This is a genomic window from Pseudomonas sp. B28(2017), assembly GCF_002113025.1.
Lineage (GTDB): Bacteria > Pseudomonadota > Gammaproteobacteria > Pseudomonadales > Pseudomonadaceae > Aquipseudomonas.
The window spans coordinates 111474-572846 of record NZ_NEJH01000004.1; the positions used below are offsets into that span (position 1 = coordinate 111474).

At 59.6% G+C, this 461373-nt stretch carries 429 protein-coding genes, 10 tRNA genes, 1 other RNA gene, 2 pseudogenes and 1 riboswitch (2 of these 443 running past the window's edge); of the genes and pseudogenes, 182 read left to right on the forward strand and 260 right to left on the reverse strand.

Annotated elements, in window-relative coordinates:
* The 11 genes from folC to leuC all read right to left on the reverse strand — a co-directional run.
* Positions 1-840 carry the 5' portion of a bifunctional tetrahydrofolate synthase/dihydrofolate synthase gene (gene folC / locus CAF65_RS13170; RefSeq protein ID WP_085716656.1) on the reverse strand. The gene continues 468 nt to the left of window position 1, outside the view, so the window shows 840 of its 1308 coding nt (coding positions 1-840); it begins with the start codon at positions 838-840; its stop codon lies off the left edge, out of view.
* A complete protein-coding gene (gene accD / locus CAF65_RS13175) occupies positions 837-1757 on the reverse strand; it encodes an acetyl-CoA carboxylase, carboxyltransferase subunit beta (RefSeq protein ID WP_085716657.1) in 921 nt (306 codons plus the stop codon). The genes folC and accD overlap by 4 nt, the downstream gene beginning before the upstream one ends.
* A gap of 218 nt (positions 1758-1975) precedes the next feature.
* Positions 1976-2602, reverse strand: a complete 627-nt coding sequence (locus tag CAF65_RS13180; protein WP_085716658.1) for a phosphoribosylanthranilate isomerase — start codon at positions 2600-2602, stop codon at positions 1976-1978.
* A 63-nt stretch (positions 2603-2665) separates the two neighbouring features.
* Entirely contained in the window at positions 2666-3490 is an 825-nt protein-coding gene (gene truA / locus CAF65_RS13185) for a tRNA pseudouridine(38-40) synthase TruA (protein WP_085716659.1), read from the reverse strand.
* 173 nt (positions 3491-3663) lie between these two features.
* A complete protein-coding gene (locus CAF65_RS13190) occupies positions 3664-6291 on the reverse strand; it encodes a FimV/HubP family polar landmark protein (protein ID WP_085716660.1) in 2628 nt (875 codons plus the stop codon).
* A gap of 205 nt (positions 6292-6496) precedes the next feature.
* Positions 6497-7507 (reverse strand): aspartate-semialdehyde dehydrogenase, encoded by a 1011-nt coding sequence (locus tag CAF65_RS13195; protein WP_085716661.1) that lies wholly within the window; start codon positions 7505-7507, stop codon positions 6497-6499.
* 256 nt (positions 7508-7763) lie between these two features.
* Positions 7764-8876, reverse strand: a complete 1113-nt coding sequence (asd, locus tag CAF65_RS13200) for an aspartate-semialdehyde dehydrogenase (protein ID WP_057715575.1) — start codon at positions 8874-8876, stop codon at positions 7764-7766.
* A 66-nt stretch (positions 8877-8942) separates the two neighbouring features.
* Positions 8943-10025: a 3-isopropylmalate dehydrogenase gene (gene leuB, locus CAF65_RS13205; protein ID WP_008016234.1), complete on the reverse strand. Its 1083-nt coding sequence runs from the start codon at positions 10023-10025 to the stop codon at positions 8943-8945.
* A 65-nt stretch (positions 10026-10090) separates the two neighbouring features.
* On the reverse strand, positions 10091-10858 hold the full coding sequence (locus CAF65_RS13210) for a class I SAM-dependent methyltransferase (RefSeq protein ID WP_085716662.1): 768 nt from the start codon (positions 10856-10858) through the stop codon (positions 10091-10093).
* A 65-nt stretch (positions 10859-10923) separates the two neighbouring features.
* A complete protein-coding gene (leuD, locus tag CAF65_RS13215; protein WP_085716663.1) occupies positions 10924-11568 on the reverse strand; it encodes a 3-isopropylmalate dehydratase small subunit in 645 nt (214 codons plus the stop codon).
* 2 nt (positions 11569-11570) lie between these two features.
* Positions 11571-13001 (reverse strand): 3-isopropylmalate dehydratase large subunit, encoded by a 1431-nt coding sequence (gene leuC / locus CAF65_RS13220; protein ID WP_085716664.1) that lies wholly within the window; start codon positions 12999-13001, stop codon positions 11571-11573.
* 148 nt (positions 13002-13149) lie between these two features.
* On the opposite strand from leuC, the gene CAF65_RS13225 reads away from it, so the two are divergent.
* Both CAF65_RS13225 and CAF65_RS13230 read left to right on the forward strand, forming a co-directional pair.
* Entirely contained in the window at positions 13150-14040 is an 891-nt protein-coding gene (locus CAF65_RS13225) for a LysR family transcriptional regulator (RefSeq protein WP_085716665.1), read from the forward strand.
* A gap of 67 nt (positions 14041-14107) precedes the next feature.
* On the forward strand, positions 14108-17386 hold the full coding sequence (locus CAF65_RS13230) for a PAS domain S-box protein (protein ID WP_085716666.1): 3279 nt from the start codon (positions 14108-14110) through the stop codon (positions 17384-17386).
* Between the two features lie 54 nt (positions 17387-17440).
* On the opposite strand, the gene CAF65_RS13235 is transcribed toward CAF65_RS13230, so the two are convergent.
* The 10 genes from CAF65_RS13235 to gltX form a co-directional block, all read right to left on the reverse strand.
* A complete protein-coding gene (locus tag CAF65_RS13235; protein ID WP_085716667.1) occupies positions 17441-17887 on the reverse strand; it encodes an Hsp20 family protein in 447 nt (148 codons plus the stop codon).
* 131 nt (positions 17888-18018) lie between these two features.
* Positions 18019-18978 (reverse strand): tRNA-dihydrouridine synthase, encoded by a 960-nt coding sequence (locus CAF65_RS13240; protein ID WP_085716668.1) that lies wholly within the window; start codon positions 18976-18978, stop codon positions 18019-18021.
* A gap of 154 nt (positions 18979-19132) precedes the next feature.
* On the reverse strand, positions 19133-19582 hold the full coding sequence (locus CAF65_RS13245; RefSeq protein WP_085716669.1) for a thioesterase family protein: 450 nt from the start codon (positions 19580-19582) through the stop codon (positions 19133-19135).
* 49 nt (positions 19583-19631) lie between these two features.
* On the reverse strand, positions 19632-20465 hold the full coding sequence (locus CAF65_RS13250; protein WP_085716670.1) for an alpha/beta fold hydrolase: 834 nt from the start codon (positions 20463-20465) through the stop codon (positions 19632-19634).
* 29 nt (positions 20466-20494) lie between these two features.
* Entirely contained in the window at positions 20495-21034 is a 540-nt protein-coding gene (locus CAF65_RS13255) for a TetR/AcrR family transcriptional regulator (RefSeq protein WP_085716671.1), read from the reverse strand.
* Between the two features lie 183 nt (positions 21035-21217).
* Positions 21218-21293 (reverse strand) — tRNA-Glu (locus CAF65_RS13260).
* Positions 21294-21373: 80 nt separating this feature from the next.
* Positions 21374-21449: transfer RNA gene (locus tag CAF65_RS13265), tRNA-Ala, on the reverse strand.
* Between the two features lie 53 nt (positions 21450-21502).
* Positions 21503-21578: transfer RNA gene (locus tag CAF65_RS13270), tRNA-Glu, on the reverse strand.
* Between the two features lie 79 nt (positions 21579-21657).
* Positions 21658-21733, reverse strand: a tRNA-Ala gene (locus CAF65_RS13275).
* Positions 21734-21936: 203 nt separating this feature from the next.
* Positions 21937-23418 carry a glutamate--tRNA ligase gene (gltX, locus tag CAF65_RS13280; RefSeq protein ID WP_085716672.1) on the reverse strand — a complete coding sequence of 494 codons (1482 nt, stop codon included), beginning with the start codon at positions 23416-23418 and terminating at the stop codon, positions 21937-21939.
* A gap of 241 nt (positions 23419-23659) precedes the next feature.
* Between gltX and CAF65_RS13285 the strand changes: the two genes are divergently transcribed.
* Positions 23660-24748 (forward strand): HlyD family secretion protein, encoded by a 1089-nt coding sequence (locus CAF65_RS13285; protein WP_085716673.1) that lies wholly within the window; start codon positions 23660-23662, stop codon positions 24746-24748.
* Positions 24749-24797: 49 nt separating this feature from the next.
* Positions 24798-26288, forward strand: coding sequence for an MDR family MFS transporter (locus tag CAF65_RS13290; RefSeq protein WP_178076698.1), 1491 nt, complete (start codon positions 24798-24800; stop codon positions 26286-26288).
* A gap of 72 nt (positions 26289-26360) precedes the next feature.
* Here the strand turns inward: CAF65_RS13290 and CAF65_RS13295 are convergent, their stop codons facing one another.
* The 3 genes from CAF65_RS13295 to CAF65_RS13305 form a co-directional block, all read right to left on the reverse strand.
* The gene (locus CAF65_RS13295) at positions 26361-26705 is read right to left on the reverse strand and encodes a YegP family protein (RefSeq protein WP_085716675.1); all 345 of its coding nucleotides are present in this window, start codon (positions 26703-26705) and stop codon (positions 26361-26363) included.
* 107 nt (positions 26706-26812) lie between these two features.
* On the reverse strand, positions 26813-27118 hold the full coding sequence (locus CAF65_RS13300) for a ribbon-helix-helix domain-containing protein (protein WP_007982997.1): 306 nt from the start codon (positions 27116-27118) through the stop codon (positions 26813-26815).
* Positions 27119-27132: 14 nt separating this feature from the next.
* A complete protein-coding gene (locus CAF65_RS13305) occupies positions 27133-27714 on the reverse strand; it encodes a DJ-1/PfpI family protein (protein WP_085716676.1) in 582 nt (193 codons plus the stop codon).
* A gap of 268 nt (positions 27715-27982) precedes the next feature.
* On the opposite strand from CAF65_RS13305, the gene CAF65_RS13310 reads away from it, so the two are divergent.
* Positions 27983-28906: a DMT family transporter gene (locus CAF65_RS13310; protein ID WP_085717050.1), complete on the forward strand. Its 924-nt coding sequence runs from the start codon at positions 27983-27985 to the stop codon at positions 28904-28906.
* Here CAF65_RS13310 and CAF65_RS13315 read toward each other — a convergent pair.
* The 3 genes from CAF65_RS13315 to CAF65_RS13325 form a co-directional block, all read right to left on the reverse strand.
* On the reverse strand, positions 28854-30071 hold the full coding sequence (locus tag CAF65_RS13315; RefSeq protein ID WP_085716677.1) for an SAM-dependent methyltransferase: 1218 nt from the start codon (positions 30069-30071) through the stop codon (positions 28854-28856). The two genes, CAF65_RS13310 and CAF65_RS13315, sit on opposite strands and share 53 nt — an antisense overlap.
* Positions 30072-30204: 133 nt before the next feature.
* On the reverse strand, positions 30205-30567 hold the full coding sequence (locus CAF65_RS13320) for a hypothetical protein (protein WP_085716678.1): 363 nt from the start codon (positions 30565-30567) through the stop codon (positions 30205-30207).
* Positions 30568-30569: 2 nt separating this feature from the next.
* Entirely contained in the window at positions 30570-30848 is a 279-nt protein-coding gene (locus tag CAF65_RS13325; protein ID WP_085716679.1) for an ogr/Delta-like zinc finger family protein, read from the reverse strand.
* A gap of 300 nt (positions 30849-31148) precedes the next feature.
* On the opposite strand from CAF65_RS13325, the gene CAF65_RS13330 reads away from it, so the two are divergent.
* Positions 31149-31574: a helix-turn-helix domain-containing protein gene (locus tag CAF65_RS13330; RefSeq protein WP_178076689.1), complete on the forward strand. Its 426-nt coding sequence runs from the start codon at positions 31149-31151 to the stop codon at positions 31572-31574.
* Between the two features lie 110 nt (positions 31575-31684).
* On the opposite strand, the gene CAF65_RS13335 is transcribed toward CAF65_RS13330, so the two are convergent.
* From CAF65_RS13335 to CAF65_RS13355, 5 genes are all read right to left on the reverse strand, one after another.
* Positions 31685-32041, reverse strand: a complete 357-nt coding sequence (locus CAF65_RS13335) for a putative holin (protein WP_057400766.1) — start codon at positions 32039-32041, stop codon at positions 31685-31687.
* Positions 32028-32330 carry a helix-turn-helix domain-containing protein gene (locus tag CAF65_RS13340; protein ID WP_085716680.1) on the reverse strand — a complete coding sequence of 101 codons (303 nt, stop codon included), beginning with the start codon at positions 32328-32330 and terminating at the stop codon, positions 32028-32030. The genes CAF65_RS13335 and CAF65_RS13340 overlap by 14 nt, the downstream gene beginning before the upstream one ends.
* A 130-nt stretch (positions 32331-32460) precedes the next feature.
* Positions 32461-33078, reverse strand: a complete 618-nt coding sequence (locus tag CAF65_RS13345) for a TPM domain-containing protein (RefSeq protein WP_085716681.1) — start codon at positions 33076-33078, stop codon at positions 32461-32463.
* A gap of 28 nt (positions 33079-33106) precedes the next feature.
* Positions 33107-33862 carry a YgcG family protein gene (locus CAF65_RS13350; RefSeq protein ID WP_085716682.1) on the reverse strand — a complete coding sequence of 252 codons (756 nt, stop codon included), beginning with the start codon at positions 33860-33862 and terminating at the stop codon, positions 33107-33109.
* A 37-nt stretch (positions 33863-33899) separates the two neighbouring features.
* Entirely contained in the window at positions 33900-34505 is a 606-nt protein-coding gene (locus CAF65_RS13355) for a LemA family protein (RefSeq protein WP_085716683.1), read from the reverse strand.
* Positions 34506-34767: 262 nt separating this feature from the next.
* Between CAF65_RS13355 and bglX the strand changes: the two genes are divergently transcribed.
* Positions 34768-37059, forward strand: a complete 2292-nt coding sequence (bglX, locus tag CAF65_RS13360; RefSeq protein WP_085716684.1) for a beta-glucosidase BglX — start codon at positions 34768-34770, stop codon at positions 37057-37059.
* Positions 37060-37199: 140 nt separating this feature from the next.
* Here bglX and CAF65_RS13365 read toward each other — a convergent pair whose 3' ends face one another.
* From CAF65_RS13365 to CAF65_RS13385, 5 genes are all read right to left on the reverse strand, one after another.
* Entirely contained in the window at positions 37200-38357 is a 1158-nt protein-coding gene (locus CAF65_RS13365; RefSeq protein ID WP_085716685.1) for a phosphatidylserine/phosphatidylglycerophosphate/cardiolipin synthase family protein, read from the reverse strand.
* Position 38358: 1 nt separating this feature from the next.
* Positions 38359-38949 (reverse strand): YceI family protein, encoded by a 591-nt coding sequence (locus CAF65_RS13370; RefSeq protein WP_085716686.1) that lies wholly within the window; start codon positions 38947-38949, stop codon positions 38359-38361.
* A gap of 129 nt (positions 38950-39078) precedes the next feature.
* Positions 39079-39402, reverse strand: coding sequence for an amidase (locus CAF65_RS13375; RefSeq protein ID WP_085716687.1), 324 nt, complete (start codon positions 39400-39402; stop codon positions 39079-39081).
* Positions 39399-40493 carry a serine hydrolase gene (locus CAF65_RS13380; protein ID WP_085716688.1) on the reverse strand — a complete coding sequence of 365 codons (1095 nt, stop codon included), beginning with the start codon at positions 40491-40493 and terminating at the stop codon, positions 39399-39401. Before CAF65_RS13380 ends, CAF65_RS13375 begins: the two co-directional genes overlap by 4 nt.
* Positions 40494-40658: 165 nt before the next feature.
* On the reverse strand, positions 40659-41537 hold the full coding sequence (locus CAF65_RS13385) for an acyl-CoA dehydrogenase family protein (RefSeq protein ID WP_085716689.1): 879 nt from the start codon (positions 41535-41537) through the stop codon (positions 40659-40661).
* A 423-nt stretch (positions 41538-41960) separates the two neighbouring features.
* Between CAF65_RS13385 and olsB the strand changes: the two genes are divergently transcribed.
* Together olsB and CAF65_RS13395 are read left to right on the forward strand one after the other, a co-directional pair.
* A complete protein-coding gene (olsB, locus tag CAF65_RS13390) occupies positions 41961-42716 on the forward strand; it encodes an L-ornithine N(alpha)-acyltransferase (RefSeq protein WP_085716690.1) in 756 nt (251 codons plus the stop codon).
* A complete protein-coding gene (locus tag CAF65_RS13395; protein ID WP_085716691.1) occupies positions 42716-43507 on the forward strand; it encodes a 1-acyl-sn-glycerol-3-phosphate acyltransferase in 792 nt (263 codons plus the stop codon). Before olsB ends, CAF65_RS13395 begins: the two co-directional genes overlap by 1 nt.
* Before the next feature lie 108 nt (positions 43508-43615).
* Here CAF65_RS13395 and CAF65_RS13400 read toward each other — a convergent pair whose 3' ends face one another.
* Positions 43616-44194, reverse strand: a complete 579-nt coding sequence (locus CAF65_RS13400) for an ACP phosphodiesterase (RefSeq protein ID WP_085716692.1) — start codon at positions 44192-44194, stop codon at positions 43616-43618.
* Positions 44195-44364: 170 nt separating this feature from the next.
* On the opposite strand from CAF65_RS13400, the gene CAF65_RS13405 reads away from it, so the two are divergent.
* From CAF65_RS13405 to CAF65_RS13415, 3 genes are read left to right on the forward strand one after another with little or no spacing between them, the layout of a single operon-like run.
* The gene (locus CAF65_RS13405; RefSeq protein ID WP_057400779.1) at positions 44365-44667 is read left to right on the forward strand and encodes a helix-turn-helix transcriptional regulator; all 303 of its coding nucleotides are present in this window, start codon (positions 44365-44367) and stop codon (positions 44665-44667) included.
* Positions 44668-44693: 26 nt separating this feature from the next.
* Positions 44694-45860 carry an MFS transporter gene (locus CAF65_RS13410; RefSeq protein WP_085716693.1) on the forward strand — a complete coding sequence of 389 codons (1167 nt, stop codon included), beginning with the start codon at positions 44694-44696 and terminating at the stop codon, positions 45858-45860.
* Positions 45861-45890: 30 nt separating this feature from the next.
* The gene (locus CAF65_RS13415) at positions 45891-46940 is read left to right on the forward strand and encodes an alkene reductase (RefSeq protein WP_085716694.1); all 1050 of its coding nucleotides are present in this window, start codon (positions 45891-45893) and stop codon (positions 46938-46940) included.
* 289 nt (positions 46941-47229) lie between these two features.
* Here CAF65_RS13415 and emhR read toward each other — a convergent pair whose 3' ends face one another.
* Positions 47230-47862: an efflux system transcriptional repressor EmhR gene (emhR, locus tag CAF65_RS13420; RefSeq protein WP_057400783.1), complete on the reverse strand. Its 633-nt coding sequence runs from the start codon at positions 47860-47862 to the stop codon at positions 47230-47232.
* Between the two features lie 277 nt (positions 47863-48139).
* Here emhR and CAF65_RS13425 point away from each other — a divergent pair, with 277 nt between their 5' ends.
* The 3 genes from CAF65_RS13425 to emhC are packed head-to-tail and all read left to right on the forward strand — an operon-like array spanning position 48140 to position 53922.
* The gene (locus CAF65_RS13425; RefSeq protein WP_085716695.1) at positions 48140-49297 is read left to right on the forward strand and encodes an efflux RND transporter periplasmic adaptor subunit; all 1158 of its coding nucleotides are present in this window, start codon (positions 48140-48142) and stop codon (positions 49295-49297) included.
* A 3-nt stretch (positions 49298-49300) separates the two neighbouring features.
* The gene (gene emhB, locus CAF65_RS13430) at positions 49301-52462 is read left to right on the forward strand and encodes an efflux RND transporter permease subunit EmhB (RefSeq protein ID WP_085716696.1); all 3162 of its coding nucleotides are present in this window, start codon (positions 49301-49303) and stop codon (positions 52460-52462) included.
* Positions 52462-53922, forward strand: a complete 1461-nt coding sequence (gene emhC, locus CAF65_RS13435; protein WP_085716697.1) for an efflux RND transporter outer membrane subunit EmhC — start codon at positions 52462-52464, stop codon at positions 53920-53922. Before emhB ends, emhC begins: the two co-directional genes overlap by 1 nt.
* Positions 53923-54118: 196 nt before the next feature.
* Here the strand turns inward: emhC and uvrB are convergent, their stop codons facing one another.
* Positions 54119-56134, reverse strand: coding sequence for an excinuclease ABC subunit UvrB (uvrB, locus tag CAF65_RS13440; RefSeq protein WP_085716698.1), 2016 nt, complete (start codon positions 56132-56134; stop codon positions 54119-54121).
* Between the two features lie 335 nt (positions 56135-56469).
* Here uvrB and CAF65_RS13445 point away from each other — a divergent pair, with 335 nt between their 5' ends.
* The 3 genes from CAF65_RS13445 to CAF65_RS13455 all read left to right on the forward strand — a co-directional run bounded on the left by CAF65_RS13445 (position 56470) and on the right by CAF65_RS13455 (position 58153).
* Positions 56470-57666, forward strand: coding sequence for an amino acid aminotransferase (locus CAF65_RS13445; RefSeq protein WP_007986930.1), 1197 nt, complete (start codon positions 56470-56472; stop codon positions 57664-57666).
* A 139-nt stretch (positions 57667-57805) separates the two neighbouring features.
* Positions 57806-58009, forward strand: coding sequence for a hypothetical protein (locus CAF65_RS13450; RefSeq protein WP_085716699.1), 204 nt, complete (start codon positions 57806-57808; stop codon positions 58007-58009).
* A gap of 68 nt (positions 58010-58077) precedes the next feature.
* A tRNA-Asn gene (locus tag CAF65_RS13455) sits at positions 58078-58153 on the forward strand.
* 134 nt (positions 58154-58287) lie between these two features.
* On the opposite strand, the gene CAF65_RS13460 is transcribed toward CAF65_RS13455, so the two are convergent.
* Positions 58288-59805, reverse strand: a complete 1518-nt coding sequence (locus tag CAF65_RS13460; RefSeq protein ID WP_085716700.1) for a nucleobase:cation symporter-2 family protein — start codon at positions 59803-59805, stop codon at positions 58288-58290.
* A gap of 25 nt (positions 59806-59830) precedes the next feature.
* On the opposite strand from CAF65_RS13460, the gene CAF65_RS13465 reads away from it, so the two are divergent.
* Positions 59831-60079 (forward strand): hypothetical protein, encoded by a 249-nt coding sequence (locus CAF65_RS13465; protein WP_143492103.1) that lies wholly within the window; start codon positions 59831-59833, stop codon positions 60077-60079.
* A 59-nt stretch (positions 60080-60138) separates the two neighbouring features.
* Here the strand turns inward: CAF65_RS13465 and CAF65_RS13470 are convergent, their stop codons facing one another.
* Positions 60139-60969 carry an arylamine N-acetyltransferase gene (locus CAF65_RS13470; protein WP_085716702.1) on the reverse strand — a complete coding sequence of 277 codons (831 nt, stop codon included), beginning with the start codon at positions 60967-60969 and terminating at the stop codon, positions 60139-60141.
* A gap of 190 nt (positions 60970-61159) precedes the next feature.
* Here CAF65_RS13470 and CAF65_RS28465 point away from each other — a divergent pair, with 190 nt between their 5' ends.
* Positions 61160-61483, forward strand: coding sequence for a hypothetical protein (locus tag CAF65_RS28465; RefSeq protein WP_178076690.1), 324 nt, complete (start codon positions 61160-61162; stop codon positions 61481-61483).
* 38 nt (positions 61484-61521) lie between these two features.
* Here the strand turns inward: CAF65_RS28465 and CAF65_RS13480 are convergent, their stop codons facing one another.
* The gene (locus CAF65_RS13480; RefSeq protein WP_085716704.1) at positions 61522-62928 is read right to left on the reverse strand and encodes a DUF1254 domain-containing protein; all 1407 of its coding nucleotides are present in this window, start codon (positions 62926-62928) and stop codon (positions 61522-61524) included.
* Positions 62929-63040: 112 nt separating this feature from the next.
* Entirely contained in the window at positions 63041-64612 is a 1572-nt protein-coding gene (locus CAF65_RS13485; protein WP_085716705.1) for a GGDEF domain-containing protein, read from the reverse strand.
* 208 nt (positions 64613-64820) lie between these two features.
* On the opposite strand from CAF65_RS13485, the gene CAF65_RS13490 reads away from it, so the two are divergent.
* Positions 64821-65288 carry a hypothetical protein gene (locus CAF65_RS13490; protein WP_085716706.1) on the forward strand — a complete coding sequence of 156 codons (468 nt, stop codon included), beginning with the start codon at positions 64821-64823 and terminating at the stop codon, positions 65286-65288.
* Positions 65289-65375: 87 nt separating this feature from the next.
* Here the strand turns inward: CAF65_RS13490 and CAF65_RS13495 are convergent, their stop codons facing one another.
* Complete coding sequence (locus CAF65_RS13495; protein ID WP_085716707.1) at positions 65376-67130, reverse strand: murein L,D-transpeptidase; 1755 nt, start codon at positions 67128-67130, stop codon at positions 65376-65378.
* A gap of 81 nt (positions 67131-67211) precedes the next feature.
* Between CAF65_RS13495 and CAF65_RS13500 the strand changes: the two genes are divergently transcribed.
* The 6 genes from CAF65_RS13500 to CAF65_RS13525 all read left to right on the forward strand — a co-directional run bounded on the left by CAF65_RS13500 (position 67212) and on the right by CAF65_RS13525 (position 72880).
* On the forward strand, positions 67212-67913 hold the full coding sequence (locus CAF65_RS13500; protein ID WP_085716708.1) for a murein L,D-transpeptidase catalytic domain family protein: 702 nt from the start codon (positions 67212-67214) through the stop codon (positions 67911-67913).
* Positions 67914-68018: 105 nt separating this feature from the next.
* Positions 68019-69725 carry a copper resistance system multicopper oxidase gene (locus CAF65_RS13505; RefSeq protein ID WP_085716709.1) on the forward strand — a complete coding sequence of 569 codons (1707 nt, stop codon included), beginning with the start codon at positions 68019-68021 and terminating at the stop codon, positions 69723-69725.
* 10 nt (positions 69726-69735) lie between these two features.
* Positions 69736-70638 carry a copper resistance protein B gene (locus tag CAF65_RS13510; protein WP_085716710.1) on the forward strand — a complete coding sequence of 301 codons (903 nt, stop codon included), beginning with the start codon at positions 69736-69738 and terminating at the stop codon, positions 70636-70638.
* 52 nt (positions 70639-70690) lie between these two features.
* On the forward strand, positions 70691-71074 hold the full coding sequence (gene copC / locus CAF65_RS13515; protein WP_085716711.1) for a copper homeostasis periplasmic binding protein CopC: 384 nt from the start codon (positions 70691-70693) through the stop codon (positions 71072-71074).
* Between the two features lie 3 nt (positions 71075-71077).
* Positions 71078-72001, forward strand: coding sequence for a copper homeostasis membrane protein CopD (copD, locus tag CAF65_RS13520; protein ID WP_085716712.1), 924 nt, complete (start codon positions 71078-71080; stop codon positions 71999-72001).
* A 93-nt stretch (positions 72002-72094) separates the two neighbouring features.
* On the forward strand, positions 72095-72880 hold the full coding sequence (locus CAF65_RS13525) for a transporter substrate-binding domain-containing protein (RefSeq protein ID WP_085716713.1): 786 nt from the start codon (positions 72095-72097) through the stop codon (positions 72878-72880).
* Positions 72881-72949: 69 nt separating this feature from the next.
* Here CAF65_RS13525 and CAF65_RS13530 read toward each other — a convergent pair whose 3' ends face one another.
* Complete coding sequence (locus CAF65_RS13530) at positions 72950-73171, reverse strand: hypothetical protein (protein ID WP_085716714.1); 222 nt, start codon at positions 73169-73171, stop codon at positions 72950-72952.
* A 211-nt stretch (positions 73172-73382) separates the two neighbouring features.
* On the opposite strand from CAF65_RS13530, the gene dusA reads away from it, so the two are divergent.
* Positions 73383-74378, forward strand: coding sequence for a tRNA dihydrouridine(20/20a) synthase DusA (gene dusA, locus CAF65_RS13535; RefSeq protein ID WP_085716715.1), 996 nt, complete (start codon positions 73383-73385; stop codon positions 74376-74378).
* Positions 74379-74432: 54 nt separating this feature from the next.
* On the opposite strand, the gene CAF65_RS13540 is transcribed toward dusA, so the two are convergent.
* Positions 74433-75266, reverse strand: coding sequence for an undecaprenyl-diphosphate phosphatase (locus CAF65_RS13540; RefSeq protein WP_085716716.1), 834 nt, complete (start codon positions 75264-75266; stop codon positions 74433-74435).
* Between the two features lie 524 nt (positions 75267-75790).
* Here CAF65_RS13540 and CAF65_RS13545 point away from each other — a divergent pair.
* The 4 genes from CAF65_RS13545 to CAF65_RS13560 all read left to right on the forward strand — a co-directional run bounded on the left by CAF65_RS13545 (position 75791) and on the right by CAF65_RS13560 (position 79772).
* Complete coding sequence (locus CAF65_RS13545) at positions 75791-76531, forward strand: winged helix-turn-helix domain-containing protein (protein WP_085716717.1); 741 nt, start codon at positions 75791-75793, stop codon at positions 76529-76531.
* Between the two features lie 29 nt (positions 76532-76560).
* Complete coding sequence (locus tag CAF65_RS13550) at positions 76561-77304, forward strand: EAL domain-containing protein (RefSeq protein ID WP_085716718.1); 744 nt, start codon at positions 76561-76563, stop codon at positions 77302-77304.
* A 34-nt stretch (positions 77305-77338) separates the two neighbouring features.
* On the forward strand, positions 77339-78019 hold the full coding sequence (locus CAF65_RS13555; RefSeq protein ID WP_085716719.1) for a helix-turn-helix domain-containing protein: 681 nt from the start codon (positions 77339-77341) through the stop codon (positions 78017-78019).
* 358 nt (positions 78020-78377) lie between these two features.
* Positions 78378-79772 (forward strand): undecaprenyl-phosphate glucose phosphotransferase, encoded by a 1395-nt coding sequence (locus CAF65_RS13560; protein ID WP_085716720.1) that lies wholly within the window; start codon positions 78378-78380, stop codon positions 79770-79772.
* Between the two features lie 490 nt (positions 79773-80262).
* Here CAF65_RS13560 and rfaH read toward each other — a convergent pair whose 3' ends face one another.
* Positions 80263-80793 (reverse strand): transcription/translation regulatory transformer protein RfaH, encoded by a 531-nt coding sequence (gene rfaH / locus CAF65_RS13570; protein WP_085717052.1) that lies wholly within the window; start codon positions 80791-80793, stop codon positions 80263-80265.
* Between the two features lie 642 nt (positions 80794-81435).
* On the opposite strand from rfaH, the gene CAF65_RS13575 reads away from it, so the two are divergent.
* From CAF65_RS13575 to CAF65_RS27960, 16 genes are all read left to right on the forward strand, one after another.
* The gene (locus CAF65_RS13575; protein WP_085716721.1) at positions 81436-81876 is read left to right on the forward strand and encodes a low molecular weight protein-tyrosine-phosphatase; all 441 of its coding nucleotides are present in this window, start codon (positions 81436-81438) and stop codon (positions 81874-81876) included.
* A 38-nt stretch (positions 81877-81914) separates the two neighbouring features.
* The gene (locus CAF65_RS13580) at positions 81915-84140 is read left to right on the forward strand and encodes a polysaccharide biosynthesis tyrosine autokinase (RefSeq protein WP_085716722.1); all 2226 of its coding nucleotides are present in this window, start codon (positions 81915-81917) and stop codon (positions 84138-84140) included.
* A gap of 337 nt (positions 84141-84477) precedes the next feature.
* Positions 84478-85596, forward strand: coding sequence for a non-hydrolyzing UDP-N-acetylglucosamine 2-epimerase (gene wecB / locus CAF65_RS13585; protein WP_085716723.1), 1119 nt, complete (start codon positions 84478-84480; stop codon positions 85594-85596).
* An 88-nt stretch (positions 85597-85684) separates the two neighbouring features.
* Positions 85685-86953: a UDP-N-acetyl-D-mannosamine dehydrogenase gene (wecC, locus tag CAF65_RS13590; protein WP_085716724.1), complete on the forward strand. Its 1269-nt coding sequence runs from the start codon at positions 85685-85687 to the stop codon at positions 86951-86953.
* 157 nt (positions 86954-87110) lie between these two features.
* Positions 87111-88187, forward strand: coding sequence for a hypothetical protein (locus CAF65_RS13595; RefSeq protein ID WP_085716725.1), 1077 nt, complete (start codon positions 87111-87113; stop codon positions 88185-88187).
* Positions 88184-89377, forward strand: a complete 1194-nt coding sequence (locus CAF65_RS27950; protein ID WP_143492104.1) for a hypothetical protein — start codon at positions 88184-88186, stop codon at positions 89375-89377. The genes CAF65_RS13595 and CAF65_RS27950 overlap by 4 nt, the downstream gene beginning before the upstream one ends.
* A complete protein-coding gene (locus tag CAF65_RS27955) occupies positions 89370-89933 on the forward strand; it encodes a hypothetical protein (protein ID WP_143492105.1) in 564 nt (187 codons plus the stop codon). The genes CAF65_RS27950 and CAF65_RS27955 overlap by 8 nt, the downstream gene beginning before the upstream one ends.
* Positions 89930-90931 (forward strand): glycosyltransferase family 4 protein, encoded by a 1002-nt coding sequence (locus CAF65_RS13605; protein ID WP_085716727.1) that lies wholly within the window; start codon positions 89930-89932, stop codon positions 90929-90931. The genes CAF65_RS27955 and CAF65_RS13605 overlap by 4 nt, the downstream gene beginning before the upstream one ends.
* 221 nt (positions 90932-91152) lie before the next feature.
* Positions 91153-91857, forward strand: a complete 705-nt coding sequence (locus CAF65_RS13610; RefSeq protein WP_305880157.1) for a WecB/TagA/CpsF family glycosyltransferase — start codon at positions 91153-91155, stop codon at positions 91855-91857.
* A gap of 272 nt (positions 91858-92129) precedes the next feature.
* Positions 92130-92414 carry a hypothetical protein gene (locus tag CAF65_RS13615; protein ID WP_085716729.1) on the forward strand — a complete coding sequence of 95 codons (285 nt, stop codon included), beginning with the start codon at positions 92130-92132 and terminating at the stop codon, positions 92412-92414.
* 88 nt (positions 92415-92502) lie between these two features.
* Positions 92503-93615: a polysaccharide biosynthesis/export family protein gene (locus tag CAF65_RS13620; protein ID WP_085716730.1), complete on the forward strand. Its 1113-nt coding sequence runs from the start codon at positions 92503-92505 to the stop codon at positions 93613-93615.
* Between the two features lie 13 nt (positions 93616-93628).
* The gene (locus tag CAF65_RS13625; RefSeq protein ID WP_085716731.1) at positions 93629-94288 is read left to right on the forward strand and encodes a YjbF family lipoprotein; all 660 of its coding nucleotides are present in this window, start codon (positions 93629-93631) and stop codon (positions 94286-94288) included.
* Positions 94285-95052, forward strand: coding sequence for a capsule biosynthesis GfcC family protein (locus CAF65_RS13630; RefSeq protein ID WP_371919007.1), 768 nt, complete (start codon positions 94285-94287; stop codon positions 95050-95052). Before CAF65_RS13625 ends, CAF65_RS13630 begins: the two co-directional genes overlap by 4 nt.
* Positions 95049-97133: a YjbH domain-containing protein gene (locus CAF65_RS13635; protein ID WP_085716733.1), complete on the forward strand. Its 2085-nt coding sequence runs from the start codon at positions 95049-95051 to the stop codon at positions 97131-97133. The genes CAF65_RS13630 and CAF65_RS13635 overlap by 4 nt, the downstream gene beginning before the upstream one ends.
* Positions 97130-97549, forward strand: a complete 420-nt coding sequence (locus CAF65_RS13640; protein ID WP_178076691.1) for a VanZ family protein — start codon at positions 97130-97132, stop codon at positions 97547-97549. The genes CAF65_RS13635 and CAF65_RS13640 overlap by 4 nt, the downstream gene beginning before the upstream one ends.
* Positions 97515-98225, forward strand: a complete 711-nt coding sequence (locus tag CAF65_RS27960; RefSeq protein WP_143492107.1) for a hypothetical protein — start codon at positions 97515-97517, stop codon at positions 98223-98225. The genes CAF65_RS13640 and CAF65_RS27960 overlap by 35 nt, the downstream gene beginning before the upstream one ends.
* A 35-nt stretch (positions 98226-98260) precedes the next feature.
* Here the strand turns inward: CAF65_RS27960 and CAF65_RS13650 are convergent, their stop codons facing one another.
* A complete protein-coding gene (locus CAF65_RS13650; protein ID WP_085716734.1) occupies positions 98261-98845 on the reverse strand; it encodes a hypothetical protein in 585 nt (194 codons plus the stop codon).
* A 116-nt stretch (positions 98846-98961) separates the two neighbouring features.
* On the reverse strand, positions 98962-99330 hold the full coding sequence (locus CAF65_RS13655) for a hypothetical protein (RefSeq protein WP_085717054.1): 369 nt from the start codon (positions 99328-99330) through the stop codon (positions 98962-98964).
* Between the two features lie 477 nt (positions 99331-99807).
* Here CAF65_RS13655 and tal point away from each other — a divergent pair, with 477 nt between their 5' ends.
* The gene (gene tal, locus CAF65_RS13660; protein ID WP_085716735.1) at positions 99808-100734 is read left to right on the forward strand and encodes a transaldolase; all 927 of its coding nucleotides are present in this window, start codon (positions 99808-99810) and stop codon (positions 100732-100734) included.
* A 400-nt stretch (positions 100735-101134) separates the two neighbouring features.
* Here the strand turns inward: tal and rssC are convergent, their stop codons facing one another.
* The 3 genes from rssC to CAF65_RS13675 form a co-directional block, all read right to left on the reverse strand.
* Complete coding sequence (rssC, locus tag CAF65_RS13665) at positions 101135-101617, reverse strand: anti-sigma factor antagonist RssC (RefSeq protein WP_085716736.1); 483 nt, start codon at positions 101615-101617, stop codon at positions 101135-101137.
* On the reverse strand, positions 101617-102798 hold the full coding sequence (rssB, locus tag CAF65_RS13670) for a two-component system response regulator RssB (protein ID WP_085716737.1): 1182 nt from the start codon (positions 102796-102798) through the stop codon (positions 101617-101619). Before rssB ends, rssC begins: the two co-directional genes overlap by 1 nt.
* A gap of 406 nt (positions 102799-103204) precedes the next feature.
* Entirely contained in the window at positions 103205-103894 is a 690-nt protein-coding gene (locus tag CAF65_RS13675; RefSeq protein ID WP_085716738.1) for a VacJ family lipoprotein, read from the reverse strand.
* A gap of 201 nt (positions 103895-104095) precedes the next feature.
* Between CAF65_RS13675 and CAF65_RS13680 the strand changes: the two genes are divergently transcribed.
* Positions 104096-104716: a phosphatase gene (locus tag CAF65_RS13680; RefSeq protein WP_085716739.1), complete on the forward strand. Its 621-nt coding sequence runs from the start codon at positions 104096-104098 to the stop codon at positions 104714-104716.
* Between the two features lie 108 nt (positions 104717-104824).
* Entirely contained in the window at positions 104825-105088 is a 264-nt protein-coding gene (locus CAF65_RS13685) for a DUF4404 family protein (RefSeq protein ID WP_085716740.1), read from the forward strand.
* A 51-nt stretch (positions 105089-105139) separates the two neighbouring features.
* Here the strand turns inward: CAF65_RS13685 and queF are convergent, their stop codons facing one another.
* Both queF and CAF65_RS13695 read right to left on the reverse strand, forming a co-directional pair.
* Complete coding sequence (gene queF, locus CAF65_RS13690; RefSeq protein ID WP_085716741.1) at positions 105140-105970, reverse strand: NADPH-dependent 7-cyano-7-deazaguanine reductase QueF; 831 nt, start codon at positions 105968-105970, stop codon at positions 105140-105142.
* Between the two features lie 61 nt (positions 105971-106031).
* A complete protein-coding gene (locus CAF65_RS13695; RefSeq protein ID WP_085716742.1) occupies positions 106032-106568 on the reverse strand; it encodes a plastocyanin/azurin family copper-binding protein in 537 nt (178 codons plus the stop codon).
* Between the two features lie 155 nt (positions 106569-106723).
* On the opposite strand from CAF65_RS13695, the gene CAF65_RS13700 reads away from it, so the two are divergent.
* Together CAF65_RS13700 and CAF65_RS13705 are read left to right on the forward strand one after the other, a co-directional pair.
* Entirely contained in the window at positions 106724-107404 is a 681-nt protein-coding gene (locus tag CAF65_RS13700) for a heavy metal response regulator transcription factor (RefSeq protein ID WP_085716743.1), read from the forward strand.
* Positions 107404-108753, forward strand: coding sequence for a heavy metal sensor histidine kinase (locus CAF65_RS13705; protein ID WP_085716744.1), 1350 nt, complete (start codon positions 107404-107406; stop codon positions 108751-108753). The genes CAF65_RS13700 and CAF65_RS13705 overlap by 1 nt, the downstream gene beginning before the upstream one ends.
* A gap of 106 nt (positions 108754-108859) precedes the next feature.
* Here the strand turns inward: CAF65_RS13705 and CAF65_RS13710 are convergent, their stop codons facing one another.
* The 3 genes from CAF65_RS13710 to CAF65_RS13720 all read right to left on the reverse strand — a co-directional run bounded on the left by CAF65_RS13710 (position 108860) and on the right by CAF65_RS13720 (position 112112).
* Positions 108860-110107, reverse strand: coding sequence for a lipoprotein-releasing ABC transporter permease subunit (locus CAF65_RS13710; RefSeq protein ID WP_085716745.1), 1248 nt, complete (start codon positions 110105-110107; stop codon positions 108860-108862).
* 63 nt (positions 110108-110170) lie between these two features.
* A complete protein-coding gene (gene lolD, locus CAF65_RS13715; protein ID WP_178076692.1) occupies positions 110171-110854 on the reverse strand; it encodes a lipoprotein-releasing ABC transporter ATP-binding protein LolD in 684 nt (227 codons plus the stop codon).
* A gap of 7 nt (positions 110855-110861) precedes the next feature.
* Entirely contained in the window at positions 110862-112112 is a 1251-nt protein-coding gene (locus CAF65_RS13720; RefSeq protein ID WP_085716747.1) for a lipoprotein-releasing ABC transporter permease subunit, read from the reverse strand.
* Positions 112113-112206: 94 nt separating this feature from the next.
* Here CAF65_RS13720 and CAF65_RS13725 point away from each other — a divergent pair, with 94 nt between their 5' ends.
* Both CAF65_RS13725 and CAF65_RS13730 read left to right on the forward strand, forming a co-directional pair.
* Complete coding sequence (locus CAF65_RS13725) at positions 112207-112788, forward strand: PilZ domain-containing protein (RefSeq protein WP_085716748.1); 582 nt, start codon at positions 112207-112209, stop codon at positions 112786-112788.
* Between the two features lie 14 nt (positions 112789-112802).
* Complete coding sequence (locus tag CAF65_RS13730) at positions 112803-113525, forward strand: glycerophosphodiester phosphodiesterase (protein ID WP_007984279.1); 723 nt, start codon at positions 112803-112805, stop codon at positions 113523-113525.
* Between the two features lie 42 nt (positions 113526-113567).
* On the opposite strand, the gene sthA is transcribed toward CAF65_RS13730, so the two are convergent.
* The 3 genes from sthA to CAF65_RS13745 form a co-directional block, all read right to left on the reverse strand.
* A complete protein-coding gene (sthA, locus tag CAF65_RS13735; RefSeq protein ID WP_007984277.1) occupies positions 113568-114962 on the reverse strand; it encodes a Si-specific NAD(P)(+) transhydrogenase in 1395 nt (464 codons plus the stop codon).
* A gap of 207 nt (positions 114963-115169) precedes the next feature.
* The gene (locus tag CAF65_RS13740; RefSeq protein ID WP_085716749.1) at positions 115170-116186 is read right to left on the reverse strand and encodes an FAD:protein FMN transferase; all 1017 of its coding nucleotides are present in this window, start codon (positions 116184-116186) and stop codon (positions 115170-115172) included.
* A 182-nt stretch (positions 116187-116368) separates the two neighbouring features.
* The gene (locus CAF65_RS13745) at positions 116369-117832 is read right to left on the reverse strand and encodes a glyceraldehyde-3-phosphate dehydrogenase (RefSeq protein ID WP_008023028.1); all 1464 of its coding nucleotides are present in this window, start codon (positions 117830-117832) and stop codon (positions 116369-116371) included.
* 363 nt (positions 117833-118195) lie between these two features.
* Between CAF65_RS13745 and mfd the strand changes: the two genes are divergently transcribed.
* Genes mfd through CAF65_RS13760 form a run of 3 tightly spaced genes read left to right on the forward strand, consistent with a single transcriptional unit; the run spans position 118196 to position 124932 of the window.
* Complete coding sequence (gene mfd, locus CAF65_RS13750) at positions 118196-121645, forward strand: transcription-repair coupling factor (RefSeq protein WP_085716750.1); 3450 nt, start codon at positions 118196-118198, stop codon at positions 121643-121645.
* Between the two features lie 10 nt (positions 121646-121655).
* The gene (locus tag CAF65_RS13755) at positions 121656-122234 is read left to right on the forward strand and encodes a CsiV family protein (protein WP_085716751.1); all 579 of its coding nucleotides are present in this window, start codon (positions 121656-121658) and stop codon (positions 122232-122234) included.
* 4 nt (positions 122235-122238) lie between these two features.
* Positions 122239-124932 carry a DEAD/DEAH box helicase gene (locus tag CAF65_RS13760; RefSeq protein WP_085716752.1) on the forward strand — a complete coding sequence of 898 codons (2694 nt, stop codon included), beginning with the start codon at positions 122239-122241 and terminating at the stop codon, positions 124930-124932.
* 140 nt (positions 124933-125072) lie between these two features.
* Here the strand turns inward: CAF65_RS13760 and CAF65_RS13765 are convergent, their stop codons facing one another.
* From CAF65_RS13765 to CAF65_RS13775, 3 genes are all read right to left on the reverse strand, one after another.
* Positions 125073-125810, reverse strand: coding sequence for an S-methyl-5'-thioinosine phosphorylase (locus tag CAF65_RS13765; RefSeq protein ID WP_085716753.1), 738 nt, complete (start codon positions 125808-125810; stop codon positions 125073-125075).
* A gap of 12 nt (positions 125811-125822) precedes the next feature.
* A complete protein-coding gene (gene nagZ, locus CAF65_RS13770; protein WP_178076700.1) occupies positions 125823-126821 on the reverse strand; it encodes a beta-N-acetylhexosaminidase in 999 nt (332 codons plus the stop codon).
* Positions 126822-126991: 170 nt separating this feature from the next.
* A complete protein-coding gene (locus CAF65_RS13775) occupies positions 126992-127699 on the reverse strand; it encodes a TetR/AcrR family transcriptional regulator (RefSeq protein WP_085716755.1) in 708 nt (235 codons plus the stop codon).
* A gap of 229 nt (positions 127700-127928) precedes the next feature.
* Here CAF65_RS13775 and lexA point away from each other — a divergent pair, with 229 nt between their 5' ends.
* Both lexA and sulA read left to right on the forward strand, forming a co-directional pair.
* Complete coding sequence (lexA, locus tag CAF65_RS13780; RefSeq protein WP_085716756.1) at positions 127929-128537, forward strand: transcriptional repressor LexA; 609 nt, start codon at positions 127929-127931, stop codon at positions 128535-128537.
* Positions 128538-128547: 10 nt separating this feature from the next.
* On the forward strand, positions 128548-129024 hold the full coding sequence (sulA, locus tag CAF65_RS13785; protein WP_085716757.1) for an SOS-induced cell division inhibitor SulA: 477 nt from the start codon (positions 128548-128550) through the stop codon (positions 129022-129024).
* 93 nt (positions 129025-129117) lie between these two features.
* Here the strand turns inward: sulA and CAF65_RS13790 are convergent, their stop codons facing one another.
* From CAF65_RS13790 to CAF65_RS13820, 7 genes are all read right to left on the reverse strand, one after another.
* The gene (locus tag CAF65_RS13790; RefSeq protein WP_007995277.1) at positions 129118-129351 is read right to left on the reverse strand and encodes a hypothetical protein; all 234 of its coding nucleotides are present in this window, start codon (positions 129349-129351) and stop codon (positions 129118-129120) included.
* A gap of 94 nt (positions 129352-129445) precedes the next feature.
* A complete protein-coding gene (locus tag CAF65_RS13795) occupies positions 129446-129970 on the reverse strand; it encodes a DUF6586 family protein (RefSeq protein WP_085716758.1) in 525 nt (174 codons plus the stop codon).
* Between the two features lie 172 nt (positions 129971-130142).
* Positions 130143-132770 (reverse strand): type I DNA topoisomerase, encoded by a 2628-nt coding sequence (topA, locus tag CAF65_RS13800; RefSeq protein ID WP_085716759.1) that lies wholly within the window; start codon positions 132768-132770, stop codon positions 130143-130145.
* A 114-nt stretch (positions 132771-132884) separates the two neighbouring features.
* Positions 132885-133121, reverse strand: coding sequence for a DUF1653 domain-containing protein (locus CAF65_RS13805; RefSeq protein ID WP_008050054.1), 237 nt, complete (start codon positions 133119-133121; stop codon positions 132885-132887).
* Positions 133122-133219: 98 nt separating this feature from the next.
* Positions 133220-134395, reverse strand: a complete 1176-nt coding sequence (gene fadA, locus CAF65_RS13810; protein WP_085716760.1) for an acetyl-CoA C-acyltransferase FadA — start codon at positions 134393-134395, stop codon at positions 133220-133222.
* A 29-nt stretch (positions 134396-134424) separates the two neighbouring features.
* Positions 134425-136572 carry a fatty acid oxidation complex subunit alpha FadB gene (fadB, locus tag CAF65_RS13815; protein WP_085716761.1) on the reverse strand — a complete coding sequence of 716 codons (2148 nt, stop codon included), beginning with the start codon at positions 136570-136572 and terminating at the stop codon, positions 134425-134427.
* 516 nt (positions 136573-137088) lie between these two features.
* Positions 137089-137526, reverse strand: coding sequence for a hypothetical protein (locus CAF65_RS13820; RefSeq protein WP_085716762.1), 438 nt, complete (start codon positions 137524-137526; stop codon positions 137089-137091).
* A 104-nt stretch (positions 137527-137630) separates the two neighbouring features.
* On the opposite strand from CAF65_RS13820, the gene CAF65_RS13825 reads away from it, so the two are divergent.
* Positions 137631-138071: a universal stress protein gene (locus CAF65_RS13825; protein ID WP_085716763.1), complete on the forward strand. Its 441-nt coding sequence runs from the start codon at positions 137631-137633 to the stop codon at positions 138069-138071.
* A gap of 128 nt (positions 138072-138199) precedes the next feature.
* On the opposite strand, the gene CAF65_RS13830 is transcribed toward CAF65_RS13825, so the two are convergent.
* Positions 138200-140119 carry an ATP-binding cassette domain-containing protein gene (locus CAF65_RS13830; protein ID WP_085716764.1) on the reverse strand — a complete coding sequence of 640 codons (1920 nt, stop codon included), beginning with the start codon at positions 140117-140119 and terminating at the stop codon, positions 138200-138202.
* Positions 140120-140332: 213 nt separating this feature from the next.
* Here CAF65_RS13830 and CAF65_RS13835 point away from each other — a divergent pair, with 213 nt between their 5' ends.
* Complete coding sequence (locus CAF65_RS13835) at positions 140333-142261, forward strand: transglycosylase SLT domain-containing protein (protein ID WP_085716765.1); 1929 nt, start codon at positions 140333-140335, stop codon at positions 142259-142261.
* A gap of 113 nt (positions 142262-142374) precedes the next feature.
* Here CAF65_RS13835 and CAF65_RS13840 read toward each other — a convergent pair whose 3' ends face one another.
* A complete protein-coding gene (locus CAF65_RS13840; RefSeq protein WP_178076701.1) occupies positions 142375-144162 on the reverse strand; it encodes an ABC transporter transmembrane domain-containing protein in 1788 nt (595 codons plus the stop codon).
* A 251-nt stretch (positions 144163-144413) separates the two neighbouring features.
* On the opposite strand from CAF65_RS13840, the gene CAF65_RS13845 reads away from it, so the two are divergent.
* On the forward strand, positions 144414-144593 hold the full coding sequence (locus CAF65_RS13845; protein WP_085716767.1) for a PA1571 family protein: 180 nt from the start codon (positions 144414-144416) through the stop codon (positions 144591-144593).
* Between the two features lie 242 nt (positions 144594-144835).
* On the opposite strand, the gene pdxB is transcribed toward CAF65_RS13845, so the two are convergent.
* A complete protein-coding gene (pdxB, locus tag CAF65_RS13855) occupies positions 144836-145978 on the reverse strand; it encodes a 4-phosphoerythronate dehydrogenase PdxB (RefSeq protein ID WP_085716769.1) in 1143 nt (380 codons plus the stop codon).
* A 255-nt stretch (positions 145979-146233) separates the two neighbouring features.
* Between pdxB and CAF65_RS13860 the strand changes: the two genes are divergently transcribed.
* Positions 146234-147634: an MATE family efflux transporter gene (locus CAF65_RS13860; protein ID WP_085716770.1), complete on the forward strand. Its 1401-nt coding sequence runs from the start codon at positions 146234-146236 to the stop codon at positions 147632-147634.
* A 48-nt stretch (positions 147635-147682) separates the two neighbouring features.
* On the opposite strand, the gene tusA is transcribed toward CAF65_RS13860, so the two are convergent.
* Together tusA and rlmM are read right to left on the reverse strand one after the other, a co-directional pair.
* Positions 147683-147934 (reverse strand): sulfurtransferase TusA, encoded by a 252-nt coding sequence (tusA, locus tag CAF65_RS13865; RefSeq protein WP_085716771.1) that lies wholly within the window; start codon positions 147932-147934, stop codon positions 147683-147685.
* A 187-nt stretch (positions 147935-148121) separates the two neighbouring features.
* Positions 148122-149195 (reverse strand): 23S rRNA (cytidine(2498)-2'-O)-methyltransferase RlmM, encoded by a 1074-nt coding sequence (rlmM, locus tag CAF65_RS13870; protein WP_085716772.1) that lies wholly within the window; start codon positions 149193-149195, stop codon positions 148122-148124.
* 222 nt (positions 149196-149417) lie between these two features.
* Between rlmM and acnA the strand changes: the two genes are divergently transcribed.
* From acnA to CAF65_RS13885, 3 genes are all read left to right on the forward strand, one after another.
* Complete coding sequence (gene acnA, locus CAF65_RS13875; RefSeq protein WP_085716773.1) at positions 149418-152159, forward strand: aconitate hydratase AcnA; 2742 nt, start codon at positions 149418-149420, stop codon at positions 152157-152159.
* Between the two features lie 126 nt (positions 152160-152285).
* Entirely contained in the window at positions 152286-153077 is a 792-nt protein-coding gene (locus CAF65_RS13880) for a CPBP family intramembrane glutamic endopeptidase (RefSeq protein ID WP_085716774.1), read from the forward strand.
* A 106-nt stretch (positions 153078-153183) separates the two neighbouring features.
* Positions 153184-154749 (forward strand): PAS domain-containing methyl-accepting chemotaxis protein, encoded by a 1566-nt coding sequence (locus CAF65_RS13885; protein ID WP_085716775.1) that lies wholly within the window; start codon positions 153184-153186, stop codon positions 154747-154749.
* 186 nt (positions 154750-154935) lie between these two features.
* On the opposite strand, the gene CAF65_RS13890 is transcribed toward CAF65_RS13885, so the two are convergent.
* On the reverse strand, positions 154936-155613 hold the full coding sequence (locus CAF65_RS13890; RefSeq protein WP_085716776.1) for an alpha/beta family hydrolase: 678 nt from the start codon (positions 155611-155613) through the stop codon (positions 154936-154938).
* 95 nt (positions 155614-155708) lie between these two features.
* Between CAF65_RS13890 and ccoN (CAF65_RS13895) the strand changes: the two genes are divergently transcribed.
* From ccoN (CAF65_RS13895) to CAF65_RS13970, 16 genes are all read left to right on the forward strand, one after another.
* Positions 155709-157133 (forward strand): cytochrome-c oxidase, cbb3-type subunit I, encoded by a 1425-nt coding sequence (gene ccoN, locus CAF65_RS13895; protein WP_085716777.1) that lies wholly within the window; start codon positions 155709-155711, stop codon positions 157131-157133.
* A gap of 10 nt (positions 157134-157143) precedes the next feature.
* Positions 157144-157752, forward strand: a complete 609-nt coding sequence (gene ccoO / locus CAF65_RS13900) for a cytochrome-c oxidase, cbb3-type subunit II (RefSeq protein ID WP_085716778.1) — start codon at positions 157144-157146, stop codon at positions 157750-157752.
* Positions 157753-157755: 3 nt separating this feature from the next.
* Positions 157756-157953 carry a cbb3-type cytochrome c oxidase subunit 3 gene (locus CAF65_RS13905; protein WP_085716780.1) on the forward strand — a complete coding sequence of 66 codons (198 nt, stop codon included), beginning with the start codon at positions 157756-157758 and terminating at the stop codon, positions 157951-157953.
* Positions 157950-158903, forward strand: a complete 954-nt coding sequence (ccoP, locus tag CAF65_RS13910) for a cytochrome-c oxidase, cbb3-type subunit III (protein ID WP_085716781.1) — start codon at positions 157950-157952, stop codon at positions 158901-158903. The genes CAF65_RS13905 and ccoP (CAF65_RS13910) overlap by 4 nt, the downstream gene beginning before the upstream one ends.
* A 482-nt stretch (positions 158904-159385) precedes the next feature.
* Positions 159386-160825, forward strand: a complete 1440-nt coding sequence (gene ccoN / locus CAF65_RS13915) for a cytochrome-c oxidase, cbb3-type subunit I (RefSeq protein WP_085716782.1) — start codon at positions 159386-159388, stop codon at positions 160823-160825.
* Positions 160825-161433, forward strand: a complete 609-nt coding sequence (gene ccoO / locus CAF65_RS13920) for a cytochrome-c oxidase, cbb3-type subunit II (protein WP_007905434.1) — start codon at positions 160825-160827, stop codon at positions 161431-161433. The genes ccoN (CAF65_RS13915) and ccoO (CAF65_RS13920) overlap by 1 nt, the downstream gene beginning before the upstream one ends.
* Before the next feature lie 5 nt (positions 161434-161438).
* Positions 161439-161624, forward strand: a complete 186-nt coding sequence (locus CAF65_RS13925; protein WP_003175465.1) for a CcoQ/FixQ family Cbb3-type cytochrome c oxidase assembly chaperone — start codon at positions 161439-161441, stop codon at positions 161622-161624.
* Positions 161621-162598, forward strand: coding sequence for a cytochrome-c oxidase, cbb3-type subunit III (ccoP, locus tag CAF65_RS13930; protein WP_085716783.1), 978 nt, complete (start codon positions 161621-161623; stop codon positions 162596-162598). Before CAF65_RS13925 ends, ccoP (CAF65_RS13930) begins: the two co-directional genes overlap by 4 nt.
* Positions 162599-162931: 333 nt before the next feature.
* Positions 162932-164347: a cytochrome c oxidase accessory protein CcoG gene (gene ccoG / locus CAF65_RS13935; RefSeq protein WP_085716784.1), complete on the forward strand. Its 1416-nt coding sequence runs from the start codon at positions 162932-162934 to the stop codon at positions 164345-164347.
* 11 nt (positions 164348-164358) lie between these two features.
* On the forward strand, positions 164359-164898 hold the full coding sequence (locus tag CAF65_RS13940) for a FixH family protein (RefSeq protein WP_085716785.1): 540 nt from the start codon (positions 164359-164361) through the stop codon (positions 164896-164898).
* Between the two features lie 140 nt (positions 164899-165038).
* Positions 165039-167489 carry a heavy metal translocating P-type ATPase gene (locus tag CAF65_RS13945; RefSeq protein ID WP_085716786.1) on the forward strand — a complete coding sequence of 817 codons (2451 nt, stop codon included), beginning with the start codon at positions 165039-165041 and terminating at the stop codon, positions 167487-167489.
* A gap of 22 nt (positions 167490-167511) precedes the next feature.
* Positions 167512-167739: a cbb3-type cytochrome oxidase assembly protein CcoS gene (gene ccoS / locus CAF65_RS13950; protein WP_085716788.1), complete on the forward strand. Its 228-nt coding sequence runs from the start codon at positions 167512-167514 to the stop codon at positions 167737-167739.
* Positions 167732-168415, forward strand: a complete 684-nt coding sequence (locus tag CAF65_RS13955) for a sulfite exporter TauE/SafE family protein (protein ID WP_085716789.1) — start codon at positions 167732-167734, stop codon at positions 168413-168415. Before ccoS ends, CAF65_RS13955 begins: the two co-directional genes overlap by 8 nt.
* 147 nt (positions 168416-168562) lie before the next feature.
* The gene (gene hemN / locus CAF65_RS13960; RefSeq protein ID WP_085717055.1) at positions 168563-169945 is read left to right on the forward strand and encodes an oxygen-independent coproporphyrinogen III oxidase; all 1383 of its coding nucleotides are present in this window, start codon (positions 168563-168565) and stop codon (positions 169943-169945) included.
* A 90-nt stretch (positions 169946-170035) separates the two neighbouring features.
* Complete coding sequence (gene fnr / locus CAF65_RS13965; RefSeq protein ID WP_007995802.1) at positions 170036-170770, forward strand: fumarate/nitrate reduction transcriptional regulator Fnr; 735 nt, start codon at positions 170036-170038, stop codon at positions 170768-170770.
* 80 nt (positions 170771-170850) lie between these two features.
* Positions 170851-171399, forward strand: a complete 549-nt coding sequence (locus CAF65_RS13970; protein WP_085716790.1) for an adenine phosphoribosyltransferase — start codon at positions 170851-170853, stop codon at positions 171397-171399.
* 143 nt (positions 171400-171542) lie between these two features.
* On the opposite strand, the gene CAF65_RS13975 is transcribed toward CAF65_RS13970, so the two are convergent.
* The 5 genes from CAF65_RS13975 to dnaX form a co-directional block, all read right to left on the reverse strand.
* The gene (locus CAF65_RS13975) at positions 171543-172691 is read right to left on the reverse strand and encodes an acyl-CoA dehydrogenase family protein (RefSeq protein WP_085716791.1); all 1149 of its coding nucleotides are present in this window, start codon (positions 172689-172691) and stop codon (positions 171543-171545) included.
* 136 nt (positions 172692-172827) lie between these two features.
* Positions 172828-173430: a recombination mediator RecR gene (gene recR, locus CAF65_RS13980; protein ID WP_057396224.1), complete on the reverse strand. Its 603-nt coding sequence runs from the start codon at positions 173428-173430 to the stop codon at positions 172828-172830.
* Between the two features lie 79 nt (positions 173431-173509).
* The gene (locus tag CAF65_RS13985) at positions 173510-174544 is read right to left on the reverse strand and encodes an NADP-dependent oxidoreductase (RefSeq protein ID WP_085716793.1); all 1035 of its coding nucleotides are present in this window, start codon (positions 174542-174544) and stop codon (positions 173510-173512) included.
* A gap of 253 nt (positions 174545-174797) precedes the next feature.
* Positions 174798-175136, reverse strand: a complete 339-nt coding sequence (locus CAF65_RS13990; protein WP_007985911.1) for a YbaB/EbfC family nucleoid-associated protein — start codon at positions 175134-175136, stop codon at positions 174798-174800.
* A 67-nt stretch (positions 175137-175203) separates the two neighbouring features.
* Positions 175204-177258, reverse strand: a complete 2055-nt coding sequence (gene dnaX, locus CAF65_RS13995) for a DNA polymerase III subunit gamma/tau (RefSeq protein ID WP_085716794.1) — start codon at positions 177256-177258, stop codon at positions 175204-175206.
* A 123-nt stretch (positions 177259-177381) separates the two neighbouring features.
* Here dnaX and CAF65_RS14000 point away from each other — a divergent pair, with 123 nt between their 5' ends.
* Positions 177382-178179, forward strand: coding sequence for an ABC transporter substrate-binding protein (locus tag CAF65_RS14000; protein WP_085716795.1), 798 nt, complete (start codon positions 177382-177384; stop codon positions 178177-178179).
* A 62-nt stretch (positions 178180-178241) separates the two neighbouring features.
* Here the strand turns inward: CAF65_RS14000 and ffs are convergent.
* From ffs to CAF65_RS14030, 6 genes are all read right to left on the reverse strand, one after another.
* Positions 178242-178338: signal recognition particle sRNA small type (ffs, locus tag CAF65_RS14005), an RNA gene on the reverse strand.
* Positions 178339-178449: 111 nt separating this feature from the next.
* Entirely contained in the window at positions 178450-179616 is a 1167-nt protein-coding gene (locus CAF65_RS14010) for a putative zinc-binding metallopeptidase (protein ID WP_085716796.1), read from the reverse strand.
* Positions 179617-179793: 177 nt separating this feature from the next.
* Positions 179794-182151 carry an NAD-dependent DNA ligase LigA gene (ligA, locus tag CAF65_RS14015; protein ID WP_085716797.1) on the reverse strand — a complete coding sequence of 786 codons (2358 nt, stop codon included), beginning with the start codon at positions 182149-182151 and terminating at the stop codon, positions 179794-179796.
* Positions 182152-182242: 91 nt separating this feature from the next.
* Positions 182243-183097 carry a cell division protein ZipA gene (gene zipA / locus CAF65_RS14020; RefSeq protein ID WP_085716798.1) on the reverse strand — a complete coding sequence of 285 codons (855 nt, stop codon included), beginning with the start codon at positions 183095-183097 and terminating at the stop codon, positions 182243-182245.
* 257 nt (positions 183098-183354) lie between these two features.
* Positions 183355-186843, reverse strand: a complete 3489-nt coding sequence (gene smc, locus CAF65_RS14025; protein WP_085716799.1) for a chromosome segregation protein SMC — start codon at positions 186841-186843, stop codon at positions 183355-183357.
* A gap of 2 nt (positions 186844-186845) precedes the next feature.
* Entirely contained in the window at positions 186846-187505 is a 660-nt protein-coding gene (locus CAF65_RS14030) for a GntR family transcriptional regulator (RefSeq protein WP_085716800.1), read from the reverse strand.
* 277 nt (positions 187506-187782) lie between these two features.
* On the opposite strand from CAF65_RS14030, the gene xdhA reads away from it, so the two are divergent.
* The 4 genes from xdhA (at position 187783) to guaD (ending at position 193928) form a co-directional block, all read left to right on the forward strand.
* Positions 187783-189237, forward strand: a complete 1455-nt coding sequence (gene xdhA / locus CAF65_RS14035) for a xanthine dehydrogenase small subunit (protein WP_085716802.1) — start codon at positions 187783-187785, stop codon at positions 189235-189237.
* Positions 189230-191629: a xanthine dehydrogenase molybdopterin binding subunit gene (gene xdhB / locus CAF65_RS14040; protein ID WP_085716803.1), complete on the forward strand. Its 2400-nt coding sequence runs from the start codon at positions 189230-189232 to the stop codon at positions 191627-191629. Before xdhA ends, xdhB begins: the two co-directional genes overlap by 8 nt.
* A 143-nt stretch (positions 191630-191772) precedes the next feature.
* Positions 191773-192615: a xanthine dehydrogenase accessory protein XdhC gene (gene xdhC, locus CAF65_RS14045; RefSeq protein WP_085716804.1), complete on the forward strand. Its 843-nt coding sequence runs from the start codon at positions 191773-191775 to the stop codon at positions 192613-192615.
* Positions 192616-192623: 8 nt separating this feature from the next.
* Complete coding sequence (gene guaD, locus CAF65_RS14050) at positions 192624-193928, forward strand: guanine deaminase (RefSeq protein ID WP_085716805.1); 1305 nt, start codon at positions 192624-192626, stop codon at positions 193926-193928.
* A gap of 81 nt (positions 193929-194009) precedes the next feature.
* Here guaD and CAF65_RS14055 read toward each other — a convergent pair whose 3' ends face one another.
* Positions 194010-194774: a GntR family transcriptional regulator gene (locus tag CAF65_RS14055; RefSeq protein WP_007971481.1), complete on the reverse strand. Its 765-nt coding sequence runs from the start codon at positions 194772-194774 to the stop codon at positions 194010-194012.
* 340 nt (positions 194775-195114) lie between these two features.
* Here CAF65_RS14055 and CAF65_RS14060 point away from each other — a divergent pair, with 340 nt between their 5' ends.
* Positions 195115-196305 carry a benzoate/H(+) symporter BenE family transporter gene (locus CAF65_RS14060; RefSeq protein ID WP_085716806.1) on the forward strand — a complete coding sequence of 397 codons (1191 nt, stop codon included), beginning with the start codon at positions 195115-195117 and terminating at the stop codon, positions 196303-196305.
* 60 nt (positions 196306-196365) lie between these two features.
* Here CAF65_RS14060 and CAF65_RS14065 read toward each other — a convergent pair whose 3' ends face one another.
* Positions 196366-196710 (reverse strand): YggL family protein, encoded by a 345-nt coding sequence (locus tag CAF65_RS14065; RefSeq protein WP_007971486.1) that lies wholly within the window; start codon positions 196708-196710, stop codon positions 196366-196368.
* Positions 196711-196944: 234 nt separating this feature from the next.
* On the opposite strand from CAF65_RS14065, the gene dacB reads away from it, so the two are divergent.
* Positions 196945-198405 carry a D-alanyl-D-alanine carboxypeptidase/D-alanyl-D-alanine-endopeptidase gene (gene dacB, locus CAF65_RS14070; protein WP_085716807.1) on the forward strand — a complete coding sequence of 487 codons (1461 nt, stop codon included), beginning with the start codon at positions 196945-196947 and terminating at the stop codon, positions 198403-198405.
* A 38-nt stretch (positions 198406-198443) separates the two neighbouring features.
* On the opposite strand, the gene CAF65_RS14075 is transcribed toward dacB, so the two are convergent.
* Both CAF65_RS14075 and rlmKL read right to left on the reverse strand, forming a co-directional pair.
* Complete coding sequence (locus tag CAF65_RS14075) at positions 198444-200843, reverse strand: diguanylate cyclase (RefSeq protein ID WP_085716809.1); 2400 nt, start codon at positions 200841-200843, stop codon at positions 198444-198446.
* A gap of 200 nt (positions 200844-201043) precedes the next feature.
* Positions 201044-203314, reverse strand: coding sequence for a bifunctional 23S rRNA (guanine(2069)-N(7))-methyltransferase RlmK/23S rRNA (guanine(2445)-N(2))-methyltransferase RlmL (rlmKL, locus tag CAF65_RS14080; protein ID WP_085716810.1), 2271 nt, complete (start codon positions 203312-203314; stop codon positions 201044-201046).
* 530 nt (positions 203315-203844) lie between these two features.
* Here rlmKL and rmf point away from each other — a divergent pair.
* Positions 203845-204060: a ribosome modulation factor gene (rmf, locus tag CAF65_RS14090; RefSeq protein WP_003223300.1), complete on the forward strand. Its 216-nt coding sequence runs from the start codon at positions 203845-203847 to the stop codon at positions 204058-204060.
* A 165-nt stretch (positions 204061-204225) separates the two neighbouring features.
* Here the strand turns inward: rmf and CAF65_RS14095 are convergent, their stop codons facing one another.
* Positions 204226-205245 carry a quinone-dependent dihydroorotate dehydrogenase gene (locus CAF65_RS14095; RefSeq protein ID WP_085716811.1) on the reverse strand — a complete coding sequence of 340 codons (1020 nt, stop codon included), beginning with the start codon at positions 205243-205245 and terminating at the stop codon, positions 204226-204228.
* Positions 205246-205473: 228 nt separating this feature from the next.
* Between CAF65_RS14095 and CAF65_RS14100 the strand changes: the two genes are divergently transcribed.
* The 8 genes from CAF65_RS14100 to cobA all read left to right on the forward strand — a co-directional run bounded on the left by CAF65_RS14100 (position 205474) and on the right by cobA (position 217086).
* Positions 205474-206685 carry a CmpA/NrtA family ABC transporter substrate-binding protein gene (locus CAF65_RS14100; protein WP_085717056.1) on the forward strand — a complete coding sequence of 404 codons (1212 nt, stop codon included), beginning with the start codon at positions 205474-205476 and terminating at the stop codon, positions 206683-206685.
* A 15-nt stretch (positions 206686-206700) separates the two neighbouring features.
* Positions 206701-207276, forward strand: coding sequence for an ANTAR domain-containing response regulator (locus CAF65_RS14105; RefSeq protein ID WP_085716812.1), 576 nt, complete (start codon positions 206701-206703; stop codon positions 207274-207276).
* 353 nt (positions 207277-207629) lie between these two features.
* Positions 207630-208841: a NarK/NasA family nitrate transporter gene (locus tag CAF65_RS14110; RefSeq protein WP_085716814.1), complete on the forward strand. Its 1212-nt coding sequence runs from the start codon at positions 207630-207632 to the stop codon at positions 208839-208841.
* 7 nt (positions 208842-208848) lie between these two features.
* Positions 208849-210516 (forward strand): bifunctional protein-serine/threonine kinase/phosphatase, encoded by a 1668-nt coding sequence (locus CAF65_RS14115; protein ID WP_085716815.1) that lies wholly within the window; start codon positions 208849-208851, stop codon positions 210514-210516.
* Positions 210517-210805: 289 nt separating this feature from the next.
* Positions 210806-213259 (forward strand): nitrite reductase large subunit NirB, encoded by a 2454-nt coding sequence (gene nirB, locus CAF65_RS14120; protein WP_085716816.1) that lies wholly within the window; start codon positions 210806-210808, stop codon positions 213257-213259.
* Positions 213256-213573 carry a nitrite reductase small subunit NirD gene (gene nirD / locus CAF65_RS14125; RefSeq protein ID WP_085716817.1) on the forward strand — a complete coding sequence of 106 codons (318 nt, stop codon included), beginning with the start codon at positions 213256-213258 and terminating at the stop codon, positions 213571-213573. The genes nirB and nirD overlap by 4 nt, the downstream gene beginning before the upstream one ends.
* Positions 213573-216290 (forward strand): nitrate reductase, encoded by a 2718-nt coding sequence (locus CAF65_RS14130; RefSeq protein ID WP_085716818.1) that lies wholly within the window; start codon positions 213573-213575, stop codon positions 216288-216290. Before nirD ends, CAF65_RS14130 begins: the two co-directional genes overlap by 1 nt.
* Before the next feature lie 10 nt (positions 216291-216300).
* Entirely contained in the window at positions 216301-217086 is a 786-nt protein-coding gene (cobA, locus tag CAF65_RS14135) for a uroporphyrinogen-III C-methyltransferase (protein WP_085716819.1), read from the forward strand.
* Between the two features lie 75 nt (positions 217087-217161).
* Here cobA and CAF65_RS14140 read toward each other — a convergent pair whose 3' ends face one another.
* The 8 genes from CAF65_RS14140 to ppsA form a co-directional block, all read right to left on the reverse strand.
* Complete coding sequence (locus CAF65_RS14140) at positions 217162-218208, reverse strand: OmpA family protein (RefSeq protein ID WP_085716820.1); 1047 nt, start codon at positions 218206-218208, stop codon at positions 217162-217164.
* Positions 218209-218315: 107 nt separating this feature from the next.
* Positions 218316-218906, reverse strand: coding sequence for an RNA polymerase sigma factor SigX (gene sigX / locus CAF65_RS14145; RefSeq protein WP_075949123.1), 591 nt, complete (start codon positions 218904-218906; stop codon positions 218316-218318).
* A 90-nt stretch (positions 218907-218996) separates the two neighbouring features.
* Positions 218997-219821, reverse strand: a complete 825-nt coding sequence (locus CAF65_RS14150; RefSeq protein WP_085716822.1) for a mechanosensitive ion channel domain-containing protein — start codon at positions 219819-219821, stop codon at positions 218997-218999.
* Positions 219822-219823: 2 nt separating this feature from the next.
* On the reverse strand, positions 219824-220072 hold the full coding sequence (locus CAF65_RS14155; RefSeq protein ID WP_008017601.1) for a hypothetical protein: 249 nt from the start codon (positions 220070-220072) through the stop codon (positions 219824-219826).
* Positions 220073-220134: 62 nt separating this feature from the next.
* On the reverse strand, positions 220135-221130 hold the full coding sequence (locus CAF65_RS14160) for a zinc transporter ZntB (RefSeq protein WP_085716823.1): 996 nt from the start codon (positions 221128-221130) through the stop codon (positions 220135-220137).
* Between the two features lie 27 nt (positions 221131-221157).
* Positions 221158-221646, reverse strand: coding sequence for a ribonuclease E activity regulator RraA (gene rraA / locus CAF65_RS14165; protein ID WP_177323558.1), 489 nt, complete (start codon positions 221644-221646; stop codon positions 221158-221160).
* Between the two features lie 140 nt (positions 221647-221786).
* Positions 221787-222776 (reverse strand): alpha/beta fold hydrolase, encoded by a 990-nt coding sequence (locus tag CAF65_RS14170; protein WP_085716825.1) that lies wholly within the window; start codon positions 222774-222776, stop codon positions 221787-221789.
* A 172-nt stretch (positions 222777-222948) separates the two neighbouring features.
* Entirely contained in the window at positions 222949-225318 is a 2370-nt protein-coding gene (ppsA, locus tag CAF65_RS14175; RefSeq protein WP_085716826.1) for a phosphoenolpyruvate synthase, read from the reverse strand.
* Positions 225319-225492: 174 nt separating this feature from the next.
* On the opposite strand from ppsA, the gene CAF65_RS14180 reads away from it, so the two are divergent.
* The gene (locus tag CAF65_RS14180) at positions 225493-226311 is read left to right on the forward strand and encodes a pyruvate, water dikinase regulatory protein (RefSeq protein ID WP_085716827.1); all 819 of its coding nucleotides are present in this window, start codon (positions 225493-225495) and stop codon (positions 226309-226311) included.
* A 117-nt stretch (positions 226312-226428) separates the two neighbouring features.
* Here the strand turns inward: CAF65_RS14180 and prpD are convergent, their stop codons facing one another.
* From prpD to CAF65_RS14210, 6 genes are all read right to left on the reverse strand, one after another.
* Positions 226429-227913, reverse strand: coding sequence for a 2-methylcitrate dehydratase (prpD, locus tag CAF65_RS14185; protein WP_085716828.1), 1485 nt, complete (start codon positions 227911-227913; stop codon positions 226429-226431).
* Between the two features lie 124 nt (positions 227914-228037).
* Positions 228038-229228: a 2-methylaconitate cis-trans isomerase PrpF gene (gene prpF, locus CAF65_RS14190; RefSeq protein WP_085716830.1), complete on the reverse strand. Its 1191-nt coding sequence runs from the start codon at positions 229226-229228 to the stop codon at positions 228038-228040.
* A 56-nt stretch (positions 229229-229284) separates the two neighbouring features.
* On the reverse strand, positions 229285-231879 hold the full coding sequence (acnD, locus tag CAF65_RS14195) for a Fe/S-dependent 2-methylisocitrate dehydratase AcnD (RefSeq protein WP_085716831.1): 2595 nt from the start codon (positions 231877-231879) through the stop codon (positions 229285-229287).
* A 200-nt stretch (positions 231880-232079) separates the two neighbouring features.
* Positions 232080-233207: a 2-methylcitrate synthase gene (prpC, locus tag CAF65_RS14200; RefSeq protein WP_085716832.1), complete on the reverse strand. Its 1128-nt coding sequence runs from the start codon at positions 233205-233207 to the stop codon at positions 232080-232082.
* A gap of 40 nt (positions 233208-233247) precedes the next feature.
* A complete protein-coding gene (gene prpB / locus CAF65_RS14205) occupies positions 233248-234138 on the reverse strand; it encodes a methylisocitrate lyase (protein WP_085716833.1) in 891 nt (296 codons plus the stop codon).
* The gene (locus CAF65_RS14210) at positions 234135-234854 is read right to left on the reverse strand and encodes a GntR family transcriptional regulator (protein WP_085716835.1); all 720 of its coding nucleotides are present in this window, start codon (positions 234852-234854) and stop codon (positions 234135-234137) included. The genes prpB and CAF65_RS14210 overlap by 4 nt, the downstream gene beginning before the upstream one ends.
* Before the next feature lie 297 nt (positions 234855-235151).
* On the opposite strand from CAF65_RS14210, the gene CAF65_RS14215 reads away from it, so the two are divergent.
* The 4 genes from CAF65_RS14215 to pabB all read left to right on the forward strand — a co-directional run bounded on the left by CAF65_RS14215 (position 235152) and on the right by pabB (position 239772).
* A complete protein-coding gene (locus CAF65_RS14215; protein ID WP_085716837.1) occupies positions 235152-235688 on the forward strand; it encodes an ATP-dependent zinc protease in 537 nt (178 codons plus the stop codon).
* Positions 235689-235693: 5 nt separating this feature from the next.
* Positions 235694-237229, forward strand: a complete 1536-nt coding sequence (locus CAF65_RS14220) for an inactive transglutaminase family protein (protein ID WP_085716838.1) — start codon at positions 235694-235696, stop codon at positions 237227-237229.
* Positions 237229-238215, forward strand: coding sequence for an alpha-L-glutamate ligase-like protein (locus tag CAF65_RS14225; protein ID WP_085716839.1), 987 nt, complete (start codon positions 237229-237231; stop codon positions 238213-238215). The genes CAF65_RS14220 and CAF65_RS14225 overlap by 1 nt, the downstream gene beginning before the upstream one ends.
* A gap of 213 nt (positions 238216-238428) precedes the next feature.
* Positions 238429-239772, forward strand: a complete 1344-nt coding sequence (pabB, locus tag CAF65_RS14230) for an aminodeoxychorismate synthase component I (protein WP_085716841.1) — start codon at positions 238429-238431, stop codon at positions 239770-239772.
* Positions 239773-239877: 105 nt separating this feature from the next.
* Here pabB and thrH read toward each other — a convergent pair whose 3' ends face one another.
* Positions 239878-240495, reverse strand: a complete 618-nt coding sequence (thrH, locus tag CAF65_RS14235; RefSeq protein WP_085716842.1) for a bifunctional phosphoserine phosphatase/homoserine phosphotransferase ThrH — start codon at positions 240493-240495, stop codon at positions 239878-239880.
* Positions 240496-240667: 172 nt separating this feature from the next.
* Between thrH and CAF65_RS14240 the strand changes: the two genes are divergently transcribed.
* The 3 genes from CAF65_RS14240 (at position 240668) to CAF65_RS14250 (ending at position 244309) form a co-directional block, all read left to right on the forward strand.
* The gene (locus CAF65_RS14240) at positions 240668-241408 is read left to right on the forward strand and encodes a phosphoadenylyl-sulfate reductase (RefSeq protein ID WP_085716843.1); all 741 of its coding nucleotides are present in this window, start codon (positions 240668-240670) and stop codon (positions 241406-241408) included.
* Positions 241409-241982: 574 nt separating this feature from the next.
* Entirely contained in the window at positions 241983-243524 is a 1542-nt protein-coding gene (locus CAF65_RS14245) for an NCS1 family nucleobase:cation symporter-1 (RefSeq protein WP_085716845.1), read from the forward strand.
* A gap of 56 nt (positions 243525-243580) precedes the next feature.
* Complete coding sequence (locus CAF65_RS14250; protein ID WP_085716846.1) at positions 243581-244309, forward strand: aspartate/glutamate racemase family protein; 729 nt, start codon at positions 243581-243583, stop codon at positions 244307-244309.
* Between the two features lie 130 nt (positions 244310-244439).
* On the opposite strand, the gene CAF65_RS14255 is transcribed toward CAF65_RS14250, so the two are convergent.
* Positions 244440-245363 carry a LysR family transcriptional regulator gene (locus CAF65_RS14255; protein WP_085716848.1) on the reverse strand — a complete coding sequence of 308 codons (924 nt, stop codon included), beginning with the start codon at positions 245361-245363 and terminating at the stop codon, positions 244440-244442.
* Between the two features lie 124 nt (positions 245364-245487).
* Here CAF65_RS14255 and CAF65_RS14260 point away from each other — a divergent pair, with 124 nt between their 5' ends.
* Positions 245488-246234, forward strand: coding sequence for a 3-oxoacyl-ACP reductase family protein (locus CAF65_RS14260; RefSeq protein ID WP_085716849.1), 747 nt, complete (start codon positions 245488-245490; stop codon positions 246232-246234).
* A gap of 79 nt (positions 246235-246313) precedes the next feature.
* Here the strand turns inward: CAF65_RS14260 and CAF65_RS14265 are convergent, their stop codons facing one another.
* The 7 genes from CAF65_RS14265 to CAF65_RS28750 form a co-directional block, all read right to left on the reverse strand.
* Positions 246314-247009 carry an HAD-IA family hydrolase gene (locus CAF65_RS14265; RefSeq protein WP_085716851.1) on the reverse strand — a complete coding sequence of 232 codons (696 nt, stop codon included), beginning with the start codon at positions 247007-247009 and terminating at the stop codon, positions 246314-246316.
* Positions 247010-247186: 177 nt separating this feature from the next.
* Entirely contained in the window at positions 247187-247369 is a 183-nt protein-coding gene (locus tag CAF65_RS14270) for a hypothetical protein (RefSeq protein ID WP_085716852.1), read from the reverse strand.
* 16 nt (positions 247370-247385) lie between these two features.
* Complete coding sequence (locus CAF65_RS14275) at positions 247386-247853, reverse strand: glycine zipper domain-containing protein (RefSeq protein ID WP_085716854.1); 468 nt, start codon at positions 247851-247853, stop codon at positions 247386-247388.
* A 113-nt stretch (positions 247854-247966) separates the two neighbouring features.
* The gene (locus tag CAF65_RS14280; protein ID WP_007988063.1) at positions 247967-248335 is read right to left on the reverse strand and encodes a hypothetical protein; all 369 of its coding nucleotides are present in this window, start codon (positions 248333-248335) and stop codon (positions 247967-247969) included.
* Between the two features lie 312 nt (positions 248336-248647).
* Positions 248648-248836, reverse strand: a complete 189-nt coding sequence (locus tag CAF65_RS14285; protein ID WP_085717057.1) for a hypothetical protein — start codon at positions 248834-248836, stop codon at positions 248648-248650.
* A gap of 145 nt (positions 248837-248981) precedes the next feature.
* Positions 248982-249302, reverse strand: a complete 321-nt coding sequence (locus CAF65_RS14290) for a YbjQ family protein (protein WP_057399299.1) — start codon at positions 249300-249302, stop codon at positions 248982-248984.
* A gap of 52 nt (positions 249303-249354) precedes the next feature.
* The gene (locus CAF65_RS28750) at positions 249355-249486 is read right to left on the reverse strand and encodes a hypothetical protein (protein ID WP_256578642.1); all 132 of its coding nucleotides are present in this window, start codon (positions 249484-249486) and stop codon (positions 249355-249357) included.
* A gap of 130 nt (positions 249487-249616) precedes the next feature.
* Between CAF65_RS28750 and CAF65_RS14295 the strand changes: the two genes are divergently transcribed.
* A complete protein-coding gene (locus CAF65_RS14295; RefSeq protein ID WP_085716855.1) occupies positions 249617-250201 on the forward strand; it encodes a hypothetical protein in 585 nt (194 codons plus the stop codon).
* A 134-nt stretch (positions 250202-250335) separates the two neighbouring features.
* On the opposite strand, the gene CAF65_RS14300 is transcribed toward CAF65_RS14295, so the two are convergent.
* A tRNA-Ser gene (locus CAF65_RS14300) sits at positions 250336-250425 on the reverse strand.
* A gap of 307 nt (positions 250426-250732) precedes the next feature.
* Here CAF65_RS14300 and CAF65_RS14305 point away from each other — a divergent pair.
* The 3 genes from CAF65_RS14305 to CAF65_RS14315 all read left to right on the forward strand — a co-directional run bounded on the left by CAF65_RS14305 (position 250733) and on the right by CAF65_RS14315 (position 253492).
* A complete protein-coding gene (locus CAF65_RS14305; RefSeq protein ID WP_008017641.1) occupies positions 250733-251422 on the forward strand; it encodes a crotonase/enoyl-CoA hydratase family protein in 690 nt (229 codons plus the stop codon).
* Between the two features lie 214 nt (positions 251423-251636).
* Positions 251637-252359: a 1-acyl-sn-glycerol-3-phosphate acyltransferase gene (locus CAF65_RS14310; RefSeq protein WP_085716857.1), complete on the forward strand. Its 723-nt coding sequence runs from the start codon at positions 251637-251639 to the stop codon at positions 252357-252359.
* A gap of 161 nt (positions 252360-252520) precedes the next feature.
* Positions 252521-253492 carry a magnesium and cobalt transport protein CorA gene (locus tag CAF65_RS14315; RefSeq protein WP_085716859.1) on the forward strand — a complete coding sequence of 324 codons (972 nt, stop codon included), beginning with the start codon at positions 252521-252523 and terminating at the stop codon, positions 253490-253492.
* A 100-nt stretch (positions 253493-253592) separates the two neighbouring features.
* Here the strand turns inward: CAF65_RS14315 and CAF65_RS14320 are convergent, their stop codons facing one another.
* The 3 genes from CAF65_RS14320 to CAF65_RS14330 all read right to left on the reverse strand — a co-directional run bounded on the left by CAF65_RS14320 (position 253593) and on the right by CAF65_RS14330 (position 257785).
* Complete coding sequence (locus tag CAF65_RS14320) at positions 253593-254315, reverse strand: amidotransferase (protein WP_085716860.1); 723 nt, start codon at positions 254313-254315, stop codon at positions 253593-253595.
* 95 nt (positions 254316-254410) lie between these two features.
* Positions 254411-256555: a 3-hydroxyacyl-CoA dehydrogenase NAD-binding domain-containing protein gene (locus CAF65_RS14325; RefSeq protein WP_085716861.1), complete on the reverse strand. Its 2145-nt coding sequence runs from the start codon at positions 256553-256555 to the stop codon at positions 254411-254413.
* A gap of 24 nt (positions 256556-256579) precedes the next feature.
* On the reverse strand, positions 256580-257785 hold the full coding sequence (locus tag CAF65_RS14330; RefSeq protein ID WP_085716862.1) for an acetyl-CoA C-acetyltransferase: 1206 nt from the start codon (positions 257783-257785) through the stop codon (positions 256580-256582).
* Positions 257786-258384: 599 nt separating this feature from the next.
* Between CAF65_RS14330 and CAF65_RS14335 the strand changes: the two genes are divergently transcribed.
* Positions 258385-259206, forward strand: coding sequence for a cytochrome c (locus CAF65_RS14335; RefSeq protein WP_085716863.1), 822 nt, complete (start codon positions 258385-258387; stop codon positions 259204-259206).
* 122 nt (positions 259207-259328) lie between these two features.
* On the opposite strand, the gene CAF65_RS14340 is transcribed toward CAF65_RS14335, so the two are convergent.
* The 10 genes from CAF65_RS14340 to CAF65_RS14385 all read right to left on the reverse strand — a co-directional run bounded on the left by CAF65_RS14340 (position 259329) and on the right by CAF65_RS14385 (position 268302).
* The gene (locus CAF65_RS14340; protein WP_085716864.1) at positions 259329-260138 is read right to left on the reverse strand and encodes a transglutaminase family protein; all 810 of its coding nucleotides are present in this window, start codon (positions 260136-260138) and stop codon (positions 259329-259331) included.
* Positions 260135-261085: an alpha-E domain-containing protein gene (locus CAF65_RS14345; RefSeq protein WP_007971901.1), complete on the reverse strand. Its 951-nt coding sequence runs from the start codon at positions 261083-261085 to the stop codon at positions 260135-260137. The genes CAF65_RS14340 and CAF65_RS14345 overlap by 4 nt, the downstream gene beginning before the upstream one ends.
* Before the next feature lie 12 nt (positions 261086-261097).
* Positions 261098-262507 carry a circularly permuted type 2 ATP-grasp protein gene (locus tag CAF65_RS14350; RefSeq protein WP_085716865.1) on the reverse strand — a complete coding sequence of 470 codons (1410 nt, stop codon included), beginning with the start codon at positions 262505-262507 and terminating at the stop codon, positions 261098-261100.
* Positions 262508-262875: 368 nt separating this feature from the next.
* On the reverse strand, positions 262876-263220 hold the full coding sequence (locus CAF65_RS14355) for a ribonuclease E inhibitor RraB (RefSeq protein WP_008017656.1): 345 nt from the start codon (positions 263218-263220) through the stop codon (positions 262876-262878).
* Between the two features lie 210 nt (positions 263221-263430).
* On the reverse strand, positions 263431-263664 hold the full coding sequence (locus CAF65_RS14360; RefSeq protein ID WP_085716866.1) for a hypothetical protein: 234 nt from the start codon (positions 263662-263664) through the stop codon (positions 263431-263433).
* A gap of 236 nt (positions 263665-263900) precedes the next feature.
* Entirely contained in the window at positions 263901-264776 is an 876-nt protein-coding gene (gene speE / locus CAF65_RS14365; RefSeq protein ID WP_085716867.1) for a polyamine aminopropyltransferase, read from the reverse strand.
* A gap of 173 nt (positions 264777-264949) precedes the next feature.
* The gene (locus CAF65_RS14370) at positions 264950-265141 is read right to left on the reverse strand and encodes a PLD nuclease N-terminal domain-containing protein (protein ID WP_085716868.1); all 192 of its coding nucleotides are present in this window, start codon (positions 265139-265141) and stop codon (positions 264950-264952) included.
* Positions 265142-265223: 82 nt separating this feature from the next.
* Complete coding sequence (locus CAF65_RS14375; RefSeq protein ID WP_085716869.1) at positions 265224-265754, reverse strand: hypothetical protein; 531 nt, start codon at positions 265752-265754, stop codon at positions 265224-265226.
* Between the two features lie 93 nt (positions 265755-265847).
* The gene (locus CAF65_RS14380; RefSeq protein WP_085716870.1) at positions 265848-266366 is read right to left on the reverse strand and encodes an ankyrin repeat domain-containing protein; all 519 of its coding nucleotides are present in this window, start codon (positions 266364-266366) and stop codon (positions 265848-265850) included.
* A gap of 97 nt (positions 266367-266463) precedes the next feature.
* On the reverse strand, positions 266464-268302 hold the full coding sequence (locus CAF65_RS14385; protein WP_085716871.1) for a long-chain-acyl-CoA synthetase: 1839 nt from the start codon (positions 268300-268302) through the stop codon (positions 266464-266466).
* A 374-nt stretch (positions 268303-268676) separates the two neighbouring features.
* Here CAF65_RS14385 and CAF65_RS14390 point away from each other — a divergent pair, with 374 nt between their 5' ends.
* Positions 268677-268955 carry a DUF3509 domain-containing protein gene (locus tag CAF65_RS14390; protein WP_085717058.1) on the forward strand — a complete coding sequence of 93 codons (279 nt, stop codon included), beginning with the start codon at positions 268677-268679 and terminating at the stop codon, positions 268953-268955.
* Between the two features lie 17 nt (positions 268956-268972).
* Here the strand turns inward: CAF65_RS14390 and CAF65_RS28965 are convergent.
* The 6 genes and pseudogenes from CAF65_RS28965 to aroC form a co-directional block, all read right to left on the reverse strand.
* Positions 268973-269062 (reverse strand): annotated as a pseudogene (locus tag CAF65_RS28965) (metal ABC transporter ATP-binding protein); the annotation flags it as partial.
* A 31-nt stretch (positions 269063-269093) separates the two neighbouring features.
* Entirely contained in the window at positions 269094-269777 is a 684-nt protein-coding gene (gene mtnC / locus CAF65_RS14395) for an acireductone synthase (RefSeq protein ID WP_085716872.1), read from the reverse strand.
* Between the two features lie 4 nt (positions 269778-269781).
* Entirely contained in the window at positions 269782-270327 is a 546-nt protein-coding gene (locus CAF65_RS14400) for an acireductone dioxygenase (protein WP_008017665.1), read from the reverse strand.
* Between the two features lie 20 nt (positions 270328-270347).
* Positions 270348-270974: a methylthioribulose 1-phosphate dehydratase gene (locus CAF65_RS14405; protein WP_057399337.1), complete on the reverse strand. Its 627-nt coding sequence runs from the start codon at positions 270972-270974 to the stop codon at positions 270348-270350.
* Positions 270971-272122, reverse strand: coding sequence for an MFS transporter (locus tag CAF65_RS14410; RefSeq protein ID WP_085716873.1), 1152 nt, complete (start codon positions 272120-272122; stop codon positions 270971-270973). Before CAF65_RS14410 ends, CAF65_RS14405 begins: the two co-directional genes overlap by 4 nt.
* Before the next feature lie 29 nt (positions 272123-272151).
* A complete protein-coding gene (aroC, locus tag CAF65_RS14415; RefSeq protein ID WP_085716874.1) occupies positions 272152-273243 on the reverse strand; it encodes a chorismate synthase in 1092 nt (363 codons plus the stop codon).
* 83 nt (positions 273244-273326) lie between these two features.
* On the opposite strand from aroC, the gene CAF65_RS14420 reads away from it, so the two are divergent.
* Together CAF65_RS14420 and CAF65_RS14425 are read left to right on the forward strand one after the other, a co-directional pair.
* Positions 273327-274325 (forward strand): alpha/beta hydrolase, encoded by a 999-nt coding sequence (locus CAF65_RS14420; RefSeq protein ID WP_085716875.1) that lies wholly within the window; start codon positions 273327-273329, stop codon positions 274323-274325.
* Positions 274326-274456: 131 nt separating this feature from the next.
* Positions 274457-275248, forward strand: a complete 792-nt coding sequence (locus tag CAF65_RS14425; RefSeq protein ID WP_085716876.1) for a hypothetical protein — start codon at positions 274457-274459, stop codon at positions 275246-275248.
* Between the two features lie 108 nt (positions 275249-275356).
* Here CAF65_RS14425 and prmB read toward each other — a convergent pair whose 3' ends face one another.
* Positions 275357-276265 (reverse strand): 50S ribosomal protein L3 N(5)-glutamine methyltransferase, encoded by a 909-nt coding sequence (gene prmB / locus CAF65_RS14430; RefSeq protein ID WP_085716877.1) that lies wholly within the window; start codon positions 276263-276265, stop codon positions 275357-275359.
* A gap of 239 nt (positions 276266-276504) precedes the next feature.
* Between prmB and CAF65_RS14435 the strand changes: the two genes are divergently transcribed.
* The 5 genes from CAF65_RS14435 (at position 276505) to CAF65_RS14455 (ending at position 279282) form a co-directional block, all read left to right on the forward strand.
* Positions 276505-277095: a cysteine hydrolase family protein gene (locus CAF65_RS14435; protein WP_008017671.1), complete on the forward strand. Its 591-nt coding sequence runs from the start codon at positions 276505-276507 to the stop codon at positions 277093-277095.
* Positions 277096-277226: 131 nt separating this feature from the next.
* Entirely contained in the window at positions 277227-277547 is a 321-nt protein-coding gene (locus tag CAF65_RS14440; RefSeq protein WP_085716878.1) for a hypothetical protein, read from the forward strand.
* 78 nt (positions 277548-277625) lie between these two features.
* A complete protein-coding gene (locus CAF65_RS14445) occupies positions 277626-278183 on the forward strand; it encodes a Smr/MutS family protein (protein ID WP_085716879.1) in 558 nt (185 codons plus the stop codon).
* Between the two features lie 77 nt (positions 278184-278260).
* Positions 278261-278806: a GTP cyclohydrolase I FolE gene (folE, locus tag CAF65_RS14450; protein ID WP_007988130.1), complete on the forward strand. Its 546-nt coding sequence runs from the start codon at positions 278261-278263 to the stop codon at positions 278804-278806.
* Positions 278807-278910: 104 nt separating this feature from the next.
* The gene (locus CAF65_RS14455) at positions 278911-279282 is read left to right on the forward strand and encodes a glutathione S-transferase N-terminal domain-containing protein (RefSeq protein ID WP_085717059.1); all 372 of its coding nucleotides are present in this window, start codon (positions 278911-278913) and stop codon (positions 279280-279282) included.
* A gap of 120 nt (positions 279283-279402) precedes the next feature.
* Here the strand turns inward: CAF65_RS14455 and CAF65_RS14460 are convergent, their stop codons facing one another.
* Positions 279403-280569 (reverse strand): PLP-dependent aminotransferase family protein, encoded by a 1167-nt coding sequence (locus CAF65_RS14460; RefSeq protein WP_085716880.1) that lies wholly within the window; start codon positions 280567-280569, stop codon positions 279403-279405.
* Positions 280570-280651: 82 nt separating this feature from the next.
* Between CAF65_RS14460 and CAF65_RS14465 the strand changes: the two genes are divergently transcribed.
* From CAF65_RS14465 to CAF65_RS14475, 3 genes are all read left to right on the forward strand, one after another.
* Positions 280652-281098, forward strand: coding sequence for a MarR family winged helix-turn-helix transcriptional regulator (locus tag CAF65_RS14465; RefSeq protein ID WP_085716881.1), 447 nt, complete (start codon positions 280652-280654; stop codon positions 281096-281098).
* Positions 281099-281427: 329 nt separating this feature from the next.
* Positions 281428-282777, forward strand: a complete 1350-nt coding sequence (locus CAF65_RS14470; RefSeq protein ID WP_085716882.1) for an NCS2 family permease — start codon at positions 281428-281430, stop codon at positions 282775-282777.
* A gap of 72 nt (positions 282778-282849) precedes the next feature.
* Complete coding sequence (locus CAF65_RS14475) at positions 282850-283476, forward strand: LysE family translocator (RefSeq protein ID WP_085716883.1); 627 nt, start codon at positions 282850-282852, stop codon at positions 283474-283476.
* 207 nt (positions 283477-283683) lie between these two features.
* Here CAF65_RS14475 and uraH read toward each other — a convergent pair whose 3' ends face one another.
* The gene (gene uraH / locus CAF65_RS14480) at positions 283684-284037 is read right to left on the reverse strand and encodes a hydroxyisourate hydrolase (RefSeq protein ID WP_008017679.1); all 354 of its coding nucleotides are present in this window, start codon (positions 284035-284037) and stop codon (positions 283684-283686) included.
* Between the two features lie 434 nt (positions 284038-284471).
* On the opposite strand from uraH, the gene puuE reads away from it, so the two are divergent.
* The 8 genes from puuE to CAF65_RS14520 all read left to right on the forward strand — a co-directional run bounded on the left by puuE (position 284472) and on the right by CAF65_RS14520 (position 292619).
* Entirely contained in the window at positions 284472-285398 is a 927-nt protein-coding gene (gene puuE, locus CAF65_RS14485; RefSeq protein WP_085716884.1) for an allantoinase PuuE, read from the forward strand.
* Positions 285395-285910, forward strand: coding sequence for a 2-oxo-4-hydroxy-4-carboxy-5-ureidoimidazoline decarboxylase (uraD, locus tag CAF65_RS14490; RefSeq protein WP_085716885.1), 516 nt, complete (start codon positions 285395-285397; stop codon positions 285908-285910). Before puuE ends, uraD begins: the two co-directional genes overlap by 4 nt.
* Positions 285911-286000: 90 nt before the next feature.
* Positions 286001-286996 carry an allantoicase gene (gene alc / locus CAF65_RS14495; RefSeq protein ID WP_008017682.1) on the forward strand — a complete coding sequence of 332 codons (996 nt, stop codon included), beginning with the start codon at positions 286001-286003 and terminating at the stop codon, positions 286994-286996.
* Between the two features lie 119 nt (positions 286997-287115).
* Positions 287116-287619, forward strand: coding sequence for an ureidoglycolate lyase (locus CAF65_RS14500; RefSeq protein ID WP_085716886.1), 504 nt, complete (start codon positions 287116-287118; stop codon positions 287617-287619).
* Between the two features lie 51 nt (positions 287620-287670).
* On the forward strand, positions 287671-288972 hold the full coding sequence (locus tag CAF65_RS14505; RefSeq protein ID WP_085716887.1) for a urate hydroxylase PuuD: 1302 nt from the start codon (positions 287671-287673) through the stop codon (positions 288970-288972).
* A gap of 163 nt (positions 288973-289135) precedes the next feature.
* Positions 289136-290488: a nucleobase:cation symporter-2 family protein gene (locus CAF65_RS14510; protein WP_085716888.1), complete on the forward strand. Its 1353-nt coding sequence runs from the start codon at positions 289136-289138 to the stop codon at positions 290486-290488.
* Between the two features lie 185 nt (positions 290489-290673).
* Positions 290674-291459 (forward strand): outer membrane protein OmpK, encoded by a 786-nt coding sequence (locus CAF65_RS14515; protein WP_085716889.1) that lies wholly within the window; start codon positions 290674-290676, stop codon positions 291457-291459.
* A 374-nt stretch (positions 291460-291833) separates the two neighbouring features.
* Entirely contained in the window at positions 291834-292619 is a 786-nt protein-coding gene (locus tag CAF65_RS14520; protein WP_085716890.1) for an outer membrane protein OmpK, read from the forward strand.
* A 115-nt stretch (positions 292620-292734) separates the two neighbouring features.
* On the opposite strand, the gene CAF65_RS14525 is transcribed toward CAF65_RS14520, so the two are convergent.
* Both CAF65_RS14525 and CAF65_RS14530 read right to left on the reverse strand, forming a co-directional pair.
* A complete protein-coding gene (locus CAF65_RS14525) occupies positions 292735-293907 on the reverse strand; it encodes a patatin-like phospholipase family protein (RefSeq protein WP_085716891.1) in 1173 nt (390 codons plus the stop codon).
* Positions 293908-293942: 35 nt separating this feature from the next.
* Positions 293943-294875, reverse strand: a complete 933-nt coding sequence (locus tag CAF65_RS14530; RefSeq protein ID WP_085716892.1) for a lipid A biosynthesis lauroyl acyltransferase — start codon at positions 294873-294875, stop codon at positions 293943-293945.
* A 118-nt stretch (positions 294876-294993) separates the two neighbouring features.
* Here CAF65_RS14530 and minC point away from each other — a divergent pair, with 118 nt between their 5' ends.
* From minC to CAF65_RS14560, 7 genes are all read left to right on the forward strand, one after another.
* The gene (gene minC / locus CAF65_RS14535; protein WP_085717060.1) at positions 294994-295731 is read left to right on the forward strand and encodes a septum site-determining protein MinC; all 738 of its coding nucleotides are present in this window, start codon (positions 294994-294996) and stop codon (positions 295729-295731) included.
* Between the two features lie 201 nt (positions 295732-295932).
* On the forward strand, positions 295933-296745 hold the full coding sequence (gene minD / locus CAF65_RS14540) for a septum site-determining protein MinD (protein WP_007974946.1): 813 nt from the start codon (positions 295933-295935) through the stop codon (positions 296743-296745).
* Between the two features lie 3 nt (positions 296746-296748).
* Positions 296749-297003, forward strand: coding sequence for a cell division topological specificity factor MinE (gene minE / locus CAF65_RS14545; protein ID WP_007974947.1), 255 nt, complete (start codon positions 296749-296751; stop codon positions 297001-297003).
* 91 nt (positions 297004-297094) lie between these two features.
* Entirely contained in the window at positions 297095-297730 is a 636-nt protein-coding gene (locus tag CAF65_RS14550) for an RluA family pseudouridine synthase (RefSeq protein ID WP_008017695.1), read from the forward strand.
* 188 nt (positions 297731-297918) lie between these two features.
* A complete protein-coding gene (locus tag CAF65_RS14555) occupies positions 297919-299208 on the forward strand; it encodes a M18 family aminopeptidase (protein ID WP_085716893.1) in 1290 nt (429 codons plus the stop codon).
* Positions 299209-299401: 193 nt separating this feature from the next.
* On the forward strand, positions 299402-299578 hold the full coding sequence (locus tag CAF65_RS28470) for a hypothetical protein (protein WP_178076693.1): 177 nt from the start codon (positions 299402-299404) through the stop codon (positions 299576-299578).
* Positions 299579-299704: 126 nt separating this feature from the next.
* The gene (locus CAF65_RS14560; RefSeq protein WP_371919008.1) at positions 299705-301813 is read left to right on the forward strand and encodes a mechanosensitive ion channel family protein; all 2109 of its coding nucleotides are present in this window, start codon (positions 299705-299707) and stop codon (positions 301811-301813) included.
* A 39-nt stretch (positions 301814-301852) separates the two neighbouring features.
* Here the strand turns inward: CAF65_RS14560 and CAF65_RS14565 are convergent, their stop codons facing one another.
* Positions 301853-302566 carry a UTRA domain-containing protein gene (locus CAF65_RS14565; protein ID WP_085716895.1) on the reverse strand — a complete coding sequence of 238 codons (714 nt, stop codon included), beginning with the start codon at positions 302564-302566 and terminating at the stop codon, positions 301853-301855.
* A 373-nt stretch (positions 302567-302939) separates the two neighbouring features.
* On the opposite strand from CAF65_RS14565, the gene CAF65_RS14570 reads away from it, so the two are divergent.
* The 6 genes from CAF65_RS14570 (at position 302940) to CAF65_RS14595 (ending at position 308275) form a co-directional block, all read left to right on the forward strand.
* On the forward strand, positions 302940-304004 hold the full coding sequence (locus CAF65_RS14570) for an ABC transporter substrate-binding protein (RefSeq protein ID WP_085716896.1): 1065 nt from the start codon (positions 302940-302942) through the stop codon (positions 304002-304004).
* 161 nt (positions 304005-304165) lie between these two features.
* On the forward strand, positions 304166-304972 hold the full coding sequence (locus tag CAF65_RS14575) for an alkaline phosphatase family protein (RefSeq protein WP_085716897.1): 807 nt from the start codon (positions 304166-304168) through the stop codon (positions 304970-304972).
* Positions 304973-304977: 5 nt separating this feature from the next.
* Positions 304978-305814: an ABC transporter permease subunit gene (locus tag CAF65_RS14580; protein ID WP_178076694.1), complete on the forward strand. Its 837-nt coding sequence runs from the start codon at positions 304978-304980 to the stop codon at positions 305812-305814.
* Positions 305801-306601: an ABC transporter permease gene (locus tag CAF65_RS14585; RefSeq protein ID WP_085716899.1), complete on the forward strand. Its 801-nt coding sequence runs from the start codon at positions 305801-305803 to the stop codon at positions 306599-306601. Before CAF65_RS14580 ends, CAF65_RS14585 begins: the two co-directional genes overlap by 14 nt.
* Positions 306598-307587: an ABC transporter ATP-binding protein gene (locus CAF65_RS14590; RefSeq protein WP_085716900.1), complete on the forward strand. Its 990-nt coding sequence runs from the start codon at positions 306598-306600 to the stop codon at positions 307585-307587. Before CAF65_RS14585 ends, CAF65_RS14590 begins: the two co-directional genes overlap by 4 nt.
* A 34-nt stretch (positions 307588-307621) precedes the next feature.
* Positions 307622-308275, forward strand: coding sequence for an HAD family phosphatase (locus CAF65_RS14595; protein WP_085716901.1), 654 nt, complete (start codon positions 307622-307624; stop codon positions 308273-308275).
* A 52-nt stretch (positions 308276-308327) separates the two neighbouring features.
* On the opposite strand, the gene CAF65_RS14600 is transcribed toward CAF65_RS14595, so the two are convergent.
* Positions 308328-309290 carry a zinc-binding dehydrogenase gene (locus tag CAF65_RS14600; RefSeq protein WP_085716902.1) on the reverse strand — a complete coding sequence of 321 codons (963 nt, stop codon included), beginning with the start codon at positions 309288-309290 and terminating at the stop codon, positions 308328-308330.
* Positions 309291-309428: 138 nt separating this feature from the next.
* On the opposite strand from CAF65_RS14600, the gene CAF65_RS14605 reads away from it, so the two are divergent.
* Positions 309429-311510: a carboxy terminal-processing peptidase gene (locus tag CAF65_RS14605; RefSeq protein WP_178076695.1), complete on the forward strand. Its 2082-nt coding sequence runs from the start codon at positions 309429-309431 to the stop codon at positions 311508-311510.
* A 144-nt stretch (positions 311511-311654) separates the two neighbouring features.
* Positions 311655-313445: a bifunctional diguanylate cyclase/phosphodiesterase gene (locus tag CAF65_RS14610; protein ID WP_085716904.1), complete on the forward strand. Its 1791-nt coding sequence runs from the start codon at positions 311655-311657 to the stop codon at positions 313443-313445.
* 49 nt (positions 313446-313494) lie between these two features.
* On the opposite strand, the gene CAF65_RS14615 is transcribed toward CAF65_RS14610, so the two are convergent.
* The 5 genes from CAF65_RS14615 to CAF65_RS14635 all read right to left on the reverse strand — a co-directional run bounded on the left by CAF65_RS14615 (position 313495) and on the right by CAF65_RS14635 (position 316196).
* Complete coding sequence (locus CAF65_RS14615; RefSeq protein ID WP_085716905.1) at positions 313495-313905, reverse strand: sel1 repeat family protein; 411 nt, start codon at positions 313903-313905, stop codon at positions 313495-313497.
* Positions 313906-314277, reverse strand: coding sequence for a hypothetical protein (locus CAF65_RS14620; RefSeq protein ID WP_003223109.1), 372 nt, complete (start codon positions 314275-314277; stop codon positions 313906-313908).
* Complete coding sequence (locus CAF65_RS14625) at positions 314274-314615, reverse strand: helix-turn-helix transcriptional regulator (protein ID WP_085716906.1); 342 nt, start codon at positions 314613-314615, stop codon at positions 314274-314276. Before CAF65_RS14625 ends, CAF65_RS14620 begins: the two co-directional genes overlap by 4 nt.
* Before the next feature lie 115 nt (positions 314616-314730).
* A complete protein-coding gene (locus tag CAF65_RS14630) occupies positions 314731-315186 on the reverse strand; it encodes a YkvA family protein (protein WP_085716907.1) in 456 nt (151 codons plus the stop codon).
* Positions 315187-315479: 293 nt separating this feature from the next.
* A complete protein-coding gene (locus CAF65_RS14635; RefSeq protein WP_085716908.1) occupies positions 315480-316196 on the reverse strand; it encodes an FKBP-type peptidyl-prolyl cis-trans isomerase in 717 nt (238 codons plus the stop codon).
* 269 nt (positions 316197-316465) lie between these two features.
* Here CAF65_RS14635 and CAF65_RS14640 point away from each other — a divergent pair, with 269 nt between their 5' ends.
* Together CAF65_RS14640 and CAF65_RS14645 are read left to right on the forward strand one after the other, a co-directional pair.
* Complete coding sequence (locus tag CAF65_RS14640) at positions 316466-318268, forward strand: di-heme-cytochrome C peroxidase (protein WP_085717061.1); 1803 nt, start codon at positions 316466-316468, stop codon at positions 318266-318268.
* A 28-nt stretch (positions 318269-318296) separates the two neighbouring features.
* The gene (locus CAF65_RS14645; RefSeq protein WP_085716909.1) at positions 318297-319433 is read left to right on the forward strand and encodes a catalase family protein; all 1137 of its coding nucleotides are present in this window, start codon (positions 318297-318299) and stop codon (positions 319431-319433) included.
* A gap of 93 nt (positions 319434-319526) precedes the next feature.
* Here CAF65_RS14645 and CAF65_RS14650 read toward each other — a convergent pair.
* From CAF65_RS14650 to CAF65_RS14665, 4 genes are all read right to left on the reverse strand, one after another.
* Positions 319527-319603: transfer RNA gene (locus CAF65_RS14650), tRNA-Asp, on the reverse strand.
* A gap of 15 nt (positions 319604-319618) precedes the next feature.
* A tRNA-Val gene (locus tag CAF65_RS14655) sits at positions 319619-319694 on the reverse strand.
* A 198-nt stretch (positions 319695-319892) separates the two neighbouring features.
* Positions 319893-319969, reverse strand: a tRNA-Asp gene (locus CAF65_RS14660).
* Positions 319970-319988: 19 nt separating this feature from the next.
* Positions 319989-320064 (reverse strand) — tRNA-Val (locus tag CAF65_RS14665).
* A gap of 159 nt (positions 320065-320223) precedes the next feature.
* On the opposite strand from CAF65_RS14665, the gene rdgC reads away from it, so the two are divergent.
* The 3 genes from rdgC to sugE all read left to right on the forward strand — a co-directional run bounded on the left by rdgC (position 320224) and on the right by sugE (position 322688).
* Positions 320224-321144 carry a recombination-associated protein RdgC gene (rdgC, locus tag CAF65_RS14670; protein WP_007969735.1) on the forward strand — a complete coding sequence of 307 codons (921 nt, stop codon included), beginning with the start codon at positions 320224-320226 and terminating at the stop codon, positions 321142-321144.
* A gap of 145 nt (positions 321145-321289) precedes the next feature.
* Positions 321290-322255, forward strand: a complete 966-nt coding sequence (locus tag CAF65_RS14675) for a bile acid:sodium symporter family protein (RefSeq protein ID WP_085716910.1) — start codon at positions 321290-321292, stop codon at positions 322253-322255.
* A 118-nt stretch (positions 322256-322373) separates the two neighbouring features.
* Positions 322374-322688, forward strand: coding sequence for a quaternary ammonium compound efflux SMR transporter SugE (gene sugE / locus CAF65_RS14680; protein ID WP_085716911.1), 315 nt, complete (start codon positions 322374-322376; stop codon positions 322686-322688).
* Positions 322689-322824: 136 nt separating this feature from the next.
* Here sugE and CAF65_RS14685 read toward each other — a convergent pair whose 3' ends face one another.
* The 4 genes from CAF65_RS14685 to CAF65_RS14700 form a co-directional block, all read right to left on the reverse strand.
* Positions 322825-324699, reverse strand: coding sequence for an MFS transporter (locus CAF65_RS14685; protein ID WP_085716912.1), 1875 nt, complete (start codon positions 324697-324699; stop codon positions 322825-322827).
* 96 nt (positions 324700-324795) lie between these two features.
* Positions 324796-325947 (reverse strand): TDT family transporter, encoded by a 1152-nt coding sequence (locus tag CAF65_RS14690; RefSeq protein WP_085716913.1) that lies wholly within the window; start codon positions 325945-325947, stop codon positions 324796-324798.
* A gap of 105 nt (positions 325948-326052) precedes the next feature.
* Positions 326053-326364 (reverse strand): cupin, encoded by a 312-nt coding sequence (locus CAF65_RS14695; protein WP_085716914.1) that lies wholly within the window; start codon positions 326362-326364, stop codon positions 326053-326055.
* 48 nt (positions 326365-326412) lie between these two features.
* Positions 326413-327603 carry an MFS transporter gene (locus tag CAF65_RS14700; protein WP_085716915.1) on the reverse strand — a complete coding sequence of 397 codons (1191 nt, stop codon included), beginning with the start codon at positions 327601-327603 and terminating at the stop codon, positions 326413-326415.
* 147 nt (positions 327604-327750) lie between these two features.
* Between CAF65_RS14700 and CAF65_RS14705 the strand changes: the two genes are divergently transcribed.
* Complete coding sequence (locus CAF65_RS14705) at positions 327751-328287, forward strand: TetR/AcrR family transcriptional regulator (protein ID WP_085716916.1); 537 nt, start codon at positions 327751-327753, stop codon at positions 328285-328287.
* 220 nt (positions 328288-328507) lie between these two features.
* Positions 328508-331978: a PAS domain-containing hybrid sensor histidine kinase/response regulator gene (locus CAF65_RS14710; protein WP_085716917.1), complete on the forward strand. Its 3471-nt coding sequence runs from the start codon at positions 328508-328510 to the stop codon at positions 331976-331978.
* Positions 331979-332128: 150 nt separating this feature from the next.
* On the opposite strand, the gene rmuC is transcribed toward CAF65_RS14710, so the two are convergent.
* Both rmuC and CAF65_RS14720 read right to left on the reverse strand, forming a co-directional pair.
* Positions 332129-333493 carry a DNA recombination protein RmuC gene (rmuC, locus tag CAF65_RS14715; RefSeq protein ID WP_178076704.1) on the reverse strand — a complete coding sequence of 455 codons (1365 nt, stop codon included), beginning with the start codon at positions 333491-333493 and terminating at the stop codon, positions 332129-332131.
* A gap of 175 nt (positions 333494-333668) precedes the next feature.
* The gene (locus CAF65_RS14720) at positions 333669-333992 is read right to left on the reverse strand and encodes a hypothetical protein (RefSeq protein ID WP_057399384.1); all 324 of its coding nucleotides are present in this window, start codon (positions 333990-333992) and stop codon (positions 333669-333671) included.
* A 1002-nt stretch (positions 333993-334994) separates the two neighbouring features.
* On the opposite strand from CAF65_RS14720, the gene CAF65_RS14730 reads away from it, so the two are divergent.
* The 3 genes from CAF65_RS14730 (at position 334995) to CAF65_RS14740 (ending at position 337395) form a co-directional block, all read left to right on the forward strand.
* A complete protein-coding gene (locus CAF65_RS14730) occupies positions 334995-335219 on the forward strand; it encodes a hypothetical protein (RefSeq protein WP_008051046.1) in 225 nt (74 codons plus the stop codon).
* Positions 335220-335494: 275 nt separating this feature from the next.
* Complete coding sequence (locus CAF65_RS14735) at positions 335495-335977, forward strand: hypothetical protein (protein WP_057715794.1); 483 nt, start codon at positions 335495-335497, stop codon at positions 335975-335977.
* A 146-nt stretch (positions 335978-336123) separates the two neighbouring features.
* Positions 336124-337395 (forward strand): OmpP1/FadL family transporter, encoded by a 1272-nt coding sequence (locus CAF65_RS14740; protein WP_085716919.1) that lies wholly within the window; start codon positions 336124-336126, stop codon positions 337393-337395.
* A 180-nt stretch (positions 337396-337575) separates the two neighbouring features.
* On the opposite strand, the gene CAF65_RS14745 is transcribed toward CAF65_RS14740, so the two are convergent.
* The 14 genes from CAF65_RS14745 to cobO form a co-directional block, all read right to left on the reverse strand.
* A complete protein-coding gene (locus tag CAF65_RS14745) occupies positions 337576-338142 on the reverse strand; it encodes a glutathione peroxidase (protein ID WP_085716920.1) in 567 nt (188 codons plus the stop codon).
* Between the two features lie 70 nt (positions 338143-338212).
* Positions 338213-338335: a DUF4175 domain-containing protein gene (locus tag CAF65_RS28760; protein WP_143492109.1), complete on the reverse strand. Its 123-nt coding sequence runs from the start codon at positions 338333-338335 to the stop codon at positions 338213-338215.
* On the reverse strand, positions 338332-339540 hold the full coding sequence (locus CAF65_RS14750; protein ID WP_085716921.1) for an MFS transporter: 1209 nt from the start codon (positions 339538-339540) through the stop codon (positions 338332-338334). Before CAF65_RS14750 ends, CAF65_RS28760 begins: the two co-directional genes overlap by 4 nt.
* Before the next feature lie 52 nt (positions 339541-339592).
* The gene (locus CAF65_RS14755; protein WP_008017903.1) at positions 339593-339997 is read right to left on the reverse strand and encodes a MarR family winged helix-turn-helix transcriptional regulator; all 405 of its coding nucleotides are present in this window, start codon (positions 339995-339997) and stop codon (positions 339593-339595) included.
* Positions 339998-340073: 76 nt separating this feature from the next.
* Positions 340074-340805 carry an adenosylcobinamide-GDP ribazoletransferase gene (locus CAF65_RS14760; protein ID WP_085716922.1) on the reverse strand — a complete coding sequence of 244 codons (732 nt, stop codon included), beginning with the start codon at positions 340803-340805 and terminating at the stop codon, positions 340074-340076.
* Between the two features lie 2 nt (positions 340806-340807).
* The gene (gene cobC, locus CAF65_RS14765) at positions 340808-341383 is read right to left on the reverse strand and encodes an alpha-ribazole phosphatase family protein (protein ID WP_085716923.1); all 576 of its coding nucleotides are present in this window, start codon (positions 341381-341383) and stop codon (positions 340808-340810) included.
* On the reverse strand, positions 341380-342435 hold the full coding sequence (cobT, locus tag CAF65_RS14770) for a nicotinate-nucleotide--dimethylbenzimidazole phosphoribosyltransferase (protein ID WP_085716924.1): 1056 nt from the start codon (positions 342433-342435) through the stop codon (positions 341380-341382). The genes cobC and cobT overlap by 4 nt, the downstream gene beginning before the upstream one ends.
* Positions 342432-342953, reverse strand: coding sequence for a bifunctional adenosylcobinamide kinase/adenosylcobinamide-phosphate guanylyltransferase (cobU, locus tag CAF65_RS14775; RefSeq protein ID WP_085716925.1), 522 nt, complete (start codon positions 342951-342953; stop codon positions 342432-342434). Before cobU ends, cobT begins: the two co-directional genes overlap by 4 nt.
* 75 nt (positions 342954-343028) lie before the next feature.
* Entirely contained in the window at positions 343029-344480 is a 1452-nt protein-coding gene (locus CAF65_RS14780) for a cobyric acid synthase (protein ID WP_085716926.1), read from the reverse strand.
* Positions 344477-345469 carry a threonine-phosphate decarboxylase CobD gene (gene cobD / locus CAF65_RS14785; protein ID WP_085716927.1) on the reverse strand — a complete coding sequence of 331 codons (993 nt, stop codon included), beginning with the start codon at positions 345467-345469 and terminating at the stop codon, positions 344477-344479. The genes CAF65_RS14780 and cobD overlap by 4 nt, the downstream gene beginning before the upstream one ends.
* Positions 345462-346370: an adenosylcobinamide-phosphate synthase CbiB gene (gene cbiB / locus CAF65_RS14790; RefSeq protein WP_085716928.1), complete on the reverse strand. Its 909-nt coding sequence runs from the start codon at positions 346368-346370 to the stop codon at positions 345462-345464. The genes cobD and cbiB overlap by 8 nt, the downstream gene beginning before the upstream one ends.
* The gene (bluB, locus tag CAF65_RS14795; RefSeq protein ID WP_085716929.1) at positions 346367-347017 is read right to left on the reverse strand and encodes a 5,6-dimethylbenzimidazole synthase; all 651 of its coding nucleotides are present in this window, start codon (positions 347015-347017) and stop codon (positions 346367-346369) included. The genes cbiB and bluB overlap by 4 nt, the downstream gene beginning before the upstream one ends.
* A complete protein-coding gene (locus tag CAF65_RS14800; protein WP_085716930.1) occupies positions 347014-348351 on the reverse strand; it encodes a cobyrinate a,c-diamide synthase in 1338 nt (445 codons plus the stop codon). The genes bluB and CAF65_RS14800 overlap by 4 nt, the downstream gene beginning before the upstream one ends.
* Entirely contained in the window at positions 348348-348959 is a 612-nt protein-coding gene (cobO, locus tag CAF65_RS14805; RefSeq protein WP_085716931.1) for a cob(I)yrinic acid a,c-diamide adenosyltransferase, read from the reverse strand. Before cobO ends, CAF65_RS14800 begins: the two co-directional genes overlap by 4 nt.
* A gap of 81 nt (positions 348960-349040) precedes the next feature.
* Positions 349041-349275, reverse strand: a riboswitch (cobalamin riboswitch).
* 153 nt (positions 349276-349428) lie between these two features.
* On the opposite strand from cobO, the gene CAF65_RS14810 reads away from it, so the two are divergent.
* A complete protein-coding gene (locus tag CAF65_RS14810) occupies positions 349429-350013 on the forward strand; it encodes a hypothetical protein (protein WP_085716932.1) in 585 nt (194 codons plus the stop codon).
* 66 nt (positions 350014-350079) lie between these two features.
* On the forward strand, positions 350080-351393 hold the full coding sequence (locus CAF65_RS14815) for a sorbosone dehydrogenase family protein (protein ID WP_085716933.1): 1314 nt from the start codon (positions 350080-350082) through the stop codon (positions 351391-351393).
* A gap of 39 nt (positions 351394-351432) precedes the next feature.
* Here the strand turns inward: CAF65_RS14815 and CAF65_RS14820 are convergent, their stop codons facing one another.
* The 6 genes from CAF65_RS14820 to CAF65_RS14845 all read right to left on the reverse strand — a co-directional run bounded on the left by CAF65_RS14820 (position 351433) and on the right by CAF65_RS14845 (position 356753).
* A complete protein-coding gene (locus CAF65_RS14820; protein WP_085716934.1) occupies positions 351433-352086 on the reverse strand; it encodes a class I SAM-dependent methyltransferase in 654 nt (217 codons plus the stop codon).
* Positions 352087-352104: 18 nt separating this feature from the next.
* On the reverse strand, positions 352105-352641 hold the full coding sequence (locus CAF65_RS14825) for a C40 family peptidase (RefSeq protein WP_085716935.1): 537 nt from the start codon (positions 352639-352641) through the stop codon (positions 352105-352107).
* Positions 352642-352806: 165 nt separating this feature from the next.
* Entirely contained in the window at positions 352807-353439 is a 633-nt protein-coding gene (locus CAF65_RS14830; protein ID WP_085716936.1) for a C40 family peptidase, read from the reverse strand.
* Between the two features lie 223 nt (positions 353440-353662).
* Positions 353663-354367 carry a DnaA regulatory inactivator Hda gene (gene hda / locus CAF65_RS14835; RefSeq protein WP_007898944.1) on the reverse strand — a complete coding sequence of 235 codons (705 nt, stop codon included), beginning with the start codon at positions 354365-354367 and terminating at the stop codon, positions 353663-353665.
* A 229-nt stretch (positions 354368-354596) separates the two neighbouring features.
* On the reverse strand, positions 354597-355670 hold the full coding sequence (locus tag CAF65_RS14840; RefSeq protein WP_085716937.1) for an AI-2E family transporter: 1074 nt from the start codon (positions 355668-355670) through the stop codon (positions 354597-354599).
* Between the two features lie 36 nt (positions 355671-355706).
* A complete protein-coding gene (locus tag CAF65_RS14845; protein WP_085716938.1) occupies positions 355707-356753 on the reverse strand; it encodes a DUF2066 domain-containing protein in 1047 nt (348 codons plus the stop codon).
* A gap of 386 nt (positions 356754-357139) precedes the next feature.
* Here CAF65_RS14845 and purM point away from each other — a divergent pair, with 386 nt between their 5' ends.
* Genes purM through CAF65_RS14860 form a run of 3 tightly spaced genes read left to right on the forward strand, consistent with a single transcriptional unit; the run spans position 357140 to position 359582 of the window.
* Positions 357140-358198, forward strand: a complete 1059-nt coding sequence (gene purM / locus CAF65_RS14850) for a phosphoribosylformylglycinamidine cyclo-ligase (protein ID WP_085716939.1) — start codon at positions 357140-357142, stop codon at positions 358196-358198.
* An 11-nt stretch (positions 358199-358209) separates the two neighbouring features.
* Positions 358210-358860: a phosphoribosylglycinamide formyltransferase gene (gene purN, locus CAF65_RS14855; protein ID WP_085717062.1), complete on the forward strand. Its 651-nt coding sequence runs from the start codon at positions 358210-358212 to the stop codon at positions 358858-358860.
* 8 nt (positions 358861-358868) lie between these two features.
* The gene (locus tag CAF65_RS14860) at positions 358869-359582 is read left to right on the forward strand and encodes a DUF3108 domain-containing protein (RefSeq protein ID WP_085716940.1); all 714 of its coding nucleotides are present in this window, start codon (positions 358869-358871) and stop codon (positions 359580-359582) included.
* Between the two features lie 52 nt (positions 359583-359634).
* Here CAF65_RS14860 and CAF65_RS14865 read toward each other — a convergent pair whose 3' ends face one another.
* Positions 359635-361260, reverse strand: a complete 1626-nt coding sequence (locus CAF65_RS14865) for a methyl-accepting chemotaxis protein (RefSeq protein WP_085716941.1) — start codon at positions 361258-361260, stop codon at positions 359635-359637.
* Between the two features lie 236 nt (positions 361261-361496).
* Here CAF65_RS14865 and CAF65_RS14870 point away from each other — a divergent pair, with 236 nt between their 5' ends.
* The gene (locus CAF65_RS14870) at positions 361497-361913 is read left to right on the forward strand and encodes an OsmC family protein (RefSeq protein WP_085716942.1); all 417 of its coding nucleotides are present in this window, start codon (positions 361497-361499) and stop codon (positions 361911-361913) included.
* Positions 361914-361975: 62 nt separating this feature from the next.
* Positions 361976-362836 carry a pirin family protein gene (locus CAF65_RS14875; protein ID WP_085716943.1) on the forward strand — a complete coding sequence of 287 codons (861 nt, stop codon included), beginning with the start codon at positions 361976-361978 and terminating at the stop codon, positions 362834-362836.
* Between the two features lie 132 nt (positions 362837-362968).
* On the opposite strand, the gene CAF65_RS14880 is transcribed toward CAF65_RS14875, so the two are convergent.
* The 4 genes from CAF65_RS14880 to CAF65_RS14895 all read right to left on the reverse strand — a co-directional run bounded on the left by CAF65_RS14880 (position 362969) and on the right by CAF65_RS14895 (position 366676).
* Positions 362969-363697: a dienelactone hydrolase family protein gene (locus tag CAF65_RS14880; RefSeq protein WP_085716944.1), complete on the reverse strand. Its 729-nt coding sequence runs from the start codon at positions 363695-363697 to the stop codon at positions 362969-362971.
* Between the two features lie 67 nt (positions 363698-363764).
* A complete protein-coding gene (gene htpG / locus CAF65_RS14885; protein ID WP_085717063.1) occupies positions 363765-365669 on the reverse strand; it encodes a molecular chaperone HtpG in 1905 nt (634 codons plus the stop codon).
* A gap of 81 nt (positions 365670-365750) precedes the next feature.
* Positions 365751-366203 carry a PaaI family thioesterase gene (locus tag CAF65_RS14890; protein WP_008017871.1) on the reverse strand — a complete coding sequence of 151 codons (453 nt, stop codon included), beginning with the start codon at positions 366201-366203 and terminating at the stop codon, positions 365751-365753.
* Positions 366200-366676: a PaaI family thioesterase gene (locus CAF65_RS14895; RefSeq protein WP_085716945.1), complete on the reverse strand. Its 477-nt coding sequence runs from the start codon at positions 366674-366676 to the stop codon at positions 366200-366202. The genes CAF65_RS14890 and CAF65_RS14895 overlap by 4 nt, the downstream gene beginning before the upstream one ends.
* 158 nt (positions 366677-366834) lie before the next feature.
* On the opposite strand from CAF65_RS14895, the gene CAF65_RS14900 reads away from it, so the two are divergent.
* Positions 366835-367083, forward strand: a complete 249-nt coding sequence (locus CAF65_RS14900; RefSeq protein ID WP_085717064.1) for a hypothetical protein — start codon at positions 366835-366837, stop codon at positions 367081-367083.
* A gap of 67 nt (positions 367084-367150) precedes the next feature.
* Here CAF65_RS14900 and CAF65_RS14905 read toward each other — a convergent pair whose 3' ends face one another.
* The 12 genes from CAF65_RS14905 to sdhC form a co-directional block, all read right to left on the reverse strand.
* On the reverse strand, positions 367151-367552 hold the full coding sequence (locus CAF65_RS14905; RefSeq protein WP_085716946.1) for an MAPEG family protein: 402 nt from the start codon (positions 367550-367552) through the stop codon (positions 367151-367153).
* The gene (locus CAF65_RS14910) at positions 367552-368289 is read right to left on the reverse strand and encodes a DUF599 domain-containing protein (protein WP_085716947.1); all 738 of its coding nucleotides are present in this window, start codon (positions 368287-368289) and stop codon (positions 367552-367554) included. Before CAF65_RS14910 ends, CAF65_RS14905 begins: the two co-directional genes overlap by 1 nt.
* Before the next feature lie 265 nt (positions 368290-368554).
* A complete protein-coding gene (gene brnQ / locus CAF65_RS14915; protein WP_085716948.1) occupies positions 368555-369868 on the reverse strand; it encodes a branched-chain amino acid transport system II carrier protein in 1314 nt (437 codons plus the stop codon).
* Positions 369869-370239: 371 nt separating this feature from the next.
* A complete protein-coding gene (gene sucD, locus CAF65_RS14920) occupies positions 370240-371121 on the reverse strand; it encodes a succinate--CoA ligase subunit alpha (RefSeq protein WP_007931513.1) in 882 nt (293 codons plus the stop codon).
* On the reverse strand, positions 371121-372287 hold the full coding sequence (gene sucC / locus CAF65_RS14925; protein ID WP_003223015.1) for an ADP-forming succinate--CoA ligase subunit beta: 1167 nt from the start codon (positions 372285-372287) through the stop codon (positions 371121-371123). Before sucC ends, sucD begins: the two co-directional genes overlap by 1 nt.
* Before the next feature lie 196 nt (positions 372288-372483).
* Positions 372484-373920: a dihydrolipoyl dehydrogenase gene (lpdA, locus tag CAF65_RS14930; RefSeq protein ID WP_085716949.1), complete on the reverse strand. Its 1437-nt coding sequence runs from the start codon at positions 373918-373920 to the stop codon at positions 372484-372486.
* Positions 373921-374018: 98 nt separating this feature from the next.
* Positions 374019-375239, reverse strand: coding sequence for a 2-oxoglutarate dehydrogenase complex dihydrolipoyllysine-residue succinyltransferase (odhB, locus tag CAF65_RS14935; protein ID WP_085716950.1), 1221 nt, complete (start codon positions 375237-375239; stop codon positions 374019-374021).
* Between the two features lie 42 nt (positions 375240-375281).
* Positions 375282-378113, reverse strand: coding sequence for a 2-oxoglutarate dehydrogenase E1 component (locus CAF65_RS14940; RefSeq protein ID WP_085716951.1), 2832 nt, complete (start codon positions 378111-378113; stop codon positions 375282-375284).
* Positions 378114-378374: 261 nt separating this feature from the next.
* The gene (locus CAF65_RS14945) at positions 378375-379079 is read right to left on the reverse strand and encodes a succinate dehydrogenase iron-sulfur subunit (protein ID WP_007959035.1); all 705 of its coding nucleotides are present in this window, start codon (positions 379077-379079) and stop codon (positions 378375-378377) included.
* Between the two features lie 11 nt (positions 379080-379090).
* Positions 379091-380863 carry a succinate dehydrogenase flavoprotein subunit gene (sdhA, locus tag CAF65_RS14950; RefSeq protein WP_085716952.1) on the reverse strand — a complete coding sequence of 591 codons (1773 nt, stop codon included), beginning with the start codon at positions 380861-380863 and terminating at the stop codon, positions 379091-379093.
* A 3-nt stretch (positions 380864-380866) separates the two neighbouring features.
* Complete coding sequence (gene sdhD, locus CAF65_RS14955; protein WP_008017858.1) at positions 380867-381235, reverse strand: succinate dehydrogenase, hydrophobic membrane anchor protein; 369 nt, start codon at positions 381233-381235, stop codon at positions 380867-380869.
* On the reverse strand, positions 381229-381603 hold the full coding sequence (gene sdhC / locus CAF65_RS14960) for a succinate dehydrogenase, cytochrome b556 subunit (RefSeq protein ID WP_043302324.1): 375 nt from the start codon (positions 381601-381603) through the stop codon (positions 381229-381231). The genes sdhD and sdhC overlap by 7 nt, the downstream gene beginning before the upstream one ends.
* A 364-nt stretch (positions 381604-381967) precedes the next feature.
* Between sdhC and gltA the strand changes: the two genes are divergently transcribed.
* Positions 381968-383257 (forward strand): citrate synthase, encoded by a 1290-nt coding sequence (gene gltA / locus CAF65_RS14965; protein ID WP_084322328.1) that lies wholly within the window; start codon positions 381968-381970, stop codon positions 383255-383257.
* A 974-nt stretch (positions 383258-384231) separates the two neighbouring features.
* On the opposite strand, the gene CAF65_RS14970 is transcribed toward gltA, so the two are convergent.
* The 4 genes from CAF65_RS14970 to CAF65_RS14990 form a co-directional block, all read right to left on the reverse strand.
* Positions 384232-385890 carry a cation acetate symporter gene (locus CAF65_RS14970; protein WP_085716953.1) on the reverse strand — a complete coding sequence of 553 codons (1659 nt, stop codon included), beginning with the start codon at positions 385888-385890 and terminating at the stop codon, positions 384232-384234.
* Positions 385887-386198 (reverse strand): DUF485 domain-containing protein, encoded by a 312-nt coding sequence (locus CAF65_RS14975; protein ID WP_008020577.1) that lies wholly within the window; start codon positions 386196-386198, stop codon positions 385887-385889. Before CAF65_RS14975 ends, CAF65_RS14970 begins: the two co-directional genes overlap by 4 nt.
* Before the next feature lie 243 nt (positions 386199-386441).
* Complete coding sequence (locus CAF65_RS14985; protein ID WP_085716955.1) at positions 386442-387293, reverse strand: glycine betaine ABC transporter substrate-binding protein; 852 nt, start codon at positions 387291-387293, stop codon at positions 386442-386444.
* 83 nt (positions 387294-387376) lie between these two features.
* The gene (locus tag CAF65_RS14990; protein ID WP_256578643.1) at positions 387377-387547 is read right to left on the reverse strand and encodes a hypothetical protein; all 171 of its coding nucleotides are present in this window, start codon (positions 387545-387547) and stop codon (positions 387377-387379) included.
* A gap of 34 nt (positions 387548-387581) precedes the next feature.
* Here CAF65_RS14990 and CAF65_RS14995 point away from each other — a divergent pair, with 34 nt between their 5' ends.
* Complete coding sequence (locus tag CAF65_RS14995) at positions 387582-389177, forward strand: beta (1-6) glucans synthase (protein ID WP_085716956.1); 1596 nt, start codon at positions 387582-387584, stop codon at positions 389175-389177.
* 140 nt (positions 389178-389317) lie between these two features.
* On the opposite strand, the gene CAF65_RS15000 is transcribed toward CAF65_RS14995, so the two are convergent.
* Positions 389318-389686 carry a hypothetical protein gene (locus tag CAF65_RS15000; RefSeq protein WP_085716957.1) on the reverse strand — a complete coding sequence of 123 codons (369 nt, stop codon included), beginning with the start codon at positions 389684-389686 and terminating at the stop codon, positions 389318-389320.
* 225 nt (positions 389687-389911) lie between these two features.
* On the opposite strand from CAF65_RS15000, the gene CAF65_RS15005 reads away from it, so the two are divergent.
* Positions 389912-391210 (forward strand): serine/threonine protein kinase, encoded by a 1299-nt coding sequence (locus CAF65_RS15005; RefSeq protein WP_085716958.1) that lies wholly within the window; start codon positions 389912-389914, stop codon positions 391208-391210.
* Positions 391203-391991: a VacJ family lipoprotein gene (locus tag CAF65_RS15010; RefSeq protein WP_085716959.1), complete on the forward strand. Its 789-nt coding sequence runs from the start codon at positions 391203-391205 to the stop codon at positions 391989-391991. Before CAF65_RS15005 ends, CAF65_RS15010 begins: the two co-directional genes overlap by 8 nt.
* A gap of 63 nt (positions 391992-392054) precedes the next feature.
* On the opposite strand, the gene CAF65_RS15015 is transcribed toward CAF65_RS15010, so the two are convergent.
* Positions 392055-392969, reverse strand: coding sequence for a DUF808 domain-containing protein (locus CAF65_RS15015; protein ID WP_085716960.1), 915 nt, complete (start codon positions 392967-392969; stop codon positions 392055-392057).
* A 134-nt stretch (positions 392970-393103) separates the two neighbouring features.
* Here CAF65_RS15015 and CAF65_RS15020 point away from each other — a divergent pair, with 134 nt between their 5' ends.
* A complete protein-coding gene (locus CAF65_RS15020) occupies positions 393104-393712 on the forward strand; it encodes a TetR/AcrR family transcriptional regulator (protein WP_085716961.1) in 609 nt (202 codons plus the stop codon).
* Positions 393713-393837: 125 nt separating this feature from the next.
* Here the strand turns inward: CAF65_RS15020 and CAF65_RS15025 are convergent, their stop codons facing one another.
* Positions 393838-394296 (reverse strand): transposase, encoded by a 459-nt coding sequence (locus tag CAF65_RS15025; protein WP_085716962.1) that lies wholly within the window; start codon positions 394294-394296, stop codon positions 393838-393840.
* 196 nt (positions 394297-394492) lie between these two features.
* Positions 394493-394933, reverse strand: a complete 441-nt coding sequence (locus CAF65_RS15030) for a heme-binding protein (RefSeq protein ID WP_085716963.1) — start codon at positions 394931-394933, stop codon at positions 394493-394495.
* Positions 394934-395201: 268 nt separating this feature from the next.
* Here CAF65_RS15030 and gcl point away from each other — a divergent pair, with 268 nt between their 5' ends.
* From gcl to CAF65_RS15075, 8 genes are all read left to right on the forward strand, one after another.
* On the forward strand, positions 395202-396977 hold the full coding sequence (gene gcl / locus CAF65_RS15035) for a glyoxylate carboligase (RefSeq protein WP_085716964.1): 1776 nt from the start codon (positions 395202-395204) through the stop codon (positions 396975-396977).
* Between the two features lie 129 nt (positions 396978-397106).
* On the forward strand, positions 397107-397889 hold the full coding sequence (hyi, locus tag CAF65_RS15040; protein WP_085716965.1) for a hydroxypyruvate isomerase: 783 nt from the start codon (positions 397107-397109) through the stop codon (positions 397887-397889).
* 156 nt (positions 397890-398045) lie between these two features.
* Positions 398046-398939, forward strand: a complete 894-nt coding sequence (locus CAF65_RS15045) for a 2-hydroxy-3-oxopropionate reductase (RefSeq protein WP_085716966.1) — start codon at positions 398046-398048, stop codon at positions 398937-398939.
* Between the two features lie 158 nt (positions 398940-399097).
* A complete protein-coding gene (locus tag CAF65_RS15055; RefSeq protein WP_085716968.1) occupies positions 399098-400378 on the forward strand; it encodes a glycerate kinase in 1281 nt (426 codons plus the stop codon).
* Positions 400368-401783: a pyruvate kinase gene (gene pyk, locus CAF65_RS15060; RefSeq protein WP_085716969.1), complete on the forward strand. Its 1416-nt coding sequence runs from the start codon at positions 400368-400370 to the stop codon at positions 401781-401783. The genes CAF65_RS15055 and pyk overlap by 11 nt, the downstream gene beginning before the upstream one ends.
* A 145-nt stretch (positions 401784-401928) precedes the next feature.
* Positions 401929-402843 (forward strand): urea transporter, encoded by a 915-nt coding sequence (locus CAF65_RS15065; RefSeq protein WP_085716970.1) that lies wholly within the window; start codon positions 401929-401931, stop codon positions 402841-402843.
* A gap of 21 nt (positions 402844-402864) precedes the next feature.
* Positions 402865-403689, forward strand: a complete 825-nt coding sequence (locus CAF65_RS15070) for an ion transporter (protein WP_085716971.1) — start codon at positions 402865-402867, stop codon at positions 403687-403689.
* 91 nt (positions 403690-403780) lie between these two features.
* Complete coding sequence (locus CAF65_RS15075; protein WP_085716972.1) at positions 403781-404779, forward strand: sulfate ABC transporter substrate-binding protein; 999 nt, start codon at positions 403781-403783, stop codon at positions 404777-404779.
* Positions 404780-404837: 58 nt separating this feature from the next.
* Here CAF65_RS15075 and CAF65_RS15080 read toward each other — a convergent pair whose 3' ends face one another.
* A complete protein-coding gene (locus CAF65_RS15080) occupies positions 404838-405281 on the reverse strand; it encodes a hypothetical protein (RefSeq protein WP_085716973.1) in 444 nt (147 codons plus the stop codon).
* A gap of 106 nt (positions 405282-405387) precedes the next feature.
* A pseudogene (locus CAF65_RS15085) lies at positions 405388-405803 on the reverse strand (hypothetical protein).
* 235 nt (positions 405804-406038) lie between these two features.
* Between CAF65_RS15085 and CAF65_RS15090 the strand changes: the two are divergent.
* Both CAF65_RS15090 and CAF65_RS15095 read left to right on the forward strand, forming a co-directional pair.
* Positions 406039-407244: an MFS transporter gene (locus CAF65_RS15090; RefSeq protein WP_085716974.1), complete on the forward strand. Its 1206-nt coding sequence runs from the start codon at positions 406039-406041 to the stop codon at positions 407242-407244.
* A gap of 90 nt (positions 407245-407334) precedes the next feature.
* Positions 407335-408219, forward strand: coding sequence for a LysR family transcriptional regulator (locus CAF65_RS15095; RefSeq protein ID WP_085716975.1), 885 nt, complete (start codon positions 407335-407337; stop codon positions 408217-408219).
* A 15-nt stretch (positions 408220-408234) separates the two neighbouring features.
* Here the strand turns inward: CAF65_RS15095 and phnN are convergent, their stop codons facing one another.
* From phnN to ccmA, 11 genes are all read right to left on the reverse strand, one after another.
* On the reverse strand, positions 408235-408786 hold the full coding sequence (gene phnN / locus CAF65_RS15100; RefSeq protein WP_085716976.1) for a phosphonate metabolism protein/1,5-bisphosphokinase (PRPP-forming) PhnN: 552 nt from the start codon (positions 408784-408786) through the stop codon (positions 408235-408237).
* 917 nt (positions 408787-409703) lie between these two features.
* Entirely contained in the window at positions 409704-410111 is a 408-nt protein-coding gene (locus CAF65_RS15110; RefSeq protein ID WP_085716978.1) for a hypothetical protein, read from the reverse strand.
* Positions 410112-410126: 15 nt separating this feature from the next.
* The gene (ccmI, locus tag CAF65_RS15115; protein WP_085716979.1) at positions 410127-411329 is read right to left on the reverse strand and encodes a c-type cytochrome biogenesis protein CcmI; all 1203 of its coding nucleotides are present in this window, start codon (positions 411327-411329) and stop codon (positions 410127-410129) included.
* Complete coding sequence (locus tag CAF65_RS15120; RefSeq protein WP_085716980.1) at positions 411322-411795, reverse strand: cytochrome c-type biogenesis protein; 474 nt, start codon at positions 411793-411795, stop codon at positions 411322-411324. Before CAF65_RS15120 ends, ccmI begins: the two co-directional genes overlap by 8 nt.
* A complete protein-coding gene (locus CAF65_RS15125; RefSeq protein WP_085716981.1) occupies positions 411792-412328 on the reverse strand; it encodes a DsbE family thiol:disulfide interchange protein in 537 nt (178 codons plus the stop codon). The genes CAF65_RS15120 and CAF65_RS15125 overlap by 4 nt, the downstream gene beginning before the upstream one ends.
* Positions 412325-414313 carry a heme lyase CcmF/NrfE family subunit gene (locus CAF65_RS15130; RefSeq protein ID WP_085716982.1) on the reverse strand — a complete coding sequence of 663 codons (1989 nt, stop codon included), beginning with the start codon at positions 414311-414313 and terminating at the stop codon, positions 412325-412327. The genes CAF65_RS15125 and CAF65_RS15130 overlap by 4 nt, the downstream gene beginning before the upstream one ends.
* Before the next feature lie 3 nt (positions 414314-414316).
* A complete protein-coding gene (gene ccmE / locus CAF65_RS15135; protein ID WP_085716983.1) occupies positions 414317-414772 on the reverse strand; it encodes a cytochrome c maturation protein CcmE in 456 nt (151 codons plus the stop codon).
* Positions 414769-414945, reverse strand: coding sequence for a heme exporter protein CcmD (gene ccmD / locus CAF65_RS15140; protein WP_007980758.1), 177 nt, complete (start codon positions 414943-414945; stop codon positions 414769-414771). The genes ccmE and ccmD overlap by 4 nt, the downstream gene beginning before the upstream one ends.
* Positions 414942-415697 carry a heme ABC transporter permease gene (locus tag CAF65_RS15145; RefSeq protein ID WP_085716984.1) on the reverse strand — a complete coding sequence of 252 codons (756 nt, stop codon included), beginning with the start codon at positions 415695-415697 and terminating at the stop codon, positions 414942-414944. The genes ccmD and CAF65_RS15145 overlap by 4 nt, the downstream gene beginning before the upstream one ends.
* A 73-nt stretch (positions 415698-415770) precedes the next feature.
* Positions 415771-416439, reverse strand: coding sequence for a heme exporter protein CcmB (gene ccmB, locus CAF65_RS15150; protein ID WP_007983326.1), 669 nt, complete (start codon positions 416437-416439; stop codon positions 415771-415773).
* The gene (gene ccmA / locus CAF65_RS15155; RefSeq protein WP_085716985.1) at positions 416436-417071 is read right to left on the reverse strand and encodes a cytochrome c biogenesis heme-transporting ATPase CcmA; all 636 of its coding nucleotides are present in this window, start codon (positions 417069-417071) and stop codon (positions 416436-416438) included. Before ccmA ends, ccmB begins: the two co-directional genes overlap by 4 nt.
* A gap of 199 nt (positions 417072-417270) precedes the next feature.
* Between ccmA and CAF65_RS15160 the strand changes: the two genes are divergently transcribed.
* Positions 417271-418845 (forward strand): flagellar hook-length control protein FliK, encoded by a 1575-nt coding sequence (locus tag CAF65_RS15160; protein ID WP_085716986.1) that lies wholly within the window; start codon positions 417271-417273, stop codon positions 418843-418845.
* Positions 418842-419171 carry an EscU/YscU/HrcU family type III secretion system export apparatus switch protein gene (locus CAF65_RS15165; protein ID WP_085716987.1) on the forward strand — a complete coding sequence of 110 codons (330 nt, stop codon included), beginning with the start codon at positions 418842-418844 and terminating at the stop codon, positions 419169-419171. The genes CAF65_RS15160 and CAF65_RS15165 overlap by 4 nt, the downstream gene beginning before the upstream one ends.
* Positions 419172-419430: 259 nt before the next feature.
* On the opposite strand, the gene CAF65_RS15170 is transcribed toward CAF65_RS15165, so the two are convergent.
* The 44 genes from CAF65_RS15170 to pseI form a co-directional block, all read right to left on the reverse strand.
* Positions 419431-419823: a DUF2802 domain-containing protein gene (locus CAF65_RS15170; protein ID WP_085716988.1), complete on the reverse strand. Its 393-nt coding sequence runs from the start codon at positions 419821-419823 to the stop codon at positions 419431-419433.
* A complete protein-coding gene (locus CAF65_RS15175; protein WP_007980742.1) occupies positions 419824-420309 on the reverse strand; it encodes a chemotaxis protein CheW in 486 nt (161 codons plus the stop codon). It lies immediately after the preceding gene.
* Between the two features lie 73 nt (positions 420310-420382).
* The gene (locus CAF65_RS15180; RefSeq protein ID WP_085716989.1) at positions 420383-421324 is read right to left on the reverse strand and encodes a CheW domain-containing protein; all 942 of its coding nucleotides are present in this window, start codon (positions 421322-421324) and stop codon (positions 420383-420385) included.
* A gap of 30 nt (positions 421325-421354) precedes the next feature.
* Positions 421355-422143, reverse strand: coding sequence for a ParA family protein (locus CAF65_RS15185; RefSeq protein ID WP_085716990.1), 789 nt, complete (start codon positions 422141-422143; stop codon positions 421355-421357).
* 43 nt (positions 422144-422186) lie between these two features.
* Positions 422187-423077: a flagellar motor protein MotD gene (motD, locus tag CAF65_RS15190; protein ID WP_085716991.1), complete on the reverse strand. Its 891-nt coding sequence runs from the start codon at positions 423075-423077 to the stop codon at positions 422187-422189.
* 12 nt (positions 423078-423089) lie between these two features.
* A complete protein-coding gene (locus tag CAF65_RS15195; RefSeq protein WP_085716992.1) occupies positions 423090-423830 on the reverse strand; it encodes a flagellar motor protein in 741 nt (246 codons plus the stop codon).
* A complete protein-coding gene (locus CAF65_RS15200; protein ID WP_085716993.1) occupies positions 423830-424951 on the reverse strand; it encodes a chemotaxis response regulator protein-glutamate methylesterase in 1122 nt (373 codons plus the stop codon). The genes CAF65_RS15195 and CAF65_RS15200 overlap by 1 nt, the downstream gene beginning before the upstream one ends.
* Positions 424952-424999: 48 nt before the next feature.
* Positions 425000-427261 carry a chemotaxis protein CheA gene (locus CAF65_RS15205; RefSeq protein ID WP_085716994.1) on the reverse strand — a complete coding sequence of 754 codons (2262 nt, stop codon included), beginning with the start codon at positions 427259-427261 and terminating at the stop codon, positions 425000-425002.
* Positions 427262-427312: 51 nt separating this feature from the next.
* Entirely contained in the window at positions 427313-428101 is a 789-nt protein-coding gene (locus CAF65_RS15210) for a protein phosphatase CheZ (protein ID WP_085716995.1), read from the reverse strand.
* Between the two features lie 21 nt (positions 428102-428122).
* The gene (locus CAF65_RS15215) at positions 428123-428494 is read right to left on the reverse strand and encodes a chemotaxis response regulator CheY (RefSeq protein ID WP_003183998.1); all 372 of its coding nucleotides are present in this window, start codon (positions 428492-428494) and stop codon (positions 428123-428125) included.
* 167 nt (positions 428495-428661) lie between these two features.
* Positions 428662-429402 carry an RNA polymerase sigma factor FliA gene (fliA, locus tag CAF65_RS15220; RefSeq protein ID WP_085716996.1) on the reverse strand — a complete coding sequence of 247 codons (741 nt, stop codon included), beginning with the start codon at positions 429400-429402 and terminating at the stop codon, positions 428662-428664.
* On the reverse strand, positions 429399-430229 hold the full coding sequence (gene fleN / locus CAF65_RS15225) for a flagellar synthesis regulator FleN (protein WP_008001746.1): 831 nt from the start codon (positions 430227-430229) through the stop codon (positions 429399-429401). The genes fliA and fleN overlap by 4 nt, the downstream gene beginning before the upstream one ends.
* 116 nt (positions 430230-430345) lie before the next feature.
* Positions 430346-431680: a flagellar biosynthesis protein FlhF gene (gene flhF / locus CAF65_RS15230; RefSeq protein ID WP_085716997.1), complete on the reverse strand. Its 1335-nt coding sequence runs from the start codon at positions 431678-431680 to the stop codon at positions 430346-430348.
* Positions 431681-431691: 11 nt separating this feature from the next.
* On the reverse strand, positions 431692-433821 hold the full coding sequence (gene flhA / locus CAF65_RS15235; RefSeq protein ID WP_085716998.1) for a flagellar biosynthesis protein FlhA: 2130 nt from the start codon (positions 433819-433821) through the stop codon (positions 431692-431694).
* 237 nt (positions 433822-434058) lie between these two features.
* Positions 434059-435198, reverse strand: coding sequence for a flagellar biosynthesis protein FlhB (gene flhB / locus CAF65_RS15240; RefSeq protein ID WP_085716999.1), 1140 nt, complete (start codon positions 435196-435198; stop codon positions 434059-434061).
* A 3-nt stretch (positions 435199-435201) separates the two neighbouring features.
* Positions 435202-435984 (reverse strand): flagellar biosynthetic protein FliR, encoded by a 783-nt coding sequence (gene fliR / locus CAF65_RS15245; RefSeq protein WP_057398374.1) that lies wholly within the window; start codon positions 435982-435984, stop codon positions 435202-435204.
* A gap of 3 nt (positions 435985-435987) precedes the next feature.
* Complete coding sequence (gene fliQ / locus CAF65_RS15250) at positions 435988-436257, reverse strand: flagellar biosynthesis protein FliQ (RefSeq protein WP_057398373.1); 270 nt, start codon at positions 436255-436257, stop codon at positions 435988-435990.
* Positions 436254-437012 carry a flagellar type III secretion system pore protein FliP gene (fliP, locus tag CAF65_RS15255; RefSeq protein WP_057398372.1) on the reverse strand — a complete coding sequence of 253 codons (759 nt, stop codon included), beginning with the start codon at positions 437010-437012 and terminating at the stop codon, positions 436254-436256. Before fliP ends, fliQ begins: the two co-directional genes overlap by 4 nt.
* Positions 437012-437467, reverse strand: coding sequence for a flagellar biosynthetic protein FliO (gene fliO / locus CAF65_RS15260; protein WP_085717000.1), 456 nt, complete (start codon positions 437465-437467; stop codon positions 437012-437014). Before fliO ends, fliP begins: the two co-directional genes overlap by 1 nt.
* On the reverse strand, positions 437468-437914 hold the full coding sequence (gene fliN / locus CAF65_RS15265) for a flagellar motor switch protein FliN (protein WP_057398370.1): 447 nt from the start codon (positions 437912-437914) through the stop codon (positions 437468-437470).
* A 66-nt stretch (positions 437915-437980) separates the two neighbouring features.
* Positions 437981-438949 (reverse strand): flagellar motor switch protein FliM, encoded by a 969-nt coding sequence (fliM, locus tag CAF65_RS15270; protein ID WP_007983373.1) that lies wholly within the window; start codon positions 438947-438949, stop codon positions 437981-437983.
* 9 nt (positions 438950-438958) lie between these two features.
* Positions 438959-439462, reverse strand: a complete 504-nt coding sequence (gene fliL / locus CAF65_RS15275; protein ID WP_085717001.1) for a flagellar basal body-associated protein FliL — start codon at positions 439460-439462, stop codon at positions 438959-438961.
* 176 nt (positions 439463-439638) lie between these two features.
* Positions 439639-441000, reverse strand: coding sequence for a flagellar hook-length control protein FliK (locus CAF65_RS15280; protein ID WP_085717002.1), 1362 nt, complete (start codon positions 440998-441000; stop codon positions 439639-439641).
* A 100-nt stretch (positions 441001-441100) separates the two neighbouring features.
* Positions 441101-441451, reverse strand: a complete 351-nt coding sequence (locus tag CAF65_RS15285) for an Hpt domain-containing protein (RefSeq protein WP_085717003.1) — start codon at positions 441449-441451, stop codon at positions 441101-441103.
* Between the two features lie 30 nt (positions 441452-441481).
* Positions 441482-443188: a fused response regulator/phosphatase gene (locus tag CAF65_RS15290; RefSeq protein WP_085717004.1), complete on the reverse strand. Its 1707-nt coding sequence runs from the start codon at positions 443186-443188 to the stop codon at positions 441482-441484.
* A 5-nt stretch (positions 443189-443193) separates the two neighbouring features.
* Entirely contained in the window at positions 443194-443493 is a 300-nt protein-coding gene (locus tag CAF65_RS15295; RefSeq protein WP_085717005.1) for an STAS domain-containing protein, read from the reverse strand.
* A 109-nt stretch (positions 443494-443602) separates the two neighbouring features.
* Positions 443603-444052 (reverse strand): flagellar export protein FliJ, encoded by a 450-nt coding sequence (fliJ, locus tag CAF65_RS15300; protein WP_085717006.1) that lies wholly within the window; start codon positions 444050-444052, stop codon positions 443603-443605.
* 6 nt (positions 444053-444058) lie between these two features.
* Positions 444059-445417, reverse strand: a complete 1359-nt coding sequence (gene fliI / locus CAF65_RS15305; protein ID WP_085717007.1) for a flagellar protein export ATPase FliI — start codon at positions 445415-445417, stop codon at positions 444059-444061.
* Positions 445407-446192 carry a flagellar assembly protein FliH gene (gene fliH, locus CAF65_RS15310; protein WP_085717008.1) on the reverse strand — a complete coding sequence of 262 codons (786 nt, stop codon included), beginning with the start codon at positions 446190-446192 and terminating at the stop codon, positions 445407-445409. Before fliH ends, fliI begins: the two co-directional genes overlap by 11 nt.
* Before the next feature lie 4 nt (positions 446193-446196).
* A complete protein-coding gene (gene fliG, locus CAF65_RS15315) occupies positions 446197-447216 on the reverse strand; it encodes a flagellar motor switch protein FliG (RefSeq protein ID WP_007983391.1) in 1020 nt (339 codons plus the stop codon).
* Entirely contained in the window at positions 447209-448996 is a 1788-nt protein-coding gene (fliF, locus tag CAF65_RS15320) for a flagellar basal-body MS-ring/collar protein FliF (protein ID WP_085717009.1), read from the reverse strand. The genes fliG and fliF overlap by 8 nt, the downstream gene beginning before the upstream one ends.
* Positions 448997-449012: 16 nt before the next feature.
* On the reverse strand, positions 449013-449339 hold the full coding sequence (gene fliE / locus CAF65_RS15325) for a flagellar hook-basal body complex protein FliE (RefSeq protein ID WP_008021337.1): 327 nt from the start codon (positions 449337-449339) through the stop codon (positions 449013-449015).
* Positions 449340-449486: 147 nt separating this feature from the next.
* Positions 449487-450872 carry a sigma-54 dependent transcriptional regulator gene (locus CAF65_RS15330; protein WP_085717010.1) on the reverse strand — a complete coding sequence of 462 codons (1386 nt, stop codon included), beginning with the start codon at positions 450870-450872 and terminating at the stop codon, positions 449487-449489.
* Between the two features lie 5 nt (positions 450873-450877).
* The gene (locus CAF65_RS15335) at positions 450878-452089 is read right to left on the reverse strand and encodes a PAS domain-containing sensor histidine kinase (protein WP_085717011.1); all 1212 of its coding nucleotides are present in this window, start codon (positions 452087-452089) and stop codon (positions 450878-450880) included.
* Between the two features lie 110 nt (positions 452090-452199).
* Positions 452200-453675: a sigma-54 dependent transcriptional regulator gene (locus CAF65_RS15340; protein WP_085717012.1), complete on the reverse strand. Its 1476-nt coding sequence runs from the start codon at positions 453673-453675 to the stop codon at positions 452200-452202.
* Between the two features lie 172 nt (positions 453676-453847).
* Positions 453848-454144 (reverse strand): hypothetical protein, encoded by a 297-nt coding sequence (locus CAF65_RS15345; protein WP_015096255.1) that lies wholly within the window; start codon positions 454142-454144, stop codon positions 453848-453850.
* A gap of 10 nt (positions 454145-454154) precedes the next feature.
* On the reverse strand, positions 454155-454550 hold the full coding sequence (fliS, locus tag CAF65_RS15350) for a flagellar export chaperone FliS (RefSeq protein ID WP_085717013.1): 396 nt from the start codon (positions 454548-454550) through the stop codon (positions 454155-454157).
* 129 nt (positions 454551-454679) lie between these two features.
* Complete coding sequence (gene fliD / locus CAF65_RS15355; RefSeq protein ID WP_085717014.1) at positions 454680-456116, reverse strand: flagellar filament capping protein FliD; 1437 nt, start codon at positions 456114-456116, stop codon at positions 454680-454682.
* An 82-nt stretch (positions 456117-456198) separates the two neighbouring features.
* Positions 456199-456552 carry a flagellar protein FlaG gene (locus CAF65_RS15360; protein ID WP_085717015.1) on the reverse strand — a complete coding sequence of 118 codons (354 nt, stop codon included), beginning with the start codon at positions 456550-456552 and terminating at the stop codon, positions 456199-456201.
* 72 nt (positions 456553-456624) lie between these two features.
* Positions 456625-457476 carry a flagellin domain-containing protein gene (locus CAF65_RS15365; protein ID WP_057398351.1) on the reverse strand — a complete coding sequence of 284 codons (852 nt, stop codon included), beginning with the start codon at positions 457474-457476 and terminating at the stop codon, positions 456625-456627.
* A gap of 242 nt (positions 457477-457718) precedes the next feature.
* The gene (locus CAF65_RS15370) at positions 457719-457985 is read right to left on the reverse strand and encodes a hypothetical protein (RefSeq protein WP_085717016.1); all 267 of its coding nucleotides are present in this window, start codon (positions 457983-457985) and stop codon (positions 457719-457721) included.
* Complete coding sequence (locus tag CAF65_RS15375; protein WP_085717017.1) at positions 457982-459274, reverse strand: motility associated factor glycosyltransferase family protein; 1293 nt, start codon at positions 459272-459274, stop codon at positions 457982-457984. Before CAF65_RS15375 ends, CAF65_RS15370 begins: the two co-directional genes overlap by 4 nt.
* 91 nt (positions 459275-459365) lie before the next feature.
* Positions 459366-460292 carry a ketoacyl-ACP synthase III gene (locus CAF65_RS15380; RefSeq protein ID WP_085717018.1) on the reverse strand — a complete coding sequence of 309 codons (927 nt, stop codon included), beginning with the start codon at positions 460290-460292 and terminating at the stop codon, positions 459366-459368.
* A gap of 226 nt (positions 460293-460518) precedes the next feature.
* Positions 460519-461373 carry the 3' portion of a pseudaminic acid synthase gene (pseI, locus tag CAF65_RS15385; RefSeq protein WP_085717019.1) on the reverse strand. It continues 198 nt past the right edge of the window, so 855 of the gene's 1053 nt are visible here — the last part of the coding sequence; the start codon falls outside the window, past its right edge — the gene reads right to left on this strand; the stop codon is at positions 460519-460521.

Sequence of the window (461373 nt, forward strand, 5' to 3'; positions counted from 1 at the left end):
CCGCAGTGCCTCGATGATCTGCGCATCCACCCAAGGCAAGCCGAGCAACAAGTAAGCCTGCAACGCCAGCGCAGCGTTTTCCATCGGCAGATCGAGCAGTGGCAGGTCGCGCAACTCGACTGCCTGCCCTTGCGCATCGACACCGCGCCACTGCCAGTTGTGATCGGTCATGCCGAGATCAAAATCGCGTCCACGCAGGAAAAACGGGCAATTGAGCTCGCGCGCCTTGTCCAGCAAAGGTTGTGGCGGACGCAGATCGCCGCAGAGCGCAGGCGCGCCCTGACGGAAAATACCGGCCTTCTCGAAGGCCACGGACTCACGGGTATCACCGAGATAATCCGCATGATCGACACCAATACTGGTAACCAGCGCCATGTCGGCGTCCACCACGTTGACCGTATCCAGACGACCACCCAGACCGACCTCCAGCACCACGGCATCGAGCCCGGAGCGCTGGAACAGCCAGAATGCCGCCAGGGTGCCCATTTCGAAGTAAGTCAGGGAGGTATCGCCGCGCCCGGCCTCTACCGCAGCAAAGGCCTCGCACAGCTCGGCATCAGTGGCTTCGACGCCATTGACCTGCACCCGCTCGTTGTAGCGCAGCAGGTGCGGAGAGTTGTAGACACCGACTTTCAGGCCTTGCGCGCGCAGCAGGGACGCCATGAACGCACAGGTAGAGCCCTTGCCGTTGGTGCCGGTGACCGTGATCACCCGAGGCGCCGGCTTGCCCAGTCCCATGCGGGACGCTACCTGTTGCGAGCGCTCCAGGCCCATGTCGATGGCCGAAGGGTGCAACTGCTCAAGGTAGGCGAGCCATTCGCCAAGGGTACGTTGGGTCATAGGTTGGCAGGCACCGGTGGAACGACGATTTTCTCGACTGGCGCGGCGACGAACTTCGGCGTCGGCAGGCCCATCATTTGCGCCAGCAGGTTGCCCAGGCGCGGACGCAGCTCCTGACGGTCGATGATCATGTCGATGGCACCGTGCTCCAGCAGGAACTCGCTGCGCTGGAAGCCTTCCGGCAGTTTTTCGCGCACGGTTTGCTCAATCACACGCGGACCGGCAAAACCGATCAACGCCTTCGGCTCACCGACAATCACGTCGCCCAGCATCGCCAGACTGGCGGAAACGCCGCCGTAGACCGGGTCGGTCAACACGGAGATGAACGGAATGCCTTCTTCACGCAGACGAGCCAGTACCGCGGAGGTCTTGGCCATTTGCATCAGGGAAATCAGTGCTTCCTGCATCCGCGCACCGCCGGAAGCCGAGAAGCAGACCATCGGGCAACGTTTTTCCAGGGCGTAGTTGGCTGCGCGAACGAAACGCTCACCGACGATGGCGCCCATCGAACCGCCCATGAAGGAAAACTCGAACGCCGAAACCACGATCGGCATGCCCAGCAAAGTGCCACTCATGGAAACCAGCGCGTCTTTTTCGCCGGTCTGCTTTTGGGCAGCGGTCAGGCGGTCCTTGTATTTCTTGCCGTCGCGGAATTTCAGACGGTCAACCGGCTCCAGGTCCGCACCCAGCTCGGTACGGCCTTCAACGTCGAGGAAGATGTCGATACGGGCGCGGGCGCCGATACGCATGTGATGGTTGCACTTGGGGCAAACGTCCAGGGTCTTTTCCAACTCCGGACGATACAGCACAGCCTCGCAAGACGGGCATTTGTGCCAAAGACCTTCAGGCACCGAGCTCTTCTTGACCTCGGAACGCATGATCGAAGGGATCAGTTTGTCTACTAACCAGTTGCTCATGCTTTCTTTCTCCAGTACCGGCGGCCCGAACGCTCTGGTTCGCAGCCCCGTGTATGCCCTAGCGCTAAATTCATGTGTGCGGCGACGGTCGATGGACTTGCCACGGTCAGCGCGAAACATGACCTGCGTGCAACCAGAAACCCTCGGATATGCCTGCTGTGTGCAGTGCATCCGCTTTGTACAGTGCAGTGGACGGCGGCAGTCTGCCAGCCGTCACATCAACAGGTGCTACCACGTACCGCTTTGATGAATGCCTGAATCTTTGCGTGGTCCTTGATGCCCTTGCTCGCCTCTACCCCGCCGCTGACATCCACGGCGTAAGGCCGAACGCGCGCAACCGCCTCGGCGACGTTATCCGGCGTCAGACCACCTGCCAGAATGATCGGCTTGCTCAAGCCTTGCGGTATCAATGACCAGTCGAATGCCTCACCGGTTCCTCCGGGAACGCCTTCGACGTAGGTATCGAGCAGGATTCCACTGGCACTTGCATAAGCATCACAGGCCGCGGCGATGTCATCACCGGCCTTTACCCGCAATGCCTTGATGTACGGCCGGTGCCAGCCTTCACATTCAGTGGCGGTTTCGTCGCCATGGAACTGCAACAGATCCAGCGGCACCGCGTCGAGGATTTCCCCCAGCTCGCAACGGCTGGCATTGACGAACAAACCCACGGTGGTCACGAACGGCGGCAGCGCCTTGATGATCGAGCGCGCCTGCTGGAACGTCACCGCACGGGGGCTTTTGGCGTAAAACACCAATCCGATGGCATCCGCCCCGGCCTCGACGGCCGCCAACGCATCTTCCATGCGGGTAATCCCACAGATCTTGCTGCGAACGGCTGACATGTCGATACAACTCCAAGACAAATCCGGGAAAGTCCCGGATGGTAGCAAAAGCATTCGAGGGCGTCAGCCGCCAAGTTCCGAGAAGCCGGTCAGGAAGTGCGGACCGATGTAACGCTCGGGCAACTCGAACTCGTCACGGTACTCGACCTGGACCAGATACAAACCGAATGGATGCGCCGTCACGCCACCGGTCCGTCGAATCCGGCTTTCCAGCACTTCTTTCATCCACTCCACCGGACGCTCACCGGCGCCGATGGTCATCAGCACGCCGGCAATGTTGCGCACCATGTGATGCAGGAAGGCGCTGGCGCGAATATCCAGCACGATCATCTTGCCGTGACGGGTGACGCGCAGGTGGTGCAGCTCCTTGATCGGCGACTTGGCCTGGCACTGGCCGGCGCGAAAAGCGCTGAAGTCATGGGTGCCGAGCAGGTATTGAGCGGCCTCGGCCATGCGCTCGACGTCCAGCGGACGGTGGTTCCAGGTCACTTCTTCGTTCAGGTGCGCCGGGCGGATCTGATCGTTGTAGATCACGTAGCGATAACGCCGGGCGATGGCCTTGAACCGCGCATGGAAATGCGCCGGCATGACCTTGGCCCAACTGACACTGACGTCGTGGGGCAAGTTGATGTTGGCGCCCATGGTCCAGGCCTTCATCGAACGCTCGACCTGGGTGTCGAAATGCACCACCTGCCCGCAGGCATGCACCCCGGCGTCGGTACGCCCGGCGCACATCAGCGAAACGGGTGAGTCGGCGACTTTGGACAAGGCGTTTTCGAGGGTTTCCTGCACGGTGAGCACCCCGGATGCCTGGCGCTGCCAGCCGCGGTAGCGCGAGCCTTTGTATTCGACGCCCAGCGCGATCCGGAAAAAGCCTTCGGCAGCCATTTCGGCGGCCGGGTTATCTATATTTGCCAAGGAGGGACAGCCTGCTGATGTACCAAAGGCGGGCATTATAAGGCCGCCGGACGGGGATGCCAGAGAGATCTCCACTGACTGCTCCGGCAAAACAAAAACGGCAGCCTCAATGGGCTGCCGCTCTTTCACAACATACCGATCACTCAAGCCAGGCGCGAAAGCATTTCCCTGGCTTCGCTCTTCTGCTCGTCACTGCCTTCGCTCACGACCTCTTTGAGGATGTCGCGGGCGCCCTCGCTGTCGCCCATGTCGATATAGGCCTGAGCCAGATCGAGCTTGGTAGCGGCTTCATCGGTACCCGAGAGGAAGCCGAAGTCATCATCGTCACCCAGTGCAGCATCAGCCTCGGTAAAGGTCGGCTCGCCGATGCTGCTGGACAGGCTCTCCAGCTCGGCATTGACATCATCCAGCTCTGCCGCGAACGCATCCGGCGTGTCCATTTCGTCTGCCAGCGACAGATCGAAATCAGCCGGCAATTCCAGATCATCCAGCGCGACCTCAGGCACAGCCGTGGTTTCGGCAGCTGGAAAATCCTTCACCCCTGCATCCAGATCCAGCAGGAAGTCGTCTTCAGCCAGCATCGCCGGCGACGGTTGCGCACCGAGATCCAGGTCAAGATCGAAGTCCGACAGATCGTCGAGGCTTTCCTTGATTTCAGTCTGTTGCTGCAGCACCGACTCAAAGCTCAGGTCATCGTCCTGCGGGAACTCACCCAGATCTGGCAACTCTGCCACTTCAGGCTCCGGCGCGGGCGCAGGCGCCACAGGTGTGATCGCGTCCAGATCGTCCAGGCTCAGGTCGAAGGCGCTGTCGAGGTCGTCCTCGAACGGTGCCGGTTCTGCCGCCGGCGCCTGTGGCTCGTCGAGCAACAGATCCTTGACGTATTGCGCGTCCAGCTCGGCAGCAACGGCGGCTGCCGCGATGCCACCGGCAGCCACCAGCGCCATGGCCGGGAAGCGGCTTTTGAGTTTTTCAACCTGGGCGAAATTGTCGCCATTGGCCACCAACTGACGCTCCTGGCCGACGAACGCATCGCGGTCGCCTTGCTGGCCGTAGACTTCCATCAGCTTCAAGCGCAAGTCACTGCGCTTGGGCTCTTGCTTGACGCCGTCCTCCAGCAACGCGGCAGCCTGGTTCAGACGACCGGCATTGATGTGCGACTGAGCCTGGCCCAGCACGTCATCGGAACGCTCGGCAGCCGGCGCCACCAATGGCGCGGCGATCGGCGTGGTCATCACGACCGGGGCAACCACTGGCGCTGGCGCGGGAGCAGGCGTCGCTGCAGTCGCCAGCTTCACGCTCGGCGGCGGAACTTCCAGGCCTTCGAAGCTGCTTTCCGGCAAGTCGAAATCGGCCGAGAACGGTTGCTCTTCGGCCAAGGCACGCGCCATGCGCATATGTTTCTCGGCTTCTTGCCGGGCTTTGCGGCGGCGTGCCAGCAACAACAGCAAGAGCAGCAGAATCACCGCACCGCCACCCATCAGGCCCAGCAGCACCGGATTGGTCAGCAACTCATTGAATTTCTGATCGTCGGATGCGGTCGGTGTCACCTCGACAGGTTTCTCGACCGGCGCCGGAGCTGCCTCGGGCGCCGCAGCCACTGGTGCAGGTGCAACCGGTGCAGTTTCTGCCGGAGCAGGCGCAGCCGCCGGGCTGGCAGCCAGCTCGGCGGACATTGCCGGGGCCATTGCGGCGGCGGGTGCGCCATTCGCGCCCTCGGCCTGCAACTTGGCCAGTTGATTGTTCTTCAACTCAATCAGGCGTTGCAGCTTGTCCACCTGACTTTGCAGGTCGGCCATACGGCTTTTCAGTTCGGCGTTATCACGACGACTGGTGTCGAGGCTTTCCTGAGTCAGCGCCAGCTTGTTGGCGAGGGCCCTGGCATCTCCGGCAGCACCTTTGCCACGGTTCTTGCCGGACTCGGCGGAAACCAGGCTCAGCTTGTCACCGACCGCTTGAGCCGGAGCACCGTCGGTGCGAGCGCGATGGGTGGCGTCGAGCTGCTGCTGCCCTGCCCCGGGTTTGGCCACATAACGGCGCCCCTGACGCCAGGCCTTGTTTTGCGCGGCCACTTCGGCAACGGCCTTGGGTTGCGGCAGGCTCGTGCTCTGTGCCTGGTCCGGCATGCGCAGCACCTGGCCGGTTTTCAAGCGGTTGATGTTGCCATCAATGAAGGCGTCCGGGTTCAGTGCCTGGATGGCCAGCATGGTTTGCTGGATCGAACCGCCATTACGCGCTTTTGCGGCGATTTCCCACAGGGTATCCCGTGGCGTGGTGGTGTATCGGGACGGCTTGGTTGCACCGGTAACCGGCGCGGCGACGGATTGAGTCGGTACAGGCTGCGCAGCCGCCTCGGCGGTCTGTGGCGAGAATTTCGATGGATCGAGCAACACACTGTAGTCGCGCAGCAAACGGCCGTTCGGCCACATGACCTGAACCAGGAACTTCACCATGGGTTCGGAGAGTGGCTTGCTGGAGGTCACGCGCAGGATGCTTTTGCCGCTGGCATTGAGCACCGGAGTGAAGGTCAAGTCATTGAGAAACGCCTGGCGATCGACACCGGCCTTGGCGAAATCTTCCGGAGAAGCCAGGCTCGGTACCACTTCAGCAGCGGTGAGATCCTTGACATCGAGCAGCTCGATTTCCGCTACCAGTGGCTGGTTGAGCGTCGATTTCAGGGTCAACTCCCCGAGCCCGAGGGCATGCGCCATACCGGAGGACAGCGCCGAGGCGGCCGCTATTGCTAACACCAGTTTGCGAACTTGAACCATTAGCTCATCCTTAGTTTGAACATTCCTCGGCCAGCGAGAAGGTATTGATAGCCGCTGCCGCAAGGCATTGCACACGACGGCGAGGGTCGTCGCGCGCGGTCATTTCATTGATGCCCCGGAAAGCCCCGCAGAGTGGCTCGCCTTCAGCATTCCGGCAAGCATAGGCTCGCCCGGAATCATTCGACAAATTGTCGCAAAGTATCTTTTACAGCAGGTCTTTTATCAACAACTCAGCCAACTGCACAGCGTTGAGCGCTGCGCCTTTGCGTACATTATCTGACGTCAGCCACAAATTAAGTTCCGACAGGTCGTCGATACCCTGGCGAACCCGCCCCACATAGACCACATCCTGCCCTACCGCATCGCCCACTGGCGTCGGGTAATCGCCGGCTTCCACCAGCTCGATTCCGGGGGCGTCCTCCAGGGCTGCATTGATCTTCGCCAGGTCGATTTCACTCGCGGACTGCAGGGTCACGCTATAGCTATCGCCAAAAAACACCGGGGCTTGAATGCAAGTGACGGAAATCTTCAATGAAGGCAACGCCATGACCTGGCGCAGCTCACGTACCAGGCGTTTTTCCAGCAACGTATGACCTTGCTCATCCGGTTTGCCGACCTGGGCCAACAGGTTGAAAGCCATTTGCCGGTCAAAGAATTTCGGCTCCAGCGGCCGCACATTCAGCAGTTCGGCTGTTTGCCGGGCGAGCTCAGTCACAGCTTCGCGGCCCTGGGCCGATACTGCCAGGCTGGCGGTCAGGTTGATGCGCTGCAAATCGAGCAACACCATCAGCGGCGCGAGCACTACCGCCAGCGTGGTGGTCGACGGACTTGGACTGCTGACCTGGAACGGTTTTTTCAAGCCGGCCAACACCTGAGCGTTGGCCTCGGGCACGACCTGTGGCGCCTTTTCGGCCGGCAAGGCACCGGAGAGATCGATCACCGAGCAACCGGTATCGGTCGCACGGGAAGCAAAACTCAATGAAACCGCCGGGCCGGCGGCAAAGAATGCCAACTGCACCTTACTGAAGTCGAACTCATCGACCTCCCGCACCCGCACGCTCTTGCCGCGAAACGATACGGAACTGCCGGCCGATTCGCTGCCGGCCAGCAGGTGTAGGGTGCCGATCGGGAAATCGCGCTCTTCGAGAATCTGCACGAGTGTTTCGCCAACAGTACCGGTGGCGCCGATCACGGCAATATCAATGGACTGGCTCATGGTTTGACCTCTGGCGAAACGCGGGGAGCGGCACTTTACCGGGTGGGTGGGATACAGGCAATTTCTGCCGGGGATTTGTAGTGTCTGTACCGACCTCATCGCGGGCAAGCTCGCTCCCACAGGGGTACGCATTCCAATGTGGGAGCGAGCTTGCTCGCGATGACGGAATATCAGGCAACCCATAAACATCAGGTTGCCGGAAATAAAAAAACCCGCACCTCTTGCAAGGCGCGGGTTCTTTCATTGCGTCAGTCGATCAACGCTCGAGCAGGATCCGCAGCATGCGACGCAGCGGTTCGGCCGCGCCCCATAGCAGCTGGTCGCCGACGGTAAACGCGCCGACGAATTGCGACCCCATGTTCAGCTTGCGCAGACGGCCAACCGGGATGTTCAGGGTGCCGGTGACCTTGTTCGGGCTCAGTTCCTGAATGCTGGTCTCACGGTTGTTCGGTACCAGCTTGACCCAAGGGTTGTGCTGGCTGATCAACCCTTCGATATCAGCGATCGGTACGTCTTTGTTCAGTTTGATGGTCAGTGCCTGGCTGTGGCAGCGCATGGCGCCGATACGCACGCAGATGCCATCGACCGGGATCGGGCTCTTGAAGCGACCGAGGATCTTGTTGGTCTCGGCCTGGGCCTTCCACTCTTCGCGGCTCTGGCCGTTCGGCAGTTCCTTGTCGATCCACGGGATCAGGCTGCCGGCCAGCGGTACGCCGAAGTTTTCGGTCGGGTACGCATCGCTGCGCATGGCTTCGGCAACACGACGGTCGATGTCGAGGATCGCGCTGGCCGGATCGGCCAGTTGATCGGCAACAGCGGCGTGAGTCGCGCCCATTTGCTTGATCAATTCACGCATGTTCTGCGCGCCGGCACCGGAGGCCGCCTGATAAGTCATGGCGCTCATCCACTCCACCAGGCCAGCTTCGAACAGGCCACCGAGGCCCATCAGCATCAGGCTGACGGTGCAGTTACCGCCGATGTAGTTCTTGGTGCCCGCGTCCAGTTGCTGGTCGATGACCTTGCGGTTCACCGGATCCAGAACGATCACCGCGTCATCCTGCATGCGCAGGCTGGACGCAGCGTCGATCCAGTAGCCCTGCCAGCCGGCTTCGCGCAGTTTGGGGAAGACTTCGCTGGTGTAGTCGCCACCCTGGCAGGTCAGAATCACGTCGAGGGTTTTCAGCTCTTCAATGCTGTAAGCGTCCTTGAGCGGAGCAATGTCCTTGCCCACGGACGGGCCTTGGCCACCGACATTGGAAGTGGTGAAAAACACCGGCTCGATTAGATCGAAATCCTGCTCTTCCAGCATCCGCTGCATGAGCACGGAACCGACCATACCGCGCCAACCGATCAGACCTACACGTTTCATCGCAACTACACCTTCTTGAAATGTGGACCGCTGCCTTGTCTTGAATTTGGCAGCGGGCCCGAGAGATTACAGATTCCGCAGCGCGGCGACTACTGCGTCACCCATTTCCTGCGTACCGACTTTAGTGCAACCGGCCGACCAGATATCACCCGTGCGCAAGCCCTGATCCAGCACCAGGCTGACGGCTTTCTCGATGGCATCGGCCGCAGCCTGTTGGTTGAAGCTGTAACGCAACATCATCGACACCGACAAAATGGTCGCCAGCGGGTTGGCAATGCCCTTGCCCGCAATATCCGGCGCCGAACCGTGGCACGGCTCGTACATGCCTTTGTTGTTGGTGTCCAGGGACGCCGACGGCAGCATGCCGATGGAGCCGGTAAGCATCGAGGCCTGGTCGGACAGGATGTCGCCGAACATGTTGTCGGTGACGATCACGTCGAACTGCTTCGGTGCACGCACCAGTTGCATGGCTGCATTGTCGACGTACATATGGCTCAGTTCGACTTCAGGGTAATCCTTGGCCACTTGCTCGACCACTTCACGCCAAAGCTGGCTGGACGCCAGTACGTTGGCCTTGTCCACCGAGCACAGCTTCTTGCCACGCACCATGGCCATGTCGAAACCGACACGGGCAATACGGCGGATTTCGCTTTCGCTGTACGGCAGGGTGTCGTAGGACTGACGCTCGCCGTTTTCAAGGGTACGGGTACCACGTGGTGCGCCGAAGTAGATGCCGCCGGTCAGTTCGCGAACGATCAGAATGTCCAGCCCGGCAACGATTTCCGGCTTCAGGCTGGAAGCCTCGGCCAGTTGCGGGTACAGGATCGCCGGACGCAGGTTGCCGAACAGGCCCAGTTGCGCGCGGATTTTCAACAGGCCGCGCTCAGGGCGGATGTCACGCTCGATGGTGTCCCATTTTGGGCCGCCAACGGCACCCAACAGTACGGCGTCAGCTGCGCGAGCACGCTCCAGGGTCTCGTCGGCCAGTGGCACGCCGTGCTTGTCGATGGCCGCGCCACCGATCACGTCGTGGCTCAGCTCGAAGCCCAGGGCGAACTTGTCGCTGGCCAACTCCAGAACCTTGACCGCCTCGGCCATGATTTCCGGGCCAATACCGTCACCTGGGAGAATCAGAATCTGCTTGCTCATGCTTTCCTCATGTCATCAGTCGGTGCGCCCTTGGGCACTCCCGGAAAAAGTCTATCGCTCGCCGCTTATCGTTCAGCCATCAGCACCAACACATCGGTACTGAACGAACCATCAGCTTCAATCTCGAAATATTCGCGCACTTCACTGCCCATCGACTGCTGCAACGCCCGGATCGCCGCGCGCATCACTTCAGGTGTGCGCATGCGCTCGACCCAACTGTTGTACTCCAGGCGCAAGCGTTGACGGGTGGTACTGCGCGTATGCAGCCCCGCCTCGCTGACCTGGCGCAACCACTCGCCGGCGGAATAATCGCGCACATGGCTGGTGTCGCGCAGCACTTCGACGCTTTGCAGGTAAGTGTCGAACAACGGGCTACCCGGTGACAACACGTCGATGAAAGCCGCCATCCCACCCGGCTTCAACACCCGGCGCACCTCCCGCAGGGCCAGGCCGAGATCGCTCCAATGGTGCGCCGAATAGCGGCTGAAAACGAAATCAAACTCGCCATTGGCGAACGGCAGGCGCTCGGCGGCACCGTTGACCGTGATCACGTTGCTCAGGCCACGATCGACAGCAGCGCCAGCCACTACGTCGAGCATCTGCTGCGACAAGTCGTAGGCCACCACTTCCCTGACCAGCGGCGCCACATGAAAACTCACGTGACCGGCGCCGCAGCCGAGATCCAGCACCCGGGCGTCGCCCTGCCCGGCCAGTTCCGCCTGTAGCAGCGCGAATTCGGTGCCTTGGGCGTGTACGGCGCTGCTCAGGTAGGCCGACGCCTGTTCACCGAATTGCTTTTGGACTACCTGGCTGTGCTGGGCGGTGCTGGTCATGGGGTCTTCCCTTTAGTCTTGTGGCGCCTGTTCCGGCCTCATCGCTGGCCCTGATTACATAAATCTCACGCGTCGCGGAACAACCAGGGCTGGCTCGCCCGGTGCCTGGCCTCGAACGCCGCAATCGCATCGCCGTCCTGCAAGGTCAGGCCGATATCGTCCAGGCCGTTGAGCAGGCAATGCTTGCGGAACGCGTCGATTTCAAAGCTCAACACCTTGCCGTCAGGGCGAGTCACGGTCTGGGCTTGCAGATCGATCTGCAGCTGATAGCCCGGATTGGCTTCGACCTGCTGGAACAGTTCGTCGACTTCGGCATCGCTCAAGATGATCGGCAGCAAGCCGTTCTTGAAGCTGTTGTTGAAGAAGATGTCGGCATAGCTCGGCGCGATGATGCTGCGGAAGCCGTACTCTTCAAGCGCCCACGGCGCGTGCTCGCGGCTGGAGCCGCAACCGAAGTTCTCGCGGGCCAGCAATACGCTGGCGCCCTGGTAACGTTCGGCGTTGAGGACGAAGTCCTTGTTCAGCGGACGCTTGGAGTTGTCCTGATACGGCTGCCCCACATCCAGGTAACGCCACTCATCGAACAGGTTCGGGCCGAAGCCCGTGCGCTTGATCGACTTCAGGAACTGCTTCGGGATGATCTGGTCGGTATCGACGTTGGCACGATCCAAAGGTGCGACAAGACCAATATGTTGGGTAAATGCTCTCATGCTTACTGCGCTCCCTGAATCATTTCACGGACGTCGACGAAACGACCGTTCACAGCGGCGGCCGCGGCCATGGCCGGGCTGACGAGGTGGGTACGACCACCGGCGCCCTGACGGCCTTCGAAATTACGGTTGGAGGTCGAGGCGCAATGCTCGCCACTTTCCAAACGGTCCGGGTTCATCGCCAGGCACATCGAGCAACCCGGCTCACGCCATTCGAAACCGGCTTCGAGGAAAATCTTGTCCAGGCCTTCCGATTCGGCTTGCGCCTTCACCAGGCCCGAGCCCGGCACCACGATCGCCTGCTTGATGGTCGAGGCCACTTTGCGACCCTTGGCGATCACGGCGGCGGCACGCAGGTCTTCGATCCGCGAGTTGGTGCAGGAACCGATGAACACGCGGTCGAGCTGGATGTCGGTGATCGCCTGATTGGCGGTCAAGCCCATGTATTTCAAGGCGCGTACGATGGAGTCACGCTTGACCAGGTCCATCTCCTTCGCAGGATCCGGCACGTTCTGATCGACCGCCAGGACCATTTCCGGCGAAGTGCCCCAGCTGACTTGCGGCTTGATTTGCGCAGCATCGAGCTCGACGACGGTATCGAATACTGCATCGGTATCGGACACCAGGTCTTTCCAGGCTTCGACGGCCATGTCCCACTCCGCGCCCTTCGGTGCGAACGGACGGCCCTTGACGTAAGCCACGGTTTTTTCGTCGGCGGCTACCAGCCCAACGCGAGCGCCGGCTTCGATGGACATGTTGCAGATGGTCATGCGGCCTTCCACGGACAAGTCACGAATCGCGCTGCCGGCGAATTCGATGGCGTGGCCGTTACCGCCAGCGGTACCGATCTTGCCGATCACGGCAAGCACGATGTCCTTGGCGGTGACGCCGAACGGCAATTGACCTTCGACGCGCACCAGCATGTTCTTCATTTTCTTGGCGACCAGGCACTGGGTGGCGAGCACATGCTCGACCTCTGAGGTGCCAATACCATGAGCCAATGCACCGAATGCGCCATGGGTCGAAGTATGGGAGTCACCGCAAACCACGGTCATGCCCGGCAAGGTTGCGCCCTGCTCCGGGCCGATGACGTGGACGATGCCCTGGCGAACGTCGTTCATTTTGAATTCGACGATGCCGTACTCATCGCAGTTGTCATCGAGGGTCTGGACTTGCAGACGCGAGACCTGGTCTACGATGGCGTCGATGCCACCCTTGCGCTCCGGCGTGGTCGGTACGTTGTGGTCCGGGGTCGCGATGTTGGCATCGATGCGCCATGGCTTGCGCCCGGCCAGACGCAGGCCCTCGAAGGCTTGCGGCGAGGTCACTTCGTGGATGATGTGACGATCGATGTAGATCAGCGCAGAGCCATCGTCGCGCTGCTTGACCAAATGCGAATCCCAGAGCTTGTCGTAGAGCGTTTTGCCGGCCATCAGACGGTTTCCTCATCAGCTTGTTTCTATGCCCCGGGCTTTGACGACTTCAATAACCCTTTGGCTTGTGAGGTCGATCCTAGGGGGTTACATTAAATAACTCAAATTCATATTTTTTATGCTTTGGATAACCAACTGGAATGCGAGCATGGACCTGGCCAACCTCAATGCCTTTATTGCCATCGCCGAGACCGGAAGCTTCTCCGGCGCCGGCGAACGGCTGCACCTGACCCAACCCGCCATCAGCAAGCGCATCGCCGGGCTGGAACAGCAATTGAAGGTGCGGCTGTTCGATCGACTGGGCCGTGAAGTGGGCCTGACCGAGGCCGGGCGCGCCCTGCTGCCGCGGGCCTATCAGATTCTGAATGTCCTCGATGATACGCGCCGGGCCCTGACCAACCTCACGGGAGAGGTGACCGGTCGTCTGACCCTGGCCACCAGTCACCACATCGGCCTGCACCGCTTGCCACCTCTATTAAGAGAGTTCACCCGACGCTACCCTGATGTCGCGCTGGATATTCAGTTTCTCGATTCGGAAGTAGCCTATGAGGAAATCCTGCATGGCCGCGCCGAACTGGCGGTCATTACCCTGGCACCGGAACCCCATGCTCTGGTCAAGGCCACGCCGGTGTGGGACGACCCGCTGGATTTCGTGGTCGCCCCGGAGCATTCACTGCTCAACAACGGCAAGGTCAGCCTGGCGGACATCGCCCGACACCCGGCGGTGTTCCCCGGCGGCAACACGTTTACCCACCATATCGTGCAACGGCTGTTCGAAGCCCAGGGCTTGACGCCAAACATCGCCATGAGTACCAACTACCTGGAAACCATCAAGATGATGGTCTCGATCGGCCTGGCCTGGAGTGTTTTGCCGCGAACCATGCTCGATGACCAGGTGGCGCGCATCCCTTTACCGGGCATACAGCTCACTCGCCAGCTAGGCTATATCCTGCACACGGAAAGGACGCTGTCGAATGCTGCGCGGGCCTTCATGGCCCTGCTGGACGCTCAACTCGATCTGCCAGGGACTCAAGGCTAACTTGTGCTACTCCTATAGAGCCGCGAGCACCTGCAACAAATGCCCAAACTCAGCCCAAGGCTTACCAATGCCGAAATCTGTTGACCGTATTCCGCCGATGCCGCGTATTCAGGCACTTGACCCGAAAAGCTCCGAACAGAGCTGGGAAAGTGCCTCGCAATTGTTGGCCGCGCTCAACGGCGCGCGCCTGGGCGCCTGGTATTGGGACATCGAGCGCGGGCAGATCAGCTGGTCCCGGGGTACACAGGCGCTGTTCGGCTTCGATCCCCGCAAACCACTGCCACATGATCTGGAATACCTCGACCTGTTGCCGCCGGAAGATCGCGCGAAAACCCTTCGCGCCTTTCATGCGGTCATCGCCGGCGCGCCGCTGGAGCAGGCCATGCACCACCGCATTCGCTGGCCCGATGGCAGCCTGCACTGGCTGGAAATCAGCGGCAGCCTGTTGCCGGACAAGCACGGCAGGCCACGAATGATCGGCGTGATCCGCGAAATCACTCACCAGCGCCAGCGCGAACAGGCGTTGAGCAGCTCGGAAAAACGCTTCGCCACCCTGTTTCACCTGTGCCCGAACATGGTCCTGTTGACCCGCCAGGAAGACGGCTTGATCTCCGAAGCCAACCAGTATTTCGAAAGCCTGTTCGGCTGGCCGGTGCAAAATGCGATCGGCCGCACCACCCTGGAACTGGGGCTGTGGGTACATCCCGAGCAACGGGACGAGCTGGTCAAGGCCACTAAAGCCAAAGGCGACCTGGTCAGCATGGAAGTGCAGTTTCGCGCCAGCAATGGCCAGATCCATGACGGCATCCTCAGCGCGCAAAAAGTCGAGCTCGAAGGCCAGCCCTATCTGCTGAGCACGTTCCTGGACACCACCGAACGCAAAGTCGCCGAACAGGCCCTCAAGGACAGCCAGGAACGCCTCGACCTGGCCCTGGACTCCGCGCAACTCGGCACCTGGGACTGGCACATTCCCAGCGGCATGCTCTACGGATCGGCACGGGCCGCCCAACTGCACGGACTGGACGCCAAACCCTTCCACGAGTCTTTCGACGAGTTCTTCGAAGGCGTACCCGGCGAAGAGCGCGACACTATGCGCGACGCCTACCGCAGCCTGCGTGAAGGCCCGGCCGGCAACTATCAATTGACCTACCGTGTGCAATTACCCGACGGCAGCTCACGCTACCTGGAAAGCCGCGCCCGCCTGTACCGCGATGAAAACGGCGTGCCGGTGCGCATGGCCGGCACATTGCTCGACATCACTGACCAGGTGGAGCGCGAACAACGGCTGGTGGCCTCCGAAGAGAAATTCGCCACGCTGTTCCAGGTCAGCCCCGATCCGATCTGCGTCACCCACCAGGACACCGGCCTGTTCATTGAAATCAACTCCAGCTTCACCCAGACCTTCGGCTGGAGCACCGCCGATGTGATTGGCCGCAGCGCCGACGAAATCGGCCTGTGGGACGCATCGGCGAAAAGCCTGCGACGGATCGAGCAGGTGATCCGCGAACAAGGCCTGAGCAACGTCGCCATTCTGGTCCAGCACAAGGATGGACAGGCCCTGACTTGCGTGATTTCCAGCCGCCAGATCAGCGTCGGCGACCAGCCCTGCATCGTCACCACGCTGCGCGATATCACCCAGCAACAGCGCTCGGAAGCGGCACTCAAAGCCAGTGAAGAGAAATTCGCCAAGGCCTTCCACTCCAGCCCCGACGCCATCACCATCACCGAGCGCGACACCGGACGCTATCTGGAGGTCAATGACGGCTTCTGCCGCCTGACCGGTTACCGCGCCGAGGAAGTGGTGGGCCGCACGGTGTACCAGGTCGGGATTTGGGCAGAAGAAAAACAACGCTCGGCGCTGCTGACGGAATTGCAGATCAAGGGTCGGGTTCATCATCAGGAAATGCTCGGACGCAACAAGCGCGGCGAACTGCTCACCGTCGAAGTCTCGGTGGAGCCGATCACCCTCAACGAAACCGCCTGCCTGCTGTTGACCGCACGCGACGTGAGCCTGTTGAAAAACGCCGAAGCGCAGATTCGCCACCTGGCCTATCACGACCCACTGACCAACCTGCCCAACCGCGCATTGCTGATGGACCGCCTGAGCCAGCAGATCGCCCTGCTCAAACGTCACAACCTGCGCGGCGCGCTGATGTTCCTCGACCTCGACCATTTCAAGCACATCAACGACTCCCTCGGGCACCCGGTGGGCGATACCGTGCTGAAAATCATCACCGCGCGCCTGGAAGCCAGCGTGCGCATGGAGGACACCGTTGCACGCCTGGGCGGTGACGAGTTCGTGATACTGCTCAGCGGTCTCGAAGGCTCGCGCAGCGAAGTCAGCGATCAGGTTCGCGGACTGGCCGACACCATCCGCGAACTGCTGTCAGAACCGATGTTCCTCGACGGCCAGCGCCTGCAAGTGACGCCAAGCATCGGCATTGCGCTGATCCCTGATCACGGCTCGACCCCGACCGACCTGCTCAAGCGCGCCGACATCGCGCTCTATCGCGCCAAGGACTCGGGTCGCAATACCGCGCAGATGTACCACAACACCATGCAGAAGGCCGCGAGCGAACGCCTGCGCATGGAAACCGACTTGCGCCTGGCCCTTTCCCGGGGCGAGTTTCACGTGCATTACCAACCCCAGGTCGACGCTCGGGGCGACCGCATCGTCGGCGCCGAGGCCTTGGTGCGCTGGGATCATCCGGAGCTCGGCGCACAATCGCCCACCGAGTTCATCAAGGTGCTGGAAGACAGCGGACTGATTCTGGAGGTTGGCACCTGGATCCTCGACGAAGCCTGCAAGGCGTTCAAAAAATTGATCGACGACGGACTGGTGAATCCGTACAAATTCAGCTTGTGCGTGAACATCAGCCCGCGCCAGTTCCGCCAGAACGATTTCGTCGAACGGGTTGAAAACAGCCTCGCCACCTACGGGCTACCCTGCACGTTGCTGAAGCTGGAAATCACCGAAGGCATCGTGATCCAGAACCTGGAAGACACCATCAACAAAATGCGCCGCCTGAAAAAACTCGGCGTGAGCTTCGCCATGGACGACTTCGGCACCGGCTATTCCTCACTGACCTACCTCAAGCGCTTGCCGGTCGACACCCTGAAAATCGACAAGTCGTTCATCCGCGACGCCACCAGCGACCCGAACGACGCCGAGATCATCCGCGCCATCGTCGCCATGGCCCACAGCCTGGATTTGAAAGTGATTGCCGAAGGGGTCGAAACAGCGGAGCAACTGGAGTTCTTGCAGGGGCTGGAGTGTCACTTCTACCAAGGGTATCTGCACAGTCAGCCGCTGCCGGTGGAGGCGTTTCAAAAACTCCTGAAGTGACGGCACAGGGTCACAAAAAAAGGGCGCCAATGGCGCCCTTTCTATTGCTCTGACTCAGTGTTGCAGAGCCGGTTTCTGCGTCCCGTTGATAGGGATGCGCTTGGCTTTCGCCTCTTCCGGGATCACCCGCAGCAGGTCGATGCTCAACAGACCGTTGCTCAGGTCGGCAGCCTTGATCTCGATGTGGTCTGCCAGACGGAAGGACAGCTTGAAGGCACGCTGCGCGATGCCCTGATACAGATAAGTGACGTCTGTGTTCGCGTCACGCTTGCCGCCACTGATGGTCAGCACACCCTTCTCGACTTCCAGATCCAGGTCTTCTTCCTGGAAACCAGCCGCTGCGATGACAATGCGGTACTCGTCGTCGCCGTGCTTTTCCACGTTATAGGGTGGATAGGTGCTGCCTGGCTCATTGCGCAGGGCGGTTTCGAACAGATCATTGAAACGGTCGAAACCTACCGAGGAACGGAACAGTGGTGCCATGGAAAATGTAGTAGCCATGATGCAAATCTCCTGAAAACAATCAGCAAGGTTTTTTGTCTCCGCGACCCGAATTCGGCATCGCGTAACCCTTAGATAGGGACCACTGATTGCATTTCAAGAGATTTTTCACTGTTTTTTTAAAAAAAATTTCAGGCCGCTTCCGCGACCGGCAAGCTCAGCAAACGCGAAACCTGGTCCGGTTCGGTCTCACGACGCAGGAGCGAAAACAGCTCTACCGCCTCAGGATAATTGCGGGTCAGCATCGCCAGCCATTGCTTCAGGCGCCCCGGTGATTGACGTGGCGTCATTTGCGCCCTGGCTTGCAGCCAGAAGCCCTGGATCAGCTGCAGCAACTCGGCCCAGGTCATCTCGACCACCTCTTCACCGGCCCGCGCCGCGGCGATCTGCCGGGCGAGATCCGGGCGCGAAACCAGGCCACGGCCGAGCATGATGTCTTCCACGCCACTGATCTCGCGGCAGCGACGCCAGTCTTCGACGCTCCAGATGTCGCCATTGGCGAACACCGGCACCTTGACCACGTCCTGCACGCGTGGAATCCACTCCCAGTGAGCCGGCGGCTTGTAGCCATCCACCTTGGTCCGCGCATGCACCACGATATGTTCCGCTCCGCCTTCGGCCAGGGCCGTGGCACACACCAGCGAACCGTCCGGACTGTCGAAGCCGAGGCGCATCTTGGCGGTGACCGGAATGTGCGCAGGGACGGCACGACGAACGTGCTCGACGATCTGGTTGAGCAGCTCGGGCTCCTTGAGCAGTACCGCGCCACCACGGGATTTGTTGACGGTTTTGGCCGGACAGCCGAAGTTCAGGTCGATCACTTCGGAACCCAGTTCGCAAGCCAGCGCGGCATTTTCTGCCAGGCAGACAGGATCGGAACCGAGCAGTTGCACACGCAGCGGCACGCCGGAGGCCGTTCGGGCACCGTTGAGCAGCTCCGGGCCGAACTTGTGGAAATAGGCAGGTGTCAGCAACTGGTCGTTGACCCGAATGAACTCGGTCACGCACCAGTCAATACCGCCCACGCGAGTCAGCACATCGCGCAGGATGTCGTCGACCAACCCCTCCATGGGCGCCAAAGCAATTTGCATGAAAAACACACTCGAGGAAAAACGTGCAGCAGTTTACTGGATTGCGCGAGAAACCGCAGATCCGTTGTGGGAGCGAGCCTGCTCGCGAAAGCGGTCTGTCATATACAGTGATGCTGGATTTGCCGCCGTCTTCGCGAGAAGGCTCGCTCCCACATCAGATTTTTGCTGACTCCAAAACATGCAACGCCGGGCCATAACCCTCGATGAACTCCGCCGGCATGCGCTTGGGCTTGCCCGTGGACAGCTCGATGCAGACGAAGGTGGTCTGCGCCCGCAGCAACGTCGAATTATCGCTGGGGCGCTTCAACTGGAAGTGACGGGTCATTTTCAGGCGCTGGTCCCAATCGACGATCCAGGTCGCCAATTGAAGCTCATCGCCATCATAGGCGGCTGCCAGGTAATCGATCTCGTGACGCACCACCGCCATCGCCCGGTCCAGCCGACGGTACTCGACCAGATCCAGGCCAAGGCGCTGGGAGTGGCGCCAGGCACAGCGTTCGAGCCAGGTCACATAGACCGCGTTGTTCGCATGCCCCAACCCGTCAATGTCCTCGGCGCCCACTTGCAGATCAATGATAAATGGCGTTTCCCGATCCCAGCCCATACCCCACTCCCCGGTCAGATAAATTCGACCGGGGCAGTGTAACGGATGCTCAAGCGGATTGGCGTGATTGCAGGCTGCGACCGGCCAGCAGTGATAACACACCATCAATCACCCGCGGGTCAGCCAATACACGCTGATGACCACCGCCCTTCAAGCGCAACAAGCGGCTGTCGAACCACGCTTCGTGGATCAACTCCGACTCGCTGACCGGGACAAAGCTGTCATCTTCGGCGTGAACGATCAGGCCGGGCATGTCGAGTTGATAGTGCGCAACATCGAGCATGGCGGCGCGCATGCCGACATCGCTCTCCACCTGGCGAATGAACGCCGAGCGGGCCTTCGGCGGCAGCCCCACATAACGGGCGAAGCCACGCAGCACGCCAAGAATCCGCGCCGGGGCGGCAATGCTGACCAGGGTTTCCGTGCGCAGCCCCAACTGGACCGCGAGCATGGCGCTGGCGCCTCCCATGGAGTGGCCGATGACCGCTTGCAAGGGTGGCAATTCGGCAGCCGCTTCAAGCATGGCGCGGGCGAACAGCACCACATTGGCCTCGTTGCCAGGTGAACGGCCGTGGGCCGGACCATCCAGGGCGACGACCGAGTAACCGGCTTCGACCAGCGCACTGATCAGGCTGGCAAATTGTGTCGGCCGACCTTCCCAGCCGTGCATCAGCATCACTGCCGGGCCTTGCCCCCAACGCAGGGCCGAAAGGCCAAACCGCAGGGTAATGCGCTCGGATCTCGCCAACAGCGGCAGCTCCCAGTCACGGGGCGGCAGATTCCGCGGAGTCATGAAGGCCAGTCGCATTTTGCTGGCGACCAGCTTCGGGGCAAACCAGCCCAAGGTGCCATTAACGCCACGAACCCACTTTAACGCGCTCATCGCATTCTCCTCAGGCCGCAGCCTTCAGGTCAGCGCACTGCCGATTTGGCGGCGCGCAGCAATCGATCGGACAGCTCTCCCGGCCCCAGCGCCCGCGCCAGAGCCAGCCCACCCACCATCAAGGCCATATCGGCCAGGGCTTTTTCGGTTTCTTCAGGACTGGCCGCCAACTGCGCGACCATCATTTCCATATGCTCATTCAGCGCGGCACGAAACGCTTCCGGCAGCCGCCCCAGTTCGCCGACCGAAGCCGGGATAGGACAGGCCGATTCGGAGGAATCACGATGCTTGCGCGACAGGTAAAACGCTGCCACCAGAGCGCGGCGCTCTTCGCCGGTCAACTCCGCGTCCATGTCGGCAATCAGGTCGCGACGGTGACCGAGCAATTGCTTGAACGCCTCGAGCATCATCGCGTCCTTGCTTTCGAAGTGTGCGTAGAAGCCGCCGACCGTCAGGCCCGCCGCCCCCATCACTTCGCCCACACTTGGCTCGGCCGGGCCGCGCTGAATCAGCGCTGCGCTGGCAGCCTTGAGGATGCGTTCGCGGGTTTGAGCTTTTTTATCGTTCATCGTTGCCTCCGAATATTACGACTAGAATATTATTCTCATAATAATTTTACGCAAGTCGTGGATGTGACCGCTGGTCTGAAGAACAGTTTGGAAAGAAATGGGGGATTTGGCCAAACGCCAGACAAACAAAAGGGCCATTCAATAATTGAATGACCCTTATAAATCCCGCAAAGCGGGTAATCGTGGCGTCCCCTAGGGGACTCGAACCCCTGTTACCGCCGTGAAAGGGCGGTGTCCTAGGCCACTAGACGAAGGGGACACAAACCCTTCTATACAACTGATCAGTGCTGAGAACTGATCGATTCAAGGCCGGTGTGGCCAGACCTTGAACTGTAAAATTGGTGGAGCTAGACGGGATCGAACCGTCGACCTCTTGCATGCCATGCAAGCGCTCTCCCAGCTGAGCTATAGCCCCGGATTTTTCGCCTCGCGGCGGAGCGACATCTTGTAACATCGCTTCTGTAAAACTGGCGTCCCCTAGGGGACTCGAACCCCTGTTACCGCCGTGAAAGGGCGGTGTCCTAGGCCACTAGACGAAGGGGACGCAAACCCTTCCATACAACAGATCAACGCTGAGTGTTGATCGCTTCAAGGCCGGGGTGGCCAGACCTTGAAGTGTAAATTGGTGGAGCTAGACGGGATCGAACCGTCGACCTCTTGCATGCCATGCAAGCGCTCTCCCAGCTGAGCTATAGCCCCTCATCGTTGATGTCATCGCTGAGGACGGGGCGAATCTTAAGGGTGTATCGAAAGCCTGTCAAACTTATTTTTCAAAAAAATTAAAATTTTTTGTCGGCATAACAATCACTTACCGCCCTCCCCCCGAAAAATCGGGAGTCTGAGGGCCACTGCGCGCCCAACGACGGGCGTACACAATGGCCATCAGTCCTGCATCAAGCGTGTCAGGCGATAGCGCCCAACAGTTTTTCCCACTCTTTGTTTTCTTTCTTCGACACACCGCCCAACAGGTCAATGGCCTGGCGCAGACGGAAACGGGTCAGATCCGGCCCGAGAATTTCCATCGCATCAAGCACCGACACCGAGCTAGCCTGGCCCGTGATCGCTGCGAACATCAGCGGCATGGCATCACGCAGCTTCAGTTCCAGGGACTCGACCACGGCCTGAATGGTCGCGGTGATGCTGTCTTTCTCCCACTGACGCAGGCTTTCGAGCTTCCACAGGATCAACTGCATCAGCTGACGGACCTGATCGCCCGACAGTTTCTTGGATTCGAACAACTTCGCATCCGGGTTCACGCCACCGGCAAAGAAGAACCCGGCCAGCGGTGCCACCTGGCTGAAGGTTTCGACCCGGCCCTGCACGTGCGGCGCGATCTTCATCATGTATTCGGAATTGAACGCCCACTTCTGCACGCGTACGGCGAACTCTTCCACCGGCAGATCACGCAGCCACTGGCCGTTGAGCCACGACAGTTTCTCGATGTCGAAGATCGGTCCGCCCAGAGACACGCGCTTCAGATCGAAGTTGTCGACCATTTCCTGCAGCGAGAACTTCTCGCGCTCGTCCGGCATCGACCAGCCCATGCGCCCCAGGTAGTTGAGCATCGCTTCGGGCATGAAGCCCATGCGCTCGTAGAACGTCACCGAGGTCGGGTTCTTGCGCTTGGACAGCTTGCTCTTGTCCGGGTTACGCAGCAGCGGCATGTAGCACAGCTCCGGTTGTTCCCAGCCGAAGTACTCGTAAAGCAGGATCAGCTTGGGCGCCGATGGCAGCCACTCTTCGCCGCGCAATACATGGGTGATGCCCATCAGATGATCGTCAACCACGTTGGCCAGGAAGTACGTCGGCAGGCCGTCGGTCTTCATCAGGACTTGCATGTCCATGCGGTCCCACGGGATTTCAACGTCGCCGCGCAGCATGTCCGGCACCACGCAGACGCCTTCGCTCGGTACTTTCATACGAATGACGTGCGGCTCGCCAGCCGCCAGGCGACGGGCGACTTCTTCCTTGGACAACAGCAGCGCGCGGCCGTCGTAACGCGGGGTTTCACCGCGCGCCATCTGCTCGGCACGCATCTGGTCCAGCTCTTCGGCGGTGCAGAAGCACGGGAAGGCATGCCCCATGTCGACCAGTTGCTGGCAATATTTCTGGTAAATGTCGCCGCGCTCACTTTGACGATACGGACCGTGCGGGCCGCCGACGTCCGGGCCTTCGCTCCAGTCGATCCCCAGCCAGCGCAAGGCGTCGAAAATCTGCTGTTCGGACTCGCGGGTCGAACGCAGTTGGTCGGTGTCTTCGATCCGCAGGATGAACTCACCGCCGTGCTGCTTGGCAAAGCAGTAGTTGAACAAGGCGATGTAGGCGGTACCTACGTGGGGATCCCCGGTAGGCGATGGCGCGATGCGAGTGCGGACGGTGGTCATGGCATGTCTCGAAAAGATAAAAAGCGAAGTTCAAAGCGAACTTCAAACAAGAGCCGAATGGTAACAGGCGACACAGGCCAGGCTCCAGCGAACAGGGCATTTAAGCCAAGGTTGCGTCTGTAACGCCCGTATGGCGTGGTGAATGGCCGAATCTCAGCCGATGGCATTTACCGTTTATCGGCTGTATGCCAGATTTGCCTGCTGATAACTTCTCTTACAATTTCTAGACTACAGTTTGCCCATGCCTGCCCAACTCAAGCGTCGCCTCTTCACATTCCTGCTGATTGTCCTGCTGATCGGCGGGGGCCTGTTTGCCCATTGGCTGTTCAAGGGGCGCTTTTATGAAAGCACCGACAACGCTTATGTCCAGGGCGAAATCACCCGTGTGTCGAGCCAATTGGGCGCGCGTATCGATCGGGTGCTGGTGCAGGACAACCAGCATGTCGAGAAAGGCCAGTTGCTGATCAAACTCGAAGGCGACGACTTCCGCCTCGCTGTCGACCGTGCCAACGCGACCCTCGCCACCCGTGAGGCCGAACGCCTGCAAGCCCAGAGCAAACTGACCCAGCAGGCCAGCCTGATTGCCGCCAGCGAAGCGCAAGTTGCGTCCAGCCAGGCCAGCCTGGGCCGTTCGCAGATCGACCTGACCCGCGCCGAGACCTTGCGTAAACCCGGCTATGTCTCGGAAGAACGGGTGACCACCCTCTCCGCCGACAACCATATCGCCCGCTCTCAAGTGGCCAAGGCCCAGGCTGACGCGCAAAGTCAGCGTCAGCAGGTCAATGCTCTGACCGCCGAGATCAAACGTCTCGACGCTCAGATCGCCAACGCCAGGACCGATCTCGCCCAGGCCGAACTGAACCTGACCCGCAGCGAAATCCACGCACCCATCAGCGGCCTGATCGGCCAGCGTGCAGCCCGCGAAGGCCAATACGTGCAGGCCGGCGCCTACCTGCTGTCGATCGTGCCGGACGAAGACATCTGGATTCAGGCCAACTTCAAGGAAACCCAGATCGGCCACATGCAGCCCGGACAGAAGGCCGAGCTGACCTTCGACGCCTACAGCGACACCCCGATCGAAGCCCGGGTCGACAGCCTGTTTGCCGCCTCGGGCGCACAGTTCAGCCTGTTGCCGCCGGACAATGCCACGGGCAACTTCACCAAAGTCGTACAACGGATTCCGGTAAAACTGACCTTCGCCGCGAATAACCCGTTGCGTGGCAAGATCCGCCCGGGCATGTCGGTGACCGCCAAGGTGAACATCAAGGACGCCCCTGACGATGTCACCACCAAAGTGAGCAGCAAAGACGCCCCTGACGATGGCCGGTGATCAACTGATCCGCCCGGTTGGCGAACCGACCCGGCGGGACTGGATCGCGGTGATGAGCGTGATGCTCGGCGCCTTCATGGCGGTGCTGGACATCCAGATCACCAACTCCTCGCTCAAGGATATCCAGGGCGCGCTGTCGGCAACCCTGGAAGAAGGCTCGTGGATTTCCACCTCCTACCTGGTGGCGGAAATCATCATGATCCCGCTCACCGCCTGGCTCGTGCAGTTGCTGTCGGCGCGGCGCCTGGCGGTTTGGGTGTCCCTCGGGTTTCTCGCGGCCTCCCTGCTCTGCTCCATGGCCTGGAGCCTGGAAAGCATGATCGTGTTTCGCGCCCTGCAAGGGTTTACCGGCGGCGCGCTGATTCCACTGGCATTCACCCTGACCCTGACCAAGCTCCCGGAACACCACCGCGCCAAAGGCATGGCCATGTTCGCCATGACCGCCACCTTCGCCCCCTCCATCGGCCCGACTCTCGGTGGCTGGCTGACGGAGAACTGGGGCTGGGAATACATCTTCTACATCAACATCCCGCCCGGCCTGATCATGATCGCCGGCCTGATGTACGGCCTGGAGAAAAAACAAGCGCACTGGGAATTACTGAAAAGCACTGACTACGCCGGCATTCTCACCCTCGGCGTCGGGCTCGGCTGCCTGCAGGTGTTTCTGGAGGAAGGTCATCGCAAGGACTGGCTGGAGTCGAGCCTGATCGTGACCCTGGGCAGCATTGCGCTGGTCAGTCTGATCACCTTTGTGATCGTGCAGTTTTCCAAACCCAATCCGCTGATCAACCTCGGCATCCTCGGCAACCGCAACTTCGGCTTATCCAGTATTTCCAGCGTCGGGATGGGAGTCGGGCTGTACGGCTCGATCTACCTGTTGCCGCTATACCTAGCGCAGATCCAGAACTACAACGCCCTGCAGATCGGCGAAGTGATCATGTGGATGGGCGTGCCACAACTGTTTCTGATTCCGCTGGTGCCCAAGCTGATGAAATTTGTCTCGCCGAAATGGCTATGTACGCTGGGCTTCGGGCTGTTCGGGTTGGCGAGTTTTTCTTCGGGGGTGCTGAACCCGGACTTTGCCGGGCCACAGTTCAATCAGATCCAGATCATCCGCGCCCTGGGGCAACCGATGATCATGGTGACCATCTCGCTGATCGCCACCTCCTACATCCTGCCCCAGGATGCCGGCTCGGCGTCGAGCCTGTTCAACATCCTGCGCAACCTCGGCGGAGCCATCGGCATCGCCCTGCTCGCCACACTGCTGGATGCGCGGACCAAGGTTTACTTTGACTACCTGCGTGAATCCATCGTGCCGAGCAATCCGCAGGTGGCTGAACGCCTGGCATCGTTGACCAACACGCTGGGCAACGAAACGGCGGCACTGGGCAAGCTCAGCGAGATAGCCCATCAACAGGCGTCGATCATGGCCTACAACGATGCATTTCATTTTGTCGGGATTGCGCTGGGGATCAGCATGGTGGCGGTGTTGTTGACCAGGAAATTGCCGGAGGGGTTGAAGGCGGGCGAAGTGCACTAATCCTGAAAGATTTGCAGCGTTCATTCGGACGCCTTCGCGAGCAAGACCGCACACAAGGGATGTGTGTTGATCTCAAAGCACCGGCAACGTCTTGTCCTTGACCACTTTGCTCGGGCCATTAGCCTTCACGCTGGCGATGCCTTTCTCCATGGCCGCATCAGAGGAATAGGCCTCGCTGCTGCCGATGATCTCGTGGTTACCCGCCTTGAGGTTGAAATACGGATGGCCATCCTTGGTGGTTTTCTTCTCGTAACGCTCATCCAGCGGGCTGTTGGCCTGGACCGAGGCGATGCCTTTGCCGACGGCGGCGTGGGTGGTGTACAGCTCGCTGGTCAGAATGGTCTCGGCGTTGGCCGCCTTGAGCACAAACCTGAACTGGCCATTGCTGCTTTTGCTTACTTCATACCATCCGGACATGCTTTTTCTCCTTGGCGATTGAGAGGTTGCGCGCTTCAGAGTAAAGACCAAGCCGGGATTTCTGTCGCCTGTACGGCTTGCCCGCGAAGGGGGCGACGCAGTTTTGACTACTTCACCACTGCCCGCACCACCGACAACTCCGGCACCTGAGTCCGGCGCTGACTCAGATACCGCGTACAACTCACCCGCAAGAACGAGGCGAAATTGACCACTTCGCCGCGATAGTCCATCACCTCTTCATACAGCTTGGCGATCAACTGATTGGTAGTCATACCATCAACCTCGGCGATTTCGCTGAGGATGTCCCAGAACTGATTTTCCAGCCGCAGGGTGGTGACCACACCGCAGATGCGCAGCGAGCGGGAGCGCGATTCGTAAAGAATCGGGTCGGCTTTGACGTACAGCTCGCACATGGACATGTCCCTCGCTACAGCATGATCCTGGTACCCAGCAGCCCCAGGAATCCGGCCAGCCAGTTCGGGTGCGCAGGCCAGGCCGGAGCCGTGGCCAGATTGCCCTGAACATGGCCGTCCGTCACCGGAATTTCGATATACGTACCGCCCGCCAGCCGCACTTCCGGAGCGCAGGCCGGATAAGCGCTGCATTCGCGACCTTCGAGAACACCCGCTGCCGCCAGCAACTGCGCACCATGACACACGGCGGCGATCGGTTTACCGGCCCTGTCGAATGCGCGCACCAGCTCCAGGACCTTTTCGTTCAGGCGCAGGTACTCCGGCGCACGGCCGCCCGGAATCAACACGGCATCATAATCGGCGGCGTTGACCTTGGCGAAATCGAAGTTGAGGGCAAACAGGTGACCGGGTTTTTCACTGTAGGTCTGGTCGCCTTCAAAGTCATGGATCGCCGTGCGCACAGTCTGGCCGGCGGTTTTGTCCGGGCAAACAGCGTGCACTGTGTGGCCGACCATCAGCAACGCCTGGAACGGCACCATCACTTCATAGTCTTCGACGTAATCACCGACCAGCATCAGAATTTTTTTCGCAGCCATGGGGAGGACTCCTCTGGAAGTGGGCGTGCAGGAGTATTCAAGGTAGTCCGATTTCGTTGGAGTGGGTAATAACCAGCTACTACCGTGTAATCGTTCTTCGCGAGCAGGTCCGCTCCCACAAGAACGACGCAACTCCTGTGGGAGCGAGCCTGCTCGCGAAGAGACCCCAAAACTGTACGGATAACTCTGCACCTAGCTGTAACAGCGGCTTACCCCAGGTTTATGGCTAGATAACGACATCTCTCCCCCCATGAATCTGGTTGCCATCATGTCCTCGCGCGAAAACACCGGCATGGCCCTGGGCCTGCTCGGCGTTGTGATCTTCAGCCTCACCCTGCCCTTCACGCGGATTGTCGTGCAGGAACTCCACCCGCTGCTCAATGGCCTGGGCCGGGCACTGTTTGCGGCGGTTCCGGCGGCGTTACTGTTGTTGTGGCACCGGGAAAAATGGCCGACCTGGAAACAGGTAAAAGGCCTGTCGCTGGTGATGGCCGGGGTGATCCTGGGTTTCCCGGTATTGTCGGCCTGGGCCATGCAAACCTTGCCGGCGTCCCACGGCGCGCTGGTCAACGGTTTACAGCCGCTGTGCGTGGCGCTGTACGCCGCGTGGTTGTCCCACGAACGACCTTCGAAAGCCTTCTGGGGCTGTGCCGCATTGGGCAGTGCGTTGGTGCTCGGTTATGCACTGATCAGCGGTGCCGGCAGTATTCAGGCCGGTGACTTGCTGATGCTTGGCGCCATTGCAGTGGGTGGACTGGGGTACGCCGAGGGAGGTCGACTGGCCAGGGAGATGGGTGGCTGGCAGGTGATCTGCTGGGCGCTGGTGCTGTCGACGCCGCTGCTGATCGGCCCGGTGGTGTATCTGGCGCTGCAACATCAGGGCGAGATTTCCGCCAAGACCTGGTGGGCCTTCGGCTACGTCTCGCTATTTTCGCAGTTCATCGGCTTCTTCGCCTGGTACGCCGGGCTGGCCATGGGCGGCATTGCCCGGGTCAGTCAGATCCAGTTGCTGCAGATTTTCTTCACCATCGCCTTCTCGGCACTGTTCTTCGGTGAACATGTGGAGCCGATTACCTGGCTATTTGCTGGCGGGGTGATCGTGACGGTGATGCTGGGACGCAAGACCGCGATCAAACCAGCTATGGGAGGTGACCGTCAGCGCGCAGCAACGTTTCCAGGCAATGCTCGGTGATGTGGTAGAAGTCCTTCAACGCCTGGATTTTCGCCAACAGTTGAGCCGGATCGACCGGCTCGGCGCGCTTGACCGCCAGGATCATCTTGTTCTTGTTGGTGTGGTCCAGCGAGATGAACTCGAACACCTTGGTCTCGTAGCCGCAGGCCTCAAGGAACAACGCGCGTAAACTGTCGGTGACCATCTCCGCCTGCTGGCCCAGGTGCAAGCCGTATTGCAGCATCGGCTTGAGCAACGCCGGGCTCTGGATTTGCAGGCGGATCTGTTTGTGGCAGCACGGTGAGCACATGATGATCGCCGCGCCGGAGCGTATCCCGGTGTGGATCGCATAGTCGGTGGCGATATCGCAGGCATGCAGGGCGATCATCACGTCCAGCTCGCTCGGTGCCACGCTGCGCACGTCACCGCACTTGAACACCAGGCCGGGGTGTTCAAGCCTGGCGGCCGCCGCGTTGCACAGGGTGACCATGTCTTCACGCAGCTCGACGCCGGTCACTTCGCCTTCGGCCTTCAAGGTGTTGCGCAGGTAATCGTGGATGGCGAAGGTCAGGTACCCCTTGCCCGAACCGAAGTCTGCTACACGCACCGGTTTGTCCAGTGCCAGGGGTGACGAGGTCAGCGCATGGCTGAACACTTCGATGAACTTGTTGATCTGCTTCCACTTGCGCGACATCGCCGGGATCAACTCATGCTGCTTGTTGGTCACCCCCAGGTCGGTGAGAAACGGCCGGCTCAGGTCAAGAAAACGGTTTTTCTCACGGTTGTGCTCGGCCGTTGGCACTTCGCGCAATTGCTGAGGTTTGCTCTTGAACAGCGATGACTTGCCCTTTTTGCTGTATTCGAGCTGGGCTTCGTCGGTCAACGACAATAAATGCGCATTTTTGAACGACGCCGGCAGCAGCCCGGCAATGCTCGCCACGCCTTCGGCCAGCGGCAGGTTCTTGGTGATATCGCGAGTCTTGTAGCGGTAGACAAAAGACAGGCAAGGCTGCGCCTTGACCGTCACCGGCTTGATGATGATCCGCTGCAGGTCCGTTTCATCCCCCGCGTACTTGGCCAGCACCAGTTTGATGAACGCATTGTGCTCGATGCTGGTCTGCAGCAGGTCGATGAACTGGGCGTGATGATCCGGCACGAGGCTGGCGGGAGTGGCGGTGACAGACATGGAAAAACGGCCTCAGGGCGATGCAAATCGAAGAATGCCGGTATTTTAAGGGGGACGAGGACTTTGGGCACGGGGTTATTTTGTGGCAGGTCCCAGCCATGCGGCCCAGGACCTCGATACAACCTTTGAAACCTCAGGGTTCCACCAGTCGAAGCCTGCGGCTGTTCGGCGAATTGATGATGTGTTTGACGATCAGCCCCACTGGTACTGCCCAGGTCAGCCCGTTGGCGGGATCAGTCACCACGGCAACCGTTTCGGAACTTGCATCAATGTCCAGACGACGACGGTCGTTGCACGATTTGAGTACGCCGTAGGCATGGCTAACCAGCCTTTCCGCCAGGTGCATCGGTACATCCATATTCTGCAAATGCTTCACCGCACGACAAAACAGGACTTGATCATCGCTCCCCCCTTCACTTTCATGACGCCCCAGAAACGCCTGGGCTATAGCCAATAGCTCCTCATTCAGATCTGCATCTTGATCGATGACCTTCATGTTCACCTCTCCTGCGGCACTTCTGGCGTGGCAGGACTGACTGCAACAGGCCCGGCGGCACGGCGCAAATCGGGTCCGGCGCAAGGCAGGCGTACCGCCGGATTGGGCATGCCACTAGGCGAAAGTTCATGGGTCATTTCAAATTCGGCGCGTACCGACCAGCCGCACGCTTCCGACGTACATTGCAGGTACGCCACCCGCAGGAAAATATGTCGGCCCTCACTGGTGCGGATACGCATCCTGTTCAAGCAGTGCGGGCACACCATTTTATAAGTACTCATGCTTGACTCCCGGCGGTCATTGGGTGGCAATCAACCTGATCAAACGCAATACTGTTTGATAAGTTCTTTGTGGTATTCCGGCCTTGTGAGCAGTGCCTGCCAGACATAAGGAAATGCATCGGGCAGACCTGTAATGGGTTTGAGCCAAGCTCGTAGGAAATCACCCTGATACCATTAGGAAGTTTCGACATAGTATTCTTCTGACTCATCTTTAATGATTGATTACTTACAAGAAAAAAAGTACTCATTACGCATAAATTAGGCACTCAAAAAGCATATGTCAAAAGGAAGAGGCTCAAATTGCGTAGCAAAAAATCACAAGCTGTTCTGGCTCGCCTGAAGCAAGTTACTGGTACAAAAACCGATGCTTCTTTATCCTCCGCGCTAAAGATCAGCCCGCAAACCCTTAGTAGTTGGCGCGGCCGCGACAGCACACCATACTCATTATGCGTAGAAATTGCCCAAGCCCGGGGAATATCCCTTGACTGGCTGCTGCTGGGTGAAGGGCCGACTCTGAGACAAAAAGTTACTGATTCCTCGGAAGCCAATCAGGAAAGCACAACACGGGAAAACACCATTCTCGCGCTCTGGCGGCTGCTCGGCGAAGATGATCGCTGCGCCATACAAAACGCACTCGAGGAAAAACAACGACTGCGCGATATGGAACTCAGACTTTCCGAAATGGCCTCTATTCTGGCGACACTTAAACCTTCGAATGAAACTTGATGACCTGCCGGCAATGAAGTTATTCGTCGCACTGACAACACGCCAGCCTGAACTCACGATTCCAGCGAGTAACGTCTGTCACCCCGCCAAAGCAACCCTTTCACGACCTGTCATTTTCGCCCTCGCAGGTGTCGAATGATTTCGCCGATACCGGCGCTATCGATCCATTGCATGAGTTTGATGCTGATGGGAATAACGATCAGCGCACAAAGAAAGGCTGTTACGCCTGCTGTCAGAAAAGGCGCCAGCGGATGCGCGACAGGCGTAAAGAGGTAACCGACACCGGCGGACAGCAACCAGGAGCCGATGCGCTGCCAGGCCTTGAAATCAGTGCGAGTGGTAGTGACCAGCCACGCGCCAAGCATTGCACCGAACAGCGCCTCGCCATCAACTACCGGCAGTGTGGCAATCCCCATTCCCAACATCAGCCCACTGATACCGTTGTAGGTCGAATCAGTCAGGCTCATGCGCACCTCGCGCAACTACCGAGTCCACGAGGATCGCTCCCGACTCGATCGCCTTGAGCAATGCACCAGTGCGAGAGCTGACGTCGAACTTTCGTCGAATATTGGCGAAGTGAAAATTGACGGTGGATTCCGTGCAATTCTCGATCCTGGCGATTTCCCAGGAAGTCTTGCCCTTGAAACACCACATCAGGATTTGAGTTTCTTTCGCCGTCAGCTTCGCCGTTGGCGTACTTTTCTCTTCGCCAGGAGCTACCCGTGCCAAAGAGTCATTCGATTGTTGGGTTGACATAAGAATCCCTCTACATGAGAACACCCGTCGCTGGGCATCCACTGTTAGAGAGAAATACTGACGACAAGGCCGAACCCGGACAATTGACGGGAGTTGTAGCGGCGAGCACTACACAACGCCATGCCAGGACCTAGCCGAGCACCACCAACCGGTTCGGCAACTCATTGCGCACATGGGTCACGGGTACATGCACCTTTAGCAGTTCGCCGCAGGCTTCGATGCAACTGATAAACCCTTGCAGCGTCTGTCCCTGCTTCACCTGCTGGGTGAACGTGGCGACGATCGCGTTCCAGTTCTTGTTGTCCAGGCGACTGGATATCCCTTCATCCACCAGGATCTCCACATAACGCTCGGCCTCGGAAACAAAAATCAGCACGCCGGTGCGGCCTTCGGTGTGGTGCAGGTTCTGCTCCAGAAACTGCCGGCGCGCCAGGTTCGAGGCGCGCCAGTGGCGCACCGAGCGCGGGATCAGGCGGGTGGTGACTTTCGGCAGGCGGAACACCAGGCACAGGATGATGAAGATGGCCCATTGCACCATCAGCAGGCTATGCATGGTCAGCCAACCAGTGAGGTAATGCACGATGCCCGGCACCAGCAGCGCCAGCAGGCTGGCCCACAGCAACGGGATATACGCATAGTCGTCGGCGCGGGCCGCGAGCACGGTCACCAGCTCTGCATCGGTATCGCGCTCGACCCGGGCAATTGCCTCGGCAACTTTGCGTTGTTCGTGTTCAGTCAGTAATGCCATGTCGTGAATTGCCTGCTCGTTTTTATTGTCACCAGCCGCCGGACGAACCACCCCCGCCGAAACTGCCCCCGCCGCCGCTGAAGCCTCCCCCTCCACCGCCACCGCCAAATCCACCACCGCCAAAGCTGCCCCCGGATCCACCGGAGCCGCCCCGGCCGGCGGGAAGGATACCGAGCATCTGGCACACAAAAACAGTCAGGATGAACAACATCACCAAAAACACCAGCAACCCGGGATGCCGCGAGACAAAATCGTCCCCCGGATCGCCTCTGGATTCATACGCCGTGGAGGGTTCATCCAAGGGGTTACCGCCCAGCACCACCAGCATCGCCGCCACGCCGTCACTGATGCCTTTACTGAAGTTGCCGGTCTTGAACGCCGGGGCGATGACCCGGTTGATGATCACCGAACTCTGGGCGTCCGTCAGTCGGTCCTCCAGGCCGTAGCCGACTTCGATGCGAAGTTTGTGCTCGTTGCGGGCGACGATCAGCAAGGCGCCGTTGTTCTTGCCCTTCTGCCCGATGCCCCAATGGCGACCCAGTTGATAACCGAAGTCGGCGATATCGGTGCCTTGCAAATCCGGCAAAGTCACTACCACAAGCTGTTCGCCGGTGGCTTGCTCATGGGCCTGAAGTTGCCGAGTGAGTTGCTCGCGCACCGATGGCTCGATCATCTGCGCATTGTCGACCACCCGGCCGGTCAGCGCCGGGAAGCTCAGTTCGGCCCGGGCCGTGATCATCACCACCCACAACAACAGCAACAGGCCTGTTTTCAGGACGCGCATGGGTAACCTCTTGCGTGGTGACGCCGATGACCGCTGTTCAGAATTTGACCTCGGGGGCCTTTTCCGAACCCGGTGAGGCCTCGAAGGTCTCGCGCACCGACAGGTCGCTGTACATCACGCTGTGCCACAGGCGTCCAGGGAACGTACGGATCTCGGTGTTGTACTTCTGCACCGCAAGGATGAAATCACGCCGGGCCACGCTGATCCGGTTCTCGGTGCCTTCAAGCTGTGATTGCAAGGCGAGAAAGTTCTGATTGGCCTTGAGGTCCGGATAACGCTCGGAGACCACCATCAAACGACTCAAGGCACCACTGAGCTGATCCTGGGCCTGCTGGTACTGCTTGAGTTTTTCCGGGTTGTCGAGGGTCGAGGCATCCACCTGGATCGACGTGGCCTTGGCCCGGGCCTCAATGACCGCGGTTAGTGTCTCTTCTTCATGCCTGGCGTAGCCCTTGACGGTTTCCACCAGATTGGGAATCAGGTCGGCGCGCCGCTGATACTGGTTCTGTACCTGCCCCCAGGCGGCCTTGGCCTGTTCGTCGAGGGTCGGGATGTTGTTGATCCCGCAGGCGGTCAGCAACGTGGCCAGCACCAGCAGCGTGACGACCTGCAAACGCAAACGGTAGGTTGGACTTACATTCATCAGAATGACGCTCCCTTGTACATTTCATGAAAAAACCGAGCGTGAAACCTTCTGAGCCGGGTCTTGGGGCATAATCGCCCGCGCCTCTGGATTGCAACGGGCCGATGGGCTAAAAAGAGGCCCTGCGCAAAAACGCATCCGCCCGCTGGCTGTCGTTTTTGGCTCTGGTTTGTTGAGCCGGCACCCGAACAACAATAGACGCTCCCTAATTTTTGGCTGGCCGGCGTGTACATCGCCGCTTGGGCCCTTGAGAAAACTATTCATGAAGAAGCTGTGTTTGCTGGGCATGTTCGTCAGCCTGGCCAGTCATAACGTATTGGCCGCCACGACGCCCGCCCCTCTGGAGAACAAGGAAGCCTTCGTCAGCAACCTGATGAAGCAAATGACCCTCAATGAAAAAATCGGCCAGTTGCGCCTGATCAGCATCGGCCCGGAAATGCCCCGGGAGCTGATCCGCAAGGAAATCGCGGCAGGCAACATCGGCGGTACGTTCAACTCGATCACCCGCCCCGAAAACCGGCCGATGCAGGACGCGGCCATGCGCAGCCGCCTGAAGATCCCTATGTTCTTCGCCTACGACGTGATCCACGGCCACCGCACCATTTTCCCGATCCCGCTGGCCCTGGCCTCGAGCTGGGACATGGACGCCATCGGCCTGTCCGGGCGCATCGCCGCCAAGGAAGCTGCGGCTGACAGCCTCGACATCACCTTCGCGCCGATGGTCGACATCTCCCGCGACCCGCGTTGGGGCCGTACTTCCGAAGGCTTCGGCGAAGACACCTATCTGGTGTCGCGCATTGCCGGCGTGATGGTCAAGGCGTTCCAGGGTACTGGCACGAACGCGGCCGACAGCATCATGGCCAGCGTCAAGCACTTCGCCCTGTACGGCGCCGTCGAGGGCGGTCGCGACTACAACGTGGTCGACATGAGCCCGGTCAAGATGTACCAGGACTACCTGCCGCCGTACCGCGCCGCCATCGATGCCGGCGCTGGCGGGGTCATGGTCGCGCTGAACTCGATCAACGGCGTACCGGCCACGGCCAACACCTGGCTGATGAACGACCTGCTGCGCAAGGAATGGGGCTTCAAGGGCCTGGCGGTCAGCGACCACGGGGCGATATTCGAGCTGATCAAGCACGGCGTTGCCGCCGACGGTCGCGAAGCGGCGAAGCTGGCGATCAAGGCCGGCATCCACATGAGCATGAACGACACCCTGTATGGCAAAGAACTGCCTGGGCTGCTGAAGTCCGGCGAGATCCAGCAGAGCGACATCGACAACGCCGTGCGCGCGGTACTGGAAGCCAAGTACGACATGGGCCTGTTCAAGGACCCGTACCTGCGTATTGGCAAGGCCGAGGATGATCCGGCCGACACCTACGCCGACAGCCGCCTGCACCGTGCCGAGGCCCGTGATGTGGCGCGCCGCAGCATGGTGTTGCTGAAGAACCGGAACGAAACCCTGCCACTGAAGAAGACCGCGAAAATCGCCTTGGTCGGCCCGCTGGCCAAGGCGCCGATCGACATGATGGGCAGCTGGGCTGCCGCCGGTAGGCCGGCGCAATCGGTGACCCTGTTCGACGGCATGACCAACGCCCTGGGCGACAAGTCGACACTGATCTACGCCCGTGGCGCCAACATCACCAGCGACCCGAAAATCCTCGGGTACCTGAACTTCCTCAACTTCGACGCCCCGGAAGTGGTGGATGACCCACGCCCGGCGAACGTGCTGATCGATGAAGCAGTGAAAGCAGCCAAGGATGCTGACATCGTGGTCGCAGCGGTTGGCGAATCCCGTGGCATGTCCCACGAATCGTCGAGCCGCACCGACCTGAACATCCCGGAAAACCAGCGCGAGCTGATCCGCGCCCTGAAAGCCACCGGCAAACCGCTGGTGCTGGTGTTGATGAACGGCCGCCCACTGACGATCCTCGAAGAGAAAGAACAGGCCGACGCGATCCTGGAAACCTGGTTCACCGGCACCGAGGGCGGCAACGCCATCGCCGATGTGCTGTTCGGCGACTACAACCCGTCGGGCAAACTGCCGATCACCATCCCGCGCTCGGTAGGCCAGATTCCGACCTACTACAACCACCTGACCATTGGCCGGCCGTTCACCCCGGGCAAACCGGGCAACTACACCTCGCAGTATTTCGATGACACCACAGGTCCCCTGTACCCGTTCGGCTATGGCCTGAGCTACACCAACTTCAGCCTGAGCGACATGGCGCTGTCGTCGACCACGCTGAACAAGACTGGCAAGCTCGACGCCAGCGTCACGGTGAAAAACACCGGCAAGCGTGACGGCGAAACCGTGGTGCAGTTGTACATCCAGGACGTAGCGGGCTCGATGATCCGCCCGATCAAGGAACTGAAGAACTTCCAGAAAGTGATGATCAAGGCCGGCGAACAAAAAGTCGTGCACTTCACCATCACCGAGGACGACCTGAAGTTCTACAACACCCAGCTCAAGTACGCGGCAGAGCCGGGCAAGTTCAATGTGCAGATCGGCCTGGATTCAGAGGACGTGACGCAGCAGAGTTTTGAGTTGCTGTAATCCCGAGACACCGCAATAACCCTGTGGGAGCGAGCCTGCTCGCGAAGACGGAGTGTCAGTCAAAATCGTGTCGACTGATCGACCGCATTCGCGAGCAGGCTCGCTCCCACAGTGGTTTTGTGGTGTTGAGAAAGTCGGATTCAACCCCGCCGATCCAGCAGATTCACCACCACCCGATCCACCCATCCCCACACCCGCTGCTTTACCCGCCGCCACAGTGGCCGCCGCTTCCATTCTTCCAGACTGACTTGCTGGCTCAGGGCGAAGTCACGCTCGAAACTCGCGGCTACCGCTTGGGTCAATCCGGGGTCCAGTGCTTCCAGGTTGGCTTCCAGGTTGAAACGCAGATTCCAGTGATCGAAGTTGCACGAACCGATGCTCACCCAGTCATCGATCAGGACCATTTTCAAGTGCAGGAAACACGGCTGGTATTCGTAGATCTTCACCCCTGCCCTGAGCAGTCGCGGGTAGTAGCGATGTCCGGCATAACGCACGGATGGGTGATCGGTACGGGGGCCGGTCAGCAGCAAGCGCACATCGACGCCCCGGGCAGCCGCCCGGCGCAGGGAACGGCGGACTTTCCAGGTCGGCAAAAAGTACGGCGTAGCCAGCCAGATCCGTCGATGGCCGCTGTTCAGGGCGCGCACCAGCGATTGCAGAATGTCCCGGTGTTGACGGGCGTCGGCATACGCCACCCGCCCCATACCCTCGCCTTGGGACGGCACACGGGGTAACCGCGGCAAGCCGAAATGCGAGGCTGGTCGCCAGGCACGTCGATGGCGGTTGGCAATCCACTGCCGATCGAACAGCAGCTGCCAGTCGAGCACCAGCGGGCCGGTGATTTCCACCATCACTTCGTGCCATTCGCTGACGTCTTCGCCCGGCGTCCAGAACTCATCCGTGACGCCTGTGCCGCCGACCACGGCCAGGCTCTGGTCCACCAGCAGCAGCTTGCGGTGATCGCGATAAAAGTTGCCTACCCAACGTCGCCAACTCAGGCGATTGTAAAAACGCAGCTCCACACCGGCGGACATCAGTCGCTGACGCAAGGCCAGGGTAAAGGCGAGGCTGCCGTAATCATCGAACAGGCAGCGCACCCGCACGCCGCGCTCGGCGGCCTGCACCAAGGCCTGGACCATGGCTTCGGCGCAGGCACCCGCTTCCACCAGATACAGCTCCAGCTCGACCTGCTCTTCAGCCCGGGCAATCGCCACCAGCATTCGCGGAAAAAACTGCGGACCGTCGACCAGCAGTTCGAAATGGTTGCCTTCACGCCAGGGAAAAACCGGACCGGCCATGTCAACGCGCCGTGAAAATCAGTACCGCACCCACCGGTACCGACAGACTGATCGCCGACAGGTCGGCCATTTTGCGCAATGCTTCCAGGCCAGGAGCCAAATCGAAATCTTCGGCGTTGATCACCAGCGGCTCGAGGGTCACCACCTGAAAGCGCCGGTCATCCAGACGGGTCGCCAGCAGTTGGGCCTGGTACTCGCGCTGTTTGCCGTGCAGGTCGACCTTCAGCGGCAGGCGCAACTCCAGTTGTGCGCCGGGAGCGAGGTCGTTGATCGGGCGCAGATCGATTTTCGTGGTGATCAAGGCGTCGGGAAACCGGTCGATCTGGAACAGTGTCTTGCGCATGCGCTCATCGCGCAACGGAACGCCGCTATTGATCGACTCCAGTTCGACTTCCACCTGCGCCAGCCCCTCGGGATCGACCTTGCCGTGCAGCACCAGAAAGCGCTGCACTTCGGAGACATTGGCGTTTTTGGTGCTGACAAACGACAGGCGCGAAGACTCACCATCGAGGTACCAATCGGCACGGGCCGACAAAGCGGTGCCAGCCAGCAGCAGGAAAGCGAGGGGTTGGAGGGTGGAGCGCATCGACATAGAGACTCGTGGGGCAGATAAACCTGAGCTGAACCTTAACCGGCCTTCAGCGCATTGCAAGCCATCTACTGCTCCAAACCCGCCTTTGTGGCGATGGACCTGTCGCCCTACCTCGATATTTCAGCGCCGTCAGGGCTGCAATCGGCAACCCTGGCGCTCGCCGACCCACACGGCGCTGTTGCTGCGACCCATGCCGCTGACCGTGACACGCTTGCCGGCCGGGTCATCGGTAAAGCTGTTGACGGGCAGCCACTGTTTCACATAACGGTGGCAGTACTCGGTGTCGTTGTTCATCACGTAGCGGCACGAACAGTATTCCTTGGCCGTGTAAGCGCTGATGATGCCGGGGAACGCCCACAGCGCCACCCGCTCGCTCCAGACCCAGCCGAGCAAGGCGATCAGCAGGATCAGCAACAGGGAACTCACCGGTCGACGGCGAATGAAACTGTTCATGGCTGCACCTTCCCGGCAAAGGCCTTGAGCGCGAGTTTGAGCAATTCGTTATGCCGATAACTGCCGTCGCGGTCATCGCCGTAGCGGACGATCACCAGGTGTTCACTGGGGATCACATACAGCGCCTGCCCCCAATGCCCCAGCGCGGCGAAGGTGTCGGCGGGGGCATCGGGCCAGGGTCGTGCCGCGCCCTCAACGGCTCGATTGAGCCACCATTGCCCGCCGGGGACGGCATCGTCTTCGTGTGCGTGATAGTGAGCGAACGGCTCGCGGTTGAACGCCACCCAGTCCTTGGGCAGCAGTTGCTTGTCTCCCCAGCGGCCCTCGCGGTCCATCAACAGACCGACCCGGGCCAGATCCCGTGCAGTGAGGTAGGCATAGGACGAAGCGACGAAAGTGCCCGTGGCATCGGTTTCCCAGACGGCGTGACGAATGCCCAGCGGTTCGAACAATGCAGCCCACGGGTAGTCGGGATAGCGGCTGGAACCAACCATGGCTTTCAGCGCGGCGGACAACAGATTGCTGTCACCGCTGGAGTAGCGAAATGCCTGGCCCGGCGCCGCGTACGCAGCATGGGCTGCAGTGAACGCGGCCATATCGTGGTGACCGCGGGTGTAGAGCATGGCCACCACCGAAGACTTCAACGGTGCGTATTCATAGTCCTCTTGCCAATCCAGGCCCGAGGCCCAGTGCAGCAGGTCGGCCATGGTCATGTCGGGGTGCTTTTGCAGGGGCGGATAAAACTTCGCCACCGGATCGTCGAGCTTGAACAAGCCTTCGCCATAGGCCACGCCGAGGACCGTGGCCATCAGGCTCTTGCTGATCGACCAGGTCAGGTGCGGCGTCTGCGCCGTCGTCGGACCGGCGTAGCGCTCGTAGAGCAACTGGCCGTCACGGATCACCAGCAAGGCATCGGTGCGAATGCCCTGGCGCGCGGTGTCATCGCGGGATGGGAAGGCGTAAGCCTCCAGGGCTTGAAGCGCCGGACCGGTCAGCACCGGGGCGGTCGGCCATTGCTCGGCGGGCCAGTATTCGGCCTGGGCCGTGAAACTGAGCAACAGCATGAAAATCAGGGACAAGCCTTTGGGCATGGCGGGGGCTCGGAGATTGAACTGGCTGAGCCTAGTCGGACTTGATGACAATTTTGGAGTTTGTATTGCCTGATAGATCGCTTTCGCGAGCAGGCTCGCTCCCACAGAGGAATCTGTGTTCGACGCAGATCAATGTGGGAGCGAGCCTGCTCGCGATGAGTGCCTTCAATGTGCCGCCAACGCCTTGGCCAACCGCTTGCCCCGCGCCCCCGCCGCCAACTCCATCACCGCTCGGTCGCGCTGCCACATCGCTGCCCACTCCGGTGGCCCTCCAGCCAGTGCCTCGTTCACTTGAGCCTTGAGTCCTTCGAACTGTGCAAACAACCCGCCCAGCACCACATGTCCGGCCAGGCTGGTCGGTGGCTGACGGCTGGTTTCCGCGCACCCTGCCAACAATCCCAGCAGACGCAATTGCAAGGATTGCGGCCAGGCACAGTCCTGACCGATACCGTACAACCACGCCGTCATGGCGCTCAGTACATAGATGTCTTCCAGCGTGCGAAACGGTTTGACGTAGGCGTCCCAACCATCCCCCGCGAGCAACTCGCACAGCGCGTTATCCAGAAACAACCGGCCATGGCTGATGTCCGGCATCAACGGGATCGGCGCCAGTTTTTCCACCCGCACACCCGGCTCATCGCGATAAATCACCGCCAGGCTCAAGCGCGGATTGGCGCCGGGCGCCTCGCTGCGCGCTGCCACCAGCAGCCAGTCGGCGGCATCCCCGGCGGTGACGAAATCCTTGCGACCATTCAGGCGCAAACCGCTCAGCCGGGTTTGCATGTCGGCCGGGCGCAGGCTGCGCTGCTCGGTGGCGCACAACGCGCCGAGGCTCAGTGGCGCGCTCGGCCAGAGCATGCGCAAGGCCGCTTGATACCCCACCAGAAATGCCAGCCCCGGCGTCGCCATCAACCGCCCGCCGAGCACGGCCAATTCAAACGGCGTGACCGCTCCCAACTGCTGCAACAAAGTCGCGAAACCTTCGGCCAGATCCGGGTTGGCGGGCAAGCGATCACGGCGGTTCAACAGGGTTTGCCAGGGCATAAGAGGCTCCTTGAAGGCTGTCATATAAGCATCACCAAAGCTTAATGGCGATGACACCGGGGCTACATAGCCTGACTTTGCACAACACGGCTAGGGGGCGTTCTCAATTAGTTTCCCTACCGCGCCGGGTCTGCTGTTGTGCAGGGCAAGGCGCGAGAAGCGCAGTTTGGTCATTCCAAATCAGCTTCGAGCAACACAGCCCTGCACAACAGCAGGCCCGGCCCTTCGGGTTGTGCCTTAAAGCTGGCCATGCTGCGTTGCAGGCCTTGGAAAGGGAACAACCATTCCCAGCGGCCTACGCCTTGCCTGGCCAGCTTTAAGGCGACAACGCGGTGGGGAAACTAATTGAGAACGCCCCCTCGACAAAGAAAGTCGATTCGCTGTAGCCCAAAGACGGGTGAGCAGCCCGCACGGAGATTCGCCATGACTCAGATCGTCCGCATCAGCGACACCGGCAACGAACGCCGCCTGCAAGCCGAACGCCTGGTGGGCGCCGAGGCGTTGCAGGAAGCCCAGGCCTTGCGCTTCAACGTGTTCAGCGGCGAATTCAACGCCAGGCTCAAGGGCGCTGAACTGGGTCTGGACATGGATGACTACGACGTTCACTGCGCCCACATCGGTGTGCGTGACTTGAACACCGGGCGGCTGGTGGCGACTACCCGTTTGCTCGACCACACGGCTGCCAGCAGCCTCGGCAAGTTTTACAGCGAAGAAGAATTCAGCCTCCACGGCCTGGTGCACCTGCAAGGCCCGATCCTGGAAATCGGTCGCACCTGCGTCGATCCGGCCTACCGCAACGGCGGCACCATCGCCGTGCTCTGGGGTGAACTGGCCGAAGTCCTGAACCAGGGCGGCTACAGCTACCTGATGGGTTGCGCGAGCATTCCGATGCAGGATGGTGGTGTGCAGGCCCACGCGATCATGCAGCGTCTGCGTGAACGCTACCTGTGCACCGAACACCTGCGCGCCGAGCCGAAGAATCCGTTGCCAAGCCTGGACATCCCGTCAAACGTGATTGCCGAAATGCCACCGCTGCTCAAGGCCTACATGCGCCTGGGCGCCAAGATCTGCGGCGAGCCATGCTGGGACGAAGACTTCCAGGTCGCCGACGTGTTCATCCTGCTCAAGCGCGACGAACTCTGCCCGCGCTATGCCAAACACTTCAAGGCGGCTGTGTAATGAGCCGGTTACGTGTATACGCGCGAATCGCGCGAGTGCTGATGGTGGTGACGCTGGGCCTGGGCATGGCCAGTGTGTTCGGGGTGTTCGAGCGCCTGGGCATGGCCCATTCGATGGCGCGTCGCCAGCGCTGGTCGCGGTTTTTCATGGCCCGACTGAGCAACGCCCTGCCCTTTGACGTGACCGTCCACGGCGAGCTGCCGAAGTCGCCGATGCTCTGGGTCAGCAACCACGTGTCCTGGACCGACATCCCGCTGCTGGGCATGCTCACGCCGCTGTCGTTCCTGTCCAAGGCCGAAGTGCGCACCTGGCCAGTGGCCGGCTGGTTGGCGGCCAAGGCCGGCAGCCTGTTTATCCGCCGCGGCTCGGGTGACAGCCAGTTGATCCGCAAGCAGATGACCCGCCACCTGGAACAAGCCTACCCACTGCTGATGTTCCCGGAAGGCACCACCACTGATGGCCGTTCGCTGCGTACCTTCCATGGTCGCCTGCTGTCCGCCGCCATCGATTCCGAAGTGGCGATGCAGCCGGTGGCGATTCGTTATGTGCGTGACGGTAAGCCTTGCGCGCTGGCGCCATTCATTGGCGACGATGATCTGCTCTCGCACCTGATGCGTCTGTTCGCCAATGACCGTGGCAGCGTGGAGATTCATTTGCTCAAGCCAATCGAGTGCCAGGGCCGGGAACGCGCGGCACTGGCGTTCGAAGCGCAGCAGGCGGTGCAGAAGGCGTTGTTTGGGGCGCCCCCGGAAAAACAGCAAGTGCCAATGCGTCCCGCGATTGCCGCTTGAACACATGCCATCTGTGGGAGCGAGCCTGCTCGCGAATGCGGTGTGACATTCAGCGATGATGTTGAATGTGACGGCCCCTTCGCGAGCAGGCTCGCTCCCACAATGGATTTATGTGCCAGTGTGGTTCCGGGCAAAATCCTGTAGCTGCGGATAGAACAACCGAAAGTCCTCGCTCAACGGCTCATACAATCGCCGCAACTCCGGCATCGCCGCCGCCAGCTCCTCCGGCCGGGTCAGGCGTCGCGAGATCCCGCGCAATACCTGCTCCAGCACTTCAAACTCCTGATACGAACCTAACCAGTCATTGGCCACCATGTGCGGTGCAATCTGCGCCAGCCGCCCCGGCAATTGCCGTTCACTGGACAGCACCCGGTAAACGTCCGAGGTGAACAACGCCAGGGGCCGGTCGGCATACAGCGCCCAGTCCCGGGCAAGGCAATGGTCGAAAAACACATCGAGCACGATCCCCGCGTAGCGACGACGGGTCAGGGAAAAACGCGACAACGCCACATCCACCAGCGGATGGCGATCGGTGAACACGTCGATGCTGCGGTGCAACTGGATAGCCCCCTCGATTTCCGGAGCGAACTGCCCTTGCAGCCGTCCCTTGACGAAATCGCCATACAGACTGCCGAGCAATTGGCCGGGACGCTGGCCACCGAGGTGAAGATGTGCGAGATAGTTCATGGGCGCAGCTTAGCACTGCCCCATTGCCTTGTTACACTCAACACATCGTTATAACTCGATATATCGAAATGTGAGCTGGTCAGAGCCAAATCATATTTGTATATCGCGAAATACCGATTTAAAGTTCGCCTCATCGCGATATAGCGTTTTAAACATCACGAGCCCACATCATGACCATCAATCTCGACGAAATAATAAAAGCCCTGGCACACCCAGTCCGGCGAGAAATCCTGCACTGGCTCAAGGACCCGACCGTCGAATTTCCCGATCAGTCACACAGTAACGAGCACGGCGTTTGCGCCGGGCAGATCGATCAGCGTTGTGGCCTGTCGCAATCCACGGTGTCCGCACACCTGGCGACCCTGCAACGCGCCGGCCTGATCAGCAGCCGCAAAGTCGGCCAGTGGCACTTCTTCAAACGTAACGAGGAAACCATCCAGGAGTTCCTCCGTACCTTCAGCAAAGAGCTCTGATCCTTAGAGCCGAAAAGGAATCAACAATGCCCCTCTCGCTACTCATCCTGGCCTTGAGCGCCTTCGCCATCGGCACCACCGAGTTCGTCATCATGGGCCTGCTGCCCAACGTGGCGGCTGACCTCGGTGTGTCGATTCCCGGTGCCGGCTGGCTGGTGACCGGTTACGCCCTGGGCGTGGCCATCGGCGCGCCGTTCATGGCGCTGGCCACCGCCAGACTGCCGCGCAAGGCTGCGCTGGTGGCGTTGATGGGCATTTTCATTATCGGCAACCTGCTCTGTGCAGTGGCCAGTGACTACAACGTGCTGATGTTTGCCCGTGTGGTGACGGCCCTTTGTCATGGCGCCTTCTTCGGTATCGGTTCCGTCGTGGCTGCCGGCCTGGTGCCTGCGAACAAACGCGCTTCGGCCGTGGCCCTGATGTTCACCGGCCTGACCCTGGCCAACGTCCTCGGCGTACCGTTGGGCACCGCCCTCGGTCAGGAAGCCGGCTGGCGTTCGACCTTCTGGGCCGTGACCGTGATCGGTGTGATTGCGCTGATCGGCTTGATCCGCTTCCTGCCGGCCAAGCGTGATGAAGAAAAACTCGACATGCGCGCCGAACTGGCCGCACTCAAGGGCGGTGGCATCTGGCTGTCCCTGAGCATGACGGCACTGTTCGCCGCCTCGGTGTTCACCCTGTTCACCTACGTCGCGCCGCTGCTGGGCGAAGTCACCGGCGTCTCGCCCCGTGGCGTGACCTGGACCCTGATGCTCATCGGCCTGGGCCTAACGGCCGGCAACATCATCGGCGGCAAGATGGCCGACAAAGGCCTGGCCGCCACGCTGATCGGCGTGTTCATCACCATGGCCGTGGTGTCCACGGTGCTGACCTGGACCAGCGTCGCGCTGATCCCGACCGAAATCACCCTGTTCCTCTGGGCCACCGCGTGCTTTGCCGCCGTACCGGCCTTGCAAGTGAACGTGGTGACCTTCGGCAAAGCCGCACCGAACCTGGTGTCGACCCTGAACATCGGCGCTTTCAACATCGGCAACGCACTCGGTGCCTGGGTCGGCGGCAGCGTGATCGCCCACGGTTTTGGCCTGACCAGCGTGCCCCTCGCCGCAGCGGCCCTGGCGGTACTCGCCCTGCTGGTCACCCTGATTACTTTCCGTCAGAGCGGCAATCCCGATCTGGCCCCTGCTACCAACTGACAGACCATTACCTCACGAGGGTTGCATTAAATGACGAGTATTTTCGATCCGATCAAACTGGGCGACCTCGAGTTGGCCAACCGCATCATCATGGCGCCACTGACCCGCTGCCGCGCCGACGAAGGTCGCGTGCCGAACGCGCTGATGGCCGAGTATTACGTACAGCGCGCCTCCGCCGGCCTGATCCTCAGCGAAGCCACGTCGGTTACCCCGATGGGCGTCGGTTACCCGGACACACCGGGCATCTGGTCCAACGATCAGGTGCGTGGCTGGTCCAACGTAACCAAGGCTATCCATGGCGCGGGCGGCAAGATCTTCCTGCAGTTGTGGCATGTGGGTCGCATTTCTCACGGTTTGTACCTGAACGGTGAAGCCCCGGTCGCCCCGAGCGCCATCCAGCCAAAGGGCCATGTCAGCCTGGTTCGTCCGTTGGCCGACTTCCCTGTCCCGCGCGCCCTGGAAATCGCTGAAATCGCCGACATCGTCGACGCTTACCGCGTCGGTGCCGAGAACGCCAAGGCCGCCGGTTTCGACGGCGTGGAAATCCATGCCGCCAACGGTTACCTGCTTGACCAGTTCCTGCAAAGCAGCACCAACCAGCGCACCGACAACTACGGCGGCTCCCTGGAAAACCGTGCGCGCCTGCTGCTGGAAGTGACTGACGCCGCCATCGAAATCTGGGGTGCCGGCCGCGTGGGGGTGCACCTGTCGCCACGCGCCGACTTGCATGACATGGGCGACGACAACCTGGCCGAAACCTTCACCTACGTCGCAAGTGAACTGGGCAAGCGTGGCATTGCCTTCATCTGCTCACGCGAGAAGGAAGGTGCCGACAGCCTCGGCCCACGACTCAAGGAAGCCTTCGGCGGCCCATACATTGCCAACGAGCGTTTCACCAAGGACAGCGCTAACGCATTGCTCGCCAGCGGCAAGGCCGATGCAGTGGCCTTCGGCGTACCCTTCATTGCCAACCCTGACCTGCCGGCACGCTTGCAGGCTGACGCGCCGCTGAACGAAGCGCGTCCGGAACTGTTCTACGCCAAGGGGCCGGTCGGCTACATCGACTATCCGACGCTGTAACCGGCAACCGTTGAAACGCAAAAGCCCCGACTCGAAAGAGCCGGGGCTTTTTAATATTTGACGGTTTAACCCTATCCACTGTGGGAGCGGCAGTGCGACGATCCGACTTGCTCACTCCCACAAGGTCTATATGGATTTCTCAAAGACTCGACACAATTTCCCTACAAAATACTGAGCTTGCTACCTGTCATCCCGCCCGGGGTGCGTATATAAAGGCACCCCATTACGGCGCATCGAGTCACAAAAAGGCCCCGGGCTGACACACGCCGACCCAATTACGCTTTTTGTTTCATTTGCGCAGGCTGGGGCTCAAGCGCAGCATATCCAGCCCGGTATCAACCCAACGCTCGGCTTCGGTGTGCAATTCAAAACTGTCGGGGGCCAGCAACCACTGGTACAGGATGCCGTCTATATAAGCATGCAAGCTGATCGCGGCGCGGGCGGTGTCGAGGTTTTCCGGCAACTGGCCGCGATTCACGGCATTACTCAGGGCCAGGCCGATCCGCACATTGCATTCGAGGCTGGCCGACACCCGTTGTTGGCGCAGGTCGCACATTTCATCGGTGAATTCGCACTTATGAAAAAGAATCTCATTGATGCGCCGGGTTTTCGGGTCCAGCGCAATTTGATGAAACAAATGAATCAACAGTTTGCGCATGCAGCCCAGGGGATCGAGTTCGTCTTCGCTTTCGCTGGCCTTGGCCATTTCTTCCAGCGGCTCATGCAAGGTGTCGAGCATGGCCTGCACCAGATCCGCCTTGTTGCTGAAATGCCAGTAAATGGCCCCGCGAGTGACGCCGGCCAGGGTCGCGATGTCCGCCAGGGTCGTGCGCGCCACGCCGCGCTCGAAAAAGGCCTTTTCGGCCGCCACGAGAATTTGCGCGCGGGTTTCCTGAGCTTCCTCTTTGGTACGACGGACCATGGCAGTACAACCTCAATCAGGGTGCTTCAGCGATGTCTGAATATCAGCTGAATAAAAGTGGGGCGAACGTTCTGGGGGCTTGTCCCCGGCCTACAATTCCAACCTTCAAACGGCTTGTGTAACGGCTTGTGTAACGGTGTTGATACGCAGCCTGGGTATTTACAAACAACCATGTACGTAAGTATATTCCTTAGCAAGCTACTTATCCACCCGGAATACACTTTTCAACCTTCCACCTTTCTAGTGCGCTCCTTGCGCGCCTGACCCGAGGATTTTCATGCAATTCAAGCCAGCTGTTACCGCTCTGGTCGCCGCCGTCGCCCTGGCATCGCTGCTCAGCGGATGCAAAAAGGAAGAGGCAGCACCGGCCGCCCCACCGCCTCAGGTCGGCGTCGTGACTCTGCAACCCCAAGCTTTCACCCTGACGTCCGATCTACCAGGCCGTACCAGTGCATTGCGCATTGCCGAAGTCCGTCCTCAGGTCAACGGCATCATTCTCAAGCGCATGTTCAAGGAAGGCAGCGACGTCAAGGCCGGCCAGCAGCTCTATCAGATCGATCCCTCGATCTATGAAGCAACGCTCGCCAGCGCGGAAGCGAACCTGCGTTCGACCAAGTCGATTTCCGACCGTTACAAGCAATTGGTCGACGAACAAGCCGTAAGCCGTCAGGAATACGACACCGCAGTAGCCAACCGCCTGCAATCGGAAGCCGCGCTGCAAACCGCGCAGATCAATGTGCGCTACACCAAGGTCTACGCCCCGCTGACCGGCCGCATCGGCCGCTCCTCGGTGACCGAAGGCGCGTTGGTCAGCAATGCCCAGGCCGATGCGATGGCGGTAATTCAGCAAATCGACCCGATCTACGTCGACGTGACGCAGTCCTCGGTCGAGTTGCTGCAACTGCGCCGTGAGCTGGAAAGCGGTCGCCTGCAAAAAGCCGGCGACAACGCGGCCTCGGTCAAGCTGACCCTCGAAGACGGCAGCGACTACAAGCTGGACGGCAAGCTGGAGTTCTCCGAAATCTCGGTTGACCAGACCACCGGCTCCGTCACCCTGCGCGCCATTTTCCCGAACCCTGATCACACCCTTCTGCCTGGCATGTTCGTGCACGCCAAGTTGCTGGCCGGCGTGAACAGCGCGGCGATCCTGGCCCCGCAGCAAGGCGTGACCCGCGACCTCAAAGGTACGCCGACCGCACTGGTCGTCGGCCCGGACAACAAGGTCGAACTGCGCCAACTCAAGGCCAACCGCACTGTCGGTAACCAATGGCTGATCGAAGACGGCCTGAAGGCCGGCGATCGCCTGATCACCGAAGGTCTGCAATTCGTCAAACCGGGCATCGAAGTCAAGGCCCGTGAAGCGACCAACGTAGCCGTCAAGAATCCGGCCCCCGCCCAGGTAGCTGATAAAGCCTCCGGCGACAAAGGGGAGTAAACCATGTCGAAATTTTTTATCGACCGTCCGATTTTCGCCTGGGTAATTGCCCTGGTGATCATGTTGGTCGGGGCACTGTCGATCCTCAGACTGCCGATCAACCAGTACCCGAGCATTGCGCCTCCAGCGATCGCCATCTCCGTGACCTACCCGGGTGCTTCGGCACAAACGGTTCAGGACACCGTGGTTCAGGTGATCGAGCAACAGCTCAACGGTATCGACAACCTGCGCTATGTCTCGTCGGAAAGTAACTCCGACGGCACCATGACCATTACCGCGACCTTCGAGCAAGGCACCAACTCCGACACCGCGCAGGTCCAGGTCCAGAACAAGCTGAACCTGGCCACCCCGCTGCTGCCGCAAGAAGTGCAACAGCAAGGTATCCGCGTCACCAAGGCCGTGAAGAACTTCCTGTTGGTGATCGGCGTGGTGTCGCGTGACGGCAGCATGACCAAGGACGATCTGTCCAACTACATCGTGTCGAACATGCAGGACCCGATCTCGCGGACCGCCGGTGTCGGCGACTTCCAGGTGTTCGGTTCCCAGTACGCCATGCGTATCTGGCTCGACCCGGCCAGGCTGAACAACTACAACCTGACTCCGATCGACGTCAAAACCGCCATCGCCGCGCAGAACGTCCAGGTGTCGTCCGGTCAGCTCGGCGGCCTGCCTGCCCTGCCCGGCACCCAGTTGAACGCGACGATCATCGGCAAGACCCGCCTGCAGACCGCGGAAGAGTTCGACAAGATCCTGCTCAAGGTCAACAAGGACGGTTCCCAGGTTCGCTTGAGGGATGTTGCCGAAGTCGGTCTGGGGGGTGAGAACTACAGCATCAATGCCCAGTTCAACGGTGCCCCGGCTTCCGGCCTGGCCGTGAAACTGGCCACCGGTGCCAACGCTCTCGATACCGCCAAGGCCCTGCGCGCGACCATCGACAACCTCAAGCCGTTCTTCCCGCAAGGGATGGAAGTGGTATTCCCGTATGACACCACTCCGGTGGTAACCGAATCGATCAAGGGCGTGGTTCACACCCTGGTCGAAGCGGTCGCCCTGGTGTTCCTGGTGATGTTCCTGTTCCTGCAGAACTTCCGTGCCACCATCATCACCACGATGACCGTGCCGGTGGTATTGCTCGGTACATTCGGCATCCTCGCGGCCGCCGGTTTCAGTATCAACACCCTGACCATGTTCGGTATGGTGCTGGCCATCGGCTTGCTGGTGGACGACGCCATCGTCGTGGTGGAAAACGTCGAACGGGTGATGAGCGAAGAAGGCCTGTCACCGAAAGAAGCCACCAAGAAATCCATGGGCCAGATCCAGGGCGCACTGGTCGGTATCGCCCTGGTGCTGTCGGCGGTTCTGCTGCCAATGGCGTTCTTCAGCGGTTCCACCGGTGTGATCTACAAGCAATTCTCGATCACCATCGTCTCGGCCATGGCCCTGTCGGTACTGGTTGCACTGATCTTCACCCCGGCGCTCTGCGCCACCATGCTCAAGGCGATTCCGAAAGGCGAGCACGGCACCCCGAAACGCGGTTTCTTTGGCTGGTTCAACCGCAATTTCGACCGCGGCGTTCGCAGCTACGAACGCGGTGTCGGCAATATTCTGCAGCGCAAGATCCCCTATCTGCTGGCGTACCTGCTGATCGTGGTGGGCATGATCTGGCTGTTCAGCCGCATTCCAACGGCGTTCCTGCCTGAGGAAGATCAGGGTGTACTGTTCGCCCAGGTACAAACCCCGGCCGGGTCCACGGCCCAGCGTACCCAAGTGGTCGTCGATGAAATGCGTGAATTCCTGCTGCGTCCGGGCAAGGATGGCGGCGAAGGCGATGCGGTGAACTCAGTGTTTACCGTGACCGGCTTCAACTTCGCCGGCCGTGGCCAGAGTTCGGGTATGGCGTTCATCATGCTCAGACCCTGGGACGAACGTAACGCCGACAACAACGTGTTCAAGGTGGCGGCCCGAGCCCAGCAGCACTTCTTCACCTTCCGCGATGCCATGGTGTTCGCCTTCGCGCCACCGGCGGTACTGGAACTGGGTAACGCCACCGGTTTCGACGTGTTCCTGCAGGACCGCGCCGGTATCGGCCACGAAAAACTGATGCAAGCGCGAAACCAGTTCCTCGGCATGGCCGCACAAAGCAAGATCCTGACTCAGGTGCGTCCGAACGGCCTGAACGACGAACCGCAATACCAGCTGGAAATCGATGACGAGAAGGCCAGTGCCCTGGGCATTACCATCGCCGACATCAACAACACCCTGTCGATTGCCCTGGGCAGTAGCTACGTCAACGACTTCATCGACCGTGGTCGAGTGAAGAAGGTTTACGTGCAAGGCAAGCCAGGCGCTCGAATGGGCCCTGAAGACCTGCAGAAGTGGTACGTGCGCAACGCCAGCGGCACCATGGTTCCGTTCTCGGCGTTCGCCAAGGGCGAGTGGATTTACGGTTCGCCGAAACTGGCTCGCTACAACGGCGTGGAAGCGATGGAAATCCTCGGTGCCCCGGCACCGGGTTACTCCACCGGTGAAGCCATGCTCGAAGTCGAAGCCATTGCCAAGAAGCTGCCGGCGGGTGTCGGTATTTCCTGGACCGGCCTGTCGTACGAAGAACGTCTGTCCGGTTCGCAAGCGCCGGCGCTGTACGCCCTGTCGCTGCTGATGGTGTTCCTGTGCCTGGCGGCATTGTATGAAAGCTGGTCGATTCCGATCGCGGTGATGTTGGTGGTACCGCTGGGGATCATCGGTGCACTGATGGCCACCAGCCTGCGCGGCTTGTCCAACGACGTGTACTTCCAGGTAGGTCTGTTGACGACTATCGGTCTGGCGGCGAAAAACGCCATTCTGATTGTCGAATTTGCCAAGGAACTGCACGAACAAGGGCGTAGCCTGCGTGATGCCGCAATCGAAGCCTGTCGCATGCGTCTGCGACCGATCATCATGACCTCGCTCGCCTTCGTGCTGGGTGTGGTACCACTGGCGATATCCACGGGCGCAGGTTCCGGTAGCCAGCATGCAATCGGTACCGGTGTGATCGGCGGTATGATCACGGCCACTGTGCTGGCGATCTTCTGGGTCCCGCTGTTCTTCGTCACCGTGTCGTCCATTGGTCAACGTAAAATCGCCGACCAGGATGACGCTATTGAAACTTCTAAAGAGGCTGGCTAATGAGCAAGTCGCTACTCTCCCTGGCAGTCGCCGCCTTCGTGCTCGGTGGCTGCTCGCTGATACCTGATTATCAGCAGCCCGAAGCGCCGGTGGCGGGGCAGTACCCGCAGGGCCTGGCGTACTCGCCGGCCCAGGCACCGGCGCAAGCCGCTGCCGAGCAGGGCTGGAAGCAGTTTTTCCATGACCCGGCGCTGCAACAGCTGATCCAGGTTGCCCTGGAAAACAACCGTGACCTGCGTGTCGCGGCCCTGAACATCGACGCGTTTGCGGCTCAGTACCGCATCTCCCGTGCCGATCTGTTCCCGGCCGTCTCGGCCAACGGCACCGGCAGCCGTCAGCGCGTTCCGGCTGACGCTTCGCAGACCGGCGAAGCCGGCATCACCAGTTCCTACTCGGCCACGGTCGGGGTCAGCGCCTATGAACTCGACCTGTTCGGTCGCATTCGCAGCCTGAATGAAGAAGCGCTGCAGAAGTACTTCGCCACCGAAGAAGGCCGTCGCAGTACGCAGATCAGCCTGGTGGCCAGTGTGGCCAATGCCTACCTGACCTGGCAGGCCGACAAGGAACTGTACAAGCTGACCCAGGACACCCTCGCCACCTTCGAGGAGAGCTACAAGCTCACCGCCCGCAGCAACGAAGTCGGCGTCGCCTCGGCCCTGGACCTGGCACAGTCGCGCACCTCGGTGGAAAACGCCCGTGCGCAACTGGCCAAATACACCCGTCAGGTTGCCCAGGATGAGAACAGCCTGGTGCTGCTGCTCGGCACTGGAGTCCCGGCCAATCTGCAAGCGGCCAAACCGCTTGACGACGACTTGCTGAGCGACGTTCCGCCCGGCCTGCCGTCGGACCTGCTGCAGCGTCGTCCGGACATCCTTCAAGCCGAGTACAACCTGAAGGCCGCCAACGCCAACATCGGCGCAGCGCGGGCTGCGTTCTTCCCGAGCATCAGCCTCACGGCCAATGCCGGCACCCTGAGCCCGGACTTGTCCGGCCTGTTCAAGGGTGGTTCGGGCACCTGGCTGTTCCAGCCGCAGATCAACCTGCCGATCTTCAACGCCGGCTCTCTGAGTGCCAGCCTGGATTACTCGAAAATCCAGAAAGACATCGGCGTGGCGAACTACGAGAAGTCCATTCAAACGGCCTTCCAGGAAGTTGCCGACGGCCTGGCCGCCCGCCAGACCTACGTCCAGCAGTTGCAGGCACAGAAAGATTTCGTCAGTGCCAACCAGGCGTACTACCGCCTGGCCGAGCGCCGCTACCGTATCGGTGTCGACAGCAACCTGACCTTCCTCGATGCCCAGCGTCAGCTGTTCAGTGCGCAGCAGGTGTTGATCACCGACCGTCTGGCGCAACTGGTCAGCCAGGTCAACCTGTACAAGGCCCTGGGTGGTGGCTGGAACGAACAGACGGCGCAGAACGAGCCGTTGAAAGAAGAAGCGCCGAAGATGAAGTATTTCTGATAGCGCTGTGAAAACGAGAAGCCCACCTTTTGGTGGGCTTTTTTGTTGCGAGAAAGGTGCATTGTTGAATCCGGCCCCTTCGCGGGCAAGCCCGCGCCACAGTTGACCGAGTTGTCCGACGGACGCGGACCGATGTGCGAGCGGGCTTGCTCCGGGCGGCGTTCCGACGAAGAGACCCGCACACTTACCGCAAATCTCAGACAGTCAGTAACCGCTCGCGCAACTTGGCGATCTCGTCGCGCATCTGCGCCGCTGCTTCGAATTCCAGGTCGCGAGCGAGCTGGTACATTTTCTCTTCCAGCGCACGAATCCGCTTGCTGATCTCGCTGGGCGAGCGCAATTCGGCTTCGTATTTGGCATTTTCCTCGGCGGCCTTGGCCATGCCCTTGCGCTTCTTGCTGCGCGAGCCGGGCACGGTGGCGCCTTCCATGATGTCGGCAACGTCCTTGAACACGCCTTTTGGCGTGATGCCATTGGCCAGATTGAAGGCGATCTGCTTGTCGCGGCGACGCTCGGTTTCACCGATCGCCCGTTCCATGGAGCCGGTAATCCGGTCGGCATACAGAATCGCCCGGCCATTGAGGTTACGTGCCGCGCGCCCGATGGTCTGGATCAGCGAGCGCTCGGAACGCAGGAAGCCTTCCTTGTCGGCATCGAGGATCGCTACCAGCGAGACTTCCGGCATGTCCAGGCCTTCGCGCAACAGGTTGATGCCCACCAATACATCGAAAGTGCCCAGGCGCAGGTCACGGATGATCTCCACGCGCTCCACGGTATCGATGTCCGAGTGCAGGTAGCGCACGCGTACGCCGTGGTCGGCCAGGTAATCGGTCAAATCCTCGGCCATGCGCTTGGTCAGCGTAGTGACCAGCACCCGTTCCTCGACTGCGACGCGCTTGGTGATTTCCGACAGCAAATCGTCGACCTGGGTCAACGCCGGACGGATTTCCACTTGCGGGTCCACCAGGCCGGTCGGCCTCACCACTTGTTCGACGACGCGGCCAGCGTGTTCGGCTTCATAGTTGCCTGGAGTCGCCGAGACGAAAATCGTCTGCGGGCTGATGCTTTCCCACTCATCGAAACGCATCGGCCGGTTGTCCAGGGCCGAGGGCAGGCGGAAACCGTACTCGACCAGGGTTTCCTTGCGCGAGCGGTCGCCCTTGTACATGGCGCCAACCTGCGGAACGCTGACGTGGGACTCGTCGATCACCAGCAAGGCATCCGGCGGCAGGTAGTCATAAAGCGTCGGCGGTGGTGCGCCGGCTTCGCGACCGGACAGATAGCGCGAATAGTTTTCGATGCCGTTGCAGTAACCCAGTTCGAGGATCATCTCCAGATCGAAACGGGTACGCTGCTCCAGGCGTTGGGCTTCCACCAGCTTGTTGTTGGAACGCAGGTACTCCAGGCGCTCCTGCAACTCGACCTTGATGCCTTCGACCGCGCCCATCAGGGTTTCCCGTGGCGTCACGTAGTGACTCTTCGGGTAGAAGGTGAAACGCGGCAGTTTGCGAATGACCTCGCCGGTCAGCGGATCGAAGGCCGACAGGCTTTCCACCTCATCGTCGAAGAGTTCGATGCGGATCGCTTCAAAATCGGATTCCGCCGGATGGATATCAATCACATCGCCACGCACGCGGAAGGTCGCACGGGCAAAATCCATGTCGTTGCGGGTGTATTGCAGGTCGGCCAGGCGTCGCAGCAATTCACGCTGATCGAGCCGGTCGCCGCGGTCCACGTGCAGCACCATCTTCAAATAGGTTTCCGGGCTGCCCAGACCGTAGATGCAGGACACCGTGGTAACGATGATCGCGTCCTTGCGCTCAAGCAATGCCTTGGTCGCCGACAAACGCATCTGTTCGATGTGGTCGTTGATCGAGGCGTCTTTCTCGATGAAGGTGTCCGAGGACGGCACGTAGGCTTCAGGCTGGTAGTAGTCGTAGTAGGAAACGAAGTATTCCACCGCGTTGTTCGGGAAGAACGCCTTGAACTCACCGTACAACTGCGCCGCCAGGGTCTTGTTCGGCGCCAGCACCAGGGTTGGACGCTGCACCTGGGCGATCACGTTGGCGATGCTGAACGTCTTGCCCGAGCCGGTCACACCGAGCAGCGTCTGGTGCGCCAGCCCGGCCTCGATGCCCTCGACCATCAGGCGGATGGCTTCCGGTTGATCGCCGGCGGGCTCGAAACGGGTGACTAGCTGGAATTCAGACATTAAATACCTCTGGATCACTCTTGCCGGCAACACCGGCACGAACGAGAAAGACCGCAAACGACCGATGTCGCCCGAGGAAAAAACAGGATTGTGCTCAATGTGGAGCCGATTGCCATCGCTTTCAAGGCAAACGTCCTACATCCGGTAAAATGTCCGACACGACCAATCGACTAACGGTCGAAAAATAATCGGAAAAACTTAGCTTAAAAGACCAATCGCCTGTCGCCATTGATCGCGGATGGCCTCTATACTAGCTCCCCGTTTGTGCACCGCTCTAGTGCATTCGGCTGGAGCGCGACACGTCCCTCCACTCTCCATTCAGAGCCGCCGCAATAATGAGCCTGTTCTCCGCTGTCGAAATGGCACCACGCGATCCAATCCTGGGCCTCAACGAAGCATTCAACGCCGATACCCGCACCAACAAAGTCAACCTGGGGGTCGGTGTTTACTGCAACGAGGAGGGGCGAATTCCACTCCTGCGCGCCGTTGTCGAAGCCGAAACCATTCGTGCCGCTCAACACGTTTCCCGTGGCTACCTGCCAATCGACGGCATCGCCGCCTACGACCAGGCTGTGCAGAAATTGCTGTTCGGCAATGATTCGCCGCTGATCGCCGCTGGCCGTGTGATCACCACCCAGGCCGTTGGCGGTACTGGCGCCCTGAAAATCGGTGCTGATTTCCTCAAGCAACTGCTGCCGAACGCCGTTGTGGCGATCAGCGACCCGAGCTGGGAAAACCACCGCGCGCTGTTCGAAACCGCCGGTTTCCCGGTGCAGAACTACCGTTACTACGACGCCGCCACCCACGACGTGAACCGTACCGGCATGCTGGAAGACCTGAACGCGCTGCCAAACGGCTCGATCATTGTGCTGCACGCCTGCTGCCACAACCCGACCGGCGTGGACCTGAGCCCGGCGGACTGGAAAAACGTCCTGGAAGTGGTTAAAGCCAAAGGCCACGTGCCGTTCCTCGACATGGCGTATCAAGGTTTCGGCGATGGCATCGACGAAGACGCCGCTGCCGTGCGCCTGTTCGCGGAATCGGGCCTGACTTTCTTCGCTTCCAGCTCGTTCTCCAAGTCGTTCTCGCTGTACGGCGAGCGCGTTGGCGCCCTGTCGATCGTCAGCGAATCGAAAGAAGAAAGCGCGCGCGTACTGTCGCAAGTCAAACGCGTGATCCGCACCAACTACTCCAACCCGCCGACCCACGGTGCCAGCGTTGTCGCAGCGGTGCTGAACAGCCCGGAACTGCGCGCCCAGTGGGAAGCCGAACTGGCCGAAATGCGCCTGCGCATTCGTGGCATGCGTACCCAGATGGTCGACCTGCTGGCACAAAAAGCGCCGCAGCGCGATTTCAGCTTCGTCGGTCGTCAGTGCGGCATGTTCTCCTACTCCGGCCTGAGCGTTGAGCAGGTTCACCGTCTGCGCAACGAGTTCGGCATCTACGCCCTGGACACCGGCCGCATCTGCGTGGCCGCGCTGAACCAGAGCAACATCAAGGTTGTGACGGACGCTATCGTCCAAGTCATCTGATGACACCTTGAAATGAAAAACGGGAAGCCATGCTGCTTCCCGTTTTTTATTTGCTTCAGATAATTCCCGACTGACCGGCCAAGCCCTCTAAACTGCACACAGGTTATGCGTACACACTGTAATTCCGATGAGAACCGACATGAAAAACGATGACTTGCGCGCCGACCGCGATGATCTGGATGACTACATTCCCCGCGCCCCGGTAAAACGCCGCAACGGCAGCCTGGTGATGCAGGTGGCGGCCGGGGTATTTCTCGGTGGATTGGCCTTGTGGCTGGTGCAACTGGCAGCCACCGCGCTGTATGCCAAGCTGTTGATGGGCACCTTCACGTTTGGCGGCTGAGCCGTCATCTGTAAAAGTTGCGCCCCAACGCTTGACTTCCCCTTTTTAATCAGTAAGATACGCGCCATTCCGCGATAGCTCAGTTGGTAGAGCAAGTGACTGTTAATCACTGGGTCCCTGGTTCGAGTCCAGGTCGTGGAGCCAGACAGCAACATCGAAGAGCCCCTGAATCGAAAGATCCAGGGGCTTTTTTGTGGTCGATTGAAAAGCCAACGCTTGAAAAGCAAAAAGCCGATCTGTCTATTCAACAGATCGGCCCTTTTCAGTTGCCGTGAACGTCAGACATGTTCACTGCTTTTGACGTGCACCGCCCGCGGTTCTGCCACGCCATGTTCCGACTCCAGCACCGGAATCTCCTTGCCGTCGCAATCGTGCAGTTTACCGTCGCTGAAGTAGTCCCCTTCACGCAACGCCGCCAGATCCTGATAACGCAGCACCCGCTCGGTACCGGCCGCAAAGACCGATTGCTGGTCGGAGTTACCGGCGGTGAGATGGTTGAAGGTCAGGTTCAGCACGATGGCCATGATCGCCGAAGAGCTGATGCCCGAATGGAAAATGGTCGCGAACCAGCCTGGGAAGTGGTCGTAGAAGTTTGGCGCCGCGATCGGGATCATGCCGAAGCCGATGGAGGTGGCGACAATGATCAGATTGACGTTGTTGCGGTAGTCGACCTTGGACAAGGTCCGAATACCGCTGGCCGCAACGGTGCCAAACAGCACGATGCCGGCGCCACCGAGCACCGAGGTCGGTACGGCGGCGATGACCCGGCCCATGAATGGCAGCAGACCGAGGATCACCAGGAACAGACCGCCGGTTGCCACCACATAGCGGCTCTTGATGCCGGTGACCGCCACCAGCCCGACGTTCTGAGCAAAGGCGCTTTGGGTAAAGGAACCGAAGATCGGCGCGAACATGCTCGACAGCATGTCGGCGCGCAAACCGTTGCCCAGGCGCTTGGAGTCAACCTTGGTGCCGATGATCTCACCGACGGCAAGGATATCCGCCGAGGTCTCCACCAGTGTCACCATCACCACGATGCACATCGACAGGATCGCAGCAAAGTGGAAGGTCGGCATACCGAAATGGAACGGCGTCGGGAAGCCGAACATCGGGCCCTGGGTCACGGATGAGAAATCCGCCATGCCAAGGAACACCGCGATCACTGTACCGACGACCATGGCCAGCAGAATCGACAGACGGGAGATGGTCGCACTGCCGATTTTGCTCAGCAGCAGCACCAGCACCAATGTCACTGCCGCAAGGCCGATATTCGCCATGCTGCCGAAGTCCGGCGCGTGACTGTTACCGCCCATGGCCCAGCGCGCGGCTACCGGCATCAGCGTCAGGCCGATAGTGGTAATCACGATGCCGGTCACCAGCGGCGGGAAGAACTTGGTGATGCGCGAGAACACCGGGGTTATCAGCAACCCGATCAGGGACGCCGCTATGACCGCGCCCAGTACCGACTGAAACCCGCCCTCCCCGCCACTGCTGACAATCGCCACCATGGTCGCGACGCCAGAGAAGGATACGCCCTGCACCAGCGGCAACTGACAACCAAAAAACGGTAAACCCAGGGTTTGCAGCAGTGTTGCCAGCCCCCCCGCAAACAATGAAGCAGCAATCAACAAACCGATGTCCGCCGGCGAGAGCCCGGCCGCCTGGCCGATGATCAATGGCACCGCGACGATACCGCCATACATGGTCAGAACATGTTGCAGGCCATAAGCCATATTCGCGCCGATCCCAAGATTTTCGTCCTCGGGCCGTTGGTGTGAAACATGGGGCATTTTCATGGTAGGGGGTTCCCTGGTTTTTGTTATGCGCACACTGTATGCAATAGCCAGGACAAATGTCTATAGAGTTGTATACAACTTATCAGTCACAAAATGGTTACCCGTCCATTTCCCCTGGCAGCCACATGCGCAGCCCTGGGCCCTGCTCAACGAAGGCAAGACTGCACAGCTAAAACCAACAATCACCCCTGCCGAACTCAAGGGCCTGGAACAAAAGCTGGCAAAGGCCTTGCGCGAAATTCAACGGGTGATGAAGCCAGGAGTCCGGCCCTGAAACGCCAAGGGCTGATCGATCGGATCAGCCCTTGCGATGTGATGTTTTAGATCAGCCCGCTATTGTGGCGCTGCGATCAAGCGTTCCAGAGTCCGCACCAACAGCGCCTGTTCCGGTACGCGAATGCCGAACTCGCTGCCCAGCAAGCCAATCAATTCCTGCACATCCGTCACCTCTCGTCGCTCACTGTTGCGGCCAATCCGGTGAATCGCGAAGCTGCCGTTATTGAGCGTACGACGCCACCCCTCCCCGGTGCGAGCCACCATCAATTGTTTGGCGAAAGTCGACTCAGGGTGGGTCGAGACGTACCAGTTGCCCACGGCAAAATCGATATCTTCCTGGCGTTGCAGGTCGAAGATGTACATCGCGCGCCATTCACCCGCAACGTTGGCGCGCAGGGTAAAGCCGTCGACGTGCAGGTCGATGCGATACGGCTCGTGAGGGGTGAGTTGTTCGGCGCGAGAATCGAGCAGCAGTGGCGTGGTCGGCACCATGCCACCGAAACCGACGTCGGTGATGTAGCGTACGTCGTCGATGATGACCAGACTCAGGCGATGGGTACGGGCAGTCCAGGCCCCCTCCGGCTGGCCCATCACCACCCGGCCACTGATGGCGCGGGCGTCGAAACCCAACGATTGAAGCAAGGCCAGGAACAGGTTGTTGAGTTCGTAGCAGTAGCCGCCACGACTATCGTGCAAGACCTTCCGCTCGATGGACGGCAAGTCGATCAGCACCGGTTCGCCGGATAATGTGGTGAGGTTTTCAAACGGAAAAGCGCCGGTATGGCGCAGTTGCAGTTGACGCAAGGTTTCCAGGGTCGGCGCCGGGGGCGCATCGAAGCCCAGGCGTTGCAGATACAAAGCACGGTCAGTCAGGCGTGGCTCGCTCATCGTTCACTCCTTTTGCACGCAAGCGACGGATTGCTCCGCCAGTGGCCGCTATGTATACGGGATCAGGCATTGCCGCCGACAATTGATTTAGCCAATCACCCTGCATGAAAAACTCAACGCGGCTTGTGCGAATCCAACTGCGCGCCCCTTCACACCAACATCAGGTAACGACTCACCCCAGGAGACGACCATGATGAATATCAGAATGACTTCGCTGCTCTTGGCGGGATTGTTGTCGGCAATGCCCTTGGCTACGTTTGCGGCGTCCGGCAATGGCACTGGCACAACCGGTACGACATCGGGTGCCACCCGCAACTCGACCATGCTGCCAGACAACAACAGGCCCAGCGCCCCTTCGGGCGACTACGGCCGCGGCCAGGGCCCCAGCTCGTCAATCGGCACCACCGGGGTCAATGGTCCGGGCAGTGGCGCGGGCGGTGGCACCGGCGCCCCCGGCGGTGGAACCGGTGGCGCCGGTGGCGGGACGGGCAGCTGGACAGGCAAAAGCAGGTAATGGCGGGCAGTCATTGCCTGCTGCTTGTCGCGCGAGGCTTACATCGGCTTGACCGCCGGCGGACTCCATTTGCCATTCAGCGCCTCGGCTTTCGGGCCATACAAACGCATGGTCAGGTTGAACGGCCCTTTGGGCGCCGGCAGCCAGTTGGCCTCCAGATCCTTGCCGGGGCTTTCGTTCTGGAAATAGAGGTCCAGCGAGCCATCGGCGTTGCCCTTGAACGGCATCCAGCTACTGACCGCAAAACGATTGAGTGAATTGGCTATCTGGAACCCTTCCGGGTCATACAGGGTGATCGACCAGAAAGCGTTCACCGGCGGCGTCTCGCCCTTGTTGAAATGCAGCACGTATTTGTTTGCTCCGTCGAGCGGCTTGCCGTTGCTGTCGCCGATGTTCAACGGATAAATCGCGTCCTCCGGCAGGTTGGCACCGAGCCCCACCTGCGTAACGATGGCGCGCTTGAGGTAGTAGTTGCCGTAGACGCCCATGGTGTCAGTGTTCATCGACCAGCCATTGACCTCCCGCGCCAGGGTCGGCACTTTCCAGCTCATCAGCGCCTGCGCATCCTGGGGCACCGTTTGCAACGCGGTCTGGATTTGCGGGTCCAGCGCGTCCATGTCGAACGGCTTGCCAGCTTCGATTCCAAGACGCTTGATCTGCGCCAGCATTGGCTGGTCGGTACTGTGCGGCGGGTTCACCTTCAGCAGGTCGGCAGCGTAAGTGAAGTAATTGGCAGCCGACATGGAGTCGACCTGAATCTTCGGCGGCGTTTTCATGTCCACCGCTGGGTCGATTTTCACGGTGACGGCTTCAGGTTCCTTACCTAACCGGGACAACGGCGTCACCGTGTAGCCGGCCTGGATCTTGTGCACCGCCGCGTAATCTGCTGCGCCGTCCGTCTTGGTACGGCCGATGACCCAGACAAACGGGGTTGGCGCCGGCAGGTGATTCATCCCGGCAGGCACCGTGCCGGTCCAGCCCGGTGGCGTCACCAGGAATTGCCCGGCATCGGTGCCCGTGGTGCGCCAGCCCGGCGAAGCGAACACATCAGTCCACATATCGAGCATCGGCAACAGGTAGAAACGCCCTTCGGTATCCGGCGCGGCGATCACCAGCGGTTCCTTGGTCAAGTCCAGCCAGGCAATCGAATACAGTGTGTCGAAGTTAGAGCGCACCACCCCTTTGAATTCGGCAGGCGGGTACTGCGGCACACTCACAAACATGTTCATCGGGCCTTTGCCGAACTCCTTGCCCGGCTCGATGTTGGTGAATTGCTTGCGTGTAATGTCCATGGTCAGCAGCGGGTAAAAATAGATGTAGGCATCCACGCCGATCGCGTGAGCTTCTTCGGCGGTGATTTTCGATTGCGCATGGCTGGCCAGCGGAAAAATGGCAGCGGCTGCGACGGTCAAAGCAACAGCTGTCAACGTTTGAGGTATCAACATGTTGGCGATCGTCCGTACGAAGGGGAGTCTGCCGGACTCGACAGAACTAACGGAACTCTAGACGATCAATTCAGCCAGTCCAGAAAGACGGACAACCGGCAGGAAGAGCACTTCAGCGATCAGAACGCATCAACGCCTCGACACCGCCGGCCATCGACAACGTTGCCACACGGTTTCGCCCCGAATGCTTGGCTTGATACAACGCCGCATCCGCCCGCTCGACAAACACGTTCATGCTGTCATGCCCCGACGGCACAAACGAATAGCAACCCAGGCTGACCGTGACGTAACCGTTGGGCGAGCCGGTGTGACTGATGCTCTTGTCGATGACACTGCGGCGGATCTGCTCGGCAATCGTCATGGCGCCGTGGATGTCGGTGTCGGGCAGCAGCACTGCAAACTCTTCACCGCCGTAACGCACCGCCAGATCGGCCTTGCGGTAGCAGCAACTCTTCAGCGCGCGTGCCACTTCGGCCAGGCAGTGATCCCCCACCACGTGGCCATAGGTGTCGTTGTAGCGCTTGAAGTAATCGATATCGAGCATGATCAGGCTCAAGGGGCTCGCCTGTCGGGCGCCACGCCCGAACTCGATGTCCAGCGCCCGCTCGAACAATCGGCGGTTGGCCAGCCCGGTCAGGCTGTCGTGGGTGGCGATCAGCTCCAGCGCCTCCTGGGCCCTGCGCAAATCCGACTCGACCCGCTCGCCCATACGCACCTGATGAATGAATACCCAACCGAACAACCCCACCCCCACTAACACCAGGGCAACGATGAGACTGGAGCGAAACGCCGTGTCATACCATCCCGCGAGAATGGATTCCGTGGACGACGCAGCGGTGACCACCAGCGGATACGCCTCCAGCTGGCGGTAACCGTACAGGCGTGTCACGCCATCGATGATGGACGTGAACACCGCATTGCCGGAGGTGGCCAGTGGCAGGGACTTCTGGAAAATCTCGCTCTGGGCCAGCGACGTGCCGATCTGCGCCTCTACAAAAGGTCGACGCGCCAATAACGTGCCATCGGTCAAGCCGAGAAACATCAAGCCGTTGTCGTCGAGGCTGAAGCTTTTGAAGAACTGATCGAAGTACGACATCTTGATGCCGGCCAGCAATACGCCCTGGAAATGGCCGTTCCTGTCGTTGACCCGTTTGGAGATCGGAATGATCCATTCGCCGTTTTCCCGACTGCGAATGGCCGGGCCGATATGCGCCACCGACGATACGTTCTGCTGGTGATACTTGAAGTACTCGCGATCCGCGACCCCGGCACCCCGGGGCAGGTTTTCAAACGAGGTCACCACCCACTGGCCCTTCTGGTCAAACAGCAGGATGCCGTGCAATTGATCCAGCGCCAGCACCCGCCGGGCGAAAGTCTGCTGCAAGCGCGGCCGTTGGTCCGGGCCGAAACCGTCGACCTGAATCCAGTCCACCAGGCTGGTCAGCACCAGGTCGGCCTTCATGAAGGTGTCTTCGGCCTGCTGCGCCATGGCCCGCGTCAGGTGCGAAGACGCCACTTGCGCCAGGCTCAGATCATGGCGACGGGACTGTTCCAGTTGCAGGTAGAGCAAACCGCACAGGCACAGGCACACCGTGGCAATGAACAACACCGCGGCCTTGCGCAGCGGCAGACGTTTCAATGCAACGCCTGGGGCGTGGTCCGGGTCGTTAACGCGTGTGGGCAAAAGTTCATCCTGTCGGGGGCAAGGCATGGGCAACGACCCAAAGCCCTCAGTCTTTGTGGGCCGTAGTTTACGGGGTTATCCATGAGAAATGGGCAATCACGTGCCCAGTGGTCACACTTGCCCGGTGGTGCTGCAAACATGATCCAGAGCAGCGCGGCCTGCGCGCCAACGAGCTACGATTAGAATGACATCAATACAGGGAATCGACATGAGCAAGGCAGACGAGCTCGCGGCAAAATTGAAACAAACACGGCTTGCCGGCGCGGATCAGGCGATCGATGCCTGGCCAGGCCAAGTCTACGAACTGTATCAACGGATAGAGGCTTGGCTGCTGCCCTTGACTGAAGTTGGCCTGGTCCTGCGGCGCAACCCCACCCATGTGATCGAGATTTGCCCGGCCCGGGGCACTTACCGCTATGCCATCGATCAGTTGGTAATCTCCGGTAACGCCCACAGCCTCACCTTTGACCCGGTTGCACGCTTCACTGCCGATGGCGAGGGACGGGTCGAAATTCACTCTCAAACCAACGAGTTCGCCCTGTTGCGCACCGTGGACGAACACGGTGAAACACACTGGTGGCTACAAACGATCGAACAGACCTCAGGGCAGCTGGACGCGGTGGCGCTGACGGAAACCGATCTGCTTTTAGCTGTGCAACAAGGGCTGGCGCTTTAGGGTGATTGCCGAACGGCTTGGTAATACCTGTAGGAGCGAGCTTGCTCCTACAGGTATTGGCCCATGGGCGTCCGCTTCAGACTTTCGTCACAGCTTGTCCTGCCCTGTCACCACCAGCGGTATCTCTGCACGACGCAAGTCCAGAGCCGGCAACCTCACAGGCTGACTCAAGCCCTGCAACACCCTGGCATCGTAATCATAAATGTCGGGCTTGAACGTCACCCGCCCGTCAATGCTCAGGTCCACGGTCCAATAGGCCAACAGCACCGGCACTTTCACCGGTAGCACGATGTTCTCGGTCCTGCCATTGGCCAACTGCTTCTGAATGCCGGCACTGTTCCAGCGCACCGGGTCGTTGAACAACAACTCGACCAGTTGCAACGGGTTTTCCACGCGAATGCAACCTGAACTGGTGGCCCGGACCGTTTTGGCAAACAGCTCGCGGTGCGGCGTGTCATGCAGGTAAATCGCATAATCGTTGGGGAAGCGGATCGCCACCTGCCCCAGCGAACTGTCAGGCCCGGCATCCTGACGCAGGTGGATGCCTCGCGGGTTGCTCCAGTCAACGCTCGACGGATCGAGCTCATTGCCTTCGCGATCAAACACGCGAATCCGGTTGGCCGCCAGATAGCCCGGATCGTTCTGGACTTTCGGAATCACATCCTGCTTGAGGATGGTCGGCGGCACAGTCCAGGTCGGATTGAACGTGATGTAGGTGATTTCGGCCTGAAACACCGGCGTACTGCGCACCGGCCTACCGACTTGCACCCGCGAACGCCAGATCGGCAGACCGTCGCGGTACATCGCCACCTTGTATCCGGCTATATCGACGATCACGAACGTACCCTGAAGTTTGTACAACAGCCAGCGGGCGCGTTCCATGTTGACCCGCACCTGATCGATCCGCGACTCGACCGGCACGTTCAGCGCCGCCAGCGTCGCCGCCCCCGCCACGCCATCGGCCCCCAGGTATTGCTCGGTCTGGTACTTCTTCACCGCGGCAATGACCTTGTCGTCGTAACCGACTTTTTTCGACAGGTTCGGGTTCAGGTAACCGCCCGCCACCAGACGCGCACGCAATTGGGCGACCGCCACCCCGTCCATGCCGGGCTTGAGCGATTGCCCTTCGGTGACTTTCGGCCAGCCGCCCGCATCACGGACCTGGCGCAACCGGGCCAGGCCCTCACGCAAATTGCGGTAAATCTCTTCCTGAGGAGGCGCCTCGGCAAAGGCGCGAGCCACATCATGGGCATCGAGGGCGGCGAACAGGTTGTTCATGCTCTCTCGGGCATTGCCACCGGCAGGATCGAAGTTCCAGTGAATGTCCAGCCGTGACGGATCGACCTTGCCCCGTCGCAGTTGCAGCAGTGCGGTGATGAACGTGCGGGTGGCCGCCATGTCGAACGTCGCCCGTTGCGCCGTGGAAGGCATGGCCGCTACCAGCGATTCATGGGCCTGGGCCAGTTCGGAGATGTGAAAATCCGCCGGATTCAGGCCGTCGATCCGGGTGTCTTCGAGGCTCTTGAGTAGCTGGGCCACATCACGGTCATCCGTCCACGCCGCGCGATAGTTGCGATGCATATAGAAATCCAGCACCACCCGGCTGACATCCACGCGCTGATGGCGTCTGGACGTGAGCAACGGCGGAAAGGCCGAACGCAGCGGTTCCAGCGTCGCCTGAATCGCCTGGCCGACCGCGTCGTCGGGTGCCGCGGCATCGATTGTGCTGCTCACCGCAGATACCGGCTCAATCGGCGAAGTTTGCCCAATCGCCGCACCGCTGATCAGAAAGCCCATAAAAAATATGCGGCTTATGACGAATGACCTTGTTAATTGCACCATGGATAATCCTTAATCCCCCGTTTCAAACGGCTAGTTTTCCGCTCGCTGCTAGACTCGCAATTATCATGATGAGACCTGACTATGGCGCTAAACCGCTTTGGCCTTCTATTTGCCATTTTACTGACGTGCCTTTCAGTAACGTCAGCCTACGCCGATTCGCTTGAAAACGCGCTGGTCAAAGCAGCTCCAGGCGCCGACGCCAAAGTGATTGCCCTTGCCGTTCGCGCCACTCAATGCAGCCGCGCCCAGGGTATTGCCCCTGCCCAAAGGCTGGCAGTGATCGATTACTCCCTGCCCTCGACCGAACAACGCCTGTGGGTCTTCGACCTTAAACGACGCAAGTTGCTGTTTCACGAACTGGTCGCCCATGGCCGCAACAGCGGCGAAAACATGGCGACGCTGTTCTCCAACCGCAACGAAAGCCACGCCACCAGCCTCGGCCTGTTCCGCACACAAGAAAGCTACCTCGGCCAGAACGGTTACTCGCTGCGCATGGAAGGCCTGGAGCCCGGCTTCAACGACAATGCCTATGACCGGGCCATCGTCATTCACGGCGCGCCCTATGTCAGCCCGGTGCTGGCCCGCGCCAACGGCCGGATCGGCCGCAGCCTGGGTTGCCCGGCCGTGCGACCGGCGATTGCCCATCGGCTGATCGATTCGATGAAGGACGGGCAATTGTTGTTTTCCTACTACCCGGACCAGCGCTGGTTGAAATCGTCTTCCTACATCAATTGCGGCAGCGACACTGTGGCCTCAAGGGAAAAGCCCACTTCACGCCAGTAAGCCCCCCAACCTGTCAAAACTGTAATCCCCGCCTCAGCCTGCTGAAAGGCACCGCCCGCTAGCCTCGTCGACAAGTTCAACAGGCTGACGGGCGGAACACACGGCATGCACTCCCACACTTCAAGACGCACCTTCGTCAAAGGGCTGGCCATCGGCGGGCTCTTCGGCGGCCTCGGGTTATGGCGCACGCCGGTCTGGGCGCTCAGCAGTCCAGGCGAACCGCAGGTGTTGGCCGGTAACGATTTCGACCTGTTCATCGGCGAATCCCCGGTCAACTTCACCGGGCACCCACGCACCGCAATGACCATCAACGGCGGCATTCCCGGCCCGCTACTGCGCTGGCGTGAAGGCGATACGGTGACGCTGCGGGTGCGCAACAGGCTCAAGGACAGCACGTCCATTCACTGGCACGGCATCCTGCTACCGGCCAACATGGACGGCGTGCCGGGGCTGAGCTTCAAGGGTATCGAGCCGGGCGGCCTGTACGTCTACCAGTTCACCGTACGGCAGAACGGTACCTACTGGTATCACAGCCATTCGGGGTTTCAGGAGCAATCCGGCGTCTACGGCCCGCTGGTGATCGACGCCAAGGACCCGGAGCCGTTCCAGTACGACCGCGACTACGTGGTGATGCTCAGCGACTGGACCGACGAAGACCCGGTCGGCCTGATGAAGACCCTGAAAAAACAGTCCGATTACTACAACTTCAACAAACGCACCGTGGGCGACTTCATCCACGACGTCAGCGAAAAAGGCTGGGGGCCGACCGTCGCCGATCGCAAAATGTGGGCCGATATGAAGATGAACCCCACCGACCTGGCGGACGTCGGCGGCGCCACTTACACCTACCTGTTGAACGGCCAGGCACCGGATTCAAACTGGACCGGGGTGTTCCGCCCGGGGGAAAAGCTGCGGCTGCGCTTCATCAACGGCTCGGCCATGACCTACTTCGACGTACGCATCCCCGGCCTGAAAATGACCGTGGTCGCCGCCGATGGCCTGCACGTCAAACCGGTGAGCGTCGACGAGTTTCGCATTGCCGTGGCGGAAACCTTCGACGTCATCGTCGAGCCGACCGAAGCGGCCTACGCCCTGTTCGCCCAGGCGATGGATCGCACCGGATACGCACGTGGCACCCTGGCGGTGAAGACAGGGCTGGTTGCGCCGCTGCCGCCACTGGACCCGCGCCCACTGGTGAGCATGGATGACATGGGCATGGGCGGCATGGACCACGGCAGCATGGCGGGCATGGATCACAGCAACATGGCCATGGGCGACATGCCCGGCATGCAGGCCCACCCGGCCTCGGAAACCGACAACCCGCTGGTGGACATGCAAGCCATGTCCACCTCGCCGAAACTCGACGACCCCGGCATGGGCCTGCGCAACAACGGTCGTCGCGTGCTCACCTATTCCGACCTGCGCAGCACCTTCGAAGACCCCGACGGCCGCGAGCCCGGCCGCACCCTGGAACTGCACCTGACCGGGCACATGGAAAAGTTCGCCTGGTCGTTCAACGGCGTGAAGTTTTCCGATGCAGAGCCCCTGCGCCTCAAGTACGGCGAGCGGCTGCGGATCGTGCTGGTCAACGACACGATGATGATGCACCCCATCCACCTGCACGGCCTGTGGAGCGACCTCGAAGACGAGAACGGCCAGTTCATGGTGCGCAAACACACCATCGACATGCCACCGGGCTCCCGGCGCAGCTATCGGGTCACCGCCGATGCGCTCGGCCGCTGGGCCTATCACTGCCACCTCCTGTACCACATGGAAATGGGCATGTTCCGTGAAGTTCGCGTGGAAGAATGAGGCGCACCCAATGATTCGATTCACCCCGGTTTTTTTCGCACTCGTGACCTCGACGGCGATGGCCGCCAGCGATGACATGCAAGGCATGGATCACAGCCAGATGAACCACGGCCAGATGCAAGACATGGATCATAGCCAGATGGACCACGGTCAGATGCAGAGCATGGACGAGGGCCAGATGCAGCCCGCCGCCCCCAGCGAAAGCCGCACGCCGATCCCGGTGCTGACCGATGCCGATCGCGCTGCGGTGTATGTCGATCCCGCCGGTCACCATGTGCACGACAACACACTCAATTCGTTTTTCCTCGCCGACAAACTGGAATGGCAGGACGCCGATAACGGCAGCACCCTGGCCTGGGATTTCTCGGGTTGGGTCGGTGGCGACATCGATCGTCTGTGGCTGCGCTCCGAAGGCGAGCGCACCAACGGCGTGACCGAGGACGCGGAAATCCAGGCCCTGTGGGGCCACGCCATTTCCCCGTGGTGGGACGTCGTCAGCGGCGTGCGCCAGGACTTCAAACCCGGCGCCCCGCAAACCTGGGCCGCGCTCGGCGTGCAAGGCATGGCGCTGTACAACTTCGAGGCCCAAGCCACAGCCTTCATCGGCGAAGGCGGCCAGAGCGCCGTGCGGCTGGAAGGCGACTACGACATCCTGCTGACCAATCGGCTGATCCTGCAGCCGACCGTCGAACTCAACGCCTACGGCAAAAACGATCCGCAACGGGGCATCGGTGCGGGGCTGTCCAACACCGAAGCCGGTCTGCGCCTGCGCTACGAAATCCGCCGGGAAATCGCGCCCTACCTCGGCGTGACCTGGAACCGCACCTACGGCAACACCGCCGAATTTGCCAACGACGAAGGCGAGGACCGCAGCGAAGCACGCCTGGTGCTCGGTATTCGGCTGTGGTTCTGAACAGATTCACCTCAAACCAACAACAACCGCTTCAAGCGGTAAAGGACCTTGCATGCGCCTCATCAAACCCACCGCCGTCGTCATCGCGCTGTTCACCGGCCTGCTCATGAGCACTCTCGCTCAAGCCCATCCCAAACTACTCTCTTCCACCCCGGCGGAAGGCGTAGAAGGCGCAGCACCCGACAAGATCGAACTGCACTTCTCCGAAAACCTCGTCACCCAGTTTTCCGGCGCCAAACTGCTGATGACCGAAATGTCCGGCATGGCCCACGCCCCGATGCCGGTCAAGGCCAAAGTCAGCGGTGGCAGTGATCCGAAGACCATGTTCATTTTGCCGACAGCGCCCTTGACTGCCGGCACTTACAAGGTCGAATGGCGCGCGGTGTCGTCGGACACCCACCCGATCACCGGCAATGTCACCTTCAAAGTGAAATGATCGATGAGCGACTCGGCCAACGTCGTGCTGCGGTTTGTGTTGTACATGGATTTGATGCTGTTGTTTGGTGTGGCACTGTTCGGGCTCTACAGCTTCAAAGGACAGGAACGGCTATCCGGGACGGTGCTGCCCTTTCGCCGATTGTTGACGGCAACGGCCGTGCTCGGCGCGCTGCTGTCCGTCGCCGGCATGGTGCTGATGGTCCGCGCCATGAGCGGCGAATCAGACGTTACCGAGTTGCGCCCTCACCTGGAAATGATGCTGCTGGAGACAGACGTCGGGTTGGCCTGGGGCGTGCGGATGATTGCATTAGCGGTCGCGGGAATGGCGTTGATGCTCAACCCGCGCGCCCCCGGCATCAGCCTGGTGATCGCTGCTACAGCCGGCGGCATCGCCCTCACCAGCCTGGCCTGGAGCGGGCATGGTGCCATGGACGAAGGCAGTCGCCGTTTCTGGCACTTTACAGCGGACATCCTGCACCTGTTGGTGGCGGGTGCCTGGCTCGGCGCGTTGCTGGCGTTTGCGTTGATGGCGCAACCCCGGGCCCTGCAAACCGAAGCACACATACGGTTGCTGGTTCGCGCAGTCAGGCGATTTGAGCTTGTCGGTGCGCTGATCGTTGTGATCATCACCGTGACGGGCGTGGTGAACTACCTGTTCATCGTCGGACCGAAGCTCGATGAGGTTTTACTCAGCCACTACGGAATTTTGCTGGCGATCAAAGTGCTGCTGTTTGCCGGGATGCTGGTGCTGGCGGCATTGAACCGCTTTCATCTTGGGCCCTTGCTGGAGCGGTCGTTGCGAGAGGGCCAATATCGCGTGGCAGCCCACGCACTTCGGCGCAGTGTGGTGGTGGAAATGGCCGCGGCGCTATTGATTGTGGGGTTAGTGGCGTGGCTGGGGACGTTGAGCCCGGAGGTGGAATGAGCCATCTTCAGGGGGGAGTAGATTTTTCACACCGGTGAAAGTTTCACTACACTCCCCCCTTCAAAACCACTCCAGCACAAAAGTCCGATAACAATGACGAAAATCAAAAGAGCAATGATGCTCGGCGGCTTGCTCGCACTCTCCCTTGGCGCCCAGGCAGAACCTTCGCATCTGGACAGCGTCATGCAACAGGGGCAACTGCGCGTTTGCACCACCGGCGACTACAAGCCCTACACCTTCAAAGCCGAGGACGGCGAGTATTCCGGTATCGACATCGCCATGGCCCGCACCCTGGCTGAAAGCCTTGGCGTCAAGGTCGAATGGGTGCCCACCACCTGGAAAACCCTGATGCCCGACATGCTCGCCGGCAAGTGCGACATCGCCATGGGCGGCATCTCGGTCACCCTGGAACGGCAGAAAAAAGCCTTCTTCAGCACCACCCTGGACGTCGATGGCAAAATCCCGCTGGTGCGCTGCGAAGACCAGGCGCTGTACCAGACCGTCGACCAGATCAACCAGCCCTCGGTTCGCCTGGTCGAACCTGCCGGCGGCACCAACGAAGCGTTCGTCCACGCCTTCCTGCCCCAGGCGCAGCTGCAGTTGCGCGACAACATCAGCATTTTTCAGGAACTGCTGGATAAAAAAGCCGACGTGATGATCACCGATGCATCGGAGGCGCTGTATCAGCAGAAGCTCAAACCGGGCCTATGCGCAGTCAACCCGACGCACTACATGCAATACGGCGAAAAAGCCTACCTGCTGCCCCGGGACGACATCACCTGGAAACAGTACGTCGACCAGTGGCTGCACCTGGCCAAGGCGACAGGCAATTACCAGAAGATTCTGCGGCAGTGGTTGGCGGTGCCCGGCGCGAAATAACGGATCGTTCTTTCCCGAACAAAAAAGGGCGCTCCCAGAGGAGCGCCCTTCTTCATTGCGGTTCGCGTATCAGTCGTCGTGCAGCAAACCCGAGCCGTATTCGCCGAAGCTATTGCCGAGCGCACTGCCATGAAAATTCATCTTGCCGGGGTTGCTGCTGGTGGGCCCCGGACCAAAGCCGGCTGGCTGCACGGAGTCGATTGCATAATCGCTATGGGAGCTCACACCCGAACAGGCGCTCAACAACAAGGCACCGGCGATCAGCCAGACTTTGACGAGGTTTGCGATCATTTTTTTGTTCCTTTGGGTTGAGGCGCGGGGGGATGTGACCTTTGACGGTCATCCTATGCCTCGTCTGTGCCGGGCAACATGAAACTTTGGGGGGTGACAGCGTTGGTTCAGGTTGCACCTGTACTTTGGCGTATCCCGACTCCCCCAAACCCCACAAGCCCCATTCCTGATAAACTTCCCTCCTCCCAGCCTCACCGATTCCAGATCCCCCATGTCCGTAACCACCGCCACACCCGCCCCGCTTTCCCGCCGTTTCTCCGTTGCGCCGATGATGGATTGGACCGACCGCCACTGCCGCTTCTTCCTGCGCCTGTTGTCGAAAAACGCCCTGCTCTACACCGAAATGGTCACCACCGGGGCCCTGCTCAACGGCGATCACGAGCGTTTCCTGCGGCACGACGAGGCCGAGCATCCACTGGCGTTGCAGCTGGGCGGTAGCGTGCCGCTGGACCTGGCCGCGTGTGCGCGCATGGCGCAGGAGCATGGTTACGACGAGGTGAACCTGAATGTCGGCTGCCCGAGCGATCGGGTGCAGAACAATATGATCGGCGCGTGCCTGATGGGGCATCCGCAGTTGGTGGCCGATTGTGTGAAGGCGATGCGTGATGCGGTGTCGATTCCCGTGACGGTCAAGCACCGGATCGGGATCAACGGGCGGGACAGTTACGAAGAGCTATGTGATTTCGTCGGCACGGTGCGGGATGCCGGGTGCACCAGCTTTACCGTGCATGCGCGGATTGCGATCCTGGAAGGGTTGTCGCCCAAGGAAAACCGCGACATTCCACCTCTGCGTTATGACGTGGCGGCGCAGTTGAAGGCAGACTTTCCGGAGCTGGAGATCATTCTCAACGGCGGCATCAAGTCCCTGGAAGCCTGCCACGAGCATTTGCAGACCTTCGACGGCGTGATGCTTGGCCGCGAGGCGTATCACAACCCTTATGTGATGGCTGAGGTGGATCAACAGCTGTTTGGCAGCACGGCACCGGTAATCAGCCGCGCCGAGGCGCTGGCGCAGTTGCGGCCTTATATTGCGGCGCATATCGATGCCGGTGGTTCGATGCACCACATTACCCGACATGTACTGGGCCTGGGCACCGGGTTCCCGGGGGCGCGCAAGTTCCGGCAGTTATTGTCGGTGGATATTCACAAGGCCAAAGAGCCCTTGGCTTTGCTGGATCAAGCGGCGGAGCTGCTTGAGGGGCGTTAACGGTTAGCCGCGCCCTGCGACCAGGCTGCATGCCCTGCATGCCTGGTGCAAATCTCAGAGCGCTGCAGCCCCGCTCCAGTCAACCCAACCGAATACCCACGTTGCCAGAATCAGCAAACCGAATCCGATCCGGTACCAGGCGAATACGGCGTAACTGTGGCTGGCAATGAACTTGAGCAAACCACGTACGGCGATCATGGCGAAAATGAACGCCGTGACGAACCCCAGCGCAAATACTGGCAGGTCGCTGGCCTGGAACAGATCCCGGTACTTATAGCCTGAATACACTGCGGCACCGACCATGGTCGGCATCGCCAGAAAGAACGAAAACTCCGTGGCAGCCTTACGCGACAGACCAAACAGCAACCCACCGATAATGGTCGATCCAGAGCGCGAGGTGCCCGGAATCATCGCCAGGCATTGCGCGAAACCGACCTTGAGGGCGTCAGTCCAGCGCATATCGTCAACATGGTCGACATACACCACATGTTCCCGCTGCTCGGCCCACAACATGATGATGCCACCTACCACTAATGCCACCGCTACAGTGATCGGATTAAACAGATACTCATGGATCTTATCGGCAAACAACACCCCCAGGACCACTGCCGGAAGAAAACCGATCAATAGATTCAAGGTGAAACGTTGTGCATTGCGCTGGGTCGGCAAGCCGGTAACGATCTCGAGAATCTTGCGGCGGAATTCCCAGACAACCGCCAGGATCGCGCCCAACTGAATGATGATGTTAAAGGCCATGGCTCGCTCGCCACCGAAGCCGAGCAAGTCCGCGGCAACAATCTGGTGCCCTGTACTTGATATAGGCAAAAACTCCGTCAGACCTTCGACCACCCCTAAAATCAACACTGTTATGGTTGTCCAAAGATCCATCAATTCCCTCTCATCGACAAAGACCAATGCGTCGGCTTCGCTCTAATTCAACGCCAACTCGAAAGTAAAGCGCATTATGCCGAATAATAAAACTCCATGTTATGAAACGTCCATGACCGACACCACCAACATGAGCGTTATATAACGGTTAATATTGGATGGTGCCGAGCAAAACAAGAGCAATAACTCGCACTTCAAACAACAAATCCCTGCAGCCTCATGGCACCCATTCAAAAAAAATCAAGTAGCGGGAACTTTAGCGAGATGCACGGTCGTATTGGTGCGAAAATGCGGGGCGCCGGGACAAAAGATGGCACATTGCTATGCCTTGTGAACTCACGAGATTGCCATCGATGATTAGGCACCTCGAACCACAGGCGGGCAACCGATCACGTCAGAATCACCGGAGATGTTAAAAAAACGAGACGGCCGCCTGAAAAAACAGTGAAATGTTACCAATTGTCAGTCACAAACGAGAATTGGTGCTTTAACATTCAAATGCCAGCACCCATCCGAGTCAAAGCATGATGCTTACAGGGAAAATAACGACTACAGGCCACAGTGACGTGAAGGAGGAGACAGGTATTCTCACCATTGGACGAACCCATACGCTAGCTGAGGGCTTCAGGGAATTAGTTGCAAGCCACGCAGGCAGGGACATTGCCGTTGATGCGATGTGCTATGGCAACTCATTCAAAAGAAACAGGGGGTCTGAGTCATACCGTGCAATTTTTATCGTTATCGACAGCCCTCAAGCGTTTGCTGAAAGCCTCACCCTGGTAGAACGTATTCGTGCCGAAAATCTGGCGTCAATAATTTTCATAGCCATCACCGGTAAAGGCACCTACAACAAGATGAAATACTATCTTGCCGGGGCCGACTACTGTATTAATTGCGACACTTCCGCAGGCGAAAACACTGACGAACTGTCCGAGTTTTTTAACAGCCCAGAATGGCAAAAAAAGCATAATCTGCTTTTGGACCCCACTCGTATGTGCCTGATTGGCGACTATAAAAAACTGGATGTGTCGTTTGCAGAGATGAAAATTCTTGAGGCTTTCTCTCAGACAAAAAACCAGATACTGAGCCATGATGAAATCGCCAGAATCATGGGGCTGAATATAAATTTTTATGACCCAAGAGCCTTGGAAAAGTCGATCAGTCGCCTTCGAGGCAAAATAAAAGGCATGTATGGCACCAACGCCATTCAAAGCATCCGCGGGCATGGATATCGTTTAATCAGGGGTCTGATCTCGACAACCTGATTCTTAATGTAGAAGGGAGTTTCTGTATTATGAGCGCAACAGGGAGCGTGCCAATCCATGACCACGCAGAGCATTACCTGTCTCGACAATTGATCCTCACTCGGGATGACTGCCCGTTTGGCAGCGAGATCAGAATACATTTTGACGACTCTGCTTGCGCGCCCTGCGCGCCTGAGCCGTATCAGATGAGTGGCATCTACAGCGAAGTACTGATGCAAACCAGGCTGATTGCCTTTTCGCTGAAAGACCGCAACACCACTGACGGAAATAAATACTTAAGCCGTAGATTTGTTTGCGTAGGACAATCGGATCTCGCCAACTCCGCACTCACGGAAGAGTTGATACAGTCCGGCGCCGCCCTGCGCGAATTAGGCCAGACGCTGGTTATTGCGCTCAATGAGCTACCCCTCTCGGCAATCAGTTTCGCTGAAAAAAAGAAGATCCTTCACAACATATATCTGTTGAAAGATCACGGCATAGAAATCGCGTTCGACGACTACAAAATCGACGATGAAAGTATCGAGATCTTTACAACCCTGAATTTATTCGACTATATAAAGATCTCCATTTCCTCTCTAGACCTGAGCCTCAAGCTCAGTGGCAACCCCGAGTTATTCAATCGTCTCCACGAACGCATGACCATGCTCACTCACAACACGAAAGTCTCCTTTATAGCGGACAGAGTCGAGCACGCTGCTAGCCATATACTGGCACGCGCGTTGCCCTTTGATTACTTTCAAGGGAGTCACTACTCCCCTGCCGATAACCTTTGAACCAACACCCAGACGTGCAACTAAGGAGAGAGCCATGGATAGCAGCACAAACCTCCCCAGAAAATATTTTGTCGTGGTTACACACAACCCCGCACTACAACTAGAGCTTGAGGCATTACTGTCCAGCAAGCGATATAACAGTTACGGCACGTCACAGGCAAAGATGTTTTTTGAAGGCGTTGCCCCACCCACTTCTGCCCCCAAGCTTATGGAGCTTATTTCCCCGCAAGTGGCCAGAATGGTTCCCCCGGTTATCAAGCATGATACCCAGCGCGCACTTTCGACGTTCAAGTCCGAATGGCAAGCCGCTCAATCCGTAACGAAATTTACTCACTTCACATCAACGGCAGTCAACTCCAGGGATAACACCAGGGAATGCGCCTCACAGCCGGCCAGACCGCACGCTCCAGTGGCGGAAACCTGGCGACTGAGCGATGTCAGCGGCGCGTTGATCAAAGATGACGTGGAGATTGTCTTGACTGGCCTGGAGGCCATGCTGCTTAAAAAAATGCTGCACCATGATGATCGCGTGGTCAGCAAGGAGGACCTTATCCGTAGCATCGGCAGAGAACCTGAACATTACCGGGGTCTCGAAATGTGCCTGAGCCGACTACAGGAAAAGTTTAAAAACGCCAGTAACGGCGAACGCCTTTTTCGTGCAGTCAGGAACCGTGGGTACTGCCTGATACAAAAAATCGTACGCGTAAAAATCTAGCCTGGATAATTAAAATGGTTCGCTCCGGCAGTGCAATACAACAACAATAAAGCACGCCATTTTACCTCCCCCCGCATCCCCCTCACGCCCCCCCTGTAAGGCCGCGTTATAAAAGTTGAATCCAGACTATTTCTAACGCTCCTCCCACCCAGATATATCAACCAGATACAGCAACCACTCGTTAAAAGTCGTCAGACAGTGCTCGCACCAATAAATTAATCTACCCACTGATGACTGCGCCGCTATTTTGGCGCCTCGATCGTCAATGCATCGCCATCTAATATGAACAATAACTCTTACTGCATTGATTTTGGCTCTTGTCTGTCGAAACGCGAATGGACGTATTTTGGGGATACCTATGGTTAACAATCTTCGTATCAATCGAAATACCACCCTCAAAGGACTGACCTTCTGGGGACAGTGGGCACTGGGTCAGGGCTTTGTTGTCGCCCTGTTACTTCTATTGGTTTATTATCAGAATGGAACGGTAGAGTTCTATTATCGAGTATGCGCGACGCTTACTGTGCTTGCATCGGTTCCGGCCTATACATGGTGCGGCGTCTATGCAAAGAAGGACAATTACCTGGAGGGGTTGATAAGACTACTGATGGGTTGGTCAATGACATTGGCAGCGTTAGCTATTGTCGCCTTTCTCTGCAAGGCCAATGAACTGTTTTCTCGTCAAATCATCCTGATATGGGCTTTCTGCAGCTACATCGGCCAGGCGCTGTTGTACGTCCCGCTGCATGGTTTTTCAAAGTACTACCAACGGGCGCTTCAAATTGAGCGTAGAACGCTGATTGTGGGCACTGGCGAGTTGGCATTGGGATTAGCAAACAAGCTTCGTGCCCTCGAGCATTTCCCGTTGGTCGGCCTGGTAAGTTCCGATACCACTCCCCTGCTGGAGACAGATGCTCCACCTGTCGTAGGTCCACAGGAGGAACTTCTGGAACTGATCAAGACCCACGACATCCGGCGCCTGTACATCACGCTACCCTTGAGTGAAGCAGCAAAAATCGAAGAAATGTATGTCGACTTGCTGGATGCCAACGTAGATGTTGTCTGGGTCCCGGACTTGAACAGCCTGACGTTGCTCAATCACTCGGTCAGCGATGTGGATGGCATGCCGGCGATCCATTTGATTGAATGCCCGCTGACCAGCCAACCCACTGCCGCATTGAGTAAAAGCCTGCTCGATAAAAGCGTGGCGCTGATGGCCATTATCGCTCTAAGCCCGTTACTGCTGATCATTGGCCTGGCCGTAAAATTCACCTCCCATGGTCCGGTATTTTTCAAACAGGACCGCCACGGCTGGAACGGGAAGGTCATCAAGGTCTGGAAGTTTCGTTCCATGCGCGTGCACGACGATCACGAGGTGAAGCAAGCCAGTCGTAACGACTCGAGGATTACCCCGATCGGGCGCTTTATCCGTCGCACTTCCATCGATGAGCTACCGCAATTGTTCAACGTCTTGCAGGGCGATATGGCGCTGGTCGGACCTCGCCCTCATGCAGTTGCGCACAACAACTACTACTCCGGCAAGATTCTCGCCTACATGGCTCGCCACCGAATCAAACCGGGAATCACCGGGTTGGCTCAAATCAACGGTTGCCGCGGCGAGACCGACACCATCGACAAGATGCAGAAACGCGTCGAGATCGACCTCAAGTACATCAATAACTGGTCGTTATGGCTGGATGTGAAAATCCTGGTGAAGACGCCATTCACCCTGCTGTCGAAAGACATTTATTGATTGTGCGCCTGCAGGTTAACCTGCAGGCGCGAGCCATTTAATCAGTGCGTTTGCGCCGTCACTTGTGGCTGGGCTTTCTCCAGCCATACCTGCATCCGCACCAACACCGGCAGATTGTTCTGCTGCCGGCTCTCGTGGCGATGTTCATCGCCGACTTCTTTTAAATCTCCGCTCGATACCGCACAGCTTTTTGCCCAGATTCAGGGCGATATCGGCACGCCTGGGCTTACCTTCAGGCAGGCGTAACGGCAGCAGTCGATCGCTAAAAAAGTGGATACCGGGTAATCGCGTGGCGACAAACACCGTATTCGCGAACGGGAGCCTCAGCCATGCCGTGAAGCTGCGGCCCTGGCCGAGACCGCTGCTTTCCTGGCGCTGCGAATAAAGCTTAATGCCTACTGGGGAGGGAGGAGTGAAGACGGGGGCAACTGACCTTGTTGCCAGAACGCTATCTGCTTGTTGATTGGCAGGCTGGGAGCAATGCTCCGTGTCAATGCTTACTGATACCAACCAGGGGCATGCTGATTCTTTGCTCACGCTGCAGCAGTGTCATCAGGAGCAACACTCGCTGCTCGCCCTCCATCGCCAGGAAGATCGCTTCCACATCGACAAAAGGCCCCTCATTGATACGCACCCGCTCTCCACAGACAAACCGAGCCTCCACAGGGGCTCCGCTATCGTGCTCATGAAGATGTGCGATCAAGTCATCACCTACGGGCAGCGGCTTGCCTCCAAAACTGACAATTCGCAACACGCCGCGGGTAGAACGCAAAGGCGCCCAGCTCTCACCCGAGCCGAGCTGGATAAACAGATAACCCGGAAACAGCGATTCGCGGACAATCCTCCTGCGCCCCTGCAAATCACGCTCGCGCCGATGCGTAGGGCGAAAACAGGTATACCCCTGGTTAACCAGATTGATCTCTGCACGCTCGTCCTGGCTCGCCTTGCATTGCACCAAATACCATGCGCTGGAGGTGAGACTCTCAGGCAAGGTCGCTTGAACAGCCGAAGCACTATGGATGGACACAATCAGCCCCTTCTGCACCGATGTGGTCAAGTAGCTCCGTGGTTTTCACATCGATCTTGCGACGGATTTCCCCCAAGGATGGAAATGCACCTGAAAAACGGAGTTGGCCGATCATGGAAACTTCACCCTTTAAAAACTTGCGAAACTTATTAGCAATACACGGACGCTAGAGAACCCTTCACCCAAGGCAAAGCCCCGAACACCTTTAGCATCAAACTACCTATCTAGACGTTTAACACACACCGATGCGGGACAACACAAAAAAGCCAAAAACGTTAGAATTAGTCAGGCGATAACCAGTAACGTTATTTAACTGTTATTAAATATCTGGTTTTAAACATGGAATTTTTTTTGCCATATGCATTCAATACTTGCGTGGCATTTAATGGTTGATGTTGTCGTGGGTTGCCAGTTATGATTTTTAGCATAGCAACTGTCAAGCACACTCAACGTCCAGATTCCAGCAGGCCAGAGTCTTCGCAGTCAAAAGCTTCATCCAGCACGGTAACTCCTCACGGAAAGAGGCACACACCCAATAGCTGCAAGCCGTCACAAAAGTGCCATTGAAGAAAAGCATAGTTTCAGTCTTTCCAATTGCACTATCACCGCAAGTGTGAAATTTCCAGGGAGGTTGCCTTGTTTAACAAGATTCTAATCGTTTGCATTGGCAACATTTGCCGAAGCCCCACTGCCGAACATTTGTTGCGAGCAGCACTGGGGCAGTCCGATATCAAAGTTAGCTCTGCCGGTCTTGGCGCACTACAAGATCACCCGATCGAACCCACCGCCCGGATCGTACTGGAAGAGCATGGCCATCTGCCAGAAGAGCACAAAGCCAATCAACTGACCCATGCAGCCATCAGCGAATCGGACCTGATCCTGGTGATGGAGCAGTCGCATATAGACCGTGTTCTCAAGATCGCACCTGAAGCGCGAGGCAAGGTCCTCTTGCTGGGCAAGTGGCAGGACAACCGCGAAATCAGCGATCCCTACCGGCAAGGCAAACCTGCTTTTGTGCATGCATACGCGTTGATTGAAGAAGCAGCAACCGCCTGGGCAAAGCGTCTCGCACGCTAAACCATTCCCCCGAATACTTGTTAAAAAAGAACTCACTTATGCAGCAAACTCCAGCATTAACCTCACATGACGATGATGAAATCGACTTGATGGGCCTACTCGGGACACTGGTCGATCATAAATGGTTGATTGCCGGTATCACTGCAGCCTCCATGGCCGTTGGCACGGCCTATGCGGTGTTGGCCAATCCTGTTTATCAGGCAACTGCCTTGATACAGGTGGAGGCAAAAAAAAATGACATGCTCGGCTTCTCCGATATCAACAGCATGCTGGGTAAAGAGTCACCTTCAGCCACAGAAATTGAATTAATCAAATCACGCGCGATCATCGGCAAGGTTGTCGACAATCTATCGCTCGATATTACCGTCGAGCCGAACCGTTTTCCGGTGATCGGCGACTTTATCGCTCGTCGGTTCAAGCCAGACACTGTTGATACGGTTGCGACGCCATGGTTTGGCATGAGCAGTTTTGCCTGGGGTGGTGAAACCCTGAAAATATTTCAGCTCGAGCTCCCACAAGAGCTTCTAGGTGAAGAACTAACTTTCGTCAGCGGCGAAAGTGGCCACTTCACTTTGCTGGATGAGGACGACAATGTCCTAGTCGAAGGCCAAGTGGGCCAACCCTATGACAAAGACGGCATTAAACTGCAGGTCGAAGTGTTGCAGGCGAATCCTGGCACAACGTTCAATATTGTGCGTGACCCACGCCTGACCAGTATTCTGAAGTACCAAAAGGTACTTGATGTATCAGAGCGCGGTAAAGAATCCGGCATAATCGGACTGGCTCTTGAAAGCGAGGAACCGGCTGAAGCCATTCAAATCCTCAATGAAATCGCCAAGCTCTATGTACGGCAAAATGTTGAGCGGACATCGGCCGAAGCCGCTCAAAGCCTGGAGTTTCTAAACGATCAACTGCCTCAGGTCCGTAAAGACCTGGAAAAAGCCGAAAACGCCCTGAACAAGTATCAAATTCGCAGTAAATCCATCGATATCAGCCTGGAAGCCAAAGCCATTCTCGACCAGATCGTGGCGCTGGATACCAGCATCTCCGAACTGAAATTGCAACAAGCGGAAATGGATCGCAAGTTTACCCGTCAGCACCCCGCCTATCGGGCCTTGCTCAGCCAATTGGGCGAGCTGACAGCCAAGCAGGATGGCCTGGCCAAAAAAGTCGAGGGCCTGCCTTCAACACAGCAAGAACTGCTTAGCCTCACCCGCGATGTAAAAGTCAGCACCGAAATCTACACCCAGCTCCTGAATAAATCCCAGGAACTGGATGTAATGCGTGCCGGCACCGTGGGCAACGTGCGCTTGATCGATACCGCCGATGTGGATCTGCGCAAGCCCGTCAAACCCAGGAAGCCCCTGATCGTACTCATTGCCACCCTGTTCGGTGCTTTTCTGGCTACTGCGTTAGTGCTTTTTCGCAAAGCCCTTAATCGTGGCGTGGAAAATCCGGATCAAATCGAGCAGCTGGGGTTGCCGGTGTACGCATCCATTCCTTTCAGCACACTGCAAAAAAATGAAGAAAACAAAACCCTTCGAAGTGGCCGAGGCCGCGCCAACAACGCCGCCCCCATACTGGCCAGCAGTCACCCCACCGACCTGGCCATAGAAGGATTGCGCAGCCTGCGCACCAGCCTGCATTTCGCCATGCTCGAAGCCAGCAATAATCGCCTGATGATCTCCGGCCCGAGCCCCAAGGTAGGTAAAACATTCGTTTCCGCCAACCTCGCCGCAGTCATCGCCCAGACCGGTCAGCGTGTATTGTTGATCGACGTGGACATGCGCAAAGGCTATTTGCATAAAGTATTCGGAACTCCCGCTGAAAACGGCCTTTCAGATTTACTTGTCAAGCGCTGCGACCTGGCAACCGCGATCAATAAAACCGAAGTCGAGCACCTTGACGTTATCGGCCGCGGACAAATACCGCCCAACCCTTCAGAGCTGTTAATGCACGCAAACTTCAGTGCCTTTCTGGACCAGGTCAGTGCCCAATACGACTTGGTGATTCTGGATACCCCACCGCTGCTGGCGGTGACGGATGCGGCGATTGTCGGTCGCCAGTCGGGCACCAGCTTGATTGTGACGCGCTTTGCGCTGAACCCGGTTCGTGAAATTGAATTGACCATGCGCCGCTTTGCGCAAAACGGCATAGATTTGAAAGGCGCCATTTTTAACGGCGTTGAAAAACGCGCCTCGGCCAAATATGGCTATGCCGATTATGGTTATTACAACTACGAATATAAGTCCGAGAGCGCTTAGTTTACTAACGGTTATCAATATCCAGCTATCGTCAAGCAGAAGTTCATGGCGATAGCAATATCAACTCCGTCTTGCTACCTGCTGCTGAAAAGAGATGCAGACACATTAATAAATAATGACGCTCTCAGGGACTGGCAATTAATCCTGGGGCGGTAGCGTGGCAAAAATCAAATTCGTACTGCCCACGTCGATGGCTATCCGTTAATTCGGCGTATTTCTCTGGATCAACAAAGGTTGGGTCACCGTTGTTTTATACAACTTCGATCTGAAACGACATTTGTTAGTCAGTCCAAACATCCCTCCACCTTCAGTTACGAACATAGCAATGGATCGCCCTATGAAGACCTTATGCATTTTTGGTACCCGTCCTGAGGCCATTAAAATGGCTCCACTGGCGTTGGCGCTGGCGGCAGATGAACGCTTCGAGGCGAAAGTCTGCGTCACCGGCCAACACCGTGAAATGCTTGATCAAGTGTTGGGGTTATTTGCCATTGAGCCGAACTTCGACCTGAACATCATGAAACCCGGCCAGGACCTGACCGATGTGACCAGTGCTATCCTGCAAGGGCTGAAGAAGGTCCTGGCAGAATTCAAACCCGATATCGTGCTGGTTCACGGAGATACCGCCACCACCTTTGCTGCCAGCCTCGCGGCCTACTACCAGCAGATTCCGGTTGCGCACGTGGAAGCCGGTTTGCGCACGGGTAACCTCTACTCTCCGTGGCCGGAAGAAGGCAATCGCAAACTCACGGGGGCGTTGGCCAACCTGCACTTCGCGCCAACCGAAACGTCAAAAGCCAATCTGCTGCGCGAGGGCGTCAATCCAGACACTATCGTTGTCACTGGCAACACCGTGATTGACGCCCTGCTGGATGTGGTCAAACGTCTGGATCAGGACCAGGCACTGCTTGCCCAAGCCTCTGCACCGGCGGCCTTTCTGAACCCATCTCGAAAACTGATACTGGTAACAGGCCATCGCCGGGAAAGTTTCGGTGACGGCTTCGAGCGCATTTGTCAGGCGTTAATGGAGGTTGCCCAGCAACATCCAGAGGTTGATATCGTCTATCCCGTGCACCTCAATCCCAATGTGCGCGAGCCGGTCAATCGACTCCTGACCGGCATTCACAACATCTACCTGATCGAGCCCCTGGACTACCTGCCTTTCGTCCACATGATGAGCCGCGCGCACATCATCTTGACCGACTCCGGAGGCATCCAGGAGGAAGCGCCATCACTGGGCAAACCCGTGCTGGTGATGCGCGATACCACAGAACGGCCAGAGGCTGTTGCCGCAGGCACGGTAAAACTGGTCGGCACCGAAACCGCCGATATCGCCCGCGAGTTGAACCGCTTGCTGATCGATACAGCCGCCTACCAAACAATGAGTCGCGCCCATAACCCTTACGGCGACGGTATCGCCTGCCAGCGCATCATCGAGGCGCTGCTCGCTCGTTAACCCCCTCCCTTACTTAACAGCCGTGGCTTTGCCCGGCTGTTAGCTCGCTTGAACAACGTATCTACTCATCACCATTCAAGGACGCACCATGCCTTTCAAAACCATCTCCGTCATTGGTCTCGGGTATATCGGCTTGCCCACTGCGGCTGTCTTCGCTTCACGCAAAAAACAAGTGATCGGCGTCGACGTTAATCAAAATGCGGTCGATACCATCAACCGCGGTCAGATTCATATCGTCGAGCCAGACCTGGACATGGTTGTGCATGCGGCCGTGACTGAAGGCTACCTGCGCGCCACCACACGGCCAGAACCCGCCGATGCTTTTCTGATTGCCGTGCCTACGCCATTCAAGGGCGACCATGAACCGGACCTGAGCTACATCGAATCGGCCAGTAAAAACATCGCTCCGGTGTTGAAGAAAGGCGATCTGGTCATTCTTGAATCGACCTCCCCGGTGGGCGCTACCGAACAGATGGCCGCCTGGCTCGCCGAAGCGCGTCCAGACCTGAGCTTTCCGCAAACCCACGGTGAAAGCTCCGACATCCGTATTGCCCACTGCCCGGAACGTGTACTGCCCGGCCATGTGCTGCACGAGCTGGTACAGAACGACCGTGTTATCGGTGGCATGACACCGAAATGCTCCGCATTGGCCATCAGCCTTTACAAGATCTTCGTCCAGGGCGAATGCATCGTCACCAACGCCCGCACTGCGGAAATGTGCAAACTCACCGAGAACAGCTCTCGCGATGTGAGCATCGCATTCGCCAACGAACTCTCGATGATTTGCGACAAGCTGGATATCAACGTCTGGGAACTGATCCGCCTGGCCAACCGCCACCCAAGGGTCAATATCCTACAACCTGGTCCCGGGGTTGGCGGACACTGCATTGCAGTTGATCCGTGGTTTATCGTCAGTAAAACTCCAGAACAGGCGCGCCTGATTCGAACGGCTCGCGAAGTGAATGACAGCAAGCCACAATGGGTGATTGACAAGGTCAAACTGGCGTTAGCCGAGTTTCTGCAAGCCAACCCGGATAAAACTGCGCGGGAGGTGTCGATTGCGTGCTTCGGATTAGCGTTCAAACCAGATATTGATGACTTGAGGGAAAGTCCAGCCCTGTTTATTGCCACTGAGATCGCAGCAACGCATTCAGGGCAAGTAGTCGCAGTGGAACCGAATGTTCAGACATTACCAGATACGTTAAACAAAAAACTATCACTCAACACCCTTGAACAAGCATTGACAGAGTCAGACATAGTCGTGATTCTAGTTGACCACAAGGAGTTCAAAGAAGCTAAATCACAAATTTTCGCGAGCAACCACATAGTTGATGCACGCGGACTAATTAGCAACTAACACGACAAACAACCAGCTACTAACCCCTCTTCCCCATACACAATCACATCTAAAACGATGGCCAAGTTTTAATATTGGCCATCGCTTAGGCACGATAACATCATCAACAACTAAAATCCCAAGCCTCAACAAGCCCAAACAAGATGAGAAACAAACAATGCAGTACATAATCAGACTTTCCATCGATCAAGGGCTGTCATCACTATCGCTATTTATTTTCTCCATTACGCTAGCCCGCGAATTTGGCGCTGCAGATTTTTCAATATATGCAATTGCTCTAAGCACGAGCCTAATGGTGACAGCAATATTTAATTCCGCATACATCGAGCCCACAGCAATAAAGGGGAAAGGAGGACTTTCCCGAGGAACAATAATTACAAAACTATCGATGCTAAGCCTAACAGCATCGATCCTTTGTCTATTTTTCATAGAGCAGTCTCAATTTTTCCCGGTACTGGCATTCACCCTAGGAAACTCTGCACTATTCACAGTCAGAAGAATTAACGCACTAAACGGCGAGCACAACAAACTAACACTAGTATCTGCAACCAGCTTCGCCCTGACCATGACATCACTATGGTTACTCAACTACACGCAAGCATCGCTATCTTTATGGCTTATAACCTATGGAGTGCTAGGCGTAACATACCTGCTGTTTTTACCCATAACAAAATACGAAAACAAAGAGAAAATCGCCGCTGACTTAAGCAGCCTAGTTACAGCAATCATGCTATGGATATGCAGTAACTATTTCTTTTATTACTTACCAGCTGTCGGCCGAGCCGATGAAAGCGGCCAACTTAGAATCATTTATACTTTATTCATGCCCATTCTCCAAGCGGGCACAATAGCAGGATCTTTTCTTATATCGAAAAAATCAACCCACAACGCCGCCTTCCCTATAATCCTGTCACTTACAGCAGCCTATGGAATAATACTAACAGCTATAGGCTCTGAGACAATCCAAAGCATTACCAAGATCCCCATAACCACGCAAGAGCTTGTATATGCCACACTCTTAGCAGCTGCCAATAGCAGCTCTGGCCTATCATCAATATCACTACGAATGCAGAAGCATATCACTCCGATCCTTACCTCTAGCACCATTTCAGCATTAACTCTTATTATAATTGGTTTTTTTGCAAAAACTTTAAATGAAATTATGATATGCATTACACTAAGCTTTTTATTAAGCATTGCTCTTTCGCAAGCCATTAGGCGCATGCACAAGTGAAAATATCAAAAATCATCATGCCTGCCATCCTTTTATTCTCGCTCGACAGCTTGATAAAAATCAATCTTGAAGACTTCAGGATTCACATATCGCACCTCCTGCTGATAATAGCGATGGCGCTAAGCGCGATATCAACTAGAAAATGGCTTAAACAATATGCCCGCCAAAATAGAACCATTATCTTCTTACTTATTTATCTTTCGCTTCATGCCTTTATCGCCACAGACCTAAAAACATACATAGTTGTACTTTCGTACTTTATCCTAGCCATAATGACGCACGCTGCAATTTTTACATACGCAAACAAAATCAACTTCAACTTATTTTTTAAGCGAACCCTAACCCTGTTAGTGGCAACCGGATTCGCTCAGTATTTGTTGTACGTAGTCTTTAACTATCAAATTTCACTAGGCGGCCTTTCTGACACTTATTACATCGATGGCGGCAGTATTGCCAATCGCATGCGAGGCTTTTTCCTTGAGCCTAACTGGTATGGTCTATATTTAGCTTCAGCTTTTATAGGATATATAATGACCACGCATGAAAAACGGCCTTCTACTCTCCTGATCGCCCTATCTTTTACGTGCCTATATTTAAGTGAAAATAGGCTAACGCTATACTTCGTCTTGCTGTCTACTTCTATATTTTTTTACGAAAAACACGCCCACAAAATCCAAAAACATCTCCTCATCACCGTATGCCTCGCCCCAATAATATTTCTTTTAGCGCTAACCTTTAGTGATACCTTATCTGGCGCAGCTGGAGATGATCGATCAGTATCTGCAAGAAGCGTTACAGTCCTTAAGACAGCAACTTATATCGAAAAGAATTTTTCGCTACCTTCATTACTATTTGGCAATGGCCTTTCTACCTGGGGGGAAGTCGCTTACCAAGAAAACCTATCATCTCGGGCAAGTCCAGAAAAAAGCAAAACATCACGTGATACAAGCGAATCTTATGTAGTGGTGTTTGAACTTGGATTAGTGGGTGCTTTTCTATTTTTTCTTGACTTTTACGCGACATGCAACATGACAACTAAAAGGACTGAAAAAACGCAAATGATAATTCTGGTCTCCCTGGTGTTTTGCGCGGCCTTTTATTACCCTACATTTTATTTCATGATGTATCTAGCACCATACTTTGCTGCCAGAACCTATTGCTCACCAAGAAGTGAATTACGACATGTTTAATCTTATCAACTCCGACCTTAAATTTATTGCGCAAAACAAAGGCCTAGATCCTTCTAGCATCTCGGCAAAATTCAGATGTGCGCTCTCCCCATCTTTTATTTGCTCTTTTTTATACCGTGTATCACACCAAATTCATTCCTTAAAAATCCCACTACTAGCAAAATTAATATGGTGGGTTAACTTTCTGCTATTTAAGGTTGACATTGATTACAGAGCAAAGCTCTACAGCGGGATATACATGCCACACCCCATAGGAATAGTGATTGGAGACGGAGTTCTTTCCACCGCCAATATGAAAATCATGCAAGGTAGTACTTTGGGTGGTAATTTAGGCCGCACCTCATGCATAAACGACAAAACAATAAAACAACCACATTTTTTTGCGGATAGCTTTATCGGCATCAACTCTGTTGTTCTCGGCCCGCTGGTTTTCGAGAAAAGTGTTTGCGTAGCAGCAAACGCTATTGTCACTAAACAAATGCAGGCTGGACTCTTATATGGAACAAACGAACAAAAACCACTAACCTCTCAGCATCAAGAGAGTTTTTTCAAATGAAGCGAATATTACATCTCATAAATGATGCAACTCCGTTACGAGGCGGCGCGCAACGAATTTTAGCAATTCTAAGAAAAGACGATGCAACCCAAGAAAAAGAAACGTTTAGCTTTAGCAAACATAGACAAGACAACCTTTGCGACAAATACAATATTATCGGAGGGGGGAATTGGTTTTTTAAAGTCCTACAGATTTCAATCCAATTGAAACCCGAATGGATCATTATTCACTCTCGATTTTATTTGCCCTTGGCACCAATTCTTAGTTTTTTTGGAATTAAGACTTGTTTCTACGCCCATGCAGATTACAAATCAAAAAAAATCCTATTTCGAATCTTTAAAACTGATAAATACATCGCAGTTTCCGAAACCGTCCGCGACGGATTTATTAAAATAGGAATCCCTTCTCACAAGATAAAACTAATTAAAAACCCTATAACGGCCGACACTTCCGTATACCCAGATTATCCGGCGAACACCATAGACCTAAGCTATATAGGCGGGCTTCATCCTTGGAAGGGCATTCTGGAGCTAATAGATTATATTGCGCTATCTGACGCCAATATTCGATTAACTATTATAGGTGACGGCCCGTTAAAAGAGCAGATTTTAGAAAAAATCAAACACTTGCCTGGCAATATAAACTTAACTCTTCTAGGTGAGATTGAAAGCCCTTTCACAAAGATTGCGCACTGCCATATAAACATCATGCCTTCTCTTGAAGAAGGTTTCGGCTTAGTAGCAATTGAATCAATGTACCACGGCAGAATTTTAATCCACTCTGATGTCCCCGCACTGAAAGAACTATGCTTCCACGACGATTTGTCAATTTCTTTCAGTCACGCCAATCCTTCATCGTTTTTAACAGCACTCAATAATGCTATCAACTTATCGAAACAAGAAATTCGAATAAAAACCCTCATCGACCGAAGTAGCTTGATAGCTAATCAGTATGGCATGCAACTATTCCTGGAAAAGTATCGAGCAGCATTAAAATAATCAACACGAAACACTGACAACTACCACTTCATTCTCCATCAATTAATCTATTTATTAGGCGAGTTGATAGCCAACCGCAAAATTAGAGCATTTAACAATACTCACAGCTATAAATTTTCGTGCAACACATAGAATGCTGCCACATCGCTGACGTGATTTATCCAAATACTATAGGAATACTGAATTTCATCATGAAGAGAATTGAGGTACTGGATTGCCCCATGGATGTCGCCTCCATGGACAACACCGTCGAAACAATTCGTAGCGCGATTACTGCCGGCCAGTTCACCCAGCACGTGGTAGTGAATGTCGCCAAGCTTGTAAACATGCGTGACGACCCTCAGTTGAGCGAGTCTGTTCGTTCTTGCGACATCATCAATATCGACGGCATGGGTGTGGTGCTGGGAGCCCGCTTTCTCGGCCACTCAGTGCCCGAACGCGTCGCGGGTGTCGACCTGTTTCATGAATTGCTGGCGATGAGCGCGACCAACCAATTTTCAGTGTTTTTGTTGGGTGCCAAGGACGACGTCGTTTCCACCGCCGCCAGCAAGGTGAAGGCGCTTTACCCTGGGCTGAAAGTCGCCGGATATCACCATGGCTATTTCTGGGATGACGAAGCCGCGCTGGTCGAGAAGGTTCGAGCCTCAGGTGCGCAGTTGCTGTTCGTCGCCATCACCTCGCCGATGAAAGAAAACTTTATCAACCGCTGGCGCGATCAGTTGGGGGTCACCTTTGTCATGGGGGTAGGCGGAACGTTCGATGTGGTCGCGGGGAAAGTAAAGCGCGCGCCGCAATGGATGCAGAAGTACGGGCTGGAATGGCTGTACCGCGTTATCCAGGAACCCGGCAGGATGTGGAAGCGCTACTTGACCACCAACAGCAAGTTTGCCTGGTTGCTCATCAAAGAAAAGCTCAAGCGGTCTTGAATATCATCGCCGTACTCGTGGCGTGGCCGGGCAATGTTAGAAATGGTGACTACGCGTTATAAAACGTCAGACCTGTCGGGCGTCCTACACAGGTATTCTTAGGGCAATAATCGCAGGATAAATCTCACTGAGGAATGGCCCAAAGGTCCACTCTCATCGAGTTCGAATCAATACTATCCTTAACGTTAATGGACGCTCAGAGTTTTTGGCCCCGCACGCTCGCTTCTTAGTTTCACCGCCAATACCGACGATGCATCAAAAAGGAATCCACCATGACCAAACTACTTGCTTCCGCTCTAATGCTTTCTTTAAGTGCCTCCGTTATGGCCGCTGAGCCTTCCGCAGCGTCTTCTGCTCCAGGCACAGCTGTAAAACCCGCAGCAAACGCTCCATTGAATCTGTCCACCCCCCTCGTGGGCAGCCTGACCACAGGGACTGCTCTCGGCATCGGCGCGGCGGTTGTAGCCGGTGCTGCTGCTCTGTCATCCAGTGGTGGCAGCAGCAACAACAATGGCGGCGGAACAACCGGCACTACCGGCACCACCGGCACACGCTAAGCGCACCGCAAGGTCGATAGCCTTCTACCACCCGGAGCAATCCGGGTGGTTCCGTTCTGACGTGTTCCTTCCACAAGTGTCCTCAATCATGATTCGTAGTTTGTCGCTCGCTGTGCTTGCAGGTATAGCCCTGCAAGGCTGTATGTTCTCACCCGGTCAACACCTGGATACCAGCCAGGTCGGCCGTGATGGCTCACCGGAAAGCAGTCGGATCGAATTGATTCCGATAACGCCCAAACTGATTGCCCAGAACGCGGCGACAAAAGTGCAAGCCTCGGTGCCCGCCGAGTTGTTGGCGTACAAGCCGGGGGCTTACCGGATTGGCGCCAACGATGTGTTGTACATCACTGTGTGGGACCACCCCGAGTTGACTGCACCATCGGGTACGCAACAGCAAATTGATGCGAACGGGCGCCTGGTACGCCCGGACGGCACCATGTTTTACCCCTATATCGGCAATATTCACGCCGCAGGTAAAACCATCGAGGAGCTTCGCGGTTTTATTGCCGAGCGCCTGACACAATTCGTCGACAGCCCCCAGGTTGACTTGAGTGTCTTGCGGTTCGCCAGTCAAAAAGTCGTTATTTCCGGTGCGATTTTGAAAGCCGGTCAACAGCCCATCACCACTTCGCCGCTCAGTGTCGTCGAAGCTATCAGCACCGCCGATGTCGACCCATTGAATGCCGACCTTGCCGGCCTGACACTGACCCGGGAAGGACGGGAGTACCCGCTGGACCTGGACTCGCTTAACAGCAAAGGCTCGCAGTTGCATAACGTCTATTTGAAAGACGGCGATCAGTTGTACCTGCCCTATAACGACCGCAAGAAGATCTACGTCATGGGCGAGGTCAACCAGCCTCGGGCGCTCACGTTCAAAATCAATCGGATGAATCTGGCGGATGCGGTTGGAACGGTCGGTGGACTGAACCAGGCCACATCCAACGGTAATGCGCTGTATGTCATTCGAGGTGCCGAGAACCTTGAAACCGAGCCGGCAAAAGTCTTTCAACTGGACGCCGAATCGCCTACCGCCTTCGCTATCGCCAGCCGCTTCGATCTGCAACCCCAGGACATTGTCTACGTCGGCCCTGCAGGCGTGACCCGCTGGAACCGCTTGATCAGCCAGTTACTGCCCTCGGCCACTATCCTGGGTACCGGAGCAGCGGCTACAAACAATCTTAGTGAAGCCAGCAGTCGATAAGGTTTGAGCCGCTTTGAAAACTTTGCGTAACAGCTCATGCCTGGCTGTGGGTTTACTGTTGTGTGGCTGCAATCCGTTGATGCAGGCGTCCCTGGATACCTTTAAAGCCTCCGCATTGGGCGTGCAACCGCTGGAAGTGACTGCGGCGCAAGTGGAGGCCGTGCCCTATGCGCAGATCAAGGTCACCACGGACTCCAGCGAAGGTGTGTTGGCGAAGCTTCGCCAGCAGGGCGACCTGGAGTTCTGGGTCGCCTCCGGCAAGCAGGTGTTGTTGATGCGCGATGGCCTGGTCGTGCGCAGCGTCGGCCTGGGCATCAATCTCGATGGCACGCGCTTCGACGGTGAGTCGCCGTTCAAGCTTGGCTTGCAGCGATTGCCCGACGGTTACAGCAGTACCCGCTGGATTGATGTCTATCAGGGTCCGCGTGTCGGACTGGCGGTCAACAGTCGTTTCAGCCGACAAGACATCGAAAACGTCACCATCCTCGACAAGGACTATGCGCTGCTGCGCATAGACGAACGCATCGACATCCCCGAGCTGGGATTCAAGGCCACCAACCGTTTTTGGGTCAGGCCTGACGATGGCTTGATCCTGCAGAGCGAACAACATCTCACGCCGGAACTTTTCTTGAAGATTGTGCAATTGCGCCCTGATCGGGAGACGGCTCGGTGAGATTTTCGAAAACGCTGTCGGCTTGCCTGTTGCTGGCAAGTTCTGCGATGACTCAGGCCGCTGTCTCGGTCACGGGTGATGTAAAAAACGCCGGATCCTTCGCGTTCGAGCCAGGTGCTCGCTTGCTCGATGCCGTCAACCAGGGACGCCCGAACGCCGAAAGTTACTGGCTGGCCGCCGCCTGGCTGCATCAACCACTGCTGGAGCAGCAAACCCGCCTTAAAGCCGGTGTGCTGTTCGATCTGAAATTGCTGCAACGTGGCGCCTTGCTGGAAGAAAAAAGCAGCCTTGCGGCCCTGGCTGCACGCCTGTTTGAACAGGTCAGCCGACTGCCCGTCACCGGCCGAAAAGTCGCGGTGCTCGACCCCGTGGCACTGGAGGTCGCGTTCGCCCGCAATTACCCGCTCAATGACGGCGACCAGCTGATTTACCCTCTACGCCCGACTACGGTCACTGTTGTGGGCGCCGTTGAACAGCCCTGCAGCCTGCCTTATCGCGCCCTGCAGCCAGCCCATGAATATCTCGAAAGCTGTCTGCCGGTGACCGACGCAGATGCCGACTACCTGTGGTTGATTCAGCCCGATGGCCAGGTCCAGCGAGCCGGCATCGCCGCCTGGAACCGTGAAGACGGGGTGATTGCCGCCGCCGGCAGCACAATTCTGGTGCCTGTGCGAAACGATAATCCGGATCTGCCCACCCCCGACTTGAACGAACAGATGGCCCAGTTTCTCGCCACCCAACCGCTGCCCGAGGTGGCCCCTTGAAGTTACGTTTTGCCGCCGTAGTGTTGTTACCCTACAGCCTGGCTCATGGCGAGCCGCGTTTTACCCAGAATGATTTCGGTGGTGTGGGTTTGTTGCAAACCCCCACCGCACGGATGGCACCCGCTGGCGAATTCAGCTTGAACGCCAACCGCACAGACCCTTATTCGCGCTATAGCATTTCAATACAGCCCCTTGATTGGCTGGAAGGCACTTTCCGTTACACCGCTATCAGCAATCGTAAATACGGGGTCGAGGCACTCAGTGGCGACCAGAGCTATAAAGACAAGGCGGTCGATGTCAAAGCCCGCCTCTGGCAAGAAAGCCATTGGCTACCCGAAGTCGCGCTCGGTTTTCGCGATGTCGGGGGTACCGGCCTGTTTTCCAGCGAATACTTTGTGGCGAATAAACGTTACAACGATCTGGATTTCAGCCTGGGCGTTGCTTGGGGCTACATCGGTAACCGCGGGGATTTCGAGAACCCGCTGGGGTACCTCGATGAGCGCTTTGATACACGCCCGGTAAACACGGGCGCGGACGCGGGCAACGTCAATACCGGCTCGTACTTTCGAGGCTCGCCCGCGTTGTTTGGTGGTGTTTCCTATCAGACGCCCTGGTCGCCCTTGAGCCTGAAACTCGAGTTCGACGGTAACGACTACAAGCACGAGCCGCTGGACAGTAGCCAGAAGCAGGACTCGCCCATCAACATTGGGGCGGTCTTCAAACTGAGTGACTCTGTCGATTTGACCGCCGGTTGGGAGCGCGGCAATACCGCGTTGTTCGGCATCACTTTTCATACCAATTTCGCCAGCCGCAAGGCGCCGGCCAAGCGCTACGACCCTGCCATCGAAGCGCTTCCGACAAGTGCGCCGACTACGCCGCTCGATCAGGTCGACTGGGCCGGGGTTTCCAAACGACTGGAAAACAATGCAGGTTACAAGGTTGAGCGTATTGCTCAGCGCGATTCCGAGCTGATTGTGTATGGCGAACAGTCGCGCTACTTCTACTCAGCCAAAGGCGTTGGCCGGGCCAGCCGGATTCTGGACAACAGCGCGAATGACGAAATCGACTGGTTCACGCTGGTGAACAAGCGTTACGACATGCCCGTGGAAGAAACCAGTGTGCCGCGCGAAACCTTCCGGGAAGTGGTGAACAACCGGCAAGACCTTACAGACCTGCACCGCACCACCGAAGTGAACCGGGCCACGCCACACATTGAAAACACGCTGTACACCCAGGCCCTCGAGCGTTTTACCTATGGTATCGGCCTGGGTTACAAGCAAAACATTGGTGGTCCCGACGGTTTGCTGTACCAATTGACCGCGGATGTGGACGCAGAATACCGCTTTACCCGCAGCACGTGGACGAGCGCGGTCATAAGCACCAACCTCCTGAACAACTTCGATAAGTTCAAGTACGACGCGCCGAGCAACCTGCCCCGCGTGCGGACCGATTTGCGCAAGTACGTCATCACCTCCGATGTAACGATGCCGACATTTCAGCTCAACCATGCCAAGCAACTCGATCAAGACCTGTATGGCATGGTGTATGGCGGCTATCTGGAGTCAATGTTCGCCGGGGTCGGTGGTGAATTGCTGTACCGCCCCATGGGCGAGCGCTGGGCCTTGGGTGCTGACTTGAACTATGTACGCCAGCGTGAGTTTGACCAGGGGTTTGGCCTGCGCGGGTACAAGACCGTGACCGGTCACATCACTACCTATACGGAACTGCCGTTCGATTTGCAGGCGGCGGTCAGTGTCGGACGTTACCTGGCGCGCGATTGGGGTGCCACGTTTGATGTGTCGCATGAATTCAGTAACGGCGTGAAGTTCGGTGGCTGGGTCACCCGTACTACGGCCTCGTCTGAAGAGTTCGGCGAGGGCAGCTTCGACAAAGGTATCTATATCTCGGTCCCCTTCGACGAGTTGATGAGCGTTTCCACGATGCGTCGCGCCAACCTGGTCTGGGCTCCGCTGACTCGCGACGGCGGCGCGCGTCTGAACCGCCAGTATTCGCTGCACACCATGACCGATGGCCGCGACAAAGATGCGTTCTATAAAAACTTTGAGAAAATTACCGAATGAGTTCGTTATTCCTCGGTGTCGCACAACTTCCCCAATGGATACGAACGCTGTTTTTCATCAGCGTTGGCCTGGTCTTGCTGGCAGCCGGGTTGCGCGCGCAACCCATTCCCGAAGCCTTTGCCCAGGAAGACAAGCTGCATCACTTGGTTGGTTTTTTCGCGTTGTCGTTTAGTTGCCGGCTGGCCTTCCCTCGGGTCAAGGTGCACTGGATCGCCTTGGGCTGTCTGCTGACGGGGATCCTGATCGAGTATGCACAAGGACTGATGCCGCTGCGCACGGCATCACCTTACGACGCCTTGGCGAATGCTGTCGGTGTGTTGACCGGCTTGATTGCGTGGCGCTGGATGTTTCATTGGTCGTACAAGCAGCCAGAAGCTCTCGATGAAATGCATCGCATTACAGAGCGAAACCGTTAGGCAGCCGGTCAAACAGTCCACTGAGTTCCTGGACACTCAAGACTATGGCTTCGTCCGTGAGCATAGCGAGAGCACGCCTGCAAACATCAAAACACCGAATCGACGCAAACAATTTCTGTTATGCGATTTTGTACAAGAAAGGCCTGTAAACGGAATTTTTCAGCTCTTGGGTGCCGCGTTTCCGAGCGGCCATCAATCTTTTGCTAGGCAGACCACTATGAACACTTCCAGATCACCGATCGACTCTGTCTATAAATCGCTGGACCCTTTTGCACCGGGCAATATGGCTTTGGGGCAGAAGCTCACCGAGGGCAACAGTGGGTTGATGGCCTGGTTGCGGACCTACGAAAGTGCTCCCTCCACTATCACCCCACAGCCAAAGTTGTTGGTGGAGCGCATAGGGCTCTTTCCTTCCTCAGGTGATATTCGGCGCATGGTCGGTAATCCCGTTGCGGTACTCGAGCACTTGCGAACCCTGTATGCCAGTGAAGCACTGGATGTGGATGACAGTGACGGCCTAAGCCTGACGTTCGCTGAATGGCGCTTCAAGATCTGCCCATCGGAGAGCGAGATCCTGTTGAAGGTTGAGAGTCGAGGCGATGTTGCGCTGATGCAGAAAAAGACTGCAGAGCTGCTGGATCGGATCGAAGACAAAAATAACAGTGAACCCTGGTGACGCCACTTCGCCAGAATTCACGATCGAAGCAAAACCTACAACCTTGACGATTCGCCGCGAGTACGCCAGTGAGGTTGCATGAATGCCCTTTCTGCCCCCGAAAGAGTGACTGCGAAAGAGTTCAAGAGCTTCTCAGCTGTATATTTTGGAATGCTCGTACTCAGCATGATAATCGCCAGCCCCAGCATGAGGGCCGTCCGGGGAATTTTGCGGACTTCCTTTCTCTCCAGCCTGAAAAGAAATACGCAAGCCGCGGCTGACCCCACCACCGCCCCGGCAATGGCTTCCGGCAGAGGATGAATCGTCTGCCCGACATACTGGACGCTGAACCACCAGGTCGACAGCAGCCCCGCGCCCAGCGCCAGCCATCGAAGCCGATGGTCCAGTTGACGGAACAGCAAACTCAGCACAACGGTCGACACCAGGCAGGCGTTCATTGCGTGGCCACTGATGACCGCGATGTCCAGGCTTTCCAGGCCGATTCCCCAGCCCTTGAACAGCACTTTACTGAGACCTACGACGAAATAGGCTATGAACAGTACGCCTAGCCAAAAGAGGGCGAGTTTTCTCGATGCCGTGCACCATAACCAAGCAGCGACGACCATGGCCGCTGGAAGCATGACGGTGATTCCAGCGTATTGTGCGATGTACAGTTTTGAGTCCAATCTACTTCCTCACGCCTCATGCAATTTTCCAGTGTAATGGCCACTGGGCGCGTGTTCAGAAGACTCAATGCTCATCGATCCGAAAAGCACTTCAGACGGTTCTCTACAACAACCACCGAATAACTTGCGATGTGCATTGCCAGTCCATCCTCTATCAGGGCTTCCAGCAAGGCAGCTTGTGCCGCGAAGCGCAGGTCGCGGTTGAGTTTTCGAGACGCGTGCATCTGATCGATCAGGACATGCGTGACTTGATAAGGGGTGTTGACTCTCAGGCGCCCCAACCAGACGGGGATTTTTTTTGCGCTTTTGGATTGTCCGATACTCAGCACGCAGGTCGCCTTGTCCGAAGCCGTGCCTTTCGAAACCTCCATGATTTCTTCAAACACGCCGGTCAGTTTTTTTAGTGCGTAGCCAAGCATCAAATCATCAAACGCATCCAAAAACATATTCCTCTTCACGTTGTGAAGTTATTTCTACAAACACACATTCGCGATTATTACATTACACTTTATTTTATATATGTACTGGACGTATTCTAACGATCAAGACCTCTGCCAGATAACATTACATTTGTTAGCTCAAAGACCAACTTGGCCAAGGTATTAATTGACTTTTTATAACAATTATTGAGCCCGCAATCGAACTATATAGACTTCAACGATATCGGTAATTACACGCAAGATGCCGCGAGAATTATCAAAAGACTCGGGAACCAGATGATCTTATTGCAAGGCGTTAACCGTCAGGTCAGTTGAACCTGTGAGCCTGCCTGGCATCCTATCTACCGATACCACGCCCAGCCTTTCAAACAGCCGTTTTCAGGTTGTTGCCGCAGGGGCCGCCGATACACGTACACGCCCTTGAGTGGCTGTCAGCGCTCGGGTAATGTCATCAGACCCATAGGACAGAGCACGCCCATGACTTCCAAGCTGGAACAACTCAAACAAATGACAACCGTGGTTGCCGACACCGGCGACTTCGAAGCTATCGCTCGCGTTAAACCCGTGGACGCCACCACCAACCCTTCTCTGCTGCTCAAGGCCGCAGCTATTCCTGCGTATGCCGATCTGCTGAACGCCTGCGTCAAAGACTGCAAGGGCGATGTCGGCCTGGCCAGTGACCGTTTTGGCGTGGCCGTGGGGCAAGAAATCCTGAAAGTGATCCCGGGCCGTATTTCCACCGAAGTGGATGCGCGTCTGTCGTTCGACACTGACGCCATGTTGAAGCGCGCGCATCGCCTGATCGAGCTGTACGACAAGGCTGGCATTGGCCGCGACCGCGTGCTGATCAAGATTGCATCCACCTGGGAAGGCATCCGCGCTGCCGAAATTCTGGAAAAGGAAGGCATCCAGACCAACCTGACCCTGCTGTTCTCCTTCGCTCAGGCAGCCGCCTGTGCCGATGCAGGGGTGTTCCTGATTTCGCCGTTCGTAGGCCGTATCTATGACTGGTACAAGAAAGCCAACGGCAACGACTACACCGGCGCGGATGATCCGGGCGTGCAGTCGGTGACGCGCATCTACAACTACTACAAGGCCAATGACTACAAGACCGTGGTCATGGGGGCGAGCTTCCGCAATCTGGGCCAGATCGAACAACTGGCCGGCTGCGACCGCCTGACCATCAGCCCGGACCTGATCGACAAGCTGGCAGCGGATACCGGCAAGCTGGAGCGCAAACTGGTGCCGGGCCATGCCGGTGAAGCGCGCTTGAGCCTCAACGAATCGCAGTTCCGCTGGCTGTCCAACGAAGATGCGATGGCGACCGAAAAACTGGCTGAAGGCATTCGTCAGTTCGCGCGGGATCAGGAGAAGCTCGAGGCGTTGTTGCAGGCCAAGCTGTGATCTGATTGGGTGCAATGCAAAAGGGCGAACCCTGGTGGGTTCGCCCTTTTTTATGGTTCTTCTCGGATTGTCGGGAAAGTTTTTTTGCTCTGTAGCTGTAAGTGCTGCGAGCTTATCCATTTGCCAGGGTGGCGCTGAATCACCTCGGCAAATGGATAAGCTCACAACTCACAAAACCAACGCCAACGCCAACGCCAACGCCAATCTTCCCCGGTAATCCGTGATGAACCTTTTTTATGGCTGCAGGGTAATTTGTGCTGCTAACACAAATGCCTTCGCGAGCAGGCTCGCTCCCAAAGAGGGGATCTGTGTCGTGGCGAAGATCGCGTATTAAACGAAGAACCTGTGGGAGCGAGCCTGCTCGCGAAGGGGCCAGTGCGGCCCGCATCAATTCAGGGAGTCAGTGCCGCTCCAGCGCATTCACCAGATCATGAAAGGCTTCGCGATTGGTGTCGTTCAGGCCCATGAGGATTTTGTGCGCTTCGAGCACTTTGATCCGCACCACTTCTTCGGACTGATCCTGGTCTGGCAGGTCGTCCAGGCATTCCGGGCACGGTACAGGTTTGTCAACGATGTTGAACACCTGCTCGAAGCCCATGGACTGCAGTAGACGCGTGATGTCTTCGTGGGTGGTGACGACGGTCGGCAGCAGGCCGACTTTCTGCCGCGACAGGATCGACAGTTTGGCCAGCAGGCCAAGCGTGGTGCTGTCGATGCTGCGGGTTTCGGTCAGATCGATCACGATCGCGTTGAAATTCAACGCGTTGAAGATCCGCTCGATAGTCGCATCCAACGCCGAACACAGGGTCAGGCGAACTTCACCGACGAACTTCAGGACGAAGGTGCCATCCTGCTCGGCGAACTGGATTCTACCAGTACTCATCAAAGATTCCTGCTCAACACCAACAGGGCGATATCATCCGGCATCTCCCCTAGCGTGGCCAATCCAAAAACCTGCCGCAACCCATCCAGGGTGCCGCCCGCCGCCTTGACCCGTTGGGGCAACGCCGCTTCTTTTTCTTTGAGTGTGGGTTCTGGCAAAAGGTCCAGAATGCCATCGGACATCAGCGTCAGGCTGAACGTCCGTGGCAGTTCCAGCACATGGTCTTCGTAGGTGGCTTCGTTGAAAAGGCCCACCGGCAGACCACGCCCATCCAGATAACGGACACTGTCTGGCGTGTACAACACTGGCAACGGCAGATGACCACCGATGCTATAGGTCAACAAACCGGTCTCCTCGTCGATGACTCCACCGACCATTGTGACGTGTTTACCCAGCTTACAACTGATCAGCCCCCGGTTGATATGACCTAGAACCTCTGAAGGCTTGAATTCCGGCAAGGTGCCGCTGCGCTTGGATTCGAACAGCAAGCGCGTGGTCATGAACTTCAACAGCACGGTGACGAAGGCTGAAGAGGCGCCATGACCGGAAACGTCCGCCAGGTAAAAGGCTACCCGGCGCTCGTCGACCCGAAAGTAGTCGACGAAATCACCCGACAGGTACAGCGACGGGATGATCTGGTGAGCGAACTTGAACTCGTCGATGGCCCATGGGCTGACCGGCAGCATGTTCATCTGCACCTGGCGACCGGCGTTCTGGTCCTCCTGGAGCAGGTTCAGGCTGGCGGCGAGCTCGCGGTTGGCCTTCTCCAGCTTCTCGCGGTAGCGCTGGTTCTCCAGCAACAGGCGCGCACGATCCAGGGCCCGGCGCACAGAGTGCTCGAGCACGGCCAGATCTTCGAGAGGCTTGATCAGGTAGTCCGCTGCGCCCAGGCGCAGGGCTTCGACCGCGTCGTTCATCACGCCCGCACCCGAAACCACAATCACCGGCGTTTGCGGCGACAGCTCGGTGACCTGGCGGATGAGTTCGAGTCCGCCCATCTGCGGCATGCGCAGATCGCAGATGACCAAGTCGGGCTTGTCTTGCTCGAATACCTGGAGACCCTGCTGACCATTGCTGGCCTGCAAGACGCTGAAACCACTGTCTTCCAAATAGGCGGCGAGGCTCGCGCGCACTACTTCGTCATCATCGATTATCAGCAGCGTGGCACTGGTTTTTGGCATGTGGGCAAACGGCGCCAGAATTAGGTTGGCGTAGCAGGCGGGGACTTCGGCCCGGCACTGACTACTGGATTCGCTTTCTAGCCTCTCTGTCGCACCGCTTTCGGGCATTTGCCCTACACACATGTTCACCAGAGGTGCCCTTCTAAGGCGCAGACGGTACTCCCATCCGCGGGGCGTTTCAAGCTCACGCCGATGGTCGCTTGACGTCTTTATTTGTCAAATCACCGAGAGTTATAAGAACAGACAAATCCGTAACCCAATGGAAGGATCGTACCCATGAGGCAAACCGGTCGGGCCTGCAGCAAAAAGCGCGATTCATCCGCATGCGGACCGACTTCGATCAAGCCGAGATTCGCGAATAAAAAAGGCGACCTTGAGGGTCGCCTTTTCAACTTAACGGTCGATGTTAAAAATCGTCTTCAACCTGACCGTCTTTCACCTTGAATTCACGGTTCTGCAAGTACGCATTACGAATGAAGGTGTACTTGTCACCGGTGATCAGCTTCTCGCTCGACAGCAGGTTGGCACGGGTATCGATGATGTCCAGGGCAAAGAACGAGTTACGCACAGGCACGTCGTTGACGTAACGATAAGCACCGGTATAGCTGTCGACGTACTTGGACGGCGCATCACGCAAGGTGCTTGGCCCCAGCAGTGGCAGCATCACGTAAGGGCCGCTGCCGACACCCCAGTAACCCAATGTCTGACCGAAGTCTTCGTCATTGCGCTGCAGGCCCATCTTGGTGCCGACATCAATGACGCCCAGCAAGCCGAAGGTAGTGTTGAAAATGATTCGTGCGGTATCAACGCCAGCGGCGCGAGGTTTGGCCTGCAGGATATCGTTGGCCAGGTTGCGCACATCGCCAATGTTGCGGAAGAAGTTGTGAACGCCGTCTTCGACAAACTGCGGCGTCACGTACTGGTAGCCCTGGGCCAGTGGTTTCAGCGCATAGGTGTCGATCACATCGTTGAACTTGTAGATCGGGCGGTTGACGCTTTCCCAAGGATCCTCTTCCGTGGCTGCCTGGGCAACGAACGGAACCAGCATCGCACTGGCGCATACACAAATCCTGGCTAGATGATTGCTCCAGCGCATAGAAAAAAACTCCTTGGTCTGTACCGGCCCGGGCGCTTGGCCCAGGCAATAAGTTGGCAAGTATATGACGTAAACGCCGTTTAAGGCACTTTGCACGAAAGCCACACCGAAGCAATCGTGCCAAATGTGAGCGATTCACACCCATGTCACTCAACTGTCACCGTCGCCCACTAGCCTTCAGGCTATTTCAGGGACGTCCTCATGCCACTCGCCGAAGCCTTGCCCCAAACTGCTCCCAACCTGACTGCCGTACTGTTCGGCCTCAGTGGCTGCCTGGTGGATTTCGGCGCACACACGCACCGGCACGGCAGCCACTCGGCCGAACACGCCGAGGCCACGCCCGGCGCACTGGATAGCCTGCGCAGCTTGCAGCGCCAGCAGATCCCCTGCGCCTGGCTCGATGAACTGCCCCCTGCCCTCAGCCAATCCCTGGCCGCTGCACTGCCGGAATGGATCAAACCCTCGCAACATCCAGAAACATACAATCCATGGCCCGCCCCGAATGCCTGCTGGCAAGCCTTGATGGCCCTGAACGTCGACCGACTCGACGGTTGTGTACTGGTGAGCGGTGAACCCCGCTTGCTGCAAGCGGGGCTCAATGCCGGGTTGTGGACCATCGGCCTGGCGTCCTGCGGCTCGCTGTGCGGGTTGACGCCCCAGGAATGGCAGGCGTTGACCCAGCAGGAGCGCGACATCAAACGCGCCAAGGCCACGATGCAGCTGTTCGGCCTGGGCGTGCATTCGGTGATCGATCACCTCGGTGAACTCGACACCTGCCTGGCCGATATCAGCTTGCGGCGGCTCAAGGGCGAAAAGCCCTGACCGAGATCATGCAGGTTGCGCGCGAGTGGATTAATCTAAAGGGAGCCATAGATCTTTGGCGCTCCGCTGCGGTCTATGCCAGTGCCAATCGAGAAAAGGAAGAACGCCATGCCTGCCCGCGAACTGCAAGAACAGCTCAATGCCCTGCGCGAGCAATTGGAACAGAATCCTCCGTTGTCTGAAGAAGAACGCTCCGAACTGTACGAGCTCATGCAGCAGATTGAACTGAAGCTTGAGCTTGAAACCAAAACCAAGGACTCCAGCCTCGCCGATGGCGTCAACCTGGCTGTCGAGCGCTTCGAACTCGAACATCCGACTCTTGCCGGCACCCTGCGCAACATCGGGCAGGCCTTGGCCAACATGGGAATCTGAACCCATTGAATGCAATGCAGGAGCGAGCTTGCCCGCTCCTGCAGGTAGTCCTTACTGGCGGACCAGGCGGTGGTTCGGCAGCTGAACGGTTTCAGTACTGCGATAAGGGTTGATGTCCAGCCCGCCACGACGCACATAACGCGCATACACCGTCAGCTTCTCGGGTTTGAGCAACCGCTGCAGGTCAAGGAAGATCCGCTCTACACATTGCTCATGGAAATCCGAATGCTGACGGAAGCTGACGATGTACTCGAGCAGACTCGCGTGATCCAGCGCCGCACCACGGTACTCCACCACCACGCTGCCCCAGTCCGGCTGGCTGGTGACCGGGCAGTTGGACTTGAGCAAATGGCTGTGCACGCACTCCTCGACAATGCGCGAATCATCGCAACGCAGCAGTTCCGGGCGCGGATGCTCGTAGTTGCTGACGCTGATATCCAGCTCGTCGATGCACACGCCCGGCAACGCCACGACGCCTTCGCTCTCGACATCCTTGAGACTGCGAATGCGCACCCCCACCGGCTTGCCGGCTGCCGCCGACAAATCCCTGGCCAGCGTTGCCTCAAGGCTCGCGGTATCGGCAAACGGCGTCTGGTTCAGGGAGTTGAGGTACAGCTTGAACGACTTCGACTCGATGATGTTCGGCGAATCCGCCGGAATGCTGAATTCGCCGATCGCCACCACGGGCTTGCCCGACGGCAGCAGCCAGGACAGCTCGAAGCAGTTCCAGAAGTCCACGCCTTTATACGGCAGGGTTTCAGCCGTCAGGCCCAGTTCCGCCCACTTCGCGGTGCGCGGGATCGGGAACAGCAAGGACGGCGTGTAAGTGGCGATGTATTCGCTGGACTTGCCCAGCGGCGAGTGTTCGGCTGCGGGATGCATGGCGGAAACCTGACTGAAGAATCAGCGGATTCTACCAGCCTTTGCTCCCGCCTTTGAGTGCTTACTGACTGACAGTCAGTTTACCGACCATGCCGGCCTGGTAATGGCCGGGAATGTTGCAGGCAAACTCAAGGTTGGTGGCCTTGCTGAAGGTCCAGGTCAGCTCGGCGGTCTTGCCCGGCTCCACCAGCACGCTGTTCGGGTCGTCATGCTTCATGCCGTGGTCCATTTTGCCGTGATCCATGCCGGCCATATTGCCGTGGTCCATTGCCTTCATGGCGGTCGGCGTCAGCATGCCGCTCTGTTGCATCTGCAACATTTCCTGCTGGTGCCTGGCATGCATCGCCGCATCCCCGAGATTGAACTCATGCAACAACTGGCCTTTATTGACCAGTACGAAGCGCACGGTTTCCCCGGCCTTGATGTCAATGGTCTGCGGCGTGAAGGACATGTCACCCATGACCACCTCGACACTGCGGGTCGCCCTGGCCGCCGGGGCCGGTTGGCCGAAATCGTAGGTTTGCCCGGCGTCCGCCCACGCCGGTGAACTCAGCGCCAGCAAACAAACGATTTGTGCCACGGATTTGCGTAAAAACATCGTCATACTCCATCAAGATAAGGCTCGGCATGCACAAAACTCTAAACTGTCGGCACTGCTCTTAACCTGACAGCCAGATTACAACTTTGTCAGCTTGACCTGTGTGAACGCTGTCCACGGTATAAAGCGTTCGTACCATTTGCCATGAGTCGCCCATGAAACTGCTGATCGTCGAAGACCAACCGAAAACCGGCCATTACCTGCGCCAGGGTCTGGCCGAGGCCGGGTTCAACACGGAACTGGTGGCCGACGGCAGCACCGGCCAGCAATTGGCCCTCAGCGGCGAATATGCCCTGCTGATTCTCGATGTGATGCTGCCCGGTCGTGATGGCTGGCAGATTCTCCAAGCGGTGCGTAGCGCTGGCCTGGACACGCCGGTACTTTTTCTGACTGCCCGTGACGCCGTGGAGGACAGGGTTCACGGCCTTGAACTGGGCGCCGACGATTATCTGGTCAAGCCGTTTGCCTTTTCCGAGCTGCTGGCGCGAGTGCGCAGCCTGTTGCGTCGCGGCAGCGCCACGCCGCAGGAGACCAGCCTGCAACTGGCCGACTTGCGCCTGGACCTGATCCGTCGCCGGGTCGAACGCAGCGGCCAGCGTATCGACCTGACCGCCAAGGAATTCGCCCTGCTGGAAATGCTCCTGCGCCGCCAGGGCGAAGTTCTGCCCAAGTCGCTGATTGCGTCCCAGGTCTGGGACATGAATTTCGACAGCGACACCAATGTCATCGAGGTGGCGATCCGTCGCCTGCGCCTGAAGATCGACGATGAATTCCCCAACAAGCTGATCCACACCGTGCGCGGCATGGGTTATGTCCTTGAAGAGCGCCCCGCCTGATGCGCCGTCTGTCCTTGAGCAGCCGGTTGGCGCTGCTGTTTGCCGCATGCACCGCCGTAGTGTCGTTGTTCGCCGGGGTGCTGTTCAGCCGCGCCAGTGAGGCGCATTTCATTGAGCTCGACCAGCAACTGCTGGACGACAAGTTGATCGGCTTGCGTCGGGCCCTGCACGACTTTCAGTCGAGTGACAGCCAAGTGAAGCTGGTGGAGGAACTGAGCCGCCAGGCTGACCTGTCCCTGAGAATCACTGGCAGCGACGGCCGGCGCTGGTATGACAGCTCGACAAACCTTCCACAGGCATTGCCGAGCCAGCCCGGCTTGTCGACGGTGAGCCACGAAGGCACGGATTACCGCGTCCTGAATGCGCCGCTTTTCCCGGACAAACCCGAATCAGCGCAACTGACCTTGCTACTGGACATCACCCACCACCAGCACTTTCTGCAGCGCATGCAGCATTTGATCTGGCTGACCGTCGGTCTGTCAGCCCTGGCCACTGCGCTGCTGGGCGCCTGGGCGGCACGCAGCGGCTTGCGCCCGTTGCGGCGGATCAGTGCGGTTGCCAGTGGTGTTTCGGCGCAATCGCTGAACTCGCGGTTGCCCGAAGAAAACATGCCGCCGGAGCTGGCGGAAATGGCCCACCATTTCAACGCCATGCTCGGACGCCTCGACGACTCGTTTCAGCGCCTGTCCGCATTCTCTGCCGACATTGCCCATGAACTGCGCACGCCACTGTCGAACCTGCTGACCCACACCCAGGTCACCCTCACCCGCCCTCGCCCCCTCGAGGACTATCGTGAAGCCCTGCACAGCAACCTCGAAGAACTGCAATGGATGGCGCAACTGGTCAACGACATGCTCTATCTGGCCAAGGCTGATCATGGCCTGCTGATCCCCAAACGCGAATCGCTGGAACTGGCGGAAGAGGCAGACCTGCTGCTGGAGTTTTTTGCGCCGCTGGCGGAAGACGCCCAGGTTACGCTTAGCCGCGAAGGCCTTGGACACATGGAAGGCGACCGCAGCATGTTACGGCGGGCGCTGTCCAACCTGCTGGACAACGCGCTGCGCTTCACCCCGGCCCAGGGTACGGTACAGGTCACGATTGACGAGCAACCCGATTGCCTGAGCCTGCGGGTGGAGAACTCGGGAGACGGGATTGATCCGCAGTTGCTGCCGCGCTTGTTCGACCGTTTTTACCGGGCTGACCCGGCACGCCGCGAAGGCAGCAGTGAACATGCGGGATTGGGGTTGGCGATCACCCGGTCGATCATCCGCGCCCACGGCGGGCAGATTCGTTGTGAATCGGACAATGGGTGGACCAGGTTTGTGATCGAGTTGCCAAAAGGAGATTGAGGCCAGCAGTTCCGGCCTCTTCGCGAGCAGGCTCGCTCCCACAATTGACCGAGTTGACTCAGATCTAATGTGGGAGCGAGCCTGCTCGCGAAAGCGGTATATCGGATTACGAATACCGCAGAGCGGTAGCCGGTTCGATCTTCGCCGCCCGCCATGCCGGGTAAACCGTGGCCAGGAAGCTCATGACGAAGCCCGCCGTGCAGATCAGCGCCACGTCCCCGCCTTGCAGCTCGGACGGCAGGTTGCTGACGAAATACACATCGGAACTGAAGATGTGCTGCCCGCTGACCCGTTCGACCCAGCCGACCATCTCGCTGACGTTCAACGCGGCGATCACGCCCAACACACCGCCAATCAGGGTGCCGACAATCCCGATCACGGTGCCCTGCACCATGAAGATCGCCATGATCTCCCGTGGCGTGGCGCCGATGGTACGCAGGATCGCAATGTCCGCGCCCTTGTCGTTCACCACCATGATCAGGGTCGCGATGATATTGAAGGCCGCCACCGCGACGATCATCAGCAACAGCAGGCCGATCATGGTTTTTTCCATTTTCATCGCACTGAACAGACTGCCCTGGGTGTGGGTCCAGTCGTCAGCCTTGTAGGCAGCGGCGCCCAAGCCTGTGGCGATGTCACTCGACACTTGTGGCGCGGCATACAGGTCCTTCACCGCCAGGCGCACGCTCTGCACCTGATTCGGCTCCCAGTGCTGCATCTGTGCGGCATCGGCCATGTGGATAAGCGCCATCGTGCCATCCAGTTCGGCGCCGACCTTGAACACGCCGACCACATTCAGTCGTTGCATGCGCGGGGTAATGCCGCCCGGTGCATTGCTGACTTCCGGCACGATCAAGGTGATCTTGTCACCGACGTTCAAGCGGAAGCGGCGCGCCGTGATCTCACCGATCACCACGCCGAATTCGCCCGGTTTCAGGGCTTCGAGACTGCCCTGGACGATGTGCTTGGCAACAATCGACACCTGGCCTTCCAGCGCCGGGTCGACACCGCTGACCTGGATTGGCTGCATCGTGCCCTTGTAAGAGAGCATGCCTTCCATCTCGGTGAACGGGACCGCCGCCGTCACTTGCGGATTTTTCATCGCCGCCGCTGCCACCGGCTTCCAGTCATCAATCGGGTTGACGCCGACGATGGTGGCGTGAGGCACCATGCCAAGGATGCGTGAGCTCATTTCGCGCTGAAAGCCGTTCATCACCGACAACACCACGATCATCGCCAGCACGCCGAGGGCGAGGCCGATCATCGACGTCATCGAGATGAAGGAAACAAAGCGATTGCGGCGCTTGGCGCGGGTATAGCGCGTGCCGATAAAGATCGATAACGGTCTGAACATTCGCTGGGGCACCGTATAGAAATAAAAGACCCGACGCCTTTTCAGGCATCGGGTTTCAGCCAATCAGATAGGAGTGAGGCAACCTTCCTGCAAGTGCAGGACGCGATCCATCTGGCGGGCCAGGTTCATGTCGTGGGTCACCACCAGGAACGCCGTGCGCATCGAGGTGCTGAGCTCCAGCATCAAGTCCTGGATCCCCTGGGCAGTGTGGGCGTCGAGGTTGCCGGTCGGTTCGTCGAGCATCACCAGGCCCGGTTTGTTCACCAGGGCGCGGGCGATGGCCACACGCTGGCGCTCACCACCGGACAATTCCGCCGGCTTGTGCTCCAGGCGATGGCCGAGCCCTACCCGCTCCAGCAACGCCGTGGCCCGTTGACGCGCTTCAGGGATCGCCGTCTTGCCGATCAGCAGCGGCATGCAGACGTTTTCCAGTGCGGTGAATTCCGGCAGCAGGTGGTGGAACTGGTACACGAAGCCGAGGGCGCGATTGCGCAACAGGCCGCGTTTCTTCTCGCTCAGCGCCGACAGTTCTTCACCGTCGAGCCAGACGCTGCCCTTGGTCGGCGTATCGAGGCCGCCCAGCAGATTGAGCAAGGTACTTTTGCCCGAGCCCGACTTGCCGACAATCGCCACACGCTCGCCCGGATGCATTTCCAGTTGCAGCCCGGCCAGGACCTCTACCGACTCCGGACCTTCCTCGTAGGATTTGCCCAGGTTGCGGCAGCTCAAGATTGCTTTATCACTCATGCCCGACTCACTCATAACGTAGCGCCTCCGCCGGCTGGGTGCGCGCGGCACGCCAGGCTGGATACAGGGTGGCGAGGAAACTCAGGACCAACGCCGCGGAGCAGACCATCACGACGTCCTGGCTCTGCACCTGCGACGGCAGGTAATCGATGAAGTACACGTCGGCGTTGAGGAACTTGTGGCCGATCAGACCTTCGAGGGCCGAGATCGCGGCACTGACATTCAGCGCGGCGAAGATGCCGACCACGGCGCCGATGGCCGTGCCGACCACGCCAATGACGGTGCCCTGCACCATGAACGTGCGCATGATCGTGCCCGGCGTGGCGCCCAACGTGCGCAGGATCGCGATGTCGCCCTTTTTGTCGTTCACCACCATCACCAGCGTGGAAATGATGTTGAACGCCGCGACGGCAACGATCAGCAGCAGCAACAGGCCGATCATGGCTTTTTCCATGCGGATCGCCTGGTACAGGTTGCCGTGGGTGCGGGTCCAGTCCCGGGCGTAGTAACGGTCTTCGCCAAGATCGCGGGCGATGCTCCACGCGGTGCGCGGTGCCTGGAACAAGTCGTCGAACTTCAGGCGCAGGCCCTGGACCTGATCCGGTTTCCAGCGATGCAGCCGGGCCAGATCCTGCAGGTTGGTGACGCCGAGATAGCCATCGAGCTCACCGGCGCCGACATGGAAAATGCCGACCACGGTAAAGCGCTTCATGCGCGGGAACATCCCGGCCGGGGTCACGGTGACCTCCGGGGCGACGAAGGTCAGCTTGTCGCCGACGGCCGCACCAAGCTTGGCGGCGGCCTTGTCACCGATGACGATGCCGAACTCACCCGGCACCAGATCGTCGAGTTTTCCCTGCGTCATGAAGTGATCAATGATCGACACCTGGCGCTCTTGCGCCGGGTCGATGGCATTGAGCAGGACTTTCGAGACCTTGCCGTTATTGGTCAGCAAACCCTGCATTTGCGTAAACGGCGCCACGGCCGTCACCTGCGGGTTCTGCCTGACCTTGGCCGCCAGGTTTTGCCAGTCGCTGATCGGCTCGCCGGACTCGATGGTCGCGTGGGGCACCATGCCCAGCACGCGGGTGCGCATCTCATGATCGAAGCCGTTCATCACCGACAGCACCACGATCATCACGACCACGCCAAGGGCGAGCCCGATCATCGAAGTCAGGGAAATGAATGACACAAAATGATTGCGACGCTTTGCACGGGTGTAACGCGTGCCGATAAATACGAAGAGAGGTCTGAACATGTCGGGGCTTGTTCGGAGGGAAAAGGAACGTCCTTGTGGCGGGGGTCGATAACCAGCTTTACACTCAGACCACCGCCGCTACCATGGGTTCGCCATGTCGACATTAGATGAAGAAGATCGCCGCGAATACTACCGTATCGAGGATACGATCGCACTGGAAATTCGGCCCCTGTCCGCTACTGAAGCGGCAGGCCAGGAAGTGTTGCAGGATGCTTCCCCACTCTTCAACTTGCTCAGCGAACTGCACCTGAGCGAATTCGAGTCGCAACACCTGTTGCGCCAGATCAGCGAACGCGACCGGACCATCGCGGCGTTCCTCAAATCCCAGAACAAACGCATCGACTTGCTGAGCCAGGTGATCGCCATCACCGTGCTCGGGCAAATCGGCGAACCGCAGCCGGTGATCATCTCCGAAGGCGGCATCGACTTTCAGCATCCATCGCCCATTGCCACCGGCGTACACCTGTCGGTCAAGCTGGTGCTGATGCCGCAAGCCCTGGGTCTGCTGCTGCGCGCACGCGTCACCCATTGCGACCGCAAGGGCGATGGCTATGACGTCGGCACCGAGTTCGAGCACCTGACCGACGCCCAGCGCCAACTGTTGGCCCGCCACATCTTGCAAAAGCAGGCCCAGGAACGACGCCTGGCCCGCGAACAACTCGAATCAGGCAATTAATTTAAGGAAGAACCGTGACCCTCATCTACGGCCATCGCGGCGCCAAGGGCGAAGCACCGGAAAACACCCTGACCAGCTTTCAGGAATGCCTCAAGCACGGCGTGCGTCGCTGCGAACTGGACCTGCACCTGTCCATGGACGGCGAGCTGATGGTCATCCACGACCCGACCCTCAAACGTACCACTGACCGTCGCGGCAAGGTCGTCGAACACACGGCGGCCGAGCTTGTGACCTATGACGCACGCAAGGGTGGCCCGGGCTGGATCAAGCCCTGCCCGATTCCGACGCTGGAAGAACTGTTCGAGAAATGCGACTTCGATCACTGGCAGCTGGAAGTCAAAAGCGCATCACGGATGCGTGCCGCGACCACCGTGCTGGCGATTCGCGAAATGGTCCAGCGTCATGGCCTGATGGACAAGGTGACCATCACCTCGAGTTCTCGTGAAGTATTGAAGGCAGCACTGGAACTGGTTCCGGACGTATCCCGCGGGCTGGTGGCCGAATACGCCTGGCTCGACCCGCTGAAGGTCGCGGCCAGTTATGGCTGTGAAATTCTGGCGTTGAACTGGACCCTGTGCACGCCGGAACGCCTGCAACGGGCGCAGCGTCAAGGGCTGCATGTGTCGGTGTGGACCGTCAACGAGCCTGCGCTGATGCGCAGACTCGCCGACTTCGGCGTTGACAGCCTGATTACAGACTTTCCCGGTTTGGCCACCGCCACGCTCGAGAATTGCTGAAATCGGTCTCCCCGGCCGGCTCAGGCCACCGGCCGGAGCCGCTCAAAAAAGCCGGTTGAGGCCGTCGTACGCCGCTACCCGATAGGCTTCGGCCATGGTCGGGTAGTTGAACGTGGTGTTGACGAAGTACTTGAGCGTGTTCAGTTCGCCCGGCTGGTTCATGATCGCCTGACCGATGTGCACGATCTCCGACGCCTGATAACCGAAGCAGTGAACACCCAGCACTTCCAGGGTCTCGCGGTGGAACAGGATCTTCAGCATGCCTTGCGGCTCGCCAGCGATCTGCGCCCGCGCCATGCTCTTGAAGAACGCCTTGCCCACTTCGTACGGCACCTTGGCCTGGGTCAGCTCCTGCTCGTTCTTGCCGATCGAGCTGATCTCCGGAATGGTGTAGATGCCGGTCGGCACGTCATTCACAAAGCGCCAGCTACCGTTATCCACGATGCTGCCAGCAGCCGAACGACCCTGGTCGTGAGCGGCACTGGCCAGGCTTGGCCAGCCGATCACGTCACCGGCACCGTAGATGTTCGGCACGCAAGTGCGGTACGCCTCGTCGACTTCGATCTGGCCGCGGCTGTTGACCTTCACGCCGATGTTTTCCAGACCCAACTGGTCGGTGTTGCCGGTACGACCGTTGCACCAGAGCAAGGCGTCGGCCTTGATCTTCTTGCCGGACTTGAGGTGCAGGATCACGCCATTGTCCACGCCTTCGACGCGGTCGTAGTCTTCGTTATGGCGAACGGTGATGTTGTTGTTGCTGAAGTGATAACTCAGGGCCTGGGAGATTTCCGAATCCAGGAAGCTCAGCAATTGGCCACGGTTGTCCACCAGCTCGACCAGCACACCCAGACCACTGAAGATCGAGGCGTATTCACAGCCGATCACGCCAGCGCCGTAAACGATGAGTTTGCGCGGGGTGTGGCCGAGGCTGAGGATGGTGTCGCTATCGTAGATACGCGGGTGGTGGAAATCGATGTCCGCCGGGCGATAAGGACGCGAACCGGTGGCAATGATGATGTGCTTGGCCACCAGCTTTTCGACCACGCCGTTGGCGCAGACCACTTCGATGGTTTGCTCGTCGGCGAAGCTGCCGGTGCCGAAGAACACGTCGACGCGGTTACGGGCGTAGTAGCCGGTACGCGAAGCGACTTGCTTGGAGATGACCTTCTCGGCGCTTTTCAGCACGTCCGGGAACGAGAACCAGCGCGGCTCACCAATGGCCCGGAACATCGGGTTGGTGTTGAATTGCATGATCTGCCGCACCGAGTGACGCAGTGCCTTGGACGGGATGGTGCCCAAGTGAGTGCAGTTGCCGCCGACCTGGCGACGGCTATCGACCATCGCCACCTTGCGCCCTGCCTTGGCGGCGTTCATTGCCGCGCCTTCCCCCGCCGGGCCGGAACCCAACACCACCACGTCGTAGTTGTAGACAGCCATGCGTACTCCTCAGAACAGGCCGCGGCACCCTCGGCACCTGCGGCTAAATCACGCCAACCTGTGGCATGAAGGAACAATTTGGGGCCAGTGCAGAACCCGGACACAGTCTATAGAAGCGTCAACGCCGCGCACATTAACCCTTGGTCGCGTCGTAGGCTACTTTTGCCTGCACTACAACGCCAGTTTTCAATGCTCGAATCGCCACAATCATTCGGCTTTTTCGCCACTGAGGCGTTCAAAAGCGTGACTGCTGCGTGTGACGAAACCTGTATCGGCACGAATCACAAAAAATGCACCGATATCGTGCTTTTCTGCGTAGTCCCAACCGCGCTCCGGGCCGAGAATCAACAACAGCGTCGATAAGCCATCGGCCATCAACGCTGAAGGATGAATGACCGTGACGGACGCCAGGCCATGTGAGACCGGCGCACCGGTGCGGGCATCGAAGGTGTGGGAAAAACGCCGACCGCCCTGCTCGAAATAGTTTCGGTAGTCGCCGGAAGTGGACAGGCCATAACCGTCGACAAGGATGACGCGCTCGGCGACTTGCCGGTCATCCCGAGGCTCTTCCAGGGCGATGCGCCATGGCGAACCGTCGGCCTTCCTGCCAGACGCCTTGAGCTCCCCCGTCGCCTCGGCGAGATAATCGTGAATGCCCATTGCCTCGAGTCTTGCGGCAATCGTGTCCACCGCATAACCGGCGGCGATGCTGTTGAAATCGACCTCGACGGCGGCGTCCTTGCACAGTTGGTCGCCATCGATGCGCAAATGTTCGTGACCGACGCGCTTGCGGACTTCGGCGAGCGCTTCGGCGGTCGGGACTTTTTCCTCACGGGCCTGCGGGCCAAATCCCCAGAGGTTCAGCAACGGCTCCACCGTCAGATCGTAGGAGCCGTCACTTTGCACCGACAGCTGCTCACCCACGCGGACCAGTTCGAGGATCGACGCCGGCATCGCCTGACAGCGGTTGGCCGGCAAAGCATTGAAGCGTTCGATATCGGAGTCGCTACGGTAGGTCGACATTTGTCGGTCGACTTCAGCAAGAATTTGCTCGACCTGGACGCGGACTTCGTCCGGCACCGGAAGACCGACATGGCGCACATACTTGATCGAATAAGTGCTGCCCATGGTCGGGCCGCCGAAGGTTTCCAGAGTGTCGCCGTTGCCGCAGCCTGATAGTGCGCCGAGCAGCAAAAAAACCGCCCCCTGCCACCTGATCAACAATTCCCGAGCTCCCCAATACCCCCCCTGACACGCCGTCAGGACCAGCCATTATGCGATAGAACTGTTGGAGCGGGCTTGCCCGCGATGAGGCCAGAGCGAACAAGATATCCCTCAACAGACAAAAGCTGCACAAACAAAAACGCCCCGACCAAGGTCGGGGCGTTTTCATGTGCAGCTAAGGCTTAGCGCGGAAATGCTGGCGGGTTTACACCGGCCATGTCTTCCATCACGCGAACCACCTGGCAGCTGTAACCGAACTCGTTGTCGTACCAAACGTACAGAACAACGCGGTTATCCTGGGTGATGGTCGCTTCAGCGTCCACTACGCCTGCGTGGCGCGAGCCAACGAAGTCGGTGGATACCACTTCCTGGGAGCTCACGTAGTCGATCTGCTTGTGCAGTTCCGAGTGCATGGCCATCTGGCGCAGGTACTCGTTGATCTCTTCGCGAGTGGTGGCCTTTTCCAGGTTCAGGTTCAGGATGGCCATCGACACGTTCGGCGTAGGAACGCGAATCGCGTTGCCGGTCAGCTTGCCCTTGAGCACTGGCAGCGCCTTGGCGGCTGCGGTGGCGGCACCGGTCTCGGTGATTACCATGTTCAGCGGCGCGGCGCGGCCACGACGGCTGCCCTTGTGGAAGTTGTCGATCAGGTTCTGGTCGTTGGTGAACGAGTGAACGGTTTCGACGTGGCCGTTGACGATGCCGTACTTGTCGTTGACTGCCTTGAGCACCGGCACGATGGCGTTGGTGGTGCAGGAAGCCGCCGAGATGATCTTGTCGTCAGGGCTGATGTCGCCATGGTTGATGCCGTGCACGATGTTCTTCAGCGCGCCCTTGCCTGGTGCGGTGAGGATCACGCGGGCTGCGCCCGGGCAGGCCAGGTGCTGGCCCAGGCCGTCAGCGTCACGCCATACGCCGGTGTTGTCGACGATCAGCGCGTTTTCGATGCCGTACTGGGTGTAGTCGACTTCGGCCGGGCTCTTGGCGTAGATAACCTGGATCAGGTTGCCGTTGGCGGTGATGGTGTTGTTGGCTTCGTCGATGGTGATAGTGCCATCGAACGGACCATGAACCGAGTCACGACGCAGCAGGCTGGCGCGCTTGACCAGGTCGTTCTCGGCGCCCTTGCGCACAACGATGGCGCGCAGGCGCAGGCCGTCGCCACCACCGGTTTTCTCGATCAGGATGCGTGCCAGCAGACGACCGATACGACCGAAGCCATACAGGACAACGTCGGTGCCTTTACGGGCGGAGGCGTTCTGCTGGCCAACCACGTCGGCCAACTCTTCACGGACGAACTGCTCGGCACTACGGCCATTGGCTTCGGCCTTGAATTTGCCCGCCAGCTTGCCCAGGTCTACCGAGGCGGCGCCGAGCTTGAGCTCGCTCATCGCCTTGAGCAGCGGGAATGTTTCGTGGACGGAGAGTTCGGTTTCGTCGGTCTGGCGATGACGGGCAAAGCGGTGCGCTTTGAGGATCGAAATCACCGAGCGGTTGATCAGGCTGCGGCCATAGATCGAGCTCACCACGTTGTTATTGCGGTAGAGCTGACCGATAAGCGGAATCATCGCTTCTGCGAGTGCTTCACGGTCGATCCATTCACCAAGACACTGGTCGGGCTTCTGAGTCACGGGAACCTTCCACATGTAGGGGCAGAAAAAAGGGGCTACATTATGCCGCCGAGTGACAGCGGTAGCAATGCGCGCCCGTCGTGCTTTACGTAACAAATCGACGTTCAAAAAAATCACGCCTCGCTCCAACCCAATAAAACCGGGGCTTTCAGCGCAGTCAATTTTTTGGAGCCAAAGTCTCGTTATCCGTAACCCTCCGTAACACTCGTTGTTTTTGCCACTACATATTCATTAATTTCAGGTAAAAAAGCGCAGAATTTTGTCTTTACCACTACATTTCGCCAAACCCGTGCTTTAGACACAGTCAGCAACTGACAGGCGGCATCGTAGACCGCTACAATTACCGACTTTGTCGCAACGCTTGGAGCTCAACCTTCCGTGCCCGTTCTGCGTCTACCGCTTCTCCCTGCCGCGGCAGGTAAACAGCACTGGGGCAACCTGCCCGGTGCCGCCCTGAGCCTGGCCATTGCCGAGGCCGCCAGCGCTGCCAAGCGCTTTACCCTGCTACTGACCGCCGACAGCCAAAGTGCCGAACGGCTGGAACAGGAGCTGGGTTTCTTCGCCCCGGATTTGCCCGTATTGCACTTTCCCGACTGGGAAACCCTGCCCTACGACCTGTTCTCGCCGCACCAGGACATTATTTCCCAGCGCATCGCCAGCCTGTATCGGCTGCCGGAACTGAGCCATGGCGTGCTGGTGGTGCCGATCACGACCGCCCTGCATCGCCTTGCACCGACCAGGTTCCTGCTCGGCAGCAGCCTGGTGCTGGACATCGGCCAGAAGCTCGACGTCGAGCAAATGCGCACCCGGCTTGAAGCCACGGGTTATCGCTACGTCGATACGGTATATGAGCACGGCGAGTTCACCGTTCGCGGCTCGCTGATCGATCTGTTCCCGATGGGCAGCAAGCTGCCGTATCGCATCGACCTGTTCGACGACGAGATCGAAACCCTGCGCACCTTCGACCCGGAGAACCAGCGTTCCATCGACAAGGTCGACTCGGTCAAATTGCTGCCGGCCAAGGAGTTCCCGCTACAGAAAGAAGCGGTCACCCGTTTCAAGTCGCGCTTTCGTGAGCGTTTTGACGTCGACTTCCGCCGCAGCCCGATCTTCCAGGACTTGAGCAGCGGGATTACTCCAGCCGGCATCGAGTACTACCTGCCGCTGTTTTTCGAAGAAACCTCGACGCTGTTCGATTACCTGCCCCAGGACACGCAAGTGTTTTCCCTGCCGGGCATCGAGCAAGCCGCGGAAAACTTCTGGAACGACGTGCGCAATCGCTATGAAGAACGCCGCGTCGACCCGGCCCGTCCTTTATTGCCGCCGGACGAATTGTTCCTGCCGGTAGAGGATTGCTTTGCCCGCCTCAAAAGCTGGCCGCGCATTGTTGCCAGCCAGCAGGACGTGGAGCCCGGCGTCGGCCGCGAACGTTTTCCGGCGCAGCCGCTGCCGAACCTGGCCATCGAAGCCAAGGCCACGCAGCCGATGGCGGCACTGGCAGAGTTCCTCGACCAGTTCCCCGGCCGCGTGTTGTTTACCGCCGAATCCGCAGGCCGCCGCGAAGTGCTGCTGGAACTGCTGGAACGCCTGAAGCTGCGACCGAAAACCGTCGACAGCTGGCCGGACTTTGTCGCCGGCAAGGAGCGCCTGGCGATTACCATCGCGCCACTCGATGAAGGCCTGCAGCTCGACGACCCGGCCCTGGCGCTGGTTGCCGAAAGCCCGCTGTTCGGCCAACGCGTGATGCAGCGTCGCCGCCGCGAAAAGCGCGCCGACGCCAACAACGATGCCGTCATCAAGAACCTCACCGAGCTGCGCGAAGGTGCGCCGGTGGTGCATATCGACCACGGTGTCGGCCGCTACCTGGGCCTGGCGACCCTGGAAATCGACAACCAGACCGCAGAATTCCTCGCCCTGGAATACGCCGAAGGCGCCAAGCTGTATGTGCCGGTGGCCAACCTGCACCTGATCGCCCGCTACACCGGCAGCGACGATGCCCTGGCCCCGCTGCACCGCCTCGGCTCCGAGACCTGGCAGAAAGCCAAGCGCAAGGCCGCCGAACAGGTTCGCGACGTCGCCGCCGAGTTGCTCGACATCTATGCACGCCGTGCAGCCCGTGAAGGCTACGCCTTCGCCGATCCGAAAGCCGACTACGCCACCTTCAGCGCCGGTTTCCCGTTTGAAGAAACCCCGGACCAGCAAAACACCATCGAAGCGGTGCGCGACGATATGCTCGCGCCCAAGCCCATGGATCGCCTGGTGTGCGGCGACGTTGGCTTCGGCAAGACTGAAGTGGCGATGCGCGCCGCGTTCATTGCCGTGCATGGCGGCAGGCAAGTGGCGATCCTGGTGCCGACCACCCTGCTCGCCCAGCAGCACTACAACAGTTTCCGCGACCGCTTCGCCGACTGGCCGGTGACCGTGGAAGTGATGAGCCGCTTCAAGTCGGCCAAGGAAGTCAACGCGGCAGTCGCGGACCTGGCCGAAGGCAAGATCGACATCGTCATCGGCACGCACAAGCTGCTGCAGGACGACGTCAAAATCAAAAACCTGGGCCTTGTGATCATCGACGAGGAACACCGCTTCGGCGTACGCCAGAAAGAACAGCTCAAGGCGCTGCGCAGCGAAGTCGACATCCTGACCCTGACCGCCACGCCGATTCCGCGCACGCTGAACATGGCGGTGTCGGGCATGCGCGACCTGTCGATCATCGCCACACCACCGGCCCGTCGCCTGTCGGTACGCACCTTCGTCATGGAGCAGAACAAGAGCACGGTTAAAGAGGCCTTGCTGCGTGAATTGCTGCGCGGCGGTCAGGTCTACTACCTGCACAACGATGTGAAGACCATCGAGAAATGCGCCGCCGACCTCGCCGAGCTGGTACCGGAAGCACGAATCGGCATCGGTCACGGGCAGATGCGCGAACGCGAACTCGAACAGGTGATGAGCGACTTCTACCACAAGCGCTTCAACGTGCTGATCGCCTCGACCATCATCGAAACCGGCATCGACGTACCGAGCGCCAACACCATCATCATCGAGCGTGCCGACAAGTTCGGCCTGGCACAGTTGCACCAGTTGCGCGGCCGGGTCGGACGCAGCCACCACCAGGCGTACGCCTACCTGCTGACGCCACCGCGCCAGCAAATCACCCCGGACGCGGAAAAGCGCCTGGAAGCGATTGCCAACACCCAGGACCTCGGCGCGGGCTTCGTGCTCGCCACCAACGACCTGGAAATCCGTGGTGCCGGCGAACTGCTCGGTGACGGCCAGAGCGGGCAGATCCAGGCCGTCGGTTTCACGCTGTACATGGAAATGCTCGAGCGCGCAGTGAAGTCGATCCGCAAGGGCGAGCAGCCGAACCTCGATCAACCGCTAGGCGGTGGCCCGGAAGTCAACTTGCGGGTACCGGCGCTGATTCCGGAAGACTACCTGCCGGATGTCCACGCCCGCCTGATTCTCTACAAGCGCATTGCCTCGGCCACCGATGAGGACGGCCTCAAGGATTTGCAGGTGGAGATGATCGATCGTTTCGGCCTGTTGCCGGAACCGACCAAGAACCTGATCCGCATCACTGCATTGAAGTTGCAGGCCGAGCAACTGGGCATCAGGAAAGTCGATGGCGGCCCCCAGGGCGGTCGCGTCGAGTTCGCCGCACAGACGCCGGTCGACCCGCTGACCCTGATCAAGCTGATCCAGAGCCAGCCAAAACGCTACAAGTTCGAAGGCGCCACGATGTTCAAGTTCATGGTTCCGATGGAGCGCCCGGAAGAGCGCTTTAATACTGTAGAGGCGCTTTTCGAGCGCCTCGTTCCGACAACTGCTTGAAGGACGCCGCATGCGCCTGTTTCGCTCACTGACCTTGCTGACCCTGTTGATGCCGGCACTGGTTGCACCTACGGCATTTGCCGATGACCTGTATCAGGTCGAAATGATTCTGGTCCGTCAAAACGCCGTGCCGGCGATTGTCAGCCGCGCTGCGCCGGAAGACTGGGCGGCTGGCGCCCAACCCGTCAGCCCCGACAGCCTGCGCACGCCGAGCCTCAATGGCGAAGTGGAAAAACTCACGGCCAGCAATCAATACGAGGTATTGCTGCACAAAGCCTGGCAACAAAACCTGGGCGAGGAAGCCACCAAAGTCGCGATCAGCGACGGCAAAGAACAGTTCGGCCAATTTCCGATCGAGGGCACCCTGAACATGAAACTGGGGCGCTTCACCGACGTCGACGCCGATTTCTGGGTCAACCAGATAAACGTCGACGGCCTGGTCACCGCCAGCGAACGCCTCAAGACAGAAAGCCATACCAAAAACGGACAGCTGAACTTCCTCGACGCTGGCCACCTCGGCCTGCTGATCAAGATCACCTCGCTGACCGCCCCAGCCCCCCGAGCAGCTCCCGAAGAAATTCCGGACTGATCCTATGTCCGCGACCCTGAGCAAACCCCTGGCACCGTCCTGGGTCAGCCGATTCAAGGAACAGAGCCTGGAGCGCGGCCGCCGCTACGCGCTGGAGAATCGTGTCAGGATCGTTGAAGCCGGTGATGCCACGATCATCGCCGCCTGCGAAGGCTCTGGCGGTAACGTTTACCGTCAGACCATTCGCCTGCGCGAGTCAGCCAAGGGCACTCTGCTGATGGTCGACGCCACATGCTCCTGCCCGGTCCACAACAACTGCAAACATTGCGCAGCGGTACTCCTGCAAGTGCAGGAAACCCTCGACTACCCCGCCGCCGCCAAAGACGCCGAACTCCTGGAAAAACTCCAGGCTGTCCTGGAAGACCGCAGCCCGAAAGCCCCGCCACAAGTGTTGGTGGACAATGTGCAGCCCGTCCCGCGCCTGTGGCTGGCCAGCATCGAGTTCAGCGCGTTCGAACCGCGCAACGGTCGAATGCAGCGTTACATTCAGCATCGCGCGGCGCTGTCTTTCAGTTACCTGGACGAATACGTTTCCGGCCAGAAAAACGCCGACATCCTGATTCGTCAGGAAACCCAGACGCTGCGGATAAAACGCCACCCGGAAGTGGAACAGTCCTACCGGGAACAGCTGCGCATCCTCGGCTTCAAAGTGGCCACCCGGCAAAGCAAGGCCTTGCCGGAAAGTGCCGGCGAGCTGTTCGAGATGGTCAATGACAGCGCCTGGCTGACCTTTACCCTCAATGAACTGCCGAAGTTGCGCACCCAGGGCTGGGAATTGCAGATCGACGAGGACTTCGGTTTCGACCTGACGGCGGTAGACGACTGGTACGCCACGGTCGAGCAGGTACCGGAGCGCGACTGGTTCGATCTGGAACTGGGGATCATCGTCAACGGCGAACGCCTGAGCCTGTTGCCGATCCTGCTCAACCTGATGCGCTCCCACACCGAAATCCTCAACCCGGAACGCCTTGCCCGACGACGCGACGACGAGCTGATCCTGGTCAATATCCCCAATCGCCCGAACTCCGAACACGGCCCGCTGCAGGTCGCCCTGCCCTTCGGCCGCTTGAAGCCGGTGCTGGCAACCCTTGGCGAGTTCTACCTGCAGGAGCCTGGCGAAACCACGCTACGCCTGAGCAAGGCCGATGCCACGCGCCTGAACCCGCTGGAAGACATGTCATTGCTCTGGGAGGGTGGAGAGCAGATCCGCACCTTTGCCCAGCGCCTGCGCGACATCAAGGACCACACGGCCGCCGCCCCGGACGGCCTGAATGCGACGCTGCGTCCGTATCAGCTCGAAGGCTTGAGCTGGATGCAATCACTGCGACAGCTGGAAGTGGGCGGAATTCTCGCGGACGACATGGGCCTGGGCAAAACCCTGCAGACACTGGCGCACGTTCTGAGCGAGAAAAACGCCGGCCGCCTCGATCGGCCGTGCATGGTCGTGATGCCGACCAGCCTGATCCCTAACTGGCTCGACGAAGCGGCGCACTTTACGCCGCAGCTCAAAGTACTGGCGCTGTACGGTGCCAGCCGCAAAAAGCACTTCGACAAGCTGGCTGATTACGACCTGATCCTGACCACCTATGCGCTGCTGCCCAAGGATGTCGAACGCCTCGCGGCGCAGCCCTTGCACATACTGGTGCTGGATGAAGCGCAATACATCAAGAACCCCGGCAGCAAGGCCGCCCAGGCTGCCCGCGAGCTCAATGCCCGGCAGCGTCTGTGCCTGAGCGGCACACCGCTGGAAAACCATCTCGGCGAACTGTGGTCGCTGTTTCACTTCCTCCTGCCCGGCTGGCTGGGCGACGTCAAAAGCTTCAACCGCGATTACCGCGTGCCGATTGAAAAACGCACCAGCGAGGTCAGGCTTCAGCACCTCAACGGCCGGATCAAGCCGTTCCTGCTGCGCCGCACCAAGGAACAGGTGGCCACCGAGTTGCCACCGAAAACCGAGATCATCCACTGGGTCGAGCTCAACGAGGCCCAACGCGATGTCTACGAAACCATGCGCTTGGCCATGGACAAGAAAGTCCGCGACGAAATCACCCGCAAAGGCGTGGCCCGCAGCCAGATCATCATTCTGGAAGCGCTGCTCAAGCTGCGCCAGGTGTGCTGCGATTTGCGCCTGGTCAACGAGGCGACCCTGCCAAGCCGTGGCAGCACGTCAGGCAAGCTCGACAGCCTGATGGAAATGCTCGAGGAACTGTTCGAGGAAGGTCGGCGGATCCTGCTGTTCTCCCAGTTCACTTCAATGCTGTCGCTGATCGAAGACGAACTGAACAAACGCGGCGTGGCCTACGCCCTGCTGACCGGCCAGACCCGTGACCGCCGAACACCCGTGAAGGAATTCCAGAGCGGCAAGCGGCAGATTTTTCTGATCAGCTTGAAGGCCGGTGGAGTGGGCCTGAACCTGACCGAAGCGGACACTGTGATTCATTACGACCCGTGGTGGAACCCGGCGACGGAAAACCAGGCGACCGACCGGGCGTATCGCATCGGCCAGGAGAAGCCGGTGTTCGTGTACAAAATGATTGCGCGCGGCACGGTGGAAGAAAAGATTCAGCACCTGCAAAAGGAAAAATCCGACCTCGCGGCCGGCGTGCTGGATGGGCGCAAGGCTGGGGACTGGAAACTGCAGAGCGATGATATCGAGGCGCTGTTTGCGCCGCTGCCGAAAAACCTCGAAAAACGCTGAGATTTGCAGCGCTTGGCAGACCGCTTTCGCGCGCAGGCTCGCTCCCACAAGACCCGTGCCGCACACAAACTCTGCGTACGCCATCGAACCTGTGGGAGCGAGCCTGCTCGCGAAGGGGTCGACTCGGTAGCGAGCCGGACTCAGCCCTTGAGCACCCGCGCCAACGTCGATTTCACCTTGCCCATGCCGTCATGCAAGGCCTGCTCGATCTCGGCCATGGTGATCACCGCCGTCGACTTGCCCGCCGCCGGGTTCACCACCAGCGCCAGGCAGGCGTAATCCAGTTCCAACTCGCGAGCCAGGGCAGCTTCGGGCATACCCGTCATACCGACGATGTCGCAGCCATCGCGCTCCAGCCGGGCGATTTCAGCCACCGTCTCCAGGCGCGGCCCTTGAGTGCACGCATACACGCCATGACTGCTGTAGCCCACGCCTTGCGCCGCCAATGCCGCGATCAGTTGCTGGCGCAACGGCTCGCTGTAGGGGTAGCTGAAGTCGATATGGGTGACGTGCTCCAGATCATCGGCAAAGTAAGTCTGCTCACGACCGCTGGTGTAGTCGATCAACTGATGCGGCACGCAGAAATGCCCTGTGCCCATGGCGGAATGAATGCCACCCACGGCATTGACTGCGAGAATCGCCTGCGCCCCGGCCTGCTTCAGCGCCCAGAGGTTGGCGCGGTAGTTGACCTGATGCGGCGGAAAACGATGCGGATGACCGTGACGTGCAAGGAACAGCACTTCCTTGCCGGCATATTCGCCGATCTGAACGTCGGCCGAAGGTGCGCCGTAAGGCGTGTCCACTGTCAGTGACTGACGAATGCTCAGGCCTTCGAGCTGAGTCAGGCCAGTGCCACCGATAATCGCGTAAACCGTCATAACGAACAGTCCTTAATCAATCAATTGAGCTTCTTTGAGCGCGCCGACAGCGGTCAACCAGCGCGGGTCCTGACGGTATTCGGTGTTGGCGAACGACTGGCCGCGCATCCGCGCAATACGCTCGGATGGCTTGACCTTCAGCCGCTGGGCAGCGCTCAGGGCGAGCTCGGCTGCCGCACGGTCGTTGCACACCAGGCCCATGTCGCAACCGGCAGTCAGTGCGGCCTCGATTCGACTGGCGGCATCGCCGACCACGTGAGCCCCCGCCATGGACAAGTCATCACTGAAAATCACTCCGTCGAATTGCAACTCGCCACGCAGGATTTCCTGCAACCAGCGACGGGAAAAACCGGCCGGCTGGGCGTCGACTTGTGGATAGATCACATGGGCAGGCATGACCGCAGCCAATTGCTTGCTCAATCTGGCAAACGGCACCAGATCGTTGGCGCGGATCTCATCGAGACTGCGTTCGTCGTTGGGGATCGCGACGTGGGAATCAGCCTCGGCCCAGCCATGGCCAGGGAAATGCTTGCCAGTAGCAGCCATCCCGGCGCTGTTCATGCCGCGGATGAATGCTCCAGCGAGCAAGGCCGCGCGCTCGGGATCACCTTCGAACGAACGAGTGCCGACAACGGCGCTACGCTGGTAATCGAGGTCGAGCACCGGGGCGAAACTCAAGTCCAGGCCAACGGCCAATACTTCGGTCGCCATGATCCAGCCGCACTGCTCGGCCAGGTATTCGGCGTTCGGGTTGTCGGCAATGGCACGCATGGCGGGCAACCGCACGAAACCCTGACGCAGGCGCTGCACGCGACCGCCCTCTTGATCCACCGCCAACAGCAGGTCGGGACGAATGGCGCGAATAGCTGCACTCAGCTCTCGCACTTGCCGCGGATGCTCGATGTTACGGGCAAAGATGATCAAGCCACCCACTTCGGGCTGGCGCAACAATTGGCGATCTTCGGCCGTCAGCCAGGTACCGGCGACGTCCACCATCAACGAGCCTTGCAAGCCAGCAGTCATAGTTTTTCCTTGATAACAGAAAACTCGTCCCACACGAATTCGCCGCCAGGGGCTGTGCCCGGCAGGTCGGCGGTATCAATGGGAAACGGGTTCAGAACGAGAGTCGGCATGGGCGGCTAGCTTAGCGGATGTCAGCTGCCGCGCCCACCCGTACACGGTTAAACCTTGGCGGCAACCGGGGTCGATTTACTGCGTGGACGCAACTGGGCAGTGGCCATGGCCGTATCCGTCACACCGGATTCGGCACGCATGCCGGCGGCCAGGAACGGCACCATCAGACGCATGACCTGCTCGATCGAGGTGTTCACGCCGAAATCGGTTTCGGCAATCGCGCGCAAGGCCTTGATACCGGACATGCTGAACGCCGCCGCACCCAGCATGAAGTGCACGCGCCAGAACAGCTCGATGGGGGGAATACGCGGCGCCGCTTCATTGACCAGCATCATGTAGCGGCGGAACACCTTGCCGTACATGTCTTCCAGATAACGACGCAAGTGCCCCTGGCTCTGACTGAACGCCAGCCCCAGCAAACGCATGAAGATAGACAGGTCGTTGCCACTGCGCGGCTGCACCACCAGTGCCTGCTCGACGAGGATTTCCAGCAACTCTTCGAGTGTCGGCCTGATTTCAGGCTTGGCCTGACGCCGTTCCAGCTCTTTATCGAGACTGATGCAGAACGGCCCGAGGAACCGCGAGAAAACCGCCTGGATCAACGCCTTCTTCGAACCGAAGTGATAGTTCACCGCCGCCAGGTTGACACCCGCCTTGCTGGTGATCAGACGCAACGAGGTTTCAGCGAAACCTTTTTCCGCGAACAACTGCTCGGCGGCATCAAGAATGCGTTCAACGGTTTCCGACTGGGCCATGGCTACTCCGCCTGACAAACACTTGTTTGAAACATACGTTTCAGCCTGTGCCTTGTCAAGTCTGGCAGTTCGTTTTGGGAATGGTCGGTCAGACATTTAACCACACAACGACAAAGCTTCAATCCACTGACTGATCGACCGTCCGGCGGCGACTGAAAAATGGAGCATTGCCAAGACCGCCTTACTGTATATAATCCCAGCCACTGTATAAAAAGACAGAGCGATCAATATGCTAAAGCTGACGCCACGACAAGCAGAGATTCTGGCTTTCATCAAACGCTGCCTGGAAGACAACGGATATCCACCCACCCGCGCGGAAATCGCTCAGGAACTGGGTTTCAAGTCACCCAATGCGGCGGAAGAACACCTCAAGGCATTGGCCCGCAAGGGTGCCATCGAGATGACGCCTGGCGCCTCCCGTGGCATTCGCATCCCCGGCTTCGAAGCCAAGACCGACGACTCCACCCTGCCGATCATTGGCCGGGTCGCTGCCGGCGCCCCGATTCTTGCGCAGCAACACATCGAAGAGTCCTGCAACATCAATCCTGCCTTCTTCCATCCGCGTGCAGACTACCTGCTGCGCGTCCACGGAATGAGCATGAAGGATGTCGGCATTTTCGACGGCGACCTGCTGGCAGTCCATACCACCCGCGAAGCCCGTAACGGCCAGATCGTGGTTGCGCGAATCGGCGACGAAGTGACCGTCAAACGCTTCAAGCGTGACGGCAGCAAAGTCTGGCTGATCGCCGAAAACCCCGAGTTCGCCCCTATCGAAGTGAACCTTCAAGATCAGGAACTGGTGATCGAAGGCTTGAGTGTCGGCGTCATTCGCCGCTAAAGGAGGCACCATGCAGTTCCCACAGACATCACCACAGCAAGCCCAACTGTCGTTGTTCGAAGCGTTCATGGCACAGCCATTGGCGCCGATTCTGAAAGACGTGGTCGAGTCCCCCTGGAGCGCCGAACCTGACGTTTTCAGCGAGCTGTCACTGCGTGGTGCAGCCGGGAACTGCCTGAGCCTTCTGGCCCCCATCCTCAGGGAATTGAGCCAGGACCAGGATGCACGCTGGCTGACACTGATCGCGCCGCCCGCCAGCCTGACTCAAGCCTGGCTGCGAGATGCCGGCCTCAACCGCGAGCGCATCCTGTTGCTGCAACCGCGGGGCAGCCAGAGCGCCCAGCAACTGACCTGCGAAGCGCTGCGCCTGGGTCGCAGCCACACGGTGGTCAGCTGGATCAACCCGCTGAGCCCCCAATCGCGGCAACAACTGATCAGCGCCGCCCGCACCGGGGACGCTCAGAGCCTGAATATTCGACTGGGTTAACTGACAGGCAAAACGCGTGCTTCACCGCGCGAGGCTTCTCCAGGGACAGAGAAGCCGATGAGTAGCGACATAAAGAAAAACGACAGACGGGGATCAATGAAGAACCCGCGCCCCCTCTTCCTTGTCGAATTCGCCTTCAACCAGGCGACCTGCCATCTGCACACCGACGCTCAACATCGCCTTGGCGACTTCCACGTGCTGCCCTTGCAGGAACGCTTTGGCGTCCTCGGAGAAATCCAAAGTAACCAGAGAACCCTCGTCCTCGGCCCTGCGCAGCTCGATACGGCCGTCTGGTAACTCGACAATTTCTAGAAAGGACGTTGGCATAAAGGACTGTTCTCCACGAAAGGCGGGGATTATATAGGCATCGCTCGGGCTTCGCTTGGGATCTTGACCAGATGTCATCACCCGAGTGCGAGTGTCAGCACTCGTTCAACCCTTCACGAAACCGGATCGCCAACGCTTTCAGGTTCTGACGCCAGCTCTCCAGCTCCTCCCGACTCAGCTCCTCCGGCGCGTCCTCTTCATCCAGATTGACAGCCTGAATCAGTGGCTGAGTCACGTCCCCTTTCGGCTTGTGCGGTGCGCGTGGTGGCTGAAACAGCGCAGCGTGGGCGGCCAACAGTCTGGCCAGCCAGGTCTCCGGGTTATTGGCCAGTTCGACCATCTCGGCCATTTCCGGAATGGCGATGGTTTCCAGCACCTCGCGAGTCAGCAACAACTCTGCACGGGACGCATTGGCCTGAGGCAAACGATAGAAACCGGCGATTTCGTGACACAGGCCCAACAGCGCGCCGTACAGGTGAAACAGCGCGGATTCGCGCCCGGCCTGGATCAGCGCCAGCGAATTCATCGCCCGACTCTCTTCAGTGCGGGCCAGTGCTTCCAGCGACAAACCGGCGAAGTAAATCTTCTGATTGGTGCGGGTATAAAGTTCGTGGGCCATGACGGCAGCCTCCACAACGAAATAATTGCTTCACGCAGGTATGACAGTGTCGTGGATCACCCGACCCCACCGCAAGCCCAAAACAAAAGGCCGCATGAAACCCCGAAGGTTCTCATGCGGCCTTGCGCACTGACTGTAGGAGCTCGCTCCTACAGGGGGGGGGATGGCGGCGTTAAGCCTTGGCTGCCGGACGCTTGTCCTCGACCGCCCACTTGCCGCCGTCGTAGAACGCCTTCCAGCCAGTCGGCTTACCGTCAACCTCGGTCTGCACGTACTGTTCCTTGGTCTTGCGACTGTAACGAATCACAGCCGGGAGGCCATCCGGATCTTTCTTCGGCGCTTCGCAGAGGAAGTGATACTTCGGATCGATCTCATCCTTGTGCGGGATGATTTCCATCACCAGCGGAGCACGAGTCTCGCGATTTTTCGGGAACTGGCTGGCCGCCAGGAACAGGCCGGATGCACCGTCACGCAGAATGTAGGTGTCGTTGACCTTTTCGCACTTCAGCTCAGGCATCTTCACCGGGTCCATCTTCGGTGGCGCCGCATCACCGCTCTTCAGCAGTTTGCGGGTGTTCTTGCAGGTGGCATTGGTGCAACCGAAGAACTTGCCGAAACGGCCAGTCTTGAGCTGCATTTCGCTGCCACACTTGTCGCACTCCAGGCTCGGACCTTCATAGCCCTTGATGCGATAAGCGCCCTCTTCGATTTCGTAACCATCGCAATCCGGGTTGTTGCCACAGATGTGCAACTTGCGCTTCTCATCGAGCAGGTAGGCATCCATCGCCGTGCTGCAGATCGGGCAGCGATGCTTGCCACGCAACACCAGCGACTCAGACTCCCCCTCGTCGTCCGCGGCGATTTCATCGCCCGGCACCAGGTTGACGGTGGCCTTGCAGCGTTCTTTCGGTGGCAGGCTGTAGCCCGAGCAACCGAGGAACACACCGGTCGACGCGGTACGGATCTGCATCGGACGACCGCAGGTGGTGCACGGGATGTCAGTCATCACCGGCTGGTTGGCACGCATGCCGCTTTCCGGGCTTTCGGCCACTTCGAGCTTTTTCTTGAAGTCGCCGTAGAACTCGTCGAGCACGTTTTTCCAGTCGCGTTCGCCCTGGGCCACGTCATCGAGATGCTCTTCCATGCCCGCAGTGAAGCCGTAGTCCATCAGGTTGGAGAAGCTCTCCGCCAGACGCTCGGTGACGATGTCGCCCATCTTTTCCGAGTAGAAGCGACGGTTGTGCAGCGCCACGTAGCCGCGGTCCTGGATGGTCGAGATGATCGCCGCGTAGGTCGAAGGACGACCGATGCCGCGTTTTTCCATTTCCTTCACCAGGCTGGCTTCCGAGTAACGCGCCGGCGGTTTGGTGAAATGCTGGGTCGGATCGAGCTTGATCAGCTTCATCGCGTCGCCCTGGGCCATGTCCGGCAATACGTCGTCGTCGCCCGGCTTGGCGATTTGCGGCATGACACGGGTGTAACCGTCAAACTTCAGGATGCGCCCCTTGGCGCGCAGCTCGAAGTCACCGGCTCCCACAGTGACGGTAGTCGACAGGTATTGCGCCGGCAGCATCTGGCAAGCGAGGAACTGGCGCCAGATCAGCTCGTAGAGGCGCTCAGCGTCACGCTCCATGCCCGACAGCTTGCTTGGCTCGGTATTGGCGTCGGACGGACGAATCGCTTCGTGAGCCTCTTGTGCGCCTTCCTTGCTGCTGTAGACGTTCGGGGTTTCCGGCAGGTACTTCTTGCCGAACTCGCCTTCAATATAGGTACGCGCCATCGCCACGGCATCGGCCGAGAGGTTGGTGGAGTCGGTACGCATGTAGGTGATGTAGCCGGCTTCATACAAACGCTGGGCCATCATCATGGTTTTCTTCACGCCAAAACCCAGGCGGTTGCTCGCAGCCTGCTGCAGGGTGGAGGTGATGAACGGTGCCGACGGTTTGCTGCTGGTCGGTTTGTCTTCGCGCTTGACGATGCTGTAGCTGGAAGCCTTGAGCTTCTCCAGCGCAGCCATGGCCTGGGCTTCATTGAGCGGCTTGAAGGCTTCGCCTTTCTCGCGGGCCACGTCGAAACGCACGGTCGCACCCTTTGCGGTGCCGAGGTCAGCGTGAACTTCCCAGTACTCTTCAGGGATGAACGCGCGGATTTCACGCTCGCGCTCCACCACCAGCTTCACGGCAACCGACTGCACGCGACCGGCGGACAGGCCACGGGCGATCTTGGCCCACAGCAGTGGCGAAACCATGTAACCCACGACGCGGTCGAGGAAGCGACGCGCCTGCTGGGCGTTGACACGATCGATATCCAGCTCGCCCGGCTGGGAGAAGGCTTCCTGAATCGCCTTCTTGGTGATTTCGTTGAACACCACGCGCTTGTAGCGGCTGTCGTCACCACCGATGGCTTCGCGCAGGTGCCAGGCAATGGCTTCCCCCTCGCGGTCCAAGTCGGTTGCGAGATAGATGGTGTCAGCATCCTTGGCGAGCCGGCGCAGCTCTTCGATGACTTTTTCCTTGCCCGGGAGGATCTCGTACTTGGCTTTCCAGCCATGATCCGGATCGACCCCCATGCGCGCGACCAGCTGCTTGCGCGCCTTTTCTTTCGGCGACAGTGCCGGCGCTTCACCCGCAGCAGCCTTGCCGCGCTTGGCGGCTGGCTCTTTGCTGGCGCTAGCCGAACCGCTGGTGGGCAGGTCTCGGATATGGCCGATACTCGACTTCACCACGTATTCGTTGCCCAAATACTTGTTGATGGTCTTGGCCTTAGCCGGGGATTCCACAATGACCAGCGATTTGCCCATGGATCAGAAAATTCCTGAATTCGAGAAGTGAAAGGCGATTGGCGCCTGACGCGGCACCGCTATATATAGTGGCAACAAGGTGAGGTCAAGCGCAGGGTTTTGCGCGAACTCAGCTCATGGCTTGTTAAAAAGGCTCTCTTCGGCCTGCACCAAAGCAAAGCGTGGCACCTGTTCACCGTCAACCTCGACGGACTCTAGGAACATGCTCAAGGGACGCACCCAAAAGCCGTAATCGCCATACAGGGCTTGGTAGAAGACCACTTCTTCTTCGGTTTCCGAATGCCGCGCAACACTGAATACGCGGTACTGCGGACCTTTGTAATGTTGGTAGAGCCCAGGTTGTATCGGCATGATTTGGCCCTCACTCAAATTTTTTCAAATAAAAAACAAAATAAATCCGGAAAAACAAAAACCGGGGCACTTGGCCCCGGCTTCCATCGACGAGACGCTTAAACGCGTTCGAAGACGGTGGAGATGCCTTGGCCGAGACCAATGCACATGGTGGCCACTCCGAAGGTGCCGCCATTCTGCTTCATCACATTGAGCAAAGTGCCGGAGATACGTGCACCGGAGCAACCGAACGGGTGGCCCAGGGCGATCGCGCCACCGTGCAGGTTAACCTTCTCGTTCATCTTGTCGAGCACTTTCAGATCTTTCAGCACTGGCAGGGCCTGTGCGGCGAAAGCTTCGTTGAGCTCGAAGAAATCGATGTCGGAGATGCTCAGACCCGCGCGCTTCAGTGCTTTTTGAGTGGCCGGTACTGGACCATAGCCCATGATTGCCGGATCCACACCCGCCACTGCCATCGAACGAATCACCGCCATAGGCTGGATACCCAGGTCCTGTGCGCGCTGTGCCGACATCACGATCATGCACGAAGCACCATCGGTGATCTGCGACGAAGTACCGGCTGTCACGGTGCCGCCCTTTGGATTGAACGCCGGCTTCAGAGCCGCCAGGCTTTCCAGGGTGGTTTCCGGACGAATGGTTTCGTCGTAGTCGAAGGTTTTCAGGAAACCGTTCTCGTCGTAACCCTGCATCGGGATGATTTCGTCTTTGAACTTGCCTTCCACGGTCGCCTTGTGGGCGAGTTGGTGGGAACGCACGCCGAAAACGTCCTGCTGCTCGCGAGTGATGCCGTGCATCTTGCCCAGCATTTCCGCGGTCAGGCCCATCATGCCCGACGCCTTGGCCGCATACAGTGACATGTGCGGGTTCGGATCGACACCGTGCATCATGCTCACATGGCCCATATGCTCGACGCCACCAACGACGAATACGTCACCGTTGCCAGTCATGATCGCTTGCGCAGCAGTGTGCAGAGCGCTCATGGACGAGCCGCACAGGCGGCTGACGGTCTGGCCGGCCGAGGTGTGCGGGATCTGGGTCATCAGCGACGCCATGCGCGCGATGTTCCAGCCCTGCTCCAGGGTCTGGTTCACACAGCCCCAGATCACGTCTTCGACTTCGTTCGGGTCGACCTTGACGTTACGTTCCAGCAGTTTGCTGATCAGGTGCGCCGACATGTCTTCGGCGCGGGTGTTGCGGTGCATGCCGCCCTTGGAGCGGCCCATCGGAGTACGACCGAAGTCGACAATCACGACGTCTCTAGGATTCAAGCTCATAAGTTCACTCTCACTCTAGTTGGGGGCGCTTAACCGAAGAAGCTCTGGCCGTTTTTGGCCATTTCGCGCAGCTTCGCGGTCGGGTGGTACAGCGCGCCCAAATCAGCGTACTGGTCAGCCAGGGCAACGAACTCTGCCACACCGATCGAGTCGATGTAGCGCAGCGCACCGCCACGGAATGGAGGGAAACCAATACCGTAGACCAGACCCATGTCGGCTTCGGCAGCGGTTTCGACGATGCCGTCTTCCAGGCAACGCACGGTTTCCAGGCACAGCGGGATCATCATCCAGTTGATGATGTCTTCGTCGGTGACTTCGCGCTGCTCGTAAACGATCGGCTTGAGCACTTCCAGCACCGAAGGATCGGCGACTTTCTTCTGCTTGCCCTTCTTGTCGGCCTCGTAGGCATAGAAGCCCTTGCCGTTCTTCTGGCCCAGGCGCTTGGCTTCGTAGAGCACGTCAACGGCCGAGCGACGGTCGTCTTTCATGCGGTCAGGAAAGCCTTCGGCCATCACGTCACGACCGTGGTGGCCGGTGTCGATGCCGACCACGTCCATCAGGTAGGCCGGGCCCATCGGCCAGCCGAATTTTTCCATGATCTTGTCGATACGGACGAAGTCCACACCGGCGCTGACCAGCTTGGCGAAACCGCCGAAGTACGGGAACAGAACACGGTTGACCAGGAAGCCCGGGCAGTCATTGACGACAATCGGGTTCTTGCCCATTTTCTTGGCGTAGGCAACGGTAGTCGCGACAGCCAGCTCGCTGGACTTCTCGCCACGAATCACTTCCACCAGCGGCATCATGTGCACCGGGTTGAAGAAGTGCATGCCGACGAAGTTTTCCGGACGCTTGAGGGCCTTGGCCAGCAAGGTGATGGAAATGGTCGAGGTGTTGGACGCCAGGATGGTGTCCTCTTTGACCTGATCTTCCACTTCGGCCAGTACAGCCTGCTTGACCTTGGGGTTTTCGACGACTGCTTCCACCACCAGGTCCACGTGACCGAAATCACCGTACGACAGGGTTGGACGAATGCCGTTGAGCACTTCAGCCATTTTCGCTGCGGTCATGCGACCTTTATCAACGCGACCGACCAGCAGTTTGGCGGCTTCGGCCAGGCCCTGCTCGATACCGTGCTCGTTGATGTCCTTCATCAGGATCGGCGTGCCTTTGGAAGCCGACTGATAGGCGATACCGCCCCCCATGATGCCGGCGCCCAATACGGCGGCCTGCTTCACGTCCTTGGCGATTTCGTCGTAGGCCTTGGCCTTTTTCTTCAGTTCCTGATCGTTCAGGAACAGGCCGATCAGGCTCTGCGCGGCAGAGGTCTTGGCCAGTTTGACGAAACCGGCAGCTTCAACTTCCAGCGCCTTGTCGCGACCGAAGTTCGCGGCTTTCTGGATGGTCTTGATCGCCTCGACCGGCGCCGGGTAGTTCGGGCCAGCCTGGCCGGCCACGAAACCTTTGGCGGTTTCGAAAGCCATCATTTGCTCGATGGCGTTCAGCTTCAGCTTTTCCAGCTTCGGCTGGCGCTTGGCCTTGTAGTCGAACTCGCCGGAGATGGCGCGTTTGATCAGTTCCAGCGCGGCGTCCTGCAGCTTTTCTGGAGCAACTACGGCGTCAACAGCGCCGACTTTCAGCGCGTCTTCAGGACGGTTTTCCTTGCCGGCGGCAATCCACTCGATGGCATTGTCGGCACCAATCAGGCGCGGCAGGCGCACGGTACCGCCGAAGCCCGGGTAGATGCCCAGCTTGACTTCCGGCAGGCCGATCTTGGCCTTGGTGGACATGACGCGGTAGTCCGCCGCCAGGCACATTTCCAGACCGCCACCCAGTGCGATGCCGTTGATCGCGGCGACGGTCGGGACGTTGAGGTCTTCGAAATCGCTGAAAATCCTGTTGGCTTCGAGGTTGCCAGCAACAAGTTCTGCATCCGGCAGCTTGAAGTTGTCGACAAATTCGGTGATGTCGGCGCCGACGATGAACACGTCCTTGCCACTGCTGACGATCACGCCCTTGATCGAAGCATCTGCCTTGATGGTGTCTACGGCCTGACGCAGTTCGTTCAGGGTTAGACGGTTGAACTTGTTGACGGACTCACCCTTGAGGTCGAACTTCAGTTCGACGATGCCACTTTCAAGAGCCTTAACCGTGATGGCTTTACCTTCGTAAATCATCAACTGATCTCCACGATATGGAAGCTGAACAGTACACGTCGGAAGCAGGCGACCGGCTTGGCAGGACGTTAAACGTCGATGCTACGCCAATCTGCCCGGCACACCCGCCAACGCGATAGTCGGGATTCTGTAGGAGCGGTCTGAAATACAAACGCTCAATTCATACGCCCGTTTGATTTGGGTACGCCACCTTCACGGAATTTCCGCCAATTGTCAATCGCCCAGAATGCGGGTTGAAAAGCGACTTTGCGGTCATTTCTGTAAGACGAAGGCCTGCAACACGCGGCTGCATGTGGAGACATTCATAAGATCAATCATTAGAAAAGTCGCCCTAATTCGCTGCAGCCCGTGTTTAACGGGCTACGCTGGCGAAACCAAGGGAAAAAGTTGAACGCTTTGGCGAACGCCCAGCGTAAGATCAGCCCACACCGTTTTACCGGCCTGCCTGGCCAACTCCGGCCCGATGATGAATATCGGGCTTTTTATTGCCTGCGAAAAAACCTGTAGGAGCGGGTTTCAGGCGAGCGCTTTGAGGGTGGCGTCGATGTGCTGCAACACCTCTGCCTCGCCCTTCTCGCCCCAATACAAAGCGATGATCTGCTTGTCAGCCTCGACCTTGTAGACATTGCCAGGCAATTTTTCGAAATGATTGAGCAGCGCTCGATCCTCGCAGGCTTCCTGCCACTGATTCACCCACAGACCCGGTGATTTTTGCCAGTAGCTCCAGCACGCCGGCTGATTGCCGCGTCGCGGACGATGGTACTGGGCGCACGGGCTAGGCGGCACCTGGCTCAGCCAGTGCGGCCATTCCTGCGGCGCCAATTGCATGGCCAGGCCGATGCGCCGGGCCTCCATCCGCAGGGCGATACGCCCACTCTGGGCACGTGACGGGCGCAACCATGCCAGCGGGCTGAGTACCACCAGCAGGATTGACACCACTATCCAGACCGTCATATCTGTACTCCCGATTCTTGATGAGCCCATTGTGTCACTTTGGAACCAATGCGCTTGAAACCAGCCATACTTACCAATATTGCAATCCTCAGGAGGAGCACCTCATGCCCTACAACCATATTCTGGTCGCTGTAGATCTGACCGAAGAGTGCGACCCTGTGATCCACCGCGCTCGCGAGCTGTCAGTGAGCAACGGCGCGAAACTGTCACTGGTGCACATTGTCGAGCCGATGGCCATGGCCTTCGGTGGCGACGTGCCAATGGACCTGTCACAACTGCAACAGCAGCAGTTCGATCAGGCCAAGGAGCGCCTTGACCGGTTGATCAACAAGTATCCTGAACTCTCAAAAGAGTACAGCCACCTGACCTATGGCCAACCACGCCAGGAAATCCATCATATGGCCAAGGAACAGGAGTGCGACCTGATCGTCGTAGGTAGTCATGGCCGCCACGGCCTGGCACTGCTGCTGGGCTCCACCGCCAATGACGTGCTGCATGGAGCGCCTTGCGATGTGCTTGCGGTGCGCCTGCAAACCAAAAGCTGACAACAACTCTACCCATGTGGGAGCGAGCAGGCTCGCCCCCACAATGGAACCGCAACAGTCTCCAGATCTACATATGAAAAGCCCAGCGTTCACGCGTGTGAAGCCGGGCTTTTTTATTGCCGGATCAATCAGGCATCCAGCTCGGCCCAGCGCTCGACCATGATGTCGAGCTCAGCCTGCAACTGCTCCAGCTGAGCAATCACCGCAGCCGTCTCGGCAACAGGACGCTGATAGAAACCCACATCCGCCATCTGCGCTTCAACAGTAGCAATCTGCTGCTCCATGGCTTCAATCTGCCCCGGCAACGCTTCCAGCTCGCGCTGCAGCTTGTAGCTGAGCTTTTTCTTCGCCACTGGCGCTTCGACGGCTGCCGCCACCGGCGCAGGCTCGGCCTTCACCACGGCGGAGTTCAGGTCGGCCTTGCCAGACTTGCTCTCGGTCACGCCCAACAGACGCGGCGAGCCGCCCTGGCGCAGCCAGTCCTGATAACCGCCAACGTATTCGCGAACCCTGCCTTCGCCTTCGAAAACCAGGGTACTGGTGACCACGTTATCGAGGAATGCCCGGTCGTGGCTAACCATCAGTACGGTGCCGCTGAAGGTCAGCAAGACCTCTTCGAGCAATTCGAGGGTTTCGACGTCGAGGTCGTTGGTCGGCTCGTCGAGTACCAGCAGGTTCGCCGGCTTGCTGAACAGCTTGGCCAGCAACAGACGGGCACGCTCACCACCGGACAGCGCCTTGACCGGCGTGCGCGCACGCTGTGGGCTGAACAGGAAGTCGCCGAGGTAGCTCAATACATGGCGGCTCTGGCCGTCGATATCGATGAAGTCGCGACCTTCGGCGACGTTGTCAATCACGGTTTTTTCCAGGTCCAGTTGATGGCGCAACTGGTCGAAGTAGGCGACATCGATCCGGGTGCCCTCTTCCACTTTGCCGCTGGTTGGCTGCAAGCCGCTGAGCATCAGCTTCAGCAGTGTGGTCTTGCCGGTACCGTTGGCGCCGAGCAGACCGATACGGTCGCCGCGCTGCAGTACCATGGAGAAGTCCTTGATCAGGAACGGACCGTCCGGGTGAGCGAAGCTCACGTTCTCGAGCACCATCACCTGCTTGCCGGACTTGTCGGCGGTTTCCAGCTGGATGTTGGCCTTGCCGGTACGCTCACGACGCTCGCTGCGCTCGACACGCAAGGCTTTGAGCGCACGTACGCGGCCTTCATTGCGGGTACGACGGGCCTTGATGCCCTGGCGAATCCACACTTCTTCCTGGGCCAGGCGCTTGTCGAACAACGCGTTGGCGGTTTCTTCGGCGGCCAGTGCGGCTTCTTTGTGCACGAGGAAACTGGCGTAGTCGCCGTTCCAGTCGATCAGGCCGCCGCGATCCAGTTCGAGGATGCGGGTTGCCAGGTTCTGCAGGAAAGAACGGTCGTGCGTGATGAACAGCACGGCGCCCTGGAAATCCTTCAGCGCTTCTTCAAGCCAGGCGATGGCACCGATGTCCAGGTGGTTGGTTGGTTCGTCGAGCAGCAGCAGGTCCGGCTCGGACACCAGGGCCTGGGCCAGCAGGACGCGACGACGCCAACCGCCGGACAACTCGGCGAGGGTCTTGTCGGCCGGCAGTTGCAGGCGGCTCAAGGTGCTGTCGACGAGCGTCTGCAAGCGCCAGCCATCGCGGGCTTCGAGGTCGTGCTGGACGTGCATCAGCTTGTCCAGATCGGCATCGGTAACGATGTTCTGGCTCAGGTGGTGATACTCGGCGAGCAACGCACCGACGCCATCCAGGCCTTCGGCCACCACGTCGAACACTGTCCGCTCGTCGGCTACCGGCAATTCTTGCGGCAATTCGCCGATCTTGAGCCCGGGCGCGCGCCAAACGGAGCCGTCATCGGGCTTCTGGTCGCCCTTGACGAGCTTCATCATGCTGGACTTGCCAGTGCCGTTGCGGCCGATGATGCACACCCGCTCACCACGGGCGATCTGCCAGGACACCTTGTCCAACAACGGCATAGCGCCGAAAGCAAGGGACACATCGCTGAATTTGAGCAGGGTCATGAGCTTCTCCAAAAACCGGGCGCGCATTCTACCTGACTTGAGGCTTCACAAGGCCGGCAATTTCACTCTCGTCGTACTCTGAGCGACAAATGTTGCGAACTGATGCGGGAAGACCCGCAAAGCTTTCGCCGGCTGCTGGCAAAAGGCTAAGCTACAGACAATTCAGTGCGGGCCCGGCCTGCACTTGTCATGATTTCTCTGCCCGGACGTCTCATGCGCAGTCGCCTCTTCAGACTTTTATCCTGTTTTCTTCTCTCTGCCGCTGCCGTTCAATCCGCCCAGGCGGTAGACCTTTCCACCCAACGCCAGTATTACGATGAAGCCAAACGCGCCCTGGCCAAGGGCGATAGTGGCCCGTACTTCCGTTACCGCCAGGCCCTCGCCGATTATCCACTGGAACCGTACCTGGCTTACGACGAGCTGACCGCGCGCCTGAAAAACGCGAGCAACGCCGAAATCGAGAAATTCCTCGCCGAACACGGCGACCTGCCCCAGGCCAACTGGATGAAACTGCGCTGGTTGCGCTGGCTGGCGGATCGGGGCGACTGGGCGACCTTCGTCAGGTATTACGACCCCAAGATGAACTTCACCGAACTGGACTGCCTGAATGCGCAGTACCAGGTCAGCCATAACCTCAAATCCGAAGGTTATGCCAACACTGAAAAGCTCTGGATGACCGGTAAATCCCAACCCGAAGCCTGCGATGCCGTGTTCGGCATGTGGGCCGCGGACGGCCAGTTGACCGAGCAAAAACGCTGGGAGCGCGCCAAACTCGCCGCCCAGGCGCGCAACTACCCGCTGGCCAACAGCCTGGTCAACAGCATGACCACCCTTGCCCCTCGCGGTCGCTTGCTGGTGGACGTCGCGCAGAAACCGGAACTGCTCAACCAGCCGTCACGCTTCACCCCGGCCGATGAAGCCATGTCCGATGTGGTCAGCCTCGGCCTGCGCCGCCTGGCTCGCCAGGACCCGGACAAGGCAATGGACCTGCTTGATGGCTACGCCAGCAGCATGCACTTCTCCCGGGATGAAAAAGTGGCGATCGCCCGGGAAATCGGCCTGACACTCGCACGACGCTTCGACAGCCGTGCGCTGGATGTCATGACCAAATACGACCCCGAGCTGCGCGACAACACGGTTTCCGAATGGCGCTTGCGCCTGCTCCTGCGCCTGGCGCGCTGGGACGATGCTTATCAGTTGACCCGCCGCCTGCCCCAGGACCTGGCCACCACCAACCGCTGGCGCTATTGGCAGGCCCGGAGCCTGGAACTGGCGCAACCGCAGAATCCGGAAGCACAGACGCTCTATAAAAGCCTGGCCCGCGAACGCGACTTCTACGGTTTCCTCGCTGCCGATCGCTCACAGTCGCCCTACTCGCTGCTCAACAAACCGCTGGTGCTCAGCCAGGCCACCATCAACAAAGTGCGCAACACCCCTGGCGTGCGCCGCGCCCTGGAGCTGCACGCCCGCGGGCAGGTCGTCGACGGTCGCCGCGAGTGGTATTACGTCAGCCGCCACTTCAGCCGCGACGAAATGGTCGCCCAGGCCAAACTGGCCTACGACCTGAAATGGTACTTCCCGGCGATCCGCACCATCAGTCAGGCGCAGTATTGGGATGACCTGGATATCCGCTTCCCGATGGCTCACCGCAATACCCTGGTCCGTGAAGCGAAGAACCGCGGCCTGCATCCGAGCTGGGCGTTCGCCATCACCCGCCAGGAAAGCGCGTTCATGGACGACGCCCGTTCCGGTGTCGGCGCCTCGGGCCTGATGCAACTGATGCCCGCCACCGCCAAGGAAACTGCACGCAAGTTCAGCATTCCCTATAGCTCACCACAGCAATTGTTCGATCCGGACAAGAACATCCAGCTCGGTGCCGCCTACCTGAGCCAGGTGCACAGCCAGTTCAACGGCAACCGTGTGCTGGCCTCCGCCGCCTACAATGCCGGCCCCGGCCGTGTACGCCAATGGCTGCGCGGTGCGGACCACCTGAGTTTCGACGTGTGGGTAGAAAGCATTCCGTTCGACGAAACCCGCCAGTACGTGCAAAACGTATTGTCGTACTCGGTGATCTACGGCCAGAAGCTCAATTCGCCACAACCGATCGTGGATTGGCATGAGCGATACTTCGATGATCAATGATCACTGTAGGAGCGAGCCTGCTCGCGATGGACATTAGAATGCCGCTGGGTGTCAGGCATCCCGCGTCATCATTGACGACCATCGTCGGAACGCCGCCCGGAGCAGGCTCGCTCCTACAAGAGTTCCCCAGCGTTAATCAATCCATCACTGAACTGCAACGCCGCCAACCGCGCATACAACGCATTGCTGGCAATCAGCTCCTGATGCGTCCCCACCGCCACCAGCTTCCCCTGATCCATCACCGCGATCCGGTCGGCGTTTTTCACCGTGGCCAGGCGATGGGCGATCACCAGGGTGGTTCGGTTTTTCATCAGGCTCGGCAGCGCCTGCTGAATCAGGTGTTCGCTCTGAGCGTCGAGGGCGCTGGTGGCTTCGTCGAGGAGCAGGATCGGGGCGTCCACCAGCAACGCGCGGGCGATGGCCAGGCGTTGGCGCTGGCCGCCGGACAAACCGAGCCCGCCATCCCCCAGATGCGTCTGGTAACCGTTGGGCATGGCTTCGATAAAGTCATGGGCGTAAGCGATTTTCGCCGCCTCCAGCACCTCGGCCGGAGTCGCCTTCGGATTGCCGTAGCGAATGTTTTCTTCGATGCTGCCGAAAAACAGCGCCGGGGTTTGTGACACCAGGGCGAAGCAACGGCGCAGATCCAGTGGATCGAGTTGAGTCAAGGGCACGCCATCGAGCAGGATGCACCCCGCGGCCGGGTCGTAAAAGCGCAGCAGCAAGTCATACACCGTCGACTTGCCGGCCCCTGATGGCCCGACCAGCGCCAACGTCTCACCGGCATTGACGGTCAGGTTCAGGCCGTCGACAGCATAACTCTCCGGCCGCGACGGGTAGGAAAAACGCACATTCTGCAATTGCAGGTGGCCGTCGACCCGTTCCGGCAGTTTCACCGTGCCGGACACCGGCGGCAGAATGATGTTTTCCGAGCGCAGCAACTCGGCAATCCGTTCGGCCGCGCCGGCCGCCCGCTGCAACTCGCCGATCACCTCGCTCAAGGTGCCGAACGCACTGCCGACGATCAGGCTGTAGAACACGAACGCCGCCAGCTCGCCGGCGGAAATCCGCCCGGCGATGACGTCCATGCCGCCAACCCAGAGCATCACCCCGACCGCGCCCAATACCAGGACGATCACCAGGGTAATCAGCCACGCCCGCTGGAAGATGCGCTTGCGCGCGGTGTTGAAGGCCTCCTCCACCGTCACGGCAAACCGCCCCTCGTCCTGGGCCTGATGGTTGTAGGCCTGCACGGTCTTGATCTGGCCAAGGGTTTGCGACACATAACTGCCGATATCGGCAATCCGGTCCTGACTCAGGCGTGACAGGTTACGCACCCGGCGCCCGAAGATCAGGATCGGCGCGATCACCAAGGGCAAGGCCACCACCACGATGCTGGTGAGCTTGGGGTTGGTGATGAACAACAGGACGATCCCGCCGATCACCATCAACAGATTGCGCAAGAACAACGACAGCGAAGAACCGATGACCGACTGCAGCAGCGTGGTATCGGCGGTCAGGCGGGACTGGATTTCGGAACTGCGATTGTCTTCGTAAAACCCGGGGTGCAGATAAATCAGATGATTGAACACCTGACGCCGGATGTCGGCGACACAGCGCTCGCCGATCCATGACACCAGGTAAAACCGTACGAACGTACCGATCGCCAGCCCCATGACCAGCAACATGAACAGAGCGATGGACTGATTGAGCAGATGCGGTGACTGGGTCATGAACCCCTTGTCCACCAGCAGGCGAATGCCCTGCCCCATGGACAAGGTGATGCCAGCGGTGACGATCAACGCCAGCAAGGCGCCGAAGGCCTGCCAGCGATAGGGCGCAATGAAACGACTGGCCAGGCGAAAGGCACGGCGGTGACGAACAGAGAGCATCGCATTCATCCAGGACAAAGCAGTCAATAGGGTCAGCCTACATCGCTCAATGGGGTGGCTCGCTGCAAATCACAATGAGTCAGGTTAATTATGTCCGCCAACACTAGAGGCTAGACGCTATTGGTCTAAAGTTCGGGTAGCCACGTCGTGGCATTTCTGGTGGACTGGTTGTGCCCCTCAGGAAAGATCGCAGGGAGTTGTCATAGCCCGGTCACCTGGCGGTTCTACAGTAAGTACACAACCTGATGAGGAGACAGGCCATGTCCTTGCAACACAGCAGCGATGACAAGATTCAAGTGATCCGCACGCAACCAGACCAGTCTCTGGGTTGCTCGATTATTGACGAGCAGGGCCGCGAAGTACCGATCACTGAAGAGATGATCCAGAGCGCATGTCGCGAACTGGAAAAACGATTGGTCAAGCCTGCCGAACAAAAGTGATATAGCCACCGTCTTCTTGACCCGGCCCATGGTTGGCCGGGTTTTTTATTGCCGACCCAAAAAGGCAATTACCCCCTCTCTCTGTAGGAGCAAGCATGCTCGCGATGAACCTGAGAGCACCACGGGGTGTCAGGTTTCCCACGTGATCGTTGACGACCATCGCGAGCAGGCTCGCTCCTACAGGGGATTTGTGGTGCATGAAGATCCTGTGTGGGAGCGGGCTTGCCCGCGATAGGGCCGCCTCAGATTGCCGTCGCCCCCAACGCCGCCACAATCCTCTGCAACTCAGCCGAGTCACCCTCGATCCGCACCTGCAACCCGTCGATCTCACGGCGCGACGGGTATTGCTTGCGCAGCACATCGAATGCCGCACGCTGCTCGCTGACGCTGCCGACAAGGCTGCGACGGAAATCCGCATCGTCACGACGCGGGTCATACACGCCACGGCACAGCATCGCCAACGCCCAGGCCGGGTCGGTCTGCGCATCCAGGGTCACGTGCGACAGCCACGGCGCCGGCAGCAAATCGCTCAGGCTGACGCGGGCCGGTTGCCCGAGGAAGTCGCAATACGCCTGATAGATCTGCGCGGTCCCTCGCTGCTTGCCATCGAGGCTGTAACCAGCGATGTGCGGCGTTGCCAGCACGCACAGTTCGGCGAGCGCCACGTCGACTTCAGGCTCGCCTTCCCAGACATCGAGCACCGCTTGCAGGTCTTCGCGCTCCAGCAGCACATCGCGCAGTGCCGCGTTGTTGACCACCGGTCCGCGACTGGCATTGATCAGCCAGGTACCGGACCTGAGCTGGTTCAGACGATTTTCGTCGAACAAATGCCAGGTCGACTGCTGGCCCTGTTTAGTCAATGGCGTGTGCAGACTGATGACGTCGCAATCCTCGATGATCTGCTCGAGGCTGACGTAGTCACCACCTTCAGCCGCTTGCCGTGGCGGGTCGCACACCAGCACCTTCCAGCCCAGCCCTTGCAGGACCTTGACCAGCCGGCCGCCCACTTCACCGGCACCGACCACACCGTAGGTCCGCCGGGTCAGGTCGACGCCTTCGATTTCGGCCAGGGTCAGCAAGCTGCCGAGCACATAGTCGACCACGCCACGGGCATTGCAGCCCGGTGCGCTGGACCAGGTGATGCCGGCCTGCTGAAAGTAATCCAGGTCCAGATGATCGGTACCGATGGTGCACGTACCGACAAAGCGCACCTTGCTGCCTTCGAGCAGCGCACGATTGACGTTGGTCACCGAACGCACCAGCAGCACATCGGCCTGCTCGACTGTGGCACGGTCGATGGCGCGACCCGGCATCCGGCGGATTTCACCGAAGCCTTCAAAGAAAGCATCGAGCAGGGGGATATTTTCGTCGGCAACAATCAGCATGGCAGGCTCCTTTGGCGGGTTGGCAGTGTAGGCGCAGAATTCATCCCTGTGTAGGAGCGAGCATGCTCGCGATAGGTATTAACGATAACGAGGGCTGCCTGAATGAACGCGGTGCCCTCACATCCATCGCGAGCGAGCTCGCTCCTACAGGGAGAGCAGTGCGATTACAAATACCCAACACAGTCTTTTCCTGACCAATGCGTCAACGCGTAGAATGCACGGCCCTGCGCATCAAAACCTCTGGACGCTTCGCTTGTGAATTCCGTGACTGACACTACCGCCGCCCCACGCACGACCCCGGTTCGCCTGGAACTCAAGGGCCTGCTCGGCCTGGCCCTGCCCATCATGATCGCGCAACTGGCCACCACGGCCATGGGCTTCGTCGATGCAGTGATGGCCGGCCGCGTCAGCCCACGGGACCTGGCCTCCGTGGCCCTGGGCAACTCGATCTGGATTCCGGTCTACCTGTTGATGTCCGGCGTCCTTCTGGCCACCACACCCAAGGTCGCACAACGTTTTGGCGCCAGGCAGTTTGACGAGATCGGGCCACTGGTGCGCCAGGCGTTGTGGCTCGCACTGTGTGTCGGGTTGATCGGCAGTGGCCTGCTGCTCGGCGCCGAGCCGATCCTGCACTGGATGAAAGTCGATCCGCAATTGATCGAGCCGAGCATGGGTTACCTGCACGGTATCGCCTTCGGCTTGCCGGGCATGGCTTTTTATTACGTACTGCGCTGCTACAGCGATGGCATGGGGCGGACCCGTCCGAGCATGGTCATTGGCCTGTGCGGCCTGCTGTTAAACATCCCGCTGAACTATGCATTGATCTATGGCCATTTCGGTGCACCGGCCCTGGGCGGCGTCGGTTGCGGCTGGGCCAGCGGCATCGTGATGTGGTTCATGGCGTTGAGCATGGCCGGCTGGACGTTCTGGGCCCCCTTCTATGCCCGCACCCGTGTGCTGGTGCGCTTCGACCGCCCGAGATGGGCCGTGATCAGGCGCCTGGTCGGGATTGGCCTGCCGATCGGTATCGCGGTCTTCGCCGAGTCCAGCATCTTCGCGGTCATCGCCCTGTTGATCGGCAGTCTGGGCTCTACCGTGGTGGCCGGGCATCAAATCGCTCTCAATATCAGCTCGTTGCTGTTCATGATTCCTTACTCGCTGGGCATGGCGGTAACGGTGAGGGTCGGTCAGGCACTGGGGGCCGGCAATCCCTGGCAGGCGCGCTTCGCGGCGAAGGTCGGGCTCGGTGCAGCACTGGTGTTCGCCGCATTCTCGGCGAGCCTGATCCTGCTTCTGCGCGAACCCATCGCCTCGATCTACACGCCTGACAGGAACGTGATCCAGATTGCGTCGATGTTGATTGTCTATGCCGCGCTGTATCAGTTTTCCGATGCCATCCAGGTGATCTGCGCAGGCGCGTTGCGCGGCTACCAGGACACCCGGGTGACGATGATCCTGACCTTGTTCGCCTATTGGGGCATCGGCCTGCCGGTCGGTTACGTACTGGGACTGACCGACTGGTTCGGTCCGGCCAGCGGCCCAAGCGGACTGTGGGAAGGGCTGATCGCCGGCTTGAGCTGTGCGGCGCTGATGCTGTCGATCCGCCTGACGCTCAGTGCGCGCAAACGAATTCGTAACAGCCGCTCGGCCGGTTGATTGCACAAACAAAAAGACCTGCTTTCGCAGGTCTTTTTGTTTGTGCAATCAACCGGACTTCTTGCGAATCCAGTAGAGGTAGGTGCCCTCCTCCTCATGCTGCCCCACCAGTTCGTGGTCGAGAAACACACAGAACTTGGGAATATCGCGACGGGTCGACGGGTCGGTGGCGATCACCTTGAGCAGGCCGCCGGGCACCAGGTCACGAATGTGCTGGTGCAGCATCATCACCGGCTCGGGGCAGTTGAGGCCAGTGGCGTCGAGGGTGCCGTCTACCGGCGTATCAAGCATTTCACTCATGATTCACTCCTGAAACTGGCTGGCATTGTCGCGCATTGCCGGGTGTTCAGTCATCTGTGACATATCGCCGTACCCCTTTGTGGGAGCGAGCCTGCTCGTGAATACGGAGTGTCGTTCAACGTGGATGTTGACTGACCTGACGCTTTCGCGAGCAGGCTCGCTCCCACATTAGGGGATTCACAGTGTGTCAACGGGAGTTGGGTTTCTTCACGTCCAGCCGACGCAAATGGCAAGTCACTTCCTCGCGGTCGTGGTACAGCTGCTTGCAGCCAATCTCGACCTTGATGCCCCGTGCCTTGAAGCCATCGGCAATACGCTCCAGCAACCGTTTCACTTCGGCATAACGCTGTTTCATCGGCAACTTGAGGTTGACCACTGCCTCGCGGCAATGGCCGTCACCGATCCATTCCTCCAGCATCGCGGCGTTGCGTGCCGGTTTCTCGACGATGTCGCAGACCATCCAGTCCACCGGCTGCCGGGGCTTGAAGGTGAAACCGTCGGCCATCAGATGCTGCACCAGACCGGTGTCCATCAGGCTTTCGGCCATCGGGCCGTTGTCGATGGCGGTCACCAGCATGCCGCGGTTGACCAGTTGCCAGGTCCAGCCACCGGGAGCGGCCCCCAGGTCGACGCCGGTCATGTCGCTGTGCAGGCGCTCGTCCCACTGGTCGCGCGGGATGAAGTGGTGCCAGGCCTCTTCCAGCTTCAGGGTCGAGCGGCTCGGCGCCTCCCGTGGGAACTTCAAACGGGGAATGCCCATCGGCCACATGGCCGAGTTGTTCGACTCGGCCAGCCCCATGAACACTTCACGGCCGCTTTTGAAGGTCAGCAGCAGGCGCGGCTTGTGCGCGTCTTCCACCAGTTTGCCAGCGGCCATCAGCGCCTTGCGCAGGTGCACTTCGAATTTCTTGCAGAAGTTCGACAGTTCCTTGCCGTCGTTGGTGTCGACCATTTCCAGCCACAGGCTGCCGCACAGCGGAAAGTCCGCCATATGATCAAGGATCACGCTGATGCGGTCGGTTTCCGGCAGATCGATGAAAATCCCCCGGGCCCACTGGCGCGGGAAGATCAGCTCGGCGAAACGCTGCCCGCGCATCAGGCGCTCGGCGCCGTCTTCTTCAGTGCAGACGAATTCGGCGCAAGCCGTGGCGGCCTTGGCCTTGGCATAACCGGCCACGTTAAGCCGTGCGGCAAGGTCGGAAATCTCGGAACAGACTTCACCTTCGAAGCCCGGCCGGCAATGCATGAATAGGGTGTTCATTCTTACTCCTGGGCAATGGCGAAGAAATTCAGCCACTGCGCGATGCCCAGGCTTGCGCTAAAGCAAAGCCTGTCACGAAAACCGGCGCATGATAGCCGAGATCCGAACCTGGAGCTTGTCGATAGAGTCCAGTTATTAGCCAGCTACTGAAAACAGGGCTAGGTTTAATGTTCTGCCCGTCCCCTCAGTCCACAGCCGTGCGGACTTAAAGGAGTGATTGCAATGCCGTCCCTCGATAGCCTGAAGACTTTGAAAACCCTGCAAGTCGGCAACAAGACCTACCACTACTTCAGCCTGCCCGATGCCGCCAGGAGCCTGGGCGAGCTGGACAAGTTGCCGATGTCGTTGAAAGTACTGCTGGAAAACCTGCTGCGCTGGGAGGACGAAAAAACCGTCACCGGCGCCGACCTCAAGGCACTGGCGGCGTGGCTCAAGGCGCGTCGCTCCGACCGTGAAATCCAGTTCCGCCCGGCACGGGTGTTGATGCAAGACTTCACCGGCGTACCGGCGGTGGTCGACCTGGCCGCCATGCGTGCGGCGATGGCCAAGGCCGGCGGCAATCCGCAACGGATCAACCCGTTGTCGCCGGTAGACCTGGTGATCGACCACTCGGTGATGGTCGACAAGTTCGCCAGCAGCAGCGCCTTCGAACAGAACGTCGACATCGAAATGCAGCGCAATGGCGAGCGTTATGCGTTCCTGCGCTGGGGCCAGAGTGCCTTCGACAATTTCAGCGTGGTACCGCCAGGCACCGGGATCTGCCACCAGGTGAATCTTGAATACCTCGGCCGCACGGTCTGGACCAAGGACGAGGACGGCCGCACCTATGCCTTCCCCGACACGTTGGTGGGCACCGATTCCCACACCACCATGATCAACGGTCTCGGCGTGCTCGGCTGGGGCGTCGGCGGTATCGAGGCGGAAGCGGCGATGCTCGGGCAACCGGTGTCGATGCTGATTCCGGAGGTGATCGGCTTCAAACTCACCGGCAAGCTCAAGGAAGGCATCACCGCCACCGACCTGGTGCTGACCGTCACCCAGATGCTGCGCAAGAAAGGCGTGGTGGGCAAATTCGTCGAGTTCTACGGCGACGGCCTCGCCGACCTGCCACTGGCCGACCGCGCGACCATCGCCAACATGGCCCCGGAATACGGCGCCACCTGCGGTTTCTTCCCGGTGGACGAGGTAACGCTGGAGTACCTGCGCCTGTCCGGCCGCCCTCTCGAAACGGTGCAACTGGTCGAGGCCTACAGCAAGGCTCAGGGCCTGTGGCGCCTGCCCGGCCAGGAGCCGGTGTTCACCGACAGCCTGGCACTGGACATGGGCAGTGTCGAAGCCAGCCTCGCGGGGCCGAAACGCCCGCAGGACCGGGTGTCGCTGCCGAATGTCGCCCAAGCCTTCAGTGACTTCATCGACCTGCAATTCAAGCCCACCAGCAAGGAAGAAGGTCGCCTGGAAAGTGAAGGCGGTGGCGGCGTTGCGGTCGGCAACGCCGATCTGGCCGGTGAAGCGGATTACCACCATGAAGGCCAGACCTATCGCCTGAAAAACGGCGCGGTGGTGATTGCCGCCATCACCTCCTGCACCAACACCTCCAACCCGAGCGTGATGATGGCGGCCGGGCTGGTGGCGAAGAAAGCCGTGGAAAAAGGCCTGAAACGCAAGCCTTGGGTGAAGAGCTCGCTGGCACCGGGCTCGAAAGTGGTCACCGACTACTACAAGGCGGCCGGCCTGAGCCAATACCTCGATGAATTGGGCTTTGCCCTGGTCGGCTATGGCTGCACCACCTGCATCGGCAACTCCGGGCCGCTGCCGGAGCCCATCGAAAAAGCCATCCAGCAAGCCGACCTGACCGTGGCTTCCGTGCTCTCAGGCAATCGCAACTTCGAAGGCCGGGTGCATCCATTGGTGAAAACCAACTGGCTGGCCTCCCCGCCGCTGGTGGTCGCCTATGCGTTGGCGGGCACGGTACGCACCGACCTCAGCCGCGAGCCATTGGGCAATGACAAGCACGGCAAACCGGTTTACCTGCGGGACATCTGGCCAAGCAGCAAAGAAATTGCCGATGCGGTGACCCAGGTCAACACCGCGATGTTCCACAAGGAATACGCCGAAGTGTTTGCCGGTGACGAGCAGTGGCAGGCGATCGAAGTCCCGCAGGCGGCGACCTATGTCTGGCAGGACGACTCGACCTACATCCAGCATCCACCGTTCTTCGACGACATCGGCGGTCCACCGCCAGTGGTCAGGGATGTCAATGGCGCGCGCGTCCTGGCACTGCTTGGCGACTCGGTGACCACCGACCACATATCTCCCGCCGGCAACATCAAGACCGACAGTCCGGCCGGGCAATACCTGCGCGACAAAGGCGTGGAGCCCAGGGACTTCAACTCCTACGGCTCGCGGCGTGGCAACCATGAAGTGATGATGCGCGGCACCTTCGCCAACATCCGCATACGCAACGAAATGCTTGGCGGCGAGGAAGGCGGCAACACCCGCTACATGCCCACCGGGGAGAAAATGCCGATCTACGACGCCGCCATGCGTTATCAGGCTTCGAGTACGCCGCTGGTGGTGATCGCCGGCCAGGAGTACGGCACCGGATCGAGTCGCGACTGGGCGGCCAAAGGCACCAATCTGCTAGGGGTGAAAGCGGTCATCGCCGAAAGCTTCGAACGGATTCACCGCTCCAACCTGGTGGGCATGGGCGTGCTGCCGTTGCAATTCAAGCTGGATCAGAACCGCAAGAGCCTGAACCTGAGCGGCAGTGAAACCCTGGACATCCTCGGCCTGACCGGCGTCGAACTGACGCCACGGATGAACCTGAACCTGGTCATCACTCGCGAAGACGGCAGCCAAGAAAAGATCGAAGTGTTGTGCCGGATCGATACGTTGAATGAAGTGGAGTACTTCAAGTCCGGAGGGATTCTGCATTACGTGTTGCGGCAGTTGATCGCGTCCTGATCCACCGCTGACAAAGACACCGCCTTCGGGCGGTGTTTTTGTTTGTGGCACACACATCCCTATAATCGCGCACCGCTCCCAAAGGGTTTGGGGGGTATATCACAAATCCCGACAAAAGGACTTCAAATGACTGCCCTGCCATGGATGTTTCTGGCCCTGCTTTCCTTCGGCTATGGACTGGCGCTGACTTACGGCCATCTAGGTTGGCTCTCCGCAATCTCGGTGTTCCTGTTACTGGCCGCCGGTGCAGCGGTTCGCCAGCGCGAAATTCCTTTTGTCCGCTATCTCGGCCACGGACTGTTCATCGTCCTGGCTCTGTCCCTGGCGACACATTGGCTTCCCGGCTTCTACAACGGTCGCGGTATCGATCCCCAGCGTTTCACCGACAACGCCGCGTTATTCGCGATGCACCTGAATCTGGACAAACCGCTGATCGGCTTCTGGCTGTTGCTGGTTTGCCCGTGGATTGTCGGCCGCCGTTCGCTTCGGCCAGCGCTGTATGCAACCGCACTGGCACTGACCTTGAGCGCCCTGCTGGCATTCGGCGGCGCGCTGTTGCTGGGGGTCATCGCCTGGGCGCCGAAATGGCCGGATCAAGCCTGGCTGTGGTTGCTGAACAATCTGCTGCTGGTGACCCTGGTCGAGGAAGCGCTGTTCCGTGGCTACATCCAGGGTGGCCTGAGCCGGTGCCTGAAAAGCCGGCCCTACGGTGAAAATCTCGCCCTGCTGCTGGCCTCGTTGGTCTTCGGCCTGGTCCATGCCGGAGCGGGATGGCAGTGGGTCCTCCTGGCGAGCCTGGCCGGGGTCGGCTACGGCCTGGCCTACCGGTTCGGCGGGCTGGGCGCCGCCGTTGCCAGCCACTTTGGCTTGAACCTGCTGCATTTCGGCCTGTTCACGTATCCGATGCTCGCCGGCTGACGCAATGGTCATTTTGCGACTCATAGCTGATTATCGAAAAAATAATCTCAACTATCCGCCGGCCTTGCCGATATAGCACTTGAAAGCCTTGCGGATTAAAAAAGCCATGCGTAACAACCAGCCCATTACACAACGCGAGCGGACCTTTCCGGCTCAGCAACGGTTGATTTCCACCACCGATGCCAAAGGCATGATCACCTACTGTAACGACGCATTCGTCGAAATCAGCGGGTTTTCCCGAGAGGAGCTGATCCGTGCACCGCACAACCTGGTTCGTCACCCTGACGTGCCAGCCGCGGTATTCGCACACATGTGGGGCACACTGAAACAAGGCTTGCCATGGATGGGCATTGTCAAGAATCGCTGCAAGGACGGTGATCATTACTGGGTGAACGCCTATGTGACACCGATCTTCGAAGGCAATCAGGTAATCGGTTACGAGTCGGTGCGGGTCAAGCCCACCGCCGAACAGATCCGCCGCGCCGAAGCGCTCTACCAACGCATCAACCAGGGCAAGCCGGCCGTTCCCTCCTCGGATAAATGGCTGCCGATCCTGCAGGACTGGCTGCCATTCATTCTGGTCAGCCAATTGAGCTTCATGATCGGTGCGTCGCTGAATTCCCATTGGGGGTTTGCCCTGGCTGCCGGTCTTTCGGTGCCGCTGGGCCTGATGGGTCTCCAGTGGCAACAACGTGGCCTCAAGCGCTTGTTGCGCCTGGCCGAGCAGACGACCTCCGACCCCTTGATCGCACAGATGTATACGGACAGTCGCGGCGCCCAGGCGCGACTGGAAATGTCCATCCTCAGTCAGGAAGCACGCCTGAAAACCTGCCTGACGCGCCTGCAGGACACGGCCGAACACCTGACCGATCAGGCCAGACAGTCCGATACCCTGGCACACAACAGCTCCAGCGGCCTGGAACGTCAACGCGTCGAAACCGAGCAAGTGGCCACCGCAGTCAATCAGATGGCCGCTACCACCCAGGAAGTCGCCAGCCACGTGCAACGCACCGCTGACGCCACCCAAGAGGCCAATCGCCTGACCGGTCGTGGTCGTGACATTGCCGGGGAAACCCGCGAAGCCATCCAGCGCCTGTCGGTGGTGGTCGGTGAAACCGGCGTGACCGTGACCCAACTGGCCAAGGACAGCAACGAAATCGGTGGCGTGGTCGACGTGATCAAAGGTATCGCCGACCAGACCAACCTGCTGGCCCTGAACGCCGCTATCGAAGCGGCCCGTGCCGGCGAGATGGGTCGCGGTTTTGCGGTGGTCGCCGACGAAGTCCGTCAGCTGGCGCAGCGTACCAGCGAGTCCACCGGGCAGATTCATGCACTGATCGCCAAGCTCCAGCAAACCGCCGGCACCGCCGTGCAGACCATGGAAGCCGGGCATCGTCAGGCGGAAGAAGGCGTGGCGCGGGTACTGGAAGCGGACCAGGCACTGGTGGGGATCAGCGAAGCGGTGGCCAACATTACCGACATGACCACCCAGATCGCCGCCGCGACCGAAGAGCAAAGCGCCGTGGCCGAAGAAATCAGCCGCAACATCAGCAACATCTCGGATCTGGCGGACCAGACCTCGGAACAGGCGCAAAACTCGGCATTGCTGAGTGAAGAGCTGACCAAGACAGCCAATACACAGTATTCGCTGGTGGAGCGGTTTAACCGCTGATTGATGCTGGAAAAACAAAACCCGGACGGTGAAAGCCTCCGGGTTTTTTATTGCCAATTTGGTGACGATGTTACCTGGCAGATCGCATTCGCGAGCAGGCTCGCTCCCACAGTGGACCGGAGTGGTACGCAAATCCCTGTGGGAGCGAGCCTGCTCGCGAAGAGGCCCTCAAGGGCATTAAAAATCTCACCGAAGAAATGCAGCCACTTTCTGCGCCGCAGCCGCCAAATGCTGCTCATGGGTAAACCCCGAAGCCTTCAATGGCTTCAAGTCATGATCCCCCGCCACCAGCCAGAACACTTCGATACCCGGCGATAGCGCATACCCTTCGACCGCTTCACTATTGCCCAGTGCATCGCGCTCGCCCTGCACGATCAAGGTCCGTGTCTTCAGCCTGGCCAAATGCTCGACCCGTGGTTTCTCCGGTTTGCCCACTGCATAGAACGGATAGCCCAGGCACACCAGTGCATCCGCCCCCAACTCATCGGCCAGCAGACTGGCCATCCGCCCGCCCATGGACTTGCCGCCCATGGCCAGCGGCCCAGTGACATGGCGTCGCACCTGGGCATACACCTCGCGCCAGCACTCCAGCAGTTTCGGCGCCGGGTTCGGCGGGCGCTTGCCGCCGTCGATGCGCCGCTGCGCCATGTACGGAAATTCGAAACGCAACACGTTGATGCCTTGAGCGGCGAGGCGTGCAGCCATGTCGCTCATCCAGTCGCTGTCCATCGGTGCACCGGCGCCGTGGGCGAGGATCAGCGTCGCCGCAGGCTTGCCGGCCGCGGCATTCCACAACCATCCATGATCCCGCACGCACTGCGCCCATTGATCCCCGTCAATACCGGCCTTGTGCCCTTTGTCCATGCTTGCCTCGCTTTCAGTCTGCCTATAACTCCGGCCGAAGGGTGTACTGCCTTGCGCGAACGCGCTCACTTCGGCTGAACCGTGGATGGGGAACCATGAACACTTCTATCAGTACCGCCTACAACTACAAGGTGGTCCGCCAATTCGCCATTATGACGGTGGTGTGGGGCATCGTCGGCATGGGGCTCGGGGTTTTTCTCGCCGCCCAGTTGGTCTGGCCCGAACTCAACTTCAATTTGCCGTGGACCAGCTTCGGCCGCTTGCGCCCACTGCACACCAACGCCGTGATCTTCGCCTTTGGCGGCTGCGCGTTGTTTGCCAGTTCGTTCTATTCGGTGCAACGCACCTGCCAGACCCGGTTGTTTGCGCCGAAAATCGCTGCGTTCTGTTTCTGGGGCTGGCAGCTTGTAATTCTCTTGGCGGCCATCAGCCTGCCGCTGGGCTATACCAGCTCCAAGGAATATGCCGAGCTGGAATGGCCGATCGACATCCTGATCACCATCGTCTGGGTCGCCTACGCCATCGTGTTCTTCGGCACGATCATGCAGCGCAAGACCAAACACATCTATGTCGGTAACTGGTTCTTCGGCGGATTCATCATCACCGTGGCGATCCTGCACATCGTCAACAACATGGAACTGCCGGTCAGCCTCACCAAGTCCTACTCGCTGTACTCCGGGGCCACCGATGCGATGGTGCAATGGTGGTACGGACACAACGCCGTAGGCTTTTTCCTCACCGCCGGTTTCCTCGGGATGATGTACTACTTCGTGCCGAAACAGGCCGAGCGGCCGGTGTATTCCTATCGCCTGTCGATCGTGCACTTCTGGGCGCTGATCACCCTGTACATCTGGGCCGGCCCGCACCATTTGCACTACACCGCGCTGCCGGACTGGGCGCAATCGCTGGGCATGGTGATGTCGCTGATCCTGCTGGCGCCGAGCTGGGGCGGGATGATCAACGGCATGATGACCCTGTCGGGCGCCTGGCATAAGCTGCGCAGCGACCCGATCCTGCGCTTCCTCGTGGTGTCGCTGGCGTTCTACGGCATGTCGACCTTCGAAGGGCCGATGATGGCGATCAAGACGGTCAACGCCCTCTCCCACTACACCGACTGGACCATCGGCCACGTACACGCCGGCGCGCTCGGCTGGGTGGCGATGATTTCCATCGGCGCGCTGTACCACATGATCCCGAAAGTCTTCGGACGCGAGCAGATGCACAGCATCGGCCTGATCAACGCGCACTTCTGGCTCGCCACTATCGGCACCGTTCTGTACATCGCCTCGATGTGGGTCAACGGTATCGCCCAGGGCCTGATGTGGCGTGCGGTGAACGAGGACGGCACGCTGACTTACTCCTTCGTCGAAACCCTGGTGGCCAGCCATCCAGGCTTCGTCGTGCGGCTGGTGGGTGGGGCGATCTTCCTCAGCGGCATGTTGCTGATGGCCTACAACACCTGGCGCACCGTGCGGGCCTCGCAGCCTGCCGAAGTCGCCGCTGCCGCGCAGATGGCCTGAGGAGTCCGCCATGAAACACGAAACTATCGAGAAAAACGTCGGCCTGTTGCTGCTGCTGATGATCCTGGCCGTGAGCATCGGCGGCCTGACCCAGATCGTCCCGCTATTCTTCCAGGACGTGACCAACAAACCGGTGGAAGGCATGAAGCCCTACACCGCGCTGCAACTGGAAGGTCGCGACATCTATATCCGCGAAGGCTGCGTCGGCTGCCACTCACAGATGATCCGTCCGTTCCGCGCCGAGACCGAGCGCTACGGGCACTACTCGGTGGCCGGTGAAAGCGTCTGGGATCACCCGTTCCTGTGGGGCTCGAAACGCACCGGACCGGACCTGGCGCGGGTCGGCGCGCGCTACTCGGATGACTGGCACCGGGCACACTTGTACAACCCGCGCAACGTCGTACCTGAATCGAAGATGCCGGCCTACCCGTGGCTGGTGGCCAATCAGCTCGACAGCAGCCACACCGAAACCAAGCTGCGCGCCATGCGCACCCTGGGCGTGCCGTACACCGACGAGGACATCACCGGCGCCGTCGCATCGCTCAAAGGCAAGAGTGAAATGGATGCGCTGGTCGCCTACCTGCAAGTGCTCGGCACTGCCATCAAGAGCAAGAGGTGAGCCATGCCCTTTGAAGTCAGCACTGGAATGATCCGCGGCCTGGGCACGGTCGTGGTGTTCGTGGCCTTCGTCGGCCTGACCCTGTGGGTGTTCAACGGCAAGCGCAGCCCGGCATTCGCCGAAGCGCGCCTGCTGCCGTTCGCCGATGAGCCACAACCCGACATCACCGAAGAATCAGCAACAAGGAGTACCCGGCCATGACCACCTTCTGGAGTACGTGGATCTGCGTACTGACCATCGGCAGCCTGATCGGCCTGACCTGGCTGCTGATCGGCACACGCAAGGGTGAAACCAAGGGCAGCGTCGACCAGACCATGGGCCACAGCTTCGACGGCATCGAGGAATACGACAATCCGTTGCCGCAATGGTGGTTCATGCTGTTCGCCGGCACCCTGGTGTTTGCCGTTGGCTACCTGATCCTCTATCCCGGCCTGGGCAACTGGAAAGGCATCCTGCCCGGCTATGAAAACGGCTGGACCGGCGTGCACGAGTGGGAAAAGGAAATGGCCAAGGCTGACGCGAAGTTCGGGCCGATCTTCGCCAGGTTCGCGGCGATGCCCGTGGAAGAAGTGGCCAAGGACCCACAGGCGCTGAAAATGGGCGGCCGCCTGTTTGCCTCCAACTGCTCGGTGTGCCACGGCTCGGATGCCAAGGGTGCGTTCGGCTTCCCCAACCTGACCGACAGCGACTGGCGCTGGGGCGGCAGCGCAGAAACCATCAAGACCACCATCATGGGTGGCCGGATGGCGGCGATGCCGGCCTGGGGTGAAGTCCTTGGGGAAGAAGGCGTGAAGAACGTCGCCGCTTATGTGCGCCATGATCTGGCCGGCCTGCCGTTGCCTGCCGACAGCAAAGCCGACCTGCAGGCCGGACAGCAAGCGTTCAGTACCACCTGCGTCGCCTGTCACGGGGCAAACGGCCAGGGCACTGAAGCCATGGGCGCGCCGAACCTGACACACCCGACCGGCTTCATCTATGGCACCAGCCTGACGCAACTCGAACAAACGATTCGTCATGGTCGCCAGGGCCATATGCCAGCGCAAAACGAACTGCTCGGCAATGACAAAGTGCAACTGCTGGCCGCGTATGTGTACAGCCTGTCACACGGTTTGAATACCGAGCGCCTGCAGGCTGAAGACAACCGCGAATAAATCCCGACCGCTCTGCTGCCGCATTCTCCCGGATGCGGCAGTTCCCTGCCCCTTTGCGACCCATTGTCGCACCCTCGCGCAGACTTCCTTTCGGATCCCGGGATTCGGGTCTAAGCTTCCCCCGACGCGGACTGGCCGGTGCCGGTTCCAGGTCGACCCTGAACGATGTGTTCGACGAATCTGCCCGATGACAGGCCGCAAAGGCTGGTAGATACCGGCTGTCGCACCAATTGCCTTCGGTCAGCCAAACGTTGCATTTGAACACACCCCGTTACATCCGACCTGACCCCCTCGCCTGATCAGTCCGCCGGGATGTTTTGCCCGCGGGCAAATTTGTCCCTACGCGGCGCATGGAAAGGCCGCAGAATCAGCATTTGAAAGCATTGACCCAGGTCATGGCGCGTTGCAATGACCCCCTGCTTTCTCCATACTTGCGGCCGATTTTTAATCCTAATAAAACACCCAAACCGTGGAACCTTAGAATGAGCACAGCAATCAGTCCGACTGCTTATAACTATAAGGTAGTCCGCCAGTTCGCCATCATGACGGTGGTCTGGGGGATCCTTGGCATGGGGCTCGGTGTCTTCATCGCCTCGCAACTGGTCTGGCCGGAATTGAACTTCGGCCTGCCGTGGACGAGCTTTGGACGCCTGCGCCCGCTGCACACCAACCTAGTGATTTTCGCCTTCGGTGGATGTGCACTGTTTGCCACTTCTTATTACGTCGTGCAGCGAACCTGCCAAACGCGACTGATTTCCGACAGCCTCGCCGCCTTTACCTTCTGGGGATGGCAAGCGGTGATTGTCGGCGCGATCATTACCTTGCCGATGGGTTTCACCACCACCAAGGAATACGCGGAACTGGAATGGCCCCTGGCTATTCTGCTGGCCATTGTCTGGGTCACTTACGGTCTGGTGTTCTTCGGCACCATCGTCAAGCGCAAGACCAAGCACATCTATGTGGGTAACTGGTTCTACGGCGCGTTCATCGTCGTGACCGCGATGCTCCACATCGTCAACCACATGTCGCTGCCGGTCAGCCTGTTCAAGTCCTATTCGGCCTACTCGGGTGCGACGGACGCGATGATCCAGTGGTGGTACGGCCACAACGCCGTGGGCTTCTTCCTGACCACCGGCTTCCTGGGGATGATGTACTACTTCGTGCCGAAACAGGCCGAGCGTCCGATCTACTCCTATCGCCTGTCGATCGTGCACTTCTGGGCGCTGATCACCCTGTACATCTGGGCCGGTCCGCACCACCTGCACTACACCGCACTGCCGGACTGGGCTCAGTCCCTGGGCATGGCCATGTCGATCATCCTGCTGGCGCCAAGCTGGGGCGGCATGATCAACGGCATGATGACCCTGTCGGGCGCCTGGCATAAGCTGCGCACCGACCCGATCCTGCGCTTCCTGGTGGTGTCCCTGGCGTTCTACGGCATGTCGACCTTCGAAGGCCCGATGATGGCGATCAAGACCGTCAACTCGCTCTCGCACTACACCGACTGGACCATCGGCCACGTACACGCCGGCGCTCTGGGCTGGGTGGCGATGATCTCGATCGGCGCGATCTACCACATGATCCCGAAACTGTTCGGTCGTGCGCAGATGCACAGCACCGGCCTGATCAACACGCACTTCTGGCTCGCGACCATCGGTACCGTCCTGTACATCGCTTCGATGTGGGTCAACGGCATCACCCAAGGCCTGATGTGGCGTGCAATCAACGACGACGGCACCCTCACCTACTCGTTCGTCGAAGCGCTGCAAGCCAGCCACCCTGGCTTCATCGTTCGCGCCCTGGGCGGTGCGTTCTTCGCCACCGGCATGCTGTTCATGGCCTACAACGTTTTCCGTACCGTACGCGCCTCGAACCCGGCAGAAGCTGAAGCCGCCGAACAGATCGTAGTTGGAGCTCACTGATGAAGCATGAAGCAGTCGAGAAGAATATTGGCCTGCTGGCCTTCTTCATGGTCATCGCCGTCAGCGTCGGCGGCCTGACCCAGATCGTTCCGCTGTTTTTCCAGGATGTCACCAACAAGCCGGTCGAGGGCATGAAGCCTCGCACCGCCCTTGAACTGGAAGGCCGGGACGTTTATATCGCCAACGGTTGTGTGGGTTGCCACTCGCAGATGATCCGTCCGTTCCGCGCCGAGACCGAACGCTACGGCCACTACTCGGTCGCCGGTGAAAGCGTCTGGGACCACCCGTTCCTGTGGGGTTCCAAGCGTACCGGCCCGGACCTGGCCCGCGTTGGCGGTCGTTACTCCGATGACTGGCAGCGTGCGCACTTGTACAACCCGCGCAACGTAGTGCCTGAATCGAAAATGCCGGCCTACCCGTTCCTCGTGGAAAACAAGCTCGACGGCAAAGACACCGCCAAGAAAATGGAAGTGTTGCGCACGCTCGGCGTTCCTTACACCGACGAAGACATCGCCGGTGCGAAGGATGCCGTGAAGGGCAAAACCGAAATGGACGCGCTGGTGGCCTATTTGCAAGGCCTGGGCACCATCATCAAAAGCAAACGGTGATCTAAATGGATATCGGGATGATTCGTGGCCTGGGCACCGTAGTTGTCATGGTGGCCTTCATCGGACTGGCACTGTGGGTGTTCAGTCCCAAGCGCAAGTCGGAGTTTGAAGACGCGACCTTGCTGCCTTTCGCGGATGATCCCGAAGCCATCAAGCACGTCGAGCAAGCTTCTAGGAGTAACAAAGAATGACTACATTCTGGAGTCTGTACGTCACAGTCCTCAGTCTCGGTACGATCTTTTCCCTGACCTGGCTGCTGCTGTCGACCCGCAAGGGCCAGCGCGCAGAGCAGACGGACGAGACAGTCGGGCACTCCTTCGACGGGATCGAGGAGTACGACAACCCGCTGCCGAAATGGTGGTTCATGCTGTTCGTGGGCACCATCGTCTTCGCATTGGGCTACCTGGCGCTGTATCCGGGCCTGGGTAACTGGAAAGGCCTGCTGCCGGGTTACGGCTACCTCGACAACGAGAAGCAGACCCCGTTCGCCAACGGCCAGACCGGCTGGACCGGCGTTCACGAGTGGGAAAAGGAAATGGCCAGGTCGGACGCCAAGTTCGGTCCGATCTTCGCCAAGTTCGCGGCCATGCCAATCGAAGAAGTGGCCAAGGACCCGCAAGCCCTGAAGATGGGTGGCCGCCTGTTCGCCTCCAACTGCTCGGTTTGCCATGGTTCCGACGCCAAGGGCGCCTATGGCTTCCCTAACCTGACCGACGCCGACTGGCGCTGGGGCGGCGAGCCGCAAACCATCAAGACCACCATCATGGGCGGCCGTCATGCCGTGATGCCAGCGTGGGCTGAAGTGATTGGCGAGCAAGGTGTGGCCGACGTGGCCGCGTTTGTCCTGACCAACCTCGATGGCCGCAAGCTGCCAGAAGGCACCAAGGCCGATCCGGCTGCCGGGCAGAAACTGTTCGCCACCAACTGCGTGGCGTGCCACGGTCCGGAAGGCAAAGGCACGCCAGCGATGGGCGCACCTGACCTGACTCACCCTGCCGCGTTCATCTACGGTTCGAGCTTCGCTCAACTGCAGCAGACCATCCGTTACGGCCGTCAGGGCCAGATGCCTGCACAAGAACAGCTGCAAGGCAACGACAAGGTTCACCTGCTGGCCGCTTACGTCTACAGCCTGTCTCACGGTGAGAAGGCAGCGGACGCCCAGTAAGGCAAACGCTTGAAGCAACAAAAAACGGCCCCGCCAATGTGAATTGGCGGGGCCGCTCTGTTTAAGGCCAGGTGCCGACCTTCAGATGTTCAATCGCAAAGAGCGCTCATGAAGGGAAACAGGATTGAAAGCCCCACCCCGAAAACTCGTCCATAATTCTCAAGTCAATTGATTCAAGTCATTACACCATCAATTGATTTTACCAAACGTGACCAAAGGTCGCACCCGCAGGCCAGAGCGACAGGCGTATCATTGAGCCACTGCAACACCCCTTTTTGACCTCGGTCGGCACGTACTGACCGAGGCATTTTTCCACTGCCGTGGGATGCAATGATGAGCAACCAGATTCCGGTACACGACATCACTCCACCCAACAAGAACGCGAACAACAGCGTCGACCTCTACGCCTCCAGAGAAAAAATCTACACCCGTGCCTTCACCGGCCTGTTCCGCAACCTGCGGATGACCGGCGGTGCCGTGTTGTTCCTGCTGTATTTCGGCACTGTGTGGCTGAACTGGGGCGGCCATCAGGCGGTCTGGTGGAACCTGCCGGAGCGCAAGTTCTTCATTTTCGGCGCCACCTTCTGGCCCCAGGACTTCATCCTGCTGTCGGGCATGTTGATCATCGCCGCGTTCGGCCTGTTCTTCATCACGGTCTATGCAGGCCGGGTCTGGTGCGGTTACACCTGCCCGCAGAGCGTCTGGACCTGGATTTTCATGTGGTGTGAAAAGGTCACCGAAGGCGACCGCAACCAGCGCATCAAGCTCGACAAGGCGCCCATGAGCGCCAACAAGTTCCTGCGTAAATCCAGCAAGCACGCCATGTGGCTGCTGATCGGCTTCGTCACCGGCATGACCTTCGTCGGCTACTTCTCGCCGATCCGCGAATTGACCATCGACTTCTTTACCGGGGAAGCGGATGGCTGGTCGTACTTCTGGGTCGGTTTCTTCACCCTTGCCACTTACGGCAACGCCGGCTGGTTGCGCGAACAGGTGTGCATCTACATGTGCCCGTACGCACGCTTCCAGAGCGTGATGTTCGACAAGGACACCCTGATCGTCTCCTACGACCCGCGCCGTGGCGAGTCCCGTGGCCCGCGCAAAAAAGGTATCGACTACAAGGCCCAGGGCCTGGGTGACTGCATCGACTGCACCATGTGCGTCCAGGTCTGCCCGACCGGCATCGACATCCGCGACGGCCTGCAAATCGAATGCATCGGTTGCGCCGCCTGCATCGATGCATGCGACGCCATCATGGACAAAATGGAATACCCGCGCGGGTTGATCAGCTACACCACCGAGCACAACCTGTCCGGGCAGAAAACCCATAAACTGCGCCCGCGCCTTATCGGCTATGCCGTGGTGCTGCTGGCGATGATCAGCTTGCTGGTGACCGCATTCTTCATGCGCTCGCTGGTGGGTTTCGATGTCAGCAAGGACCGCGTGCTGTACCGCGAGAACGCCGAAGGCCGGATCGAAAACGTCTACAGCCTGAAAATCATGAACAAGGACCAGCGCGACCATACCTACGTGCTCGAAGCCTCTGGCCTGCCGGATCTCAAATTGCAGGGCCGGCGCGAGATCAAGGTCGCGGCCGGCGAGATCGTCAGCCAGCCTGCCGAGCTGTCCGTCGCACCGGAAAAACTGCCGTCGAGCACCAACGAGGTGAAATTCATCCTCAAGGATGCCGATGACGACAGCGTCCACATTGAAGCCAAGAGCCGGTTCATCGGCCCACAGAATCGTTGAGAGAACTGAACATGCCCGCAGCAACTGCCGCAAGCCCCTGGTACAAGCACCTCTGGCCATGGATCATCATCGGGATCCTGGCCTGCTCGGTGGCCCTGACCTTGTCCATGGTGACCATCGCGGTGAACAACCCGGACAACCTAGTCAACGACAATTACTACGAGGCCGGCAAAGGCATCAACCGCTCCCTCGACCGTGAGCTGCTGGCCCAGACCCTGAAAATGCGCGCCAGCGTTCATCTCGATGACTTGACCGGCGAAGTTGACCTGCGCCTGAGCGGCGAGAGCCAGCCCAAGACCCTGGAACTGAACCTGATCTCGCCGACCCAACCGGAGAAGGATCGCAAGATCACCCTGAGTCGCAGCGAAACCGAACAGGGCCGCTACATTGGCCAGTTGAGCGACAAGATCGAAGGCCGGCGTTTTGTCGAATTGCTCGGTACTCAGGACGACCACATCTGGCGCATGTTCGAAGAGGAACCGGTCAGCCATGACAAGGATCTGCTGCTGGGCGACGAACCGCTGCAAGGCGCGGAAGACCTGAAGAAGTAAAACCGCGCTTCGCGCATCGCGAGCAGGCTCGCTCCCACAGTGGATCTGCTGTGTACCGGAATCCTGTGCACGACACCGATCAAATGTGGGAGCGAGCCTGCTCGCGATGAGGCCCTCCCGGACGATGTAGACTCCACCTCATGACAACCCCATTCCCCTGCTATCACTGCGCCCTGCCCGTCCCGACCGGCAGTCGCTTCACCGCCGTCGTGCTCGGGGAGTCCCGCGAATTCTGCTGCCCGGGCTGCCAGGCCGTGGCCGAGGCCATTGTCGCCGGCGGCCTGGAAAGCTATTACCAGCACCGCAGCGAAGCCTCGGCCAACCCCGAGGCGCTGCCGGTGCAACTGGTGGACGAACTGGCGCTGTACGACCGCGCCGATGTGCAGCAGCCCTTTGTCCGCCACGATGGCGAACTCGCCGAAACCACGCTGTTGATGGAAGGCATCAGTTGCGCAGCCTGCGGCTGGCTGATCGAAAAACACCTGCGCACCTTGCCGGCCGTGGCCGAAGCGCGCCTGAACCTGTCCAACCACCGCCTGCACGTGCGCTGGAGCGATGCACAATTACCGCTGAGCCAGGTACTCAGCGAACTGCGCCAGATCGGTTACGCCGCACACCCGTATCAGGCCGACCGGGCCAGCGAACAACTGGCCAGCGAAAACCGCCTGGCCCTGCGCCAGCTCGGCGTGGCTGGGCTGCTGTGGTTCCAGGCGATGATGGCAACCATGGCCACCTGGCCTGAATTCAACATCGACCTCAGCCCTGAACTGCACACCATCCTGCGCTGGGTCGCCCTGTTCCTCACCACCCCGATCGTGTTCTACAGCTGCGCGCCGTTTTTCAAAGGCGCCATGCGCGATCTGCGTACCCGCCACCTGACCATGGACGTTTCGGTGTCGCTGGCCATCGGCAGCGCCTACATTGCCGGGATCTGGACGTCGATCACCGGGGTCGGCGAACTGTATTTCGATGCCGTCGGCATGTTTGCCCTGTTCCTGCTGGCCGGGCGTTATCTGGAACGGCGCGCCCGCGAGCGCACGGCCGCCGCTACCGCACAGCTGGTGAATCTGTTGCCTGCCTCGTGCCTGCGATTGGCACCCGACGGCCAGAGCGAACGCATTCTGCTCAGTGAACTGCGTGTCGGCGACCAGGTGCTGGTTCATCCCGGTGCCATTCTCCCGGCTGACGGCAAGATCCTCGACGGTCAGTCGAGTGTCGACGAATCGCTGCTGACCGGCGAATACCTGCCGCAACCACGCACCCTCGGCGATGCGGTCACCGCTGGCACCCTGAACGTCGAAGGCGCGCTGACCGTCGAGGTTCAGGCCCTGGGCCAGGACACTCGCCTCTCGGCCATCGTTCGCCTGCTCGATCGTGCCCAGGCCGAAAAGCCGCGACTGGCGGAAATCGCCGACCGCGCCGCGCAATGGTTCCTGCTGTTGTCGCTGATCGCTGCCGCCGCAATTGGCCTGCTGTGGTGGCAACTGGATGCCTCGCGTGCCTTCTGGATTGTGCTGGCGATGCTCGTGGCGACCTGTCCGTGCGCCTTGTCGCTGGCGACGCCGACCGCCCTCACCGCGGCCACCGGCACACTGCACAAACTCGGCCTGTTGCTGACCCGCGGCCATGTCCTGGAAGGCCTGAACCAGATCGACACGGTGATTTTCGACAAGACCGGCACCCTTACCGAAGGGCGCCTGGCGCTACGCTCGATCCGCCCGCTCGGCGCGCTCGACAGCGATCGATGCCTGAGCCTCGCCGCCGCCCTGGAAAACCGCTCCGAACATCCGATCGCCCGTGCTTTCGGACGCGCGCCACTGGCCGCCGAAGAAGTCCACAGCACTCCGGGCCTTGGCCTGGAGGGGCTGGTCGAGGGGCGACGCCTGCGCATCGGCCAACCGCGTTTCGTCTGCGAACTCAGCGGCGCCGGGGTGCCGTCGATACCCGAGGAAGCCGGCCAATGGCTGCTGCTCGGCGACAGCCAGGGACCGCTGGCCTGGCTCGTCCTCGATGATCGCTTGCGTGCCGATGCGCCCGCATTGCTGGCCGCGTGCAAGGCGCGTGGCTGGCGCACGCTGTTGTTGTCCGGTGACAGCTCGCCGATGGTCGCCAGCGTGGCAGCGCAACTCGGTATCGATGAAGCCCGCAGCGGTTTGCGTCCGGACGATAAACTGCAGGTCCTGCAACGACTGCACAAAGAAGGTCGCAAGGTGTTGATGCTCGGTGACGGGGTCAATGACGTGCCGGTACTGGCGGCTGCGGATATCAGCGTCGCCATGGGCTCGGCCACCGACCTGGCGAAAACCAGTGCCGATGCCGTGTTGCTGTCCAACCGCCTTGACGCGCTGGTGCAAGCTTTCAGCCTGGCGCGGCGCACCCGTCGGATCATTATCGAGAACCTGCTGTGGGCCGGGTTGTACAATGGCCTCATGTTGCCCTTCGCCGCCCTCGGCTGGATCACGCCGGTATGGGCTGCAGTGGGCATGTCGATCAGTTCGTTGACCGTGGTGTTGAACGCGCTGCGCCTGACTCGAATGCCGAGCGCGCCCACCCTCTCCGCCACGCCAGAAACCCGCCCGCTGCCGGCCTGAGCCGCACGGGCATGGAGTCCAGATGCCAGCTCTTTACGTGATGATTCCCGCTGCGCTGCTGATCGTGGCCATCGCCGTCTATATCTTCTTCTGGGCGGTCGACAGTGGTCAGTACGACGACCTCGACGGCCCGGCCCACAGCATCCTGTTCGACGACCAGGACCCGAACCACACCGCCGCCGTCGATGAGGCCAGCGGTCAACCAACCAATCCGGCCAAACCGCAAGACAAGGCCCCACCCCATGCTTGAGTTTGCGCCCCTGCTGGTGTCTGCGGTGATCCTCGGCTTGCTTGGCGGCGGCCATTGCCTGGGCATGTGCGGCGGCTTGATGGGCGCGCTGACCCTGGCGATTCCCAAGGAACAACGCAGTCGCCGCTTTCGCCTGCTGCTGGCCTACAACCTGGGGCGGATTCTGAGCTATGCCTGCGCCGGACTGCTGATCGGTCTGGCCGGATGGGCCGTGGCCAGCAGCCCGGCGGCGATGTTCATGCGTATCCTCGCCGGACTGCTGCTGGTCGCCATGGGCCTGTACCTGGCCGGTTGGTGGAGCGGCCTGACCCGTATCGAAAGCCTCGGTCGAGGCTTGTGGCAGCACATCCAGCCAGTCGCCAACCGGCTGCTGCCGGTATCGAGCGTTCCGCGCGCGCTGCTGTTGGGTGCACTCTGGGGCTGGCTGCCGTGCGGCCTGGTCTACAGCACCTTGTTATGGTCAGCCAGTCAGGGCAACGCGCTGGACAGTGCATTGTTGATGCTCGCGTTCGGGCTCGGCACCTGGCCGGTGCTGCTGGCGACAGGCCTTGCCGCCGAGCGCATCACCGCGCTGTTGCGCAAACGCAGCGTGCGGATGGCCGGCGGGATGCTGGTGATGTTGTTTGGTCTCTGGACCTTGCCGGGGCCGCATCAGCATTGGCTCATGGGGCATTAAACCGGCGGCGCGCCCATCGCGAGCAAGCTCGCGATGAGGCCCTCACAAACGACAAAGATTCTGACCTTGATGCAAATCAAGATCCCCCAACCCGCCCTCGCATAAAGTGGCTGACACTGCCAGCCTATCCGGGGGAATGCCCGCATGATGCTCGACGCCATTCGTTGGGACACCGATCTGATCCGCCGTTATGACCTGGCGGGACCGCGCTACACCTCGTACCCGACCGCCGTGCAATTCAACAGCCAGGTCGGCACCTTCGACCTGTTTCACGCCCTGCGCGACAGCCGCAAGGCCCAACGCCCGCTGTCGCTGTACGTTCACGTGCCGTTCTGCGCGAACATTTGCTATTACTGCGCCTGCAACAAGGTGATCACCAAGGATCGCGGCCGGGCGCAGCCGTATTTGCAGCGCCTGGAACAGGAAATCCGCTTGATCGCCTGCCACCTCGACCCCACGCAGAAAGTCGAGCAACTGCACTTCGGTGGCGGCACGCCGACCTTTCTCAGCCATGACGAACTTCGCCAATTGATGGCGCACTTGCGCAAACACTTCAATTTGCTGGACGACGACTCCGGCGACTACGGCATCGAGATAGACCCGCGCGAGGCCGACTGGTCGACCATGGGCCTGCTGCGCGAACTGGGCTTCAATCGGGTCAGCATCGGCCTGCAAGACCTCGACCCGGCGGTCCAGCGAGCGGTTAACCGCCTGCAAAGCCTGGAAGAAACCCGCGCAGTGATCGACGCTGCCCGCACCTTGCAGTTTCGCTCGATCAACATCGACCTGATCTACGGCCTGCCGAGACAGACGCCGGAGAATTTCGCCCGCACCGTCGACGAGGTCATCCGCCTGCAACCGGACAGATTATCGGTGTTCAACTACGCCCACCTGCCGGAACGCTTCATGCCGCAGCGGCGCATCAACAGCGATGAACTGCCGACGCCCGCGCAGAAACTGGAAATGCTGCAGCGCACCATTGAGCAACTGACCACTGCCGGCTACCGCTACATCGGCATGGACCACTTCGCCCTGCCCGATGACGAGCTGGCGATTGCCCAGGAAGAATCGACCCTGCAACGCAATTTCCAGGGCTACACCACTCACGGCCACTGCGACTTGATCGGCCTCGGCGTCTCGGCAATCAGCCAGATCGGCGACCTTTACTGCCAGAACAGCAGCGACCTGAACCACTATCAGAACGCCCTTGCGTCAATGCAGCTGGCCACCAGCCGCGGCCTGCTATGCAATGCCGATGACCGGCTGCGGCGCGCGGTCATCCAGCAGTTGATCTGCCATTTCAGCCTCGAATACGCCAACATCGAACAGGCCTTCAACATCGATTTTCAAGGCTACTTCGGCGAACTCTGGCCCCAACTGCAAGACATGGCAAAAGACGGGCTGATCGAGCTCGATCGCGACAGAATCACCATCCTGCCTACCGGGCGACTGTTGGTGCGCTCGGTGTGCATGGTTTTCGACGCGTACCTGGAACAACACAGTCGCCAGCGTTTTTCACGCGTAGTCTAATTCTGCAAGCAAACGCCCCAGACTGGCCTCGATATCCTATGGTGAGTTACCCTTACGTCTTATGTGTGAATTCCCACAAGGATTGAAGAAATGTCCGAGCCAGTAAAACTGCGCGCTCATAATCAAGCCCATTGCAAGGATTGCAGCCTGGCCCCTCTTTGCCTGCCACTTTCGCTGAATCTGGAAGACATGGATGCGCTGGACGAAATCGTCAAACGTGGCCGGCCTTTGAAAAAAGGCGAATTTCTGTTTCGTCAGGGCGATACCTTCGATTCTGTTTATGCAGTCCGCTCTGGCGCCCTCAAGACCTTCAGCCTGAGCGACACCGGTGAAGAACAGCTCACCGGTTTCCACCTGCCCAGCGAACTGGTCGGCCTGTCGGGCATGGACACCGAAAAGCACCCGGTGTCGGCACAAGCCCTGGAAACCACCTCGGTGTGTGAAATCCCCTTTGAACGCCTCGACGAACTGGCCCTGCAACTGCCGCAGTTGCGCCGTCAGTTGATGCGCGTGATGAGCCGCGAAATCCGTGACGATCAGCAGATGATGCTGCTGTTGTCGAAAAAGACCGCCGACGAACGCATCGCCACGTTCCTGGTCAACCTCTCGGCACGTTTTCGCGCCCGGGGCTTTTCCGCCAATCAATTCCGCCTGAGCATGTCGCGTAACGAAATCGGCAACTACCTGGGCCTGGCGGTAGAAACCGTGTCCCGCGTCTTTACGCGCTTCCAGCAAAACGAACTGATCGCGGCAGAAGGCAAGGAGATCCGGATTATCGACCCGATCCAGCTGTGTGCCCTGGCCGGTGGCTCACTGGAAAGCTGAATCAAACCGTTGCGGCTGAGCGAAACGGTTCAGCCGCCGTTATACTGCGTCGTTTGCAGCCCTGCCAGGATTCTCCGACTATGGCCTTCGACTCCTTCGACATCAAATCCCTGATACGCCCTGTGATCGACTTCCCGAAACCGGGTGTGATCTTTCGCGACATCACCCCGCTGTTCCAGTCGCCCACGGCCCTGCGCCTGGTGATGGACAGCTTCGCTCACCGTTACGTCGAGGCTGACTTCACTCATATCGGCGCCATGGATGCCCGTGGTTTCCTGATAGGTTCGGTACTGGCCTATCAATTGAACAAGCCGCTGGTACTGTTTCGCAAGCAAGGCAAGCTGCCGGCTGAGGTGCTGGCCGAAGGCTATGCGACCGAATACGGCGAAGCCTTCCTGGAAGTGCACGCCGACAGCCTGTGCGAGGGGGATTCGGTGGTGATGTTCGATGACCTGATCGCGACCGGCGGCACCCTGATTGCCGCTGCAAACCTGATCCGCCGCATGGGCGCCCGGGTGCATGAAGCGGCGGCGATTATCGATCTGCCGGAACTGGGTGGCTCGCAGCGTCTGGAAGACATGGGCATTCCTACGTTCTGCCTGACGCAGTTTGCCCTGACCGATAAATAAGCGGCGCCTGGACCGGCGCCATTCGCGAGCAGGCTCGCTCCCACGTTGACCGCGTTCTGTCAGGAAGAATGCAATCTTCTGTGGGAGCGAGCCTGCTCCGGGCGGCGATCCGACGAAGGCGTCAGCCGCTACACCGCAATAACTCAAAGTCCCATCTGCTTGCTGATGATCTCGTTCATCACTTCCCGCGTCCCGCCGCCAATCGACAGGATCCGGTTGTCGCGGTACAGCCGCTCCACCAGACTCTCGCGCATGTAACCCAGCCCACCGAGTATCTGCACCGCATCGGTGACGATCCGGTCTGCCGTATCCGTCGCAAAGTTCTTGGCCATGGATATCTCCTTGATTACGCTCTGCCCCGCCGCCATTTTCGCGGCCTGGCGGTAAGTGAACTCCCGGGACACTTCCAGCCCGGTCGCCATCTCGGCGAGACGATGCCTGATCACCTGAAACTTGCCGATCGGCTTGCCAAAGGCTTCACGCTGGCGCGCCCACTTCAGGCTCTCCTCCAGCGCCAGTTGTGCGGTCATGTTGGCCATCAATGCCAGGGCCAGGCGTTCGCTCTGGAAATTGCCCATGATGCAGGCAAAGCCCATGTTCTCGGCGCCTATCAGGTTTCCTGCGGGCACCCGGCAATCATCGAAGAACAGTTCAGCCGTGTCCGACGCCCACCAGCCCATTTTCTTCAGTTGCCGTCCTACGGTGAAACCGGGTGTGCCTTTCTCGATCAGTAACAGGCTAATGCCAGCGAAACCTGGCTCGCCCGTGCGCACCGCGACGGTATGGAAATCCGCGCGCACGCCGCTGGTGATAAAGGTCTTGCTGCCACTGACCCGGTAAAAATCACCCTCTCGTACCGCACGGGTTTGCAGGTTGGCAACGTCGGAGCCGCCACCGGGCTCGGTGATGGCCAGGGCGCTGATCTTCTCTCCCGACAGCACCTGCGGCAGCACACGATCACGCACTTCGGGCCGGGCCCACTTGAGAATGGGCGGCAAGCCGATATCCAGTGAGCCCAGGCCGGCAACCAGGCCGCCTGAGCCGCAGCGCATCAACTCTTCACTGGCGGCAACCTTGGCGAACAGATCCCCTTCGTGGCTGCCTCCGTAGACCTCCGGGTAACCGATGCCGAGAATCCCGGCCGCGCCGGCCTTGAGGTAGAGCTCGCGAGGAAAGCTTTCGGCTTCTTCCCACTGCTCGATATCAGGAAGAATCTCGCGCTCGACGAAACGTCTGACGCTGTCACGGACCAATTGGTGGCTGGGGTCGAAGTATTCCTGAAAGGCAGGCATCGGCGAGCTCCACTGAAGGGGTCAGTGAAGTTAACCGAGCGCTTGCTTGGTTTTCAACAGGATTGTGTGAACTCGACAGACCGCGGCACGCCTTTCGCGAGCAGGCTCGCGAAGACGTCAGCCCGGACAACACAAATTACAAAGTGATCGGCTTGCGCCCGGCAAACGAATGCGCCAGCGTGCCGCCATCGACCAGTTCCAGCTCGCCACCGAGCGGCACGCCATGGGCGATACGCGAGGCGATCAGGCCTTTGCTGCTGAGCAATTGGGCGATGTAGTGCGCTGTGGCTTCACCTTCCACGGTCGGGTTGGTGGCCAGGATGACTTCGGTGAAAGTGCCGGCCTCTTCGATCCGTGCCATCAATTGCGGAATGCCGATGGCTTCCGGCCCCAGGCCGTCGAGCGGCGACAGATGGCCCTTGAGCACGAAATAGCGCCCGCGGAAACCGGTCTGCTCCACTGCATAGACGTCCATCGGGCCTTCCACCACGCAGAGCAAGGTGTCGTCGCGACGGGTATCGGCGCATTGCGGGCACAGATCATCTTCTGTCAGTGTACGGCACAAGCGGCAGTGGCCGACCCCTTCCATGGCCTGGCTCAGGGCCAGCGCCAGTCGTGAGCCGCCGCTGCGGTCACGTTCGAGCAACTGCAACGCCATGCGCTGGGCGGTTTTCTGACCCACGCCTGGCAAAATTCGCAGGGCGTCGATCAGTTGGCGAATCAAAGGGCTGAAGCTCATGGTGGAAAAGTCCGACAAATCAACGAGACGCGGTTTATACCCGCGCCTCGGTTGAGCGTCAAATTGCAGCGTCAATAACTCAGTCCCGGGAAACCCGAACCACCAGTTTGCCGAAGTTGCGCCCTTCCAGCATGCCGATGAACGCATCGGGAGCCTGCTCCAGGCCATTGACCACGTCTTCGCGGAATCTCACCTTGCCATCGCGTACCCAGGGCGCCATGGCACTGAGGAATTCCGGCTGGCGATCACCATAGTCATCGAACACGATGAAGCCCTGGATGCGTACCCGCTTGGTCAACAAGGTGCGCTGCAACAGTGGCAGGCGATCCGGTCCGCTCGGCGTTTCATAGGCGTTATAGGAGGCAATCAGGCCGCAGAGTGGAATCCGTGCCTTGGGATTGAGCAACGGCACCACGGCGTCGAACACTTTGCCGCCGACGTTTTCATAATAAATGTCGATGCCTTTGGGACAGGCGTGTACCAGTTCTTCAGCAAAGTCGGGGCTCTTGTGGTCGATGCAGGCGTCGAAACCCAATTCGTCGACCACATACCGGCACTTGTCCGCGCCGCCAGCCACGCCGACCACACGCAGCCCCTTGATCTTCGCCACCTGGCCGACCACCGAGCCCACCGCGCCGGACGCCGCTGCAACCACCAGGGTTTCGCCGGCCTTGGGCTGGCCGATGTCCATCAGGCCCATGTACGCGGTCATGCCCGGCATCCCCAGCACCCCAAGGGCCATCGACGGACTTGGCAATCCCGACGGCACCGGGATGATGCTGCGTCCGTCATTGATGCTGTGGCTCTGCCAACCGGTGGTACCAACCACCAGATCACCTTCCTGAAATTTCGGATTGAGCGATCGCTCGACCCGGCTGACAGCGCCCCCGGTCATGACTTCGCCGATTTCCACCGGCGCAGCGTAGGAAGGTGCATCGCTCATGCGTCCGCGCATGTAGGGATCCAGCGACAGGAAAACAGTCTTGAGCAACACCTGACCGTCGGCCAGATCCGGCAGCGCCACCCGCTCCATACGGAAGTTTTCCGGCGTTGGCGCGCCTACCGGGCGAGAAGCCAGGACAATGCGTTGATTGAGGGTCATGGGGTCGGACATGGCAGCGTCTCCTGTGATCGATGGGGCTCGGTGATATAGGAAGCAGACCTGTGTGGCGGTATGGCGTTCGATGTTTACGAGGCGACTTCATCGCGGGCAAGCCCGCTCCCACAAGATTCGCGGCATTCGCAAAACCTGAGGGACCGAGCTCACGATGACGGCATTCCAGACACTACATCTCCAATGCCGGAAAACAAAAATGCCAGGCGCAATGCCTGGCATTTTTGTAGCTCATCTGCCGCCTGAAGGCGAATCAGAATGGCAGTTTCATGCCCGGCGGCAGTTGCATGCCGGCTGTCATGCTGCCCATTTTTTCCTGGCTGTTGGCTTCGATCTTGCGCACGGCGTCGTTGACGGCGGCAGCGACGACCGCTTCCAGCATTTCCTTGTCGTCCTCGCTCAGGCCTTCAACCAGGCTTGGGTCGATGGTGACGCTCTTGACGTCATGGCGACCGGTCATCACCACGGTGACCATATCGCCACCGGCCTTACCGGTGACTTCGGCGTTGGCCAGTTCTTCCTGCATCTTGGCCATTTTTTCCTGCATCTGCTGCGCCTGCTTCATCAGGCCGGCCATGCCACCTTTCATCATGGTAATCACCTCAAAAGTACTTGGATCAAAACAGCGCCCGGCCCATGCGGCCGAGCACCCTCAGTTATTAGCCCTGAGTGACCAGGGCGTCGACAGGCTCAATAGTATCGTTACGGATCACCGCACCGAACTGCTGCATCATTTGCTGGATGAACGGATCACCGTGGATCGATTCCTCCGCCTCGCGCTGACGGTCGGCGCGGCGGCGCGAAGCCGCCTGTGCCGGGGTTTCCTGCTCGGGCTTGATCAGCTCGATGTTCAGGGTCAGCGTGCGCTGGTGATACTGGTTCAGCGCATCGTTGAGACGACGCTGCTGAGTGGCGTTGAACAAGGCGCTGTGGGCCGGGTCCAGGTGCATCAGCCAATTGTCGCCATCCACCGCGATCAGCGTGCAGTTGGCGGCGATACTGCCGGTCATGCCGGAAATCGGCAATTTCGGGAACAGCTCCAGCCATTGCAGGGCCAGGCCGGTGGCCGGCATTGCCGCGGGCTCAGGCTCGGGCTCCGGAGCCGGGTCAGCGGCATGCTCGCTGGCCAGTTCGTCGAGGTAACTGTAGGCCGAATCCATGTCCGGCTCGATGTAATCCTCGTCCAGCGGCGGCTCGTCATCCAGGTCCATGCCCGGCGTCGCGGCATCGACGTCGGCCACCGAAGGTTCCGGGATCGGCGCGGCGGCCCACTCCGGGGCGTCCGGCACCACGCTGTCCGGCGTTGGCGACGGCATCGGTGGTAATTCAGGTTGTTCGCTGGCGGTTTCCAGTACGGGCTCCACCGCCGGTTGCTGAATGGGCGCGGGCTCGACCGGGTCATTCCATGGCAGGTCGACAACCTCTTCGACCACCTCCGCTTCAACCACAGGCACAGGCGCAGGTTCTGGCACAGGTACGACGACCGGCGCTGCCGCAGCCGCTATTGGTGCAACGGCCGCAGCGACTACCGGCGCAACAACCGGCGCGGCAGCCACTGAATTTGCGGAATCAACTGTGGCCCGGCTGATCCCCACTGGCTTTAGCGGTTGCCTTGGGGCATCCGCGGTGTCTGCGGGCCGGAACGCCAGCATCCGCAGCAATACCATTTCAAAACCGCCCCGGGGATCCGGCGCCAGCGGCAAGTCGCGGCGGCCGATCAGGCCCATCTGGTAGTAGAACTGCACGTCTTCGGCCGGCAACGCCTGGGCCAGTGTCAGCACGCGATCACGGTCGCCATGACCGTTATCGACACCTTCCGGCAACGCCTGGGCGATGGCAACGCGGTGCAGCACATTGAGAATTTCCGAAAGCACGCCATTCCAGTCCGGACCCTGTTCGGCCAGGTGGCGGATGGCTTCGAGCAACGCCTTGGCATCGCCTTCGATCAACGCATGCAGGACGTCGTAGACCTGCCCGTGATCGAGCGTCCCGAGCATCGCCCGCACGTCGGCGGCCAGAACCTTGCCTTCACCGAAGGCAATGGCCTGATCGGTCAGACTCATGGCATCGCGCATCGATCCGTCGGCGGCACGGCCCAGCAACCACAGCGCATCCTCTTCGAACGGCACATTCTCGGCACCCAGCACGTGGGTCAAGTGCTCGACAACGCGTTCCGGCGTCATATTCTTCAGGGAGAACTGCAGGCACCGCGACAGAATCGTTGCAGGAAGTTTCTGCGGGTCGGTGGTCGCCAGGATGAACTTGACGTAGGGTGGCGGCTCCTCAAGGGTTTTGAGCAGCGCGTTGAACGAATGGCTGGAGAGCATGTGCACTTCGTCGATCAGGTAGACCTTGAAGCGCCCGCGGCTCGGGGCGTACTGCACGTTGTCGAGCAATTCGCGTGTATCTTCGACCTTGGTACGGCTCGCGGCGTCGATTTCGATCAGGTCGACAAAGCGGCCCTCGTCGATTTCGCGGCACACCGAACATTCGCCGCAGGGGGTCGAAGTGATACCTGTTTCACAGTTCAGGCATTTGGCAATGATCCGCGCGATGGTGGTCTTGCCGACCCCACGGGTACCGGTAAAGAGGTAGGCGTGGTGCAGCCGCTGGCTGTCCAAGGCATTGATCAGAGCCTTGAGCACATGGGTCTGGCCGACCATTTCGCGGAACGAGCGCGGACGCCATTTACGTGCAAGAACCTGATAACTCATCGAAAACCGTCGCAGCGAAGGAAGCAGAAGCGGCTAATGCTAGCGGAGCAAGGCACAAATTGCATCCGGTGCGCTCGTGTATTCTGGCCAAGCTGCACATCAGGGGCTTTTAACGGAGTGTTTATGAGGCTGGCCATGGGGGCATTGCTGTTGATCAGCCTGGACGGAGCGGCCGCGCCAGCACCGCTGCGCTTCGTGATAAGCGACAGTTGGACCATGCCCATGGTGCAACTTGAACGGGGCAAACCGACCCAGGGCATCCTGTATGACGTGATGCTCAGTCTCGCGACCCAGGTCGGCTTACCGGCCGAATTCCATGTATTGCCCCGCGGGCGAGTGCAAAGCGCCATGGAGCAAGGCGAGGTCGATGTCCGCTGTTATGCCGCGCAATCGTGGCTGCCCCGACAGTCCGGCGACTACATCTGGAGCATCCCGCTCTTTACCCAGCCCGACCTGTTGGTCGCCCGGCATGCGCAGCCCGACGCCGTGAACCCGGCGGATCTGCCACACCAGTCCATCGGTACCGTGCTGAGCTACAGCTACCCGGCCCTGCAACCGCTGTTCGACACCGATCGGTTACAGCGCGACGACGCACGCAGCCAGGAACAGGTGCTGGAAAAACTCCTCGCCGGCCGCAACCGCTATGCCGTCAGCAATCGATGGAGCCTGGACTGGTTCAATCAGCGCCTGCTGCCGGAGCAACAATTGCACAGTGTGGCGGTGCTGCAAGAGCAGAGTGTCGGCTGCTACGTACGCAACGACCCGCAAGTGCCGGCGGAACGCATTCTGCGCACCCTGGTGCGGATGAAGATGTCCGGGGAGATCAATGCGACAGTTCGGCTGTATATCGGTGGCGAGCCTGCGGCTGTGGATAAATCGGAAACGACGAAAAACCGCCCCGGACAAGATCCTGGCAGCTAGCAAAAAGGGGGGGGGTCAGAAAGATAACGTGAGAGAATACTCACGTGGCGTTAAGGTGGTAACCCCACCAGCCACACCCCGGCACACAATGTCACCGCTGCGGCTGCTCCCTTCCAGGCCTGACCGGGTTCACGGCTGATCGTTGCGGGGGGACCGATGGGGTCACCATAACGACACTCACCTGTCGGCGAGCCGCGCCATTGTACCTATCTGAGGCGAAGTTACAACCGTTGGATGCGGATTAAAAATATGAGGGGGTTCAAGCACTTGCTATTGCGCCTGCAGCACCTCGTCCGCCCTGCCGCCCTCCTGCTGAATCACCAGGTGGATAAAGTGCAGCCTGGCAATCACCGCCGGCGGCAGGACGAACGGATAGAAATCCGGCTGCCCCATGCTGCGCGATAGCTCATTGAGCATGCCCGCCAGCTCGATCCACGCGTTGACGAACGACAGAAAAGCCGCACCACCGGGATGCTGTGGATCATAGAGGGTTTCAGGCGGAAACGGCCGATAGTCGAAATCCATGTCCCGGGCGCTCATGCCAAAGCCCAGCGCAGTGTCCACGGCATCCATCATGTGCAGGTAATGCGCCCAGGTTTCCGCCCAGTCTTCCCATGGGTGCATGGTCGCGTAGGCGCTGACGTAGTGCTGCTGCCAGTCGAGCGGCGCGCCCTGCTGATAATGTCGCTCGAGGGCTTCGGCATAGCTGGCGCGCTCATCGCCGAACAACCGGCGAAAGGGTTCCAGCCAATGGCTACTGGCGATCAAGCGGTCCCAGTAATAATGTCCGACTTCGTGACGAAAATGCCCGAGCAGCGTGCGATAGGGTTCGTGCAATTGCGCCCGCACCTGCTCGCGGTGCGCGTCGTCGGCTTCCTTGATATCGAGGGTGATCAGGCCATTGGCATGCCCGGTGGTGGGCGGTTTGCCTGCGAGGTCCATGCCGATGAAATCGAAGGCCAGGCCGGTCTCTTCATCGACTGTCTTGGGAGCCACCGACAACCCCAGGCTGACCAGTTGCGCGACCAGGCGCCGCTTGGCGGTTTCCACCTTGCGCCAGCGATCGTGGTTGTCGGCTATCGACAGATCGGGAATGGTGCGATTGAGACTGCAGGCAACGCACAAGATCTCGTGATCATTGGCAGGTAGCAACCAATTACAGGCCGCCGGGGAGTCGAGGTTGGCGCAACGTCGAAACAGGCCAGTCTCCGGATCGACATCAAGCAGCCAGGTGCCCGCTTGCACACCCGGTTGCAGTGAGGACAATCGACTCTGCTCCGGCTGATAACCCAACGCCGCCGAACAGGCCAGGCACTGGCTGTTGCGAAAAAACAGCGACTGCCCGCAACGACACAGCCAGACCTTGCCGCTGCGCGAACTTTCGCCCATGAACGGCGCGGCGATGCGCGAGCTGAGCTGTTCGAAGAAACGGTACATGGCGATCTCTCCCTAGGCTTGCCAAGACTAGATCATTCCCCAGTGGTGATCGTTCCCGTTTTCTGCGGGGCTGTTGAAATCGTCTTCGCGAGCAGGCTCGCACCCACAAAGTAACTGGGCGTTCCCGGCAGCTGTGTCTGGCCGAGATCCCCCGGGGGAGCGGGCTCGCGAATGCTGTCAGATCGAAATGCCGTGATCCTTCAGGAAGCTGACAAACGCCTCTTCATCCAGCACCTTCAGCCCCAGCTCATTGGCCTTGGTCAACTTGGAGCCCGCGCCGGGCCCAGCCACCACGCAATGGGTCTTGGCCGATACCGAACCGGCGACCTTGGCCCCCAGGCTTTCGAGCTTGTCCTTGGCCACATCGCGGCTCATCAGTTCCAGCGAGCCGGTCAGCACCCAGGTCTGCCCGGCCAGTGGCAAGCCTTCGACGAGCTTCTTCTCACTCTGCCAGTGCATGCCGAAATCAAGCAGTTGCTTCTCGGCCGCTTCGGCCAATTGGCGATTTTCCTCGACCGCAAAGAACTCGCGAACCGAATTGGCCTGTTTCTCTGGAAGAGCCTGGCGCATATCGAGCCAATCCGCGCCGATCACCGCCTGCAGCGTGCCGAATTTGTCTGCCAGCTTCTGCGCCCCGCCCGGCCCCACCGAAGGGATGTGCAATTTGTCGAGGAAACCACCCAAGGTAGTACTGGCCGCAAACTCAGCGCCAAGCTCGCCCTGGTCCTGAATCTGCATGCCATGCTTGAGCAAATCGGCGATCACCTGTTGGTTGTGCGCGTCCTCGAAGAAGCTGTGGATCTCGTACGCGACTTCCAGCCCGACGTCCGGCAAGTACGTCAGCACCTGTGGCAAGGCCTGCTGCACCCGCTCCAGCGAACCCAGGGAACGGGCCAATACCTTAGCCGTCTCCTCGCCGACATCGGGAATGCCGAGGGCGTAGATGAACCGCGCCAGGCCCGGCTTCTTGCTGTCTTCGATGGCGCCGAGCAGGTTCTTGCTCGACAGCTCGGCAAAGCCTTCCAGGTCGACGATTTGCTCGAACGTCAGGGCGTACAGATCGGCCGGCGAACTCACCAGGCCTTCGTCCACCAGTTGCTCGACACTCTTCTCCCCCAGGCCCTCGATGTCCATGGCGCGCCGGGACACGAAGTGAATGATTGCCTGTTTCAATTGTGCGCCACAGGCCAGACGGCCGACGCAGCGATAAACCGCGCCTTCGCTGATCGTCTCGCGGCCCTTGCTGCGCTTGATCAGTTGCGTGCGCTCGACATGGGAACCGCACACCGGGCACTGCTCGGGAATCTGCACCGGCCGGGCGTTTTCCGGACGACGCTCAATGACCACTTGCACCACTTGCGGAATCACGTCACCTGCACGACGGATGATCACCGTGTCACCGATCATCAGGCCCAGGCGCGCCACTTCATCCATGTTGTGCAGCGTGGCGTTGGCCACCGTGACACCGGCGACCTTGACCGGTTTCAGACGCGCCACCGGCGTCACCGCACCGGTGCGGCCGACCTGGAACTCCACATCGAGCAGTTCGGTGAGTTCTTCCATCGCCGGGAATTTGTGGGCAATGGCCCAACGCGGCTCACGGGCACGAAAACCCAGTTCGCGCTGGGAGGCAATGCTGTTGACCTTGAACACCACGCCGTCGATTTCATAAGGCAGTGCGCTGCGCCGCTCACCGATGTCGCGGTAGTAATCCAGGCATTCGGCGATACCCTGCGCCAGTTTCAGCTCATGACTGATCGGCATGCCCCAGGCCTGGAGCTGCTGCAAATTGCCAACGTGCGTATCGGCAATGTCCGCCGACACCTGGCCGATGCCATAGCAGCAGAACTCCAGCGGGCGGTTGGCGGTGATCTTCGAGTCCAGCTGGCGCAAACTGCCTGCCGCCGCGTTGCGCGGGTTGGCGAACGTCTTGCCACCGACTTCCAGCTGCGTGGCGTTGAGCCGCTCGAAACCGGCCTTGGACATGAACACTTCGCCGCGCACTTCCAGAGTCGCCGGCCAGCCAGTACCGTGCAGCTTGAGCGGAATGTTGCGTACCGTGCGCACGTTGACGCTGATGTCTTCGCCCGTCGTACCATCGCCGCGGGTCGCACCGCGCACCAGGATGCCATCCTGATACAACAGGCTGACGGCCAGGCCATCGAGCTTGGGTTCACAGCTATATTCAACGGTTGCGCCGCCACCGAACAGGTCGCCCGCCGGCAAATCCAGGCCTTCGGTCACCCGACGGTCGAACTCGCGCATGTCGGTTTCTTCGAAGGCGTTACCGAGACTGAGCATCGGCACTTCGTGACGCACCTGGGTAAACGCCGACAGCGCCGCGCTGCCCACTCGCTGGGTGGGCGAGTCGCTGGTGATCAGTTCGGGATTGGCCGCTTCCAGCGCCTTGAGCTCGTTGAACAAGCGATCGTATTCGGCGTCCGGAATGCTCGGCTCGTCGAGCACGTGGTAACGATAGTTGTGCTGATCCAGCTCAGCGCGCAGCTCTAAAATACGGTTCTTGGCGGCGGTCATGGGTGTTCTCTCATAAAGCAAAAGAGCAGCCGAGGCTGCTCAATATGTTTTGCCGATCATCCCGCGCGCCGCGCGGGAATAACCATTTCAATCAACGCTTCTGGGTCAATGCGCGGCGTTCAAACTCCACGATGCGCTGACGGTAGTGCTCGATCGTCTGGGCGGTCAGTACGCTGCGCTGATCGTCCTTCAGTTCGCCATTGAGCTCCTGGGACAGTTTACGCGCCGCCGCCACCATCACGTCGAAGGCTTGCTTCGGATGGCGAGGGCCTGGCAGCCCCAGGAAGAAGCTCACCGCCGGGGTGCTGAAGTGGTCGATGTCGTCCAGGTCGAATACACCCGGCTTGACGGCATTGGCCATGGAGAAGAGGACTTCACCGTTGCCCGCCATGCTTTCGTGACGGTGGAAAATATCCATCTCGCCGAAACGCAGGCCGCTTTCCAGAATGTTCTGCAACAGCGCCGGGCCCTTGAAGCCGGCAGCGTCGCGGCAGATCACGCTGATCACCAGCACTTCTTCAGCTTGCGGCTGATCCTTGTCGCTGACCGATGGCGAGGATTTGGTTTCGGCCGGGAAATCGTCGTCGCGGCTGCTGAAGCTCGGGCCGCCGTCCAGATCCAGGCTGAGGTTCATGTCGCCCTGGGAAGGCTCGCTGTGGCTACGCTTGCCGCGCTTGGAACCCGACTCGCGAGGCTCCCGGGCCGGCATGCTCACCGACGGCAGGTCCTGCTCGTCCAGTTGCGGCTCTTTATGGGTGTCCAGCACGCGCGGCGGGCCCAGCAGCTCGGCGCTGCTGTCCTCGTCCGGCAGGTTGGACAGACTTCGATCAAGACGGAACTTCAGTTTTCCCTTGCCGCCGCGCATACGGCGCCAGCCATCGAAAAGAATACCGGCAATGACAATTATGCCGATGACGATCAGCCACTCGCGCAGACCGATTTCCATGTAATCCCGTGCCTCTATGAAAAATGCTGAAAAATAAGGGGTTTACAACCTGTAAACCGCTTTAAAACGTGGCGCCAACTCTATGTTCTGACAGGCGTTTTGCCCACGTATACGAAAAATTGACATTAAACTAGCACGACCAAAGGTAACTTTACACCGTCTACCACGTTGGCTAGCGCGAATATGTCGATTGGCCAGCAAGTCGAAGCGTTGAAAAGAGTCCTACTAACCGTAAACACCCTTCCTGCAACCACGACTCAGGCGTCCACCATCGCCATCGCCTCCTCGACATCCACTGCCACCAGACGCGAACAACCGGGTTCGTGCATCGTCACACCCATCAGTTGTTCGGCCATTTCCATAGCGATCTTGTTGTGAGTGATATAGATGAACTGCACTGTCTGTGACATCTCTTTTACCAATCGCGCGTAGCGTCCAACGTTAGCGTCATCCAGTGGCGCGTCAACCTCATCGAGCATGCAGAACGGCGCCGGGTTCAACTTGAAGATCGCAAAAACCAGGGCCAATGCGGTCAGGGCTTTTTCGCCGCCGGAGAGCAAATGGATGGTGCTGTTCTTCTTCCCTGGCGGCTGCGCCATGATTGTTACCCCTGTATCGAGTAAATCTTCGCCCGTCAGTTCCAAATACGCGCGGCCTCCACCGAAAACTTTTGGGAAAAGCGCCTGTAAACCGCCATTGATCTGATCAAAGGTATCCTTGAAGCGGTTGCGGGTTTCCTTGTCGATCTTGCGAATCACGTTCTCAAGGGTTTCAAGCGCCTCCACCAGATCGTCGTTCTGGGCATCCAGATAACGTTTACGTTCCGATTGTTGCTGGTACTCATCGATGGCCGCCAGGTTGATCGCGCCCAGGCGCTGAATCCTCGCGGCGATGCGCTCGAGTTCTTCCTCGGCGTCCTTCTCGCTGGCCTCGGCAGTCAATGTCGCGAGTACGCCGTGGAGATCGTAGCCGTCTTCCAGCAACTGGTCCTGCAAGGTCTTGCGGCGCACGGTCAGGGCTTGCCATTCCATACGCTGGGTTTCGAGCTGACTGCGAATCAACTGGGATTGTTGTTCGGCCTGGCTGCGGCGCTTCTCGGCGTCGCGCAATTCGCGGTCGGCGTCTTCGAGGGCGATCTGCGCGGTCTTGAGTTCTTCGTCGACGGTCATGCGTTTGTCGAGCAACTCCTCGAGCTTCAAACGCAATTCTTCCAGTGGCGCTTCGCCCTCCTCCAGATTGAGACTCAGTTGCTCGCGTTTTTCGGTCAGCCGCTCGGACTGCATCTCCAGCCGCTCCAGCGCCTGGCGCGTCGAGTCATGCTGTGCCTTGAGCGAACCCAAACGCACCGCCAACTGGTGGGCGTGATCCTTGTGTTGCCGCGCTTCCTGACGCACCCGGTCCAGGCGCTCACGCAAACTGTCGCGCTGCGCCAGCAGCAGTTCACGCTGCTCGGTGTCCTGCGCCATGCTGTCGAGGGCTTCCTGCAAGTGCAGGCGCGCCTCACCGATGTTTTCGTGCTCCAGGGCCCGTTGCTCGTCCAGTTCGGTGAGCTCTTCGTCAAGGCGGGTACGGCGCAGGGTCAATTGCTCGACCTTGGCTTTGCCGGCCGACAATTGAGCCTTCAATTCACCTTGCTGACGCGCTTCGTCCTGCAGCAAGCGACGCAAATGTTCGCGACCGTTTTCCTGCTGACGCTGTTGCGCCCTGAGATTCTGAAGCCGGGTTTCCAGGGTTTCGACAGCGGCTTCAAGCGTTTCGCGCTCAAGGCCCAGTTGCTGGATTTCCTGACCACGGGCGAGCACGCCGCTTTCCGCTTCGCTGGCTCGGCGTACACGCAGAAAATGCCGACCGACCCAGTAACCGTCACGGCTGATCAGGCTCTGCCCTGCAGCCAGTTGCCCGCGTAAGGCCAAGGCCTGTTCAAGGCTGTCGACCGGCTTGACTTGCCCCAGCCATGGCGACAGGTCGATCTGCGCCTCGACCTTGTCCAGCAAGCTGCCCGGCACTCGTATGCCATCGCTGGCCGGGCTGAGCAAACGCAAATCGCCCTGGGCAAAACCCGACAGATCGAAATCGTTGAAATCGTCCACCAGCACCGCTTGCAGGTCGGCGCCGAGAACGGTTTCCACCGCCAGCTCCCAACCGGCTTCAACCTTCAGGCCTTCGGCCAGGCGCGGGCGATCCGCGAGATTTTGTTCGCGCAACCACTCGGCGGTGCCGGTGCCCGGGTCAAGCGCGGCTTGCTGCAAGGCCTCAAGCGAAGCCAGTCGACCGTTGAGCCGCTGCAAATCGCCCTGGGCCTGTTGTTGCGCCGACAGCGCCTGCTGCAGCTCCTGACGCAATTGCTCAAGCTTTTCGACCTGCGCTTGTTCGCTGGTCTGCAAATCCTCAAGGGTCGCTTCGGATTCAGCGAGCTGCTCGCTGAGCTCCATGATTGCCGCGTCTTCCGGGTCCGCCGAGAGCAAGGCGCGCTCTTCGCCAAGACGTTTCTGGCGATCGGCCAGACGCTCAAGGCTGGTTTCCAGCTGCTGGATCCGCGATTGCTGCACTTCGGCCTGACGGCGCGGCTCGGCGGCGGTGAGGTTGAACGTATCCCACTGCTCCTGCCAGCCATGCATGGTGGTTTCGGATTCTTCCAGCGCGGCGGCGGCCTCTTCGGCGGCGGCGCTGGTGACTTCCTGTTCCGGGGTGAGCATGTCCAGCTCTTCGCCGAGGGTCAGCAGCAGCGTGCGGTCGTGGCCCAGGTGCGATTCGGTTTCCAGGCGTGCGCGCTCGGCTTCTTTCAGGTCATCCTGCAATTGCCGTAGACGCTGCTGGCCGTGCTGGATGCTCTGCTCGACCCGGGCAATGTCGCCGCCGACCGAGTAGAAGCGCCCTTGCACCAGATTGAAGCGCTCCGACAGGTCGTGGTGCCCGTCACGCAGGCGCTCGATGCTCGCATCGGCATTGCGTTGTTCGGCCACCAGGGCTTCGAAAGAAATCTCCTGATTACCGATGATCGCTTCACGCTGGCCGACCTGATCGTTCAGCGCCTGCCAGCGCAGGGCCGACAATTGGGCCTTGAGCTGACGCTCCTCGCCCTTGAATTCCTGATACTTTCTGGCGGCCTCGGCCTGGCGGTGCAAGCGTTCGAGCTGACGCTCAAGCTCTTCACGCAGGTCGGTGAGGCGCTCAAGGTTTTCGTGGGTGCGGCGGATACGGTTTTCCGTCTCGCGCCGGCGCTCCTTGTACTTGGAGATCCCCGCCGCTTCTTCGATGAAGTTGCGCAGGTCTTCGGGCTTGGACTCGATCAGCTTGGAGATCATCCCCTGCTCGATGATCGAGTAGCTACGCGGGCCAAGGCCGGTGCCGAGGAAGATGTCAGTGATGTCGCGGCGCCGGCATTTGGTGCCGTTGAGGTAATAAGTGGTCTGGCTGTCGCGGGTCACTTTGCGGCGAATGGAAATTTCCGCGTAGGCAGCGTACTCGCCGAGCAATGTCCCGTCGGAGTTATCGAACACCAGCTCGATGCTGGCCTGGCTCACCGGCTTGCGGCTGGTGGAGCCGTTGAAGATGACGTCGGTCATCGACTCGCCGCGCAGGTTCTTCGCCGAACTCTCGCCCATTACCCAGCGCACGGCGTCGATGATGTTCGACTTGCCGCAGCCATTGGGCCCGACCACCGCCGCCATGTTACTGGGGAAGTTCACCGTGGTCGGGTCGACGAAGGACTTGAACCCCGCCAGCTTGATGCACTTTAGGCGCACGCTCAGGCGTCCGTCAGAGCGGAGATCACCAGATCGCAACTGCGCTGGGCGTAAGCCGTCAGCACCACGCGAATCTGCGCAAAGTCACGGGCGATCACGGCCGCGAGCAAGCGTTCGAACAGTTCCAGAAACTCGCTCATCGAAGCCTTGCGCTGGTCCAGGGCAAGGAAATAGGCACGACTCATGGCCGGCTGCAGATTCTCGACGGTTTCCTGCAGGTACGGGTTGTTGGCAAACCCATAGGCGGCTCGCATCACGTTGAAACTTTCATCGACGAAGGTGTGGATGTCCTGGCGCTCGTAGCTGGCGGTCAGGCGCTGCTGAATCTGCACGAACGGCGCCAGGTCAGCCTCGACTTTCCAGCCACTGGCCACCGAGTTGGCCAGCAGGATGTACATCTCGCTCATCAGCGTGCACAGGCTCTGCACCTTGTGTGCGGTGAGCTCGGTCACGTGGGCGCCACGTCGCGGCAGGATCGCGATCAGGTGCCGACGCTCGAGGATCAGCAAGGCCTCGCGGACCGAACCACGGCTGACATTGAGGGCCAGTGTGACCTTCTGTTCCTGGATGCGCTCCCCGGGCTTCATTTCGCCGCGAATGATGCGTTCGGCGAGGTGGTGAGCGATTTGCTCGGCGAGGCTGTCCGGCGCCTTGAACGTCATGGTTGTTCTTCAAACTCTTCGATCTGTACAAGCGGCGCAGTGTAGCGCAATTGCTGCCTCATGGCGGAGTGCCCACCCGGAGGTTTTTGGCACGATTCAAGCAGAATTCAGGCAAAAAGGCAGGCTATCGAACCAACGACAATAATTAAGGAACAGGATGTTAATCGACAAAATGCAATTTCCTGACCTTTAAGTCAGAAAATCATTGACCGAAAAGTCAGACCTGCTAAATTCGGTCCTATCGGTTAACAACAATAATGAGTCTGCGAGGCCTTCCGTGATCCAGTTTTTACTAAACCAGGAACTCCGTAGCGAGCACGCCCTGGACCCGAACCTGACCGTGCTCAATTATCTGCGCGACCATGTGGGCAAGCCCGGCACCAAAGAAGGCTGCGCCAGCGGTGACTGCGGCGCCTGCACCGTGGTGGTCGGCGAATTGCAAACGGATGATGACGGCCGCGAACACATTCGCTATCGCAGCCTCAACTCGTGCCTGACCTTCGTGTCGTCCCTGCACGGCAAACAACTGATCAGCGTTGAAGACCTCAAGCACAAAGGTCAACTGCACAGCGTGCAGAAAGCCATGGTCGAATGCCACGGCTCGCAATGCGGCTTCTGTACCCCAGGCTTCGTGATGTCTCTGTTTGCCCTGCAAAAGAACAGCGATGCACCGGATCATGCCAAAGCCCACGAAGCACTGGCCGGCAATCTCTGCCGCTGCACCGGCTACCGGCCGATCCTGGAAGCCGCCGAACAGTCCTGCTGCGGCAAGCAACCGGACCAGTTCGACGCCCGCGAGGCCGACACCATTGCGCGCCTGAAAGCCATTGCCCCTAGCGATATCGGCGAGCTCAACAGCGGCGACAAACGTTGCCTGGTGCCGCTGACCGTGGCCGACCTGGCCGACCTCTACGACGCTTATCCACAGGCTCGCCTGTTGGCTGGCGGCACCGACCTGGCGCTGGAAGTCACGCAGTTCCACCGCACCCTGCCGGTGATGATCTACGTCGGCAACGTCGCCGAGATGAAACGCATCGAACGTTTTGACGATCGTCTGGAAATCGGCGCAGCCACGGCCCTTTCCGATTGCTACGAGGCCTTGAACGCCGAGTACCCGGACTTCGGTGAATTGCTGCACCGCTTCGCCTCCTTGCAGATCCGCAACCAGGGCACCCTCGGCGGCAACATCGGCAACGCCTCGCCGATTGGTGACTCGCCGCCCCTGCTGATCGCCCTCGGCGCGCAAATCGTGCTGTGCAAAGGCGAAACCCGCCGCACCCTGGCGCTGGAAGACTACTTCATCGATTACCGCGTCACGGCGCGCCAGGAAAGCGAGTTCATCGAGAAGATCATCGTGCCGCGCGCCAGCGTCGAAAAACTGTTCCGCGCCTACAAAGTTTCCAAGCGCCTGGATGACGACATTTCCGCCGTGTGTGCTGCCTTCAACATTCGCCTGGAAAACGGCGTGGTGGCCGAGGCCCGCGTCGCGTTCGGCGGCATGGCGGCCATCCCGAAACGCGCTGCTGCTTGCGAGGCCGCATTGCTCGGTTCGCCGTTCAACAACGCCACCGTTGAACGTGCCTGCGCCGCCTTGGGCGAAGATTTCACGCCGCTCTCGGACTTCCGCGCCAGCAAGGAATATCGCTTGCTCAGCGCGCAAAACCTGCTGCGCAAATACTTCATCGAACTGCAAACACCGCACATCGAGACTCGGGTGACCGCTTATGTCTAATCATCACGCCGTAGAGAAGACCCAAGCCGAATTGGCTGAACTGTTCGCCAAGGACCTGACCACCGGTGTCGGCCGCAGCGTCAGGCACGACAGCGCCGCCAAGCATGTCGCCGGTGAAGCGCTGTACATCGACGATCGCCTGGAGTTTGCGAACCAGTTGCACGTTTATGCGCGCATGTCGGACCGCGCCCACGCCCGCATCATCAGCATCGACACCGCGCCCTGCTACGCCTTCGAAGGCGTGCGCATCGCCATTACCCACGAAGACGTACCGGGCCTGAAAGACATCGGCCCGTTGCTGCCCGGCGATCCGCTGCTGGCCATCGATACCGTGCAATTCGTCGGTCAACCCGTGGTCGCCGTTGCCGCGAAAGACCTGGAAACCGCACGCAAGGCGGCCATGGCCGCGATCATCGAATACGAAGACCTCGAACCCGTGCTGGATGTGGTCGAAGCCCTGCGCAAACGCCACTTCGTCCTGGAAAGCCACACTCACAAGCGTGGCGATTCGGCCACGGCACTGGCCACCGCCGAGCACCGCATTCAAGGCACCCTGCACATCGGCGGCCAGGAACACTTCTACCTGGAAACCCAGATCTCTTCGGTGATGCCGACCGAAGACGGCGGCATGATCGTCTACTGCTCGACCCAGAACCCCACCGAAGTGCAGAAGCTGGTGGCCGAAGTGCTGGACGTGTCGATGAACAAGATCGTCGTCGACATGCGCCGCATGGGCGGTGGTTTCGGTGGCAAGGAAACCCAGGCGGCCAGCCCTGCGTGTCTGTGCGCGGTGATCGCGCACCTCACCGGCCAACCGACCAAGATGCGTCTGCCACGGGTCGAAGACATGCTGATGACCGGCAAGCGTCACCCGTTCTATGTCGAATACGATGTGGGCTTTGACAGCACCGGCCGCCTGCACGGCATCAACCTGGAACTGGCCGGCAACTGCGGCTGTTCGCCTGACCTGTCGGCGTCGATCGTCGACCGGGCGATGTTCCACTCGGACAACTCGTACTATCTGGGCGACGCGACCATCAACGGTCATCGCTGCAAGACCAACACCGCGTCGAACACCGCCTACCGCGGTTTCGGCGGCCCGCAAGGCATGGTCGCCATCGAGGAAGTGATGGACGCCATCGCCCGTCACCTGGCCCTCGACCCGCTGGCCGTGCGCAAGGCCAACTACTACGGCAAGACCGAACGCAACGTCACCCATTACTACCAGACCGTCGAGCACAACATGCTCGAAGAGATGACCGCAGAACTTGAAGAAAGCAGCCAGTATGCCGAGCGTCGCGAAGCGATCCGTCGCTACAACGCCAATAGCCCGATCCTGAAAAAAGGCCTGGCGCTGACCCCGGTGAAATTCGGCATTTCCTTCACCGCCAGCTTCCTCAACCAGGCAGGCGCCTTGGTGCATGTCTACACCGACGGCAGCATCCACCTGAACCACGGCGGCACCGAAATGGGCCAGGGCCTGAACACCAAGGTCGCACAGGTTGTGGCCGAAGTGTTCCAGGTGGAAATGGACCGCGTGCAAATCACCGCGACCAACACCGACAAAGTACCGAACACCTCGCCGACCGCCGCTTCCAGCGGTGCCGACCTGAACGGCAAGGCTGCGCAGAACGCGGCGGAAACCATCAAGAAACGCCTGGTGGAATTCGCTGCCCGCCAATACAAGGTCAGCGAAGAGGACGTGGAATTCCACAACGGCCATGTGCGCATACGCGACCATATCCTGACCTTCGAAGCGTTGATCCAGCAGGCGTACTTCGCCCAGGTGTCGCTGTCGAGCACCGGGTTCTACAAGACCCCGAAAATCTACTACGACCGCAGCCAGGCCCGTGGCCGGCCGTTCTACTACTTCGCCTTTGGTGCGGCGTGCTGCGAAGTGCTGGTCGACACCCTGACCGGCGAATACAAGATGCTGCGCACCGACATCCTCCACGACGTCGGCGCCTCGCTGAACCCGGCCATCGACATCGGTCAGGTCGAGGGCGGTTTCATCCAGGGCATGGGCTGGCTGACCATGGAAGAGCTGGTGTGGAACAACAAGGGCAAGCTGATGACCAACGGCCCGGCCAGCTACAAGATTCCGGCCGTGGCGGACATGCCGCTGGACCTGCGGGTGAAGCTGGTGGAAAACCGCAAGAACCCGGAAGACACGGTGTTCCATTCCAAGGCCGTGGGCGAGCCGCCGTTCATGCTTGGCATCGCCTCGTGGTGCGCAATCAAGGACGCCGTGGCGAGCTTGGGCGACTACAAACACCAACCGAAGATCGATGCGCCGGCGACCCCGGAGCGGGTGTTGTGGGGCTGCGAGCAGATGCGCCAGTTGAAGGCGGCGAAGGCTGTCGAGGCTGAAACCGAGCTGGCTTCGCTTTAAAGACCTAGGCGCGGCCTTCGCGAGCAGGCTCGCTCCCACAATGGATCTCCAGTGGGCACAAATTTTGTGAATGACAGAGATCAAAATGTGGGAGCGAGCCTGCTCGCGAAGACGGCCGAACAGACAACAATGTCGAGGTGAACATGTACAACTGGATCGACGCCCTCGCCGACCTGCAAAACCGGGGTGAGCCCTGCGTGTTGATAACCATCATCGAAGAGCTCGGCTCGACGCCGCGCAATGCCGGCTCGAAGATGGTCATCAGCGCGAACCAGGCCTTCGACACCATCGGTGGCGGACACCTGGAATACAAAGCCATGCAGATTGCCCGCGAGATGCTGGCCAGCGGTAAACAGGACACCCATCTGGAGCGATTCAGCCTCGGCGCCAGCCTCGGCCAATGCTGTGGTGGTGCGACGGTATTGCTGTTCGAACCGATGGGCCAGGTACAGGCGCAGATCGCCGTGTTCGGTGCCGGCCACGTGGGCCGGGCGCTGGTGCCACTGCTGGCCAGCCTGCCCTGCCGGGTGCGCTGGATCGACTCGCGGGATGCGGAGTTTCCCGAACAGATTCCCCATGGCGTGCGCAAGATCGTCAGCGAAGAACCGGTGGATGAAGTCGACGACCTGCCCGCGGGCAGTTATTGCATCGTCATGACCCACAACCATCAACTCGACCTCGAACTGACCGCCGCCATCCTAAAGCGCAACGACTTCGCCTACTTCGGCCTGATCGGTTCGAAGACCAAACGCGTGAAGTTCGAACATCGCCTGCGCGACCGCGGCTTCGACACCAGCGTCGTGCAACGCATGCGCTGCCCGATGGGCATCGGCGAAGTCAAAGGCAAGTTGCCTGTGGAAATCGCCATCTCCATCGCCGGCGAAATCATCGCCACCTATAACGCCAATTTCGGTCAGCACACCGCCAGCACCGGATCGATTGCCAAACTGCTGCCTGCGTCACGCCGCAGCCAAGCCTCCAACTGAGAATTCTCATGCCTCTGACTCGCAAAGCCTACCGCGCCGCCATCCTGCACAGCATCGCCGACCCTGCCATCGTGGGCATCGAAGCCTCCTACGAGTATTTCGAAGACGGTTTGCTGGTTGTGGACAACGGCCAGATCAGCGCGCTCGGCCACGCCAGCGAACTGCTGCCGACCCTGGCGGCTGACGTCGAAATCACCCACTATCAGGACGCACTGATCACTCCCGGCTTCATCGATACCCACATCCATTTGCCGCAAACCGGCATGGTCGGTGCCTACGGCGAGCAATTGCTGGACTGGCTCAACACCTACACCTTCCCGTGCGAAAGCCAGTTCGCCGACAAGGCCCACGCCGACGAAGTCGCGGACATTTTCATCAAGGAACTGCTGCGCAACGGCACCACCACCGCGCTGGTTTTCGGCAGCGTGCACCCGCAATCGGTGAATTCGTTCTTCGAAGCGGCCGAACAGTTGGATCTGCGGATGATCGCCGGCAAGGTGATGATGGACCGCAACGCGCCGGACTACCTGACCGACACCGCCGAATCCAGCTACATGGAAAGCAAGGCGTTGATCGAGCGCTGGCACGGCAAGGGTCGCCTGCACTACGCCGTCACCCCACGCTTCGCACCGACCAGTACCCCGGAACAGCTCACCCTGGCCGGCCAGTTGCTGACTGAATACCCGGATCTGTACATGCAGACCCACATCAGCGAAAACCTCAAGGAAATCGAGTGGGTCAAGGAGTTGTTCCCGGAGCGCAAAGGCTACCTGGACGTCTACGATCACTACCAGTTGCTCGGCGAGCGCTCGGTGTTCGCCCACGGCGTGCACCTGTGCGATGACGAGTGCGCGCGACTGGCAGAAACCGGTTCGGCCATCTCGTTCTGCCCGACCTCGAACTTCTTCCTTGGCAGCGGCCTGTTCAACCTGCCGATGGCCGAGAAGCACAAACTCAATGTCGGCATCGGCACCGATGTGGGCGGCGGCACCAGTTTCTCGCTGCTGCAAACCCTCAACGAAGCCTACAAGGTCATGCAACTGCAAGGCGCACGCCTGAGCCCGTTCAAGTCGCTGTACCTGGCCACCCTCGGTGGCGCCCGCGCGCTGCGCCTGGAAGACAGGATCGGTAACCTGCAACCGGGCACCGACGCCGACTTCCTGGTGCTGGACTACAACGCCACGCCACTGCTGGGCTATCGCCTGAAACAGGCCCATAACATCGCCGAGACGTTGTTCGTGTTGATGACGCTGGGGGATGACCGGACTGTGCTGCAGACTTATGCGGCAGGGAATCTGGTGCATCAGCGGTAAAAGTTTGCGCCCATAAAAAATCCCCCGGCGCTTTTCAGCCCGGGGGATTTTTATTGCCTGTCATACCGCCATCGCGGTCTATCAGATTTTCGCTGGCGAACGCCCAGGCTTCTTGGTCTGCAACAAATGCGAGAACACTGCATGCAGATCATCCGAAGCACTTTCCTCGTCGAGGTTGAGCTTGCTGTCGATGTGATCCATGTGATGCATCATCAGGTTGACGGCCAGCTCAGCGTCGCGCTTCTCGATAGCGTCGATCAACTGGGTGTGCTCGTCGTAGGAACAGTGGGAACGGTTGCCGCTTTCGTACTGGGCGATGATCAGCGAAGTCTGGGACACCAGGCTGCGCTGGAAGCTGATCAACGGGGCGTTTTTCGCCGCTTCAGCCAGTTTCAGGTGGAATTCACCCGATAGACGGATGCCGGCACCCCGGTCGCCACGGGAAAAGCTGTCGCGCTCGTCGTTGACCATCTGACGCAATTCGGCAATCTGCTCGGCGGTGGCGTGCTGCACCGCCAATTCAGTGATCGCGCGCTCGACCAGACGCCGGGCCATGAACACCTGCCGCGCCTCTTCGACGCTCGGGCTGGCAACGACGGCGCCGCGATTCGGACGTAGCAGCACCACGCCTTCATGGGCCAGGCGCGACAAGGCGCGGCGAATGATGGTGCGGCTGACCCCGAAAATTTCCCCCAGCGCTTCTTCGCTCAACTTGGTGCCGGGCGCCAGACGCTGCTCGAGGATGGCCTCGAAGATATGCGCGTAGACAATATCGTCCTGGGTACCGCTGCGGCCGGCTTTGCCTGCTCGCGGTTGTTTCTTTAGGGGTTGCAACTGTTCGTTCATGGGCACTCGAGTCGGAAGAACTGCGGCGAATTGACGGTGACTGTAATACGGCACAGTGGGTCGCTGGCAAGTATCGCGTAAAAAACACCACGATTGTACACAATGGATGGTGGCAACACGACTGTACGGCTGAATGTTGCCTCGGCTGTATCGCAATGATCCCTTACGTTTGAGTTTAGGCTTGAACACGCAATTTCCCACTCATTGCAGGAGCGAGCCTGCTCGCGAAAAAAACGGTGACGCTACCGGGTGTCAGGCCCCCAACGTCATCGTTGACGACCATCGTTGGAACGCCGCCCGGATCAAGCTCGCTCCTACAAGTAAAAGGAACACCGCCGTCATGAACGACGCCACGCACACCCAGCTCCGTCCATTGGCCGATACCTCGACCTCGGCCATCGTCGCCGGGTTCATCGCCATGATGACCGGCTACACCAGCTCCCTGGTGCTGATGTTTCAGGCCGGGCAAGCGGCGGGCCTGAGCAGCGGGCAGATTTCTTCGTGGATCTGGGCGATTTCCATCGGCATGGCGGTGTGCTCCATTGGCCTGTCCCTGCGCTATCGCACGCCGATCACCATTGCCTGGTCGACCCCCGGTGCCGCGCTGCTGATCACCAGCCTGGGCGGTGTGAGCTACGGTGAAGCCATTGGTGCCTATATTACCTGCGCCGTGTTGGTGACGATTTGCGGGCTGACCGGCAGCTTCGAACGACTGGTGAAAAAAATCCCGGCATCCTTGGCCGCCGCCCTGCTGGCAGGGATCCTGTTCAAGATCGGCAGCGAGATTTTCGTCGCGGCGCAACACCGCACCGGCCTGGTATTGGGGATGTTTGCCACTTATCTGCTGGTCAAGCGCCTGTCGCCGCGCTATGCGGTGTTGGCGGCATTGCTGATCGGCACGGCATTGTCAGGCTTCATGGGGCTGCTGGACTTCAGCGGTTTTCACCTGGAGGTGGCGACGCCGGTCTGGACCACGCCGCACTTCTCCCTGGCAGCGACCATCAGCATCGGCATCCCGCTGTTTGTCGTCGCCATGACGTCACAGAACATGCCCGGTATCGCCGTATTGCGCGCCGATGGTTACACGGTGCCAGCCTCGCCGCTGATCACCACCACCGGTATCGCCAGCTTGCTGTTGGCACCGTTCGGCTCGCACGGGATCAACCTGGCGGCGATCAGCGCAGCGATCTGCACCGGACCGCACGCCCATGAGGATCGCAACAAGCGCTATACCGCAGCCGTCTGGTGCGGGATTTTCTACGGGATCGCCGGGGTGTTCGGCGCGACGCTCGCAGCTTTGTTTGCCGCATTGCCCAAGGAACTGGTGCTGTCGATTGCTGCGCTGGCACTGTTTGGCTCGATCATCAACGGCTTGAGCATTGCCATGAGCGTAGTGAAGGAGCGTGAAGCCGCGCTGATCACCTTCATGGTCACGGCATCGGGGTTGACGCTGTTTTCCATCGGTTCGGCGTTCTGGGGGATCGTCGCGGGGGTGGTGACGCTGGTGATTCTGAACTGGCGCAATGCCTGAAACCACAAACCATCGGCATAAAAAAACGGCGACCCTCGGGTCGCCGTTTTTTTCAGAACATCAAGCTACCGGATTGATCGGCTTTTCCGGGTACCAGACGTCCAGCAGCGGGCTGACTTCAACGCTGGTCAGCTCGGTGCGGCCTTTGAGCCAGGCTTCAACGGCAGCGCGCTGTTCAGCGCTGACCGAGCCACGCTTCTGCAGGCAAACCAGACCGTAGTCGTCGCCGCCAACATAGCCCAGGCCGTTGGCTTCCATGGCTTCTTTGAGGAACGCATCGAGGAAAGCATCAATGGCTTCATCAGCCAAATCTTCTTTGAAATCCAGGTTCAGTTCGAAACCCAGCTCTTGAAATTCATCGACGCACAGTTTTTTGCGCAGACGCTGGGAACGGTTAGTCGCCATTGGAACAATCCTCTTAAGTAATAACGGGCGGCACTTTAGCAGTTTAAGCCGCCGATTGCCTGACTCTCTGGGCCACGATGCCTACCGTCGGTAAAAAAATAGCCTGTCAGACAGCCCGCGCACGGCACAAGCCGGGACACCTTGGGGCATAATGCCGACACTTTCATGACCATTGAGGGAATTTATCGCCATGCCCTCATCTTATTTCCCCTCGGCTGTAGGGTTTTATTTCAGATGATCAAATCTTTGCGTCCATTGCTGCTGGCCGGTTTTCTTCTTCCCCTGGCCCTCTCCGTTTCCGCTGCTCCGGTCAACACTGCGTTGTCGCCCAACGTTGAGAAAGCCCTGAAAGCCAGCAAGTTGCAGGACAACGCCCTGTCGCTGGTGATGATCCCCCTCACCGGTCCCGGCACCCCGACGGTGTTCAACGCAGACGTCTCGGTCAACCCGGCGTCGACCATGAAACTGGTCACCACCTACGCGGCCCTGGAAATGCTCGGCCCGAACCACCAGTGGAAAACCGAGTTCTACACCGACGGCACCCTCAGTGGCGGCATCCTCAACGGCAACCTCTACCTCAAGGGTGGCGGCGATCCGAAGCTGAACATGGAAAAACTCTGGCTGCTGATGCGTGACCTGCGTGCCAACGGTGTCACCCAGGTCACCGGCGACCTGGTGCTGGATAAAACCTTCTTCGTGCAACCGCAACTACCGGAGTTCAATGACGACGGCAACGACGAGAACAAACCATTCCTGGTCAAGCCCGACTCGCTGCTGGTCAACCTCAAGGCGCTGCGCTTCGTCGCGCGCAATGACTCGGGCAAGGTGCTGGTCTCGGTGGAACCGCCAATTGCGAGCATCCACATCGACAACCAGGTCAAGGCCCTCAATTCCAAGCAATGCACCGGTGGCGTGCGTTACAACCCGGTGGCACAGGCCGATGGCAGCGTGACCGTGACAGTCGGCGGTCAACTGGGTGAAGGCTGCAACTCGCAGACTTACCTGTCGCTGCTCGACCACGCGACCTACACCGCCGGTGCCGTCCGGGCGATCTGGAAGGAACTGGGTGGCAGCATCCAGGGCAAGGATGTGCAGGCGCCAACACCTAAAGATGCCAAGGTACTGGCCCGGGCGTTCTCTCCAGACCTGGCGGAAGTCATCCGCGACATCAACAAGTACAGTAACAACACCATGGCCCAGCAGTTGTTCCTGAGCCTCGGCCAACGTTTCCGCACCGAGGCCGATGGTGACGACGCCAAGGCCGCCCAGCGTGTGGTGCGTCAATGGCTGGCGAAAAAGGGCATCACCGCGCCGCACCTGGTGATGGAGAACGGCTCCGGCCTGTCCCGTTCCGAGCGCGTCAGCGCCCGGGAAATGGCCTCGATGCTCGAAGCGGCGTGGCACAGCCCGTATGCCGCCGAATACATCAGTTCGATGCCGATTGCCGGCACCGACGGCACCATGCGCAAGCGCCTCAAGACCACTGCGATGCGCGGTGAAGCCCACGTCAAGACTGGCACCCTGAACACCGTGCGGGCGATTGCCGGTTTCAGTCGCGACGTCAACGGCAACACCTGGGCGGTGGTAGCGATCCTTAACGACAAGGCCCCGTTCGGCGCCTCTTCGGTGCTCGATCAGGTGCTGCTCGACCTGTACCGCCAACCGAAAACGCCGCAGACGGCTTCGGTGTTGTAACCGGACCTTCAGAACTCAACAGGGATTGCATGCAATCCCTAGTTCATTTCCGCCTCAACCCGATCCCTTCCTGCCTGCTTCGCCGCATAGACCCCCGAGTCCGCGCGCAACAGCAAGGCATCGGCGCCCTCCCCGACCCGCCAGCTGGCAATCCCGAAGCTGGCGGTGACGGTACCGACATCTTCGATGGGTGAACTGCGCAAGCCTTGCCACAATTGCTGGGCCAACATGAAGGCATGTTCGCCGTTGATATCCGGGCACAGCACCATGAACTCCTCACCGCCCAGGCGGCAGAACACATCGGTGCGACGCAGCCGGTGGCCAATCCGTTCGCACACTGCCTGCAACACCCGATCACCGATGGCATGGCCATGCAGGTCATTGATGCGCTTGAAATGGTCGATATCGAGCATGATCACCGACAAATCCCCACCGCCGCGCTCTACCCGAGCCATTTCGGTGGTCAGGCGCTCCTGGAAATAACGCCGGTTGTGGATACCGGTCAGCGAATCGGTGACCGACAACGCGCGCAACTCTTCTTCCACCCGCTTCATGTCGGAAATGTCCGATATGTAGCCGTGCCACAGCACACCGCCACCAGGCAACTCCTCCGGCGTGGCTTCGCCGCGAACCCAACGCAATCCACGTTGCGGCAGTTGCACGCGGTATTCTTCGCGCCACGGGCTGAGGGTGTCGGCCGAGGCGCGGATCGAGGCGCGGACACGGGTGGTGTCCTGCGGGTGAATCCGCGTGAAGATCGACTCGGCATTGAGCAGCAGCACGTCGGGTTCCAGCTCGTAGATCTCGCGAATGCCGTCGCTGGCGTAGATCACACTGAAGCGCCCGTCGAACTCCATCTTGAACTGGTAGATGCCACCGGGCACGTGGGCGCTGAGCTTCTTCAACAGCAGGTCCCGCGCTGCGAGCGCTTCATGGACCCGTTTGCGTTCGGTGATATCGATGCACACCGCCAGGTGCCCAACCCACAGGCCTTGTTCGTCGAGCACCGGTGTCGCGAGCATGTTGACCATCAAATGGCTGCCATCGCCGCGCACCAGCGTCCACTCCCGCGCCTCGTGACTGCCCTCCATGTCGCCTTCGACCAGCATCGCGTGACAGGCTGGAACCGGTTTGCCATAGCGTGCACTCAACTCTGCCGAGCGAGCGGCCAGTTCCCGGGGAAGGTGCAGGCTCTCCAGGGTCAGATGGCCGACCACTTCGGCACTGGTATAGCCAAGCATCTGCTCGGCACCCGCGTTGAAAGTGCTGATGACGCCGCGCAGGTCGGTGGCGATGATCGCAACCTGGGTGGCGGCATTCAGCACGCCACGCAACTGACCATGGGTGCCGCGTAGCTCTTGCTCTCGATCGCGCAGTTCCTGGGTACGTTGCTCGACCAGTTTCAACGCCCGCTGGCGCTGGCTGACCAACACATACAGCAAGGCACTGAGCAACACGCTGAGCAAACCACCCAGCACCACCACACTGGTCACCGATGAATGATTGGCCTGGATGAAAGCTGCACTGGGCTGGATATCAACTTGATAGTCATGGTCGGCCATGCGCAACAGGCGCGTGGCGGACAACTCGCTGATGGCCGGCGGATTGGGCGACTCGAACAGCACCTCGTGCTGGTCGTCGGTCGACAAATCGAGGATGCGCACCGATAGATAATCGCGGCTCGCTTCCGGCAGCCCGTCCGCCAGCAACTGGCGCATGCTGATCACGGCCATGACATAACCGTAAGGCTTCGTGACCTTGTGGTCTTGACTGTTGCTCTGCGTGACCGGCGCGACCAGCAGCACCCCCCGCGCATAAGCCGGCTCGATACTCACCAGATGCATCGGTTGCGACACTGCCATGGCGCCATGCTGATCGGCCCGATCGAGCGTGGCGCGCCGCAGCGGCTGGGCCAGCAAGTCGTAACCAAGGGGAGACCCAAGTTTGCTTTGGGTCTGGCTATAGAGCACCACCACGTACTCGTCGCGTTCGCCCGCCAGTTTCAGCTGACCGTCGGCATCGAGTTCGCGCAGGGTAAAGTTACTCAAGCCTTCGTCACGCACACGGCGCTCGAACGCCGCCCGCTGCTCGCCGGTAACCCGTACTGCGTAGGAATAGGCTTGGGTTCGCAGCAGTAAAGGCTGGGTATAACCGTCGAATTCCGCTCGGGAAACCGAATCGGAATTGGCGAAAAAACGGCGCAGGCCATCGAGGCGCTGCTCCTGATCTTCGAAACGCTCTTCGATACGGCTGTAACGCTCACTGGCCAGCAGTTGAAAGCGTTGCCGCAATTGATGGTGAAACAGATTCAGCGTCGACCACGCGAGCAACCCAGTGAGCACCCAGCCGACAAGTAACACCAGCAGCGCGACCAGCCAGGCCGAGACATCTTCGCTGATAAACCCCAGGATTTTTGGGCGCACGGCGTGCAACGACATAAAACGCAAACTCAAAACGCCAGGTGCGGGAAAGCCCTTTGGCCATGAGTTGAGTTATAGCTATTAGCCACTAATTTGACCAGCACTGTAGGAGCGAGCTTGCTCGCAATGGTCGATAACGAAAACGCGTGCTTACCGGGTAAACGTCGCGCTCTCAGGTTCATCGCGAGCGAACTCGCTCCTACAGGAAGCTTCAACCGTCAACGAGCCGTGATTTTCCAGGCACGATGGATTTTGGCGTTGCGGGCAAAATCCGGATCGATGGTCTGGGCGGTGATTTCCTCGACCGCATAACGCTCGCCGAGATTGGCCTCCAGCTCGAACTTGCGGAAGTTGTTGGAGAAGTACAACACACCACCAGGCGCCAGACGCGCCATGGCCAGGTCGATCAGTTGCACCTGGTCGCGCTGCACGTCGAACACGCCCTCCATGCGCTTGGAGTTGGAGAACGTCGGCGGGTCGATGAAAATCAGGTCGTACTCGTCACGACTGGTTTCGAGCCACGCCATCACATCGCCCTGCTCCAGGCGATTCTTGTCGGAAAAACCGTTCAGCGACAGGTTGCGACGCGCCCAGTCCAGATAGGTTTTCGACAGGTCGACACTGGTGGTGCTGCGCGCGCCACCCTTGGCCGCATGCACACTGGCCGTTGCGGTATAGCAGAACAGATTGAGGAAGCGTTTGCCGGCCGCCTCTTTCTGGATACGCATGCGCATCGGCCGGTGGTCGAGGAACAGACCGGTGTCGAGGTAGTCTGTGAGGTTCACCAGCAGCTTCACGCCGCCTTCATTGACCTCGACAAATTTGCCTTGCGCCGCCTGGCGTTCGTACTGCCTGGTGCCACTCTGACGCTCGCGGCGCTTGACCACTACACGGCTCTTGTCAATGTTCAACGCCTGCGGGATGGCAGCCAGGGCATCGAACATACGGGCTGAGGCTTTTTCCGGGTCGATGGATTTCGGCGCGGCGTACTCCTGCACATGGACCCAATCGTGATACAGGTCGATGGCCATGGAGTATTCCGGCATGTCGGCATCATAGACGCGGTAGCAGTCGATGCCTTCACGCTTGACCCACTTGCCCATGGCCTTGAGGTTCTTTTGCAGGCGGTTGGCGAACATCTGTCCGCCTTCGCTCAGGCGCGGCTGTTCGACCACCGGAGCCGGTGCCGGCGTCGGTTTGATCGGGTTGCCGTTTTTGTTGAACTTGCGTTCCTGCGGCTCGTTTGGCGCTTGATCATAGGCGGCTTGTTCACGCTCGACCTGGCGTTGCTCCGGGGTGCGGCGCTCGCCGGTGACGAACTGGTCCGGCAGCACTTTGATCAGCAGCAGCTTGCACGGCAAGGCGCCGTTCCAGAACGAATACTGCTTGTGGCTGCGGATGCCCATGCGCTTGCCCAGATCCGGCGCGCCGGTGAATACCGCCGCTTCCCAGTTCAGGCAGGCCTGACGCAGACGTTCACCGAGGTTCTGGTAGAGGTAGAGCAGGCTCGCCTCGTCGCCCAGACGCTCGCCGTACGGAGGGTTGCAGATCACCAGGCCTTTCTGGTTCTGGTCCGGGCGTGGCTCGAAAGTCGCGACTTCACCCTGATAGATCTTGATCCACTCGCTCAGGCCAGCCCGTTCGACGTTGTTACGGCCCGGTTGAATCAGCCGTGGATCGGCTTCGTAGCCGCGAATCCACAACGGTGGCTTGGCCAGCCCGGCTGCTGCGCGCTCGGACGCTTCTTCGTGGAGTTTTTTCCACAGCGCCGGAACGTGACCGAGCCAGGCGGTGAAACCCCATTGCTCGCGACGCAGGTTCGGCGCGATGTCGGCGGCGATCATCGCCGCTTCCACCAGGAACGTGCCGACGCCGCACATCGGGTCGGCCAGTGCACCGCCTTCGGCCGCGATACGCGGCCAGCCGGAACGGATCAGGATGGCGGCCGCGAGGTTTTCCTTCAGCGGTGCCGCACCTTGCTGCAGGCGATAACCGCGCTGGTGCAAGCTGTGACCGGACAGGTCAAGGGACAGAATGGCTTCGCCGCGATCCAGCCGCAGATGGATGCGCAGGTCCGGGTTGAGCTTGTCGATGGACGGACGGTCGCCTTGTGGGGTGCGCAACTTGTCGACGATGGCGTCCTTGACCTTCAGCGCGCCGAAGTGGGTGTTGTCGATACCCGAGCCATGGCCGCTGAATTCGACGGCCAGGGTGCCGTCATTGAGCATGTGGTCTTCCCACTCGATGTCCCGCACGCCGTGGTACAGGTCTTCGGCGTCCTTCATCGGGAAGCGCTTGAGCACCAGCAGCACGCGGTTGGCCAGGCGCGACCACAGGCACAGGCGATAAGCGGTTTCCATGGTGGCCATGCCACGCACGGCAGAGGTGTGCTCCCGCGCTTCCTCAAGGCCAAGCCCGACGGCTTCCTCGATGAGCAGGCCTTCAAGGCCTTTTGGGCAAGTGAGGAAGAGTTCGAAACGATCGGACATGGGAATTCCAGAACCTTTAGCTGAGTGACCGGGCAACGCATTGCCGGTCCGGTTTTCAATCAGGCGCTTTTCTCGAAGAGCGCCCGCGTGGCACGAAGGTGTGCCGTTCCACCCTTGCTGCCCGGGTTAAATGAGCTTAGATGCAAGGGCAGATAAAAAAGTTGATGCAACAAAATGTCATAAGTCGACCCTTCGTCGAATAGTGCTTCCCGGCAACGGGAGCCATTCTCACTAAAGGATTAAGCCCATCATCCAGCGCAGGGCCGATCATACCGGGGTTTGGCCAATAAATACGCTACAAACACGCTGTTACTTATGGCCTTAGCACATGAATAGTTACGCCCTTATGACAAAACGATCATTCCCTCGATGTGACGCATTGGTTAGAACTCAATACAGGTTGGCGCCACAACGGACGCCAACACCTTGGCTCGCCACGCCGGCAGCGAGCCCCCAACGGCAGACATTTCTGCCAGACCTCGATTGAGGTCAACGCGATAAATACAGTCAACAAGTGAGGGCAACACCCTATGAGAAGACTTAAGCGTGATCCGTTGGAAAGAGCATTTTTGCGCGGATATCAATATGGCGTTGGTGGTAAATCCCGTGAGCTTTGCCCATTTACTCTACCGTCGGTACGTCAAGCCTGGATCAACGGCTGGCGAGAAGGACGCGGCGACAACTGGGACGGTATGACCGGCACTGCGGGAATCCACAGACTCAACGAACTTCACGCCGTCGGCTAATTACAGGGCACAACACTCCGACACGACAATCTGATTTTGTACTGAATTAACCACGCACGTCCCATCCGGACGGCGGGCTCCGGCCCAGGGGCTCCTTTTAAGGAGCCCTTTTTTATGCCTGCTCATTGGCCCAGCCCCCCTGTAGGAGCTTGCTCCTACAGGGGCTCAGCGCAGGGCTGCGATGGCGTCTACGGATTCACGAATCAGCGCCGGGCCTTTGTAGATGAAACCCGAATAGATTTGCACCAGGCTCGCGCCAGCGGTGATTTTCTCCGCCGCGTGCTTGCCTTCGGTAATGCCACCGGCAGCGATGATCGGCAGGCGACCACCCAGCTCCGATGCCAGCACTTTCACGGTGTGGGTGCTCTTGTCGCGAACCGGTGCGCCAGACAGGCCACCGGCCTCGTCGCCATGCTCCATGCCTTCGACGCCTACGCGGCTCAGGGTGGTGTTGGTGGCGATGACGGCATCCATTCCGGTTTCGATCAGCGCTTGTGCAACTTGTGCGGTTTCTTCGTCGCTCATGTCCGGCGCGATCTTGATCGCCAGTGGTACATGCTTGCCATGACGCAAGGCCAGCTCCGCACGACGCTCGGCCAGATCAGCCAGCAACTGCTTGAGCGAGTCACCGAATTGCAGGCTGCGCAGGCCCGGCGTGTTCGGCGAACTGACGTTGACCGTCACATAGCTGGCGTGGGCGTACACCTTGTCCAGGCAGATCAGGTAGTCATCCACGGCACGCTCGACCGGCGTATCGAAGTTCTTGCCGATGTTGATGCCCAGCACGCCCTTGTACCTGGCCGCCGCCACGCGGGCCAGCAGGTGATCGACGCCGAGGTTGTTGAAGCCCATGCGATTGATGATCGCCTCCGCTTCCGGCAGACGAAACAGACGTGGCTTCGGGTTGCCCGGCTGCGGACGCGGCGTGATGGTGCCGATTTCGACAAAACCGAAACCCAGTTGGGCGAAACCATCGATGGCCGCGCCGTTCTTGTCCAGGCCGGCAGCCAGTCCCACCGGATTTGCGAAGTCCAGGCCCATGACATTCACCGGCACCTTCGCCGGGGCCTTGCACAGCAAGCCGTTGAGCCCAAGACGTCCGCCCGCGCCGATCAGGTCCAGGGACAGATCGTGGGAGGTTTCCGGGGAGAGTTTGAACAACAGCTGACGGGCCAGGGTGTACATGGGCGGGTTGGACTCGATTGGCGGCGAATTGAGGGGGCGATTATAGCCGGGCAACGGGGCGGCAAGCGAGGCACGTGAGCAAATCAACGGTTAATGGCATATGCCTTGCACCACTCCAGGAAACAGCACCCATGCCAACGACGGAATGTGTGCAAAGACAATGGCGTCGTCCCCGGCCTGCTCATGTACGGACCGGTGACGGCGTTTTTTTTGCAAGGTGAACGCGCGATGAACGAACCGTCAGCCGGCCCTCTGGCTTGGGTCAATGGCAGCGATGCCCCGGAAAAAACCGAAATCAATCTCGGATTCATGGCCCTGAGCGACTGCGCCTCGGTGGTTGTCGCCGCCACCCAGGGCTTCGCCCAACCCCACGGCTTGACCCTGAACCTCAAGCGCCAATCGTCCTGGGCCAACCTGCGGGACAAACTGGTCAGCGGCGAACTCGATGCAGCCCACAGCCTCTACGGTCTGGTCTACGCCATTCATTTGGGCATCGGTGGCGTGGCCGCGACCGACATGGCCGTGCTGATGGGCCTGAATCAGAACGGCCAGAGCATCAATCTGTCCCGTGGCTTGCAAACGCTGGGAGTGACCAGTCCTGAAGCATTGGATCGGCACGTGCACCAAACTCGCTCAAAACTCACCTTCGCCCAGACTTTTCCAACCGGCACCCATGCCATGTGGTTGTATTACTGGCTCGCCAGCCAGGGCATTCACCCGCTGCAGGATGTCGACAGCGTGGTGGTGCCGCCACCACAGATGGTCGCGCACCTGCGAGCCGGGCGTATCGACGGGTTCTGCGTTGGCGAACCCTGGTCGGCCAGCGCCGTGCAACAGGACCTCGGCTTCACCCTGGCCACGACCCAGACCCTCTGGCCCGATCATCCGGAAAAAATCCTCGGCTGCACCCGCGCATTCGTCGAGCAATACCCCAATACCGCGCGGGCATTGGTGATGGCGGTCCTGGAAGCCAGTCGCTTCATCGAAGAAAGCACCGAGAATCGCCGCAGTACCGCACAACTGCTCAGTGCCGCGCAGTACCTTGACGCGCCACTGGACAGCATCGAACCGCGCCTGCTGGGTGATTACACCGACGGCCTTGGCCATCGCTGGCAAGACCCGCACGCGCTGCGTTTGCACGGCGATGGCGAGGTCAACCTGCCGTACCTGTCCGACGGCATGTGGTTCATGACCCAGTTCCGTCGCTGGGGTTTGCTGCGCGATGACCCCGACTATCTCGCGGTGGCCCGGCAGGTCCAGCAACTTGACCTCTACCGTGAGGCCGCCAGTGCCGTCGGCGTCGCTTCGCCAGCCAGGGAAATGCGCAGCAGTCAGTTGATCGACGGCAAAATCTGGGACGGTTCGGACCCGGCCGGATATGCCCGTAGTTTCAAACTGCACGCCATGAGCGGCAGCTCGCACCGATTCGCCAGCCGCTGACAGGAGACCACGAACATGCTGCGTATCCTGCTGATCAACGACACTGCCAAAAAAGTCGGACGCCTGAAGACCGCCCTGACCGAGGCCGGTTTCGAAGTGATTGATGAGTCCGGCCTGACCATCGACTTGCCCGAACGCGTCGAAACGGTGCGTCCGGATGTGATCCTGATCGATACCGAGTCACCGGGACGCGATGTCATGGAACAAGTGGTGCTGGTGACTCGCGACCAGCCACGACCGATTGTGATGTTCACCGACGAACACGACCCCGAGGTGATGCGACAGGCAATCAAGTCCGGGGTCAGTGCCTACATCGTCGAAGGCATTCACGCACAACGCCTGCAGCCGATTCTCGATGTGGCCATGGCGCGCTTCGAAAGCGACCAGGCCTTGCGTGCCCAGTTGCATGCCCGCGACCAGCAATTGGCCGAGCGCAAGCGCATCGAACTGGCCAAAGGGCTGCTGATGAAAATGAAGAATTGCAACGAGGAAGAGGCCTACACCCTGATGCGCCGCCAGGCGATGAGCCGACAGCAGAAGCTGATTCAAGTGGCGGAGCAGATCATTGCCATGAGCGAGTTGCTTGGCTGAAGTCCAGAGACGGCTCTGAGGGCGCCATCGTCGGATCGCCGCCCGGAGCCGACTCGCACCCACAAGGGAGCTGCGTCGAACACAAATCACCTGTGGGAGCGAGCCTGCTCGCGAATGGCGAGGACTCGGTTTCAAGTGTTGGCACAAATCTCGCTACGTAATCACCACAGGTAACCAACGGCGGTTGCCCCACCTACGACAAAGACGTCGCGCACCTCATTTGCCCCTGGCGAATCGGGTCGCGGCGTTTTTTCGTTTTGGCCCCACAGCACGGGGCCGGTGGTGCGGCCATAACGGCGCCCCACCTGCAAGCTCATGACTCCTTTCGAGACTCTTCACAGCTGAGGTGCGCGATGAATTCAAGCTTCTGGAAATCTGGCCATACACCCACATTGTTCGCAGCCTTCCTCTATTTCGACCTGAGCTTCATGGTCTGGTATCTGCTCGGACCTCTGGCGGTACAGATCGCCGCCGACCTGCATCTGACAACGCAGCAACGCGGGCTGGTGGTGGCCACGCCTATTCTGGCCGGGGCGATCTTGCGTTTTGTCATGGGGATGCTGGCTGATCGGCTTTCGCCCAAGACTGCCGGCCTGATCGGTCAGGTCATCGTGATCTGCGCACTGTTCGGCGCCTGGAAATTCGGTATCCACAGCTACGAGCAAGCGTTGCTGCTGGGACTGTTCCTGGGCATGGCCGGCGCTTCTTTCGCCGTCGCCCTGCCCTTGGCATCGCAGTGGTATCCGCCGCAGCACCAAGGCAAGGCCATGGGCATCGCCGGTGCGGGGAACTCGGGCACGGTGTTCGCCGCATTGATCGCCCCGGTGCTGGCAGCGGCGTTTGGCTGGAGCAACGTGTTCGGTTTCGCCCTGATTCCGCTGATTCTGACCCTGATCGTCTTCGCCTGGCTGGCCAAAAACGCCCCCGAGCGGCCAAAGGCCAAATCCATGGCCGACTACTTCAAGGCGCTGGGCGATCGGGACAGTTGGTGGTTCATGTTTTTCTACAGTGTGACGTTCGGCGGCTTCATCGGTCTGGCCAGCGCACTGCCCGGTTACTTCAACGACCAGTACGGCCTGAGCCCGGTCACTGCCGGCTACTACACCGCTGCCTGCGTGTTCGGTGGCAGCCTGATGCGCCCCTTGGGTGGTGCGCTGGCTGACCGTTTCGGCGGTATTCGGACCTTGCTGGCGATGTACACCGTCGCGGCGATCTGCATTACCGTGGTCGGTTTCAACCTGCCGAATTCCTTCGCCGCACTGGCGCTTTTCGTCTGCACCATGCTCGGTTTGGGTGCAGGCAATGGCGCGGTATTTCAGTTGGTGCCGCAGCGGTTTCGTCGGGAAATCGGCGTGATGACCGGCCTGATCGGCATGGCTGGCGGCATCGGTGGCTTTGCCCTCGCGGCCGGCATGGGCGCGATCAAGCAAAGCACCGGCAGCTATCAACTGGCACTGTGGTTGTTCGCCAGCCTCGGCGTACTGGCGTGGTTCGGCCTGCACGGCGTGAAACGGCGCTGGAGAACCACTTGGGGTTCGGCCGCCGTGACGGCTGCGCGGGTCTGAGGTCTCGATGAGCCTGCAACTGAGTTTCGCCGAAGCCAGCGCCATCGGTCCTCGCGAGGAAAACCAGGATGCGCTGCGCCTGGTCACGCCGGCTCCGGCGCTGGCGGCGAGCAAAGGTTATCTGTTCGCCATCGCCGACGGTGTCAGCCAGTGCGCCGATGGCGGTCTGGCGGCCCGTTCGACGTTGCAGGCCCTGGCGCTGGATTACTACGCCACACCGGAAACCTGGAGCGTCGCACAGGCACTTGATCGTCTGCTGCTGGCGCAAAACCGCTGGTTGCAGGCCAATGGCGGCGGACAACCGCTGCTGACCACCCTCAGCGCACTGGTCCTGCGTGGCCAGCGCTTTACCCTGGCCCATGTCGGCGATTGTCGGGTGTATCGCTGGCACGCCGATCGATTGCAGCGAATCAGCGAGGATCACGTCTGGGACCAGCCGGGCATGCAGCATGTGTTGAAACGGGCGCTGGGTCTCGATCAACATCTGGTGCTGGATTTTCTCGACGGTGAGTTGCGCTCCGATGAAACTTTCGTCCTGCTCAGCGACGGCATCTGGGCCGTCCTGGGCGATACTGCCATTGCGGCGATCCTGCGTGATCAACCGGACTTGCAAAGCGCTGCGCAAACCCTGGTCAATGCCGCACACCTGGCGGGCAGTCAGGACAATGCCAGCGCCTTGCTGGTACGGGTCGATGCCCTCGGTGAAGCGAGTATTGGCGATGCGTTGATTCACTTGCAGCAATGGCCACTGCCGCCAGCCTTGAAACCGGGTCAGGCGTTCGAAGGCTGGCAGGTCGAGGGGATCGTCGCCCAGAGCCAGCAATCGTTGCTTTATCGCGTTCGCGACAATCAACAACAACCCTGGCTGCTGAAAACGCTGCCGGGGCGCCTGCACGACGATCACCAGGCCGGGCAAGCGCTGCTGTCGGAAGAGTGGTTTCTCAAACGCGTAGCCGGTCGGCATTTTCCTGAAGTCCATGCCGCCAGTCAGCGTCAGCATTTGTACTACGTGATGCGTGAATATCCGGGCGCTACCCTGGCCCAACGGCATGAGCAAAGCGGACCGTTGCCGCTGCACCAGTGGCAAGACATCGCCGAACGCTTGCTGCGAGCGGTTGGCCTGTTGCATCGACGGCAGATTCTGCATCGCGATATCAAACCGGAAAACCTGTTACTGGGGCACGACGGCGAGTTGCGCCTGCTGGATTTCGGCCTCGCTTACTGCCCCGGCCTCTCGCAAGATCTGCCCTGGGCTCTGCCGGGTACACCCAGTTACATCGCACCAGAAGCCTTTCGCGGCGAGGTGCCGACGCCACAGCAGGACTTGTACGCCGTCGGTGTGACCTTGTATTTCCTGCTTACCGGGCACTATCCCTATGGCGAAATCGAAGCGTTCCAGCGCCCGAGGTTTGGCCTCCCGGTCAACGCCAGCCGCTACCGGCCCGACCTGCCGGACTGGATCGCGCAAAACCTGGAGCGCGCCGTGGCGGTGGCCCCCGATCAACGCTTCGAAACGGCGGAAGAATGGTTACTGCTGCTCGAACAGGGCGAACGCCGCAGTTTGAATGTGCGCCCCAAACCGTTGCTGGAGCGCGAACCACTGAAGGTCTGGCGGACATTGGCGCTGATATCGCTGCTGCTCAACCTGGCACTGCTGGTGGTTGCGCTCCATTAGCGGGCAGCACGCTTTGAATCGGTGCATTCCCTCACGATTCTGTCCCTGTAAACAGGAAGAACGCCAATAAACACGGGATCTGAGCGACTTGGCACAACCACTGCATTACCTCTTTCAACAGACATAATGCGCAGGCTTCAACGACGAAGGCTGCACTTCCCGAGAGAACGGGACCAGGACAAAGGTGTCCTCGCCAGGCAACTGGCGGGACGCCTTTTTTGTTTGCGCAAAATTTGTCGAGCATGGCCTGAACCCTGATGAGGCAGACCTGAGCTCCCCGGAGAACCTGATGAAAAAACTAAAACTGGTGATGATCGGCAACGGCATGGCCGGGGTCCGGACCCTGGAAGAACTGCTCAAACTGAGCACAGAGCTGTACGACATCACAGTCTTCGGCGCCGAACCGCACACCAACTACAACCGCATCCTGTTGTCGCCGGTGCTGGCGGGCGAACAGACCTTCGAAGAGATCGTACTCAACGACCTGAGCTGGTACCTGGACAACAACATCAAACTGCTGCTCAACCGCAAAGTTGTGGAGATCGACCGGGTCAGGCGCCGGGTCATTGCCGAGGACGGTAGCGAAGCCGAATACGATCGCCTGTTGATCGCCACCGGTTCGACGCCTTTCATCCTGCCCATTCCCGGCAACACCCTTGAGGGCGTGATCGGCTACCGCGACATCGCCGACACCCAGGCCATGATCGACACCGCAAAAACCCACCGGCACGCCGTGGTGATCGGTGGCGGCCTGCTCGGCCTGGAGGCCGCCAACGGCCTGATGCTGCGGGGCATGCACGTCACCGTGGTGCACATCGGCGAGTGGTTGATGGAGCGGCAACTGGACAAGACCAGCGGCCAATTACTGCAAACAGCCCTGGAGTCTCGCGGCCTGCACTTTCGATTGTGCGAACAGACCCAGGCCTTGCACGACGCGGGCAACGGCCGGGTCGGGTCGGTGCAATTCAAGAACGGCGACATCATCCCCGCGGACCTGGTCGTGATGGCCGCCGGCATTCGCCCCAATACCGAACTGGCGGAGAAGTCCGGCATTCCGTGCAACCGCGGGATTCTGGTCAACGACACCCTGCAAACCTACGACCCGCGGATCTATGCCATCGGTGAATGCGCCAGCCATCGAGGCATCGCCTATGGTTTGGTGGCGCCACTGTTCGAACAGGCCAAGGTCTGCGCCAACCACCTCGCACAACTCGGTTTTGCCACCTACAAGGGCTCGGTGACCTCGACCAAACTGAAGGTCACCGGCATCGACCTGTTCTCCGCCGGCGACTTCATGGGGGGTGAAGGTACCGAGACCATTACCCTCTCGGACCCTATAGGCGGGATCTACAAGAAACTGGTGATCAAGGATGACGTGCTGGTCGGCGCCTGCCTGTACGGCGACACGGCAGATGGCGGCTGGTATTTCCGGCAGATCCGTGAAAACCATGCCATCAGTGAGATCCGCGATCACTTGATGTTCGGTGAAAATGCGCTTGGCGACGTAGGACATCAGGGCCAGGACAAAGCCATGAGCATGGCCGACAGCGCCGAAGTCTGCGGCTGCAACGGCGTGTGCAAAGGCACCATCGTCAAGGCGATCCAGGAGCACGGGCTGTTCAGTGTCGACGAAGTCAAGAAACACACCAAGGCTGCCAGCTCCTGCGGTTCGTGCGCGGGTTTGGTGGAGCAGATCCTGATCAACACCGTGGGTGGCGCCGCCGACGTCAAGCCGAAAAGCGAAAAGGCCATCTGCGGCTGCAGCGATCTCAATCACGGGCAGATCCGCCAGGCCATCCGCGAGCAGCACCTGCTGACCATCGCCGGCACCATGAGCTACCTCAACTGGCGCACACCCAATGGTTGCGCCACCTGCCGGCCGGCACTCAATTACTACCTGATTTCCACTTGGCCGGGGGAAGCCAGGGACGATCCGCAATCGCGCCTGATCAACGAAAGGGCTCACGCCAACATTCAGAAAGACGGCACTTACTCTGTCGTCCCGCGGATGTGGGGCGGTGTGACCAATCCTTCGGAACTGCGGCGCATTGCCGACGTCGCCGACAAGTACAACGTGCCAATGGTCAAGGTCACCGGTGGCCAGCGCATCGATTTGCTGGGGATCAAGAAACAGGATTTGCCGGGAGTATGGAAAGACCTGGACATGCCATCAGGCCACGCCTACGGCAAATCCATCCGCACGGTGAAAACCTGCGTCGGCAGCGAGTTCTGCCGCTTTGGCACGCAGAACTCCACACAGTTGGGTATCGAGCTGGAACATGACCTGTTCAACATGTGGTCACCGCACAAGGTGAAACTGGCTGTCTCCGGTTGCCCGCGCAACTGCTCGGAAGCCGGCATCAAGGATGTAGGAATCATCGGCGTGGACTCCGGTTGGGAGATGTACATCGGTGGCAACGGCGGGATCAAGACCGAAGTCGCGGAATTCTTCGTCAAACTGAAAACCGCCGAAGAAGTCCGCGAATACAACGGTGCATTCCTCCAGCTCTATCGCGAAGAAGCCTTTTACCTCGAACGCACCGTGCACTACATGCAACGGGTCGGCATGGACCATATCAAGAAAGCCGTGCTCGAGGACCCGGAGCGTCGCAAGGCGCTCAACGATCGCCTGCAATTCTCGCTGTCGTTCGAACAGGACCCGTGGAAGGAACGCCTGGAACAGCCACAGCTGAAAAAAGAATTCGACGTCATCCCCGTGAAAAACCTGGAGGTGCTGGCATGAACTGGCTGGATATCTGCGCACTGGATGAAATCAATACCCTGGGCTCGCGAATCGTCGCCGGCCCAAAGGGAGACATCGCGATTTTTCGTACCAGCGACGACGAAGTGTTTGCCCTCGACGACCGTTGCCCGCACAAGGGCGGCCCGCTGTCCCAAGGCCTGATCTATGGCAAACGGGTGGCCTGCCCGTTGCACAACTGGCAAATCGACCTGCAAAGCGGTGAAGCCCAGGCCCCGGACATCGGCTGCGCCCACCACCATCTCACCCGGGTCGAGAACGGCCGGGTCCTGCTGTCCCTGCGGGATGCAGGCTGATGGACCGCCAGATCACCGCGTCCACCTGCTGTTACTGCGGAGTCGGCTGCGGGGTGCTGATCGAGCATGACGGCGAGCGCATCCTCGGCGTCAGCGGCGATCCCTCACACCCGGCCAACTTCGGCAAACTGTGCAGCAAGGGCTCGACCCTGCACCTGACCGGCGACGTGACGGCGCGGGCGTTGTACCCCGAACTGCGCCTCGGCAAAGGCCTGGCCCGCCACCGCACCGACTGGGATACCGCCCTCGATCACGCTGCCAGCGTATTTGCCGCAACCATTGCCGAACATGGCCCGGACAGTGTGGCGTTCTACATTTCCGGGCAACTGTTGACCGAGGACTACTACGCCTTCAACAAGCTGGCGCGTGCCCTGGTGGGTACCAACAACATCGACAGCAATTCGCGGCTGTGCATGTCCTCGGCGGTGGTCGGCTACAAGCGCAGCCTGGGTGCCGACACCCCGCCCTGCAGCTACGAAGACCTGGAGTTGAGCGATTGCGTGATGATCGTCGGCAGCAACATGGCCTACGCCCATCCGGTGCTGTTTCGTCGACTGGAAGAAGCCAGATCCCGCCGGCCGCAGATGAAAGTCATCGTCATTGACCCACGTCGTACGGATACCTGCGATCTGGCTGACCTGCACCTGGCGATTTTGCCTGGCACCGATGTCGCCCTGTTCCATGGGATTTTGCATCTGCTGCTGTGGGAAGACTGGATCGATCGTGACTTCATCAGAGACCACACCGAGGGCCTGGCGGAGTTGAAAAGCCTGGTGCGTGACTACACGCCGCAAATGGTTTCGCAGCTCTGCGGGATCAGCGTCGGGCAATTGCAGCAATGTGCCGAGTGGATCGGCACATCGCCAAGCTTTCTGTCGCTGTGGTGCATGGGCCTTAATCAGTCCACCGCCGGCAGCGCGAAAAACAGTGCACTGATCAATCTGCACCTGGCCACCGGGCAGATCGGTCGTCCGGGCGCCGGACCGTTCTCCCTCACCGGTCAGCCAAATGCCATGGGCGGGCGGGAAACCGGCAGTTTGTCCAACCTGCTGCCCGGCCATCGTGATGCGACCAATCCACAGCACCGTGCGCAAGTGGCGTCCTACTGGGGCGTCGAGCAACTGCCGGAAAATCCCGGGTTCACGGCGATCGAGCTGTTCGAGCAAGTGCGCAGCGGCAAGATCAAGGCATTGTGGATCGCCTGCACCAACCCCGCGCAATCCATGCCGGACCAGACGGCCGTGCGCGCCGCCTTGCAAGCCTGCCCGTTCGTGGTGTTGCAGGAAGCCTTTGGCACCACTGAAACCGCGAAGTTTGCCGACCTTCTGCTGCCCGCCGCCAGTTGGGGAGAAAAGGAAGGCTGCGTGACCAACTCCGAACGGCGTATTTCCCACGTACGCCAGGCAATCGCCGCACCGGGTAAGGCACGGCCGGACTGGGCGATCACTGTGGATTTCGCACAGCGCCTGGAAAAATACCTGCGTCCTGGTCAAACCAGCCTGTTTGCGTTTGATAACCCCGCGCAAGTCTTCGATGAATACAAACAACTGACTTGCGAACGCGATCTGGACCTGTCCGGTATCAGCCATGCGCTGATCGATCGTCTCGGCCCGCAGCAGTGGCCCTTCCCTTCGGGTGCCGTCGAGGGCACGGCACGCCTGTATGTCGACGGGGTATTTGCCACTGCCAACGGGCGCGCGCAGTTCGTGGCCGATCCGTATCGTGCCGCCAAAGAGCAACGCGATGCGCGATTCCCGCTGACCCTGATCACCGGCCGACTGCGCGATCAATGGCACGGCATGAGCCGCACCGGCACCGCCGCACAGTTGTTCGGCCATGTCGGCGAAGCGCAGGTGGGCCTGCACCCGGACGAATTGCGCCGCCATCGCTTGCAGCCTGGGGATCTGGTCAGCCTGAAAAGCCGGCGCGGTGCGGTCATCGTTGCGGTCGCCAGCGATGACAGCGTGCGTCCGGGCCAGGCTTTTTTACCGATGCACTGGGGTGACCGTTTCCTCAAGGGTGGGGTGAACAGCCTCACCTTGTCCGCATTCGATCCCTTGTCGAAACAACCCGAACTTAAACACAGCGGTGTTCGCCTGGATCCGGTGGATTTGCCCTGGAAACTGTTCGCACTGATCGAGGGAGATGTTCAACGACATTTTGAGACGCTACGACCACTCTTTGAGGCGTTTTCCTACGTCAGCCTCAGCCTGGTTGGTCGTGAGCGCCCTGCTCTGCTTGCACGGGCCGCCAATGCTTCAGCGCCTTCGGCAGAGTTGCTAAGCGAAATCGATAGTAGCCTGGGACTCAATGACGGCCCCGTGCTGGCTTACGACGACCCCCGACGGGCCATTGGCAAGCGCGTGCAAATCGAAAATGGCCGGATCACCTCCATTCGACTGGCCGGTGAAACCCTGGCCCAACACTGGTTGCAGGAGCTGTGGCTCGCAGGCCGCGCAGACGAGCAATTGCGGCGCTGGTTGCTGGCGCCGCTGAGCGCGCCACCAGGCAATCTCGACGCGCCTGTCAACACGAACAAAACCCTGTGCAACTGCAAGAACGTCAGCCAGAACGCGATCTGCGCCGGCATCGACCGTGGCCTGGACTTGCAGGAACTGAAGCAGGAACTGGGTTGCGGCACTCAATGCGGGTCCTGTGTTCCGGAAATCAAACGCCTGCTGGCTGCCAAGGCGCGGCCAATCACTGTCATATCGTGAGGAAAACACTATGAGCGCAAAAGTCTGGCTGGTGGGTGCGGGCCCGGGGGATCCGGAGTTGCTCACGTTGAAAGCAGTTCGTGCCTTGCGCGAGGCTGACGTGGTGCTGATCGATGATCTGGTCAATATCGCGATACTTGAGCACTGCCCTCGGGCGCGGATCATCCCGGTGGGCAAGCGCGGCGGCTGCCGCTCCACCCCGCAATCGTTCATCCATCGCCTGATGCTTCGTTATGCCCGGCAGGGTAAATGCGTGGCGCGGCTAAAGGGCGGCGATCCGTGCATTTTCGGCCGCGGCGGTGAAGAGGCACAGTGGTTACGTGAGCATGGGATCGAAGCCGAGTTGGTCAACGGCATCACTGCCGGGCTGGCGGGGGCAACGCAATGCGATATTCCGCTGACCTTGCGCGGTGTGGCCCGCGGCGTGACGCTGGTCACCGCACACACCCAGGACGACAGCCAATTGAACTGGCAGGCGCTGGCCCAAGGCGGAACGACACTGGTGATTTACATGGGAGTGGCCAAGCTCGGTAAAATCCGTGAGCAATTATTGGCCGGCGGCATGGCAGCGGATACACCCGTGGCCATGATTGAAAACGCGTCCTTGCCCCATCAACGGGAATGCCGGAGCACCCTTACTGCGATGGAAGACGCTGCCTGCAGATTCCAGCTGAAAAGCCCTGCCATCCTGGTGATCGGCGCAGTAGCGGCCAACGCCATCCCCTCCTGCGGGAGCGAACCGGCTCGCGAAGAGGCTCAATTCGTCGATACCAATGTTGGACTTCAACGCGCCTGACGCGTCCTTCCTCACCAAATCGTAGACAAAGAAAAGCCCAGCCTAAGCCGGGCTTTTCTCAGAGCTGCGAGCTAATTACTTAGCTTGAGCTTCAACCTGCGCTTCTACGCGACGGTTAACAGCGCGACCAGCTTCAGTTTTGTTGTCAGCAATTGGGCGGGATTCGCCGTAGCCAACGGACTGAACGCGGGACGACTCAACACCGTACTGGTTGGTCAGAACTTGCTTAACGGCGTTTGCACGACGCTCGGATAGTTTCTGGTTGTAAGCGTCAGGACCGACGTTGTCAGTGTGACCTTCAACAGTAGTGGTGGTGGATGGGTACTGCTTCATGAAGTCAGCCAGGTTCTTGATGTCGCCGTAGCTGTTTGGCTTGACTACCGACTTGTTGAAGTCGAACTTCACGTCCAGCTCTACACGAACGACTTCAGCAACAGCTGGGCAGCCATCAGCGTCAACAGTTACGTTGGCTGGGGTGTCCGGGCACTTGTCGACGTTGTCGCAAACGCCATCGTTGTCGCTGTCGGAGCAGACTTCTGGTGCTGGAACCGGAGCAGCAGCAGGCTTGTTGCCGCCACCGAAGTTCACACCCAGACCTACGGACGGGATGTAGTCCCAACGGCCGTTGTCCAGTTTGTAGTCAGCTTCTACGCCAGCACGAGCGTAGACGTTTTCGAGGAAGTAGTACTTCAGGCCAGCGCCAGCAGTCAGGAAAGTCGACTGGTCACGACCGGTGTGGCCGTCAGCGGCTACGTTGGTCATGCTGCCGTGCTTGACACCACCTTGAACGTAAGGACGCAGAGCGTCGCCAGCGTTGTTGAAGTGGTACTGAGCGTTCAGACCGAACTGGTCGCCTTCGATTTTCTGATTACCAGTACCGTTGTTCGAACGGGTGTGGTCGTCATTGTTGTAGGTCAAGTTCAACGATACGTCGTCGGTCAAGAAGTAACCGATGGAGGCGCCAGGAGTGTAGCCGTCTTCAACGTTGTTAACGCTGTCGTTGTACTTCTTCCCGTAGTTGAGCTCGCCTTCAACTGCGCCTTGGCCTTGTGCCAGTGCGCCGAACGAAGTAGCGGCAATAAGAGTACCAATGGCCAAGCCCAAGGTGTTTTTCAGTTTCATCCGTTAAATCCCCATCTGGTGATTGTGAAGCAGTCCCGCAAACCGGGGGACAACTCGGCGGCAAGTCTAACAGAACTTGCCTGCACGTAAGAGATATTTGCGCTGAACTAAGTTTCAGCAATGCCTGCAAATTTCTCACGCAATTTATCTAGAGCGCGTTTGTACCGCATTTTTGTTGCACTCAACCCCATGTGCATGATGTCTGCGATCTCCTGAAACTCCAGCTCTGCGACAAAACGTAGCACCAGAATTTCGCGGTCAATCGGGTTCACATACACCAGCCAGCGATCAAGTCCGCCCTTTTCCTCAGGTTTCGGCGCCTTTTCTTCGGACGCTTCCTCGAGGGGGTCAAGGCTCAACGCGTCCATCAGGCGACGCTTTCGCCGTTCCTTCCGATACTGTGTGATGCACTCGTTGTACGTGATGCTATATAGCCATGTCTTGAACTTCGATTTACCTTCGAAGTTCTTCAGGCCATACAGCACCTTCAGCATGACCTCCTGACAGACATCGTCTGCATCGCGATCGTTCCCGAGATATCGTGCGCACACATTAAATAATGTTCGCTGGTAACGCCGCATCAGTTCTTCATAAGCGCGTGTTACGTGAAACAGCTCGGTATGCGAGCGCGCGACCAACTCCTCATCAGAGAGCTCGCGGGGGTCGTAGCGCATGGATAACGATTGGGCTTTATTCAAAACAAGTCGGGCCGACAGTCAGGTCAATGTCCGCCGCAGCCAGCATCAGCGGGCATTTTGCGGCGGCATACATTAGCAGGGTTTGCCGGGTTAGTGGCTACTCACATGCTGCTCAAGGAGGATCCGATTGGAAAGAGAGACTAGCTCACCCTCATCGGTCAGCAATGTGGTTTTAACCGTGCCGATCTCTTCGATCTGGCCTTCGACCTCGCCAACACGCACTTGTTGCCCAACCTGGTACAGCTCACGCACGTAGATTCCCGCAAGAATCTGGCCGGCAATTTCCCGGCTTCCCAGGCCCATGGCCAGCGCTACCGCCAGACCAACGGTTATCAATACGATCACGATCACATGGTTCAGCAGGTCAGTCTTGACCTCCAACTGGCTGATCGCAACCGAAATACTGATGATGATCACCAGGCCCTGGGCAATCCGCCCAAGCCCTGCAGCATAGTCCAGGCCCACGCCTTCTGCCGCTCCACGCACCAGACCGTTGGCCAGTTGCGCCAGCAAAACCCCTACCAGCAACACCAGCGCCGCGCCGAAAACCTTCGGCAAGTACAACGCAAGCATATCCAGCGTAGCTGAAACTCGTTCAAGTCCAAGAGATTCTGCGGCAGAAACCAGAAAAATAAGCAGAACGAACCAATAGACGATCTTGCCGATCAGGGTCGAAATGGGAACCTGCAATCCGGCGCGGGAAAGCAACTTGGTCAGGCCGGTGCCACCCATCAAGCGGTCAAGGCCCACTTTGGCGAGCAATTTGGAAAGCAGGGTGTCCAGCAGCTTGGCCACGACGAAACCCAACAGCAGCACGACCAGTGCGCCGAACAGGTTCGGAATGAAGTTCGCAACTTTGGTCCATAACGCAGTCATTGCAGTGACGAGGCTCTGGGTCCAGAGATCAAGTTCCATATTCAATCAGCCTTATCAGCAGTGCGAGCGGTAGGTTTGCGAAGACGGGACACTGGCGCGACATGGGCCGAGCCGTTATTCAGGGCAATCATCAGGGCAGGCAACCAGCGGCCCAGCAGGCTGAACAAATCGCCGGCGCCGACCTGGCGGTTGGCGGTTTTCAGTACTCGCCCAAGGCACGCATCGTCGTCCCGGGTGGACGGTGAGGCGTTGAGCATGTCGCGCAAAGACTGTTCAAACGGATCGTGCATACGCACCTCTCGTGATGTCTGTGGAAGACGCGGTGAGTTTTGCTCGGGTCACATGGTTTCCCTCAGACCCAGCGCAAACGTCGGAACAACCACCACTGCCCCAGCGCCACCGAGACCATCATCAGGCAGGCGATCAGAAAGCCATAAGGGCTGGCAGAGAATGGAATTCCACCGACGTTGATCCCCAAAAGCCCGGTCAGAAAACTCATCGGCAAAAAAATCCCGGTGATGACGCCAAAGCGATACATCGTGCGATTCATGCGCACGCTCAACCGACGGTCTTCCGCTTCCAGAACCAGGCCCACACGCTCCCGGGTCAATTCCAGCTCTTCGAGGTAGCGGGTCAGGCTGTTGTTCAATTCGTTCCAGTAATCACCATCGTCCTCGACGAACCAGGGCAACTTGATCCGGGTCAACTGCCCGAAAATATCCCGCTGCGGAGCGAGAAACCGCTTCAACGCGGCGGCCCTGCGACGGATCTGCAATACAGCGCCATGCTCTGGCGCATACCGTTCGTCGGAATCCAGCTTTTCTTCTTCCTCATCGACCACTTCCGAGAGGTCGCTGACCAGATCCTGCACCTTGTTGGTGAGGTACTGCGCCATGTACAGGATGAGTTCGGAGGCTGTTTTCGGCCCTTTGCCGTCGGCCAGTTGCACCAGCAGTTCTTCAGTGGCGCGCAATGGGCGCAAACGCAGGGAAATGACACGCTGGGCAGAGCCGAAGATCCGCACCGACACCATGTCTTCCGGCTCGGCACCGGGGTTCAGATTGACCCCGCGCAAAAATAGCAGCAGTTCGCTGTCGGAAAGCTGTAAAAGTCGCGGACGGGTGTTTTCTTCGAGTAACAGGTCGCAACTGAATTCGCTCAGACCACTGGATTTGCGTAACCAGGTCCGGGTTTGCGGATGACTGCGATCCCAGTGCAGCCACAGGCTTTCATGCGCCTGCAGCTGCAAGTCATCAAGTTCAGTCCGGGCAATCGAACGCGCGCCGCCTCTACCATCCAGCACCAGGGCATGCACCAGCCCCCATTGCGCGTTTTCTTCCTCGAACATCCGCACTCCTCTGATCTGCAGCCGCTTTTATTCAGGCATTTTCAGCGGGCTGGGCGAGATGATCACGCCGTTGTTGTCCGCATAGATGTAATGGCCTGGATGGAAGGTCACGCCAGCGAAGGTCACGGCAACGTTGAGATCACCGATACCGCGCTTGTCGGTTTTCATTGGGTGGCTGGCCAGCGCCTGGACCCCCAGGTCGGTTTGCGCGATGACGTCGACATCACGGATGCAACCGTAGATCACCAGGCCTTCCCAGCCATTATTGGCCGCTTTCTCGGCGAGCATGTCGCCCAGCAGCGCGCGGCGCAGGGAGCCCCCGCCATCGACCACCAGGACCTTGCCATTCCCCTTGAGCTCGACTTGCTCCTTGACCAGCGAGTTGTCTTCGAAGCACTTGATGGTCACGATTTCGCCACCGAAGGAATCACGACCGCCGAAATTGCTGAACATCGGTTCCAGAACCTGCACCAGTTCCGGATAGGCATCGCACAGGTCAGGTGTGAGGTAATGGATCATCGAGAAACTCCTGTAAAGAGGAAGACAGCACGAACATCAGTGATGGCTCAGTCACGGAAAGTGACCAGAACAGCTCAATGCGTCATATCTTAGCCGCAAGCCGACCAGAGCGAAATGCCCTTGTTAGAGCATCAGCCTCAAACCGCTGCGGCCAAATCCCCTTGCTCTCCCAACAACGGCGTATGCTGGTCCGCCAGCCAGCGGGCCACCAAAGGCCAGACTTCGGCCTGGGCGGGTTTGCTGACAAGCATTTCAACATGGCCGAAATTATCGGCAAAACCCTGGTCACGACCCAGATTGATGAATTGCTTGTGCTCGGAACCGAACTGCTCGAACAGTTTGCGACAAGCCCACGCAGGATCCTGATGATCGCCCGCTGCGCTCACGGCGAGCACCGGCAACTTGACCTCGGCCAAACCGTCCCACCAGTTTTTATCGGCATCGCCGAAGCGCCCGAACAGACCGTACCAACGCATGCTTTCCAGGGCCAGGCCGATGGGCTCGTCCTCCGGGCCACGCTTGAGCCTTGATCCGGACAACTGGGCAAAACGCTTGAGAATGAAGCGACCGCCCCACTCCACCGGTGGAATCTTCAACGGCCAGTAGGTGCGACTGACCTGAGTGCCAAAAAACGCTGCCGAAGCCACGACTGGCTCACCGATGTACTCGCCACCCAGCGCCGCGGCCAGTGTAATACCGCCCAGCGAGTGACCGATCCAGTGCGGGACCTGCCCACTCTGTTCGCGCACGAACGCGCCAATGGCCGGCAGGTCATAGCGAGCGTAGTCGGCGACACGGTTCTTGCGGTAGTCGTGGTTGCGCTGGGACAGGCCGTGTCCGCGCATTTCCGGAATCCAGACGTCGAACCCCAATCGGGTCAGATAAGCGCCCAACCCCAGACCCTTGGGAGAAAACCAGAACCGGCGATTGGAAAAGCTGCCGTGCAGCAGGATCACCGGCACGCCACGGGAAGATGGCTCATCGGCCATGCCGAGACGCGTCACAGCCAGCTCGACGGTGAAGTCGGGGCTGTTGCCGGGCTTCAAACGATACACATCTTCGCTCAGATCGCCGCGCCGTTCGGCGCTGATCAGGGCGACAGGAAATAGGTTGCTGCTGCTTTGCATAATCTCTTGCACAAAAAAGGGCGGCATCCAGTAGTGGAGCCCGCCCTACGTAATGAACTGTAGAGCGAGCTTGCTCGCGATGAACTTCAGAACACCGCGTTTGTCCAGGACAAACGCGTTATCGTTAGCGACCACCGCGAGCAAGCTCGCTCCTACAACAACACCATCAAGCTTATGCTTGACCTTCCGCCAGGAAGAACCAGGTTTCCAGTACTGTGTCCGGGTTCAACGACACGCTTTCGATGCCCTGCTCCATCAGCCACTTGGCCAGGTCCGGGTGGTCCGAAGGGCCCTGACCGCAGATGCCGATGTATTTACCGGCCTTGTTGCACGCGGCAATGGCATTGGCCAGCAGCTTCTTGACCGCCGGATTACGCTCATCGAACAGGTGCGCAATGATCCCGGAGTCACGGTCCAGGCCCAGGGTCAGCTGGGTCAGGTCGTTGGAGCCGATGGAGAAACCGTCGAAGAACTCGAGGAATTCTTCCGCCAGGATGGCGTTGGACGGCAGTTCACACATCATGATCACGCGCAGGCCGTTATCGCCACGGGCCAGACCGTTTTCCGCCAACAGATCGACCACCTGGCTCGCTTCGCCCAGGGTACGGACGAACGGCACCATGATTTCGACGTTGGTCAGGCCCATCTCGTTGCGAACACGCTTCAGCGCGCGGCACTCGAGCTCGAAGCAGTCGCGGAACGATTCGCTGATGTAACGCGACGCACCGCGGAAGCCCAGCATCGGGTTCTCTTCTTCCGGCTCGTACAGCTTGCCGCCGATCAGGTTGGCGTATTCGTTGGACTTGAAGTCCGACAGACGCACGATGACTTTCTTCGGCCAGAACGCAGCCGCCAGGGTGCTGATGCCCTCGACCAGTTTCTCGACGTAGAAGCCGACCGGATCGTTGTAACCGGCAATGCGCTTGTCGACGCTTTCCTTGATGTCCTGTGGCAGGCCGTCGTAGTTCAGCAGCGCTTTAGGGTGCACGCCGATCATGCGGTTGATGATGAACTCCAGGCGAGCCAGGCCCACACCGGCGTTCGGCAACTGCGCGAAGTCGAAGGCGCGATCCGGGTTACCGACGTTCATCATGATCTTGAACGGCAGCTCAGGCATGGCATCCACGGAGTTCTTCTTGATGTCGAAGCCCAGTTCGCCTTCGAAGATGAAACCGGTGTCGCCTTCAGCGCAGGAAACGGTCACGCCCTGGCCGTCTTTCAGCAGTTGGGTGGCGTTGCCGCAACCGACTACCGCCGGGATGCCCAGCTCACGAGCGATGATCGCCGCGTGGCAGGTACGGCCGCCACGGTTGGTGACGATGGCGCTGGCGCGCTTCATGACCGGTTCCCAGTCCGGGTCGGTCATGTCGGAGACCAGTACGTCGCCGACCTGGACCTTGTCCATCTCGGACACGTCCTTGATGATGCGGACCTTGCCGGCGCCGATGCGCTGGCCGATGGCGCGACCTTCCACCAGCACGGTGCCGGTTTCTTTCAGCAGGTAACGTTCCATGACGTTGGCCTGGGTGCGGCTCTTCACGGTTTCCGGACGGGCCTGCACGATGTACAGCTTGCCGTCGTCACCGTCCTTGGCCCATTCGATGTCCATCGGGCACTGGTAGTGCTTCTCGATGATCATCGCCTGTTTGGCCAGTTCGCTGACTTCAGCGTCGGTCAGGCAGAAACGTGCGCGATCGGCCTTGTCCACGTCGACGGTCTTGACCGAACGACCGGCCTTGGCTTCATCGCCGTAGATCATCTTGATGGCCTTGCTGCCCAGGTTGCGGCGCAGGATCGCCGGACGACCGGCGGCCAGCGTGCCCTTGTGGACGTAGAACTCGTCCGGGTTCACCGCGCCTTGTACGACGGTCTCACCCAGGCCGTAGGCGCCGGTAATGAACACCACGTCACGGAAACCCGATTCGGTATCGAGGGTGAACATCACGCCGGCGGTGCCGGTTTCGGAGCGGACCATGCGCTGTACGCCAGCCGACAGGGCTACCAACTTGTGGTCGAAGCCCTGGTGCACGCGATAGGAAATCGCGCGATCGTTGAAAAGGGAGGCGAACACCTCTTTGGCGGCGCGAATGACGTTTTCGACACCGCGGATGTTCAGGAAGGTTTCCTGCTGACCGGCGAAGGAGGCATCCGGCAGGTCTTCGGCGGTAGCGGAAGAACGCACGGCCACGGCCACATCAGGGTTGCCGGCGGACAGCGCGGCGAACGCGGTGCGGATTTCGGTATTCAGTTTTTCAGGGAACTCGGCTTCCATGATCCATTGACGGATCTGGGCACCGGTCTTGGCCAGGGCATTCACGTCGTCGACATCCAGAGCATCGAGGGCCTCATGAATCTGCCGATTCAAGCCGCTCAGTTCCAGGAAATCACGATAAGCCTGAGCGGTCGTGGCGAAGCCACCGGGCACCGATACACCGGCACCTGCCAGGTTGCTGATCATCTCGCCCAGGGATGCGTTCTTGCCCCCCACATGCTCAACATCGTGTTTGCCGAGCTTATCGAGGGAAACTACGTACTCTACCAAGGTGATCTCTCCACTAACTGTGTTGGAAAAGCTCAGACACCGGCTGCTCGGGGGAGCGTTTGCCAGCTGTATGGCCTGGACCTGGAAAATAAGTGAGAATGCGGGCCATTGGCGGCCGGCAAATCGCGCCTATCATATCCAAGATTCGTCACTAGCTTAAGGCCCAAGGTGCAAATGAAACGATCTGCTTTCTTTATCTCCGATGGTACCGGCATTACCGCCGAAACCCTGGGTCAAAGCCTTCTGGCGCAGTTCGAAAACATTACCTTCAGCAAAGTCACGCGGCCGTATATCGACAACGTGGACAAAGCGCGGGCCATGGTACAACAAATCAACAAGGCCGCCGAAACCGACGGCTTCCGTCCGATCATCTTCGACACTATCGTCAATCAGGACATTCGTGAGATTCTCGCAACCTCGAATGGTTTCATGATCGACATCTTCTCGACTTTCCTGGCGCCGCTTGAACAGGAACTGACCGAGCACTCTTCCTACACCGTCGGCAAATCCCACTCCATCGGCACCAACTCCAATTACATGGAGCGTATCGAGGCGGTGAACTTCGCCCTCGACAACGACGACGGTGCCCGAACGCACTATTACGACAAAGCCGACCTGATACTAGTGGGCGTGTCGCGTTGTGGTAAGACACCGACGTGTCTGTACATGGCGATGCAATTCGGCATCCGCGCAGCCAACTACCCGCTGACCGAAGACGACATGGAACGCCTGCAGTTGCCAAGTGCCCTGCGTGCTCACCAGCACAAACTGTTTGGCCTGACCATCGACCCGGACCGCCTCACCGCAATTCGCAACGAACGCAAACCCAACAGCCGCTATTCGAGCTACGCCCAGTGCGAGTTCGAGGTGCGCGAGGTGGAAAACCTGTTCCGCCGCGAGAACATTCCGAACATCAACTCCACGCATTTTTCCGTTGAAGAAATCTCCGCGAAAATACTTGTGGAGAAAGGTGTGGAGCGGCGTTTCAAGTAGTTCTTTATTGCCTGTTCGGCCCTCATCGCGAGCAAGCTCGCTCCCACAGTTGATTTGTGTTCACCGCAGATCTCCTGTGGGAGTGAGCTTGCTCGCGATGAACGATAACTCGGTCTCCTAGATCACAAACAAATCAACAAACCGGTTCACCGGCGTTGTCTCAAGCCGCGCCTGGTCCTTGCACAACGCAAAAATCTCTTCGCTACGCTGACTGGTGAATCGTGTCAGCAGGTTCGCCCTGAACTTTTCCTCCAATAACGGAATGCCCTCGGCACGGCGTCGACGATGGCCAATCGGGTACTCCACCACCACGTTCTCGGTGCTGGACCCATCCTTGAAAAATACCTGGATGGCATTGGCGATCGAGCGCTTGTCGTCCTCCAGATATTCACGGGTGTAATCCGGGTTTTCGACGATAACCATCTTGTCGCGCAGCACATCGATGACCGGATGCGCCCTGTGGAAATCGTCTTCGTAGTGCTCGGCCACCAGACTGCCGAAGGCCAGCGGCACGGCAGTCATGTACTGGATGCAATGGTCGCGGTCGGCAGCGTTGGCCAGCGGCCCGACCTTGGAAATGATGCGGATCGCCGACTCGTGGGTGGTGATGACGATCCGGTCGATTTCATGCACGCGATTACACACTTGCGGATGTAGCGTCATTGCCGCCTCGCAGGCCGTTTGCGCGTGGAACTCGGCGGGAAAACTGATCTTGAACAGCACGTTTTCCATCACGTAGGTACCGTACGGCCGCGACAAACCGAATGCACGCTTGTCTGCTGGCTTGAGTGCCAGATCGTTATTCGTATGGCTGAACAGCACGTCGTAAAAGCCCCACTGCCTGGCCGTCAGCACACTGGGAATGCCCATTTCGCCACGCATCGCAATGTCCGCCAGGCGCACGCCACGACTGGACGCATCCCCCGCCGCCCAGGACTTGCGCGAGCCGGCATTCGGTGCATGCCGGTATGTGCGCAGGGCATGACCGTCCGCAAAGGCGTGGGACAACGCCGACAACAACTGCTCGCGATTGGCTCCCATCAGCTTGGCCGCGACCGCAGTCGAGGCGACCTTCACCAGAATCACGTGATCGAGGCCGACACGGTTGAACGAGTTTTCCAGGGCGATCACGCCTTGAATCTCGTGGGCCATGATCATCGTCTCAAGTACCGTGCGCACAGTCAGCGGCGCCTCGCCATTGGCCAGGCGCTTTTGTGATAAATGGTCAGCCACCGCGAGAATGCCGCCAAGGTTGTCCGACGGATGCCCCCACTCGGCGGCGAGCCAGGTGTCGTTGTAGTCGAGCCAGCGCACGATGCAGCCGATGTCCCAAGCCGCCTTCACCGGATCGAGTCGGTAACTGGTCCCCGGCACCCGGGAGCCGAACGGCACGACGGTGCCTTCCACCACGGGCCCCAAATGCTTGGTGCACTCCGGAAAGCGCAGGGCCAGCAGGCCGCAACCCAAGGTATCGATCAGGCAGTTGCGCGCAGTATCCAGCGCCTCTGCGGACTCGATCTTGTAGTTGAGAACGTAATCGGCAATGTCCTGCAGGACCTTGTCGTAGTCGGGGCGGTTGTTCAGGTCGACGTTGGCACTCATGTTCGATTCACTCTTGTAGGAGCGAGCTCGCTCGCGAAAAACACAAGACCACTGCTGGTTATCTGGTTTACGCATTATCGCTCACGACCATCGCGGGCAAGCCAGCTCCTACAGAGGGTATGGGTCAGAACGAATCCCCCGGCACGCGCACGTACCCTTCCATCAACACCCGCGCACTGCGGCTCATGATCGCCTTGTTCACTGTCCATTCGCCGTTGACCTGGCTGGCCTCGGCGCCGACGCGCAAGGTGCCCGATGGATGACCGAAGCGCACCGCGTTGCGTTCGATACCGCCCGCCGCGAGGTTGACCAGGGTGCCGGAAATCGCCGCTGCGGTACCGATGGCCACCGCCGCCGTGCCCATCATCGCGTGGTGCAGCTTGCCCATGGACAGCGCGCGAACCAGCAGGTCGACATCGCTGGCTGCTATCGCCTTGCCGCTGGACGCCACGTAATCCACCGGTTTGGCCACGAACGCCACCTTCGGCGTGTGCTGCCGTTTGGCCGCTTCGTCGATGTTCGAAATCAGGCCCATGCGCAATGCGCCATAAGCGCGGATGGTTTCGAACATCAGCAAGGCTTTCGGGTCGCCATTGATCGCGCCCTGCAACTCGGTGCCCTTGTAGCCGATGTCCTCGGCATTGACGAAAATCGTCGGGATACCGGCGTTGATCATGGTGACTTTCAGCGTACCGACGCCTGGCACTTCCAGATCATCGATCAGGTTGCCGGTGGGGAACATCGAACCGCCAGCGCCCTCTTCTTCCGCCGCCGGATCAAGAAATTCGAGCTGCACTTCAGCGGCCGGGAAAGTCACGCCGTCGAGCTCGAAATCGCCGGTCTCCTGCACCTCACCATTGGTGATCGGTACGTGGGCGATGATGGTCTTGCCGATGTTGGCCTGCCACACGCGAACCACCGCCACACCGTTGTGCGGGATGCGGCTGGCGTCCACCAGGCCATTGCTGACGGCGAACGAACCGACCGCCGCCGACAGGTTGCCGCAGTTGCCGCTCCAGTCCACGAACGGCTTGTCGATCGACACCTGACCGAACAGGTAGTCGACATCGTGATCGGCCTTGATGCTTTTCGACAGGATCACGGTTTTGCTGGTGCTGGAGGTCGCGCCGCCCATGCCATCGATTTGTTTGTCGTACGGATCCGGGCTACCGATGACACGCAGCAACAAAGCGTCGCGGGCCGGGCCGGGGACCTGTGCTGCTTCGGGCAAATCCTTCAGGCTGAAAAAAACGCCTTTGCTGGTGCCGCCGCGCATGTAGGTGGCGGGGATTTTGATCTGCGGTGCGTGAGACATGAGTGCTCCTTCATAACAGGCACGGGACCCGAAGTCCCGTGCCTGTACAGCCTGTATTAAACGGCAACCGCCGATTCTTCGAGGAAGTCCTGGGCGAAACGCTGCAACACGCCGCCAGCCTCGTAGATCGACACTTCTTCGGCGGTGTCGAGGCGGCAGGTCACCGGCACTTCGACGCGTTCGCCGTTCTTGCGATGGATCACCAGTGTCAGCTCGGCACGCGGGGTGCGGTCGCCAATCACGTCGTAGGTTTCGCTGCCATCGATGGCCAGGGTGTGGCGGTTGGTGCCTGGCTTGAACTCCAGTGGCAACACGCCCATGCCCACCAGGTTGGTACGGTGGATGCGTTCGAAACCTTCGGCGGCAATTGCCTCCACACCTGCCAGACGTACGCCCTTGGCCGCCCAGTCGCGAGACGAACCCTGGCCATAGTCGGCACCTGCGATGATGATCAGCGGCTGCTTGCGATCCATGTAGGTTTCGATGGCTTCCCACATACGCATCACTTTGCCTTCCGGCTCGACACGGGCCAGCGAACCCTGCTTGACCTTGCCGTTTTCCTGAACCATTTCGTTGAACAGTTTCGGGTTGGCGAAGGTCGCGCGCTGCGCGGTCAGGTGGTCACCACGGTGAGTCGCGTAAGAGTTGAAGTCCTCTTCCGGCAGGCCCATTTTCGCCAGGTATTCGCCGGCTGCGCTGTCCAGCATGATGGCGTTGGACGGCGACAGGTGATCGGTGGTGATGTTGTCCGGCAGCACCGCCAGCGGACGCATGCCCTTGAGCGGACGCGCTCCAGCCAGTGCGCCTTCCCAATACGGCGGACGGCGGATGTAGGTGCTCATCTCGCGCCACTCGTACAACGGCGCGACTTTCGGGCCGGTGTCTTCGTGGATGGCGAACATCGGGATGTACACCTGACGGAACTGCTCCGGCTTCACCGACGCCTTGACCACGGCGTCGATTTCTTCGTCGCTTGGCCAGATGTCTTTCAGACGGATTTCCTTGCCGTCGACCACACCCAGTACGTCTTTTTCGATGTCGAAACGAATGGTGCCGGCAATTGCATACGCAACCACCAATGGCGGCGACGCGAGGAACGCCTGCTTGGCGTACGGGTGAATCCGGCCGTCGAAGTTGCGGTTGCCGGACAACACCGCAGTGGCGTACAGGTCGCGGTCGATGATCTCTTGCTGGATCACCGGGTCCAGTGCGCCGGACATGCCGTTGCAGGTGGTGCAGGCGAAAGCCACGACGCCGAAACCGAGCTGCTCCAGCTCATCGGTCAGGCCGGCTTCATCGAGATACAGCGCCACGGTTTTCGAGCCCGGTGCCAGGGACGACTTGACCCATGGCTTGCGGGTCAACCCGAGCTTGTTGGCATTACGCGCCAGCAAACCGGCGGCGATCACGTTGCGCGGGTTGCTGGTGTTGGTGCAACTGGTGATCGCGGCGATGATCACCGCGCCGTCCGGCATTTGCCCCGGTACGTCTTCCCACTTCCCGGAGATGCCTTTGGCCGCCAGATCCGAAACCGCTACACGGGCGTGCGGGTTGCTCGGGCCAGCCATGTTGCGCACCACCGAGGACAGATCGAACGTCAGGCCGCGCTCGTATTGCGCGCCCTTGAGGCTGTCTGCCCAGAGGCCGATCTGTTTGGCGTAGTTCTCGACCAACTGTACTTGCTCGTCTTCACGACCGGTGAGCTTCAGGTAGTCGATGGTCTGCTGGTCGATGTAGAACATCGCCGCGGTGGCGCCATATTCCGGGGCCATGTTGGAAATGGTTGCGCGGTCGCCGAGGGTCAGCGCGGAGGCGCCTTCGCCGAAGAATTCCAGCCAGGCACCGACCACTTTTTGCTTGCGCAGGAACTCGGTCAGCGCCAGCACCATGTCGGTCGCGGTGATGCCCGGTTGCAGCTTGCCGGTCAGTTCGACGCCAACGCTTTCCGGCAGACGCATCCAGGAAGCGCGGCCGAGCATCACGCTTTCGGCTTCCAGACCACCGACACCGATGGCAATCACACCCAGCGCATCGACGTGCGGGGTGTGGCTGTCAGTGCCGACGCAAGTGTCGGGGAAGGCCACGCCGTCGCGCACCTGGATCACCGGAGACATTTTCTCCAGGTTGATCTGGTGCATGATGCCGTTGCCTGGCGGGATCACGTCGACGTTCTTGAACGCCTTCTTGGTCCAGTTGATGAAGTGGAAACGGTCTTCGTTGCGACGGTCTTCAATGGCGCGGTTCTTCTCGAACGCCTGTGGATCGAAGCCACCACGCTCGACGGCCAGGGAGTGGTCGACGATCAGTTGCGTCGGTACTACCGGGTTGACTTGCGCAGGGTCACCGCCTTGCAGTGCGATGGCGTCACGCAAGCCGGCGAGGTCGACCAGCGCGGTCTGGCCGAGAATGTCGTGGCACACCACGCGGGCCGGGAACCACGGGAAGTCGAGGTCGCGTTTGCGCTCGATGAATTGCTTCAGGGATTCGGTGAGCGTGGCCGGGTCGCAGCGACGCACAAGGTTTTCCGCCAGCACACGAGAGGTGTATGGCAGGGTGTCATAGGCGCCAGGCTGGATCGCCTCGACCGCTGCGCGGACATCGAAGTAATCCAGGTGGCTGCCGGGCAGCGGTTTACGGAATTGGGTGTTCATCGTCAGGACTCGGTCACGGTAATTACAAAGGGTGAGGCCGGCTGTCACATCCTGCAGGAGCGAGCATGCCCGCGATGGTGGATGCCACGCCGCGGGGCATCAGGCTTCCCGCGTTATCGTTGACGTCCATCGCGACGGTGCGACGATTCGACATGCTCGCTCCTACAGAGGGCTGGTGCATTCAGCACCAGCCCCACCATTCAGCGCTGTTCGATTGGCACGAACTTGCGCTGTTCTACGCCGACATACTCGGCGCTTGGACGGATGATGCGGTTGTTGGCACGTTGTTCGTACACGTGGGCGGCCCAGCCGGTCAGGCGCGAGCAGACGAAAATCGGTGTGAACAACTTGGTCGGGATGCCCATGAAGTGGTACGCCGAGGCATGGTAGAAGTCGGCGTTCGGGAACAGTTTCTTCTGCTCCCACATGGTCTTGTCGATGGCTTCGGACACCGGGAACAACACCTTGTCACCCACTTCGTCAGCGAGCTTCTTCGACCAGCCCTTGATCACCTCGTTGCGCGGATCGTTGTCCTTATAGATCGCGTGGCCGAAGCCCATGATCTTGTCCTTGCGTTCCAGCATGCCGAGGGTGCCCTTGATCGCCTCTTCCGGCGACGAGAAACGCTCGATCATTTCCATCGCCGCTTCGTTGGCGCCACCGTGCAGCGGACCGCGCAGCGAACCAATGGCCGCGGTCACGCAGGAGAACAGGTCGGACAGGGTCGATGCGCAAACACGCGCGGTGAAGGTCGACGCGTTGAACTCGTGCTCCGCGTAGAGGATCAGCGAAACGTTCATCACCTTGACGTGCAGCTCGCTCGGCTTCTTGCCGTGCAGCAGGTGCAGGAAGTGGCCGCCGATGGACGGCTCGTCGCTCACGCAGTCGATGCGCTTGCCTTCGTGGCTGAAGCGATACCAATAAGTCATGATCGCCGGGAAGGCGGCCAGCAGACGGTCGGTCTTGTCATGCTGCTCGGAAAAATTCGCCTCGGGCTCCAGGTTGCCCAGGAACGAGCAGCCAGTGCGCATCACGTCCATCGGGTGGGCGTCGGCAGGGATGCGCTCCAACACTTCTTTCAGCGCTTGCGGCAGGTCACGCAACTTGCTCAGCTTGGCGATGTAGGCGTTCAGTTGCGCCTTGCTCGGCAGCTCGCCGTACAGCAGCAGGTAGGCCACTTCTTCGAACTGCGCGTCAGCCGCCAGTTCACGAACGTCGTAACCACGATAAGTCAGACCGGCACCCGACTGGCCCACGGTGGACAGTGCGGTTTGCCCGGCTACCTGACCACGGAGCCCGGCGCCACTGAGTACTTTTGCTTCGGCCATTGCTGTCTCCAATTCTTGAATTTTTAGGGAGGTTCGCGACTTACTTCTTCGCGGCAAACAACGCATCGAGCTTCTGCTCGAAGGTGTGGTAGTCGATGCGATCGTAAAGCTCCATGCGCGTCTGCATGGTGTCGATGACGTTCTGTTGCGTGCCATCGCGGCGGATCGCGGTGTAGACGTTTTCTGCAGCCTTGTTCATGGCGCGGAACGCCGACAGCGGGTACAGCACCAGCGATACATCGGCAGCAGCCAGTTGTTCGGTGGTGTACAGCGGCGTCGCGCCGAACTCGGTGATGTTGGCCAGGATCGGCGCTTTCACACGGTTGGCGAACAGCTTGTACATTTCAAGTTCAGTGATGGCTTCCGGGAACACCATGTCGGCGCCGGCTTCGATGCACGCGGCGGCGCGATCCAGGGCAGACTCCAGACCTTCCACTGCCAGGGCGTCGGTACGGGCCATGATCACGAAGCTGTCATCGGTACGCGCATCGACAGCCGCCTTGATGCGGTCGACCATTTCCTGCTGGGTCACGATTTCCTTATTGGGACGGTGACCGCAGCGCTTGGCGCCGACCTGGTCTTCGATGTGAATCGCCGCGGCACCGAACTTGATCATCGACTTGACCGTGCGAGCGACGTTGAACGCCGAGGAACCGAAGCCGGTGTCCACATCCACCAGCAATGGCAGATCGCAAACATCGGTGATACGGCGCACGTCGGTCAGCACGTCATCCAGACCGGTGATGCCCAGGTCAGGCACGCCGAGGGAGCCGGCAGCCACCCCGCCACCCGACAGGTAGATCGCTTTGAAACCGGCGCGCTTGGCCAGCAGCGCGTGGTTGGCGTTGATCGTGCCGACCACTTGCAGTGGATGTTCACTGGCGACCGCATCGCGGAAACGCTGGCCTGGTGTGCTCTTGTTCAAACTCATGACTCACCTCGTTTGGCTGTCGGGTTAACGCCGTCCTGGTAGTGACGGGCGATATTGCGTTTGGAGGCGCCGATGTGACGGCGCATCAACAACTCGGCCAGTTCACCGTCACGGTCGGCGATGGCATCGAGAATACGGTGGTGCTCGGCGAACGCCTGATGCGGGCGATTGGGCGTGGTGGAAAACTGGATGCGGTACATGCGCACCAGCTGATAGAGCTCGCCGCAGAGCATTTGGGTCAGCGTGCGGTTGCCGCTGCCCTGGATGATTCGGTAATGGAAGTCGAAATCGCCTTCCTGCTGGTAATAGCCTCTACCGGCCTGAAACGCCTCATCGCGCTCGTGGGTTTCCAGGACCCGACGCAACTCGTCGATTTCCTCGATGCTCATGCGCTCGGCGGCCAGACGGCAGGCCATGCCTTCCAGGGATTCACGGATTTCGTAAAGCTCAAGCAGCTCGGCGTGATTGAGCGACACCACCCGCGCGCCGACATGCGGCACGCGAACCAGCAGGCGTTGGCCCTCCAGACGGTGGATGGCCTCGCGCAACGGGCCACGGCTGATGCCGTAGGTGCGCGCCAGCTCCGGTTCGGAGATTTTGCTGCCCGGCGCGATCTCGCCTTTGACGATAGCTGCCTGAATGCGACGGAAGACGTTCTCGGACAGGGTCTCCGTATCGTCTTGCGCTAAAACCGGGGGATCGAGTTGATCCAGCATATTGTCGACACCTTGTGAGCCAATGCTGCAAAAACTAACGAATACAGACAGAGCAGTCAAAGGATAAATAGATATTGTCGACAATCTTCTGATAACCGGCTGCACCATAACGAAGCAACCTCACTGTTTATAGCCACCCGCCAGCGCTGGCGCCATCAAACCACCGTGCTAGAATGCCGCCCGCATTTGTTTGTCACATCTGCACTGTCTGTCATAAAACCCTGATAGGCATACGAGGGAGCTTGCGCAGCGATGCCAGGGCCTTGAATCAAGTCGGACCGCTGCGCACCAGGATTTATGAGACTCAAGCCCTTCCCTGCCTTCCTTTATTTACTTTGCCTGCCCGGCTTCGCAATGGCCGGGGAAAAGACCGTGTATGGCCTGAATGAGTACGCATCGCTCAATGGCATTGATCTGGAAGTGGCGGCCAAACTCGACACCGGGGCGAAAACCGCGTCCCTGAGTGCACGGGATATCAAACGCTTCAAACGCAACGGCGAGTCGTGGGTGCGCTTTTACCTGGCCATCGACGCCGCCCATTCGCACCCGATCGAACGCCCGCTGGCCCGTGTCAGCAAGATCAAGCGCCGGGCCGGCGACTACGACCCGGAGGAAGGCAAGAAGTACACCGCCCGCCCGGTGATCGAACTGGATATCTGCATGGGCTCGGCCCTGCGCAGCATCGAAGTGAACCTGACCGACCGCAGCGCCTTCCAATACCCGCTACTGATTGGCTCCGAAGCGCTCAAGCGCTTCGATGCACTGGTTGACCCCAGCCTTAAATATGCTGCCGGCAAACCCGCCTGCACCACCGACGCTCATACCGCCGAGTAATTCAAATGCGCTCTCTTACCCTTCATCTGAAACTGCTGATCGCCATCCTGGTGGTGCTGGGCATTTCAGTTACGGCCTACCAGATCTTCGTGCTGGGCATCCCGGTAACCGAAGACGCCACCGACGACCTGTGGAACATCGACGCCAAGGTCGAGTTCGTCGCCAGTGCCAAGGACCCGGTCAAGATCCAGATGTTCGTGCCACCGCTGAGCCGCGACTTCGTCAGCCTCAACGAGAGCTTCATCTCCAATAACTACGGCGTGGCCGTGAACCGGGTCGACGGCAATCGCAAGGTCACCTGGTCGGCACGCCGGGCCAAAGGTAATCAGACGCTGTATTACCGCCTGGTGCTGACCAAGCGTTACTCCGGTGAGAAAGCCAAGATCAAAGGCCCGACCTTTCGCGACAGCATGACCATCGAAGGCCCGGAAAAAGTCGCCGCCGAAGCCCTGCTCGCACCGATTCGCCAGCACTCGGCCGACGTCGAAACCTTCGTCGGCGAAGCCATCAAGCGGGTCAACAACCTCAACGACGACAACGTGAAACTGTTGCTGGCCGGTGATCCATCCACCGCGCACAAGGCAAAAATCGTCGAGTTGCTGCTGTCCATCGCCCATGTGCCGATCGAGAAGGTCCACACCATCCGCCTGGTGGCCGACCAGCCGCAACTGCCGGAACTGTGGCTGCGCAGTTTCAATGGCACCGACTGGCTGTACTTCAACCCGGAAACCGGTGAACAGGGCCTGCCGTCCGACCGCCTGCTGTGGTGGACCGGCGACGAAAACCTGATCACCGTCGACGGCGGCAAGAAAGCCAACGTGACCTTCAGCCTGAACAACAGCGAAATGAACGCCATTCGCCTGGCCAAGCTGACCGACGAAAACACCGACGCCAACTTCCTCGAGTACTCGCTGTACGGCCTGCCGCTGCAAACCCAGCAGACCTTCATGATCATGGTGATGATCCCGATCGGCGTGCTGGTGATCCTGATCCTGCGCAACCTGATCGGCATCCAGACCCTGGGCACCTTCACCCCGGTGCTGATCGCCCTGGCCTTCCGCGAAACCCAGCTCGGCTTCGGTATCGCGCTGTTTACCATCATCACGGCGCTGGGCCTGTCGCTGCGTTCCTACCTCGAACACCTGAAACTGCAAATGCTGCCGAGGCTGTCAGTGGTGCTGACGTTCGTGGTGGTGTTGATTGCGGCGATCAGCCTGTTCAGCCATAAACTCGGCCTGGAACGCGGCTTGTCGGTGGCGCTGTTCCCGATGGTGATCCTGACCATGACCATCGAACGCCTGTCGATCACCTGGGAAGAACGTGGCGGCGGCCATGCCATGAAAGTGGCGATCGGCACGTTGTTCGCCGCGTCCCTGGCACACCTGATCATGACCGTGCCGGAACTGGTGTACTTCGTGTTCACCTTCCCGGCGATCCTGCTGATCCTGGTGGCCTTCATGCTTGCCATGGGCCGTTATCGCGGTTATCGCCTGACCGAACTGGTGCGTTTCAAGGCCTTCCTGAAAAAGGCTGACGCCTGATGTTCGGCTTCTGGAAGACCTGGAAGGCGCTGGAAGCCCGGGGCATCATGGGGATCAATCGGCGCAATGCAGACTACGTGCTCAAGTACAACAAGCGCAGCCTGTACCCGATCGTCGATGACAAGATCATCACCAAGGAACGCGCCATCGCCGCCGGCATCCATGTGCCCGAGCTGTATGGCGTGATCTCCACCGAGAAGGAAATCGACAATCTCGAAGATATCATCGGCGGACGCAGTGACTTCGTGATCAAACCGGCCCAGGGCGCTGGCGGTGATGGCATCCTGGTCATCGCCGACCGCTTTGAGGGGCGTTATCGCACGGTGTCCGGCCGGATCATCAGCCATGAAGAAATCGAGCACCAGATTTCCAGCATCCTGACCGGCCTGTACTCCCTGGGCGGTCACCGCGACCGGGCGCTGATTGAATACCGCGTGATTCCAGACCAGATCTTCAAAAGCATCAGTTACGAAGGCGTGCCGGACATCCGCATCATTGTTTTGATGGGCTACCCGGTGATGGCCATGCTGCGTCTGCCGACGCGTCAGTCCAACGGCAAGGCCAACCTGCACCAGGGCGCCATCGGCGTCGGTGTGGACCTGGCCACCGGCCTGACCCTGCGCGGTACCTGGCTGAACAACATCATCAACAAACACCCGGACACCACGAATGCCGTGGATGGCGTGCAACTGCCCTACTGGGACGGTTTCATGAAGCTCGCCGCTGGCTGTTATGAGTTGTGTGGTTTGGGCTACATCGGTGTCGACATGGTCCTGGACCAGGAAAAAGGCCCGCTGATTCTTGAGCTCAACGCCCGGCCAGGGCTGAATATCCAGATTGCCAATGACTGCGGGCTGACGTCGCGCACTCATGCGGTGGAAGCACGACTGGAAGACCTGAAGGCCCGCGGCGTGACCGAAACGGTCCAAGAGCGCGTGGCGTTCGTGCAGGAGATGTTTGGGCATATTCCTGCAGTCGTGGGTTGAGGCCCTTCCCTGTAGGAGCGAGCAAGCTCGCGATGAACTCGAGAACACCGCTGGGTGTCAGGCGCCCATCGTCATCGTTGACGACCATCGCGACGGTGCGACGATTCGACTTGCTCGCTCCTACAGGTGACCAACCAGCCAATCCCCTCTAGGAGCAATTCTCCGAGGGGACTACAATCGCCACCCCGCCTCGATGGCTGATCTCCCCCGCCCATGCTGACCTGTTCCGTATACCCGCTGCCCTATCGCGCCAACCCCGCCCTATACTTCGCGGCGATTCGCCATGCTCCCGGTGCCGTGCTGCTCGACAGTGGCCGCCCCAGCGCCGACCGCGGTCGCTATGACCTGCTCAGTGCCTGGCCGCTGGAACAGCTGACGGTATCGCCTGATGAAAGTGGCGACGCTTTCCTGCAACGCCTGCGCAACAACCTTACACGTTTGGGCGAAGCCACCCTGCCGGCACCTTATGAGTTGCCATTTGCCGGTGGATTGATCGGCTACCTGAGTTACGACTTCGGCCGGCATCTGGAGCGCCTGCCGAGCCAGGCACGGGACGACCTGCAATTGCCTGACGCGCGTTTCGGCCTGTACGACTGGGCACTGATCAGCGATCACCTTTCGCTGACCAGCCAGTTGGTGTTTCACCCGACTCTGCCCGCCAGCGAACGTCAGCGCCTGATCGATCTGTTCAGCCAACCCGCAGCGGAAGTGGCCGCTCCATTCAAATTGCTCACCCCGATGACTGCCGACTTGAGCGCTGACGAGTATCAACAGGCAATCGAGCGTATCCAGCAATACATTCAGGCCGGCGACTGTTATCAGGTCAACTTCGCCCAGCGTTTCCGCGCACCCTGCCAAGGTGATCCATGGGCCGCCTACTGCGCGCTGCGCGCTGCGTGCCCGACGCCTTTTTCCGGCTTCCAGAGCTTGCCTGACGGCGATGCCGTACTCAGCCTGTCACCGGAGCGCTTCGTAAAAGTCAGCCAGCGCCACGTGGAAACCCGCCCGATCAAGGGCACTCGACCTCGGGGCCTGACGCCCGAGCAAGATGCCGCGAACGCCGCCGAACTGCTGGCCAGCCCCAAGGATCGCGCGGAAAACCTGATGATCGTCGACCTGCTGCGCAATGACCTCGGCCGGACCTGCCGCACCGGTTCGGTCCGGGTGCCGGAACTGTTCAGTCTGGAAAGTTACCCGAACGTGCATCACCTGGTGAGCAGCGTCACCGGTGAACTGGCGGATGACCGCGATGCCCTGGACCTGATCGCCGGCAGCTTCCCTGGCGGCTCGATCACCGGCGCGCCAAAGATTCGCGCCATGCAGATCATCGATGAGCTGGAGCCAACCCGGCGCGGACTGTATTGCGGTTCATTGGTCTACCTGGACGTGCGCGGCGAAATGGACAGCTCCATCGCCATCCGCAGTTTGCTGGTCAAGGACGGGCAGGTGTGTTGCTGGGGCGGTGGCGGAATTGTCGCGGACTCGGAGTGGCAGGCTGAGTACCAGGAGTCGATCACCAAGGTGAAAGTGCTGCTCGATACGCTGCAAAACCTGTAGGAGCGAGCCAGCTCGCGATGCTCGTTAACGATAACGCTGGAAACCTGACACCCTGCGGCGCTCTCAGGTTCATCGCGAGCAGGCTCGCTCCTACAAGGATGGTGATTACAAGCTCAGGGGCCGATTCGAAGCCTTGATGAACTCCTGCTTCAGCTCTTCAAAACTGTGCACCGCCGGGAACTGCGGGAACTGCGCAATCACGTTATCTGGCGCATGGAACAGGATCCCGGCATCGGCCTCGCCCAGCATCGTGGTGTCGTTGTAGGAATCTCCCGCCGCGATCACCCGGTAGTAGAGGCTCTTGAAGGCCAGGACCGACTGACGCTTGGGATCTTTCTGACGCAGTTGATAGCCAGTGACTCGCCCGCTGTCGTCAGTAATCAGACGATGGCAGAGCAAGGTCGGGAAGCCCAGTTGGCGCATCAACGGCTGGGAGAACTCGTAGAAGGTGTCGGACAGGATCACCACCTGGAAACGCTCGCGCAGCCAGTCGACGAACTCGATGGCGCCGTCCAGCGGCTTGAGCGTGGCGATCACTTCCTGAATGTCGGCGAGCTTCAGGCCGTGCTCGTCGAGAATCCGCAGGCGCTGCTTCATCAGCACGTCGTAGTCGGGAATGTCCCGGGTGGTGGCCCTGAGGGACTCGATCCCGGTTTTTTCGGCGAAAGCGATCCAGATTTCCGGAACCAGCACACCTTCAAGATCCAGACAGGCAATTTCCACAAGACACTCCCATTTGTATTGATTATTGAGTCGCGCGAGCAAAAAGACTGCCGAACTCTAGCGACTCGGGCCTGCCTGCGCAACGCAGAGGATGCCCCGGCCCGTGCAGCTTTTTGTTACCATCGACCCATATAGAGCGCCCAGCGCCACCGACCTGTAGGAAGCCGCCCTGATGAGCCCAACGTTCGACGTCGTGGAACTCGCCACGACCTATGCCAACAAATCCGCCCAGGACATCCTGAAACTCGCGTTTGCCGAGTTCGGCGATGACCTGTGGATATCTTTCAGCGGTGCCGAGGACGTGGTGCTGGTGGACATGGCCTGGAAGCTGAACAAGAACGTCAAGGTGTTCAGCCTCGACACCGGCCGCTTGCACCCCGAAACCTACCGCTTCATCGATCAGGTGCGCGAGCACTACAAGATCGACATCGAGCTGGTGTCGCCGGACCACACGAAACTCGAACCTTTCGTGAAGGAAAAAGGCCTGTTCAGCTTCTACAAGGACGGCCATGGCGAATGCTGCGGCATCCGCAAGATCGAACCGCTGCGCCGCAAGCTGTCCGGCGTGAAAGCCTGGGCCACCGGCCAGCGTCGGGACCAGAGCCCCGGCACCCGCAGCGCCGTCGCGGTGATGGAGATCGACACCGCGTTCTCCACTCCTGAGCGCACCCTGTACAAGTTCAACCCGCTGGCGCAAATGACCAGCGAAGATATCTGGGGCTACATCCGCATGCTGGAACTGCCTTACAACAGCCTGCACGAACGCGGCTTCATCAGCATCGGCTGCGAACCCTGCACCCGCCCGGTACTGCCGAACCAGCATGAGCGCGAAGGCCGCTGGTGGTGGGAAGAAGCGACACAGAAGGAATGCGGGTTGCATGCGGGGAATATCATCAGCAAGTCCAAAGCCTGATCCCGAACCTTGTGATATCCCCTGTGGGGGCGGGCTTGCCCGCGAATGCGTAGTGTCAGTCAACAACTTCATCGACTGACAGATTGCTTTCGCGGGCAAGCCCGCTTCCACATTTGCTCCGTGCCAGGCTGAATAAATGTGTACACACGAATGTCACCATCGGTGCCATTTATGTGTGCACTTTCCATTTCTGCGCCCCCAATAGTTACATTCCTCCGCCTGACGCGTATCGCCACGCCCTCCTGAATCCCCCTAAAAAAATAAATACCTGTTCAATCGGTCAATTTAAATTGTCTGTTTTTCAGTATCTTGGCGAAACGCCATAACAAAACGAAATTAACAGTACGTTTCATAGATCTCCTGGTTGGCATGGATCTGGCTTAAGTGCATACATGTTTTGTATACAATAAATTCAAAACATACACACACTTTAGATCCGCAAGCCTGAAGCGCCCTATCCCGTACAGGCTGCAGATGCCCCGTAACCAATGATATTCGCCATCCGCGACGAAGATTTGTCGAGCCAACGCTCATGCACAGTCATCGCGATGTCGAGCATCAGGAGCCTGCCGGAATGCGTACTAGTCTCTCCAATAACAACATCGCGCTGGATCTACCCTCCTCCCATTCCACCCACATCGCCGACAATCAAGCGCATCACTGCCCCGTCGTGCTCAGTCCGCGACTGCACAACAAAGACCTGGCGCCGACCAAGGCCGAAGGCCGGCGCTGGGGCCGCTACAGCATCTTTGCCCTGTGGACCAACGATGTTCACAACATTGCCAACTACTCCTTCGCCATCGGTCTGTATGCACTGGGCCTGGGCGGCTGGCAGATCCTGCTGTCCCTGGGGATCGGTGCGGCGTTGGTGTATTGCTTCATGAACCTGTCCGGCTACATGGGACAAAAGACCGGGGTGCCGTTTCCGGTCATCAGCCGAATCAGTTTCGGCATTCATGGGGCGCAGATTCCTGCGTTGATCCGTGCCGTGATCGCCATTGCCTGGTTCGGTATTCAGACGTACCTGGCATCCGTAGTCTTTCGCGTGTTGTTGACGGCGGTCCATCCAGGATTCGCTGACTACGACCACAATTCGATCCTGGGCCTGTCGACCCTGGGCTGGGTGTGTTTCGTCGCAATCTGGTTCGTGCAACTGGCGATCCTTGCCTATGGCATGGAGATGGTACGGCGCTACGAGGCGTTTGCCGGCCCGGTGATTCTGCTGACCGTCGCCGCCCTCGCCGCCTGGATGTACACCCAGGCCGACGCGACCATTGCCTGGTCGATCCGTGAGCCGCTGACTGGCGCAGAGATGTGGCGCAACATCTTTGCCGGTGGCGCATTGTGGCTGGCGATCTACGGTACGTTGATCCTCAACTTCTGCGATTTCGCCCGCTCTTCGCCGTGCCGCAAGACCATCAAGGTCGGCAACTTCTGGGGCCTGCCGGTGAATATACTGGTGTTCGCCGCCATCACAGTCCTGCTGTGCGGTACGCAGTTCCAGATCAATGGCCGGATCATCGAAAGCCCGACTGAAATCATCGCCTCGATCCCCAATACCTTCTTTCTGGTGCTCGGCTGCCTGGCGTTCCTGATCGTCACCGTGGCGGTGAACATCATGGCCAACTTCGTTGCCCCGGCGTTCGTACTCAGCAACCTGGCCCCGAAGTACCTGACCTTCCGCCGCGCCGGGCTGATCAGCGCAACCATCGCCGTGCTGATCCTGCCGTGGAACCTCTACAACAGCCCGCTGGTGATCGTGTACTTCCTGTCCGGCCTCGGCGCCCTGCTCGGCCCGTTGTACGGCGTGATCATGGTCGACTACTGGCTGGTACGAAAAGGCCGGATCAACGTGCCGCAGTTGTACAGCGAAGACCCCAACGGCGCGTATTACTACAGCTGCGGCGTCAATTTGCGCGCGGTGGCGGCGTTCATTCCCGCCGCCCTCATTGCCATCGTCCTGGCATTGGTTCCGGGCTTCCACAGCGTGTCGCCGTTTTCCTGGCTGATCGGTGCCGGAATCGCCGGAATGCTCTACCTGATCATCGCCAAACGCCAACCGCACTATGCCGATGTCAGTGGCGAATCAATTGCGGTCGACAACGTCAGTCATTAATCCTGTAGCGGCCCGACGTTGTCGGGCCGCAGAACCACCTGCAATAAGGACTCCCCATGCGCATTCTCGTGGTCAACGTCAACACCACCGAATCCATCACCCAGGCCATCGCCCGCTCGGCACAAGGCGTCGCGTCGCCCGGCACGGAAATCGTCGGCCTCACCCCGCATTTCGGCGCCGACTCGATCGAGGGCAATTTCGAAAGTTATCTGGCAGCCATCGCGGTCATGGATAGGGTGATGTCCTACGACCAGCCCTTCGATGCGGTGATCCAGGCCGGTTACGGCGAACACGGCCGTGAAGGCCTGCAGGAACTGCTTAACGTGCCGGTGGTGGATATCACCGACGCCGCCGCCAGCACGGCGATGTTCCTCGGCCACGCCTATTCCGTGGTCACCACCCTCGACCGCACCGTGCCGCTGATCGAAGATCGCCTCAAGCTCTCCGGCCTCTGGGACCGTTGCGCCTCGGTGCGGGCCAGTGGCTTGGCCGTGCTGGAGCTGGAGCACGAGCCACAGCGCGCACTGGAAGCCATCGTGCACCAGGCCGAAATGGCGGTGACCCAGGACAAGGCCGAAGTGATCTGCCTGGGCTGCGGCGGCATGGCCGGGCTGGACGAGCAGATTCGCCGACGTACCGGCGTACCGGTGGTGGACGGCGTGACGGCGGCGGTGACCATTGCCGAATCACTGGTACGCCTGGGGTTGTCGACATCGAAGGTGCGGACTTACGCAACGCCGCGGCCGAAAAACATTATTGGCTGGCCGGCTCGGTTTGCCCGGTAGACCGCGTTATCGTCCATCGCGGGCAAGCCACGCTCCCACGGGTGTTGCGTCGTTCACATTACCGAGTACGACACAGATCCTGTGGGGGCGAGCCTGCTCGCGAAAGCTACAACTCGGTTTCAAGACTTGCTCAAACCGCACTGAACCTCTGCCCCAACCCCTGCTCGGCAAACTGCTCAATGATGAAATCGACAAACACCCGGGTCTTGCCGGGCAGCAGTTTATGTTCAGCGTAATAGATGGAGGTGTAGCCGTCGTCGATGTACCAATCCGGCAACACCCGCTGCAATCTGCCCGATTCCAGATAGCCCGCAGCAAACGGCATGCTCACCAGCGCAATGCCCAGCCCCTGCGCGGCCGTGGCGCAGGCCGCCTCGGAATCGCTCATGGTCATCCGCGCCTTGAGCGTCAACGGGCTGTGCTGGTGATTGCGATGGGTCAACTGCCAGGAGCGCACACGACCGGTTTGTGGCGAGCGGATCAGGATCCCGTCATGTTGCTTGAGGTCATCCGGCTCGCTGATCGACGCATGAGCCTCCAGGTAAGCCTGCGAAGCCACCAACACCCGATGCGCCGGGCTCAGCCTGCGCGCCACCACGCCCTGGGGTAATTCGAAGCCGCCGCCAATTGCCGCATCGAAGCCCTGCCCGATCAGATCGACCTGGCGGTTATCGAAGTGCCAGTCCGGGTTGATCGCCGGGAATCGCCGCAGAAACTCGCCGAGCATCGGCACAATGTACAAACAACCGAATACCGTCCCCATGCTGACTTTCAAAGTGCCTGCCGGCTGCCCTCCGGCGCTGGCGAGATTGGCCACGGCATTCTGGATCGTGTGCAGGCTGCCGCTGACTTCGCCAAGAAACAACTGACCGGCCTCCGTCAGGGTCAGCCTGCGCGTGCTGCGCTGAAACAATCTGACGCCCAGGCGTGCCTCGAGCTTGGCGACGCTCTTGCCCACCGCAGCCGGTGTCAGACTCAAGCGGCGCGCCGCTTCAGCAAAGCTGCCGACCTCGGCGCTGCGCACAAAGCATTCGATACTGCTAAAGGTTTCCATAGGCTCCACTATAAACTTTTGGTTTACACAGACTGTCGCAATTATGGTCTACACAGCACGTAATCCTGAATCGATACTAGGCTCCATCAACCGGGACATCTCGCCTCGGGACTTGGAGATCGACATGATTACTCAGAACCTCAGCGGCAAAGTGGCATTGATTCAAGGTGGTTCCCGCGGTATCGGCGCAGCCATTGTCAAGCGCCTGGCTGCTGAAGGCGCGACCGTTGCCTTCACTTATGTCAGTTCGACGGCCAAGGCTGAAGCACTGCAAGACAGCATCACCGCCAAGGGTGGCAAAGCCTTGGCCATCAAGGCTGACAGCGCCGACGCCGAGGCGATCCGCGGTGCGGTGTCCGCCACGGTAGAAGCCTTCGGTCGCCTGGATATCCTGGTCAACAATGCGGGGGTACTGGCCGTCGCGCCGCTGGCCGAGTTTAGACTCGAAGACTTCGATCAGACCCTGGCCATCAATGTGCGCAGCGTGTTCATCGCCACCCAGGCCGCCGCCAAGCACATGACCGAAGGCGGTCGCATCATCAACATCGGCAGCACCAATGCCGACCGCATGCCCTTCGCCGGTGGCGGCCCGTACGCCATGAGCAAGTCGGCACTGGTCGGCCTGACCAAAGGCCTGGCCCGTGATCTCGGCCCGCAAGGCATCACCATCAATAACGTGCAACCGGGTCCGGTCGACACCGACATGAACCCGGCCGACGGTGACTTTGCGGATAGCCTGATCCCGATGATGGCCGTTGGCCGCTACGGCAAGGCCGAAGAGATCGCCAGCTTCGTCGCCTACCTTGTCAGCCCTGAAGCCGGCTACATCACAGGGGCCAGCCTGACCATCGACGGTGGCTTCGGCGCCTGACGCGTTAAACGCGATCAACATGTGGGAGCGAGCAGGCTCGCTCCCACATTCGTTTGCGTGCGTCTACAACTCTTCCGGATCAGGCCAGTTCCAACGCAGGCAAACCAAAAGCGCCCGGCTCGAACGCCTTCAACGTACGAAGAATGCCATCGGCATGTGCGTACCTGGCGTCGGCCATTGCAGCATCCGGAATTGCAATCGCTGTCATCCCCGCCGCTTTCGCTGCGGTGACACCAAAGGGGGAATCCTCGAACACCAGGCAATCCTCGGGCGCCACGCCCAGACGCCGCGCCGCCGTCAGGAAAATATCCGGTGCCGGTTTGGCCGCGCCCACCTCGGGGTCATCGGCGGTGACGATAAAGTCGAACAAGGCGAACCAGTCGCGGTGCAAGGTGGTTTTCTGGCCGAACGACTGGCTCGAAGAACTGGTGCCAACGGCAATGGGAATGTTGTTGGCCTTCAGATGCCGTACCAGCTCCTGTGCGCCAGGCATCGCCTGCGCTGTAGGAAAACGCTCGCGCATCAGCGGCTCGCGAATCACCAGAAACTCTTGCGCCGTAATCGGCAAGTCCAGTGCTTCAACCACATAGCTCGCCAGATCGCCCGCGCCCCGACCAATGATGTTCTGTTTGATGCTCCAGTCGAACGTTCGGCCGTAACGCGCAGCGATAATGGACGTGACTTCGGTGTAGATGCCTTCTGTGTCCAGCAACAAGCCGTCCATATCGAAAATCACGGCCTTGATCGGGCCGAATGCTTTCAGCGGTGCATTCATCGCATCTGATCCGTTTTCTGAGGCATCGCGGGCAGCTCAGGAACGGCCTGATGCCCGAATGGATTAAAGGATTCAGCAGCATAGCGAGCGCCGCAGGCTCAGAGCAACGATGAAATCCGGATCCGCGCCGAATGGCTCTACTTGATCGATGCCTTTCGTCCCGGCAACACGGCTCGATCAATCCTCGTCCTCTTCCTCATCTTCAAAATCAATGTTCCCCACATCGCCCGCATCATCAGCATCGTTAAGCGGCACCGTCGCATCATCCATCAGCGATCCCGGATCTTCATTGCCGGGATCGTTGATAAACGGCAATCCGCTCGGGCCTTTTTCTTCCTTGCCTTTGGTTTCCGGAGTCATGGTATGCCTCGCTTAACTAATGATGCTTGTTGTGATGCTTGTGCGAGTGTTTATGACCGTTACCGGAGTGGGAATGGCCGTTGTCACTCCCCAGATCATTGCCGACCGCGCCGCCCGCAGCACCGCCAAGGCCCGCGCCGATGGCCGATCCGGTCGAGCCGCCAAGACTGTTGCCGATCACCGAACCACCCGCCGCGCCCAAACCACCGCCAACCGCCGCCTCGGTGCGACTGTGTTTGGGTGCGCCAATGGCACTACCGGCCGCTCCGCCGACACCCGCACCAATCGCTGCACCAGTACTGCCGCCCACCTGGCCACCCACAACGTTGCCCAACACCCCACCAAGACCACCGCCTACCGCGGCATCTCCGTTACCTCCCGCCAGCGCCACCTGAGAGACCAGCAATCCAAAAACAATCGCCGGCAACATCAATCGTCGAGCATTCAGGCTTGCGGTTTTATTGCCGTCGGTTTTCGGATTCATGGCACACCTCGCATTCCTCAGGAGTATGGAAGATTTGAGCCGCTACGGCGTAAATCGTTCATAAATGAAAAAGCCCGGCATCAAGCCGGGCTCTTTTCAAATCTGGATCAGGATCAGTGACGCTTGTGACCATTGGCCAGGTTGCTGCCTACGCCGCCGCCCAATGCACCGCCCAAGCCTGCGCCGATGGTGGCACCGGATTTGCCGCCGAGGCTGTTACCGATCACCGAACCACCGGCCGCACCGACACCGCCACCGATAGCCGCGCTGGTACGATGACCTTTTTTGGCGGCAACTGCGCTGCCCGCCGCACCAGCGACGCCCGCGCCAATCGCTGCGCCAGTACTGCCGCCCATCTTCTGGCCGACCACGTTACCCAATGCACCGCCCAAGCCACCGCCCAGCGCGGCAGTGCCGTCACCAGCCATTGCACCTTGAGCAACCAGAAGCCCCAGAACCAGAGCAGGCAGTGTTAAACGCATGACAAAAACCTCAAAAATAGGGGTACACAAACAAGGGGGCGAGATTGAATGCTTTTGTGCGGATAAAGTCCAGCACACCGGTCCAACTTCGCGATTGGCGACGATTGGACAGCATTTTGGGAAAAGGTTTTATGGCGGGCAAAAAAAAGCCCGCTGGGGAAACGGGCCAGGTGTTGCTTTCTAACGGATGATTCGAGACTACGGAGGAAGCTGTGAAAAGTTTGTGAAAGATCAGCCGCCTGAAAATATTGTCATGCAACCCTTTCAATCCTGAAGAACCCCGTTCGATGACGGGGGTCTACTTGTGTTCGTCTACTTCCTGACCGGTGCTGCCACCTTGGGCAAGAATTTGCCCTTCAGTACCCGGCACGCCCTGGTCTTGATCTTGTCGACCTCTGTCTGGTCCTCGCCGAAACTGGCCACATACTGGGTCTGGCCACACCGCACGGAATTATTGATCGGAAACTCTGCGCCATCGTCCTCGATATACGGATCAGCCATCTCATCACCCCTTTCAAAAAGCGGGATCGACACCGGCAAGCCCTTTTGCCGAAACAATATCGATCGCCAAGGTATTTGAGACTAGCCGGTCACCAATGGACTTGCCGTTCGGCTTTCTCCGTAACCGACGAATGGCTTCGCGCTTTTACCGCAACTTGACCGCAGTCCCGGTCACAAACACCACGACCATCCCGCCCTTGCCGGCCGGCATGCTGATCTCATAATCAAGCCCGACCACTGCGTCCGCCTGAAGCGCCCGCGCCCGCTCCCTGATCTCATCGGTGGCCTGAATACGCGCTTCCTTCAACGCTCGCTCCAGTGTCTGGGAGCGCCCGCCGAAAAAGTCGCGCATCCCGGCAAACACGTCACGGACGACGTTGATCCCTTGCACCGACTCGGCACTGACGATGTCCAGGTAGGCCGTAATTTGCCGACCTTCAATGGAATGGGTAGTGGTGGTGATCATTACTGCTCCTTTCTGTTCAGATATTCAGCCAACGCATCGAATGCCGGCGATGTCACGGGATCAGCCTCTTGCCAAACCGCGCCTGATCCCGCAACCCGGTATTCAGGCCACCACCGGCGGCAACAAGCGACACAGCTACGATGAACCTGGCAGCACCGCGAAAACTGGCTCGAGGATGGAGCATGATATCGATTCCATTCGAAGAGTTTGAGCAGTCTAACAGCCGGACAGGCTTGGTCACCGCGCCAATGCCAGGGCGCCACGTTCCACTGCTATGCTGATAACGTCGGTTCTCTACGCTGGAGACGAGCAGCATGGCTGCGGAAGGCAATCATTCCCCCTTCACTTTCAAGGCAATGGCCTACTCGACAGGAGGCCTCCTTGTCGTCTTGGTCTCTGCCACAAAGCTGCTCGACACCTACTTCGACATGACGTTGTTGGCCGATACCAAGGGCTGGCTGCTACATGCGTGGAACTGGCTTCTGTTAGAAACGCCAATGCCGAATTGGTCGCTACTGATGATTATCGCGGCTTCAATCAGCAGTCTGACTGTAGCGATTTACTACTACCGCATCCCTGACGGAACTTACGGCGAGCTACATGAGATAGAGCGAAAAATTTACAAAACGAACAACCCTCAGTTTCCACAGTTGACCGATAACCAAACGCTGCTGATGGAAGCTTTGGCCTATCACGCAAACTTTAGAAAAATTGCAAATCTGGACTCGATTTGCAAACTTGTCTCACTCAGCAAATTGGAAGTTGAAGACGGTCTAAAGCAACTCCAAGCCAAACGGCTTGTGAGGCAAAAGGCGACACGAGGTACGTTCGGAGCCACTACTTTTGAACTTACCCTGGCAGGTAAGGACTATGCGTTAGAACGACTCAAGCTAACTTAGTAGAGACATACGGGACGGCGAAAGGTATGGATCGCAGTGACGGAAGGCGGGATGTAGTGAGCCGTACAATCGAGTAGTACAGCTGAAAAAGAAAAACCCCCGCAAACCATTGATTTGCGAGGGCTCTCAGAATGTGGCGGTGAAGGAGAGATTCGAACTCTCGATACAGTTTCCTGTATACACACTTTCCAGGCGTGCTCCTTAAGCCACTCGGACACTTCACCGTATCTCTTCAAACATGTTCTGTCTGTCGAGGCGCGCTAATGTAGTCGAAAGCTTTTCCGATGGCAAACATTTTTTCAGAATTTTCATGCGGTTAACGCGATTCAGCGTTTTCGCTCGCTCGAGACCATGGCAAACCGGCCAATCTCCGGCTTCGCCCCCTCTTCTATATAGAGGGGAATGCGCAGCAGGCACGGCGGACTACGCCTGGCGGGCGGGGAAAGGGTGACTGGCGGGTCAGTCACGGCGCTTTACCTGACCTGCGGCGGTGGGTAACGTCTGCCCAACTTCATTGAAAGGAATAGCGTCATGAGTGAGTTGATTTCCTACCATCTCGAAGACGGTATCGCGACCCTGACCTTGAGCAATGGCAAGGTCAATGCCATCTCCCCGGATGTGATTGCCGCGTTCAACGCTGCGCTGGATCAGGCCGTGACTGATCGTGCGGTGGTGATCATTACCGGCCAGCCGGGCATTCTCTCCGGCGGTTATGACTTGAAGGTGATGACGGCCGGCCCTAAAGAAGCCGTGGCACTGGTGACCTCTGGCTCGACACTGGCCCGCCGCCTGCTGTCGCACCCCTTTCCGGTGATCGTTGCGTGCCCGGGACATGCAGTGGCCAAGGGCGCGTTTCTACTGCTGTCCGCCGACTATCGCATCGGTGTTGACGGCCCGTTCAGCATTGGCCTGAACGAAGTGCAGATCGGCATGACCATGCACCACGCGGGCATTGAGATCGCCCGTGACCGCCTGAACAAAGTGGCGCTTCAGCGTTCGGTGGTCAACGGCGAGATGTTCAATCCACAAGGCGCCGTGGCTGCCGGTTTCCTTGATGTCGTGGTGTCGGCTGAAGAACTGCAAGGCGCGGCACTGGCGGCGGCTCGCCAGTTGAAGAAGATCAACATGACCGCGCACAAGAACACCAAATTGAAAGTGCGCAAAGCGCTGCTGGAGGCCCTGGACAACGCGATCATCCAGGACCAGGAACATTTGGGTTAAGCCCGGATCTGCTACAACGAAAAGCCCGACCGTCGTGTCGGGCTTTTTCATACATGTCTGTGTTAAACGCCTGTAACCGCTCTAGACCGTATCTGACTGATTAGTCGGAAACATCAGCACAAACATCGGCTATCTCCCACCACTCTGGCAGCAATTGCCGAAAACAGTGCACATCCGTACACTGCGCCACCTTTTGTCCCGGTGGGGCCTGTAAATGCTGTTTTTGTTGCGTATGTCATTGATGGGCCTGCACTTTATTGTGGCGGGTGTGCTGGGTGTGATTCTCGGCCTGTGCCGTCCGTTCAACCCGGACAACAGCCGTCTGTGCGCACGCCTTTACGCGTGGCCAGCCATGTGTATTTTGCGTTTGCGGGTGAAGGCCGAAGTCGGACCGTTGATGGATAAGCCTGACAGCTGCGTGATCATCGCCAATCACCAGTCCAACTACGACTTGTTTGTGTTCGGCAACGTTGTGCCCCGCCGTACCGTGTGCATCGGCAAAAAGAGCCTGAAATGGGTGCCGCTGTTCGGGCAGTTGTTCTGGCTGGCCGGCAATGTGCTGATCGACCGTGGCAATGCGCAAAAGGCGCGCAAGTCGATGTTGACCACCACCCACACCCTGCAAAACAAGGACACCTCGATCTGGGTCTTCCCGGAGGGCACGCGCAACCTGGGTGAGGACTTGCTGCCCTTCAAGAAAGGCGCATTCCAGATGGCCATTTCCGCCGGAGTGCCAATCGTACCGGTGTGTGTCAGCAGTTACGTCAAACACATGCGCTTGAACCGCTGGCGCAGCGGGAAAATTCTGATTCGTTCGTTGCCGGCGATTCCCACCGCCGGATTGAGCCTGGACGACATGCCCATGCTGATTGCCCAGTGCCGCGAGCAGATGCGTGAATGCATCGATTCGATGGACCGGCAACTGCAAGCCGCCTGAACAAGAAAACCCGCCTGGTGCGGGTTTTCTTTTGCCTGCGAGACTTTACCGGCGAACCCGGCAGATTTAACTGACTATCAAACACTGCGAGGCTAAGCTGATCAACACTGGCATTGTATATGTTGCCAATTGAAAGCTGCCAAAAGAAGTGAACCACCATCATGGGTAGAGTTGTTGCTGCTGCGGTTTATAGTGCCGGTAAAAGAGTCACCAATATCACCCTCGACGAAGGCGCTGCCTGGGCAGCCAAGCCAGGGCACTTTGTCTGGATCGGCCTCGAGGAGCCGAACGCCGGGGAGCTCTACAATCTGCAGCGCCAGTTCAATCTGCACGAACTGGCCATTGAAGACGCCCTGGAAAAGCACAGCCGGCCAAAGCTGGAAACCTTCGGCGATGCGCTGTTCATCGTGACGTATTCACCCATCCGCCATGAAGGCAAACTCGAGTTCATCGAGACGCATATCTTTGCCGGCAATGGCTACATCATTACTGCACGCAACGGTCATTCGGCGTCCTACGCCCATGTCCGACAACGCTGTGAGGCGCGTCCGCTATTGCTTGAGCACGGAGAAGATTTCGTACTCTATGCCATCCTCAATTTTGTGATCGAGAACTACCAGCCGATGGGCGAAGCCATTCACGCGGAAATCGATGAGCTGGAACGCAACGTGTTATGCGGCGTGTTGAATGACTACGACATCCAGAAGCTGCATGGCTTGCGTCGTGATGTTTTGCGCTTGCGTCGTTATGTGGCACCGATGATTGAGATCGGGGAGGAATTGCAGAGGCTGAGTTTCCCGTTTATCGATAAAAACATGCGCCCGTACTTTCGCGACGTGCAGATCCATGTGACGCGGCAAATGGAAGACCTGACGACCCTGGCGGATATTGCCAGCCAGACGATTGAGGTCGGGGTGTTGTTGGAGGCCTCGCGCCAGAGCGTGGTGCAACGCAAGTTTGCGGCCTGGGCGGCGATTCTGGCCTTCCCCACGGCGGTGGCGGGGATCTACGGGATGAATTTCCAGAACATGCCGGAGTTGAACTGGCATTACGGCTATTTCGGCGTGCTGGGGTTTATTACGGTGGGTTGTCTGGGGTTGTGGGCGAGTTTCAAGAAGTCGGGTTGGCTGTAGGAGCGAGCTCGCTCGCGAAAAACCTGAGAGCACCGTGGGTTGTCAGGTTTGGCGCGTTATCGTTCACGACCATCGCGAGCATGGCTCGCTCCTGCAGGTTTTAAACAGCTGTTTGCTTGTGCGCGACAAACCGCATCATCCACTCGGCAACCGTGGTGCCGTGGTGCTCCTGATCCAGGCTCGCAATGCCTTTGGTGTAGATCTGCTCGCCCAGCGCTTCCTGACGAATGTCCAGCAGGGCGCGGGAGTAGTCGTGGATGAACTCCGGATGCCCCTGGAAGCACAGCACCTGGTCGTTGATGTGGTAAGCGGCATACGGGCAGAAATCGCTGGAAGCAATGACCGTGGCGTTCTCCGGCAGCGACGTGACCTGGTCCTGGTGGCTGATCAACAACGTCAGCTCCTCGCGCACCGGGCTCATCCACGGCGCCTTGGCGGCGAGTTTGTATTTGTGGGTGCCGACGCCCCAGCCCTGGGTCGCACGCTCGCTCTTGCCACCGAGCAGCAATGCCAGCAACTGATGACCAAAGCAGACGCCCAGCAACTTGTCGCCACGCTCGTAGCGGGTCAGCAGGTATTTCTTGAGGGTTTCGATCCACGGGTCGGTGCCAAAGGAATCGGCCTTGCTGCCCGTCACCAGGTAGGCGTCGAATGTCAGGTCGTCGCTTGGGTATTCACCCTGTACCACGTTGTAGACCGTGAACTCGGCGGCAATCGGCTGCTGCGAAAACAGGTGTTTGAACATCTGCCCGTAGCCCTGATATTGGTCAACCAATTCCGGACGCAGGTGGTCGGTTTCCAGAATGCAGATGCGTAACGACATAAAAAATACCTGACACGTGATGGGAATAATGCACACCCCAGAGCCTGCCCTGAAACACCGTGACAAGGCAAGCCCCGAAATGCGTCATCGCGCCCTTAGAATGCCTCCCCCTTGGCGGCCTTCTCCAGCAGCAATGCGGGCGGCGCGAACCGCTCGCCATATTGCTTGGCCAGGTACTGGGCGCGGGCGACAAAGTCCTGCACGCCGTACTGGTTGATGAACTGCAGCGCACCGCCGGTCCACGGGGCAAAGCCGATGCCGAAGATCGAGCCAACGTTGGCATCCGCCGTCGAGGTCAACACGCCCTCCTCCACACAGCGCACGGTTTCGATGGCTTGCACGAACAGCAAGCGATCACGCACATCCATCGGCGAAATCTGCCCGTCGGTTTTTTCGAAGCGGGTTTTCAACTGTGGCCACAGGTGTTTCTGGCCGCCCGCCGGATACTCGTAGAAACCACCCCCGGCAGCCTTGCCCGGACGCTTGTATTCGTTGAGCAGCAAGTCAATCACGGCGAATGCCGGATGCTCTCTCAGTGGTTTGCCTTCTGCCTGCAGATCCTTGGCCGTTTGCAGGCGGATATGGTTCATCAGGCTGAGGGAAACTTCGTCAGAGATCGCCAGCGGCCCTATAGGCATGCCGGCTTTGCGCGCTTCAGTCTCGATCATCGCCGCGCTCACGCCTTCGCCCAGCATGGCAATGCCTTCGTTGGTGAAGGTGCCGAACACCCTTGAGGTGAAGAAACCGCGGCTGTCATTGACCACAATCGGGGTCTTCCTGATTTGCAGGACGTAATCGAACCCCCGGGCCAGGGTTTCGTCGCTGGTATTGGCGCCCTTGATGATTTCCACCAGCGGCATTTTTTCCACGGGGCTGAAAAAATGCAGGCCGATGAACTTGCTCTGATCGGGCACGGCGCACGCCAGGCCGCTGATCGGCAAGGTTGAGGTGTTGGAAGCGATCACCGCGTCCGCGCCGACCACCTTCTGCGCCGCCAACGAGACCTTGGCCTTCAAATCCCGATCCTCGAACACAGCCTCGATGATCAGGTCGCAACCGGCCAGGTCGGCATCGCTTGCTGTGGTTTGAATGCGAGCCAGAACGGTGTCGCGTTGCTCGATGCTCATTTGTCCGCGAGCGACTTGCTTGTCCAGCAGCGCCACTGAATGCGCCTTGCCCTTCTGCGCCGCAGCGACTGTGATGTCCTTGAGCACCACCTCGATACCGGCCGACGCGCTGACAAACGCAATTCCGGCGCCCATCATCCCGGCGCCGAGCACCCCGACCTTGCGGGTGACATAAGGCGCGAAGCCTTGAGGCCGCGAGCCACCGGCATTGATTTCGTTGAGCTGGAACCAGAACGTGCCAATCAGGTTTTTCGAGACCTGGCCGGTGGTCAGTTCGGTGAAATAGCGGGTTTCGATCAGGTGCGCCGTGTCGAAATCCACCTGGGCGCCCTCGACCGCCGCACACAGGATTTTCTCCGGCGCGGGCATCGTGCCCTGGGTTTTGCTGCGCAGGATCGACGGTGCAATCGCCAGCATCTGGGCGACTTTCGGGTTTGACGGCGTACCGCCCGGAATCTGGTAACCCTTCACATCCCAGCGTTGTACCGCCGTCGGGTTCGCGAGAATCCACGCCTTCGCCTTGGCCATCAGCTCTTCGGAATCCGCTGCCAGTTCGTCGATCAACCCCGCCTGCAATGCCTGTTGCGGACGAACTTTCTTGCCTTCGAGCAGATATGGCAGGGCCTTTTCGATCCCGAGCATGCGCACCATGCGCACCACGCCTCCGCCGCCCGGCAGCAGGCCGAGGGTAACTTCCGGCAGACCGAGTTGCACCGAAGGGTTGTCCAGCGCCACGCGATGATGGCAGGCCAGGCAGATTTCCCAGCCACCGCCGAGTGCCGCGCCGTTGATCGCCGCAACCACCGGTTTACCGAGGGTTTCCAGAATACGCAACTGGCCTTTGAGGGTCAGCACCATATCGTAGAAGGCTTTGGCTTCGGGTTTGCCGACCTTGATCAGTTCATTGAGGTCGCCGCCGGCGAAGAAGGTTTTCTTGGCTGAGGCGATGATCACACCGGCGATGTTGTCCTTGTCGGCCACCAGGCGCGCAACGCAGTCAGCCATGGCCTCGCGGTACACCGCGTTCATGGTATTGGCGCTCTGGCCCGGCAGGTCGATGGTCAGGACGACGATTTGGTCCTGGCCTTTTTCGTAACGAATGGCTTCGTTCATGACTGGATTCCTTGAAGTCCGGGCTCAGAGGCGTTCGATGATGGTGGCAATGCCCATGCCGCCGCCGACACACAGGGTCGCGAGGCCATAACGCAGGCGTCGGGCTTCCAGTTCATCCAGCAGCGTGCCGAGAATGGCGCAGCCAGTGGCGCCCAGCGGGTGACCCATGGCGATGGAACCGCCGTTGACATTGACCTTGTCCGGATCGACAGCCATGTCCTTGATGAATTTCAACACCACGGAAGCGAACGCTTCGTTAACCTCGAACAGATCGATGTCTTCGACCCGCAGCCCGGCCTTGGCCAACGCCTTGCGGGTCGCTGGCGCGGGGCCTGTGAGCATGATGGTCGGATCGGTGCTGGTGACCGCCGTGGCGACAATCCGCGCCCGTGGCTGCAGGCCCAGCGCCCGGCCCTTGGCTTCGGAGCCGATGAGCATCAGCGCCGCGCCATCGACGATCCCGGAGCTGTTGCCGGGGGTGTGAACATGATTGATCCGCTCGACATGGCTATAGACCCGCAGCGCGGTGGCATCGAACCCCATCTGCCCCATCGCCTCGAAACTCGGCTTGAGCTTGCCCAGGCCCTCGAGGGTCGAGTCGGCGCGGATGAACTCATCGTGATCGAGCAGGATGATGCCGTTCTGGTCCTGCACCGGCACCAGCGACTTTTTGAACGAGCCGTCGGCCCGCGCCCGCGCAGCCTTTTGCTGGGAATGCAGCGCGTAGGCATCGACATCCTGACGACTGAAGCCTTCAAGGGTGGCAATCAGGTCCGCGCCCACGCCCTGCGGCGTGAAGTGACTATGCAGGTTGGTCGCCGGGTCCAGCGCCCAAGCCCCGCCATCGCTGCCCATCGGCACCCGGGACATAGACTCGACACCTCCGACCACCACCAGGTCCTCGAAGCCGGAGCGCACTTTCATTGCGCCGAGGTTGACCGCCTCCAGCCCCGAAGCACAGAAGCGGTTGATCTGTACCCCCGCCACACTGACATCCCAATCGGCCACCTGAGCGGCGGTCTTGGCGATGTCAGAGCCTTGATCGCCAATCGGCGTCACGCAGCCGAGCACCACGTCATCGACCTGGCTGGTGTCCAGCGCCGTGCGCTGTTGCAGCGCGGTGAGCAAACCGGCAACCAGGTCCACCGGTTTGACACTGTGCAAGGCGCCGTCGGCCTTGCCTTTGCCACGGGGCGTGCGTAACGCGTCGAAAATCAATGCTTGGGTCATGACGTCCTCGAACCACAGTGCGGGTGGATGAATATCGAGTGCTCACTCTTGTCCCGAGCCGCGTTTGATTCAATGACCGCAGCGCTCACAGGCGTTGACGCTCACGCTCAGACGGACGGTAGTGAGCTACCGGATTTACCGATTCCGCACACCAAGCTGTCTAGCCAACGGGCGGCAAAGAAGCTGGCAATAGGCCTCATGCCTTTTTAAAAGCGAATCGTAAGAACTCCATACGAAATGGATCTAAGCCAAGCGCTGCGCGGGCTCTAAGGTGAACTTGTACGAAGTCGTCGTCGGGTTTTGCCGAGGCGCTCGTCGCTACAGGAAGTGCACCTGCCGTCATGGAGCAATGCAGGCAGGCATCAGGAAATAACAATAAAGGCGGTCAAGCCATGTTCAAACAATCGAAAGTACGACAAGCCGGGCTCATCCTTTTCGCCACCACACTGTTGTTGATATTGCCGAACCTGACCAAGGTGATCGGCTAGTCGCGTCTAAAAGATACGGCGTCACGTTTTTTGAATTGCCACTATCAAAATGTGACTGGCCCGCTACCCGGGCCAGCGTGGCTGTGCCAACCTTGACGGCACTTCCACGACATGGACGGCGATCACTTGAAAATGCTCATTCTACTCGGGGCCCTGCTGTTCGGCTCGCCCCTGTATGCCGCACAGCTGAACCTGGAGCTGGGCGCGCGCAGTCGCACCTGGCAGACCGAGGAGTTGCTCAAGCATCCTCAGGTGCAAACCATCAACATCAGCAACGACGTTTCCTACAAACGGGACATGAGCTACCGCGCCGTGCCCCTGTCCGCATTGCTGACCGGCATCAAGCCCGAAGACCACCTGCAAGCCGTGGCCCTGGATGGCTTTGCCGCCGAAATGGCCGCAGCGCCGTTGCTCAATACCCAAGGCGCACAGGCGTGGCTGGCGATTGAAGACCCGGCCAAACCCTGGCCACCGCTATCCGAAGGCAAGCCGGGCGCCGGGCCGTTCTATCTGGTCTGGACCCATCCGCAGGCCGGCAACATCAGCCCCGAACAATGGCCGTTCCAAGTGGCGAGCATCAAACGCCTGGCACCGGTGGCCGAGCGCTTTCCCGCCCTGCTGCCCGATCCGGCCTTGAAGGCGGATGATCCGGTGAACAAGGGTTTTGCGCTGTTCCAGAAGAACTGCCTGGCGTGCCATCGACTCAATGGTGCCGGCGACTCACAGTTCGGGCCGGACCTGAATATTCCGTACAACCCGACCGAATATTTCGGCGCGGACTTCCTCAAGCGCTACATCCGCGATCCACAGAGTTTGCGCCAGTGGCCGCAGGCGAAGATGCCCGGGTTCTCGACCGAGGTGTTGCCGGATGGTGATCTGGGAATGTTGGTGGGGTATTTGCAGCATATGGTTGGGCGAAAGGTTAAGCCCTGACACCGGATCCCCTGTGGGAGCGAGCCTGCTCGCGAAGGCGGTGTGTCAGCGACAAAAGTCCTGACTGAAAAATCGCTTTCGCGAGCAGGCTCGCTCCCACAGGTAGTCTATGGAGTATCCAGTTACTGCTGTTGAACGGTGATCACCGGCGCTGGCGTCGGTGAAACCAGCACCTTGGCGTGCATCTGCTCACAGCCGCCACCCCGGCGCATTCCGCGTACCGGGCAGGCATCCAGGTAATCCAAGCCCACCGCCAGTTTCAGGTGACGTTCCGGCCGGGCCAGTTCGTTGGTCACGTCGAAGCTGTACCAGGCGTCATCCAGCCAGGCTTCGGCCCAGGCGTGGCTGGCCAGGTGTTCGCTGTTCTCGCTGTACAGATACCCCGACACATAACGCGCCGGAATGCCCAGGCTGCGAGTGCAGGCAAGGAACGCATGGGTATGGTCCTGACACACGCCGGAGCGCCCGGCAAAAGCCTGGGCCGCGCTGGTGTCCACTTCCGTGGAGCCTGGCGTGTAGGTCATATGCTGGTTGAGCCCATGCATCAGATCGATCAACGCCGTGCGATCACGGCGTTGCTTGCACGCCTTATCGGCGAACGCTCGCAGGGCGGCGTCGGCTTCAGTCAAACGGGTGAAACGCAGAAACGGCAGTGCCGACTGGCTCTCGTGTTCGGCTTCGCGCCATTCGTCGATGTCGACCTGGCCACGGGCGCCGATGATGATTGCCTCGTGCGGCTCATCCATGGTCAGCACATGCAGGATGTTGCCGAACGGATCGAGTTGCGCCCGCACCGGGCGCGGCAGGTCGAGCTGCCAGCTGAGCACGTGCTGGCGCTCGCTGTCGTGGGGAGTCAGTCGCAGGTACTGGATGCTCGCCCGCACCTTGTCTTCGTAGTGATAGGTGGTTTCGTGGCTAATGGAAAGTCTCATGCGGCCTCCAGATAAGAACTGTGTATCGCGTTACCCAACTGGCGCACCAGCGGAATGAACTCGGTCAGCCAGGCGTGCAGGCCTTCTTCGAGAATTTCATGGATGCCGGTGTAGCGCAGGCGTGCGTCCATTTCTGCCGCCAGGCGTTGTGCGGGACGACCATTGGCCCCTGGTAATTGCGCGAGTATCTGGTCGATTTCTTCGGTACAGGCGCGCAGGGATCGCGGTACATCGGCCCGCAGCAACAGCAGTTCGGCGACATGCCGGGCGCCGGGGGCGTCGCGGTAGATTTCCGTGTAGGCCTCGAATGACGACAACGCCCGCAACAACGCACTCCATTGGTAATACGCGTGAGCGGTGCCATCGCTGACCGCTTCGGCCTGATCGCCAGCCATTTCGTAGCGGGCATCGAGCAGGCGCAAAGTGTTGTCCGCCCGCTCGATAAAGGTCCCCAGGCGAATGAAGCGGAACGCATCGTTACGCATGATGGTGCCGTAGGACGCGCCCCGAAACAGGTGGGAACGTTCCTTGATCCACTCGCAGAAACGGCTCATGCCGTAGCGACTGAGGCCCTGCTCGGCAATTCCGCGAATTTCCAGCCAGGTGGCGTTGATGTTTTCCCACATGTCGGCGGTGATGCGCCCACGCACCGCATGGGCGCTGGCCCGTGCAGCACCGAGACAGCTGTAGATGCTCGCCGGGTTGGCCGCATCCAGGGCGAAGAAATGCAACAGCCGTTCGGCATGCAGTTCGCCATGGCGCTCCAGATAATCATCCAGGGTGCCGGTGATCAACAACGGCATGGCCAATTCGTGCAAACCGTCGCCACGACCGTCTTGCGGCATCAGCGACAGCGAATAACTGATGTCGAGCATCCGTGCGAGATTTTCCGCCCGTTCCAGGTAACGCGACATCCAATACAAATCCGAGGCAGTTCTACTTAACATGGCAGGCTTCCTTTAATCCTCGACCACCCAGGTGTCCTTGGTTCCGCCACCCTGGGAGGAGTTGACCACCAGGGAGCCTTCACGCAGGGCGACACGGGTCAAACCGCCGGGCACGACCCGGGTTTCACGACCCGACAGGACAAACGGCCGCAAGTCGATATGGCGTGGTGCAATGCCGCTTTCGACAAAGGTCGGACAGGTCGACAGCGACAGCGTCGGTTGCGCGATATACGCATGGGGCTTGGCGATGATCCGCGCGCGGAAGGCTTCGATTTCCGCCGCCGTCGCCGCCGGCCCCACCAGCATTCCGTACCCGCCGGAGCCTTGGGTTTCCTTGACCACCAGTTCTGGAAGATTGGCCAGCACATGGGAAAGTTCAGAAGGGTTACGGCATTGCCAGGTCGGCACGTTCTTCAGGATCGGCTCCTCATCGAGGTAGAAACGGATCATGTCGGTAACGAACGGATACACCGACTTGTCGTCCGCCACGCCCGTGCCGATGGCATTGGCCAGCACCACGTTGCCAGAACGGTAGGACGACAGCAGCCCCGGCACGCCGAGCATCGATTCCGGGTTGAAAGCCAGCGGATCGAGGAAGGTGTCGTCGAGGCGACGATAAATCACGTCAACCGCTTTCGGCCCGTCGGTGGTGCGCATGTAGACCTTGTCGTCACGCACGAACAGGTCGGCGCCCTCCACCAGCTCCACCCCCATTTCACGCGCCAGGAACGCATGCTCGAAGAACGCGCTGTTGAAGCGGCCGGGTGTCAGCACCACCACGCTCGGATTGTCGATAGGGCTTGAGCTTTTCAAGGTGTCGAGCAGCAGGTTCGGGTAGTGGTCGATGGGAGCGATGCGTTGCGCCGCGAACAGTTCGGGGAACAGGCGCATCATCATCTTGCGGTCTTCAAGCATGTAGCTGACGCCGCTGGGTGTGCGCAGATTGTCTTCGAGCACGTAGTAGGTGCCGTCGCCGTCGCGCACCAGATCGACCCCGGAGATGTGCGAGTAGATATCGCGGTGAAGGTCCAGGCCCTGCATCGCCAACTGGTACTGCTCGTTGGCCAGCACCTGTTCGGCCGGAATGATGCCGGCCTTGATGATGCGCTGCTCGTGGTAAAGGTCGGCGAGAAACATGTTCAACGCCTTGACCCGCTGGATGCAGCCGCGCTCGACGACCCGCCATTCACTGGCAGGAATGCTGCGGGGGATGGTGTCGAAGGGTATCAGGCGCTCAGTGCCCTGCTCGTCCCCGTAGAGCGTGAAGGTAATCCCGGCGCGATGAAATAACAGATCGGCCTCGCGTCGCCGTTGTGCCAAAAGCTCGTCAGGCGTCTCGGCCAGCCAACGGGCAAACTCCCGATAATGCGGGCGGACCTGGCCGCCGGCATCGTACATCTCATCAAAATAGGTGCGGATCATGCCGTACTCCTTGTCACTTGGACGTCCAGACCTTCGCAAGGCCCGTGCCATCGGCATAAACGCTTATATTTCAATCGGTTGGACAATCGAGATGCTCGCACCGCACCAATCCTGTGCGACAAATGCCCCAACCTGATTGCCCCCCGCTTCATTGCAAGGCGTGGTAGTCGCCTATCACCAGCATAGTCAGAGTTGATTTCACTGCCCCGCAACGGCTGCGGATAATCCGGGTATTCGCTGAAAAGCTCACCGGACTTCCCTTTTAGCCGCCTGCCCAGGCGGCTTTTTTTGCCGATGTTCAATGCCCGCAAATGAAAACGGCCAACCCGAAGGTCAGCCGTCATTGCTGGTTGTCACTGTTCATAAGGTTATGCGAGTCGCCCTCGTACCTCCTGTTTCACACCCCAGCCTTCGATGATGCCGCCCAGCGGCTCGACCACCGCTTCGAAACCCTGTTCGAAATCGCCGATGTCGTCGTAGGTGGCATACATGACTTTGCACAATTCCAGCGCCCAGGCGCCATCGTCGCGCACACTGACTTGCGCATTCAGGGATTCACCATGGTGGAAATGACCTGCCGCCCTGCGTGCCCGCTCCTCGTCCGGGAAAATGGCGTAGAACTCGATGGGATGAAACCGCGAAAAGTCAAAACCGCCTTCTTTCATGCGGCGCAGTACGCTGCTGCTGATGTCTTCTTGATAGGCTGTGCTCATGAAACGTCCTCCTCAAAACGATGGATAGACTTTCCGTACTCCCTCACCCGCAACCGAACAGCGCGAGCGACGGCAACCGATGTGCCGGCGGGAAACAAGCATGGAGCTGACAAGACCAGACCTTAGCGATCCATTCGCTGATCTCGCTTGCAGAGTAGCCCCAAGATAGAGCCTCTGCCAAGGTCTGGATTTGAATGCGACAGGTGTCGTTCAGATTGGAGCAATGCCGAGGATTTGAATGCTGTTCTGGGCCTTGAGCTCTTTGACGCTCGCATCAGTGGTCCGCCCTTCCAGATCGTTCAGATCCAGTTCGGCAGCGACAGGAAGAAGCCGGGCCTTGATGAGCTTGGCGGCACGCTCGTAGTCCGGGCGCTCAATGCACTCGAAGACTTCGTTGACGGTTTCGCCATGATCATCCACGAAAGTGACTTTCCACTTTTGCATTGGTGCCTCCTCGATAAACCCCATTGATGGGTTCACCTCTATCTCGACCTTGTTAGCTGGCTGATGTTCCGCCGGAGCAAACACATCGACGGATGTGAAATCTCTCCCGACACCCGCGCGCAAAGCATGTAGGAGCGAGCCTGCTCGCGATGGCGATAGAACATTCAACATCAATATTGACTGGTCTGACGCTATCGCGAGCAGGCTCGCTCCCACAGGTTTTGTGTTTCAGCCAATCAGTCGTTGCTTGGCTTGTTCACTGCCTGCAACACGTATTGCGGCAAGGCGAAGGCACCGATGTGGATTTCAGGATTGTAGTAGCGGGTGATGATGCCGCTGCCCGTGAAGCGCTGTTGCAGAGTTTCGCGGGACAACTTGCGATAAGCGGTATTGGTGGCACCCCAAGCGAAGGTCATCGAGCCACCGATATAGGTCGGTACGGCGGCCTGGTAGAAGTGCCAGTCCGGGAACAGGCTGCGCAGGCGCCCGGCTGTGGTCTTCACTTCTTCGATCTGCATGAACGGCGTGCCGTTCTGGGTCACCAGGATGCCGCCTTCGTTCAGGCAGCGGTGGCAGGCCTGGTAGAAGTTTTCCGAGAACAGCACTTCACCCGGTCCGATCGGGTCGGTGGAGTCGGAAATGATCACATCGAATTTTTCGGTGGTGGTGGCGACGAAACGCATGCCGTCGTCGATCACCAGGTTCAGACGTGGATCATCGAACGCGCCCTTGGAGTGGTTCGGCAGGAATTCCTTGCACATGTCGACCACGGTGCCGTCGATCTCGACCATGGTGATGTGCTCGACACTGCGGTGCTTGGCCACTTCACGCAACATGCCACCGTCACCCCCGCCGATGATCAGCACGCGCTTGGCAGCACCGTGCGCCAGGATCGGCACGTGGGTGAGCATTTCGTGGTAGATGAACTCGTCGGCTTCGGTGGTCTGGATCACGCCGTCCAGCGCCATCACCCGGCCCATGCGCGGGTTCTCGAAGATCACCAGGTGCTGGTGTTCGGTGCGCACTTCGTGCAGCAGTTTTTCCATGCGAAAACGCTGGCCGTAGCCTTCGTAGAGGGTTTCCAGGTAGTCGCTGGTCGGGATGTTGCTCATGGGAAGTGCTCCGATGAATGCGGGTGGCAACGGACGGTTACCCGCCCATGATGGCCAATCGATCGTCTCGATTGACCGGGAAAGGCGCGCATTCTACGTCGCGGAACATGACAGGTCGAACCTCACTTGTTCAGCGTGCCCCAATCCTGTGGGAGTTGTGTGCGGGAAACCCGTCAGAATTTGACATTGCCCCGCGGCCCGGCGATGGCCCAGATGATCAGTCCCAGCACCGGCAACAGTGCGATCAACAGCACCCAGAGGATTTTCATCCCGGTCTCGGCGCTACTTTTGAATACGTTGATGATGGCCCAGATGTCCAGGACAAAAATGATCAAGGCAACCAGGCTGTTGAACGTGGAACCCATGGTGACGCTCCTGAAGAGTGAATTGCCCTCTCAGGATAGACGGTCGTCGCGAGGGCTCCCTTTTTTTGACAGTGTTTGGCTATCAGACGTGGATCGCCACTTTCAGGGCTTCCAGGGATGGCGCGGCTGCGATGCCGACTTCTGCGCACAACGCCAGCACCCGTGGCACGTCATTGCCGTAGACCAGCACCACCTGCAACTCGTCATCGAGCAACTGGCTGAAGTTCATCAGTGTGTAGCCACCGTTTTCCTTGTTCAGGCTGCTCATCTGCACCTGGATGCGGTTGAGCGCGGTCAGGGCTTCGGTCCTGGCCAGTTGCTTGGGTTTGAGGTTGAACTCCACCCCCGGGCCGAACGAGGCGATGATCAGGGCGAAAAGGTCCATGTAGGTGTCAGCCTGGAACAGCACCGTTTCCGGCAGGCTGCCGACCACCACCCACTCACCCAGTGGGATCGGGAAGCTGTCGTCGTAGTTGATGTCCGGATTGGCGGTCAGAAAAGCCTGCGGATCGGCGTAGGCCTGCGCCGCCTCGTCTGCGACCTTGAGGATTTCGTCTTCGCCCATGCACCCGGAGCTGATTTTGCTGATGAGTTCGACGAGTGCGGCTTTCATGGGGCGGATCCTGTAGCGAGGGGAATATTGAGGGCGCGAAGGATAGCGCAAATGTGGACCTGTAGTGAGCGCCCCCCGCCACAAGGCTCAGCGTCAGCCCAGCAGTTTTTCCAGGTGCGCTACAGCATCGGAAGCGCCCATGGTTTTCGCCGCGTCCAGCGCGGTGATGCCATTGGCGTCCCTGGCTTTCGGGTCGGCGCCCTTGCTGATCAGATAATCGACCACTTCGACGCGGTTGAACATCGCCGCCATCATCAGCGCCGTACGGCCATCGAAGGACGAGCCTTCGACCTGCGCGCCGCCGTCGACCAAGGCCTTGATCACCGCCAGATCGCCCTTGAAGGCGGCGCCGGCAATCGGACTCTGCCCGTTGTCGTTGCGGATCTCCGGGTCGGCCTTGTGCTCCAGCAGGACTTTTACCGTGTCCACATGACCGTGGTACGCGGCCAGCATCAGCAAGGTGTCGCCCTTGTGGTTACGCAGGTTCGGCGGCAACCCCTTGGTCAGCAGCGCGGCCATCATCGCCGCATCGCCCTCCCGTGCCTTGTTGAATACCTGTTCGGCAAATTCAGCGGCTTCTTCGGGGGTCATCTGGCGGCTTTTGTCTGACATTGGGCACTCCCTTCTCTGTCTTTCGTAAAAGCCGACAGTTTCCCGAGCCGCCCCGGCACTGTCACTTGTTTTTTCTCATGGGCCGCCATAGCCAGATTCAATAGCGGTACTTGCCGCCGTGAATGTCAGACAACAACTGCTCCGTGACCTGCACATAAGTCTGGGTCCCCGGCAGCCAGGCATAGATCGGATCATCACTGGTTTTACCCGGGTCGAAGGCCTCGTCCTTGAGTCGGGTCTTCTGATACTTGAAAGTCCCGGTGGTTTCCATTTTTACTTTCACCCGCAGGAACAACGGCACCGCATAAGCCGGCATTTGCTCACGGGCGAAGGCCAGCAGTTCACTGAAGTCCAGGGTTGCCAGGGATTCGGCGGGGGTAATCGCCGCCATCCCGGCCCGGCCATTGGTATTCGGGATTTCCACGCCATAGGCCACAGCTTCGGAAATACTCGGGTGTTTCAGGAGGATGTTTTCGACCTCCGTGGTCGACACGTTTTCACCCTTCCAGCGGTACGTATCACCCAGGCGGTCGACGAACTGTGCATGACCAAAGCCGATGTTGCGCAACAGATCGCCGGTGTTGTAGTAGCGGTCGCCCTGCTCGAATACATCGTGGAGCACGACCTTGGCGGTTTTCTGCGGATCGGTGTAACCATCCAGCGGTGCCTTGTCGTAGATTTTTGCCAGCAACAGCCCCTGCTCGCCCCTGGCGACCTTGCGCATCAGGCCATTGGCCCCGCGAATCGGCGCGCCGCTGTCGTGGTCGTACGCCACCAGTTCCCAGGACATCAGGGAAAAACCGATGGTGTTGTCGAAATTCAGAATGTTGGTGAACCCGATGTTGCCGTCGCTGGCGGCGTACAGCTCACAGATGTGATTCACCGCAAAGCGGGTCTTGAACTCGTTCCAGGCGCCGGGGCGCAGGCCATTGCCGATCATCTTCTTCACATCGTGCCGGCTGTCGTCGGCACTGGGCGGTTGATCGACCAGATAGCGGCACAGTTCGCCGACATAACCGATGGTGGTCGCCTGGTACTTGCGCACGTCGTTCCAGAACTGACTGGCGCTGAATTTGCGGCGGATGGCGAACCCGCTGGCACCACTGACAGCCGAACCCCAGCACACGCAAAGCCCCGTGGCGTGGTACAGCGGCAAAGTGCAATAGACGACATCGTCCGGACGCATGTCCAAGGCGATCATGCCGAAACTCGCCGAGCTGCGCATCCAGCGGCCATGCTTGAACACGCCGGCCTTGGGCAGCCCCGTGGTGCCCGAGGTGTAGATATAAAAGCAGGGATCGTCGAAGAAAATCCGCTGGCTGCTGGCCGTGTTGTCGCTGTCTTCGTCGAGGCTGACGGTCATCAGGTTGATGAAACCGTCAGGCGCGATGCCCGGTTGGCGAGAGGTGTCCTGATCGGCGACGAACCAGGTTCGGTCAGCCTTGATCGACACCCGATCACGAACCGCCAGGTACGCCGGGACCAACTCCTCACCGACAATGATCGCCACCGGAGACACCAGATTCACACTGTGCACCAGGGTGTCGCGGGTCTGCGAGGTATTGAGCAGCGCACTGATCGCGCCGACCTTGGCCACCGCCAGAATCGTCACCAGCAATTCGGGGCGGTTCTCGATGAAGACCGCCACCACATCACCCTTGTCGATGCCTTGGCCGATCAGGTGATGGGCGATGCGGTTGGCCCATTGGTTGACCTCGGAATAACTGAGCGCCACGTCGCCTTGCAGCAGCGCTGGGCCATCCGGGTTGCGCAACGCGGCTTGCTCGAAACTCCAGCCCAAACCACACGGTTGGGTCGGGTCCTTGACGTTGGCGACCTTCATGCCCTTCACCACCCGGGGGATGGCCTTGGCGATGGAAGGCAGCTTGCGGAGCATCATGCCCCAGGTAATCGTGTCGTGTGACGTGCGGCTCATGATGCTCCCGTTCGATCTTTTTATTGTCGGGCGGCGATGACTGAGCCCGAAAATACGTCAACGGTTCTTGAGCTGTACACGCGGTTTTTGAAATGTTTTGTATCCGCGATCTTGATCCGCGATCTTGATCTGCGATCTTGATCCGCGACAGCGCTGCGCGAAGGTGATCCCGTGCACGCCAATTGGTTCCATCGAGTCGCCGACATGCCTGCAAAATGCAGGATGCACGATGGCCATTCATGCAGATTGCACGAAAGCAAAAATAACCAGAAATCATAACCTATTGATTTTTATTGGTATTGTTCGACTGAAATTACTGGCACAAAGGCTGCAACAGTTTCCCCATTCAAGTCATCACGGAGCTGAACGACATGATGAGCCTTATCCAGGAAAAATTTTCGTCCCTGTTCGCCAACTTCGCAGTCACTACCCAGGACCGCCCTGATGGCGGGATCCTGCTGACCTTGTGCAGCGCCGACGGCAGAGAATTCAAGCGCTCGATCTCCTACCAGCAATTGCACAATGGCGACCAACTGATGTGGGTCATCAGTGCGATTCGCCGCGACCTCGCCGAACAGGCCAGTGAACTGCCGCAGATTTCCATGCTGCAAAGCCAGCAACGGTTTGCCCTGCCGACCTATCACTCACTGTAAAAAAAGCGGGAAAAACACTGTGGGAGCGAGCCTGCTCGCGAATGCGGTGTGTCATTCAACGTTGACGTTGACTGACATGCCCTCTTCGCGAGCCTGCTCGCTCCCACGGGTTATGCGACAGCTTGTGAATATCGATGTTTAGAACGAGAAAGGATTGATTCCCACAAAACTGTCCACAGTGACATGCCCCGCCAGTTCCCCGCCCTCACGGGCCAGGCCGCAAGTGGCCATACCCGCCGCACGCGCTGCGTCGAGTTCTTCGACGATGTCCGACAGGAACAGAATCTGCTCCGCCTCGACCTGGATCGCCCGGGTGATGTTGGCGTAGGACTGCGCCTCGCGTTTTGGCCCTGACGTCGTATCGAAATAGCCGCTGAACAGCGGCGTCAGATCCCCCGCCTCCGAGCAGCCGAAGATCAACTTCTGCGCCTGGATCGAGCCCGAGGAATAAACGAACAGTCGATAGCCGTTCTGGTGCCATTGCTTGAGGGCTTCGACGGCGTCGGGGTAAACGTGGCCTTTCAGTTGCCCGGCCTGATAGCCCTGCTCCCAGACCATTCCCTGCAACGCTTTCAACGGCGTGGCCTTGCGGTCTTCGGCAATCCAGCCCAACAGGATCTCGATGACCCGCTCCACATCGGCATTCGGTTCGTTGCTGTCGCGGCGCACGGCAGCCAGTTGTTCCGCCACGTCGGCGCGTTCGGCGTGCTGACGGATAAACGCCGGCAGGTGTTTGGCGGCATAGGGAAACAGCACGTCGAACACAAAACTCACCGCGCTGGTGGTGCCCTCGATGTCGGTGAGAATCGCTTTGATCGGCATCGACTCAGTCCTCCAGACGCGGGAATTGGCTGGCGATGTCTTCGCCGGTGAAGTTGGCCACCCAGCCTTCCGGGTTGTTGAACAGACGGATCGCAACGAAATGCGGATGTTCGCCCATGTCGAACCAGTGTTTGGTACCGGCCGGCACCGAGATCAGGTCGTTTTTCTCGCACAGGACCGCGTAGACGTAATCGTCGATGTGCAGGGTAAACAAGCCACGGCCGGCAACGAAAAATCGGACTTCGTCTTCGCCGTGGCGATGTTCGTCGAGGAACTTGGCACGCAGTTCGGCTTTTTGCGGGTGATCGCTGTTGAGGCTGATCACGTCGACGGTAACGTAACCGCGTTCGGTCATCAGCTTGTCGATCTGCTCCTGGTAGGCGGCAATCACTTCTTCCTGAGTGGCGCCCGGCTGGATCTTCGCCGCCGCTTGCCAGCGGTCAAAGCGCACGCCCTGCTCGGCCAAAGTCGAGGCGATGTCTTCGAAATGGGTCAGCACCTTGTTGGGAATTTCAGGGCTGGAGACGTGATAAACGGACAGGCTGCTCATCGTGGCAACTCCTTAACGGTTCATGCGTTACGGTTAAAGAGCGAGCGCGTCTTCAACTCGCACTCGAACAAAAATTCAAAGGCCTCGATCTGCCGCAGGGCATCGCTCATGCGCGCGCCCCAGGTGTACAGGCCATGACCGCGGATCAGGTAGCCGACGCAATCGGGATGGGCGTCGAGCCAAGGCTGCACCTTGGCGGCCAGGCGCGCAATGTCCTGGTCGTTGTCGAAAATCGGCACGCGCACCCGGGATTCGTGGGTCGTCACACCGCTAAAGGCTTTCTGCAGTTCGTAGTCTTCGAACTCGATGAAGTCTTGCGGTGTCAGACGCGACAGCACGGTGGCATTCACCGAGTGGGTGTGCAGCACGGCTCCGATCTCTGGGCGCCAGGTATAGAGCTGGGTGTGCAACAGGGTTTCGGCGGACGGTTTCTTGCCCGGTTCCAGACTGTTGCCCGACAGGTCAGTGGCCAGCACATCGTCCATGCCGAGTTGCCCCTTGTGCTTGCCGGACACGGTCAGCAAGGCTTCGGTCGGCGACAGGCGAGTCGAGTAATTGCTGCTTGTGGCTGGCGACCAGCCGCGGCCATACAGAAAACGCCCGGCGTCGATGATTTCCTGGGCGAGGTGTTCACGGGTAAGGCTCATGGCCTGTCCTCTTGCATACATGTGGCAATGATAACGGCAGCCGCGACGGCTGCGAGACTGGCAATACTAAAGGTCCATGCCGCGCCGAGGGCGTTCCAGCTGTAACCGGCGTACAACGCGCCCAATGCGCCACCGGTGCCGGCCAGTGCGGCGTACAGCGCCTGGCCCTGGCCTTGCTGGCGCGCACCGAAGCTACGTTGCACGAATTGAATGGCAGCGGCGTGAAAGCTGCCGAATGTCGCCGCGTGCAGCACCTGGGCAAACAACAGCACCCAAAGAAACTCCGCGAGCGAACCCAGCAACAGCCAACGCAACGCCGCCAACAGAAAACTGACCATCAGCACCCGGCGCAACGAGAAGCGCGCGAGGATCCGGCTCATGGCCAAAAACATCAGCACCTCAGCAACCACGCCGACCGCCCAGAGCATGCCGATCACACCACGGCTGTAACCCAGTCGCTCAAGGTGCAGGGTCAGAAAGGTGTAATACGGCCCGTGGCTCATCTGCATCAGCGCCACGCATACGTAAAACGCCAGCACGCCGGGGCTGCGCAATTGCTTGAGGAATCCTTCCCCCGCCACCCGGTTACCCGGCGCCGGTTGGGCATTGGGTACCCACAGGCTGCTGAGCACGATGCCGGCCATGATCAGCACCAACGCCACCGGGTAGATGTCCAGGCTCAGCCATTCGAACAGCCGGCCCAGCGCGACCACGGTGATGATGAAACCGATCGAGCCCCACAGGCGAATCTGGCTGTAGCGCGAGGTCTGCCCCTGCAAATGTGCCAGGGTGATGACTTCGAATTGTGGCAACACCGCATGCCAGAAGAATGCATGCAAGGCCATGACCATCGCCAGCCAGGCGTAGGTCTTGCTGACGAAAATCAGCGAAAAGGTCAGCAGCGTGCACACCGCGCCGAAGCGCACGATGGCCAGCCGCCGACCGGTGTAGTCGCCCAGCCAGCCCCAGATGTTCGGCGCCACGCAGCGCATCAGCATCGGGATCGCCACCAGCTCGCCGATGCGCGCGGCACTGAATCCGAGGTGATCGAAATACAGCGCCAGAAACGGCGCTGTCGAACCGAGCAAGGCGAAATAGAACAGATAGAAACTGGAGAGCCGCCAGTACGGGAGCGCCGCAGTCGCCATCAGACGGCTGCGACTGTGAAGTCAGCCATTTAAAGCTGACCCAGCACCGGCGTGCTCACACGTACATCGGCGTTCTGCCCACGGTGACGCAGCAGGTGATCCATCAGCACGATGGCCATCATCGCCTCGGCGATCGGCGTGGCGCGGATGCCGACGCACGGATCGTGGCGCCCCTTGGTGATCACTTCCACGGGGTTGCCATGGATATCGATGGAACGGCCCGGTGTGGTGATGCTCGACGTCGGCTTCAGCGCCAGGTGCGCAACGATCGGCTGACCGGAGGAAATACCGCCGAGAATGCCACCCGCGTTATTGCTGAGGAAACCTTGCGGGGTCATTTCATCGCGATGCTCGGTACCACGCTGGGCGACGCTGGCGAAACCAGCACCGATTTCCACGCCCTTGACTGCGTTGATGCTCATCAGCGCATGGGCCAGTTCGGCATCGAGACGGTCGAAGATCGGCTCGCCCAGGCCCGGCATCACGCCTTCGGCGACCACGGTGATTTTCGCACCGACCGAATCCTGGTCGCGGCGCAACTGGTCCATGTAGGCTTCCAGTTCCGGCACCTTATCCGGATCCGGGCTGAAGAAGGCGTTCTGCTCGACCGATTCCCAGGTCTTGAACGGGATTTCAATCGGCCCGAGCTGGCTCATGTAGCCGCGGATGACGATGCCCTGGCTCGCCAGGTATTTTTTTGCAATCGCCCCCGCCGCCACACGCATCGCCGTTTCACGGGCCGAGCTGCGACCGCCGCCGCGGTAGTCGCGCTCACCGTACTTGTGGTGGTAGGTGTAGTCGGCGTGGGCCGGGCGGAACAGATCCTTGATCGCCGAGTAGTCCTTGGACTTCTGGTCGGTGTTGCGGATCAGCAGGCCGATGGCGCAACCGGTGGTGCGGCCTTCGAACACGCCAGAGAGGATTTCGACTTCGTCGGCTTCCTGACGCTGAGTGGTGTGGCGGCTGGTGCCGGGCTTGCGACGGTCCAGGTCACGCTGCAGATCCTCCAGGGATATCTCCAGGCCCGGCGGGCAGCCATCGACAATGGCGACCAACGCCGGACCATGGCTTTCGCCCGCGGTGGTGACAGTGAACAGCTTGCCGTAGGTATTGCCGGACATGCAGGACGCTCCGTGAAATGAACCTGAATACGTAATGCGCGCCAGTATACGCAGGCTACCCAAGTAGTTCATCCTCGAACCTTATGGGTGCCGGTGAGTCCAACCGGCATCGACTGGATGATGGCGCGATAATGCTGCGAGTTCTAGCCTTGAGCCTTACCCTGATTTCCGGCTTCGCCCAGGCGACTGTCCTGCAACGACCGATCTCGCTGGATACCGGTACCGGCGAGCTTTTCGGCTCGTTGTTGCTGCCAAAATCCGACGAACCCGTGCCGGTTGTCCTGATCATTTCCGGCTCCGGCCCTACTGATCGCGACGGAAACAACGCCGACGGCGGGCGCAATGACAGCCTCAAGCGGCTGGCCTGGGTACTGGCCAAACACAACATCGCCAGTGTGCGCTACGACAAACGCGGTGTGGCCGCGAGCCTGGCCGCCACGCCGGACGAACGCAACCTGACAGTGGACGCCTATGTCGCCGACGCCGAAGCCTGGGGCCGCAAGCTCAAGAGCGATCAGCGTTTCGGCAAGCTGATCGTGCTGGGTCACAGCGAGGGAGCCTTGATCGCCAGCCTCGCTGCGCCGGGCATTGATGCCGACGCGGTGATTTCTGTCTCCGGCAGCGCAAGACCGGTCGATCAGGTCATCCGCCAGCAACTGGGCAATCGACTGCCACCGCCGCTGATGCTGCGCAGCAATGAGTTGCTCGACAACCTCAAGGCCGGGAAACCCGACGACAACGTGCCGCCACCATTGCAGGCCATTTTCCGTCCGAGCGTGCAGCCGTACCTGATTTCCCTGTTCCGCCAGGACCCGGCCGCAGCGTTTGCCAGGCTGAAGATGCCGGCGCTGATCATCCAGGGCAGCAACGACATCCAGGTCGGCGTCAATGACGCAAGGCTGCTCAAGGCGGCAAAACCGGACGCCGAACTGGCGCTGATCGAGGGCATGAACCACGTCATGCGCATCGTGCCCAACGACGTCAAACGCCAACTGGCCTCCTATAAAGATCCGCAATTGCCCCTCGCGGCGGAACTGGGCACGCGAATCCTCGGGTTTATTGACGGACTTCGCGCCAGTTAAGCACTGTAGAGGGCGTTCTCAGCCAGTTTTCACACCCCCCAGCCCTCCAGTCTTGAAAAAAACGGCCGATAAGCCTTTGTCGCCACCACATTGGTTGGCAACAAGCTGAGCTTGGACAGGATCTCGCCGTTATGACTGACACCCAGACTTCACCCGACACCAGCGCTGAAAAAGACGCACCGCCAGCGGTCGAGCTGCCCTGGGCGGACGTCCACGTCGAGCACCACAAGATGCTCCGTCTGTCGCCGCTGCAGACTGACCGCAACACAGGCGGGCGCCCATTGCGTTTTGTCGAGTTCGGCTATGCCGAGCGCAACGACAAGGAGCACAGCCTGATGCGCATGAGCATCACCCTGCCCGGCCAGCGCGTACGCAAGGAACAGAATCATCTGGACGTGTGGGTCGATCACGCCGACAAGCGCGTGCATTTCGGCCCGCAAAGCGGCTTACAGGTTGAACCGCTGAACCGTGGCATTGGTCGATTCCTGGCGTCCCAGGGCATCAACTGGGCGAAGAGGCGCTGGCCGACCTACACCGTCGACGGCTTTGACCTGAACAACAAGGATGCGCTGAACGAAGACACCCGCCTGCGCCGCGATCATTTTTTACGCGTGCACGGTTTCGACGTGGCGTATGCCGATGCCCAGCATTTGAAAGGCAGCGTCAAGCCGGTCAGGGTCGGCGACCTTTCTGGCGACTGGAACAGCGAAAAACTGCAGGTCGTGGAAATTCTCGAGGCGGCTCAGATGCTCCAGCAAGCCGAGCAGAACCTGGCCGAGCAGGAAGTCAAACTCAAGAAACACGAAGAGAAAGTCAGCAAATACAAACGCGAAGACGCCGGGCTGCGCTTCACCATTACTTGCCTGGTGGCGTTTGCGGTGTTTCAGGCGGGGTTGCTGATCTGGATTGCCACGCATCGGTAATAGCTTGAGAGCGAGCCGCCGCCATTCGCGAGCAGGCTCGCTCCCACAGGTTTTGTGAACACCACAAATCCTCTGTGGGAGCGAGCCTGCTCGCGAAGTTTTTGACAGTCAGACGCGAGAAGCGAACAGCGCCTGATGCTCCCGGCACTGCTGCGCGCTCAGCATGAACACACCATGGCCGCCACGCTCGAACTCCAGCCAGGCAAAGTCGACTTCCGGGTACAACGCCTCAACGTGCACCTGGCTGTTGCCCACTTCGACAATCAGCAGGCCCTTCTCGGTCAGATGATCCGCCGCTTCGGCAAGCATGCGCCGCACCAGGTTCAAACCGTCGTCACCGCAGGCCAGGCCCAGTTCCGGTTCGTGCTGGTACTCGTCCGGCATGTCGGCGAAATCTTCGGCATCGACGTAGGGCGGGTTCGACACGATCAAGTCGAAGCGTTGCCCCGGCAAGCCCTCAAAACCGTCGCCCTGCACCGTGTACACCCGCTCATCGACACCGTGGCGCTCAATGTTCTGGTTAGCCACCTCCAGCGCTTCGAACGACAGGTCTGCCAACACCACCTCGGCATGCTGGAACTCGTAGGCGCAGGCGATGCCGATGCAACCGGAACCGGTGCACAAGTCGAGAATCCGCGCAGGCTCAGCAGCCAGCCACGGAGTAAACCGATTTTCGATCAGTTCACCAATGGGTGAACGCGGGATCAGCACGCGCTCATCAACGATGAACGACATGCCACAGAACCAGGCCTCGCCCAGCAGATACGCAGTCGGAACCCGCTCTTCGATACGGCGCTTGAGCAAGCTCTGCAAGTGGACCACTTCGTCGTCTTCCAGATTGCAGTCGAGGTAGCTGTCAGCAATTTCCCACGGCAAGTGCAATGCGCCCAACACCAGTTGACGGGCTTCGTCCCAGGCGTTGTCGGTGCCATGGCCGAAAAACAGATCCTCCCCATGGAAACGGCTGACAGCCCAACGAATATGGTCACGCAGGGTGCGAAGGCGGGAAGTGATCACGACGGCAAACTCCAGAAAAATCGACGGGCGATTCTACCAGTCAAACGGCGCCACGACGACGCGGGTAAACGATCGATTCAAATGTAGGAGTTGTCCGTTTTTTCGCCAGGCTATTGATCAAAACTCGACTATTGACAAGGCTACAGGCCAGCAACGACGGCACCTACGATCGTAGCGATTCACAGAACCGCTCAGCCAGAGGACAATGTCGCAAAAGCCCCACTCCAAGGAGCCCCAGAATGTCCGTTCCAAAAACGATGTTTCAACTCAGTGGCCGCGGTTATCCGGCAGCCAAACTGAGTCAAGCGACCCTTATCATCATCGATGCCCAGAAAGAGTATTTGAGCGGGCCGCTGGCCCTCAGCGGCATGGATGAGGCCGTCGCGAACATCAAGCAGTTACTCGCCGCAGCCCGTGCCGCTGGCCGGCCGATCGTGCATGTCCGCCACCTCGGAACACTCGGTGGAATGTTCAACCCGCAAGGCGTCGGTGGTGAGTTCATTCCAGGCCTGGAGCCACAGAGTGATGAAACCGTCATCGGCAAATTGCTGCCAAGCGCGTTTCACGGCACCGAACTGGCAAAACGCCTGGAAGACCTCGGCGCCCTCGACCTCATCGTCTGTGGCTTCATGAGCCACTCCAGTGTCAGCACCACAGTGCGCGCGGCCAAGAACCTGGGTTTCCGATGCACACTTATTGAAGATGCCTGCGCCACACGCGACTTGCCCTACAAGGGCGGAGTCCTGAGCGCTGCGCACGTTCATCAGACCGAAATGGCGATCATGGGGGACAACTTCGCCACCCTCGCACTGACCCGCGAACTGATCTGATCGGCGCTCAATGAGCGGCCTGGTACGCCGCTCATCCGCAAAAAGCTCTCATTAGCCATAATTGTCTTAGCCTCAGGAACATCCCGGTCAACTCCCGGTCGAAGGGCCGATACCCATTGAGGAAGGTCGGAATGAAGTTATCCGATGGTTTTGACGCTCGCCGCTTGCGGCCCAAAGGCCAAAGAAACTGGCGTTTTCGAATCGGCGCAACATTCGCGGCATTGCTGGCGATGTGCGGCGTGTTGCTCGCCATGGCCGGTACGGCCAGCCTGCTCGGTCACGCACCCGCCCTGGGTGAGTTGAACACAAGCCGCACCGGGGCTGCCGTGATCCTGGTCATCGGCCTGTTCGTACTGTACCTCGGGGTCTGGCTGTGGCGCCGTTGCCGTCGTCGCTCGCGGCAGTCGCGGGAACTGGCCATGTCCCCGCACCTGATGAAAAAACACGACTGAGCCAAGCGTCTCGCGCGTTTTTGTCGCGCCCGATTTGCTTCGAGTTGGGTAAACTGGCCGCCCTTCGCGGAGGCTGACATGCAAGACGACGATTTTTCCCTGTTCAAGAGCGCGATCCAAGGCGTCAAGCCGATCAAGCATGATCGCGCCGAAACCGGCAAACCCAAGGCTGACCGCGCGCAAATTGCCAAGCTGCGTCAGGCAGCTACCGTGCGCACCGAATCCACCACCGTTGACGGGCTGTCCGATCAGTTTGTCATCGACGTCGGCCCTGAAGACGAGCTGATGTGGGCCCGCGATGGCGTGCAGGAAAGCCAGATGCGCAAGCTCAAGACCGGACAGATTCCGTTCGAAGGCAGCCTCGACCTGCACGGCATGAGCGTGGAAAAGGCCCGGGAAACCCTCTGGGCGTTCCTGGCCGAGGCAACCCGATTCGAAATCCGCTGCGTGCGCGTCACCCACGGCAAGGCGGTACGCCTGGATGGCAAGCGGCCGATGATCAAGAGCCACGTCAACACCTGGCTGCGCCAGCATCCACAGGTGCTCGGCTTCACCTCCTGTCAGGCGAAACACGGCGGTGCCGGAGCGGTTTACGTCATGCTCAAACGCACCATGATGGAAGGTCGCGACGAGTAAAGCTGATGCGCCACGCTTGCAGCGTCGTGTCCGCCACCGTACCCTTGCCCTTTGCGTAAAATCCCACAGGTAGTTTCATGTCCCTGGAACAGAATTACACCGCGATCCTTGGCCAACTGGGCGAGGACGTCTCCCGCGAGGGCCTGCTCGACACGCCCAAGCGTGCCGCCAAAGCCATGCAGTACCTCTGCCGCGGCTATGAACAGACACTCGAAGAGGTCACCAACGGTGCCCTGTTCAGCTCCGACAACAGCGAAATGGTGCTGGTCAAGGACATCGAGTTGTACTCGTTGTGCGAACACCACCTGCTGCCGTTCATCGGCAAGGCTCACGTCGCCTACATCCCGAGCGGCAAGGTCCTGGGCCTGTCGAAGGTGGCGCGGATCGTCGACATGTACGCCCGCCGCCTGCAGATCCAGGAAAACCTCAGCCGCCAGATCGCCGATGCGGTCCAGCAAGTCACCGGCGCCCTGGGCGTTGCAGTGGTGATCGAGGCCAAGCACATGTGCATGATGATGCGCGGTGTGGAAAAGCAGAATTCGACGATGATCACCTCGGTGATGCTCGGTGAATTCCGCGAGAATGCAGCCACCCGCAGCGAATTCCTCAGCCTCATCAAGTGATTCGCGACTCGAAGAAAACCGGCGTTCATCGCCGGTTTTTTTTCGCCCGCAAAAAATCAGGTAAGCTGCGCGCCCTAATTCATTTGCACCGTGAGGCTTTCAACGTGTTCGTAAAAGCGCTTCGTGTCGGCCTTGGCCAACTGATCATATTCATCGACTTCATCACGCGCCCGGGCAAAAAGCAGCGCCCGGCGCAAGCTCAAGCGCAGGTCGACTCGGCGGCCAAGGGCCTGACGCTGTATCAATTCCACGCCTGCCCGTTCTGCGTGAAGACTCGCCGTACCCTGCGTCGCCTGAATGTGCCGGTGGCCCTTCGCGATGCGAAGAACAACGAACAGGATCGCCAGACCCTGCTGGAGCAAGGCGGCAAGATCAAGGTGCCGTGCCTGCGTATCGAAGAAAATGGCCAGACTACCTGGATGTATGAGTCCAAGGTGATCATTGATTATCTGGACAAGCGTTTCGCAGCGGTTTGATTTGCTTGTGGTGTTCTGACTGACGCCTTCGCGGGCAAGCCCGCAATGAGGGCGGCCCAGACAACGCAAATCCCGAACAAAAATAAACCGGCTCCAGGGCCGGTTTATTTTTGCCTGCCCTCAGGCTGCTTCTGCTCCCTGCGCCTGTCGCACTACCGCCGCCAACCGCTTGAGCCCCTCATCCAGCCGCGCCGGATCAATGTGACTGAAGTTCAACCGCAGATACCCCGGATGATTATCCGGCTCGGGGAAGAACGGTTCGCCCGGCATGAACGCCACGTCGTTGGCCAGAGCGGCGTCGAGCAAGGTGCGGGTGTCTTGCGGCTGCTTGAGTTTCAGCCAGAAAAACAGCCCGCCCTGCGGCACGTTCCAGTCCGCCAGATCGGAGAAATGCGTGATCAGTGCCGACTGAAACGCATCCCGACGCCCACGGTAAAAGTCACGCAACTCACTGCGGTGTTGCCGGTACCTTTCGCTACCGATCCATTGCAGCGCCTGCCACTGGCCAACCCGATTGGTGTGCAGATCCGCCGATTGCTTGAGTTTCAACAGATGGGGAAACAGGTCAGGGCTGGCGATCAGAAAGCCGACGCGCAATCCCGGCAGCAGGGTTTTCGACACGGTGCCGGTGTAGATCCAGCTGGCTTTTTTCAAGCGACTGACAATCGGTGTGGCGCTGCCGCCGTCGAAGGTCAGTTCGCGGTAAGGCTCGTCTTCAATCAGCGTCACGCCGAATTCATCCAGCAACGCAGCCACGGCATCACGCATTGATTCGCTGTAACGCACGGCCGATGGATTCTGGAAAGTCGGGATCAGATAGATGAAGGCCGGGCGGTGTTGTTCCAGGCGGGCGCGAAGCGCCACCAGGTTCGGCCCGTTGGCTTCCAGCGGCACGGTCAGGCAATCGGCGCCAAACAGCTTGAATACTTGAAGCGCAGCCAGATAAGTCGGCGCTTCGAGCAGGATCTCGGTGCCCTTGTCGATGTACAGCTTGGCGGCCAGGTCGAGGGTCTGCTGTGAGCCGCTGACCACCAGCACCTGGCTGGCCTCGCACGGCACACCCAAGGCTCGCGCTTCGGCAGCCAACGCTTCGCGCAGCGCCGGCTCCCCTTCGCTCATGCCGTATTGACCGATGGACAACGGCATGTCGGCCCATTCGACCTTCGGCAACATGGCTTCGGCTGGCAGGCCACCGGCAAACGACATCATCTGCGGACGCTGGGCAGCGGCGAGGATTTCACGGATCAAAGAACTTTTAAGGCGCGAGACACGTTCGGAAAAAGCCATGGGGATCACCGGTAGCGAGGCACGAGGAAAATGAGTCAAACTTATTGACCGAAATTACGCTTGATCGAACGGATACGTCAATATGCTTGACCTTAAAAACCCTCTTTCCCAGCAACAAGCCATGGAAGCGTTTTTCTTCGGCTACCAGGCCTTCACCGCCAAGGCCGACGAAATGCTTGAACGTCGCGGCCTGAGTCGGGTGCATCAGCGCATCGTGTTTTTCATCGCCCGCTATCCGAACCTGAATGTCAAAGAGTTGCTGGCGCTGCTCGGGGTGAGCAAGCAGGCGTTGAACATGCCACTGCGTCAGTTGGTTGAGATGCATCTGGTGAACAGCGTCGCGTCCGAGTCGGACAAGCGTAAGCGGCTGCTGGAACTGACTGATGACGGTGCGCGTTTCGAACAGTCGTTGCGCCGTGAGCAGGTGAAATTGCTCGAACGGGTGTTTTCCGAGGCTGGGGAGACAGCGGTGAATGGGTGGTTGGCGGTGAACCTGGCGTTGGGGAAAGGCCAATTGTCAGCAGACTGAGTATTCAATCTGCTGGATTTGTAGTGGCTGAACCGACGCCTTCGCGAGCAAGCTCGCTCCCACAGTTGACCGCGCTCCCTGTGGGAACGAGCTTGCTACGGGCGGCGTTCCGACGATGGCGTCCGTACAGGCGATATATCCCTATCGACAAATATTTCGTCTACAAAATCAAAAACATTATTTGCTTTCTTTGTATACAAAAGCATAATCCACCTCGTGCGAGTTCCTGACCAACAAGTCAACAAATTCGCAAGTACCTCAAAGGGCCGCTGCCACCCCCATGGGTCCGGCCCTGGAAATAAAAATAAAACTCTTGAGGAGTACTCGCTGTGGAAAGCCGCAAATCCGAAGCATCGACGCTGGATCTCTCGCCGCCTTTACGCAATGGCTGGCTGGAGCGCATCTTCAAACTCAGCTTGCATGGCACCACGGTGAAGACCGAGCTGATTGCCGGTCTGACAACCTTCATCACCATGGCCTACATCATTTTCGTCAACCCCAACATCATGGCCGACGCCGGGATCGATCACGGTGCCGCGTTCGTCGCCACCTGCATCGCCGCCGCACTCGGCTGCCTGTTGATGGGCCTGTACGCCAACTGGCCGGTCGGGCTGGCACCGGGCATGGGGCTGAACGCCTTCTTCACCTACACCGTGGTCGGCACCATGGGCTACAACTGGGAAACCGCTCTCGGTGCGGTGTTCGTTTCCGGTGTGTTGTTCATGATCCTGACCTTCTCGCGGATCCGCGAATGGTTGCTCAACAGCATCCCGGTCAGCCTGCGCTTCGCCATGGGCGCCGGCGTGGGGCTGTTCCTGGGGCTGATCGGCCTGAAAACCGCGGGTATCGTCGTCGATAGCCCGGCCACGCTGATCAAGCTCGGCTCCCTGCGCGAACCCGGCCCGCTGCTCGCCGCCGTGTGCTTCCTGATGATCGCCATCCTCAGCTACCACAAGGTGTTCGGCGCGATCCTCATCAGCATCATCACCGTGACCCTCGCCGGTTGGGGCCTTGGGCTGGTGCACTACGAGGGCATCATGTCGGCCCCGCCGAGCCTGGCTCCGACCTGGATGGCCATGAACGTCGCCGGCGTGTTCAACGTCAGCATGATCAGTGTGGTCCTGGCGTTCCTTTTCGTGCACATGTTCGACACCGCCGGCACCTTGATGGGTGTTGCCCAGCGCGCCAACCTGGTGGGTGCTGATGGCCGGATCGAAAACCTTTCCCGCGCCATGAAAGCCGACAGTGCTTCCAGCGTATTCGGTGCAGTGGTGGGTGTTCCGCCAGTGACAAGCTATGTGGAAAGTGCTGCCGGTGTGGCTGCTGGTGGTCGGACTGGTCTTACCGCAGTCACCGTCGGTGTGCTATTTATCGCAGCAATGTTTTTCGCACCACTGGCCGGCATGATTCCCGCCTATGCCACCGCTGGCGCACTGATTTATGTGGCAATGCTGATGATGGGCGGAATGGCCCACATCGAATGGGACGAAGCGACCGACAGCATTCCGGCGATCGTCACCGCAATCATGATGCCCCTGACCTTCTCGGTCGCCGACGGTATCGCGCTGGGCTTCATCACCTACGTGGCGCTGAAGGCCGGCACCGGCAAGTACAAGGAAATCTCGGTCAGTCTGTGGGTGCTCTGTGCGATCTTCATCGCCAAGTTCATCTTCTTGTAAACCACACGCCGTACAGGCTTGAAAACAGCCTCACCCCGTCGGGTGGGGCTTTTGTGCAAATGGAGGAAAGTGATGAGTCTGGAAACCTGGCTGCTGTTCAGCGGCGCTGCGCTGATAGTGATCCTGATCCCGGGGCCGCTGTCTTTACTGATGATCAGCAACAGTCTGAATTACGGCCTTCGCCGCTCCTACCCGGCCTTTCTTGGCGGCGTATCGGCCTCGATCTGCCTGCTGAGTGCCTCGGCATTGGGCCTGGGTGCGCTGTTGCTGGCTTCGGAACAGCTGTTCAGTGCCCTGAAGATTCTTGGCGCGCTTTACCTGTTCTACCTCGCCTGGCAGAGCTGGCAGCAGTCGCGTCAGCCGTCCCACGGCGCTGAAGTGCCACAGACAGCAGCGGTGCCACGCTTTAGTGCACTGTTCGGCCGTGCGTTCATGCTGGGCGCGAGCAATCCGAAAGACATTCTGTTCTTCGCCGCCTTCCTGCCGCAGTTCTTGAGTGCCGAACAGCCGTTCCTGCCGCAACTGTTGGTGATGATTGCAACCTGGACCCTGCTCGACCTGCTGTGCAAATTGGCCTATGGCCTCGGCGCCCATGGTGCAGCGCGGTATCTGCGCAGCGGCAAGGGCCAGAGCTGGTTCAACAGGATCAGTGCGGGCCTGTTCAGTGGCGCGGGGGCTGCGTCTCTGCTGAGCCGTTAACATCTGCAGGAGCGAGCTTGCTTGCGATGGACGTCAACGATAACGCGTACATTCTGGATCTGCGCGGCGCATTGGAGATCATCGTCGGAACGCCGCCCGGAGTTGGCTCGCTCCTACAGGCGAAAAAAAGCCCGCAGTGTGAGCGGGCGAAAGACCAAAGAAGCTATATGCGCAGTCGCTTCCAGGGTGCAACAGCTGCTTGGGGGATCAGCTGCCGCGATAGGTGGAATAGCTGTAAGGCGAAATCAGCAGCGGAACGTGGTAGTGATCCTGCTCGGCAGAAATGCCGAAACGCAGCACCACGACATCCAGGAAGGCAGGCTCCGGCAGCTTGACGCCACGGGCGCGGTAGTAATCGCCGGCATGAAACTGAACCTGATAGACCCCTGTGCGGTAGTCATCGCCTTGCAGCAGTGGTGCATCGACACGGCCATCGCTGTTGGTGACTGCAGTGGCGACCAATTCCAGCTGCGAACCTTCAACGCGGTACAACTCGACCTTGATCGAGCTGCCCGGGCAACCGTGTGCTGCGTCCAAAACGTGTGTAGTCAAACGTCCCATTGATTCTGCGCGCCTGCCTGCGTGGAGCAGTCAGACTTCGCGCCTCCCGAAGTCAGTTGAAAAGGAGACCGCACCGATTCGGAGCACGAAAAGCTGCGGCGAGCGGTTGATTAAGACACTTTTAATAAAAATTGTACACAATAAAAACGACATTTTTCCCACAACCCCCGTCACCGGCGCATTGGGCATCGATTTCCGGCCAAACCGCACAGCCTATGAACCCTTCATCAAATTACTGACCAGTCAGGCAGATTTCTTGCAGGCTCACGCCAATCGCAGTAAAAGATGACGGCCGGTGAAAAATGCGAAAATTCAGGCTTACAAAGTGAATATAAAGTTGTATACAATCAGTCCATCGCTGTGACGCAAGCCTGCCATCCAATCTTCAGCTGCGTCACACCAACCGTCATCATCGAACAAGAAGGAAGCCTGCAGTGAGCGCTGACTACCCACGCGACCTGGTCGGTTACGGCAGTAACCCTCCTCACCCACACTGGCCGGGCAATGCCCGCATTGCCCTGTCGTTCGTACTCAATTACGAAGAAGGTGGCGAGCGCAACATCCTGCACGGCGACAAAGAGTCCGAAGCGTTCCTCTCGGAAATGGTTTCTGCGCAACCGCTGCAAGGCGTGCGCAACATGAGCATGGAGTCCCTTTATGAGTATGGCAGCCGTGCCGGTGTGTGGCGGATCCTGAAGCTGTTCAAGGAATTCGACATTCCGCTGACCATCTTCGCCGTGGCCATGGCCGCCCAGCGTCACCCGGACGTGATCCGCGCCATGGTCGATGCCGGCCACGAGATCTGCAGCCACGGTTATCGCTGGATCGACTACCAGTACATGGATGAAGCCCAGGAACGCGAGCACATGCTCGAAGCGATCCGCATCCTCACCGAAATCACCGGCGAGCGTCCGCTGGGCTGGTACACCGGTCGCACCGGCCCGAACACCCGTCGCCTGGTGATGGAAGAAGGCGGTTTCCTCTACGACAGCGACACCTACGACGACGACCTGCCCTACTGGGAGCCGAACAACCCGACCGGCAAGCCGCATCTGGTGATCCCGTACACCCTGGACACCAACGACATGCGCTTCACCCAGGTCCAGGGTTTCAACAAGGGCGACGATTTCTTCGAATACCTCAAGGATGCGTTCGACGTGCTGTACGCCGAAGGCGCCGAAGCGCCGAAAATGCTGTCGATCGGCCTGCACTGCCGCCTGATCGGCCGTCCGGCGCGTCTGGCCTCACTCAAGCGCTTTATCGAATACGCTAAAAGTCATGAACAGGTGTGGTTCAGCCGCCGCGTCGACATCGCGCGCCACTGGCAGCAAACCCACCCGTACCAAGGGGCTGCCAAATGAGCACCTTTCAAACCGTCAAACCTTCGACCCTGAGCCGCGACGCCTTCGTCAAAGCCTTCGCCGACATCTACGAACACTCGCCATGGGTGGCCGAAAAGGCCTTCGACCTGGGCCAGGACGCGTCGATCGACCAGATCGAAACCCTGCACCAGCGCATGAGCGACATCCTGTTGAGCGCCGATCACGCCAGCCAGCTGGCACTGATCAACGCTCACCCGGACCTGGCCGGCAAAGCCGCCGTCCAGGGCCAGCTTACCGCGGCCAGTACTGAAGAACAGTCTGGCGCGGGTATTCACCAATGCACGGCCGAAGAGTTTTCTCGCTTCACCGAGCTGAACGACGCCTACAAGGCCAAGTTCAAGTTTCCCTTCATCATGGCGGTAAAAGGCAGCAACCGGCATCAGATCCTCGCAGCGTTCGAAACGCGCATCCACAACCCGGTCGACACCGAGTTCAAGTGCGCGCTGGCGCAGATCAACAAGATCGCCCTGTTCCGATTACTGACCCTATAGCAACCGTGGCCCCGGCTCGTTCATGAACGCCGAACGGGACCAAAGCCGCGAGAGCATCCCAAGCCACTTATTTAAAGGCAGACAAGAAGAATGAAAGCTTACGCCGTACCTTTCGAGAAGTTCGTCAACCTGGCCGATGCCCGCCTGGGCACCAAAATCATCTCGGTCACCGATGACTGGTTCGCAGACGCCAACCGTCTGTTCCAACCGACCCCGGCCGTATGGAAGGAGGGCGTGTTCGATGACAACGGCAAGTGGATGGACGGCTGGGAATCGCGTCGCAAGCGCTTCGAAGGCTTCGACAGCGCAGTGATTCGCCTGGGCGTGCCGGGTTCGATCAAGGGCGTCGACATCGACACTTCATTCTTCACCGGCAACTTCCCGCCATCGGCCTCCCTGGAAGCCTGCTTCCTGGCCTCGGGCGAGCCGAACGAAAACACCCAGTGGGTTGAAGTGCTGTCGGCCGTCGAGCTGCAAGGCAACAGCCACCACTACCATGAAATCAACAACGACCAGGCCTTCAGCCACCTGCGCTTCAACATCTACCCGGATGGCGGCGTGGCCCGTCTGCGTGTGTACGGCGTGCCGTTCCGCGACTGGTCGGCCATCGGCGACAACGAGCAAGTCGACCTGGCCGCAGCCCTCAACGGCGGCCGCGCCCTCGCCTGCTCCGACGAACACTTCGGCCGCATGAGCAACATCCTCAACCCGGGCCGTGGCATCAACATGGGCGATGGCTGGGAAACCGCGCGTCGACGTACTCCGGGCAATGACTGGGTCATCGTCGCGCTGGGTCATGCCGGTGAAGTCGAAAAAGTCATCGTCGACACCCTGCACTTCAAGGGCAACTACCCGGACAGCTGCTCGATCCAGGGCGCCTTTGTGAAGGGCGGTACCGACAGCCAGATCGAAACCCAGTCGCTGTTCTGGCGCGAACTGCTGCCAAGCCAGAAGCTGGAAATGCACGCCGAACACACCTTCGCCGAGCAGATCAAGGCACTTGGCCCGATCACCCACATCCGCCTGAACGTGTTCCCGGACGGTGGTGTGAGCCGCCTGCGCGTTCTGGGCAAGGTCGCTAAATAAGCGGTGAGGCCATTCGCGAGCAGGCTCGCTCCCACAGGGGTACGCGGTCAAATGTGGGAGCGAGCCTGCTCGCGAAGACAATAGAACAGACAACAACGAATTCGGATAAGAAGACCAGCATGCGCACACTGACAATTGAACCGCTGACCAAAGAAGCCTTCGCCCCTTTCGGTGACGTGATCGAAACCGACGGCAGCGATCACTTCATGATCAACAACGGTTCGACCATGCGCTTCCACAAACTGGCGACGGTGGAAACCGCCACGCCAGAGGACAAGGCGATCATCAGCATTTTCCGCGCCGACGCGCAGGACATGCCGCTGACCGTCAGCATGCTGGAGCGCCATCCGCTGGGCAGCCAGGCTTTCATTCCGCTGCTCGGCAACCCCTTTCTGATCGTGGTCGCGCCACTTGGCGATGTACCTGTATCAGGCTTGGTCCGTGCCTTCGTCACCAACGGCAGGCAGGGCATTAATTACCATCGCGGCGTCTGGCACCACCCGGTGCTGACGATCGAAAAGCGGGATGACTTCCTGGTGGTTGATCGCAGTGGCACAGGCAATAACTGCGATGAGCATTTCTTCAAAGAGGATGAGCGTTTGATCCTCGCCCCCCACCAATAAGAGAAGGTCCGATCACGCGAAAACAAGCGTGACGGGCGTGAGGTAAAGACTGTGGAAGCACATCTGTTGGAATGGCTGAACCTGAGCGTGCGCTGGGTTCACATGATTACTGGCGTGGCCTGGATCGGTGCGTCGTTCTATTTCGTCTGGCTGGAAAACAACCTCAATCGGGTCAACCCGAAAAGCGGTCTGGCCGGCGATTTGTGGGCAATCCACGGTGGCGGTATCTACCACCTGGAAAAATACAAACTGGCTCCACCGACCATGCCGGACAACCTGCACTGGTTCAAATGGGAAGCCTACTTCACCTGGATGTCGGGCATTGCGCTGCTGTGCGTGGTGTTCTACTCCAACCCGACGCTCTACCTGCTGGCTCCGGGCAGCACCCTGAGCGGTCCTGAAGGCGTGGCCATCGGCCTCGGCTCGTTGTTCATCGGCTGGTTCATCTACTCCTTCCTGTGCGACTCGGCCTTGGGCAAACGCCCTGCCCTGCTGGGTTTCATCCTGTTCGTACTGATCATCGGCGCGGCCTACGGCTTCAGCAAAGTGTTCAGCGGTCGGGGTGCGTACCTGCACGTCGGCGCGATCATCGGCACCATCATGGTCGGCAACGTGTTCCGCATCATCATGCCGGCACAGCGCGCACTGGTCGCGGCGATCGCCGAGAACCGCACGCCGGATCCGGCGCTGCCGGCCAAAGGCCTTCTGCGTTCGCGCCACAACAACTACTTCACCTTGCCAGTGCTGTTCATCATGATCAGCAACCACTTCCCGAGCACCTACGGCAGCCAGTACAACTGGTTGATCCTGGCCGGGATCGCGGTACTGGCGGTGTTGGTGCGTCACTACTTCAACACCCGTCACGACAGCCACAAGTTTGCCTGGACCCTGCCTGTGGCAGCCGTCGGAATGATCAGCCTGGCTTACGTCACCGGCCCTGCGCCGTTGAACAGCCCGGAAGTGGCCAAGGCGCCAGCGAAGATCGAATACCAGCCACTGCCGGAAACAGCCGTGGGTGGTGGATTGAAACCCGCTGAAGCTAAACCTGCCGAAGCGCCGGCAGCCGCACCGGTGCAAGCGTCCAATGCCGGTCCAGGCTTTGACAAAGTGCACAGCGTGATCCAGGAACGTTGTGCGGTTTGCCATTCGGCCAAGCCGACCAGCCCGCTGTTCAGTGCGGCCCCCGCCGGTGTGATGTTCGACACCCCCGAGCAGATCCGCCAGAACGCCGCGCGGATCCAGGCGCAAGCCGTCACCAGCCAGATCATGCCACTGGGCAACATCACGCAGATGACCCAGCAGGAACGTGACCTGATCGGTGCCTGGATTGTTCAGGGTGCTCCGACCAACTAAGTAAAAAGCTTCGCGAGCAAGCTCGCTCCCACACAGACAATGCAAAACCTGTGGGAGCGAGCCTGCTCGCGAATGGCCGCAACGCGGCCCACCTGATTCGAAAACAGCTGCCAGCAGCACAGCAGCTGTACATCACAAGAATAAAAAAGATCCGAGGTGTTGCATGTCCGAGCTATCCGAAGCGCGCATCCCCGACGCACCCGCCATTCAGCGCTTGCCCCTTTTGCAACTGATCCTGGTTGGCCTGCAACACGTTCTGCTGATGTACGGCGGAGCCATTGCGGTGCCGTTGATCATCGGACAGGCCGCAGGCCTGAGTCGTGAAGAAATCGCCTTCCTGATCAACGCCGACCTGCTGGTGGCTGGTATTGCCACCATCGTCCAGTCCCTCGGCATCGGCCCCATGGGCATTCGCATGCCAGTGATGATGGGCGCCAGTTTCGCCGCCGTCGGCAGCATGGTCGCCATGGCCGGCATGCCCGGTATCGGCCTGCAGGGGATCTTCGGCGCCACCATCGCCGCAGGGTTCTTCGGCATGCTCATCGCCCCGTTCATGTCCAAAATCGTACGCTTTTTCCCGCCGCTGGTGACCGGCACGGTCATCACCTCGATTGGCTTGTCGCTGTTCCCCGTGGCTGTGAACTGGGCCGGCGGTGGTGCTGAAGTCGCTCAATTCGGCTCCCCCATCTACCTGACCATTGCGGCATTGGTGCTGGGTACCATTTTGCTGGTGCACCGCTTCATGCGCGGTTTCTGGGTCAATATTTCCGTGCTGATCGGCATGTGCCTGGGCTACGTGCTCTGCGGCCTGCTCGGCATGGTCGATCTCAGTGGCATGACTCAGGCGCCGTGGCTGCAATTCGTCACCCCGCTGCATTTCGGCATGCCGAAATTCGAACTGGCACCGATCCTCTCGATGTGCCTGGTGGTAGTGATCATCTTTGTCGAGTCCACCGGGATGTTCCTGGCGCTGGGCAAGATCACCGGCCAGGACGTCTGCCCACGGATGCTGCGTCGCGGCTTGCTGTGCGATGCCGGCGCTTCGTTCTTCGCCGGTTTTTTCAACACCTTCACCCACTCCTCCTTCGCCCAGAACATCGGCCTGGTGCAGATGACCGGCGTGCGCTGCCGTTCGGTGACCATCGTTGCCGGCGGGTTGCTGATCGTGCTGAGCCTGCTGCCCAAAGCCGCGTTCCTGGTGGCCTCGATTCCTCCGGCAGTACTGGGTGGCGCAGCGATTGCGATGTTCGGCATGGTCGCTGCCACCGGGATCAAGATTCTCCAGGAAGCCGACATCGGTGACCGTCGTAACCAGTTGCTGGTGGCGGTGAGCATCGGCATGGGGCTGATCCCGGTGGTACGCCCGGAGTTTTTCGCCCACCTGCCCGTGTGGATGAGCCCGATCACCCACAGCGGCATCGCCATGGCCACCCTCAGCGCGCTGACGCTGAACCTGCTGTTCAACATCCTTGGCGGCGCCGAACGCGCAGCCGCCAAAGACTGCCACGCCCACTGACAGGTAAAGACACGCCCCCTGCAGGAGCGAGCTTGCTCCGGGCGGCGTTCCGACGATGGACCCAAGAGCACCGCGGTTATCCAGATAACACGCGTAATCGTTGACGACCATCGCGAGCGAGCTCGCTCCTACAGGGGCAGGGGCTGCCTGCGCCTCGCAAAAATAAAAACAAGAGGGAGCAACAGATGATTCGGACACAAACCAACTTGCTGTTGTGTGGTGGCCTGCTGGCCGCGAGTCAGGCCATGGCCGGCGATTTGCTGCTGTGGCAGACCAACAGCCTGAGCTACCTGTACGGCAAGGATTTCGTGGTCAACCCGCACATCCAGCAGACAATCACCTTCGAACACGCCGACCGCTGGAAGTACGGCGACAACTTCATGTTCATCGACAGCACTTACTACAACGGCGACAAAGACCGGAACAAAGGCGTCCACGCCTATTACGGCGAGTTCAGCCCGCGCCTCTCCTTCGGCAAGATCCTCGACCGCCGTTTCGAATTCGGCCCGATCAAGGACGTGCTGCTGGCAATGACCTACGAGAACGGCGAAGACGACACCGAGGCCTACCTGATCGGCCCTGGTTTCGACCTCGCGGTACCGGGCTTCAATTTTTTCACCTTGAACTTCTATTACCGTCAGACCGAAGGCTCGCGTCCCGGCGACGATGTCTGGCAGATCACGCCGGCCTGGTCCTACACCCTGCCATTGGGTAATTCGAACCTGTTGATCGACGGCTACATGGACTGGGTGGTGGATAACGACCAGAACTCACATGGCACTTATCACGCCAACCTGCACTTCAATCCGCAGATCAAGTACGACCTGGGCAAGGCCCTGGGCTGGCGGGAGAAACAGGTGTACGTCGGCGCCGAATACAGCTACTGGAAAGACAAGTACGGCATCGAAAACAGCAGCCACTTCGACACCAATGAAAACACCACCAGCCTGCTGGTGAAGGTGCATTTCTGATGCTGCCCCGCAACCGCGCCCCAAACCTGTCGTCGGTGCGCCGTTGTGGAGCACTTGAGACCTGGCCGAGGAGTCAGTATTCTCCGCGGCCGCCCGAATCCGGTTTAAAAAAAAGCCCGGATGTAAAACCTGACCAGCAGGCCAACTTATCCCGGCGCTGGCAGACACCAAGGCACTCCAAAACCCCTCTCAATCGACTGCTCTTGAGCCGCCGAACGGGAGTTTTTTTGCTTTTTGAAAGCCTTGGCCTGGCTCTTGCCAACAGCACTAAAGCTGACCGAGCGGATGATTTTTACCGCTACAGAACAGGCGCCACACCAGAGCGCCGACCTTAAAAAATAACGTGGAACCACCTACTTTTTGGGAGCAACCGAATGAAACGTACGTGCACTAGCCTGATGCTGGCGGGATCGATGCTGGCCGGGGGCCAGGCCATGGCCGGCGATTTGCTGCAGTGGCAGAACAACAGCCTGACCTACCTGTATGGCAAGGACTTCCAGGTCAACCCGCGCATCCAGCAGACGGTGACCTTCGAGCACGCCGATGGCTGGAAGTACGGCGACAACTTCTTCTTCATCGACAAGATCTTCTACAACGGCAAGGAAGACGCCTTCGCGGGCAAGAACACCCACTACGGCGAGTTCAGCCCACGCCTGTCGTTCAACAAGATCTTCGACCAGAAATTCGAGTTCGGCCCGATCAAGGACGTGCTGCTGGCCATGACCTACGAGTTCGGTGAAGACGATACCGAGTCCTACCTGATCGGTCCGGGCTTCGACCTGGCCATCCCGGGCTTCGACTACTTCCAGTTGAACTTCTACAACCGTCATACCGAAGGCGACCGTCCGGGTGACAACATCTGGCAGGTCACGCCGGTCTGGTCCTACACCATCCCGGTGGGAGGCTCGGATGTGCTGATCGATGGTTTCATGGACTGGGTCGTCGACAATGATGTGAACAAAAATGGCGAATACCACGCCAACCTGCACTTCAATCCGCAGGTCAAATACGACCTGGGCAAGGCACTGAACCTCGGTGCCAAGCAGTTGTACGTCGGTGTCGAGTATGACTACTGGAAAAACAAGTACGGGATTGAAGACAGCCAGGGCTTCAAGACTGATCAGAGCGTGACCAGCTTCCTGGTCAAGGTTCACTTCTGATCTGAAAACCTCCTGTAGGAGCGAGCCCGCTCGCGATGGTCGTGAACGATAACGCTGGGGTCCTGATACCCCGCGCAGTCCTGTCGCCCATCGCGAGCGAGCTCGCTCCTACATCTCAAGCCGAAACCAAAGGCTCCACTATTCCCAGAAACCGACACAACTCCCCGCGCTTGGCCAACGCATCCCGCCGCCCCAGTTCGATCAACTCGCTGCAATACCCCGCCTCGAACAGCAGGTAACTCAATACCCCTGCCCCACTGGTCTTGGTCGCGCCCGGCCCGCGCAGGAACAGACGCAATGCGGGTGGCAATTCCTGGCGATGTCGCGCGGCAATCTCGTCGATCGGCTGGCTCGGTGAAATCACCAGCACGTCCACCGGCGCCACGCCCAAGGCGCGGATCGGCGTGCCGTCGGGCATCAGGTGACTGAACTGGTTCAGGCGCTGCAGCAACTCGATGTCACTTTCCAGGCTATCAATGAACGTACTGTTGAGCATGTGCCCGCCAATCTGCGCCAGGGTGGGCTGTTGCCCGGTGTAAGCGCGTTGAAGTGGCTGCTCCGGATCGAAACCACGCGGGTTGCCACTGACACCCACCACCAGCACGCGACTGGCACCCAGGTGCAGCGCCGGACTGATCGGCGCCGACTGACGCACCGCGCCATCACCGAAATACTCCTCGCCGATTTTCACCGGGGCGAACAGCAGTGGAATGGCCGAACTGGCGAGCAGGTGTTCGACGGACAATTGGGTGGGAACGCCGATGCGTCGATGGCGCAACCAGGCATCGATCTTGCCGCCGCCCTGATAGAAGGTGACTGCCTGGCCGGACTCATAGCCGAACGCCGTGACCGCCACCGCATGCAATTGCTTCTGTGCGATCGCTTCAGTGATGCCACGCATATGCAGCTTGTCGTTGAGCAAATTGCGCAGTGGAGAACTGTTAAGCAACGCCACCGGCATGTGTTTGCCGATACCGAGCAAACTATGGCTGACAAAGCGGCTGGCCTGGCGGATCACCCCGGGCCAGTCGCTGCGCAACACCAGATGACTGCGAAAACCCTGCCAGAAGGCCGTCAGGCTTTCGATGGCGTTACGAAAGTCCATTGCCCCGCTGGCGAGGCTGACCGCGTTGATCGCGCCCGCCGAAGTGCCGACGATAACCGGAAACGGATTGCTCGCCCCCGGCGGCAGTAATTCGGCAATCGCCGCCAGCACACCGACCTGATAGGCCGCCCGAGCCCCGCCGCCGGAAAGAATCAACCCTGTAACCGGTTCAGCTGGACTCATCGCAACACTCCATGGTGCTCAAAGGGATCGATTACTCAACGACGTTTGGCGTACAGCTTCGGCTCGCCCGGTGGACGGCTCTTGAAGCGGCGATGGGCCCACAGGTATTGCTCGGGATATTCGCGCAGCACACCTTCAATCCACTGGTTGATGCGCAGGCAATCGGCTTCTTCGGTTTCGCCGGGGAAGCCTTCGAGCGGCGCATGGATCACCAGGCGATACCCGCTGCCGTCCGCCAGACGCTCCTGGGTGAACGGCACCACCAGCGCCTTGCCCAGCCGTGCAAACTTGCTGGTGGCAGTAACGGTCGCGGCCTGAATGCCGAACAGCGGCACGAAGACGCTTTGCTTGGCGCCGTAGTCCTGATCCGGTGCGTACCAGATCGCACGGCCCGAGCGCAGCAATTTGAGCATGCCGCGCACGTCCTCACGTTCCACCGCCAGCGAGTCGAGGTTGTGACGCTCGCGGCCCTGGCGCTGGATGTAGTCGAACAATGGGTTCTTGTGCTCGCGGTACATGCCGTCGATGGTGTGCTGCTGGCCGAGCAGCGCCGCACCGATTTCCAGGGTGGTGAAATGCAGGGCCATCAGGATCACGCCCTTGCCTTCGCGCTGGGCCTGCTGCAGATATTCCAGCCCCTCAACGTGAGCGAGAGTCGCCAGGCGCTTGCGCGACCACCACCAGCTCATTGCCATCTCAAAAAAAGCGATGCCGGTGGAGGCGAAGTTTTCCTTGAGCAGGCGCTTGCGTTCGGCGGCGGTCTTTTCAGGAAAGCACAGTTCCAGATTGCGCTTGGCAATGCGCCGTCTGTCGCCGGCCACGCGATACATCAATGCGCCCAGTGCGCGACCGATCCACAGCAGTGCCGGATACGGCAACTGAACGATCAGCCACAACAGCCCCAGGCCACACCACAGCGGCCAGAAACGTGGAGATAGAAATGCTTTTCGAAAACGCGGGCGGTCCATTAATGCTTCCGGAATGACAATGGCCGCGCATTCTACATCGTTCGACCCGGCTTGCGGCCTGCGGGCGTTCTCGTTATAAGTCTCGGCACTTTTAGTGACAAGTCGTTGTATGCCGACCATGAGCCAAACCGAACCGCTAGACCAAGATCCCGTGTTCCAGTTGAAGGGCAGCATGCTGGCCATTACGGTGCTGGAACTGGCCCGTAACGACCTCGAAAGCCTTGATCGGCAACTGGCCGCCAAGGTCGCCCAGGCGCCCAACTTCTTCAGCAACGCGCCGCTGGTACTGGCCCTGGACAAACTCCCGGCCAACGAAGGCGCCGTCGATCTGCCGGGGCTGATGCGTGTCTGCCGCCAGCATGGCCTGCGGACCCTGGCGATCCGCGCCAGTCGCATCGAAGACATTGCCGCCGCCATCGCGGTCGACCTGCCGGTGCTGCCACCGTCCGGTGCCCGGGAGCGTCCACTGGACCTGAGCGAAGGCGAGCCGAAGAAAAAACCGGAAAAACCGCCCGAGCCGACCATCAAGCCGACGAAAATCATCACCTCGCCGGTACGCGGTGGCCAGCAGATTTATGCCCAGGGCAGTGACCTGGTGGTGACTTCCTCGGTCAGCCCGGGGGCGGAACTTCTCGCCGATGGCAACATCCATGTATACGGCCCGATGCGGGGTCGCGTGTTGGCTGGCGTCAAGGGCGACACCAAAGCGCGGATTTTCTGTCAGCAAATGAGTGCTGAACTGGTATCCATCGCCGGGCATTACAAGGTTTCCGAAGATCTGCGCCGCGACCCTCTATGGGGGGCGGGTGTGCAGGTCAGCCTGTCCGGCGACGTGTTGAACATCATTCGGCTTTAACGGATACTGCCGCATTTTCCAAGCATCTCTAAAACGTAGCGAAAACGGCTCAAACGAAGTAGGAAAAAGGCTGAAAGCAGTGTTTACCGGGGTAAATACCGCTCAAAACCGGATTCCAGCCAAGGCTGTCCGACTGCAGTAGTTTTTCAGGAGATGTTTTTCAGGGACTGAAAAGTCCTTTTTCCTTAGGGGTGAAACACCTTGGCCAAGATTCTCGTGGTTACATCCGGCAAGGGTGGTGTGGGTAAGACCACCACCAGCGCCGCTATCGGTACCGGCCTCGCTCTGCGCGGCCACAAAACAGTTATCGTCGACTTCGACGTGGGCTTGCGTAACCTTGACCTGATCATGGGTTGCGAGCGCCGCGTGGTGTATGACTTCGTCAACGTGGTCAACGGCGAAGCCAACCTGCAACAGGCCCTGATCAAAGACAAGCGCCTGGAAAACCTCTACGTGCTGGCCGCCAGCCAGACCCGCGACAAAGACGCGCTGACCGTCGAAGGCGTGGAAAAAGTCCTGATGCAACTCAAGGAAGACTTTGAGTTCGTGGTCTGCGACTCCCCGGCGGGCATCGAGAAAGGCGCCCACCTGGCCATGTACTTCGCCGATGAAGCGATCGTCGTGACCAACCCGGAAGTCTCCTCGGTACGTGACTCCGACCGCATGCTCGGCCTGCTGGCCAGCAAGTCCCGTCGTGCCGAACGTGGCGAAGACCCGATCAAGGAACACCTGCTGATTACCCGTTATCACCCGGAACGTGTGAGCAAAGGCGAAATGCTCGGCGTAGAAGACGTCAAGGAAATCCTTTCGGTGACCCTGCTCGGCGTGATCCCTGAATCCCAGGCGGTGCTCAAGGCATCCAACCAGGGTGTTCCGGTGATTCTCGACGACCAGAGCGATGCCGGCCAGGCCTACAGCGATACCGTTGACCGCCTGCTGGGCAAGACCGTGGATCATCGATTCCTCGATGTACAGAAGAAGGGATTCTTCGAGCGCCTGTTTGGAGGCAACTAAGCAATGAACCTTTTTGACTTCTTTCGTGCCAACAAAAAGCAAAGCACCGCGTCGGTAGCGAAAGAGCGTCTACAGATCATCGTGGCGCACGAACGCGGCCAACGCAGCACCCCGGACTACCTGCCGGCCTTGCAGAAGGAACTGGTCGAGGTGATCCGCAAGTACGTCAATATCGGGTCCGATGACGTGCATGTCGCACTGGAAAGCCAGGGCAGCTGCTCGATTCTGGAACTCAATATCACCCTGCCTGATCGCTGAGTCGATCCGGCTGGAGCCACGGCGGTTCAGGCCCCTTCTGTCACTGGAAGGGACCTGAACCGCCGTTGGCGTTTGTTACGAGGCTGTTTTAATGCCGTTGTCCAACGTCCACATCATCCATCAGGACGCCGCCGTACTGGTGGTGAACAAACCGACCCTGTTGCTCTCCGTCCCTGGCCGGGCCGATGACAACAAGGACTGCCTGATTACCCGCCTGCAAGAAAACGGCTACCCGGAAGCGCGAATAGTCCATCGGCTGGACTGGGAGACCTCGGGCATCATCCTGCTGGCTCGTGACCCGGACACCCATCGCGAGCTGTCCCGGCAATTTCACGACCGGGAAACCGAAAAGGCCTACACGGCGTTGTGCTGGGGCCAACCCGAACTGGACAGCGGCAGCATTGACCTGCCCTTGCGCTACGACCCACCGACCAAGCCAAGGCATGTGGTCGATCACGAATTCGGCAAGCATGCGCTGACCTTCTGGCGAGTCCTGGAGCGTTGTGGCGACTGGTGCCGCGTCGAGCTGACACCGATCACTGGCCGCTCCCACCAGTTGCGCGTGCACATGCTCTCGATTGGCCACCCGCTGCTGGGCGATGGGCTGTATGCCCATGAGCAGGCACTGGCGGCCTGGCCGCGCCTGTGCCTGCACGCGAGCATGCTCACGTTCACTCATCCCCAGACCGGCGAACGCCTGCGTTTCGAGTGCCCGGCACCGTTCTGAACGCAACGCACTCCCCCTGTAGGAGCGAGCTCGCTCGCGATGGACCCAAGAGCACCACGGGTATTCAGGCAACACGCGTTATCGTTGACGACCATCGTCGGAACGCCGCCCGGAGCAAGCTCGCTCCTACACCGCCAATTCCCTGACCAATACGTTAAACTGGCGCCATTGCTGTCTGGAGCTACTTTATGCGCGAAGAGTTGAACCAAGGCCTGATCGACTTCCTCAAGGCCTCCCCTACCCCGTTCCACGCCACCGCCAGCCTTGTAAAGCGCCTGGAAGCGGCGGGCTATCAACGCCTCGACGAGCGCGAGCCGTGGAATACCGAAGCCAACGGTCGCTACTACGTCACTCGCAACGACTCTTCGATTGTCGCGATCAAAATGGGCCGTCACTCGCCTCTGCACGGTGGCATTCGCCTGGTCGGTGCCCATACCGACAGCCCGTGCCTGCGAGTCAAGCCGCAACCGGAACTGCAACGCCAGGGCTTCTGGCAATTGGGCGTCGAAGTGTATGGCGGTGCGCTGCTGGCGCCGTGGTTCGACCGTGACCTGTCTCTGGCGGGCCGCGTAACCTTCCGTCGTGATGGCAAGGTCGAGAGCCAGTTGATCGACTTCAAGGCGCCGGTCGCGATCATCCCGAACCTGGCAATCCACCTCAATCGCGAAGCCAACATGGGCTGGGCAATCAATGCCCAGACCGAACTGCCGCCGATCCTTGCGCAATTTGCCGGTGACGAGCGCGTGGACTTCCGCGCGGTGCTCACCGATCAACTCGCCCGTGAACACGGCCTGAACGCGGACGTTGTGCTCGATTACGAGCTGAGTTTCTACGACGCCCAAAGCGCTGCGGTCATTGGCCTGCATGGCGACTTCATCGCTGGCGCGCGCCTGGACAACCTGCTGTCGTGCTACGCCGGCCTGCAAGCGCTGCTGACCGCCGACACCGACGAAACCTGCGTGCTGGTGTGCAACGACCACGAAGAGGTGGGTTCCTGCTCGGCCTGCGGCGCCGACGGCCCGATGCTTGAGCAAACCTTGCGTCGCCTGCTGCCCGAAGGTGACGAGTTCGTACGCACCATTCAGAAATCCCTGTTGGTTTCGGCCGACAACGCCCACGGCGTGCACCCGAACTACGCCGACAAACACGATGCCAACCACGGTCCGAAACTCAACGCCGGCCCGGTGATCAAGGTCAACAGCAACCAGCGCTACGCCACCAACAGCGAAACCGCCGGGTTCTTCCGTCACCTGTGCATGGCTGAAGAAGTGCCGGTGCAAAGCTTCGTGGTGCGCAGCGACATGGGCTGCGGTTCGACCATCGGCCCGATCACGGCCAGCCACCTGGGTGTGCGCACCGTGGACATCGGCCTGCCGACGTTCGCCATGCACTCGATCCGCGAACTGTGCGGCAGCCATGACCTGGCTCACCTGGTCAAGGTGCTGAGCGCGTTCTACGCCTGCCGCGAATTGCCGTAACCGCTGAAAGGCTTCGCGAGCAAGCTCGCTCCCACAGGTGAAATGCACTCCAATGTGGGAGCGAGCCTGCTCGCGAAGGCGGCAGCCCACCCAGCACATGCAAAGATCAACCTGATCCATTTTTGATACACCTCACCCCCCGTCAGACAAAAGCCGCCTAGACTTCCAGTATCCCTTCGACAAGGCTGTCACCATGATTTCGATGTCTACCTTTCACGCCATGCTGATCCCGATTCTTGCCGGGATGCTCCTGCTGGCCGTCGGCTTCAACTTTCGCGATAAAAATGCCGGCGTGTTTGTCATGTGGATCGGCATGCTGACCATCCTCGCGACCGTGGTGATCAAGATCCTCGCCAAACTCAACGAATAATTCATCGCCCTTGGCTCGCATTGATTTTGACGGGCTCGTACACTCGGTCGATCCGCCCCTTGCGAGGTTGACCGCCTAGTGTTCGCTCGTCTTTTTGCCCTCCCGTGTATTTTCCTTGTCTGCCTGATGACGCTACTGTCAGTGGCGCCCGTCCAGGCGGCCGGCTTGCCTGGCCTGCTCAACAGCCAGGCCAAGACCCAGCCCGAAGCACAGGAGCCGTTGGGGCAATCCCTGGACGAGGTAATCAAGTCACTGGAGAACGATCAGCAACGTACCAAGCTGCTGACAGACCTGAAAAAGCTCCGTGACACCACCAAAAAGGCCCAGCCGATTACCGAAGAAGGCGTGCTGGGCCTGATCGGCGGAACCCTGACCAATATCGAGAAGAAGTTCACCGGCGACGACAGTCCGCTCACGCGCTGGTCCAGTGAGTTCGATCAGGCCAGGGAAGAACTGGTGGCGCTGGCGTTACCGGCCAACGAATGGCTGCCCATGCTGTTCGCCTTCGCCATGATCCTGGTGGTCTGGAGCCTGCTGGCCGCCGCCCTGATCTGGATCAGTCACCGCGTGCGAATGCGCTTCGGCCTGCCTGAAGAACTGCCGCAACACCCCCGGGCCCTCGACATGTTGCGCTTTGCCTTGCGCAAGCTCGGGCCATGGCTGATCGCCCTGGTGATCACGGTCTACATGAGCTATGCCCTGCCCTCGTCCCTGGGCAAAAGCCTGGCCATGGTACTGGCCTATGCACTGGTGGTCGGGACCTGCTTCTCGGCCATCTGCGTGATTGCCTTTTCCCTGCTCGACGGCCCGCACCGCCACCGCGCCTTGTACATCCTGCGGCACCAGGCGTTTCGACCACTGTGGCTGATCGGCAGCTTTGCCGCGTTTGGTGAAGCACTGAGCGATCCGCAACTGGTCGACAGCCTCGGCAGCCATCTGGCCCATACCGCCGCGACTGTCGCCAATGTCCTGGCAGCGCTCTCCACGGGGCGGTTCATCCTGCGCTTCCGCCGGCCGATCGCCCACCTGATCCGCAACCAGCCGCTGTCCCGACGCCTGACCCGACGTGCCCTCAACGACACCCTGTCGATTCTCGGAACCTTCTGGTACGTGCCGGCGCTGGTGCTGGTGGCCATCTCCCTGTTCGCGACGTTCATTTCCGCCGGCGACACCAGCACCGCCCTGCGCCAGTCGCTGATCTGCACCGTTTTGCTGGTGTTGTGCATGGTCATCAACGGCCTGGTACGCCGCCACGCCCTCAAACCGCAACGCGGCATCCGGCGCTACGCGGTGTATTCGGAACGGCTGAAAAACTTCTTCTACACCATCGTCCACCTGTTGGTGTGGCTGGCCTTCATCGAACTCGGCCTGCGGGTCTGGGGCATGTCGTTGATCCGCTTTACTGAAGGCGACGGCCACGAAGTCAGCGTCAAACTGTTCAGCCTCGCCGGCACGCTGCTGTTCGCCTGGCTGATCTGGATTCTCAGCGACACCGCCGTGCATCACGCGCTTACTCGCTCGCGCAAAGGCCTGGCCAATGCCCGCGCACAGACGATGATGCCGCTGATCCGCAACGTGCTGTTCGTGGCCATTTTCATCATCGCGCTGATCGTTGCCCTGGCGAACATGGGCATGAACGTCACGCCACTGCTGGCCGGTGCCGGCGTGATCGGCCTGGCCATCGGTTTTGGTGCGCAATCGCTGGTAGCCGACCTGATTACCGGGCTGTTCATCATCATCGAAGACTCCCTGGCCATCGACGACTACGTGGATGTCGGCGGCCACCTCGGCACGGTCGAAGGCCTGACCATCCGTACCGTGCGCCTGCGGGACATCGATGGCATCGTCCACACGATTCCGTTCAGCGAAATCAAAAGCATCAAGAACTACTCCCGGGAGTTCGGCTACGCGATCTTCCGGGTCGCGGTGCCGGCCAGCATGGACATCGACAACGCAATAAAACTGATGCGCGAAGTCGGCCAGAAAATGCGCACCGACCCGCTGCAACGGCGAAATATCTGGTCGCCACTGGAGTTTCAGGGGGTGGAAAGTTTCGAGTCGGGCAACGCGATCCTTCGCGCCCGTTTCAAGACCGCGCCAATCAAGCAGTGGGAAGTATCGCGAGCGTTCAACCTGTCGCTCAAGCGGCACATGGATGAAGCCGGGCTGGACCTGGCGACACCGCGGATGAGTATCCAGGTGATTACCGCGGGTGGGGGCCCGCAGGATGAATAATGCTGCCAGCCGCTTGAAACCTGTGGTTTGAAGCGGCCTTCAAACCACATCCACCCCGACATGAATCGCATCATGCCGCCAGAATTCCAGGTCGCAGTCGATCAAGCGTTCATGCTGGTCATAGTTGACCCGGGCAATCTGCAAGCCCGGGCTGCCCGCTGACACCTTCAACGCCGCTGCCGCGTCCACCGACAACGCCGTGGGCACAATCTCGAAACGCACCCGCCCGTAATGCAAATCGTAATGCCGCGCATACAACTCGGTGATTGACTGATTCAAATCGAAATCGAGGATCCCGGGAAAGTACTGCGGGTTCAGATAGTGCTCCACATACAGCACCAGTCGCCCGTCGATCCGTCGTGAGCGGCAGATCTGGATCACGCTCGACAACGCCGGCAATTGCAGCCAGGCACAGACCGCCGCCGATGCCGGTTGCAATCGCGCCGAAATCACCTCGGTGGACGGCACCCGCCCCTGGGCGCTGACCATCGCGTGAAAGTGGCTACGCTGCATCAGGTTGTACGCCAGGCGTGGCGGCGAGACGAACCAGCCGCGGCGCTCCTCGCGGTAGATCTGCCCTTGTGACTCCAACTGCAACAACGCCTCACGCAAAGTGATCCGCGTGGTGCCGAACAATTCACTGAGCTTTCGCTCTGCCGGCAACTTGCTGCCGGGGGCCAACAGACCGTGGTCGATCTGCTCCTGAAGCACCTGGCCGATGGCTGTTACCGCTTTTGTTGCCTCGTCACGCATCAACGTTTCCTATCTGGACTAGACCAGCACCAATTCTGGGCAAAACCGCAGCGCAAACCGGCTCATTCAATAGTCTGCAAGCGTAGGCAGTGCAGATGACCGAGATGTGACAAAGCTGCCCAACGGTCGCCATTCGCTGGCTTCCTCTTCTGTCGACAAGCTGCAATTCATCGGCCAAGTCCCCTGCCAGCCGGGGTCTTGACCATGGTCTACGCTTAGCAGGCCACTGGCGATACCGTCGAATAAATAGTCATCCAGGGCGACGAACGACATCAAAGTGTCATCCAGCCCCCTTAAATTGGCTCAGGTATTGCTGACCTAGACCAACACAAACCGCAATCGCAGCGTTGAACACGACCCAAGGAGCTTCGGAATGAAACAGTTTTTCCTGGCATCACTGTTAGGCTCGACCATTGCAATGTGCACCGCCGCCATGGCGGCTGATGATTTGAAAACCCTGGAAGCCGCTGCGAAAGCGGAAGGCGCCGTCAACAGCGTCGGCATGCCCGATGACTGGGCCAACTGGAAAGGCACCTGGGAAGACCTGGCCAAGACGTACGGCCTGAAGCACATCGATACCGACATGAGCTCTGCCCAGGAGATCGCCAAGTTCGCCGCTGAAAAAGACAACGCCAGCGCCGACATCGGCGACGTCGGTGCAGCGTTCGGCCCGATTGCGGTCAAACAGAACGTTACCCAGCCCTACAAGCCATCCACCTGGGACCAGGTGCCGACCTGGGCTAAAGACAAGGACGGCCACTGGGCCCTGGCCTACACCGGCACCATCGCTTTCATCGTCAACAAGAAGTTGCTGCACGGCTCCGAGGCCCCAACCAAGTGGGCTGACCTCAAGGGCGGCAAATACAAGGTGTCCATCGGTGACGTGAGCACCGCAGCCCAGGCCGCCAACGGCGTACTGGCCGCGGCACTGGCCAACGGTGGCGACGAGAAGAACCTGAAGCCTGCATTGGAGCTGTTCGCCGACATCGCCAAGCAAGGTCGCCTGTCGATGGCCAACCCGACCATCGCCACCATGGAAAAGGGCGAGATCGAAGTCGGCGTGGTCTGGGACTTCAACGGCTTGAGCTACAAGGCCAAGATGGCCAACCCGGATGACTACGTGGTGCTGATCCCGTCCGACGGTTCGGTGATTTCCGGCTACACCACCATCATCAACAAGTACGCGAAGAACCCGAACGCCGCCAAGCTGACCCGCGAGTACATCTTCAGCGACGCCGGCCAGATCAACCTGGCCAAGGGCAACGCCCGTCCGATCCGTGCCGAGCACCTGACCCTGCCAGCCGAAGTGCAGGCCAAGCTGCTGCCTAATGAGCAGTACAAAAAGGTCACGCCGATCAAGGACGCGGATGCGTGGGAAAAGACTTCCAAGGCCCTGCCTCAGAAGTGGAATGAAGAAGTCATCGTTGAAATGAAGTAATGCTTTAGATCCCTGTGGGAGCGAGCTTGCTCGCGAAGGCGGCGAAACATTCAAATGACATGTTGAATGTGAAACAGCGTTCGCGAGCAGGCTCGCTCCCACAAAGGGATTGAGTTGGCCCCGAAATTTCCAAATTCCTGTTTCACGGAGTTTTTGCCCCTATGAAACACAACGTCATCCTTGTCGTGCTCGACGGCCTCAACCATGAGGTCGCCCGCCACGCCATGGGGCACCTGCAGGCTTACGTCGGTGCCGGACGCGCAGCGCTCTACAAACTGGAGTGCGAGTTGCCGGCCCTGTCCCGCCCGCTGTACGAATGCATCCTGACCGGCGTACCGCCCATCGACAGCGGCATCGTCCACAACAACGTCTCGCGCCTGTCCAACCAACGCAGCATCTATCACTACGCCACCGACGCCGGCCTTGTGACTGCCGCAGCGGCTTATCACTGGGTCAGTGAGCTGTACAACCGTTCGCCCTTCGTCGCGGCCCGGGATCGACACACCGATGACCCGGAACTGCCGATCCAACACGGGCATTTCTACTGGAACGACCACTACCCCGACTCGCACCTGTTCGCCGATGCCGAAAGCCTGCGCCTGCGCCATGCACCGAACTTTCTGTTGATCCACCCGATGAACATCGACGACGCCGGGCACAAGCACGGCCTCGACACCCCGCAGTACCGCAACAGCGCCCGCTCGGCCGACATCATCCTGGCCGACTACCTGCAAGGCTGGCTCGATGCTGGTTATCAGGTGCTGGTCACCGCCGACCACGGCATGAACAACGACCACTCCCATAACGGCCTGCTGCCCGAAGAACGTGAAGTACCGCTGTTCGTGCTCGGCGATGCCTTCAGCTTCAACGCCAAAGCCGCGCCAAAACAGACTGAAATCTGCGGCACCGTCTGTGAGCTGCTGGGCGTGCCCCACGACAAACCCGTGTGCCGGGAGCTGCTCAAGTGACCTCCATGACACGCGGAAAATGGCTGGCTGCCTTGTGCCTGGTGCCCTTCGCCCTGTTCTTTATTGTGTTCGAAATCGCCCCGCTGTTATGGGTGATGATTAACAGCCTGGAATCGGAAGAGTTCGGTTGGGGCCTGGCCAACTTCACCAGGATATTCAATTCGAAGTTCTATATGCAGGCGATCCAGTACAGCCTCGAGATCAGTTTCTGGTCCAGCGTGTTCGGGATCATCATTGCCGTGCTCGGGGCCTATTCCTTGCGTCGGGTCGACTCGAAACTGCGTAATTTCGTCAACGCCTTCGCCAACATGACCAGCAACTTCGCCGGCGTACCCCTGGCTTTTGCGTTCATCATCCTGCTGGGTTTCAACGGCACCTTCACCATCATGCTCAAACAGGCCGGCATCATTCAGGACTTCAACCTGTATTCGAAAACCGGGGTGATCATTCTCTACACCTACTTCCAGATTCCCCTTGGCGTGCTGCTGCTCTACCCGGCCTTCGACGCCTTGCGCGAAGACTGGCGCGAGTCCGCCGCGCTGCTCGGCGCGAATGGCTGGCAGTTCTGGCGCCACATCGGCCTGCCGGTGCTGACCCCGGCACTGCTTGGCACCTTCGTGATCCTGCTGGCCAATGCCCTCGGCGCCTACGCCACGGTGTACGCCCTGACCACCGGCAACTTCAACGTGATGCCAATCCGCATCGCGGCGATGGTCTCGGGCGATATTTCCCTGGACCCGAACCTGGCCAGCGCCCTGGCCGTGGTGCTGGTGGCATTGATGACCCTGGTGACCATCGTGCATCAGCTGCTGTTGAAGAGGAGCTACCATGTCTCGCGCTGAATTGGGGCCCATCGGCATCTACCACCGGGTAGTGGTCTATCTGCTGTTCGCCATTCTGTTGTTGCCGCTGCTCGGCACCTTTATCTATTCGATTTCCAGCAGTTGGTCGGCCACCATCCTGCCCAGCGGTTTCAGCATCAAATGGTATGTGCATCTGTGGAGCGATCCGCGTTTCCTGCAAGCGTTCGGGCAATCGCTGCTGGTTTGCGTTGGTTCATTGATTCTTTCGGTGGTGCTGATTCTGCCGCTGCTGTTCGTGGTGCATTACCACTTCCCGAAACTCGATGCGCTGATGAACATCCTGATCCTGCTGCCTTTCGCCGTGCCGCCGGTGGTGTCGTCGGTGGGGCTGTTGCAGCTCTACGGTTCCGGGCCGTTCGCCATGGTTGGCACGCCGTGGATCCTGATCGGCTGCTACTTCACCGTGGCACTGCCGTTCATGTACCGGGCGATCACCAACAACCTGCAAGCGATCAACCTGCACGACCTGATGGACGCCGCCCAGCTGCTCGGCGCCAGCACTTTTCAGGCGGCGATCCTGGTGGTGCTGCCGAACCTGCGCAAAGGCCTGATGGTGGCGTTGCTGCTGTCGTTCTCGTTCCTGTTCGGTGAGTTCGTCTTCGCCAATATCCTCGTCGGCACCCGCTACGAAACCCTGCAGGTCTACCTCAACAACATGCGCAACAGCAGCGGCCACTTCACCAGTGCGCTGGTGATTTCCTACTTCTTTTTCGTGCTGGTTCTGACCTGGGCGGCCAATATCTTGAACAAGGACAAAAGCGAATGAGCTATGTCAGCGTCCAACATCTGCAAAAGAATTACGCGGGCACCACGGTGTTCAGCGACATCAATTGCGAAATTCAAAAGGGTGAGTTCGTCACCTTGCTCGGCCCGTCCGGATGCGGCAAATCCACGCTACTGCGCTGCATCGCCGGCCTGACCTCGGTGGATGGTGGCAAGATCCTGCTCGATGGTGTCGATATCGTGCCATTGAGCCCGCAGAAACGCGGGATTGGCATGGTGTTCCAGAGTTATGCGCTGTTCCCCAACATGACCGTCGAGCAGAACGTCGCCTTCGGTTTGCGCATGCAGAAGGTCAACGCCGACGATAGCCAGAAACGCGTCGCCGAAGTGCTGAAACTGGTGGAGCTGCATGATTTTGCCGCCCGCTATCCGCATCAGCTGTCCGGCGGCCAATGCCAACGTGTCGCCCTCGCCCGTTCGCTGGTGACCCGACCACGGCTATTGTTGCTGGACGAACCGCTGTCGGCCCTCGATGCGCGTATCCGCAAGCACCTGCGCGAACAGATCCGTCAGATCCAGCGCGAACTGGGCCTGACCACGATTTTCGTCACACACGATCAGGAAGAAGCCCTGACCATGTCTGACCGGATTTTCCTGATGAATCAGGGAAAAATCGTACAAAGCGGCGACGCCGAAACCCTCTATACCGCACCGGCGGATGTGTTCGCCGCCGGTTTTATCGGCAACTACAATCTGCTGGACGCCGACAGCGCCTCGAAGCTGCTGCAGCGGCCAATCAACAAACGCATCGCCATTCGCCCGGAAGCCATCGAGTTGAGCCTGAACGGTGAACTCGAAGCGCTGGTGCGCAGCCACAGCCTGCTGGGCAACGTGATTCGCTACCGGATCGAAGCCCGGGGCGTGGAGTTGGTGGTGGATGTGCTCAACCGTTCGGCCTCCGATCTGCACCCCGATGGTCAGCGCCTGGCGCTTTCCATCGATCCGACGGCCCTGTGTGAGGTAGCCTGATGCCTATGCTTATCCTGAAGAGAGAACTGCACTGATGGCCCTGGCAATTTTTGATCTGGACGAAACCCTGATCCACGGCGACTGCGCCTCACTGTGGAGCGAGCAAATGGTCCGCCTCGGCTGGGTCGACAGCGAATCCTTCCTGCGTCGTGACAAGGAGTTGATGGATGCCTACGGCCGAGGCCACCTGGCGATGGAGGACTATATGGCCTTCAGCCTGGAACCCTTGATCGGCCGCACACCCGAAGAAGTCGAGCATCTGGTCGGCCCCTGGGTGGAAGACGTCATCGAACCGATCATCTTCAGCGACGCCACCAAAGCCATCGCCGCCCATCGCAAGGCCGGCGACCGAATCCTGGTGATCTCGGCCTCGGGGGTACATCTGGTCAAGCCGATTGCCGAGCGCCTGGGTATCGACGAGATTCTCGGCATTGAGCTGGAAGTGGTACACGGTGCTTATACCGGCAACACCGTCGGCACCCTGACCTACCGCGAAGGCAAGATCACCCGCTTGCTGGAATGGCTGGATGCAGAAGAGGAGAACCTCGAAGGCGCGAGTTTCTATTCCGACTCACGCAACGACCTGCCGCTGTTGCTGAAGGTGGACTTCCCCCACGTGGTCAACCCGGATCCGGTGCTGCGCGAGCAGGCCGAAAAGGCTGGCTGGCCGATCCATCTCTGGAAATAACCCGGATCCCCTGTGGGAGCGAGCAAGCTCGCTCCCACAGTATTTTGTGTTGTCAGCTCAAGCTTTCATCAATCACCAGCACCACCTTCCCCGCCACGGTATTACTCGCCAACTCGGCAAACGCCGCCTCGGCATCCTTGATCGGGAAGACCCTGGCCAGTTGCGGGCTCAAGCGCCCCTCGGCAAACAACGGCCACACATGCTGGCTCAGGTCGCTGAACAGATCGGCCTTGAATTGATCATCACGGCTGCGCAACGTCGAACCCAGCAACTGCACTCGCTTGGCCAGCACCTGGGCCAGGTCCAGTTTGGCCTCGCGCCCGCCCATCAGACCGATCAGCACCCAACGGCCATCCTGCGCGAGCAGCTTGAGGTTCAACGCCGCATAATTGCCACCCACCGGGTCGAGTATCACGTCGAACGGCCCGAGGTCCCGCAGGCTCTCCAGATCATCGTTACGCACCACGCCGCCCTGGGCGCCCAGCGCTTCGCAGTATGCCAGTCGCTCGGCGGAGCCGACGCTGACCCAACACGGGTTACCGAAGGCCTTGCACAGCTGAATGGCCGCTGAACCAATTCCACTTGCACCGGCGTGCAGAAGAACTTTCTGACCCGGCTTGAGCGCCGCCAGTTGAAACAGATTCAGCCAGACCGTTGCATAAACTTCGGGCAATGCCGCCGCTTCGACCAGTGACATTCCGTCGGGAACCGGCAATACATGCCGCCCGTCGACAACCACCTCTTCGGCCATCCCGCCCCCGGCCAGCAAGGCGCAAACCCGATCGCCAACCTGCCAGGAAGACCCGGCGCCGACCTCGCTGATCACACCGGAGCACTCTAGACCAAGCACCTGGCTGGCCCCTGGCGGTGGCGGATAAAGGCCGGCCTTCTGCAACAAATCGGCGCGATTGAGGCCCGATGCCGCCACTCGAATACGAACTTGTCCTACATCGCACGCAGGACTGGGCTCATCAACCCATACCACTTGACCGTCAACGCCTTGCAATGCTTTCACAGTGCCTCCATAGTGAGTCTGGACTGAGCCCGAAGCTGTAGCGCCGGGCTTTTTGCATTATGCGACCGGTTCCCAAAGAACCGGCGACTTCAAAGACGGCCTAATATGCGTTATCAATTGTCCCCGCGTCGAATCAGCATGAAGCATCTGTTCCCCAGCACTGCCCTCGCCTTATTCATCGGTATCGGCTTGCTGCCGATGTCGAGCAATACATTCGCAGCCAATAGCTGGGACAAGCTTCAACCCGATCGTGACGAAGTGATCGCCAGTCTGAACGTCGTGGAGTTGCTCAAACGCCACCACTACAGCAAGCCGCCACTCGATGACGCACGCTCGGTGATCATCTACGACAGCTACCTCAAGCTGCTGGATCCGTCGCGCAGCTACTTCATGGCCAGCGACATTGCCGAATTCGACAAGTGGAAGACCCAGTTCGACGACTTCCTCAAGAGCGGCGACCTGAACGCCGGGTTCACCATCTACAAGCGCTACCTGGACCGCGTAAAGGCGCGTCTGGACTTCGCCCTTGCCGAGCTGGGCAAAGGCGTCGACAAGATTGACTTCACCACCAGGGAAACCTTGCTGATCGACCGCAAGGACGCCCCTTGGCTCAAGTCCACCGCAGAACTCGACGACCTGTGGCGCAAACGCGTCAAGGATGAAGTACTGCGAATGAAGATCGCCGGCAAAGAGCCCAAGCAGATCCAGGAAACCCTGACCAAGCGTTACAAGAACCAGTTGGCACGCCTGGACCAGACCCGATCGGAAGATATCTTCCAGGCGTACATCAACACTTTCGCCATGTCCTACGACCCGCACACCAACTATCTGTCGCCAGATAACGCGGAGAACTTCGACATCAACATGAGCCTGTCCCTGGAGGGCATCGGCGCAGTGTTGCAGAGCGATAACGACCAGGTGAAAGTCGTGCGCCTGGTGCCGGCAGGTCCGGCGGACAAGACCAAGCAGGTTGCACCGGCCGACAAGATCATCGGCGTGGCCCAGGGCAACAAGGAAATGGTCGACGTGGTGGGCTGGCGCCTGGATGAAGTGGTCAAGCTGATTCGCGGTCCGAAGGGCACCGTGGTGCGCCTGGAAGTCATCCCGGCCAGCAATGCGCCGAACGACCAGACCAGCAAGATCGTGCCGATCACCCGTGAAGCGGTGAAGCTCGAAGACCAGGCCGTGAAGAAATCGGTACTGAACCTGAAACAGGACGGCAAGGACTACAAGCTCGGCATCATCGAAATCCCGGCATTCTATCTGGACTTCAAGGCCTTCCGTGCCGGCGACCCGGATTACAAGAGCACCACCCGCGACGTCAAGAAACTGCTGACCGAGTTGCAGAAAGAGAAAGTCGACGGCGTGGTCATCGACCTGCGCAACAACGGTGGCGGTTCCTTGCAAGAGGCCACCGAGCTGACCAGCCTGTTCATCGACAAAGGCCCGACCGTGCTCGTGCGCAACGCCGATGGCCGGGTCGATGTCCTGGAAGATGAAAACCCGGGTGCGTTCTACAAAGGCCCGATGGCGCTGCTGGTCAACCGCCTGTCCGCCTCGGCTTCGGAGATCTTTGCCGGTGCCATGCAGGACTACCACCGCGCACTGATCATCGGCGGCCAGACCTTTGGCAAAGGCACCGTGCAGACCATTCAGCCGCTCAACCATGGCGAGCTGAAACTGACCCTGGCCAAGTTCTACCGGGTTTCCGGGCAGAGCACCCAGCATCAGGGCGTCTTGCCGGACATCGATTACCCGTCGATCATCGACACCAAGGAAATCGGTGAAAGCGCCCTGCCGGAAGCCATGCCGTGGGACACAATCAAAGCTGCAATCAAGCCTGCAGTGGATCCGTTCAAGCCATACATTTCGCAGCTCAAGTCCGAGCATGACGGGCGTACGGCCAAAGATGCGGAGTTCGTGTTCATCCGCGACAAGCTGGCCCTGGCGCAGAAACTGATGGCCGAAAAAACCGTCAGCCTCAATGAAGCCGAGCGTCGCGCCCAGCACGCCGACATCGAAGCCAAACAGCTGACCATGGAAAACATCCGTCGCAAGGCCAAGGGCGAAGAACCGCTCAAAGAGCTGAAGAAAGAAGACGAGGACGCCATTGCGGCCGAGGATGCCAAGACCAAACCGGAAGACGATGCCTACCTGAGCGAAACCGGGCGAATTCTGCTGGACTACCTGAAACTCAACACGGCAGTGGCCAAGCACTGAGTTCTTACAAACAATGATGGCAATTTAATGCTGACGCTCCCCGGAGCGTCATCATACAGTCATCATTCTGTCGTGAAATAAAGGACCGGGCGTGCCCTTTTTACCAAGGGCACGCCCGGTCCTTTTTTATCGCCAGAGATCGCCATGACCACGACCGAACAGCTGAGTGCGTTGAGTTCAATCCTGACTCAAAGCGGTTTGCACAGCCTGTTCCAGCCGATCATCAGCCTCTCTGAGCGGCGCATTCTCGGTTACGAAGCCCTCAGTCGCGGCCCCTCCAACAGCCCTCTGCACTCCCCTGTCGCCCTGTTCGCCGTCGCCCGCCAGGCAGGACGCCTGAGCGAGCTGGAAATTGCCTGCCGCGAAAGCGCTTGCCGACGCTTCAATGAGCAACAACTGCCCGGCCTGTTGTTCCTTAACGTCTCTCCGGAATCCCTGCTCGAAGCGGCGCATCAACCGGGGCGTACCCTGCAATTGCTGCAGGACTTCGGCATTCCGCCGAGCCAGGTAGTCATAGAGCTCACGGAACAGACGCCGACGGATGATTTCCAGCTATTGCAAACCGCCCTGCATCACTATCGGGCGATGGGGTTTTCGATTGCGCTGGACGATCTGGGGGCGGGCTATTCGAGTTTGCGGCTGTGGTCCGAATTACGGCCGGACTACGTGAAAATCGACCGGCATTTCATTGATGGCATTCATCAGGATGCGCTCAAGCGCGAATTCGTCGGCTCGATCCTGCAAATCGCCAAGGCCTCGCGGGCGCAAGTCATCGCCGAAGGCATCGAGCTACTCGAAGAGCTCAAGGTGCTGACCGAAATGGGCGTGGACCTGGTGCAGGGTTACCTGCTCTGCCGCCCCCAGGAAAACCCACCGCGGGATACCCGGGCATTGATGCCCCGACAGGACAGCACCGCCGTTGTCCTGAGCGAAGACGGAAGCGACCTCAGCGCCCTGCTCAACGAGCAGCCCGCAGTGAACCGGGACACCCCGACCGCCACAGTGCTCGAAGCCTTTCGCCGCCAGGCCAACCTGAACTCGCTGGCGGTCCTGGATGAACAGGGTCAGCCCTGCGGCATTGTCCATCGTCATTCGCTCTCCGACGCCCTGCTCAAGCCCTTTGCCACCGACCTGTTCGCGCGCAAGCCCATCAGCCGCCTGATGAGCGATGACTTCCTCGCCGTCGAGTTGAGCCAGTCACTGCAACAAGTCAGCCGCCTGATCACCAGCCGTGCCCGCCAGCGTATCGAAGAAGATTTCATCATCACCCTCAATGGCGGCTACCTCGGGCTGGGCCGCGTAATTGACGTGCTCAAACTGATTACCGAACTGAAGATCCAGCAGGCCCGCTACGCCAACCCGCTGACCTTGCTACCGGGCAACGTACCGATCCAGCAATGCCTGACGCGGCTGCTGCAACAGCAACGGGAATCGGTGATCTGCTACGTGGACATCGATAGCTTCAAACCCTTCAACGACATCTACGGCTATGGCCGCGGTGACGAAGTCCTGCTGTGCCTGGCGCAATGCCTGATCGACCGCGTCGACCCGTCCCGCGACTTTGTCGGCCACATCGGCGGTGACGATTTCCTGCTGGTGCTCGGCCCGGAAGACTGGCGCAAACGCTTGAACCAGTTGCTTGAAGACTTCCAGAGCCAGTGTCGGCGCTTCTACCGCAGCGAGCACCTGGAAGCCGGCTGCTTCATCGCACCGAATCGCCAGGGCGTGCGGCAGGAGTTTGCGCTGTTATCGCTATCGATCGGGGTGGTGCATCTGCATCCACAGGCCTGTGCACAACTCGATGCGAGCCAGTTGGCGGAGATGGCTTCGCAGGCAAAGCACCATGCGAAGAATGTGCAGGGGTATAGCGTGCACGTGATTGATAGTCTGGCGCAGCGGATGGCGTATGGGGAGTTGTTCGTGGGGCAGCGGTGATTGGTCTGACGCCTTCGCGAACCTGCTCGCAAAGGCGTCAGACCAATCACTAATTATCCAAAGGACCGCGAGACGCCAACTCTTTGAGTTTTATCTCAGCCAACGGATGCCCAGCCTTGGCAGCCATCCCCCAGAACCGCGCCGCTTCAGCCGGATCCGGAGCCTTGCTCGCCGTCCCGGCCAGACTGATCACGCCCACTTGATACGCCGCCTTGCCATCGCCCGCCAACGCCGCCAGGCGCAACAAACGCACGCCCTCCTCACGAGCACCGAGGCCGACGCCACGAAACGCCAGGATGTGCCCATAGAAGCTCTGAGCGCCGACATTGCCCAGGTTGGCCATGCGGGCGAACTGGCCTTCGAGCCAGCGCCAGCCTCGTGGCTGACGGACAAACCATGACCAGTGAAACAATCGGCGCGCGAGCCAGTAACCGGCCCGTGCCTTGAGTTGTAAAAGCACTCAGGCCTCGGCCGATTCCGGGTATTCGTACTCGAACACCCGCACCACTTCCGAAGCGTGCCAGGACGCGGCGGCAACGCCGTCCGACGGCCCGGAAAAACGCCCGAGGCGCTCGACACACTCAAAGAACCCGGTGCGCGGCAAACGGCTGGCGCCCTGACTGATCACCAGTGAACTGCGCAAAGGTTGCTCCGCCTTGGCATCGAGGGCCGCCAGATGCTCAAGGGCCGCCGTCAGGGTCTGCATGGCCGGGGTCGGCAACTGCAAACGCTCCAGCAATGCCCGATACGTCAACAGATGGCGCTGGCGACGCGCCTGATCCAGTTCGCCCAGCAATCCGTCCCAGTGTTGACGACTGATACGTACGCTCACGATTCTTCCCTCCACCCTGGCACCGTCAATTCCCAGGCCAGGCTGCGCCGAATCGCGGCGTCGGGCAGACGCTCGCCACTTTCGATCATGGCCAGGTAAGACGGGCTGATGCCTACCGTGCGGGCCAGCGCCTCAATGGCGATGCCCTTCCCTTCGCGCAAACTGCGTAGTTGATCCAGACCCGGCAGAATCGCGTCTGGTGTTGCCGCCTGAAGCTTCGTGGCTTCAGGCGACACTTGCTCCTTGATACCTGCTGCTTTCAGTAACGCCTGATACTGAGCCCATGGCAGAACCGCATATTCGGGCTCGCCTTCACGTGTAATTATCTGAATATCCATGACTACCCCGTAGGACAAAAACACTTAGCGAGTCAGCACTTTTCCTTAGAAGTGTAATCCTAACAGCGGCCAAGGTCGCGGGGGGGCATCAATCTGTGAACAGGTCGAAATCGACTCAGTGTTTTTTCGGGCCTTGAAGTTGAAGTTGCTCGGGGGTATCAGGCAGACGCTCAACCACCGCGAGCTTCTCCGGCGCCTGCCTTTTGCGCCAGGTGCGAAAGGCATTGAGTTCGTCGTCGAGCACTTTCATCAGCCACGCCAATACCGCAATGTCATCGAACATGCCGAATACCGGAATGAAATCCGGGATAGCATCCACCGGGCTGAGGAAATACATCAGGCCCGCGACAACCGAAATCAGCGCCTTGGGGCTGATGGCGCGATATTCACCGCGCCAGTAGGCCAGGCAGAGTGCCTGCAACAGCTTCAAGTCGTCCTTGAGCTTGCCCAGTCGATTGCCTTGGCTCGCGCCTTTGCTGGCGACCGCGAACAACAGGGTCGGCAATCGACCGCGTGCCAGCAGGCGCCCGGCCAGGGGCAGGAAACGAGCGAAATTCCAAGGTGCTTTCATGATTTCTCCCGTTGAAATGTTATCCACACAAATTGTGGATAACCTTGTGAACAGAGCTGCTTTTCATCGCTGTAAGCCCCGTTTTACAAGGCTTTCGTTCAGATCGGGCGTTTTTTACTCATCAAAAAAAAACCCATAATTTCATTGACTTGGCGGCCTTGTGCGTCTACCGCCAAGGCTACTGTGCCTGAGACTCCGGTCTAGAGCGTCTGTTCGTTTTGTTTACCCCTGCCAAGCGCCGGATGCAACAACGCCCCGCATGAGCGAGGCGTTGTTATCGAAGCAGACGCTGGTTACTTGGCTTCGGCGTCTTCTTTTGCCGGGTCCTTGATGGCCAGCAGCTCCAGGTCGAATACCAGCACCGAATTGGCCGGAATCGCAGGGCTTGGGCTTTGAGCGCCGTAAGCCAGGTCAGCCGGGATGTACAGTTTGTACTTCTCGCCAACGTGCATCAGTTGCAGGCCTTCGACCCAACCCGGAATCACACCGCTGACCGGCAGATCGATCGGGCTGCCGCGCTCGACGGAACTGTCGAATACAGTGCCGTTGGTCAGTTTGCCGGTGTAGTGGACGGTCACTACGTCAGTCGGCTTAGGCTGAGGGCCATCGGCTTTCTGCACGACTTCGTACTGCAGGCCCGACGCCGTGGTGGTCACGCCGGCTTTCTTGCCGTTTTCCTCGAGGAATTTCTTGCCGGCAGCGGCCGACTCTTCACTCATCTTGGCCATGCGCTCTTCGGCACGCTTTTGCAGTGCGGCGAACGCCTCAACCAGTTCGTCGTCCTTGAGCTTCTGCTCTTTCTTGCCGATGGCGTCTTCGATGCCCTGGGCTACAGCTTTGGAATCGAGATCATCCATGCCTTCCTGAGCCAGGCTCTTGCCCATGTTCAGGCCAATGCCGTAGGAAGCTTTTTGCGCCGGGGTTTTCAGCTCTACGCTGGTTTGCGAATCACAACCCGCGAGTACCAGGCTAACCAGGGCCACCGCCGCCGCCAACCGATGCTGTTTCATGCTATTTCCTTGTTCATGCGCCTAAAGGGCAATCGAGTAAAGCCGCGAGCTTATCAGGCCGCCACGACCAATGGCTACCGGCATGAGAGCCGGAAACACTTGATAAGTTCAGGTGTTTAAACGCATTTCACAATTCGGCTGATGAAGCTTCTTTCATCTTGTTCCGACGCAGACTGATTCCAGAACCTGCAACATCTGGCGTAATGGCCTCTTGCCGCACCCTGGGGACTCGGGCATAACGGCATGACCATTTGACAAGGATGTTTATCGTGCGCCTGTTCCTTCGCTTGCTGGCTCTCATCGCAGTACTGTTCGGGCTGGTCATGGCAGTGGTTCTTTACTACGTTGCCAACCCGAAATTACCGGCCTGGTCGCCTGCACAACAGGTGCATTACCTGGCGCAATGGAGCGCCGCCGACCGCGAGACCTATTACTTCACACCCCAGGGCACTCAGGTCAAAGGCTTGCGCTATGACTGGTTCACTGCCCTTGAACTGCCCTTCTCGCAGCAACGCTTCGCCGCCCCCGAGTACCTCGCCCGCTTCGGTTTTCTGGTGGACCCAGGCCAGAAAGCGACACCGAACAACCCCGGCAACCTCCCGGCAGGCTTTACCCGACACCAGAATGCGGGGAGCCCGGATGTGTTTCTGGATATCACCTGCGCGGCCTGCCACACCGGTGAACTGCGTTTCAAGGGTCAAGCCGTGCGTATCGACGGTGGCTCGGCGCAGCATGTCCTGCCCTCCAGTGTTCCTACACTCAAAGGGGGTAGTTTCGGACAAGCGCTGGTGGCCAGCCTGGCCTCGACCTACTACAACCCGTGGAAATTCGAACGTTTCGCTCGCACTGTGCTGGGCCAGGACTACGACGCCCGTCACCAACAGTTGCGCAAGGAATTCAAATCTTCACTCGATACGTTCCTCAAAGTGGCCTGGAACGACACCCATCGCGGGCTCTATCCGACCGAGGAAGGCCCGGGGCGCACAGACGCCTTCGGGCGCATTGCCAACGCCAGCTTCGGTGATGCGATTTCCCCCGAAAACTACCGCGTAGCCAATGCCCCGGTCGATTATCCGCAGTTATGGGACATGTGGACGTTCGAATGGGTGCAGTGGAACGGCTCGGCGAAACAACCGATGGCCCGCAACATCGGCGAAGCGCTGGGCGTCGGCGCCACGCTGGACTTCTTCGACAATAATGGCCAGCCGCTGATGGGCGATGCCCGCTATCCCTCCAGTGTCCGTGTGCGCGACCTGCACCTGATCGAAAAAACCCTGCAACGACTCTCGCCTCCGGCCTGGCCGGAAGATCTGTTGGGCGCAGTCGACAAACCTCTGGCAGCAAAAGGACGCGCCTTGTTCGCGGAAAACTGCGCGGGTTGCCATGTACCGCACACTACCCAGGGCGAGGGACGTTACGTTCAGCACCTGAAAATGCTCCCGGTGGATTACATCGGCACAGACCCCGGTGCAGCCAACAACATCGCCGACCACCGCTTCGACCTGACAGCGCTGCAATGGAAGCATGCGGAACTGGAAAAACTTGATGTAGAGCCAAAACCCACCGAACCACTGGACCTGAGCAAGATGTCCGTGGCCAAGGGGCTGGCCTATGTCACGGCATTTGTCCGGGACCGCGCGTATCAAGACGCCCATGTCACCCCTGTCGAGCGTCCGGAAATGGATGGTTTCGACCTGCCCATCGGTGTGCGCGAATTGCGCTCGTACAAAGCCAGGCCATTGGCGGGTGTATGGGCGACAGCGCCGTTTCTGCACAACGGTTCGGTGCCGAGCATTTATCAATTGCTGTCGCCTCAGGATGAGCGTGCGACCACGTTCTACAAAGGCACTTTCGAATACGACCCGGGGCACCTGGGTTACCGCACTGAAGCCTTCACCAATGGTTTTCTGTTCGACACGCGAATCACCGGCAACCACAACAGTGGTCATGAATTCCGTGCCGGCAAACTCGGCAATGGCGTGATCGGCCGCTGGCTGCAGCCGGAGGAACGCTGGGCACTGCTGGAATACCTGAAAGTGCTGGGCGGCCCGCTGGAAGCGCAATTGCCATGACCACAGACCCAGTCAAAAGGACTTTCCAATGCTGACAACTCTCTGGCTGCGCCTGGGCGCTTTCCTCGGCAAGCTGTTGCTGTGGCTACTGGGTCTCGGAGTGCTTGGCTGGGCATTGGCCACCGCCTGGTTTGCCTGGCAGCATCGCGGGCCGGTATCGGCGCAGGAGTTGATTGCGGACGACGAAGCCGCGATGACCCAGGACATCATCCAGACCGCCCTGCGCATCGTCGATCAGCACCGTGAAAGCACCCGCTATCTGCGCGACGCTCATGCCAAGGCCCACGGTTGCGTGAAGGCCGAGGTTCAAGTGCTGCCGGAACTGTCAGGTGAACTGCGCCAGGGCGTGTTCAGCGAGCCGGGCAAAACCTGGCAAGCGACGATGCGCCTGTCCAATGGCAATGCCTACCCGCAGTTCGACAGCATCCGCGACGCCCGTGGCATGGCGATCAAACTGCTCGATGTTCCGGGTAAACAGTTGCTGAGCGATCAGCAGGGGCGAAGCGAACAGGACTTTGTGATGTTCAGCCATCCGAACTTCTTTGTAAGCAATGTCGCCGAATACCGTCAGAACGTCGCCGCCCAGGCCGATGGCAACAAGGTCATGGCTTTTTTCCCCGGCTGGGATCCACGCACCTGGCAGGTTCGCCACCTGTTTATTGCCCTGGCGACATTGTCCCCCGCCCCGTCGAGCCCAACCCGGACGACGTACTTTTCAGTTTCACCTTACAAATTCGGTGAAGCCAATGCGAAGTTCCGGGTGATACCCGATCCGGACAACTGCCCGGCCTACAGCCTGCCGGAACAAAATCGCAAGCTGCCGAACTTTCTGCGCAATGCGCTGAACCAACAGCTGTCGACCGACCGGGTGCCCGCGTGTTTCGCCCTGCAAATCCAGCGACAGGACGCCAACAAGTACATGCCGATTGAAGACACCAGCATTGAGTGGCGCGAAAGCGATGTGCCCTTTGAGACGGTGGCGCGGATCAACGTGCCGGCGCAGGACTTCGATACACCGGCGCTGAACCTGCAATGCGACAACCAGTCGTTCAATCCCTGGTTTGGCGTCGAAGCACACCGACCCATTGGCGGTATCAACCGCTTGCGCAAAACCGTTTACGAGGCTGTCAGCGATTACCGTCACGCCCGCAATGCCGGACTGTAGGAGCGAGGAAAGCCAATCCCCAGACAGCAAAAAGCCCGCACTAGGCGGGCTTCCTGTGGTGACCTGGCGTTCAGTGTTCCAGATTACCGAATATGGCGCAGCGGACGGGACTCGAACCCGCGACCCCCGGCGTGACAGGCCGGTATTCTAACCGACTGAACTACCGCTGCGCGTAGCGTTGAAAGTGGTGGGTGATGACGGGATCGAACCGCCGACATTCTGCTTGTAAGGCAGACGCTCTCCCGGCTGAGCTAATCACCCTTTACCTTCGTTGCGGGGCACATTATGCCACAGGTTTTTATAAAGTGTTGATTTATTTGAGGTTTTTTCAAAAAAATCTAAAAACCGGTGAAACGATGCAACCCACAGGAACAACAGTCAAACTTGAGGCAGAAAAAAGCCCGCCTAAGCGGGCTTTTCCGTGGTGACCTGGCGTTCAGTGTTCCAGGTTACCGAATATGGCGCAGCGGACGGGACTCGAACCCGCGACCCCCGGCGTGACAGGCCGGTATTCTAACCGACTGAACTACCGCTGCGCGTAACACTGAAAACGAATGGTGGGTGATGACGGGATCGAACCGCCGACATTCTGCTTGTAAGGCAGACGCTCTCCCAGCTGAGCTAATCACCCTTCGCTTCGGTGTGGCGCGCATTCTACGGAGCGACCCAACCTCTGGCAAGCACTTTTTAAAATAATTTTCTCAGGCCTTCCAAAGGCTTAGAGAAAGGTTGGCCTATGGCACGGCGAAGACAATAATGCCCGCCTTTGTATTAAGGAGAGACTCACCCCATGTGGTTCAAAAACCTGCTTATCTATCGCCTGACCCAAGATCTGCCTGTTGATGCCGAGGCGTTGGAAACTGCACTGGCCACCAAACTGGCGCGCCCATGTGCAAGCCAGGAGTTGACCACCTATGGTTTCGTCGCGCCGTTCGGCAAAGGCGAAGATGCGCCACTGGTGCACGTCAGCGGTGACTTCCTGCTGGTGTCCGCGCGCAAGGAAGAACGTATTTTGCCGGGCAGCGTTGTGCGTGATGCCGTCAAGGAAAAAGTCGAAGAGATCGAAGCAGAGCAAATGCGCAAGGTCTACAAGAAGGAACGCGATCAGATCAAGGATGAAATCATCCAGGCCTTCCTGCCCCGCGCCTTTATCCGCCGCTCGTCGACCTTCGCCGCCATCGCGCCGAAACAGGGCCTGATCCTGGTCAACTCGGCCAGCCCGAAACGCGCCGAAGACTTGCTGTCGACCTTGCGCGAAGTGATCGGCACCCTGCCGGTGCGTCCACTGACCGTGAAAATGTCCCCGACGGCGACCATGACCGAGTGGGTCACCACGCAGAAAGCCGCAGACGATTTCTTTGTGCTGGACGAGTGCGAACTGCGCGACACCCACGAAGACGGCGGCATTGTGCGTTGCAAGCGCCAGGACCTGACCAGCGAAGAAATCCAGTTGCACCTGAGCACCGGCAAAGTGGTCACTCAACTGTCCCTGGCCTGGCAGGACAAACTGTCGTTCGTCCTCGACGACAAAATGGTGGTCAAGCGCTTGAAGTTCGAAGACCTGCTGCAAGACCAGGCGGAACAGGACGGCGGCGACGAAGCCCTGGGCCAACTGGACGCCAGCTTCACCCTGATGATGCTGACCTTCGGCGACTTCCTGCCGGCGCTGGTTGAAGCGCTGGGTGGCGAAGAGACTCCGCAGGGGATCTAAAGGCCAGCGATCTCTTCTGTAGGAGCGAGACTGCTCGCGAAAGCGGAGTATCAGTCGACATATATATTGACTGACCCACTGCCTTCGCGAACAGGCTCGCTCCCACATTGGTTTTGTGGTGTTACGTAAAAATAAGGATCAAGCCATGCGCGCACTGGCTGCATTGAGTCGTTTTGTCGGCAACACCTTCGCTTACTGGGTTCTGATTTTCGCTGCCGTGGCGTTTCTGCAGCCGGCATGGTTCCTCGGCCTCAAAGGCGCCATCGTGCCCTTGCTGGGGCTGGTGATGTTCGGCATGGGCCTGACCCTCAAACTCGAAGACTTCGCCGAAGTCGCTCGCCATCCATGGCGCGTGGCCCTGGGCGTGGTTGCACATTTCGTGATCATGCCCGGCGTGGCGTGGTTGCTCTGCCAGGCGTTCCACTTACCAGCGGAGATCGCCGTCGGCGTGATTCTGGTGGGCTGCTGCCCAAGCGGCACCTCGTCGAACGTGATGACCTGGCTGGCCCGCGGCGATCTGGCGTTGTCGGTGGCCATCGCTGCCGTCACCACCCTCCTCGCCCCGCTGCTGACGCCGGCGCTGATCTGGCTGCTGGCCTCGGCCTGGTTACCGGTGTCGTTCATGGAGTTGTTCTGGTCGATCCTGCAAGTGGTGCTGTTACCGATCGTGCTGGGCGTGGTTGCCCAACGGCTGCTCGGCGACAAGGTCAGGCACGCCGTGGACGTGCTGCCGCTGGTGTCGGTGGTCAGCATCGTGATTATCGTCACTGCGGTAGTCGCCGCCAGTCAGGCTAAGATTGCCGAGTCCGGTCTGCTGATCATGGCCGTGGTCATGCTGCACAACAGTTTCGGTTATCTGCTGGGTTACTTCACCGGGCGCCTGTTCAAGCTGCCTCTGGCACAGCGCAAGTCCCTGGCCCTGGAAGTCGGCATGCAGAACTCCGGATTGGGTGCGGCCCTGGCCAGTGCGCACTTCTCCCCGCTGGCGGCGGTGCCCAGTGCATTGTTCAGCGTCTGGCACAATATTTCCGGGGCACTGCTGTCGACGTACTTCCGTCGGATGAGTGAAAAGGAAGACCGGAAAATCGCTGTGCAACAGGCCATCGACTGATCCGCGATCTTGATCCCCGGGTTAATACTGGGCACTATATTGCGCATCGCGGGGACGACCCCGCAGCTCGATCGAGTCATTAATCTGGGGACGACCCCGTCAGACGATGGAGGTCTTCATGTCCTGGATCATTCTGTTTTTCGCCGGCCTGTTCGAAGTCGGCTGGGCCGTCGGCCTCAAGTACACCGACGGTTTCACCCGCCCGCTCCCCACTGTTTTGACCGTTACGGCCATGGCTGTCAGCCTTGGCCTGCTCGGCCTTGCCATGAAGGAATTGCCGCTGGGTACGGCCTATGCGATCTGGACCGGTGTCGGTGCAGTTGGCACGGTGATCGCCGGTATCATTCTGTTTGGCGAATCCATGGCACTGGTGAGGCTGGCCAGTGTGGCGTTGATCATTACAGGGCTCGTTGGCCTGAAGGTCAGCGCCTAGGCCACTGACACCATCGTCGGATCGCTGCCCGGAGCAAGCCCGCTCCCACAGTTTCCAGGTTGTCCACAAAAGTTGCGCGTGGAACAAATCCCTGTGGGAGCGAGCCTGCTCGCGAAGAGGCCCACACACTCAACTGTTATCTGACCGCCCCGCGCAACTCCCCCACCAACACCTGCAACCTGGCAGGTTCCGCCACTTCAACCGCCACCGCCGGCCCGGCCACCAACGTCACCCGCGACCACAACCGGCGAAACAGCCCTTTATCCGGATCACGGCTGAAGAAACTCCCCCACAACCCTTGCAAAGCCAAAGGAATCACCGGCACCGGCGTCTCTTCGAGAATTCGCGTCAAGCCACCCTTGAACTCATTCATCTCGCCATCGGCGGTCAATTTACCCTCGGGGAAGAGGCACACCAGCTCACCTTCCTTCAGATACCGGGCAATGCGCGTGAAGGCCTTTTCGTAGATCTGGATGTCTTCGTGACGCCCCGCGATAGGAATCGTCCCCGCGGTGCGGAAGATGAAGTTCAGCACCGGCAGGTTGTAGATCTTGTAGTACATCACAAAGCGAATCGGCCGACGCACCGCGCCGCCAATCAGCAAGGCATCGACGAATGACACGTGATTGCACACCAGCAACGCCGCGCCCTCATCGGGGATCAGATCCAGGTTGCGGTGCTCGACGCGGTACATGGAATGGCTAAGCAGCCAGATCATGAAACGCATGGTGAACTCGGGGACGATCTTGAAGATGTAGGCGTTGACGCCGATGTTCAGCAACGAGACCACCAGGAACAATTGCGGAATCGATAGCTTGGCCACACTCAGCAGGATGATCGAAACAATCGCCGACACCACCATGAACAATGCGTTGAGGATGTTGTTGGCGGCAATCACCCGCGCCCGTTCGTTCTCGGCGGTACGCGATTGGATCAGCGCGTACAGCGGCACGATATAGAAACCCCCGAAAACGCCCAGGCCGAGGATATCGAGCAACACCAGCCAGGTGTGGCCGAAACCGAGGATTTCGATCCAGCCATGGCCGGCGGCACTGTCCGGAATACCTCCGGAATGCCACCACAGCAGCAGACCGAAGACGGTCAAGCCGAACGATCCGAACGGCACCAGGCCAATCTCGACTTTGCGTCCGGAGAGCTTCTCGCACAGCATCGAACCCAAGGCGATGCCGACCGAGAACACCGTCAGAATCAGCGTCACCACGGTTTCGTCGCCGTGCATCCATTCCTTGGCATACGCCGGGATCTGCGTCAGATAAATCGCCCCGACAAACCAGAACCACGAGTTGCCGACAATCGAGCGCGACACCGCCGGCGTTTGCCCCAGGCCCAGTTTCAACGTGGCCCAGGACTGGCTGAAGATGTTCCAGTTCAGGCGCATTTGCGGCGAGGCAGCCGCCGCGCGCGGGATGCTGCGGCTGGCCAGGTAGCCGAGCACGGCAATGCCGATGATCGCCATGGACACCACCGGCGCGTAATGCGCCGAAGACATCATGACCCCGGCGCCAATGGTGCCGGCGAGGATGGCCAGGAAGGTGCCCATTTCCACCAGGCCGTTACCGCCTACCAGCTCATCCTCACGCAGGGCCTGCGGCAGGATCGAGTACTTCACCGGCCCGAACAGCGCCGAATGGGTGCCCATGGCGAACAGCGCCACCAGCATCAACGACAGGTGATCGAACAGAAAGCCGACGGCGCCGACCGCCATGATGACGATTTCCCCAAGCTTGATCAGGCGGATCAACGCGTCCTTGGCGAACTTTTCCCCGAATTGCCCGGCCAGGGCCGAGAACAGGAAAAACGGCAGGATAAACAGCAGCGCACACAGGTTGACCCAGATAGAGCGGTCACCTTCGATGGTCAGTTTGTACAAAATGGCCAGGATCAACGACTGCTTGAACACGTTGTCGTTGAACGCCCCGAGGGACTGAGTGATGAAGAACGGCAGGAAGCGCCGGGTGCGCAGCAAGGTGAATTGTGAGGGGTGACTCATCTTCCATGTGTCCCTGATTTTAGGTAGCGAGTGGCCTGGATTCTTATTGGATTATCAAAAGCCGATCCAGGCCACACCTTACCTAATCTTTGCCGGTTATTTCTTCAATCCGGCAATGCACGGCGAGACAAACAGCTCGCCACGCCAGGCGCCCAGCACCGTGCGCTTGCCGACGATCAGCCACATCACCGCCAGCAACGCCACCAGCGCACAACCAAACACACTGAAAAACGTCAGGCTCAAGGTACTGGCCAGCTTCAACGTCGCCAGAGAATAGACGCCCAACGGGAAGGTGAAGCCCCACCAGCCGAGGTTGAATGGAATGCCGGCACGCAGGTAGCGCACAGTGATCAGCAGCGCCATCAGCATCCACCACAGGCCGAAGCCCCACAAGGTAATGCCGGCCACCAGACCCAATCCTGCAGCAATCTCACCGATGCCCGGCGACCCGTTGGCCGCAAAAATCAGCGGTGCATCGCCGCCCAGTACCAGCATGCCCAAGGCACCGGTGCCGATCGGGCCGAGGGCCAGCCAGCTCGAGGCGGCCATGTTTTCGTGGGGCAGTTTATGCAGAGCCATGCGCAACAACAGAATGGTCAGGATGCTGAATGCCACCGGCAGGGAAAAGGCCCAGAGCACATAGCTGGTCACCAGCATCACCAGTTGCGAATGAGCCTCGGCCAAATGCGGTGCCAACAGACCACCGCTGGCGGCCGCCACCTCTGCCGCGACCACCGGCAACAGCCAGACCGCTGTCATCTGGTCGATGCTGTGCTCCTGACGGGTGAACATCATGTAGGGAATCAGCACGCCACAGGCCAACGACATCGCCACATCCACCCACCACAGCACCTCGGCGAGGTGAATCACACCTTCACCCCAGCGCGGCAGGCCGAACACCAGGAAGCCGTTGATGATGGTCGCCAGGCCCATCGGGATGGTGCCGAAAAACATTGAAACCGTGGAGTGGCCAAAGATCCGTCGTGCCTCTTCGAAAAACAGCAGCCAACGCGCCGTGTACATCGCCGTAAACAGCAGAAACAGCGCGATGTTGAACAGCCAGAGGGTTTCGGCGAAGGCGTGCAAGGCGGGTATGGCGACCGGCAATTGCGCCAGCGCCAACGCCAGCACGCCGGTGCCCATGGTGGCCGCGAACCAGTTGGGGGTGAACTGGCGGATCACTTCGCGGGGATGCTGCAAGTGACTGAAAGGTTTGATTCCGGGCTTGATGCTATTGGCGCATGTCATGGCGTACTCCTGTCCTCTCGTGAGGTAGAGCCCATGTTAGATCCGAATCGAATATCTATATAACGGGTAATTTCTCTATATCTTATCTATTGTGCAGATATACACTCAAACGCTCCCTTCCGATTCAATCACCAGAACCCGCGCCAGACCCAATGGGTGGGCCACGTGCTCAGTGCCAACCGAGGCATGGAAAATGTCCCCCACGTTCAGCACTGCTTCCCGCTCGACACCCTCCTCGCGATAGAGCATCCGCACTTGCCCGTCGAGCACCACGAACACTTCCTCTCCGTCATTGATGTGCCATTTGTACGGTTGATCAGTCCAGTGCAGCCGCGTGGTGATGCCGTTCATGTTGGCGATATCCAGCGCCGACCAGGCACGCTCGCCAGTGAATGATTTGCTGCGGATGATCTTCATGGTCCGATCCTTCGAATGAACTGACAGGGCGCCAAGGCTAACCCAAATTCACGGGTTAGCCGTACAAGCACGGGCAGAACGCTGGCGTAACAAAGAGGCCAGCGCGCCGAGGGCCAGGATAATCAGCACCACGCCATAACCATCAGTGGTGGTGACCAGGCCGAAGGTTCGCGTCAGGTTTCCGGCCAGCAGCGATGGCAGGCAGAACGCGAGGTAACTGAGCACATAAAACGCCGACATCAGCCCGGCGCGCTCATGGGGCAAGGCCAGCGGCACCAGGCTGCGCAAAGCCCCGAGGAAACCGGCGCCGAAGCCACAACCGGCGACCAGCGTGCCAAGGAAAAACAGGGGCAAACTGGCACTGTGTACACCCAGTAGAATCAGGACGACTCCCGTCGGCAGCGAACTGGCGCCCAATTGCAGCGCCTTGGTGGCAGCCTGATTGCGCAGCAGGTTAATCATCAGCGCACCCGTCACCGTCAATGTGGCGACAGTCGCACCGCCAATCAGGTTCGAGGTCGAGCCCGTCGCCGTGCGCACCAGCGAAGGTGCCAGCGACGCGTAAAAACCGCCGAGCGCCCAGGTCGCCGTGTTAAGTGGCAACACCCGCCACAAGGTGGTGCGCGCCTGAACCGGCACATGCAAGGTCGGTCGCAATGACGCCCATACACCGGCCTGACGCGGGACGCTTTCCGGCAATCGCCAGACATACACCGCCTGCAGCGCAAACAACGCCAACAGCAGCCAGAAGGTTAAATGCAATGGCGCTGGCGCAAACTCGGCCAACACACCGCAACCCAATGCGCCCACCGCCATGCCGAGCAGCGGCGCGACGCTGTTGACCAGTGGCCCCTGCTGGCGATCAGTGTCGAGAAGCGTTGCACTCAGAACCGCAGTGGCCATGCCAGTCGCGAATCCCTGCAGCAACCGGGCACTGATCAGCCAGGCGACGCTGTCGGCGTGAAGAAACAGCAGCATCGCCAGAATGTTCAGAACCACCGCAGTAAAAATCACCGGCTTGCGCCCCAGGTAATCCGACAGCGAGCCGACCGTCAGCAACGCCGCCAACAGGCTGAGGGCGTACACGCCAAAAATCAGGGTCAGCGTCGCGGCAGAAAACTGCATCTGCTCCTGATACAGGTGGTACAGCGGCGTCGGCGCAGTGGAGGCCGCCAGAAAACTGAGCAAGGTAACTGCCAGAAACCACAGGCTGGAACGATTTGAACGAGAATCGGGCATGGACACACTCCACAAAAGCTAATTTTTTGCTTTTGTGGAGTGTGCTACTGGATCCCTCTTAAAGCAAATTCTTTGTGTTAAGGTCCGAAGCATGGCTTTCAGGACCGGGTGCCAGCAACGGGACCCGCACGATTCAGGAAACACAAGATGACAGCTCCCACCTTACGCCCCGGCGGCCGCAGCGCACGGGTACAAGAGTCGATTCATTCGGCCGTGCGCCAACTCCTGCAGGAGCAGGACCGCGCCAGCGTGACCGTCCCGCAAATTGCTGCGCGCGCGGGTGTCACGCCGTCAACCATCTATCGGCGCTGGGGCGATGTGTCGGCGCTGCTGGCCGACGTTGCCCTCGCCCGCATGCAGCCCGACAACGAACCGGCCAATACCGGCAGCCTTCACGGTGATGTGCAGGCCTGGGCGGAACAGTACCTGGACGAGATGAGCTCCGAACCCGGCCGAAACATGCTGTGCGACGTGCAGGCGGCGCTGAAGCCGAGTTATTGCGCGACGATCATTGGCGGGCAACTGCAGACGATTCTGGATCGCTATCCGGATGCTCCCAAACCCGGTGTCGATCGGCTGATCAATCTGATCGCCGCGCCGACGGTGTTTCGCATCCTGTTTTCCGAGGCGCCATTGGAACTCGAAGAACTGCATCGCTTGATCGCAATTGCGCTGGATCAGTAAAAAACCCTTCGCGAGCAGGCTCGCTCCCACAGGGTTCTTGTGTGCAGCACAGACTCATTGTGGGAGCGAGCCTGCTCGCGAAGGGGCCAGTCCAGACACTGCAAATCCCCCTGCGACACCCCGCCACGCCACGACCTTGGTCGACACTGACTAACGCTGGCGGTCGTGCGAGACTGTCTGTCCGGGCGGGAGGTCCGGGTGTCTTTTGTCTGGAGTCCCCATGTCGCTGTCCACCGGGCTGATCGCCGCCGTCGCCCTGGCCTATATGGCCATCATGTTCGCCATCGCCTTCTATGGCGACCGTCGCAGCGCGCCCTTGCCGCCGCGTGTGCGAGCCTGGGTGTACAGCCTGTCGCTGGCGGTCTATTGCACCAGCTGGACGTTTTTCGGCGCCGTGGGCCAGGCCGCCGAACAACTCTGGTCGTTCCTGCCGATTTACCTCGGGCCGATCCTGTTGCTGATCGGTGCGCCGTGGGTCCTGCAAAAAATGGTGATGATCAGCAAACAGGAGAACATCACCTCGATCGCCGACTTCATCGCTGCACGCTATGGCAAATCCCAGCCATTGGCGGTGGTGGTGGCGCTGATTTGCCTGGTCGGCGTGTTGCCCTACATCGCGCTGCAGCTCAAGGGCATTGTGCTCGGCGTGAACCTGCTGATCGGCGCCGGTGCCGACGCCATGGGCACCCGTGCCCAGGACACCGCGCTGATTGTGTCGCTGGTGCTGGCCTTGTTCACCATCGTCTTCGGTACCCGCAACCTCGACGCCACGGAGCACCACCGCGGCATGGTGCTTGCGATTGCCTTCGAGTCGCTGGTCAAGCTGTTCGCGTTTCTCGCCGTCGGCGCGTTCGTGACCTACGGCCTGTACGACGGTTTCGACGACCTGTTCGACCAGGCCATGCTGGCGCCGCGGCTTGAACAGTACTGGAAGGAAACCATCAACTGGCCGTCGATGGTGGTGCAGACCGGGGTGGCGATGATGGCGATCATTTGCTTGCCACGGCAGTTTCACGTGACCGTTGTCGAGAACATCGACCCCCAGGATCTGCGCCTTGCCAAGTGGGTGTTCCCGGCCTACCTCGCCCTCGCTGCATTGTTTGTCGTGCCGATCGCCCTGGCCGGCCAGATGATGCTGCCCAGCTCAGTGTTGCCGGACTCCTTCGTCATCAGTCTGCCCCTGGCCCAGGCGCATCCGGCGCTGGCCCTGCTGGCGTTTATCGGTGGCGCATCGGCGGCCACCGGCATGGTGATCGTGGCCAGCGTGGCGCTGTCGACCATGGTGTCCAACGACATGCTGTTGCCCTGGCTGCTGCGTCGCAACAACGCCGAGCGCCCTTTCGAAGTGTTCCGTCAGTGGATGCTGTCGGTACGCCGCGTCAGCATCGTGGTCATTCTGCTGCTGGCCTACGTCAGTTATCGCCTGCTGGGCTCGACCGCCAGCCTGGCGACCATCGGCCAGATCGCCTTCGCTGCCGTGACCCAACTGGCCCCCGCCATGCTCGGTGCGCTGTACTGGAAACAGGCCAACCGCCGCGGCGTTTTCGCTGGTCTCGCCGCGGGCACGTTCCTGTGGTTCTACACCTTGATCCTGCCGATTGCCGCCCTCAGCCTAGGCCTGTCCCTGAGCACCTTCCCGGGGCTGGCCTGGTTGCACAGCAATCCACTGAACCTGCCGATCACCCCGCTGACCCAAGGCGTGGTGCTGTCACTCGCAGGCAACTTCACGCTGTTCGCCTGGGTCTCGGTGCTGTCCCGCACCCGGGTTTCCGAGCACTGGCAAGCGGGCCGCTTCATCGGCCAGGAAATCAGTGCCCGCCCCAGCGCACGCTCGATGCTGGCGGTGCAGATCGACGACCTGCTGCAACTGGCGGCGCGCTTCGTCGGCGAAGAGCGCGCCCGTCAAAGCTTCATCCGCTTTGCCTATCGCCAGGGCAAAGGCTTCAACCCGAACCAGAACGCCGACGGTGAATGGATCGCCCATACCGAACGCTTGTTGGCCGGTGTGCTCGGCGCCTCTTCGACCCGCGCAGTGGTAAAAGCCGCCATTGAAGGCCGTGAGATGCAACTGGAGGACGTCGTGCGCATCGCCGACGAAGCCTCGGAGGTGCTGCAATTCAACCGCGCCTTGCTGCAAGGCGCCATCGAGAACATCACCCAGGGCATCAGCGTGGTCGACCAGTCGCTGAAACTGGTGGCCTGGAACCGTCGATACCTGGAGCTGTTCAACTACCCGGACGGCTTGATCAGTGTCGGCCGGCCCATCGCCGACATCATTCGCCATAATGCCGAGCGCGGTCTGTGCGGCCCCGGCGAAGCCGAAGTTCACGTCGCGCGTCGCCTGCACTGGATGCGTCAGGGCCGAGCGCACACTTCCGAACGATTGTTCCCCAATGGCCGGGTGATCGAACTGATCGGCAACCCGATGCCGGGCGGTGGCTTCGTCATGAGTTTCACCGACATCACCGCGTTCCGCGAAGCCGAACAGGCGCTGACCGAAGCCAACGAAGGCCTGGAGCAACGGGTGACCGAACGGACCCACGAATTGTCGCAACTCAACGTTGCCCTGACCGAAGCCAAGGGCAACGCCGAGGCGGCCAACCAGTCGAAGACCCGTTTCCTCGCGGCGGTCAGCCATGACTTGATGCAACCGCTGAACGCGGCGCGGCTATTCTCCGCCGCCCTCTCCCATCAGGACGAAGGTTTGTCCGGCGAAGCACAGAAACTTGTCGAGCACCTGGACAGCTCGCTGCGCTCGGCCGAGGACTTGATCAGCGACCTGCTGGACATCTCCCGCCTGGAGAACGGCAAGATCAATCCGAATCGCCAGCCATTCACACTCAACGAATTGTTCGACACCCTCGGTACCGAATTCAAGGCACTGGCGCGAGAACAAAAACTGGAATTCCGCGTTCGCGGCAGCGCGCTGCGGGTCGACAGCGACATCAAACTGCTGCGGCGGATCCTGCAGAACTTCCTGACCAACGCTTTCCGCTACGGCAAAGGGCCGGTGCTGCTGGGGGTTCGTCGACACAAAGAACAACTGTGCCTGGAAGTCTGGGACCGTGGGCCAGGTATTCCGGAAGATAAACAGCAGGTGATTTTCGAAGAGTTCAAGCGCCTCGACAGCCACCAGACACGGGCCGAAAAAGGCCTCGGCCTGGGGCTGGCAATTGCCGACGGGTTATGTCGCGTACTCGGCCATACCTTGCGCGTTCGCTCCTGGCCGGGACGCGGTAGCGTGTTCAGCGTCAGCGTGCCGCTGGCCCGGGCGCAAACTGCAGCGCCGGTCAAAGTCGCCGAACTCAATGGCAAAATGCTCAATGGCGCGCAGGTGCTGTGTATCGACAACGAGGACAGCATCCTGATCGGCATGAACAGCCTGCTCAGCCGCTGGGGTTGCCAGGTCTGGACCGCGCGCAATCGCGAGGAGTGCGCAACGCTGCTGGCCGAAGGCGTACGCCCGCAATTGGCGCTGGTGGATTACCACCTCGATCATGGCGAGACCGGAACCGATTTGATGGCCTGGTTGCGCACCCAGATGGGCGAGCCGGTTCCCGGGGTGGTTATCAGCGCCGATGGCCGGCCGGAGACGGTTGACCAGGTGCATGCCGCGGGACTGGACTATCTGGCCAAACCGGTGAAACCGGCAGCGTTGCGCGCGTTGTTGAGCCGGTATTTGCCGCTGTAGGGCTTGCGCGATGTGGTGATGAGTCTGACGCCTTCGTCGGAACGCCGCCCGGAGCCGGCTCGCTCCCACAGGAGGCGGCGTTCACACACTATGTGATGCACCACAGTTTCTTGTGGGAGCGGGCCTGCCCGCGAAGCTTTTGACTGGAAACTACTCCGGCAGCTCTACCAACCCATCGACATCCGTCATCGCCCGCTCCAGCAAGTCCGCCGGCAGGCTCTTGCTCGCCCGTGCGCCCAGCAGCTTGAGTTGTTCACTGCGACTGACCAGATTGCCCCGTCCCTCTGTCAGCTTGTTGCGTGCCGAACTATAGGCCTTGTCCAGTTGCTGCAAGCGATTGCCGACCTCGTCCAGATCCTGGATGAACAGCACGAACTTGTCGTACAGCCACCCGGCCCGCTCGGCGATTTCCCGGGCATTCTGGCTCTGGCGCTCCTGTTTCCACAGGCTGTCGATGACGCGCAGGGTCGCCAGCAATGTGGTGGGGCTGACGATCACGATGTTGCGGTCGAACGCCTCCTGAAACAGCGTCGGCTCGGCCTGCAATGCGGCAGAAAACGCCGCCTCGATCGGCACGAAGAGCAACACGAAATCCAGGCTGTGCAAGCCATCGAGGCGCTTGTAATCCTTGCCGGCCAAGCCTTTGACGTGATTTCGCAACGACAGCACATGCTGCTTGATAGCGATCTGGCCGATGGCCTCGTCCTCAGCGGACACGTATTGTTGATAGGCCGTCAGGCTGACCTTGGAGTCGACCACCACCTGCTTGTCGCCCGGCAGATAAATGATCACGTCCGGCTGGAAGCGCTCGCCATCCGGTCCCTTGAGATTGACCTGAGTCTGGTACTCGCGGCCCTTCTCCAGCCCCGCATGCTCGAGCACGCGCTCAAGAATCAGTTCCCCCCAGTTGCCCTGGGTCTTCTGCCCTTTCAAGGCGCGGGTCAGGTTGGTGGCTTCATCGCTCAAGCGCAAATTCAGCTGCTGCAGCCGCTCCAGCTCCCTGGCCAGGGAGAAACGCTCACGAGCCTCGTTCTGATAGCTTTCCTCGACACGCTTCTCGAAGGACTGGATGCGCTCCTTCAGCGGATCGAGCAACTGCCCCAGGCGCTGCTGACTGGTTTCGGCAAAACGCTGCTCGCGCTCATCGAAAATTTTCCCCGCCAGCTCTGCAAACTGCGCGCGCAACTCGTCCCGTGAACCTTGCAGGTCGTTGAGGCGTTGCTGATGACTGTCCTGTTGCTCGCGCAATTCGGCGTTGAGCGAGGCGGCTTGGGCATCCAGACGGCGCAATTCGGCTTCTTTGCCAGCGCGTTCGATATTCCACGCATGGGCGGCGTCCCGGGCGTCGTCGCGCTCGATCTGCAGCAGTTCGACTTCACGACGCAGCGCAGCCAGATCAGCCTGTTTGGCGGCATTGGCCTGGGTCAGATCGCCGATTTCATCGCGGCTGGATTCAAGTTGCGCATTCAATCCGTCCTGCGCCAGTTGCGCCATGGCCAGGCGTTCTTGCAGCAGCGCAACGTCGGCTTGCGTGGTGCTGGCCCGACGCTGAAGTTGCCAGGCCAATACCAGCAACGGCAACCCAGCCGCTGCCAGCCCCAGCAATACGCTGGTCAAGTCCATTGCCATAGCCACTCCTGCCATTCGGATAAAGCCTGAAGGTTAACCAAGGCGCCTGATATTGGACAGCTCAGTCTTCGATCAGCCCCAGTTCCTGTTGAGCGCGGCGATCGCCTGCCCGAGCGGCCTGACGCAGCAGGTCCTGACCGATCCGCCGGTCCCGGGCATTCCCGCATTCCCGGCACATCAACTGGCCAAGGCGACTTTGCGCAGCCACCACGCCTTCACGGGCCGGCTGCTTGAGCAGACGTCCGGCGATGTGTTTGACGTTACGGTTTTCGCCCAGATGCGGACTGTCCAACAGCCACTCTGCCACGCGCATGGAAAAGCGTTTGGTAGGGGCAACAGAGGGTGATGTGGAGGAAGAGGAAACAGGGGCTGAGCGAAACTTCATAAAGCACTGTGGGGCAGATCGGAAGGCGCGCAACTTTACTCTCTTTTTCTTACAGGTAAAGCTGAAAATATCCCGGCACGCCCGTCCTAGAGCAAGCGCTCGGGACAATCCACAGAAGCTGTGGATAACTCAGTGGACAACCGCCCTTGAACTCGCTCAAAGCCCTATGGAATGGGGCTCGCAGTCAAACTGACGATTTTTTCACCAGTAAAAAAAAGCGATGTTTTTCATTGACTTAAATTTTGGTTACAGGCAGCTATTGCGCTTGAACATGAGATGACAGCGGGGTGACAGACTGCGCAACTAATGTGCACAAGTGCCTTTGCGACGGTTATATCGATGCACTTTTTCGGCGTGTTTTTTGTCATTCCTGGGGATAAACCCTGGCAAGCCCGGTATTTAGACAGCTGTGCTGCTACAAACTTCGATGACCGGTGGTCGGATTCTGTCCGGATAAAGGGCGTATCGATCGCAGGCAGCGCAGCTTTATGCACACCTCTACAGGGCAATACGGCCCGCTCAGGCATCCGCCGGTTTTTTTCGTTAGCACACTTCCCTTAACCAGTTCAATCCGTTAGTATCCACGGCGTTAGTACCAAGCTGAAAGTCAATTCTGGTCGAACAAATCCCCCCGGTCAGCCTTCTCGACGGAAGCCTCCACCGAACAAGCGGGATCGACCACCTCGATGGTTTCCAGGTAAATCTTGCGCCAACACAACCTTTGAATCGAAAGCAAAGGCTGTTGTTCCGCCCGCTTACTCTGCTCGAACCAACCTGCAAATTGATCAGGATCTTCACCCCGGGCCCAGAACCTTTGCCCTTGATGTGTTGCCTGCCCTCCTAAGTACCTACCTGCCAGCCCAAGCGCGCCAACTTGTCAGCGCTTCAAACTGGCTGCTTTGTTCCAGTCGGGTTCTTCGTTCGGTCAATGGTGATCGACGTTACTGGAACGTTTTAACGTTGCACGGTTCTTATCCGTGTCATTTGTAGGAACACCCAATAATGTCTACTCAAATCCAGACCCAGGATGCCATTCGCACCCTAACCAACGCTTTTGCACCAATGAACTGCCTGATCATGGCGGCTCGCAAAGGCTGCTTCAGCTTCACCCTGGTCAACGAACACGGCATCGCTCGTCACAGCGAACGCCTGTACCCCGATCAATACTCCAGCGCCGAGCCGCTGCAGGCCGTGATCGAGCGTACTCGTCAGGCACTGGTTGCCTGAAACGCCAGAAAGGCTGAAAACCCAGAAAGCCCTGCCCGAAAAGCAGGGCTTTTTATTGCCCGATGTTTTCCTCCCCTCGCACCACGACTAAGCACGATCCGATATAACGGTTATAACTGTTCGCTGGAAATATTTTAAAAACAGTCCTTTACAGCGCGAATATGACACTACACTTCAACTCAAGCGGCCTGACCCGCTTGCGGCGAGCCTGAGCCGATTCACAGCTGCCAAGCCCCCTTCAGGTATCGCCGTCCAATTCAGGTTTCGAGGGTTTTATGGGTATCGCTGCCAGCGAACTGTGCCGTTATGTGATTCGTCCGACATTGATTTATCTCGGACAACATAGCGCTACTGCCGAATCCCTGCTGCTGGGCATTGCCGCCAGCCAGTCCGCGCTCGGTTCCGCCCTGCATGACCGCCGTGGGCACGGCCTGTACCGCATCGCCGAGCCCCGCCACCAAGCCCTTTGGGACCATTACCTGGCCCTTGATCCAGAACGTGCGAGCCTGGTCCGCGGCCTGGCCAGTCAGCATGCGTTTCTGAGTGGCCCGCACCTCGAATTGACCGTCAACCTGCGTTACGCCACAGCCATCGCCTGGCTGCTGGTGGAAGAACAGAATACCCCCCTCCCCGCCCCCGATGATTTGTTGGGTATGGCCAGAATCTGGCGCCAGACATTTCAGCCTCAGGGGCGTCTGCGTGATTTCACCTGCGCCTGGCAAACCTGTGTTTCACCGCTGAATCAGGTAGCCTGCTGACACATCTGGATCCAAAGATCGCGCAACACGCCGCGATTCTGGTCGGATTGTCCTACAAAACCGCTCTAAATCAAGGAATACAGCCTATGGCGCCGGGACGAAAATGTTGGTAATTTTCGCCCCGGTGATCACCAGGAGTTCTAATAATGAAAAAAGTAATGCTCAAAACCACCCTCAGTCTCGCCGTTGCCATGGCATCCACCCAGATTTTCGCAAGTGGCTTTGCCCTCAACGAACAAAGCATCAGCGGGATGGGTACAGGTTTTGCCGGGCGATCTTCCTCTGCCGACGACGCATCCACTATTTTTGGCAACCCTGCCGGCATGTCTCGCCTCAAGCGTGAACAAGTGACCGGCGGTGTTGCATTTATCGACGCGCACACCGACATCAGCGATGCCAGCTCCCGTCCAAACGGCGGCACCAACAAGGGTGACATGGTCCCCTTCATGGGCGTGCCGATGGGCTATTACGTCAAGCCAATCGATGACCAGTGGGCGGTCGGATTCGGCGTCTACGCGCCGTTCGGTTTGGTGACTGATTACGAGAACGGCTTTGCCGGTCGTTACTTCGGCAGCAAGAGCGAAGTCAAGATCATCACCCTGCAACCGACTGTCAGCTACGCCTTCAACGACAAGGTTTCCATCGGTTTCGGCCCGACCATCAACCGCGTTGACGGCACCCTGGAATCGAACCTGTCGATCACCCAGGCCGCGCCAGACGGCAAGGTCAAGATCGAAGGCGACGACACCGCGCTGGGCTACAACATCGGCGTGCTGGTTCAAGCCACCGACAGCACTCGCGTCGGCCTGACCTACCACTCGAAAGTGAAGTACAAGATCGAGGGCAGCACCAAGGTCAACTACAACGTGCTGGGCCTGATCGGCCAGAACCCGAACCAGAAATACGATGCTTCGCTGGACCTGACCACCCCTGAATCGGTGGACCTCTCGGTCACTCACCAGCTCGACGACAAGTGGACTCTGTACGCAGGCAGCACCTGGACCCGCTGGAGCCGCCTGAAAGACATCACCGTTGAAAACACAGGTGTTCCGGCTGTTCTGAACGGCCAGTTCGGCACCATCACCGAAGAACAGAACTGGCACGACACCTGGGCTCACGCCATCGGCGCGTCCTACCAGTTGAACAAGCAATGGGTACTGCGTACCGGTCTGTCCGTTGACCAGGCACCGACCAACAACGTTAACCGTTCCCCACGCATCCCGACTGGCGATCGCAAGATTTTCAGCGTGGGCGCCGGCTGGAGCCCGACCGACGACCTGACCATCGACCTGGCGTATTCGTACCTGCACGAAGAGTCGGTCAAGATCAACAACAGCAACAACCGTGGCCAGAGCTACAACGCCGAGTATGAAAACTACGCGAACGGTTTCGGCCTTGGCGCGACCTACCGCTTCTGATGATTCCCGGCGAGCCTGAACCGCTCGCCATCCGAATCAAAAAAGCCCCGCTCTCCTCACGGAGGCGGGGCTTTTCATTTGCAGGAGCGAGCCTGCTCGCGATGGACGCGAACAATGACGCGTGCTTTCAGGATGTACGAGACGCCTTGAGGTTTTCGCGAACAGGCTCGCTCCTACAGGTCAGGGGGTGGAAGCGAGCGGTGGCGAAGCCAGGGCTTTTTCCACCGCAGCGATGAACTCGGGATCATCCGGCTTGGTCAGGCTGGAGAAACTGGCGATCACCTTGCCTTGGCGATCCACCACATACTTGTAGAAATTCCACTTCGGCGCGCTGGTTTGACTGGCGAGGACCTTGAACAAATGCGTCGCATCATCGCCACGAACCTTTTGCGGTTCAGTCATGGTGAAGGTCACGCCGTAGTTGGCATAGCAGACTTTCGCAGTTTCGGCGCTGTCCCTGGACTCCTGCTTGAAATCGTTGGACGGCACACCCAATATTTCCAGCCCTTGCCCCTTGTAGCGCTGATTGAGCGCCTCAAGGCCCTCGAACTGCGGGGCGAAGCCGCAGAAGCTCGCGGTGTTGACCACCACCAGCGGTTTGCCGGCGTACCGCTGACACAGGTCGATGGACTCCTTGGCCCTTAACTTCGGCAGCGAGCCCTGCAGCACCTCAGGACAATCAGCGGCCCAGGTCAGTCCGGACAACGCCATCAGCAACGCGGGAACAACACACCAGCGCTTGAGCATCTCGAGCGTCCTTGAGCATTCGTCAAAATTCGACGTTACTCGCCATCCCCGCACGCTAGCAAGCCTGCTGCTAGCAAATGCTCATGCCCAACTGCAAAAGCGCCAGCCCACCCTGATGCCAGCCCCACCACACCCCGGCGAGCAGCAATGCGCAGACGGCAAGTATCGTGATCCGTGGCCAAAGGCTGTTCATGTCGTACTCATTTGTGTTTGCAGGCGCGCCACCGGCCGTTCACGCACCGGCCAGTTCAGGGCGGCGGCCAACAAGCTCAAGAGAATCGCGACCTGCCAGATCAGGTCATAGCTGCCGGTACGGTCGTACACCACGCCACCCAACCAGCCGCCCAGGAACGAACCGAGCTGGTGAAACAGGAAAACAATCCCACCCAGCATGGACAGGTTTCGCACACCAAACAAGGTCGCCACCGTACCGTTGGTCAACGGCACCGTCGACAGCCACAGCAAGCCCATGGCCATGCCGAACAGGTAGGCCGAGGTCGTGGTCACCGGCAACCACAGGAACAGCGCAATCACCACCGCCCGCAGCAGGTACAAACCGGTGAGCAAACGCGGCTTGGACATCCGCCCGCCGAGCCATCCAGCGGTGTAGGTGCCGAAAATGTTGAACAGGCCGATCAGCGCCAGCACTGTGGTGCCGACCGTCGCAGGAAGATGCTGATCCACCAGATAGGCCGGCAAGTGCACACCGATGAACACCACCTGGAATCCGCACACGAAAAAACCGAACGCCAGCAGCCAGAACCCGGAGTGAGAGCAGGCTTCGCGCAATGCTTCGCCAAGGGTCTGTTCATGCCCCAAGACTGGCAGCGGCTTGTCCTTGAGCATGCTCACCAACGGCACGATCAGCGCCACCAGCAAGCCAAGTGCCAGCAGCGCCACGGACCAGCCAAGCCAGCCGATCAAACCGAGTGTGCCGGGCAACATCGCGAACTGGCCGAACGAACCGGCAGCACTGGCGATGCCCATGCCCATGCTGCGTTTTTCCGGCGGCACTGCGCGACCGACCACTCCCAGAATCACCGAGAACGACGTACCGGACAGTCCGATGCCGATCAGCAGGCCGGCGCTCAGCGACAACGTTACCGCCGAATCGGAGAGCCCCATGCAAATCAGCCCGACCGCGTACAGGACGCCACCGATCAGCACCACTTTCGCGGCACCGAAGCGGTCGGCCAATGCACCGGTGAACGGCTGAGCGAGGCCCCAGATCAGGTTCTGCAAGGCGATGGCGAAGGCAAAGACTTCGCGGCCCCAGCCGAACTCGGCGCTCATTGGCGCCAGAAACAGCCCGAAGCCATGTCGAACCCCCAGAGACAACGCAAGGATCAGCGCACTCCCCAACAGAACCCAGCCGCAAGTACGCCACATCGATGTCATTGTTATTCTCCAATAGCGGGTATATACCCGCTTAAGATCGGAAAAACCGGCATCACGCCAGTTCGTCCAGCAGCTTCAATAAGGTTTCGCGCTTCTCGGCGCCCAGGCGATCGATCAAACGCTGCTGTGCGGCTTCCCAGGCTGGCAAGGCAGCCTTGAGACGCTCTGCCCCCGCCTCAGTCAGCAGGACAATGCGATTGCGCATGTCCTCGCCCTCGACCAGCGTCACCAGGCCGTCCCCCTCCAGCACCCGCAAATTGCGCCCCAAGGTACTGCGATCCAGCCCCATGGCCTCGGCCAGGACCGAGATGCTTGGCTGATCCAGACGCTGCAGATTGCACAGCAAAGAATACTGCGCAACGTTGATCCCGAAGCCGTCAAGTGCGCCGTCGTAATGCCTGCTGACGCCACGGGCGGCGCGACGCAGGTTGATGCATAAACATTGGGAATCGAGCATGGTGCGTGTATATACCCGCGAGTCGTTTAAATCAAGTGACAAGGAAGTGGCGTCTGATGGATCACCATCACTGCGTTCAGACTAATGCCAATCCGACCAACACCCCTACCTCCAGCAACTCCAGCATTGCCCCCGCCGTATCCCCCGTCGTGCCACCCAGCCGCCGCAGCATCACCTGCCGCAACCAGACAAACTCCAGCACAGCCAACACCAGTGCCAGCGCCCCACTGAAGCCGGCGATCAGCACACAGGCCAGTGCGCTGACCGCCAACACCTGTTTGCCCGCCGAACGCGGAAGATGATCGGCCAGCGCCTGGCCCAGGCCACCGGCGCGCACATACGGTGTGGTCAGGAACAAGCCGAGCAATGCGCTGCGCCCTATCAATGGCACGATAATCAAGGCAAGCGAATGCGCTTGCTCGATCAACGCCAGCAGCGCGCTGAATTTAAGCAACAACACCAGCACCAGCGTCACCACAGCGATAGGGCCGCTGCGCGGGTCTTTCATGATGGTCAGCGTTCGCTCACGATCGCCAAAGCCGCCTAGCCAGGCATCGGCGCTGTCCGCCAGACCGTCCAGATGCAACCCGCCACTGAGCAATACCCAAACGCTCAGCAGCAACGCCGCGTGCAGCAACGTCGGCGTGCCGAGCAACAGCCAGTTCAAGGTCCACAGAATCGCGCCAAAGAGCAATCCCACCAGCGGATAACACAGCAGCGACCGCCCCAGCTCCCGGGGCTCGGGCATGCCGGGCAGGCGAATCGGCAGGCTGCTGAGAAATTGCAGGGCGATCCAGAACGGCAGCATGGTCAGAGCACTTCCTTCAACGAACCTGCGCAATCCAGTGTCAGCGAAAACACCGCGCCATGCCCGACCTCAACGTTGAGCAGTTGTTCTCGCGGCAGCCCGCGAGCCTGTGCCAGCAAAAGTCGCATCACTCCGCCGTGGCTGATCAGCAAAATGCGCTCACCGGGAAAGGTCGCATACAAACGCTCCAGCGCTGTCAGCACCCGTGCCGAAAAGTCTGCGACCGGCTCTCCCTGAGGCGGCGTGAACGAATAGGGGTCGGCCCAGAACAAGCCCAGCGCCTGTGCGTCGGTTTCCATCAACGCCGCCGCGCTCTGCCCTTCCCAGGCGCCGAAATGCAACTCTTGCAGGTCGCTGTCCAGTTGCACCGGTACAGCCAATTGCGCAGCGAGCTCCTCGGCAAACCGCGCACAACGCTGCAACGGCGAACTGACCAGCCGATCCCATGGCCCTCGGCCGACCACGGCGGCCCGCATCTGCGCCCAGCCCGTGTCGGTCAACGCATCATCGATGCTGCCACGCAGCCCGCCGCCGAGCTCGGTTTCACCGTGACGCAACAGATCCAGGCGCAAGGTCATGCCGGACGATCTGCCACGGCGGCCTCGGAGAAGGTCGCCATTTGCCCGTGCAGGTCGCAAGCCAGACGCAGCAACGGCACGGCCAATGCCGCACCACTGCCTTCGCCAAGCCGCAGGCCGAGATCGAGCAACGGTTGCGCATTCAGGGCTTCCAGCACATGACGATGGCCCGGCTCGGCGCCGCGATGACCGAACAACAGCCACTGACGGCATTCGGGGTTCAAGCGCACCGCAACCAGGGCCGCGACACTGCAGATGAAACCGTCCACCAGCGCCGCGACACCCTCCTGGGCACAGGCGAGATAGGCACCGACCAGCGCGGCGATCTCGAAACCGCCGAGGTTGAACAAGGTCTGCAAGGCATCGTCACGCTGCGCGCCATGCCGTGCCAAGGCGCGCGCTATCACTTGGGCCTTGTGGCTGACACCTTCGGCGTTGAGCCCGGTACCAGGCCCGGTCAGATGGCTCACTGGGCAATCGAGCAAAGCACACGCCAGGGCGCTGGCGGCGGTGGTGTTACCGATGCCCATTTCGCCACCAATAAACAACTGCGCACCGGTGGCCATTGCCCGCTGCACGCTGTCACGGCCGGCCTGCAAGGCGAGTTGCCCTTGCGCCTCGGTCATGGCCGGCCCCTGTGCAAAATTCGCCGTGCCCGGGCCGACGTTCAGGTGGCGCACATCCGGCAGGTTCAGCGACGGCGTTACCGTGCCCAGGTCCACCACTTCAAGGGAAGCGCCCAGTTGCCGCGCCAGTACGCTGATCGCTGCACCGCCGTTGACGAAGTTGTGCAGCATCTGCCCGGTGACTTCCTGGGGAAACGCCGACACACCCTCGGCGACGACGCCATGGTCGCCGGCAAAAATCGCGATCCACACGTGCTCCAGACTCGGCTTGACCCGCCCCTGCAAACCCGCCAGTTGCACCGCTACCGATTCCAGCTGGCCAAGAGAGCCGGCCGGTTTGGTCAGTTGCTGTTGCCGCGCCAGTGCCTGTTCGACCACTTGGGTATCGACCGGCTTGCTCGGGTTCAGCCACCAGGATTGAGTCATAACGCAGTTCCTTTCAGAGTCAGGGGCAGGCCGGCGACGGTCAGCACGACACGCTCACAGCGCTCAGCCAGAGCTTGATGCAGCCAACCGGCCTCATCGACATAGCGGCGAGTCAATTCGCCCAGCGGCACGACACCCATTCCGGTCTCGTTGCTGACAAAAATGATTTCACCCGGCAGCGACGCCAGGCAGTCCAGCAAGGCATCACGCTCGGCAGCCAGGCGCTCGGCATCGTTGAGCATCAGCAGATTGGTCAGCCACAAGGTCAGGCAATCCACCAGCAGGCAACTGTTGGTACGGGCGGATTCGCGCAGCACCCGGGCCAGTTCCACGGGCTCTTCGATCAATGCCCATTCGACAGGGCGACGGGCGCGGTGATGGGCCACCCGCTCGCTCATTTCGCCGTCCAGTGGCTGGCTGGTGGCAATGTAGGTCACGGCCAGGGCGCTGTCGATGGCGAGCTTTTCAGCCAGACGACTCTTGCCGGAGCGGGCGCCGCCGAGGATCAGTTGCAGCATGGTTGTTTCCTTGAAGTCTTCAGTGAAGCGGCTTGCCCCGGGCGGCGATCCGACGATGAGGCCATGGCAAGCGCCTCAAATCGCGCAGAGCTGACGCAACAGCCCGGTATCCAGATGCTTCTCGACCAGATCCGCCAGCCGCTCGATATCGCGCTCGCGCAAGGCGTGGTAATCCACGACCTGCACATCCCGCAACCCGGCCCAGCGTAGCAGCGCGCTGCACGCTGCTGGCGATTCGAACAACCCGTGCAGGTAGGTGCCGAAAATCTGCCCGTCGGCACTTTGCGCACCGTCACAGCGGCCGTCATCCAGTTGCACGGCGGGGTTTTCCAGGGCTGGCCCGGTGGTCACGCCGGCATGAATTTCATAACCTGCAACCGGCGCATCTTCCAGCACCAGACGCCCACGCACATTGCGCAACTGCTTCTCTTGTTCGAGCTGAGTCTGGAACGCCAGCAACCCCAAACCGGCACTGGACCCCGGCGCACCCTCGAGGCCCAGCGGGTCATGCACTTGCTCGCCGAGCATCTGCAGGCCGCCACAAATCCCCAGCAGTTTTCCGCCGTAGCGCAGATGCCGGGCGATGGCGGTTTCCCAACCTCTGGCCCGCAGGTACGCGAGGTCGCTGCGCACGCTTTTCGAGCCAGGAAGAATGATCAGGTCGGCGGGCGGAATCGCCTGGCCGGGGCCGATGAATTGCAGGTCCACTTGCGGATGCAGGCGCAGAGGATCGAAATCGGTGTGATTGCTGATGCGCGGCAGCACCGGCACGACCACTTTCAGTACCTGGTCGGCTTTATCGGTCTGGCGTTGATCGATGCCGTCCTCGGCCTCCAGGTGCAGGTCCATTACATACGGCAGCACGCCGATCACTGGCTTGCCGGTGCGTTCTTCGAGCCAGTCGAGACCAGGTTGCAGCAACGCGATATCACCCCGGAAACGATTGATGACGAACCCTTTGACTCGCGCCTGTTCGCTCGGCGACAGCAGTTCAAGGGTGCCCACCAGATGGGCGAAAACCCCACCGCGATTTATATCGGCGATCAGCACCACCGGGCAATCCACCGCTTCGGCGAAGCCCATGTTGGCGATGTCGCCGGCCCGCAAATTGATTTCCGCCGGCGAGCCCGCGCCCTCGACCATCACCAGCGGATACGCCGCGCTCAAGCGCTCGTGGGAGGCCAGTACCGCTTGCATCGCGATGGTTTTGTAGTCGTGATAGGCAACAGCGTTCATGGTCGTCACGGCACGGCCATGGATGATCACCTGGGCACCGGTGTCACTGTTGGGCTTGAGCAGCACCGGGTTCATGTCGGTGTGCGGTTCAAGGTGCGCGGCCTGGGCCTGTACCGCCTGGGCGCGGCCGATCTCGCCACCGTCGGCGGTCACCGCACTGTTGAGTGCCATGTTCTGCGGCTTGAACGGCACCACCCTCGTGCCCTGGCGCATGGCCCAACGGCACAGCGCGGTCACCAGCGTGCTTTTACCGGCATCCGACGTGGTGCCCTGCACCATCAGCGTGGTCATTGGTTTTCCTTGGCGAAATCTTCGAATGCCCGCGTCAGTCGCACCCAGGCGGCTTCGTCACCGGGCAAGCCGAATCGCAGGCTGCTGTTGTGCATAAACAACCGCAGGAGAATGCCGCGACGGGCCATGAACTCATGCAGCTCTTCGGCGCGTTCGGTGATCAGCCACTGGAACAGCGCGCAACCGCCTTGAGGCTGGAACCCGTGTTGCTCCAGCAACGACGCAAGGCGCTCGCTGGCGTCATCCGCGCGCATCCGTTGCCGGGTCTGCTCTTCGGTATTGCGCAGGCAGGCCTGACCCACCACCCGGGTCGGCCCGCTCACGGCCCACGGCCCCACTTGCTCAGCCAGCAACTTGAGCAACTTGCGCTCGGCCAGCACAAAGCCCAGGCGCACACCGGCCAGGCCGAAAAACTTGCCGAAGGAGCGCAAGACGATCAACCCGACTTGATGGGCAAACGGCGCCAGGCTCAATCGCGGTGTGTTATCCATGAATGCTTCGTCCACGACCAGCCAGCCACCGCGCTGGGCCAGTCGCGTGTGCCAGTCGAGCAAGCGACTGGGCGTAAGGCTCAGGCCTGTGGGGTTATTCGGATTGACCACCACCAGCACGTCGAAACTGTCGAGAAAGAAGTCGACTTCCTGCTCCAGCACTTCCCGCACGATGTAGCCGTTGCGCCGCCACGCTTCAGCGTGCTCGGCATAACACGGCGACAGCACGCCGACCTTGCCCGCCCGACGCAATCGCGGCAGCAGTTGGATCGCCATTTGCGAGCCGGCCACCGGCAGCGCCTGCAAGGTGCCGTAGTAATCACAGGCGGCTTGCTCCAGATCATCGTCCGTCTCCGGCAAACGGGCCCAGGCCCGCAGCGGAATATCCGGCACCGGGAACGGCCAGGGTGCAAGCCCTGTGGACAGGTCCAGCCAGTCGACTTCATCGATGCCGTATTCGAGCGCTGCCTTGCGCAGCCGCCCACCGTGCTCAAGCATAAAACTCAGCCCCTATGCAGAGAATCAGCAGCCATAACCATACCCCGCGCTGGACCAATTGCCAGCCCCGGTCAATGGAGTCGGCATCCGCCGGCACACCTTCGCCCAACTGAGGACGCTGATGCAGTTCGCCGTGATAAATCGCCGCCCCGCCCAATTCAACACCCAAGGCACCCGCCCCTGCTGCCATCACCGGGCCGGCGTTCGGGCTGTCCCAGGTCGGGCCCTGGGTGCGCCAGCATTTCAACGCCAGCCGGGTTTTGCCCAGCAGCGCGTAAGTCAGTGCCACCAGACGCGCAGGAATGTAATTGAGCACGTCGTCGATCTTCGCCGCCGCCCAGCCGAACCGCTCGAAGCGCTCGTTGCGATAGCCCCACATCGCATCCAGCGTATTGCTCAGGCGGTAGAGCACCACACCCGGCACACCCGCCACGGCAAACCAGAACAACGCAGCGAACACCGCATCACTGCCGTTTTCCAGTACCGATTCGGTAGCGGCACGGGCAACTTCAGTTTCATCCAGTTCGCTGGTCTGGCGACTGACCAGATAGCTCACCCGCGTGCGCGCCGCTTCCAGATCATGACTACGCAGGGCCTTGGCCACAGGCGTGACGTGCTCGCCGAGGCTGCGCATGCCGAGGGCGCAATAGAGCGCGAGAATCTCGACGATCCAGCCGACATAAGGCGCCCAGGAAAATGCCGTGGCCAGCAGCATCAACGGCAACACGGCGATCACCCACGCCGTGACGCCATGGCTGCGCCAGCCGCGACCACCGCCGTTGAAACGTTGCTCGATGCGCTCGGCAAAACGGCCGAACGCCACCAGCGGATGCCAGCGTTTGGGTTCACCCAGCAGCGCATCCAGCGCAACCGCGGCGACACTCAACAACGCCACACTCATTGACTCACTCCCCAATAATTTTCGTACAGCAATTCATGCAGCGGACGTGCCTGCGCCCAGCCTTCGAGCACCAGCATCGGCGCCGGGTAGAACGCTTTGACCGGTCCCAGGCACAGCACCGCCAGCGGTTTGGCGCCCGGCGGCAGCCGCAGCAGGTCCGCCAGTGCCTGGGGTTCGAACAGCGACACCCAGCCCATGCCCAGCCCTTCCGCGCGGGACGCCAGCCACAGGTTCTGGATGGCACAGGACAGTGAAGCCATGTCCATTTCCGGCAAGGTGCGGCGGCCGAAGATATGCTGCTCGCGGTCGTCCATCAGTGCGGCGACCAGTAGCTCGGCGCAATCATTGATGCCTTCCACCTTGAGCTTCATGAACTCATCGCTGCGCTCGCCGAGGGCTTCGGCGGTGCGGATGCGTTCTTCTTCCACCAGGGCCTGGATTTGCCCACGCAGGGCGCGATCACTGATGCGGATGAAGCGCCAGGGCTGCATCAGGCCGACACTGGGTGCCTGGTGTGCGGCCTCGAGCAGGCGCCGGAGCAATTCAGGCTCGAGGGTGCCGCCGCTGAAGTGACGCATGTCGCGGCGTTCGGCGATGGCGCGATAGACCGCTGCGCGTTCGGCTTCGGAAAATGCGTTATCCGTCATGGCCTCTTCGCAGGCAAGCCCGCTCCCAAAGGGTTTTGGTCAGGCGCAAACAATGCGGCAATCGCCGACGGATTGGATGGGAAATAAAAATGCACGTAGGAGGCAGTCATCCGACCTTCGCGGTAAACCGCTTCCGCCCCTCGCCCGCCGTTAGGGCTCAAGCCACGGGCAATCGGTGTCAATTCAGTGGTGGTCAGCGAATGGTGGTAGGTGTGCCCGCGCAGCGAACCTTCCGGCAGTTCCACCGCCTGCAACGCCAGCGCCGCCAGACGCTTTTGCATGACCGCATCACCGGCCAGCAAACCAACCAGTTCGGCGCGAGTGCCCTCATCATCGGTCAGTGAATCGAGCAGATACAGCATGCCGCCGCACTCGGCGAGCAACGGTTTGCCTGCCTGGTGGTGGGCGCGGATCGCATCGAGCATCGCGGTGTTTTGCGCCAGCGCCACATGGTGCAGCTCCGGGTACCCACCCGGCAGATACAGGCTGTCGGCCTCTGGCAACGCACGGTCGCGGATCGGCGAGAAGAACAACAACTCAGCGCCCATCGCCCGCAGCAAGTCCAGGCTCGCACCGTAGGTGAATGCAAAGGCTTCATCCCGGGCGACGGCAATGCGCACACCGGCCAGCAACGGTTCGGCTGCGATGGCATCCGGTGCGGCGAACTCGACTGCCGGTGGCAGCGCGACCTCGCAACTGCTGGCCAGGGCATCGGCGGCCGCATCGAGGCGCAGGTCGAGATCGTTCAGCTCACTGGCCTGAACCAGCCCCAGGTGCCGGCTCGGCAGTTCGATCCCGGTTTCCCGGGACAGCGCGCCGTACCAGCGCAAACCTTCAGTCAGGCTGCCTTCGAGCAGTTGTGCATGACGCAGTGTGCCGACGCGGTTGGCCAGCACGCCGGCGAATGGCAAGTCCGGCTGATAGCGCGCCAGCCCCAGGGCCAATGCGCCGAAGGTCTGGGCCATGGCGGTGCCATCGATCACAGCCAGCACCGGCACCCCAAAATGCCGCGCCAGATCGGCGCTCGACGGCGTACCGTCGAATAGTCCCATGACGCCTTCGATCAGAATCAGGTCGGCTTCAGCCGCGGCTTCCCACAGTAACCGGCGACTCTCCTGCTCGCCGACCATCCACATGTCCAGTTGATACACCGGGGCACCGCTGGCGCGCTCGAGGATCATCGGATCGAGAAAGTCGGGGCCGCACTTGAACACGCGGACCTTGCGCCCCTGATTGCGATGCAATCGGGCCAGCGCCGCAGTGACGGTGGTCTTGCCCTGGCCGGAAGCCGGCGCGGCAATCAGTACCGCCGGACAATAACGAGGCTGGTTCACAGCTCGACGCCTTTCTGCGCTTTGATCCCGGCTTGAAAGGCATGCTTGACCATGCCCATTTCGGTGACGGTGTCAGCCATTTCGATCATTTCCGGCTTGGCAGCACGACCGGTGACCACCACGTGTTGCATCGGTGGCCGGGACTGCAAGTCGCTGAGCACCTGATCGAGATCGAGGTAACCATGCTTGAGAGCGATGTTCAGTTCGTCCAGCACCACCAGACCGATAGACGGATCGCGCAGCAGTTGCTGCGACACCGCCCAGGCGGCTTCAGCGGCAGCGATGTCGCGCTGACGGTCCTGGGTTTCCCAGGTAAAACCTTCGCCCATCACATGAAAGCGCACCTGCTCGGGAAAGCGCCGGAAAAACAACTCTTCGCCCGTGCTGTTACGGCCCTTGATGAACTGCACCACGCCGCATTGCATGCCATGCCCCATGGCGCGGGCGAGCATGCCAAAGGCCGAACTGCTCTTGCCTTTGCCGTTACCGGTCAGCACCAGCAACAGGCCACACTCGTTCGGGGAATTGGCGATGCGTTCGTCGATCACGGCTTTTTTGCGCTGCATGCGCGCCAGGTGGCGTTCGTCACGATCGGGGGTATCAGTCATGGGGGAGCTCTCCGTTGAGGCAGGAATAACGGCGGGCAGGCACAGCAATAGACGGCAACAAGCCTGGCATCGCCCACCGTGATGCCGCTGGATGAATCAGGCCGGTCTCCGGGCTCATGAGTGGCCGCGAGGCCAGACTGTGCGCCTTCCCGCATCGAATCGACACAGTGGCATCAGACACAGTTTTCACTCATTTACCGTTGCGGGGGCAGCGCCGGAATTGCAGGCCTTCGACGAACAGAAGGACTCACTCACCGGCTTCCCTGTTTCACTCTGTCGACCCAAGTCACAGAGCACCTGAAACAAGCCGCGAAGGTTAGAGGGTTGGGGGGGGAGCGTCAATTAAAGCCGGGCGGTCACCTGCCGAATAACTGTCGCCAATCAATAAACTGACGTCAATCTTGTGCCACGCTCGCAGCAGTGATATCAAAGAGCCACAACCTCACAACACAATAACAAGGGTGAGCCCATGCAAGGCATGATCATCAGCAATCCAAAGCTGGAATTCCTGCGCCCGGTGCTCGAGCGCTGGTTCGAATGCATCGACCGCTATAACGCCGTCCGCGGCGATGGCGACACACCGTACTGGCACGACGAAAAAGCCAATCTCGGACTGCTCTCTGCCGCGGCCTGGATGGCAGAGTTGGTCACGCTGCAACAGGCGCCCACCCGCAAACAGATCGAAGAAGGCGACCGCAACGGCCGTGCCGACCTGTTCCTCGCCTCGCCCGAAACCCGCGCCTACATCCAGACCAGCCAGCGCTGGCCACGGGTCAACAGCCTCAACCTGACCCAGGCCTTGCTCGACATCGCCAGCGATGCGAAGCGAGTGAGCCATGCCAGCGACCTGAAACTCGGCTGCCTGTTCGTCGCCCCGCAAAAAGCCCAGCAAGGCGCAACACCGGAAGAACTCCAAGACATGGTCGACGACCTGCAAAAGGAACACACTTGCGCCGTCGCCTGGTATTTCCCTTATTCCTACCGCAAGTTGCGCAACGAAGCCGGCAACTACCACCCCGGCATTGCGGTACTGTTCAAGGAAGCACGCGGCTAAGGGTTGAACCATCGGTCAACAACGCATCTCTATGATTAGAACAAGGCATTCATAGGGAACACCAGCATGCGCAAGCCCCCGCTCGTTCTCGTTATCGCGCTCTGCGGAGGGCTCGCCGCCTGTGGCGAGACCTCCCGCCTGCAAGTCTCCGACGGCACCGGTCCTTCGCCCCGACTGCCGGAACCGAACAAAACCCTGATCCCGACCGTGAACATCGCCCCGGCCATCGGCTGGCCACAGGGTGCGAAACCCGTCGCCGCCACGGGCACTCAAGTGGCTGCTTTTGCCGAAGACCTGGATCACCCCCGCTGGCTTTATGTGCTGCCCAATGGCGACGTGCTGGTGGCGGAAAGCAGCGCACCGCCCAAACCCGAAGACGGCAAAGGCGTTCGCGGCTGGGTGATGAAGAACGTCATGGGGCGTGCCGGGGCTCGCGTGCCCAGCGCGAACCGCATTACTTTGCTGCGCGACAAGGATCACGATGGCGTTGCAGAAACCCGCACGGTGTTTCTGCAAAACCTCAACTCACCCTTCGGCATGACGCTGGTCGGCAATGACCTGTACGTGGCCGATACCGATCGCCTTTTGCGCTTTCACTATGAAAGTGGCGATACGCAGATCCAGTCACCGCCGATCAAGGTGATTGACCTGCCGGGCGGCCCGCTGAACCACCACTGGACCAAAAACGTCATCGCCAGCAAGGACGGCAGCAAGCTCTACGTCACCGTGGGCTCCAACAGCAACGTTGCGGAAAACGGCATGGACAAGGAAGAAGGTCGCGCAGCGATCTGGGAAGTGGATCGCGCCACCGGCCAGCACCGGATCTTCGCCTCTGGTCTGCGCAACCCCAATGGCATGGCCTGGGAACCGCGCAGTGGCGCGTTGTGGACAGCGGTCAATGAACGGGATGAAATCGGCAGCGATCTGGTACCGGACTACATCACCTCGGTGAAAGACGGCGCGTTCTATGGCTGGCCGTTCAGTTACTACGGCCAGCATGTCGATATTCGCGTCGAGCCGCAAAACCCGGACCTGGTGGCCAAGGCTATCGCCCCGGACTATGCGGTCGGCCCGCACACGGCGTCACTGGGCCTGACGTTTGCCGAAGGCAACACGTTGCCGGCGCAATTCAAGGAAGGCGCCTTCATCGGCCAGCACGGCTCATGGAACCGCAAGCCCCACAGCGGCTACAAAGTGATTTTCGTGCCCTTCAGCGCCGGCAAGCCAGTCGGGAACCCGATTGATATGCTCAGCGGTTTTCTCAACGACAAGGAAGAGGCCATGGGCCGGCCGGTGGGCGTGGTGATTGACCGGCAGGGTGATCTGTTGGTGGCCGATGATGTGGGGAACAAAGTGTGGCGGGTGTCGGCTGCCAGATAACACCATCCCGGATGAACTCGCTCCCACAGGATTTCCAGCTCAACGCTTACGACAGAGGGTCAACCCATCACCCAGCGGCAACAACGACAGATCCACCCGCGCATCGTCTTTCAAGGCCCGGTTCAACGCCTGGATCGCTCGGGTGTCCGCGCTCTCTGGATTGGCCTCGAGCACGCGCCCGCTCCACAGGGTGTTATCGAACACCGCCAGCCCACCGACCCGCAGCAATCGCAGGGCGTGTTCCAGATAACTCGGATAGTTGGCCTTGTCTGCATCGATGAAAATCAGATCGAACTGGCCTGGCTGGTCCAGCTTGTCGAGGGTTTCCAGCGCAGGTGACAGACGCAGGTCGATGCGTCCGGCAAGCCCGGCTTCCTGCCAGTAGCGCAGGGCCGTGGCGTTGTAGTCGCCGGGGATATCACAGCAAATCAGCGAACCGTCAGCGGGCAATGCCGCCGCCATGCACAGGGCGCTGTAACCGGTAAAGGTGCCGACTTCGAGCAAGCGCCTGGCCCCCGTCAGCTTCACCAACAAAGCGAGAAACTGACCTTGCTCCGGCGCTACCTGCCAGCGAGCCATGGGCAGCGCCTGGGTTTCATCGCGCAAGCGCTTGAGCAGCGGGGTTTCCCGCAGGGATACGTCGAGCAGGTATTGATACAGCGAATCGTCGAGATTGAGGGTGCGGGCAGTCATGACAACCAGCTCCGGAAGTTACGGGTTGCGCGCCAGATGTTCAGGCTGCAGAACACGCTTGGCACTCAGATAAGCCTTTTGCCAATACGTCTTGGACAAGCTGTCGAGCTTCACGGTGCCACCGGTGGCCGGCGCGTGGACGAAGCGCCCTTCTCCCACGTAGATACCGGCATGACTGACCTGGGAACCGCCATTGGTGGCGAAGAAAATCAGGTCACCGGTTTGCAGGCCTTCCTTGCCCACATTCGCCGCTTGCATGGAGATCATCTCGCGCGTGGTGCGCGGCAAGGAAATGCCGGCGACATCGCGGTACACGTAAGCGATCAGGCCGCTGCAATCAAAGCCGGAATCCGGCGTATTGCCACCCCAGCGATAAGGCGTGCCCACCAGACCGAGCGCGCGAAACAGCACGTCTTCGGCCTCTGGCGAAAAAGCTTGTGAGGAGCCAAATACGATCGGGGCGCGAACCACCGGCGCAGGTGGCGGTGTACGGCTGGCACAAGCGCTGAGCAGCGCTGCGAAGAACATGATTGCGAGACGGGCCGACATCGTCATAAGCAGAGCATCCTGATCTGGCTGCGGCTTTTTCTGCCGGGAGTGCAGAAAAGAAAACCGCCTGCGCGGGACGCAGGCGGTTTGCCATCATTCATACATCAGGATTCTAGCGGTTATATGGCAAACTTCAAGTAAGACTTTAAGTTTGCCTCATAAACTGTGCGCTTATTTGCGGGCAGTGACGATTGGCGACGCGTTAGGCGCCATTGCCAGGGCGCGCTTGGCTTCGATGAAGGTCTTGCTCCAGTAGCTGTCGCCCAGGCTATCGATCCGCACGCCACCGCTGCGACGGCTGCTGGAATGGATGAACTGGTTGTCACCCAGGTAGATCCCGGCGTGACTGACACGACCGCGACGGCCGTTGGTTGCGAAGAACAGCAGGTCACCCGGCTCGAGCTTGCTGCGCGAGACCAGTGGAGCGTCAACGTTGATCATTTCGCGGGTGGAGCGCGGCAGGTTCATGCCCGCTTCTTCACGGAAGAGGTAACCGATGAAACCACTGCAATCGAAACCGGCTTCAGAGGTACCGCCGAAACGGTAACGGGTCCCGATCAGGGACATGCCGCGTTCGAGGATGCTGTCGGCCAGTACCGGAAGCTGGTAGGACTTGCCATCGGCGAAGTCTGCGAGCTCCTTTTCGGTAGCCAGCTCTTCCTGGAAAAGAGAAGAAGACTGGGCAGTAACGGAGTTTTGAACCTGGTGTTGCGGTGCTTGCTGGGCCACCGGAGTGTGGGCAGCGCAACCGAACAACAGGGTGACGAGTGCGAGAGGCACGAGGGGTGCGAAGCGATTGAGCATGGGCACGACCGTGGCTGAAAGTTGTAAAGAAGCCGAGACTATGCCCGCTATCAACCTCATTTGCAAATTCAATCGATCTTTTTGTGACTTATCCGTTTCTCGTTTACATCTAAGCGCTTAAGCCCATTTTAAACATATGCGCAGCCTGCCACCGTGCAGGAAAGCGGGTTTTCTGACGCCTGAAATATGCCAAAACCCGCCAAAAGCCCCGGTTTCAGCGGGCTTACCAGCCGAGGGTTTCTTTCAAAAACGGGATGGTCAGCTTGCGCTGAGCCTGGAGGGAGGCCTGATCGAGGCGCTCCAGCAGCTCGAAAAGCGCACTCATGCTGCGGGTACCGCGAGTCAGGATGAAATGCCCGACTTCATCGGTCAGATGCAGCCCGCGACGGGATGCGCGCAATTGCAGGGCACGCAATTTGTCCTCATCGGACAGCGGGCGCATCTGGAAGATCAAGGCCAGGGTCAGGCGGGATTTGAGGTCCGCCAGCTTCACCGGCAACTCGCGCGGGGAGGTCGACGCGGCAATCAGCAAGCGTCGGCCACTGTCGCGCAAGCGATTGAACAGATGAAACAGCGCCTCTTCCCAGTCCGCCTTACCGGCAACCGCCTGCAGGTCATCGAGACAGACCAGTTCGTACTGTTCGAGGTTGTCGAGAATTTCAATGCCACGATCGAGCAGTTCGGCCAGCGGCAGATACACCGCGGGCTCCCCCAATTGCTCGAAGCGCAGGCAGGCGGCCTGCAACAGGTGCGTACGCCCTACCCCATCCTTGCCCCAAAGGTAGATCAGGCTTTCGGTCCAGCCGGCGTCGGCTTCGCATAGCCGCTCGACATAGCCGAGTGCAGCGGCATTGGCGCCTGGGTAGTAGTTGATAAAGGTGGCGTCGTCACGCAGACGCACACCTAGGGGCAACTGAATCGGTTTCATGCTGACTGAACAGTTCCAAAGGAACCGTTAGTGGCCTCCGTGTAAAGTTTGCGAAGTTTATACCCGTGAGGCGGACCGCACAATGCGACAGACCACAAGCAAAATCAAAGGTTTGCGTTAACGTCCCGGTTTGATGACCGATTCTTTGGCGGTGCATGTGAGAGTCGCACGATGCAAGCAGGCCGACCCGATAGAACCCGGGCAGCCCGCCATCGCCCATCGTCACCCCTTACAGCTCCGGTTCGTCGACGCCCCCGTAGATTTCAGAATCCTTATACAAATCATGCGCATGACGCACCAGCACCATGATCACTGCGGCGACCGGCAATGCCAGTAGCACACCGGTAAAGCCAAACAGCTCACCACCGGCCAGGATCGAGAAAATCACCGCCACCGGGTGCAGACCGATCCGGTCACCGACCAGCAACGGCGTCAGCACCATACCCTCCAGTGCCTGGCCGACCATGAACACCGCGACAATGCCGAGCATCGGGTATAGATCACCACCGAACTGGAACAGCCCCGCAATCAGCGCCGCAGCAATGCCAATGATAAACCCCATGTACGGCACAATCGCCGCCAGACCGGCAATCAGGCCAATCAACAAACCCAGCTCCAGCCCGACCAGCATCAGGCCTGCTGCGTAGATCACACCCAAGGCCACCATCACCAGCAACTGTCCGCGAACGAACGCTCCGAGCACTTCATGGCACTCACCCGCCAGCGACACCGCACGCTCTTCACGCTCACGGGGCAGCAGGCTGCGAACCTTGGCCATCATCAGGTCCCAATCGCGCAACAAGTAGAAGCTCACCACCGGAATCAACACCAGATTCGCCAGCCAGCCGATCAACGCCAGCCCCGAGGCAGTGGCATGACTCAGCACCACGCCGACAACATCGGTGGTCTGACTCATATGCTCGCTGATGGCTGCCTTCAGCTTGTCGAACTTCCAGAAACCGTCCGACAAGCCGAACTTCGATTGCGCCCAAGGCAACGCGGTGTGCTGTATCCAATCGAGCATCTGCGGGGCCAGCTCATACAAACGAAACAACTGCCTGGCGAGCAGCGGTACCAATACCAACAGCAACGCGGTGAAGATCAATGTAAACAGGGTAAACACCGCGACTACACCCCAGGTTCGGGACAGGCCCGCTCTCTCCAGTCGATCCACCAGCGGATCAAACAGGTAGGCCAACAACAGCGCCACCAGGAACGGCGTCAGGATCGGGTGCAACAACCAGACAAACGCGCAAAGCAGGACCACCCCACCGAGCCAGAACCAACGCCGCGTATCGGCCATGAACCACTCCATTGCTTCTATATAAAGAAAGAAAAACTACCAGCGATAACGCAGTTGCGGTGTCGGGGCCGGCGCAGGCACCGCACCACCGGCGGCAGGCTGAACCGGCACTGCCGGGGTCGGGGCCTGACCCGCCGGCGCTTCCTGCAGCCTCGCCAGCGACAGCTGTGCGCGCAGTTGATCAACGCTGCCATTGACCCGGTACACAATCCGATCGCCCTCGACGCTTTGAACGCGCCCGCCAAATGGCTCCAGCAAGCGTCCAAGGGACGCGTAGTGCTCAAGATTCATGCCTTGCACTTCCAGCAATTGCGCGCTCGAAGCGCCGGGCCTGGCGACAAACCGCGGCGCCAGGCGCTCATTGACCGCCAGCATCACCGCATCGGCCACGGCGGCCTGATCGGCGCCCTGCACGGTGCCGGCCTCTTTCTGATCGCCCAGCCACAGACGCCACTTGGCTTGCCACTGCCCCCCCTCTTCCTGGGCGTGTACCGCGAGCAGGGCATCGGCGTTGTAGCGTTCCGAGGCCGCATTCAAAGGCGCGGGATCTGCACCCTCCAGATTTGGCGCGGTCGCAACGATCTGCTCATTCAAATCCGCCAACGGCAGGTGCAGCGGCAAGCCTCGGTGCTGTGCAGCCCGACGCAGCGGTGCCGCACTGGCCTGACCGTCGCCGACCAGACTTGAACCCTCGGCGGAATCATTCAGCCACCAACCGAGGATCGACGGCCGACTGGCCCCCCACACGCCCAGTCCGGCGCTGCGCAAGGCCTGCTCGGTAGTGCCCGGATCGAAATCGACTTTCAGGACTTCCGGCGGCCCGGCATCAAAGCCGTATTGGCTGATGATCTGTTGCGGGTCCTTGCGAATCGCTGCCAGCCCCGGACTCTGAGCGGCCTTGGGGTCGCCGGTCAGGCGCAACACCAAGGTGTCCAGCGCTCGTTGAGTCGCCTGGTCGCGCTCCTCGGGCGACTGGCCATTCACCGGCTCGCGCACCTGGTAAAGGCCTTTGACGGTTTCGGCATGACTGACCAGGCTGACCAATGACAAACAACCTGCAAACAAGAAATTACAAAAACGCATGAGAGATTCCTGACGACAAGAGCGGCTGGAACAGACCGCATGAAGACGATCGAGCAAGGCTGTGACCATCGCCCGATGCAAAACATTCACACGTCCGGGGTATGTTTTCGCACTGTCATAACGATAGACGGTTAATCTCGATACCTTATACAGCCATGCAGGATGCCACCGACACCGCGTATCAACGGTTTTTTTTGAACGGATATGGCCCTGCTGTCGGCCTGAGGATGGCCGCTGCGGCTCAAGCCTGATAAAATCGCGCGCCTTCGCAGACCGGCAATCGCCGGGCAATGTCCGAATAGCGTGCAAGGCTCTCGCCTACGCAGTTTCGGCGTTCCCGATGGACTCGGTCGTTACCCAGAAATCCCCCCCTAAAGGCCTGGATCATGAGCAAGCAACCCTCCCTGAGCTACAAGGACGCCGGTGTAGACATCGACGCCGGTGAAGCATTGGTCGAACGCATCAAGAGCGTCGCCAAGCGCACTGCGCGCCCGGAAGTCATGGGCGGCCTGGGCGGTTTCGGCGCCCTCTGCGAAATCCCGGCCGGCTACAAGCAGCCTGTGCTGGTTTCCGGTACTGACGGCGTCGGCACCAAGCTGCGTCTGGCACTGAACCTGAACAAGCACGACAGCATCGGCATCGACCTGGTTGCCATGTGTGTCAACGACCTGGTGGTGTGTGGCGCCGAGCCGCTGTTCTTCCTCGACTACTACGCTACCGGCAAACTGAACGTCGACACCGCTGCCCAGGTTGTGACCGGCATCGGTGCTGGCTGCGAACTGTCGGGTTGCTCGCTGGTTGGCGGCGAAACCGCTGAAATGCCGGGCATGTACGAAGGCGAAGACTACGACCTGGCCGGTTTCTGCGTCGGTGTCGTGGAAAAATCCGAAATCATCGACGGTTCCAAGGTTGCCGCTGGCGATGCCCTGCTCGCCCTGCCGTCTTCCGGCCCGCACTCCAACGGCTACTCGCTGATCCGCAAGATCATCGAAGTGTCCGGTGCCGACATCGAAAACACCCAGCTCGACGGCAAGCCGCTGACCGACCTGTTGATGGCCCCGACCCGCATCTATGTGAAGCCGCTGCTCAAGCTGATCAAGGAAACCGGCGCAGTCAAAGCCATGGCCCACATCACCGGTGGCGGCCTGCTGGACAACATCCCGCGCGTGCTGCCAAAAGGCGCACAGGCCGTGATTGACGTAGCAAGCTGGAATCGCCCGTCGGTGTTCGACTGGCTGCAAGAGAAAGGTAACGTTGACGAGAACGAAATGCACCGCGTGCTGAACTGCGGCGTGGGCATGGTCATCTGCGTGGCTCAAGAGCACGTTGAAGCCGCCCTGAACGTTCTGCGCGAAGCGGGCGAGCAGCCTTGGGTCATCGGCCAGATCTCCACCGCTGCCGAAGGCGCGGCTTCGGTTGTACTGAACAACCTCAAGGCACACTAATGCAAGAGCGGATGCCTGCGACCTGTAATGTCGTGGTGCTGTTGTCCGGCACCGGCAGTAACTTGCAGGCCCTGATCGACAGCACGCGGACCGGCGACAGCCCGGTCCGCATCGCTGCGGTGATTTCCAACCGCGCCGACGCCTATGGCCTGCAACGCGCCAAGGACGCGGGTATCGACACCCGCACCCTGGATCACAAGGCTTTCGAAGGTCGCGAGGCCTTCGACGCCGCGCTGATCGAACTGATCGACGCCTTCAATCCCGAACTCGTGGTACTGGCCGGATTCATGCGCATTCTCAGCGCGGGTTTCGTACGCCACTATCAGGGTCGCCTGCTCAATATCCATCCCTCGCTGCTACCCAAATACAAAGGGTTACACACTCATCAGCGCGCGCTGGAGGCTGGCGACGCCGAGCATGGCTGCTCCGTGCACTTCGTCACCGAGGAACTCGATGGCGGACCACTGGTCGTACAGGCTGTAATACCGGTAGAGTTACAGGATTCGCCACAGAGTCTGGCGCAGCGGGTCCATGTTCAGGAGCACCTGATCTACCCGATGGCCGTACGCTGGTTTGCCGAAGGCCGTCTAGCCCTCGGCGAGCAAGGTGCTTTACTGGATGGACAGTTACTCGCGGCCAGCGGCCACTTGATTCGAAACTAGGAGATTTTATGCGTCGCGCCCTGCTCTTCGCTTGCGCTCTGCTCGCCTTGCCCTTCGCCCAGGCGGCAGACCTTCAACCCTTCTCCGCCAGCTACACCGCCGACTGGAAACAGCTGCCCATGAGCGGCACTGCCGAACGCAGCCTGGAAAAAACCAGCGACGGCAAATGGAAACTGAGTTTCAAGGCGTCGATGATGATCGCCAGCCTGACCGAAGAAAGCACCCTGACCCCGGACAAGGACACGCTTCTTCCAGAGTCGTACCACTTTGAACGTGGCGGTTTGGGCAAAGCCAAGAAATCGGACCTGGATTTCGACTGGAACACCAAAGTGATCACCGGCACCGATCGCGGCGACGCGGTCAAGGTTGCGCTGAACCGCGGCATGCTCGACAAATCCACCTACCAGTTGGCCTTGCAGCAAGACGTTGCCGCGGGCAAGAAAAGCATGAGCTATCAGGTGGTCGACGGCAATGAAGTCGATACCTATGACTTCCGCGTGCTGGGCGCTGAAAAGGTCGACACCAAGGCCGGCAAGATCGATGCGATCAAGGTTGAACGTGTACGTGACCCTACACAAAACAAACGCATCACTGTGATGTGGTTCGCCAAGGACTGGGATTACCTGCTGGTCCGCCTGCAACAGGTCGAAACCGACGGCAAGGAGTACAACATCATGCTCCTGGACGGCACGGTCAACGGCAAGACTGTCAAAGGCAGCTGATCCGAACCGAAACGAAAAGCCCCGCATCGCGGGGCTTTTTTTCGCCAGTCATTCAGACCGAAAACCGCGCCACCAGCGTATTCAGGTCTACCGCCAACCGCGACAACTCCTGACTCGCCGCGCTAGTCTGATTCGCTCCGGCCGAGCTCTGTTGCGCCAGGTCACGGATATTCATCAAGTTGCGATCCACCTCCCGCGCTACCGCCGCCTGCTCCTCCGAGGCACTGGCAATCACGATATTGCGCTCATTGATCACGGTGAATGCCGAGGCGATATCTTCCAGGGCAACGCCCGCCGCTTTCGCTGCCTCCAGCGTCGAGCGCGCCCGGGTGTTGCTCTGCTGCATGGCACTGACAGCCAGATCAGTTCCCTGCTGGATACCCGTAATCATCTGCTCGATTTCCCGGGTCGATTGCTGGGTGCGATGCGCCAGAGCCCGCACTTCATCGGCCACTACCGCAAACCCGCGCCCGGCCTCCCCGGCCCGTGCGGCTTCGATTGCCGCGTTCAGGGCCAGCAGATTGGTCTGCTCGGCAATCGCGCGAATCACGTCCAGTACCGTAGTGATGCCATACACTTTCTGCGCCAGGTCTTCGACCTGAGTGACGTTGGTGGTGACATCTTCAGCCAGCGACTCGATCGACAGCACAGTCTGGTGCACTTGTTCGCGACCATGCTGAGCAATGCGGTCGGACTCGCGCGAGGCCTGCGACGTTGCGGCGGCATTGCTCGCCACTTCTTCCACGGCGGCGGTCATCTGGTTGACCGCCGTGGCCGCCTGCTCGATCTCCAGGCTCTGCTGGTGCAGGCCACGGGTGGCGTCTTCCGTGACGCTACTGAGCTCCTCCGAAGCCGAGGCCAATTGGCTGGATGAATCGGATATACGCTGGATGGTTTCACGCAAACTCTGTTGCATGCTCTTGAGCGCATGCAGCAGCCGCGCAGGTTCATCCTTGCCGGTAATGCTGATTGCTGCGGTGAGGTCGCCGCCGGCGACCACCTCGGCCACTTTCAACGACTGTGACAGCGGCAACACGATACTGCGTGTCAACAGCAGTGCCAGGCCAATGGTGATCAACGCGGTCACACCGATCATCACCCCGACCCAGATCCGCGACTGGTTGAACACAAGGCGTCCCGCTTCAGTCGCCAGATTGGCGTTGTGCTTGTTGAGTTCGACCAACTCCCTGAGGGTGAGCGTGATCTCATCGGCCAGCGGATTCATCTCGCCATTGAGAATGGCCGCCGCCTCTTCCACCCGTCCCTGGGTAGCTTCAGCCATCACCTGACTCTGGAACTGCAGATATTTGCTCTCGGCAGCCTTGAAGCGATCGAACAACACGCGATCTTCAGGCAGCACGATCAACTTGTCATAACGTTGCTTGGCATCGCCGAGAACATTTTTGAGTTCGTTGATTTTGTTGACGTTCTGCGCCTGTGCCTGTGGATCGCGATTGATCAGCAAACGCATGGTCAGCGCCCGCAGTCGCAACATGTCCTGATTCATATCACCGACCGCCATCACACTGGGCAGCCAGTTGTCATCGACCTGATCGGACTGCGCCCGCATATTCGACATTTGCAGCAGAGCGAACGCCCCCAATCCAAAAACCATCAACGCCAACAGGCCAAAACCGAGACTCGCGCGTGGCGCAATATTGAGACTTCTGATACTCATTCCCCTGGTTCCTTCCAAAAGCGCTGCATCAGGCAGCTGGTTCTTTAGACGGTATCGGACTGTTGAAAAATTGCATAAGACGAAAAAGTGATATCAAAACACCATTACCATTACGGTAACGATTCAGCGAAAAGACTCACCCGTACAAGAAAACCGGAACGCACATCCGGCACCATGCTCTATACCTTCAAGGTCTTTTTGATCGAATAAATGTCCTGTTGCTTGCGAGGTTTCCCATGACCATTACTGTCAACACCGTCTCCGCCGAAGGTTTCCGTCACAGCGTGCAAATCGATGACCATGAACTCTTTGCCGATGTGCCGACCACCGCAGGCGGCGAAGGCTCGGCCCCCGAGCCGCACGATTACTTCGACGCTGCACTCGGCGCGTGCAAGGCCCTGACTTTGAAGCTGTATGCAAAGAAAAAAGACATCCCGTTGACCGGTGTCGGCGTCGAGGTCAAGCGCGACAACAGCCTGGAACAGAAAGGCCAATACGCGCTGCACGTCAAACTGACCCTCAAGGGTGTGCTCACCGACGCCCAGCGCGAAGAACTGCACCGCGTGGCCGATCGCTGCCCGATCCACAAGCTGATGACCACGTCTGAAGTCAGCATCGAAACGCACTTGTCCGAAGGAGCGTTCAGCCAATAGCGGCAAGGGCCGCGCAAGCGGGTTATGCTCGACCGCATCACCCGCTCAGCCTGGAACGCACCATGAACACTCCGCTCGTGATTCGCCCCCGCCCCGAAGATGTCGAAGGCCAGCCGATTCTCCGCCCGTTGCCATCTGCCAGGTGCCGCAGCGTCGGACCATTCGTGTTTTTTGATCACATGCTGGAAACCCGTTATCCACCGGGCAAAGGCATGAACATCCGCCAGCACCCGCACATTGGCCTGTCCACCCTCACCTACTTGTTCCAGGGGCAAATCCAGCACAAGGACAGCCTCGGTTCGGATCAGGTTGTCGATACCGGCGATGTCAGCTGGATGACGGCCGGCAGCGCTATCGCCCACGTGGAACGCACGCCCGAGCCCCTGAAAGAAAGCGGCTTCACGATGCACGGCTTGCAGATCTGGCTGGCTTCGCCCAAGGACAAAGAACAGGGCCCGGGGCATTACAGCCACCATCCGGCGTCCACATTGCCGGTCAGCGAAAACCTGGGGGTGAAGATTCGCATGATTGCCGGGTCAGGCTTTTGCCTGGAATCACCGGTACCGGTGCTTTCTCCTACCTTGTACGCGGAATTGCACCTGCAAACGGCGACAACGCTGCTGATCCCCACCGAGCATGAAGAACGTGCGCTGTATGTGTTGAGCGGCGAGGTGCAACTGGAGGGCGAACTTCTGGAGCCCTACACGCTAGTGGTGCTGCCGGCCGGGGAAGAGATGACGCTGTTCGCCGAGAACGACTGTCATGCCGTGCTGTTTGGTGGAGCGCCACTGGATGGGCCACGGCGGATCAACTGGAATTTTGTCGCGAGCGATCCGGCGGCTATCGATGAAGCGCGTCGGCGCTGGGCGGCTGGGGATTGGCCGACGGTGCCGGGAGAAGTTGAGCGGATCGAATTGCCTTAAAATCTTTTCCGTCAGTTACATCGTCTTCGCGAGCAGGCTCGCTCCCACAGGGATATGCATTCCGCTGTGGGAGCGAGCCTGCTCGCGAAGAGGCCTTGTCAGGCACCGATTCACCCAGTGCCTAAAGTTGAATCAACCCTTGAACACTTCATCCAACAAGTTATGCATCGACGTGAATGCCCGCGCGGCAATCTTCGCGTCATACATCATCATGCCCGGCACCTTGGCGTGCGGGTCGGTGAACGAGTGGAATGCACCGCCGTAGCTCAGCAATTGCCAGTCCACACCGGCCGCGTTCATTTCATCTTCGAACGCTGGCAACTGCTCCTTCGGCACCAGTGGATCGGAGGCACCGTGCAGTACCAGGACCTTGCCCTTGATGTTTTTCGCATCGGCCGGGTTCGGTGTGTCCAGCGTGCCGTGGAACGATACGGCGGCCTTCACCGGCGCGCCGGTACGGGCAAGTTCCAGGGCACAGCAACCACCGAAGCAGAAACCGTAGGTCGCCAGTTTCGACGTATCGACCGCCGCTTCGCCCTGCTTTTGCAATTGTTCGAACGCTGCCTGCATACGCTTGCGCAGCAATGCCCGGTCATTCTTCAGCGGCATCATCGCCGCGCCTGCCTCATCGTTGTTCGTCGGACGAACCGCCTGGCCATAGAGGTCCGCAATCAGCACCACGTAGCCCTTGGCCGCCACCGATTTGGCGATCTCTTCGGCACCGGCGCCGACGCCCATCCAGTTCGGCGCCATCAACAAACCCGGGCGCGGGCCTTTATGGTCGGCGTCGAAAGCCAGGCGGCTTTCGTAAGCCTGGCCGTCAATCTGATAAGCAACGGAACGTACAGTGATTTGGCTCATTTCTGACTCCTAATGTTTAAACACCGGAATGAAAAAACCCGCCGAAGCGGGTTTTTCTACAACACAGTTAAGCCGATAGCTCGACCAACAGCTTGTTCAGACGGCGCACATAAGCCGCCGGATCTTTCAAGCTGTCACCGGCCGCCAAGGCCGCCTGATCGAAGAGGATGTGCGACAGGTCGCCGAAGCGCTCGTCGCTCTGCTCGTTGTCGAGCTTCTCGATCAGCGGGTGAGCCGGGTTGAATTCGAAGATCGGCTTCGAATCCGGCACCTTCTGGCCGCTGGCTTCGAGGATCTGACGCATCTGCAGACCCAGGTCCTGCTCGCCGATGGCGAGGATCGCCGGGGAGTCGGTCAGGCGGTGGGAAACCCGCACTTCGGCAACGGATTCGCCCAGCGCGGTCTTCAAGCGCTCGACCAGACCTTCCTTCGCCTTGGCGACTTCTTCCGCGGCCTTCTTGTCCTCTTCCGAGTCCAGGTTGCCCAGGTCCAGATCACCGCGCGCCACGTCGACGAAGCTCTTGCCGTCGAAGTCGCTGAGGTAACTCATCAGCCACTCGTCGATGCGGTCGGTCAACAGCAGCACTTCGATGCCTTTCTTGCGGAAGACTTCCAGGTGCGGGCTGTTCTTGACCTGCGCGTAGGTTTCGCCGGTCAGGTAGTAGATCTTGTCCTGACCTTCCTTGGCGCGCGCCAGGTACTCGGCCAGGCCGACAACCTGTTCGCCATCGTCGCCACTGGTCGATGCGAAACGCAGCAGACCGGCGATTTTTTCCTTGTTGGCGAAATCTTCTGCCGGGCCTTCTTTCATGACCTGACCGAAGTTTTTCCAGAAGCCCTTGTATTGCTCCGGCTCGTTCTTCGCCAGTTTTTCCAGCATGTCCAGAACGCGCTTGGTCAACGCCGACTTCATGGAGTCGATGATCGGGTCTTTCTGCAGGATTTCCCGCGACACGTTCAGCGACAGGTCGTTGGAGTCGACCACGCCCTTGATGAAGCGCAGGTACAGCGGCAGGAAGGACTCGGCCTGATCCATGACGAACACGCGCTGCACATACAGTTTCAGGCCCTTGGGTGCTTCACGCTGGTACAGGTCAAACGGCGCTCGGCTCGGCACGTACAGCAGCGAGCTGTACTCCAGCTTGCCTTCTACCTTGTTGTGGCTCCAGCTCAGCGGGTTTTCGAAATCGTGGGCGATGTGCTTGTAAAACTCTTGGTACTCCTCGTCCTTGATCTCGGTACGCGGACGGGTCCACAGGGCGCTGGCGCGGTTGACGGTTTCCCATTCAACGGCTGGCTTCTCCTCGCCTTCAGCAGCTGCCACTTCTTTCGGCAACTCGATCGGCAAGGCAATGTGATCGGAGTACTTCTTGATGATGTTACGCAGGCGCCAGCCATCGGCGAACTCGTCTTCACCGGATTTCAGGTGCAGGACGATGCGGGTACCGCGCTCGGCCTTGTCGATGGTCGCGACTTCGAAATTGCCTTCGCCCCTGGACGACCAGTGCACGCCTTCGCTGGCGGCACTGCCGGCACGACGGCTGAACACATCGACTTTGTCGGCGACGATGAATGCGGAGTAGAAACCGACACCGAACTGGCCGATCAGGTGCGAATCTTTCTTCTGGTCGCCGGTCAGGTGCTTCATGAAATCGGCGGTGCCGGACTTGGCGATGGTGCCCAGGTGGGTGATCGCATCTTCGCGGCTCATGCCGATACCGTTGTCTTCGAGGGTGACGGTTTTAGCGTCCTTGTCGAAGCTCACGCGGATTTTCAGTTCGGCACCACCTTCCAGCAGCTCTGGCTTGGCCAGGGCTTCGAAACGTAATTTGTCAACAGCGTCAGAGGCGTTCGAGATCAATTCGCGAAGGAAAATTTCCTTGTTGGAATACAGCGAATGGATCATGAGATGCAGCAGCTGCTTCACCTCGGTCTGGAAGCCCAGGGTTTCCTTTTGAGTTTCCACACTCATGGTCATCAAACTCCAATCAGATGGCATAAGCCGCGACCTTGAGGGGCAGCGGCGGGTTGTCCTCAGAGTTTGGGGCTGAGTTCAGGATTTCAAGGGCTCCTCGAGTTTGAAATGTGCACGGGCCGTGGCAATGGGTTCGGCCTCGGTGCTTTGCCAGGCGGTAATCGCCACGTTGGCAACCCGGCGACCCTGGCGGCAAACCTGGCATCGGGCCCAGGTATCGCGAAACTGCCCGGCACGCAGGTAATCCAGGGAGAAGTCGATGATCTTCGGCACCCCGGGCGTTCCGGTAAACACCAGCAGGTGCAGCGCAGCGGCCAATTCCATGAAACCGGCGATCACACCGCCGTGAATCGCCGGCAACAAAGGGTTACCAATGTTGTCCTTGTTCGCGGGCAGCTTGAACAGCAACTCATCTCCCACTCTTGAACATTCGACACCGATCAGTCGGGCATAAGGAATCAGATCCAGCAGCGAGGCGTAATCGCCCTGCTCGTGGGCCTTTTGCAATTGGTCCTTCAGAGACTCGCTCATTGCGCACCTCCGGCAACTGCGCCACCAAACCCCTTGGTACCCTTGATGCCCTTGCCCATGCGCATGAAAGTGCCCACCACATGGGCAATGGGTTGCCCGGGATCATCCTGATAGGCGAAGCCACGGGCAAAAATCACGTCGGTGGTAACCCGATAGCACTGGGCAAAGCCGTAGACATTCTTATACGGCTCGGCGGCGTGCATGTAGTCGATGCGCAGGTCGAGGGTCGGGCAGACTTCGAATTCCGGGAGCACGCAGAGTGTCGCCATGCCACAGGCCGTGTCCATCAGCGAAGTCAGCGCCCCGCCATGAATCACGCCGGTTTCGGGATTGCCGACGATCTGCGGGCTATACGGCAGCACAATTGTCAGCCCTTCACTACTGGCGCTGTGAACGCTTAGTCCAAGTACCTGGCAATGTCGCAGCGCCGACAGAAAGCGCTTCGCACGCTCAAAAACAGGGTTTTCAGCCATTTGATAAAAGCTCTTGTTTATGTCCGTACAGTGCGGTGGAGGCTCGGGTAAAAGTTCCGCACTAGAACAAACTTATATATCTGAAAGAATTAAGGAACTTAACCCTGATGCGTGGGCTCTTAATGCCAGTAGATGCTTTTCATCAGGAGAAACACCCCATGCGTAAGACTTTAGCTATTGCCTTGATGTTGACCGCTTCCCTCGGTCTCGCTGCCTGCGATAAAAAATCCGAGGACAAAGCTCAAGATGCTAACCAACATGCTGAGCAAGCCCAGCAAAAAATGAACGAAGCTCAGGATAAAGTGAACGACGCGGCGAAAGAAAACGCCGAAGCCGCCAAAGATCAGGCTCCGGCTGCTCCGGCTGCTCCAGCCACTCCGGCCGCTCCGGAAGCGCCTAAAAACTAATCCGGTTTTTAGCGTGACAAAAGAAACCCCGCCAAGTGCGGGTTTTCTTTTGCCTTGAAAAAAGCGGTTAGAGCAAAATCGTTCGAAAAGTCGGACTAATCGTCAACAACAGCGAACAGATTAATCCCACCAGCCAAACCATACTGCGTTGCCAGGCCAGGTCCTTCCAGTAACACACCAGGTAAATAACCCGCGAGACCACAAAGATGATCGCCAGACAGTCGATCAGCCATCCCTCCGTCTGCGTGGTATGCGCCATCAACACACCCACCGCGAACAACATGAACGCTTCGAAACTATTCTGATGCGCAGCTACTGCCCGGGCACCCAGGCCTGTGAGTTGCATCTGCTGCTGGCGCGGCAGGTGGTTATCGTAGCCGCCCTGCTCTTTCATGGCGCTGGTAACGGGGATTCGCGCCAGGTAGATCAACACCGCACTGATAAACACGCACCAGAATGGAATACTCATCAAGCAGCCTCTTTGATCACCTCCGGCAACGGCGCCTCTGTAGGGGTATAGACCATCACGTCGAGAACGTCGGAATGAAACTCACGGCGGTACAAAACAAACACGACGCCGGCACTCATCAACATGAATAACCATGGGCTGACAAACCAGGCCAGCATGGTCATGCCGAAGTAGTAGGAACGCAGCCCGAAGTTGAACTGGTTGGCGGCCATGGAGATGACGCGGGCCGCGCGGGAAGCAAACGCCTTGCGCTCTTGCTCCGTCACATGGCGCTCGCCGGCCATCGGTGCCGAGCCCACCAGTACCGCCGCAAAGTTGTATTGGCGCATGCACCAGCTGAACGTGAAGAACGCATAGACAAACACCAGCGCCAGGCACAGCAACTTGATTTCCGACATTCCCTGGGACGCCTGTTGCACCATCGGGATATCCGCCAGCAACGATACCGCCCGCTCCGAAGCCCCCAACACGGTGAGAATGCCGGCCAGGATAATCAACGTACTGGAGGCGAAGAACGAAGCATTGCGCTCCAGATTGCCGATCACGCTGGCATCGGCGATGCGGTTGTCACGCAGCAGCATGCGGCGCATCCAGTCCTCACGATAAAGGTGCAGCACACTGGCCAGGCACGCGGTGTCACGGCCTTTCCAGGTGGCATAACGGGTGTACCCGCCCCAGCAGGTAACAAACCAGATGGCGGCAAGAATGTGGATCAGGTTGGTTTGGATGAACGACATGCAGGTCCTTGTGATGTTATGGCAGGAACACCGAACCTTGTGGGAGCGAGCCTGCTCGCGAAAGCGGCAGATCAATCAACATTTACGCTGAATGTAACGACGCCTTCGCGAGCAGGCTCGCTCCCACATCAGGTCTTGGCAGTCTTTCGACGTTAGCTCAATGAAAAAGGCACCGCATCCCCAGATAAAAAAATGCCCCGTATCGATTGATACGGGGCATTTCCGTTTCTGCTCGAAACCCGCTTGTGGCGGGCCGTGGAGCGACTTAAGCCAAGGCTTCTTCGCGTTTGCCCAGCAGACGATCAAAGACAACTGCGACGACCAGCGTCATCACCGATGGCACCAGCCAGGCCAGACCCTGCTCGCTCAGCGGCAGGTGAGCCAATTGCGTCGGCATCCAGTCTGCCAGACCAGCCCCCTTCAGGGCGTCGATCAGGCCGAAGAGGAACGATACCAGCATGACCGGGCCGACAATGCGACCCTGCTCGTGCCAGAAGTCCTTGCAGAAGCTCAGGGCCACCAGGGCGATGCACGGCGGGTAGATCGCGGTCAGCACCGGGATCGAGAACGCAATCAGCTTGGTCAGGCCCAGGTTGGACACCAGCAGGGAGAATGCAGCAAGGATGATGACCAGCGTCTTGTAGGACAGTGGCAGTACTCGGCTGAAGTACTCGGCGCAGGCACAGGTCAGGCCAACCGCGGTCACCAGGCACGCCAGCGAAATCAACACGGCGAGGAAACCACTGCCCAGCGAACCGAAGGTGTGCTGCACGTAAGCGTGCAATACCGCCGCGCCATTGGTAGCGCCTGCGGCCACTTCATGGCTGCCCGAACCGAGACGGAACAGGCTGACATACACCAGCGCCAGGCCCACACCGGCAATCAGACCGGCGATGATCGCATAGCGGGTGATCAGTGCAGGCGACTCGACGCCACGGGAGCGGATGGCGTTGACGATGACGATACCGAACACCAGGGCGCCCAGGGTATCCATAGTCAGGTAACCATTGATGAAGCCCTGGGAAAACGGCGCCGCCACGTATTCCGGCGTCGCATGGCCAATGTCACCGGCCGGCAGAGCGAATGCGGCAATGCCCAGCACCGCCAGGGCGATGATCTTCAGCGGAGCGAGGAAGCGCCCTACGGTATCGAGCAGACGGCCCGGATACAGCGAGATGAAGAACACCAGCAGGAAGTAGACCGAGCTGTACAGGAACAACGCCAGCGGGCTCTCGCCGGTCAGCGGCGCCAGACCCACTTCGAACGATACTGTCGCGGTACGAGGCGTTGCGAAGAGCGGGCCCACGGCCAGGTAGCACGCCGCCGCCAACAGGCCGCCGGCGATTTTACCGATCGGGCTGCTCAACGCATCCATTGCGCCACCGACCTTGGCCAGGGCCACAACGGTGATCACCGGCAAACCGACCGCGGTGACCAGGAAACCCAGCGCCGCCATCCAGACATTAGGTCCGGACTGCAAACCGACGATAGGTGGGAAGATGATGTTGCCAGCCCCGACGAACAGGGCAAACGTCATAAAACCAAGTGCCAGGATGTCCTGGCCTTTCAACACTTTCATTAAGGAAATACCACACTACTGAATCGGAATTTAGAGAGGGATTTCCCTATGGGTGAGGGAAATGCTGTCAGTCCGTATAAGACCGACCCTTTTAGCGCGTTGCCGCCTTGTGGGCCGCGGACGCAAAAATGGCGCGTAGCGTAACGAATTTGGCCGTCAAACGCACTGTTAGAGGGCGAACTATCCGATCTACGACATTTGTGTGTCGCATTTTCGCATGTAAATGGTTAGCGTCTGTAAGTCCGCCTTCGCGGGCTTGCTCCGGGCGGCGTTCCGACGATAGCGTCCGCACGGTCGGCGCAAATCCCGAAAACGACAAAGGCCACCCGAAGGTGGCCTTTGTTTGGTGAAGCGTCAGTCAAGCACGAAGCTTACTTGACAGCCCAACCAGTCAGCTCGGCCAGGGCCTTGCCGATGTCTGCCAGCGAACGCACGGTTTTCACGCCTGCGTCTTGCAGAGCAGCGAATTTCTCGTCTGCAGTGCCTTTGCCGCCAGAGATGATTGCACCAGCATGGCCCATGCGCTTGCCCGGAGGAGCAGTCACACCAGCGATGTAGGAAACAACCGGCTTGGTCACGTTTGCCTTGATGTAGGCAGCCGCTTCTTCTTCAGCCGAACCGCCGATCTCGCCGATCATCACGATCGCTTCGGTCTTCGGGTCTTCCTGGAACAGCTTCAGGATGTCGATGAAGTTCGAACCCGGGATCGGGTCACCGCCGATGCCGACGCAAGTCGACTGACCGAAACCGGCGTCAGTAGTCTGCTTCACAGCTTCGTAGGTCAGGGTGCCGGAACGGGAAACGATACCGACCTTGCCTGGCAAGTGAATGTGACCTGGCATGATGCCGATCTTGCATTCGCCTGGAGTGATCACGCCTGGGCAGTTAGGGCCGATCAGGGTAACACCCAGCTCGTCGCACTTGACCTTGGCATCCAGCATGTCCAGGGTAGGAATGCCTTCGGTGATGCACACGATCAGCTTGATGCCGCCGAAGGCAGCTTCCAGGATCGAGTCCTTGCAGAAAGGAGCCGGAACGTAGATCACGCTGGCGGTGGCGCCAGTGGCAGCTACGGCGTCTTTCACGGTGTTGAACACTGGCAGGCCCAGGTGCTCGGTGCCGCCTTTGCCTGGAGTTACACCACCAACCATCTTGGTGCCGTACTCGATGGCTTGCTGGGTGTGGAAACTACCTTGCGAACCGGTAATACCCTGGCAGATAACCTTGGTGTCTTTATTGATCAGGACGCTCATTATTTGCCCTCCGCAGCTTTGACAACTTGTTGAGCAGCGTCGGTCAGGCTGGTAGCAGCGATGATGTTCAAACCGCTTTCTGCCAGTACTTTAGCGCCCAGCTCAGCGTTGTTGCCTTCAAGGCGAACAACAACCGGGATTTTCACGCCGACTTCTTTCACTGCACCGATGATGCCTTCGGCAATCATGTCGCAACGAACGATGCCGCCGAAGATGTTGACCAGTACTGCAGCGACGTTAGTGTCGGACAGGATGATCTTGAACGCTTCGGTAACGCGTTCCTTGGTAGCACCGCCGCCCACGTCGAGGAAGTTGGCTGGCTTGCCGCCATGCAGGTTGACGATGTCCATGGTACCCATGGCCAGGCCGGCACCGTTGACCATGCAACCGATGTTGCCTTCCAGCGCTACGTAGTTCAGTTCGAACTTGGCAGCGTGCGCTTCGCGCGGATCGTCTTGCGACGGATCGTGGAAAGTCTTCAGCTTCGGCTGACGGTACATGGCGTTGGCGTCGATGTTGATCTTGGCGTCCAGGCAGTGCAGATCGCCGTCAGCCTTGATCACCAGCGGGTTCACTTCCAGCAGGGCCAGATCGTGATCCTGGAACAGTTTGGCCAGACCTACGAAGATCTTGGCGAACTGGGCAACTTGCTTGCCTTCCAGACCCAGCTGGAATGCCAGCTCGCGACCCTGGAATGGCTGAGCGCCAACCAGTGGGTCGATAGTGGCTTTCAGAATTTTTTCTGGAGTGTCGTGAGCGATTTTCTCGATGTCCACGCCACCTTCGGTGGAAGCCATGAACACGATACGACGGCTCGAACGGTCAACGACAGCGCCCAGGTACAGTTCTTTAGCGATATCAGTGCACGATTCAACCAGGATCTTGGTGACTGGCTGACCGTTGGCGTCAGTCTGGTAAGTCACCAGACGCTTGCCCAGCCACTGCTGTGCGAAGGCTTTGGCGTCTTCTTTGTTGCGAACCAGCTTGACGCCGCCCGCTTTACCGCGACCACCGGCGTGGACCTGGGCTTTGACAACCCACTCGCTGCCGCCGATTTTGTCGCAAGCTTCTGCTGCTGCTTCCGGGGTGTCTACCGCGTAACCGGTGGAAACTGGCAGGCCGTACTCAGCGAACAGCTGCTTACCCTGATACTCGTGAAGATTCATGCTTATTACCGTCTTCGTTAGGTACTGCGCATTCGGTGCTGCACTCATTCAAGTGCCGCACCACCTGTGACTGCTGCTTGCATGGCCTTTCCGGATACCCGGTACAGCCACGCAAGACTGCGTCCAGCGGATATTCCGCGGTGAGTCTTGCATGCAAGGCTCACGACGGGCCATTCCGCCGTGGTTTCTTATTGTCTTAACGCTTCTTGCGGTTGGCGATGTGGATGGCGCCGCCATTCACTGCCAAAGCAGCTTCGTGCAAGGCTTCAGACAGGGTCGGATGGGAGAAAACCATCATGCCCAGGTCTTCAGCGCTGGTGCCGAATTCCATACCGATCGCGCCCTGCTGAACCAGTTCTGCAGCGCTTGGGCCAATCACGTGAACGCCCAGAACGCGGTCTGTCTTGGCATCTGCGATGACCTTGACGAAACCACCGGTGTCGTTGGCAGCCATGGCACGGCCAGAGGCTGCGAACGGGAAGGTGCCGACGTTAACTTCAACGCCTTCAGCTTTCAAGGCCTGCTCGGTTTTACCGACCCACGCGATTTCCGGGTGAGTATAAATAACCGAAGGGATCAGGTCATAGTTCATCTGAGCCTTGTGGCCCTTGATGCGCTCGACAACCATGATGCCCTCTTCCGAGGCCTTGTGCGCCAGCATCATGCCGCGAACCACGTCACCGATGGCATAGACGCCCGGTACGGTGGTCGCGCAGTGATCGTCAACGTGCACGAAACCGCGCTCGTCCAGGGTCACGCCGCTGTCGGCAGCCAGCAGATCAGTGGTCACCGGACGGCGACCAACGGCTACGATCAGCTTGTCGAAAGTGATGGTCTGTTCGCCGTTGGCGTCGGTGTAGTTCACAACGACTTCGTCGCCGTTCACTTTCGAGCCGGTCACGCGGGCGCCCAGTTTGATATCCAGCCCCTGTTTGGTCAGGGTCTTCAGCGCTTCCTTGGAAACAGCGGTGTCCGCTGCCATCAGGAAGGTGTCCAGAGCTTCGAGGACAGTCACTTCTGCACCCAGACGCGACCAGACCGAACCCAGCTCCAGGCCGATCACGCCAGCGCCGATCACGCCCAGACGCTTTGGTACAGCCTGGAATTCCAGCGCGCCAGTCGAATCAACGATGACTTTCTGGTCAACCGGTGCCGGTGGAATGTCGATCGGACGCGAACCTGGAGCCAGGATGACGTTTTCGGCTTCGATGACTTCAACCGAGCCGTCTGGCTTGGTGACTTCAACTTTCTTGCCGGCCAGCAGTTTGCCGTGGCCCTGGATCGAAATAACGCCGTTGGCCTTGAACAGGGTGGCAACACCGCCGGTCAGGTTCTTGACGATGCCGGCCTTGCGGCCAACCATCGCAGCGACGTCCATTTTGACTTCGCCGGTCGAGATACCGTGGACGTTGAAGCTTTCTTTCGCTTCCTTGTATTTCCAGGAGCTGTCCAGCAGCGCCTTGGAAGGAATGCAGCCTACGTTCAGGCAGGTGCCGCCCAGGGCTTGCTTGCCTTCAGCATCGGTGTACTTCTCGATGCAGGCAGTGCTCAGACCGAGTTGCGCGGCCTTGATGGCAGCCACGTAGCCGCCAGGGCCCGCACCGATCACTACTACGTCAAATTTCTGCGACATTCAAAAAATCCTCTTTAGCGAAAAGCTTCAAGCCGCGAGCGGCAAGCCAGGCTGCGGGTTTTCCGACAGCCTGGGCTTGCAGCTCATGGCTGCTTCTATCAGATATCCAGCAACAGACGAGCCGGATCTTCCAGCAGGTTCTTGATGGTCACCAGGAAGGTCACAGCTTCTTTGCCATCGATCAGACGGTGATCGTAGGACAGTGCCAGGTACATCATCGGGCGGATAACGACCTGACCGTTGATGGCCATAGGACGCTGGATGATGTTGTGCATGCCCAGGATGGCTGCTTGTGGCGGGTTGACGATCGGGGTCGACATCATCGAACCGAAAGTACCGCCGTTGGTGATGGTGAAAGTACCACCGGTCATTTCGTCCATCGACAGTTTGCCGTCACGGGCTTTCTTGCCGAAGGTGGCGATGCCGCCTTCGATTTCAGCCAGGCTCATCAGTTCGGCGTTACGCAGGACCGGTACAACCAGGCCGCGATCGCTGGAAACTGCAACGCCGATGTCAGCGTAGCCGTGGTAAACGATGTCGCCGCCGTCGATCGAGGCGTTGACAGCCGGGAAGCGTTTCAGCGCTTCGGTGGCTGCTTTCACGAAGAACGACATGAAGCCCAGGCGTACGCCGTTGTGGGACTTCTCGAACAGGTCCTTGTACTTCGAACGCAGCGCCATGACTTCGGTCATGTCGACTTCGTTGAAAGTGGTCAGCATCGCCATGTTCGACTGGGCTTCAACCAGACGCTTGGCCACGGTGGCGCGAACGCGGGTCATCGGAACGCGCTTCTCGATGCGGTCGCCAGCAGCGAACACAGGAGCAGCGGCAGCCGGAGCAGCAGCCTTGGCAGGCGCGGCAGCAGGAGCGGCTTTCTTGGCTTCGACAGCGGCAACCACGTCTTCCTTGGTTACACGACCATCTTTGCCAGTGCCTTTGACGGACGCCAGGTTGATGCCGTTTTCTTCGGCCAGCTTGCGAGCGGCTGGAGCTGCGATAGCGTCTTCGTCAGCGCCGGCAGCTGGAGCAGCGGCAGCAGCGGCCGGAGCAGCAGCGGCAGCCGGAGCGGCAGCAGCAACGCCGCCTTCAACGATGGAGCCGAGGACTTCGTCGGACAGAACGGTGTCGCCTTCGTTCTTGACGATTGCGCCCAGCACGCCGTCAGCGGTAGCCAGCACTTCCAGCACGACTTTGTCGGTTTCGATGTCGACGATCAGTTCGTCGCGCTTGACCGCATCGCCCGGTTGTTTGTGCCAGGTGGCAACGGTGCCATCGGCAACCGATTCCGGGAAAGTGGGGGCTTTGATCTCGATAGCCATTGTCTGTGGTTCCTTAAATTCGGTTTCAGGTGCGCGAAGGCGTTAAACAGTAAAGGCGTCTTGCAGCAGCTGTTCCTGCTGTTCGGCGTGCATCGATGCGTAACCGCATGCAGGTGCAGCAGAAGCCTCGCGGCCCGCGTACTCGAGTACGAGCGACTTGTTGAGGTTGCTGATGCTGCGACGCATGTGGTGTTGGCTGCAGTACCACGCACCCTGGTTCATCGGCTCTTCCTGACACCAGACGGCATGCTTGACGTTGGTGTAAGGCGCCAGGACTTCCTTCAAGTCGTCCTCAGGGAATGGGTACAGCTGCTCGATACGCACGATGGCGATGTCGTCACGACCTTCGGCACGGCGTTTTTCCAGCAGGTCGTAGTAGACCTTGCCGCTACACAGAACAACGCGCTCGACCTTTTTCGGGTCCAGGGCATCGATTTCCGGGATAACGGTCTGGAACGAACCTTCGGCCAGATCTTCCAGCGTCGAGATGGCCAGCTTGTGGCGCAGCAGCGACTTCGGAGTCAGGACTACCAAAGGCTTGCGCAGCGGGCGAATGACCTGACGGCGCAGCAAGTGGTAGATCTGAGCCGGCGTCGTCGGCATGCACACCTGAATGTTGTGCTCGGCGCACAGCTGCAGGTAACGCTCCAGACGAGCCGAGGAGTGCTCCGGACCCTGACCTTCATAACCGTGCGGCAGCAGCATGGTCAGACCGCACAGACGGCCCCACTTGTGCTCGCCACTGGTGATGAACTGGTCGATAACTACCTGGGCGCCGTTGGCGAAGTCGCCGAACTGGGCTTCCCAGATAACCAGGGCATTCGGCGTGGTGGTCGAGTAACCGTACTCGAACGCCAACACCGCTTCTTCGGACAGGAACGAGTCGTACAGGTCAAAGCGCGGCTGACCGTCGTACAGGTTCTGCAGCGGGATGTAGGTGCCCGCGTCTTTCTGGTTGTGCAGGACAGCATGACGGTGCGAGAACGTACCGCGGCCGATGTCCTGGCCAGTCATGCGAATCGGGTGACCTTCGAACGCCAGGGTCGCGTACGCCATGGTTTCGGCGTAACCCCAGTTGATCGGCAGGCCGCCGGCTTGCATCTTCTGGCGGTCTTCGTAGATCTTGGCAACCTGACGCTGAACCACGAAGCCTTCCGGGATTTCCAGCAGCTTGGCGGACAGTTCCTGCAAGGTCTTGAGATCGAAGCGAGTGTCGTGACGCGCGGTCCAGGTGTGACCCAGGTACGGACGCCAGTCCACGAACAGTTCCTTGTTCGGCTCCTTGACCAGGCTTTTCACTACGTGCAGACCGTTGTCCAGCGCGTTGCGGTATTCGTCGACTTTCGCCTGGACCCGCTCGGCATCCAGCACGCCGGCCTGAATCAGACGATCGGCATACAGCTCACGGGTGGTGCGCTGCTTGGTGATCTGCTGATACATCAGTGGCTGTGTACCGCTTGGCTCGTCGGCCTCGTTGTGGCCGCGACGGCGGTAGCAGACCAGGTCGATCACCACGTCACGCTTGAACTGCATGCGGTAATCGATGGCCAGCTGGGTCACGAACAATACGGCTTCCGGATCATCACCATTTACATGGAGGATCGGCGCCTGAATCATTTTCGCGACGTCGGTGGCGTACTCGGTGGAACGCGAGTCCAGCGGGTTGCTGATGGTGAAACCAACCTGGTTGTTGACCACGATGTGCACGGTGCCGCCGGTCTTGAAACCGCGGGTCTGCGACATCTGGAAGGTTTCCATGACCACGCCCTGACCTGCGAACGCAGCGTCACCGTGGATGGAGATCGGCAGAACCTTCTCGCCGGTCGGGTCGTTACGACGGTCCTGACGGGCGCGAACCGAACCCTCGACCACCGGGGATACGATTTCCAAGTGGGACGGGTTGAACGCCATGGCCAGGTGAACTTCGCCGCCGGTGGTCATCACGTTGGACGAGAAGCCCTGGTGGTATTTCACGTCACCGGAACCCAGCTCGACCTTCTTCTTGCCTTCGAACTCGTCGAACAGCTCGCGCGGGTTCTTGCCGAAGGTGTTGACCAGCACGTTCAGACGGCCACGGTGGGCCATGCCGATGACGATTTCCTTGGTGCCGTAGGAACCGGAACGCTGGATCAGCTCGTCGAGCATCGGAATCAGGCTCTCGCCGCCTTCCAGACCGAAACGCTTGGTGCCCGGGTATTTGGTGCCCAGGTATTTTTCCAGGCCTTCGCCCGCGGTCACGCGCTCGAGCAAGTGGCTCTTGATGTCGGCGGAGTACGTCGGACGACCGCGTACGCTTTCCAGACGCTGCTGGAACCACTGGCGCTGCTCGGATTCGGTGATGTGCGTAAATTCAGCGCCGATGGTGCGGCAATATGTCTGCTGCAACGCTTCGTGAATTTCGCGTAGGCTCGCCTCCTCTTTGCCGATGAACAGGTCGCCGGCACGGAAGGTCGTATCAAGATCGGCATTGGTCAAGCCGTAATGATTGATCGACAGGTCTGCAGGTGCAGTACGCTGCCACAGCCCCAGCGGGTCAAGCTGGGCTGCCTGGTGGCCACGCATACGGTAGGCCTGGATCAATCGCAGCACTTCAACTTGCTTCTTCTCGTGCTCAGTGCTCACGCTACCGGCGGAAACCGGTTGGGCGCGGCGCTGGTTCTTTGCCAGCAACACGAAATGATCGCGAATTGTGGAGTGCGAAACATCGGTGGCAGAGTTGCCGTCAGCTGGCAACTTCTGGAAGTAGGTGCGCCACTCTTCTGGCACAGCGTTAGGGTCGTGCAGGTAGAGCTCGTAAAGCTCTTCCACATAGGCAGCGTTACTACCGGATAGGTAGGCACTGTTCCACATGCGCTGCATCACGCTTTCTTGCATGCTTGGTCACCCTCGGTTAGGGGAACACCATCGGTGTCGACACCGAGCAAACTTGCAGAAGTCCGAATGCAGCGACCAAAACAAGCCACTAGGATCACACTGATAGTCCGGGTACCAGCCCGGATGCCCCTGCTTGTCTCATTTCTTCAAAATAAGAGCCGCAGCCTTTTAAGCTGCTGCTCAGGTTAAAACTACGGCGCCGGTTGAAGCCTGCGCCGCAGCATCTACGGGTACAGCGGTTCTACGGGTACAGCAGCTGAATCACACGCCGCTCGAGAGCAACATGTTACGGATGTGACCGATGGCCTTAGTCGGGTTCAGGCCTTTCGGACATACGTTGACGCAGTTCATGATCCCGCGGCAGCGGAATACGCTGAACGGGTCATCCAGCGAAGCCAGACGCTCGGATGTCTTGGTGTCACGACTGTCTGCCAGGAAGCGGTACGCTTGCAGCAGGGCAGCCGGGCCCAGGAACTTGTCCGGGTTCCACCAGAAGGACGGGCACGAAGTCGAGCAGCAAGCGCACAGGATGCACTCGTACAGACCGTCGAGCTTTTCACGCTCTTCAGGGGACTGCAGACGCTCGATGGCCGGAGCCGGCGTGTCGTTCTGCAGGAATGGCTTAACCTTCTCGTATTGCTTGTAGAAGATGCTCATATCGACGACCAGGTCACGGATAACCGGCAAACCTGGCAGCGGACGAACGATCAGCTTGTTACCTTTTACGACGGCAGACAGCGGCGTGATGCACGCCAGACCGTTTTTGCCGTTGATGTTCATGCCGTCGGAACCGCAAACACCTTCACGGCAAGAGCGACGATAGGAGAAACCTTCGTCCTGCTCTTTGATCAGGGCCAGCACGTCCAGCACCATCAGGTCTTTACCACCGGTATCAACCTGGAATTCCTGCATGAACGGCGCAGCGTCCTGATCAGGGTTGTAACGATAAACACTGACTTGCAACATGGCGGTCACCCTTAATAAGTCCGGACTTTAGGTTCGAAAGTCGGAACAGTCTTCGGCGAGAAGTTCACGGCACGCTTGGCAACGCGTTTCTCACCCGGGAAGTACAGGGTGTGGCACAGCCAGTTTTCGTCGTCACGGTCTTCGAAGTCTTCACGGGCGTGAGCACCGCGGGACTCTTTACGTACTTCGGCAGCGATGGCGGTAGCTTCAGCCACTTCCAGCAGGTTTTGCAGTTCCAGCGCCTCGATACGTGCAGTGTTGAACGCCTGCGACTTATCGTTGATCTTCACGTTGGCGATACGCTTGCGCAGATCTGCCAGCTGGGCAATACCCTTCTGCATGTATTCGCCGGTACGGAATACACCGAAGTAGTTCTGCATGCAGCTTTGCAGCTCGCGACGCAGGGTAGCGACGTCTTCGCCGTCGGTACGGTTGTTCAGGGCATTCAGACGCGCCAGGGCAGCTTCGATGTCGGCTTCGGTAGCGTCGTCGTATTCGATGCCGTCGGTCAGCGCCTTCTCGAGGTGCAGGCCGGCAGCGCGGCCGAATACCACCAGGTCGAGCAGCGAGTTGCCGCCCAGACGGTTGGCACCGTGAACCGATACGCAAGCCACTTCACCGACCGCGAACAGGCCCGGAATGATGGTGTCTTTGCCGTCGGCGTCTTGAGTGATCGCCTGACCATGAATGTTGGTGGCAACGCCGCCCATCATATAGTGGCAGGTCGGAACAACCGGAACCGGAGCGACGACCGGGTCAACGTGTGCGAAAGTCTTCGACAGTTCGCAGATGCCTGGCAGACGGCTGTGCAGCACTTCCTCGCCCAGGTGGTCGAGTTTGAGCATTACGTGGTCGCCATTCGGACCGCAACCGTTGCCGGCGATGATCTCTTTAACCATCGAACGGGCAACCACGTCACGACCGGCAAGGTCTTTGGCGTTCGGAGCATAACGCTCCATGAAACGCTCGCCGTGCTTGTTGATCAGGTAACCACCTTCACCACGGCAACCTTCGGTAACCAGTACACCGGCGCCGGCAATGCCGGTCGGGTGGAACTGCCACATTTCGATGTCTTGTACCGGCACGCCAGCACGCAGAGCCATGCCGACGCCGTCACCGGTGTTGATCAGGGCGTTGGTGGTGGATGCATAGATACGACCTGCACCGCCGGTGGCCAGTACGGTGGCTTTGGCGCGGATGTAGGTGGTTTCGCCGGTTTCGATGCAGATCGCGATCACACCGACGAACTCGCCTTGACCGTTCTTTACCAGATCGACAGCGTAGTATTCGTTCAGGAACGTGGTGCCGGCTTTCAGGTTGCCCTGATAAAGGGTGTGCAGCAGCGCGTGACCGGTACGGTCGGACGCCGCGCAAGTACGCGCAGCCTGGCCGCCCTTGCCGTAGTCCTTGGACTGACCGCCGAACGGACGCTGGTAGATGCGACCGGTTTCGGTACGGGAGAACGGCAGGCCCATGTGGTCCAGTTCGAAAACTGCGGCCGGACCTTCCTGACACATGTATTCGATAGCGTCCTGGTCACCGATGTAGTCGGAACCCTTGACGGTGTCGTACATGTGCCAGCGCCAGTCATCGTTCGGGTCGGCAGACGCAATGGCGCAAGTGATGCCGCCCTGGGCCGATACGGTGTGCGAACGAGTCGGGAAAACCTTGGTGATCACGGCAGTCTTGTGACCGCCTTGCGCCAGTTGCAGCGCTGCGCGCATGCCGGCACCGCCACCACCAATAATGATGGCGTCGAAAGAAATCGTTGGAATGTTAGCCATGACTCAGATACCCCAGAGAATCTGCACACCCCAGACGAAGTAAGCGAACATCGCAACGCCGCATACTGCCTGGAAAAGGAAACGCACAGCCGTCGCGGACTTGCCCAGCGCCATTGGCGTCAGGTAGTCGGTCGCGATGGTCCACATGCCGACCCAGGCGTGAGCGCCGAGGGCAACAAGGGCCAGGAGGCTGAAGATACGCATCCCGTTGTGGGCGAACAGTTCATGCCACTGGGCGTACTCGAGGCCAGGATGGGCCACGATGTATCCGATCAGGAAAATGAAGTAAGCCGCGAGAACGACCGCAGAAACGCGTTGCGCCATCCAGTCATAGAGGCCCGAACGCGACAGGTTCGTGACGTTAGTTACCATATCCAAACTCCTGCCAGAACGATTACCACCACGGAAACGGCGATAACGATTTTCGAGCCCAGCTTGCCGCCTTCCAGCGTCTCGCCGATGCCCATGTCCATGATCAAATGGCGCACACCGGCTACCAGGTGATACAGCAGAGCGGACAGGATGCCCCAAATCACTAGCTTGGCTAGCGGACTGGTCAGACACGCTTTCACCTGACCGAAGCCTTCCTCGGAGCTCAGCGACTTGTCCCATGCGTAAAGCATGATGGCAAGGCACACGAAGAGGATGACACCGGAAATACGGTGAAGAATGGACGTGTAAGCAGTGACTGGGAGTTTGATGGTCCTTAGGTCTAGGTTTACAGGTCGTTGGCTTTTCACGGCTTTTTTTTCACACTGAAGAGCCCCTAACAATCAGGGCAAAGTTGTTGGGGAGTGCACTGGTCAGGTAACCACCACCCAGGGATGCGACCCCCAATGAAAGCAAGCCCAAAAGCCCTTGGCGGTCGGTGGCCGAGTATAGACAGTTAGGCTACTAATGACAACGCAAACACCTAACCCAAACAGCGGATTGCGCAACTGACATAAAAGGCGTAAATGGCAGTCAATTTCGAGGAAAAAGTCCAGTTAAAGCCTTCTGGAGCAAGACTTTAGGCAAATTGACATTCGAATTTATCTCACTATAGTGGTGCGGGCCCTGCGTGGGGGGTCTGTCTGATGATTTCAAGCATAAATAGGAGGCCACATGGCTGACAAAAAAGCGCAGTTGATCATCGAGGGCGCAGCCCCCGTCGAGCTGCCCATTTTAACCGGCACCGTTGGTCCCGATGTTATCGATGTTCGGGGCCTGACGGCCACGGGCCGTTTCACCTTTGACCCAGGCTTCATGTCGACCGCTTCGTGCGAATCGAAGATCACCTATATTGACGGCGACAACGGCATTCTGCTGCACCGCGGCTACCCGATCGAACAGCTGGCTGAAAAGTCGGACTATCTGGAGACCTGCTATCTGCTGCTCAACGGCGAACTGCCGACCGCAGAACAGAAGGCCCAGTTCGTCAGCACCGTGAAGAACCACACCATGGTTCACGAGCAGCTGAAGACCTTCTTCAACGGTTTCCGTCGCGACGCCCACCCGATGGCCGTCATGTGCGGCGTAGTCGGCGCCCTCTCGGCGTTCTACCACGACTCCCTCGACATCAATAACCCGCAGCATCGCGAAATCTCCGCGATCCGCCTGGTTGCCAAGATGCCGACCCTGGCGGCAATGGTTTACAAGTACTCCATGGGCCAACCCATGATGTACCCGCGCAACGACCTGTCGTACGCGGAAAACTTCCTGCACATGATGTTCAACACCCCGTGCGAGATCAAACCGATCAGCCCGGTACTCGCCAAGGCCATGGACCGGATCTTCATCCTCCACGCCGACCACGAGCAGAACGCCTCGACGTCCACCGTACGTCTGGCAGGTTCCTCGGGTGCCAACCCGTTCGCCTGTATCGCCGCCGGTATCGCTGCACTGTGGGGCCCTGCCCACGGCGGTGCGAACGAAGCCGTGTTGACCATGCTCGATGAAATTGGCGATGTCTCGAACATCGACAAGTACATCGCCAAGGCCAAAGACAAGAACGATCCGTTCAAACTGATGGGCTTCGGTCACCGGGTTTACAAAAACCGCGACCCACGCGCTACCGTCATGAAGCAGACCTGCGACGAAGTATTGAAGGAACTGGGCATCACCAACGATCCGCAACTCGAACTGGCCATGCGCCTGGAAGAGATCGCCCTGACCGACCCGTACTTCATCGAACGCTCGCTGTACCCGAACGTCGACTTCTACTCGGGGATCATCCTCAAGGCGATCGGCATTCCAACCAGTATGTTCACCGTGATCTTCGCCCTGGCGCGGACCGTCGGCTGGATCTCCCACTGGAAAGAAATGCTCTCCAGCCCGTACAAGATCGGCCGTCCGCGCCAGTTGTACACCGGCTACGAGTCGCGTGACATTACCAAGCTGGAAGACCGCAAGTAAGAGCTGCCTTGCTGTAGCGTGTTGAGTTGTACCGGGAACGGCCTCTTATATAGAGGCCGTTTTTGTTTATGCCAGGCGTTTTTTTGATCGTGGGCATATCCGTTATTCAGGTAACGGCGACTTATGGTTCCGCTTTTACAGCGGGTTACTTGGAAGAGCCCCAAGTAACCAAGGGCTCTTGCCCCTGACGTTCGGTGCCTCGCCAAGGCTCGGCATTCCCTCGCTCCGGTCCTGCTCCGTACGCGGCTAACCCGGCACCCATGCCGGGTTGCCCACTGCGCAGAACCTGCGCTCAGCCTCTCGAGGGGGCAAGAAGATCAACAGCCAAAGCCAAAGCGAGGCGGCCTACTGGCCGGCCTGATCGCGATTGAACGCGTTCCCCCCTGTAGGAGCGAGCCTGCTCGCGAAAAACGCCGGGACACCGCGGGGATTCAGACAGCCCACGTCATCGTTGACGACCATCGTCGGAACGCCGCCCGGAGCAAGCTCGCTCCTACAGAAGAGCAGAGCAAAGGCAGATCCGCGTACACCCGTTGCTCTTCACCACTCAACAGGCCGAGCGTTAGCTCGCCTGCCGCTCTTGATCTTGATCCACCCGCCCCCTCGGCAGGCTGAGCGGAGGCGTTCATCCGGGGATGGGCGCGCAGCGCCGTTCGACGCAGTCGAACTCATTGCATGTAGGTCGAGCGAAGCCGACCGGAGGGCAATGCCCCCGGATAAATGCCGGAGCGAAGGAACCCCGAGCCCAAGCGAGGGGCCGGACGTTCGGGGCGAGCGTTTTTTTGCTTACTTTTTTAGGCGCTTGTAAAAAAAGTGAGTCGCCGTCAGGGCGAAACCGTCAGTCGCCGTTACCGCAGCAACGGATATACACACCATCAAAAAACTCTGGTCGATTATAGCCCAACAAAAAATGCCCCGATCTCTCGACCGGGGCATTGGATGTCAGTGCAACTTATATATAAAACGCTGAAGCCTTAGTGCGAAACCGCCCCACTCGCCCCCAACCCAGTCTGCGAACGAACAAACTGCGGGAAGAACAGCGCCCGCTCATTGTCAGCCGCCGTGGACTTGTCGGTAACCGAGAAGAACCAGATCCCGATAAAGGCAATCATCATCGAGAACAACGCCGGATACTCATACGGGAAGATGGCCTTCTCGTGATGCATGATCTGCACCCAGATGGTTGGCCCAAGGATCATCAAGCCGACAGCGCTCACCAACCCCATCCAGCCACCGATCATCGCACCACGGGTGGTCAGCTTTTTCCAGTACATCGAAAGCAGCAGTACCGGGAAGTTGCAACTCGCCGCGATGGAGAACGCCAGGCCCACCATGAACGCGATGTTCTGGCTTTCGAACAGAATGCCCAGAACGATGGCCAGCACCCCCAGGGCAACGGTGGTGATCTTCGAAATACGAATCTCGTCCTTCTCGTTGGCCTTGCCCTTCTTGAGCACGCTGGCATACAGGTCGTGGGACACCGCCGAAGCACCGGCGAGTGTCAGGCCGGCAACTACCGCCAGAATGGTCGCGAACGCCACCGCCGAGATGAAGCCCAGGAAAATGCTGCCACCGACCGCGTTGGCCAGGTGTACCGCCGCCATGTTGTTACCACCGAGCAACGCGCCGGCCGCGTCTTTGAAGGCCGGGTTGGTGCTCACCAGCAGGATCGCGCCGAAACCGATGATGAAGGTCAGGATGTAGAAGTAGCCAATGAAACCAGTTGCGTACAGCACACTCTTGCGAGCTTCCTTTGCGTCACTCACGGTGAAGAAGCGCATCAGGATATGCGGCAGACCTGCGGTACCGAACATCAGTGCCAGGCCGAGGGAGAACGCCGAAACCGGATCTTTCACCAGACCGCCCGGACTCATGATCGCCTCACCTTTAGGGTGAACCTTGATCGCCTCGGAAAACAGGATGTTGAAGTCGAAGTTGACGTGCTTCATCACCATCAGCGCCATGAAGGAAGCGCCGGACAGCAGCAGGACAGCCTTGATGATTTGCACCCAGGTGGTCGCCAGCATGCCGCCGAACAACACGTAAAGGCACATCAGCACTCCCACCAGGATCACCGCAACGTGATAGTCGAGGCCGAACAGCAGCTGGATCAGCTTGCCGGCACCGACCATCTGAGCGATCAGGTAGAACGCCACCACCACCAGCGAACCGCAAGCGGACAGTGTGCGGATCTGGGTTTGCCCCAGGCGATAGGACGCCACGTCGGCAAAGGTGTACTTGCCCAGGTTACGCAGGCGCTCGGCAATCAGGAACAGAATGATCGGCCAGCCCACCAGAAAGCCGATCGAATAGATCAGCCCGTCATAGCCGGAAGCGAACACCAATGCGGAAATACCCAGGAACGAGGCAGCCGACATGTAGTCGCCGGCAATCGCCAGACCGTTCTGGAACCCGGTGATCTTGCCACCCGCCGCATAGTAGTCGGCAGCCGACTTGTTGCGCTTGGAGGCCCAGTAGGTAATGCACAGGGTTGCCCCCACAAACACAACGAACATCAGGATCGCGGCGACGTTGAGAGGTTGTTTATGCACTTCACCGGTCAGGGCGTCAGCCGCCCAGGCACCCGGTGCAAAAGCCGCGATGCTCAATAGAGCCAGTAGACGCCGGATCATTGCTGAGCCTCCTTGAGAATCGCATTGTTCAGGTCATCAAACTCGCCATTGGCACGTCGTACGTAGATACCGGTCAGGACGAAGGCCGAAACAATCAGCCCGACGCCAATCGGTATGCCCCAGGTAATCGAAGACTCGGGACTGATTTTCGTCCCCAGCACTTGCGGCCCGTAAGCAATCAGAAGGATGAAAGCGGAGTAAAGCCCAAGCATGATCGCTGAAAGAATCCAGGCGAATCGTTCCCTCTTGCTAACCAGCTCCTTGAAGCGCGGGCTGTTTTGAATCGAGAGGTAAATGCTGTCGTTCATTGTTTTTATCCTCGCAGCACAGATTTAGTTGGAACGGTATCCACTCTATGCGGCTGCGGGGCAGGTTCCAGACGACCTTAGTCTTAGAACCCCATGACGGATTCGCCAATCTCCAGCACGCCATAAACAAGTGTGGGAGCGAGCCTGCTCGCGAAAGGGTCATAACATTCAACATCATTGTTGTCTGTTACACCGCCTTCGCGAGCAGGCTCGCTCCCACAGGGTCAAGCGTGCTCTTTGCTGTTATTTAGTCCAGGCAGCAACACGCTCAGGGTGTTTGGCCACCCAATCCTTCGCGGCGGCGTCAGGCTTGGCACCGTCCTGAATCGCCAGCATGACCTGGCCGATTTCGTCCTTGGATTCCCACTGGAAGTTTTTCAGGAACTTGGCCACTTCCGGCGCCTTGGCCTCCAAGCCTTTGCTGCCGATGCTGTTCACGGTTTCAGCCGCGCCGTACACGCCTTTCGGGTCTTCGAGGAAGCGCAGCTTCCACTTGGCGAACATCCAGTGCGGCACCCAACCGGTCACGGCGATGGATTCGTTTTTCTTCTCGGCACGGGTCAGCTCGGCAATCATGCCGGCGCCGGAACTGGCCTTGAGCTGATAACCGGTCAGGTCATAGTCCTTGATGGCCTGATCGGTCTTGAGCATCACGCCTGAGCCGGCGTCGATGCCGACGATGCGATCCTTGAAGCTGTCGTCGGTTTTCAGGTCCTCGATGGACTTGGCTTTAACGTACTCCGGCACGATCAGGCCGATTTTCGCGTCCTTGAAGTTCGGGCCGTAATCGACGACCTGATCCTTGTTCTTCGTCCAGTATTCGCCGTGGGTCACTGGCAGCCAGGCCGACAGCATGGCGTCGAGTTTGCCGGTGGCCACGCCCTGCCACATGATCCCGGTAGCGACCGCTTGCAGCTTCACGTCGTAACCGAGTTTCTGCCTGATCACTTCTGCAGCCACGTTGGTCGTGGCGACACTGTCCGACCAGCCGTCGACATAACCGATAGTCACTTCCTTACTGGCGGCACTGGCCACGGTAGCGCTGATCGCCAGCACCAAAGCGGCACCTGCGCCCAAGAGTCGTCGCATCTTCATCGTTACTTCCCCGAAAGTGCTGCGCTCGACGGATGCCGAGTCGCTTAAACGTATTGTTATGGTGCACAGCGCCCCCATCACGCCTAACCGCAAACTCGTTCGAACATCAGCGGAGTACTGACGCCCTCGATAATCAACCTGACGCTCACCGCGACCTGCTCTGCCAGCGACCTCAATCCATCGAGAAACGACATCAGAAAGCCATTAATCTTCAACGCGACCAATGCACCGGAGATTCCGCCCAAACTTTGCATGTCAAAATCATGCAGGCCACCAAGCACGCGGTAAATGCAGGTAACATGCGCCGCTTTGTTCCCACACGGCCTGACCATGTCCGCGACATCACGCTTTCCTTTTTTTGCTTATCTATTCGCCTGCCTGCTGGGGCTTTTTGCCCTCGGTGGCTTCTGGTACGGCATTGGCAAACCGGTGATCCTGCCGGATGTCGCCAGCGCGACGCACAAGCTGCAATGCGCCTCCTACACCCCTTTCGACAAAGACCAATCGCCATTCGACGTGCCATTCAACTTGCGCCCCGAGCGTATGGATGCCGACCTCGCGCTGCTGTCCAAAAGCTTCGAATGCATCCGCACCTATTCCATGACCGGCCTTGACGCCCTGCCGGATCTGGCGCGCAAGCATGGCTTGAAGCTGATGATCGGCGCCTGGGTCAACAGCAACCCGGTGGACACGGAAAAAGAAGTCGACCTGCTGATCGCCTCGGCCAACGCCAACCCGGATGTGGTGAGCGCGGTGATCGTCGGCAACGAAACCCTGTTGCGCAAGGAAGTCACCGGTGCGCAATTGGCGAAGCTGATCAACAAGGTCAAAAGCCACGTCAAACAGCCTGTCACCTATGCCGACGTCTGGGAGTTCTGGCTCAAGCATCCGGAAATCGCCCCCGCCGTAGACTTCCTGACCATCCATTTGCTGCCGTATTGGGAAGATGATCCATCGAACATCGACGCAGCCCTTCAACATGTGGCCGAAGTACGCCAGGTGTTCGGCAACAAGTTCGCGCCCAAGGATGTATTGATCGGCGAAACCGGCTGGCCAAGCGAAGGTCGCCAGCGCGAAACGGCCCTGCCGAGTCGGGTCAACGAAGCCAGGTTCATTCGTGGGTTCGTCGCCATGGCCGAGCAGCAGGGCTGGCACTACAACCTGATCGAAGCCTTCGACCAGCCATGGAAACGCGCCAGCGAAGGTGCGGTCGGGGGTTACTGGGGATTGTTCGATGCCGATCGCCAGGACAAGGGCGTGCTGGCCGGGCCAGTGACAAACGTACCGTACTGGTCGCAATGGCTGGCGGTTGGCGGATTGATCTTCATCGGCACGTTGCTGCTTGGCGGCCGGGTCCGCACGACGCGCTCGGCGCTTGTGCTGCCCCTGCTCGGTGCATTGGCGGCGTGCTCGATTGGCGCCTGGGGTGACCTGGCACGGGTTACCACGCGCTTTACCGGTGAGTGGTTGTGGGTCGGATTGCTGACTACGCTGAATCTGCTCGTGCTGGCCCACGCCGCGCTGGCACTGAGCCCTCGCAGCGGTTGGCGCGGGCGGGCTTTCAACTTGCTCGAACACCGTGCTGGCTGGCTGGTGGCAACGGCAGGTTTCGCGGCGGCCGTGATGATGCTGGAACTGGTGTTCGACCCGCGCTACCGCAGCTTCCCGAGTGTCGCGTTCATCATGCCGGCGCTGGTTTATCTGTGCCGCCCGGTGAATGTGCCGCGCCGCGAGATTGCGTTGCTGACCTTCATCATCGGCGCCGGCATTGCGCCGCAGTTGTTCCGTGAAGGCTTGCAGAATCAGCAGGCCTGGGGCTGGGCGCTGGCGAGTATGTTGATGGTGGCGGCGTTGTGGCGTTGCTTGCGGGTTCGCACAGTTTGATTCTTTAGCGACTCAACCGGCCTCTTCGTCGGATCGCCGCCCGGAGCAAGCCCGCTCCCACAATAGATCTTAAGTGCACACAAAGTCCGCGTGCGACAAAGATCAATTGTGGGAGCGAGCTTGCTCGCGATGACGGACTATCAGGCGCTCCGAGAAGCCCTGACCAACCGCAACCCCGCTATCACCACCGCAAATACCGCCAGCGTCGTGTTGTACAAAGCCAGCGCCGGAAACCCGAACACCAGCGCCAGCACCGCCAGCCACCAGCCTGCCTGCCCCGGCACGACAAAGCCGATGATCGCCGCGCCCAGCGCAGCCCAGCCCAGAACCCCGAAGTGGATCATCAGCCCCAGGTTCGAACGCACCTGGCATTCCCAGCGGCTTGCTTCATCTACGCAAATGCCGACCCACTGCGCATCCTCCATGAAGCCATAACGCGCGCCATAACTGGTGGCCAGCCATACCGGCAGCAACACAAGCAGCAAAATCACGGGCAAACGGCGGGACATGTAATACTCCAAAAGGCGAAAAACGGCGGCCAGCTTAATCGCACGACAGCCTTGCGCAAGCACTAACAACTGTTAACTGGTCATTCAATCGCTGCAAAGTGTATCGTCCAACTACCATTACTTCGAAATCAGGCCTGTTTGGTGCCGATGCGTGGCACTTTGGCGCAACTCCAGCGGTCATAGCCTGCGAAATTCATTCGGCACCTTCCTCTAAGGGATTTAGTCATGCTCCGTTCCTTGCGCTTCGCCGCCCTGTTTGGCGGCCTTATATTGAGTGCGTCCGCACTGGCGGTCGAGATTGACGCCGCCAGTTATGGCTACCCCCTGACCAACCCGTTCGAGGCGACCATCGCGACCACGCCGCCGGACCTGCGTCCGGAGCTGCCCCTGGACGATGACATCGATCAGACGGTGCGCAGCGTCACCTTGCGCCCTGAACGGGCATTCGAATTGCCGGACAATTTCTGGGCGGTCAAGAAACTCGACTACCGCATTGCCACGCAGGATCACGCCGCGCCGCTGATTTTCCTGATCGCCGGCACCGGTGCGCGCTATGACAGCAGCCTGAACGAATACCTGAAGAAGCTCTACTACAAGGCCGGTTACCACGTGGTGCAGCTGTCATCGCCCACCAGCTACGACTTCATGAGTGCCGCATCGCGCTTCGCCACGCCGGGTGTTTCCAAGGAAGACGCTGAAGACATGTACCGGGTGATGCAGGCCGTGCGGGCACAGAACCCGAAAGTGCCGGTCACCGATTACTACCTGACCGGGTACAGCCTGGGTGCACTGGATGCCGCTTTCGTCTCGCACCTGGATGAAACCCGCCGCAGCTTCAACTTCAAGAAAGTCCTGCTGCTCAACCCGCCGGTCAACCTCTACACCTCGATCACCAACCTCGACAAGCTGGTCCAGACCGAGGTCAAGGGCATCAACAACAGCACCACGTTCTATGAATTGGTACTGAACAAACTGACCCGCTACTTCCAGCAAAAGGGCTACATCGACCTCAACGATGCCCTGCTCTACGACTTCCAGCAGTCCAAACAGCACCTGACCAACGAACAGATGGCCATGCTGATCGGCACGTCATTCCGCTTTTCGGCGGCCGACATTGCTTTCACGTCGGACCTGATCAACCGTCGCGGCCTGATCACCCCACCCAAGTTCCCGATCACCGAGGGCACCAGCCTCACGCCATTCCTCAAGCGTGCATTGCAATGCGACTTCGACTGCTACATCACCGAACAGGTGATCCCGATGTGGCGCGCCCGTACCGACGGCGGCAGCCTGCTGCAACTGATTGACCAGGTAAGCCTGTATGCACTGAAGGACTATCTGCACGAAAGCCCGAAAATCGCGGTCATGCACAACGCCGATGACGTGATCCTCGGCCCTGGCGACCTGGGATTCCTGCGCAGGACCTTCGGTGATCGCCTGACTGTTTACCCGCTCGGTGGCCACTGCGGCAACATTAACTACCGCGTCAACAGCGACGCCATGCTGGAGTTCTTCCGTGGCTAAATATCTCCTGCTTTTCGCAGCGTTACTCTGTGCAGGCGTCGCCAATGCCGACAACAGCAAAGCCAGCGCTCCCGTGGTCGTCGACAGTGACGGCTTCAAGGAACCGCTGAGCAAACTCAAATTCAACCCGGGCCTGGATCAGCGCGAGTTCGAGCGTTCGACGCTCAGCGCACTGGCTGTCTACGATCCGCTGGAAGAGTGGAACCGGCGCGTGTATCACTTCAACTACCGCTTCGACCAATGGGTGTTCATGCCGGTGGTCAATGGTTACCGCTACGTCACCCCAAGCTTCCTGCGCACCGGTGTCAGCAACTTCTTCAACAACCTGGGCGACGTACCCAACCTGTTGAACAGCCTGCTGCAACTCAAGGGCCAGCGCTCGCTGGAAACCACCGGGCGACTGCTGCTCAACACCACCATCGGCATCGCCGGCCTGTGGGACCCGGCCACCGCCATGGGCCTGCCACGCCAAAGCGAAGACTTCGGCCAGACCCTGGGCTTCTACGGCGTACCGGGCGGCGCTTATTTCGTCCTGCCGATCCTCGGCCCGTCGAACATGCGTGATACCGGGGGCCTGGTGGTGGATTACACGGCCGAGAGTGCGATCAACTTCCTCAACGTGGCAGAAGTCAGTTCCAACCATCCGGAAGTCTGGATCCTGCGCAGCATCGACAAACGCCACCAGACCAGCTTCCGCTATGGCCAGATGAACTCGCCGTTCGAGTACGAGAAAGTGCGCTACGTGTACACCGAAGCGCGCAAGTTGCAGATCGCGGAGTAAATAGCCTCCAAAAAGCACTGTAGGAGCGAGCTTGCTCGCTCCTACAGCTATTATGTATTGCCTTCAGCCTTTCAGTGCTTTCCAGATTTTGCCGACAGCCATCACCCCAACCAACACCACCGCCCCCGCCACCATCCCCGCTACCCCATTAAGCAACGTCGGCACGATAAACCCGGCACCGCCCGCTCCCGCGCTGACACTTTCGATCCAGTGATGCACCACCGGCACACCGTGGGTCAGGATGCCGCCGCCGACCAGAAACATCGCCGCAGTGCCAATCACCGACAGGCTTTTCATCATGTACGGAGCCGCACGCAAAATCCCGCCACCGATGCTCCTGGCCATCTGACCAGGCTTCTGGGTCAGCCACAGCCCCAGATCATCGAGTTTGACGATGCCCGCTACCAACCCGTAGACACCGACGGTCATGACGATGGCGATCCCCGAGAGCACGATGACTTGCTGGCTCAGCGCCGACTCGGCGACGACGCCGAGAGTGATGGCGATGATTTCTGCCGAGAGAATGAAGTCGGTACGGATCGCGCCTTTGATCTTGTCCTTTTCAAACGCCACCAGATCCACCGCCGGGTCTGCCACCGCCTCGACCAATTCGGCATGTTCAGCCTGATCTTCAGCCTCGCGGTGCAGGAACTTGTGGGCGAGCTTTTCGAACCCTTCGAAGCACAAATAAGCGCCACCGAGCATCAGCAGTGGGGTGACCAGCCAAGGAATGAACGCACTGATGGCCAGCGCCGACGGCACCAGGATCAATTTATTGATGAACGAACCCTTGGCGACCGCCCAGACCACCGGGATTTCCCGCTCGGCCCGCACGCCGCTGACTTGCTGAGCGTTGAGTGCCAGGTCGTCACCGAGTACACCGGCCGTTTTCTTGGCGGCCATTTTGGTCATCAATGACACGTCGTCCAGCACGGCCGCGATGTCGTCGATCAGCACCAGCAAACTGCTTCCTGCCATGAATCGGGTTTCCTTCTGCAATGAATGCGCAGCAGCATAGCGCGGCATCACGGGCTGTGGTGCATTCTTGAGCGCCGCGCGAGGCCGGTGATACCATGCGCAACCGCCAGAACAGGCAAGGAATCACCCGGGTTATGAGCACTATCCGCGAGCGCAACAAACAACTGATCCTGCGTGCCGCCAGTGAGGAATTTGCCGACAAAGGCTTCGCTGCGACCAAAACCAGTGACATCGCCGCCAAGGCGGGATTGCCCAAGCCCAACGTCTACTACTACTTCAAATCCAAGGAAAACCTCTACCGCGAGGTTCTCGAAAGTATCATCGAGCCAATCCTGCAGGCTTCGACACCGTTCAATCCGGAAGGCGAACCCGGTGAAGTGCTCAGCGGCTACATTCGCTCGAAAATCCGCATTTCCCGCGACCTGCCTTTCGCCTCCAAGGTGTTCGCCAGCGAAATCATGCACGGCGCCCCCCACCTGAGCAGCGATCTGGTCGAACAGCTCAATGGCCAGGCCAAACACAACATCGAGTGCATCCAGACCTGGATCGACCGCGGGCAAATCGCCCCCATCGACCCCAACCACCTGATGTTCAGCATCTGGGCCGCAACCCAGACCTACGCCGACTTCGACTGGCAGATCACCGCCATCACCGGCAAGGCCAGGCTGGATGAAGAAGATTACGAAGCGGCAGCGCGGACGATTATCCGGTTGGTGCTCAAGGGGTGTGAGCCCGAGCGGTAGACCGCGGCGCGGCCTTCGCGAGCAAGCCCGCTCCCACACTGGATCACGGTTGTTCGCTGAGTCTGAGTACACACCAAGCCTGTGGGAGCGAGCCTGCTCGCGAATGGAGGCGACTCGGTTTCCGGTCAAACCCAAACCGCATCCCACAAAGGATAGTCACCCAACTTCTCGACCAAGCCAGCCCATAGCGGGTTGGCCACAATGTATCGAGCCAGCTTTATCAAATCTTCCTCACGGCGTAGCGCTCGGTCATGAAATCCTTGCTGCCATAGGCTGATCCTGCGACCAGTGGACCTGTTCACAGCCTTGGTACTCAGTGATTTTGTCCTTTGCATCAGCCCACTCAGTGATCCTCGCTGTAATTCAATCAACCAATGAAAATGATCGGGCATGACCACCCAGGCGAGTGATTTAGCAAAACCTTGATCCTGCGCTGCGCGAAACTGTGCGACGACCAATCTGCCCGAAGCAAAGTCGTTGAAAACAGGCTTTGTATCGAGTGTGTTGGTGGTCAGCAGGTAAATCCGGTTGGGTTCGGCATAGCGACCAACCCGAAGTCGATGTGAAGCGGATAATTCTGGCATTCCTTTGCCCTTCTCCTGAGGAAGTCATGAAAAAGGCTAGACCGGCGACTATCAAAGGAAGTGGCAGACTTTTAGCTGGATGTGCCAGGGGAAATGCCTTCGCGAGCAGGCTCGCTCCCACAATGGATCCCTGCTGCTCAGATGATCTGTGTGGGAGCGAGCCTGCTCGCGAAGGCGGTCATTCAGTCAACGCAATTCAGGCTGCCACCCCCGCATCCGCCACCAACCCCAACACCTCGATGGCATTGATCGCACACTGCTCATCAACATCCGACAGATCCCCGCTGATCCCCACCGCACCCAGCACATTCCCGTCCTGATCCCTAACCAGCACACCACCCGGTGCCGGCACGACGCTGCCCTGCCCCAGGCTGTTCAATGCGGCTATAAACGCCGGGCGTTGCTGGGCGTCCAGCGCCAGCAGGCGTGACCCCTTGCCCAGCGCAATGGCGCCCCAGGCCTTGCCGATGGCGACGTGCGGTCGCAACAGGCTGGCGCCATCTTCGCGTTGCAGGGTGATCAGATGCCCACCGGCATCCAGTACCGCAATGGTCAGGGGAGCTGCCGAGATGGCCCGTCCTGCACTGATGGCCTCGTTGACCAGGTTGACTGCGACTTTCAAGGTTAAAGCGCTCATGGTGCCGTCCTCATTTTGTTTTTCGGAAAGTCGTTGGGCTGCGCCGTTGTGCCGCAGCTCGATGCAACAAATAGAACACAATGAATTATTTTTTTGTATACAATAATTATCGAAAGGCGCCACATGCGACGAAAAGCCACAGTAGATTGGGCTTCCGACGAATGAAACGAGCGCTTGAGAAAATGGATTGACCTGCGCCGTCCGCCGTGAATACACTCTGCGCAAAGCCACTTGTATACAATTACAAAACGTAAAGAGGCACAAAACCATGAGCAAAATGAGAGCAATCGAAGCCGCCGTTCTGGTGATGCGCCGTGAAGGGGTCGATACCGCTTTTGGCATCCCGGGTGCCGCCATCAACCCGCTGTACTCCGCCCTGCAAAAGGTCGGCGGCATCGATCACGTACTCGCTCGCCACGTTGAAGGCGCCTCGCACATGGCCGAGGGCTACACCCGCACCAAGGCTGGCAACATCGGTGTGTGCATCGGCACTTCCGGCCCTGCCGGCACCGACATGGTCACCGGGCTCTACAGCGCCTCGGCCGACTCGATCCCAATCCTCTGCATTACCGGCCAGGCACCCCGCGCCCGTATGCACAAGGAAGACTTCCAGGCTGTCGACATCACCAGCATCGTCAAGCCGGTGACCAAGTGGGCAACCACCGTTCTGGAACCGGGCCAGGTGCCTTACGCGTTCCAGAAAGCCTTCTATGAAATGCGCTCCGGCCGTCCAGGCCCGGTGCTGATCGATCTGCCGTTCGACGTGCAGATGGCCGAAATCGAATTCGACATCGACGCCTACCAGCCACTGCCGCTGGCCAAGCCGAGCGCTACCCGCGTCCAGGTTGAAAAAGCGCTGGCCATGCTGGATCAGGCCGAGCGTCCATTGCTGGTGGCCGGTGGCGGCATCATCAACGCCGATGCCAGTGACCTGCTGGTGGAATTCGCCGAGCTGACCGGCATTCCGGTTATCCCGACCCTGATGGGCTGGGGCAGCATTCCAGACGATCACCCGCTGATGGTGGGCATGGTCGGCTTGCAAACGTCGCACCGCTACGGCAACGCCACGATGCTGAAATCCGACGTCGTGCTCGGCGTGGGCAACCGTTGGGCCAACCGTCACACCGGTTCCGTCGACGTGTACACCGAAGGCCGCAAGTTCATTCACGTTGATATCGAACCGACCCAGATCGGCCGCGTGTTCACCCCGGACCTGGGCATCGTGTCCGACGCCGCTGCCGCGCTGACCGTGTTCATCGAAGTCGCTCGCGAATGGCAGGCCGCCGGCAAGCTGAAGAACCGCAGCGCCTGGCTGCAAGACTGCCAGCAGCGTAAAGCCAGCCTGCAGCGCAAGACTCACTTCGACAACGTGCCGGTCAAGCCGCAACGCGTCTACGAAGAAATGAACCAGGTGTTCGGCAAAGACACCTGCTACGTCAGCACCATCGGTCTGTCGCAGATTGCCGGCGCGCAGTTCCTGCACGTCTACAAGCCGCGTCACTGGATCAACTGCGGTCAGGCAGGCCCGTTGGGCTGGACCATTCCGGCAGCGCTGGGTGTGGTCAAGGCCGATCCGAACCGTAAAGTCGTGGCCCTGTCGGGGGACTATGACTTCCAGTTCATGATCGAGGAATTGGCGGTGGGTGCGCAGTTCAAGCTGCCGTACATCCATGTTGTGGTGAACAACTCGTACCTGGGCCTGATCCGTCAGGCACAGCGCGGTTTCGACATGGACTACTGCGTGCAGCTGTCCTTCGACAACCTCAACGCCCCGGAACTCAACGGTTACGGTGTGGACCACGTCGCGGTGGCCGAAGGCCTCGGCTGCAAGGCGCTGCGCGTATTCGAACCGGCTGACATCGCCCCTGCCCTGCGCAAGGCCGAAGAGCTGATCGAAGAGTTCAAGGTTCCAGTGATCGTGGAGATTATTCTGGAACGCGTGACCAACATTTCCATGGGTACCGAGATCAACGCCGTCAACGAATTCGAAGACCTGGCGCTGGTCGGCAACGATGCGCCAACAGCTATTTCGTTGCTCGATTGATCCCCCCCTGTGGGAGCGAGCCTGCTCGCGAAGGCAGTTTCACATCCAACACAGATGTTGGCTGACATATCGCTTTCGCGAGCAGGCTCGCTCCCACAAGGGGCCCTCAGACATTTACAGGAGACCACCATGCCGCGCTTCGCAGCCAACCTGTCCATGCTGTTCACCGAACAGGATTTCCTTGCCCGCTTCGACGCCGCCGCCAAGGCTGGCTTCAGTGGTGTCGAATACCTGTTCCCGTACGACTTCAGCTCTGCCGAAATCAAGGCCCAGCTCGACGCCAACGGTCTGACCCAAGTGCTGTTCAATCTGCCAGCCGGTGACTGGGCCAAGGGCGAACGCGGTATCGCGTGCCTGCCGGATCGGGTTGAAGAGTTCCGTGCCGGTGTCGACCTGGCCATCGCTTACGCACAAGTGCTGGGCAACACCCAGGTCAACTGCCTGGCCGGTATTCGCCCGCAGGGCCTCGACGATGCAACCGTGGAGAAAACCTTCGTCGCCAACCTGAAATACGCCGCCGACAAGCTGCAAGCGGCGGGTATCAAGCTGGTGATGGAAGCGATCAACACCCGTGACATTCCAGGCTTCTACCTGAACAACACAGCGCAAGCCCTGTCGATTCGCGAACAGGTCGGCAGCGCCAACCTGTTCCTGCAATACGACATCTACCACATGCAAATCATGGAAGGCGATCTGGCCCGCACCCTGCAATCGCACCTGAGCGAGATCAACCATGTGCAGCTCGCGGACAACCCGGGGCGCAACGAACCAGGTACCGGTGAAATCAACTACCGCTTCCTGTTCGAACACCTGGACCGCATCGGTTATCAGGGCTGGGTCGGTTGCGAATACAAGCCGCTGACCACCACGGAAGCCGGCCTGGGCTGGCTCAAGACCCATAACGCAATCTGACGCAATTTCCCTTGTGGGAGCGAGCCTGCTCGCGAAGAGGCCAGCACATCCAATATCTGTGTTGCCTGGCACACCGCTTTCGCGAGCAGGCTCGCTCCCACAAAAAAGCACTCCCCTATTTGCTTGAAGCAGCAATAAAAACAAGAGGATTTTCTCATGGCTAAAATCGGATTTATCGGCACCGGCATCATGGGCCACCCAATGGCGTTGAACCTGCAGAAAGCCGGTCACAGCCTGTTCCTGTCGGCGCATCACGATCCTGCGCCTGCCGACCTGGTTGCCGGTGGCGCCGTCGCGCTGGCGAACCCGAAGGAAGTCGCCCAGGAAGCCGAATTCATCATCGTCATGGTGCCGGATACCCCGCAGGTCGATGACGTGCTGTTCCGCGCCGACGGCGTTGCTGCCGGTGTTGGCAAAGGCAAAGTGGTGATCGACATGAGCTCGATCTCGCCGACCGCCACCAAGGCTTTCGCAGCGAAAATCAACGAAAAAGGCGCGCAATACCTCGACGCCCCGGTCTCCGGCGGTGAAGTCGGCGCCAAGGCTGCGACCCTTAGCATCATGGTCGGTGGCGACGCCGACGCCTTCGAACGCGCCCTGCCGCTGTTCCAGGCCATGGGCAAGAACATCACCCTGGTCGGTGCCAACGGCGACGGTCAAACCGCCAAGGTGGCCAACCAGATCATCGTGGCCCTGAATATCCAGGCCGTGGCTGAAGCCCTGCTGTTCGCTTCGAAAAACGGTGCCGATCCAGCCAAGGTGCGTGAAGCACTGATGGGCGGTTTCGCATCCTCGAAGATCCTCGAAGTGCACGGCGAGCGCATGATCAAGGGCACCTTCGATCCAGGCTTCCGCATCAGCCTGCACCAGAAGGACCTGAACCTGGCCCTGCAAGGCGCCAAGGAGCTGAACATCAACCTGCCGAACACCGCCAACACCCAGCAAGTGTTCAGCACCTGCGCGGCCATCGGTGGCAGTAACTGGGACCACTCGGCGCTGATCAAGGGCCTGGAACACATGGCGAACTTCTCGATTCGCGACAAGAAGTAAGCCCTGTCCCACCCAGCATCAAACCTGTGGGAGCGAGCCTGCTCGCGAAAGCGGTTTCACATTCAACAGATCTGTTGACTGACACTCCGTCTTCGCGAGCAGGCTCGCTCCCACAGGGTCCGCGACAAACCCAATAACAAGAATTCCGGGAGCCCGCCATGTCGGTCGATCCGCAACAATTGCTGCGCGAGCTGTTTGCCACAGCCATCGACGCGGCGCATCCGCAACAAGTCCTCGAAGCCCATTTGCCTGCCGACCGCAGCGGTCGCGTGATCGTCATTGGTGCTGGTAAAGCCGCAGCCGCCATGGCCCAGGTGGTCGAGCGCTGCTGGCAGGGTGAAGTGTCCGGCCTGGTGGTGACCCGTTACGGTCACGGCGCCCCTTGCGAAAAAATCGAAGTGGTCGAAGCTGCGCATCCGGTGCCGGACGCCGCCGGCCTGGCCGTGGCCAAGCGTGTGCTGGAACTGGTCAGTGACCTCAACGAAAACGACCGCGTGATCTTCCTGCTCTCCGGTGGTGGCTCTGCCCTGCTGGCACTGCCAGCCGAAGGCATCACCCTGGCCGACAAGCAATCGATCAACAAAGCCCTGCTCAAATCCGGCGCAACCATCGGCGAGATGAACTGCGTGCGCAAGCACCTCTCGGCGATCAAAGGCGGCCGCCTGGGCAAAGCCTGCTGGCCTGCCACGGTCTACACCTATGCGATTTCCGATGTACCGGGCGACCTCGCCACGGTCATCGCCTCCGGCCCTACCGTGGCCGACCCGAGCACGTCGGCCGAAGCGCTGGCGATCCTCAAGCGCTACGCCATCGAGGTTCCGGCCTCGGTGCGCAACTGGCTGCAAAGCCCTGAATCGGAAACTGTCAAACCCGGTGACCCGAGCCTGGCACGCAGCCATTTCCAGTTGATCGCCCGCCCGCAACAGTCCCTTGAAGCGGCGGCGGTGAAATGCCGTCAGGCCGGGTTCAGTCCGCTGATCCTCGGCGATCTGGAAGGCGAGTCCCGCGAGGTGGCGAAAGTCCATGCCGGCATCGCGCGGCAGATCGTCCTGCACGGTCAGCCGCTGGCGGCGCCCTGCGTGATTCTCTCGGGCGGTGAAACCACCGTCACCGTGCGCGGCAATGGCCGTGGCGGGCGCAACGCCGAGTTCCTGCTAAGCCTGACCGACAGCCTCAAGGGCCTGCCCGGCGTCTATGCGCTGGCCGGTGACACCGACGGCATCGACGGTTCGGAAGACAACGCCGGCGCGATCATGACTCCGGACAGCTACGCCCGCGCCGCGGCAAAGGGCCTGAGCGCCAGCGACGAGTTGGACAACAACAATGGCTACGGCTACTTCGAGGCACTCGACGCCCTGATCGTCACCGAGCCGACCCGTACCAACGTCAACGACTTCCGCGCCATTCTGATCCTTGAGAGCACTAAACATGACGCCTGACAAAAAGGTCAAAATACTCGCCACCCTGGGACCTGCCATTGACGGCATCGACGACATCCGTGAGCTGGTGCTGGCCGGGGTCAACATCTTCCGCCTGAATTTCAGCCATGGCGATCACGCCGACCACGCCCAGCGTTTTCAATGGATTCGTGAAGTCGAGCGCCAGCTGAATTATCCATTGGGCATTCTGATGGACCTGCAAGGCCCGAAACTGCGGGTCGGCAAGTTCGCCGAAGGCAAGGTGCACCTGGTACGCGGCCAGGCCTTGCGCCTGGACCTTGATGCCACGCCAGGCGATGAACGCCGGGTCAACCTGCCACACCCGGAAATCATCGCCGCACTGGAGCCAGGCATGGACCTGCTGCTGGACGACGGCAAGTTGCGTCTGCGGGTAGTGACCAAATACGCCGACGCCATCGACACCACCGTGCTCAACGGCGGCGAACTGTCCGACCGCAAAGGTGTGAACGTGCCGCAAGCGGTACTCGACCTGAGCCCGCTGACCGCCAAGGACCGCCGCGATCTGACCTTCGGTCTGGAGCTGGGTGTGGACTGGGTGGCGCTGTCGTTCGTACAACGTCCCGATGACATCCGCGAAGCCCGTACACTGATCGGCGACAAGGCCTTCCTGATGGCCAAGATCGAGAAGCCCTCGGCCGTCGAACAACTGCGCGAGATCGCTGAATTGAGCGATGCGATCATGGTTGCCCGCGGTGACCTGGGTGTGGAAGTGCCGGCCGAAAGCGTGCCGCAGATTCAGAAGAACATCATCAGCATCTGCCGCCAGCTCGGCAAACCGGTGGTGGTGGCGACCCAGATGCTGGAGTCGATGCGCTTCTCACCGGCGCCCACCCGCGCCGAAGTCACCGATGTGGCCAACGCCGTGGCCGAAGGTGCGGACGCGGTGATGCTGTCGGCGGAAACTGCGTCCGGCGAATACCCGCTCGAAGCCGTGCAGATGATGAGCAAAATCATCCGCCAGGTGGAAAACGGTCCGGACTATCAGACTCAACTCGACGTCAGCCGACCGAAAGCCGAGGCGACGGTTTCCGACGCGATCAGCTGCGCCATTCGCCGCATCAGCAACGTGCTGCCGGTGGCGGTGCTGGTGAACTACAGCGAGTCCGGCGCATCGAGCCTGCGTGCGGCGCGGGAGCGGCCGACGGTGCCGATCCTCAACCTGACTCCAAACCTGCAGACCGCCCGTCGCCTGAGCGTGGCCTGGGGTGTGCACTCTGTGGTCAACGACCGCTTGCGCCAGGTCGATGAAGTCTGCTCGACGGCACTGGAGATTGCCCAGGCCCAGGGTATGGCGCAGCGTGGCGACACATTATTGATCACCGCCGGTGTGCCCTTTGGGCAGCCGGGATCGACTAACTCTTTGCGTATCGAGACATTGATCTAGCGCCCATACCGGCCTCATCGCGAGCAAACCCGCTCCCACATTGGTTTTGTGTCGTTCACGGAACCAGGACTGAACAAAGATTCAGTGTGGGAGCGAGCCTGCTCGCGATGCAGGCAACCCGGTCCCACTGACTTTCAGACCTGCCATGCCTGCCAACCATTTCAACACCCACTGTCCCGACTGGGCCGAAGCGTTGCTCAACGGCTTCAGCCAGATCTTTCTCCAGCGCAATCCGCTGTGCGGCCTGCTGTGCCTGCTGGCCATTCTGTTCACGGCGCCCGCCTTGCTCGGCGGCGCTTTGCTCGGCGGTGTCGCCGGGCTGCTCACCGCGCAACGTCGCAACTATGCCAAAGCTGACCGGCAAGCCGGGTTGTTCAGCTACAACGGCGTTCTGCTCGGTCTGTTGTTGAGCCTGTATTTCCCCTGGTCGGCAATGATGCCGCTGCTGATTCTGGCCGCCGGTGGCCTGAGTGCGATGATCACCCAGCAGTGGCTCAAGCGCGTCCGGGTCAGCCAATACCTGCCTGCCTACACGGCGCCCTTCGTCGGGCTGGGCTGGTTGCTGCTGTGCTTCGCCACACCCTCGACACAAGCGCACTTGATCGAAGTCAGCACGCTGAACATGCTCGCCGCCCCCCTTAAAGGCCTCGGCCAGGTGATGTTCCTCGGTCATCCGCTGGCCGGTGCGATGATTGCCGCCGGTTTGCTGATCGCCGATCGCCGCGCCTTCGGCTGGGCGTTGCTGGCGTCTGTCGCGGGCATGGGCTGGAACCTGCTGCACCACGACTTCTACAGTGCATTGCTCGGTCTTGGTGGCTATAACGCCGTACTCGCCGCCCTCGCCTTCAGCTCGCAGCGTCGCCAACCGTGGCTGCCGCTGGTTGGCATCGGCCTGGCGCTGGTGCTGACGCCGGTGTTTGCCGCCATTGGTCTGCCCACGCTGACCGCGCCGTTCATTCTTGCCTGCTGGCTGATTCGCAGCGTTGTGCAAATGCTTGGCAAAGCCACTGTCGAAAGCGTGCCTTGCGCTAACGGGGAGAATCAACCTAGGCTGCGCTGATTTGCGGCCAAGGCGATGTGCATGATCAGCAACGACACGTGGCGTAATCGCCTGTACGTGATTATTTTCCAGACCGATACCGTCGCCGGGCGACGCTTCGACACCAGCCTGCTGCTGATCATCCTCGCCAGCCTGGTGGTGGTGATTCTGGACAGCATCGATGAGGTCCACCAAAACTACGCCAGCCTGCTGGCGTACATCGAGTGGGGCTTCACGGTGATCTTCCTCGGCGAGTACATCCTGCGCCTGTACTGCTCGCCCAAGCCCCTGCGCTATGCCTTCAGTTTCTATGGCATGGTGGACCTGCTGGCCATCGTGCCCGGCGTCCTCGCGCTGTACTACAGCGATGCCCAGTACCTGCTGATCATCCGGGTGATCCGGATGTTGCGGATCTTCCGCGTGCTCAAACTCGGCCCCTACCTCAAGCAAGCCCATTACCTGCTCGATGCCCTGCGCGGCAGCAAGCAGAAAATCCTCGTATTCCTGCTCAGCGTCTGCACCCTGGTGACAGTGTTCGGCACCCTGATGTACGTGGTCGAAGGCCCGCAACATGGCTTCACCAGCATTCCCAAGGGTATTTACTGGGCGATCGTCACTCTCACCACCGTCGGCTACGGCGACATCGTGCCCAAGACCGCACTGGGCCAGGTCATCTCGTCGATGGTGATGATCACCGGTTACTCGATCATTGCCGTGCCCACCGGGATCTTCACCGCCGAACTGGCCACGGCCATGCGTGGCGGCCAGTTGCAGCACGACTGCCCGGTGTGTGCGAAAAACAGCCACGAGCAAGAAGCGTCGTTCTGTTCCCGTTGCGGCAATGCGCTATTCAAGAAGCGGGAATAAGCAAAGAGCTTTTTAATCTTTAAAGGACTATACGAGCCCAGTTATAGTCGCTGGCAAATTGCCCCACTTTTAATAGAACAAGGAATGCGCAGTGAAAAAACTCTTTGGCGCCTCACTTCTCGCCGCTGGCCTGGCCCTGGGCAACATCGCCCAGGCTGCACCGACCCTGCTCAACGTTTCCTACGACGTGATGCGAGATTTCTACAAGGACTACAACACTGCGTTCCAGAAACACTGGCAAGCCGAGCACAACGAAAACATCACTCTGCAAATGTCCTTCGGCGGCTCCAGCAAACAGGCGCGTTCAGTCATCGACGGTTTGCCGGCTGACGTGATCACCATGAACATGGCCACCGACATCAACGCCCTGGCCGACAACGGTAAACTGGTCCCGGACAACTGGGTCACGCGCCTGCCGAACAACAGCGCGCCGTTCACCTCGGCCACCGTGTTCATCGTACGCAAGGGCAACCCGAAAGCCCTGAAGGACTGGCCGGACCTGCTCAAGGACGGCGTTCAGGTCGTCGTGCCGAACCCGAAAACCTCCGGCAACGGTCGCTACACCTACCTCTCGGCCTGGGGTTACGTACTGAAAAACGGCGGTGACGAGAACAAGGCCAAAGACTTCGTCGGCAAGCTGTTCAAACAAGCGCCAGTACTCGACACCGGTGGCCGTGCCGCCACCACCACCTTCATGACCAATCAGATCGGCGACGTACTGGTGACCTTCGAGAACGAAGCGGAAATGATCGCCCGCGAATTCGGCCGTGATCAGTTCGAAGTCATCTACCCAAGCGTTTCCGCCGAAGCCGAGCCACCGGTGTCGGTGGTCGACAAATCGGTCGACAAGAAAGGCACCCGCGCCGCCGCCGAGCAATACCTGAAGTACCTGTGGTCGCCGGAAGGCCAGGAAATCGCCGCCGCCAACTACCTGCGCCCGCGTGACCCGGCCGTGCTGGCCAAGTACACCGACCGCTTCCCGAAAGTGGACTTCCTGTCCGTCGAGAAGACCTTCGGTGACTGGCGCACCGTGCAGAAGACCCACTTCAATGATGGTGGGGTTTTCGACCAGATTTATAGCGGTCAGTGATGGTCGGGCGGTAACGAAAAGGCGACCTGCACAGGTCGCCTTTTTTGTGGCTGTCATTTCAGCTCAGGTTGCCGCAGAAAATAGCCTGGTGACCATCGGCCGGGCTTTCACGCACCACCAGGGCATAGCCGCCGGCTCGAAGGGTCTCGACAGCGACCGGTGCGCTTTTCCAGAAATACTGGTGCGACGCCGCCGAATAGAAGCGTGCATTCGGTCCGTCGTTCAAGTCATAGGCCGGTTTCGCCCCCAGGTTTGCGCAACTGCCCGGATAGATATAGGCCATCAGACGACCCGGTAACGCACTGCCCATGGGCTCGCCACTGACTGCAAACCAGAACACGGTGTCATGCCCACTGGGCATCATGATCGGCCGGCCGACATTCCCGACATTGGCCGAGGTGCCGTTCAGGGGAACGTTGGTGACTTGGTTGTCCGGCACTGTCGAACATCCACAGAGCCCGCCGACTGCGACAACGAACGCCAGCGAAGATACGATTTTCATCGTGATACTCCCGCGTGTAAGGACACATTGAAGTGATCCCCCCTGTAGATTCTAGCTAGCGGGGCTCTGCGGGTTTTTCTTCGGATGGTCGGTTGCGACGTGTCGGCTACATTGGCAGAGTCACGCCCTCCTTGCCCACCGAAATGGATTGAGCGGTGAGCGTGCCGTCAGGGCCCTGCGTCACAAAGGTCACGATCTTTACGCCCACCTTCATCTCCAGGGCCTTGAGGGTGCCATCCTCCTGAGGAATAGCGCGGAGTCAATGTAGCTGCCGGGCTTGATGTCTTCGATGTTGGCCAGGGTCACGGCGCGGCCCCTGGTGTCCCTGGTCAGATTGATCACCACGTTGTCGCCGCTGTTGGCATGGACTTTCAGAACGTCCGGACTGACGCCGGTGATCTCGCCGCGCACCCCGATGCGCGTGCCTGGTGCGTCTTCGGCCCGGACCAGGCCAGCGCTGAAGATGCTGATCAAGGTGACGACTGAAACGCAGTGAATCATCTGACGGAACATCGCATTCATGGAGTGTTCCTCCAGATACAAGACGTGGAGTGAGAACATAAGCACGCTATCGAACAAGATGTAAGTGAATGTATCATTCACCTCCAGTGTTTTGACGCAAGGCACTTCGGCGGACGACACACCCGTCCGCCAGTCATTCCGCAATGGAATGATTACTATCACTCCATTCCCGCTTCCGCCGTTTCAGTCAGCCCGTTAGCCTGCGCGCAATCCTTTCCGTACAGCGAGACTCAATATGATCCCAGCGACCCAGGTGCCCCATGGCACCGCGACAATGACCCGAGGCATGGTGCTGCTGTTCGCCTTCTGCTGCGGCGCCATTGTCGCCAACATCTACTACGCCCAGCCGATCATCGGCCTGATCGCTCCGGACATCGGCCTGACCAATGCCATGGCCAGCCTGATCGTCTCCCTGACTCAGATCGGCTATGCGCTGGGACTGTTTTTCCTGGTGCCGCTGGGGGACCTGCTGGAGAACCGCCGGTTGATGATCATCACCACGCTGGTGGCGATTGTCAGCCTGCTGGGTGCGGCGTTCACCGATCAGCCGAACGTGTTTTTGCTGATTTCGCTGTTGGTGGGGTTCAGTTCCGTTTCGGTGCAAATCCTGATTCCGTTGGCTGCGCACCTGGCGCCGGAAGAAACACGTGGCCGTGTGGTTGGCGCAATCATGGGCGGTTTGTTGCTCGGCATCCTGCTGGCCCGGCCAGTGTCCAGTGTGGTGGCCGATCACTTCGGCTGGCGGGCGATGTTTGTGATTGCCGCGGTATTGATGGCGGCCATCAGCATCGTGCTGGCGATGACCATTCCCAAGCGTGAACCTGATCACAGCGCGTCCTATGGCCAATTGCTGGGCTCGCTGTGGACACTGTTGCGCAGGCAGCCGGTGCTGCGCCAGCGTGCGTTTTACCAGGGCTGCATGTTTGCCACCTTCAGCCTGTTCTGGACCGCCGTGCCGCTGGAGCTGGCGCGCAATCACGGATTGTCGCAAAGCGAGATCGCGATTTTCGCGCTAGTGGGAGCCATCGGCGCCATTGCCGCCCCGATCGCCGGACGCCTGGCCGATGCCGGACACACCCGCATCTCGTCATTGCTGGCCCTGATGTTCGCCAGTCTGAGTTTTGTGCCGGCGTTCATCCATCCCGCCTACAGCGTCATCGGTCTGGCCGTGACCGGCGTGGTGCTCGATTTCTGCGTGCAGATGAACATGGTCCTCGGCCAGCGTGCGGTCTACGCCCTCGACGGCAAAAGCCGCAGTCGCCTGAACGCGCTGTACATGACCAGCATCTTCATCGGCGGCGCCTTCGGCTCTTCGATAGCCAGCGCGGTGTACGAACACGGTGGCTGGTTGTGGATCGTGATCGTCGGCAGTGCATTCCCGCTGCTGGCATTGCTGCGGTTCCTGAGTGTTTCGCAGAAGGTTTCGCTGGCGACGGCGTAAGGACTCAATACCCGGTCGGATCGCCGCCCGGAGCAGGCTCGCTCCCACAGTGGATCCGCAGTGTTTTTCAGAACAGTACAGGGACTCTGAATGGACCGCCTCGGCGCAATGGAAACCTTCGTCTGCGTGGTGGAAACCGGCTCGTTTTCCGCCGCCGCACGGCGTCTGAACATCGGCCAGCCGGCCGTGTCGAAAACCATCGCGCAGCTCGAGTCGCGGTTGGCGGTGCGGCTATTGCTGCGTTCGACCCGGGGGCTGACGCCCACCGAAGCCGGGCTGGCCTTTTTCGAACGGGCAAAGCGTGCCATCGAAGAAGCCGACGAGGCCGACAACGCCGCTCGAGGTTCCGCCAGCGGGCTGAGTGGCAACCTGCGTATCTGCGCGGCTGTCACTTTCGGCCGGCTGCATATCGTTCCGCACCTGGGTCCCTTCCTGGAGCAAAACCCGGCGTTGAACATCGACCTGATACTCGATGATCGCAACGTCAACCTGGTGGAAGAAGGCGTCGATATCGCCCTGCGCATGGGTGCTCTGAGCGACTCGGGCCTGACTGCGCGCAAGATCGCCGAATGCCGGCGCATGGTACTGGGTACACCGGCGTACTTCGAAAAACACGGCGAGCCCACTTGCCCCACCGACCTGTGCAAGCACCAGGCAATCGTCTATACCCTCGGCGGCGCCAGTTGGCCGTTCAACAAGGCCGGCGAGGAACAATCGGTCATCGTCAGCGGCCGGATCCGCGTCAACGCCGCCGAAGGCCTGCGTGAAGCCGTGCTGACCCACCAAGGGCTGACCATGGCCTCGCAATGGATGTTTGCGCCGGAACTGGCCGACGGTTCGGTCCGGGAAGTGATGAGGGACTGGGCTCTGCCGAACCTGGATTTGTGGGCGGTTTTCCCCACGGGGAGAATGACCAGCGCCAAGGCTCGGGCATTCGTGGAGTATGTACAGGGGCTGTTGGCCAGAAAGGCCTGACAGGCAGCCGGGGGGTTACTCGTCAATGCAGACCAGCAACCGTTCGACCGTTTGCTCAAGCGGCCCGGAGTTGTCGAGCAAGTGCACGGCCGGGTCCTGCGCCAGCAGTTGCTCGCTGAATCGGGCATTGCGTGCCAACCGCTGATCGATCTCGATCGGCGATTCCCGCCCGCGCTCCAGCAAGCGATGACGCAGTACTGCCTGATCCACAGTCAACAGCAGCACCAACGCGTTCGGATAGCGCAGGCGCGTGTTCTGCAAATGCCCCCGAGAGCCATTGATCAGTACGTCCTGCCCGGCGGCCAGCCAATCGTCGATTTCCCGCGGGATGCCATAGGATAACCCGTTGGCGTGCCAGCTCAGGGCGAATGCGCCCTGGGCCTCCATATCGGCGAACTGCTGTGCACTGACGCCCTGCGCCGCCTCGCCCACGGCCTCCGCCGAACGGGTGATGACCCGCCGCACGACGCGGCAGCCGCGTTCGGCCAACCGTGTTCGCGCAGCATCCAGCAGGCTGTCCTTGCCCGAACCTGAAGGCCCGATGAGATAGATCAACCTGCCCGCCATCAAACCAACCTCTTCATTTGTCGCCCTGTTTGCCGGCCCCACGGCAGACCGTCCTGATTGCGCTTGCACCGGATCAGCCTGCAGGCCCGGCGTATGATCCATCACCGACAGCGGTTGCACCAGCGGGTTTTCCAACGGGTCACGGTATACGCTGAGGGTGTCCTCGCAGCGCAGGTCAATCCGGCGTCGGGGTGTTGGGCGACGTGTTTTTTTACCGGTGTACATATCCGTTTCTGCGGTAACGGCCACTTAGGGTTCCGCCCTGACGGCGGGTTACTTGGAAAAGCCCCAAGTAACCAAGGGCTCTTGCCCCTGACGTTCGGTGCCTCGCCAAGGCTCGGCATCCCCTCGCTCCGGTCTCTCGAGGGGGCAAGAAGATCAAAAGCCAAAGCGAGGCGGCCTGACAGCCGACCTAACCACAGATGAACGCGTTCCCCCTGTAGGAGCGAGAAGAGCAGAGCAAAAGCAGGTCGGCATACCCCCACGCTTTTCACCATTCAACAGGCCGAGCGTTAGCTCGCCTGCCGCTCTTGATCTTGATCCACCCGCCCCCTCGGCAGGCTGAGTGGAGGTGTTCATCCGGGGAAAGGCGCGCAGCGCCGTTCGACGCAGTCGAACCCATTGCATGTAGGTCGCGCGAAGCCGACCGGAGGGCAATGCCCCCGGATGAATGCCGGAGCGAAGGAACCCCGAGCCCAGGCGAGGGGCCGGACGTTCGGGGCGAGCGTTTTTTTGCTTACTTTTTTTAGGCGCTTGTAAAAAAAGTGAGTCGCCGTAAGGGCGAAACCCTAAGCCGCCATGACCGCAGCAACGGATATGTACACAGTCAGGCTCGCTCCTACAGGTTTCAGCAGCGACCCGCCAATCACATTCCAGTGCAGGTACAAAAAAGGCGACCCAAAAGTCGCCTTAATACGTTACTGCCCGAATTGCCGCCCCAGCCCCCCAGGCACACCGTGAATATCAGTCTCCTCCCACGGCCCCTTCGGACTGATCGACCGGCTCCAGCCGTTATCCCAGCGATAGTAGGTACGCTGGCGATAGAAGGTATTGGGCTGGTCATCCAGCACATAGACCCCAAGCTTCGGATCCCAGTGACTGTTACCCCCCGGTGGCGGCGCGAAACTGGCCGAGGTACGCGGCAGCGGTTTCGCTGGCTTGGCCGGTGTGGCTGGCTTGACCGGTACCGTCGACGGCGCTGGCTTGGTGCCTGGTTGCGACGGCGGGATCGGCGGTGGTGCCTCATGCTCCCCTGGTTGCTGGACCGCACAAGCGCTTAACCCCATAACAACGCTGAGCAGGGTGATACGAGCGAATGCGGTCATGATTGCGTTTTCCTGTTATTTGTCCGGGCTGTCGATGGTCAGTGTTTGCGGCGCGGTGGTGCTGCTGGCCAGGGGCTGGCTGCGACCGATCCATTCGCCAGCGGTGGGTTTGCCGGCACGGGAAATACGCGCAACCAGTTGGACTTCAGGGAAGTTCGACAGTTTCAATTGCGGCATCATCGCGTCGGCGTCACCCAGTTCGACGGTCACCGGCAGGTCGGCCACGGTGATGCGCTTGACCGCCAGCGGGGCCGGAGGACCGGAGATCGCACGGGCGAAGATGAACACGCTGTCGCCAGGCTGGACCTTGGTCTTGAGGTCCACCGCCAGATCGACGCTGACCTTGAGCAACGCCGAGGCCTTGGCCGCCGGTGCTTGTGCAGCCTTGCCGCCACTGGCCACCAGCTTCTCCGTGGCCCGGATAATCCCGCCTTGTAACGCCTCGCGGGATTTGTCGTCCGGCGGCAACTGCGCCAGCAGGCGATTCCAGTAATCGATGGCGTCCTGATAACGCTCGCCCTCAAACGCGGCGATGCCGAGCAGGCCGAGGCTGGTGACTTCCTTCGGATCGGCCTTGAGCGCTTCGTCGGTCAGGGCCTGGACCTTGTCCGACCACTTTTTGCCATCGGCGAAGTACTGGGCCTGGGCCCATTGACCGAGCAGCTCGGGCTGACGACCGGCCAGGTTCACCGTGCGCTCGAACATCTTCGCCGCATCCGCCGGGCGATCCTGAGCCATGTAGGCGCGACCGAGGAAGTACGTGCCTTCGGCGGAATCCGGCTGAGCGGCGACTACACGCTCCAGGCGCTGGGTCATCTCCTCCATCGACTTGGGTGCCTGGGAGAATTCGCGGGTCAGTTCGACCTTGTCGCTGGCACCGAAATGCAGATACAGGCCCAGGCCCAGCACCGGCACCAGAATGGCCGCCAGCAACGGCAAGGGTTTGCCCAGACGCGATACCTGCGGCGCTTCGGCGCCTTCGGTGTCCGCCAGCAACTCACGGGCGGCTTCGGCGCGACCGGCGTCCATTTGCGCCGCATCGAGCACGCCCTCTTCCTGCTGAGCCTGCAACTCAGCCACGCGTTCCTGATAAAGCGCCACGTTCAGGGCGGTACGATCCTCTTCACGCTGGGCGCGACGGCTGCGCAGCACCGGGATCAACAGAAAACTCAGGGCAACCAGAAGCAGCAGACCTGCAGCGAGCCAGAAATCAATCATTCTTGGTTTTATCCAACAGGTGGTCGAGGCGCGAGCGCTCCTCGGCAGAAAGCGAGCCCGGGGTGTCGGCACGTTGCACGCGACGACGGCGGACGATCACCGCAATGATCACCACACCACCCAGCAACAAGCCGGCGGGGCCGAACCAGAGCAAGGCAGTCTTGGCATTCAGGGCCGGTTTGTAACGGACGAAATCACCGTAGCGGTCGACCATGAAGTCGATGATCTGCTGGTTGTCCTTGCCCTCGCCGAGCATGCGGAAAATCTCTTTGCGCAGGTCGGCGGCAATCGGTGCGTTGGAATCGGCGATGTCCTGATTCTGGCACTTGGGGCAACGCAACTCTTTGGTCAGCTCGCGAAAACGCTCGCGATCGCCCTCCTTGGCGAACTCATAGGTGTCGATGGCCGCGTGGGCCACGCTCGCCATGCTCAAGCCAAGAACGGCGGCAGCGATCCAGCGCTTCATGGCTTGACCTCGTCGACCAGCGCCTGGTACTTGGCCGCCAGTTTTTCGCGCCAGACCTGCTCGTCGATCACACCGACGAACTTGTCACGGATGATGCCCCTGGCGTCGATGAAGAAGGTTTCCGGCGCGCCGTATACACCGAGGTTCAGGCCCAGCGAGCCTTGGTCGTCACGGATATCCAGAGCATACGGGTTATGAAAATCCGTCAGCCACTTCAAGGCATCGGCGTTGGTGTCCTTGTAGTTGATGCCGTAGATCACCACACCCTGTTGGGCCAGCTTGTTCAACACCGGGTGCTCGACCCGGCAGGAAATGCACCAGGTGCCCCAGACGTTGACCAGCGCCGGTTTGCCGAGGATATCAGCGCGGGTCAAGGTCTTGTCGCCCTGCACCGCCGGCAGGGAAAACTCCGGAAACGGCTTGTTGATCATTGCCGAGGGCAGCTCGGCCGGATCGAGGTACAACCCACGGTAAAGAAACACGGCAACCACCAGAAAAATCGCCAGTGGCAACAACATCAACCAACGCTTCATGCAGTGGCTCCCGACATGCCCAGTGCTTCGCGCACGCGGCTTTTTACCTTGACCCGATAACGCCGATCCAGCGCCGCCAGCAACCCACCGAAACCGGTCAGCAAACCACCGAACCAGATCCAGCGCACGAACGGCTTGACGTGCACGCGCACAGCCCAGGCACCGTTACCCAGCGGTTCGCCGAGGGCGACGTAGAGGTCGCGGGTGAACCCGGCGTCGATGCCGGCCTCGGTCATCACCGAGTTCTGCACGGTGTACAGGCGCTTTTCCGGATGCAGCACGCTGACTTCCTTGCCGTTGCGGATCACCCGGACGGTGCCCTTGTCGGAAGTGAAGTTCGGGCCTTCGAAGTGTTTGGCGCCTTCGAAGATGAAGTGATAACCCGCCAGGTCCATGGACTCGCCCGGCGCCAGGCGCAGGTCACGCTCGGCACTGTTCTGGCTCGACAGCACGACACCCAGCGCACACACGGCAATACCCAGGTGCGCGATCTGCATGCCCCAGTAGCTGCGGGTCAGGGTTGGCAGGCCTTTGATCAGGCCCTTGTGTCGGGTCTTGTCGAAGATGTCACGCGCACCGGCCAGCAGCACCCAGGCGGCGAGCATGAAGGTGGCAAGCACTGCCCAGTTGAAATCGCCGTACGCGATGCCGGCCACCACGGCCATGGCGGCGCTGCCCAGCAAGACCGGCGTCAGCATGCTCACCAGCCATTTCACCGGGGTGTCCTTCCAGCGCACGATCACGCCGACCGCCATCACCACCATCAGCAACGCCATCAACGGAATGAACAGCGCGTTGAAGTACGGCGGGCCGACCGACAGCTTGGCGCCGGTCATGGCGTCCAGAATCAGCGGGTACAGGGTGCCGAGCAGAATCATCGATGCCGCCACCACCAGCACCAGGTTGTTGCCCAGCAACAGCGTTTCCCGGGACCAGAGGTTGAAGCCCACCTGGCTCTTGACCACCGGCGCGCGCAGGGCGAACAGCGTCAAAGAACCACCGACCACGAACAGCAGGAAAATCAGGATGAACACCCCGCGCTCCGGATCGGACGCAAAGGCGTGCACTGACGTCAGCACGCCAGAACGCACAAGGAAAGTACCCAACAGACTCAGCGAGAACGCAGCGATAGCCAGCAACACGGTCCAGCTCTTGAACACACCACGTTTTTCCGTGACCGCCAACGAGTGAATCAGTGCGGTGCCCACCAGCCATGGCATGAACGAGGCGTTTTCCACCGGGTCCCAGAACCACCAGCCGCCCCAGCCGAGTTCGTAGTACGCCCACCACGAACCCAAGGTAATGCCAATGCCGAGGAACGCCCAGGCCACGATGGTCCACGGACGCGACCAGCGCGCCCACGCGGCATCCAGGCGACCGCCCATCAACGCGGCAATGGCGAAGGCGAAGGCCACCGAGAAACCGACGTAGCCCATGTACAGCATCGGCGGGTGCACGATCAGGCCAATGTCTTGCAGCAGCGGGTTGAGGTCGGCACCGTCGCCGGGCACTTGCGGCAGGATGCGCTTGAACGGGTTGGAGGTCATGATCAGGAACAGCAGGAAACCGGTGCTGATCATGCCCATCACCGCCAGCACGCGGGCCAGCATGACCTGCGGCAACTGCCGGGAAAACACCGACACCGCAAAGGTCCAGCCGCCGAGAATCAAGGCCCACAACAGCAAGGAACCTTCGTGGGCCCCCCACACGGCGCTGAACTTGTAGTACCACGGCAACGCGCTGTTGGAGTTGTTGGCCACATAGGCCACAGAGAAGTCATCGACCATGAAGGCGTAGGTCAGGCAACCGAAGGCAAACACCAGAAAGGTGAACTGGCCCCAGGCCGCTGGCTGGGCCAGGCTCATCCACAGGCGGTCATTGCGCCACGCACCGAGCAGCGGTACCACGGCCTGGGCCAAGGCGAAGCACAGGGCCAGGATCATCGCCAGATGACCCAGCTCGGGAATAAAGATGCCGGATGTCATGGATCAACCCTCCTTCGCGGGCGTTGGAGCCGATTGACTGCTGTCTTTCAATGCCTTGGTCACTTCCGGCGGCATGTACTTCTCGTCGTGCTTGGCCAGCACTTCATCGGCCACCACCACACCATCGGCATTGAGCTTGCCCAGGGCGACGATGCCCTGCCCTTCGCGGAACAGGTCCGGAAGGATGCCGCGATAAGTGATGGTCACGGACTTGTTGAAGTCGGTGACGACGAACTTCACGTCCAGGGAATCGCTGGAACGCTCCAGCGAGCCCTTCTCGACCATGCCGCCAGCGCGAATGCGCGTGTCCAGCGGGGCTTCGCCGTTGGCAATCTGGGTTGGTGTGTAAAACAGATTGATGTTCTGCTGCAGGGCGCTCAGGGCCAGGCCGACGGCAGCGCCGACCCCGACCAGAATCGCGAGAATGATGATAAGACGCTTTTTGCGCAGCGGATTCACTTGCCGTTCTCCCGGCGCAAACGACGCGCCTCTTGTTGCAGATACCGCTTGCGGGCCAGGATCGGCGCCGCCACGTTGAGGGCCAGCACCGCCAGGCAGATGCCATAGGCTGACCAGACATACAGGCCATGATGGCCCATGGCGATGAAGTCGCCGAATGAAGCAAAACTCATCGAGCGACCTCCAGGCTGTTTTCCACTTCGGCCTTGACCCAACTGGCCCGGGCCTCGCGCTTGAGCACTTCCAGACGCATGCGCAGCAGCAACACCGCGCCGAAGAAACAGTAGAAGCCCAATACCGTCAACAGCAAGGGCAGCCACATTTCGGCGGGCATCGCCGGTTTTTCAGTGAGGGTGAAGGTCGCGCCCTGGTGCAGGGTGTTCCACCACTCCACCGAGTACTTGATGATCGGGATGTTGATCACGCCGACAATCGCCAGTACCGCACAGGCCTTGGCCGCGCTGTCACGATTGCTGATCGCGTTGCCCAGCGCAATGAGACCGAAGTACAGGAACAGCAGAATCAACATGGACGTAAGGCGTGCATCCCAGACCCACCACGAACCCCAGGTCGGCTTGCCCCAGATCGCGCCGGTGACCAGCGCTACGGCGGTCATCCACGCGCCGATCGGTGCGGCACATTGCAGGGCGACGTCGGCCAGTTTCATTTTCCACACCAGCCCGACGATGCCGCACACGGCCAGCATCACATAGATGGACTGCGCCAGCATGGCGGCCGGGACGTGGATATAGATGATGCGAAAGCTGTTGCCCTGCTGATAGTCCGGCGGCGCGAAGGCCAGGCCCCAGACCACGCCAACGCTGATCAGCAGCAACGCCGCGATGCTCAGCCAGGGCAGCATTTTGCCGCTGATGCCGTAAAACCATTTGGGCGAGCCGAGCTTGTGAAACCACGTCCAGTTCATACTGTTTCCATCACGGTTGCTCTTTACTGTGAAGAGCCAGGGTCTTTACTGGTCAAAAAACAACCAGACCTCATTATTCGCCGACGCTGATCTTCAGGCCAGCAGCTATTGCAAAAGGTGTCAGGGTTATCGCCAGGGCGGTCAGGCTACCAAGCCACAGGAGATAACCGGTCGCCGGCATGCCCTGCAAGGCCGCCTGCAAGGCGCCACTGCCAAGGATCAATACCGGGATGTACAGCGGCAGAATCAGCAGCGCTAGCAAAAGGCCACCACGCTTCAAACCTACTGTCAGTGCCGCACCCACCGCACCGAGCAGGCTCAGTACCGGTGTACCGAGCAGCAACGAAAGCAGCAACACCGGCAGACAGGCGGCAGGCAAACCGAGCATCAATGCCAGCAAGGGTGCGAGCAAAACCAGTGCCAGGCCGGAAAAAGCCCAGTGTGCCAGCACTTTGGCCAATACCAGAAGAGGCAGGGGGTGCGGCGAAAGGACCCACTGTTCAAGGGATCCGTCTTCGAAATCACTGCGGAAAAGCCCGTCCAGCGAGAGCAGAACCGATAAAAGTGCCGCGACCCAGACCAACCCCGGAGACAAGGTTTGCAACAATTGAGACTCGGGTCCTACCGCCAACGGGAACAGGGAAACGACGATGGCGAAAAACACCAGCGGATTCGCCAGCTCCGCCGGGCGGCGGAACAGCAGACGGGCCTCACGGGCGACCAACAGGCCAAAAACACTCATACGGCCCAATTCCCCAGATCGATGTCGCGATAAGCGGCCGGCATCCGGCTCAGCGTGTGGTGGGTGGTCAACACGACCATGCCGCCACGTTCGCAGTGAGCGGCCAGGTGTTCTTCGAGTTGCGCCACGCCTTGCTTGTCGAGCGCAGTGAACGGTTCATCGAGAATCCACAGCGGCGGGCTGTCCAGATACAAACGCGCCAGTGCGACGCGGCGCCGCTGGCCAGCGGACAGGGTGTGGCAGGGAACATCTTCGAAACCGCGCAATCCGACCGCCGCCAGGGCTTGCCAGATCGCTTCATGGGAGGCCGGTTGATGCAGGGCGCAGAGCCAGCTCAGGTTCTCTTCCGGCGTCAGCAAATCCTTGATTCCCGCCGCATGGCCGATCCACAGCAGGTTGCGCGCCAGCTCAGTGCGCTGCTCATCAAGGGGCTTGCCGTTGAGCAGCACTTGACCGGCGGTCGGGTGCATCAAACCTGAAAGCAGGCGCAACAGACTGGTCTTGCCACTGCCGTTGGGGCCGCTGATTTGCACCATTTCGCCACTGGCCAGTCTCAAATCGAGATTTTCGAAGAGCAGCCGAAGGTCTCGCTCACAGGCAAGGGCAACGGTTTGCAGGACTGGACTGGTCAAGGGTTCACGGGCCTTATACGGTTCAAGTCGGCACTGGCGCGGCCGTTAAAGAGATGCAGCATAGATGCAATGACGTCTTGTTCTAGAGAGCTGCGTCAAACAATTGCAAAATTTTCGCCATTTTTGGATACAACGGCGCCGCATTATACATGCCGGGCCTTAGTCTAAAGAGTGCATTTTCCTCAGGTTGTGACCGCGTATGACAGGCGAAATGAACATCCTCCCGCTAGCGCAAACCGTCCCGGTGACTTCACGTGCGCAGGTGGTCAGCGGTGAGTTGCTCAAGTTGCTGACGCCGGTGGAGGGGCTGATCAGCGTCGGTCAAACCGCCCAGGCCGAAGTATTGTCGCTCAAGCAGGCGGACCAGACTTTCCAGATGCTGCTCAAGGTCACCCTCGACAGCGGTCGCCAGACCACGGTCCAGACCACCGGCAATCAACCGCTGGCCCAGGGCACCACGCTGGTCGTCACCCAACCTTCGGCCGGCAATCTGGCGGTGACGGTACAACAGGCCATTGCCTCCAGCGTCGCCACCCTCACCCGCCTCGACACCGCGCAACTGCCCGTTGGCACCTTGCTACAGGGCAAGGTATTGACCTTGCAAGTACTGCCGCAGGTGCCCGGCCAGCCCATGGTGTTTCGTTCGATGGTGAGCCTGCTCAATACCGCACTGAGCGGCAGCACCCTGAGCATCGACAGTCCGCAGCCCTTGCGCATCGGCACCTTGTTGAGCGCACAGGTGCAAGACGCCCAGACCGTGAAATTCGTGCCACTGAGCAGCCGCCAGGAACAACTGGCGGTGACCCGGCAACTGGTCGACCAGCAAAGCCGCCAGGGCTCACTGGACGTCTTGCTCAAGCTCCTGCAGAACCTGCCGGCTTCGGACCAGACGTCCGTTGAATTGCGCAGCGCCGCCGCCCTGCTGCTCGCCGGCCTACCGGATGCCCAGCAATTGAGCACCCCCAAGGGCCTGGCCCAGGCCTTGGCCAGCAGTGGTGTGTTTCTCGAAAGCAAGCTGCTGACCGGGCAAAACCCGACGCTCGCACCGGACATGAAAGGCGACCTTCTGAAACTGGTTGCGCAATTGAGTCAGGGGTTGCCGGCCAACACTAGCCTCGGCGCGATCATCGCCGCCAATACCCTGGCCCAGGCCATGCCGAATTTTGTTCGCAATGCCCTGGGCATGCTCGGGCAGGTCAGTGCCAAACCGTCGCCGACCGGTTTCCCGCTGCCCGAACGCCTGTTGCAAAGCGCGGAAGGCGAAGACGATCTTGAGCACCTGCTGCGTTTGGCCGCCGCTGCGGTTTCACGCCTGCAAAGCCATCAGCTGTCGAGCCTGGAACAAACCGGCGTAACCGCCGACGGACGCCTGATGAGCACCTGGCAGTTGGAAATCCCGATGCGCAATATGCAGGACATCGTGCCGTTGCAAGTCAAGTTCCAGCGTGAAGACGCGCCCGAAAAAGAGCAGCCAAAGGAGCGTCGCGAAGAACGCGAAACCAGGCAACAGCTGTGGCGAGTGGAGTTGGCCTTCGCGATGGAGCCTTTGGGGTCGCTGCAAGTTCAGGCGCAATTGATCAAGGGCAGCCTCTCCAGCCAGCTCTGGGCAGAGCGGCCTTACACCGCCAGCCTGATCGAAAGCAATCTGAGCACGCTACGTGACCGCTTGCTGTCCGCCGGCCTGAACGTCGGCGACCTGGAATGCCACCTCGGCACACCACCCCAAGGCCCGCAAACCCGCCTCGAACAACGCTGGGTGGATGAAACCGCATGAATAACCCCAACGCCCCACGCCAGGCCATCGCCCTCAAATACGACGGCACCCACGCCCCCACCCTCACCGCCAAGGGCGACGAAGAACTGGCCGAAGAAATCCTGCGCATTGCCCGTGACTGCGAAGTACCGATCTACGAAAACGCCGAGCTGGTGAGACTGCTGGCGCGTATGGAGCTGGGGGACAGTATTGCGCAGGAGCTCTATCTGACGATTGCCGAGATCATTGCGTTTGCGTGGAATCTGAAGGGGAAGTTTCCGGCGGGGCAGGATCCGGATGGGTTGAAGGTGGAGAAGGATGTGACCGGACTCGGGGATGATTACTGAGGATTCGTGGACGCCATCGCTCCTACCTATGAACTCATGTTCCATGTCCGACATAGAACCACTGTAGGAGCAGCCGGTCGACGCTCGATTGCTCGCGATGGAAGCATGAGCGCCGCGCTTCTCCAGGAAGCCCGAGTCTTCGCTAACGTCCATCGCGAGCAAGCTCGCTCCTACAGGTGAACACATGTTCCGTGTCCGACATAGAACTACTGTCGGAGCGAGCCTGCTCGCGAAAGCGATTTCAGCCAGACCGCAAAACTCAGTTTCTGTGCAACTTACTCATCAACTCCGCCTCAGCCTGGGTCAGGCCGCAGGACTGGGTCAGTTCGTCGACGCTGGCGCCCATCCCCACCAGTCGCGCCGCCTGGGCAAACGACAGACTGGAAGGATCACGCTGTTCCAGCCGGGCGAGTTTATCCGGCAGTGGCGCAATGATCGCGCGTAGCTCATGCAGGTCTTCACCCATGCGCACATTGCCGTTCTGGTAGTCGTCGACGCGTTTGCCCAGGTCCTTGATGCGCTGATCGCGCAGCGCATCACCCTGGGCCTGTTGCGCGGCGATCTGCTTTTGACCGCGAATGTATGCCAGGAACATTGCCAGCGTGCCTGCCCAGAACAGGAACAGGACAATGACCGCAACCTCGAGAATCAATCAGATACTCTCCAGTTCCGACCATTCTTCTTCGCTCATCATCTTGTCGAGCTCGACCAGGATGAGCAGTTCGTTGTTCTTGTTGCACACGCCTTGAATGAACTTGGCGGACTCTTCGTTACCCACGTTCGGCGCGGTTTCGATTTCCGACTGACGCAGGTAAACCACTTCGGCCACGCTGTCGACCATGATCCCGACCACCTGTTTGTCGGCTTCGATGATGACGATACGGGTGTTGTCGCTGATCTCGGCATTCATCAGGCCGAAGCGCTGACGGGTGTCGATCACGGTGACGACGTTGCCGCGCAGGTTGATGATGCCCAGCACATAGCTCGGAGCACCCGGCACCGGGGCGATTTCGGTGTAGCGCAGGACTTCCTGAACGCGCATCACATTGATGCCGTAGGTTTCGTTGTCCAGCTTGAAAGTTACCCATTGCAGGATCGGATCTTCGGACCCTTTTGCCGCCGTCGCCTTATCATTCATACCCTGACCCCTCAAGAAACCGCCTTGGCGGTGTGTGTTCCGTGCAACGCCATCGAGTGGCGTCGCCTGTTGTTTATTTAATGTTTGTCGGTGTGTGGTTCGGCTTGCTGCCGGACATGTGCTTTGCCCCGCCACTGGCGATCAACTCGGCCAGGGACGCAACGTCGAGCAAGGCGCACATGTGTTCGATCACCGTGCCGGCGAGCCATGGCCGCTGACCTCGATGACTTCTCCATTTGATTTCATTCGGGTCCAGACGCAACGAGCGGCTGACCTGATGCACCGCCAGGCCCCATTCGTAGCCCTGGACCGAAATCACGTATTGCAGGCCCTGCTTGAAATCGTCGCGGTAACGGTCAGGCATGACCCAACGCGCGGTATCGAGCACCTTGAGGTTACCGGCCTGGCTCGGCAGGATGCCAAGGAACCATTCCGGCTGGCCGAACAACGGTGTCAACTCGTGACCGGCCAGGGAATAAATCGACCCCAGGCACACCAGCGGCACCGCCAGGGTCAAGCCGGCGACATCGAACAACAGGCACTCGAATGGTTCGGCGGCCCAGGACGGACGACCATCGGTGTCCACCGGTGGCGGCGTATTGCTCGGCGGCAGATGAACTTCAACGACGGGCAGCACCAGCGCTTGATGCACTTCGACAACAGCTGGCTCCGGTGCTGGCTGCACCTCGACAGGGGTTGGCACCAATGCCTGCAGCAGCGGTGCGATGGTCGAGACCGGCGCCATGACTGGTGCCGGGGCTTCGATCACGGGAGACTTGAATGCTGGCGCTACCGATGCCTGCACCGGAGCGGCCGAGACCGCTGTTGCGGCGTCGCGGGCCTGTTCTTCAAGCACTGCGGCCTGGAACTCGTCCAGCACCGCTTCGGCCGCGATCTCCTCGGCCACTGCCTCTATGGGCAGCGTCAATTCTTCGGTCACTTCCTGCAGCAAGCTGTCCAGGTACGACTGCAAAGCCAGTTGCGGCCGCGAAGTGGTCTTCAATGGCCGGCTCATTGGCTCGCTCCTACAGGGACTGGATTCATCTCAAGCCACCTGCGGAACAAGTTGCGCCGCCAGCAGATGCTTGAGCAACGCACGGTAAGCGAGAACGCCACGGCTCTTGCCGTCGAACTGCGAAGGCGTCAGTCCCGCACGGCTGGCATCGCGCAGGCGCGTGTCCACCGGGATATAGCCCTGCCAGATTTCGTCGGGGAATTTGTCGCGCAGCACGCGCAACGTTCCGAGGGACGCCTGGGTGCGCCGGTCAAACAGCGTCGGCACGATGGTAAACGGCAATGCCTGTCTGCGAGAGCGGTTGATCATCGCCAGGGTGTTGACCATGCGTTCAAGGCCTTTGACCGCCAGGTGTTCGGTCTGCACCGGGATCACCAATTGCTGGCTCGCCGCCAAGGCATTGACCATCAGCACGCCGAGCAATGGCGGGCTGTCGATCACGGCGTAATCGAAGTCCTGCCACAGTTGCGCCAGGCTCTTGGCAATCACCAGGCCCAACCCGCTCTGCCCCGGCGACTGGCGCTCAAGGGTGGCCAGTGCGGTGCTGGAGGGCAACAGGGAGATGCGTTCGTCACTGGTCGACAACAGCAGTTGACCCGGCAGGCCTTGCGGCACGTTGCCCTTGTGCAGGAACAGGTCGTAGCTGCTGTGCTCCAGGGCGTCGGGATCGTAGCCGAAGTAGCTGGTCATGGAGCCGTGGGGGTCGAGATCGACCACGACCACGCGCTTGCCCGCCTCCGCCAGTAAACCGGCTAAAGCGATGGAGGAAGTGGTTTTACCGACACCACCCTTTTGATTGGCGACTGCCCAGACTCTCATTCGGATTGTTCCTCCCGACCGAATGGATCGACCGAGAAATAGCTCAACGTGTTAATGCGGGTGACGGAGAATTGACGGCGCTCTCTCGTACCGGCGACTTGACCGGGGTCGGTGCAGTTTGTGTGCCAGCACGCTTCAATGCGGCATCCGGTTGCGCATGGGCGGTTCCGGTGCCGGTCAGGCTGCGACGGACATCGAGGTTGCGCGACACCACCAGCACCACCCGACGGTTGCGTGCACGGCCTTCAGCGGTGGCGTTGTTGGCCACCGGTTGAAACTCGCCGTAGCCCACCGAAGCCAGGCGCCCGGGGTTCACTCCCTGCATCGCCAGCATGCGCACGATGCTCGCCGAGCGGGCCGAGGACAGCTCCCAGTTGGTCGGATATTGCGCGGTGCGGATCGGTTGATCGTCGGTGAAACCTTCGACATGAATCGGGTTGTCGAACGGTTTCAGGATCGCTGCAACCTTGTCGATGATGTTGAACGCGATGTCGCTGGGCATGGCGTCGCCGCTGCCGAACAACAGACTGGAGTTGAGCTCGATCTCGACCCACAACTCGTTGCCGCGCACCGTCATCTGGTTGGAGCTGATCAGGTCACCGAACGCCGCACTAATGTCGTCGGCGATGCTTTTGAGTGGATCGCTGGCGCCGGCGACACCGGCATCGACCTGGTCACTGTCCTTGACCAGCGGCTTGGCCGGGGTCACGGTCTTCGGCCGCTCGTCACCGATGGGGATCGGCTTGAGCGAACGGTCGGAGTCGGTAAAGACCCCGATCAATGCCTCGGAAATGACCTTGTACTTGCCTTCGTTGATCGATGAGATGGAGTACATCACCACGAAAAAAGCGAACAGCAAGGTGATGAAGTCGGCGTAGGACACCAGCCAGCGTTCGTGGTTGACGTGTTCTTCATGCTGGCGACGGCGTGCCATGAGCTTATTCCCTTAATCCATGAAGCCCTGAAGCTTCAACTCAATGGAGCGAGGGTTTTCACCTTCGGCGATCGACAGGAGCCCTTCCAGCAACATTTCGCGATAGCGCGACTGGCGCAACGCGATGGATTTGAGTTTGGCGGCAATCGGCAACAGCACCAGGTTGGCACTGGCCACGCCGTAGATGGTGGCGACGAAGGCCACGGCGATGCCGTTACCCAGTTGCGACGGATCACCCAGGTTGCCCATGACGTGAATCAGGCCCATCACCGCACCGATGATGCCGATGGTCGGCGCGTAACCGCCCATGCTTTCGAAGACTTTGGCCGCTTCGACATCGCGGCTTTCCTGGGTATAGAAGTCCACTTCCAGAATGCTCCGGATCGCTTCCGGCTCGGCGCCGTCGACCAGCAGTTGCAGGCCTTTGCGCGCGTAGTTGTCGGGCTCGGCGTCGGCGATACCTTCCAGGCCGAGCAGGCCTTCCTTGCGGGCCGTCAGGCTCCAGTTCACCACGCGGTCGATACCACCGGCCAGGTCAACACGAGGCGGGAACAGGATCCAGGCGAGGATCTGCATGGCGCGCTTGAAGGCGCTCATCGGCGATTGCAGCAGCGCGGCGCCAATGGTGCCGCCGAGCACGATCAGCGCTGCCGGGCCGTTGGCCAGGGCGCCGAGATGACCGCCTTCAAGGTAATTGCCGCCGATGATGGCGACAAAGGCCATGATGATGCCGATCAGGCTTAGAACATCCATCAGATACAGGCCTCGACCAGGTGCTTGCCAATGTCGTCGAGGCTGTACACCGCGTCGGCCAGTTCAGCTTTGACAATGGCCATCGGCATGCCGTAGATCACGCAACTGGCTTCGTCCTGTGCCCAGATCGAACTGCCGCCCTGCTTGAGCAAGCGCGCGCCTTCACGGCCGTCAGCGCCCATGCCGGTCAGGACCACCGCCAGAACTTTGTCGCCGTAAGACTTGGCTGCCGAACCGAACGTGATATCCACGCATGGCTTGTAATTCAGACGCTCGTCGCCCGGGAGGATTTTCACTGCGCCGCGGCCGTCGATCATCATCTGCTTGCCACCCGGCGCCAGCAGCGCCAGGCCCGGACGCAGGATGTCGCCATCCTCGGCTTCCTTGACACTGATGCGGCAGAGCTTGTCCAGGCGCTCGGCGAATGCCTTGGTGAAGGCGGCCGGCATGTGTTGAACCAGCACGATAGGGGCCGGGAAATTGGCCGGCAATTGGGTCAAGACCCGTTGCAGGGCCACCGGGCCTCCGGTCGAAGTACCGATGGCCACCAGCTTGTAGGCTTTGCGTTTTGGCGCGGGCGACGACGCAGTGGCCGCATGCATACGCGCCGGGATCGGTGCCGGACGGGGTGCGCTGCTGCCATAACTGCCCACGCTCGATGGCGCAGGCGTCGGGGCTGGCGCAGCGACAGGCGCCGGAGCGCTATAGGCGCTGACTCGACGATTGCTGCGCGAAATGCTGAGAATCTTCTCGCACAGCAGTTGCTTGACCTTCTCGGGGTTGCGCGAGATGTCTTCGAAATTCTTCGGCAGGAAGTCCACCGCGCCGGCATCCAGCGCATCGAGGGTGACCCGGGCGCCTTCATGGGTCAGCGAGGAGAACATCAGGACCGGGGTCGGGCAGCGTTGCATGATGTGCCGCACGGCGGTGATGCCGTCCATCATCGGCATCTCGTAGTCCATGGTGATCACGTCGGGCTTGAGGGCCAGCGCCTGATCGATCGCCTCTTTGCCGTTGGTCGCCGTGCCGACGACCTGGATATTCGAATCCGCTGAAAGAATTTCCGAGACGCGGCGGCGGAAAAACCCCGAATCGTCCACCACCAGGACTTTGACTGCCATAAACACTCCATTAGGTGGAGCGGGGCCAGGCGCCCCGCTCCACCAGAATCAAATACGCCGTGTGGCGTAACGCTTGAGCATGCTCGGAACATCGAGAATCAGCGCGATGCGGCCGTCACCGGTGATGGTGGCGCCGGACATGCCTGCAGTTCCCTGGAGCATTTTGCCCAATGGCTTGATGACCACTTCCTCCTGGCCCACCAGTTGATCGACGACAAAGCCGATCCGCTGCGTGCCCACCGAAAGGATCACCACATGCCCCTCGCGCTGCTCTTCATGAGCGGCGGAGCTGACCAGCCAGCGTTTGAGATAGAACAATGGCAGCGCCTTGTCCCGCACGATCACCACTTCCTGGCCGTCCACGACGTTGGTGGTCGACAGGTCGAGGTGGAAGATCTCATTGACGTTCACCAGCGGGAACGCAAACGCCTGGTTGCCGAGCATGACCATCAGCGTCGGCATGATCGCCAGGGTCAGCGGTACCTTGATGACGATCTTCGAACCCTGGCCCTTGGCCGAGTAAATGTTGATCGAACCGTTGAGTTGGGAAATCTTGGTTTTCACCACGTCCATGCCCACGCCACGACCCGATACGTCGGAGATCTCGGTCTTGGTCGAGAACCCCGGGGCGAAGATCAGGTTGTAGCATTCGGTGTCGCTCAGGCGATCGGCCGCATCCTTGTCCATCACGCCGCGTTTAACCGCGATGGAACGCAGGACGTTCGGGTCCATGCCTTTACCGTCATCGGAGATCGACAGCAGGATGTGATCGCCTTCCTGCTCGGCCGCCAGGATGACCTTGCCGCCACGGGCCTTGCCCGAGGCTTCGCGTTCTTCAGGCGATTCGATGCCGTGGTCGACCGCGTTGCGCACCAAGTGGACCAATGGGTCGGCCAGGGCCTCGACGAGGTTCTTGTCGAGGTCGGTTTCTTCGCCGACCAACTCCAGGTTGATCTCTTTCTTGAGCTGGCGAGCCAGGTCGCGAACCAGGCGCGGAAAGCGCCCGAAGACTTTCTTGATCGGTTGCATTCGGGTCTTCATGACCGCGGTTTGCAGGTCGGCCGTGACCACGTCGAGGTTCGACACGGCCTTGGACATGGCTTCGTCGCCGCTGTTGAGGCCCAGGCGGACCAGGCGATTACGTACCAGCACCAACTCGCCGACCATATTCATGATCTCGTCGAGACGCGCGGTATCGACGCGTACGGTGGTCTCGGCTTCGCTCGCCGGTTTTTCCGCCGGTGGCGCGGCAGGAGTACGGGCTGCAGCAGGTGCAGCAGCGACCGGGGCCGGCGTTTCGGCTTTCGGCTCGGGTGCCTTGGCCACAGGTTTCGGCGCCGCTGCCTTGGCCACCGGTGCCGCAACGGAAGCGTTCGAACCATTGGCCGCCGTCACGCTGCCGACTTCGCTGAACTTGCCTTTGCCGTGCAGTTCGTCGAGCAGCGATTCGAATTCGTGATCGGTGATCAGGTCGCTACCGGCCGCCGCCGCGCTTGGCACTGCGGGTGCAGGCACCGAAGCAATGGCCGATTCCAGTGCCTCGACGGCAAAGTTACCCTTGCCATGCAACTGATCGAGCAAAGCCTCGAATTCATCGTCGGTTATGTCGGAGCTGTCGCCGGCCGCTTTCGGGGCCTCTGGCGCGACGGGCGCCGGGGCCACCGCATCGACGGCGAACTGGCCCTTGCCGTGCAGTTGATCGAGCAACGACTCGAACTCGGCATCGGTGATTTCATCGCTGGCCACGGTATCGCTGACCGGCACAGAAACAGCTGCCGGCGCCTCGGCCTGAGCCTTGACGGAATTCAGCGAGTCCAGCAGTTGTTCGAATTCATTGTCGGTGATATCACCGGAATCGGCTTCAGCCACAGGCGCTTCGACCACGGCTGCGACGGGCGCAGATACCGCCTCGTCAGCCGATTGCGGCTCGGCCAGACGGGCCAACGCCGCAAGCAGTTCAGGTGTCGCAGCCGTGATCGGGCTGCGCTCACGGACTTCGCTGAACATGCTGTTCACCGCGTCCAGCGCTTCGAGAACCACGTCCATCAGTTCCGAATCGACACGACGCTCCCCCTTGCGCAGGATGTCGAACACGTTCTCGGCGATGTGGCAGCACTCCACCAGCTCGTTGAGCTGGAGGAAGCCGGCGCCCCCTTTTACAGTGTGAAAACCGCGAAAAATTGCATTGAGCAAGTCCGCATCATCCGGACGGCTTTCCAGCTCGACCAGTTGTTCGGACAGTTGCTCTAGAATCTCGCCGGCCTCAACCAGGAAATCCTGAAGGATCTCTTCATCGGCGCCGAAGCTCATTAAGGGTGTGCTCCTAACAGACAGGTCTAAAAACCTAAAATGCCTAAAATTCTAAAACCCCAGGCTGGATAGCAAATCGTCCACATCGTCCTGACCGGACACAACGTCTTCTCTTTTATCGGCATGAATCTGCGGACCTTCACCCTGAGAGAGATGTTTTTGTGGATCTTTTTCAGCAAGCATCGCTTCACGGTCATGTTCGATGCCCGCAAAGCGGTCCACCTGACTGGCCATGAGCACGAGCTTGAGCAGGTTGCTTTCAACTTCGGTGACCAACTGGGTCACGCGCTTGATCACTTGACCTGTGAGGTCCTGGTAATCCTGGGCGAGCAGGATGTCGTTCAGGTTGCCCGACACCGCGCGATTGTCCGTTCCGCTGCGTGCCAGGAACCCGTCGACCCGCCGGGCCAGTTCACGAAACTCTTCTGCGCCGACTTCGCGACGCATGAAACGCCCCCAGTCCGCGCTCAAGGCCTGGGCTTCATCGGCCAGGCCATTGACCAGTGGCGTGGCACTTTCCACCAGATCCATGGTGCGGTTGGCCGCGGCTTCGGTCAGTTTGACCACATACCCCAGACGCTCGGTGGCATCGGTAATCTGCGACACTTCTTCGGCTTGCGGCATGTGCGAGTCAATCTGGAAATTGACGATCGCGCTATGCAGTTCGCGAGTGAGCTTGCCTACTTCCTGATACAGGCCGCGGTCACGGGTCTGATTGAGCTCATGGATCAATTGCACGGCGTCGCCGAACTTGCCCTTTTCAAGGCTCGCGACCAATTCGACGGCGTGTTTTTTCAGGGTCGATTCGAAATCGCCCAATGAAGTTTCGTTATTGCCCATAGCTCCCCCGTGGCGCACTCATCAACCGATGCGTTCGAAAATCTTCTCGATTTTTTCTTTCAACGCCTGGGCCGTGAAGGGTTTGACCACATAGCCGTTAACGCCGGCCTGGGCCGCTTCGATGATCTGCTCGCGCTTGGCTTCAGCGGTCACCATCAGCACCGGCAGGTGCTTGAGCTTTTCATCGGCACGCACGTGGCGCAGCAAATCGATACCGGTCATGCCAGGCATGTTCCAGTCCGTTACCAGAAAGTCGATGCTTCCGCTGTTGAGCACCGGAATGGCGGTAGTGCCATCGTCGGCCTCGACGGTGTTGGTGAACCCAAGGTCACGCAGCAGGTTCTTGATGATCCGCCGCATCGTTGAGAAGTCATCAACGATGAGGATTTTCATGTTCTTGTCCAATTCGACCTCCAAGCAGTCTTAAACGCGCCCAGCACCTGGACGCGCCATTTCAATCAATCCGGCAAAGCACTCAATGACTGTCTGGAGCACAACAGATCGCGACCGGCGCAGCTCAACACCACACCAGCCTCGTTCGCAGTGCCCCCACACTGCCTTCAGCGCGCTCGCCACTCCCCCAAACGCCCCCGCAAACGGGCCGCGCACTGGCTGTGTAACTGGCTGACCCGCGATTCGCTGACCCCCAGGACCTCACCGATTTCCTTGAGGTTCAACTCTTCGTCGTAGTACAGCGCCAACACCAGTCGCTCACGCTCCGGCAAATTGGCAATCGCATCCGCCAGCGCGGCCTGGAAGCGTTCATCTTCCAGATCGCGTGACGGCTCGAGATGAGCACTCGCGCCATCCTCGTGCAGCCCTTCGTGTTCGCCGTCCTGCAACAGATCGTCGAAACTGAATAACCGGCTGCCCAGGGTGTCGTTCAAAATTCCGTAGTAATCGTCGAGACTCAATTGGAGTTCGGCCGCAACTTCGTGATCTTTAGCGTCACGGCCGGTTTTCGCTTCAATCGAGCGAATCGCGTCGCTGACCATGCGCGTATTGCGGTGAACCGAACGTGGCGCCCAGTCCCCCTTGCGCACTTCATCGAGCATGGCGCCGCGGATTCGAATGCCCGCGTACGTCTCGAAACTGGCGCCTTTGCTGGCGTCGTATTTGGTCGACACTTCAAGCAGGCCGATCATCCCGGCCTGGATCAGGTCTTCGACCTGGACACTGGCCGGCAAGCGCGCCAGCAAGTGGTAAGCAATGCGTTTAACCAGCGGCGCGTAACGCTCGATCAGCTCGTACTGCGAATCACGCGCCGATTTCTTATAGAGGTTGTAACCGCTTGCTGTCATAACACGGGTCCTGCTGTTTGCTGCACGAGGCGCTCGACGAAAAACTCCAGGTGCCCGCGCGGATTGGCAGGCAGAGGCCAGGTATCGACTTTCTGCGCGATGGCCTTGAACGCCAGCGAGCACTTGGAACGCGGGAAAGCCTCGTAGACGGCACGCTGTTTCTGCACAGCCTTGCGCACGCTTTCGTCGTAGGGCACAGCGCCGACGTATTGCAGGGCGACGTCGAGGAAGCGATCCGTGACCTTGGTCAACTTGGCGAACAGGTTGCGCCCTTCCTGCGGGCTCTGGGCCATGTTGGCCAGGACGCGGAAGCGGTTCATGCCGTAGTCGCGATTGAGCAACTTGATCAAGGCGTAGGCATCGGTAATCGAGGTCGGCTCGTCACACACCACCAGCAGCACTTCCTGGGCTGCGCGAACGAAACTGACTACCGAGTCACCAATGCCCGCAGCAGTGTCGATCACCAATACGTCGAGGTTGTCGCCAATATCACTGAAGGCCTGGATCAGGCCGGCGTGTTGCGCAGGGCTCAGATGCACCATGCTCTGAGTGCCGGATGCGGCCGGAACGATACGGATGCCGCCGGGGCCCTGCAGCAGTACGTCGCGCAGTTCACAGCGGCCCTCGATGACGTCGGCCAGGGTACGTTTGGGTGTCAGCCCCAGCAGAACATCGACGTTCGCCAGTCCCAGGTCGGCGTCCAACAACATGACGCGCCGGCCAAGCTCAGCCAGAGCCAGGGACAAGTTCACTGACACATTAGTTTTCCCGACGCCACCTTTGCCGCCGGTCACCGCAATCACCTGTACGGGATGCATGCTGCCCATGTTATTTCTTTACCTTGTCTTGCATAGACGGAGGCCACATTACTGGCTGCGCGTTCGCAATCGGAACAATGCATGGCAGACCATCGATGTAGGTACAAAAACTGTTCATTACTACCTTAGCCAACCTGCTTGGTTTGGCTGTGGTAAATATCAGCGAACATGTCAGCCATGGCTTCTTCGCTGGGTTCTTCCTGCATTTGCACGCTGACGGCGCGACTGACCAACTGATGACGGCGCGGCAGATGCAAATCATCCGGGATCCGCGGGCCATCGGTCAGGTAGGCCACGGGTAACTCATGACTGATGGCCAGGCTCAACACCTCGCCCAGGCTTGCCGTCTCATCCAGTTTAGTCAGGATGCAGCCAGCTAGCCCGCAACGCTTGTAACTGTGGTAGGCGGCCGTTAGAACCTGTTTCTGGCTGGTGGTTGCCAGAACCAGATAATTTTTTGAACGGATGCCACGACCGGCCAGGCTTTCGAGCTGCATGCGCAGGACCGGGTCGCTGGCCTGCAGTCCCGCGGTATCGATCAGCACCACGCGCTTGCGCAGCAAGGGCTCCAGCGCCTGCACCAGGGACTGGCCCGGATCGACGTGGGTCACCGACACATTGAGAATGCGCCCCAGGGTCTTGAGCTGCTCCTGGGCACCGATGCGGAAGCTGTCCATGCTCACCAGTGCAATGTTCTGTGCGCCGTACTTGAGCACGTAACGGGCAGCCAGCTTGGCCAGAGTGGTGGTCTTGCCCATGCCGGCAGGGCCGACCATGGCGATCACTCCGCCCTCCTCCAGTGGCTCGACGTCCGGGGTAACGATCATGCGCGCCAGGTGCGCCAGCAACATGCGCCAAGCCTGACGAGGCTCTTCGATTTCCGTGATCATTGCCAGCAGGTCGCGCGACAGCGGGCCAGACAGGCCGATGCGTTGCAGGCGCCGCCAGAGGTTGGCCTGGTCCGGACGGCTGCCTTGCAGCTGATTCCAGGCCAGCGAGCCAAGCTGCACTTCCATGAGTTCACGCAGGCTGTTGAGCTCGAAACGCATCGAGTCGAACGCGCGCGGGTCTACGCCACCGGCCGCTGGCGCAGCGGCCGGTGCAGGGCGACGGGGTTCGGCGTACGTCGGCTCGATCAGCGGCTCGGCGGCGGTCAACGGCAAGCCGGCGAACAACTGACGGTTAGTGCTATTGTCGCCCTCGCCCTCGCCCTCGCCACGCAGGCTCAGTTCGGCCTGGGCGGTGACGATCCGCGACTGAGTCTTGCGCAGCTCGTCTTCGAGCTCCATGTTCGGAACACGCGGCGCCAGCGCCGACAACTTGTAATCCAGCGCAGCCGTCAACTCGACACCCCCGGCGATCCGGCGGTTGCCAATAATGGCAGCATCAGCGCCCAGCTCATCGCGAACCAGCTTCATGGCCTGACGCATATCGGCGGCGAAAAAACGCTTAACTTGCATAAACCACTACCTCAGCCGTTGGGCCCTACTGTCGCAACGATGGTCACTTGCTTGTTGTCAGGAATTTCCTGGTAAGCCAACACGTGCAAACCCGGGACTGCGAGTCGGCCAAATCGCGAGAGCATCGCGCGAACCGGACCGGCCACCAGCAGAATCACCGGCTGACCTTGCATCTCCTGACGCTGCGCCGCGTCGATCAACGAGCGTTGCAACTTCTCCGCCATGCTTGGCTCCAGCAGAACGCCCTCTTCCGAGCCTTGTCCTGCCTTCTGCAGACTATTGAGCAATATCTGTTCCAACCTTGGCTCCAGCGTGATGACTGGCAGCTGCGACTCAGTGCCTACAATGCTTTGCACGATTGCGCGGGATACGCCAACACGCACGGCAGCCACCAGCGCGGCGGTATCTTGACTCTTGGCGGCATTGTTGGCGATGGCCTCGGCAATGCTGCGGATATCGCGAACAGGCACTTGTTCGGCCAACAGCGCTTGCAGCACCTTGAGCAGCTGCGACAGCGAAACCACGCCCGGCACCAGCTCCTCGGCCAGTTTCGGCGAGCTTTTGCCCAGCAATTGCATGAGTTGCTGCACTTCTTCGTGACCGATCAGCTCACTGGAATGCTTGTAGAGTATCTGGTTCAAGTGGGTAGCCACTACTGTACTGGCATCGACCACCGTATAACCGAGGGATTGCGCCTGGGCGCGCTGGCTGATTTCAATCCAGACCGCCTCCAGGCCGAAAGCCGGATCTTTGGCGGTGATGCCGTTGAGCGTACCGTAGACCTGCCCCGGATTGATCGCCAGCTCGCGATCCGGGTAAATCTCCGCCTCGGCCAGGATCACCCCCATGAGGGTCAGGCGATAGGCACTTGGCGCCAGGTCAAGGTTGTCGCGGATATGCACGGTCGGCATCAGGAAGCCGAGATCCTGGGACAGTTTCTTGCGCACCCCCTTGATCCGCGCGAGCAACTGGCCACCCTGGTTGCGGTCCACCAGCGGAATCAGGCGATAACCCACTTCCAGGCCGATCATGTCGATGGGCGTCACATCATCCCAGCCAAGTTCCTTGGTCTCCTGGGCGCGGGCCGGCGACGGCAGCAGCTCCTGCTGGCGCTTGACCTCCTGCAGGGCCTGAACCCTGGCGACGTTCTGTTTTTTCCAGAACAGGTATGCGCCGCCGGCCGCCAGGGCCGCCATGCTCAGGAACGAGAAGTGCGGCATGCCGGGCACCAGGCCCATGACCGCCATCAAGCCCGCCGCCACCGCCAGCGCCTTGGGCGAGGCGAACATCTGGCGATTGATTTGCTTGCCCATGTCTTCCGAGCCGGAAGCACGGGTCACCATGATCGCTGCCGCTGTCGATAACAACAGTGATGGCAATTGCGCCACCAAACCGTCACCGATGGTCAACAGCGCATACACCTTGCCGGCGTCGGCGAAGTTCATGTTGTGCTGGAAGATACCGACCGCCATACCGCCGATCAGGTTGATGAACAGGATCAACAGGCCCGCAATGGCGTCACCCCGGACGAATTTGCTGGCACCATCCATGGAGCCGTAGAACTCGGCTTCCTGGGCCACTTCCGAGCGGCGAGCCTTGGCCTGGGCCTGATCGATCAGACCGGCGTTGAGGTCGGCGTCGATCGCCATTTGCTTGCCGGGCATCGCATCGAGGGTGAAACGCGCGCTTACCTCGGAAATCCGCCCCGCACCCTTGGTCACCACGACGAAGTTGATGATCATCAAAATCGCGAAAACCACGATACCGACCACGTAGTTACCGCCGATCACCACCTCACCGAACGCCTGGATCACCTTACCGGCCGCCGCATGACCGTCCTGGCCGTGGAGCATCACCACCCGCGTGGAGGCCACGTTCAACGCCAGGCGCAACAGCGTCGCCACCAGCAGAATGGTCGGGAACACCGCGAAATCCAGCGGGCGCAAGGCGTAGACGCACACCAGCAGCACAACGATCGACAGCGCAATGTTGAAGGTGAAGAACACGTCCAGCAGGAACGGCGGCACCGGCAGCATCATCATCGCCAGCATGATCAGCAGCAACAGCGGCACGCCCAGATTGCCTCGACTGAGGTCGGCAATGTTGCTGCGGGCAGCGTTGATTAACTGAGAGCGATCCACCGGTTTTCCCCGTTTCTTTAAAGCAAACTTTTGACGCCTGAAGCGGGCGCAGAGCGGCTACTGCAAGAAGCTTTCCAACTTTTGCAAAGGCAGGGAACAGACGGGTTTACCGAGGTATTTTTTGCGCCCTTCGTGGGAGCGAGCCTGCTCGCGAAGGCGGCGTGCCAGTCGACACACATCGTGCCTGTGCCGGCGCTATCGCGAGCAGGCACGCTCCCACACCGATCGATATTGAACTCAGGAATCGCGGCGCAAATCCGGCGGAATCGGCAGATCATCCTTGAGCGGATCCGGTCGCTTGCCCTTGCCCGCCCTGTACTGGCGAATCTGATAGACGTAAGCCAATACCTGCGCTACCGCCAGATAGAGCCCGCCGGGAATTTCCTGCTCCAGCTCAGTGGAGTAGTAGATCGAGCGCGCCAGCGCCGGGGACTCCAGCAACAGGATCTCGTTGGCCGCCGCGATCTCACGGATCTTCAAGGCCAGGAAGTCGGTTCCCTTGGCCAGCAATACCGGCGCATTACCCTTTTCGGGGTCGTACTTGAGCGCCACGGCGTAATGCGTCGGGTTGGTGATGACCACGTCGGCCTCGGGAATGGCGGCCATCATCCGCCGCTGGGACATTTCGCGCTGAAGCTGTCGAATCCGCTGCTTGACCTCCGGCCGCCCCTCTTGATCCTTGTGCTCGTCACGTACTTCCTGCTTGGTCATCAGCAGCTTTTTGTGGCTTTCCCAGAGCTGCACCGGTACGTCCACCATAGCGATGAGGATCAGCCCGCACGCCATCCACAAGGTGCTCCAGCCCACGACTTGCAGGCTGTGAATGATGGCCATGTCCAAGGGTTCATGGGCGATACGCAGCAGGTCATCGATGTCCGACGACAACACTGCCAGCGCCACGAACAGAATGATGATGAACTTGGCCAGGGCCTTGAGCAGTTCGACCAGCGACTTGGTCGAGAACATGCGCTTGAGCCCGGGACCGGGGTTCAAGCGGCTGAATTTGGGCGCCATGGAGCTCGCCGCGAACAGCCACCCCCCCAGGGAAATCGGACCGATGATGGCGGCCAGCACCAACGTGATCATCACTGGCTGGATCGACCAAAGGGCAATTTGCCCCGAGCGCATCAAGTAGGTGGCCATGGAGCGCTGATCCAGGATCACCTCTCGCGGCAGCGAGAAGTTGATGCGCATCAGCTCCATCATGTCCTGCGCCATGGCGCCGCCAAAAATCAACAACGCCGAGGCACCGACCAGCATGATCGCCAGGGTGTTGAGTTCCTTGGACCGGGCTACCTCGCCCTTTTCACGGGAGTCCTGCTTGCGTTTCTCCGTGGGGTCTTCTGTTTTGTCCTGACCGCTTTCGCTCTCAGCCATGACTCAGCTCGCCCGTGCCATTTCGCGTAACAACTGCAGGGCCTCGGAGGCCAGCGGCTGATACTGATTGAGAATGTCCGCCAGCCCGACCCAGACGATAAACAGCCCAAGCACCAGGATCAGCGGAAAGCCGACAGAGAAAATGTTCAGCTGCGGCGCCGCCCGGGTCATGACACCAAACGCGATGTTGACCACCAGCAGCGCAGTGATCGCCGGCAACACCAGCAACAATGCCGATCCGAGTACCCAGCCGAGCTTGCCGGCCAGTTCCCAGTAGTGATTGACCATCAGGCCACCACCCACCGGCAACGTGGTGAAGCTTTCGGTGAGGATCTCGAACACCACCAGATGTCCGTTCATGGACAGGAACAGCAGCGTCACCAGCATGGTGAAAAACTGCCCGATCACCGCCGTCGATACGCCGTTGGCCGGGTCGATCATCGAGGCGAAGCCCATGCCCATTTGTATAGCGACGATCTGCCCGGCCACCACAAAGGCCTGAAAGAACAGCTGCAAGGAAAAGCCCATCACCGCACCGATGAGGATCTGCTCGGCGATCAGCAGCAACCCGCTAAGGTCCAGGGGATTCACCGGGGGCATCGGTGGCAGGCCCGGCGCGATGACCACAGTAATGGCCAAGGCGAAATACAGGCGGATACGCCGAGGCAGCAGGGTCGTACCGAACACCGGCATGACCATCAGCAAGGAGCCGACGCGAAACAGCGGCAACATGAACGTCGCCACCCAGGTGCTGATCTGCGTATCGGTCAGCGCAAGCAGTGACATGGTCTAGCCGATGACCTGAGGAATGCTGCCGTACAGCTGCAGGATGTAATCCATGAAAGTCTGCACCAGCCACGGACCGCCGACGATCAGCGTCACCAGCATTACCAGCAGGCGCGGCAAAAAGCTCAGGGTCTGTTCGTTGATCTGGGTGGCGGCCTGGAACATCGCCACCAGCAGGCCCACCAGCAGGCTCGGAATCACCAGCACGGCGACCATCATGGTGGTCAACCACAGGGCTTCGCGAAAAATGTCTACGGCGACTTCAGGGGTCATGGCGATACACCACCGAAACTGCTGGCCAGGGTGCCGATGATCAGCGCCCAGCCATCCACCAGCACGAACAACATGATTTTGAACGGCAGGGAAATGATCAGCGGCGACAGCATCATCATACCCATGGCCATCAACACACTGGCTACGACCAGGTCGATGATCAGGAACGGAATGAAGATCATGAAACCGATCTGGAACGCGGTTTTCAGCTCGGAGGTCACGAAGGCCGGTACCAGGATGGTCAGCGGCGCCTGATCCGGCGTCGCGATGTCAGTGCGCTTGGACAGGCGCATGAACAATTCCAGATCGCTGGTGCGGGTCTGGGCGAGCATGAAATTCTTGATCGGCACCTGCGCCTTGGCGACTGCATCCTGGGCCGTCAGTTTTTCCGCCAGATACGGCTGCAAGGCGTCCTGATTCACCCGGTCGAACACCGGCGCCATGATGAACAGGGTCAGGAACAGCGCCATGCCGGTGAGGATCTGGTTCGACGGTGTCTGCTGCAGGCCCAGGGCCTGGCGCAGGATCGAGAAGACAATGATGATCCGGGTGAAGCTGGTCATCAGCATGACAAACGCCGGGATAAAACTCAGCGCGGTCATGATCAGCAGGATTTGCAGGCTGACCGAGTATTCCTGCGCACCCTGCGCATTGGTGCCCAAGGTGATGGCCGGGATCGACAGCGGATCGGCGGCGAATGCCAGCGGCGAGGCCAGCATCAGGGTCAGCGTCAAGACGATGCGAAGCGCACCCATTACTTCTTATCCTTCTGATCTTTACCCAGCATCTCCAACAGGCGCTGGGCAAATTCCGGCGTCGGCTTCTCGGTACTCGGCACTTGCACCGGCTCCTTGAGAACGTGCAGCGCAGTAATGTTGCCGGGACTCAGGCCCAACAGAATCTGCTCGTTGCCGACCTGCACCAACATCAGCCGGTCGCGAGGTCCCAGTGCGCGAGAGCCGACAATGTCGATCACCTGCCCCTTGCCAGCCGGACCGGCCTGCTGGACCCGACGCAGCAACCAGGCGAGGAGGAAGATCAGCCCCAGCACCAGCAGCAAACCGAACACCAGTTGCGTCAGTTGGCCGGCCACACCACTGCTCACCGCTGGCGCAGCAGCCGTGGTCGCCGCTGCAGCCGACTCGGCCGCCAACACGCGGGACGGCATGACCAGCGCGCCCCCCAGCAAAGCCCCCAGAAGCTTTTTCACTCAGCGCAGCTTCTTGATGCGTTCGCTTGGGCTGATCACGTCCGTCAGGCGGATGCCGAACTTCTCGTTGACCACCACCACTTCGCCGTGGGCGATGAGCGTGCCATTGACCAGCACGTCCAGCGGCTCGCCGGCCAGGCGATCAAGCTCGATCACCGAACCCTGGTTCAGTTGCAGCAGGTTGCGGATGTTGATGTCGGTACTGCCCACCTCCATGGAAATCGACACCGGGATATCGAGGATCACATCCAGGTTCGGGCCTTCGAGGCTCACCGGATCGTTGTTTTTCGGCACGCTGCCAAACTCTTCCATTGGCAGGCGGTTGGACGCGGAGCTGCCGGAATCGGCGGCCAGCAAGGCGTCGATATCGGCCTGCCCGGCATCCCCGGTTTCTTCAAGGGCCGCGGCCCACTCATCGGCCAGAGCCTGGTCGTCTTGGGTGTTCATATCGTCAGTGTCCTCGGCGAGCAAAAGTTCAGAATTCGGTAATTCGCGAATGGGTACGAGCGCCGGTCAACGGCGCTCGATCGGCTCGATCACTTGCAACGCCAGGTTGCCCTTGTGCGAGCCCATCTTGACCTTGAAGGCCGGCACGCCATTGGCGCGCATGATCATTTCTTCCGGCATCTCGACCGGGATCACATCCCCCGGCTGCATGTGCAGGATGTCGCGCAGGCGCAACTGACGACGAGCCACCGTTGCGCCGATCGGCACGTCGACGTCCAGCACGTCCTGGCGCAGGGCGTTGACCCAGCGCTCGTCCTGATCATCGAGATCCGACTGGAAGCCGGCGTCGAGCATTTCGCGCACTGGCTCGATCATCGAGTACGGCATGGTCACGTGCAGGTCGCCGCCACCGCCATCAAGTTCGATGTGGAAGGTCGACACCACAATCGCCTCGCTCGGCCCGACGATGTTGGCCATGGCCGGGTTCACTTCCGAGTTGATGTACTCGAAGTTGACTTCCATGATCGCCTGCCAGGCTTCCTTCAAATCGACGAACGCCTGCTCCAGCACCATGCGCACCACACGCAGCTCGGTCGGCGTGAATTCACGGCCTTCGATCTTGGCGTGCCGGCCGTCACCGCCGAAGAAGTTGTCCACCAGCTTGAACACCAGTTTGGCGTCGAGGATGAACAGCGCGGTGCCGCGCAGGGGTTTGATCTTGACCAGATTGAGGCTGGTCGGCACGTACAACGAGTGCACGTATTCGCCGAACTTCATCACCTGCACGCCGCCGACCGCCACGTCTGCCGAGCGACGCAGCATGTTGAACATGCTGATGCGGGTATAGCGGGCGAAACGCTCGTTGATCATTTCCAGGGTCGGCATGCGTCCACGGACGATGCGATCCTGGCTGGTCAGGTCATAGCTTTTGACGCTGCCGGGTTCGGCAGCGTTTTCGGTCTGTACCAGACCATCGTCGACGCCATGCAACAGCGCGTCGATCTCATCCTGGGACAGCAGGTCCTGCACGGCCATGTCGAGTTCCTACTGCAGTACGAAATTAGTGAAAAGCAACTGTTCGACCACCACTTTGCCGAGCTCTTTCTGCGCCACTTCCTGCACGCTGGCGGTGGCTTTCTGCCGCAGCATTTCCTGGCCGACCGGCGACGCCAGGGTCGCAAAGTCCTGCCCGGAGAACAGCATGACCAGGTTGTTGCGGATCACCGGCATGTGGACCTTGAGTGCTTCCAGATCCGCCTGGTTGCGCGCGAGCATGGTGATGCTCACTTGCATGTAGCGCTGGCGACCGTTCTGGTTGAAGTTGGCCACGAAGGCCGGCGCCATCGACTCGAAAATCGCTGGCTGCTTGCCGACTGGAGCGGTTTGCGCCTCGGCGGCGGCAGGCTTGCTCTGAGCGCTGTGCATGAAGTACCAGGTCGCCCCCACGGACACACCGATCGCCAGCAGCAGAGCCACCACGATCACGATAATCAGCTTGAGTTTGCCTTTGGTTGCGGGGTCTTTTACTACTGCGTCGCTCTTCGCCATGCCAATAATCCGTCACTATTCGGGTTTTCACAGTCGCACGGCAAGGCAAGAGCAAGTGTTATGCCAGAAATGTCGGAGGGAGATGGAGCGACGGACTGCCAGCAATCTGAAGAACACTGCAAAACCACTGTGGGAGCGAGCCTGCTCGCTCCCACAGGGTTTGGTGTCTGCCCTGATCAGGCGTAGTAGTCGACCGCGCTGGAGCCGATCACGCTGGTGGCGTTGGCAGCCACTTCAGCAACGCTCTGGGACATGTCGTCATCCATTGAATCAAGGCGGCCACCACTCGCATGGCTGCGACCACTTTGAGCCTGCTGGTTTTGCCCCTGGTTTTGCGAACCACGAGACTGGTCCGAAACATTCACATCGACCTGCCCCATGCCCTGCTGCGCAAACATGTCGCGCAAGCGATGGACCTGGCCGTCCAGCGCCTCACGGACTCCCGGATGCGCACTCATGAACGTGACCTGGGTCTGCTGGTCGGGAACCATGTTCACCCGGATATCCAGGCGCCCCAGTTCGGCGGGCTGCAACTGGATGTCCGCCGCCTTGAGATTGGCGCTGGACAGGTACATGACCCGGTTCACCACCTCTTCGGTCCACCCGCTCTGATGCATGGCGATCGGCTGGTTCACCGGCAAGGCATTGGCGGTCTTCGGAGTGGCGGCCTGGGTCAGCGCTGCCAGGCGGTTGGCGAAATCGTCGACACGGGTGTCGCTGCTGGCGGACTTGAGATCCTTCAGACCGTCATCGATCAAGCCGCTGAAAGCCTTGTCGTCTCCCTGACCGGTGCTGCTCTTGTCGCCCTGAACATCCAGCATGGTGGCCATGCCGGTAGCAAAGTTTTGCGCTGGCGTCAGCTCACCGTCAGCCTGGGCTTGCGCCTGTGTCGATGCAGACTTGGGCTGCGCCTGGCTGGAAGCCGATACATGACCGCTCTGCTCCATCGCCAGGCGCACCGCGGGCAATGCATCGAGTGGATCGGCTTCGGGATCAAAACCGCCATCAGTGCTGCTCGGCGCCGGAGCGCTTGCAGCCGTGATCGCCGCAGCAACCGGCGCTTCAACCACTGGCTGCGCGGCATTGGCCACGGCAGGCGTTGCCGGCACTGGCGCTGGCATCGCTGGCTGTACGACTTGTTGCAATGAGGGATCAAGCGCCGGATCGACCAGTGCAGCATCGACGACCGGCGCCGGGTCGGCATCTGACGCATCATCGCCTGCGGTCTTGTCGTCAGCCTGCAGCGGCTTGTCGGCAGGCAAGGATTTGCCGCCATCGGCAACCACCGGCTCCTCGGCGGCAGACTTGTCGTCGCCAGCGTCTTTTTTTCCGGCGACTTCGCAGGTTTTGTCACGACTCGTCCCGGACGAGGCATCCGCCACCGCATTGGGCTTGCCCTGCGCCTGATTGGCGTAGACGTGAGCGAAGCTTGCGGCCTTGTCCCCGGGCTCAGCGGTCAGCGCCGGTGGATTGGCGGTGGCGGCTTGAGTCTTGGCCTGCGCGGCGGCCTGAAGAAGAATATTGGGGGTAACGGGCATGAAACGGTCTCCGCTGCACTGGGATCGTAGGTACAGTCGGGAGAGTTACTGCAAAGGTCGAGCCAGCTTGACTCGAAGGGGGAGCAAATGCAGCGCTTGCTCAGATTTTTGCCGGACAACGCTGTCGTTCAGCTTCGTACAGAGGCCGGATACCGGCGAACTCACGGTCGATTTCGCGGACCAGTTCCTGAACGCCAGTGCATGACGAACTACTGGCCTGCTGCTCGAGTCGATGACAGAGCTCAGTCAGCCTGACTGCGCCCATATTGCTGCTGCTGCCTTTGAAGCTATGGGCGGTTTCAACGAGCAGTGCGGCACTGTCAGCCGTTCTCAGGACTTTCAGGCGCTCTTCGGAGTCCGCAAGAAAGATATCCAGCAGGTCCGGATAGCCATCCTCCATCACTTCCCGCAACGCACTCAGCACGCTGCGGTCCACATGTGTCTCGTCCACTTGCTCACTCCCTGATCAAGAATGCGCGGATTATGCCAGAGCGTCCCAGACAAACTCCACGCGTGCACTTCGACCATCGTCGGTCCAGCGGGCATTACGCCCCAACTGGCGAATCAGACTGACCCCACGTCCCGACAGACGGATGTCATCCAGAGGTCTTTGCATCATCCGTTCGACATCGAAACCCTTGCCACTGTCTTCAATGTGAATGGTCAGGCAACCGCCGTCGTCTGTTGGCACCACCTGCAAATGTAGCCGCACATAGCCTTCCTGAAGCTCGTCCAGCCGCGTGCTGCGCTCTTGATAATATCGCGCAAAGCCCGAAGCATTGCGCTTGAGGCTCGAATCCAGCCCCAGCACACCATGTTCCAGCGCATTGGAGTAGAGCTCCGCCAGCACGCTGTAGAGCGCACCGCTCTGAGCCCGAAGGCCATGCACCTCCAGCAGCAACTGCAACAGATAGGGTAACGGATTGAAACGCTTGAGCGTGGCGGCGCGAAATTCGAAGCTCACCGACCAGTCCAGCGGACAGGACTGACCGCTGTCGGAGTAGATCAACGCCGGCGCAGTGATCTGCGCCGGCTCCAGCAGGCTGATTTCGACCATGCTGACATCGTCGCGGGTTTCTCCGCCGAAATCGCGGAGGGCCTGCTCGATTTCTTCGAACAGCGCATCTGGCTGACGGTTGGCGGCAAACACCTGCTGCAATCGCTGCTCGCCAAACAACTGGTCATTGGCGTCGCAGGTGTCGATCACCCCATCGGACAACAGGAAAACCCGATCCCCGAGCGCCATGGGGAACACATCAGTGCGCTCATCGAAGGATTCCGGGCTTAGCACCCCCAAGGGCAGGTGCCGCGCAGGAAGAGGCGTTCGCTCGCCACTGGCGATGCAATGCAGATAACCGTCCGGCATTCCACCGTTCCAGACTTCAACCGAACGGCGCTGGAAACTCAGGCACAGCAACGTGGCACAGCAGAACATGTCCACCGGCAGGATGCGCTTGAGCTTGGCATTCATCTCACGCAGGGTTTCCGCCAGGCCATACCCCTTGGCCGTCATCCCGTAAAACACTTCGGCCAGGGGCATGGCCCCCACTGCCGCCGGCAGACCGTGGCCGGTGAAGTCGCCCAGCAGTACGTGCATGTCTCCGGCCGGTGTGAACGCGGCCAACAACAGGTCGCCGTTGAACAGCGCATAGGGCGATTGCAGATATCGGATGTTCGGTGCGGCATTCAGGCAGCCGGAGTGCGCCACCTTGTCGAAAACGGCCTTGGCCACACGTTGCTCGTTGAGCAGGTAGTCGTGGTGCCGGGCGATCTGGTCACGCTGTTGCAGCACCGTGTCCTGCAAGCGCCGCAAACGATCCATCGCCTTGATCTTGGCTGCGAGAATCACCTGGTTGTACGGCTTCGCCAGAAAGTCGTCACCTCCAACCTCCAGACAACGGGCCAGCGCTTCGCTTTCGGACAAGGAAGTGAGGAAGATGATCGGCACCAGGGTTTCCCCGGCCAGGGCCTTGATTTGCCGGGCCGCCTCGAAGCCGTCCATCACCGGCATCAGCGCATCCATCAACACCAGATGCGGTGATTGCTGGCGAAACACCTCGACCGCCTCGGCACCGTTGGCCGCCGTCAGCACTTCGTGCCCCTGGCGGCGCAGGATACTCGACAACAGCAGGCGATCGGCGGCGCTGTCCTCGGCAATCAGGATCGTCAGCGGCTCCAGTGGCTGCATGGCAATCAACTGATGTCGAACAGCTTGTCGAAGTTGGAGATGGCGAGGATCTTGCGCACGTCGGTACTGCTGTTGACGACGCGGATATCGGAGTCGTCGCCACCGGCATGATCACGCAGCAGAAGCAGCATGCCCAGGGCCGAGCTGTCGAGGTAAGTGGCGTCTTTGAGGTCGACCACAACCGCCGATAGCTGTTTATCTTCGTAGGACTGACGAAACTCCTGATGCTTGGCGAAATCGAATCGCCCCTTGACCGATATCGTCAGTTTTTGCCCATCCGGAGAGACTTCTGTAACGACTGACATTTCATGGCTTCCTTGTCATTGGTAAACCCGCTTGCACAAGGTTTAGCATTTGGTGGAGGTTGGAGCAAGGCAGGAAGGTTGTGGTGAGACTGTCGGATCGTTATCGCTCCTACAATTGATCCTGCCGTGGCAGACGCTGGGACAATTCATCCAGCAATTTCTGCTCGCGCCGGTCTTCAAGCGCCCGCGCCTCATCGGCATAGCGCTGAACAAGTTTGCGCAGGCCTTCGACCCGGGCAAATGCCTGCTGCCAGGTTTCCCGGGCTTTGTTGAGGTTGTTCTGATGCCAGGCCAGGCTCTGTCGCTGCTGGTCGATGGCCGTGCCCAGTTGCGCAAGAAAGCCCTGGTAGCCCAGCAACCATTGACCCGACACGCCGCCGCTGCCGCGTACGATCCATTGTTCCTGATAGTCGAGACGGAAGGCTTCAAGGTCGGCGAGTTTGCTTTCCGCCAGGCGAACCTGCCCTTGAAAGTGCCCCAGGCGCTGGACCGCGGTTTTCTCGGCCTTTTCTGCCATTTCCACCACCGGCGCCAGCCTTCCTGCCCGACTCTGGGCCATGAGCGCTTAACCGCCTGCCGCGGGGGCGAAGATCGAGGCGAGATACGCTTCGCTTTCGCCCAGGCTGATGCTGTCGTTGAGGCCCTGACGCAGGTATTTGACCAATTGCGGTTGCAGGGAAATCGCCAGATCGGTCTCCCGATCTCCACCGGCGACATAGGCGCCAACACTGATCAGGTCCCGGCTCTGCTGATAGCGAGACCACAACTGCTTGAAATACTGCGCGCGGGTCATGTGTTCCGGCGACACCACCGCCGGCATCACCCGGCTGATGGATGCCTCGATATCAATGGCTGGGTAATGCCCTTCCTCGGCCAGGCGCCGGGACAGCACGATGTGCCCGTCGAGCACGCCCCGCGCCGAGTCGGCAATCGGATCCTGCTGGTCGTCGCCTTCGGACAGTACGGTGTAGAACGCGGTGATCGAACCACCGCCCTTCTCCGCATTTCCCGCCCGCTCCACCAGTTTCGGCAACTTGGCGAATACCGACGGCGGATAGCCCTTGGTCGCCGGCGGTTCGCCAATGGCCAGGGCGATTTCCCGCTGGGCCTGAGCGAATCGGGTCAGGGAATCCATCAGCAACAGAACGTTCTTGCCCTTGTCGCGGAAATACTCGGCGATGCGCGTGCAATACATGGCAGCACGCAGGCGCATCAGTGGCGCATCGTCCGCCGGGGACGCCACGACCACTGACCGCTTGAGCCCTTCTTCACCGAGAATGTGCTCGATGAACTCCTTGACTTCACGACCCCGCTCACCGATCAGCCCGACGACGATAATGTCGGCCTCGGTAAAGCGCGTCATCATCCCCAACAACACCGATTTACCGACACCGGTACCGGCAAACAGGCCGAGCCGCTGGCCGCGACCGACGGTCAACATGCCATTGATGCAACGAATGCCCACGTCCAGCGGTTCGCTGATCGGCTCGCGCTTGAGCGGGTTGATGGTCGGGCCATCCATGGGCACCCAGTCTTCGGCCTTCATCCCGCCCTTGCCGTCCAGGGCACGACCGGCACCATCGAGCACCCGCCCGAGCATGCTCATGCCCATGGGCAGGCGCCCGGTATCGCCCAGGGGCACCACTCGGGCACCGGGTGCGATGCCGGCGACACTGCCGACTGGCATCAGGAAGACTTTGCTGCCGGAGAAGCCCATCACTTCAGCTTCGACCTGCACCGGGTGATAGCTGTCGTCATTGATGACCATGCAGCGGCTGCCCATGGCGGCGCGCAGGCCCTCGGCTTCGAGGGTCAGGCCGACCATGCGCAGCAGGCGGCCCTCGAGAATCGGTGCGCCCTCCAATTGCGTGGCCTCGGCATAACTGCCCAGGCGCCTGGCAAAACTGGTGCGTTCAAGGCGCATCGGCAATGTCCGACGCAGGCTTGCTTTCGATCGGTAGTTCCAGGCTGACGTCCGGCGCAGCCGGGTGCAATGCCTGCTCGTGCAACTGATCGAACAGTTTGTCCATCACCCGCGCGACACGGGTTTCGACCGTGGCGTCGATGCGACTGTGTTCGGTCTCGACCCGACATCCGCCGGGCAACAGCGCTTCGTCCTCGACGATGCGCCAGGTTTCTTCATGGCGCTCGCGCAGGGCTTTGACCTGTTCGAAATCCTGCGGATTGATATACAGCCGCACATTGCCCACACCCAGCGGCAGGAGCTTGAGGGCATCGCGCATCACGTGTTCGATCTGTGACGAGTCGATGGCCAGTTCGCGCTGGATCACCTGTCTGGTGATGTGTTGCACGAGGTCGACCAGGGACTTTTCGATCTGAGTGTCCTGTTCGGCGATGGGCTCGAACAGATGGGTCATCAATTGCTCCAGCGCTGCGATCTTGGCCGTCAGGGCCACTTCGGCTTCCTGGCGGACCTTGAGCGTGGTGCTGTGGAATCCTTCTTTCTCACCCACCGCGAAGCCTTCGTTGTAGGCTTCCTGGCGAATGCTTTCGAGTTCTTCGAGGGTCAGTGGCTGGACTTCCTCCAGCGGCACTTCCTCCATTTCCGGCGGCTCGGGTTCGGGCTCCGGTTCCGGCTCGGGTTCCGGCGGGTCGAAACTGGGCAGCGCCCAGGTATCGAAGCCACTGACATCCCTGGCCCGGATCAGGTCAGTGGGCGCCTCATCATTCTTGACCATGGTGTTAGATCATTTCCTCGCCGCCCTTGCCGCCGAGAACGATCTCTCCGGCTTCGGCCATACGGCGGGCGATGGTGAGGATTTCCTTCTGCGCGGTTTCCACGTCGCTGACGCGCACCGGGCCCTTGGCTTCCAGGTCGTCGCGCAACAGTTCGGCCGCACGCTTGGACATGTTCTTGAAGATCTTCTCCTTGACACCTTCGTCCGACCCCTTGAGGGCCAGCACCAACACATCGGAGGACACCTCGCGCAGCAGTGCCTGGATTCCGCGGTCGTCGACATCGGCCAGGTTGTTGAAGACGAACATGAGGTCTTCGATCTGACCGGACAAGTCTTCGTCGACTTCGCGAATCGAATCCATGAGCTGGCCTTCGATCGAGCTGTCGAGGAAGTTCATGATGTCCGCCGCACGCTTGATGCCACCCAGGGTGGTGCGCGAGGCATTCGAGTTGCCGGAGAACTGTTTTTCGAGAATCTGGTTGAGTTCTTTCAGGGCCGCTGGCTGTACGGTGTTCAGCGAAGAGACTCGCAGGATGATGTCCAGCCGTACCTTGTGGTCGAAGTTGCCGAGCACTTCACCAGCCTGGTCCGGATCGAGATACGCCACCACGATCGCCTGGATCTGCGGGTGCTCATAACGGATCACGTCGGCGACGGCGCGCGGCTCCATCCACTTCAGGCTGTCGAGGCCGCTGGTGTTGCCACCGAGCAGGATGCGGTCGATCAGGCCGTTGGCCTTGTCTTCGCCCAGGGCCTGAGTAAGCATTTTGCGCACATAGTCGTCGGAGCCGACGCCCAGGCTGGTCTGGTCGCCGACAATATCGACGAACTCGCTCATCACCTGCTCGACCTGCTCGCGGTGCACATTACCCATCTGGGCCATGGCCACGCCTACGCGCTGAACCTCTTTGGGCCCCATGTGACGCAGCACCTGGGCCGCGTCGGTGGAGCCAAGGGACAGCAACAGGATCGCGGCCTTGTCGACCTTGGACAGTTTGGCGGCAACGGCTCGGTTATCACTCATCTGCGTTAATCCACTCTTTCACGACCTGGGCCACACGACCCGGATCTTCTGCCACCAGACTCTTGATTGCGTTCAACTGTGCGTCATAGCCTTCGCTCGGACTCGGCAGCAGAATGCTTTGCGGGCCGCCAAGGCTGACGCGATCGTTGGCCAGTTCGCCGTCCAGGCCGCCCATGCCACCCAACTCGACGTCGCCACCCAAGCCAACAAGCTGCTTGCCCTTGCCGCCGCCAGTGATGTTGTTGAGCACCGGACGCAGCACACCGAACACCAGCACCAGGATGAACAGCACACCCAGCACTTGCTTGACGATGTCCCAGAACCACGGCTGGGAGTAGAACGGAATATCGGCAATCACTTCACCGCGCTCGGCGGAGAACGGCATGTTGATCACGCTGACACTGTCACCACGGCTGGCATCGAAGCCGACCGCATCCTGAACCAGGCGAGTGAAGCGCGCCAATTCATCGGCGCTCCATGGCGCACGGGTGGCTTCCCCGTTGGCCGGATTGATCTTGACCTGATCATCGACCACCACCGACACCGACAGGCGATTCAATCGACCCTGCTGTTGCTTGGTATGGCTGATGGAACGGTCGAGCTCGAAGTTCCTGGTCGATTGCTGACGCTTGTCCGCGGGGTACGGTGCGAGCATCGGCTGACCGGTGGCCGGGTCCATGATTTGCTGGCCGTTGGCGTCGATCAGCGGCTGGCCTGGCTGCACCATGCCGGCCGACGCGGTCGCACCACCGGTGGTTTGTGGCGCGGAGGCCGGCGACGGCGGCTGGTTGCTCAAGGCACCCGGCACGCCTTGCGGACCATTGCTGGCGGTACGTTGTTCGTTGACCGACTGCTCGCTGCGCAACGCCGGTTGATCCGGGTTGAATTGCTCGGAAGTCGACTCGACCGCACTGAAGTCCACATCCGCGGACACTTCGGCTTTATAGCGATCGTTGCCCAGCACTGGCTGCAGGATGTTGTGTACGCGCTGGGTGAGCATGCTTTCCATGCGACGGCTGTAGTCGAATTGCTTGCCGGCCATGGTCAGTTCGGAGTTTTCCGCCTGATCCGACAGCAGGTTGCCCTTCTGGTCGACCACGGTGATCTGCGACTTGCTGAGTTCGGGAACGCTGGTTGCCACCAGATTGATGATGGCAACGACCTGGCCTGGCTCCAGGGAGCGGCCGGAATAGAGTTCAACCAGAACCGAAGCGCTTGGCTTGCGCTCGTCGCGCACGAACACCGAGCTTTTCGGGATCGCCAGGTGCACACGGGCACCCTTGACGTTGTTCAGACTGGAAATGGTGCGGGCCAGTTCGCCTTCGAGGCCGCGACGATAGCGGGTCGCTTCCATGAACTGGCTGGTGCCCAGCCCCTGTTCCTTGTCGAGGATCTCAAAACCGATGTTGCCGTCGCTGGGAGTGACACCAGCGGCCGCGAGCTTGAGCCGCGCACGGGACAGGTCATCGGCCTTGACCAGCAAGGCACCGGAATTGGGTTCGACGGTGTACGGAATATCGGCGGAGGCCAGGGTATCCATGACCTGCTTGGCGTCCATGCCGGCAAGGCTGCCGTACAGAGGCCGGTAGTCCGGCTGCTGGGACCACAACACCACGGCAAAGCCAATCGCCACGCTCGCCGCCAGGCCGACCAACAGGCCCACCTGACGCAACATGGTCATCTCGGAGAGGTTTTCCAGGAAAGACAATCCGAACAGCGGCGGCTTGCCGTCTATCGGAGTGGTCTTGGCCGGAACGTTATCGGCGACTGCTTCTGCCATGACTCAATCTCGTCCTTTAAACCGGCATCTGCATGATGTCTTGGTAGGCCTGAACCAACTTGTTGCGCACCTGGGTCAATGCCTGGAATGACACACTGGCCTTCTGCGAGGAAATCATCACGTCTGTGAGGTCGACGCCGCTTTTGCCGATTTCGAAGGCACTGGCCAACTGAGTGGAAGCCTGTTGGGTGTCGTTCACTTTATTGACGGCCTGGCCGAGCATGTCGGAAAAACTGCTGCCCGCCACTTCAGGGACGGCCGTCGATTTCGGCGCAGACATGGCATCCATTTGCATGGCCCGCATATCCAGCATCAACCGATTGAATTCAATACCTTGGCTCATGGTTTCTCTCTTTGACGACCCGCAATTTTTTGACACTCACTCGGCGGGTAGTGAGGTGTTAGCAACAAGGGTGCCAGCTCCATAGCCTTGTTTCACAAAAGGCCTTCTCATCGCCGCTCCTACAGGCCCAGGTATTGGAACCAGGGATCAGGTGGCAAACAGATAAGCTTCCACATCCATGCCGGCATCGCGCATCTGCGCCAGTTTGTAACGCAGGGTTCGCGGGCTGATACCCAGGCGCTCAGCCGCCTCTTTGCGACGACCGCGCTCGGCGCGCAAGGTATCGATGATCACCTGGAATTCACGGCGACGCAGGTCATCGCCCAGCGCCCCGGCCGACTCAGCCTCGACTTCCACTGGACGCATCGGCACCTGCGCCAACGCAGGCAAAGGAGCGCAAGCCACCGGCCCGGCCAGGCAGAAATCCTGCGGCTGGATCAAACCGCCCTGCTGCAAAATCAGCGCACGCTGAATCGCGTTGTCCAGTTCACGCACGTTACCCGGCCACGGATAACCGATCAGGCACGCCTGAGCCTCGGGCGACAACCTGGCAGGCGAATGCTTCATTTTATTGACGTGCCTGGCCAGCAGACGCTCGGCCAGTGGCAGGATGTCGGCGGTACGTTCGCGCAAGGGGCGCCAGGCAAGAGGAAACACCGACAGGCGATAATAAAGATCCTCGCGGAAGCGCCCTGCCGCCACTTCACCCGCCAGGTCACGATTGGTGGTCGCGACCACACGAATATCCAGTGTGATTGGTTTGCGCGCCCCAACCCTTTCAACTTCGCGCTCTTGTAGCACGCGCAGCAATTTGGCCTGGAGCCCCAGGGGCATTTCGGAAATTTCATCGAGCAGAATGGTGCCACCGTCGGCCTGCTCGAACTTGCCGGCTTGCGCGGCAATGGCGCCGGTGAAGGAGCCCTTCTCGTGACCGAACAAGGTCGCTTCGAGCATATTGTCCGGGATCGCTGCGCAGTTGATCGCAATGAACGGCTGATGGGCGCGACGAGAATGCTGATGGATGTAGCGCGCCAGCACTTCCTTGCCCGTGCCCGACTCACCCGAGATCAGCACCGTGGAGTCGCTACGTGCGACCCGCGCTGCCAACTCGAGCAACTGCGCACTCGCCGGTTCGAACGCTACCGGCCCCTCGCCTTCGGTCAGGCCGAGACCGCCCAGGGCATGACGCCCCACCAGATCGAGCAGCGCCCTGGGCTCGAATGGCTTGACCAGGTAGTCCGCCGCTCCTTGGCGCATCGCATCGACCGCACGCTCGACCGAGCCGTGAGCCGTCATCAGCAGCACCGGCAACTGCGGCTGCCGCACTCGCAGCATGCCGAGCAACTGGTGGCCGTCCATGCCCGGCATATTGACGTCGCTGACCACCAGGCTGAAGACCTCGCTGCCGGCAGCAGCCAGCGCATCTTCGGCCGAACCCACTGCCTTGTAATCGTGCCCCGCGAGCAAAAGCGTATCAGCCAGTGCCTCGCGCAACGCGCGGTCATCCTCGACCAATAAAACCTTGATACCCATGTGCGTCACTTCGCTCCTTGGGCGCTGCTGAACAACGGCAGGATCACCTGCGCGCAGGTGCCGCGACCGAGCCGAGAGCGCAACTGCAACTCTCCCTGATGAGCACGCGCCACTGCCTTGACCACAGTCAGCCCAAGACCTGTGCCGGTGGCCTTGGTGGTGAAGAAGGGTTCACCCAATCGCGCCAGAACGGCGGCATCGATACCAGAGCCACTGTCACTGACGCACAGGTGCAGGTTGTTGCCGCGGGTGTAGAGGTGAATCTTGAGGCGCAATTGACCGGCACTGGCCTGAATGGCGTTCTCGATCAGGTTGAGGATCGCTCCGACCAGCGTGTCGCGATTGCACAGCAACTCCCCCAAGTGACTGTCGCACTGCCAGCGGATCGGCAGATCCTGCACGTGGGTCAGCGCGGCCGCCTGCAACGACTGCATCAGTTGAGCAGGTGTCACGCGGTCGGTCAGCGGCAACTCGCCCCGGGCGAACACCAGCATGTCGCGCACCTGGTGTTCCAGCTCGTGCAGGCGCTCCTTGAGGCGCCCGGCAAAACGCTGCTGGGTAGCGACCGGCAGCTGTTGCTCGGTCAGATGGCTGGCGTACAGCAGCGCGGCGGACAACGGCGTGCGTATCTGATGCGCCAACGAAGCGACCATGCGCCCCAGCGACGACAGACGCTCATGACGGGCTAGTTGATCCTGCAGATGGCGGGTTTCGGTCAGGTCATTGAGCAACACCAGCTGGCCGGGCTCGGCGTCCAGCGAGCGCGTGGCGATCGACAGGCGCCGACCATCCTTGAGGGAGACTTCATGACCATCGTCTTCGCGTGGCGCAAAACAACGAGCAATGACGTGGCGCCACAATTCACCTTCCAGCGGCAACCCCAGCAACTCGCACGCAGCCGGATTGGCTTCACGCACGATGCCCTGTGCGTCAATGACGATGACACCACCGGGTAACAGATCAAGGAGGTTTTGCAGGCGGTTGGCCAGGCGTTCTTTTTCCGCCAGCTCCTGCATGCGCTGAGCACTGACCACCGCCAGTTCACCCTTGAGCTCGGTTACCCGGGCTTCAAGCATGCTGTAGGAATCGGTCAGCTGACTGGACATCTGATTGAACAGCGCGAATGCCTGCTCAAGACCCAGCCGACTCACCTGCTCTACGGACGACGGTTGTCCCGAAGCATCAGGGACAGGAGACTTCTGGGCGGCTTGGGGCATTGTGCTCTCTCGCTTGGCTGACCGTCAGTGAAACGGAACGTTGCGAGGGACATAGCAATACCCGTGCCTAAAAAAAACTTCTTGTAAATGAATGGGTTGAAAAACAGGCGTCAATCATCCGCCTGTTCGTCTCCATCACGACGGCTCATGCCGTACTTGCGCATCTTTTCCACCAGCGTGGTACGACGAATACGAAGCCGCTCGGCCGCGCGCGCCACAATGCCATTGGCATCATCCAGTGCCTGCTGAATCAGCCCCTGCTCCAGACCACCGAGGTAGTCCTTCAGGTCCAGCCCCTCGGGAGGCAACATGGCATTGGCCGTGAAGTCCGGTGTATGACCATTGATGGCCACGCGCTCTTCCAGATCGCTGCGCAGGCTGTCGACCATCTGCTCGTCTTCATCGTCGACGTAGCGGAATTTCTTCGGCAACTCGGCCACGCCAATCACGCCGTATGGATGCATGATCGCCATGCGCTCCACCAGGTTGGCCAGTTCGCGGACGTTGCCCGGCCAGCCATGCCGGCACAGCGACATGATCGCTGCCGAGTTGAAACGGATCGAACCGCGCTTCTCGTGCTCCATGCGCGAGATCAGCTCGTTCATCAGCAGCGGAATATCTTCGACGCGCTCACGCAGCGGCGCCATCTCGATCGGGAACACATTCAGGCGGTAGTACAGGTCTTCGCGGAAGGTGCCGATCTCGATCATGCTTTCGAGATTCTTGTGGGTCGCCGCAATGATGCGCACGTCGACGCTCTGGGTCTTGTTGCTACCCACGCGTTCGAAGGTGCGCTCCTGCAACACGCGCAGCAGCTTGACCTGCATCGGCAGCGGCATGTCGCCGATTTCATCGAGGAACAGGGTGCCGCCATTGGCCAGTTCGAATCGACCGGCGCGGCTGGTGATCGCCCCGGTGAAGGCGCCCTTCTCGTGACCGAACAACTCGCTTTCCAGCAACTCGGCCGGGATCGCCCCGCAGTTGACCGGCACGAACGGCGCTTCGCGGCGCTTGGAATGGTAATGCAGGTTGCGTGCAACCACTTCCTTGCCGGTGCCGGACTCACCGAGAATCAGCACGCTGGCATCGGTATCGGCGACTTGCTGCATCATCTGACGGACGTGTTGAATCGCCCGGCTGGTGCCGACAAGACTGCGGAAAAGATTGGGTTCGCGATGACGACCGCGCTCGCGGGCCTGGTCGTACATCTCGCGATAGACCTGGGCACGGTGCAGCGAATCGAGCAATTTGCTGTAGCTGGGCGGCATTTCGAGGATCGAAAGCACTCGACGACGCTGGTCTTCCGGCAGGTCAATGGAAGAATTATCGCCCATTAACAAAACCGGAAGGAACTCATCCCAGGTCGAGAGTGTCTTAAGCAAGCCCAGAAGTGCACCAGGAGCATTGACCGTCCCGATGAGGACACAGATTACTTCACGACTTGACGGCAATGAGCCGACAGCCTGCTGCCAGTCATGGCTACCGCAGGGTAAATTTTCTTCGCCGAGAAAATTCAAGATCACCGCCAGGTCGCGGCGGCGGACGCTATCGTCATCGATCAGCAGAATTTTGGTTTCACGCCACATGCAATAGCAACTTCCCTAGTCAACTCAATGCCCAAAATGCTGGGGCAAGCTAGACGCTTGCAGACACGCTGTGCCTGAAGACGACTGAAATCTGGAACCAGCCACTAGTTAAGTCAAAAAACCGTGCACAGTCAAATTTATGGCGCACATGTCTGGATTAACTTGGGGTTAATTAACCAAACAGATGGTAAACCTTTGCCGCGTTCCGCGCTTGCTGGATCTGAGACATTTCATCGACTATCGCCTGCCTCTCCCCCATCGCTACCTCAAGCAGTTGCTTGTAGACATACAGCAACTCCTCAAGATTGCTGCGCAGAACTTCTTCGTCCAGCGAAGCCTCGCTCAAGACGTCTTCCATGCACGAACGGCAATCCAGGTCCAATTGACCGATAGCCTCCCAGTCGCGCTCGGCCAAAGCACCGACCAGCGCTTCACGAGTTTGTTCTATTCGCTGCAATACAAGACTCATGGCGACCTCCCTAGAACTGCGGACCTGGCTCAGCAATGCCGTCCCAGCCTTCTTTCACCGTGCGAAGCAACCCCGCGACCTCATCGAGAATCTTCGGGTCGCCGCTGATGTTCGCCTCGGCCAGGCGCTTCATCATATAGAGGTAAAGACTGTCGAGTTCGCCCACGGCATCGGCGCAATTTTCAAGATCCAGGCCTTCACGCAAGCCGCCGATGATGCCAATCGCCTTGCCGATCGACACACACTTGCCGGGAATGTCCTTGCGTTCCAGGGCGCCTTTGGCCTGAGCGATACGGTCCAGGCCACCTTCCATGAGCATTTGCACCAAACGGTGCGGACTCGCTTCGGAGGTCTGGGCGTGCGCGCCCACTTTCTGATACTGCCGAAGGGCTAACATTGGATTCATGTTCTACCTCATTACCACAATGACTCGTATGACCAGTGTATCGTCCGCGTACCAGGAAACTTTAGAGCAAAAGACAAAAACCCGGCACACGCGAAAATGCGTAGCCGGGTTTTTGTCGTCAGCTCAGGACTAGCTGTTGGACTTCTGGGCGTTCAAGGACGTGAAGAACGAGGTGATGCTAGTCGCCGTCGCTTTCATTTGCCCGACCAGAAGATCCATTGCGTTGTATTTGGCGGTCAACGTCTTGGTCATGTTCGCGACACGCAAGTCCAATGCCGACTGCTGATTCGAAAGATTCTTGCTCACGCTCTGCAAGTTGCTATTGCGCTGATCGAGCAAGCCACCGGTCTGCACATAAGGCTTGATTGCAGTACCCATACGCGCCAGAAGGCCGTTGGTCGCATTGGTTCCGCTGAACAACTGCTGAACCTGGCCACTCATACCACCGGTGGACATCGTCTTGTTGAACGCCGTCGTGTCGAACGCCAGGTTGCCGGTTTTCTCGTTTGTCATCACGCCGATCTGCGATAGCACCGCCAAAGGACCACCCGCACCGGGATCCGTCAGCACACTGCGGATATCGGAAATCAGTGAGCGCGGCATCGAGTCACCGGTAAACGCCGCCTGAACCGTCAGCTTGCCATCGGCACCCGCTGTCGCCTTGGTCAGGGAGTTGATGGTGTTCATCAGGGTGTTGTAGGAATCGACGAACGACTGGATCGATGTTTGCAAACCGGCGGTATTGGTCGCCACGGTCACGGTCGCAGCAGCCGGTGGTGTACCCGTGCTCGCGGACGCCAGGTTCAGGGTCAGGCCACTGACTGCGCCGGTAACCGTATTGCTCTTGCTGGTTACTGCCAGACCATCGATGGTCAGCGATGCATCCACCGCAACTCCGTTGACAGCACCGGAACTTGCAGCCGAAGGGTTGGCGCCCATCGGTTGGGTACCGTCGATTGCAAGGCCGGCGATACCGCTGACCACAAGGTCGGAACCCGCGCCGGTCTTGCTGGAACTGATCACCAGTCGCGACGCACCGCTGCTGTCAGTCACGATGTTGGCAGAAATACCGTTACTCGCCTGCGCAGAGTTGATGGCATCCCGAGTGCTCTGCAAGGTCGCATTGGCTGGAATCGTGACATCGTAATCAGTGCCATTCTGACTGATTTTCAGAGTACCACTCGGAATGGCACTGGCGGCACCGCCGGCAAAAGAAGCACTGGCTACTTTCGAGCTGGTGGCCAGGTTATTCACAACAACGCTGTAGGTACCGGCAACTGCGGTGTTGTCGGAAGTTACACCCAGAATCGACGGAGTACCCGAAGTGGCGGTAAAGCCCGCAAACGCAGGATTGGTCTTGCTACCGAGATTGGTCAGCGCCGTCTGAAAGGCTGTCAGTGCGCTTTTCAAGGAACCGACACCGGAAATCTTCAGCGTGTTGGTTTTGGTCTGGGTATCGATCTGCGTCTGCTTCGCCGATTTGTCGGCGTTGACCAGAGCAGTGACGATATCCCCGATATTCAGGCCAGAGCCTAAGCCCGAACCCGGTAAAATTGGACTTGCCATTTAGCGTCTCCCTTCAGGTTGCTGCCACTCTTTTGGCCAATACCTGCGCCCAAGAACGTACAGACACTATTCATGCCAGCTATCAAACTTTAGCGTCGAACAATACGTGGCTCGCATTGCTCAGGCTTTCTGCCAGCTTGAGGGCCTCTGCGGAAGGGATCTGTCGCACGACTTCGCCCGTTTCGCTTGCAATCACCTTGACGACGACCTTTCCGGATTGCTCGTCTATCGAGAATTCCAGATTGCGCTTGATCGACTGCACAAACTTTTCGATCTGCTGCACCGCCTGCTTCAGGTGAGTGTCATCCGCCTCCAGCTTCTTGTCCGCCACTGGCGTCACGCTGGCGGCTTCAGGCTTTTCCGGTGCTTTATCCGAGACAGCGTTCGCTGGCTGGGGAGCCGGATAAGACACGCCAAGCTTCACGCTCATCTCCATGTCCATCACCTCTTAACGTAAAAAGCGAGAGAGCGTGACAAGCACACTCCCCCGCTCAAACTCATTCCGAAATTACTGAAGCAGCTTCAGTACAGCGGAAGGCAGTTGGTTGGCCTGGGCCAGAACCGAGGTAGAAGCCTGTTGCAGGGTTTGCTGCTTGGTCAGGTTCGCGGTTTCTGCGGCGAAGTCGGTGTCTTGTACACGGCCTTGTGCAGCAGTGGTGTTTTCCACGATGTTCTGCAGGTTGGAGATGGTGCTGGTCAGACGGTTTTGCGAAGCACCCAGGTTTGCGCGGGTGGCGTTGATCGATGCCAGTGCAGCGTCGATCGCGGTGATCGCGTTGTCGATGTTGGCAGACAGGGTAGCGGAAGTCGCACCGGTCAGAACAACAGTACCGCTGCCTACGGACAGGGAAACGGCGTCGAACTTGGAGCTCAGCACCAGGTCGATGCGGTTGGCCGAACCAGTGTTGGCGCCGACTTGCAGCTGCATGGTGCCAGCCGAACCGTCCAGCAGGTTTTTGCCGTTCAGGTTGGTGGAAGCGGAGATACGAGTGATTTCGTCAGACATCTGAGCGAATTCGGAGTTGGTAGCGGTCTGGTCAGCAGTGCTGTTGGTACCGTTACGTGCTTTAACAGCCAGTTCACGCATACGCTGCAGAATGTCGGTCGAAGCTTGCAGAGCGCCTTCAGCGGTCTGGGCAACGGAGATACCGTCGTTGGCGTTCTGCACTGCCTGGTTACCACCACGGATCTGTGCAGCCATGCGAGTTGCGATCTGCAGGCCAGCAGCGTCGTCTTTAGCGCTGTTGATTTTCAGGCCGGAAGACAGGCGAGCCATCGAAGTCGACAGAGCGTCGGTAGCACGGTTCAGGTTCTTCTGAACGTTCAACGACGTGGTGTTGGTGTTTACTGTTAAAGACATGACGAATTCCTCGTTGGTTGGGTACTGCGGCTTCCGGCCCTGGCAACCGCCGGGTATGGCCTAGAGAACCTTCGTAATAGTTATCGTCGGGTTGGCAGGTTGCTTGAGGGCTTTTTTGAAAAAAAATGCCATCACCCTGCCACCCCCGAGAAAACAAGGGCTTAGTGCCCCTCAACCGCGAAAAAATGACGCCATAAAATTGTCCACCCCACAAACACCCGCGCCAAAGCTGTTGCTGTCCCTCAGGCCGGCATGTTTTCGAGCAATTCGATCAACTCATATTCCATGAAGTCGGCAAGCCCCAGCCAATCCTGGCGCTCCTGGCAGGCCAGCATTTGTCTGAGCATCAAGGCCCAGGCCTGCTGAACATCCCGGGGCGCCAGTGCAAACAGCCGCTGCGTCTCATCGAACAGATCGACCATGTTCAAAGCCGCCTCGACATCACGCCCCAGGCGAAACAGTCCTGCGCACTGCCGGTACTCATCGATGCCCTTCACTTGAGGCTTCATTGCACGAAATCCTGATTGAACTGCGTACCGGCAATCATTGCCCCTGCCCGACTGCTGTTGAAGAACTGCACCTCGGGATGCCTGGCGATGTAACGCTCGAGCTCGCACAGGTAACTGCGGAAATTCAATTGCGTCTTGACCTTCTGTCCATGACCATCGTGCACCCAGTGCCGGGCCTGGTTCACTGGCGGACCCAGGTCACCATCATTCCAACCGGTATGGGTCCTGTTCATCGGGAAGGAAAAATCCGCACCGAAAAGCGTGATGCGCTGCGCGCCCATCTTCACTGCCAGATCGACGGCCGGGTGGATCACGCTACCACTGACGTAGAGCTGCGCACGCGGGTGTTGCTCACGTAGCGTGGCGTAGATCGGGCTGGCGGAATAACCGCCATACCGTTTGCCTTTCCAGGCCTTCAGCATGTGCGGATCGCTCAAAGGCAAGTACACCAGCGGAATGCCTTCGGAGTCCTCGCCCGGCAAGTGCAGCGCACTGATGCGCTGATCGATGCTCACGACCAGGTCAGGTTTGATTCCATGCTCGCGAAGGGGCCTGTAGGCGGTATCCACACTGATGAACAGGGGACGCGGCGTTTGCTTGCGCACGGCCGCCAGGCGCTCGAAGTTCCCTTCAAGGCTGGGCCCTGTGCCGATCACATAGATTTCACGTTCAGAACAACTGTCGAACAACTGTGCCACATCATCGTCGGCAAGCAGCACTTCAAGGGTGTCCTGCAAGCGTTGCCGAATGACGGGAGACTGCGGGTCGAATTCTCGGTTGTTGAAACTCAGGTGCACTTCGCTGACCAGGCGATCACGAATCTTCGCGCTGAAGTCATCCGCCAGCAGCATTTCCGCCGGCAACGCAAAAAACGGGGTGCAGATGTCCGACAGATCGCCGGCATACAGCAGTTGCACGCGCGGATCGCTCAGCCACTGGCGTTGATCGATCAGTTGCAACACCAGTGCGAAAAGCGCGCCGTTGAGAATATGGACATAGAGCTTCTCAAGCCCCGCGCGCTGCAGCAAGACCGAAGGCAAATCGCCGAAACCGGTGCCGTAAACGTGCAGCAGTGGCTTGTCTGGCGCCAGGCTGGCGGCCTGCAAACGGGCCTCACCCAGGCGATCATGGCGGCTGGTGAGCTGGATGCCACCCACACACAACGTCGAGTCCCGCCCTTCGATCAGCTCGACCTCGATGGCCAGGCGATCTTCCGTTTCCAATCGCGCATACAGCGACGGCCAGCGCCGCTGGATAACCTGAGCATTGTCTTCAAAGCATTCGCTCATGCTACCTCGCATTCCTTACAAGCAAAAAAGCGCTCAAGGTTAACCCTTGAACGCTTTTTTGTACCGGCCTTTTTTATTAAAAGACTTTCACTCAAGGACGATAGATGATCGCCGAACCCCATGACAGCCCCACTCCGAAACCGCTGAGCGCAACGCGCTTCCATTCGGAATCGAGAATATGCTTTTCCAGCAGCAATGGAATGCTCGACGACACCGTGTTACCGGTCTCGACCATGTCCTTGATGAACTTCTGCGGGCATTCTTCGAAGCGCCGCGCGACCGCATCGACAATCGCCGCGCTGCCCTGGTGAATGCAGAACGCGTCGATGTCGTCAGCGCTCAGTTGCGACTCGCCCAGCAACTCATGCAAATGTGCCGGCACCTTGAGCAGTGCGAAGTTGAAGACCTGGCGGCCGTTCATGAAGAACACGCCGTCGCTGACTTTCAAATGTGGAGCGCCGGAACCGTCGGTGCCGAACTTGGCCTTGCCCAGTGCCCAGGTCGGATTTTCACCCATCCAGGTCGCAGTGGCGGCATCGCCGAACAGCATGGTGGTGTTACGGTCTTCCGGGTCGACGATCTTCGAATACGGGTCGGCAGTGATCAGCAGGCCGTTCTTCAGACCAGCGGCCTCCATGAAGCCCTTGATCGCATAGATGCCGTAGACGTAACCGGAACAGCCCAGGGAAATATCGAACGCGGCGACATTGATTGGCAGGCCGAGCTTGTCCTGCACGATGGCTGCGGTATGCGGCAGGCCTTCTTCGTCACCGTTCTGGGTGACGACAATCAACGCATCGATGGATTCACGTTTCAGATCAGGGTTGCTGGCAAACAGCGCATTGGCCGCTTCAACGCACAGATCGGAGGTTTCCTGATCAACGCCTTTGCGCGGCAGGAAAGCCGAACCGATCTTGCCCAGGATGAATTCTTCATCCTTCTCGAATTTTGCACCTTGTGCGTAATTGTCCACGCCGGCTACAGGAACGTAGCTCGCAATGTTTTTTATGCCAATCATTACGGCTTCCCAATAATAAACAGCCCAATACCACCACTCGCAAGGAATCGAGGGGCGCCGACAAACCTGGATTACCGTCACCCCAGAGCGACGGCAGGGAAGCGTCAAGGGCTATCACTGAACCCGATAAAGGGTCAGGCGCCATCTTCCCGGTCAATACAATACAGTGAAGATGCCCGTTATGACTCGCAGGTCACGCATTTTGCCGAATCAGCGCCGCTCGGGGTTATTCGACCAACGACCAGTCCAGCGGTGTTCCACGCTTGATGGCCTGACGGGCACGGCGTCCCAGGAGGCTTTGCGCATGCTTGGGCGCGAGCCCGAGTCCCGGACGGATGGTTCTCAGATTTGTCCCATCGAAGGGCTCACCGGCCACCATATCCTCGGTGACATACAGCGACCGACGGTACACCAGGGATTGCCGCTCGGCCTCGGTGACGCCGTAATGCACTTGCCCCATGGCTTGCCAGGCGCGTTCGGTTTCAATCACCAGGCTGGCCAGTTCCGAGGGCTCCAGCGAGAAACTGGCGTCGACACCACCGGCCGCACGCTCGAGGGTGAAATGCTTTTCCACCACCGTGGCACCCAGTGCCACCGCCGCCACGGACACACCGACGCCCATGGAGTGATCGGACAGTCCCACCTGACAATCAAACAACTCGCGCAGATGAGGAATCGTCCTCAGGTTGCTGTTCACCGGTGAAGCCGGATAGGTGCTGGTGCATTTGAGCAGCACCAGATCCTTGCACCCGGCCTCGCGGGCGGCGCGCACGGTTTCATCGAGTTCGGCGATGCTGGCCATGCCGGTGGAAATGATCAGCGGCTTGCCTGTCGCGGCTACCCGGCGTATCAGCGGCAGGTCGGTATTTTCGAAACTGGCGATCTTGTAGGCCGGCACGTCGAGGCTTTCGAGGAAATCCACGGCGCTCTCGTCGAAGGGCGTGGAGAATGCCAGCAGGCCCAGTTCCCTGGCGCGAGCGAAAATCGGCGCGTGCCATTCCCAGGGTGTGTGGGCCTTTTCATACAAGGCGTACAGCGAAGTACCGGCCCACAGGCTGTTGGGGTCCTTGATGAAGAACTC

Bases quoted from the DNA above. Each gene is read 5' to 3' on its own strand.
- accD (WP_085716657.1), bottom strand. From the start codon at position 1,757: ATGAGCAACTGGTTAGTAGACAAACTGATCCCTTCGATCATGCGTTCC.
- CAF65_RS13180 (WP_085716658.1), bottom strand. From the start codon at position 2,602: ATGTCAGCCGTTCGCAGCAAGATCTGTGGGATTACCCGCATGGAAGAT.
- truA (WP_085716659.1), bottom strand. From the start codon at position 3,490: ATGGCTGCCGAAGGCTTTTTCCGGATCGCGCTGGGCGTCGAATACAAA.
- CAF65_RS13190 (WP_085716660.1), bottom strand. From the start codon at position 6,291: ATGGTTCAAGTTCGCAAACTGGTGTTAGCAATAGCGGCCGCCTCGGCG.
- CAF65_RS13195 (WP_085716661.1), bottom strand. From the start codon at position 7,507: ATGAGCCAGTCCATTGATATTGCCGTGATCGGCGCCACCGGTACTGTT.
- asd (WP_057715575.1), bottom strand. From the start codon at position 8,876: ATGAAACGTGTAGGTCTGATCGGTTGGCGCGGTATGGTCGGTTCCGTG.
- leuB (WP_008016234.1), bottom strand. From the start codon at position 10,025: ATGAGCAAGCAGATTCTGATTCTCCCAGGTGACGGTATTGGCCCGGAA.
- CAF65_RS13210 (WP_085716662.1), bottom strand. From the start codon at position 10,858: ATGACCAGCACCGCCCAGCACAGCCAGGTAGTCCAAAAGCAATTCGGT.
- leuD (WP_085716663.1), bottom strand. From the start codon at position 11,568: ATGAGAGCATTTACCCAACATATTGGTCTTGTCGCACCTTTGGATCGT.
- leuC (WP_085716664.1), bottom strand. From the start codon at position 13,001: ATGGCCGGCAAAACGCTCTACGACAAGCTCTGGGATTCGCATTTGGTC.
- CAF65_RS13225 (WP_085716665.1), top strand. From the start codon at position 13,150: ATGGACCTGGCCAACCTCAATGCCTTTATTGCCATCGCCGAGACCGGA.
- CAF65_RS13230 (WP_085716666.1), top strand. From the start codon at position 14,108: ATGCCGAAATCTGTTGACCGTATTCCGCCGATGCCGCGTATTCAGGCA.
- CAF65_RS13235 (WP_085716667.1), bottom strand. From the start codon at position 17,887: ATGGCTACTACATTTTCCATGGCACCACTGTTCCGTTCCTCGGTAGGT.
- CAF65_RS13240 (WP_085716668.1), bottom strand. From the start codon at position 18,978: ATGCAAATTGCTTTGGCGCCCATGGAGGGGTTGGTCGACGACATCCTG.
- CAF65_RS13245 (WP_085716669.1), bottom strand. From the start codon at position 19,582: ATGGGCTGGGATCGGGAAACGCCATTTATCATTGATCTGCAAGTGGGC.
- CAF65_RS13250 (WP_085716670.1), bottom strand. From the start codon at position 20,465: ATGAGCGCGTTAAAGTGGGTTCGTGGCGTTAATGGCACCTTGGGCTGG.
- CAF65_RS13255 (WP_085716671.1), bottom strand. From the start codon at position 21,034: ATGAACGATAAAAAAGCTCAAACCCGCGAACGCATCCTCAAGGCTGCC.
- gltX (WP_085716672.1), bottom strand. From the start codon at position 23,418: ATGACCACCGTCCGCACTCGCATCGCGCCATCGCCTACCGGGGATCCC.
- CAF65_RS13285 (WP_085716673.1), top strand. From the start codon at position 23,660: ATGCCTGCCCAACTCAAGCGTCGCCTCTTCACATTCCTGCTGATTGTC.
- CAF65_RS13295 (WP_085716675.1), bottom strand. From the start codon at position 26,705: ATGTCCGGATGGTATGAAGTAAGCAAAAGCAGCAATGGCCAGTTCAGG.
- CAF65_RS13300 (WP_007982997.1), bottom strand. From the start codon at position 27,118: ATGTGCGAGCTGTACGTCAAAGCCGACCCGATTCTTTACGAATCGCGC.
- CAF65_RS13305 (WP_085716676.1), bottom strand. From the start codon at position 27,714: ATGGCTGCGAAAAAAATTCTGATGCTGGTCGGTGATTACGTCGAAGAC.
- CAF65_RS13310 (WP_085717050.1), top strand. From the start codon at position 27,983: ATGTCCTCGCGCGAAAACACCGGCATGGCCCTGGGCCTGCTCGGCGTT.
- CAF65_RS13315 (WP_085716677.1), bottom strand. From the start codon at position 30,071: ATGTCTGTCACCGCCACTCCCGCCAGCCTCGTGCCGGATCATCACGCC.
- CAF65_RS13320 (WP_085716678.1), bottom strand. From the start codon at position 30,567: ATGAAGGTCATCGATCAAGATGCAGATCTGAATGAGGAGCTATTGGCT.
- CAF65_RS13325 (WP_085716679.1), bottom strand. From the start codon at position 30,848: ATGAGTACTTATAAAATGGTGTGCCCGCACTGCTTGAACAGGATGCGT.
- CAF65_RS13335 (WP_057400766.1), bottom strand. From the start codon at position 32,041: ATGAGCCTGACTGATTCGACCTACAACGGTATCAGTGGGCTGATGTTG.
- CAF65_RS13340 (WP_085716680.1), bottom strand. From the start codon at position 32,330: ATGTCAACCCAACAATCGAATGACTCTTTGGCACGGGTAGCTCCTGGC.
- CAF65_RS13345 (WP_085716681.1), bottom strand. From the start codon at position 33,078: ATGGCATTACTGACTGAACACGAACAACGCAAAGTTGCCGAGGCAATT.
- CAF65_RS13350 (WP_085716682.1), bottom strand. From the start codon at position 33,862: ATGCGCGTCCTGAAAACAGGCCTGTTGCTGTTGTTGTGGGTGGTGATG.
- CAF65_RS13355 (WP_085716683.1), bottom strand. From the start codon at position 34,505: ATGAATGTAAGTCCAACCTACCGTTTGCGTTTGCAGGTCGTCACGCTG.
- bglX (WP_085716684.1), top strand. From the start codon at position 34,768: ATGAAGAAGCTGTGTTTGCTGGGCATGTTCGTCAGCCTGGCCAGTCAT.
- CAF65_RS13365 (WP_085716685.1), bottom strand. From the start codon at position 38,357: ATGGCCGGTCCGGTTTTTCCCTGGCGTGAAGGCAACCATTTCGAACTG.
- CAF65_RS13370 (WP_085716686.1), bottom strand. From the start codon at position 38,949: ATGTCGATGCGCTCCACCCTCCAACCCCTCGCTTTCCTGCTGCTGGCT.
- CAF65_RS13375 (WP_085716687.1), bottom strand. From the start codon at position 39,402: ATGAACAGTTTCATTCGCCGTCGACCGGTGAGTTCCCTGTTGCTGATC.
- CAF65_RS13380 (WP_085716688.1), bottom strand. From the start codon at position 40,493: ATGCCCAAAGGCTTGTCCCTGATTTTCATGCTGTTGCTCAGTTTCACG.
- CAF65_RS13385 (WP_085716689.1), bottom strand. From the start codon at position 41,537: ATGCCCTGGCAAACCCTGTTGAACCGCCGTGATCGCTTGCCCGCCAAC.
- olsB (WP_085716690.1), top strand. From the start codon at position 41,961: ATGACTCAGATCGTCCGCATCAGCGACACCGGCAACGAACGCCGCCTG.
- CAF65_RS13395 (WP_085716691.1), top strand. From the start codon at position 42,716: ATGAGCCGGTTACGTGTATACGCGCGAATCGCGCGAGTGCTGATGGTG.
- CAF65_RS13400 (WP_085716692.1), bottom strand. From the start codon at position 44,194: ATGAACTATCTCGCACATCTTCACCTCGGTGGCCAGCGTCCCGGCCAA.
- CAF65_RS13405 (WP_057400779.1), top strand. From the start codon at position 44,365: ATGACCATCAATCTCGACGAAATAATAAAAGCCCTGGCACACCCAGTC.
- CAF65_RS13410 (WP_085716693.1), top strand. From the start codon at position 44,694: ATGCCCCTCTCGCTACTCATCCTGGCCTTGAGCGCCTTCGCCATCGGC.
- CAF65_RS13415 (WP_085716694.1), top strand. From the start codon at position 45,891: ATGACGAGTATTTTCGATCCGATCAAACTGGGCGACCTCGAGTTGGCC.
- emhR (WP_057400783.1), bottom strand. From the start codon at position 47,862: ATGGTCCGTCGTACCAAAGAGGAAGCTCAGGAAACCCGCGCGCAAATT.
- CAF65_RS13425 (WP_085716695.1), top strand. From the start codon at position 48,140: ATGCAATTCAAGCCAGCTGTTACCGCTCTGGTCGCCGCCGTCGCCCTG.
- emhB (WP_085716696.1), top strand. From the start codon at position 49,301: ATGTCGAAATTTTTTATCGACCGTCCGATTTTCGCCTGGGTAATTGCC.
- emhC (WP_085716697.1), top strand. From the start codon at position 52,462: ATGAGCAAGTCGCTACTCTCCCTGGCAGTCGCCGCCTTCGTGCTCGGT.
- uvrB (WP_085716698.1), bottom strand. From the start codon at position 56,134: ATGTCTGAATTCCAGCTAGTCACCCGTTTCGAGCCCGCCGGCGATCAA.
- CAF65_RS13445 (WP_007986930.1), top strand. From the start codon at position 56,470: ATGAGCCTGTTCTCCGCTGTCGAAATGGCACCACGCGATCCAATCCTG.
- CAF65_RS13450 (WP_085716699.1), top strand. From the start codon at position 57,806: ATGAAAAACGATGACTTGCGCGCCGACCGCGATGATCTGGATGACTAC.
- CAF65_RS13460 (WP_085716700.1), bottom strand. From the start codon at position 59,805: ATGAAAATGCCCCATGTTTCACACCAACGGCCCGAGGACGAAAATCTT.
- CAF65_RS13465 (WP_143492103.1), top strand. From the start codon at position 59,831: ATGCGCACACTGTATGCAATAGCCAGGACAAATGTCTATAGAGTTGTA.
- CAF65_RS13470 (WP_085716702.1), bottom strand. From the start codon at position 60,969: ATGAGCGAGCCACGCCTGACTGACCGTGCTTTGTATCTGCAACGCCTG.
- CAF65_RS28465 (WP_178076690.1), top strand. From the start codon at position 61,160: ATGATGAATATCAGAATGACTTCGCTGCTCTTGGCGGGATTGTTGTCG.
- CAF65_RS13480 (WP_085716704.1), bottom strand. From the start codon at position 62,928: ATGTTGATACCTCAAACGTTGACAGCTGTTGCTTTGACCGTCGCAGCC.
- CAF65_RS13490 (WP_085716706.1), top strand. From the start codon at position 64,821: ATGAGCAAGGCAGACGAGCTCGCGGCAAAATTGAAACAAACACGGCTT.
- CAF65_RS13495 (WP_085716707.1), bottom strand. From the start codon at position 67,130: ATGGTGCAATTAACAAGGTCATTCGTCATAAGCCGCATATTTTTTATG.
- CAF65_RS13500 (WP_085716708.1), top strand. From the start codon at position 67,212: ATGGCGCTAAACCGCTTTGGCCTTCTATTTGCCATTTTACTGACGTGC.
- CAF65_RS13505 (WP_085716709.1), top strand. From the start codon at position 68,019: ATGCACTCCCACACTTCAAGACGCACCTTCGTCAAAGGGCTGGCCATC.
- CAF65_RS13510 (WP_085716710.1), top strand. From the start codon at position 69,736: ATGATTCGATTCACCCCGGTTTTTTTCGCACTCGTGACCTCGACGGCG.
- copC (WP_085716711.1), top strand. From the start codon at position 70,691: ATGCGCCTCATCAAACCCACCGCCGTCGTCATCGCGCTGTTCACCGGC.
- copD (WP_085716712.1), top strand. From the start codon at position 71,078: ATGAGCGACTCGGCCAACGTCGTGCTGCGGTTTGTGTTGTACATGGAT.
- CAF65_RS13525 (WP_085716713.1), top strand. From the start codon at position 72,095: ATGACGAAAATCAAAAGAGCAATGATGCTCGGCGGCTTGCTCGCACTC.
- CAF65_RS13530 (WP_085716714.1), bottom strand. From the start codon at position 73,171: ATGATCGCAAACCTCGTCAAAGTCTGGCTGATCGCCGGTGCCTTGTTG.
- dusA (WP_085716715.1), top strand. From the start codon at position 73,383: ATGTCCGTAACCACCGCCACACCCGCCCCGCTTTCCCGCCGTTTCTCC.
- CAF65_RS13540 (WP_085716716.1), bottom strand. From the start codon at position 75,266: ATGGATCTTTGGACAACCATAACAGTGTTGATTTTAGGGGTGGTCGAA.
- CAF65_RS13545 (WP_085716717.1), top strand. From the start codon at position 75,791: ATGATGCTTACAGGGAAAATAACGACTACAGGCCACAGTGACGTGAAG.
- CAF65_RS13550 (WP_085716718.1), top strand. From the start codon at position 76,561: ATGAGCGCAACAGGGAGCGTGCCAATCCATGACCACGCAGAGCATTAC.
- CAF65_RS13555 (WP_085716719.1), top strand. From the start codon at position 77,339: ATGGATAGCAGCACAAACCTCCCCAGAAAATATTTTGTCGTGGTTACA.
- CAF65_RS13560 (WP_085716720.1), top strand. From the start codon at position 78,378: ATGGTTAACAATCTTCGTATCAATCGAAATACCACCCTCAAAGGACTG.
- CAF65_RS13580 (WP_085716722.1), top strand. From the start codon at position 81,915: ATGCAGCAAACTCCAGCATTAACCTCACATGACGATGATGAAATCGAC.
- wecB (WP_085716723.1), top strand. From the start codon at position 84,478: ATGAAGACCTTATGCATTTTTGGTACCCGTCCTGAGGCCATTAAAATG.
- wecC (WP_085716724.1), top strand. From the start codon at position 85,685: ATGCCTTTCAAAACCATCTCCGTCATTGGTCTCGGGTATATCGGCTTG.
- CAF65_RS13595 (WP_085716725.1), top strand. From the start codon at position 87,111: ATGCAGTACATAATCAGACTTTCCATCGATCAAGGGCTGTCATCACTA.
- CAF65_RS27955 (WP_143492105.1), top strand. From the start codon at position 89,370: ATGTTTAATCTTATCAACTCCGACCTTAAATTTATTGCGCAAAACAAA.
- CAF65_RS13605 (WP_085716727.1), top strand. From the start codon at position 89,930: ATGAAGCGAATATTACATCTCATAAATGATGCAACTCCGTTACGAGGC.
- CAF65_RS13610 (WP_305880157.1), top strand. From the start codon at position 91,153: ATGGATGTCGCCTCCATGGACAACACCGTCGAAACAATTCGTAGCGCG.
- CAF65_RS13615 (WP_085716729.1), top strand. From the start codon at position 92,130: ATGACCAAACTACTTGCTTCCGCTCTAATGCTTTCTTTAAGTGCCTCC.
- CAF65_RS13620 (WP_085716730.1), top strand. From the start codon at position 92,503: ATGATTCGTAGTTTGTCGCTCGCTGTGCTTGCAGGTATAGCCCTGCAA.
- CAF65_RS13640 (WP_178076691.1), top strand. From the start codon at position 97,130: ATGAGTTCGTTATTCCTCGGTGTCGCACAACTTCCCCAATGGATACGA.
- CAF65_RS27960 (WP_143492107.1), top strand. From the start codon at position 97,515: ATGAAATGCATCGCATTACAGAGCGAAACCGTTAGGCAGCCGGTCAAA.
- CAF65_RS13650 (WP_085716734.1), bottom strand. From the start codon at position 98,845: ATGCTTCCAGCGGCCATGGTCGTCGCTGCTTGGTTATGGTGCACGGCA.
- tal (WP_085716735.1), top strand. From the start codon at position 99,808: ATGACTTCCAAGCTGGAACAACTCAAACAAATGACAACCGTGGTTGCC.
- rssC (WP_085716736.1), bottom strand. From the start codon at position 101,617: ATGAGTACTGGTAGAATCCAGTTCGCCGAGCAGGATGGCACCTTCGTC.
- rssB (WP_085716737.1), bottom strand. From the start codon at position 102,798: ATGCCAAAAACCAGTGCCACGCTGCTGATAATCGATGATGACGAAGTA.
- CAF65_RS13675 (WP_085716738.1), bottom strand. From the start codon at position 103,894: ATGCGCTGGAGCAATCATCTAGCCAGGATTTGTGTATGCGCCAGTGCG.
- CAF65_RS13680 (WP_085716739.1), top strand. From the start codon at position 104,096: ATGCCACTCGCCGAAGCCTTGCCCCAAACTGCTCCCAACCTGACTGCC.
- CAF65_RS13685 (WP_085716740.1), top strand. From the start codon at position 104,825: ATGCCTGCCCGCGAACTGCAAGAACAGCTCAATGCCCTGCGCGAGCAA.
- queF (WP_085716741.1), bottom strand. From the start codon at position 105,970: ATGCATCCCGCAGCCGAACACTCGCCGCTGGGCAAGTCCAGCGAATAC.
- CAF65_RS13695 (WP_085716742.1), bottom strand. From the start codon at position 106,568: ATGTTTTTACGCAAATCCGTGGCACAAATCGTTTGTTTGCTGGCGCTG.
- CAF65_RS13700 (WP_085716743.1), top strand. From the start codon at position 106,724: ATGAAACTGCTGATCGTCGAAGACCAACCGAAAACCGGCCATTACCTG.
- CAF65_RS13705 (WP_085716744.1), top strand. From the start codon at position 107,404: ATGCGCCGTCTGTCCTTGAGCAGCCGGTTGGCGCTGCTGTTTGCCGCA.
- CAF65_RS13710 (WP_085716745.1), bottom strand. From the start codon at position 110,107: ATGTTCAGACCGTTATCGATCTTTATCGGCACGCGCTATACCCGCGCC.
- lolD (WP_178076692.1), bottom strand. From the start codon at position 110,854: ATGAGTGATAAAGCAATCTTGAGCTGCCGCAACCTGGGCAAATCCTAC.
- CAF65_RS13720 (WP_085716747.1), bottom strand. From the start codon at position 112,112: ATGTTCAGACCTCTCTTCGTATTTATCGGCACGCGTTACACCCGTGCA.
- CAF65_RS13725 (WP_085716748.1), top strand. From the start codon at position 112,207: ATGTCGACATTAGATGAAGAAGATCGCCGCGAATACTACCGTATCGAG.
- sthA (WP_007984277.1), bottom strand. From the start codon at position 114,962: ATGGCTGTCTACAACTACGACGTGGTGGTGTTGGGTTCCGGCCCGGCG.
- CAF65_RS13745 (WP_008023028.1), bottom strand. From the start codon at position 117,832: ATGTGGAAGGTTCCCGTGACTCAGAAGCCCGACCAGTGTCTTGGTGAA.
- CAF65_RS13755 (WP_085716751.1), top strand. From the start codon at position 121,656: ATGCGCCTGTTTCGCTCACTGACCTTGCTGACCCTGTTGATGCCGGCA.
- CAF65_RS13760 (WP_085716752.1), top strand. From the start codon at position 122,239: ATGTCCGCGACCCTGAGCAAACCCCTGGCACCGTCCTGGGTCAGCCGA.
- CAF65_RS13765 (WP_085716753.1), bottom strand. From the start codon at position 125,810: ATGACGGTTTACGCGATTATCGGTGGCACTGGCCTGACTCAGCTCGAA.
- CAF65_RS13775 (WP_085716755.1), bottom strand. From the start codon at position 127,699: ATGGCCCAGTCGGAAACCGTTGAACGCATTCTTGATGCCGCCGAGCAG.
- lexA (WP_085716756.1), top strand. From the start codon at position 127,929: ATGCTAAAGCTGACGCCACGACAAGCAGAGATTCTGGCTTTCATCAAA.
- sulA (WP_085716757.1), top strand. From the start codon at position 128,548: ATGCAGTTCCCACAGACATCACCACAGCAAGCCCAACTGTCGTTGTTC.
- CAF65_RS13790 (WP_007995277.1), bottom strand. From the start codon at position 129,351: ATGCCAACGTCCTTTCTAGAAATTGTCGAGTTACCAGACGGCCGTATC.
- CAF65_RS13795 (WP_085716758.1), bottom strand. From the start codon at position 129,970: ATGGCCCACGAACTTTATACCCGCACCAATCAGAAGATTTACTTCGCC.
- topA (WP_085716759.1), bottom strand. From the start codon at position 132,770: ATGGGCAAATCGCTGGTCATTGTGGAATCCCCGGCTAAGGCCAAGACC.
- CAF65_RS13805 (WP_008050054.1), bottom strand. From the start codon at position 133,121: ATGCCGATACAACCTGGGCTCTACCAACATTACAAAGGTCCGCAGTAC.
- fadA (WP_085716760.1), bottom strand. From the start codon at position 134,395: ATGAGCTTGAATCCTAGAGACGTCGTGATTGTCGACTTCGGTCGTACT.
- fadB (WP_085716761.1), bottom strand. From the start codon at position 136,572: ATGATTTACGAAGGTAAAGCCATCACGGTTAAGGCTCTTGAAAGTGGC.
- CAF65_RS13820 (WP_085716762.1), bottom strand. From the start codon at position 137,526: ATGACGGTCTGGATAGTGGTGTCAATCCTGCTGGTGGTACTCAGCCCG.
- CAF65_RS13825 (WP_085716763.1), top strand. From the start codon at position 137,631: ATGCCCTACAACCATATTCTGGTCGCTGTAGATCTGACCGAAGAGTGC.
- CAF65_RS13830 (WP_085716764.1), bottom strand. From the start codon at position 140,119: ATGACCCTGCTCAAATTCAGCGATGTGTCCCTTGCTTTCGGCGCTATG.
- CAF65_RS13835 (WP_085716765.1), top strand. From the start codon at position 140,333: ATGCGCAGTCGCCTCTTCAGACTTTTATCCTGTTTTCTTCTCTCTGCC.
- CAF65_RS13840 (WP_178076701.1), bottom strand. From the start codon at position 144,162: ATGAATGCGATGCTCTCTGTTCGTCACCGCCGTGCCTTTCGCCTGGCC.
- CAF65_RS13845 (WP_085716767.1), top strand. From the start codon at position 144,414: ATGTCCTTGCAACACAGCAGCGATGACAAGATTCAAGTGATCCGCACG.
- pdxB (WP_085716769.1), bottom strand. From the start codon at position 145,978: ATGCTGATTGTTGCCGACGAAAATATCCCCCTGCTCGATGCTTTCTTT.
- tusA (WP_085716771.1), bottom strand. From the start codon at position 147,934: ATGAGTGAAATGCTTGATACGCCGGTAGACGGCACCCTCGACGCCACT.
- rlmM (WP_085716772.1), bottom strand. From the start codon at position 149,195: ATGAACACCCTATTCATGCATTGCCGGCCGGGCTTCGAAGGTGAAGTC.
- acnA (WP_085716773.1), top strand. From the start codon at position 149,418: ATGCCGTCCCTCGATAGCCTGAAGACTTTGAAAACCCTGCAAGTCGGC.
- CAF65_RS13880 (WP_085716774.1), top strand. From the start codon at position 152,286: ATGACTGCCCTGCCATGGATGTTTCTGGCCCTGCTTTCCTTCGGCTAT.
- CAF65_RS13885 (WP_085716775.1), top strand. From the start codon at position 153,184: ATGCGTAACAACCAGCCCATTACACAACGCGAGCGGACCTTTCCGGCT.
- CAF65_RS13890 (WP_085716776.1), bottom strand. From the start codon at position 155,613: ATGGACAAAGGGCACAAGGCCGGTATTGACGGGGATCAATGGGCGCAG.
- ccoN (WP_085716777.1), top strand. From the start codon at position 155,709: ATGAACACTTCTATCAGTACCGCCTACAACTACAAGGTGGTCCGCCAA.
- ccoO (WP_085716778.1), top strand. From the start codon at position 157,144: ATGAAACACGAAACTATCGAGAAAAACGTCGGCCTGTTGCTGCTGCTG.
- CAF65_RS13905 (WP_085716780.1), top strand. From the start codon at position 157,756: ATGCCCTTTGAAGTCAGCACTGGAATGATCCGCGGCCTGGGCACGGTC.
- ccoP (WP_085716781.1), top strand. From the start codon at position 157,950: ATGACCACCTTCTGGAGTACGTGGATCTGCGTACTGACCATCGGCAGC.
- ccoN (WP_085716782.1), top strand. From the start codon at position 159,386: ATGAGCACAGCAATCAGTCCGACTGCTTATAACTATAAGGTAGTCCGC.
- ccoO (WP_007905434.1), top strand. From the start codon at position 160,825: ATGAAGCATGAAGCAGTCGAGAAGAATATTGGCCTGCTGGCCTTCTTC.
- CAF65_RS13925 (WP_003175465.1), top strand. From the start codon at position 161,439: ATGGATATCGGGATGATTCGTGGCCTGGGCACCGTAGTTGTCATGGTG.
- ccoP (WP_085716783.1), top strand. From the start codon at position 161,621: ATGACTACATTCTGGAGTCTGTACGTCACAGTCCTCAGTCTCGGTACG.
- ccoG (WP_085716784.1), top strand. From the start codon at position 162,932: ATGAGCAACCAGATTCCGGTACACGACATCACTCCACCCAACAAGAAC.
- CAF65_RS13940 (WP_085716785.1), top strand. From the start codon at position 164,359: ATGCCCGCAGCAACTGCCGCAAGCCCCTGGTACAAGCACCTCTGGCCA.
- CAF65_RS13945 (WP_085716786.1), top strand. From the start codon at position 165,039: ATGACAACCCCATTCCCCTGCTATCACTGCGCCCTGCCCGTCCCGACC.
- ccoS (WP_085716788.1), top strand. From the start codon at position 167,512: ATGCCAGCTCTTTACGTGATGATTCCCGCTGCGCTGCTGATCGTGGCC.
- CAF65_RS13955 (WP_085716789.1), top strand. From the start codon at position 167,732: ATGCTTGAGTTTGCGCCCCTGCTGGTGTCTGCGGTGATCCTCGGCTTG.
- hemN (WP_085717055.1), top strand. From the start codon at position 168,563: ATGCTCGACGCCATTCGTTGGGACACCGATCTGATCCGCCGTTATGAC.
- fnr (WP_007995802.1), top strand. From the start codon at position 170,036: ATGTCCGAGCCAGTAAAACTGCGCGCTCATAATCAAGCCCATTGCAAG.
- CAF65_RS13970 (WP_085716790.1), top strand. From the start codon at position 170,851: ATGGCCTTCGACTCCTTCGACATCAAATCCCTGATACGCCCTGTGATC.
- CAF65_RS13975 (WP_085716791.1), bottom strand. From the start codon at position 172,691: ATGCCTGCCTTTCAGGAATACTTCGACCCCAGCCACCAATTGGTCCGT.
- recR (WP_057396224.1), bottom strand. From the start codon at position 173,430: ATGAGCTTCAGCCCTTTGATTCGCCAACTGATCGACGCCCTGCGAATT.
- CAF65_RS13985 (WP_085716793.1), bottom strand. From the start codon at position 174,544: ATGTCCGACCCCATGACCCTCAATCAACGCATTGTCCTGGCTTCTCGC.
- CAF65_RS13990 (WP_007985911.1), bottom strand. From the start codon at position 175,136: ATGATGAAAGGTGGCATGGCCGGCCTGATGAAGCAGGCGCAGCAGATG.
- dnaX (WP_085716794.1), bottom strand. From the start codon at position 177,258: ATGAGTTATCAGGTTCTTGCACGTAAATGGCGTCCGCGCTCGTTCCGC.
- CAF65_RS14000 (WP_085716795.1), top strand. From the start codon at position 177,382: ATGAGGCTGGCCATGGGGGCATTGCTGTTGATCAGCCTGGACGGAGCG.
- CAF65_RS14010 (WP_085716796.1), bottom strand. From the start codon at position 179,616: ATGTACCGTTTCTTCGAACAGCTCAGCTCGCGCATCGCCGCGCCGTTC.
- ligA (WP_085716797.1), bottom strand. From the start codon at position 182,151: ATGACCGCCGCCAAGAACCGTATTTTAGAGCTGCGCGCTGAGCTGGAT.
- zipA (WP_085716798.1), bottom strand. From the start codon at position 183,097: ATGGAAATCGGTCTGCGCGAGTGGCTGATCGTCATCGGCATAATTGTC.
- CAF65_RS14030 (WP_085716800.1), bottom strand. From the start codon at position 187,505: ATGACGTTCAAGGCGCCGGACAGCCTCGCCGAGCAAATCGCTCACCAC.
- xdhB (WP_085716803.1), top strand. From the start codon at position 189,230: ATGTCTAATCATCACGCCGTAGAGAAGACCCAAGCCGAATTGGCTGAA.
- xdhC (WP_085716804.1), top strand. From the start codon at position 191,773: ATGTACAACTGGATCGACGCCCTCGCCGACCTGCAAAACCGGGGTGAG.
- guaD (WP_085716805.1), top strand. From the start codon at position 192,624: ATGCCTCTGACTCGCAAAGCCTACCGCGCCGCCATCCTGCACAGCATC.
- CAF65_RS14055 (WP_007971481.1), bottom strand. From the start codon at position 194,774: ATGAACGAACAGTTGCAACCCCTAAAGAAACAACCGCGAGCAGGCAAA.
- CAF65_RS14060 (WP_085716806.1), top strand. From the start codon at position 195,115: ATGAACGACGCCACGCACACCCAGCTCCGTCCATTGGCCGATACCTCG.
- CAF65_RS14065 (WP_007971486.1), bottom strand. From the start codon at position 196,710: ATGGCGACTAACCGTTCCCAGCGTCTGCGCAAAAAACTGTGCGTCGAT.
- dacB (WP_085716807.1), top strand. From the start codon at position 196,945: ATGATCAAATCTTTGCGTCCATTGCTGCTGGCCGGTTTTCTTCTTCCC.
- CAF65_RS14075 (WP_085716809.1), bottom strand. From the start codon at position 200,843: ATGTCGTTGCACGCCGTGCGCCCAAAAATCCTGGGGTTTATCAGCGAA.
- rlmKL (WP_085716810.1), bottom strand. From the start codon at position 203,314: ATGTCCGATCGTTTCGAACTCTTCCTCACTTGCCCAAAAGGCCTTGAA.
- rmf (WP_003223300.1), top strand. From the start codon at position 203,845: ATGAGAAGACTTAAGCGTGATCCGTTGGAAAGAGCATTTTTGCGCGGA.
- CAF65_RS14095 (WP_085716811.1), bottom strand. From the start codon at position 205,245: ATGTACACCCTGGCCCGTCAGCTGTTGTTCAAACTCTCCCCGGAAACC.
- CAF65_RS14100 (WP_085717056.1), top strand. From the start codon at position 205,474: ATGAACGAACCGTCAGCCGGCCCTCTGGCTTGGGTCAATGGCAGCGAT.
- CAF65_RS14105 (WP_085716812.1), top strand. From the start codon at position 206,701: ATGCTGCGTATCCTGCTGATCAACGACACTGCCAAAAAAGTCGGACGC.
- CAF65_RS14110 (WP_085716814.1), top strand. From the start codon at position 207,630: ATGAATTCAAGCTTCTGGAAATCTGGCCATACACCCACATTGTTCGCA.
- CAF65_RS14115 (WP_085716815.1), top strand. From the start codon at position 208,849: ATGAGCCTGCAACTGAGTTTCGCCGAAGCCAGCGCCATCGGTCCTCGC.
- nirB (WP_085716816.1), top strand. From the start codon at position 210,806: ATGAAAAAACTAAAACTGGTGATGATCGGCAACGGCATGGCCGGGGTC.
- nirD (WP_085716817.1), top strand. From the start codon at position 213,256: ATGAACTGGCTGGATATCTGCGCACTGGATGAAATCAATACCCTGGGC.
- CAF65_RS14130 (WP_085716818.1), top strand. From the start codon at position 213,573: ATGGACCGCCAGATCACCGCGTCCACCTGCTGTTACTGCGGAGTCGGC.
- cobA (WP_085716819.1), top strand. From the start codon at position 216,301: ATGAGCGCAAAAGTCTGGCTGGTGGGTGCGGGCCCGGGGGATCCGGAG.
- CAF65_RS14140 (WP_085716820.1), bottom strand. From the start codon at position 218,208: ATGAAACTGAAAAACACCTTGGGCTTGGCCATTGGTACTCTTATTGCC.
- CAF65_RS14150 (WP_085716822.1), bottom strand. From the start codon at position 219,821: ATGGAACTTGATCTCTGGACCCAGAGCCTCGTCACTGCAATGACTGCG.
- CAF65_RS14155 (WP_008017601.1), bottom strand. From the start codon at position 220,072: ATGCACGATCCGTTTGAACAGTCTTTGCGCGACATGCTCAACGCCTCA.
- CAF65_RS14160 (WP_085716823.1), bottom strand. From the start codon at position 221,130: ATGTTCGAGGAAGAAAACGCGCAATGGGGGCTGGTGCATGCCCTGGTG.
- CAF65_RS14170 (WP_085716825.1), bottom strand. From the start codon at position 222,776: ATGCAAAGCAGCAGCAACCTATTTCCTGTCGCCCTGATCAGCGCCGAA.
- CAF65_RS14180 (WP_085716827.1), top strand. From the start codon at position 225,493: ATGAAACGATCTGCTTTCTTTATCTCCGATGGTACCGGCATTACCGCC.
- prpD (WP_085716828.1), bottom strand. From the start codon at position 227,913: ATGAGTGCCAACGTCGACCTGAACAACCGCCCCGACTACGACAAGGTC.
- prpF (WP_085716830.1), bottom strand. From the start codon at position 229,228: ATGTCTCACGCACCGCAGATCAAAATCCCCGCCACCTACATGCGCGGC.
- acnD (WP_085716831.1), bottom strand. From the start codon at position 231,879: ATGAACACCCAATTCCGTAAACCGCTGCCCGGCAGCCACCTGGATTAC.
- prpC (WP_085716832.1), bottom strand. From the start codon at position 233,207: ATGGCCGAAGCAAAAGTACTCAGTGGCGCCGGGCTCCGTGGTCAGGTA.
- prpB (WP_085716833.1), bottom strand. From the start codon at position 234,138: ATGAGTTTGAACAAGAGCACACCAGGCCAGCGTTTCCGCGATGCGGTC.
- CAF65_RS14210 (WP_085716835.1), bottom strand. From the start codon at position 234,854: ATGCTGGATCAACTCGATCCCCCGGTTTTAGCGCAAGACGATACGGAG.
- CAF65_RS14215 (WP_085716837.1), top strand. From the start codon at position 235,152: ATGAGACTCAAGCCCTTCCCTGCCTTCCTTTATTTACTTTGCCTGCCC.
- CAF65_RS14220 (WP_085716838.1), top strand. From the start codon at position 235,694: ATGCGCTCTCTTACCCTTCATCTGAAACTGCTGATCGCCATCCTGGTG.
- CAF65_RS14225 (WP_085716839.1), top strand. From the start codon at position 237,229: ATGTTCGGCTTCTGGAAGACCTGGAAGGCGCTGGAAGCCCGGGGCATC.
- pabB (WP_085716841.1), top strand. From the start codon at position 238,429: ATGCTGACCTGTTCCGTATACCCGCTGCCCTATCGCGCCAACCCCGCC.
- CAF65_RS14240 (WP_085716843.1), top strand. From the start codon at position 240,668: ATGAGCCCAACGTTCGACGTCGTGGAACTCGCCACGACCTATGCCAAC.
- CAF65_RS14245 (WP_085716845.1), top strand. From the start codon at position 241,983: ATGCGTACTAGTCTCTCCAATAACAACATCGCGCTGGATCTACCCTCC.
- CAF65_RS14250 (WP_085716846.1), top strand. From the start codon at position 243,581: ATGCGCATTCTCGTGGTCAACGTCAACACCACCGAATCCATCACCCAG.
- CAF65_RS14255 (WP_085716848.1), bottom strand. From the start codon at position 245,363: ATGGAAACCTTTAGCAGTATCGAATGCTTTGTGCGCAGCGCCGAGGTC.
- CAF65_RS14260 (WP_085716849.1), top strand. From the start codon at position 245,488: ATGATTACTCAGAACCTCAGCGGCAAAGTGGCATTGATTCAAGGTGGT.
- CAF65_RS14265 (WP_085716851.1), bottom strand. From the start codon at position 247,009: ATGAATGCACCGCTGAAAGCATTCGGCCCGATCAAGGCCGTGATTTTC.
- CAF65_RS14270 (WP_085716852.1), bottom strand. From the start codon at position 247,369: ATGACTCCGGAAACCAAAGGCAAGGAAGAAAAAGGCCCGAGCGGATTG.
- CAF65_RS14275 (WP_085716854.1), bottom strand. From the start codon at position 247,853: ATGAATCCGAAAACCGACGGCAATAAAACCGCAAGCCTGAATGCTCGA.
- CAF65_RS14280 (WP_007988063.1), bottom strand. From the start codon at position 248,335: ATGCGTTTAACACTGCCTGCTCTGGTTCTGGGGCTTCTGGTTGCTCAA.
- CAF65_RS14285 (WP_085717057.1), bottom strand. From the start codon at position 248,836: ATGGCTGATCCGTATATCGAGGACGATGGCGCAGAGTTTCCGATCAAT.
- CAF65_RS14290 (WP_057399299.1), bottom strand. From the start codon at position 249,302: ATGATCACCACCACTACCCATTCCATTGAAGGTCGGCAAATTACGGCC.
- CAF65_RS28750 (WP_256578642.1), bottom strand. From the start codon at position 249,486: ATGCTCCATCCTCGAGCCAGTTTTCGCGGTGCTGCCAGGTTCATCGTA.
- CAF65_RS14295 (WP_085716855.1), top strand. From the start codon at position 249,617: ATGGCTGCGGAAGGCAATCATTCCCCCTTCACTTTCAAGGCAATGGCC.
- CAF65_RS14305 (WP_008017641.1), top strand. From the start codon at position 250,733: ATGAGTGAGTTGATTTCCTACCATCTCGAAGACGGTATCGCGACCCTG.
- CAF65_RS14310 (WP_085716857.1), top strand. From the start codon at position 251,637: ATGCTGTTTTTGTTGCGTATGTCATTGATGGGCCTGCACTTTATTGTG.
- CAF65_RS14315 (WP_085716859.1), top strand. From the start codon at position 252,521: ATGGGTAGAGTTGTTGCTGCTGCGGTTTATAGTGCCGGTAAAAGAGTC.
- CAF65_RS14320 (WP_085716860.1), bottom strand. From the start codon at position 254,315: ATGTCGTTACGCATCTGCATTCTGGAAACCGACCACCTGCGTCCGGAA.
- CAF65_RS14325 (WP_085716861.1), bottom strand. From the start codon at position 256,555: ATGAACGAAGCCATTCGTTACGAAAAAGGCCAGGACCAAATCGTCGTC.
- CAF65_RS14330 (WP_085716862.1), bottom strand. From the start codon at position 257,785: ATGACCCAAGCATTGATTTTCGACGCGTTACGCACGCCCCGTGGCAAA.
- CAF65_RS14335 (WP_085716863.1), top strand. From the start codon at position 258,385: ATGGACGGCGATCACTTGAAAATGCTCATTCTACTCGGGGCCCTGCTG.
- CAF65_RS14340 (WP_085716864.1), bottom strand. From the start codon at position 260,138: ATGAGACTTTCCATTAGCCACGAAACCACCTATCACTACGAAGACAAG.
- CAF65_RS14345 (WP_007971901.1), bottom strand. From the start codon at position 261,085: ATGTTAAGTAGAACTGCCTCGGATTTGTATTGGATGTCGCGTTACCTG.
- CAF65_RS14350 (WP_085716865.1), bottom strand. From the start codon at position 262,507: ATGATCCGCACCTATTTTGATGAGATGTACGATGCCGGCGGCCAGGTC.
- CAF65_RS14355 (WP_008017656.1), bottom strand. From the start codon at position 263,220: ATGAGCACAGCCTATCAAGAAGACATCAGCAGCAGCGTACTGCGCCGC.
- CAF65_RS14360 (WP_085716866.1), bottom strand. From the start codon at position 263,664: ATGCAAAAGTGGAAAGTCACTTTCGTGGATGATCATGGCGAAACCGTC.
- speE (WP_085716867.1), bottom strand. From the start codon at position 264,776: ATGAGCAACATCCCGACCAGCGACTACCTGGAAACCCTCTACGAAGGC.
- CAF65_RS14370 (WP_085716868.1), bottom strand. From the start codon at position 265,141: ATGGGTTCCACGTTCAACAGCCTGGTTGCCTTGATCATTTTTGTCCTG.
- CAF65_RS14375 (WP_085716869.1), bottom strand. From the start codon at position 265,754: ATGAAAGCCGCACTCGTCGAACTCATCAGCAAAATCAGCTCCGGGTGC.
- CAF65_RS14380 (WP_085716870.1), bottom strand. From the start codon at position 266,366: ATGTCAGACAAAAGCCGCCAGATGACCCCCGAAGAAGCCGCTGAATTT.
- CAF65_RS14385 (WP_085716871.1), bottom strand. From the start codon at position 268,302: ATGAGCCGCACGTCACACGACACGATTACCTGGGGCATGATGCTCCGC.
- CAF65_RS14390 (WP_085717058.1), top strand. From the start codon at position 268,677: ATGAGCCTTATCCAGGAAAAATTTTCGTCCCTGTTCGCCAACTTCGCA.
- mtnC (WP_085716872.1), bottom strand. From the start codon at position 269,777: ATGCCGATCAAAGCGATTCTCACCGACATCGAGGGCACCACCAGCGCG.
- CAF65_RS14400 (WP_008017665.1), bottom strand. From the start codon at position 270,327: ATGAGCAGCCTGTCCGTTTATCACGTCTCCAGCCCTGAAATTCCCAAC.
- CAF65_RS14405 (WP_057399337.1), bottom strand. From the start codon at position 270,974: ATGAGCCTTACCCGTGAACACCTCGCCCAGGAAATCATCGACGCCGGG.
- CAF65_RS14410 (WP_085716873.1), bottom strand. From the start codon at position 272,122: ATGGCGACTGCGGCGCTCCCGTACTGGCGGCTCTCCAGTTTCTATCTG.
- aroC (WP_085716874.1), bottom strand. From the start codon at position 273,243: ATGTCCGGCAATACCTACGGCAAGCTGTTCACTGTCACCACCGCGGGC.
- CAF65_RS14420 (WP_085716875.1), top strand. From the start codon at position 273,327: ATGGGTGCCGGTGAGTCCAACCGGCATCGACTGGATGATGGCGCGATA.
- CAF65_RS14425 (WP_085716876.1), top strand. From the start codon at position 274,457: ATGACTGACACCCAGACTTCACCCGACACCAGCGCTGAAAAAGACGCA.
- CAF65_RS14435 (WP_008017671.1), top strand. From the start codon at position 276,505: ATGTCCGTTCCAAAAACGATGTTTCAACTCAGTGGCCGCGGTTATCCG.
- CAF65_RS14440 (WP_085716878.1), top strand. From the start codon at position 277,227: ATGAAGTTATCCGATGGTTTTGACGCTCGCCGCTTGCGGCCCAAAGGC.
- CAF65_RS14445 (WP_085716879.1), top strand. From the start codon at position 277,626: ATGCAAGACGACGATTTTTCCCTGTTCAAGAGCGCGATCCAAGGCGTC.
- folE (WP_007988130.1), top strand. From the start codon at position 278,261: ATGTCCCTGGAACAGAATTACACCGCGATCCTTGGCCAACTGGGCGAG.
- CAF65_RS14460 (WP_085716880.1), bottom strand. From the start codon at position 280,569: ATGGCTTTTTCCGAACGTGTCTCGCGCCTTAAAAGTTCTTTGATCCGT.
- CAF65_RS14465 (WP_085716881.1), top strand. From the start codon at position 280,652: ATGCTTGACCTTAAAAACCCTCTTTCCCAGCAACAAGCCATGGAAGCG.
- CAF65_RS14475 (WP_085716883.1), top strand. From the start codon at position 282,850: ATGAGTCTGGAAACCTGGCTGCTGTTCAGCGGCGCTGCGCTGATAGTG.
- uraH (WP_008017679.1), bottom strand. From the start codon at position 284,037: ATGGGACGTTTGACTACACACGTTTTGGACGCAGCACACGGTTGCCCG.
- uraD (WP_085716885.1), top strand. From the start codon at position 285,395: ATGAGCACCTTTCAAACCGTCAAACCTTCGACCCTGAGCCGCGACGCC.
- alc (WP_008017682.1), top strand. From the start codon at position 286,001: ATGAAAGCTTACGCCGTACCTTTCGAGAAGTTCGTCAACCTGGCCGAT.
- CAF65_RS14500 (WP_085716886.1), top strand. From the start codon at position 287,116: ATGCGCACACTGACAATTGAACCGCTGACCAAAGAAGCCTTCGCCCCT.
- CAF65_RS14510 (WP_085716888.1), top strand. From the start codon at position 289,136: ATGTCCGAGCTATCCGAAGCGCGCATCCCCGACGCACCCGCCATTCAG.
- CAF65_RS14515 (WP_085716889.1), top strand. From the start codon at position 290,674: ATGATTCGGACACAAACCAACTTGCTGTTGTGTGGTGGCCTGCTGGCC.
- CAF65_RS14520 (WP_085716890.1), top strand. From the start codon at position 291,834: ATGAAACGTACGTGCACTAGCCTGATGCTGGCGGGATCGATGCTGGCC.
- CAF65_RS14525 (WP_085716891.1), bottom strand. From the start codon at position 293,907: ATGAGTCCAGCTGAACCGGTTACAGGGTTGATTCTTTCCGGCGGCGGG.
- CAF65_RS14530 (WP_085716892.1), bottom strand. From the start codon at position 294,875: ATGGACCGCCCGCGTTTTCGAAAAGCATTTCTATCTCCACGTTTCTGG.
- minC (WP_085717060.1), top strand. From the start codon at position 294,994: ATGAGCCAAACCGAACCGCTAGACCAAGATCCCGTGTTCCAGTTGAAG.
- minE (WP_007974947.1), top strand. From the start codon at position 296,749: ATGAACCTTTTTGACTTCTTTCGTGCCAACAAAAAGCAAAGCACCGCG.
- CAF65_RS14550 (WP_008017695.1), top strand. From the start codon at position 297,095: ATGCCGTTGTCCAACGTCCACATCATCCATCAGGACGCCGCCGTACTG.
- CAF65_RS14555 (WP_085716893.1), top strand. From the start codon at position 297,919: ATGCGCGAAGAGTTGAACCAAGGCCTGATCGACTTCCTCAAGGCCTCC.
- CAF65_RS28470 (WP_178076693.1), top strand. From the start codon at position 299,402: ATGATTTCGATGTCTACCTTTCACGCCATGCTGATCCCGATTCTTGCC.
- CAF65_RS14560 (WP_371919008.1), top strand. From the start codon at position 299,705: ATGACGCTACTGTCAGTGGCGCCCGTCCAGGCGGCCGGCTTGCCTGGC.
- CAF65_RS14565 (WP_085716895.1), bottom strand. From the start codon at position 302,566: ATGCGTGACGAGGCAACAAAAGCGGTAACAGCCATCGGCCAGGTGCTT.
- CAF65_RS14570 (WP_085716896.1), top strand. From the start codon at position 302,940: ATGAAACAGTTTTTCCTGGCATCACTGTTAGGCTCGACCATTGCAATG.
- CAF65_RS14575 (WP_085716897.1), top strand. From the start codon at position 304,166: ATGAAACACAACGTCATCCTTGTCGTGCTCGACGGCCTCAACCATGAG.
- CAF65_RS14580 (WP_178076694.1), top strand. From the start codon at position 304,978: ATGACACGCGGAAAATGGCTGGCTGCCTTGTGCCTGGTGCCCTTCGCC.
- CAF65_RS14585 (WP_085716899.1), top strand. From the start codon at position 305,801: ATGTCTCGCGCTGAATTGGGGCCCATCGGCATCTACCACCGGGTAGTG.
- CAF65_RS14590 (WP_085716900.1), top strand. From the start codon at position 306,598: ATGAGCTATGTCAGCGTCCAACATCTGCAAAAGAATTACGCGGGCACC.
- CAF65_RS14595 (WP_085716901.1), top strand. From the start codon at position 307,622: ATGGCCCTGGCAATTTTTGATCTGGACGAAACCCTGATCCACGGCGAC.
- CAF65_RS14605 (WP_178076695.1), top strand. From the start codon at position 309,429: ATGAAGCATCTGTTCCCCAGCACTGCCCTCGCCTTATTCATCGGTATC.
- CAF65_RS14610 (WP_085716904.1), top strand. From the start codon at position 311,655: ATGACCACGACCGAACAGCTGAGTGCGTTGAGTTCAATCCTGACTCAA.
- CAF65_RS14625 (WP_085716906.1), bottom strand. From the start codon at position 314,615: ATGGATATTCAGATAATTACACGTGAAGGCGAGCCCGAATATGCGGTT.
- CAF65_RS14630 (WP_085716907.1), bottom strand. From the start codon at position 315,186: ATGAAAGCACCTTGGAATTTCGCTCGTTTCCTGCCCCTGGCCGGGCGC.
- CAF65_RS14635 (WP_085716908.1), bottom strand. From the start codon at position 316,196: ATGAAACAGCATCGGTTGGCGGCGGCGGTGGCCCTGGTTAGCCTGGTA.
- CAF65_RS14645 (WP_085716909.1), top strand. From the start codon at position 318,297: ATGCTGACAACTCTCTGGCTGCGCCTGGGCGCTTTCCTCGGCAAGCTG.
- rdgC (WP_007969735.1), top strand. From the start codon at position 320,224: ATGTGGTTCAAAAACCTGCTTATCTATCGCCTGACCCAAGATCTGCCT.
- CAF65_RS14675 (WP_085716910.1), top strand. From the start codon at position 321,290: ATGCGCGCACTGGCTGCATTGAGTCGTTTTGTCGGCAACACCTTCGCT.
- sugE (WP_085716911.1), top strand. From the start codon at position 322,374: ATGTCCTGGATCATTCTGTTTTTCGCCGGCCTGTTCGAAGTCGGCTGG.
- CAF65_RS14685 (WP_085716912.1), bottom strand. From the start codon at position 324,699: ATGAGTCACCCCTCACAATTCACCTTGCTGCGCACCCGGCGCTTCCTG.
- CAF65_RS14690 (WP_085716913.1), bottom strand. From the start codon at position 325,947: ATGACATGCGCCAATAGCATCAAGCCCGGAATCAAACCTTTCAGTCAC.
- CAF65_RS14695 (WP_085716914.1), bottom strand. From the start codon at position 326,364: ATGAAGATCATCCGCAGCAAATCATTCACTGGCGAGCGTGCCTGGTCG.
- CAF65_RS14700 (WP_085716915.1), bottom strand. From the start codon at position 327,603: ATGCCCGATTCTCGTTCAAATCGTTCCAGCCTGTGGTTTCTGGCAGTT.
- CAF65_RS14705 (WP_085716916.1), top strand. From the start codon at position 327,751: ATGACAGCTCCCACCTTACGCCCCGGCGGCCGCAGCGCACGGGTACAA.
- CAF65_RS14710 (WP_085716917.1), top strand. From the start codon at position 328,508: ATGTCGCTGTCCACCGGGCTGATCGCCGCCGTCGCCCTGGCCTATATG.
- CAF65_RS14720 (WP_057399384.1), bottom strand. From the start codon at position 333,992: ATGAAGTTTCGCTCAGCCCCTGTTTCCTCTTCCTCCACATCACCCTCT.
- CAF65_RS14730 (WP_008051046.1), top strand. From the start codon at position 334,995: ATGTCTACTCAAATCCAGACCCAGGATGCCATTCGCACCCTAACCAAC.
- CAF65_RS14735 (WP_057715794.1), top strand. From the start codon at position 335,495: ATGGGTATCGCTGCCAGCGAACTGTGCCGTTATGTGATTCGTCCGACA.
- CAF65_RS14740 (WP_085716919.1), top strand. From the start codon at position 336,124: ATGAAAAAAGTAATGCTCAAAACCACCCTCAGTCTCGCCGTTGCCATG.
- CAF65_RS14745 (WP_085716920.1), bottom strand. From the start codon at position 338,142: ATGCTCAAGCGCTGGTGTGTTGTTCCCGCGTTGCTGATGGCGTTGTCC.
- CAF65_RS28760 (WP_143492109.1), bottom strand. From the start codon at position 338,335: ATGAACAGCCTTTGGCCACGGATCACGATACTTGCCGTCTGCGCATTG.
- CAF65_RS14750 (WP_085716921.1), bottom strand. From the start codon at position 339,540: ATGACATCGATGTGGCGTACTTGCGGCTGGGTTCTGTTGGGGAGTGCG.
- CAF65_RS14755 (WP_008017903.1), bottom strand. From the start codon at position 339,997: ATGCTCGATTCCCAATGTTTATGCATCAACCTGCGTCGCGCCGCCCGT.
- CAF65_RS14760 (WP_085716922.1), bottom strand. From the start codon at position 340,805: ATGCTGCCGTTCTGGATCGCCCTGCAATTTCTCAGCAGCCTGCCGATT.
- cobC (WP_085716923.1), bottom strand. From the start codon at position 341,383: ATGACCTTGCGCCTGGATCTGTTGCGTCACGGTGAAACCGAGCTCGGC.
- cobT (WP_085716924.1), bottom strand. From the start codon at position 342,435: ATGACTCAATCCTGGTGGCTGAACCCGAGCAAGCCGGTCGATACCCAA.
- cobU (WP_085716925.1), bottom strand. From the start codon at position 342,953: ATGCTGCAACTGATCCTCGGCGGCGCCCGCTCCGGCAAGAGTCGTCTG.
- CAF65_RS14780 (WP_085716926.1), bottom strand. From the start codon at position 344,480: ATGACCACGCTGATGGTGCAGGGCACCACGTCGGATGCCGGTAAAAGC.
- cobD (WP_085716927.1), bottom strand. From the start codon at position 345,469: ATGCTTGAGCACGGTGGGCGGCTGCGCAAGGCAGCGCTCGAATACGGC.
- cbiB (WP_085716928.1), bottom strand. From the start codon at position 346,370: ATGAGTGTGGCGTTGTTGAGTGTCGCCGCGGTTGCGCTGGATGCGCTG.
- bluB (WP_085716929.1), bottom strand. From the start codon at position 347,017: ATGACGGATAACGCATTTTCCGAAGCCGAACGCGCAGCGGTCTATCGC.
- cobO (WP_085716931.1), bottom strand. From the start codon at position 348,959: ATGACTGATACCCCCGATCGTGACGAACGCCACCTGGCGCGCATGCAG.
- CAF65_RS14810 (WP_085716932.1), top strand. From the start codon at position 349,429: ATGCAAGGCATGATCATCAGCAATCCAAAGCTGGAATTCCTGCGCCCG.
- CAF65_RS14815 (WP_085716933.1), top strand. From the start codon at position 350,080: ATGCGCAAGCCCCCGCTCGTTCTCGTTATCGCGCTCTGCGGAGGGCTC.
- CAF65_RS14820 (WP_085716934.1), bottom strand. From the start codon at position 352,086: ATGACTGCCCGCACCCTCAATCTCGACGATTCGCTGTATCAATACCTG.
- CAF65_RS14825 (WP_085716935.1), bottom strand. From the start codon at position 352,641: ATGACGATGTCGGCCCGTCTCGCAATCATGTTCTTCGCAGCGCTGCTC.
- CAF65_RS14830 (WP_085716936.1), bottom strand. From the start codon at position 353,439: ATGCTCAATCGCTTCGCACCCCTCGTGCCTCTCGCACTCGTCACCCTG.
- hda (WP_007898944.1), bottom strand. From the start codon at position 354,367: ATGAAACCGATTCAGTTGCCCCTAGGTGTGCGTCTGCGTGACGACGCC.
- CAF65_RS14840 (WP_085716937.1), bottom strand. From the start codon at position 355,670: ATGGCCGATACGCGGCGTTGGTTCTGGCTCGGTGGGGTGGTCCTGCTT.
- CAF65_RS14845 (WP_085716938.1), bottom strand. From the start codon at position 356,753: ATGCGTTTTTGTAATTTCTTGTTTGCAGGTTGTTTGTCATTGGTCAGC.
- purM (WP_085716939.1), top strand. From the start codon at position 357,140: ATGAGCAAGCAACCCTCCCTGAGCTACAAGGACGCCGGTGTAGACATC.
- purN (WP_085717062.1), top strand. From the start codon at position 358,210: ATGCCTGCGACCTGTAATGTCGTGGTGCTGTTGTCCGGCACCGGCAGT.
- CAF65_RS14860 (WP_085716940.1), top strand. From the start codon at position 358,869: ATGCGTCGCGCCCTGCTCTTCGCTTGCGCTCTGCTCGCCTTGCCCTTC.
- CAF65_RS14865 (WP_085716941.1), bottom strand. From the start codon at position 361,260: ATGAGTATCAGAAGTCTCAATATTGCGCCACGCGCGAGTCTCGGTTTT.
- CAF65_RS14870 (WP_085716942.1), top strand. From the start codon at position 361,497: ATGACCATTACTGTCAACACCGTCTCCGCCGAAGGTTTCCGTCACAGC.
- CAF65_RS14875 (WP_085716943.1), top strand. From the start codon at position 361,976: ATGAACACTCCGCTCGTGATTCGCCCCCGCCCCGAAGATGTCGAAGGC.
- CAF65_RS14880 (WP_085716944.1), bottom strand. From the start codon at position 363,697: ATGAGCCAAATCACTGTACGTTCCGTTGCTTATCAGATTGACGGCCAG.
- htpG (WP_085717063.1), bottom strand. From the start codon at position 365,669: ATGAGTGTGGAAACTCAAAAGGAAACCCTGGGCTTCCAGACCGAGGTG.
- CAF65_RS14890 (WP_008017871.1), bottom strand. From the start codon at position 366,203: ATGAGCGAGTCTCTGAAGGACCAATTGCAAAAGGCCCACGAGCAGGGC.
- CAF65_RS14895 (WP_085716945.1), bottom strand. From the start codon at position 366,676: ATGGCTGAAAACCCTGTTTTTGAGCGTGCGAAGCGCTTTCTGTCGGCG.
- CAF65_RS14900 (WP_085717064.1), top strand. From the start codon at position 366,835: ATGCGTAAGACTTTAGCTATTGCCTTGATGTTGACCGCTTCCCTCGGT.
- CAF65_RS14905 (WP_085716946.1), bottom strand. From the start codon at position 367,552: ATGAGTATTCCATTCTGGTGCGTGTTTATCAGTGCGGTGTTGATCTAC.
- CAF65_RS14910 (WP_085716947.1), bottom strand. From the start codon at position 368,289: ATGTCGTTCATCCAAACCAACCTGATCCACATTCTTGCCGCCATCTGG.
- brnQ (WP_085716948.1), bottom strand. From the start codon at position 369,868: ATGAAAGTGTTGAAAGGCCAGGACATCCTGGCACTTGGTTTTATGACG.
- sucD (WP_007931513.1), bottom strand. From the start codon at position 371,121: ATGAGCGTCCTGATCAATAAAGACACCAAGGTTATCTGCCAGGGTATT.
- sucC (WP_003223015.1), bottom strand. From the start codon at position 372,287: ATGAATCTTCACGAGTATCAGGGTAAGCAGCTGTTCGCTGAGTACGGC.
- lpdA (WP_085716949.1), bottom strand. From the start codon at position 373,920: ATGTCGCAGAAATTTGACGTAGTAGTGATCGGTGCGGGCCCTGGCGGC.
- odhB (WP_085716950.1), bottom strand. From the start codon at position 375,239: ATGGCTATCGAGATCAAAGCCCCCACTTTCCCGGAATCGGTTGCCGAT.
- CAF65_RS14940 (WP_085716951.1), bottom strand. From the start codon at position 378,113: ATGCAAGAAAGCGTGATGCAGCGCATGTGGAACAGTGCCTACCTATCC.
- CAF65_RS14945 (WP_007959035.1), bottom strand. From the start codon at position 379,079: ATGTTGCAAGTCAGTGTTTATCGTTACAACCCTGATCAGGACGCTGCG.
- sdhA (WP_085716952.1), bottom strand. From the start codon at position 380,863: ATGGCTAACATTCCAACGATTTCTTTCGACGCCATCATTATTGGTGGT.
- sdhD (WP_008017858.1), bottom strand. From the start codon at position 381,235: ATGGTAACTAACGTCACGAACCTGTCGCGTTCGGGCCTCTATGACTGG.
- gltA (WP_084322328.1), top strand. From the start codon at position 381,968: ATGGCTGACAAAAAAGCGCAGTTGATCATCGAGGGCGCAGCCCCCGTC.
- CAF65_RS14970 (WP_085716953.1), bottom strand. From the start codon at position 385,890: ATGATCCGGCGTCTACTGGCTCTATTGAGCATCGCGGCTTTTGCACCG.
- CAF65_RS14975 (WP_008020577.1), bottom strand. From the start codon at position 386,198: ATGAACGACAGCATTTACCTCTCGATTCAAAACAGCCCGCGCTTCAAG.
- CAF65_RS14985 (WP_085716955.1), bottom strand. From the start codon at position 387,293: ATGAAGATGCGACGACTCTTGGGCGCAGGTGCCGCTTTGGTGCTGGCG.
- CAF65_RS14990 (WP_256578643.1), bottom strand. From the start codon at position 387,547: ATGCAAAGTTTGGGCGGAATCTCCGGTGCATTGGTCGCGTTGAAGATT.
- CAF65_RS14995 (WP_085716956.1), top strand. From the start codon at position 387,582: ATGCAGGTAACATGCGCCGCTTTGTTCCCACACGGCCTGACCATGTCC.
- CAF65_RS15000 (WP_085716957.1), bottom strand. From the start codon at position 389,686: ATGTCCCGCCGTTTGCCCGTGATTTTGCTGCTTGTGTTGCTGCCGGTA.
- CAF65_RS15005 (WP_085716958.1), top strand. From the start codon at position 389,912: ATGCTCCGTTCCTTGCGCTTCGCCGCCCTGTTTGGCGGCCTTATATTG.
- CAF65_RS15015 (WP_085716960.1), bottom strand. From the start codon at position 392,969: ATGGCAGGAAGCAGTTTGCTGGTGCTGATCGACGACATCGCGGCCGTG.
- CAF65_RS15020 (WP_085716961.1), top strand. From the start codon at position 393,104: ATGAGCACTATCCGCGAGCGCAACAAACAACTGATCCTGCGTGCCGCC.
- CAF65_RS15025 (WP_085716962.1), bottom strand. From the start codon at position 394,296: ATGCCAGAATTATCCGCTTCACATCGACTTCGGGTTGGTCGCTATGCC.
- CAF65_RS15030 (WP_085716963.1), bottom strand. From the start codon at position 394,933: ATGAGCGCTTTAACCTTGAAAGTCGCAGTCAACCTGGTCAACGAGGCC.
- gcl (WP_085716964.1), top strand. From the start codon at position 395,202: ATGAGCAAAATGAGAGCAATCGAAGCCGCCGTTCTGGTGATGCGCCGT.
- hyi (WP_085716965.1), top strand. From the start codon at position 397,107: ATGCCGCGCTTCGCAGCCAACCTGTCCATGCTGTTCACCGAACAGGAT.
- CAF65_RS15045 (WP_085716966.1), top strand. From the start codon at position 398,046: ATGGCTAAAATCGGATTTATCGGCACCGGCATCATGGGCCACCCAATG.
- CAF65_RS15055 (WP_085716968.1), top strand. From the start codon at position 399,098: ATGTCGGTCGATCCGCAACAATTGCTGCGCGAGCTGTTTGCCACAGCC.
- pyk (WP_085716969.1), top strand. From the start codon at position 400,368: ATGACGCCTGACAAAAAGGTCAAAATACTCGCCACCCTGGGACCTGCC.
- CAF65_RS15065 (WP_085716970.1), top strand. From the start codon at position 401,929: ATGCCTGCCAACCATTTCAACACCCACTGTCCCGACTGGGCCGAAGCG.
- CAF65_RS15070 (WP_085716971.1), top strand. From the start codon at position 402,865: ATGATCAGCAACGACACGTGGCGTAATCGCCTGTACGTGATTATTTTC.
- CAF65_RS15080 (WP_085716973.1), bottom strand. From the start codon at position 405,281: ATGAAAATCGTATCTTCGCTGGCGTTCGTTGTCGCAGTCGGCGGGCTC.
- CAF65_RS15090 (WP_085716974.1), top strand. From the start codon at position 406,039: ATGATCCCAGCGACCCAGGTGCCCCATGGCACCGCGACAATGACCCGA.
- CAF65_RS15095 (WP_085716975.1), top strand. From the start codon at position 407,335: ATGGACCGCCTCGGCGCAATGGAAACCTTCGTCTGCGTGGTGGAAACC.
- phnN (WP_085716976.1), bottom strand. From the start codon at position 408,786: ATGGCGGGCAGGTTGATCTATCTCATCGGGCCTTCAGGTTCGGGCAAG.
- CAF65_RS15110 (WP_085716978.1), bottom strand. From the start codon at position 410,111: ATGACCGCATTCGCTCGTATCACCCTGCTCAGCGTTGTTATGGGGTTA.
- ccmI (WP_085716979.1), bottom strand. From the start codon at position 411,329: ATGATTGATTTCTGGCTCGCTGCAGGTCTGCTGCTTCTGGTTGCCCTG.
- CAF65_RS15120 (WP_085716980.1), bottom strand. From the start codon at position 411,795: ATGAAGCGCTGGATCGCTGCCGCCGTTCTTGGCTTGAGCATGGCGAGC.
- CAF65_RS15125 (WP_085716981.1), bottom strand. From the start codon at position 412,328: ATGAAGCGTTGGTTGATGTTGTTGCCACTGGCGATTTTTCTGGTGGTT.
- CAF65_RS15130 (WP_085716982.1), bottom strand. From the start codon at position 414,313: ATGACATCCGGCATCTTTATTCCCGAGCTGGGTCATCTGGCGATGATC.
- ccmD (WP_007980758.1), bottom strand. From the start codon at position 414,945: ATGAGTTTTGCTTCATTCGGCGACTTCATCGCCATGGGCCATCATGGC.
- CAF65_RS15145 (WP_085716984.1), bottom strand. From the start codon at position 415,697: ATGAACTGGACGTGGTTTCACAAGCTCGGCTCGCCCAAATGGTTTTAC.
- ccmB (WP_007983326.1), bottom strand. From the start codon at position 416,439: ATGAGTGTTTTTGGCCTGTTGGTCGCCCGTGAGGCCCGTCTGCTGTTC.
- CAF65_RS15160 (WP_085716986.1), top strand. From the start codon at position 417,271: ATGACAGGCGAAATGAACATCCTCCCGCTAGCGCAAACCGTCCCGGTG.
- CAF65_RS15165 (WP_085716987.1), top strand. From the start codon at position 418,842: ATGAATAACCCCAACGCCCCACGCCAGGCCATCGCCCTCAAATACGAC.
- CAF65_RS15175 (WP_007980742.1), bottom strand. From the start codon at position 420,309: ATGAATGATAAGGCGACGGCGGCAAAAGGGTCCGAAGATCCGATCCTG.
- CAF65_RS15180 (WP_085716989.1), bottom strand. From the start codon at position 421,324: ATGAGCCGGCCATTGAAGACCACTTCGCGGCCGCAACTGGCTTTGCAG.
- CAF65_RS15185 (WP_085716990.1), bottom strand. From the start codon at position 422,143: ATGAGAGTCTGGGCAGTCGCCAATCAAAAGGGTGGTGTCGGTAAAACC.
- motD (WP_085716991.1), bottom strand. From the start codon at position 423,077: ATGGCACGCCGTCGCCAGCATGAAGAACACGTCAACCACGAACGCTGG.
- CAF65_RS15195 (WP_085716992.1), bottom strand. From the start codon at position 423,830: ATGGATGTTCTAAGCCTGATCGGCATCATCATGGCCTTTGTCGCCATC.
- CAF65_RS15200 (WP_085716993.1), bottom strand. From the start codon at position 424,951: ATGGCAGTCAAAGTCCTGGTGGTGGACGATTCGGGGTTTTTCCGCCGC.
- CAF65_RS15205 (WP_085716994.1), bottom strand. From the start codon at position 427,261: ATGAGCTTCGGCGCCGATGAAGAGATCCTTCAGGATTTCCTGGTTGAG.
- CAF65_RS15210 (WP_085716995.1), bottom strand. From the start codon at position 428,101: ATGGGCAATAACGAAACTTCATTGGGCGATTTCGAATCGACCCTGAAA.
- CAF65_RS15215 (WP_003183998.1), bottom strand. From the start codon at position 428,494: ATGAAAATCCTCATCGTTGATGACTTCTCAACGATGCGGCGGATCATC.
- fliA (WP_085716996.1), bottom strand. From the start codon at position 429,402: ATGACAGCAAGCGGTTACAACCTCTATAAGAAATCGGCGCGTGATTCG.
- fleN (WP_008001746.1), bottom strand. From the start codon at position 430,229: ATGGGCAGCATGCATCCCGTACAGGTGATTGCGGTGACCGGCGGCAAA.
- flhF (WP_085716997.1), bottom strand. From the start codon at position 431,680: ATGCAAGTTAAGCGTTTTTTCGCCGCCGATATGCGTCAGGCCATGAAG.
- flhB (WP_085716999.1), bottom strand. From the start codon at position 435,198: ATGGCTGAGAGCGAAAGCGGTCAGGACAAAACAGAAGACCCCACGGAG.
- fliR (WP_057398374.1), bottom strand. From the start codon at position 435,984: ATGTCACTGCTTGCGCTGACCGATACGCAGATCAGCACCTGGGTGGCG.
- fliQ (WP_057398373.1), bottom strand. From the start codon at position 436,257: ATGACCCCTGAAGTCGCCGTAGACATTTTTCGCGAAGCCCTGTGGTTG.
- fliP (WP_057398372.1), bottom strand. From the start codon at position 437,012: ATGGGTGCGCTTCGCATCGTCTTGACGCTGACCCTGATGCTGGCCTCG.
- fliN (WP_057398370.1), bottom strand. From the start codon at position 437,914: ATGAACACCCAAGACGACCAGGCTCTGGCCGATGAGTGGGCCGCGGCC.
- fliM (WP_007983373.1), bottom strand. From the start codon at position 438,949: ATGGCCGTGCAGGACCTGCTGTCCCAGGATGAGATCGACGCGCTGTTG.
- fliL (WP_085717001.1), bottom strand. From the start codon at position 439,462: ATGGCGAAGAGCGACGCAGTAGTAAAAGACCCCGCAACCAAAGGCAAA.
- CAF65_RS15280 (WP_085717002.1), bottom strand. From the start codon at position 441,000: ATGCCCGTTACCCCCAATATTCTTCTTCAGGCCGCCGCGCAGGCCAAG.
- CAF65_RS15290 (WP_085717004.1), bottom strand. From the start codon at position 443,188: ATGCAGCCACTGGAGCCGCTGACGATCCTGATTGCCGAGGACAGCGCC.
- CAF65_RS15295 (WP_085717005.1), bottom strand. From the start codon at position 443,493: ATGTCAGTCGTTACAGAAGTCTCTCCGGATGGGCAAAAACTGACGATA.
- fliJ (WP_085717006.1), bottom strand. From the start codon at position 444,052: ATGGCCCAGAGTCGGGCAGGAAGGCTGGCGCCGGTGGTGGAAATGGCA.
- fliI (WP_085717007.1), bottom strand. From the start codon at position 445,417: ATGCGCCTTGAACGCACCAGTTTTGCCAGGCGCCTGGGCAGTTATGCC.
- fliH (WP_085717008.1), bottom strand. From the start codon at position 446,192: ATGGTCAAGAATGATGAGGCGCCCACTGACCTGATCCGGGCCAGGGAT.
- fliG (WP_007983391.1), bottom strand. From the start codon at position 447,216: ATGAGTGATAACCGAGCCGTTGCCGCCAAACTGTCCAAGGTCGACAAG.
- fliF (WP_085717009.1), bottom strand. From the start codon at position 448,996: ATGGCAGAAGCAGTCGCCGATAACGTTCCGGCCAAGACCACTCCGATA.
- fliE (WP_008021337.1), bottom strand. From the start codon at position 449,339: ATGAGCCAAGGTATTGAATTCAATCGGTTGATGCTGGATATGCGGGCC.
- CAF65_RS15330 (WP_085717010.1), bottom strand. From the start codon at position 450,872: ATGGGTATCAAGGTTTTATTGGTCGAGGATGACCGCGCGTTGCGCGAG.
- CAF65_RS15335 (WP_085717011.1), bottom strand. From the start codon at position 452,089: ATGCCCCAAGCCGCCCAGAAGTCTCCTGTCCCTGATGCTTCGGGACAA.
- CAF65_RS15340 (WP_085717012.1), bottom strand. From the start codon at position 453,675: ATGTGGCGTGAAACCAAAATTCTGCTGATCGATGACGATAGCGTCCGC.
- CAF65_RS15345 (WP_015096255.1), bottom strand. From the start codon at position 454,144: ATGAGTCTTGTATTGCAGCGAATAGAACAAACTCGTGAAGCGCTGGTC.
- fliS (WP_085717013.1), bottom strand. From the start codon at position 454,550: ATGAATCCAATGTTAGCCCTTCGGCAGTATCAGAAAGTGGGCGCGCAC.
- fliD (WP_085717014.1), bottom strand. From the start codon at position 456,116: ATGGCAAGTCCAATTTTACCGGGTTCGGGCTTAGGCTCTGGCCTGAAT.
- CAF65_RS15360 (WP_085717015.1), bottom strand. From the start codon at position 456,552: ATGGAGATGAGCGTGAAGCTTGGCGTGTCTTATCCGGCTCCCCAGCCA.
- CAF65_RS15365 (WP_057398351.1), bottom strand. From the start codon at position 457,476: ATGTCTTTAACAGTAAACACCAACACCACGTCGTTGAACGTTCAGAAG.
- CAF65_RS15370 (WP_085717016.1), bottom strand. From the start codon at position 457,985: ATGAAGCCTCAAGTGAAGGGCATCGATGAGTACCGGCAGTGCGCAGGA.
- CAF65_RS15375 (WP_085717017.1), bottom strand. From the start codon at position 459,274: ATGAGCGAATGCTTTGAAGACAATGCTCAGGTTATCCAGCGGCGCTGG.
- CAF65_RS15380 (WP_085717018.1), bottom strand. From the start codon at position 460,292: ATGATTGGCATAAAAAACATTGCGAGCTACGTTCCTGTAGCCGGCGTG.